324 protein-coding genes and 49 pseudogenes (1 of these 373 cut by a window edge) are annotated in these 461,373 nt (G+C 69.0%); 160 read left to right on the forward strand and 213 right to left on the reverse strand.

Going from position 1 to position 461,373, the window contains the following annotated elements; all coding sequences use genetic code 11:
• Window positions 1-900 precede the first annotated feature (900 nt).
• Window positions 901-1,506: a DUF4352 domain-containing protein gene (locus AS97_RS09145; RefSeq protein WP_210564675.1), complete on the reverse strand. Its 606-nt coding sequence runs from the start codon at window positions 1,504-1,506 to the stop codon at window positions 901-903.
• A gap of 404 nt (window positions 1,507-1,910) precedes the next feature.
• Between AS97_RS09145 and AS97_RS48495 the strand changes: the two genes are divergently transcribed.
• Window positions 1,911-2,033, forward strand: a complete 123-nt coding sequence (locus AS97_RS48495) for a hypothetical protein (protein ID WP_260613043.1) — start codon at window positions 1,911-1,913, stop codon at window positions 2,031-2,033.
• Window positions 2,034-2,127: 94 nt separating this feature from the next.
• On the opposite strand, the gene AS97_RS09150 is transcribed toward AS97_RS48495, so the two are convergent.
• On the reverse strand, window positions 2,128-2,751 hold the full coding sequence (locus AS97_RS09150) for an NAD(P)-binding domain-containing protein (RefSeq protein WP_125756498.1): 624 nt from the start codon (window positions 2,749-2,751) through the stop codon (window positions 2,128-2,130).
• A 32-nt stretch (window positions 2,752-2,783) separates the two neighbouring features.
• Complete coding sequence (locus tag AS97_RS09155; RefSeq protein ID WP_059145397.1) at window positions 2,784-3,518, reverse strand: SDR family oxidoreductase; 735 nt, start codon at window positions 3,516-3,518, stop codon at window positions 2,784-2,786.
• A gap of 144 nt (window positions 3,519-3,662) precedes the next feature.
• Between AS97_RS09155 and AS97_RS09160 the strand changes: the two genes are divergently transcribed.
• Window positions 3,663-4,274, forward strand: coding sequence for a TetR/AcrR family transcriptional regulator (locus AS97_RS09160; protein WP_125756496.1), 612 nt, complete (start codon window positions 3,663-3,665; stop codon window positions 4,272-4,274).
• Window positions 4,275-4,822: 548 nt separating this feature from the next.
• Here AS97_RS09160 and AS97_RS09165 read toward each other — a convergent pair.
• Window positions 4,823-5,734, reverse strand: a complete 912-nt coding sequence (locus tag AS97_RS09165; RefSeq protein WP_210564676.1) for a LysR family transcriptional regulator — start codon at window positions 5,732-5,734, stop codon at window positions 4,823-4,825.
• Between the two features lie 180 nt (window positions 5,735-5,914).
• On the opposite strand from AS97_RS09165, the gene AS97_RS09170 reads away from it, so the two are divergent.
• The 5 genes and pseudogenes from AS97_RS09170 to AS97_RS48500 all read left to right on the forward strand — a co-directional run bounded on the left by AS97_RS09170 (window position 5,915) and on the right by AS97_RS48500 (window position 9,676).
• A complete protein-coding gene (locus AS97_RS09170; RefSeq protein WP_059145400.1) occupies window positions 5,915-6,547 on the forward strand; it encodes an NAD(P)-binding domain-containing protein in 633 nt (210 codons plus the stop codon).
• Window positions 6,548-6,638: 91 nt separating this feature from the next.
• Entirely contained in the window at window positions 6,639-7,574 is a 936-nt protein-coding gene (locus AS97_RS09175; protein ID WP_059145401.1) for an SDR family oxidoreductase, read from the forward strand.
• A gap of 78 nt (window positions 7,575-7,652) precedes the next feature.
• Window positions 7,653-8,312: an NAD(P)-binding domain-containing protein gene (locus AS97_RS09180; protein ID WP_086708810.1), complete on the forward strand. Its 660-nt coding sequence runs from the start codon at window positions 7,653-7,655 to the stop codon at window positions 8,310-8,312.
• A gap of 300 nt (window positions 8,313-8,612) precedes the next feature.
• Window positions 8,613-9,062: pseudogene (locus AS97_RS09185) on the forward strand (integrase); the annotation flags it as partial.
• 50 nt (window positions 9,063-9,112) lie between these two features.
• Window positions 9,113-9,676: an FAD-binding oxidoreductase gene (locus AS97_RS48500; protein ID WP_125756492.1), complete on the forward strand. Its 564-nt coding sequence runs from the start codon at window positions 9,113-9,115 to the stop codon at window positions 9,674-9,676.
• Here the strand turns inward: AS97_RS48500 and AS97_RS09195 are convergent.
• The 6 genes from AS97_RS09195 to AS97_RS09220 all read right to left on the reverse strand — a co-directional run bounded on the left by AS97_RS09195 (window position 9,653) and on the right by AS97_RS09220 (window position 16,294).
• Entirely contained in the window at window positions 9,653-10,426 is a 774-nt protein-coding gene (locus AS97_RS09195; protein WP_059145403.1) for a GntR family transcriptional regulator, read from the reverse strand. The genes AS97_RS48500 and AS97_RS09195 overlap by 24 nt on opposite strands.
• A gap of 119 nt (window positions 10,427-10,545) precedes the next feature.
• On the reverse strand, window positions 10,546-11,736 hold the full coding sequence (locus AS97_RS09200; RefSeq protein ID WP_059145404.1) for an ABC transporter substrate-binding protein: 1,191 nt from the start codon (window positions 11,734-11,736) through the stop codon (window positions 10,546-10,548).
• Window positions 11,737-11,773: 37 nt separating this feature from the next.
• Window positions 11,774-12,598, reverse strand: coding sequence for an inositol monophosphatase family protein (locus AS97_RS09205; RefSeq protein ID WP_210564677.1), 825 nt, complete (start codon window positions 12,596-12,598; stop codon window positions 11,774-11,776).
• An 11-nt stretch (window positions 12,599-12,609) separates the two neighbouring features.
• Window positions 12,610-13,443, reverse strand: a complete 834-nt coding sequence (locus AS97_RS09210; RefSeq protein WP_125756490.1) for an HAD family hydrolase — start codon at window positions 13,441-13,443, stop codon at window positions 12,610-12,612.
• On the reverse strand, window positions 13,427-14,533 hold the full coding sequence (locus AS97_RS09215; RefSeq protein ID WP_210564678.1) for an ABC transporter ATP-binding protein: 1,107 nt from the start codon (window positions 14,531-14,533) through the stop codon (window positions 13,427-13,429). The genes AS97_RS09210 and AS97_RS09215 overlap by 17 nt, the downstream gene beginning before the upstream one ends.
• A gap of 3 nt (window positions 14,534-14,536) precedes the next feature.
• Entirely contained in the window at window positions 14,537-16,294 is a 1,758-nt protein-coding gene (locus AS97_RS09220; protein WP_197049141.1) for an iron ABC transporter permease, read from the reverse strand.
• 65 nt (window positions 16,295-16,359) lie between these two features.
• On the opposite strand from AS97_RS09220, the gene AS97_RS48505 reads away from it, so the two are divergent.
• The gene (locus AS97_RS48505) at window positions 16,360-17,082 is read left to right on the forward strand and encodes a phytase (protein ID WP_079059491.1); all 723 of its coding nucleotides are present in this window, start codon (window positions 16,360-16,362) and stop codon (window positions 17,080-17,082) included.
• 7 nt (window positions 17,083-17,089) lie between these two features.
• Window positions 17,090-17,397: pseudogene (locus AS97_RS47080) on the forward strand (integrase); the annotation flags it as partial.
• 288 nt (window positions 17,398-17,685) lie between these two features.
• Here AS97_RS47080 and AS97_RS09230 read toward each other — a convergent pair.
• From AS97_RS09230 to AS97_RS09240, 3 genes are all read right to left on the reverse strand, one after another.
• Window positions 17,686-18,291: a TetR/AcrR family transcriptional regulator gene (locus AS97_RS09230; protein ID WP_063804907.1), complete on the reverse strand. Its 606-nt coding sequence runs from the start codon at window positions 18,289-18,291 to the stop codon at window positions 17,686-17,688.
• Window positions 18,288-19,232: an SDR family NAD(P)-dependent oxidoreductase gene (locus tag AS97_RS09235; protein ID WP_210564679.1), complete on the reverse strand. Its 945-nt coding sequence runs from the start codon at window positions 19,230-19,232 to the stop codon at window positions 18,288-18,290. Before AS97_RS09235 ends, AS97_RS09230 begins: the two co-directional genes overlap by 4 nt.
• Before the next feature lie 518 nt (window positions 19,233-19,750).
• Window positions 19,751-21,016: an MFS transporter gene (locus AS97_RS09240; RefSeq protein ID WP_185929982.1), complete on the reverse strand. Its 1,266-nt coding sequence runs from the start codon at window positions 21,014-21,016 to the stop codon at window positions 19,751-19,753.
• A 157-nt stretch (window positions 21,017-21,173) separates the two neighbouring features.
• On the opposite strand from AS97_RS09240, the gene AS97_RS09245 reads away from it, so the two are divergent.
• Window positions 21,174-22,133: a helix-turn-helix domain-containing protein gene (locus AS97_RS09245; protein ID WP_059145413.1), complete on the forward strand. Its 960-nt coding sequence runs from the start codon at window positions 21,174-21,176 to the stop codon at window positions 22,131-22,133.
• 438 nt (window positions 22,134-22,571) lie between these two features.
• On the opposite strand, the gene AS97_RS09250 is transcribed toward AS97_RS09245, so the two are convergent.
• Window positions 22,572-22,940 (reverse strand): MauE/DoxX family redox-associated membrane protein, encoded by a 369-nt coding sequence (locus AS97_RS09250; protein WP_125759338.1) that lies wholly within the window; start codon window positions 22,938-22,940, stop codon window positions 22,572-22,574.
• Window positions 22,941-22,943: 3 nt separating this feature from the next.
• Between AS97_RS09250 and AS97_RS09255 the strand changes: the two genes are divergently transcribed.
• Entirely contained in the window at window positions 22,944-23,696 is a 753-nt protein-coding gene (locus AS97_RS09255) for a helix-turn-helix domain-containing protein (RefSeq protein WP_247204291.1), read from the forward strand.
• A gap of 621 nt (window positions 23,697-24,317) precedes the next feature.
• A complete protein-coding gene (locus tag AS97_RS09260) occupies window positions 24,318-24,779 on the forward strand; it encodes a MarR family transcriptional regulator (RefSeq protein WP_185929981.1) in 462 nt (153 codons plus the stop codon).
• Between the two features lie 1,355 nt (window positions 24,780-26,134).
• Here AS97_RS09260 and AS97_RS09270 read toward each other — a convergent pair.
• Entirely contained in the window at window positions 26,135-27,136 is a 1,002-nt protein-coding gene (locus AS97_RS09270; protein WP_349017585.1) for a heme o synthase, read from the reverse strand.
• Between the two features lie 312 nt (window positions 27,137-27,448).
• Window positions 27,449-28,711 carry an MFS transporter gene (locus AS97_RS09275; protein WP_210564682.1) on the reverse strand — a complete coding sequence of 421 codons (1,263 nt, stop codon included), beginning with the start codon at window positions 28,709-28,711 and terminating at the stop codon, window positions 27,449-27,451.
• A gap of 211 nt (window positions 28,712-28,922) precedes the next feature.
• Here AS97_RS09275 and AS97_RS09280 point away from each other — a divergent pair.
• Window positions 28,923-29,294: pseudogene (locus AS97_RS09280) on the forward strand (IS110 family transposase); the annotation flags it as partial.
• A 44-nt stretch (window positions 29,295-29,338) separates the two neighbouring features.
• Entirely contained in the window at window positions 29,339-29,596 is a 258-nt protein-coding gene (locus AS97_RS09285) for a hypothetical protein (RefSeq protein ID WP_086710136.1), read from the forward strand.
• A 26-nt stretch (window positions 29,597-29,622) separates the two neighbouring features.
• On the opposite strand, the gene AS97_RS09290 is transcribed toward AS97_RS09285, so the two are convergent.
• The gene (locus AS97_RS09290; protein ID WP_079059918.1) at window positions 29,623-30,417 is read right to left on the reverse strand and encodes a DJ-1/PfpI family protein; all 795 of its coding nucleotides are present in this window, start codon (window positions 30,415-30,417) and stop codon (window positions 29,623-29,625) included.
• Window positions 30,418-30,798: 381 nt separating this feature from the next.
• Between AS97_RS09290 and AS97_RS09295 the strand changes: the two genes are divergently transcribed.
• Window positions 30,799-31,590, forward strand: a complete 792-nt coding sequence (locus AS97_RS09295; RefSeq protein WP_282615676.1) for a transposase — start codon at window positions 30,799-30,801, stop codon at window positions 31,588-31,590.
• A 513-nt stretch (window positions 31,591-32,103) separates the two neighbouring features.
• On the opposite strand, the gene AS97_RS09300 is transcribed toward AS97_RS09295, so the two are convergent.
• Window positions 32,104-32,583, reverse strand: coding sequence for a diadenosine tetraphosphate hydrolase (locus AS97_RS09300; protein WP_125759328.1), 480 nt, complete (start codon window positions 32,581-32,583; stop codon window positions 32,104-32,106).
• Between the two features lie 463 nt (window positions 32,584-33,046).
• Between AS97_RS09300 and AS97_RS09305 the strand changes: the two genes are divergently transcribed.
• A complete protein-coding gene (locus AS97_RS09305; RefSeq protein WP_086710133.1) occupies window positions 33,047-33,628 on the forward strand; it encodes a GNAT family N-acetyltransferase in 582 nt (193 codons plus the stop codon).
• Window positions 33,629-33,700: 72 nt separating this feature from the next.
• On the opposite strand, the gene istB is transcribed toward AS97_RS09305, so the two are convergent.
• The 4 genes from istB to AS97_RS09325 form a co-directional block, all read right to left on the reverse strand.
• The gene (gene istB / locus AS97_RS09310; RefSeq protein ID WP_210564684.1) at window positions 33,701-34,522 is read right to left on the reverse strand and encodes an IS21-like element helper ATPase IstB; all 822 of its coding nucleotides are present in this window, start codon (window positions 34,520-34,522) and stop codon (window positions 33,701-33,703) included.
• A 33-nt stretch (window positions 34,523-34,555) separates the two neighbouring features.
• Entirely contained in the window at window positions 34,556-35,656 is a 1,101-nt protein-coding gene (gene istA / locus AS97_RS09315) for an IS21 family transposase (protein ID WP_210564685.1), read from the reverse strand.
• 6 nt (window positions 35,657-35,662) lie between these two features.
• Window positions 35,663-35,875, reverse strand: coding sequence for a hypothetical protein (locus AS97_RS09320; protein WP_210564686.1), 213 nt, complete (start codon window positions 35,873-35,875; stop codon window positions 35,663-35,665).
• A 129-nt stretch (window positions 35,876-36,004) separates the two neighbouring features.
• On the reverse strand, window positions 36,005-36,733 hold the full coding sequence (locus AS97_RS09325) for a TetR/AcrR family transcriptional regulator C-terminal domain-containing protein (protein ID WP_210564687.1): 729 nt from the start codon (window positions 36,731-36,733) through the stop codon (window positions 36,005-36,007).
• Window positions 36,734-36,829: 96 nt separating this feature from the next.
• Here AS97_RS09325 and AS97_RS09330 point away from each other — a divergent pair, with 96 nt between their 5' ends.
• The gene (locus AS97_RS09330; protein ID WP_210564688.1) at window positions 36,830-38,344 is read left to right on the forward strand and encodes an MFS transporter; all 1,515 of its coding nucleotides are present in this window, start codon (window positions 36,830-36,832) and stop codon (window positions 38,342-38,344) included.
• On the opposite strand, the gene AS97_RS09335 is transcribed toward AS97_RS09330, so the two are convergent.
• Window positions 38,226-38,807, reverse strand: a complete 582-nt coding sequence (locus AS97_RS09335; protein ID WP_349017638.1) for a DUF4135 domain-containing protein — start codon at window positions 38,805-38,807, stop codon at window positions 38,226-38,228. The two genes, AS97_RS09330 and AS97_RS09335, sit on opposite strands and share 119 nt — an antisense overlap.
• A 16-nt stretch (window positions 38,808-38,823) precedes the next feature.
• Window positions 38,824-39,261, reverse strand: coding sequence for a DUF4135 domain-containing protein (locus AS97_RS09340; protein ID WP_210567169.1), 438 nt, complete (start codon window positions 39,259-39,261; stop codon window positions 38,824-38,826).
• Window positions 39,262-39,629: 368 nt separating this feature from the next.
• Between AS97_RS09340 and AS97_RS09345 the strand changes: the two genes are divergently transcribed.
• The 5 genes and pseudogenes from AS97_RS09345 to AS97_RS47085 all read left to right on the forward strand — a co-directional run.
• Window positions 39,630-39,803 (forward strand): hypothetical protein, encoded by a 174-nt coding sequence (locus tag AS97_RS09345; protein WP_161500351.1) that lies wholly within the window; start codon window positions 39,630-39,632, stop codon window positions 39,801-39,803.
• Between the two features lie 108 nt (window positions 39,804-39,911).
• Window positions 39,912-40,040 (forward strand): hypothetical protein, encoded by a 129-nt coding sequence (locus AS97_RS48510; RefSeq protein ID WP_282615677.1) that lies wholly within the window; start codon window positions 39,912-39,914, stop codon window positions 40,038-40,040.
• 85 nt (window positions 40,041-40,125) lie between these two features.
• On the forward strand, window positions 40,126-41,172 hold the full coding sequence (locus AS97_RS09355) for a helix-turn-helix domain-containing protein (protein ID WP_247204293.1): 1,047 nt from the start codon (window positions 40,126-40,128) through the stop codon (window positions 41,170-41,172).
• A 212-nt stretch (window positions 41,173-41,384) separates the two neighbouring features.
• Window positions 41,385-41,732, forward strand: coding sequence for a hypothetical protein (locus AS97_RS09360; RefSeq protein ID WP_125759838.1), 348 nt, complete (start codon window positions 41,385-41,387; stop codon window positions 41,730-41,732).
• Between the two features lie 94 nt (window positions 41,733-41,826).
• A pseudogene (locus AS97_RS47085) lies at window positions 41,827-41,946 on the forward strand (IS5/IS1182 family transposase); the annotation flags it as partial.
• 19 nt (window positions 41,947-41,965) lie between these two features.
• Here the strand turns inward: AS97_RS47085 and AS97_RS09365 are convergent.
• The 3 genes and pseudogenes from AS97_RS09365 to AS97_RS09370 all read right to left on the reverse strand — a co-directional run bounded on the left by AS97_RS09365 (window position 41,966) and on the right by AS97_RS09370 (window position 43,996).
• On the reverse strand, window positions 41,966-42,490 hold the full coding sequence (locus AS97_RS09365; protein ID WP_210567458.1) for a helix-turn-helix domain-containing protein: 525 nt from the start codon (window positions 42,488-42,490) through the stop codon (window positions 41,966-41,968).
• Window positions 42,464-42,616 (reverse strand): annotated as a pseudogene (locus tag AS97_RS47090) (ISL3 family transposase); the annotation flags it as partial. The gene AS97_RS09365 and the pseudogene AS97_RS47090, both read right to left, overlap by 27 nt.
• A gap of 159 nt (window positions 42,617-42,775) precedes the next feature.
• Complete coding sequence (locus tag AS97_RS09370) at window positions 42,776-43,996, reverse strand: amidohydrolase family protein (RefSeq protein ID WP_236669630.1); 1,221 nt, start codon at window positions 43,994-43,996, stop codon at window positions 42,776-42,778.
• Between the two features lie 249 nt (window positions 43,997-44,245).
• On the opposite strand from AS97_RS09370, the gene AS97_RS09375 reads away from it, so the two are divergent.
• Window positions 44,246-44,899, forward strand: a complete 654-nt coding sequence (locus tag AS97_RS09375) for a TRIC cation channel family protein (protein ID WP_236669629.1) — start codon at window positions 44,246-44,248, stop codon at window positions 44,897-44,899.
• A 622-nt stretch (window positions 44,900-45,521) separates the two neighbouring features.
• Here AS97_RS09375 and AS97_RS09380 read toward each other — a convergent pair.
• The 11 genes from AS97_RS09380 to AS97_RS09460 all read right to left on the reverse strand — a co-directional run bounded on the left by AS97_RS09380 (window position 45,522) and on the right by AS97_RS09460 (window position 93,719).
• Window positions 45,522-45,821, reverse strand: coding sequence for a hypothetical protein (locus AS97_RS09380; protein ID WP_210564689.1), 300 nt, complete (start codon window positions 45,819-45,821; stop codon window positions 45,522-45,524).
• Between the two features lie 130 nt (window positions 45,822-45,951).
• Window positions 45,952-47,997, reverse strand: coding sequence for an amino acid adenylation domain-containing protein (locus tag AS97_RS09385; RefSeq protein WP_210564690.1), 2,046 nt, complete (start codon window positions 47,995-47,997; stop codon window positions 45,952-45,954).
• Window positions 47,994-49,139, reverse strand: a complete 1,146-nt coding sequence (locus AS97_RS09390; protein WP_086706696.1) for an acyl-CoA dehydrogenase family protein — start codon at window positions 49,137-49,139, stop codon at window positions 47,994-47,996. Before AS97_RS09390 ends, AS97_RS09385 begins: the two co-directional genes overlap by 4 nt.
• A 21-nt stretch (window positions 49,140-49,160) precedes the next feature.
• Window positions 49,161-49,427, reverse strand: coding sequence for a phosphopantetheine-binding protein (locus tag AS97_RS09395; protein ID WP_059149107.1), 267 nt, complete (start codon window positions 49,425-49,427; stop codon window positions 49,161-49,163).
• On the reverse strand, window positions 49,424-50,320 hold the full coding sequence (locus AS97_RS09400) for a 3-hydroxyacyl-CoA dehydrogenase family protein (protein ID WP_059149108.1): 897 nt from the start codon (window positions 50,318-50,320) through the stop codon (window positions 49,424-49,426). Before AS97_RS09400 ends, AS97_RS09395 begins: the two co-directional genes overlap by 4 nt.
• Before the next feature lie 34 nt (window positions 50,321-50,354).
• Complete coding sequence (locus AS97_RS09405) at window positions 50,355-55,766, reverse strand: type I polyketide synthase (RefSeq protein WP_247204294.1); 5,412 nt, start codon at window positions 55,764-55,766, stop codon at window positions 50,355-50,357.
• Window positions 55,767-55,795: 29 nt separating this feature from the next.
• The gene (locus tag AS97_RS09410) at window positions 55,796-60,646 is read right to left on the reverse strand and encodes a type I polyketide synthase (RefSeq protein WP_210564691.1); all 4,851 of its coding nucleotides are present in this window, start codon (window positions 60,644-60,646) and stop codon (window positions 55,796-55,798) included.
• A 49-nt stretch (window positions 60,647-60,695) separates the two neighbouring features.
• On the reverse strand, window positions 60,696-65,696 hold the full coding sequence (locus AS97_RS48515) for an SDR family NAD(P)-dependent oxidoreductase (RefSeq protein ID WP_059149071.1): 5,001 nt from the start codon (window positions 65,694-65,696) through the stop codon (window positions 60,696-60,698).
• Between the two features lie 2 nt (window positions 65,697-65,698).
• Complete coding sequence (locus AS97_RS09420; RefSeq protein WP_247204295.1) at window positions 65,699-70,504, reverse strand: type I polyketide synthase; 4,806 nt, start codon at window positions 70,502-70,504, stop codon at window positions 65,699-65,701.
• Between the two features lie 25 nt (window positions 70,505-70,529).
• Entirely contained in the window at window positions 70,530-80,489 is a 9,960-nt protein-coding gene (locus AS97_RS47110; protein WP_247204296.1) for a type I polyketide synthase, read from the reverse strand.
• A 63-nt stretch (window positions 80,490-80,552) separates the two neighbouring features.
• A complete protein-coding gene (locus tag AS97_RS09460) occupies window positions 80,553-93,719 on the reverse strand; it encodes a type I polyketide synthase (protein WP_210564692.1) in 13,167 nt (4,388 codons plus the stop codon).
• Window positions 93,720-93,966: 247 nt separating this feature from the next.
• Between AS97_RS09460 and AS97_RS47120 the strand changes: the two are divergent.
• From AS97_RS47120 to AS97_RS09470, 3 genes and pseudogenes are all read left to right on the forward strand, one after another.
• Window positions 93,967-94,136, forward strand: a pseudogene (locus AS97_RS47120) (IS1380 family transposase); the annotation flags it as partial.
• Between the two features lie 11 nt (window positions 94,137-94,147).
• Window positions 94,148-94,342 (forward strand): annotated as a pseudogene (locus tag AS97_RS09465) (IS1380 family transposase); the annotation flags it as partial.
• A 330-nt stretch (window positions 94,343-94,672) separates the two neighbouring features.
• Window positions 94,673-95,611, forward strand: a complete 939-nt coding sequence (locus AS97_RS09470; RefSeq protein ID WP_059147545.1) for a phosphotransferase — start codon at window positions 94,673-94,675, stop codon at window positions 95,609-95,611.
• An 82-nt stretch (window positions 95,612-95,693) separates the two neighbouring features.
• On the opposite strand, the gene AS97_RS09475 is transcribed toward AS97_RS09470, so the two are convergent.
• The 5 genes and pseudogenes from AS97_RS09475 to AS97_RS47125 form a co-directional block, all read right to left on the reverse strand.
• A complete protein-coding gene (locus AS97_RS09475) occupies window positions 95,694-96,380 on the reverse strand; it encodes an NAD(P)H-binding protein (protein ID WP_059147544.1) in 687 nt (228 codons plus the stop codon).
• 2 nt (window positions 96,381-96,382) lie between these two features.
• Window positions 96,383-97,609: an MFS transporter gene (locus AS97_RS09480; protein WP_059147543.1), complete on the reverse strand. Its 1,227-nt coding sequence runs from the start codon at window positions 97,607-97,609 to the stop codon at window positions 96,383-96,385.
• A gap of 48 nt (window positions 97,610-97,657) precedes the next feature.
• Window positions 97,658-98,467 carry an alpha/beta fold hydrolase gene (locus AS97_RS09485; RefSeq protein WP_210564693.1) on the reverse strand — a complete coding sequence of 270 codons (810 nt, stop codon included), beginning with the start codon at window positions 98,465-98,467 and terminating at the stop codon, window positions 97,658-97,660.
• 29 nt (window positions 98,468-98,496) lie between these two features.
• Window positions 98,497-101,331, reverse strand: a complete 2,835-nt coding sequence (locus AS97_RS09490) for a LuxR family transcriptional regulator (RefSeq protein ID WP_247204297.1) — start codon at window positions 101,329-101,331, stop codon at window positions 98,497-98,499.
• 787 nt (window positions 101,332-102,118) lie between these two features.
• Window positions 102,119-102,220, reverse strand: a pseudogene (locus AS97_RS47125) (long-chain fatty acid--CoA ligase); the annotation flags it as partial.
• Window positions 102,221-102,524: 304 nt separating this feature from the next.
• Here AS97_RS47125 and AS97_RS09495 point away from each other — a divergent pair.
• A complete protein-coding gene (locus AS97_RS09495; protein ID WP_125758248.1) occupies window positions 102,525-102,722 on the forward strand; it encodes a hypothetical protein in 198 nt (65 codons plus the stop codon).
• 327 nt (window positions 102,723-103,049) lie between these two features.
• Entirely contained in the window at window positions 103,050-103,922 is an 873-nt protein-coding gene (locus tag AS97_RS09500; protein ID WP_210564694.1) for a methyltransferase, read from the forward strand.
• Between the two features lie 503 nt (window positions 103,923-104,425).
• Here AS97_RS09500 and AS97_RS09505 read toward each other — a convergent pair.
• Window positions 104,426-105,736 (reverse strand): PLP-dependent aminotransferase family protein, encoded by a 1,311-nt coding sequence (locus tag AS97_RS09505; RefSeq protein WP_086710607.1) that lies wholly within the window; start codon window positions 105,734-105,736, stop codon window positions 104,426-104,428.
• 127 nt (window positions 105,737-105,863) lie between these two features.
• Here AS97_RS09505 and AS97_RS47130 point away from each other — a divergent pair, with 127 nt between their 5' ends.
• Window positions 105,864-106,601: a cytochrome P450 gene (locus AS97_RS47130; RefSeq protein WP_247204298.1), complete on the forward strand. Its 738-nt coding sequence runs from the start codon at window positions 105,864-105,866 to the stop codon at window positions 106,599-106,601.
• Between the two features lie 135 nt (window positions 106,602-106,736).
• Here the strand turns inward: AS97_RS47130 and dpgC are convergent, their stop codons facing one another.
• The 4 genes from dpgC to AS97_RS09535 form a co-directional block, all read right to left on the reverse strand.
• Entirely contained in the window at window positions 106,737-108,107 is a 1,371-nt protein-coding gene (dpgC, locus tag AS97_RS09520; RefSeq protein WP_210564695.1) for a (3,5-dihydroxyphenyl)acetyl-CoA 1,2-dioxygenase DpgC, read from the reverse strand.
• Entirely contained in the window at window positions 108,104-108,844 is a 741-nt protein-coding gene (gene dpgB, locus AS97_RS09525) for an enoyl-CoA-hydratase DpgB (protein WP_059147537.1), read from the reverse strand. Before dpgB ends, dpgC begins: the two co-directional genes overlap by 4 nt.
• Window positions 108,845-108,864: 20 nt before the next feature.
• The gene (gene dpgA / locus AS97_RS09530) at window positions 108,865-109,902 is read right to left on the reverse strand and encodes a 3,5-dihydroxyphenylacetyl-CoA synthase DpgA (RefSeq protein ID WP_247204785.1); all 1,038 of its coding nucleotides are present in this window, start codon (window positions 109,900-109,902) and stop codon (window positions 108,865-108,867) included.
• Window positions 109,903-110,051: 149 nt separating this feature from the next.
• Window positions 110,052-110,612 (reverse strand): hypothetical protein, encoded by a 561-nt coding sequence (locus AS97_RS09535; protein ID WP_185929867.1) that lies wholly within the window; start codon window positions 110,610-110,612, stop codon window positions 110,052-110,054.
• A 1,241-nt stretch (window positions 110,613-111,853) separates the two neighbouring features.
• On the opposite strand from AS97_RS09535, the gene AS97_RS09540 reads away from it, so the two are divergent.
• Complete coding sequence (locus AS97_RS09540; RefSeq protein ID WP_210564696.1) at window positions 111,854-114,478, forward strand: LuxR C-terminal-related transcriptional regulator; 2,625 nt, start codon at window positions 111,854-111,856, stop codon at window positions 114,476-114,478.
• 90 nt (window positions 114,479-114,568) lie between these two features.
• On the opposite strand, the gene AS97_RS09545 is transcribed toward AS97_RS09540, so the two are convergent.
• The 6 genes from AS97_RS09545 to AS97_RS09575 all read right to left on the reverse strand — a co-directional run bounded on the left by AS97_RS09545 (window position 114,569) and on the right by AS97_RS09575 (window position 143,269).
• Window positions 114,569-116,800: a pyridoxal-phosphate dependent enzyme gene (locus tag AS97_RS09545; protein ID WP_086710604.1), complete on the reverse strand. Its 2,232-nt coding sequence runs from the start codon at window positions 116,798-116,800 to the stop codon at window positions 114,569-114,571.
• Window positions 116,790-117,710: a kinase gene (locus AS97_RS09550; RefSeq protein ID WP_125758236.1), complete on the reverse strand. Its 921-nt coding sequence runs from the start codon at window positions 117,708-117,710 to the stop codon at window positions 116,790-116,792. The genes AS97_RS09545 and AS97_RS09550 overlap by 11 nt, the downstream gene beginning before the upstream one ends.
• Entirely contained in the window at window positions 117,707-119,197 is a 1,491-nt protein-coding gene (locus AS97_RS09555) for a lyase family protein (protein WP_059147531.1), read from the reverse strand. The genes AS97_RS09550 and AS97_RS09555 overlap by 4 nt, the downstream gene beginning before the upstream one ends.
• Window positions 119,188-120,891 carry a condensation domain-containing protein gene (locus tag AS97_RS09560; RefSeq protein ID WP_210564697.1) on the reverse strand — a complete coding sequence of 568 codons (1,704 nt, stop codon included), beginning with the start codon at window positions 120,889-120,891 and terminating at the stop codon, window positions 119,188-119,190. The genes AS97_RS09555 and AS97_RS09560 overlap by 10 nt, the downstream gene beginning before the upstream one ends.
• Window positions 120,878-124,066 carry an amino acid adenylation domain-containing protein gene (locus tag AS97_RS09570; protein WP_247204299.1) on the reverse strand — a complete coding sequence of 1,063 codons (3,189 nt, stop codon included), beginning with the start codon at window positions 124,064-124,066 and terminating at the stop codon, window positions 120,878-120,880. Before AS97_RS09570 ends, AS97_RS09560 begins: the two co-directional genes overlap by 14 nt.
• A 69-nt stretch (window positions 124,067-124,135) precedes the next feature.
• Window positions 124,136-143,269 carry a non-ribosomal peptide synthase/polyketide synthase gene (locus AS97_RS09575; RefSeq protein ID WP_210564698.1) on the reverse strand — a complete coding sequence of 6,378 codons (19,134 nt, stop codon included), beginning with the start codon at window positions 143,267-143,269 and terminating at the stop codon, window positions 124,136-124,138.
• 572 nt (window positions 143,270-143,841) lie between these two features.
• On the opposite strand from AS97_RS09575, the gene AS97_RS09580 reads away from it, so the two are divergent.
• The 7 genes from AS97_RS09580 (at window position 143,842) to AS97_RS09610 (ending at window position 150,148) form a co-directional block, all read left to right on the forward strand.
• Window positions 143,842-144,828 carry a class I SAM-dependent methyltransferase gene (locus AS97_RS09580; RefSeq protein ID WP_059147524.1) on the forward strand — a complete coding sequence of 329 codons (987 nt, stop codon included), beginning with the start codon at window positions 143,842-143,844 and terminating at the stop codon, window positions 144,826-144,828.
• 18 nt (window positions 144,829-144,846) lie between these two features.
• A complete protein-coding gene (locus AS97_RS09585) occupies window positions 144,847-145,635 on the forward strand; it encodes a fumarylacetoacetate hydrolase family protein (protein WP_210564699.1) in 789 nt (262 codons plus the stop codon).
• A 77-nt stretch (window positions 145,636-145,712) separates the two neighbouring features.
• Window positions 145,713-146,618 carry an acetaldehyde dehydrogenase (acetylating) gene (locus AS97_RS09590; protein ID WP_210564700.1) on the forward strand — a complete coding sequence of 302 codons (906 nt, stop codon included), beginning with the start codon at window positions 145,713-145,715 and terminating at the stop codon, window positions 146,616-146,618.
• Window positions 146,615-147,694, forward strand: a complete 1,080-nt coding sequence (dmpG, locus tag AS97_RS09595) for a 4-hydroxy-2-oxovalerate aldolase (RefSeq protein ID WP_059147521.1) — start codon at window positions 146,615-146,617, stop codon at window positions 147,692-147,694. Before AS97_RS09590 ends, dmpG begins: the two co-directional genes overlap by 4 nt.
• 20 nt (window positions 147,695-147,714) lie before the next feature.
• Window positions 147,715-147,972: an acyl carrier protein gene (locus AS97_RS09600; protein WP_210564701.1), complete on the forward strand. Its 258-nt coding sequence runs from the start codon at window positions 147,715-147,717 to the stop codon at window positions 147,970-147,972.
• Window positions 147,973-148,047: 75 nt separating this feature from the next.
• Window positions 148,048-149,124, forward strand: coding sequence for a histidinol-phosphate transaminase (locus AS97_RS09605; RefSeq protein WP_247204300.1), 1,077 nt, complete (start codon window positions 148,048-148,050; stop codon window positions 149,122-149,124).
• 67 nt (window positions 149,125-149,191) lie between these two features.
• Window positions 149,192-150,148: an LnmK family bifunctional acyltransferase/decarboxylase gene (locus AS97_RS09610; protein WP_210564703.1), complete on the forward strand. Its 957-nt coding sequence runs from the start codon at window positions 149,192-149,194 to the stop codon at window positions 150,146-150,148.
• Between the two features lie 43 nt (window positions 150,149-150,191).
• Here the strand turns inward: AS97_RS09610 and AS97_RS09615 are convergent, their stop codons facing one another.
• From AS97_RS09615 to AS97_RS09640, 4 genes are all read right to left on the reverse strand, one after another.
• Window positions 150,192-151,460, reverse strand: coding sequence for a cation:proton antiporter (locus tag AS97_RS09615; protein ID WP_247204301.1), 1,269 nt, complete (start codon window positions 151,458-151,460; stop codon window positions 150,192-150,194).
• 10 nt (window positions 151,461-151,470) lie between these two features.
• Window positions 151,471-152,904 (reverse strand): tryptophan 7-halogenase, encoded by a 1,434-nt coding sequence (locus AS97_RS09620; protein ID WP_210564704.1) that lies wholly within the window; start codon window positions 152,902-152,904, stop codon window positions 151,471-151,473.
• Between the two features lie 145 nt (window positions 152,905-153,049).
• Window positions 153,050-164,077 (reverse strand): type I polyketide synthase, encoded by an 11,028-nt coding sequence (locus tag AS97_RS47135; RefSeq protein ID WP_282615678.1) that lies wholly within the window; start codon window positions 164,075-164,077, stop codon window positions 153,050-153,052.
• Window positions 164,078-164,154: 77 nt separating this feature from the next.
• Window positions 164,155-176,718, reverse strand: coding sequence for a type I polyketide synthase (locus AS97_RS09640; RefSeq protein ID WP_210564706.1), 12,564 nt, complete (start codon window positions 176,716-176,718; stop codon window positions 164,155-164,157).
• Between the two features lie 510 nt (window positions 176,719-177,228).
• Here AS97_RS09640 and AS97_RS09645 point away from each other — a divergent pair.
• Window positions 177,229-178,134 carry a 2OG-Fe dioxygenase family protein gene (locus AS97_RS09645; RefSeq protein ID WP_059147513.1) on the forward strand — a complete coding sequence of 302 codons (906 nt, stop codon included), beginning with the start codon at window positions 177,229-177,231 and terminating at the stop codon, window positions 178,132-178,134.
• Between the two features lie 27 nt (window positions 178,135-178,161).
• Here the strand turns inward: AS97_RS09645 and AS97_RS09650 are convergent, their stop codons facing one another.
• From AS97_RS09650 to AS97_RS09680, 7 genes are all read right to left on the reverse strand, one after another.
• The gene (locus tag AS97_RS09650) at window positions 178,162-179,079 is read right to left on the reverse strand and encodes an NAD(P)-dependent oxidoreductase (protein ID WP_236670093.1); all 918 of its coding nucleotides are present in this window, start codon (window positions 179,077-179,079) and stop codon (window positions 178,162-178,164) included.
• Between the two features lie 5 nt (window positions 179,080-179,084).
• Complete coding sequence (rfbC, locus tag AS97_RS09655) at window positions 179,085-179,705, reverse strand: dTDP-4-dehydrorhamnose 3,5-epimerase (protein WP_210564707.1); 621 nt, start codon at window positions 179,703-179,705, stop codon at window positions 179,085-179,087.
• Window positions 179,702-180,955: an activator-dependent family glycosyltransferase gene (locus AS97_RS09660; RefSeq protein ID WP_210564708.1), complete on the reverse strand. Its 1,254-nt coding sequence runs from the start codon at window positions 180,953-180,955 to the stop codon at window positions 179,702-179,704. The genes rfbC and AS97_RS09660 overlap by 4 nt, the downstream gene beginning before the upstream one ends.
• A gap of 15 nt (window positions 180,956-180,970) precedes the next feature.
• Window positions 180,971-181,756: an alpha/beta fold hydrolase gene (locus AS97_RS09665; protein WP_059147509.1), complete on the reverse strand. Its 786-nt coding sequence runs from the start codon at window positions 181,754-181,756 to the stop codon at window positions 180,971-180,973.
• A 91-nt stretch (window positions 181,757-181,847) separates the two neighbouring features.
• Window positions 181,848-182,825, reverse strand: coding sequence for a dTDP-glucose 4,6-dehydratase (gene rfbB, locus AS97_RS09670; RefSeq protein ID WP_210564709.1), 978 nt, complete (start codon window positions 182,823-182,825; stop codon window positions 181,848-181,850).
• Window positions 182,826-182,837: 12 nt separating this feature from the next.
• Window positions 182,838-183,710, reverse strand: coding sequence for a glucose-1-phosphate thymidylyltransferase RfbA (gene rfbA / locus AS97_RS09675; protein WP_125757220.1), 873 nt, complete (start codon window positions 183,708-183,710; stop codon window positions 182,838-182,840).
• A gap of 24 nt (window positions 183,711-183,734) precedes the next feature.
• Complete coding sequence (locus tag AS97_RS09680; protein ID WP_059147506.1) at window positions 183,735-183,941, reverse strand: MbtH family protein; 207 nt, start codon at window positions 183,939-183,941, stop codon at window positions 183,735-183,737.
• A 300-nt stretch (window positions 183,942-184,241) separates the two neighbouring features.
• Here AS97_RS09680 and AS97_RS09685 point away from each other — a divergent pair, with 300 nt between their 5' ends.
• From AS97_RS09685 to AS97_RS09695, 3 genes are all read left to right on the forward strand, one after another.
• Window positions 184,242-185,615: an NDP-hexose 2,3-dehydratase family protein gene (locus AS97_RS09685; protein WP_210564710.1), complete on the forward strand. Its 1,374-nt coding sequence runs from the start codon at window positions 184,242-184,244 to the stop codon at window positions 185,613-185,615.
• Entirely contained in the window at window positions 185,612-186,631 is a 1,020-nt protein-coding gene (locus AS97_RS09690; RefSeq protein ID WP_236670094.1) for a Gfo/Idh/MocA family oxidoreductase, read from the forward strand. Before AS97_RS09685 ends, AS97_RS09690 begins: the two co-directional genes overlap by 4 nt.
• Window positions 186,632-187,407: 776 nt before the next feature.
• A complete protein-coding gene (locus tag AS97_RS09695) occupies window positions 187,408-188,367 on the forward strand; it encodes a sulfotransferase domain-containing protein (protein ID WP_210564711.1) in 960 nt (319 codons plus the stop codon).
• A gap of 262 nt (window positions 188,368-188,629) precedes the next feature.
• Here the strand turns inward: AS97_RS09695 and AS97_RS09700 are convergent, their stop codons facing one another.
• Together AS97_RS09700 and AS97_RS09705 are read right to left on the reverse strand one after the other, a co-directional pair.
• Window positions 188,630-188,959, reverse strand: a complete 330-nt coding sequence (locus tag AS97_RS09700; protein WP_161500492.1) for a hypothetical protein — start codon at window positions 188,957-188,959, stop codon at window positions 188,630-188,632.
• 294 nt (window positions 188,960-189,253) lie between these two features.
• Complete coding sequence (locus tag AS97_RS09705) at window positions 189,254-189,826, reverse strand: TetR/AcrR family transcriptional regulator (protein ID WP_059147503.1); 573 nt, start codon at window positions 189,824-189,826, stop codon at window positions 189,254-189,256.
• An 84-nt stretch (window positions 189,827-189,910) separates the two neighbouring features.
• Between AS97_RS09705 and AS97_RS09710 the strand changes: the two genes are divergently transcribed.
• Complete coding sequence (locus AS97_RS09710) at window positions 189,911-190,861, forward strand: NADP-dependent oxidoreductase (protein ID WP_210564712.1); 951 nt, start codon at window positions 189,911-189,913, stop codon at window positions 190,859-190,861.
• A 662-nt stretch (window positions 190,862-191,523) separates the two neighbouring features.
• On the opposite strand, the gene AS97_RS09715 is transcribed toward AS97_RS09710, so the two are convergent.
• Window positions 191,524-192,258, reverse strand: a complete 735-nt coding sequence (locus AS97_RS09715) for an SDR family NAD(P)-dependent oxidoreductase (RefSeq protein WP_086710036.1) — start codon at window positions 192,256-192,258, stop codon at window positions 191,524-191,526.
• 148 nt (window positions 192,259-192,406) lie between these two features.
• On the opposite strand from AS97_RS09715, the gene AS97_RS09720 reads away from it, so the two are divergent.
• Window positions 192,407-193,039, forward strand: coding sequence for a TetR/AcrR family transcriptional regulator (locus AS97_RS09720; protein WP_210564713.1), 633 nt, complete (start codon window positions 192,407-192,409; stop codon window positions 193,037-193,039).
• 14 nt (window positions 193,040-193,053) lie between these two features.
• Here AS97_RS09720 and AS97_RS48925 read toward each other — a convergent pair.
• A pseudogene (locus AS97_RS48925) lies at window positions 193,054-193,374 on the reverse strand (integrase); the annotation flags it as partial.
• A gap of 545 nt (window positions 193,375-193,919) precedes the next feature.
• On the opposite strand from AS97_RS48925, the gene AS97_RS09725 reads away from it, so the two are divergent.
• Both AS97_RS09725 and AS97_RS09730 read left to right on the forward strand, forming a co-directional pair.
• Window positions 193,920-194,759 carry a hypothetical protein gene (locus AS97_RS09725; protein WP_210564714.1) on the forward strand — a complete coding sequence of 280 codons (840 nt, stop codon included), beginning with the start codon at window positions 193,920-193,922 and terminating at the stop codon, window positions 194,757-194,759.
• Window positions 194,760-194,895: 136 nt separating this feature from the next.
• On the forward strand, window positions 194,896-195,792 hold the full coding sequence (locus AS97_RS09730; RefSeq protein WP_236670095.1) for a hypothetical protein: 897 nt from the start codon (window positions 194,896-194,898) through the stop codon (window positions 195,790-195,792).
• Here AS97_RS09730 and AS97_RS09735 read toward each other — a convergent pair.
• From AS97_RS09735 to AS97_RS09755, 5 genes are all read right to left on the reverse strand, one after another.
• Window positions 195,773-197,164 carry an ATP-binding protein gene (locus AS97_RS09735; protein ID WP_125757208.1) on the reverse strand — a complete coding sequence of 464 codons (1,392 nt, stop codon included), beginning with the start codon at window positions 197,162-197,164 and terminating at the stop codon, window positions 195,773-195,775. The two genes, AS97_RS09730 and AS97_RS09735, sit on opposite strands and share 20 nt — an antisense overlap.
• Window positions 197,161-197,823 (reverse strand): response regulator transcription factor, encoded by a 663-nt coding sequence (locus tag AS97_RS09740; RefSeq protein WP_086710041.1) that lies wholly within the window; start codon window positions 197,821-197,823, stop codon window positions 197,161-197,163. The genes AS97_RS09735 and AS97_RS09740 overlap by 4 nt, the downstream gene beginning before the upstream one ends.
• 46 nt (window positions 197,824-197,869) lie before the next feature.
• A complete protein-coding gene (locus tag AS97_RS09745; RefSeq protein WP_059147495.1) occupies window positions 197,870-198,706 on the reverse strand; it encodes an undecaprenyl-diphosphate phosphatase in 837 nt (278 codons plus the stop codon).
• Window positions 198,707-198,794: 88 nt separating this feature from the next.
• On the reverse strand, window positions 198,795-200,012 hold the full coding sequence (locus AS97_RS09750; protein WP_210564715.1) for a glycosyltransferase family 4 protein: 1,218 nt from the start codon (window positions 200,010-200,012) through the stop codon (window positions 198,795-198,797).
• Window positions 200,009-200,662, reverse strand: a complete 654-nt coding sequence (locus AS97_RS09755; RefSeq protein WP_247204302.1) for a DedA family protein — start codon at window positions 200,660-200,662, stop codon at window positions 200,009-200,011. The genes AS97_RS09750 and AS97_RS09755 overlap by 4 nt, the downstream gene beginning before the upstream one ends.
• Window positions 200,663-200,805: 143 nt before the next feature.
• On the opposite strand from AS97_RS09755, the gene AS97_RS09760 reads away from it, so the two are divergent.
• Window positions 200,806-201,183, forward strand: coding sequence for a BlaI/MecI/CopY family transcriptional regulator (locus AS97_RS09760; protein ID WP_059147492.1), 378 nt, complete (start codon window positions 200,806-200,808; stop codon window positions 201,181-201,183).
• A gap of 21 nt (window positions 201,184-201,204) precedes the next feature.
• Window positions 201,205-202,140 (forward strand): M56 family metallopeptidase, encoded by a 936-nt coding sequence (locus AS97_RS48520; RefSeq protein WP_210564716.1) that lies wholly within the window; start codon window positions 201,205-201,207, stop codon window positions 202,138-202,140.
• 500 nt (window positions 202,141-202,640) lie between these two features.
• Here AS97_RS48520 and nthA read toward each other — a convergent pair whose 3' ends face one another.
• The 4 genes from nthA to AS97_RS09785 all read right to left on the reverse strand — a co-directional run bounded on the left by nthA (window position 202,641) and on the right by AS97_RS09785 (window position 206,219).
• A complete protein-coding gene (nthA, locus tag AS97_RS09770) occupies window positions 202,641-203,270 on the reverse strand; it encodes a nitrile hydratase subunit alpha (RefSeq protein WP_247204303.1) in 630 nt (209 codons plus the stop codon).
• Between the two features lie 83 nt (window positions 203,271-203,353).
• Entirely contained in the window at window positions 203,354-204,826 is a 1,473-nt protein-coding gene (locus tag AS97_RS09775) for an ABC transporter substrate-binding protein (RefSeq protein ID WP_059147484.1), read from the reverse strand.
• 115 nt (window positions 204,827-204,941) lie between these two features.
• Complete coding sequence (locus AS97_RS09780) at window positions 204,942-205,508, reverse strand: PLP-dependent transferase (RefSeq protein ID WP_210564717.1); 567 nt, start codon at window positions 205,506-205,508, stop codon at window positions 204,942-204,944.
• A 60-nt stretch (window positions 205,509-205,568) separates the two neighbouring features.
• Window positions 205,569-206,219 (reverse strand): GntR family transcriptional regulator, encoded by a 651-nt coding sequence (locus tag AS97_RS09785; protein WP_059147482.1) that lies wholly within the window; start codon window positions 206,217-206,219, stop codon window positions 205,569-205,571.
• Window positions 206,220-206,335: 116 nt separating this feature from the next.
• Here AS97_RS09785 and AS97_RS09790 point away from each other — a divergent pair, with 116 nt between their 5' ends.
• Genes AS97_RS09790 through AS97_RS09800 form a run of 3 tightly spaced genes read left to right on the forward strand, consistent with a single transcriptional unit; the run spans window position 206,336 to window position 210,378 of the window.
• Complete coding sequence (locus AS97_RS09790) at window positions 206,336-207,505, forward strand: glycerate kinase (RefSeq protein WP_210564718.1); 1,170 nt, start codon at window positions 206,336-206,338, stop codon at window positions 207,503-207,505.
• Window positions 207,502-208,905: a C69 family dipeptidase gene (locus tag AS97_RS09795; RefSeq protein ID WP_210564719.1), complete on the forward strand. Its 1,404-nt coding sequence runs from the start codon at window positions 207,502-207,504 to the stop codon at window positions 208,903-208,905. The genes AS97_RS09790 and AS97_RS09795 overlap by 4 nt, the downstream gene beginning before the upstream one ends.
• Before the next feature lie 45 nt (window positions 208,906-208,950).
• Window positions 208,951-210,378, forward strand: coding sequence for a hypothetical protein (locus tag AS97_RS09800; protein ID WP_059147479.1), 1,428 nt, complete (start codon window positions 208,951-208,953; stop codon window positions 210,376-210,378).
• Between the two features lie 432 nt (window positions 210,379-210,810).
• Here AS97_RS09800 and AS97_RS09805 read toward each other — a convergent pair whose 3' ends face one another.
• The gene (locus tag AS97_RS09805) at window positions 210,811-211,266 is read right to left on the reverse strand and encodes a recombinase family protein (protein WP_247204304.1); all 456 of its coding nucleotides are present in this window, start codon (window positions 211,264-211,266) and stop codon (window positions 210,811-210,813) included.
• Window positions 211,267-211,389: 123 nt separating this feature from the next.
• Window positions 211,390-213,726 (reverse strand): tetratricopeptide repeat protein, encoded by a 2,337-nt coding sequence (locus AS97_RS09810; RefSeq protein ID WP_247204305.1) that lies wholly within the window; start codon window positions 213,724-213,726, stop codon window positions 211,390-211,392.
• A 37-nt stretch (window positions 213,727-213,763) separates the two neighbouring features.
• Between AS97_RS09810 and AS97_RS48525 the strand changes: the two genes are divergently transcribed.
• Complete coding sequence (locus tag AS97_RS48525) at window positions 213,764-213,892, forward strand: hypothetical protein (RefSeq protein ID WP_282615679.1); 129 nt, start codon at window positions 213,764-213,766, stop codon at window positions 213,890-213,892.
• Window positions 213,893-213,992: 100 nt separating this feature from the next.
• Here AS97_RS48525 and AS97_RS09815 read toward each other — a convergent pair whose 3' ends face one another.
• The 3 genes from AS97_RS09815 to AS97_RS09825 form a co-directional block, all read right to left on the reverse strand.
• The gene (locus tag AS97_RS09815; protein WP_059147478.1) at window positions 213,993-214,466 is read right to left on the reverse strand and encodes a hypothetical protein; all 474 of its coding nucleotides are present in this window, start codon (window positions 214,464-214,466) and stop codon (window positions 213,993-213,995) included.
• Window positions 214,467-214,541: 75 nt separating this feature from the next.
• A complete protein-coding gene (locus AS97_RS09820) occupies window positions 214,542-214,748 on the reverse strand; it encodes a helix-turn-helix domain-containing protein (RefSeq protein WP_338069226.1) in 207 nt (68 codons plus the stop codon).
• Between the two features lie 334 nt (window positions 214,749-215,082).
• Window positions 215,083-216,075, reverse strand: a complete 993-nt coding sequence (locus AS97_RS09825) for an aldo/keto reductase (RefSeq protein WP_125758148.1) — start codon at window positions 216,073-216,075, stop codon at window positions 215,083-215,085.
• Between the two features lie 122 nt (window positions 216,076-216,197).
• On the opposite strand from AS97_RS09825, the gene AS97_RS09830 reads away from it, so the two are divergent.
• Window positions 216,198-216,827: a TetR family transcriptional regulator gene (locus AS97_RS09830; protein WP_059147476.1), complete on the forward strand. Its 630-nt coding sequence runs from the start codon at window positions 216,198-216,200 to the stop codon at window positions 216,825-216,827.
• Window positions 216,828-217,435: 608 nt separating this feature from the next.
• Here AS97_RS09830 and AS97_RS09835 read toward each other — a convergent pair.
• The 7 genes from AS97_RS09835 to kdgD form a co-directional block, all read right to left on the reverse strand.
• Window positions 217,436-217,897: a RidA family protein gene (locus AS97_RS09835; protein WP_059147475.1), complete on the reverse strand. Its 462-nt coding sequence runs from the start codon at window positions 217,895-217,897 to the stop codon at window positions 217,436-217,438.
• Window positions 217,898-218,003: 106 nt separating this feature from the next.
• Window positions 218,004-219,653, reverse strand: coding sequence for a M24 family metallopeptidase (locus AS97_RS09840; protein ID WP_059147474.1), 1,650 nt, complete (start codon window positions 219,651-219,653; stop codon window positions 218,004-218,006).
• A 55-nt stretch (window positions 219,654-219,708) separates the two neighbouring features.
• A complete protein-coding gene (locus AS97_RS09845) occupies window positions 219,709-220,488 on the reverse strand; it encodes an ABC transporter ATP-binding protein (protein ID WP_059147473.1) in 780 nt (259 codons plus the stop codon).
• A 19-nt stretch (window positions 220,489-220,507) separates the two neighbouring features.
• Complete coding sequence (locus AS97_RS09850; RefSeq protein WP_059147472.1) at window positions 220,508-221,533, reverse strand: ABC transporter substrate-binding protein; 1,026 nt, start codon at window positions 221,531-221,533, stop codon at window positions 220,508-220,510.
• Between the two features lie 21 nt (window positions 221,534-221,554).
• On the reverse strand, window positions 221,555-222,415 hold the full coding sequence (locus AS97_RS09855; RefSeq protein WP_197049224.1) for an ABC transporter permease: 861 nt from the start codon (window positions 222,413-222,415) through the stop codon (window positions 221,555-221,557).
• A 256-nt stretch (window positions 222,416-222,671) separates the two neighbouring features.
• The gene (locus AS97_RS09860) at window positions 222,672-224,387 is read right to left on the reverse strand and encodes an aldehyde dehydrogenase (NADP(+)) (protein ID WP_247204306.1); all 1,716 of its coding nucleotides are present in this window, start codon (window positions 224,385-224,387) and stop codon (window positions 222,672-222,674) included.
• The gene (gene kdgD, locus AS97_RS09865; RefSeq protein WP_210567179.1) at window positions 224,329-225,255 is read right to left on the reverse strand and encodes a 5-dehydro-4-deoxyglucarate dehydratase; all 927 of its coding nucleotides are present in this window, start codon (window positions 225,253-225,255) and stop codon (window positions 224,329-224,331) included. Before kdgD ends, AS97_RS09860 begins: the two co-directional genes overlap by 59 nt.
• Window positions 225,256-225,362: 107 nt before the next feature.
• Here kdgD and AS97_RS09870 point away from each other — a divergent pair, with 107 nt between their 5' ends.
• From AS97_RS09870 to AS97_RS09880, 3 genes and pseudogenes are all read left to right on the forward strand, one after another.
• Entirely contained in the window at window positions 225,363-226,265 is a 903-nt protein-coding gene (locus tag AS97_RS09870) for a LysR substrate-binding domain-containing protein (protein WP_059147469.1), read from the forward strand.
• A gap of 99 nt (window positions 226,266-226,364) precedes the next feature.
• Window positions 226,365-226,759: pseudogene (locus AS97_RS09875) on the forward strand (ISAzo13 family transposase); the annotation flags it as partial.
• Window positions 226,752-226,952 (forward strand): annotated as a pseudogene (locus AS97_RS09880) (IS5/IS1182 family transposase); the annotation flags it as partial. The pseudogenes AS97_RS09875 and AS97_RS09880, both read left to right, overlap by 8 nt.
• A gap of 42 nt (window positions 226,953-226,994) precedes the next feature.
• Here AS97_RS09880 and AS97_RS09885 read toward each other — a convergent pair.
• Complete coding sequence (locus tag AS97_RS09885; protein ID WP_236670398.1) at window positions 226,995-227,828, reverse strand: hypothetical protein; 834 nt, start codon at window positions 227,826-227,828, stop codon at window positions 226,995-226,997.
• 456 nt (window positions 227,829-228,284) lie between these two features.
• Window positions 228,285-228,514 (reverse strand): annotated as a pseudogene (locus tag AS97_RS09890) (IS5/IS1182 family transposase); the annotation flags it as partial.
• A 404-nt stretch (window positions 228,515-228,918) separates the two neighbouring features.
• On the opposite strand from AS97_RS09890, the gene AS97_RS09895 reads away from it, so the two are divergent.
• Window positions 228,919-230,172, forward strand: a complete 1,254-nt coding sequence (locus AS97_RS09895; RefSeq protein ID WP_125761755.1) for a DUF1343 domain-containing protein — start codon at window positions 228,919-228,921, stop codon at window positions 230,170-230,172.
• 580 nt (window positions 230,173-230,752) lie between these two features.
• Here AS97_RS09895 and AS97_RS09900 read toward each other — a convergent pair.
• The 4 genes from AS97_RS09900 to AS97_RS09920 all read right to left on the reverse strand — a co-directional run bounded on the left by AS97_RS09900 (window position 230,753) and on the right by AS97_RS09920 (window position 235,849).
• Entirely contained in the window at window positions 230,753-231,334 is a 582-nt protein-coding gene (locus AS97_RS09900) for a (Fe-S)-binding protein (protein WP_247204307.1), read from the reverse strand.
• A 640-nt stretch (window positions 231,335-231,974) separates the two neighbouring features.
• Window positions 231,975-233,144, reverse strand: coding sequence for an anhydro-N-acetylmuramic acid kinase (locus AS97_RS09910; protein ID WP_210564721.1), 1,170 nt, complete (start codon window positions 233,142-233,144; stop codon window positions 231,975-231,977).
• Between the two features lie 132 nt (window positions 233,145-233,276).
• Window positions 233,277-234,842 carry a sodium:solute symporter gene (locus AS97_RS09915; protein WP_086709525.1) on the reverse strand — a complete coding sequence of 522 codons (1,566 nt, stop codon included), beginning with the start codon at window positions 234,840-234,842 and terminating at the stop codon, window positions 233,277-233,279.
• 2 nt (window positions 234,843-234,844) lie between these two features.
• A complete protein-coding gene (locus AS97_RS09920; protein ID WP_210564722.1) occupies window positions 234,845-235,849 on the reverse strand; it encodes a BadF/BadG/BcrA/BcrD ATPase family protein in 1,005 nt (334 codons plus the stop codon).
• Window positions 235,850-236,063: 214 nt separating this feature from the next.
• Between AS97_RS09920 and AS97_RS09925 the strand changes: the two genes are divergently transcribed.
• Entirely contained in the window at window positions 236,064-237,014 is a 951-nt protein-coding gene (locus AS97_RS09925; RefSeq protein WP_059147461.1) for a MurR/RpiR family transcriptional regulator, read from the forward strand.
• Between the two features lie 44 nt (window positions 237,015-237,058).
• A complete protein-coding gene (murQ, locus tag AS97_RS09930) occupies window positions 237,059-237,955 on the forward strand; it encodes an N-acetylmuramic acid 6-phosphate etherase (protein WP_059147460.1) in 897 nt (298 codons plus the stop codon).
• Between the two features lie 130 nt (window positions 237,956-238,085).
• On the opposite strand, the pseudogene AS97_RS09935 reads toward murQ, so the two are convergent.
• Both AS97_RS09935 and AS97_RS09940 read right to left on the reverse strand, forming a co-directional pair.
• Window positions 238,086-238,841: pseudogene (locus tag AS97_RS09935) on the reverse strand (LLM class flavin-dependent oxidoreductase); the annotation flags it as partial.
• A 264-nt stretch (window positions 238,842-239,105) separates the two neighbouring features.
• Entirely contained in the window at window positions 239,106-239,246 is a 141-nt protein-coding gene (locus AS97_RS09940; RefSeq protein ID WP_156107774.1) for a hypothetical protein, read from the reverse strand.
• 222 nt (window positions 239,247-239,468) lie between these two features.
• Here AS97_RS09940 and AS97_RS09945 point away from each other — a divergent pair, with 222 nt between their 5' ends.
• A complete protein-coding gene (locus AS97_RS09945; protein WP_063804984.1) occupies window positions 239,469-240,470 on the forward strand; it encodes a LacI family DNA-binding transcriptional regulator in 1,002 nt (333 codons plus the stop codon).
• An 11-nt stretch (window positions 240,471-240,481) separates the two neighbouring features.
• Here AS97_RS09945 and AS97_RS09950 read toward each other — a convergent pair whose 3' ends face one another.
• On the reverse strand, window positions 240,482-241,249 hold the full coding sequence (locus tag AS97_RS09950) for an SDR family NAD(P)-dependent oxidoreductase (RefSeq protein WP_059147457.1): 768 nt from the start codon (window positions 241,247-241,249) through the stop codon (window positions 240,482-240,484).
• Window positions 241,249-242,103, reverse strand: coding sequence for a sugar phosphate isomerase/epimerase (locus AS97_RS09955; RefSeq protein WP_185929989.1), 855 nt, complete (start codon window positions 242,101-242,103; stop codon window positions 241,249-241,251). Before AS97_RS09955 ends, AS97_RS09950 begins: the two co-directional genes overlap by 1 nt.
• Window positions 242,104-242,323: 220 nt before the next feature.
• Between AS97_RS09955 and AS97_RS09960 the strand changes: the two genes are divergently transcribed.
• Together AS97_RS09960 and AS97_RS09965 are read left to right on the forward strand one after the other, a co-directional pair.
• Window positions 242,324-243,649: an MFS transporter gene (locus AS97_RS09960; RefSeq protein WP_059147455.1), complete on the forward strand. Its 1,326-nt coding sequence runs from the start codon at window positions 242,324-242,326 to the stop codon at window positions 243,647-243,649.
• A 164-nt stretch (window positions 243,650-243,813) separates the two neighbouring features.
• The gene (locus AS97_RS09965) at window positions 243,814-245,562 is read left to right on the forward strand and encodes an FAD-dependent oxidoreductase (protein WP_210564723.1); all 1,749 of its coding nucleotides are present in this window, start codon (window positions 243,814-243,816) and stop codon (window positions 245,560-245,562) included.
• Between the two features lie 321 nt (window positions 245,563-245,883).
• Here AS97_RS09965 and AS97_RS09970 read toward each other — a convergent pair whose 3' ends face one another.
• Window positions 245,884-246,240, reverse strand: a complete 357-nt coding sequence (locus AS97_RS09970) for a hypothetical protein (RefSeq protein ID WP_197049223.1) — start codon at window positions 246,238-246,240, stop codon at window positions 245,884-245,886.
• A 26-nt stretch (window positions 246,241-246,266) separates the two neighbouring features.
• On the opposite strand from AS97_RS09970, the gene AS97_RS09975 reads away from it, so the two are divergent.
• Entirely contained in the window at window positions 246,267-248,270 is a 2,004-nt protein-coding gene (locus AS97_RS09975) for a beta-lactamase family protein (RefSeq protein ID WP_247204308.1), read from the forward strand.
• Window positions 248,271-248,439: 169 nt separating this feature from the next.
• Window positions 248,440-248,562 (forward strand): hypothetical protein, encoded by a 123-nt coding sequence (locus AS97_RS48530; protein ID WP_260613308.1) that lies wholly within the window; start codon window positions 248,440-248,442, stop codon window positions 248,560-248,562.
• Window positions 248,563-248,730: 168 nt separating this feature from the next.
• On the opposite strand, the gene AS97_RS09980 is transcribed toward AS97_RS48530, so the two are convergent.
• From AS97_RS09980 to AS97_RS09990, 4 genes and pseudogenes are all read right to left on the reverse strand, one after another.
• Window positions 248,731-248,883, reverse strand: a complete 153-nt coding sequence (locus AS97_RS09980) for a hypothetical protein (RefSeq protein ID WP_210564724.1) — start codon at window positions 248,881-248,883, stop codon at window positions 248,731-248,733.
• Between the two features lie 73 nt (window positions 248,884-248,956).
• Complete coding sequence (locus AS97_RS09985; protein WP_210564725.1) at window positions 248,957-249,214, reverse strand: hypothetical protein; 258 nt, start codon at window positions 249,212-249,214, stop codon at window positions 248,957-248,959.
• Window positions 249,202-249,401, reverse strand: a pseudogene (locus AS97_RS47155) (methyltransferase); the annotation flags it as partial. The pseudogene AS97_RS47155 and the gene AS97_RS09985, both read right to left, overlap by 13 nt.
• A gap of 529 nt (window positions 249,402-249,930) precedes the next feature.
• Window positions 249,931-250,827, reverse strand: coding sequence for a LysR family transcriptional regulator (locus tag AS97_RS09990; RefSeq protein WP_210564726.1), 897 nt, complete (start codon window positions 250,825-250,827; stop codon window positions 249,931-249,933).
• Between the two features lie 194 nt (window positions 250,828-251,021).
• Between AS97_RS09990 and AS97_RS09995 the strand changes: the two genes are divergently transcribed.
• From AS97_RS09995 to AS97_RS47160, 3 genes and pseudogenes are all read left to right on the forward strand, one after another.
• Entirely contained in the window at window positions 251,022-251,900 is an 879-nt protein-coding gene (locus tag AS97_RS09995; protein ID WP_210567181.1) for a carbon-nitrogen hydrolase family protein, read from the forward strand.
• Window positions 251,897-253,267, forward strand: coding sequence for an APC family permease (locus tag AS97_RS10000; RefSeq protein WP_210564727.1), 1,371 nt, complete (start codon window positions 251,897-251,899; stop codon window positions 253,265-253,267). Before AS97_RS09995 ends, AS97_RS10000 begins: the two co-directional genes overlap by 4 nt.
• 32 nt (window positions 253,268-253,299) lie before the next feature.
• Window positions 253,300-253,739, forward strand: a pseudogene (locus tag AS97_RS47160) (IS5/IS1182 family transposase); the annotation flags it as partial.
• On the opposite strand, the pseudogene AS97_RS10005 reads toward AS97_RS47160, so the two are convergent.
• Together AS97_RS10005 and AS97_RS10010 are read right to left on the reverse strand one after the other, a co-directional pair.
• Window positions 253,636-254,631 (reverse strand): annotated as a pseudogene (locus AS97_RS10005) (molybdopterin cofactor-binding domain-containing protein); the annotation flags it as partial. The pseudogenes AS97_RS47160 and AS97_RS10005 sit on opposite strands and share 104 nt — an antisense overlap.
• A complete protein-coding gene (locus AS97_RS10010) occupies window positions 254,628-255,017 on the reverse strand; it encodes a 2Fe-2S iron-sulfur cluster-binding protein (RefSeq protein ID WP_210564729.1) in 390 nt (129 codons plus the stop codon). The pseudogene AS97_RS10005 and the gene AS97_RS10010, both read right to left, overlap by 4 nt.
• On the opposite strand from AS97_RS10010, the gene AS97_RS10015 reads away from it, so the two are divergent.
• The 6 genes and pseudogenes from AS97_RS10015 (at window position 255,006) to AS97_RS10045 (ending at window position 262,644) form a co-directional block, all read left to right on the forward strand.
• Window positions 255,006-255,599 (forward strand): cytochrome P450, encoded by a 594-nt coding sequence (locus AS97_RS10015; protein ID WP_210564730.1) that lies wholly within the window; start codon window positions 255,006-255,008, stop codon window positions 255,597-255,599. The two genes, AS97_RS10010 and AS97_RS10015, sit on opposite strands and share 12 nt — an antisense overlap.
• A complete protein-coding gene (locus AS97_RS10020) occupies window positions 255,578-256,720 on the forward strand; it encodes an aldehyde dehydrogenase family protein (RefSeq protein WP_210564731.1) in 1,143 nt (380 codons plus the stop codon). The genes AS97_RS10015 and AS97_RS10020 overlap by 22 nt, the downstream gene beginning before the upstream one ends.
• 814 nt (window positions 256,721-257,534) lie before the next feature.
• A complete protein-coding gene (locus AS97_RS47165; protein ID WP_247204309.1) occupies window positions 257,535-258,116 on the forward strand; it encodes a hypothetical protein in 582 nt (193 codons plus the stop codon).
• Window positions 258,117-258,267: 151 nt separating this feature from the next.
• Window positions 258,268-259,869: an ABC-F family ATP-binding cassette domain-containing protein gene (locus tag AS97_RS10035; RefSeq protein ID WP_210564734.1), complete on the forward strand. Its 1,602-nt coding sequence runs from the start codon at window positions 258,268-258,270 to the stop codon at window positions 259,867-259,869.
• A gap of 121 nt (window positions 259,870-259,990) precedes the next feature.
• Window positions 259,991-260,774 (forward strand): annotated as a pseudogene (locus AS97_RS10040) (SDR family oxidoreductase).
• A gap of 289 nt (window positions 260,775-261,063) precedes the next feature.
• Window positions 261,064-262,644 (forward strand): IS1182 family transposase, encoded by a 1,581-nt coding sequence (locus AS97_RS10045; protein WP_210564187.1) that lies wholly within the window; start codon window positions 261,064-261,066, stop codon window positions 262,642-262,644.
• A 60-nt stretch (window positions 262,645-262,704) separates the two neighbouring features.
• Here the strand turns inward: AS97_RS10045 and AS97_RS10050 are convergent, their stop codons facing one another.
• Both AS97_RS10050 and AS97_RS10055 read right to left on the reverse strand, forming a co-directional pair.
• On the reverse strand, window positions 262,705-263,559 hold the full coding sequence (locus AS97_RS10050) for an FAD-dependent monooxygenase (protein WP_210564735.1): 855 nt from the start codon (window positions 263,557-263,559) through the stop codon (window positions 262,705-262,707).
• Window positions 263,559-263,851: pseudogene (locus AS97_RS10055) on the reverse strand (class I SAM-dependent methyltransferase); the annotation flags it as partial. The gene AS97_RS10050 and the pseudogene AS97_RS10055, both read right to left, overlap by 1 nt.
• A gap of 1,450 nt (window positions 263,852-265,301) precedes the next feature.
• On the opposite strand from AS97_RS10055, the gene AS97_RS10060 reads away from it, so the two are divergent.
• Entirely contained in the window at window positions 265,302-265,910 is a 609-nt protein-coding gene (locus tag AS97_RS10060; protein WP_086709509.1) for a hypothetical protein, read from the forward strand.
• A 360-nt stretch (window positions 265,911-266,270) separates the two neighbouring features.
• Here the strand turns inward: AS97_RS10060 and AS97_RS10065 are convergent, their stop codons facing one another.
• The 4 genes and pseudogenes from AS97_RS10065 to AS97_RS10080 all read right to left on the reverse strand — a co-directional run bounded on the left by AS97_RS10065 (window position 266,271) and on the right by AS97_RS10080 (window position 269,371).
• On the reverse strand, window positions 266,271-266,513 hold the full coding sequence (locus AS97_RS10065; RefSeq protein WP_210564736.1) for a carboxymuconolactone decarboxylase family protein: 243 nt from the start codon (window positions 266,511-266,513) through the stop codon (window positions 266,271-266,273).
• 65 nt (window positions 266,514-266,578) lie between these two features.
• A pseudogene (locus tag AS97_RS10070) lies at window positions 266,579-267,067 on the reverse strand (DinB family protein); the annotation flags it as partial.
• Window positions 267,068-267,151: 84 nt separating this feature from the next.
• Window positions 267,152-268,264 carry an NAD(P)/FAD-dependent oxidoreductase gene (locus AS97_RS10075; protein WP_210564737.1) on the reverse strand — a complete coding sequence of 371 codons (1,113 nt, stop codon included), beginning with the start codon at window positions 268,262-268,264 and terminating at the stop codon, window positions 267,152-267,154.
• Window positions 268,265-268,336: 72 nt separating this feature from the next.
• Window positions 268,337-269,371 carry an alcohol dehydrogenase catalytic domain-containing protein gene (locus AS97_RS10080; RefSeq protein ID WP_247204310.1) on the reverse strand — a complete coding sequence of 345 codons (1,035 nt, stop codon included), beginning with the start codon at window positions 269,369-269,371 and terminating at the stop codon, window positions 268,337-268,339.
• A 211-nt stretch (window positions 269,372-269,582) separates the two neighbouring features.
• Between AS97_RS10080 and AS97_RS10085 the strand changes: the two genes are divergently transcribed.
• The 4 genes from AS97_RS10085 to AS97_RS10100 all read left to right on the forward strand — a co-directional run bounded on the left by AS97_RS10085 (window position 269,583) and on the right by AS97_RS10100 (window position 273,393).
• Window positions 269,583-270,542, forward strand: a complete 960-nt coding sequence (locus tag AS97_RS10085) for a LysR family transcriptional regulator (protein WP_063804980.1) — start codon at window positions 269,583-269,585, stop codon at window positions 270,540-270,542.
• 123 nt (window positions 270,543-270,665) lie between these two features.
• On the forward strand, window positions 270,666-270,947 hold the full coding sequence (locus tag AS97_RS10090) for a hypothetical protein (protein WP_059147438.1): 282 nt from the start codon (window positions 270,666-270,668) through the stop codon (window positions 270,945-270,947).
• A 196-nt stretch (window positions 270,948-271,143) separates the two neighbouring features.
• Window positions 271,144-271,923 (forward strand): SDR family oxidoreductase, encoded by a 780-nt coding sequence (locus AS97_RS10095; protein ID WP_059147437.1) that lies wholly within the window; start codon window positions 271,144-271,146, stop codon window positions 271,921-271,923.
• 54 nt (window positions 271,924-271,977) lie between these two features.
• The gene (locus AS97_RS10100; protein ID WP_210564738.1) at window positions 271,978-273,393 is read left to right on the forward strand and encodes a mycothione reductase; all 1,416 of its coding nucleotides are present in this window, start codon (window positions 271,978-271,980) and stop codon (window positions 273,391-273,393) included.
• A gap of 502 nt (window positions 273,394-273,895) precedes the next feature.
• Here the strand turns inward: AS97_RS10100 and AS97_RS10105 are convergent.
• The 4 genes from AS97_RS10105 to AS97_RS10115 form a co-directional block, all read right to left on the reverse strand.
• Window positions 273,896-274,567 (reverse strand): DUF2267 domain-containing protein, encoded by a 672-nt coding sequence (locus tag AS97_RS10105; RefSeq protein WP_349017586.1) that lies wholly within the window; start codon window positions 274,565-274,567, stop codon window positions 273,896-273,898.
• Entirely contained in the window at window positions 274,564-275,997 is a 1,434-nt protein-coding gene (locus tag AS97_RS10110) for an amino acid permease (RefSeq protein WP_247204791.1), read from the reverse strand. The genes AS97_RS10105 and AS97_RS10110 overlap by 4 nt, the downstream gene beginning before the upstream one ends.
• The gene (locus AS97_RS47170) at window positions 275,898-276,377 is read right to left on the reverse strand and encodes a hypothetical protein (protein ID WP_247204312.1); all 480 of its coding nucleotides are present in this window, start codon (window positions 276,375-276,377) and stop codon (window positions 275,898-275,900) included. Before AS97_RS47170 ends, AS97_RS10110 begins: the two co-directional genes overlap by 100 nt.
• Before the next feature lie 204 nt (window positions 276,378-276,581).
• On the reverse strand, window positions 276,582-276,722 hold the full coding sequence (locus AS97_RS10115) for a hypothetical protein (RefSeq protein ID WP_161500466.1): 141 nt from the start codon (window positions 276,720-276,722) through the stop codon (window positions 276,582-276,584).
• Between AS97_RS10115 and AS97_RS10120 the strand changes: the two genes are divergently transcribed.
• Window positions 276,721-277,170, forward strand: coding sequence for a DUF1931 family protein (locus AS97_RS10120; protein ID WP_059147434.1), 450 nt, complete (start codon window positions 276,721-276,723; stop codon window positions 277,168-277,170). The two genes, AS97_RS10115 and AS97_RS10120, sit on opposite strands and share 2 nt — an antisense overlap.
• Before the next feature lie 47 nt (window positions 277,171-277,217).
• Here AS97_RS10120 and AS97_RS10125 read toward each other — a convergent pair whose 3' ends face one another.
• The 18 genes from AS97_RS10125 to AS97_RS10210 all read right to left on the reverse strand — a co-directional run bounded on the left by AS97_RS10125 (window position 277,218) and on the right by AS97_RS10210 (window position 296,503).
• Window positions 277,218-277,652, reverse strand: coding sequence for a DUF2267 domain-containing protein (locus AS97_RS10125; protein ID WP_236669985.1), 435 nt, complete (start codon window positions 277,650-277,652; stop codon window positions 277,218-277,220).
• A gap of 74 nt (window positions 277,653-277,726) precedes the next feature.
• The gene (locus AS97_RS10130) at window positions 277,727-278,224 is read right to left on the reverse strand and encodes an Hsp20/alpha crystallin family protein (protein WP_059147433.1); all 498 of its coding nucleotides are present in this window, start codon (window positions 278,222-278,224) and stop codon (window positions 277,727-277,729) included.
• 22 nt (window positions 278,225-278,246) lie between these two features.
• A complete protein-coding gene (locus AS97_RS10135) occupies window positions 278,247-280,046 on the reverse strand; it encodes an FAD-dependent oxidoreductase (RefSeq protein WP_210564739.1) in 1,800 nt (599 codons plus the stop codon).
• Entirely contained in the window at window positions 280,046-280,309 is a 264-nt protein-coding gene (locus AS97_RS10140) for a UBP-type zinc finger domain-containing protein (protein ID WP_059147431.1), read from the reverse strand. The genes AS97_RS10135 and AS97_RS10140 overlap by 1 nt, the downstream gene beginning before the upstream one ends.
• A gap of 5 nt (window positions 280,310-280,314) precedes the next feature.
• Window positions 280,315-280,779: a thioredoxin gene (gene trxA, locus AS97_RS10145; protein WP_059147430.1), complete on the reverse strand. Its 465-nt coding sequence runs from the start codon at window positions 280,777-280,779 to the stop codon at window positions 280,315-280,317.
• 6 nt (window positions 280,780-280,785) lie between these two features.
• Window positions 280,786-283,449, reverse strand: a complete 2,664-nt coding sequence (clpB, locus tag AS97_RS10150; protein ID WP_210564740.1) for an ATP-dependent chaperone ClpB — start codon at window positions 283,447-283,449, stop codon at window positions 280,786-280,788.
• The gene (locus tag AS97_RS10155; RefSeq protein ID WP_210564741.1) at window positions 283,440-283,589 is read right to left on the reverse strand and encodes a hypothetical protein; all 150 of its coding nucleotides are present in this window, start codon (window positions 283,587-283,589) and stop codon (window positions 283,440-283,442) included. The genes clpB and AS97_RS10155 overlap by 10 nt, the downstream gene beginning before the upstream one ends.
• The gene (locus AS97_RS10160) at window positions 283,580-283,948 is read right to left on the reverse strand and encodes a chaperone modulator CbpM (protein WP_210564742.1); all 369 of its coding nucleotides are present in this window, start codon (window positions 283,946-283,948) and stop codon (window positions 283,580-283,582) included. Before AS97_RS10160 ends, AS97_RS10155 begins: the two co-directional genes overlap by 10 nt.
• Window positions 283,945-284,943: a DnaJ C-terminal domain-containing protein gene (locus AS97_RS10165; protein ID WP_125761986.1), complete on the reverse strand. Its 999-nt coding sequence runs from the start codon at window positions 284,941-284,943 to the stop codon at window positions 283,945-283,947. The genes AS97_RS10160 and AS97_RS10165 overlap by 4 nt, the downstream gene beginning before the upstream one ends.
• Before the next feature lie 7 nt (window positions 284,944-284,950).
• Window positions 284,951-285,556 carry a nucleotide exchange factor GrpE gene (locus tag AS97_RS10170; RefSeq protein ID WP_125761988.1) on the reverse strand — a complete coding sequence of 202 codons (606 nt, stop codon included), beginning with the start codon at window positions 285,554-285,556 and terminating at the stop codon, window positions 284,951-284,953.
• Window positions 285,557-285,652: 96 nt separating this feature from the next.
• Entirely contained in the window at window positions 285,653-287,560 is a 1,908-nt protein-coding gene (gene dnaK / locus AS97_RS10175) for a molecular chaperone DnaK (RefSeq protein WP_210564743.1), read from the reverse strand.
• Between the two features lie 318 nt (window positions 287,561-287,878).
• A complete protein-coding gene (locus AS97_RS10180) occupies window positions 287,879-289,048 on the reverse strand; it encodes a glutathione-independent formaldehyde dehydrogenase (protein WP_125760016.1) in 1,170 nt (389 codons plus the stop codon).
• A 231-nt stretch (window positions 289,049-289,279) separates the two neighbouring features.
• Window positions 289,280-291,667 carry a SpoIIE family protein phosphatase gene (locus AS97_RS10185; protein WP_059148092.1) on the reverse strand — a complete coding sequence of 796 codons (2,388 nt, stop codon included), beginning with the start codon at window positions 291,665-291,667 and terminating at the stop codon, window positions 289,280-289,282.
• A 4-nt stretch (window positions 291,668-291,671) separates the two neighbouring features.
• Window positions 291,672-292,874 carry a PP2C family protein-serine/threonine phosphatase gene (locus AS97_RS10190; protein ID WP_125760015.1) on the reverse strand — a complete coding sequence of 401 codons (1,203 nt, stop codon included), beginning with the start codon at window positions 292,872-292,874 and terminating at the stop codon, window positions 291,672-291,674.
• 681 nt (window positions 292,875-293,555) lie between these two features.
• The gene (locus AS97_RS10195; RefSeq protein ID WP_210564744.1) at window positions 293,556-294,194 is read right to left on the reverse strand and encodes a hypothetical protein; all 639 of its coding nucleotides are present in this window, start codon (window positions 294,192-294,194) and stop codon (window positions 293,556-293,558) included.
• A 185-nt stretch (window positions 294,195-294,379) separates the two neighbouring features.
• Complete coding sequence (locus AS97_RS10200) at window positions 294,380-295,012, reverse strand: hypothetical protein (protein ID WP_210564745.1); 633 nt, start codon at window positions 295,010-295,012, stop codon at window positions 294,380-294,382.
• Window positions 295,009-295,554 (reverse strand): hypothetical protein, encoded by a 546-nt coding sequence (locus AS97_RS10205; protein ID WP_210564746.1) that lies wholly within the window; start codon window positions 295,552-295,554, stop codon window positions 295,009-295,011. The genes AS97_RS10200 and AS97_RS10205 overlap by 4 nt, the downstream gene beginning before the upstream one ends.
• A 451-nt stretch (window positions 295,555-296,005) precedes the next feature.
• Entirely contained in the window at window positions 296,006-296,503 is a 498-nt protein-coding gene (locus AS97_RS10210; protein WP_210564747.1) for an Lrp/AsnC family transcriptional regulator, read from the reverse strand.
• 919 nt (window positions 296,504-297,422) lie between these two features.
• On the opposite strand from AS97_RS10210, the gene AS97_RS10215 reads away from it, so the two are divergent.
• The 4 genes and pseudogenes from AS97_RS10215 to AS97_RS10230 all read left to right on the forward strand — a co-directional run bounded on the left by AS97_RS10215 (window position 297,423) and on the right by AS97_RS10230 (window position 303,407).
• Window positions 297,423-300,944 (forward strand): indolepyruvate ferredoxin oxidoreductase family protein, encoded by a 3,522-nt coding sequence (locus AS97_RS10215; RefSeq protein WP_210564748.1) that lies wholly within the window; start codon window positions 297,423-297,425, stop codon window positions 300,942-300,944.
• A gap of 360 nt (window positions 300,945-301,304) precedes the next feature.
• A pseudogene (locus tag AS97_RS10220) lies at window positions 301,305-301,511 on the forward strand (transposase); the annotation flags it as partial.
• A gap of 128 nt (window positions 301,512-301,639) precedes the next feature.
• A pseudogene (locus AS97_RS10225) lies at window positions 301,640-302,909 on the forward strand (IS256 family transposase).
• A gap of 48 nt (window positions 302,910-302,957) precedes the next feature.
• Window positions 302,958-303,407 (forward strand): GNAT family N-acetyltransferase, encoded by a 450-nt coding sequence (locus tag AS97_RS10230; RefSeq protein ID WP_210567183.1) that lies wholly within the window; start codon window positions 302,958-302,960, stop codon window positions 303,405-303,407.
• Here the strand turns inward: AS97_RS10230 and AS97_RS10235 are convergent.
• The 9 genes from AS97_RS10235 to AS97_RS10275 form a co-directional block, all read right to left on the reverse strand.
• Window positions 303,373-304,620 carry an ABC transporter substrate-binding protein gene (locus tag AS97_RS10235; RefSeq protein ID WP_312847035.1) on the reverse strand — a complete coding sequence of 416 codons (1,248 nt, stop codon included), beginning with the start codon at window positions 304,618-304,620 and terminating at the stop codon, window positions 303,373-303,375. The genes AS97_RS10230 and AS97_RS10235 overlap by 35 nt on opposite strands.
• A 111-nt stretch (window positions 304,621-304,731) precedes the next feature.
• The gene (locus AS97_RS10240) at window positions 304,732-306,009 is read right to left on the reverse strand and encodes an extracellular solute-binding protein (RefSeq protein WP_210564749.1); all 1,278 of its coding nucleotides are present in this window, start codon (window positions 306,007-306,009) and stop codon (window positions 304,732-304,734) included.
• A 169-nt stretch (window positions 306,010-306,178) separates the two neighbouring features.
• Complete coding sequence (locus tag AS97_RS10245) at window positions 306,179-306,748, reverse strand: cysteine hydrolase (protein ID WP_236669762.1); 570 nt, start codon at window positions 306,746-306,748, stop codon at window positions 306,179-306,181.
• Window positions 306,745-308,109 (reverse strand): MFS transporter, encoded by a 1,365-nt coding sequence (locus AS97_RS10250; protein ID WP_059148100.1) that lies wholly within the window; start codon window positions 308,107-308,109, stop codon window positions 306,745-306,747. Before AS97_RS10250 ends, AS97_RS10245 begins: the two co-directional genes overlap by 4 nt.
• Before the next feature lie 93 nt (window positions 308,110-308,202).
• Window positions 308,203-309,936 carry a hydantoinase B/oxoprolinase family protein gene (locus tag AS97_RS10255; RefSeq protein ID WP_125758480.1) on the reverse strand — a complete coding sequence of 578 codons (1,734 nt, stop codon included), beginning with the start codon at window positions 309,934-309,936 and terminating at the stop codon, window positions 308,203-308,205.
• Window positions 309,933-312,047 (reverse strand): hydantoinase/oxoprolinase family protein, encoded by a 2,115-nt coding sequence (locus AS97_RS10260; RefSeq protein ID WP_210564750.1) that lies wholly within the window; start codon window positions 312,045-312,047, stop codon window positions 309,933-309,935. Before AS97_RS10260 ends, AS97_RS10255 begins: the two co-directional genes overlap by 4 nt.
• A gap of 163 nt (window positions 312,048-312,210) precedes the next feature.
• Window positions 312,211-313,278: a pyridoxal phosphate-dependent aminotransferase gene (locus tag AS97_RS10265; protein ID WP_247204313.1), complete on the reverse strand. Its 1,068-nt coding sequence runs from the start codon at window positions 313,276-313,278 to the stop codon at window positions 312,211-312,213.
• Window positions 313,279-313,481: 203 nt separating this feature from the next.
• On the reverse strand, window positions 313,482-314,006 hold the full coding sequence (locus AS97_RS10270; protein WP_349017587.1) for an ATP-binding protein: 525 nt from the start codon (window positions 314,004-314,006) through the stop codon (window positions 313,482-313,484).
• A gap of 263 nt (window positions 314,007-314,269) precedes the next feature.
• Window positions 314,270-314,983: a GntR family transcriptional regulator gene (locus tag AS97_RS10275; protein ID WP_125758477.1), complete on the reverse strand. Its 714-nt coding sequence runs from the start codon at window positions 314,981-314,983 to the stop codon at window positions 314,270-314,272.
• A gap of 457 nt (window positions 314,984-315,440) precedes the next feature.
• Here AS97_RS10275 and AS97_RS10280 point away from each other — a divergent pair, with 457 nt between their 5' ends.
• Window positions 315,441-316,226, forward strand: a complete 786-nt coding sequence (locus tag AS97_RS10280; RefSeq protein WP_210564753.1) for a CoA transferase subunit A — start codon at window positions 315,441-315,443, stop codon at window positions 316,224-316,226.
• Entirely contained in the window at window positions 316,226-316,876 is a 651-nt protein-coding gene (locus AS97_RS10285; RefSeq protein WP_210564754.1) for a CoA transferase subunit B, read from the forward strand. The genes AS97_RS10280 and AS97_RS10285 overlap by 1 nt, the downstream gene beginning before the upstream one ends.
• 24 nt (window positions 316,877-316,900) lie before the next feature.
• Here the strand turns inward: AS97_RS10285 and AS97_RS10290 are convergent.
• Window positions 316,901-317,077: pseudogene (locus tag AS97_RS10290) on the reverse strand (RNA polymerase subunit sigma-24); the annotation flags it as partial.
• 189 nt (window positions 317,078-317,266) lie between these two features.
• Between AS97_RS10290 and AS97_RS10295 the strand changes: the two are divergent.
• A pseudogene (locus AS97_RS10295) lies at window positions 317,267-317,487 on the forward strand (transposase family protein); the annotation flags it as partial.
• A gap of 14 nt (window positions 317,488-317,501) precedes the next feature.
• Here the strand turns inward: AS97_RS10295 and AS97_RS10300 are convergent.
• The 5 genes from AS97_RS10300 to AS97_RS10325 all read right to left on the reverse strand — a co-directional run bounded on the left by AS97_RS10300 (window position 317,502) and on the right by AS97_RS10325 (window position 323,442).
• Window positions 317,502-317,744 (reverse strand): DUF5302 domain-containing protein, encoded by a 243-nt coding sequence (locus AS97_RS10300; protein ID WP_210564755.1) that lies wholly within the window; start codon window positions 317,742-317,744, stop codon window positions 317,502-317,504.
• A 159-nt stretch (window positions 317,745-317,903) separates the two neighbouring features.
• Window positions 317,904-319,319, reverse strand: coding sequence for a DEAD/DEAH box helicase (locus AS97_RS10305; RefSeq protein WP_086708715.1), 1,416 nt, complete (start codon window positions 319,317-319,319; stop codon window positions 317,904-317,906).
• An 816-nt stretch (window positions 319,320-320,135) separates the two neighbouring features.
• Window positions 320,136-320,588, reverse strand: a complete 453-nt coding sequence (locus AS97_RS10310) for a hypothetical protein (RefSeq protein WP_059148110.1) — start codon at window positions 320,586-320,588, stop codon at window positions 320,136-320,138.
• Window positions 320,589-321,313: 725 nt separating this feature from the next.
• Window positions 321,314-322,762: a HAMP domain-containing sensor histidine kinase gene (locus tag AS97_RS10320; protein WP_185929898.1), complete on the reverse strand. Its 1,449-nt coding sequence runs from the start codon at window positions 322,760-322,762 to the stop codon at window positions 321,314-321,316.
• A complete protein-coding gene (locus AS97_RS10325) occupies window positions 322,759-323,442 on the reverse strand; it encodes a response regulator transcription factor (RefSeq protein ID WP_210564756.1) in 684 nt (227 codons plus the stop codon). The genes AS97_RS10320 and AS97_RS10325 overlap by 4 nt, the downstream gene beginning before the upstream one ends.
• A gap of 207 nt (window positions 323,443-323,649) precedes the next feature.
• On the opposite strand from AS97_RS10325, the gene lanKC reads away from it, so the two are divergent.
• Together lanKC and AS97_RS48535 are read left to right on the forward strand one after the other, a co-directional pair.
• Complete coding sequence (lanKC, locus tag AS97_RS10330; RefSeq protein WP_210564757.1) at window positions 323,650-326,271, forward strand: class III lanthionine synthetase LanKC; 2,622 nt, start codon at window positions 323,650-323,652, stop codon at window positions 326,269-326,271.
• A 105-nt stretch (window positions 326,272-326,376) separates the two neighbouring features.
• Window positions 326,377-326,511, forward strand: coding sequence for a hypothetical protein (locus tag AS97_RS48535; RefSeq protein ID WP_260613214.1), 135 nt, complete (start codon window positions 326,377-326,379; stop codon window positions 326,509-326,511).
• An 82-nt stretch (window positions 326,512-326,593) separates the two neighbouring features.
• Here AS97_RS48535 and AS97_RS10335 read toward each other — a convergent pair whose 3' ends face one another.
• Both AS97_RS10335 and AS97_RS47175 read right to left on the reverse strand, forming a co-directional pair.
• Entirely contained in the window at window positions 326,594-326,851 is a 258-nt protein-coding gene (locus AS97_RS10335) for a hypothetical protein (RefSeq protein WP_059148113.1), read from the reverse strand.
• A gap of 522 nt (window positions 326,852-327,373) precedes the next feature.
• Window positions 327,374-327,640 (reverse strand): annotated as a pseudogene (locus AS97_RS47175) (hypothetical protein); the annotation flags it as partial.
• A 141-nt stretch (window positions 327,641-327,781) separates the two neighbouring features.
• Here AS97_RS47175 and AS97_RS10345 point away from each other — a divergent pair.
• Window positions 327,782-328,195 (forward strand): annotated as a pseudogene (locus AS97_RS10345) (transposase); the annotation flags it as partial.
• 49 nt (window positions 328,196-328,244) lie between these two features.
• Here AS97_RS10345 and AS97_RS10350 read toward each other — a convergent pair.
• From AS97_RS10350 to AS97_RS10365, 4 genes are all read right to left on the reverse strand, one after another.
• Entirely contained in the window at window positions 328,245-329,009 is a 765-nt protein-coding gene (locus tag AS97_RS10350) for a GNAT family N-acetyltransferase (protein ID WP_210567185.1), read from the reverse strand.
• 34 nt (window positions 329,010-329,043) lie between these two features.
• The gene (gene trxA, locus AS97_RS10355; RefSeq protein WP_210564758.1) at window positions 329,044-329,505 is read right to left on the reverse strand and encodes a thioredoxin; all 462 of its coding nucleotides are present in this window, start codon (window positions 329,503-329,505) and stop codon (window positions 329,044-329,046) included.
• 149 nt (window positions 329,506-329,654) lie between these two features.
• On the reverse strand, window positions 329,655-331,268 hold the full coding sequence (locus AS97_RS10360) for an MFS transporter (protein ID WP_059142525.1): 1,614 nt from the start codon (window positions 331,266-331,268) through the stop codon (window positions 329,655-329,657).
• A gap of 134 nt (window positions 331,269-331,402) precedes the next feature.
• On the reverse strand, window positions 331,403-332,407 hold the full coding sequence (locus tag AS97_RS10365) for an NAD(P)/FAD-dependent oxidoreductase (protein WP_059142526.1): 1,005 nt from the start codon (window positions 332,405-332,407) through the stop codon (window positions 331,403-331,405).
• 91 nt (window positions 332,408-332,498) lie between these two features.
• Here AS97_RS10365 and AS97_RS10370 point away from each other — a divergent pair, with 91 nt between their 5' ends.
• On the forward strand, window positions 332,499-333,113 hold the full coding sequence (locus AS97_RS10370) for an XRE family transcriptional regulator (RefSeq protein WP_210564759.1): 615 nt from the start codon (window positions 332,499-332,501) through the stop codon (window positions 333,111-333,113).
• Window positions 333,114-333,241: 128 nt separating this feature from the next.
• Complete coding sequence (locus tag AS97_RS10375; RefSeq protein ID WP_059142528.1) at window positions 333,242-334,135, forward strand: class I SAM-dependent methyltransferase; 894 nt, start codon at window positions 333,242-333,244, stop codon at window positions 334,133-334,135.
• Between the two features lie 679 nt (window positions 334,136-334,814).
• Here the strand turns inward: AS97_RS10375 and AS97_RS10380 are convergent.
• Complete coding sequence (locus tag AS97_RS10380) at window positions 334,815-335,372, reverse strand: TetR/AcrR family transcriptional regulator (RefSeq protein ID WP_210564760.1); 558 nt, start codon at window positions 335,370-335,372, stop codon at window positions 334,815-334,817.
• 88 nt (window positions 335,373-335,460) lie between these two features.
• On the opposite strand from AS97_RS10380, the gene AS97_RS10385 reads away from it, so the two are divergent.
• The gene (locus tag AS97_RS10385) at window positions 335,461-336,582 is read left to right on the forward strand and encodes an IS630 family transposase (RefSeq protein ID WP_059143373.1); all 1,122 of its coding nucleotides are present in this window, start codon (window positions 335,461-335,463) and stop codon (window positions 336,580-336,582) included.
• A gap of 8 nt (window positions 336,583-336,590) precedes the next feature.
• Here AS97_RS10385 and AS97_RS10390 read toward each other — a convergent pair whose 3' ends face one another.
• The gene (locus AS97_RS10390) at window positions 336,591-337,358 is read right to left on the reverse strand and encodes a creatininase family protein (protein WP_086710007.1); all 768 of its coding nucleotides are present in this window, start codon (window positions 337,356-337,358) and stop codon (window positions 336,591-336,593) included.
• 133 nt (window positions 337,359-337,491) lie between these two features.
• On the opposite strand from AS97_RS10390, the gene AS97_RS10395 reads away from it, so the two are divergent.
• From AS97_RS10395 to AS97_RS10415, 5 genes are read left to right on the forward strand one after another with little or no spacing between them, the layout of a single operon-like run.
• Window positions 337,492-338,670, forward strand: a complete 1,179-nt coding sequence (locus AS97_RS10395; RefSeq protein ID WP_059143249.1) for an LLM class flavin-dependent oxidoreductase — start codon at window positions 337,492-337,494, stop codon at window positions 338,668-338,670.
• Complete coding sequence (locus AS97_RS10400; RefSeq protein ID WP_210564761.1) at window positions 338,667-339,485, forward strand: enoyl-CoA hydratase/isomerase family protein; 819 nt, start codon at window positions 338,667-338,669, stop codon at window positions 339,483-339,485. The genes AS97_RS10395 and AS97_RS10400 overlap by 4 nt, the downstream gene beginning before the upstream one ends.
• Before the next feature lie 12 nt (window positions 339,486-339,497).
• A complete protein-coding gene (locus AS97_RS10405; protein ID WP_063805020.1) occupies window positions 339,498-340,277 on the forward strand; it encodes an enoyl-CoA hydratase/isomerase family protein in 780 nt (259 codons plus the stop codon).
• Window positions 340,270-340,770, forward strand: coding sequence for a flavin reductase family protein (locus AS97_RS10410; protein WP_063805019.1), 501 nt, complete (start codon window positions 340,270-340,272; stop codon window positions 340,768-340,770). Before AS97_RS10405 ends, AS97_RS10410 begins: the two co-directional genes overlap by 8 nt.
• 46 nt (window positions 340,771-340,816) lie before the next feature.
• On the forward strand, window positions 340,817-342,646 hold the full coding sequence (locus tag AS97_RS10415; protein ID WP_063805018.1) for an AMP-binding protein: 1,830 nt from the start codon (window positions 340,817-340,819) through the stop codon (window positions 342,644-342,646).
• A gap of 863 nt (window positions 342,647-343,509) precedes the next feature.
• On the opposite strand, the gene AS97_RS10420 is transcribed toward AS97_RS10415, so the two are convergent.
• From AS97_RS10420 to AS97_RS10430, 3 genes are all read right to left on the reverse strand, one after another.
• Window positions 343,510-343,899, reverse strand: coding sequence for a VOC family protein (locus AS97_RS10420; protein WP_210564762.1), 390 nt, complete (start codon window positions 343,897-343,899; stop codon window positions 343,510-343,512).
• Entirely contained in the window at window positions 343,896-344,396 is a 501-nt protein-coding gene (locus AS97_RS10425; protein ID WP_210564763.1) for a flavin reductase family protein, read from the reverse strand. Before AS97_RS10425 ends, AS97_RS10420 begins: the two co-directional genes overlap by 4 nt.
• Window positions 344,397-344,646: 250 nt before the next feature.
• Window positions 344,647-344,985 carry a tyrosine-type recombinase/integrase gene (locus tag AS97_RS10430; protein WP_210564764.1) on the reverse strand — a complete coding sequence of 113 codons (339 nt, stop codon included), beginning with the start codon at window positions 344,983-344,985 and terminating at the stop codon, window positions 344,647-344,649.
• A gap of 77 nt (window positions 344,986-345,062) precedes the next feature.
• Between AS97_RS10430 and AS97_RS10435 the strand changes: the two genes are divergently transcribed.
• Window positions 345,063-345,371 (forward strand): transposase, encoded by a 309-nt coding sequence (locus AS97_RS10435; RefSeq protein ID WP_161500395.1) that lies wholly within the window; start codon window positions 345,063-345,065, stop codon window positions 345,369-345,371.
• A 423-nt stretch (window positions 345,372-345,794) separates the two neighbouring features.
• A pseudogene (locus tag AS97_RS10445) lies at window positions 345,795-346,322 on the forward strand (IS3 family transposase); the annotation flags it as partial.
• A gap of 83 nt (window positions 346,323-346,405) precedes the next feature.
• Here the strand turns inward: AS97_RS10445 and AS97_RS10450 are convergent.
• Both AS97_RS10450 and AS97_RS10455 read right to left on the reverse strand, forming a co-directional pair.
• The gene (locus AS97_RS10450; RefSeq protein ID WP_210564765.1) at window positions 346,406-347,491 is read right to left on the reverse strand and encodes an NAD(P)/FAD-dependent oxidoreductase; all 1,086 of its coding nucleotides are present in this window, start codon (window positions 347,489-347,491) and stop codon (window positions 346,406-346,408) included.
• An 81-nt stretch (window positions 347,492-347,572) separates the two neighbouring features.
• A complete protein-coding gene (locus tag AS97_RS10455; RefSeq protein ID WP_059148676.1) occupies window positions 347,573-348,013 on the reverse strand; it encodes a MarR family transcriptional regulator in 441 nt (146 codons plus the stop codon).
• A gap of 198 nt (window positions 348,014-348,211) precedes the next feature.
• Between AS97_RS10455 and AS97_RS48540 the strand changes: the two genes are divergently transcribed.
• Both AS97_RS48540 and AS97_RS47180 read left to right on the forward strand, forming a co-directional pair.
• Entirely contained in the window at window positions 348,212-348,340 is a 129-nt protein-coding gene (locus AS97_RS48540) for a hypothetical protein (protein WP_269137982.1), read from the forward strand.
• A gap of 420 nt (window positions 348,341-348,760) precedes the next feature.
• The gene (locus AS97_RS47180) at window positions 348,761-349,120 is read left to right on the forward strand and encodes a transposase (protein ID WP_247204315.1); all 360 of its coding nucleotides are present in this window, start codon (window positions 348,761-348,763) and stop codon (window positions 349,118-349,120) included.
• Between the two features lie 123 nt (window positions 349,121-349,243).
• Here the strand turns inward: AS97_RS47180 and AS97_RS10465 are convergent, their stop codons facing one another.
• Window positions 349,244-350,140, reverse strand: coding sequence for a LysR family transcriptional regulator (locus AS97_RS10465; protein ID WP_247204793.1), 897 nt, complete (start codon window positions 350,138-350,140; stop codon window positions 349,244-349,246).
• 121 nt (window positions 350,141-350,261) lie between these two features.
• Between AS97_RS10465 and AS97_RS10470 the strand changes: the two genes are divergently transcribed.
• Both AS97_RS10470 and AS97_RS10475 read left to right on the forward strand, forming a co-directional pair.
• Window positions 350,262-351,584, forward strand: coding sequence for an aminotransferase class III-fold pyridoxal phosphate-dependent enzyme (locus AS97_RS10470; protein WP_197049279.1), 1,323 nt, complete (start codon window positions 350,262-350,264; stop codon window positions 351,582-351,584).
• A 21-nt stretch (window positions 351,585-351,605) separates the two neighbouring features.
• Complete coding sequence (locus AS97_RS10475; RefSeq protein WP_210564767.1) at window positions 351,606-353,150, forward strand: amino acid permease; 1,545 nt, start codon at window positions 351,606-351,608, stop codon at window positions 353,148-353,150.
• Between the two features lie 376 nt (window positions 353,151-353,526).
• Here AS97_RS10475 and AS97_RS10480 read toward each other — a convergent pair whose 3' ends face one another.
• Complete coding sequence (locus AS97_RS10480) at window positions 353,527-354,141, reverse strand: integrase core domain-containing protein (protein ID WP_210564768.1); 615 nt, start codon at window positions 354,139-354,141, stop codon at window positions 353,527-353,529.
• Between the two features lie 97 nt (window positions 354,142-354,238).
• Here AS97_RS10480 and AS97_RS10485 point away from each other — a divergent pair.
• Window positions 354,239-354,682 (forward strand): annotated as a pseudogene (locus tag AS97_RS10485) (integrase); the annotation flags it as partial.
• A gap of 59 nt (window positions 354,683-354,741) precedes the next feature.
• Here AS97_RS10485 and AS97_RS10490 read toward each other — a convergent pair.
• The 3 genes and pseudogenes from AS97_RS10490 to AS97_RS10500 all read right to left on the reverse strand — a co-directional run.
• A pseudogene (locus tag AS97_RS10490) lies at window positions 354,742-355,077 on the reverse strand (aldo/keto reductase); the annotation flags it as partial.
• A gap of 35 nt (window positions 355,078-355,112) precedes the next feature.
• A complete protein-coding gene (locus AS97_RS10495; protein WP_059148672.1) occupies window positions 355,113-356,084 on the reverse strand; it encodes a quinone oxidoreductase in 972 nt (323 codons plus the stop codon).
• 156 nt (window positions 356,085-356,240) lie between these two features.
• Entirely contained in the window at window positions 356,241-356,621 is a 381-nt protein-coding gene (locus tag AS97_RS10500; protein WP_197049278.1) for a nuclear transport factor 2 family protein, read from the reverse strand.
• 1,158 nt (window positions 356,622-357,779) lie between these two features.
• On the opposite strand from AS97_RS10500, the gene AS97_RS10505 reads away from it, so the two are divergent.
• The 5 genes and pseudogenes from AS97_RS10505 (at window position 357,780) to AS97_RS10525 (ending at window position 365,786) form a co-directional block, all read left to right on the forward strand.
• Window positions 357,780-358,118 carry an SseB family protein gene (locus AS97_RS10505; protein WP_210564769.1) on the forward strand — a complete coding sequence of 113 codons (339 nt, stop codon included), beginning with the start codon at window positions 357,780-357,782 and terminating at the stop codon, window positions 358,116-358,118.
• Complete coding sequence (locus AS97_RS10510; protein ID WP_210564770.1) at window positions 358,105-358,659, forward strand: hypothetical protein; 555 nt, start codon at window positions 358,105-358,107, stop codon at window positions 358,657-358,659. The genes AS97_RS10505 and AS97_RS10510 overlap by 14 nt, the downstream gene beginning before the upstream one ends.
• The gene (locus tag AS97_RS10515) at window positions 358,656-363,140 is read left to right on the forward strand and encodes a DUF6531 domain-containing protein (protein WP_210564771.1); all 4,485 of its coding nucleotides are present in this window, start codon (window positions 358,656-358,658) and stop codon (window positions 363,138-363,140) included. Before AS97_RS10510 ends, AS97_RS10515 begins: the two co-directional genes overlap by 4 nt.
• Window positions 363,141-364,002: 862 nt before the next feature.
• A pseudogene (locus AS97_RS47185) lies at window positions 364,003-364,212 on the forward strand (IS3 family transposase); the annotation flags it as partial.
• Between the two features lie 296 nt (window positions 364,213-364,508).
• Complete coding sequence (locus AS97_RS10525) at window positions 364,509-365,786, forward strand: IS110 family transposase (RefSeq protein WP_210564773.1); 1,278 nt, start codon at window positions 364,509-364,511, stop codon at window positions 365,784-365,786.
• Window positions 365,787-365,800: 14 nt separating this feature from the next.
• On the opposite strand, the pseudogene AS97_RS47190 reads toward AS97_RS10525, so the two are convergent.
• A pseudogene (locus AS97_RS47190) lies at window positions 365,801-365,899 on the reverse strand (IS5/IS1182 family transposase); the annotation flags it as partial.
• A gap of 120 nt (window positions 365,900-366,019) precedes the next feature.
• Here AS97_RS47190 and AS97_RS10530 point away from each other — a divergent pair.
• Window positions 366,020-367,119: pseudogene (locus AS97_RS10530) on the forward strand (integrase core domain-containing protein).
• A 110-nt stretch (window positions 367,120-367,229) separates the two neighbouring features.
• Here AS97_RS10530 and gshB read toward each other — a convergent pair.
• From gshB to AS97_RS10565, 7 genes are all read right to left on the reverse strand, one after another.
• Window positions 367,230-368,168: a glutathione synthase gene (gene gshB / locus AS97_RS10535; RefSeq protein WP_020867628.1), complete on the reverse strand. Its 939-nt coding sequence runs from the start codon at window positions 368,166-368,168 to the stop codon at window positions 367,230-367,232.
• Complete coding sequence (locus AS97_RS10540; protein ID WP_210564774.1) at window positions 368,165-369,058, reverse strand: amidohydrolase family protein; 894 nt, start codon at window positions 369,056-369,058, stop codon at window positions 368,165-368,167. The genes gshB and AS97_RS10540 overlap by 4 nt, the downstream gene beginning before the upstream one ends.
• Window positions 369,059-369,061: 3 nt before the next feature.
• On the reverse strand, window positions 369,062-369,691 hold the full coding sequence (locus tag AS97_RS10545) for a carboxymuconolactone decarboxylase family protein (RefSeq protein ID WP_086706573.1): 630 nt from the start codon (window positions 369,689-369,691) through the stop codon (window positions 369,062-369,064).
• A gap of 50 nt (window positions 369,692-369,741) precedes the next feature.
• A complete protein-coding gene (locus AS97_RS10550; RefSeq protein ID WP_086706574.1) occupies window positions 369,742-370,911 on the reverse strand; it encodes a CaiB/BaiF CoA-transferase family protein in 1,170 nt (389 codons plus the stop codon).
• Window positions 370,908-371,555: a glutathione S-transferase family protein gene (locus tag AS97_RS10555; protein WP_210564775.1), complete on the reverse strand. Its 648-nt coding sequence runs from the start codon at window positions 371,553-371,555 to the stop codon at window positions 370,908-370,910. The genes AS97_RS10550 and AS97_RS10555 overlap by 4 nt, the downstream gene beginning before the upstream one ends.
• A gap of 80 nt (window positions 371,556-371,635) precedes the next feature.
• Window positions 371,636-372,370 carry a GntR family transcriptional regulator gene (locus tag AS97_RS10560; protein ID WP_201724420.1) on the reverse strand — a complete coding sequence of 245 codons (735 nt, stop codon included), beginning with the start codon at window positions 372,368-372,370 and terminating at the stop codon, window positions 371,636-371,638.
• A 46-nt stretch (window positions 372,371-372,416) separates the two neighbouring features.
• A complete protein-coding gene (locus AS97_RS10565) occupies window positions 372,417-373,745 on the reverse strand; it encodes an MFS transporter (protein WP_210564776.1) in 1,329 nt (442 codons plus the stop codon).
• Between the two features lie 174 nt (window positions 373,746-373,919).
• Here AS97_RS10565 and AS97_RS10570 point away from each other — a divergent pair, with 174 nt between their 5' ends.
• A complete protein-coding gene (locus AS97_RS10570; RefSeq protein WP_210564777.1) occupies window positions 373,920-374,789 on the forward strand; it encodes a fumarate hydratase in 870 nt (289 codons plus the stop codon).
• A gap of 5 nt (window positions 374,790-374,794) precedes the next feature.
• On the forward strand, window positions 374,795-375,415 hold the full coding sequence (locus AS97_RS10575; protein WP_086706577.1) for a fumarate hydratase C-terminal domain-containing protein: 621 nt from the start codon (window positions 374,795-374,797) through the stop codon (window positions 375,413-375,415).
• A gap of 55 nt (window positions 375,416-375,470) precedes the next feature.
• On the opposite strand, the gene AS97_RS10580 is transcribed toward AS97_RS10575, so the two are convergent.
• A complete protein-coding gene (locus AS97_RS10580; RefSeq protein ID WP_210564778.1) occupies window positions 375,471-376,220 on the reverse strand; it encodes a GntR family transcriptional regulator in 750 nt (249 codons plus the stop codon).
• 172 nt (window positions 376,221-376,392) lie between these two features.
• On the opposite strand from AS97_RS10580, the gene AS97_RS10585 reads away from it, so the two are divergent.
• The 4 genes from AS97_RS10585 to AS97_RS10600 all read left to right on the forward strand — a co-directional run bounded on the left by AS97_RS10585 (window position 376,393) and on the right by AS97_RS10600 (window position 380,502).
• Window positions 376,393-377,145 carry an enoyl-CoA hydratase-related protein gene (locus AS97_RS10585; RefSeq protein ID WP_201724422.1) on the forward strand — a complete coding sequence of 251 codons (753 nt, stop codon included), beginning with the start codon at window positions 376,393-376,395 and terminating at the stop codon, window positions 377,143-377,145.
• Window positions 377,146-377,298: 153 nt separating this feature from the next.
• Window positions 377,299-378,030: an enoyl-CoA hydratase/isomerase family protein gene (locus AS97_RS10590; protein ID WP_247204316.1), complete on the forward strand. Its 732-nt coding sequence runs from the start codon at window positions 377,299-377,301 to the stop codon at window positions 378,028-378,030.
• Window positions 378,027-378,884: a 3-hydroxyacyl-CoA dehydrogenase family protein gene (locus AS97_RS10595; RefSeq protein ID WP_210564779.1), complete on the forward strand. Its 858-nt coding sequence runs from the start codon at window positions 378,027-378,029 to the stop codon at window positions 378,882-378,884. Before AS97_RS10590 ends, AS97_RS10595 begins: the two co-directional genes overlap by 4 nt.
• A 391-nt stretch (window positions 378,885-379,275) precedes the next feature.
• On the forward strand, window positions 379,276-380,502 hold the full coding sequence (locus AS97_RS10600; RefSeq protein ID WP_210564780.1) for a thiolase family protein: 1,227 nt from the start codon (window positions 379,276-379,278) through the stop codon (window positions 380,500-380,502).
• A gap of 90 nt (window positions 380,503-380,592) precedes the next feature.
• Here AS97_RS10600 and AS97_RS10605 read toward each other — a convergent pair.
• From AS97_RS10605 to AS97_RS10630, 7 genes and pseudogenes are all read right to left on the reverse strand, one after another.
• Window positions 380,593-380,803, reverse strand: a pseudogene (locus AS97_RS10605) (IS701 family transposase); the annotation flags it as partial.
• 31 nt (window positions 380,804-380,834) lie between these two features.
• Window positions 380,835-381,921, reverse strand: a pseudogene (locus AS97_RS10610) (integrase core domain-containing protein).
• A 95-nt stretch (window positions 381,922-382,016) separates the two neighbouring features.
• Complete coding sequence (locus AS97_RS10615) at window positions 382,017-382,880, reverse strand: DUF3592 domain-containing protein (RefSeq protein WP_210564781.1); 864 nt, start codon at window positions 382,878-382,880, stop codon at window positions 382,017-382,019.
• Between the two features lie 79 nt (window positions 382,881-382,959).
• Window positions 382,960-384,063 (reverse strand): hypothetical protein, encoded by a 1,104-nt coding sequence (locus AS97_RS10620; protein WP_086706582.1) that lies wholly within the window; start codon window positions 384,061-384,063, stop codon window positions 382,960-382,962.
• Window positions 384,064-384,384: 321 nt separating this feature from the next.
• Window positions 384,385-384,585: pseudogene (locus AS97_RS47195) on the reverse strand (DNA helicase); the annotation flags it as partial.
• A gap of 761 nt (window positions 384,586-385,346) precedes the next feature.
• On the reverse strand, window positions 385,347-385,952 hold the full coding sequence (locus tag AS97_RS10625; protein WP_037952771.1) for a lytic polysaccharide monooxygenase: 606 nt from the start codon (window positions 385,950-385,952) through the stop codon (window positions 385,347-385,349).
• A gap of 547 nt (window positions 385,953-386,499) precedes the next feature.
• Entirely contained in the window at window positions 386,500-387,153 is a 654-nt protein-coding gene (locus AS97_RS10630; protein WP_059148666.1) for a hypothetical protein, read from the reverse strand.
• A gap of 496 nt (window positions 387,154-387,649) precedes the next feature.
• On the opposite strand from AS97_RS10630, the gene AS97_RS10635 reads away from it, so the two are divergent.
• Window positions 387,650-391,243 carry a CHAT domain-containing tetratricopeptide repeat protein gene (locus tag AS97_RS10635; RefSeq protein WP_210564782.1) on the forward strand — a complete coding sequence of 1,198 codons (3,594 nt, stop codon included), beginning with the start codon at window positions 387,650-387,652 and terminating at the stop codon, window positions 391,241-391,243.
• A gap of 87 nt (window positions 391,244-391,330) precedes the next feature.
• Here AS97_RS10635 and AS97_RS10640 read toward each other — a convergent pair.
• The 3 genes and pseudogenes from AS97_RS10640 to AS97_RS10650 form a co-directional block, all read right to left on the reverse strand.
• A pseudogene (locus tag AS97_RS10640) lies at window positions 391,331-392,153 on the reverse strand (IS3 family transposase).
• A 9-nt stretch (window positions 392,154-392,162) separates the two neighbouring features.
• The gene (locus tag AS97_RS10645; protein WP_247204317.1) at window positions 392,163-392,435 is read right to left on the reverse strand and encodes a hypothetical protein; all 273 of its coding nucleotides are present in this window, start codon (window positions 392,433-392,435) and stop codon (window positions 392,163-392,165) included.
• A gap of 48 nt (window positions 392,436-392,483) precedes the next feature.
• Window positions 392,484-393,821, reverse strand: a complete 1,338-nt coding sequence (locus AS97_RS10650; protein WP_059148663.1) for an NADH-quinone oxidoreductase subunit D — start codon at window positions 393,819-393,821, stop codon at window positions 392,484-392,486.
• Between the two features lie 286 nt (window positions 393,822-394,107).
• Between AS97_RS10650 and AS97_RS10655 the strand changes: the two genes are divergently transcribed.
• Both AS97_RS10655 and AS97_RS47200 read left to right on the forward strand, forming a co-directional pair.
• The gene (locus AS97_RS10655; RefSeq protein WP_210564783.1) at window positions 394,108-394,431 is read left to right on the forward strand and encodes a hypothetical protein; all 324 of its coding nucleotides are present in this window, start codon (window positions 394,108-394,110) and stop codon (window positions 394,429-394,431) included.
• Between the two features lie 234 nt (window positions 394,432-394,665).
• Window positions 394,666-394,881, forward strand: a pseudogene (locus AS97_RS47200) (mobilization protein); the annotation flags it as partial.
• Here AS97_RS47200 and AS97_RS10660 read toward each other — a convergent pair.
• Both AS97_RS10660 and AS97_RS10665 read right to left on the reverse strand, forming a co-directional pair.
• The gene (locus AS97_RS10660; protein WP_210564784.1) at window positions 394,878-395,714 is read right to left on the reverse strand and encodes a serine hydrolase domain-containing protein; all 837 of its coding nucleotides are present in this window, start codon (window positions 395,712-395,714) and stop codon (window positions 394,878-394,880) included. The pseudogene AS97_RS47200 and the gene AS97_RS10660 overlap by 4 nt on opposite strands.
• Before the next feature lie 8 nt (window positions 395,715-395,722).
• Window positions 395,723-396,142: a DUF393 domain-containing protein gene (locus AS97_RS10665; RefSeq protein WP_086706588.1), complete on the reverse strand. Its 420-nt coding sequence runs from the start codon at window positions 396,140-396,142 to the stop codon at window positions 395,723-395,725.
• A 309-nt stretch (window positions 396,143-396,451) separates the two neighbouring features.
• Here AS97_RS10665 and AS97_RS10670 point away from each other — a divergent pair, with 309 nt between their 5' ends.
• Window positions 396,452-396,655, forward strand: coding sequence for a hypothetical protein (locus AS97_RS10670; protein ID WP_210564785.1), 204 nt, complete (start codon window positions 396,452-396,454; stop codon window positions 396,653-396,655).
• Here AS97_RS10670 and AS97_RS10675 read toward each other — a convergent pair.
• Both AS97_RS10675 and AS97_RS10680 read right to left on the reverse strand, forming a co-directional pair.
• A complete protein-coding gene (locus tag AS97_RS10675; protein ID WP_210564786.1) occupies window positions 396,598-397,473 on the reverse strand; it encodes an AraC family transcriptional regulator in 876 nt (291 codons plus the stop codon). The two genes, AS97_RS10670 and AS97_RS10675, sit on opposite strands and share 58 nt — an antisense overlap.
• A gap of 22 nt (window positions 397,474-397,495) precedes the next feature.
• A complete protein-coding gene (locus tag AS97_RS10680) occupies window positions 397,496-398,407 on the reverse strand; it encodes an MBL fold metallo-hydrolase (RefSeq protein ID WP_210564787.1) in 912 nt (303 codons plus the stop codon).
• A gap of 131 nt (window positions 398,408-398,538) precedes the next feature.
• Here AS97_RS10680 and AS97_RS10685 point away from each other — a divergent pair.
• Window positions 398,539-399,073: pseudogene (locus tag AS97_RS10685) on the forward strand (IS630 family transposase); the annotation flags it as partial.
• 132 nt (window positions 399,074-399,205) lie between these two features.
• Here AS97_RS10685 and AS97_RS10690 read toward each other — a convergent pair.
• The 4 genes from AS97_RS10690 to AS97_RS10705 form a co-directional block, all read right to left on the reverse strand.
• On the reverse strand, window positions 399,206-399,625 hold the full coding sequence (locus AS97_RS10690; protein ID WP_059148656.1) for a hypothetical protein: 420 nt from the start codon (window positions 399,623-399,625) through the stop codon (window positions 399,206-399,208).
• A 220-nt stretch (window positions 399,626-399,845) separates the two neighbouring features.
• A complete protein-coding gene (locus tag AS97_RS10695; protein ID WP_210564788.1) occupies window positions 399,846-400,694 on the reverse strand; it encodes a helix-turn-helix transcriptional regulator in 849 nt (282 codons plus the stop codon).
• Window positions 400,695-400,712: 18 nt separating this feature from the next.
• On the reverse strand, window positions 400,713-401,237 hold the full coding sequence (locus AS97_RS10700; RefSeq protein WP_210564789.1) for a DUF6879 family protein: 525 nt from the start codon (window positions 401,235-401,237) through the stop codon (window positions 400,713-400,715).
• The gene (locus AS97_RS10705) at window positions 401,209-401,472 is read right to left on the reverse strand and encodes a hypothetical protein (protein WP_210564790.1); all 264 of its coding nucleotides are present in this window, start codon (window positions 401,470-401,472) and stop codon (window positions 401,209-401,211) included. The genes AS97_RS10700 and AS97_RS10705 overlap by 29 nt, the downstream gene beginning before the upstream one ends.
• A 298-nt stretch (window positions 401,473-401,770) precedes the next feature.
• Between AS97_RS10705 and AS97_RS47205 the strand changes: the two genes are divergently transcribed.
• The 3 genes from AS97_RS47205 to AS97_RS10715 all read left to right on the forward strand — a co-directional run bounded on the left by AS97_RS47205 (window position 401,771) and on the right by AS97_RS10715 (window position 403,311).
• Window positions 401,771-401,908, forward strand: coding sequence for a hypothetical protein (locus AS97_RS47205; RefSeq protein ID WP_236670107.1), 138 nt, complete (start codon window positions 401,771-401,773; stop codon window positions 401,906-401,908).
• 23 nt (window positions 401,909-401,931) lie between these two features.
• Window positions 401,932-402,741, forward strand: coding sequence for a DNA/RNA non-specific endonuclease (locus AS97_RS10710; protein WP_247204318.1), 810 nt, complete (start codon window positions 401,932-401,934; stop codon window positions 402,739-402,741).
• Between the two features lie 87 nt (window positions 402,742-402,828).
• On the forward strand, window positions 402,829-403,311 hold the full coding sequence (locus AS97_RS10715; protein WP_210564791.1) for a hypothetical protein: 483 nt from the start codon (window positions 402,829-402,831) through the stop codon (window positions 403,309-403,311).
• Window positions 403,312-403,429: 118 nt separating this feature from the next.
• Here the strand turns inward: AS97_RS10715 and AS97_RS10720 are convergent, their stop codons facing one another.
• Entirely contained in the window at window positions 403,430-403,570 is a 141-nt protein-coding gene (locus AS97_RS10720) for a hypothetical protein (protein ID WP_185930454.1), read from the reverse strand.
• Window positions 403,571-403,720: 150 nt separating this feature from the next.
• Between AS97_RS10720 and AS97_RS10725 the strand changes: the two are divergent.
• A pseudogene (locus tag AS97_RS10725) lies at window positions 403,721-403,981 on the forward strand (IS5/IS1182 family transposase); the annotation flags it as partial.
• Between the two features lie 172 nt (window positions 403,982-404,153).
• Here the strand turns inward: AS97_RS10725 and AS97_RS10730 are convergent.
• Window positions 404,154-405,230, reverse strand: coding sequence for a serine/threonine-protein kinase (locus tag AS97_RS10730; protein WP_210564792.1), 1,077 nt, complete (start codon window positions 405,228-405,230; stop codon window positions 404,154-404,156).
• 663 nt (window positions 405,231-405,893) lie between these two features.
• On the opposite strand from AS97_RS10730, the gene AS97_RS10735 reads away from it, so the two are divergent.
• From AS97_RS10735 to AS97_RS10755, 6 genes are all read left to right on the forward strand, one after another.
• Window positions 405,894-406,472 (forward strand): sigma-70 family RNA polymerase sigma factor, encoded by a 579-nt coding sequence (locus AS97_RS10735; protein WP_063805000.1) that lies wholly within the window; start codon window positions 405,894-405,896, stop codon window positions 406,470-406,472.
• The gene (locus tag AS97_RS10740; RefSeq protein WP_059148158.1) at window positions 406,469-407,143 is read left to right on the forward strand and encodes a hypothetical protein; all 675 of its coding nucleotides are present in this window, start codon (window positions 406,469-406,471) and stop codon (window positions 407,141-407,143) included. Before AS97_RS10735 ends, AS97_RS10740 begins: the two co-directional genes overlap by 4 nt.
• A 234-nt stretch (window positions 407,144-407,377) precedes the next feature.
• Window positions 407,378-407,800 (forward strand): DUF6207 family protein, encoded by a 423-nt coding sequence (locus AS97_RS47210; RefSeq protein ID WP_247204794.1) that lies wholly within the window; start codon window positions 407,378-407,380, stop codon window positions 407,798-407,800.
• A 65-nt stretch (window positions 407,801-407,865) separates the two neighbouring features.
• On the forward strand, window positions 407,866-408,021 hold the full coding sequence (locus tag AS97_RS10745; RefSeq protein ID WP_210564793.1) for a hypothetical protein: 156 nt from the start codon (window positions 407,866-407,868) through the stop codon (window positions 408,019-408,021).
• A gap of 146 nt (window positions 408,022-408,167) precedes the next feature.
• On the forward strand, window positions 408,168-409,409 hold the full coding sequence (locus AS97_RS10750; RefSeq protein ID WP_210564794.1) for an alanine racemase: 1,242 nt from the start codon (window positions 408,168-408,170) through the stop codon (window positions 409,407-409,409).
• Window positions 409,410-409,455: 46 nt separating this feature from the next.
• On the forward strand, window positions 409,456-410,568 hold the full coding sequence (locus AS97_RS10755; protein WP_247204319.1) for a M20/M25/M40 family metallo-hydrolase: 1,113 nt from the start codon (window positions 409,456-409,458) through the stop codon (window positions 410,566-410,568).
• Here AS97_RS10755 and AS97_RS10760 read toward each other — a convergent pair.
• A complete protein-coding gene (locus AS97_RS10760; protein ID WP_059148161.1) occupies window positions 410,552-411,397 on the reverse strand; it encodes a M55 family metallopeptidase in 846 nt (281 codons plus the stop codon). The genes AS97_RS10755 and AS97_RS10760 overlap by 17 nt on opposite strands.
• A gap of 110 nt (window positions 411,398-411,507) precedes the next feature.
• On the opposite strand from AS97_RS10760, the gene AS97_RS10765 reads away from it, so the two are divergent.
• The 11 genes and pseudogenes from AS97_RS10765 (at window position 411,508) to AS97_RS47215 (ending at window position 426,807) form a co-directional block, all read left to right on the forward strand.
• Window positions 411,508-413,118 (forward strand): PucR family transcriptional regulator, encoded by a 1,611-nt coding sequence (locus AS97_RS10765; RefSeq protein ID WP_079059808.1) that lies wholly within the window; start codon window positions 411,508-411,510, stop codon window positions 413,116-413,118.
• Window positions 413,119-413,262: 144 nt separating this feature from the next.
• On the forward strand, window positions 413,263-414,813 hold the full coding sequence (locus AS97_RS10770; RefSeq protein WP_210564796.1) for an ABC transporter substrate-binding protein: 1,551 nt from the start codon (window positions 413,263-413,265) through the stop codon (window positions 414,811-414,813).
• 7 nt (window positions 414,814-414,820) lie between these two features.
• Window positions 414,821-415,849 carry an ABC transporter permease gene (locus tag AS97_RS10775; protein WP_247204320.1) on the forward strand — a complete coding sequence of 343 codons (1,029 nt, stop codon included), beginning with the start codon at window positions 414,821-414,823 and terminating at the stop codon, window positions 415,847-415,849.
• A gap of 2 nt (window positions 415,850-415,851) precedes the next feature.
• Entirely contained in the window at window positions 415,852-417,678 is a 1,827-nt protein-coding gene (locus AS97_RS10780) for a dipeptide/oligopeptide/nickel ABC transporter permease/ATP-binding protein (protein ID WP_210564797.1), read from the forward strand.
• Window positions 417,675-418,517: an ABC transporter ATP-binding protein gene (locus AS97_RS10785; RefSeq protein ID WP_210564798.1), complete on the forward strand. Its 843-nt coding sequence runs from the start codon at window positions 417,675-417,677 to the stop codon at window positions 418,515-418,517. The genes AS97_RS10780 and AS97_RS10785 overlap by 4 nt, the downstream gene beginning before the upstream one ends.
• Window positions 418,514-421,837: a serine hydrolase gene (locus tag AS97_RS10790; protein ID WP_210564799.1), complete on the forward strand. Its 3,324-nt coding sequence runs from the start codon at window positions 418,514-418,516 to the stop codon at window positions 421,835-421,837. Before AS97_RS10785 ends, AS97_RS10790 begins: the two co-directional genes overlap by 4 nt.
• Window positions 421,834-422,670 carry a hypothetical protein gene (locus tag AS97_RS10795; RefSeq protein WP_125758384.1) on the forward strand — a complete coding sequence of 279 codons (837 nt, stop codon included), beginning with the start codon at window positions 421,834-421,836 and terminating at the stop codon, window positions 422,668-422,670. The genes AS97_RS10790 and AS97_RS10795 overlap by 4 nt, the downstream gene beginning before the upstream one ends.
• Before the next feature lies 1 nt (window position 422,671).
• Window positions 422,672-423,808, forward strand: coding sequence for an o-succinylbenzoate synthase (menC, locus tag AS97_RS10800; RefSeq protein ID WP_059148167.1), 1,137 nt, complete (start codon window positions 422,672-422,674; stop codon window positions 423,806-423,808).
• 2 nt (window positions 423,809-423,810) lie between these two features.
• Window positions 423,811-425,370: a GMC family oxidoreductase gene (locus AS97_RS10805; protein ID WP_210564800.1), complete on the forward strand. Its 1,560-nt coding sequence runs from the start codon at window positions 423,811-423,813 to the stop codon at window positions 425,368-425,370.
• A 22-nt stretch (window positions 425,371-425,392) separates the two neighbouring features.
• A pseudogene (locus tag AS97_RS48545) lies at window positions 425,393-425,895 on the forward strand (aldehyde dehydrogenase family protein).
• Window positions 425,870-426,807 (forward strand): annotated as a pseudogene (locus tag AS97_RS47215) (aldehyde dehydrogenase family protein). The pseudogenes AS97_RS48545 and AS97_RS47215 overlap by 26 nt, the downstream one beginning before the upstream one ends.
• A gap of 9 nt (window positions 426,808-426,816) precedes the next feature.
• On the opposite strand, the gene AS97_RS10830 reads toward AS97_RS47215, so the two are convergent.
• A complete protein-coding gene (locus AS97_RS10830; RefSeq protein ID WP_059148169.1) occupies window positions 426,817-427,869 on the reverse strand; it encodes a serine hydrolase domain-containing protein in 1,053 nt (350 codons plus the stop codon).
• Window positions 427,870-428,108: 239 nt separating this feature from the next.
• On the opposite strand from AS97_RS10830, the gene AS97_RS10835 reads away from it, so the two are divergent.
• Both AS97_RS10835 and speB read left to right on the forward strand, forming a co-directional pair.
• Window positions 428,109-428,990: an IS110 family transposase gene (locus AS97_RS10835; protein WP_247204321.1), complete on the forward strand. Its 882-nt coding sequence runs from the start codon at window positions 428,109-428,111 to the stop codon at window positions 428,988-428,990.
• Window positions 428,991-429,149: 159 nt separating this feature from the next.
• The gene (speB, locus tag AS97_RS10840) at window positions 429,150-430,136 is read left to right on the forward strand and encodes an agmatinase (protein ID WP_210564803.1); all 987 of its coding nucleotides are present in this window, start codon (window positions 429,150-429,152) and stop codon (window positions 430,134-430,136) included.
• 145 nt (window positions 430,137-430,281) lie between these two features.
• On the opposite strand, the pseudogene AS97_RS10845 reads toward speB, so the two are convergent.
• A pseudogene (locus tag AS97_RS10845) lies at window positions 430,282-431,380 on the reverse strand (IS3 family transposase); the annotation flags it as partial.
• Between the two features lie 133 nt (window positions 431,381-431,513).
• On the opposite strand from AS97_RS10845, the pseudogene AS97_RS10855 reads away from it, so the two are divergent.
• A pseudogene (locus AS97_RS10855) lies at window positions 431,514-432,651 on the forward strand (IS256 family transposase).
• A gap of 42 nt (window positions 432,652-432,693) precedes the next feature.
• Here the strand turns inward: AS97_RS10855 and AS97_RS10860 are convergent.
• Window positions 432,694-433,293 carry a DUF6058 family natural product biosynthesis protein gene (locus tag AS97_RS10860; protein ID WP_059148173.1) on the reverse strand — a complete coding sequence of 200 codons (600 nt, stop codon included), beginning with the start codon at window positions 433,291-433,293 and terminating at the stop codon, window positions 432,694-432,696.
• Window positions 433,294-433,509: 216 nt separating this feature from the next.
• Between AS97_RS10860 and AS97_RS10865 the strand changes: the two genes are divergently transcribed.
• The 8 genes and pseudogenes from AS97_RS10865 (at window position 433,510) to AS97_RS48550 (ending at window position 443,231) form a co-directional block, all read left to right on the forward strand.
• Complete coding sequence (locus AS97_RS10865; protein ID WP_247204322.1) at window positions 433,510-433,914, forward strand: integrase core domain-containing protein; 405 nt, start codon at window positions 433,510-433,512, stop codon at window positions 433,912-433,914.
• Window positions 433,915-433,999: 85 nt separating this feature from the next.
• Window positions 434,000-434,294 (forward strand): annotated as a pseudogene (locus AS97_RS47220) (IS6 family transposase); the annotation flags it as partial.
• A gap of 1,931 nt (window positions 434,295-436,225) precedes the next feature.
• Window positions 436,226-436,694 (forward strand): annotated as a pseudogene (locus AS97_RS47225) (hypothetical protein); the annotation flags it as partial.
• Between the two features lie 459 nt (window positions 436,695-437,153).
• Window positions 437,154-437,504, forward strand: coding sequence for an SseB family protein (locus tag AS97_RS10870; protein ID WP_059148181.1), 351 nt, complete (start codon window positions 437,154-437,156; stop codon window positions 437,502-437,504).
• The gene (locus tag AS97_RS10875) at window positions 437,491-438,045 is read left to right on the forward strand and encodes a hypothetical protein (protein ID WP_210564805.1); all 555 of its coding nucleotides are present in this window, start codon (window positions 437,491-437,493) and stop codon (window positions 438,043-438,045) included. The genes AS97_RS10870 and AS97_RS10875 overlap by 14 nt, the downstream gene beginning before the upstream one ends.
• Complete coding sequence (locus AS97_RS10880) at window positions 438,042-442,403, forward strand: DUF6531 domain-containing protein (protein ID WP_210564806.1); 4,362 nt, start codon at window positions 438,042-438,044, stop codon at window positions 442,401-442,403. The genes AS97_RS10875 and AS97_RS10880 overlap by 4 nt, the downstream gene beginning before the upstream one ends.
• A gap of 4 nt (window positions 442,404-442,407) precedes the next feature.
• On the forward strand, window positions 442,408-442,962 hold the full coding sequence (locus AS97_RS10885; protein ID WP_210564807.1) for a hypothetical protein: 555 nt from the start codon (window positions 442,408-442,410) through the stop codon (window positions 442,960-442,962).
• A gap of 137 nt (window positions 442,963-443,099) precedes the next feature.
• Window positions 443,100-443,231, forward strand: coding sequence for a hypothetical protein (locus tag AS97_RS48550; protein ID WP_282615681.1), 132 nt, complete (start codon window positions 443,100-443,102; stop codon window positions 443,229-443,231).
• A gap of 18 nt (window positions 443,232-443,249) precedes the next feature.
• Here AS97_RS48550 and AS97_RS10890 read toward each other — a convergent pair.
• The 7 genes and pseudogenes from AS97_RS10890 to AS97_RS48940 all read right to left on the reverse strand — a co-directional run.
• Window positions 443,250-444,365 (reverse strand): annotated as a pseudogene (locus tag AS97_RS10890) (integrase core domain-containing protein).
• Window positions 444,366-444,386: 21 nt separating this feature from the next.
• Complete coding sequence (locus AS97_RS48930) at window positions 444,387-444,557, reverse strand: hypothetical protein (protein WP_349017588.1); 171 nt, start codon at window positions 444,555-444,557, stop codon at window positions 444,387-444,389.
• Window positions 444,558-444,597: 40 nt separating this feature from the next.
• Entirely contained in the window at window positions 444,598-444,753 is a 156-nt protein-coding gene (locus AS97_RS48935; protein WP_349017589.1) for a hypothetical protein, read from the reverse strand.
• 198 nt (window positions 444,754-444,951) lie between these two features.
• The gene (locus tag AS97_RS10900; RefSeq protein WP_210564808.1) at window positions 444,952-445,353 is read right to left on the reverse strand and encodes a hypothetical protein; all 402 of its coding nucleotides are present in this window, start codon (window positions 445,351-445,353) and stop codon (window positions 444,952-444,954) included.
• Complete coding sequence (locus AS97_RS10905; protein WP_210564809.1) at window positions 445,353-446,279, reverse strand: polymorphic toxin-type HINT domain-containing protein; 927 nt, start codon at window positions 446,277-446,279, stop codon at window positions 445,353-445,355. The genes AS97_RS10900 and AS97_RS10905 overlap by 1 nt, the downstream gene beginning before the upstream one ends.
• A gap of 339 nt (window positions 446,280-446,618) precedes the next feature.
• Window positions 446,619-447,707: an integrase core domain-containing protein gene (locus tag AS97_RS10910; protein WP_210564810.1), complete on the reverse strand. Its 1,089-nt coding sequence runs from the start codon at window positions 447,705-447,707 to the stop codon at window positions 446,619-446,621.
• A gap of 79 nt (window positions 447,708-447,786) precedes the next feature.
• Window positions 447,787-448,422: pseudogene (locus AS97_RS48940) on the reverse strand (helix-turn-helix domain-containing protein); the annotation flags it as partial.
• A 77-nt stretch (window positions 448,423-448,499) separates the two neighbouring features.
• On the opposite strand from AS97_RS48940, the pseudogene AS97_RS10920 reads away from it, so the two are divergent.
• Both AS97_RS10920 and AS97_RS10925 read left to right on the forward strand, forming a co-directional pair.
• Window positions 448,500-448,821, forward strand: a pseudogene (locus AS97_RS10920) (GNAT family N-acetyltransferase); the annotation flags it as partial.
• 17 nt (window positions 448,822-448,838) lie between these two features.
• A pseudogene (locus tag AS97_RS10925) lies at window positions 448,839-449,461 on the forward strand (alanine--tRNA ligase-related protein); the annotation flags it as partial.
• Window positions 449,462-449,619: 158 nt separating this feature from the next.
• On the opposite strand, the gene AS97_RS10930 reads toward AS97_RS10925, so the two are convergent.
• Window positions 449,620-450,537 carry a LysR substrate-binding domain-containing protein gene (locus AS97_RS10930; protein WP_059142687.1) on the reverse strand — a complete coding sequence of 306 codons (918 nt, stop codon included), beginning with the start codon at window positions 450,535-450,537 and terminating at the stop codon, window positions 449,620-449,622.
• A 182-nt stretch (window positions 450,538-450,719) separates the two neighbouring features.
• On the opposite strand from AS97_RS10930, the gene AS97_RS10935 reads away from it, so the two are divergent.
• The 3 genes from AS97_RS10935 (at window position 450,720) to AS97_RS10945 (ending at window position 454,574) form a co-directional block, all read left to right on the forward strand.
• Window positions 450,720-451,517, forward strand: a complete 798-nt coding sequence (locus tag AS97_RS10935; protein WP_210564811.1) for an enoyl-CoA hydratase/isomerase family protein — start codon at window positions 450,720-450,722, stop codon at window positions 451,515-451,517.
• A 70-nt stretch (window positions 451,518-451,587) separates the two neighbouring features.
• Window positions 451,588-453,231, forward strand: coding sequence for an AMP-binding protein (locus AS97_RS10940; protein ID WP_210564812.1), 1,644 nt, complete (start codon window positions 451,588-451,590; stop codon window positions 453,229-453,231).
• A complete protein-coding gene (locus AS97_RS10945; RefSeq protein WP_210564813.1) occupies window positions 453,228-454,574 on the forward strand; it encodes an MFS transporter in 1,347 nt (448 codons plus the stop codon). The genes AS97_RS10940 and AS97_RS10945 overlap by 4 nt, the downstream gene beginning before the upstream one ends.
• A 287-nt stretch (window positions 454,575-454,861) precedes the next feature.
• Here the strand turns inward: AS97_RS10945 and AS97_RS10950 are convergent, their stop codons facing one another.
• Window positions 454,862-455,059 carry a hypothetical protein gene (locus AS97_RS10950; RefSeq protein ID WP_086708476.1) on the reverse strand — a complete coding sequence of 66 codons (198 nt, stop codon included), beginning with the start codon at window positions 455,057-455,059 and terminating at the stop codon, window positions 454,862-454,864.
• A gap of 11 nt (window positions 455,060-455,070) precedes the next feature.
• Between AS97_RS10950 and AS97_RS47240 the strand changes: the two genes are divergently transcribed.
• The gene (locus AS97_RS47240) at window positions 455,071-455,400 is read left to right on the forward strand and encodes an integrase (RefSeq protein WP_247204325.1); all 330 of its coding nucleotides are present in this window, start codon (window positions 455,071-455,073) and stop codon (window positions 455,398-455,400) included.
• Window positions 455,401-455,444: 44 nt separating this feature from the next.
• Entirely contained in the window at window positions 455,445-456,137 is a 693-nt protein-coding gene (locus tag AS97_RS47245) for an integrase core domain-containing protein (protein WP_236669837.1), read from the forward strand.
• Between the two features lie 72 nt (window positions 456,138-456,209).
• On the opposite strand, the pseudogene AS97_RS10960 reads toward AS97_RS47245, so the two are convergent.
• A pseudogene (locus AS97_RS10960) lies at window positions 456,210-456,902 on the reverse strand (integrase core domain-containing protein); the annotation flags it as partial.
• Between AS97_RS10960 and AS97_RS10965 the strand changes: the two are divergent.
• Entirely contained in the window at window positions 456,850-457,164 is a 315-nt protein-coding gene (locus tag AS97_RS10965; protein ID WP_247204326.1) for a transposase, read from the forward strand. The pseudogene AS97_RS10960 and the gene AS97_RS10965 sit on opposite strands and share 53 nt — an antisense overlap.
• A gap of 33 nt (window positions 457,165-457,197) precedes the next feature.
• On the opposite strand, the gene AS97_RS10970 is transcribed toward AS97_RS10965, so the two are convergent.
• Window positions 457,198-457,941 (reverse strand): hypothetical protein, encoded by a 744-nt coding sequence (locus tag AS97_RS10970; RefSeq protein WP_210564814.1) that lies wholly within the window; start codon window positions 457,939-457,941, stop codon window positions 457,198-457,200.
• Window positions 457,938-461,373 carry the 3' portion of a CHAT domain-containing protein gene (locus tag AS97_RS10975; protein ID WP_210564815.1) on the reverse strand. 680 nt of this gene lie beyond the right edge of the window, so only the last 3,436 of its 4,116 coding nucleotides appear in the window; its start codon lies off the right edge, out of view — the gene reads right to left on this strand; the stop codon is at window positions 457,938-457,940. Before AS97_RS10975 ends, AS97_RS10970 begins: the two co-directional genes overlap by 4 nt.

Consider the following 461,373-nt stretch of genomic DNA (forward strand, 5'->3'; position numbering starts at 1 on the left):
GACGCGTCAACTAGCGCCGGTCCTGGGCGTTCAGGCGAGCTGGTCAGCCATGGCCATCGGCGTCCGTGAAGCCCAACTGGGCTGCGAGGTTGGGGCGCTGCGGACCATCCCGGGTGGCGGGGCGGGCGGTCCCGCTGATCCCGCACCGCAGCGAGAATCCCGACGAAGCCGCGCTGCCCGCTGACTGCCGCAAGATCCTGGCGATCGTGCGGGCCGCCAAGGGAGCCGTCAGGTACGACGGCCCCGTCCAGGTAAGGGCGGTGGGCGAGGAAGGCGCAGGCGAGCAGCGTGTGGGCCTGGGAACGGAGGAAGGAGCGCCAGGTCTGCTGGGAGGCGCGCCGCGGTGCGGGCGGTAGACCGGAGCGGCGTAGAACGCGCCGGATCGTGGCGGCGGCAACCCGATAGCCGAGCCGTCGAAGCTCACCTTGGATCCTCACGTATCCCCAGGTGGGGTTCTCTCGCCAAACGCTGGATGAACGCCGCAATCTCCTCCGCAAGCGGTAGCCGACCGGGCGCGGTGGGACTTGGGCGCCATTTCCAGCGCACCAGACGACGGTGCCACGTCAGCAATGTGCCCGGTGCGACCAGCCGATGGCAGCGGAAGACGGGTGGCAGGTGCCGGGCGAGAGCGGAGAGCACGGCACGATCAGCCCACGAGAACCGCGGCCGCGGGAGTTGCCTGCCGCGGTGCCTTCCGCTCGTTGGGGCGGTGTCGCCCGGGCCGCCACGGCCCCGGGTGGCCTTCTCCGTCTCACTCGCCCCGGAGTGGTCTGGAACGCACTGTGGCCCCGCCGGGTGGGTGGCGGGGCCGCAGAGTGCGTTTGTGTCCGGGCACACCGGACTTGGCCACTGTGCAGTACAGCGCGCCGCTTTGGCGGCTACGGGGTGTAGCGGGTGCGGCTAGCCGACCTTCCACTGGCCGGTCTCGTCGGCAAAGCCGCTGTTCATCGTGAACTGCAGCGTGGCGACCTTCGATGCTTTGGGTACCTCGATGACGACCCAGCCGAGTGCTTTATCGCCTGCGGGGAGTTTGAGGTCGGATGTCATCTGAGGGCCGGCGGTGATGTCGCCGAACGTGGAGTCGAACCGCTGGCCGTCAGTATCTGCGGCCTGGATGCAGTTGGATGGGCTGTCGCTGTACGTGGTGGTGCCGGTGTTGGTGAGCTGGATCTGGACGGCGACCCAGCGTTTGCCGGCCGCAGGTGCGGTGAATTCATCGGCGCTGTTGGCGGGGTCGAGCCACTTCTTCATGGTGACGTCGAGTTGTTGGCCGTCGTCTTGGCCGGAGAGGGTGATGGTGTCTCCGATGCGGGCGGCTTTGGGCGGTTGGGATGGGGGCGTGGTCTCTGCGGCGTCTGCGGGTTCCACGGCTTCGCTGGTGGGCGCGGCCTGTGACGATGAGTCGGCCTTGGGCTTGGTGCTGATGCTGTCGTCGTCGTTTCTGCCGCATGCGGTGAGTGGCAGGCAGAGGATGGCGGCGGTGAGCGCGGCGGCGCGGATGCGCATGGTTTCCCCCTGAGTGTGCGCTGATGTGATGTGTGTGGGGGGAAGAGCACTATATCGGTCATGTGGGGTGGCGCGTAGTGGGTGGCCTTGAAATGCCGTCGCCCCTCGGTAGTCGACGGGGTGGGCTGCCCGAGTAGCCGCTCACGCAGCGCAGTTCGGGTGGGGACGACGTCAGCGTACGGCGGGGCTCGGACAGCGGCTCGCCCGTAGGCTGCGCGCATGAGTGGGATCGATTAGGGCGAATGCCCCGACATGGGTTGCTGGCGCTTTCGCATCTGCTGCGGCGTACTACACGCGGGGGACGCTGCCGAGTCAGCAGAAGCAGATCCGCGAGCAGCGGGAGTTCATCGTCGAGCAGTCGGCGACAATGGCTCTGGAGCGAACTGAGTTGCAGGCTGCGGCGAGTGATCGGCGAAACGCACGTGACCAGGCTGCTCGCCGAGTTCACCGACGGCTGCCCGGCGGCCCAGGGGCTGGAGTCGGCCGACGCACGGCTGGACGGAGCGGTCATCGACCTGACGGTGTGATCTTCGCCTTCGAGAAGGACGTGCAGGACGGCTACCCCGCCGACTCGCCACGGCCTCACTTGGCGAGTCATTCGGTCGTCCGTCAACCGTTAACTCAGACGGGAAGTTCGGTGATGCTGAGGGCGAAGTCCACGTTACCCACCCCGTGGTTGGCGAGGCCCACCGTGACCACGCCCGCTCCTTCCAGCCAGTGCGCCATTTTCAGGCCGCCGACGTCCAGCGGGCGCAGCCCGAGGGTCTCGATGAACGCCTCCACACTCGCCTTGGCCTGCGCATTATCACCAGCGATGAAGACGTCGGGCCGACCCTTCTCCAGGACATGGCGGAAGATGGTGTTGAACGCCTTCACCACGCTGGCGCTTGCCGGGGCCACCTTGGCGACTTCATGCGCGATCGAGGTCTCCTCGCGGTGGGCTAGCCCGTCGAACGTGGAGTTGAAGGGATTGCTGATGTCGACGATGACCTTGCCCGCGAGAGCGTCTCCGTACTGGGCGACGACCGGCACGACGCCGTCGTACAACAGGGCCACGATGACGATGTCCCCGGCCGGGGCGGTGCCCCATTCTCCCGTCGTGGCGCCGCCGCCGAGAGCCTTGGCCAGGTCAGCGGCCTTGGACTGATCGCGGCCCATGACCTCGACGGTGTTGCCGCCCGCTATCGCCCGCGCTCCGATGGTGCGGGCCATGTTCCCGGTGCCGATGATGCTGATGTTGCTCATGAGATGTCCTGCCCTGGTTGTGGTTGTTCGGTTTAGATGGCGGTGGTGCCGCCGTCGGCGACGAGTTCCATGCCGTTGACGTAGCTGGAGTCGTCGGAAGCGAGGAAGAGGGCGGCGGTGGCGATTTCGTCGGGGCGGCCCATCTGGCCGCGGGGGATGAGGGACTCGAACTGGCGCTTGGTGGCCTCGTCGAAGAGTTCTTCCTGCTTGGCGGTGGCGACCTGGCCGGGGGTCAGGACGTTGACGCGGATACGGCGGTCCTTGAGCTCGTTGAGCCAGACGCGGGCCCATGCCTGCTGGACAGCCTTGCTGCCGGCGTAGACGCTCCAGCCGGGGAAGGCGCCGAGGGAGGCGTTGGAGCCGGTCATGAGGATGGAGCCGCCGTCGTTGAAGAGCGGAAGGGCCTTCTGGACGGTGAACAGGGTGCCGCGGGCGTTGAGGGAGAACGCGGCGTCGAAGTGGGCCTCGGTGATCTCGCCGAGCGGGGCGGGCTCGCCCCCGCCTGCGCTGGCCCACAGCACGTCGAGGCTTCCCTTCTCCCGCTTGACGGTGTCGTACAGGCGGTCCAGGTCATCCAGGTCGGCGGCGTCGCCCTGGACGCCGGTGACGTTGCGGCCGATCTGCTTCACGGCCTCGTCCAGGGCGTCCTGGCGGCGGCCGGTGATGAAGACGTGCGCCCCCTCGTCGACGAACCGCTTCGCGCCTGCCAGCGCCATGCCGGTGGTGCCGCCGGTGATGACCGCGACCTTGCCGTCAAGCTTTCCCATAGTCGTTCCCTTGGGTCGGTGGTGCCCTGCGTACCTGGGGTGACGGCGTTATGTACACCGCACTGTGTGCTTACGGTACGGGGTGGGCGGCTGGGACGCAAACTATGTACACCGATCGTTACCTAGCTGCGGTATGATGGAGCCATGACGGAGTTGGAGAAGGGCCCCACGGGCCGCCGCCGCGGCCGGGGCGCCCGCGAGCGCATCATCAGCGCGTCCCAGCAACTGTTCCGCGAGCAGGGCATCAACCGCACCGGCATGGACCAGCTTTGCGCGGCGGCCCAGGTGTCCAAGCGCACGGCCTACCAGCACTTCACCGGCAAGGACGAACTCGTCGCCGAGTACCTGCGCCGGTTCGACCCCTCCGTGCTGTCCGGCGTGTTCGACCGCACCGACCTCACGCCCCGCGAACGGCTCCTCGCCGCGTTCGACATCCCCCCTACCACCCCCCTGTGCCCCTACATCGCCGCCGCCGTCGAACTTCACGACCCCCAGCACCCCGCATCCCAGTACGCGCGCGACTACAAGGAAGCCGTCGCCGCGCGGCTCGCCGACACCGCCCGCGAAGCCGGCGCCACCGACCCTGAACAGCTCGGCGAGCAGCTCGCGCTGCTCATCGACGGCGCCGCGGCCCGCACCCGGGTCCTCAACGCCGACGCCTTCCCCACCGCCGCCGCCATCGCCGCCGTCCTCATCGACAACGCCATCCCCGCCACAGCCAGCGATGACCGACGACGGGAGGAAGTGTCGAGTTGACGTGGCACATCGCGGCCGGGCTGGACGCGCTACCGGTCACGCGGCAGCACCGGCTGGCTGCAGGCTTTTACGGAACTGGCCGCCCCGCCCGCCTGTTGAAGGCCGCAGCAGAAGCCGCCGGGAAGAATGGCGGCCCTCGAAGGTTGCAGGAGTTCGAGGCCGTCGTCTCGGCCCAGGGCGCTGACGCGCCGCCGGTTCGAACAGACAGCTGATCACATACGTCCGTACGCGGTGGCGCATGAAGAACTCGTACGCAGCTTGCCACCCCCTCATCCGGAACCCGCCATCGGGTTCTGGATAACAGGGACTGACTCCCGACGCTACGAACGGCAGACCGTCAGTGAACGGCTCCGCTCCGACGACAGGGCGATCAGCCGATTTGAGCCGCGTCCGCAGCACGTACTTCCAGTCGGTCTCAGGTGCCTCCGGGCCCCGCAGACAACTGCTGGCCGAAGAACGGAACCGTCTCAGACGGTCAGCCGCAACAGCACCACTCCGTCAAGCCATTTCACTCTTCAGCGCATGGTGAACGGGGTCAGTCGAACGGCTCAAGCGTGCCTTGTGACGGCATCGCCTCCAAGCCGCCACATCTCATAGTTCCCACATTCTGCCGTGATCTCGGCCGTCGACTGAGCCGCGGTGACGAAGTCATCCACTACCAGCGAGGTGTGCGATGCCGCCACCGCGAGGCACACCTGTTCGGGCGCCAGATCCGGGATGGGCACATAGACGACGTCTGGATGCGAGTAGAAGACAGACGCCGAACGGGCCAGGAAGGAGACGCCCCGTCCGGCCGCGACATGCTCGAGCGTCTCGTCCACCCCGCGCACCGGGTACCCGGCATTGCGGAGCGGGCGCTTGGTGGGCTGCGTGCTCGGGGCACCGTGCCAAACCAGCGGTTCACTGGTCAGGTCGGCCTCGGTGACCTCCTCCTTGCCGGCAAACCGGTGTCCGGCGGGCAGTACCGCTACCCGCGGCTCGGTGTACAGCGGGGTGACGCGCAGGCCGGCCTCATCGATGGGCAGCCGCACATAGCCGACGTCGATGCGGCCGTCGAGCAGCATCGCTGCCTGGTCGTCCCCTTCGATCCGCTGCACGTCCACGACCACGTCCGGGTGCCGGTCCTCGAACGCCCGGGCCGCCGGGGTGACGGCAATGCCGGCCCGGAAACCGACCATCAGCCGCCGCTTGCCGCTGGCGGCCGCGGACACCCGGCGGCGGACCGCGTGGGTTGAGGCGAGCAGCGGACCGGCGTCGGCCAGCAGTTGCCGGCCCGCGTCTGTCAGCTCTACTCCGTGGCGATCCCTCGTGAACAGCGAGGCGCCGAGATCCTGCTCGAGCGCGCGGATCTGCCGGCTGAGCACCGGCTGCGCGATATGGAGCTCATCGGCGGCGCGGCCGAAATGCAGCCGGTCGGCCACGGTGACGAAGTAACGCAGTTTGCGCAGATCCAGATCCATGGCACCTCCGGCCTGGTGATGCCTTCAGGGTATCACCACGGCTTCAAGAGGTCTTGGACACCCACTCGGACCCGATGGCAGCCTGAAAACAGGCGCTTAAGGGCACCGAAGCGAATTCGACCCAAGAATTCGACACTGGAAGTTGACAGCAGGGCCAAAGCCCGGAAAGCAGAAACACCGATGAGCAGCATCAGCATTATCGGACTGGGAAACATGGCCCGTGCTTTGGCCGGCCGGGCGCTCGCCGGCGGTAACGCCGTCGAGATCATCGGCCGCGACCTGGCCAAGGCCAAGGAATTGGCCGCCACGCTCGGCGGCGCCACGGTCGGGACGGCCGGGGCCGCCCCGGCCGGGGACATCGTCATCCTCGCCGCGCCGTACGCCGGCGCGGCGGCGGTGGTGAGGGAGTACGGGGACGCACTGCGCGGCAAGGTCATCGTCGACATCACCAACCCCGTAGCCCCCGACCTGCAGGGCTTCGTCGTCCCCGACGGCAGTACCGGCGCACAGGAGATCGCCAAGGCGGCTCCCGACGACGCGCATGTCGTCAAGGCGTTCAACACTGTGTTCTCCCACGTTCTGGCGGCCGGCCCGGCCGAGGGCCGCCCTCTGGACGTGTTCATCGCCGGCGACGACGCGCAGGCGAAGGCACGCGTGTCGGCGTTCGTCGAGAGCTTGGGGCTGCGCCCCTGGGACACCGGGGAACTCGCCATGGCGCGGGCACTGGAGAACGTCGGCCTGCTGGAGCTGGGCCTCATGAACCACTCCGTCAAGCACACCAATTTCTCCCTCGGCATCACCATTCTCGGCTGAGCGCACCCCTACCACTACCTCTCGTGCCGCATTACGCCAGTTCACTTACGGCACGAAGAGACCCTGCACCTACCCTCATAAGGAAAGTCAGATGCGCGTATTCGTCACTGGGGGGACCGGCCATTCCGGTTCGTACATCATCCCCGAGCTCATCGCCGCCGGGCACGAGGTCACCGGCCTGGCCCGGTCGGACGCTTCCGCGGCGGCCGTGTCCGCGCTCGGCGCGAAGGTGCGTCGCGGCGACCTCCAGGATCTCGACGGGCTCAAGGAGGCAGCCGCGGACTCCGACGGCGTCATCCACGTCGCGCACAGGCAGGATCTACTGCCCTCCGGCGGGCTCGACGCCGTGGCCGCCGCGGAGCTCCCGATCATGCTCGCGTACGGCGAGGCACTCGCGGGAACCGGAAAGCCGCTGGTCACGGCGGGAAGCATCGGCTCGCCCGGGAACCTGGGCCGGCCGGCCACCGAGGAGGACCCGGCCCTCCCCACCGGCGAAGAGCACAAGGGCACCCTGCGGGTCCGCAACATCGTGGAAAGGGCCGTTGTGGACCTCGCCGAGCAGGGGGTGCGGTCTTCGGTCGTGCGGATCGCCAACATCGCGCACAGCACGACCGATCGTGCCGGCTTCCTCCCCACGCTGATCGCGCTCGCGAAGGAAAAGGGGTTCGTCGGCTACCCCGGAGACGGCGCGAACCTGTGGAACGCCGTGCACATCCGCGATGCCGCCACCTTGTTCCGCCTGGCGCTGGAGAAGGGGCCGACCGGCAAATACTGGCACGCGGTCGAGGACGGGGGCATCCCGTTCCGCGACATCGCCGAGGCCATCGCCAGCCGCCTGGGCCTGCCCGCCGTGAGCGTTCCCAACGATGCCCTGATGACGCCGGGGTACTTCGGGTTCCTCACGAATATCGTCACGCAGAGCTACCCGGCGTCCAACCTCATCACCCGCCGGACTCTCGGCTGGGAACCCGCCCGGCCCGGCCTGCTCGCCGATCTGGACAACGGCCATTACTTCCCCGCCGGCTGACGGCGGGAACCCGGATCGTAACGAGCCCGGCAACCGGCAAGTTCGGCTCTTCTGAAGGACGTTGAGATTATGACGACTGTGGGATTCATCGGAAGCGGAAGCATCGGCAGGACCCTCGCGCGACTCGCAGTCGGGGCCGGGCACCAGGTGGTGCTCAGCAACTCGCGCGGTCCCGAAACGCTCGCGGACACGGCCGCGGAACTGGGGCCGCGGGCGTCCGCGGCGACGAGCGAAGAGGCCGCGGCGGCCGGTGACATCATCGTGGTCACGGTGCCTGTCAGCGCCTTCCCCCACGTGCCCGCCGCGCCGCTGGCCGGAAAGACGGTCATCGACACCTGCAACTACGGCCCCGAGCGCGACGGGCACATCCCCGAGCTCGACAGCAAGTCCCTCACCTCGAGCGAGCTGCTTCTGCGGTACGTCCCGGACGCCCTGCTCGTAAAGGCGTTCAACAACATCTTCTTCAAGCACCTGCTGTCACTCGCACGCCCGGCAGGGGCGGCCGACCGCTCCTACCTGCCGATCGCCGGGGACTCCGCACCGGCGAAGGCGGCGGTGACCGAATTCATCGACTCCATCGGCTACAGCGTGGTGGACGCGGGATCGCTGGCCGGCAGCTGGCGGCAGGCGACGGGCACGCCGGTGTGGGGAACACCGTACGGGCCGTACTCGAACGAGCAGGGCCAGCCGGTCGGCGAGGACGCCATCCGCGCGGCTCTGGCCACCGCAACGCGGTAACCGTCAATTACCGCGGACCGTGATGTGGTCCGGCCGTGCCATGCCCCCGCCCGGGGTACCGGACGCTGTTGGTAAATCCGGGGGCGTACGTGACGACGGCCTGTACCACCCCGTTGGGGGTACAGGCCGTCGTCGCGATTTCTGGGGTGGGTTCGTGTCGTTGCGTGGGGTGGAGTTGACGGAGATCCCGGAGGAGACCGCACGGGTGGCGTGTGCCGTGTTCCCGAAGGGCGATGCGGGTGCGGGACGTGCTGGACGCCACCCACGTACTGGCCTCGACGAGGGACCTGAACCGGCTGGATTTCGTGGAGGCGCCACTGGCTCAAGAACTTCCCTGCCACCCCCGGCACCTTGCTTGCCTGGCACCGCAGGTTCATCGCCGCGCAGTGGGACTGCACCGCGCGCCGGGGCACCGGCCGCCCACCCACCCCGGCCGCGATCAAGAAGCTCGTCGTGCGGCCGGCGAGGGAGAATCCGACGTGGGGGCACCGGCGGATCCAAGGAGAGCTGGCCCGACTCGGGTATCGGATCGCCGCCTCGGCGGTGTGGGGGATCCTCAACGCGGCCGGCATCGACCCCGCGCCACGTCGCTCAGGTCTCACCTGGCGCGAGTTCCTGACCACGCAAGCCGAGGGCATCATCGCGGCAGACTTCTTCCACATCGACACCGCCCTCGGCAGACGGCTGTATGCGCTCGTGTTCCTCGAGCACACCACCCGGCGACTGCACATCACCGGGGCCACAACCCACATCGGCAGCATCCGACGCGAAGCCCTCGACCACATCCTCATCATGAACGGATGCGCGGTCAGGTCGTGGGGGGCGAGGCGGTCCTCGCGGACGGCCGGGTACTGAATCGGCTCTCCGGGCTGCCCAAGGACAGCTCCGGCTACGACCTGACGCAGTTGCTGGTGGGCAGCGAGGGAACGCTCGCGGTGATCACCCGGGTGCTGCTACGGCTGATCCCGCTGTTCACCGACCGGGACACCGTCCTGCTCGCCCTTCAAGACACCGCCGCTGCCCTGCGGGTGCTGGCCCTGGTATGCGGCAGCGTGCCCTCACTGGATTCGGCCGAGATCACCTATGCGGACGGCCTGGAGCTGGTCCACAAGCACCTCCGGCTCCCCGCGCCGTTCCGAACCCGGGCTCCATACCCGATCCACCTGCTGCTGGCGTGCGCGGCCCAGCGGGACCCCGCCGACGACCCGATCGAGGGCCCTGGAGCGCAGCCCCGACCTGGACCCCGCCTGAGCCTTGTGTCCGGGTACCCGAGCCACGGTCGGCGGTCACGGCCGCGTGGCGGCGCTCTGCCGCCACGAAGTGCGGAGGGAGCCACTGCGCTACTTGGGTACCTCTGCGAGTAGCACGCCGCGCATGTGGAAGTGGATGGGGTGGTAGTAGTTCTCGGAGAAGTTGATGTAGTTGTCGTCGATGTCGTAGGCCCAGCGGTGTTCACGCAGCAGCGGTGTGCCTTCGGCGATGTCGAGGAGTTCGGCTTGGTGGGGTGTGGCGAGCCAGGCGCTGACTTCGTACTCGATGCGGCGGGTGTGGTGGCCGCGGCCTCGCATGACGGCGTCCAGGCTGGAGTCGCGCAGACGCTCGGCGCCGAAGTCGGCGTAGGCCCGGGGCAGGTGATTGCCGAGGAGCGCGATCGGCGTGTCGCCGGCCAGGCGGAGCCGGTCCAGTGCCACCAGCTCCGTACCGACGGGGAAGCCGGTGCGCTCGGAGAGGGCTCCGTCGGCCGTGGCCGTCTGCCAGGAGATGACGCGGGTGACGGGGTCCCGGTGCGCCGACTTCAGATCGGCGTACAGGCTGGGACTCGTCAGCGAGGAGTAGTCGAGCGTGGGGACCCTGCTGATTCGAGTGCCAACGCCGGGGGCGCGGCTGAGGATGCCCCTGTCGATGAGTTGCCCGGCGGCACGGCGGACGGTGGTGCGGCCGACGCCGAAGGCGCGGCAGAGTTCCGGTTCCGGTGGCAGGAACTGGCCGGGGTGAATGATGTTGCGCCGTAGCGCGTCTTCGATCTGGTGCACGACCTGGGTGTAGAGCGGTATTCCGCTGCTGTGGATGACAGGACGGAAGCACTGGGCGAATTCGATGCGTTCGTCGGCCACGCTGAGTCTCATCCTTCCCCGGGGCGTCACTGGGTGGTACCCGGCTGCCCGGTTGGGGGGTAGCAGGTTATGAGCACCGGGTCGGCGGTGCTCACAGCCTACGGGACGGGTGATGTGTGTCAGTGGTGGGAGGTGCGCCAGAAGTCCTCCCAGTCGGACTTGGTCCGGTAGTCACTGAGCAGGTCGGTGGCGCGCAACGGGGCCATCTGCTTCAGGTAGTTCTTGACGTGCGAGGGGTCGTTGGGCGGTGGGACCTTCGAGCTGGTGGAGGGCTTGCCGTCGGCGAGCTGCAGCGCGAAGCCCTCCTGGGTGAGCATGTAGTGGATGTAGAGCTTGGCGGTGTTGGGGCTCTTGGTCTTGGCTGCGTAGGCGATCGCCGACGGGAATGCCTGGAGGGCGTTGGGCTTCATACCGTCGCAGATGGCCAGGTGGTAGCCCTTCTGCGCGACATTGCGGAACTTCGCCATCGATATCGGGCCGAAGCTCGGGGTCTTCTGGCCCGGCGCGCCGACGGCCTCGGAGACCTCCTCGTCGGTCTGCGTGATCTTTGGTTGGTTCGCCGCGAATCGCTTGAGCCATTCGTGCGCCGCGTCCGGCTGGTCGGTGGACAGGTCTGTGCCGTACTGCTGCTTGTAGGCGGCACGCAGCGCGTCGTCGTCGTTGCGGGCGAGGGAGTTGAACCAGTACGGGTACTTGGGGTTGCTGAGCGGGTCCGCGATGGCGACGCGACCGGCGAAGTCGGGGTCGGTGAGCTGCCAGACGTTGGACACCGGGCAGTGGGAGTAGGTCTTGTTGTTGTAGACCCAGCCCATGGGTCCGTAGTGGACGGTCAGCGGGTACCGGTCCTCGGGTTTGATCGAGTTCTTGAGGTCGCCGGGCACCCAGTTGACGAGCGCGCCGCGCTGGAGCAGTTCCACGGCGTAGGTGGGCAGGTCTTCGTTGATGACGACGTCTCCGATGACGTTGCCGGACTGGTTCTCGCGCAGGACTTTGTCGATGGCCCCGAGTTCGACCTTCACGCCCGTGGCCTTGAGGCCGTACTTCTTGGAGAACGCCTTGGCGGTGTCGACGACCTTGCCCGTCTGGTCGTAGACGGTGATGCCGGGCTCGTTCTTCGCGGCCGCGATCAGCGCGTCGAGGTCGAAGCCCTTGGCGGTCTCGTCGGGCTGGGTGCTCTTCTGCGCCAGGGGTGTGGCGGAGGACTCGGTACCGGTGGCCGGGGGCGGGGCGCAGGCGGCGAGCGCGGTGAACAGCGCCGCGCCGGTCACGGCGGCGGCGAGGCGTCCAACTCTCGATCTGGGCGTGTGCATGGAATCTCCTTGTTCCGGAGTGACCCGGTGGCTGGGCTCAGGCGGAGCGGAGCCGGGACCCTTCGTGCATGGTGCGGGTGATCAGCGGGAAGTCGGCGTCGGCGACGTGACCGAAATAGTCGGGGGCGAGGAAGTCTCCGTGGGCGGGCTGCTCCACTCCGTCGATGTAGGCGTGGTAGCTGCCGCCGGCGAGTTTCAGCAGCAGGCTGCCCGCGGCGACGTCCCAGGCGTTGGTGCCGAAGTTGAAGGTGGCGTCGGCCCAGCCGGCGGCGACATGGGCCAGGCACAGGGCGCCGCTGCTGGTGTTGCGCACAGCGGAGAAACCGCGCACCAGCGCACCGTAGCGGCGCAGACTGAACTCCTCGTCGGCGGCGAGGTCGGCGGGCATCGGATAGTGGGCGAGGACGGTGGCCTGGTCACAGACGCCGAACCCGCGGGCGTGGATGGGTTTCCCACCGAGGCGGGCGCCGGTGTCGTCCGCGGTGAACAGATTATCCTGTACGGGGTCGTAGATCACTCCGGCGATCACCTCGCCGTCGACGGCAGCGGCGATGGACACACACCAGAACGCGATGCCCCGGGCGAAGTTGGAGGTGCCGTCGATCGGGTCGATGTACCAGGTGGGATCGGCGCCGGCCCGTGGCCCGTCTTCCTCGCCGACCACGGCAGAGCCAGGGAAGTCCTCTTCGATGATCTCGCGGATGCGGGCTTCGGCGGCCCGGTCGTACGTGGTCACGACGTCGTGGAAGTCGGCCTTGAGGTCGATGTTCATGTCATTCCGGAACCCGCTGAGCAGCATCGGCGCCACGTCCAGGGCGGCGCGCCGCGCGGTGGCGGAGCAGCGGGCGGACAGCGAAGGCATAAGGGCGATCCTCATCGGGTCGTATGGAGTCCCCCACCACGTGATGTGGTGGGGGTGCGAAGCGCGGCGCGCAACAGGGCGTGCAGACCGGCGGGGTCACCGACCGTGTGATCGGGTTCGGGCCCGCCGTCGGATGCCGACTCGGTGCGACGTGAGCGCATCAGGATGGTGGTCCCGGCACGGGCGCGGCGGCCGCAGACCACGTCGCGCCGGTAGGTGTCCCCGACGTACCAGGTGGTGCCCGGGGTGACGCCGGCGACTCCGATGGCGTCGAGGAGCAACCGTGGGTCGGGCTTGCGGATGCCGACTTCGTCGCTGAACGACAGTGCGCGGAAGTAGCCGGTCAGGCCGGCTTGGTCCAGGACGCTGCGGTAGGCCGGTCCGGAGATGGTGTTGCTGACGACGCCGACGGCGATCCCGGCGCGGGTGCACTCGACAAGCAGCTCGCGGATGCCGTCGCGTACTTCGCGCTCCTCCCATACCAGGCAGAGCTCGGCGGTGAGGTCAGCGCGGTTCCGGATGATGTGGTCGAGCAGTGGTCTTCCCCATGTGGGACGGGACAGCCCGGCCCACAGCTCGCTCCGGCTGAGTTCGGCGCCGCCGACGGTGCTGTCCTTCCAGGAGTCGTGGCGGGCACGGCCGTCGGCGAGGTCGGTGGCGACCTGCTCGATTGTGGGCAGGTCGGTGCCGGGGGGCAGGCAGTGGCGCGCATGGCCGAGCAGGCGGGTGGCGAAGCGCGCCGCCCACCCGGGAGCGGGAAGGGCCTCGACGATCACGCCCCCCATGTCGAGGGCAAGGAGTCGCGGTGGCAGCAGTCGCGGTTGCGGCTCAGGAGAGACCGACACGTTCGCCCTCCGTGTCGAAGACGTGGACCTCGTGCGCGGCCACGCGCAGCCGTACGTCGTCCCCGGGTCGGCAGGTCGGCGGGATGGACGTGGTGGCGAACAGATGCCGACCGTCCGCGACCGCTTCGATGGTCCAGCTACCTCCGGTCGGCAGGATGGCGAAGATGGAGGCGTCGATCGTCAGGGCGTCGGGGGTCGGGGCCTGGGAGGGCGACTCGATCCGGATGGATTCGGGGCGGATGCCGATCGAGCCGGGGACAGCCGTGGTGCCGTGCGGGCGGGATTCCGCGAAGCGGTGGGCCGCGGCGATGTGCGGGGTGGGCTCGTCGTCGGTGAACTCGATGATGTTGATCGGTGGGTTGCCGAGGAAGCCGGCGACGAAACGGTTGCGGGGTCGGTCGTAGATGTCCGTAGGGGTTCCGATCTGCTGGAGCCGACCGTCGGACAGCACCGCGATGCGGGTGGCCAGCGTCATCGCCTCCCACTGGTCGTGGGTGACGAACACGATGGTCGAGCGGAAGTCCTGGTGGATGCGCTTGAGTTCGGTGCGCATCTCCAGGCGCAGCCGCGAGTCGAGGTTCGACAGCGGTTCGTCGAGCAGCATCACACCGGGGTTGACGGCCAGCATGCGGGCCAACGCGACACGCTGCTGCTGGCCGCCGGAGAGTTGGGAGGGGTAGCGGCCGGCGAAACGGCCGATGCCCATCACGTTCATGACCTCATCGGCGCGGCGGCTGCGCTCGGCCCGGCCGATCTTGCGCAGCCGCAGGCCGTACTCGGTGTTCTGCCGGATGGTCATGTGCGGCCACAGCGCGTAGCTCTGGAAAACCAGGCCCATCTCGCGACGTTCGGGCGCGACGAACACACCCTGCTCGACCGAGTCGAGCACGCGGTCGCCGACCGAGATGGAGCCGCCGGTGGGCTGTTCCAGGCCGGCGATCATCCGCAGCGTGGTGGTCTTGCCGCAGCCGGACGGGCCGAGCATGCACATGAAGTCGCCGTCGTTCACGGTGAGATCAAGGCTGTCGACCGCGCTGGCGGTGCTGCCCGAGTAGCGCTTGCTGATGCCATGGAGCTGGATCGTCGGCATCTGTCACCCACCTAGTCCCCGACCGAGGTCGGTCTTCATCGTTTTCTGGATGGCATAGGTGCCGCCGAAGGCGACAGCGGAGACGACGAGGACCACGCCGTTGGCCGCCTGCGTGTAGCCGTACTCGACAAGCCTGATCGCGAAGGTGGTGAGCACGTCCATGCCGGGGACCGCGAGGATCACCACCAGGCTCAGGCTGCGGACACCGGCGATGAACGGCATCAGTACACCGGTCGCCAGAGCGCGTTTTTGGATCGGCAGCACGACATGGGCCATGCGTCGCCACCAGCCGGCGCCCGCGACCTGGGCGGCCTCCTCCGGCTCGGGGCCGAGCTGCATCATCGACGAGATGCCGGCCCGGGTGGCGAACGGCATCTGCTCGACCATGTAGATCAGCACCAGGAGGGTACTGGTGCCGTACAGGGCCGGGATCGGTCCGCGGTCCACTGCGAACAGCGACAGGTACGCCACCGCGAAGGCGATGCCGGGCACGAGGTAGGGCAGGAAGGTCAGTTGCCGCAGTGCGGTACTGAGCAGTCGGCTGGGGGAACGGACGACCACGTAGCCGACGAGCTGGCCGAGCACACCGGCGGCTACCGCGGCGAGCCCGACGATCCAGAAGGTGTTCCAGGCCGCCGACCACACGGCCCCACTGACCAGAACGCCGTCCGTGAAGGCCGGCGTGTCCAGCCCGTGGCCGAGCCAGTAGTCGAGGGTGAAGTTGTCCGCGGAGAAGTCCGCCGGCCGGCGCATGACCGTGGAGAGCGCCAGCACCCCTATGGGCACCACGACACTCAGCACGAACGCCAGGCCGCACAACGCGGTGGCGGGTACCCGCCACCGGCCCAGTGCGCGGGTGCGGTCCATCGCCCCCTTCCCCCCGATGGTGACGAAGCGCCGGGCCTCCTTCAGGAAGTGCACGTCAACCCAGAGCGAGAGCAGCCCGATCAGGATGATCGCACCGGCGATGACGGCGGCGGCGCCGTCCTCCCGGGTGGATATGCTCCGGTACAGCGAGGTCGCCAGAACGTTGAAGTCCGTGGGCAGGCCCAGGATGTAGGTCACGCCGAACTCACCGAGAACCTTGGCCAGGATCAGCGTCGCGGCCGACACGAGGGCTGGGCGCATCAGCGGCACCACCACGGTGCGCACCACCGTGCCGTAACCCGCGCCGAGCATCCGGGCGGAGTCCTCGAGCTGCGGGTCCAGGCGTTTGAGGGCATTGCCCAGCAGCAGGATGACGAACGGTGTGAAGTACAGCGTGAAGATGATCGTGATCGGCACGCCGCCGTATGCGAGCCAGTCCGGCGGGGTGACCCCGATGGACTCCAGCCATCCGGGCTGGCCGCCCGCGGTGCGGTTCTTGAAGATGGTCGTCCAGGCGAGCGCGAACGCCCACGTCGGCAGCATGTAGGGCACGATCAGCGCGGTGCTGAACCAGCGCCTGCCCCACAGGTCGGTGCGCGTGATCAGCCACGCCAACACCCCGCCCACGATCAGCGAGAACACCACCGAGCAGGTGCTCACCACGAGCGTGTGCACCAGCGGACGCCAGAACAGGTCGGCGGCCACCGGCGACAGGAACACCCGCCACAGGTAGTAGGAGGTCGGTGACCCCTCCTGCTGCTGCACGACGACCGTGTCCTTCGGGCTCACGGTGAAGCCCTGCATCAGCATGGTGACGATCGGCACCGCGATCAGATAGCCGAAGAGGATCAGGGCGAGCACCCCGATCGCCGTGGTGGGTCGGCGAAGCCCCACCCGCATTCCGTAGCGCAGAGTGCGTCCGCCACGCCCGGGCGGCGGAAGGGGAGAGACGGCCGGCGATGTCGTCTCTGCCGTGGCGGCGCACGGTGGCGCCTGAGCCTGTCTTTTCACAGCGACGTCCTCGTCTCACTGCACTTGTCAGGACATCTCTTTTTAGAGATGTCCCGTACCGTCGCAGAGGCCCTCGGGCGTGTCAATACCTGCTCGGGCAAAGAGAACGCGCACCCGCGACGGCCCGGCAGGGCGATGGAGATCCGGGTCCGCCCCGACCCGGCGCCCGCCCGGCACAACTGAGGGATCTTGTGGCATTCGTGATCCCTTCAATACGATTCCTGCGAAATCCCCATATCTGCTCGGCGTCCTCATTCCTACTAAGGAGTAATGTGGGCGCCTTGGCTCTCAGCGCCCTGACCGCACTCACCACCGCGTTCACCCTGGCAACCGGGCCCGTGGCACCGGTGACCGTCACGGCCGCCGTGGAGACTCCCGCGGTGTACGACGACGAGGCCGGTGGCAACGCCGACGCCGACGATCCGGCCGTGTGGGTCGACCCCGACACCCCGGGCCGCAGCATCGTCATCGGCACAGTGAAGGAGGCCGGTCTCGACGTCTGCGGACTCGACGGCCGGCGCCTGCAGCGCATAGCGGCGCCCCAGGCACCGGGCGAGAATGCCAAGCCCGGCCGTATCAACAACGTCGTCTGGACGCCTTCTCGCCGTCCCGACAGTGCTTCTGCGGCGGGACACCTCGAAGGAGGCCGAACTCCTCGTCCTGCGCCATGAAAACGCCGTGCTACGACGCCAACTACAAGGACGAGTACGGTACGAACCCGCAGACCGCCTGTGGTTCGCCTCCCTGTCCTCCCTGATCCCCCGCCGCCGCTGGGCCAAGGTCTTCCCCATCACCCCCAGCACGCTGCTGGCCTGGCATCGCAAGTTCGTCGCCCGCCGATGGGACTACTCCCCCGACGCCACGGTCCCCGACGGCCGCCCACGCAGGCTGCCGTCAAGAAGCTCGTGCTGCGCCTCGCCCACGAGAACAGCCGATGGGGCCATCGCCGGATCCAAGGTGAACTGGCCCGGCTCGGACACCCGATCGGTACCGATGAAGAGGATAATTTCGTGGCGGCCGATACCCTCGAGGATGGTGCCGCAGCAGCGGCCGAATCATTCCTCTCAGAACCGCAAGCAGTGGTGAGAACGCCCGCTGAAAACATCAGCACGGTGAGCGTGAGTGCCGAACCACGCGCTGTCGAGCGACGGTGCGTGAGGGCAAGAATTTGTGCTGAAGTATGCATGCTTCCGCTCCACGAGCCCGCTGCGAGGTTCCGTATGTCCCGGCCGAGCGAAGGCCAGTCCGCGTTTATGCGGCGGTGGTGCCCAGGTTTATGCGGCGGTGGTGCCCAGCAGGCGGTCGAAGGCGTCATTCGCCTCCCGGAGCACCGCCGTCGCGTCGTGGCCGCCGAGGCGCCACGCCGCCTGGTAGCAGGCGACGGTCAACTGGGCGGCGAGGACGGCGGTGGCCGGCGGGGTGCCGTGGTCGATCAGGTGTTTCTCGAGGAGGTCGGCGTAGTGCCGGGTCTTGCGGGTGTGGCGGTCTTCGAGCTCGGGGTGCTGCTTGACCAGACGGTGGTAAACCGCGTAGTGGCCGGGGTTGCGGGCGGCCTCGGTGCAGATCGCGAGCAGCAGCCGCCGAGATGTGGCCAGTGCCTGCGCGAGATCCTGGAGCGGCTCGGTGGGCGCATCGCGCATGGCCGCGGTGAGCGCGCGCAGGGAGTCGTCCTCGGTGGAGAAGACGACTTCCTGCTTGTCGCCGAAGTAGCGGAAGAAGGTGGTGCGGCCGATCTCGGCCCGCTGGGCGATCTCGTCCACGGTGACGACATCGAACCCCCGCTCCATGAAGAGCGCGAAGGCCGTCTCGATGATCCGTTCCCGGGTCTGGCGGCGTTTGCGGTCCCGCAATGGCTCCACCGGAAACTTGTTCGCGCTCATTCGGTCAGGATATCCGCCCGTCTCGCCCCGCGGTCAGTGTCGACGAGGCGGGCGGCCTCGCGCCACAGCTCCTCCTCGCGGTCCTCGTCGTGCGACTCCGGCGACGACGGCACGTTGCGGCCGCGATCGAGGTAGGACCCGGTCCGGGCGGTCAGCCCGGTCAGGATCGTCTCAGCGAGCCGCGCGCCCGCCTGCTGCGGCGTCATGCCTCGGCCGAGGAATCGCTGAAGCTGGAAGAATCCGTTGAGCACGCCCCGCACGGGTCCCGGGGCGTGGCGGAAGAAATCGGTGCCCGCGACGAGCGCCGGGTTGTAGGAGTAGACGCCGACGCTCTCGGGCAGGCGGCGGGCCAGCGCGTGGGTCAGGTAGATGACGCCGAGTTTGCTTGTCGCGTACGCCCGCCCGGCCTCCCGCGCGCCACCGGCACGAGGCGTGGCCAGTCGTTCCGGCGTCTCCCAGCGCGGCGGCGGCGTGGCGCCGAACGTATAGCGGAACTGCCCGAAGTGGCAGTCGCTCGAGGTAAGCAAGATCCAGCCCGGACCGGTAAACCGGGGCAGCAGCTCCCTGACGAGCAGATAGTGGGACAGGACATTGACCCCGAAGGTCATCTCGTACCCGTCCGTGGTGCGTTTCTCGGTCGTCGTGAGCGTCAGGCCGGCGTTGCCGAGATAGCCGCCGAGCGGCGGCAGGTACCCGGTATCGAGCCCACGCAGAATCTCCTCCACCGCCCGCCTGATCTCGGCGAGCGAAGCGAGGTCACAGTCCACGCCTGTGACCGCGGAAGCGCCGGTGGCCTGGGCGAGTTCCGCAGCGAGGCGTTCGCCGCCGCGGCGAGCCAGCACGACGTAGTGGTCCTGCGGCCGTTCCCGGATCAGCAACTCGACGGACTCGCGGCCGAAACCGCGGGTCACGCCGGTCAACACGATGGTCCGGCTATCCATGGCAGACTCCTTGGTATCGAGTTCCAAGTGGTACTCAGTACCATAACATGCCATGGCTGACTTCCACGGTGAGCGACGAAACCGCAGCTGCCACGCCGGCCCGCATTCCCAGGCTCGAACGGATCTGCATCCGCGGCGTGTACTTCCCGGCCGCCAGGCGTGTGCGGGACCCCGCGAGCTGGTACCCGAGCTTCAAGGCGGCGATCGACGGGCTGACCCACAAGAAGCGCTGGGCGCTTCCCGACGGACGACCTCGCTGTCGATACCCTCACCCTTTGTCAGGGGCTACTGGTGGAGATCGATTCCTTCGGTCTGTTCGAGTACAGGGCGGCTCGGCGCCCTCGGGAACGCCACTATCAAGAGCACGATCTGGCTGGTCACACGGGTGCCGGACGCACGCCTCGCGCCGATCGGGCCGCGATGCCTCCTCATGGACCACACGGCATCTCTCCGCCGCCGTCAGCCCGACCGAGACCGACGGCAGCCGCAGACCCTCGCAAGATCAATGCGGCGCCGCACTAGGCCGCGCTTGATGTGGACGCTCGCACGTCGTGTGCTCGTGCTTCTTGCGTGCCGCCGGGCAGAGCGTCACTCGGCATCGATCCCGTCCGGGAGAGTGAGACGATCAGTCCAGCGGCTGTTATGACGAGTGTTGCGGCGGCGTAGATGACTGCTGCGGGCACCAAACCGATGGCGTCGCTGAGGAAGCCGGCCACGATGGTAGGGACGCCATACGCGAGATAAGCGACGACGTAGACGGCGGAGAACAGCTTCGCCCGTTCCTGCGCTCGCGTCAGCGGAACAAGGAGCCCGAGCGTACTGGAGAAGACGGCGCCGAAGCCGAGACCGGTGATGATCGCGCCGCAGATGATGAGCGATGCGAGGCCCGCCGCGAACGAGCACGCCTCCAGCGACACACCGGCGAGGACCGCTACATATCCGGCGAGCATGAACCGCCGGGGCGGCATCAGCGGGCCGAGTACGAGCGCGGAGACGGCCGCAGCCAGGGGCTGGGCTGCGACCACCAGGCCGAGGGCGGCTCCATTGGTGATGTGCAGGGCTTGATGGACAATCGACGCCCCGAGGCCGAGGACAAGCCCGGCCGACATCCAGATCCCGATCATCCCTGGGGCAGTGCGAGCGAACGCGGTCCGGGCCGCGGATGGAACGCCGATGCGTAGCACGAGGGCATCGCCGATCCCTTGACGCTCGCCAACCGTCTCAGGCGAGGCCGCTGTGACGACGATGGCCATGACGATAATCGCGAGTGCGGCTCCGAACACGACCGCGGCGGGTGCTGCCGCGAACTGGATGGCGACGCCGGTCAGGACCACACCGATGCCGAGACCGGCGACGGATGCGATGCTCACGACCAATGCTGCGACCTTTTTCTGCGCCGCCGGTGCGACCTCGGCGATGTAGGCGCTGAACGCGCTCGTGGCCGCTCCCGTCGCGAAGCCCTGCAGCGCCCTCGCGGCGATGATGACGCCGATATTCGGCGCGAGCAGGAACACCGCCATCGCGACCGCCTGGAGTGCGAGGGCCGCGATGAGTACCGGACGGCGACCGATTCGATCCGACAGGGAACCGATGACGAGGAGCGCGAGGAGGAGCGCGAGGGCGTAGATCGCGAACGCGATCGTCAGCTCGCTGTCGGGAAAATGCCAGTGCTGCTGGTAGACGACCAGCAGGGCGCTCGGTGCTCCTGCGGCGGCCATCACTGCCATGAACGCGATAGCCGACGAGACGAAGGCAACGACCGGCGGAACCGTTGGACGCGGCATGGAACGAACTTCCCATCCACTCGACATAGTGCCGAACCCGACTGGACGGCCCACTCAGTGTCGAGCGTTCGGACGACACCCTCCAGTGGCATGAATGCCAACATGTGCGAGGATTCTGCCACAGGGGGTTGATCACCGCGAGCTGAGGAGATGGGCAATGATGGGTTCGCACCAGGTGATGGTGCTTGTGCTGGATGGAGCGCTCCCGCTCGACGTCGGCATCCCGACCCAGGTGTTCCATGCGCGTGACGGACTCCCATACGAGCTGACCGTGTGCGGCTTCGCTGCGGGAGCGGTGCCGTCCAGTGGGGGTTTCGGGTACACGGTGCCGCGGGGTCTCGACGCGCTGGCCGAGGCGGACACCATCATCGTCCCCGGTTATGCGCCGGTCGGCCGACCGATCCCGGCCGCAGTGCACGAAGCGCTCCGGAGGGCGCATTCAAGAGGAGCCCGCATCGCATCGATCTGCTACGGCGCGTTCGCCCTGGCCGACGCGGGTCTGCTGGAAGGGCGGCGCGCGACAACGCATTGGGACGCGGCGGAGATGCTGGCGCTGCGCCATCCGGCCATCGTGGTGGAGCCCAATGTTCTGTTCGTCGATGAGGGTTCGGTCCTCACATCAGCCGGGGTCGCGGCGGGCATCGACCTGTGCCTTCACATCGTCCGGCGCGACCTCGGCGTGAGCGTGGCGAACGACATCGCCCGCCGTCTGGTGACGGCGCCCTATCGGAGCGGCGGCCAGGCTCAGTACCTTCCTCGAAGCAGCCCGGCACCGCATGGCGAAACGCTCGCGGCGACCCGGGAATGGGCGCTGACGCGCCTCCACGAACCGCTCGCAGTCACCGATCTCGCGACGCACGCGCGGATGTCGCTGCGCACCTTCATGCGCCGCTTCGCCGAGGAGACCGGCGACACGCCGCTGCAGTGGGTCCTGCGCGCTCGGGTCGACGCTGCCCGAGCGCTCCTGGAAACCACGAAGCTCCCGGTCGACCAGATCGCCGAGCGCGTCGGACTGGGAACCGGATCCAACCTCCGCCTGCATTTCCGGAGGATCCTCGACGTGTCGCCCTCCGAGTATCGGGCCGCGTTCTCCGGCCGGACGATTCTGACCCCTTGAGCGGAAACTGCCGGCGCTCCGCGGCTCCCCAACCCGCCCCCACGGCGGGACCAGCTCACCCCGGAAGCCCACCCTCGGCGATGGGCACCCCGGCTGCCGGTGCTCTTCCCACGCAACGCCTGCCGCGAGTGCAGTGCAGCGGGAACGTCAATGGCAATGGACGCCATATCTTCCTGCTGTCGGCTCCAGCAGGCGATCCAGGCCCGGATCCGGCACGAGCAGAGGACCGACCAGTGGCGACGGCACTACGCGATCAGTGCCGGGCGGATCCGCCAGTGTGGCCAGTCGCTGTGGCAGTCCCGGCAGTGCGCGGTGCTGACGCAAGGGCGACTTGATCAGGCAGACACTGGCAGACTGACGGCACTTCGAAGCTCCGGTTCGGCAGGGCGATTTGAGTGGCTGTTCTGCGAAGGTTCGGCCACGCCTTGGTGGCCGGGCTCAAGCAGTCGTCGCCACAGCGATGGCCCAACCGATGTAGGCAAAGTTGAGAAGCACCTTGACGGTTGCGCTCGCCAATCCGCCAGCACGGCACGGTCGCTCAGCCACTACCCGGGCCAGCCCATCGAGATGCGCGACGACGAAGACCGAGATCATCGCCGCGGCGAGCCACCCGCCCGCCGCTCGGCTCCGCGGCGCGAGGAGGAGAACACTGTCGGTGATCAGCGCAACCCCGCCCGCAGCGACGAGCAGTCGTGCGCGACCCAGCCAGGAAGGGACCAACCGGCGGACGTGGTCCGGGCGCACGAAGTGCGCGACGCCGTTGACAATCAGGAAGGCCGCCAAAGCGACGGCCACAATAGAATTCATGCCATGACAGTGCCGCCGACCCGGGCGTGGACGCTTGAACGAAACGATCGCCGCCTCCACTTCGCCTCCGGCCGGGCGGCGACGATGTTCGCCGAGTCCGGCGCCTTCCGGGTACGCCCTCACCGGCACCCAGCGTGGAAGATCGTGCTCGCGCTCGGCGGCGGTGTCGAGGTCGGCTACGGCGGTAACCGCACCGTCGCTGCGGTCGGCGCGATCGTGCCGCCGCAGCTGGCACACACCTGCGCCGTCTCGTCGGCCTACGTCGCCCTCTTCCTGGACCCGTGGGAGCTGGCGCTCGGCACCGGCCCGGCCCACCTGAACGAGACCGCGACCCACCGCGTACTCGCGGCCCTCGACCATCCCGGCCCCGACGCCGACCTGGACGCGGCCCGTGCCGAGCTCGTGACCCTCGCCGGAGCGGGCGCCCCGCTCGATTCCAGGGTCGCCCACGCGGTGCGGGAGATCACCCGCCCCGGGGCCACCGCCACGATCGGCGCGGTCGCCGCTCAGGTCGGGCTCTCCCAGCCGCGGTTGCGCACCCTCGTCCGCGACTGGGTGGGTATCCCGCTCCCGCGGCTACGCCAGTGGGCCATGCTGCGCACCGCCATGACCGCACTACCGGCCGAGTCCGCGGCCGCCGCGGCTGCTTTCGCGGGCTTCGCCGACCAGGCACACCTCACCCGCACGGCGCGAACCCTCGCCGGCCGCACCCCGTCGGAGATCCTCCGCCCGGGAGCGTGCGGCGCCCCGGCGTAGACCCGTCAACCCTGGCATTCATGGCCCCGGCGGGCCCCTCTCGGAGCCGATCAGCTCCGCTTCCTTCTGCCCGGATCCCATACCTCATCCGGCAGATCGCTCGGGTACGACTCGCGCCCGCCCATGCTTTCCGGCAGACCGTCCCCCGGGCCAACCGTGAAGCCCCGGAACCGGACAACCCGCCCTCAAGCGCGACGACATCTGTCACGCACCCGCACGACGGGCCTGTTCCCGCGGCGCCCAGGTCCCGGCGAGCGGCGTAGTCATGCACACATCCACACATACTGCCCACTGCCCGAGCTCCGCCACGATGGGAACTGCCGGCTGTCGACTCTTCACCCTCCACAGGTAGCGGGATGGATGTGCCATGAGATGAGACCTGTACTCGTGATGGCAAAACCCTGAGCTCAGGTTTGATAGCGCTGCGTGGGCGTGCGCGGTGACCTGGAGAGGAGCCAGGTGGGCGGGACGTTGGTAAAGCGTCCTTCAGGAGACGAGGCCATACGGGTCGACCTGCTTATTCCGATACGGTGGGAGTGCTCCGACATGGCCGAGGGAAGGAAAACGTGGATGCCAGACGCAGGGGACGGCGGCTCGGCACGATACCCACTGGGTCCAACGATGATCATGATCCTCCAGGGGCGTTCTTTGGAACGACGGGTAGAGGACTCACTGAAGGGCATCGGCCTGTCCCTGCGACGCCTGGGCCTCTTGGGGCACCTGCGACGTGATCCAGGCATGTCGTTCAGCGCACTGGCGCGGCGAGCGGGGATCAAAGTGCAGAGCCTGCACCCGATCATCGACGCGCTAATCTCTGACGGATACGTCGCCACCGTCGGGAGTGGGGGGCAGGGCCGCGCAGCGGTGATAGAGCTGACGGACCGTGGCGTGAAGGTGCTCGAGCGGGCAAGCCAGTTGATCGCGGACTACGACCATGAGGTGTTCGCCGAGGACGAGTGGAAGGACCTAGGTACAGCGCTTACTCGTTTGGGGGAGGCGTTGTGGCGCGAGCACATGGCCTCATCCGATGGAGTGACCGCTCCGACGGCGGCCCCCGTGGCCGGGCGTCCTTCCCGAGGCTGACGTCTTCTCTGGGTCCGTGGACCCCTTCCCCTCATCGCTCAGCCGGCCCCGCAACCGCCGGGCCACAGCGGCCAACCGCGAGCACCACGCAATCATCCGCAAGACCGTCACCGGCCTCGCCTCGCCCACCGGCTCCCCGCATCCTCGCCCGAACTGTCCGAGCACCCGGACTACCCGCGCATCCTCGCCGTCTTCAACGAGTCGATCAGACCCCTGCGGGCCAAGGACGTCTGCCAGGCCCTGAGCCACGAACCGTTGCTTAGCGTTCAGGTCGACCGGTCGGATTCCTTGTGCGCCCGCAGTGGGGCTCCCAATGGGATATGTCGACCTACCGCGCTGTCCCGTGTGCTCGATCCCGCACTTTCCCATTTACTCAAGAACATGCGGAATCGCCGTACGACGACGTAGCTTCCACCTGTCATCCATGCGGGTGAAACTGCGTCACCCCATACCGGCCCACCGGTGGAGGCACGGCTAACGGCGATGTTATTGGTGCCGTCGATCTGGCCCATGAGATTGCGGCCATTGCTGCTAGCAGTCGAGGCGGCAGCTCCGCGGAAGCCATTCATCTGCCAGCGGGGCCGCAGAACACGCTTCGCAGCCGCGCGAACGGCACGTACGGCGCCCCCAAGGTATATGGCGTCGTCGGAGCAAAGTTGCACGAAGACAGCGCCATGTGAGGCTGCGACTTCGAGCTCGTCGCCGGGGAACAACGGCAGGTCGACGAGTGCAGGTGGGCGCTTTATGCCAAGTTGGTCGAGAGCAGCGCCTCCGAGCCCCACGGTCATGGTGAACTTTCCTGGCGTTGAGCCGGTAGACACCAGTGATGTATCGGCAGAGGTGTCTCCCCTCATCAGAGCCGCCGCAAGACCCGTCCACGCTCGCATGACGTCCACCAGGTCAGATTTTTACTGTCGAGGTTTTGAGATCGAAGGCGAGGAAAGCCGCGTTTGGTTGGGGTCGGATCGGCGACGCCCGGCTGGTGGGCGCCAAAGAACGGGATGATGGAGGGCGTATGGTGTGTCGGCGAGGGCGCCGCACTGGCCGTTCCTTTGTGTGGGAGCTGCATTCCGGCGGCAGTTCCCACTGCCGCAGCGCCCAGCGTGGCACCAGCACTGCCGGTCAGGAATCTCCGGCGGGTGTGTTTTTGCACGTCCATTAGTCAGCTATTCCAGCCAGAATCTGTGATCGTGGTGAGGGACCCCGCACTTGCGTTGAGGGCGTGTCCGGTTCAGGTGCTGCGTATCCGCTACAGGCCACGTCGCTGATCCTGTCGACTCCACCAAGATTTCTTGCTCGCTGAATGTTAGGAGCAGAAGCGCGGGAGCGCCGGTGCGACAGAGTTTTCGGCTGAGTCAGTATTTCACAAGTGTATCGATGGCCACTGCGGCGAACAACAATGCAAGATACGCATTCGATACCACAAACATCCGCATTGGTCGCGCGGCGGCTTCCGCTCGACGGGCAGCGGCCTGGAGTCGAAGAGCTTCCCATACGAACCATGCTCCACCGACTACAGCCACCATTGCATAGGTCCAACTCATTCCCGCAATAGGAATGAGGAGAATGGAGGTCATGACAGTCACGACGGCATATGCAATCACTCTCTTGGCCACGTGCTCGATTCCGTGGACTGCGCCGAGCATGGGGACGCCGACACGACGGTAGTCCTCGCCGTGCTTGACGGACAGAGGCCAATAATGAGCCGGGGTCCAAAAGAAAATCACTAGAAAGAGTATTACTGCCGGCCATGCTACGGTCCCTGTCCCTGATGCCCAGCCGATAACTGCTGGGAAGCAGCCCGCGATGCCGCCCCACACGATGTTTTGCTCAGTGCGACGCTTGAGGAGAATTGTGTACACGACGACGTACCATAGAATCGCGCTGACAGACAGTACAGCGGCCAGGTAATTCACAAGCCACCAGAACCAAACCGTCGAGGAGATGGCCAGGAGCCAGGCGAAGATCAATCCAGATCGCGGTGTCACCTCTCCGGTCACCAAAGGGCGACCAGATGTGCGTCTCATCCGGGCATCCATGTCCCGGTCCAGGTACATATTGAAAGCCGATGCGCTGCCTGAGCTTACCGCTCCCCCAATGAGCGTCACCACGATGAGCGACAAATTCGGCAAGCCGCCATGAGCCAAAACCATGGTCGGCACAGTCGTGACAAGTAGGAGTTCCATAACTCGCGGCTTTGTCATAACAACGTAGGCGCGGACGTGTAGGAATCTTCTATATGCAATTGAGTCTGACGGATCGCGCGTGAGATGGGATGCGATTTGTTCGCTCCGCTCTTCCGAGTTTCGGTCCTTAGTAGTGCGCACGCTGTTCTGTCGAGCGTCTCCGCTGCCCACAACGGCCTACCTTTCCGGCGCAGGGCGGCAAGCCTCACGGCAGCTCCCGCATCGGCTCTCGGCCTTCGCCACTTGCAGTTTAGCTGTAAGTTCGAGGCGTCTTGAACGGGGGTCGATGGTCCGTGCTGCCACGGCTAACAGGCAGAGACCGCTCGCACAGCGCGGCTACGCGGTCCCTGAGTAACCCGGGCTGCGCGTGAGGACGCTGCCAGACGTGTTCCCCTATCCCCAGGCCAAGGGTGTCAACGTCACACCGGGAGTGGGCGCGAGACGCGTCCGCTCCGAGGGCGTCCCCTGCGACGATCCGGGTCCTCAGGCATCGGCCGCTGGGCGCGCTGAGGCCACGGACAGGTCGAGCGCGTCCGCCACCGCGGCGTTCCGCCTTCCGTATCGCCGCTGCCACACCAGCAACGGCCCGGCGACGGCGAGCACCAGCACGCTCGACATCCGCCATCCCAGGGTGTCGAATACGGTGGCCGACAGCAGGGATGCGACGACGGACGCGGCGCCGGTGGCGCCCTCCACGACCGCCTGGAGGCGCGAGCCCCGGCCGGTTGCGTAACTGCGCACCAGGAACGCCGTGCCGGCCAGGTACGTGAAGTTCCAGCCCACGCCCGCACAGATCATCGCCGTCATCATGGCGGCCGCGCCGTCGCCGGAGGCCCCCGCGACCCCGCCGAGCAGCGTGATCCCAATGCCGATGAGCGCGGTGTGCCAGGGGCCGCTCCTGCGCATCAGCTCGCCACTGATCAGTGCCGGGGCGAACATCCCGACCAGGTGCCACTGGATCAGTGCGGCCCCCAGCCCCGCCGAGTGGTGGGCGTGGACGTTGGCCAGCGGCCCGATCGCCATGACCAGCGTCATCAGGGCGCCCGAAAGCGGCAGCAGGACGAGCGCAGCCACGAAGTTCGGGTTGCCCCGGCCTTCGCGGAAGGTCGTCGGCCCGGCTGCGTCGTCCTCTCCGCCGGCGTTCGCACCGGCCGGCGGGGCCGCGACACTGGGCTCGCGTGAGACGGTGAGCGCCAGCGGCACCGCCGCCAGTCCGAGGAGCGCGACCAGCGCGTACGACCCGATGAACTCGACCGCGAAGGCACGCGAGGCTGCCAGCGCGACGAACGGTCCGAGGAACGCCGCGATGAGGCCGCCGTACATGACGATCGACAGCGAGCGCTCCTTGCGGCCGTCGGGCGCGAGGTCGGCGGCCAGGTAGCGGATGTAGCCACCTGTGGAGCGGTACGCGCCGAGCAGCGAGGTGGCGAGGCACAGCAGCCAGAAGGCGTCCGCGTACACGGCGATCATCGACAGCAGACCGCCGACGACCGCACAGCCGCCACCCATCGCCATCACCGCGCGGTAGCCGTAGCGGGCCGTCAGCAGCCCTGCCGCGACCGAGGCGAGCAGGCCGAAGCCTGTGATCAGGGTGAGCGGCAGGGTCGCCAGGAGCGGGGTGGGCGCCAGGCGGAGTCCGGCGAGGGAGGTGAGGGTCAGGTCGACGCTCACCGCTCCGTAGTAAATCGTCTGCGACGCGACCAGCCGGGTCAGGTCGGCGGCCGAGCGCGGGGGGCGGGGGGACATGCGGATGCTCCCTAAGAACGTCGGCGGTCCGGGAGGACCGGGTGTGGCTGATGCGGAGTTGCCGTTGATACCTCAAGGAGAGTGGCCGCCCGGTCCTCCGGGACGCTCCGGCTGCTGATTGAGAGTTGCGGTCATCGCTGGTTGGGGACTTGTCGGCGGAGTGTTCCTCGGGCTGCGAAGCGCTCGTCACGAGGGAAACGGAGGGACGGGATTGAGCACGGCTCACGCGCGAATACGGGTCGGTGTCGATGCCGGCAAGGGAGATCACTGGACAGTTGCAGTCGAGGCCGACGGCAAGACGCTGTTCTCGATGAAGGTGATCAACGGCGAGGCGCAGATCGTGACGCTGATCGAGGCTGCTCGGGAACGTGCCGACGAGGTGCGGTGGGCGGTGGACATCTCCGGCCGTTCCTCGACCCCGCTGCTGACCCTGCTCGTCGCGCACGGCCAGAACGTGGTCTACGTGCCCGGTCGCACGGTCAACCGCATGTCCGGCGCCTACCGCGGTAAGGCCAGAACGGATGCCAAGGACGCCCTGGTCATCGCCGACACCGCCCGCGTGCGCCGGGACTTCACGCCTCTCACCGTGCCGGACGACACGCCGGCCGCCTCGCCTCGCACGCGGGCCTGGCCCCCGTACCCCGCGACTCCGGCCGCCGGACAGGCAACTACCACCGGCCCAAGCGCTACAGCCGGCGCCTGCGGCACGTCCTCCAGACTTCGATGGCCTGGACGGCCACCACGCCTACGGCCAGGCGCCTATCAGATGCCGCTACATCCGCCATGCAGCGGAGGAAAGCGGTGGCCTTGACGTCCGTGTTGTACTCGTGCGGCTACCCGCACGAGTACAACACGGACTCCGGCACGACCTCGCCCAGGTGGTAGATCTGGTCACCGGTTCAGCGTCATGCTCAGTCGTTGACGATGCCGGCGGCGGGATCGGCGTTCTCGTCTGATACAGGGTGCGAACTTGTTGCTGCACGCTGTTCCAACACGTGGGACACAGCGTTTCGGAGGGCGGTGTCGGGCTCGGCCATGAACCGCGTGCGCAGTGCCACGATTTCGGGACCTGCGCTCTCCGGCGACCCGGCGTTGAACGGCGGCTCCGGGTCGTACTCCATGACGAGCTGTGCAAACCTTGCGGCCTTCTCGCCCAGGGTGTGTGCGACGACGGTGAGCCCGAAATCGATTCCCGCGGTCACGCCGCCCCCGGAGAACCTGTTCCGGTCGATGCACACACGTTCCGTCGACACCTCGACGCCCAGCCGTGCCAGCTGGTCCCGGGACGCCCAATGCGTAGCTACGCGGTAACCGTCGAGCAGTCCGGCCGCCGCAAGAACGAGCGGACCGTTGCAGACCGCGGTGATGTAGGAAGCCGTCGCACCGCGGTCTGCCAGCCAGGCGATGGTGGCCGGGTCGAGCATCGGCTTGTACACCATCCCGCCACCAGGAACGAACAGGATGTCGAGCCGCTCAGGGCAGTCATCGAAGGTGGTGGTGGGAGCGATGGTCATGCCGCCGTCGTCCGAGACGACAGGGTCGAGGGTCTCGGCCACGAGGTGGACCTTCATGCCCGCCAGTGCAAACGTCGTGTATGGACCAACAAGGTCGAGTGCCGTATGCCCCTCGTAGAGAAGGATGCCCACTTCCAGTGGCTGGGCATCGCCTGTCAGGTGATCGGGCCAGTTCGTGGTTTGATCCGTCATTTCCGGAATCTCCCAAATTAAAACGCTTGCAGTGTTCCTGTCGTACTGAAACGCCGGGGGGCGGGTACTCCACCGCGCCGTTCACCGACAGGAGTGGAAGCTGCCTCATCCGCAGGTTACAGTCAAACTGAAACTTTCGACCGAGTGAGGTGCCGTGACCGTCCCGCCGCAGCCTGTGCGACTCTGTCGCTTGATTCTTGGGAGTCGGCTGACCTGTGGATTCTTGGGGTGGGATGGTGTTGGGGATCGGTCTGTTCGCGGGGAAGTGAGGAGGATCGGCGGTGTCGCTGCGTCCTGTCCCCGCTCCCGAGATCCCTGAGACGACCGCTCGGGTGGCCAGGGCGGCGTCTCCCAAAGGCTGTCTGGCGATGCGGGTCCGCGATGAGCTGGGTGTGCTGTTCCAGGACGCGGACTTCGTGGGGGCGTTTCCCGGCCCGTGGTGGGCCGGGTCTTGCTCCGGGGACGCTGGCCGTGGTGTCGGTCATGCAGTTCGCTGAACGGCTGACGGACCGGCAGCCAGCCGATGCCGTCCGCTCCAGGATCGACTGGAAGTATCTCCTCGGGCTGGAGCTGGAGGACGAGGGCTTCCCCTTCTCCGTCCTCTCCGGCTTCCGGACCCGCCTGGTTGAACACAGCCACGAGCAGGGGGTCCTGGACCGGCTGCTGTCCCGGCTGTCCGGGCTGGATTTCCCGCGCGCGGGCGGACGTGTCCGCACGGACGCCACCCACGTCCTGGCTCGGGTAAGGGACGTGAACCGGCTGGAGTTCCGCACAGAGACCCCGCGGTGCGCGCTCGAGGCCCTGGCGGTCGCCGCCGGTGACTGGCTGCACGCGGCCCAAATCGCGGATGCGTCCTGGCAGAAGCGTTACGGACAGCGCGCGGACTCCTACCGGCCGCCGAAAGGCGACGTGCAGCGCGGGGCTTTCGCGGTGCAGGACGGAGCCGACGGCTTCACCCTGCTGGACGCGGTCCATCGGCCCGATGCGCCGGCCTGGTTACGGCAGCTGCCTGCCGATGCACGTTCCGCGGCGGGCGTGGGTCCAGCAGTACCACCGGGGCGGCGAACACGGCCAGGGGATGCGCCAGCGGGAGGGCAGACCTCCCACCGGGCAGACTCCGGCCGGCCAGCCCGCACGATACGAACGCACGCTGCACGGTCAAACGCGGCATGACCTGGGACGGCTACAAGGTCCACTACAGCGAGACCTGCGATACCGGTCTTCCCCGCCTGATCGTGAACGTGGCCACCACGCACGCCGCGGCGGACGACTCCCACCTGGTCGCAACCGTCCACGAACACCTGGAACGACACGGGGGCGAAACCAGGAGAGCACCTGGTCGACGGCGGCTACACCTCCGCCACGATCATCCTGGCCGCACGCGCCCAGGGCATCGACCTCCTCGGGCCCCTACCACCCGCAAGTGACCGCCAGACCCAGGCCAACAAAGGCTTCGCGCTCACCGACTTCCAGATCCACTGGAACGAGAAGTACGCCGTCTGCCCCAAGGGGGACAAGAGCCGCTACTGGGGCAGCACCCACATGGACGGGCAACCGCGGACCGTGGTCATCCTCCCCGACTGGGACTGCCGCAACTGCAAGGTCCGCACCTCATGCACCAGCGGCTTCACCCGACGCCTGACCCCGCACCCCCGCGAGGAACCTGCGGTCGGCGGGCCCACACCGTCAGACCGTCGAACGCAACCGGTCCAATTCGCTGCTGATCTCCTCCCGCAGCACGTCATGCTGCGGACCGAGCCTGAATCGTTCATCACTCCACCGCTCATGCGGATACAGCCACACAGGCTTTCCCACCAGCTCGGCCGACTCCCACTCGAACCGCGGCCAGACATGGGCATGCAAGAACGGGTCCGTGTTACCGAGGATCTCCAGGTTGACCCGGCGAAAATCGGGATCCAGCCGCCGACAGGCCCGCTCAACCGCTTCCCCGAGCTGGTCCATATCGGAAAGAAACGCCAGACGCTTGGTCTTCGGCAGGTCAGACAGCCGTTGAACACCGGGTTCGTCTACGAGGAGGACCGAGTAACCCGGCAAGAACTGAACGTCGCCGATCACCGCGAATCCCGACTCAAGCCGCCGCAGCACGGTCGGGTTCTCCCCTCTCAGGGCAGCCCCGATCCGATCCATCCGCCAGTCACCAGTCATGGCCAGAACCTACCCTCAAGAGCGAGCCCCGCTCCTTGCTCCCCCCTTCCCCACACACATCAAGGACCAACCGCCGTCGATGACGACACCGAGCCTGATGTCAGCGCTGTTTGTGACAGTTGGCTCCACCCCGATCGGGTGGGTTGTCTGGCGGCGGTGGGGGGCCGGGGCGGTAGCGTGAAACGCATCGGATCCAGACCGGACGGAGGGCCCCCGACAGGCTCGACGGACCGCAGGATCTCGACCCGTGTTCGATCCGGGACCGTCGGATTCTCCGATCCGCGGTGGACGACGAGGACGGGCATCGGTTCGGCCGGCGGAGAACGGATGGGCCCGACGTGGCCGAGGCCGAGGCCCCTTTCGGGGTCCGGCCTCGGTCCTGTACTGATCTTGCGGCCGAGCGTGATCCGCTGTCATCGGTTAAATCGCTTGCGCTTGCGAGGTGCGTGAGCACAATCGGCGCGTGCAGATCTTGTCGTTCCCAGAAGCAGCCACTCCCACCGACTTGCGTGTCCAGGTGAGAGAGATCCAAGAGCAGGCATGGCCGTCCGAGCGTGTGTCAGACGTTCCTGTCGACGCCCCCAGCCATGATCCTGCACTGCGGCCGTTGTCGATGCTGCTCGTGGAAGAGGGAACCGTGCTGGCCACGCTGGACATCCTGTCCAAGGAGATCGTCCATGCCGACCGGCGCTTTTCGGCTGGTGGGCTGAGCACCGTGGTGACGAGCAAGGAAGCACGTGGCCGTGGGTATGGCCGGCAACTGGTGACAGCGGCGCGGGAGGAAATGATCACCCAAAGCCTGGACCTGGGCCTGTTCACGTGTGATCGCCCGCTTCAGGCGTTCTATGAGAGTGCGGGCTGGCGTGTGCTTCCGGGAGCCGTACTCATCGGCGGAACACCGCAGGGTCCGTTCCCCAGTGACCAGCCCGGTTTCGACAAGGTCACTATGGCGGACTTCTTCTCGTCTGCGGGCCGGCAGGCCCAGGCGTCGTTCCGTCATTCCCGGATCGAGCTGTTTCCGGGGGAGATCGACAAGCTCTGGTGATAGCCGTCAAGCGGTGGGTGGCCGGCGAGTCGGGGCACTTGTGAACGGCCCAGACCCGCCGGCAGACGCACGTCAGGCTCTGCGGCGGCGCTTCTCCTGGGTCTGGGCCAGGCGGAAGCTGTCGGTGCCGGTCTCGACGATGTGCGCGTTGAACGTGACCCGGTCCACGATCGCCGAGCAGAGCCGCGGGTCGGTGAACGTCTGCTTCCACTCCGAGAACGGAGCCTTCGACGCGATGGCGATCACCCGTCGTTCCTCACGCTCCGTAAACACCTGGAACAGCACCTTCGCGCCGGTCTTGTCCAGGTCGAGATAGCCGGACTCGTCCAGACAGAGCAGGTCAACGCGCCCGTAGCGGGCCAGAGTCCGGTTCAGCTTCTTCTCGTCCGCGACCTCGGCGAGCTCGTTCACGAGGTTGGCCGTGGTCGTGTAACGGACCCGCAGACCCGCCTCGGCGATCGCGGTGCCGATCCCGATCAGCAGGTGGGACTTGCCCGTGCCGGAGTCCCCGATCAGGCAGGGCGGCAGGCCGGTCTTCACCCAGGCCGGGTCGGCGAGGGTGTTGACCTGCTCTTGCACGATGTTCGGGTGCTTGTCGAACTCGAAGTCCTCCAGCCGCTTGGGGCGGGGGAAGTTCGCCTCCCTGACCGGCCGGACGTTCTTGCGTTCCTCGCGCTGGAGGCACTCGGCTTCCAGCAGGTCGGCGAGGAAGTCCTTGAAGGTGGCCCGCTCCTTCAGCCCGGTGGCGGCCAGCTCCTCCCAGCGGGAGCGGATCGTGGGCAGGTGCAGCGTCCGGCAGGCTTCGTCGATCACGGTCTCGACCGCGCCGGCCGCGGCTGCGTCCTTGCGGGGCTGCGGGACCCCGACGTCGAAGAGAGCGGTGCTGTCGGTCATGCGGAACCTCTCGGTTGGCGGGTCAGCATCTGGTCATAGCGGTCCACCGACGGCGGTGGGCGCCGGTCCTCGGGCAGAGCGGCCCGTCGTTGGGGCAGCGACAGCACCCGTGCGACGTTCTCCTCGGCCCAAGGCGGAGGATCGTCCTTGTCGTCCTCCGGCCCGGGGTCCCGGGCGGCGGCCTCGGCCTCGGGGGTTTCGATGGCCACCACGTCCAGGCTGGTGGAAGAGGACATCCCGGCAGCCGCCCCGCAGGGTCAGCCGCGGATGCCGGGCGACGAGCTCCCGCTTGTTGAAGACCAGCAGCTCGTCGCCCCGCAGCAGAACGCGTACCCGCTGGCCGATGAAGCGGGCCGGCACCGAGTAGTAGCACTGGCGGACGGTGATCCTGCTGGTCCGCTCGACCTTCGGCGTCAGCGTGATCCCGCACTCGAAGTCCTCGGCCGGCAGCGGGGCCAGTTCGTCCTGCTCGATGCGGAAGTTGAAGCCGACCGTGGTCAGCTTGCCCCGCAGCATCCGCTCGTCCTCGGCCTCGTCAATCGTCGTCAGGCGGGCGTTGAGTTCCTCCAGCGAGGCGACGTCGGGGACCGGGATCAGGTGGGCCCGGCGGAAGCGTCCGCCTTCCTGCTCGACCCCGCCCTTCTCGTGGGCGCCGTCCTCGCCGGGCATGCAGTAGAAGGCGTCGAAGCCGTAGTGCGAGCGGAACAGGGTCCATCGCTCGGACTCCACCCGGCTGCGGCCGGTGCAGACCCGCCGGACGGCGGACTTGAGGTTGTCGTAACGGATGTGCCTGGTCGGGACTCCGCCCAGGACCCGGAAAGCCTCCGCGTGGCCCTCCAGGAACGATTCCTGGGCCTGCGAGGCGAACATCCGGTGCACCGCCTTGCCGGAGCAGGACAGCCGCAGCGTGAACAGGTGGCACTTGACCGCTTCGCCGGCCACCCGCACCCACACGTCCACGAAATCGACCTCGGCTTCCCCGCCGGGCAGATGAGCCTGCGGCACCATTCCCTCCAGGTGGCGGCTGCCTTCCTTCGCCTCGGTCGCGATCTCCGGGCGGCGTTCGCGCACGTAGTTCCGCACCGACGAGTACGACGCCTGGTCGAAGTCGTGCTCTTCCGCGAGCCGCTTCACGATCCGCTAGACGGTGTGCTTCTGCTTGCGCGGGGCCTTCAGGTCCTTCCGCAGCATCGCGTCGATCCACCCCACCGCCGGATCCAGGATGCGGAACTGCCTGCGGGGCACCTTCCGAAGCGGCGGGACCGCGGATGCGATCGCCTGCTTAACCGTCCGCCGGTGGACCCCGTACTTCTTCGCCAGAGCCCGCTGCGACAGCGACGGATCAAGACGCACGTCCCGACGGATGTGTTCGAACAGCCCGACACGCGACAAGCCCACCCTGGCCTCCCGACACGGCCACGACCAACGGCACGGCCTCCGACATGACCGAATGTCGATCAAGGTGGAGCCCAAAGCCCGAGGCTAGCCTCGGGCCTCGGGTGAGGTGAGGCCGCTCAGCAGCAGCCGCATGCCGCGGTGGAAGTGGGCGTCCCAGTCGTCCTCCTCGATCAGCGGGAAGTGGCCCGCGAGGGTGGGGTATTCGTCGATGTGAGCGCGGAGGTGGGCGTCCACGGCCGAGCGGGTGGCCGCCTCGTCGGAGCGCTTGCGCCACACCGCTTCGGAGGAGGCAGAGCCGATCACATAGTGGGTGATGGTGGCCGCGGCGGACGACAGGTGCACCCCGTCGAAGCCGCCGGTGGTGAGCGCGGTGTAGGCGAACTCCGAGGACCGCAGGGCGTGCGGGCCCATGAGGGGGCGGGAGTTGGCCAGGGCCGCGGCCCAGGGGTGGCGCAGCAGGACGGACCGCAGCCCGGTCATGAACGCCTCGATGTCGTCCTGCCAGGAGGCGCTGTGCTCGTCGGGCAGGTCCAGTTCGGCGAACACCGCGTCGAGGGCCAGATCGAGGACGTCGTCCTTGGTGGCCACGTGCCAGTAGAGGCTGGTCGCATGGGCACCCAGCCGCTCCGCGAGGCGGCGCATGCTCAGTTTCTGCACGCCATCGCGGTCCAGCAGCTCAACAGCGGTGGCGATGATCCGTTCGTGTGACAGATGAGGCCGTGGGCGGGAGGTCTTCTCCGCGCGGAACCATACCGCTCCCGGTGCGTTCTCCAGCGTCTTCTTTCCCGTGTTCCCGTTCGGCTTCCCGCTCACGAGGCCGCAGCCTACCTCGTTGCCGTTTCCCGTCCGCGACTCCTACAGTGGTGGATGTACTCCTACACTGTTTGAGAACAGCAACGAGGGAGGACCATGAGGGAAGAAGAAGGTCATCCGCGACGGTGGGCGATCCTGGTGGCGCTGTGTGCCGCACTCCTCGTGATCGTCATCGACAACACGGTTCTGCATGTCGCGGTGCCCGCCATCGGCGACGCCTTCGAGGCGTCGACGGGCCAGCTCCAGGCGGTGATCGACGCCTATGTCGTGGTCTTCGCCGGACTCCTCATCACGGCGGGGGTGGTCTCCGACCGGTACGGCAGGCGGCGCACCGTGGTCGCGGGGCTGCTGGTGTTCGGCGTGGCGTCGGCGCTGGCCGCGGCGGCCCCCTCGGTGGAGTGGCTGATCGCGATGCGGGCCCTGATGGGCGTGGGCGCGGCGCTGGTGATGCCCGCGACGCTCGCGGTGCTCGTCGCGGTGTTCCCCGAGAAGGAGCGTCCGCGGGCCTTCGCGGTGTGGAGCGCGGTGGCGTCCGTGGGCATGGCCGCCGGGCCCCTGCTCGGGGGTGCGCTGGTCGACGTGTGGAGCTGGGCCGGGGTCTTCCTGATCAACGTCCCCGTGGTGACGGTGGCCCTGGTGGGCATCGTCCGGCTGGTGCCCGAGACGCGGGCCGGGGACGGCCGGGGGCTGGATCCGCTCGGCACCGTCCTGGTCACGGCGGGGATGACCGGCCTGGTGTGGGCGCTGATCGAGGCCCCGGCGTACGGATACGCCTCCCCCGCGGTGCTGGGCGGGGCGCTGGTGGCGGTGGTGGCGCTCGTCGCCTTCGGCGTACGGCAGACCCGCTCCTCGGTGCCGATGGTCGATCTGCGGCTGTACCGGGACCGGAGGTTCTCCGGGGCGAGTTTCGCGGTGGCGGTGATGACGGTCGCGACGGGCAGCACCCTCTTCATCCTGAGCCAGTATCTGCAACTGGTACTGGGCTACAGCGCGTTCGAGACCGGGCTCGCGGCCATACCGCTGGCGGCGGGGGTCGTCGCGGGCTCCACGGTGGGCGGCCGGGCACCGGCCAGGTTCGGGCCGCGGGCCTGCATCGTGGCGGGATTCGCCGTCACCGCGGCCGGTTTCGCGGTGCTGGCCTCGCTGTCCGAGGGCAGCGGCTACGTGGCGGTGTCCGCCGGGCTGGCGCTGGCCGGTGTGGGCTCCGGCGTCGCGGGGCCGTCGGCCACCAGCACCGTGCTGGGCGCGGTGCCGCCGGAGCGGGCCGGTATGGGCTCCGCGCTCAACGACACCCATCAGCAGCTCGGCATCGCGCTGGGGGTGGCCGGCCTGGGCAGTCTGCTCGCCACCGCCTACCGAGGCGACCTGCCGGACGGACTGCCCGATCACGCGGTGTCCTCGCTGGGGGCGACACTGTCGTACGCGAAGGACCACGCGGGCGGAAGTGCCCTGGCCGAGTCGGCCCGTTCGGCCTTCACCGACGCCCAGTCCCTCACCATGACCATCGGGGTGGCGGCGGCCCTGGCCGGTGCGGCCGTGGCGTTCTTCGCCCTGCCTGGCCGCGCCGCCCGGTCCCCGGCTCCCGACCGTCGGCGAACGACCCGGCGATGACGCGCTCCTGGAACGCCCCGTCCTCGGGGCTCATGGCCCCGATGCGCCGGCGTACCGCGTGCGGGGCCGGTTCCCCGAAGAACCCGGGCACCGACCGCCCGTCGTCGAGCAGCCGCTTCCGCGACCCGGGCAGGGCCTCGAACAGCGGGATGTCGCCGCGGAGCACCGCGTCCATCTCGGCGCGTACGACGGCTTCGCCAGCCGCTCCCGCGTGGCGTCCGGCGCACAGCCGGGCCGTGCTGCGCTCCCGTTCCAGCGCGTCCCGCAGGAAGTCCGGGTGCATGCTCTCGGTGAGCACCTTGGCGTAGACGAAGCTCGCCCTGGGCAGGAAGCGCACCGGGGCGCGGGCGAAGCCCGCCACCAGGCGCGCCGGGCGTGCGCACGTGTTCCCACACGATGTGCACCTCGCCGGTCCCGGTGTTCTTCTCGACGGGCACCAGGACGACAGAGGGCTGGTCCGCAGCTCCGTTCAGCCCGCCCTAGTCCGCGGCGCCCGCGGCCGCGTCGAGGACCACCTTGGCGGGCAGCAGGGCGGTGGCGCGCACCGACTCGCGCAGGGCGGCGCGGGCGGGCTCCTCGTCCCCGGCCCTGCCCGCACCGGGTTGGGCGCCGGGTTGGGCTTTTCCGGGGGCAGTGGGGTGCAGCAGCGCTTCGAGGTCGACGAGGACGGGGTGTTCACCGGCGGCGATGATGTTCTCGTGGTGGAAGTCGGTGCCGCGCAGCGCGTGGACCAGGGCCAACAGCGCGCCGGTGCGCCAGTAGAAGCCGGCCGCGTCGGGTGCCGCGGCGCAGGGCCGGGCCGTCACGCACTCCGCCCAGCCGTGGTCGCCGCGGGTGAGGGTGCGCGGAGTGCGCAGGGCGTACGGGCTGTCCTCGTTGAACCGGTGGACGAGCCGGGCGAACTGCGCCGATGGCAGCGGAAGACAGGTGGCAGGTGCCGGGCGAGAGCGGAGAGCACGGCACGATCAGCCCACGAGAACCCCGGCCGCTCGACCTGTCGGCGAAGCACGGCGACCTCATAGTTGATGTGACAACCGGATCGGGCGGGAGGTGCCCTCGGTGAGCGCTCCCTCTACTTCGGGTCGCCGGAGACGGTCGTCCGCAAGATGGCCCGCGCGATCAAGGCACTCGGCGTCGGCCGCTTCGACCTCATCTACGGCAACCAGCCGATCAGCACCCTGTGGGACCCTGTCGCTCGTTTCTTGGGAACCGGCTGACCTGTGGGTTCTTGGGGTGGGATGGTGTTGGGGATCGGTCTGTTCGCGGGGAAGTGGGCTGTCTGGCGATGCGGATCCGCGACGAGCTGGGTGTGCTGTTCCAGGACGCGGACTTCGCGGCAGCGTTCCCGGCCCGTGGTGGGCCGGGTCTTGCTCCGGGGATGCTGGCCGTGGTGTCGGTCATGCAGTTCGCTGAACGGCTGACGGACCGGCAGCCAGCCGATGCCGTTCCTGATCCGTGACCGGGACAGCAAGTTCACCGCCGCGTTCGACGCCGTCTTCGCCGGGAACGGCACACCCGTCATCCCGATGCCGCCGCGAAGCCCACGGCCCAACGCGTTCGCCGAACGATGGATACGCACAGCCGTACCGAGTGCACCGACCGGCTCCTCATCACCGGCGAGCGGCACCTGCGCACGGTCCTCGCCACCTACGCCGAGCCCTACGAGGTTGAGTCCGCTGGCGTGCGCGGGTGCTGAACCGCCTGCGCGCCCGACCCAAGGCGACCGCCCGGCCGAGGCGGTGGTCTTCTCGATCGATGTCCTGCCGGGCAGTATCGGTTGCATGCCCGATTTCACGGAGATGTCAGGACAGGGCGGTACGGGGCCGGTAGTGACGGTGGGCACCGATTCCGTCCCGGCGCCCGAGCGGCTTGGCTGGTGGTCCGAGATGGTCGACCACGAAGTCATGCCCGTGGCGGTACACAGCGCGCACACGGCAGTCTTCCGGGGCCGTGCGGAAGCCGTCGAGCTGCCGCACAGCCAGGTGACGGCCTTCGATTTCTCCCCGATAACAGCCCATCGCTCGCCGGCCCACATCCGCCGCCAGGACCCCGAGAACTACTACCTGCTCCTGGTCCGAGACAGCTCGGTCCGGCTGGAGCAGGCGCGTGGCGTCGCCTGCCTCCAAGCGGGCGACATGGCCCTGTTCTCCACTTCGCATCCGCTGGCCTGCGAGTTCCTTGACCACGGTCGCCAGACCCGCCTGACGCTGATGCGGCTGCCGCGCCCCGTCCCGCCGCTGGCCGGCGGCCAGGCTGACCGGCTGCTGGCCGAGCCGCTGCCGCCCCGGGCCGGGTCGGCGGCCCTGCTCGGCCTGTACCTGGCGCAGCTGCCGCAGACCGCCCGCACCTGCGGCCCGGCGGAGCTGGCCCGGCTTGGCGCTATCGGGGTGGACCTGGCCGTCACCTTGCTGGCGGCCCGGCTCGGAGTCCAGGACACCCTGCCCACCGAGACCCGCAATGCCGCACTGCTGGCCCGGATCAACGCCTTCATCGACCACCACCTGGGCGACCCCGAGTTATGCCCCGCGGCCATCGCTGCCCACCACCACGTCTCCGTACGCACTCTCCACCTGCTGTTCCACAGCGAACCGGAAACCGTCAGCGCCCGGATACGTCGGCGCCGCCTGGAACATTGCCATGCCGACCTCACCGACCCCCGGCTGCGGCGGCGGTCGATCAGCGCCATCGCCGCCCGGTGGGGGTTCCTGCGCCCGGCGGACTTCAGCCGGGCGTTCCGCGCCGCATACGGCGTGGCACCCAGAGAGCTCCGGCAGGCGGCGCTGCGCAGTCTGCCGGATGCCCGACGGGTTGCACGGAGTGACAAGTAAGGATGCACGCATCGCCAACTCGCGGTCGACGGTGCGCGTCACGATGTGAGGGCACAGAAAGGGGACACCGGCGCGCCAGCGCTATCCGAGGGCGAGCGGAGGTACCGAAAGATGAAACCGTATTCCGCTTAACGTTCACGCCGGATCTGCTGGCGGCGGCCCTCACTGAAGGAATCTTGGTAGCTCACGCTCAGGCTAGAAGGGGATTGATCATGAAACTTGTCAAGAAGCTCTTGATGGTTGGCGCAGCTGTCGCAACCACCGCAGGTCTGGGCATCATCCCGGCCGAAGCCAGCTCCAGCGCCGCAGCGGCCTGCTGGACCTTCGGAAACACGACCAGTTTCGGCACGTACGGCGGCCAGGTCTGCGACAGCAGTCATGTCATGGGCTGGGCCAAGGACACGAAGGCCGACGGCTACTGCGTCTTCTTACGAGTGCACTACCCGAACGGGTACGCCGACGGCCCGTGGGCCTGCCCGAAGAACGTGCAGAAGAACTGGGACTGGTGGGCCCCGCAGGGCATTACTCACGTGAGCATCGAGAAAGTCTACGCTCCGTAACAAGACATCACCTCTCGCAAAGCTGATCACGTGTCAGCGTGCGACAGTCAGATCCTCGGGTGAACAGGCTGCAGAGGACGAACAGGGAGCTACCGGACGGAGCCCGGTCGACCGCGGTTGGCCGGGCTTCAAGCGCCACCTGCTCTGCGATGCCGTCGGCACCCGGCTCACAGCCACGCTCGCTGGAGGCAACCGCAACGGCATCACATGCCTGAAGGGTGTCATGATTCCGATCAGGCTGCTGAGCTGGGCGTTCTCCGTCGGTGGTGAGGCAGTCGGAGCGGCGTGGTGTGGTACTCGTTGAGCAGGAGCTGGGTGACCCATGCGCCGGTGGGGCGGGCGGTGACGCCCAGGATGTTCACGCGCCGGGTGGCGATCTCCATGACGAAGAACGCGTAGAGGCGTCTGAGGGAGACGGTGTCCACGTGCATGAAATCGCAGGCGAGCAGCGTGTGGGCCTGAGTGCGGAGGAAGGTACGCGAGGTCTGCTGGCTTGCGCGCTGCGGTGCGGGCGGCAGACCGGAGCGGCGTAGAACGCGCCGGATCGTGGCGGCGGCAACCCGATGACCGAGCCGTCGGAGCTCCCCTTGGATTCTGACGTATCCCCAGGTCAGATTCTCTCGCGCGAGGCGCTGGATGAGCGCGACTGTTTCTTCTGGCAACGGCGGACGACCGGGTCCGACCGGTGCTTGACGCCATTTCCAGCGCACCAGACGGCGGTGCCAGTTCAGGCCATCGACCGGCACGTCCGTCACCATCCGCCCGTGGTACCCGTGCACCTTCGCCGTCGGCGTCCCGCACACCGGACACGGCACCGCGTCTTGCCGGGCGCGGGCCGTGACAGCGAAGCCTTTGTTGGCCTGGGTCTCCTGGTGTACCGCCAGGTCGGGTTCTCTCTCACCAGGCGGCGGAGAGCACGGCCACCGCACGGCGATAAAGACAACCTTCAGGGCACGCGCTCATCGAGCAACACGGCCAGGTGGTCTCGCGGATGTCCTCTCGACCATGGTGGAACGGGGCGGACAGCGTGGTCAGGTCTGCTGTCACTGGATGGGAGTCCGGTGCACGGCGCCGTCCTGCATGACGAAGTCGATGCCCGCAACGGCCGTGATGTCGTCGAAGGGGTCGGCGGGCAGCGCGACCAGGTCGGCGGTCGCGCCGGGCTGGAGGCGTCCGAGGTCGGGCCGGTCGAGCAGGTCGGCGGCGACGCTGGTGGCAGCGCGAAGGGCCCGCACGGTGGCGATACCGGTCGTGACCATCGCTGGAAACTCGCGCCAATTGTCGGCGTGCGGAAACATGCCGGCGTCGGTGCCGAACGCGATGCGCACGTTGCTCGCGGCGACGTTGTGCGCGGACTCCCGGAGCTGGTCGGCGTAACGGGTGAACTTCACCCGTTCCGCTGGATCCTTACCCTCCCAGTAGCTGTCGTCGTCGAGGTGGTCGAGCGCGTCGAGGACCATGAATTGGGTCGGCACGAGGAACACGCCCCGTTCTGTCATCTGGGTCAGTGTCGATGCCGATGCGAGGTTGCCGTGCTCGATCGAGCGAACACCGGCGGTGACGGCACGCGAGACGCCCGCGTCGCCGTAGGCATGCGGTGTGCAGGGGATGCCCAGGTCGCGGGCTGTGGCGACCAGCGCGTTCATCTCCTCCTGCGTGTAGGTGGTCTGTGTGGGATCGTCGGCGGGCGTAGCGAAGCCGCCGGTGGCTCCGAACTTGATCCAGTCGGCGCCGGCACGGATGTTCTCGCGCACCCTGCGCGTGATCTCATCCGCTCCGTCTGCCAGTGCGCCGATCTCACGGTTGAAGTGTGACGCGAGCAATGTCGAGGCGTCGCCATGCGCGCCTCGCGCGGAGATCAGGTACGGCGCGACGATCATTCGTGGTCCCACGATGTGACCACGGGCGATGGCGTTGCGCAGGTACAGCGTGACCGGCTCGGCGGCGAAGGTGGCCAGGTCGCGGATGGTGGTGAAGCCACGGTGGAGCAGGTTACGCAATACCGGCAAGGCGCGCAGCGCGATCGCCGCGGACCCGTCGGATACGAAGGCCCGCAGGAGCCGGCTGGGATCGACGGTGGTGTGGATGTGGCAGTCGATCAGTCCCGGCAGCAACATGCGATCGCCGAGTTCGACTACCTCGGTGCCGGCGCGGTCGACAGCCGGCCCGACCTCGGCGATCCGACCGTTGCGCACCACCACCTCGGTGTGTCCGGAGGGCCGGTCCGCCAGTCCGTCCCAGCTCCGTCCGGCGATCAGCACCACCGCGCCCTGTTCCGTGTCACCGTCACGTCTTGTCACAGCGTTACCCTCCGCTTGCGCCCCCACCAGATGTCGCTCGCCCGCCATTGGTCCCGCGGGGTCCAGGGTGTCAGCGGGGCGACAGGTCGCGCATCGCGTGTCGGCCGTTCGGGTCAAGGCGGTGCGCGCACTGTGACCTGGTGAGACAGTGCCGAGGGCTTCAAGAGGAGCGACGGCGGGACGTGTGAGGGGTCGACGATGCATGGCTATGGAGTGCTGCACCTCGTACTCGACCTGCTGGGCACCTTCGCGTTCGCGTTGAACGGCGCGCTCACGGCGACGCGGGTGGCACGTCTGGACATCGTCGGCGTGCTCGCGCTCGCCATGGTGACCGCCCTGGGCGGCGGCGTGCTCCGGGACGTGCTCGCCGGCGCACTGCCCCCGGCGACGTTCAGCGACTGGCGGTACCTGGCGGTCGCGGTAGCCGGTGGCATGGTCACGTTCCTGCTGTGGCGGCACCTGGAGCGCTACAGGACGCTGATCATGGTGTTCGACGCGGCCGGCCTCAGTCTGTTCGCGGTCACCGGCGCGACCACCGCGTTGGAGTATCACATCGGCGCGCCGCAGGCGGTGCTGCTCGGCGTGGTGACCGGGGTCGGCGGCGGCACGTTGCGCGACGTGCTGGTGTTGCGCTTGCCGACGGTGCTGTACGCAGACCTGTACGCGATCCCCGCGCTGCTGGGGGCCGGGATCACCGTCGCCTGCGAACGCACCGGCGTCTACGGCGTGCCCGCCGCGCTGGGGGCGGCTGTCGCCTGCTTCACGCTGCGGATGATCGGCGACCACTACGGGCTCAACGCCCCAGGGCCGCATCGCGCCGACGGCATCGCCCCGTCCGACGGCAGCTCGCGCGACGCTGCGTCATGACCCAATGCCATGGGTTTCTGTGGCCTCTGGTTCAGCTGGCCGGCGTCGACGTTCTCGAGTTTCATCGCATCCCTGCTCTTCCAGGAGTAAGTACCGTTCCCCGATCGTGTGGTTTCTCCTACCGGCGCCCGCCCGAGTGGAGCGGTGGTCTTTCAATGTGGGCGTGAACCATCTCTCCCGAGCTGGCGGCCGCCGCGCTGACCGTGCCCCTCCTGACCGCCGCGGCTCCCGCCGCCGTGCCAGCGGCCGCAAGGCGGGTAGGGATCGACTGCCCCGGCGTGTGGGTGCCGAAAACCTCATCCATAGCGTGTGACCTGCATGTTCTCCGATACGGCGGAGGAGCGCCGGATGGGTACGCCAGGATGATCAGTCGTGCTGCACCGCGATCTGCTCCGCCGTCGCCACACCAAGGTTTCCCGCCCGAAACGGCCGGGCCGACCGCCCACCATCCGCAGCGTCCAAGCCCTCGTCCTCCGCCTGGCCCGGGAGAACCCCAACTGGGGCTACCGGCGAATCCACGGCGAACTCGCCGCGCTGGAAATCAGGCTCGCCCCCTCCACTGTCCGGGAAATCCTCCAAGCCCACGGCATCGAACCCACACCCCAGCGCGATTCATCCTTTCTCAACATCGCGGTCGGCAGGGCGTCCCGGTGGCACGCTCCAGCAGGTCGGCGATCGATTCGGCGAACCACTGGTGGCCACGTGGGGTGGGGTGTAGACCGTCCTCGGACCACATGTCCGGCCGGGACCACTCCGCGGCGGCGGTGACGTCCAGGCACAGGGCCCCGGTGGACTCGGTGATCTTGCCGAGCACCCCGTGGGCCAGGACGAACCGCTCGCGCAGCAGCTCACGGAAGGGTCCGGGCACCGGCAGATGGGCGGGGATGTCCGCGTAGGTCGCGGTGAACACCACGGTGTCCATCCCCGTCAGAGCGCCGAAGACCGGCCGCGGGCGCTGCCGTTGTCCCGCACCGGGGCGGTTCCGGAGCCACCGTCCGTGAGGGCCGCCTCGGCTCCGGCACGGCCCCGCGCACGGTTCGCGCCGGGCCGGTTCACCACCGGGTGCCGTGCTGGTCGGCCCATTCCGGGTCGCGCAGGGTACGGCGGTCGAGCTTTCCGCTGCCGGTGCGCGGCAGCTGCTCGAAGCGGTGGTAGACCGCGGGCAGCATGTACTGCGGCAGCCGCGCGGCCATGTGTGCGCGCACCTCCTCCGGGACCGGTTCACCCGGCCCGGCGACCGCCGCGCGCAGCACCGCCAGCGTCGGGTCCGGCCGGTCGACCACGACGACGCACTCAGTGATTCCGGGGAACTCCAGTAGCGCGGCCTCTATCTCACCGGGGTCGATACGGATACCCCGGATCTTCATCTGGTCGTCAGCGCGGCCCAGGAACTGGAGCTCGCCGGAGGGCAGCCAGCGCCCGATGTCTCCGGTGTCGTACATGAGCCCCGGCCCGCCGCCGAACTCAGGCACGAACCGCTGGGCGGTCAGCTCCGGGTCACCGAGATATCCGCGCGCCACCTGCACACCGGCCAGGAACATCGTGCCCCACACGCCGACCGGCGCGGGGCTGCTGCCGCGCATGACGTACACCCGTGTGTTGTCCACCGGGCGGCCGATGGGCACACTGGCCGTGCCCTGGTCCGCAGGGCAGTCGTACGCGGTGACGTCGACCGTCGCCTCCGTGGGCCCGTAGAGGTTCACCAGCCGGGTCCCCCGGCCGCCGAAGACCTCGCCGAACGCGGTGACCGCGGCCGGTGACAGGCTCTCGCCGCTGGAGAAGACCCAGCGCAGCCGGTCACCCGAGGCCTCGGCGCCCTTGCCGCGCACGTACTCGACGTACATGTTCAGCATCGACGGGACGAAGTGCAGCACGCTGACGCCCTGGGCCCGCACGGTGGCGGCGATGGCGAGCGGGAAGCGCTCCATTCCGGGGGCGAGCAGATGCAGCCGGGCACCGGCGAAGAACCACCAGAACAGCTCCCACACCGAGACGTCGAAAACGAACGGCGTCTTCTGCAGCAGGGTGTCCTGCCCGGTCAGCGGGTACTGGCGCTGCATCCACGCCAGCCGGTTGACCACCGAGCGGTGCTCGACCATGACCCCCTTGGGGCGGCCCGTCGAGCCGGAGGTGTAGATGACGTACGCCAGGTCCTCCGGCCCCCCGCGGCCGGCCGGGACCTCGTGCCGCCCGTCGTACAGACCAGGCTCGTCCAGCGCCGTCACCGGTGCCGCCAGTCCTTCAGGGGCCATCACGCCCGGCTGGACCAGCACCCGGACCGTGCCCGCCCGCTCGACGAGATCGAGCAGACGGAGAGCGGGGGCGGACGGGTCCAGCGGGAGGTAGGCGGCACCGGCCTTGAGCACGCCGAGGACGGCGACCGGCAGTTCGGCGCAGCGGTCGCTGAGCACGCCCACCACGTCACCGGGGCCCACACCGTCCGCGGCGAGCCGGCCGGCCAGCCGGTCGGTGCGCTCATCGAGTTCACGGTAGGTCAGCGAGGTGGTGTCCGTACTGACAGCGACCGCGTCCGGGGTACGGGCGGCCTGTTCGCGGAAGACGCCGTGCAACGTCGCGTCCCAGGGGAAGTCCCGCGCGGTGGCGTTGAACTCCTCCAGTACCCGGGCCCGGTCCTCCTCGCGCAGCAGCGGGTGGCTGCCGACCGGGAGGCCAGGGTCGGCGAGTGCATGCTCCAGCACGGTCCGGTGGACCTGAACCAGCGCGTCAGCCTCCAGGGGGCCGTCGGGTGCCCCGTCATGCCCCGCGGACGGCTCCGCGCCGCTGAGGTCGAGCACCAGCCGGTAACCGTCGCGGGGGGTGTCCGGCGCGCGGGTCACCAGCAGCTCCGGCGTGTCCCCGGAGCCGCCGTCCGCGGCCCCGGTGCCGTCCGCGGCGGCCTGGACACGGTCGGCGAACTCCTTGAAGGACACCGCCGGGTCCACCGGCACCGCGACCGTACGGGGCGCGCCCACCGGCGGCACGACGCGCGCCCGGGGTACGGGGTCGTGGGTGACGTGGTGCAGCGCCAGGAGGGCCGCGGCGAGCAGTTCCCGCTCGCCGGGCCCGTCCGGCGCGGTGTCCGTCCGTGCCACGCTCACCGCGAGCCTCCCGCCCCGTTGACGAGCATCGGGGCGAGGGTGCGCTCCAGGATCTGCTCGGTGCCCTCGATGATGTTGAGGACCTTGCTGTCCCGGTAGGCGCGGGCCGTGACGGAGCGCTCCGAGACACCGGACGAGGCGAGCAGCTGCACCGCGGAGGCGGTGTGCTCCTCGGCGACACGGCACACGAAGTACTTGGCGAGCAGGACCGCCCGCATCGTCTCCGGTGCCTTGTCCTGCATCGCCCGCGAGGCGGCCACGCACAGGTGGCGCGCGGCCTCCAGGTCAGCGCCCATCCGAGTGACCAGGGTCTGGATCTGGCCGTGCTCGATCAGGGTGCTGCCGAACGTCTTGCGGGTGCGCACGAACCGGGCGCACTCCTCGAAGCACGCCTCCAGCATGCCCAGCGCCATCCAGGCGACGGCGTGCCGACCGTGTTCCAGGGCGGTGGGGACCAGCACCGGAACGGCGAAGCCGGGCTTGCCGACGACGGCCTCCGGGGCGATGACGCAGTCCTCGAAGACGATCCGGGCCAGGCCCGCCGCGCGCAGGCCGAGCATGTCGCCCATCGGCTCGATGGTGACCCCGGGGGCGTCACGGCGGACCAGGCATGCCTCGGACTTGCCGTCGCGCTGGACGAAGACCAGCAGGTCGTCCGCGCGCTGGCCGAAGGTGATGTACACCTTGGTGCCATTGAGCAGCAGCCGGCCGTCACGCTCGCTCAGTGTGGTGGTGATGCCGCTCAGGTCACTGCCCGCGTGCGGCTCGGTCATACAGATCGCGGCGATCCGCTCCCCCGAGCCGAGAGCGGGCATGATGTGCTCGTGCTGCCAGGCGGTGCCCCAGCGGGTGAGGGTCTGCGCCATCATCCCGTGCACGTTGACCAGCGAGGCCAGCGAGATGCTGACGCGGCCCAGGGCCTCGTACAGCAGTCCGGACTCCATGGCGCTCCAGCCGCCGCCTCCGACCGAGGCGGGCAGCGGGGCACCGGTCAGCTTCTGCTCGGCGCACCAGACGACCACTTCCTCGGGCAGCAGCTCCCCGCTCTCCCAGGTGTGGGCCTGATCCTCCCAGCGGTCCAGCACCAGTTTGAGCATCCGGCCGCGGTGTTCCCGCTCGTCCGGTGTCAGCAGCCTGTCCACAGTGTGTTCTTCTCCTTCGGGTCAGGCGGGATTCGCTTCGAGCTGCTTGCGCTGCACGAAGTCGGTGATCTTGGCGATGCTGGCGAAGTTGCGGAGGTCCAGGTCGTCGACGTCGACGTCGACCTCGAAGGTCTTCTCCAGGAAGCTCATCAGCTGGATGGCGAACAGCGAGTTGACGCGGCCGGTCTCGAACAGGTCCTCGTCACGGGTCGGCTCGGTGTCGGTGCTGTGGGACGCCAGGTACTGCAGGAGGGTCCGGTCGATGTCTTCGGTGGTGAGCTGGGTCATCGTGCGTTCCTTGTCGTGTTCGCCGCGGCGGTTCCGCGGTAGTGGTAGAAGCCCTGGCCGCTCTTGCGGCCCAGGCGGTTGGCGGCGACCATTTCGCGCAGCATGCCGCACGCCTCGTAGCGGTCGTCCTGGTAGCTCTCGTGGAGGTATTCGAGGGTGAGCAGCACCGTGTCCAGGCCGATCAGATCCGCGGTCTCCAGCGGGCCCATGGTGTGGCCGAAACACTTCTTGAAGATGTCGTCGACCACCTCGGGCAGCTCGCCCTGGTCCTGCACGGTGCGGATCGCCTCGTTGAAGAACAGGTGCGAGATGCGGTTGCTGACGAATCCGGGGAAGTCGCTCACCACCACGGACTGCTTGCCGAGGAGGCCCAGGATCTCCTTGGCGTGGTCGAGGCACTTGCCGGAGGTGTCGTCCCCGCACATCACCTCGACGGCGTCCTTGAGGTACGAGGGGTTCATGAAGTGGATGCCGACGATGTGCTCGGCCCGGGTGGTCTCGGCGGCCAGCCGGCCGATGGGGATGCTGGAGGTGTTGACGCCGATGCCGACCCCGGCGGGCAGCACCGTGTCCAGCTTGCGGTACAGGTCGCGCTTGGCCTCCCAGCGTTCGCTGATGTTCTCCACCACGAACTCGCACTCGGCCAGGGCGTCCAGCTCGTTGCTGGTGACCAGCCGCTCGTCGGCGGTGGCGGCGGGGAGCCGCTCCAGCCCCGGGCGGACCGCGGGCAGGAAGCGGTTGGTCTCGCGCAGCAGCCGGCGGGTTTCGTCCAGTGCCGTCTGGTCGGTGTCGACCGCGACGACACGGAAGCCGTGGATGACGAGGTCGACACAGACGCTCGCGCCGATACAGCCGGCTCCTACCACGCCGATGGTGCGCAGGGGGGGTGCCATGGTGCTCTCCAGAGGGGGTGTAGGGGGAAGGGGGTCACAGGGCGTCGAGCCAGTCGTGCACCACGGCGGCGGCCTCTCCGGCGTTCTCCGCGACGATGGTGCAGTGGTCGCCCGGGATGACGGCCTCGGTGTGCGGCAGCGGCCAGTGGGCGCGCCAGTCCTCGGTGATGGGCGGTGCCTCGGGGTCACCGGGGATGCAGTCCCCGGGGCGGAGGAACAGCGTCGGCGCCGTGATCGGCTCGGGGGTCCAGCCGCGGAACAGCTTGCGGTAGGTGCCGAGGGCCGTGAGCGAGGTGAAATTCATGGTGGTGAACCGTGCACGGCGCTCGTTGACCTCGTACGTCATAGCCTGCCGGACCGACAGGGGCATGCTGTCGGGCAGGTAGGTGTCCAGCAGGACGACGCCCTTCGCCGGGGTGCCGGTGGCCTCCAGACGGGTGGCGACGCTGTGGGCGAGCCAGCCGCTGGAGGAGTAGCCCAGCATCACGAAGGGCTTGCCGTCGGCGCAGCGCAGTGTGGCGTCGGCCAGGACCTCCACGAGGACGTCGATGCCGTCGGCGAGCGGTTCGTCGGGCAGGAAGCCGGGCACGGTCACCATCGACAGATCACGGCGGTCACGGAAGAAGGTCGACAGGCGGGCGAACTGGAGGGACTGCTCGACGGGCGCGAACGGCGGCAGGCAGACGACCACGGGGTCCCGGTCGCCCTTCGCGAGCCGTACGTAGCCGGTGCCGGTGCGGGCCTCCGAGGCGTCGGTGAAGCGCCTGCGGAGTCCGGAGGCGCCGCTGAGCAGGGCTTCGACCTCCGCCATCCGGCCGCGCAGGGCGACCTGGCGGTATACCGCCGCGAAGGATTCGGTGGCGTCGACGCTCTCCTCTCCGGCCTTTCCGGCGGCGGCCGGCGCGGAGGCGCCGTGGTCGAGCGCCTTCTGGAGGAAGGCGCAGACGTCGGTGACCGTGGGGTGGTCGAAGACCAGCATGGCGGGCAGGTCGAGGCCGGTGGCCAGGTTGAGCCTGCTGCGGACCTCGACGGCCGACAGGGAGTCGAAGCCCAGCTCCACGAAGGGCTGGTCGTCGCCGACCGAGGCCGGGTCGGTGTGCCCGAGTACCGCGGCCACCGTGCCGCGCACGAGCGCGGCCAGTTCCTCGTGCCGCTGTTCCGCGGGCAGGGCGGCCAGCCTGCGGCGTACATCTCCGTGATCGGCCGGGGAGGCCGTCTCGTCGCGTGCCGCCAACAGCTCGCGTACCCGGGGGAGTTCCCCGATCAGCGGGCGCGGCCGGGCAGCCGTATAGCCGGCGAGGAAGGGCTCCCAGTCGACGTCGGCGACGACGAGGGTGGTCTCGTTGCCGTCCAGGGCCCGTCCGAGTGCGGCGATGCCGTCGGCGGGGTCCATCGGCACCAGGCCGCGGCGACGCAACTGCCGGCCACCCTCCGGTCCGACCATGGCGGAGTCGCCCCAGACGCCCCAAGCGACGGCGGTCGCGGTGACGCCGCGGGCGCGGCGGCGTTCGGCGAGGGCGTCGAGGTAGGCGTTGCCGGCGGCGTAGGCGGCGTAGTGGCCGCTGCCCCAAACGCCCGAGACCGAGGAGAACAGCACGAAAGCGTCGAGGTCGTCGTCGTGGAAGAGTTCGTCGAGGACGTCGGCGCCCGCGGTCTTCGCGGCGGCCACGGTACGGAACTCCGCCAGGTCCATGTCGGCGAGCGGGGTGTTCTGTCCGACACCGGCGGCGTGGAAGACGGACCGGACCGGCTCGCCGTCCGCCGCGAGCCCGTGGACCAGTGCGGACATCTCCTCGCGGTCGGACACGTCGGCGGCCACGATCCGTACCCGGGTGCCCGCCTTCTCCAGTTCGGCGGCCAGGTCGGCGGCACCGGGGGCGCTGTCGCCGCTGCGTGAGAGCAGGACGAGGGAGACCGCGCCGCGGGCAGCGAGCCAGCGGGCGACGTATCCGCCCAGCGATCCCGTGCCGCCTGTGATGAGAACCGTTCCGGTGGGCTTCCAGGTGCGGCCGGTGGCGGGCGCCGGTGCGGGGACGACCCGGCGCCGCAGCACGCCGCCCGCGCGCAGCGCCACTTGGTCCTCGGCGCCGTCTCCGGTGAGCAGTCCGGCCAGCAGTCCGGTGGTGCGGTCGTCGAGGGTGCGGGGCAGGTCGATGAGGCCACCCCAGCGGTCGGGGTGCTCCAGGGAGGCGACGCGGCCCAGGCCCCAGGCGGCTGCGGGCCATGCGCGGGGCTCCTCTCCGGCAGTGGCGGCGACCGCGCCGCGGGTGAGGCACCACAGGCGGGCGCCGATCGCGGCGTCGCCGAGTGCCTGGAGGAGGACGAGCAGCGGTTCGGGCTCCTCGACCAGGGCGATCACCCCGGACAGCGGAGGTGCTCCGGCGGCGGCCTCGGCGAGCGCGGTGCCTGCCTGCGCGCGGTCGGCGCCGGTCTCGACCGTCACCACGTCGGCGAGCACGCGGGTGAGTACGCGCAGCGTGGCGGCCTGGTCCGGCACGCCGCCCGCAGGCAGGACGACGAGCCAGGTGCCGGGGGCCCGGGCGGCGGTGACGGGCTCGGCGGCCGGATGCCAGGCGACGCGGTAGCGCCAGGAGTCCTGGGCCTCGCGGCGGCGGCTGTCACGGTGCCAGCCGGCCAGCTCGGGCAGGACGGGCAGCAGGGCGGCGGGGGCGCCGAGCGTCTCGGTGAGCACATCGTGGTCCTGCTGTTCGACGGCGTCCCAGAAGCGTCCGTCGCGGTCGGTCGCGGCGTGCGCCGCGGTGTGCGGGGCGGAGCCGGTGAGCCAGTAGGTCTGGCGCTGGAAGGGGTAGGTGGGCAGGGGTACGTACGGGCGGGGTGTGAGGAGCGAGGACCAGTCCACGGGGGCGCCGTGGGCGTGGGCCTGTCCCACCGCGTGCAGCAGGGCGGACACCTCGTCCTGGGCGCGCCGTGCGCTGGGCAGGACCGTACGGTCCGCCAGCATCGGTGCCAGTACGGCGTCGGGACCGATCTCGACCAGCACATCCGCCGTACCCAGCCCGGCGACCGCATCGGCGAACCGCACCGCATGCCGCGCATGATCGACCCAGTACTCCACCGACGCGAAGGCGTGCCCGCTCTCCGCCGCCGCACTCACCGCCACCCGCGGCGCCGCGAACGACAACTCCCCGACCACCGTACGGAATTCGGCCAGCATCGGTTCCATCAACGGGGAGTGGAAGGCGTGACTGACCCGCAACCGGGTCGTACGCCGTCCCTGGTCACGCCAGTGACCGGCGACACGTTCGACTGCCTCCTCCTCGCCGGAGACGACCACGGCCCGCGGACCGTTGACGGCGGCGACGGCCACCATCGGCTCGACATCGGTCAGCATCCGGACCTCGTCCTCCGCCGCCTGTACCGCCGCCATGGCGCCGCCCTTGGGCAACTCCTGCATCAACCGCCCACGCGCCACCACCAGACGAGCCGCATCCTCCAAACTCAGCACACCCGCCACCACAGCAGCAGCGACCTCCCCCACCGAATGCCCGGCAACCGAACCGAACACCACCCCAAAGGACTCCCACAACCGCGACAACGCCACCTGATACGCGAACAACGCAGGCTGCGCGTACTCAGTACGCTCCAACACCTCCGCCGACTCCTCCCACATCACCTCACGCAGCGACCGGCCCAGCAACGGGTCCACCACCGCACACACCTCATCCAGCACCCGCGCGAACACCGCGAAACGCCCCGCCAACTCCCGCCCCATCCCCGGACACTGGGAACCCTGGCCCGAGAAGACCGCAGCCACACGCCCCTCCCCCGCCACCACCGGCACCACACCCGACAACGCCTCCACCGCACCCGCACGATCCGACACCGGCACCACGGCCCGCACCTCGAACAACGACCGCGCCGACACCAACGACCACGCCACATCCGCCAACGGCACCCCAGGACACTCACGCAAGAACCCGGCCAACGCCGCAGCCTGATCCCGCACCGCCTCCCCGGACCGCCCCGACAACACCAACGGCACCGGCCCCTCCACCACCACAGCCTCAGCAGCCGGCTCCACCACAGGAGCCTCCTCCAAGATCACATGCGCATTCGTCCCACTGATACCGAACGAAGACACACCCGCACGCCGCGGACGCCCCTCCGCCACCCACGAACGAGCAGAAGACAACAGACGCACCTCACCACCACCCCAGTCCACGGCGTCCGTCGGGGTATCGGCATGCAAGGTGGGCGGGAGGGTGCCGTGCCGCATGGCCTGCACCATCTTGATGATGCCGACGACTCCGGCGGCCGACTGGGTGTGACCGATGTTGGACTTCAGCGAGCCCAGCCACAGCGGACGCTCCGCCTCACGGTCCCGGCCGTAGGTCGCCAGCAGCGCCTGCGCCTCGATCGGGTCGCCCAGCTGGGTGCCCGTGCCGTGCGCCTCCACCGCGTCCACGTCCGACGGACCGAGACCGGCACTGGTCAGTGCGTCGAGGATGACCCGCTGCTGCGACGGGCCGTTGGGCGCGGTGAGCCCGTTGGACGCGCCGTCCTGGTTGACCGCGGAACCCCGTACCACCGCCAGCACCCGGTGCCCCTTACGGCGGGCCTCCGAAAGCCGCTCCACCACGAGCATGCCGACGCCCTCGGACCAGCCGGTGCCGTCGGCTTCGGCGGAGAAGGACTTGCAGCGCCCGTCGCGTGCGAGGCCGCCCTGGCGGCTGAACTCCACGAAGACGCTGGGGGCGGCCATGACGGTCACCCCTCCGGCGAGCGCCAGGTCGCACTCGCCGCGACGCAGCGCCTGGCAGGCCAGGTGCAGGGAGACCAGCGACGAGGAACAGGCCGTGTCGATCGTCAGGGAGGCGCCCTCCAGGCCGAGGGTGTAGGAGAGACGGCCGGACAGCAGCGACGTGGAGACGCCGGTGATGCCGTAGCCCTCGACGCCGACACCGCCGCTCTGGACGTCGAAGCCGTAGCCCTGGGTGGCGGCTCCCACCCAGACCGAGGTCCGGCTGCCCCGGAGCGTGCCGGGAACGATCCCGGCATCCTCCAGGGCCTCCCAGGTGGTCTCCAGGAGCAGCCGCTGCTGCGGGTCCATGCCCAGCGCCTCGCGCGGAGAGATACCGAAGAACGCGGCGTCGAAGCGGCCCGCGCCGTAGAGGAAGCCGCCCTCACGGGTGTACGTGGTGCCGGGCCGCTCGCCGCTGGGGTCGTAGATGCCCTCGGTGTCCCAGCCCCGGTCGGTGGGGAACCCGGAGATGGCGTCGGTACCCGACTCGACCAGCTCCCACAGCTGGTCCGAGGTACTGACGCCGCCGGGCGCCCGCACACCGGCGCCGACGATGGCGATCGGTTCGTTCTGCCGGGCCTCGTGGTCGCCGAGGCGCTTGTTGGCCTGCCGCAGTTCGTTGGTGAGCTGCTTGATGAAGTGGCGCATCCGGCTCTCTGCGGACGCGCTGGTCTCTGGGGGCATGGCGAGAAGCCTTTCGGGAGCGGGCCGGGTCAGGAGATGCCGAACTCGCGGCCGAGGGCATCGAACAGTTCGTCGTCGGAGGCGGTGTCGGTGCCGGTGCCATCGGGGTCCGCCGGCTCCGTACCGGCGTCCGGCGCCGTGAGCTGTCCGGTCTCCTTCCAGCGGGTCAGGAGGCTGGTGAGCCGCATGGTGATGCGGGACCGGGCGACGGAGTCGGTCTCCAGTCCGGCCAGAGCGGTCTCCAGCCGGTCGAGGGCGGTCTCGGCACCGTCCTCGGCGAGACCTTCGGCGGCACGCAGCTCGCCGAGCAGGAAGGCGGCGGTGGCGGCCGGTGACGGGTGGTCGAACGCCAGGGTCACCGGTGTGGTCAGACCGGTCCTGGCGTCCAGTCGCTTGCGCAGGCCGACCGAGGCCAGGGAGTCGAAGCCCAGGTCGCGGAAGGAGCGGTTGGTCTCCACCTGCTGGGGGTCGGACAGACCGAGTTCGGCGGCGGCCTCGGTGCACACCAGGTCCAGCAGGGCGCCCTTCCACTCGTCGGGACCGAGGGACCCGAGCCGGGCGCGGAAGTCCTCCGCGGCGGCCGTGTCGGCTGTCCGCGCGCCCTCGCGCAGCGCCCGTACCTGCTCCAGGTCCTCGATCAGCGGCCGGCGGCGGGCGGCGGTGTAGCCGGCGGCGAAGGGCTCCCAGTCGACGTCGGCGACGGTCACCGTGTCCTGTCCGGCGTCCAGGGTGCGCTGGAGGGAGGCGATGGCGCGCTCCGGGGGGATGGCGCCCAGGCCGATACGGCGCAGGACGTCGGCCGTCCCCGCGTCGACCATGCCCGCGTCGGCCCAGATGCCCCAGGCGACCGAGGTGCCGGCGGCTCCACGGGCGCGGCGCCGCTCGACCAGGGCATCGAGGTAGGCGTTCCCCGCGGCGTAGGCGCCGCTCTGTGCGCTGCCCCAGATGGCGGAGATGGAGGAGAAGACGACGAAGGCGTCGAGTTCGCTGTCGCGCAGCAGGTCGTCCAGGACCTCGGCGCCCGCGACCTTGGCGGAGGTGACGGCCTGGAACTCCTGCGCGGTCATGTCCTCCAACGCGGTGTTCTGAGCGATCCCGGCGGCGTGGAAGACCGAGCGGACCGGCTCGCCCTCGGCGGCGAGCGTGTCCAGCACCCGGGACATCTCGTCCCGGTCGGCGACATCGGCGGCCAGCACCCGCACCGGGGTGCCCCCGTCGCGCAGTTCGGCGGCCAGTTCCGCGGCGCCCGGCGCTTCGGGGCCGCGCCGCGACAGCAGCACCAGCGAGCAGTTGCCGTGCCGGGCCAGCCAACGGGCCAGATGGCCGCCGATCGCTCCCGTGCCGCCGGTGACCAGCACGGTGCCGGAGGGCTTCCAGCCGCCACCGGCGGGCCGTGCGGCGGCGGTGGTGAGACGGCGGACGTACAGGCCGTCGGGCCGCAGGGCCAGCTGGTCCTCGGGGCCGGCCTCGGCCAGGACGGCGGCCAGCATGGCGTCCGCGTCCTCGCCGGTACTCCCGGCGGGCAGGTCCACGAGTCCGCCCCACGCCCCGGGGCGCTCCAGGCTGATCACCCGGCCCAGTCCCCACAGGGCGGCACCGGCCGGGTCGGGGGCCGGGTCGGAGGCGGACGCGGCCACCGCGCCGCGGGTGAGGCACCACAGCGGGGCCTCAGTCCGGGTGTCGCCGAGCGCCTGGACCAGGGTAAGCACCTCTCCGGCGCCGTGCCCGGCGTACAGCACCCCGTCGAAGGGGCCCTCCAGAGCCGCCAGCCGTCCGGTGAGCGCCGCGCGGTCGCCGAGGGCCGCGGGCAGTACGGCGGTGTCCTCGAAGATCTCCGCGGCGGGCAGCTCGGCCAGGTCACCGGCCAGCAGCCAGCGGCCGGGCACCCGCGCGGCCGCCGGAGGGATCTCGGTGGTGCGCCAGATGACCCGGTAGCGCAGCGCGTCCAGGTCGGAGTGCAGCCGCCGCTCGCGCCGCCAGCGGGCGAGCGCGGGCACGACCTGCGGCAGGCCCTCCCCGGTGCCGAGGTCGGCGGCGAGCCGGTCGAGGTCCTGACGCTCCACGGCCTCCCAGAAGCGGGCGTCGGCGTCGGAGAGCCGGGCCGCGGACGGCATGAGCCAGTAGTGCTCGTGCTGGAAGGCGTGGGTGGGCAGAATGACCTGCTCGCCGCGGGCAAGGACGCGGGTGAGGTCCGCGGGCAAGCCCTGCACGTATCCCTCCAGGAGGGACAGCAGCATACGGTCGGCGCCGCCGGAGTCGCGGCGCAGCGAACCGGTCACGACGCCCTCATGGTCGGCGGCCTCCAGGGTCTGCTGGACGCCGACGGCCAGCAGCGGGTGTGTGCTGGCCTCGACGAAGAAGGTGAACCCGTCAGCGGCCATGGCCTCGACAGCTTCCTGGAAGCGCACGGTCTCGCGCAGGTTGCGGTACCAGTACTCGGCGCCAAGTTCCCGGCCCTCGGTCCGGGCGCCGGTGACGGTGGAGTACAGCGGTATGTCGGTGTCGCGGGGCTCGACGTCCTTCAGGGCGGCGAGGAGATCCCCGCGGACCGACTCGACCTCGGGCGAGTGCGAGGCGTAGTCGACGTCGATCCACCAGGCCCACACGCCGTCGGCCATGCACTGCTTGGCGAAGGCCCGCAGTGCGTCCTTCTCCCCGGAGACGACGGCCGAGTCGGGGCCGTTGACGGCGGCGATGGACAGCGCGTCGGCCCAGGGGGCGACGGCCTCGGCGACACGCGGCGCCGACAAGCCGACGGACAGGGCCCGGCCGCGCCCGGACAGCCCGGCCAGCAGCCGGGAGCGGGCCACCACGACCCGGGCGGCGTCCTCCAGGGACAGCGCGCCGGTGACGCAGGCGGCGGCGACCTCGCCCTGCGAGTGCCCGACGACGCCGTGCACCGGCACGCCCCAGGACTGCCAGACCCGGGCCAGGGAGACCATCACCGCGAAGAGGGCGGGCTGGACAACGTCCACCCGTTCCAGAAGCTCCTCGTCCTTGCCGGTGACGGCCTCGACGAGGGACCAGTCCACCAGCGGGTCCAAAGCCGCCGCGCACTCGCGCAGCGCGTCGGCGAACACCGGTACGGAGGCGTACATGTCGCGGGCCATACCGGTCCACTGCGCGCCCTGGCCGGGGAACATCAGCGCCACCCTGCCGTCGGCGGCGGTGCCGCGGACCACGCCGAGCGGCAGGCTCTCGTCGCCGGTCAGCGACTCCAGCCCGGCCAGCAGGGTCTCGCGGTCGGCGGCCAGCACCGCCGAGCGGTGGTGGAACGGCGAGCGGGTGGTGACCAGCGACCAGGCGACGTCGCCGACAGGGACGCCGGGGTGCGCCAGCAGGTGGTCACGGAGGCGGGCGGCCTGGCCCCGCAGGGCGGCGGGGGACTTGGCCGACAGCACGACGGGCGACGGCCCGGCCACGGCGGCCGGATCGTCCGTTCCCTCCGCTCCGCCGACTCCGTCCTCGCAGACGCGGGCGTCGTGCTCCAGCACCACATGGGCGTTGGTACCGCTCATGCCGAACGCGGAGACCGCTGCCCGGCGCGCGCGGTCCACCTCCGGCCAGGGCAGCGCCTCGGTGAGCAGCTCGACATGCCCGGCCGACCAGTCCACCTCCGGTGTCGGGGCGCTGACGTGCAGGGTCTTGGGCATGACACCGTGCTGGAGGGCCATGACGGTCTTGATGATCCCCGCGGCGCCCGCGGCGGCCTGGGTGTGGCCGATGTTGGACTTCAGCGAGCCGAGCCGCAGCGGACGTGCGGCGTCGCGGTCCTGGCCGTACACCTCCAGCACGGTCTGGGCCTCGATCGGATCGCCGAGCGGCGTCGCGGTGCCGTGCGCCTCGACCAGGTCCACCTGGTCGGGGGTGACGCGGGCGGCGGCCAGCGCGGCTTCGATCACCCGGCGCTGCGAGGGGCCGTTGGGAGCGGTCAGGCCGTTGGAGGCGCCGTCCTGGTTGAGGGCCGTGCCGCGGATCACCGCCAGCACCTGGCGGCCGTTGCGCCGTGCGTCCGACAGCCGCTCCAGGACCAGCATGCCGCAGCCCTCGGACCAACTGGTGCCGTCCGCGTCGGCGGAGAAGGACTTGCAGCGGCCGTCGGGGGCCAGGGCGCGCTGCCTGCTGTACTCGCTGAACACCGTCGGGGTGGCGATCACGGCGACGCCGCCGGTCAGCGCGAGCCCGCACTCGCCGCGGCGCAGCGCCTCGCAGGCCAGGTGGAGGGCGACCAGCGCCGAGGAGCAGGCGGTGTCCACCGTCATCGCCGGGCCTTCCAGCCCGAGGGTGTACGAGACACGGCCCGAGGCGATGCTGGGCGCGGTGCCGGTGACCAGGTGGCCCTCGACCTCGGTCGGTACGGACCCGCCCGCGCCGTAGTTGTGCGCCGACAGGCCGACGAACACGCCGGTGTCGGTACCGCGCAGCGAGGCGGGGGCGATACGGGTCCGCTCCAGCGCCTCCCAGCTGATCTCCAGCAGCAGCCGTTGCTGCGGGTCCATCGCGAGGGCCTCGCGCGGGGAGATCCCGAAGAACCCGGCGTCGAACGCGGCGGCGTCCTTGAGGAAGCCGCTCTCGGTGACGTAGCTCTTGCCGGGCCGGTCGGGGTCCGGGTCGTAGAGGTCCTCCAGCGGCCAGCCGCGGTCGCCGGGCAGCGGGCCGATCGCGTCACCGCCGGTGGCGACCAGCTCCCACAGATCCTCGGGCGAGCGGACGTCCCCCGGGAACCGGCAGCCCATGCCGACGATGGCGACGGGCTCGGCGGCGCGGTCGCGTTCCTCCTGCAGCCGCTGCCGGGTGCGGCGCAGGTCGTTGGTGACGCGCTTGAGGTACTCGCGGTACTTCTGCTCGTCGAAGCGGGCGTCGGGGGCGGGTTCGGGCACGGCGGGGTCTCCTCGGGCGGTACGGGCGGGGCGGGGGCGGGGGCGGGGCTCAGTCCATGCCCAGCTCCCGGTCCACCAGGGCGAAGATGTCCTCGTCGTCCACGTCGTCCTCGGGCTCGCCGGTGTCACCGGCCGCTCCCGGTACGTCCTCCAGTCCGTCGGTCCACCGCCACAGCAGGGCGCGCATCCGGTCCGTGACGCGCCGCCGCTCCTCGCCCTGCGGGTCCTGTTCCGCCAGCAGCCGGGCGAGCTGGTCGATACCGGTGTCGACCGGGGAGACGGCCCGCTCGGGCGCCAGGCGTCCGGCGAGGTGCTGGGCGAGCCCGGTCGGAGAGGGGAAGTCGAACACCACGCCCGCGGGCAGGGTGAGGCCGGTGGCGGCGGTGAGCCGGCTGCGCAGTTCGACCGCGGTGAGCGAGTCGAAGCCCAGGTCGGTGAAGGCCTGGTCGGCTTGGACCGCGGAGGCCGAGGAGTGGCCGAGGACTTCGGCCGCCTTCTGCCGTACGAGGGCCAGCAGCCTGGTCTCGCGGTCGGCCGGGGACAGGGCGGCCAACTCGTCGCGCAGTGCGGTGTCCTGCTGGGCCCGCGCGGAGGCGGTTCGGCCCGCCAGCCGGTGCAGCAGGGCCGGCAGGTCGGGCGCGTCGGCGCGTGACCGCAGCACCCGTACGTCGAGGCGGGCCGGGAGGAGGACGGCGTCACCGTCACCGCCGGTGGCGGCGTCGAACAGGTCCAGGCCGAGCCGGGTGGGGAGCTGGCCGAGCCCGATCCGGCCCATCCGGCGCACGTCGGTGCCGGTAACCGAGGCGGTCAGGCCGCTGCTCTGCTGCCACAGGCCCCAGGCCAGGGAGACGGCGGGCAGCCCCGCAGCCCTGCGGTGCTGGGCGAGGCCGTCGAGGAAGGCGTTGGCGGCGGCGTAGTTGCCCTGGCCGGGTGCGCCCAGGACGCCCGCGGCGGAGGAGAACATCACGAAGGCGGCCAGGTCCAGGTCCGCGGTGGCCCGGTGCAGTGCCCAGGCGGCGTCGGCCTTGGGGCGCAGCACGTCGGACAGGGTGTTCGGCCTGAGCGCTTGGATCACGGCGTCGTCGAGCACACCGGCGGCGTGCACGACGGCGGTGAGCGGGTGCTCGGGGGCCACGGTGGCCAGCAGCTCGTCCACGGCGCCGGGGAGGGTCAGGTCGCATGCCTCCACCGTCACGCCCGCGCCGAGTTCGGCGCACAGTTCCTCCGCGCCTTCGGCGGCCATACCCTTGCGGCTGACCAGCAGCAGGTGCCGGATGCCGCAGGCGGTGACGAGGTGGCGGGCGATCAGCTTGCCCAGACCGCCGGTGCCGCCGGTGATCAGGACGGTGCCCTCGGGGTTCCAGCCCGCGGCGGCCGGGCCGCGGGCGGGGAGCGTGTCGTCCTGCGCGGCGGCCTCCCGGGGGGCGGGCGGCTCGGCGCGCACCAGCCGCGCGATGTGTGGGCGACCCTCACGGATGGCGTACTGGGTCTCGCCGTCCGCCAGCGCGGCCGGGACGGCCATGGCGGACACCGGCCGGTCGTCCAGGTCGACCAGGACGAAGCGGTCCGGGTGTTCGGACTGCGCGGAGCGCACCAGGCCCCACACCGCGGCCTGCACCGGGTCGGCCGGGGCGCCGTCACCGATGCTCACCGCTCCCCGGGTCAGGAGGACCAATCGGCTGCCGGACATGTGGTCGGCGGCCAGCCAGTGCTGGAGCGTCTCCAGGGCCCGGCCGAGTGCCTCGTGGGCCTCCTGTGCCGAGTCGCCGCTGCCGTCGACGGGCCACCACAGGGCCACGGTGTCCGGGGGCGTGTCCTGGTCCGCGGTGACCTCCGGCAGGGTGGCGCCGGTGGCGGTGACGGTGACGCCGCTCCACAGGTCGGCCGAGTGGCCGGGGTCGCCGACGACGGCCCAGCGCTGCCCGGCAGGCTCGGCCTGCTCATCGCAGGGGGCCCAGTCCAGCCGGAACAGGCTGTCGCGCATCTCGCGGTCGGCGGCGGATCCGGCTTCGCCCAGCGGGCGTACGGTCAGGGCGCCGACGGTGGCCACCGGCAGGCCCTCGCCGTCCGCCAGGTCGAGCGCGGCGGGTTCCCCCTCGCCGCCACGGACCCGGACCCGCAGCCGGGTGGCGCCGCTCGCGTGCAGGCCGACGCCCTCCCACAGGAACGGCAGTACGGGGGTGGTGTCCGCGCCGCCCCGCAGCGCCAGGGTGTGCAGGGCGCTGTCGAACAGGGCCGGGTGCAGGCCGAACCGGCGGGCCGCGCCGTGGGCCCGCTCGTCCAGCTCCACCTCGGCGTACAGCTCGCCGTCCGCGGCCCAGGCCCGGGTCAGGCCGCGGAACAGCGGCCCGTAGTCCAGTCCGGCAGCGGACAGCCGTGCATAGAGCCCGGTGGTCTCCAGGGGTTCGGCGGCGGGCGGCGGCCAGGGCGCCGCGTCGGCCGGTGCCGGCAGGCCGGGCGCCAGGGTGCCCGACGCGTGGCGGGTCCACTCGGTGTCCGCCGTGGCGCGGGAGTGCACGGTTACGGCGCGGGCGCCGCGGGCGTCCGGGGCTGCCGCCGCCACCCGCAACAGCCGCGCCTCGCCGGTCTCCAGGACCAGCGGCGTCTCCAGGACGAGCTGTTCCACCTGGTCACAGCCGGTGGCGCGGGCCAGGTGCAGGGCCAGCTCGACGAGGCCGGTGCCGGGTACGAAGACGCGGCCGTCGACGACGTGTTCGGCCAGCCACGGCTGCGCGGACAGCGACAGCCGCCCGGAGGCGGACACCGAGTCGTCGTCCACTCCGCCGATCAGTGCGCCGAGCAGCGGGTGTCCGGCGTCCTCCAGACCGGCCGCCGCCAGGTCGGCCGCGGCCCGGCCGTCCGGCCAGAAGCGGGTGTGCCGGAACGGGTAGCCGGGCAACGGCACGGGGGCGGCCGGCACGCCGTCGTAGGTGCGCGTCCAGTCCACCGGTACGCCGCGCAGCCACAGGTCCGCGAGGGCCGACAGCAGTGCGCCGCGGTCGGCCGGGGCGGCCGGCCCGGGGCCTGCCTGCACCGTGATCCGGAGTGCCGCGGCGGCGGGCGGTTCGGCGGACGGCAGCGGTTCCCGGCCCGTGGCCTGCTCCAGCGTCAGGCCGCCGTTGAGGTAGGCGGCGACGCGCGCGCCGTCGCCGTCCCCGGTGCACCACACCGGTGCCACGCCGTGTGCCTGCCACATGCGGGCGGCTGCGAGCAGCCCGGTGAACGACGTCAGCTGCCCGCCGTCGCCCTCCTGCGCGGTGTCCAGCGGGTCCTGGCCGGAGCTCTCCGTCACCTCGGTGCGCGCCCGTTCCAGCGCGGCGGCGTAGGCCGGTAGAGCGGCGGCCCAGGCCCGGACCTGTCCGGGCGTGCCGGGGCCGGGCTCGGGCAGGTGCAGGACGACCTCGGGGGTCTCGTCGGCCTCCGCGTACGGCGGGGTGTCCAGCAGCGCGGCGGCCATCCGGCCGGTCTCCTCACCGATCACGACGGCGCGGTGCGCGAGGCGCCCGGCGCGTCCGGCGAGGGCGGTGCCGATGCCCGCCGCCGGTCCGCCGATACGCGCGACCGCGGCGCAGCGGGCCTCCAGCGCCTCGCGGGTACGGGCCGACAGCACCCAGGCGACCGGGGTGGCCGGGGCAGGGGCCGCCGTCTCCTGCGGCGTCTCCTCCCTCGGTGCCTCCTCCAGGATGATGTGGGCGTTGGTGCCGCTGATGCCGAACGAGGAGACACCGGCCCGGCGGACGCGCTCCCCGGCGGGCCACTCGCGTTCCTCGGTCAGCAGCTGTACACCGCCGCTGCTCCAGTCGACGTGCGGGCTCGGCCGGTCCACGTGCAGGGTGCGCGGCAGTACACCGTTGCGCATCGCCAGCACCATCTTGATGATCCCGGCGGCACCGGCCGCGGCCTGGGTGTGGCCGAGGTTGGACTTCAGCGAGCCGAGCCACAGCGGGTCGCTCCCTGCCCGCTCCCGGCCGTAGGTGGCCAGCAGTGCCTGGGCCTCCACGGGGTCGCCGAGCCGGGTGCCGGTGCCGTGCGCCTCGACCGCGTCGACCTGGGCCGGGGAGAGCCCGGCGGCGGCGAGCGCCTGCCGGATCACCCGCTGCTGCGAGGGACCGTTGGGTGCGGTCAGGCCGTTGGACGCGCCGTCGGAGTTGACCGCGGAGCCGCGTACCACGGCGAGTACCTGGCGGCCGGCCCGGCGGGCGTCCGACAGCCGCTCCAGGGCAAGCAGTCCGGCGCCCTCGGCCCAGCCGGTGCCGTCCGCGGCCTCCGCGAAGGGCTTGCAGCGCCCGTCCGGGGCGAGTCCGCGCTGGCGGGAGAACTCGATGAACATCAGCGGGCTGGCGATCACCGTGGCGCCGCCGGCCAAGGCCAGGTCGCACTCGCCGGCCCGCAGCGCGCGGCAGGCGAGGTGCAGGGCGACCAGCGACGAGGAGCATGCGGTGTCGACGGTGAGGGAAGGCCCCTCCAGGCCGAAGGTGTAGGCGACCCGGCCGGAGGCCACCGACATCGCGTTGCCGGTGGCCAGATGGCCGCGGGTCTCCCCCGCGGACTGTGCCGCCGTGGTCAGGTAGTCCTGTGCTCCAGCGCCGACGAAGACACCGGTGCGGGAGCCGCGCAGAGCCGCCGGGTCGGTGCCCAGCGCCTCGAAAAGGTCCCAGGAGGTCTCCAGCAGCAGCCGCTGCTGCGGGTCCATGGCCAGGGCCTCGCGCGGGGACAGTCCGAAGAACTCCGCGTCGAACCCGGGGGCGTCCTCCAGAAAGCCGCCGTTGTTCACGTAGCAGGTGTCAGGCCGCTCCGGGTCCGGGTCGTAGACGGCCTCCAGGTCCCAGCCGCGGTCCGTGGGAAAGTCGCCGATCACGTCACGGCCTTGGCTCAGGACATCCCACAACTGCTCGGGCGTGTCCACCTGTCCGGGGAACCGGCAGCTCATGGCGGTGATGGCGATCGGTTCCGCGGCGGCCTCCTCGACCACACGCAGGCGTTCACGCGTCTCGTGCAGTTCGGTGCTGACCTTGCGCAGGTAGCCGAGCAGTTCGCGTTCACTGGTCATAGTCAGTTCACCTCGTCGGGCGCGGTGATGCCCAGTTGGTCGGTGATGAAGTCGATGACGTCACCGGCGGTGGAGTCGCCGTCCAGGACGGCCGGGGCGCTGCTGTCGGAGCGTCCGCCGCCTTCCAGCCTCCGTTCCAGCTCGCGTAGTCGGGCGGTGACGATGCCGCGCCCGTCGCGGTCGAGGTCGGCGGCGCTGAGCAGCGCGTCGAGCCGGTCGATCTCGCCGAGCAGGGTCTCGGGCCCGGCGGAGATCTCGCGCAGCGTCTCGGTGTGCAGGAAGGCGGCCAGGGCCTCGGGCGTCGGATGGTCGAAGACGAGCGTGGCGGGCAGCTCGACGCCCGTGACGCGGTCGAGCCGGTTGCGCAGCTCGACGGCGGTGAGGGAATCGAAGCCCAGGGCCTGGAAGGTGCGGTCGGGCGGAAGCTGCCGCCCGTCGGTGTGCCCCAGGGTGGCGGCGATCTCGGTGCGCAGGGTCTCCAGGAGTACGGTCCGCTGTTCGCCCTCGGTCCGGCCAACCAGGCGCTGGACGAGGGTGCCCTCGGCGGTGGCGGTGCCCGGCCCGGCGGTGAGTTCCGCGAGCTGCGGGCTGGGGCGCGCGGCGCAGACCTTGGCCGCGTAGGCGTCCCAGTCCACGTCGGCGACGAGCAGCGAAGGGGTGGACTCGCCGATGGCCTGCCACAGGGCCTCCAGGGCGTGCGGCGCGGGCATGGGCCGCAGGCCCGCGCGGCGCAGCTGCCCGGTGTCCACCCGTCCGGCCATGCCCTCTTCGGCCCAGGGGCCCCAGGCGACGGAGGTGGCGGGCAGGCCGAGCGCGCGCCGGTGCTCGGCGAGCGCGTCCAGATGGGCGTTGGCCGCGGCGTAGTTGCCCTGTCCGGCGTTGCCCAGCACTCCGGACAGCGAGGAGAACAGCACGAATGCGTCGAGCGGGAGGTGCTTCGTCAGCTCGTGCAGATGGTCGGCGGCGGTAGCCTTGGGCGCCGCGACACGAGCGAACCGTCCGGCGTCCTGACCGTCCAGCACGCCGTCGTCGAGGACTCCGGCGGTGTGGAAGACGGCACTCAGGGGCTGCCCGGCCGGTACGGACTCCAGCAGCGAGGCGAGCGCGTCACGGTCGGAGACGTCGCAGGCGGCGAGGGTCACGGTGGCACCGAGGGCTTCCAGTTCGGCGCGCAGCGGTTCCGCGCCGGGGGCCTGCGGTCCGCGGCGCCCGGCGAGGAGCAGATGGACGTCTCCGCGGGCGGCCAGCGCTCGGGCCACGTGGGCGCCGATGCCGCCGGTGCCGCCGGTGACCAGGACGGTCCCGTGCGGGTTCAGCGGCTCCGCCGGGGCCATGGGCAGCCGGGCGATGCGGCGGGCCAGCAGCCCGCCGGAGCGCACCGCGAGCTGGTCCTCGGCGCCGGTGAGCGCTGCGGCCAGCAGTCCGCCGGTGCTCTCGTCACCGGCCGCGGGCAGGTCCACCAGGCCGCCCCAGCGGTCCGGGTGCTCCAGGGCCACGACCCGGCCGAGTCCCCACACCTGTGCGGCGTCCGGGTCGGGCGCGCCGTCCCCGGCGTCGACGGCTCCGCGGGTGAGGCACCACAGCGGTGCGGTGATCCGGGCGTCGCCGAGGGCCTGTACGAGGGTGAGGGTGGCGGCGGCCGCACCGGACGGGCGGTCCAGGGCCAGGGTGCTGAGCACGCCCTCGGCCGGTCCGGCGGCGGCGAGCGCCGCGGCGAGGCCGTCCCGGCCGGAGTGCGTCCCGACCGGTACCACGCGGGCGCCCTGGGAGGTGAGCCACTCGGCGGCCTGCTCGTGCCCGCCGTTCCCGACGAGGAGCCAGGTGCCGGACACAGTGCGGCCGGTGGCGGGTACGGGCCGCCACGCGGCCGTGTAGCGCCAGCCTCCGGCGGGTGTGGCGGCGGCGGACAGCCGCTCCTGGAGCGCGGGCAGGACGGTGGCCAGGCCGGCGTCCTCGGGCAGGCCGAGTTCGCCGGTCAGCGCGGCCGGTCCGGCGGCCAGCAGCTCCCGCAGACGGGTGTCCTGGGCCCTGGCGCCCCCGGCGGGGACGTCCAGCCAGTGCCGTTCGCGCTGGAAGGGGTACGTCGGCAGGTCGAGGTGACCCGCGCCGTCCCCGGGCAGCAGCGCGGCCCAGTCGGGCTCCGTGCCCTGGCAGTACAGCCGGGCCAGGGCGGTGAGCGCGGCCTGCGGCTCGGGCAGGTCCCGGCGCAGCAGCGGCACGGACAGCGTGTCCCGGTCGGTCAGGCAGTCCGTGAGCATGCCCGTCAGGACCCCGTCGGGCCCGAGTTCGAGGAAGGCGGTGACACCGTCGGCCTCGAGGATCTGCGCGCCTTGGTGGAACCGAACGGCCTCCCGTACGTGCCGCACCCAGTAGGCGGGGTCGGCGAGGTCCTCAGCGGTGGCGAAGGCGCCGGTGACGTTCGAGACGAGCGGGACGGACGGTGCGGAGCGGCGGACCGAGGAGGTGACGGCGAGGAAATCGTCGAGCATGGGGTCCATGCGCGGGGAGTGGAAGGCGTGGCTGACGTTGAGCAGCTTGACGGGGCGGCCCCGGCCCCGCCAGGCGTCGGCGACCTCGCCGACGGCGTCCTCGTCGCCGGAGATCACGACCGCACGGGGGCCGTTGACGGCGGCCAGGCCCAGCCGGTCCTCCCTGCCGTCGAGCAGGGCGCGCACCTCGGCCTCCGAGCCCTTGAGGGCGGCCATCGCGCCGCCGCCGGGCAGGGCCTGCATCAGCCGGCCGCGGGCGGCGACCACCGCGCAGGCGTCGGGCAGGGACCAGACCCCGGCGATCCGGGCCGCGGCGAGTTCGCCGATGGAGTGGCCCAGCAACCGGTCGGGACGGATCCCCCAGCTGTCCAGCAGGGCGGCCTGGGCTACCTGGAGGGCGAACAGCGCGGGCTGGGCGTACTCGGTACGGTCAAGCAGGGGGGAGCCTTCCAGGACCACTTCGCGCAGAGGTTCCGCCAGATGCGGTGCGAACGCCTCGCACACCTCGTCGTAGCCGGCGGCGAACGCGGGGAAGGTCTCGTACAGCTCCTTGCCCATACCGGGGCGTTGGCTGCCCTGGCCAGTCAGGACGTAGGCGAGGCGCCCGGCGGGCCGGGCGGTACCGGTCATCGCCCGGCGTGTCTCCATGCCCCCGGCCAGGGCTGCCAGCCCCTCCTCCAGGGCCGGCAGGTCGTCGCCCAGGACGACGGCCCGGTGCTCGAAGCGGCTGCGGGTGGTGGCCAGGGCGCGGGCGGTCCGGTAGGGGTCGGTGCCGGGCCGGGCGGCGGACCACTTCAGCAGTGCGGCGGCCTGCTCGCGCAGCGCCTCTCCGGTGCGGGCGGACAGCAGCCACGGGGCGGGGCCGCCTACGGCGGCCGGGGCGGCGCCGGACGGCTCCTGCGTGTCCGGGGCGGCGGGGGCGGGAGCCTCCTCGATGAGGACGTGGGCGTTGGTGCCGCTGATGCCGAAGGAGGAGACCCCGGCACGCCGGGGGCGGTCGGCGCTGCGTGTCCAGGAGCGGACCTCGGTCAGCGGCAGGACGGTGCCCGGCGACCAGTCGACCTGGTCGCTGGGCGGGTCGGCGTGCAGGGTCGGCGGGAGCGTCCCGTGCCGCAGCGCCATGGCGACCTTGATCACCCCGGCGACGCCGGAGGCGGCCTGGGTGTGGCCGATGTTGGACTTCACCGAGCCGATGAGGAGGGGGCTCGCGGGGTCTCGGACCGGGCCGTGCACGGCGAGCAGCGCGCGGGCCTCGATGGGGTCTCCGAGTGCGGTGCCGGTGCCGTGCGCCTCGATCAGGTCCACGTCTCCGGCGGACCACCCGGCGGCGTCCAGCGCGGCGCGCAGGACCCGCTCCTGCGAGGGGCCGTTGGGCGCGGTGATGCCGTTGGAGGCGCCGTCCTGGTTGACGGCCGAGCCGGTGATGACGGCGAGCACGGGGCGGCCGAGCCGGTGGGCGTCGGAGAGCCGTTGCAGCAGTAGCATGCCCGCACCCTCGGCGAGGCCGAAGCCGTCGGCACCGGCCCCGAACGCCTTGCAGCGGCCGTCGGGGGCGAGCGCGCGCTGCCGGCTGAACTCGGAGAAGGCCGTCGGTGTGGTCAGCACCGTCACCCCGCCCGCCAGGGCGGCGGTGCACTCGCCGTTGCGCAGGGCCTGCGCGGCCTGGTGCAGGGCGACGAGCGAGGAGGAGCAGGCGGTGTCCACGGTCACCGACGGCCCCTGGAGGCCCAGGGCGTAGGAGATCCGGCCGGACACCACGGCACCGGTGGAGCCGGTGACGACGTAGCCCTCGGCTGCTTCACCCGCGTCCGCGAGCACCTGGCCGTAGTCCTGGATGTTGGATCCGGCGAACACGCCGGTGGTGCTGCCGCGGAGCGTGCGCGGGTCGATCCCGGCCCGCTCCACCGCCTCCCAGCAGACCTCCAGCAGCAGCCGCTGCTGCGGGTCCATGGCGGCGGCCTCGCGGGGCGAGATGTCGAAGAACTCGGCGTCGAACTGGTCGGCGTCGTGCACGAAGCCGCCGGCCCGGCTGTAGCTGCGCCCGGAAGCGTCCGGGTCCGGGTCGTACATCCCGGCGACGTCCCAGCCGCGGTTGACGGGCAGCCCGGTGATGGCGTCACCGCCCCGCGCGACCAGATCCCACAGGTCCTCGGGCGTGCGGACCCCGCCGGGGTAGCGGCAGGCCGCCGCCACGACGGCGATCGGTTCGCGGGCGCGGTCCTCCAGTTCGCGGACCCTGGTCTGTGCGTCGCGCAGGTCCGCGCTCATCCTGCGCAGATGCCGTCCGAGGCGTTCCTCGGTGCTGTGGTCGTTGCTCACTTCTTCTCTCCCACCCTGATCGGGCTCAGGCCTCGCCGAACTGCCGGTCGAGCAGGTCGAGCAGTTTCTCGGTGCTGTCGGCGGACTCCAGCCCGCTGTCCTCCCCCGGGGCCCGCGGCGGGCGGACGACGGTCATCAGCGCGCCGATCCGCGAGGCCAGACGTCCGCGGACGGTCTCGTCGTCGAGCGAGCGGCGGATGTCCGCCTCCAACTGGTCGATGCGGGTCAGCAGGGACTCCGCGGAGTCCCCGTCGACGTCCGTCAGCAGTTCCCCCAGATGTCCGGCCAGTTCGGCCGGGGTGGGGTAGTCGAACACCAGGGTCGGCGGCAGGGTCAGACCGGTCGCGGCGGCCAGGCGGTTGCGCAGCTCGACGGAGAGCAGCGAGTCGAACCCGGCCTGCCGGAAGGCGGCGTCGGCCTCGACCATGCCGTCCCCGCCGTGCCCGAGCACGCTCGCGGCGTGCGCCTGGACGAGTTCGGCCAGGGTCCGTGCGCGGTCCGCCGGGGTCAGCGCGGCCAGCCTTTCGCGCAGCGCGCCGCCCTCCCCGCTCTGCCCGTCCTGCCCGGCGGCGGGTTCGCCCGCCGCCTCCGGGATCTCGGCCAGCAGCCGGGTGTCACGTCCGGAGGTGAACACCGGTACGAAGGTGGGCCAGTCCACGGCGGCGATGGCCACGAACGCCTCTTCGTCGGCGAGTGTCTGGTACAGGCCCTCGAAGGCGGTGTCGCGGTCGATGAACGGCAGGCCGCGGCGGACCACCGCGTCGGCGTCGGTGCGTTCCTTGGTGATCTGCTCGTCCCAGATGCCCCAGGCGACGGAGGTGACCGGCAGCCCGGCAGCGCGCTGCTGCTCGGCGAAGGAGTCGAGGAAGGCGTTGGCCGCGGCATAGGCGCCGTGGTCACCGCTCCCCCACACTCCGGCGATGGAGGAGAACAGGACAAGTTCTCGCAGGTCCGCCGGGTCGAGCAGCCGTGCGAGGTGGATCGCTCCGTTCACCTTGGCGTGCACCACCTCGGCGAACTCCTCCAGCGTGGTGGTCGCCAGGGGGGCGATGTCCAGATGGGCGGCCGCATGCAGGACAGTGGTCACCCGGTGCCCGTCGGCGGCCAGGGATCCCAGTGCGGCCTCCAGCGCCTGCGCGTCGCGTACGTCGCAGGCGAGCACGGTGACCGCGGTGCCGGCCTCCGCGAGTTCGGCGGACAGCTCGGCCATGCCGGGCGCCTGGTCGCCGCGCCTGCTGAGCAGGGCGATGTGGCGGGCGCCGCGGGCGGCCACCGAGCGGGCCAGGTGCGGGCCGAGCGAGCCGTTGGCACCGGTGATCAGCACGGTGCCCGCCGGCTGCCAGGCGGGGTTGGTCCCCCCGGCCGGGCGCTGGTGGCGCACCAGACGGCGTACCCGGGCCTCGCCGTCGCGCACCGCCCACTGGTCCTCCGCACCGGCTCCGGCCAGGATGCCGAGCAGCAGCGCGGTGTCCTGTTCCGAGGGCTCGGCGGGCAGGTCCACGAGTCCGCTCCAGCGGCGCGGGAACTCCAGCGCGGCGACCCGGCCCAGACCCCAGACCTGGTGCTGGCCGGGGTGCTCGGGCGCCTGATCCCCGGTGCCCACGGCTCCGGTGGTGACCGCCCACAGGGGCACTGCGGTGTCCTTCAGTGCCTTGACGGCGGTGACCGTCAGCGCCAGGCCGCAGGTCATGCCCGGCAGCTCCGGGTGCGGGCGCTCGTCCAGCGCGAGCAGGGAGAGGAGACCGCTGAGGACGGTTCCGTGCTCAGCGATCCGCTCGGCCAGCGCGGCGGGGTCGGTCTCGCCGGGCTCCAGCGTCAGCCGGCGCACGTCGAGCTTCGCGGCGGTCAGCAGCGCGCAGACGGCCTCGGCCGCGTCCGTACCGGTGTCCAGGACGAGCCAGGGGCCGGTCGGCCCGGCGCCGGTGTCCACCGGCCGCGGGCGCCAGGCGGTGGCGTAGCGCCAGTTGTCCAGCACCGACTGCCGGCGGCTCTCGCGGCGCCAACGGGCCAGCGCGGGCAGCACGCTGGTCAGCCCGTCCGCTGGGCCGATCTGGGCGGCGAGCTCCTTCATGTCCTCGCGGTCCACGGCGTCCCAGAACCGCGCGTCCGTCTCGGACAGTACGGCCGGGGTGTCCTGCGAGTCGAGCCAGAACCGCTCGCGCTGGAAGGCGTACGTGGGCAGGTCGGCACGGCCGCCGGGCCGTACGGTGTCGTTCCACCGCACGGGCAGTCCCTGCACCCAGCCCTCGGCCAGGGACAGCAGTATCCGGTCGCGGCCGCCAAAGCGCCGGCGCAGTGTGCCGAGGACGGCGCCCCGCTCGCCCAGCGTCCGGCCGAGGCCGACGGCGAGCACCGGGTGAGGGCTGCACTCGACGAAAAACCGGTAGCCGTCGGCGGCCAGCGCCTCGACCGCCGTCTGCAACCGCACGGTCTCGCGCAGGTTGCGGTACCAGTAGGCGGCGTCGAGTTCGCCGCCGGAGAGCCGGGTGCCCGTCACCGTGGAGTACAGCGGCACGGTGCCGTCTCGCGGCTCGATGCCGTCGAGCTCGGCGACGAGCCGCTCGCGGAGCACCTCCATCCCGGTGGAGTGCGAGGCGTAGTCCACGTCGATACGGCGGGCTCGTACGCCTTCCCGCTCGGCCCTGGCCATCAGGGCGTCCAGTGCCTCGTTGCCTCCGGAGACCACCGTGGAGTCCGGGCCGTTGACCGCGGCGACCGATAGGCCGTCCCCCAGCCAGGACTCCAGGTCGGCAGCGGGCAGCTCCACCGACACCATCCCGCCGGTGCCGGACAGCTCGCGCAGCAGCCGGGAGCGGGTGACGACCACCCGTGCTCCGTCGGCGAGCGAGAGCGCTCCGGCCACGCAGGCGGCGGCGATCTCGCCCTGGGAGTGGCCGGCCACGGCGTCGACGGTGACACCGCAGGACTGCCAGACCCGGGCCAGGGACACCATCACGGCGAACAGGACGGGCTGGACGACGTCCACGTCCGCCAGCGCGTCCTTGTCGGTGCTGCGCAGCATGTCCAGCAGCGACCAGTCCACCAGCGGGTCCAGGGCGTCCGCACAGGCACGGATCGACTCGGCGAACACCGCGTCGGTGTCGAGCAGTTCCCGGGCCATGCCGGGCCACTGGGAGCCCTGGCCGGGAAAGAGCATGGCGACGCGGCCGTCCGCCGCCCTGCCGGTGACCGTGCCGGCGGGGGCGACGGCCTGCGGATCGCCGAGGGCGGCCAGGCTGTCGAGCAGCGCCTGCCGGTCGGCGGTGACGACCGCGGCCCGGTGCTCGAAGGCGGACCGTACGGTGGTCAGCGGCCCGGCGATGTCGGCGGGGCCGAGGTCCGGTGCGTCCAGCAGGTGGGAGTGCAGGGCCCGGGCCTGGGCGGGCAGTGCCTCGGGGGTGCGGGCGGAGAGGACCACCGGCACCGTGCCGGGCTCGGCGGGCTCCGGGACGGTGAGCGGGTCGCCCTCTTCCAGCAGCACGTGGGCGTTGGTGCCGCTGATGCCGAACGAGGAGACGCCGGCCCGGCGCGGCGGGCCGCCGGTGGGCCACGGCCGGGCCTCGTCGAGCAGGGCGACGGTGCCGGAGGACCAGTCCACCTCGGGGGACGGGGTCCCGGCGTGCAGGGTGCGCGGCAGGCTCTGGTGGCGCAGGGCCATCACCATCTTGATGACGCCGCCGACACCGGCGGCGGCCTGGGTGTGGCCGATGTTGGACTTGAGCGAGCCGAGGTACAGGGGCCGCTCCGGGTCGCGTTCGCGCCCGTAGACGCTCAGCAATGCCTGGGCCTCGATGGGGTCGCCGAGCCGGGTGCCCGTGCCGTGCGCCTCGACGGCGTCGATCTCGGCGGGCTCCAGTCCGGAGCGCTCCAGTGCCTCCCGCACGACACGCTCCTGCGAGGGGCCGTGGGGGGCGGTCATCCCGTTGGAGGCGCCGTCCTGGTTGACCGCGGAGCCGCGGATGACGGCCAGCACCTCGTGCCCGAGCCGCCGGGCGTCGCTGAGCCGCTCGACGACCAATACGCCGGTGCCCTCGGACCAGCCGGTACCGTCCGCGTCGGCGGAGAAGGATTTGCAGCGGCCGTCCCGGGCGAGCCCGCCTTGGCGGCTGAACTCCACGAAGATGTTGGGCGAGGCCAGCACCGTCGAGCCGCCCGCGAAGGCCAGGTCGCACTCGCCCTGCCGCAGCGACTGGCAGGCCAGGTGGAGTGTCACCAGCGAGGTGGAGCAGGCGGTGTCCACAGTGACCGCAGGGCCCTCCAGACCGAGCAGGTAGGACAGCCGTCCGGACATCACGCTGTTGCTGTTGGCGATGCCGATGATGCCTTCGAGGCCATCGGGGATGCCGTTGAGCCGGTTGAGGTAGTCGTTGTACATCACGCCGGCGAAGACCCCGGTGCGGCTGCCGCGCAGCCGTTGCGGGTCGATTCCGGCGCGCTCCGCCGCCTCCCAGGCGGTCTCCAGGAGCAGCCGCTGCTGCGGGTCCATCGCCAGGGCCTCGCGCGGCGAGATGCCGAAGAACGCCGCGTCGAAGGCCGCGGGGTCGGTGACGAAGCCGCCCTCGCGCGTGTAGGTGCGGCCGGTCCGCTGCGGGTCCGGGTCGTAGAGGTTGGCCAGGTCCCAGCCGCGGTCGGAGGGGAAGGGGGTGATCGCGTCCCGGCCCTCGTCGACCAGCTGCCACAGCTGCTCGGGTGAGGAGACGTCACCGGGGAAGCGGCAGCCCATGCCGACGATGGCGATCGGCTCGTCGAAGAACGCCGCGGCGGCTCGGACCGGGGTGGTGACGGGCTCGACGGGGGCCGTGAACTCGCGCTCCAGACGGGTGACGAGGGAGGTGGCCGTGGGGTGGTCGAAGACCAGGGTCGCCGGCAGCCGTGTGCCGGCGGCGGTGGAGAGCCGGTTGCGCAGTTCCACGGACATCAGCGAGTCGAAGCCGAGTTCCTGGAGCGGGCGCTCCGGGTCGATCCCGGCGGGGTCGACGTGACCGGCCACCGCCGCGATGTGCTCGCGCACCGTGCGCAGCAGTTCCGTGTGGCGGGCGGCGCCGTCCAGTCCGGCGAGCCGCTGCGCGAGGGTGCCCTCCGGGGCGACGGGGCCGGCGGCGCGGGGTGCCGCGGGGGCGAGGGCGGTGAAGAACGGCGCGGGGCGGGAGGCGGTGAAGACGGGCAGGAACCGCTGCCAGCTGACGTCGGCCAGGACGGCGTCGCCCGCGGTGTGCAGCGCGTGCGTGAGCGCTTCGACGGCGTCGGCCGCGGGCATCGGCGTCAGCCCGACGCGGCGCAGCCTGCCGTCCAGGTCCGCGTCGACCATGCCGTCACCGGCCCACGGCCCCCAGGCCAGCCCGGTGCCCGCCAGGCCGCGGGCCCGACGGCGGGCGGCGAGGGCGTCCAGGGCTGCGTTGCCCGCGGCGTACCCGGCCTGGTGGGCGGCGCCCCAGATGCCGGAGATGGAGGAGAACAGCACGAAGGCGTCCAGCTCGGTGTCACCGAGTGCCCGGTCGAGGGCGAGGGCACCGGCGGCCTTGCCGGACATGGCCTCGCGCAGTCGCGCGGGGGTGGTCTCCAGCAGCGGTGCCTCGTCGGCGATCCCGGCGGCGTGGAAGACCGCGCGCACCGGGGCGCCACGCTCGGCCGCGTCCCGCAGCAGGGCGGCTGCCACCTCGGGGTCGGCCACGTCACCGGCGGTGATGCGGACGTCGGCGCCCAGGGCGGTCAGTTCGGCAACCAGGTCGTCCGCTCCGGGCGCGTCGGGGCCGCGGCGGGAGACCAGCAGCAGCGAGCAGTCGCCGCCGGCGGCGGCGAGCCGGCGGGCGACGTGGCCGCCCAGCGCCCCGGTGCCACCGGTGATCAGGACGGTGCCGGAGGGCGTCCAGCCGTCGCCGGACGGCACGGCCTGCGGGGCGGGTACCAGCCTGCGGGCCAGCGTTTCGCCGGGGCCGACGAGGACCTGGTCCTCGGCGACCGGTCCGGCCGCCCCCGCGGCGAGCAGGCCGGCGAGACGGCGGCCTGCCTCCTCCTGCACGGGCCCCCGCGGAAGGCCGATCAGACCGCCCCAGCGGTCGGGGAGTTCCAGTGCGGCGACCCGGCCCAGGCCCCAGGCGGCAGCCACGTCGGGGTCCTGCCGGGGGTCCCCGGTCAGGCACCAGGTGCGTGCGTCGATCCCGGCGTCGTCCAGCGCCTGGAGCGCGACCAGCAGGGTCTCCGGCCGGGACACCAGGACGAGTACCCCGGTGTACGGGCCGGCGGGGAGCGCGGCAGCCAGTGCGGCACGGTCGGGCTCGGGGTCCGTGACGACGGTGGTGGCCCGTTCCAGCAGCCCGCTGACCCCGGTGGAGTCCGCGGAGTCGTCCAGCACCAGCCAGGAGCCGGGGACGATGGCGGCGGTGGGCATGTCGGCGAGCGGCTGCCAGACCACCTCGTACCGCCAGGAGCCGAGGCGGGTACCGGCGGCGTCCCGGATCCGGGTGCGCTCCACCTCGCGCAGCACCACTCCGGCCGACAGTGCGGGGGTCCCGGTGGTGGTGGCGGCCCGGAAGTCGACGACGGCGTCGGTGATGCGCAGCCGCACGCGCAGCGCGCCGGCGCCGGTGGCGTGCACGGCGGCCCGGCTGAAGGTGAACGGCAGCCGCACCTGGTCCCGGTAGGAGCCGTCGATGAGCGGCAGCACGTGCAGGGCGCTGTCGAGTAGCGCGGGGTGCAGGGCGAACCGGGCGTCCTGCCGTCCTTCGTCCAGGGCGACCTCGGCGTACACGTCCTCGCCGAGCCGCCACACCGCGCGCAGTCCGCGGAAGACTGGGCCGTAGCGGTAGCCCTGGGTGTCGAGCCGCTCGTAGAGCCCTTCCAGCGGCACGGGTTCGGCACCGGCGGGCGGCCAGGGGCCGGCGGCCCAGTCGGCGGCGGCGGGCGGCGCGGCGGCGCCGATGGCACCGGTGGCGTGGCTGGTCCAGACGCCGTTCTCGTCACGGGAGCGGATGACGAAGTCGCGGGACGCCGCGCCCTCGTCGGGCGCCACCCATACCTGTACGTCCACGCCGCTGTCGGGCAGGACCAGGGGCGCTTCGAGGACGAGGTCGGTGACCTCTCCGGCGCCCACCTGGGCCGCGGCGCTCGCGGATAGCTCCAGGAAGCCGGTACCCGGGAACAGCACGGTGTCGTACACGGCGTGGTCGGCCAGCCACGGGTCGGCGGAGGGCGAGAGCCGTCCGGTGAGCAGGACGCCGCCGGAGCCGGGCAGTTCGACGGCGCCGGACAGGACGGGGTGCTCCAGGCCGTCCATCCCGGCGCCGGAGGGCGGTGGCGCGGCGAGCCAGTAGGTGCGGCGCTGGAAGGCGTACGTGGGCAGGTCCACCTGGGTGCGGCCGGGGAGCACGGCGGCCCAGTCCACGGTGGTGCCGTGGGCGTGCGCGGAGCCGAGCGCGGCCAGCGCGGTGGCAACCTCGGAGCGGTCGCGGCGGCACGAGGCCAGGGCGGTCCGCTCCCCCGTCATCGGGACCAGTACGGCATCGGGGCCGATCTCGATGAGCACACCGGTGGCGGGGAGCTTGTGCAGGGCGTCGGCGAAGCGGACGGCGGCCCGCACGTGGTCGATCCAGTACCCGGGGCTGCTGACCGGCTCGTCGGTGGCAGCGGAGGTGGCGAACGTGACGGCGGGCTCGTGGAAGTCGAGTTCTCGTACAACGACGGCGAACTCGTCGAGCATCGGCTCCATCAGCGGGGAGTGGAAGGCGTGGCTGACCCGCAGCCGCGTGGTGCGCCGCCCCTGGCCGCGCCAGTGCGCGGTGACCGCCTCGACGGCGTCCTGGGCACCGGAGACGACCACGGCGCCGGGCCCGTTGACCGCTGCGAGCGCCACCTCGCCGTCCAGAGTGGGGAGGATCTCCTCCTCGTCGGCGGCGATGGCCACCATGGCGCCGCCCTCGGGCAGCGCCTGCATGAGCCGCCCGCGGGCCACGGCCATCCGGGTGCCGTCCTCGGTGCTGAGGACGCCCGCGACGACGGCGGCGGCGATCTCGCCGACCGAGTGTCCCGCGACGGCGGTGATGCCGATGCCCCAGGACTGCCACAGCCTGGCCAGCGCCAACTCGAACGCGAACAGGGCGGGCTGCGCGTACTCGGTGCGCTCCAGCACCTCCGCGGGCTCGTCCCACATCACCTCGCGCAGCGACCGGCCCAGCAGCGGGTCCGCCACCGCGCACACCTCGTCCAGCGCCTGCGCGAACACCGGGAAACGCCCGGCCAGCTCCCGGCCCATCCCCGGCCGCTGGGAGCCCTGGCCGGAGAAGAGCAGGGCGGCGCCGCCGGGTCCGGCAGTGACCGGCTCAACGTCGGACAGCGCGGACAGGACCTGCTCGCGGTCACCGGTGACCGCGGCGCGGTGGTCGAAGCGGGTGCGGGTGCCCGCCAGGGTCCAGGCGACGTCGTCCAGCCGCAGACCGGGGTGGTCCAGCAGGTGGCCGCGGAGTGCGGCGGCCTGGTCGAGGACCGCCTGCGGGGTCCTGCCCGACAGCACCAGGGGCACCGGTCCGGCGGCCGGGCGCTCCGCGGCCTGTTCCGGCTGCCCGTCGCCGCCCTGCGGCTGCTCACCGTCCGCGGCCTGCCGCGGGCCGGTGAACTCCTCCAGGATGACGTGCGCGTTGGTGCCGCTCATGCCGAAGGAGGAGACCGCGGCCCGGCGCGGGTGGGCGCCGCGCTCCCAGGGGCGGGCCTCGTCCAGGAGCCGGACGGTGCCCGCCGACCAGTCGACCTCTTCGGTCGGGTTGTCCGCGTACAGGCTCTTCGGCATGGTGCCGTGCCGCATCGCGAGGATCGCCTTGATGATTCCGGCGACACCGGCGGCGGCCTGGGTGTGGCCGATGTTGGACTTCAGCGAGCCGAGGTGGACCGGGTCCTCCGGAGTGCGGCTGGTGCCGTAGGTCGCGAACAGCGCCTGTGCCTCGATGGGGTCGCCGAGCCGGGTGCCGGTGCCGTGCGCCTCGATCAGGTCGACCTCGGCCGCCGCTATTCGGGCGCTGGTCAGCGCGGCCTCGATGAGGCGCTGCTGAGAGGGGCCGTTGGGGGCGGTCATGCCGTTGGAGGCGCCGTCCTGGTTGACCGCGGAGCCGCGGACGACCGCGAGCACCGGGTGGCCCTGCCGCAGCGCGTCGGACAGCCGCTCGACGACGAGCACGCCGACGCCCTCGGACCAGCCGGTGCCTTCGCCGTCGGCGGCGAAGGAGCGGCAGCGGCCGTCCCGGGACAGCACCCGCTGCCGGCTGTACTCCTGGAAGTAGAGGGGGGTGGACATCACGGCGACACCGCCGGCAAGCGCCATGTCGCACTCGTCGCCGCGCAGTGCCTGGCAGGCCAGGTGCAGGGAGACCAGCGAGGAGGAACAGGCGGTGTCGACGGTGACGGCCGGGCCTTCGAAGCCGAACAGGTAGGACACGCGTCCGGCGGCGATGCTCGGGGCGCTGCCCGCCGCCAGGTAGCCCTCGAAGCCGTCGGGGGCCTGCTGGAAGCGGGTGCCGTAGTCGTGGTGCATCACGCCGGTGAAGACACCGGTGCGCGAACCGCGCCGGCCGGCCGGGTCGATACCGGCCCGCTCCAGCGCCTCCCAGCTGGTCTCCAGCAGCAGTCGCTGCTGGGGGTCCATCGACATCGCCTCGCGGGGGCTGAGCCCGAAGAAGTCGGCGTCGAAGCGGTCCACACCGGTCAGGAAGCCGCCTTCGCGGGTGTACGACTTGCCCACGGCGTCCGGGTCGGGGTCGTAGAGGTTGGCGACGTCCCAGCCGCGGTCCTCGGGGAACGTGGTGATCTCGTCGCGTCCCTCGATCACCAGCCGCCACAGGTCCTCGGGGGAGGTCACCCCGCCCGGGTAACGGCAGCCGATGCCGACCACGGCAATGGGCTCGGCCTGCTTCTCCTCCACCTCGCGCAGCCGGATACGGGCCTTCTGGAGGTCGGTCGTGACCTTGCGCAGGTATCCGACAAGCTGTTCTTCATCGGCCATGAGGGGCACCTATCGAGTGGAGACGGGGAAGGAAGTCGGGGGCGGCGGCGCGGCGGGCGGGGATCACAGGTCGCCGAGCTCGTCGATGAAGCGCATCAGCTCGTCGGCATCCGCGGTCTCCAGGTTGGACGCCTCGGACACGGGGCGGGCGTCCATCTCGGACAGCCGGTCGAGCAGCGTGCCGAGCCGGGAGGCCAGGGCCGTGCGGACGGCCGGGCTGGTGAACACGGACAGCGCCGTCTTCTCCATCCGGTCGAAGTCGTCCAGCGCGGAGCCGGTGCCGGGCCGTGCGTCGTCCACGGTGACCTCGCCACGCAGGTGCTCGGCGAGCGCCGACGGGGTCGGGTGGTCGAACACGAGCGTGGCCGACAGCCGGACGCCGGTGGCCTCGGAGAGCCGGTTGCGCAGTTCGACGGACATCAGCGAGTCGAAGCCCAGATCCTTCAGCGCCCGATCGGGGGCGATACCGTCGGCCTCGCCGTGGCCCAGGACCCCGGCGACGGTGGCCCGTACCAGGTCGAGGAGGAATGTGCCGCGGTCGGCCTCGGACAGTGCGGCCAGCCGCCGCGCCAGGGGTTCGCCGCCGGAGGGGGCCGCGGACTGCTGCGGGACCCTGGGGGCGAACCGGGACAGCAGCGGGCTGGGCCGGGAGGCGGTGAACGCGGGCAGGAACCGTGACCAGACGACGTCGGCGACCACCAGGTCGGTGCCCGAGGTGACGGCCTCGTCGAGGGCGTCGAGCGCGGCGTCCACGGCCAGCGGTACCAGCCCGCGGCGGCGCAGGTCGCGCTCCACGCCGGGCTGTTCGACCATGCCGCCGCCCGACCACGGGCCCCAGGCGACGGCGACCGCGGCCCGGCCGGTTGCCCGGCGGCGGCGGGCCAGGGCGTCGAGAGCGGCGTTGCCCGCCGCGTAACCGGCCTGGCCCGCGGCACCCCAGACACCGGAAATGGAGGAGAACAGTACGAACGCGTTCAGATCCGGCAGGAGTTCGTCGAGGACGAGGGCTCCGGTGACCTTGCCGGTCATCTCCTCGGCGAGCTGCCGCGGGTCGCTCTTCTCGATCGGTATGTCGCGCACCACTCCGGCGGTGTGCACCACCGCGTCGACCACGGTGCCCCCCGCGCGCAGGTCCTCCAGGAGCGTGGCCATGGCCTCGCGGTCGGCGACGTCGGCGGCCAGCACGCGGACCTCGGTCCCGGTGGCGGCGAGTTCGGCGATGAGTCCGGCCGCGCCGGGCGCCTCGGGGCCGCTCCGGGAGAGCAGGAGCAGCGAGCAGTCGCCGCGGGCGGCGAGCCGACGGGCGACGTGGCCGCCCAGCGCCCCGGTACCGCCGGTGATCAGCACGGTGCCGGTCAGCGGTGCGGCGGCGTCGGGCGCGGAGGCGTCCGGTACGGGTGCCGGGAGGGCCTGTGCCGGCACGACCCTGCGGGCCCACACCCCGGCGTCGCGGATGGCGAGCTGGTCCTCGGCGCCGTCCCCGGCGAGCAGCGCGGCCAGCAGGTTCCGGGCGGGGTCGTCGAGCCGGGCGGGCAGGTCCACCAGACCGCCCCAGGTGACGGGCGTCTCCAGTGCGGCGACGCGGCCCAGGCCCCAGGCCGCGGCGGCTCCGGTGTCCGCTTCCGGATCGTCGGTGCCGACGGCGGCCGCGCCGCTGGTGACGCACCACACCGGTGCCTGGATGCTCTGCTTCCGCAGCAGGGTCAGGGTCTCCAGGAGTTCCCCGGCGCCGGCGGCCGTGCACAGCACGCCGTCCAGCGCTCCGGCCGACTGCGGTGCGGTGGTGCTCTGTTCGAAGAGCCCGGACAGGTGCCCGGTGCCGAGCAGCAGCCAGCGGCCCGGTACCGCGGCCACCTCGGCCGGGTCGGGGAGCCGCTCCCAGGTGACGGTGTAGCGGCCGCTCCGGTCGGCGCCCACCGCGTCGAGCTGTGCCCGGTCCACAGGGCGCAGCACGAGTGCGTCCACCGCGATGGCGGGGGTGCCGGAGGCGTCGGTGGCGTGCACGGCGACGGACTCCTCGCCGGCCCGCAGCCGTACCCGCAGCCCGCGGGCGTCGGGGGACAGCGGCAGGACGCCGGAGAAGGAGAACGGCAGCCGTACCTCGTCGGCCTCGTAGCCGCGGCCAGTCAGCGGCAGGGCGTGCAGTGCGGCGTCCAGCAGGGCGGGGTGCAGGCCGAAGCCGGTGGGCTGCCCGTCGGGCAAGGCGATCTCGGCGAACACCTCATCGCCGCGCTCCCAGACCCCGCGTACGCCCTGGAACACCGGGCCGTACTCGTAGCCGCGTTCGGCCAGGTCGGGGTAGAGCGTGTCCACCGGTACGGGCACCGCGCCGGCCGGGGGCCACTGTGCGCCGGTCCAGTCGGAGGTGAAGGCGTCATCGTCGGTGGTGCGGGGGCCGACGCTGCCGGAGCCGTGCAGGACCCACTCGCCGTCGGCGCCGCGGGAGCGGATGTGCAGTTCCCGCTCGCCGCCGCCGTCCGCGGCCACCCACACCTGGACGTCCCTCGGACGGCCGCCGGGAAAGACCAGGGGGGCCTGGAGCACGAGTTCGGTGACGCCTCCGGCACCCGCCGCGCGGGCGGCCTCGGTGGCCAGTTCGACGAATCCGGTGCCGGGCAGCAGCACGGTGCCCATGACGGCGTGGTCGCGCAGCCAGGGGTCGCTGCCCGGGGCCAGCCGTCCGGTGAGCAGCAGCCCGCCGTCCCCGGGCAGTTCGCTGCGGGAGGACAGCATCGGGTGCGGCCAGCGGTCGGAGCCGGGGGCGTCACCGGAGACGGCGGGAGTGGCGAGCCAGTAGGACTCGCGCTGGAAGGGGTAGGTGGGCAGGTCGGCGGTGGGCCTGGTGGGCAGGAGCGCGGTCCAGTCCACCGGGGCGCCGTGGGCGTGTGCCCGTGCGACGGCGGTGAGCCAGGTGGTGGTCTCCGCCCGGTCGCGGCGGGCGCTGGGCAGCGCGGTACGGCCGTCCAGGTGCGGCAGCAAAGCGGCGTCCGGGCCGATCTCCACGGTGAGGTCCGCTTCGGGCAGCCGCTCGACGGCGTCGGCGAACCGGACGGTGGCGCAGACGTGCCGGGCCCAGTAGGCGGTGGTGTCCACGGCGTGCGGAGTACCGGCGGAGGTGAACATCGGCAGGGTGGGCGGCCGGAGGTCGAGCGTCTCCAGCAGGGCGGTGAAGTCGTCGAGCACCGGTTCCATCAGCGGGGAGTGGAAGGCGTGACTGACCCGCAGCGGTGTGGTGCGCCGCCCCTGGCCGCGCCAGTGGTCCGCGACGGCGGCGACGTCGGCTTCGGGGCCGGAGACCACCAGTGCGCGGGGGCCGTTGACGGCGGCGACGGCCGTGCCCTCCGGCAGGGTCGGGGCGACCTCGTCCTCGGTGGCGGCGATGGCCGCCATCGCGCCGCCCTCCGGCAGCGCCTGCATCAGGCGGCCTCGGGTCACCACCAGGCGGGCGGCGTCCTCCAGGCCGAGCACACCGGCCGCCACGGCGGCGGCGATCTCGCCGACCGAGTGTCCCGCGACAGCGTCGAAGGTGATCCCCGCGGCCTGCCAGAGCCGGGACAGTGCGACCTGGTGGGCGAAGAGCGCGGGCTGGGCGTACTCGGTGCGCTCCAGCACCTGCGCGGGCTCGTCCCACATCACCTCGCGCAGCGACCGGCCCAGCAGCGGGTCGACCACCGCGCACACCTCGTCCAGCGCCTGCGCGAACACCGGGAAACGTCCGGCCAACTCCCGGCCCATGCCGGGGCGCTGGGAGCCCTGGCCCGAGAAGACTGCGGTGACGCGGCCGGTGCCGTCCGCGGTCACCACCGGCTCGCGCAGGGCGTCCGTCAGTTCCCCGCGGTCTCCGGCGACGCCGGTGCGGTGGGAGAAGTGCGAGCGCCCGCGGGCGAGCGTCGAGGCCACGTCGGCGAGGGGCACCTCGGGGTGCTGCGCCAGGAAGACGCGCAGGGCCGCCGCCTGGTCCCGCACGGCCTGTCCGGTGCGTCCCGAGAGGACCAGCGGCACCGGCCCCTCTTCGGCGGCGCTGTCGGCGGCGGGTTCGGGGGCCGGGGCCTCTTCCACGATGACGTGCGCGTTGGTGCCGCTGATACCGAAGGAGGACACGGCTGCACGGCGCGGACGGCCTTCGCTGTCCCAGGCGCGCTCCTGGTCCAGCAGCGCCACCGTGCCGGAGCTCCAGTCGACCTCGCCCGTGGGCTGGTCGGCGTACAGGCTGCGCGGCAGTACTCCGTTGCGCAGCGCCATCACCATCTTGATCACACCGGCGACACCTGCGGCGGCCTGCGTGTGGCCGATGTTGGACTTCAGCGAGCCCAGCCACAGCGGGCGCTCGGGGTCGTGCTCCCGGCCGTAGGTCGCGAGCAGCGCCTGCGCCTCGATCGGGTCACCGAGCCGGGTCCCGGTGCCATGCGCCTCCACCGCGTCGACCTCGCCCGCCGACAGACCGGCCGCGGCGAGCGCCTGACGGATGACCCGCTGCTGCGACGGACCGTTGGGCGCGGTGAGCCCGTTGGACGCGCCGTCCTGGTTGACCGCGGAACCCCGTACCACCGCCAGCACCCGGTGCCCCTTACGGCGCGCGTCCGAGAGCCGCTCGACGACCAGGACGCCCACGCCCTCGGACCATCCGGTGCCGTCGGCCTCGGAGGAGAAGGACCGGCAGCGGCCGTCCGTGGCGAGTCCGCCCTGGCGGCTGAACTCCACGAACATGCCCGGTGAGGCCATCACGGTGGCTCCGCTGACCAGGGCCAGGTCGGTCTCGCCCTGCCTCAGGGACTGGCCGGCGAGGTGCAGTGCGACCAGCGACGAGGAGCAGGCCGTGTCAACGGTGACGGCCGGGCCCTCCAGGCCGAGGACGTAGGCGGTACGGCCGGAGGTGACGCTGGATGTCGTGCCGGTGAGGGCGTGGCCGTCGGCGGCGGAGCTGGACTCGTAGAGCCGCGGGCCGTACTCCTGCGCGACCGCGCCGGTGAACACGCCGGTGCGGGTGGAGCGCAGCGTCTCCGGGTCGATTCCGGCCCGCTCCAGCGCCTCCCAGCTGCTCTCCAGCAGCAGCCGCTGCTGCGGGTCCATCGCCAGCGCCTCACGCGGCGAGATCCCGAAGAACCCGGCGTCGAAGGCTCCGGCCCCGGTGAGGAAGCCGCCCTGGTGGCTGTCGGAGGCGGTGCTGCCCTCGCGCAGCGCGCCGAGGTCCCAGCCGCGGTCGTCGGGGAAGCCGCTGATGGCGTCCCGGCCGTCGGCGACCAGCTGCCACAGCTCCTCGGGCGAGGAGACCCCGCCGGGGAAGCGGCAGCCCATGCCGACGATCGCCAGCGGCTCGCCCGCGCCGGCGGCCGCTGCCGCGGGGGCGGCGGGGGCGGCGGGCTCCCGCCGCGTGTTCTCGCCGAGGAGCAGCCCGGCCAGATGGTCGGCGACGGCCGCGGGCGTGGGGTGGTCGAAGAGCAGGGTGCTGGGCAGCGGGCGCTCCACGGCGGCACTGAGGCGCTGCCGCAGCTCGAGCACGGTCATGGAGTCGAACCCGGCGTCGGAGAACGCGCGGCGCGGGTCGACGGCGGTGGCGTCGGCGTAGCCCTGGACAGCCGCGGCGTGCGTCAGGACCAGGTCGAGCAGCGCCTCGGGGGTGACCGCGACGGGGGCCGCGGCCACGGTGGCGGTACGCCGCGCAGCGGGTGCCGTACGAACCAGGGAGCGCAGCACGGCGGGTACGGCCGGCTGGCGGCGCAGGGAGGCCGCGTCGAAGGCCAGCGGCGCGGTCACGGGCTGCCCGAGGCCGAGGGCCCGTTCGAACAGTTCCAGGCCGGTTTCGGCGGACAGCGGGGCGATGCCTCGCCGGGCCCAGCGCTGCCGGGCGGCGTCGTCGAGTCCGGCGGTCATGCCGGTGCTCTGGTCCCACAGGCCCCAGGCCAGGGAGGTGGCGGGGAATCCGGCGCGGTGACGGCGTACGGCCAGTGCGTCGAGGTAGGCGTTGGCCGCGCCGTAGGCCGCCTGGCCGGGGACGCCGAGCTGCGCGGAGACGGAGGAGAACAGCACGAACGCGGCCAGGTCCGAGCCGCGTGTCAGCTCGTCCAGATGAACGGCGGCTGCCACTTTGGGCGCGAGGACCGCGTCGGCGCGCTGAGGGGTGAGCGAGTCCAGCAGGGCGTCGTCGACGACTCCGGCCGCGTGCACGACTGCGGTGAGCGGGTGGTCGGCCCCGATGCCCGCGAGGACTTCGCTCAGCTGGTCGCGGTCGGCGGCGTCACAGGCCGCGACGGTGACGTGGGCGCCGAGCCCGGTGAGGCCGGCGCAGACCGCCTCGGCCTCCGGGTGCTCCGAGCCGCGGCGGCTGAGCAGCACCAGATGCCGTATGCCGTGCTCCGTGACCAGGTGCCGGGCGAGCAGCGCGCCCAGGCCTCCGGTGCCGCCGGTGATCAGTACGGTGCCCTCGGGGTCGAGGGGTGCGGGCAGGGTGAGCACGACCTTGCCGGTGTGCCGTGCCTGCTCCATGTGCCGGAATGCCTCGGAGGCGCGGCGCAGGTCCCAGGCGGTGACGGGCGGCAGTTTCAGCTCGCCGGAGCCGAACAGGGCGGTCAGCCGCTGGTTCATGGCGGCGATCAGGTCCGCGTCGACCTCGTAGAGGTCGAACGGCAGGTAGCGGGTGCCCGGGTGGTCGGCGGCGACCTGCCCGGGGTCGCGCAGGTCGGCCTTGCCCATCTCGACGAAGCGTCCGCCGTCGGCCAGCAGGCCGAGGGAGGCATCGGTGAACTCCCGGGCCAGCGCGTTGAGCACTACGTCCACGGGCCCGAAGGTGTCGGCGAAGGCGAGGTCGCGGGAGGAGGCGATGTGGGCGTCGTCCAGGCCGAGGGCGCGCAGCGCGTCCCACTTGCCCGGGGACGCGGTGGCGAACACCTCGGCGCCCAGGTGCCGGGCGATCTGTACGGCGGCCATGCCGACGCCGCCCGCGCCCGAGTGCACGAGGATCTTCTCGCCGGGTCGCAGGGCGGCGACTTCGGCCAGCCCGTACCAGGCAGTGAGAAAGGCGATCGGTACGGCCGCGGCCTCGGCGAAGGTCCAGTGGTCGGGGACGGGGGCGAGCAGGCGCCGGTCGACGACGGCGACGGGGGTGAACCCGCCGGAGCACATGCCGGTGACCCGGTCGCCGGGGCGCAGGTCGGTGATGTCCGGGGCGGCCTCGGTGACCACTCCGGCCACCTCGCTGCCCAGCACGGCCTCGCCGGGGTAGGCACCGAGCCTGATCAGCACGTCGCGGAAGTTGACGCCCGCGGCGCGTACCGCGATACGGACCTCTCCGGGGCGCAGGGGCCGGTCCGCAGCAGGGTCGGGGAGCAGGGCCATTTCACGGGTGCGGGCGTCGTCGACGTCCAGGCGCCACGGGCCGTCGGGGGCCGTGAGCGGTGCCCCGGCGCGCTCCATGCGGGGCAGCAGGACCTCGCCGTCGCGGAGCACGAGGTGCGGCTCGTCGGACAGCAGGGGCAGGGCGCGCTCCAGGACGGCCTCGGACGCCTGGCTGCCGTCGCTCTCCACCAGCCCGAAGCGGTCCGGGTGCTCGGCCCGTGCGGCCCGCAGGAGCCCGCCGAGTGCGGCTCCGGCCGGATCCCCCGTAGCGGTCACCAGTGCCAGGCGGTCGATTCCGGTGTCGATCCACTCCCGCAGCCGGGTGAGGACCTGTGCGACGGCGGTGCGTGTGTCGGCCGCCGCGTCGCCGGTGGCCGGCATCTCGGGACGCAGGAGGACCGTCCCGGTGCCGGCGGCCTGCCCGCCCCCGGGCAGTTCGGCCGGAACCAGAGCGGGGACGAGCAGGGTTCCGGCGGACGCCGCTCCGGCGGCTTCCCGCAGGGTCAGTGACGCGACGGTGAGCACCGGCTCTCCGGCCGGAGTGGCGGCGTCCAGCCGTACGGTGCCGTGGCCGCCGGTCAGCCGTACCCGGAGGGTGTCGGTGTGCCGCGGTGACGCGGCGGTGCCGGTGAAGGAGAAGGGCAGCAGGACTCGGTCGCCGCTGGTCAGCAGCAATGCGTGGAGCGCGCTGTCCAGCAGGGCGGGGTGCAGGTCGAAGGAGGTGCCGTGCACGGCAGGGTCCAGCCGCACCTCGGCGTAGGTCTCCTCACCGCGACGCCAGACGGCGCGCAGACCGCGGAAGGCGGGCCCGTAGCGGTAGCCGCGGTCGGCGAGGCCCTCGTACAGCCCGTCGAGCGGGACCGGTTCGGCGTCGGCGGGCGGCCACTGGCCGGGGCTCCAGCCGTGCGGCGCGGGCTCCCCGGAGAGGGTACCGGTCGCGTGGGTGACCCAGTCACCGCCACCGCTGCGGGCGCGGATCTCCAGTTCGCCGCTGTCCGGGGCGGTCCACACCTGGATCTCGGCCCCGGCCGGGGACAACGCCAGCGTGGTGTGCAGCACCAGGTCGGCGACGCCGGTGGCACCGGTGTGCCGGGCGGCGCGCAGGGCCAGTTCCAGGAAGCCGGTGCCGGGGAACAGCACGGTGCTGTCGACGGCGTGGTCGGCGAGCCACTGGTCGGAGCTGGGCGAGAGCCACCCCGAGAGCAGGACACCGGCGGTACCGGGGAGGTCCAACGCCTCTGTCAGCAGCGGGTGTTCGAGCGCGTCCGTGCCGGTGCGGGCGGCGGGCCGCGACCTGAGCCAGAACGACTCGCGCTGGAAGGGGTAGGTGGGCAGGGGTACGTACGGGCGGGGTGCGAGGAGCGAGGACCAGTCCACGGGGGCGCCGTGGGCGTGGGCCTGTCCCACCGCGTGCAGCAGGGCGGGCACCTCGTCCTGGGCGCGCCGTGCGCTGGGCAGGACCGTACGGTCCGCCAGCATCGGGGCCAGTACGGCGTCGGGACCGATCTCGACCAGCACATCCGCCGTACCCAGCCCGGCGACCGCATCGGCGAACCGCACCGCATGCCGCGCATGATCGACCCAGTACTCCACCGACGCGAAGGCGTGACCGCTCTCCGCCGCCGCACTCACCGCCACCCGCGGCGCCGCGAACGACAACTCCCCGAGCACCGTACGGAACTCCGCCAGCATCGGTTCCATCAACGGGGAATGGAAGGCGTGACTGACCCGCAACCGGGTCGTGCGCCGCCCCCGGTCCTTCAGCTTTTTGACGACCCGCCGCACGGCCCTGTCCTCGCCGGAGAGGACCACGGCGTCCGCGGCGTTGACCGCGGCGACCACGACCGTGCCCGTCCTGGGCAGCAGCGGCAGGACCTCGTCCTCGGACGCCTCCACCGCCACCATCGAGCCACCCTCCGGCAACTCCTGCATCAACCGGCCACGCGCCACCACCAGACGAGCCGCATCCTCCAAACTCAGCACACCCGCCACCACAGCAGCAGCGACCTCCCCCACCGAATGCCCGGCAACCGAACCGAACACCACCCCAAAGGACTCCCACAACCGCGACAACGCCACCTGATACGCGAACAACGCAGGCTGCGCGTACTCAGTACGCTCCAACACCTCCGCCGACTCCTCCCACATCACCTCACGCAGCGACCGGCCCAGCAACGGGTCCACCACCGCACACACCTCGTCCAGCACCCGCGCGAACACCGCGAAACGCCCGGCCAACTCCCGCCCCATCCCCGGACACTGGGAACCCTGGCCCGAGAAGACCGCAGCCACACGCCCCTCCCCCGCCACCACCGGCACCACACCCGACAACGCCTCCACCGCACCCGCACGATCCGACACCGGCACCACGGCCCGCACCTCGAACAACGACCGCGCCGACACCAACGACCACGCCACATCCGCCAACGGCACCCCAGGACACTCACGCAAGAACCCGGCCAACGCCGCAGCCTGATCCCGCACCGCCTCCCCGGACCGCCCCGACAACACCAACGGCACCGGCCCCTCCACCACCACAGCCTCAGCAGCCGGCTCCACCACAGGAGCCTCCTCCAAGATCACATGCGCATTCGTCCCACTGATACCGAACGAAGACACACCCGCACGCCGCGGACGCCCCTCCGCCACCCACGAACGAGCAGAAGACAACAGACGCACCTCACCACCACCCCAGTCGATGTCCTCGCTGGGCCGGTCGGCATACAGGCTCCGCGGCAGACTTCCGTTCCGGAGCGCCATCACCATCTTGATCACACCGGCGACACCGGCGGCGGCCTGCGCGTGGCCGATGTTGGACTTCAGCGAGCCCAGCCACAGCGGACGCTCCGCCTCACGGTCACGGCCGTAGGTCGCCAGCAGCGCCTGCGCCTCGATCGGATCGCCGAGCCGGGTCCCGGTGCCATGCGCCTCGACCGCGTCGACATCGCCCGCCGACAGACCGGCCGCGGCGAGCGCCTGACGGATGACCCGCTGCTGCGACGGGCCGTTGGGCGCGGTGAGCCCGTTGGACGCGCCGTCCTGGTTGACCGCCGAGCCCCGTACCACCGCCAGCACCCGGTGCCCCTTACGGCGGGCCTCCGAAAGCCGCTCCACCAGCAGCACGCCCACGCCCTCGGACATGCCGAAGCCGTCGGCATCGGCCGAGAACGCCTTGGAGCGTCCGTCCGGGGCCAGTGCGCGCTGCCTGCTGAACTCGATGAACATGCCCGGCTCGGCCATGACGGTGGCGCCGGAGGCGAACGCCAGGTCGCACTCGCCCTGACGCAGCGCCTGGCAGGCCAGGTGCAGTGCGACCAGCGACGAGGAGCAGGCCGTGTCGACGCTGACGGCGGGGCCCTCCAGGCCGAGCAGGTAGGAGAGTCTGCCGGAGACCACGCTGGAGGTGGTGCCGGTCAGCACATAACCCTCCAGGTCGGGGCGGGCCTGGTGCAAGGGCTGGCCGTAGGGCAGGTTCATCACGCCGGTGAACACACCGGTACGGGAGCCGCGCAGCGTGTCCGGGTCGATCCCGGCCCGCTCCAGCGCCTCCCAGCTGCTCTCCAGCAGCAGCCGCTGCTGCGGGTCCATCGCCAGCGCCTCGCGCGGCGAGATACCGAAGAACTTGGCGTCGAACCGGTCGATGCCGTCGAGAAGCCCCGCCTCGCGCTGGTAGAAGGTGCCAGGCCGGCCGGCGTCGGTGTCGTAGAGGGCTTCCAGGTCCCAGCCCCGGTCGGAGGGGAACCCGGCGATGGCGTCGCGGCCCTCCTCCAGGAGTTCCCAGAGGCGTTCGGGCGAGTCCGCGCCGCCGGGCAGGCGGCAGGCCATGCCGATGATCGCGATCGGGTCGTCCGGGTCGGCGGGCACGACGCGGGGGGTGTCGGGGAGTGCTTCGCCTTCGCCGAAGAGGCGGTGGCAGATCTCCTCCGCCAGGGCCTCCGGGGTGGGGTGGTCGAACACGGTGCTCGTGGGCAGCCGCAGCCCGGTCGCCTCGTTGACGCGGTTGCGCAGCGCGAGGGCGCCGAGCGAGTCCACACCGAGCGAGCGGAAGTCCTGCCCGGCGCGGACGGAGCCGGCCGCGCCGATGCCCGGCAGCTCGGTGAGCTGCCGGGTCACCAGTTCCCATAGTTCGGCGAGCCGCGCGGAGGGCTGCAGCGGCAGCAGCCGCTCGTACAGTCCGCCGTCACCCGTCCCGGTGCCGTCGGCGTCGCTCTCCAGCCGGTAGCCGGGCAGCGCGGTGCGGCCCGCACCGGCGAGGACGGTGGCCCAGTCGGGAGCCGCCCCGTGCACGTGCGCTTCGGCGAGCGCCTGGAGGTGGCGATCGATCCCGGCCTCGTCGCGCCGCATGGTGTCCAGGACCACGGCGTCGGGAGCGGCGTGTGCGACGGTGTCCTCGGCGCCCGGGGTGAGCACCGGGTGCGGGCCCATCTCGGCGAAGAGGCGGTGGCCGTGGCGCAGTGCCTCCTCCATCGCCGTGTCGAACCGGGCTGTGCCGCGCAGACTGCGGTACCAGTAGGCGGCGTCCAGGGTGGCGGTGTCGACCAGGCCACCGACGGCGGAGGCGTACATCGGCACCTGGCTGGTACGCGGGCGGATCGGGGCGAGTTCCCGCAGCATGTAGTCGCGGATGTCCTCGATCTGCCGTGAGTGTGCGGCGATGCCGATGGGGAGGAGCCGGCTGCGGACGCCGCGTTCCGCGAGCTTTCCGGTGAGGGCGGTGGCGGCCTGCGGGGCGCCCGCGACGACCGTTGTGCGGGGGCCGTTGACGACCGCGATCTCCAGGTCGAGCGCCCACTCGGCGAGCAGTGCCTCGGTCTCGTCGGCGGAGAGGGCCACCGCGACCATCTCGCCCCGGCCCTGAATCAGCGCCTGGGCCTTGCTGAAGGCGGTGACGAGCAGAGCGCCGTCGTCCAGTGACAGCCCTCCCGCGGCGGTGGTCGCGGCGATCTCGCCGAGGCTCTGTCCGATGACAGCCGCGGGGTGCACGCCGTGTGCGCGCCACAGGCCCGCCAGGGAGACCATGACGGCGAACATCGCGGGCTGGATCACGTCGATGCGGTCCATCGGTATCTCGCCGGACAGCACGCTGTGCAGCGGCACGTCGGTGTACTGCCGCAGCGCACGGTCGCAGGCGTCCAGCTCGCTGCGGAAGTGCGCGTTCTCCTCGGCCAGTTGGCGGCCCATGCCGATCCACTGGCCGCCCTGGCCGGGGAAGAGGAAGACCGCGGGCTGCTGTCGCGGCACCGTGCCGCGCACGGCGTTGGCGGGCTGTTCACCGGCGGCCATGGCGCGCAGGGCGGCCAGCTGCTCCTCGTGCGTTGCGCCGGGCAGCGCGACGCGCCGGGGCCAGACGGTGCGGGAGGTCAGCTGGGTGAAGGCCACGTCGGCCGGGGCCGTCGCGGGGTGCGCGGCGAGGTGGGCGGCCAGCCGGGCCGCGTGGTCGCGCAGGCCCGCCTCGGTGCGGCCGGAGAGCAGGAGCGGCGGACTCAGCCGGGGCGATTCGGCGACGGGGGGCACCGGCAACGGCCGCAGTGCGGACAGCCGGGCCACCGGGTCGTCGCCCAGCACGCCGTAGCGCTCAGGGTCCCCGGTGTGCGTCAGGACCACGGCCACGTCCGCGCCGGGCTCGTGCACGGCGACCACGGCCTCCTCCGACCCGGCGAGCGCCTTGCGAACGGCCGTCCAGAGCTCTTCGCCCTGAAGGGGCTCGACCCGGACGCCGGGGACGCCGGCCAGTTCGGAGAGCCGCTCCGGGGTCGGCACAGTGACCGGCCGGTCGGGTGAGGGAACGATCCCGGCATCCTCGATGGCGGCCCACAGCGCCGCGGCGGCCGGGTTGCGCGCCGGCTCCTCCGGGCACGCGACACCGGCGATCACGACAGCAGCGGCTTTCTCAGCCATGTTGGGTAGCTCCTACCAGGTTGCGGCGAGCGGCGTCGCAGGCCCCCCGACAAGCGCGCTTTCTCTACGTAAGCCCCATTGAAAGTTCGGCCGTAATTAACCGACCACCCCTAGGCGACCCCAAAAAGCCCCCTAGCCTCGCGCATTCACGTGGCAGGGTGTCCGATGGGTGACCAGAAACACGAAGAGCGCCCCTGACCTGCAACGATGAGACTTGTTCAGAGTCCAATTCGTCGCATAAAAGAAGATCGGGTCCGCTCCGCGTGTCCGTACTGAGGGCGGCGGTCGGGGGGTGGTGTCGCAGGCCGGTGGTGTGCTGCTGGTCGGGACGTCCGTAAAGCCGGTTTGGGCGGGGCGATACCGGCGGCGCTCGCGCCGTGGCGGCGTTCCCGGGCGGTGCATGATCCGGGGAAGATCCTTCCGGCCGGATGCCGATGCCCGCCCTGACCGGCCGACCCCGGCTCTGGGAACCCCGCCGCCTGCGGCTCCGTCTCTTCTCCGCCGCCGCCCAGCCGATCACCACCGCCCGCCGCCGGCACCTGCGATTCACCCACCACCGGCCCTGGACCGATGTCGCCACAGGCGCGATCGAGCGACTCGACACCCTCCCGAACCCCGGTTGACCGGCAGATCCACCTGCCCCGACGAGCCTGAAGCCGGCCGCATTACCGACGGACACTTGCCGATGCCGGGAAATGGCCTCGCCGGGCGGTGAGAGAGCTGCGGGCCGTTGCCTGTCCCGCCAGACCACCACAGGCCACGAATCACTTATCGGAACGACCCCTAAAGCACCCCAGAAAATGTTTCCGGACCCCTTTTCCTGAAGTCGCCCAGGCGTCCGCGCGGAACGCCGTGAAATGGGTTACCCCACGCCGGGCGAGTTGGGCACGCCGGTGTACGATTCCCGAAAGTAACGAGCGCCCAAGCAGCCGATCGACAACGAATGGATTCGCATGCCCGTTTTCGACCCCCTGCCCCCAGCTCCTGCTGCCGACGATCTGCCACTACGTTTCTGGGGCACCGAAGATTTCGAAGTGGTTCCCTGGCCGGAAGGGACTTGGGAGATCGGCTACAACTCCCACACCTGGCTTCTGGAACGGCCCGGTGATCGCGCGGTACTGAAGGCCGTGCCCAAGGCGTACGGCGTCAAGTTCGCCTCGGGTCTCCGGGCGGCCGAAATGGCTGAGCAGCACGGAGTTCCCTCCGGGGCGCCCCGCCGTACGGTCGGCGGCGAAGTGGTCGCCGAGGACGGGGAGTGGTGCTGGGGGCTGCTGGAGCACCTCGAAGGACGGCCCACCGACACCGGAAATCCGGATGAGCTCGCGCAAGCGGGCCGTACGCTCGGGCGGATTCACGCATCGCTGAGCAATGTGCCGCCGCTGCCGGAGACCATGGTGTGGGCGCATATGGAGTGGCTACTCGAACCGCAACCGTTCCTGGAGGGTCTCGAATGGATCCAGCAGGCCACACGCGAGGGCTTCGCAGCCCTGCCGAAGGGCATGTCCGACGGCATCATCCACTGCGATCCCCGGCTCACCGAATTCCGTTTCCACGGTACCGCGGTCGGCCTTCTCGACTGGGGCGAGGTGATGCACGGCCCGCATCTCCTGGATGTCGCGACCACGCTCAGCTTCATGGACGAGGAAACTGATCACGTACCTTTTTTGACCGGTTATCTGGAGACCGCGCCGACTTCGGAAGGAGAGTACGCGCACCTGCCCACCATGCTGAAGCTGCGGGCTGCCATCGAGGGCTGGATCTATGCCCGGCGCCGGCATTTCGACGTCGATCTCGGGCAGGTGGGCGAGCACACCAATGACACCCTGATCCAGCGTTCGCGGGACAACATCAGTGCGGCCGAAGCGCTGCCGAAGGACTTCTACCTGCTCTGAGAGACGTACACGTTCCCGGACGCGTACCCATCCTGATGCCGTCGGGCCGGACAGCGATGTGCGGCCCGACGGCTCAGTGCTGTCACCGGCCGGTGACGGCTGAGCCGCGCAGGGCGGCCACGGCATGGCGTACCGGTACGGTCCCCGCGGAGACGGCGAGCAGACCGCGCGCCGGTTCCGGTGCGATCAGCAGTTCACAGATCGTCGCCGCGACATCGGCCCTGGCGACCGAGGACTCCGGGCGGGGATCCCCGCCCGTGCGGAGGAGAACCCGGCCGGACCCGGCGGAGTCGTCCAGCGGTCCCGGGCGCAGCACGCACCAGTCCAGTGCGCTCCCGCCGAGGGACCGCTCGGCGTTCTCCTTCTCGGCGAGGTAGGCCGGGAGGTCGGCGCCGAGTTCCCTCCTGGTGGACTCGCCCGGTTGCAGCGCGCTGACCATCACGTAGCGGGGCACCCCGGCCTTCTCCGCCGCCGCGGACAGCAGCCCGGCCGGTGACTGGGCGGCGGTGGCGGCGCCGAGCGAGCCGGGTCCGGTCCCGGTGCCTGCCGCCAGGACCACACCGCCCGCTCCGCTCATCGCCTGGAGCAGCTGGTCCCGGACCTGTTCGCTGCCGGTGTCGAGCAGCACGGCCTTGACGCCCTCGGCCCGCAGCCGCTCCTGCTGCTCGGGCTTGCGGACCAGCCCGACCGGCGTCAGGCCGCGGTCGAGCAGCGCCTCGGACAGCCGGGCGCCGAGGCCGGTGGCGATGCCCAGTACGACGACGCGCATCGTCAGCTCGCCTCCGCGGCCGGTGCCGCCGCTTCCGCCTCGGGCTCGTCCCCGGGCTCGACCACGCGCTTCGGCAGGCTGAAGGCCAGTCCCGCCGCGAGCAGGGCGGCGACCGCGCCCGAGCCGATCGAGGCCGAGGGCCCGACGACGTCGAGCAGTGTGCCGCTGAGCGACAGCATGATCGCGGCACCGCCGGTCATCGCCGTGGCCAGCCAGCCGAATGCCTCCGCTCGCCGTGCCTCGGGCGCCAGCTCACCGATCTGGGCGTTGTTCGCCGCCATGCTCGGCGCGACGACGCTTCCGGCGACGACCATCATCACCGCCAGGAGCCACACCGGCGTCGCGTCGCTGACCGGGGGCAGCAGGAGCGCGAGCACACCGATGCCCGCCGCCAGTCCGAGGGCCCCCAGGCCGGTGCTGCGCTTGCCGCCGCGCCCGATGGAGAGCAGACCCCCGAGCGCGGATCCCAGCCCGAACACGGCGATCAGGGCACCGGCGACCCCCGGTGTGCCGCGGTCCCGTCCCCAGGCGACGATCGAGAGGTCCACCGAGAACAGCGCGGCGATCAGGGAGAGGGAGACGAGGACGGCGCGCAGGAAGACCATGTCACGCAGCAGGGACCGCTGCTTGACCTGTTCACCCCCGTCGGCCTCGGGCTCCGGGCGGCGCTCTCCCCGGTCCAGTCCGTTCGACCGCAGCACCAGTCCGAAGATCAGCGCCCCACCGGCCGCGATCAGGCCGCACGCCACGACCGCCGCCGTACCGCCGGAGAGCACGACGATCCCCGATGCCAGCAGCGGACCGCCCATCGCGACCAGTTCGTAGCCGGTGGCCTCCAGCGTGTACAGCGACTCCCGTGCCTCCCCCTTGGCCAGCCGCGGCCAGAGCGCCCGCGAGATCTGGGAGATGGGGGGCAGCGTGAGCCCGGTGAGGAAGGCGATCAGGACGGCGACCGGCCAGAGTTTCCCGGGAAGGACCATGGTCGAAAGGATCAGTACGGCGAGTCCTACGAGGTAGGTGCCGCCGGTGACGAACAGGACACCGCTCGCGGACTTGCGGTCGGCGACCCGGCCGCGTATTGGCCCCGCCACCGCCTGCCCGATCGCCATCGCGCCGCTCACCAGGCCGACGGTGGTATACGCCCCGGTCCACCCGGCGATGAGGAAGGACAGGGCGACCGGCAGACCGCTGACGTGGATGCGGCCGAGTAGCGACAGGGGTAACAGCACGCGCAGAAGTGGGACCTCGAATAGCGCGCGTAGTGAACGACGCATGCGTTACTGCTCCTCGTGTAGTGAACGCTGCGGTACGGCGCGCATGCCCGTGAGTCGCAAGCTGTCCAGGCTGTCTCTGATCAGGCCGAGGACGGCGGGGCGGTCGCTCTCGAAGAAGAAGTGGCCGCCCTCGGCCTCGTAGACGGCGCAGGGGCCGCTGGTGTGTCCCGACCACGCCTGCGCGTCGGCCCAGGAGACGCGCGGGTCACTGTTCCCGGTGAGCACCGTCAGCGGGCAGGAGACCGCCGCTCCGGGCTCGGGAACGTAGGACTCGGCCAGCCGGTGGTCCGCCCGCAGGACGGGCAGGATCAGCTCCAGGACGTCCGGATCGTTCAGCAGAGCGGGGTCGACCCCGCCCAGGACACGCATCTCGGCGATGATCTCCTCGGTGCTGAGGTCGGCCCCGCCCTGCGGAGGCCGCACCGAGGGCGCGCGGCGTCCGGACGCGATCAGCCCGGCGACCGGCCTGCCCCCGGCCTCCAGGGCACGGGCTGTCTCGAAGGCGAGCAGGGCTCCCAGGCTGTGCCCGAAGAGCACCAGCGGCGTACGGGGGCCGCCGGCCAGCACCTCGGCGACCGTGGCGGCCATGGTCGGGACCTGCTCGATCGACGGCTCGCGGCGGCGCTCCTGCCGTCCGGGGTACTGCACGCACAGCAGCTCGCCCTGCGGCGGCACCGCCGCCCGCAGCCACGCGAAGTACGAGGCCGAGCCACCGGCGTGCGGGAAGCACACCACGCGGAACCCGGGTTCGACGGTCGTGCCGTACGGCACGAGCCAGCTCCGGACGTCCGGAGCGGCGGAGGACGGTGCCACCGCCCTCCGCACCTGTTCGAAGTGGCCGATCACAGACTGCTCACCAGACTTCCCAGCTCAGAACGGCCACGGATTTTCATTTTTCGGTAGATGTGCGTCAGGTGCTGCTCTACCGTGCTCACCGTTACATACAGGGCATCGGCGATCTCCCTGTTGGTGTAACCCTGCGCCGCCAGTTCGGCGACCCGCCCCTCGGCCACGGAAAGGTCGGGGTACTCGGTCGGCAGTGCGATGAGCTCCGGCGGGGTCCTGCTCGACACGGTTGCCGCGGAGATCTCCCGCAGCGCCCAGACACCGTCGCTGCGCTCGGCGAGCCTCTTCGCCCGGCGCAGCGTTCTCCGACCGTAGGCCAGCTTGCCGGTCTGCTGGTAGGCACGTGCCAGGGCCCCGAGGGCGCGCGGCAGTTCGAGTGCGTCACCGCAGCGTTCGAGCACCGTGACCGCTTCCCGTAGACCGGCCGCCCGGTGGGACAACGGCGAGGCCATCGCCCGCAGTCGCAGCGCCGTACCGCGCGCACGCAGGGGTACCTCCGGAAGGAGGGAGAGGTGCTCCTCCGCGAGGAGCCGTGCCTCGTCTTGCTGGCCGAGCAGCAGCAAGGTTTCGGAGAGGTCGAGGCGCCACGGCACCAGACCGGGCAGTTCCATGCCCCAGGAAGCGAGGATGTCGCGGCAGCTGCGGAAGTCGGCGAGCGCGGCCTGGAGACCGCCGGTCGCCAGATGGTGACGGCCGCGCGCCCGGAGGTAGACGAGTCCGTACGGGCTCCGGGCGAAGGACGGCGGGATCGGCCGCAGCAGTTCGTCGGCCACCTCTTGGTGCCTGCCCTGCTCGGTCATCGCCATGAGCATGATGCCGCGGGGCAGCCCCGCCAGGGCTCCCCACTGCTGTGTGTCGAGCAGCCGCAGCGCCCGCTCCACGGATTCCACCGCGCCCGGCAGGTCGCCCTGCCACAGGCGGCCGACTCCCTCCGCGACGTACAGCATCGAGCGCCACTGTGGCAAGACGGTGTCGTCGCCGTGCTCCGGGGTGAGATCGGCGAGCCAGGGCCGGACGGCGTCCGGGAGTCCGGCCGCCAGCAGGGAGAACAGCGCCACCTGCGCCGCTTCCAGATTCGTGTGGTTCGGCCGGCACTGCTGGAGAATCTCTTCCGCCCTCAGCTGCACGCCGTCCTGCTTGCCCGCGACGAGAAGGGCGGGCAGTTCCCGGGCACTGCTCAGCCAGGGGAAATCGCCCACGAACATCTCGGGGGCCAGCTCATCACTCCCGCGGTGGGGGGCGTGGCGCGCCGCCCCAGGGAAAAGGTGAGCGATCCAGAAGTCGCTGATGGCGAGTTCGATCCGGGTGGCGAGATCCTCGTGGGGGGAGTCGAGGGCCAGGCCGAACACCTCCTCGACCTCGTCGACGCTGCCCAGCCAGGCGAGCCGGCGGGCCAGCCGCGCCAACCACTTGCTGGACAGGCAGCCCTTGCGCGCGCTGTCCAGCAGGGACCTCAGCTGGCGCGAGACCATCGTCGGGTCGAGCCACCAGCTGATGTCGACCAGATTGGCGCGGATCTCCACTCGCGTGGCGTGGTCGGAGCACCAGCGCGAGGCGAATTGGAGCAGTGAGACCGCTTCCTGGTACCGGTAGGAGCGTGTCGCCTGGTCGGCGGCCTCACACAGGATGGCCACGGCCCAGGGCTGCGGGGCCGATCCGTTCATGAGCAGCTGGCGGGCGACTTCCGGTGCGGGCGCGCCGTCGTCGTAGAGCACCTCGGCCGCACGTGACTGGAGCAGCGGCAGCCGGGTGCCGTCCGCGGACTTGAGCAGGACGTCACGGATACGCGGATGCAGCGTCAGTTCGTCCGACAGCACACCGCTCGCGATGAGACCGTCGACCATCCGGTGCAGCCCACGTGGCTCCTCGACCGTACGGCTGAGCCGTTCCATGTCGCACGAGGCGCCGAGCACGGAGATGGCCTGCGCGACCTCGACCAGTTGGGGACAGGCCGGAGCGTGCAGTCCGAACAACACGGCCTGGGTGAACACCGGTCCGAACACCAGGGAGTCCGTGACCCCCGCGGCGACGGTATCGTCGAGTACGGCCTGAATGAGGAACACGTTGCCGCCGGTCACCGCGGCGAGTTCCTCGACCAGGACGGCCGAGGGCTCCACGGAGAGCCGCATACGGACGAGTTCGGCCATCCCCACCGTGGTCAGCGGCGTGGTGACGATTGGCCGGCTGCGTCTCCGGCGGAAGAAGGGAAAGAGCTCCTTCAAGAGCTGACAGGCCGCCGCGTGCCGGGTGCCGGAGACCAGCACAGCGATCGGGGCGGTCTCGGCCCCGTAGGCCGACACCAGCGCTCGGAGCAGCGTGTACGAGTCGGGGTCGATCAGATGCACGTCGTCGACCACCACCAGCAGCGGCGCCGAACGTGTGAGGGCCAGCAACTGCTTGGCCAGTGCACCGAGATCCTCCGCGGGCACGTCCCCGGTGATGGACCTCACCAGTTCACCAGCCGCTCCCACCACGTCGACCCGCGGGGTTCCCCCATATCCGTCGCGACCAACGGGCAGAACCCGCATTCCCCGCTTTCTGGCAGATTCCGACGAGGCCGCCAACAGTGCGGACCTACCGGAACCGGCCGGGCCGCTGACGACGACGAACTCGCAACGGCCTATCGCGCCGGGATCCAATCGGTCGGCGAGTTCGGCCAGTTGCACGCCTCGTTCGACTAAGTACACAGGGCCTCCTGCACCCTTTTCGGCATATCCCGCACGGCGACACCGGCACACAGGACAGCACACCACCCCCGACCACTCACAGAGCAGCAACGATTCTTCGTCAACTGCAATTCCCCTGGCCTCTCCTTCCGACTCCAACCCCATCGACACCAAACATGCGGAATACGACTACCGGATCACGGAAATCGCTTACCACCGTCGACCTGACACATACGGACCGACGAATGGAACCTGTCGCTTCACATGAAGCCGCCGACAGGCCCGACTTCACCCCAACCCGTCGACTTGATTGCATAGTACACACCTCAACAACCGGAAGTGTTCACCTCCCGTTCATTATTGCCATGATTTTACCTCTATGGGATTAGCCACAGAGTCATTTTTCGTACATGGGAGAGACGCGCTCTCCGTCGGACTTCGTCGCATATCGCCGACATCCGGGACCTACCGCAACGGCGCAGTACCTCGTACCGGCTAAAAGAATTTCTAGACTTTTTCTATCGATCAAAACCAGCCACCTCCTATGTACCGTAATGACGGAATCGGGTATTGGAACTGACTGAATGCTCAATCCCAAGAGCGTCTGGCGGCCGGCCTGAGCCGTAGGCCGACCGCGTCGCGGCGGTTGTGGCTGGTCTGCCCGCGCCAGGTCGATCGGCAGCCGCTTCGCCCGGCCCGTGCGCAGGGCCGCAAGTCGACGATGCCTCGCGCGACGGGCGCTGATGTGTGCCTCGATTGGCGCGGCACTTGCGTAGGACTGGACACGCCGGGCGGCAATCACCATGACGAAGAAAATATGGCCTGTCCGAGACCTCGCCGGCCGCAGCCTTCTCCATCCCCGGCCAGGAACCACGTGTCGGGTCCATCGGCGTGCCCATCCCTGGTGCCGAGAGGCCCGGGCCACGAGTTCGGCCTCGGTCGTGGGACTCGTGGGGACGCCGATGACCGCGACGAGGGAGACGGTCAGGTGCTCCATCAGGAGTTCCTCGATCTCGCGCGGATGGACATCGAAGCCGCCACGGATGATCACATTGCCACCGCTTTGGCCAACTCGATCAAGCTGGCGTGCACGGTCTGTACACAACCGGACCGAGGTCGGGCACGGTGGCAGCGACCGCCCTGCGCCCTCGCCGACCAGCACGTACGCAGTGGCCGCGAAACACCGCCTTCGACTCGCGCAGTGCATGCTCCTCGCCCGCGGGCTCAGAGGTTTCCGAAAGCACTCCGCAGGGGTGATTTAGGGGGTGTCCTGGGGTGCGCAGCAGGCAGGCGCGCGCCTAGTGTCTCGTGAATCCGCTCGTCGAACCTGAGGGACGTCTGTGATCGTGGAGTCCGGTATGGATAGCTCCTCTGAACAGATGGCCGAGCTGCGGGAGTTGGCAGGTTCGCGGGATGTGCTGGCTGTCGTGGCGGTTCGCATGCGGATCGTGTTGTGGTCAGCCGAGGGGCCGCGGCGCAAGGACAGCGCCGAGCTGGCCGGTGCGGCACCGCTGACGAGATCCTCACCGAGGTCCGACTCGCCCAGACCAGCGTGAAGAAACTCGTCAATAACAACTCGAAGTGGCCCAACCGGGATCACGAAGCACTGGATTAAAAATTCCAGACTCTCTCGAATTGTAAGTCGGAAGGGATTGTTTATGCGCTCCGGTGGCGATGCCTCACCTTTATCGGCTCTCGATGTGACAGCAACGGAATTCCTACGCAACCTCACTCGGCTTGGCCTGGTGAATCTGCTACGCGCATACGGCACCAGTGGCCTGCGAAAAGACGCAATTGCACGAGACCGTGCCACGTTGTGTCCGGACCTCAGTGAAGCAGTCGACCTGCTCTGCCTGTCCCAACCTGTCCCTGAGGCGGCAGCCGTGGCCGTACTGACCGAGCCGATGCTGGAGCATATGGTCGACATCGGTGTCGCCGCTACCGGGGACGAGACCGTTCAACTACCTGGCATCCGGTTGGTAGACCACCTGGGGAGCATTTTATTCGTCGCCGCATCGCAGAACAATGGTTACGGTTACTATGGTCGCGACTCAATCGGATTGGGGCGGCAATTGCTGGGGGCTGGAGGCAGATGCCTCGACCTTTGCTGCTCCACCGGCTGTCAGACCGCCGTCCTTGCCGCTACCGCGGAATCTGTTGTCAGTGTGGAGATCGACGCCTCCCTCGCCCCGTTGTTCGAACTCAACATGTGCCTCAACGGTGTGCGTTCCAGAGTCGAGCCGCGGTGGTCGGACGTGCGGGAGGCCGAGTTCGATGAGCCCTTCGACGTAGTAGCGGTCAACGCCCCGATGATGCCCACCTTCGGCGTGTTCGACCTACCGTGGTTGGTTGACGGTGGAGTGGATGGCGCAGGGCTGCTGAAGGGCATCCTGGGACGGGTTCCGCTTGCAGCCAACGGCCGGCTCATGGCCACCTCGATGATCCCTGGCAATGCCGCCGAACTTCAGATCGACTGGCTGCGAGAACTCGCCGCGGATCGGGGCTGGTCGGTGACCGTGATGCCAACCGATCACGAGCCGCTGAACGCCGACTCGGCCTTCGTAAAGGCATCCATGGTACGGCTCCTGGGGGCACCTACCGATACGGCGGAAGTGCCCGATGAACTACTCGACGCCTGGGCGAAGGCTGCCATCGATCGGCTGTATTTCTCGCTCATCCACATCACAGCCGACTGCGATGATTCGACCTTCCGCATTGTGTCCACCGAACTGCAGGGCGAACGCTACAGCCTTTGAAGGACAGGGAGCAATACAGCCATGGCTCCGCTCGAGCATGGCTCCGCTCGAGGTCGTTGTGCTTCGTCGGCAGGTCCAGCGGCCGCGGCCCTCATGGGCTGATCGTGCTGTGCTCTCTGCTCTCACGCGGCACCTGCCGTCCTGCGCTTGCCGAATACCTCATCCGTGCAGGTCACGCGGCATGTCTGTATGCGTGGGGGATGCCTGTGGGGCTCGGCTATTCATCGCTGCTGGTCAAATGCCCCGCCCAGCGCGCAGAGAGTCACGGAAACGCCGTGCTACGACGCCACATACCAGGTCGAGTACGGTACGAGCCCGCGGACCGCCTGTGGTTCGCCTCCCTGTCCTCGCTCATCCCCCGCCGCCGTTGGGCCAAGGTCGCAGATACGCCCGAAGCCGCAGCCAACACACAGGCCCGACTCTCACCGCTCGCGCCGCAGCTCACCAGACAGATGGACGCTTCTCACCAAGCTGGACGTAATATTCAGCGTCCGACCCCGACGTCAGCCACTGCTGCCACTGTCCGACCGGCATTCGATTTCCTCCGACAGGAAGGCGGCCAGGCGCCGCACACCCTCCTCGATCCGTTCGGGATCGAGGTAGCTACAGGAGAGTCGAAGTTGGTGATCACCTGCTTGATCCAGGTAGAACTGCCGCATCGGAGTCCACAGCACTCCGTATTGGGCGGCAGACACCTCTAGCAGAGCGGCATCCACAGGGACGGGCAGATGCACGCGGACGAAGAACCCTCCGCTAGGGCGGTTCCAGCGGATTTCGGGATGCGATCCGTCTCCCAGATGCCGGTCCAATGCGTCGACCAGGCAGGTCAGGTTCCGTTGGTAGATTTCGGACTTGCGACGGCTCAACTCGATCACGGAGCCTCCGTGCTCCAGCAACATCCCGCCGATCACTGCCTGGCACAGCGGGGATGTGTTCACGGTGACCATGCTTTTCACGGCGGCCAACTCGTCCGCCAGCAGTGTGCCGCCACAAGACGAGCCGATCGGCTGATCAGCGATCACATAGCCGACTCTGGCTCCCGGGAAGGCAACCTTGGCGAAGGTGCCGATGTGAACCACACTGCGAGCGGTGTCAAGCGCTTTGAGGGGAGGCAGTTCGGCTCCGGCTGCCGCCGTGAACCCGTAAGCGTTGTCCTCTAAGACGAGGAAGTCTTCGCGCTCCGCAAGGTCGAGAAGTCTCCGACGGCAGTCAAGCGACATACGTGCCGCACCAGGATTGGAGAAGTCTGGTGCGACGTACAGCGCACGAACCGGCCGGCCGCCTTCCCGAGAGGAGCGGCACGTCTGCTCCAAACCGTCGAGATCAATCCCGATGTCCGTCTCTTCCACCGGAATCACATCGATGTCCAGGAGCCGGGCCGCTCCGACGATGCCCACGAAGCACGGATTGGCCACCGCGAGCACGCCCTCGGCCGAGCGGAACAGCGCACGCAGCACGAGCAGCATCGCTTCCTGGGCACCGACGGTCATGACGAGTGTGTTCGCGGGGGCGTCGATCCCATGGTCCCGGCGCAAGGCATCAGCGACGATGTCGTTTATCACGCCCCGGCTCGGCCCGTACTCGAGAAGAAGTCGTCGTGCCTGCTCCGGACTCCGTCCCGTTTGGACAAGATAATCGATGAAAATACCAACGTAACGGTCGGTGTCGATATTTTCGAGCGTGTCCGGGTGCGGCGCGCCGGGTGCGAAGGATATCGCTTCCGGATAGCGGCTCATCACCTCATTCAGAAACCCGATCGAACCGAGAACCGGATCCCGCAACGAGCTGTGCAACGAGGAGGAATGCAGTCTCATCCGCCTGACCTCCTCCTACACGCGAGATTGTGAACGCCGTCTGCGCGTTCCACCCGGTCCAAAGGATCATCACTCTACGCTCCCGCCGTCCTGTCGTGAAGATCCACCACCTGAACCGTGAGGCACCATGCACCTGCCCGGTCCCCGCCTGGTCTGCCACGTCCTCGGCGGCGAGGACACGGAAGGCACCAGCCCGGCGGAGCCGGATCCGCTCACCCCGCTTCTGCACAGCGTGGATGACGACGGTCACGAAATGGACCTCGGACACCTGCACCACGAGGTTCTCAACATCTGCGTCGGCGTGTTCGAGACGACCACCAACGCGCTCTCCTGGGCGTTCTGCCTGCTCGCACGCCACCCCGAGGCCGAGGCGCGCGTCCACGAGGAGGTGGACCGGGTCCTCGGCGGTCGCGTGCCGACTTTCGACGACTTGCCTCGCACCTCACACCCGAACGCGTCGCGGGGCGGCCCAAGCACGCCTACGTCCCCTTCGGCAGCGGCCGACGCGTCTGCGTCGGCAAGCACTTCGCCCCCGCCGAACTCGTCCGCGCCCGGCAAGCCTGTCGGATCCGACCTACGACGGGGCAAGAAGTCTCTGCCCGTCGTAGCGGCGCTCACTTCGAACCGCCCAGAGGCACGGAGGCTGGACGAGCCCTACCGACCGGACGCCGGTCCGTTGACCGAGGACGGGATCCGCGAGGTGGCTCACCTGATCGAACGAGCGGGCGGACGGCTCCGGGTGGAGCGCGAGGCGGAAGGTCAACGGACCATGGCCCTGGCTGCGCTTGAGGCCGCCGCACCGGCGGAGGAGGGCGCCCGGGCACTCAGCTCGCTCGCCCGGGTCATCACGCATCGCGACCGCTGAGCGGTGTGCAACTCGGTCACGGGTACGCGGCTTCCTGTCCGCTGTACCCGCGACATGCGGTACCCGCCACGCCGATCGTTCGATCTGCCTGGACCAGCGGGCAGTACGTCGGTTGGAAAGCGGGCAACACGGTGCTCACCGCGCGCTCCCCCGTGCCGCGCGCCGCCGTTCGCGTTCCTGCCAACGCCGTTCGACCTTGGCCAGAACGTCCGGGGCGTAGGTGCGTTCGGCCTGTACGACGGCGAACTCGGCGAGGTAGGCGCGGTACAGATCGAGAGGTTCCTCAGCGACGGTGAGCATGTGGCGGTTGGCTGGGACGGCGGGCGCGCGGAGGGCTTCGACAGCCCTGTCGACGGCGCCGTCCATATCCTCGGCGGGCACCACGGCGTCGCACACATAGCGGGCCTCCGGTTCGCTCGCGGCGATCCGGCGTCCGCCGAGCACCACCTGACGGGCCAGCCGGGCTCCGGTGAGCCGGGTGAGCCGGAGGTTGCCCAGGCCGGGCACGATGCCCTCCTCGGCGGCGGGCAGGCTGATGTAGGCGTTCTCCTCGGCGATCACGTGGTCGAGGACCAACAGGAGCTGCATACCGCCACCGATGGCGAAGGTGTCGACGGCGCCGATCCACGGCTTGCCGACGCTCCGTTCGCACCAGTCACCGGGCGGCGGGGCGGTGAACAGACCGCGAAGCATCTTGTTGACATAGCCGAGCTCGCGGCCGAGGAGGAACTCGACGAAGGAGATCCGCCCGTCGCGCAGGTCGGTCAGGTTGACTCCGGCACTGAAAACACGGCGTCCCCGGTACTTGGGATGGTCGACAGTGCCGCCGCGCAGCACACCGACCTTGATCGCGTCATCGAGCAGGACGAGATCGACGGCGGTTTCGAAGTCGGCGATCAGCCGGTCGTCCTCCGCGTTCAGCCGGTCGGCGTTGCGGAACTCGATGTGACCGGCGACACCCCGACGTTCGAGGTGCACGGTGTCCAGCTCGATCCGGCCCTCGGTGCGGAAGCCGTCGAGGAGGGTGAGGGCGCGTGGGGTGGGCCGGAGCATCGTCTCGACGAGGTGCCGGCCGGCGGTGGGCGAGCGCAGCACCGCGCCGCAGAAAATGCCCTGGTCGATCTCCCGGCCCTCCTTCTCCGCCTGGACGAAGCGGCGCTCGGCCGCCATCTGGGCACGGGTCGGCACCAGGCCCGGGAACCGGTCGGCGGCCTCGTACACGAGGTCCGCCAGGCGTACGGGACGGGTCAGCCCGTCGGTGAGCACCCGGTAGGCGGTCTCGGCGTGCCGGTCGAGGAAGGCCCGGCGGGCCCGGCGGGCGCGCGCGTGGACCGCGACGGCGCGGCCGCGGTCGTGGGGGGTGCGGTCAGGAACGGGCGGCAGCGCCGCGAGCCGCCGCTCCGTGCCGGCGATGTACTCGGCCAGACGGCGGGCGTCTGTCTCGATGCCGCCGGTCGGCTCGGGTACGGGATCGAGGGAGGCGCCGCTGGGTTCGTCGGCGCTCATCCGGCCGCCTCGACGTGGCCCGCCGAAGTCCCGGCCGGGGTGCCGGGTCCACTGTTCCGCAGGCGGCGCAGCTCGCGGTCGCAGGCGGCGAGATGCGCGCCGAGGGCGTCCTGGTACTCGGCGGAGGCGGCCTCCGCCAGCAATCGGCGGCGGATTCCGGTCTCACGGTCGAAGAGCCGTCCGCGCGGCACGGCGGCGTTACGGAGGGCTTCGGTCACATCGTTGCTGACCTCGTCGACGATGCCGAGTTCGATGGCGTCGGGGAGGGGGATGTCGGAGTCCCACAGCACAATGCGACGGGCCCGGGCCGGACCGATGTGCTGGACGAGCCGGTAGAGGGCCATACCGGGCCAGAAGTGCCCATCGTTGACCGGAAGTACCAGATTCAGGTCGGGGGTGCCGATCCGGAAGGCGGCGGCCAGCAGCAAGTCGAGGACGGGACCGCCACACGTGCCCTGGGCCACGGCGATGGTGACGTTGTCGAGGCGCTCCAGGCGACGGACGGCGCGTTCCCAGCGGTTGACCTCATGGATGGAGACATCGCCGGGCCATTCGCGGGCCCCGGACGGCGACGGCGCGATCCGGAGGACGACGGCCGTCCGTTCGCTCTGTTCCTCGGCCTGCTCACACACGGTGTTCACCGCCGCGGTCAACTCGGGCAGCGGGCTGCCGCCGTCCAGCCGGGCCAGGATGGCCACGCCGTCGGGCAGCAGGGTCCGGTCGGGCTCGGTCTTCATGTCAGCAAACCTTCCTTCCGTCACCAGCTCACCAGGGCCGTCTCGATGGTCGACCCGGGCCCCATCGTCATCAGCACCCCGAGGTCACCTGGCACCGCGACCCTCTCGTCACGCAGCCGCTTGTAGGAGAACAGGAACGAGCCGCTGGAGAGGTTGCCGTGGTCGCGCAGGACCCCGGTGGTGTGCCGCACGTCGTACCGGGAGAGTCCGAGGTTCACACGAACCGAGTCGATGACCTTCTTGCCGCCGGAGTGCACCACCCAGTGGGCGATGTCGCCGATGCGCGCTCCGGTGCCCTCCAGGAGCCGTGCCACGGCGGTCTCCGCGTTGGCCCCGACGACGTAGGGGACCTCGGGGTCGAGGTAGAAGCTGAACTTGCCGTGCCCGTCGTCCCAGTCGTAGCGCATCGCGTCGACCGCCTCGGGGATGATGTGGCTGGTGAACCTCAGCAAAGCCGAGTCCGGCGAGGGCCCCTGTGGAGCGGCGCGGACCGCGACAGCTGCCGCGCCGTCGCCGAACAGGCTGTTGACCACGGAGGAGCGCATGGTGCCGTCGAAGACGTAGGCGGCGGAGCAGACCTCGATGCATACCATCAGGGCGAGCTCGCCGGGGTGGCCGGCGGCCCAGCCGACGACGGCGTTGAGGGCGTTCAGCCCGGCGTTACAGCCCATGCCGACGACATCCAGACGCTGGCAGGACTGTTCGATACCCAGGTCCTTGATGAGGAGCGCGGAGAATCCGGGGGTGAGCAGTCCGGTGGAGGTGACGCAGCACAAGTACCGGACGTCGCCGAGCGCGGCGCCTGCGTCCTTCAGGCAGTGTTCGACGGCGTCCCGGCCTATCCGCAGCCCGCTCGCGGTGTGTTTGCTCAGCAGCTCGCCCTGGGACTCGACGGGGGGCAGTCCGTCGGGGCCGGCCGGGGGCAGGGTGAGGTTGCGGCGTTCGATGGCACCGCCGAGGAAGACGGCGCGGATCCGCCGATCGGTGATGCCAAAGGTGTCGAGGATTTCCTCTTGCGTGTAGGAAGTCGGCGGCACGGCGGTTCCGACGCCGACGATACCCGGGGCACCGGAGCTCGTCCGCTCCGGCGGGTTTTCTGGAGCTGAGGCCGCCGGTTGCTGCGTTGCGCGCACGTTTCTCCTCCGTATGACACGTGACCGGTCCGGCTGGACGGTCGCGGATGTCGGCCGCGTGGGCCGCCAGACCGTCAGACGAGGTGGCCCCGGGGGCCGCCGTCACGGACGGTGTCGAGGGTGAACCTGTGGAATGCGCCGCCGGACAGCCACCGGTGCCGGACCGGCACCACGGTGAGCTCGACCTCCTCCAGGGCACGGAGGGATTCCGGGCATGCCTCGTTGACCGGGAGACGGTGTCCAGGTCGGCCGACGGCGCGTCGAGGTCGGTTGAGCGACGGGACATCCGACGCCGGCCAGGCGGGAGTGGTGCCCTTGGTGGTGTCCGGGTGCGGCGGCAGCGGCCGGTGCACGGTGGCCCCGAGGGGGCGCGAGGTGGCGCCGAGACCCTCCAGGTCCTCGGTCATCTCGTCGACACAGCGCCGGGCGACGGGCCGCCGCTCCAGGTCCGCGCCCTCGCCGCGTGCGGTCAGCCAGGGGTGGTATCGCTCGGAGCGTCCCGGCGGGGCGCCGGACTCCGTGCGCCCCGTGGTCTCGTGGACGAGAGCGTTGCGGAAGAAGACGAGGGGCAGTTCCGGTTCGGGCGAGGCACAGGTCGTCGCCGATCCGGCGACTACGTCACACACGGTGACCACGCGTCTACATCGCTCAGAAGCACGCGACAGACCACCTGCTCTTCACTCGCCTCGACATGGACGCGATACTCCGGGAAATTTCCGTGATCGGCACCAGTGCTAGCCGCAGTTACGGGACGCCGAACGTCCGTAACGGCTACGGTCGTCCTGGGAGACTCATGACGAACACCGTGAGTGCCCATAGGCCATCCACGCACGTCGCAACGGCGCCTTCAGCTGCACAGGGCACCCGGGCATCACCATCCGTCGTGCTGCTGCGTCTGGTCCATCTTGCCGCGTACTGGTTCCGCAACGCCTGTCGGCAAGCCCAGGTTCGAGGACACCGACGGCGCTGTCCTCGTCGCCTGCTCAGTTGACGAGGTCATCGGGTAGGTACTGTGCCCCTATCCGAACGGGTCGACGGGTCGCACGCGCCTCGGCACACCCACGGCACAGTCGCACGGGACGAGGCGCGTCATATGTGTGCGGCGAGCCGCCCCGGAGGCGGCACACTTACGGCGCCCTGGAACAAAAAGGAGTATTTCACGGCAGCACTCGGGCATGATTCGGGCAGCAATTAATGCGAAACGGGCTTGGATCATGTGATCAGCCATGCCTAGAATGCGGTTACGGCGTGATCAGCACGGGACGCCGAACTGACGGGGGCACAACTGCCACGCGGTCACGATACGTGACATCGAGGTTCGGAACGCCGAAAGGAAAGCCCCGGTTTGCGCCTTACCCACGTGAATGAGCCAATCAGCGGCTTCTCGTCTCCCGGCAAAGAGAAGGCGTACGCGCCGTGGGGATCCAGCAGCCAAAAGCCCTGGCGTCCTGTTGCCCGGGGCACGAGAAAACGTCAATCGGCCCCCTTTCACCTGCTATCCCCCTGAGTCGATAACCGCCCCATGCGGCGGCGCGCCATCGGCACAGGGAAGCCGCACCGCCATCCAAAAGATCCGCCCGGCAGAACGTCATACGTCGGCATTTTCACCCATTACCACCTCTTCCATGGTTCTGGATTTTCCCAGATCGTGATGGACGACCAGGTGCCCCCGGCGCACCCTCTTCGACTCTGCGCCCGCGGTCGGAACCCATAAGACACCCGGTCACACCAGCCGCGGCCAACGGCGTTGGGCCGCACTCCGGCAATCACTCCCGACGATAACCACCATTACCTTCGCGGATTACCTATTCTGGTTCGCGAACCGCAGCCGTGTGTCATCGCCGCGAAATCCCTTAGCCCCCGAAGACGCACCCCCATGGCGCGGGGTGGCGCCGCCGGGCAAGGCAGCACTTACGGAAAGGTGCCAGGATTGATTTCCAAATCCTCTAACACCGCTATTTCCTGCGATATGTGCGGCAAGCGCATCGACAAGAGAAACCCTGATAGCGCGACGCCGCTTCGCTCTCGGTACTGCTCGAACGCCTGCCGTCAGCGTTCCTATCGGCAACGGCAGAAAGCCGGCGGAATGGGCACAGAGGCTGTCGGCGGGCCGCTGACCCAGTTGAGCAGCTTCGTCGGCCGAACCGATGAGATGGTGGAGTTGGGCCGGCTGCTCCACGGTGTACGGATGCTGACGCTGACGGGGCCCGCCGGTGTGGGCAAGACGCGCCTGGCCCTGGAATTGGCCCGGCAAGAGCAACGCAGCAGGCATTGCGAAGTCATCGTCGTGAAGTTGGCGAGGCTGACCCACATCGACCAGATACGGCGGCAGATCCTGATCGCCATCGGCGAGCTGGCCGAAGACGGTGCTCCGCGCGCACCGCAGGCAGCACCGTACGCGAACGAGCGGGAACGCCTTCTGGTGCTGGACGACTGCGAGCACGTTTTGGACGAGTGCGGGCTGATGCTGAGCGAACTGCTGCCAAGAGACCCGTATCTGCGGGTCGTCGCCACCAGCCGCGAACCATTGGGGCTCCCAGGGGAGGCGATGTTCTCACTGTCCGGTCTGGCGTTGCCCGATGTGGACGGCGGTTCGTTCCTCTCGGAGTGTCTGCGGTCGGACGCCGTGCTTCTGTTCCTGGACCGGGCGCGAACGGTGGTGCCCGATTTCCAGCTCACCCAGGAGAACGCCAGGCACGTAGCCGAGATCTGTACCCGGCTCGACGGCCTGCCGCTCCCCATCGAGATGGCTGCCCGGCTGATAAGAGCGTTTCCGCTGGCCGAGATCAGCGCTCGCCTGGACGACCGCCTGTCCCTGCTGACAAACGGATGGCGCCTGGCGGACCAACGGCATCAGAGCCTGCGGGCCTCCCTCCAATGGGGCTACGATCTGCTGAGTCCGGCCGAAGGGTCGCTGCTGCGGAGGCTGTCCGTACTACCGGGCGGCTTCGGGCTTGACACGGCCGCCGCGGTAGCCGCCGACGGCGACGCCGCGAAACCGGGAACGTCCGAACTGCTGATCGCCCTTTCGGTCAAGTCCGTCATCACTCCGCACACCGATCAGGACGGCCCGGCCCGGTTCCGGCTGCTGGAATCGATGCGAAGTTTCGGTCACGAACGGCTGGTTGCTGAAAGCGAGGACACCGAGGCGTACGGACGGCTGGTGACATGGCTGACACAATTATCAGAACCGCTCCATAGGGAAACGTTCCCTCAACCCGCGACGTTCCGACGTTTGAGGGAGGAACACGGAAATCTCACTCATGCCCTCCACTGGCTGATCCCGGGCGCTGACGAGCGGCAGCTGCTCCTGGCCGGCGCACTGGCCACGGTGGAGTTGTCCCAGAGACCCGCGGACGACACGCTGACGCTGCTCACGCACGTCCTGGACCACAGCGTCGAGTGCTCGCCCTACCGGAGCGTCGCTCTGGAGGGTGCGGCCGCGCTGGCGGGACGACAGGCGGACTACGACACGGCCATGCGCCATGCCGAGCAAGCCGTGGAGCTGGAACGCGGCTATGACCGCGATCCGCTCCTCAGCCGTCTCCTGCTGCTGCGCAGCGCGCTCCACGAGATACACGACGACCAGGGCAGTGCTGTGGCGGACCTGCGGGAGTGCCTGAAGATCGGCCACCGTCTGCGTGACGAGACCCTGACGGCCCTCTGCCTGGTCGGTCTCGCCCGGTACCACTTGCTGAGCGGTGAACTGAGCCGGGCCGAGCAGGTGATCGAGAAGGCCCTGCCCCTCCTGCGATCGAGGCTGTCGCCACGGTGGCTGCACACGGTTCTCGTCACGGCGGGCGCGCTCGCTCTCGAGAAGGACGACCTGCCGTCAGCGGAGGCGTACTTCATCGAGTCGTTGCGCAGTCCCGCGGAGCACACGGCCGGGCCGACCGACGCGCTTCAAGGACTGGCCATCGTCGCCGCCCACGCCCACCGGTTCGAGAGAGTGCTTCAGCTCATCGGGGCAGCCGAGCGGATCGGCCCGCGTGCTTCGTGGGGTGAGGCGTGGTGGCGGAAGCGGGTGAACGCGGCACGGTCCGCGGCGCTGAAAGCCCTGCCGGCCAACCGGGCCAGCGCCTCGCTCGAAGCCGGACGCGCGATGCGGCACCGTCATGTCCTTGCCTTCGCCCTCGGCTCCCAGGCGACCAGCGCGACCGCGGAAGACGCCGACAGCCTGCTGAGCAAGCGGGAGCGGGACGTGACCGCTCTGGTGGTCGAAGGGCTGACCAACCGGCAGATCGCCGCCCGGATGCATGTGTCGGTGCGCACCGTCGAGACGCATATCCGCCACATCAGGACCACTCTGGGCCTGCGCTCGCGTGCGCATATCGCGGCATGGGCCGCGGCGCGGCGAACAGCGACCGTGCGCCCCGCCGTGCTGTCTCCCCCGGACCGAGGACCGCTGGCCGAGGGCGGTCCCCTCGTGTGGGTGTCCACAACGGGTGCGGACCGGTCTTCTCGATCGCGTGAGCTGCGAGGTGTACGAGGAAGCGGATGACCACACCATCGGTCTTCGTTCGCACGGTGGGGGCTGCGCACGTGTCACGCCCAGCCCCCGCCGCAGCCGCGAAGGTGTACGCCGCGGCGGTCAGTCCTGGACGGTCACCACCTCCACCAGCCGCACGGCGGCGTCCAGGGCCTCCTCGACCTCCCGGGCCGAGCCGCCGCCCGCGATCACGTAGCCGAGCCGGTCATAGGCGTCCCGCGGCGGCCGTACCGAGCGGCCCGGCAACCCGGTGGTCACCACCCGTTCGACGCCGGGCACACGCTCCGCCGCCGCGGTTCCCGTGATGGCCACAAGGCGTCCTGCCTGACGTGCGGTCAGGAATCTGATGCCCGCGTGCCGGGCCCGGTCCGCGAGCAGCCGCACGGGGTACCCGGCCGCGGCCCGCACCTGCTGCTCCAGAAGGTCGGTCCCCGTCGCCATACGGACGAGTTCGGGGATCATGCCACCGGCGAGCCTGGCGTTGATCTCGATGACCGCGGGACCCATGTCCGTCATCCTGATCTCGACATGTGCGGGACCTCGGTCGAAGCCCACCGCCTTGAGCGCCTGGCGGGCCGACTCCGCGAGTTCGCCGGAGGTGGCCTCCGGCAGCTCGGCGGGGAAGACATGGCCGGTCTCGACGAAGTAGGGCAGCGCGCCGGTGGTGCGCTGGGTCACCCCTATGCAGGTGGCCTCCCCGTTGTCGCAGAACATCTCCACGCTGTATTCCGGGCCGCGCGCGTACTCCTCCACCAGGACCTTGCGGGCGGTGGCCTGGCCGCGAACGTTCTCGGTCACGGCCAGGACGCGGGCGGCGTGCTCCGTGGCCGTGGCGGCGTCCTCGCACCACAGCACGTCCTGCGACCCCGATCCGCCCACGGGCTTGACCACGCACGGCACGCCCACGGACGCGATGGCACCGGTGATGCCGGCGGGGTCGTCGATCACGGCGAACGCCGGCTGCGGCACACCGGCGTCCCTCAGCGCCGTACGGGTCAGTGACTTGTCACGGCAGGCCGCCACCGTCTCCGGAGGGTGGCCCGGCAGGCCGAGCGCGGCGGCCAGCCGTGCGGTGTGTTCCAGATAGAAGTCACTGGTCGTCGTGAGCCCCGCGATGGTCCGCTTCCCGGCCGCCTCCCGAACCGCCCGCAGGACGTCCGCGTCGCTCTCGGTGTCGCAGGCGACCGTCAGGCAGCCGGTGCCGTCGAGGCCGGCGTAGCGAGCGGGGTCCTTGGCCAGCAGGACCGGCTCGAAGCCGAGCCGCACCGCGGTACGCAACGCGAGCATGCCCGTCCCTGTCGTGTTCGACTCCACAAAGACCAGGACGGGACGGTTCCTGCGCGGGATCGAGGCGAACGACCAACCGGTGACCGTCGTGCCGTAGGGGACCTCGGCGGGCCGGGCGGCGATCGGGCCGACGGGCCGGTGGCGGTACACGCTGTCCGCGTAACGGTCGCCGCGATCCGGCAGGATTCCCACCAGACGGGTGCCGGGCACCGCCTCGGCGGCGAGGTGGGTCAGGATCCGGTACACCGACCCGGAGGTGTTCCCGGCGAAGATCTTCTGTTCCCGGGCGAGCCGCTGCGTGGCGTCGAACGCCTCGTCGTCCGAGAGCCAATGCACCTCGTCGAGGAGGCGGTAGTCGATGTTGTCCGGGTACAGGCTGTTGCCCAGTCCACTCTGTTGACGGGCCGGTACGTCAGGCTGGCCGAAGAGCACGCTGCCGACGCAGTCGACGCCGACCACCTTCAGGTCGGGCAGCCGCTCCAGCAGCGCCGCGGACGTGCCGCACAGGGAGCCGCCGCTGCCGACGGAGCCGACCACGACGTCCACCGTTCCCAGGTCGCCGATCAGTTCGTCAGCCAGCGTGCGGTACGCGGCCGGGTTCTGCGGGTTGCTGTACTGCTGGGGCCAGTAGGCACCGGGCATGCCGCTCATCAGCTCCGCGAGCCGCTCCAGCCGAGCGCTCTGCCACCCTTGCCCGGTCATCGTCTCCACCACGTGGACCACGCACCCGAGGGCCTCCAGTTTGGTGAGGGTGATCGGGTCGATGCGGGGGTCCGTGACGATGTGCACCGCGTGCCCCAGGTAGGTGCCTACGAGAGCGATTCCCAGCGCCATCGTGCCGGACGAGCTCTCCACGATGGGCGCGCCTTCTTTGAGCGCACCGGACCGGCGGGCCTCGATGATCATCTGCCGGGCGACGCGGTCCTTCATCGCGTAGGGGTTCAGCAGCTCCAACTTGGCGTAAACCTCGACCCCCTCGGCGGCGTCCACCCGCAGCCGTACGGCCGGGGTGTTGCCTATCGCGTCGACGATGGTGTCATGACGCATGCGCGCTCCCTGGTGACGTGAACGAACGAAAGACGGTGGTGGCGCCGGGCAGGCGCGAGCATGCCGCGGCGGCGGCCGACAGCTTGTGCTGGTGGTCGGGGTCGCCGGCGTCGAGCAGGAGGCCGAGCATGGTGCCGCTGTGGGCGCAGACCACGCCCAGAGCGCCGATCTCGTCGCTGACCCGGATCATGGCGTCGAGGTTCCGCTTGGGAACGAGCCGCTGGTTGAGGACCGCGCTGCGGGTGGCGATCGTGCCCACCCGGGCGAGGTCACCGTGATCGACGGCCGTGGTGAGGTCCCGCACCAGGCGCTCGTACTCACGCCTCTGGGCAGGCGTGCGGTGCAGGGGCCGCTGGTTGAAGGCCACCGTGTCGAGGTGACCGCCCTCGTCGACGGCCACCACCGTGGCCGGGGGCAGTGTGCCGAGCGACGCGCGCAACCGGACCGTCCGGTGTTCGAACACCACGATGCCCGGGTGCATCACCCCGTCAGTGGGCTCGATCGGGCGCAGCCAGCCTTCGACGGCCTCGGGCGAGGTGTCCAAGCCGAGCACCGCCCCCACGGCCCTGGCCGTGGCGACCAGGTCGGCGGAGGAGCTGGCGAGCCCCTTCCCCACGGCCAAGCCACTGTCGAGGACCAGGGTGCCGCCGCCGAGAATGCCTTGGGCGTCGAACATGGCCCGCGCCAGGCGCAGCGACTTGGTCTTGTGGGAGGGGAACACGTTCAGCGGGCCGTCGCGGTCGTACCGGAACCATGCCCTGGTGCCGCGTGTGATCGGGAACGTGACGAGGAATTCGACTCCGTCGGGCAGCGCCCCTTGAAGCAGTTCGCCGAAGGTCCCGCAGGCGGTGCCCGCGCCTTCGCGCAGGTCGACGCCCGGCCTGCGGGCGACCAGCGCCGGCTCCCTCATGACCGCCGCTCGGCCGCGGCGAGCAGGTCGTCCCGTCGGTGGGCGGCATCGGCGGATCTGCGTGCGCGCAGTGACCACTCGTCGGTGAGCTTCGCGAATGCGCCGTCCTGGTCCGCGAGCATCGCCCGCACCTCGTCGGGGTGCGCGGAGCCGGCCGATCGCTTGGCCCGCAGTCCTTCGTCCACGTCGAAGGCGGCGACGAGGAGGGCGTCGGTCCGTGCGACCTCGTATCCCGCGTCGGCGCAGAGCGCGGCCAGCAGCGAGCCGTCTGGTTCGGCCGGCCGCAGCCCCTTCTCCAGGGCGCGCTTGATGTACCGCCCGGAGATCACCTGAGCCGTTCGCCAGGGGATGCCGCACTCCAGCGTCAGCTGGTTCGCGAGGGTGAATCCTCCCAGGTACTCCCCCGCGCACGCCTCGCGCATCCGGTCTGCCGAGAAGGCCGCTCCGGCGATGACCGCCCGCGTCAGCCGCAGCACCGAACGCATGGCGTCGAATTGGGTGCGCAGGTGCCCGCCCGCTTCCTTCGACACCTCCACGGTGTTGGTGTACGCGGTGTTGCGCTGCCCGGCGGCGATGTCGGTCGCGCACCCGGCGACGTGGGCACACCGGCCGCGGATGCGCTCCAGCACGGGAAAGTTGCGCTTTTGCGGCATGGCCGCGGAGATGCCCGACAGCTCGTCAGGAAGCTCCAGGAAGCCGAAACCACTGCCGCCCCAGGCCATGAGGTCGGTGGCGAAACGGCTGAGCGTCACCGCGTAGCGGGCCAGGTCGCCGGAGATCGCCATGGCCCAGCCGCGGGAGGCGACGGCCACCAGCGCATGCGGCTGGACGCCGGCGAAGCCGAGCAGTTCGGCCATGCGAACGCGGTCCCAGGCGAGCTCCTGGCCGGCCATCGTTCCCGAGCCGAGTGGGCAGGCGTCGACCTCGTCGTAGGTGTGCAGCATCCCGCGCAAGGTGGCCGTGGTCTCGGCTGCGAGGGCCGTGAGGTGGAAGCCCGGACTGATGATCTGCGCGGCCTGCGCATGGGTGTATCCCGGCATGGGCACGTCCGCGTACCGGGCGGCGAGCGAGGTGGCCGCCCGGCCCAGCGACAGCAGGTCGGCGGCCACAGCGGTCAGGTTCTCGCGAGCGGACATCAACTGGGCGCAGACTTGGAGGTCGTTGCGGCTGCGGTCCACGTGCCACGCGTGGAACGGCGGGACCGGGCCGGACAGGACGTGCCGCTCGACAGCGAAGGAGATGTCCGACATGTTCTCCTTCGGATCGGCGCGAACGACGTCCGGGGTCAGCGAGTCGAGCCGCGCCCCGATTCCGGCCGCCCCGGCGGCGTCCACCAGTCCCATCCGCACGTACTCCAGCAGCAGGACCTTCTCGATGGCGAGGTAGTGCCGAAGGAGGTGCTCCACTTCGTAGGCGAACTGCGGGGCGAGCACCTCCTCGTGCCAGATGTCGCTCGGTACGCCGTCGATTCGGCCCGTCACCGCCATGCCGTCCTCCTCGGGCGCTTGCGTGCGAGTTCGGTGGCGAGACCGGCCACCGTCGGGTCGGCGAAGAACGCCTGGATGCTCAACTCGACGTCATGGTCCGCCGCGAGGCGCGCCAGCATGCGCAGGGCCTGCACCGAGTGACCGCCCAGGTGGAAGAAGTCGTCGTGGACGTCGGTCACCGCGGTGCCGAGGACGACGCTCCACACCTCGGCGACCAGCTTCGCCGTCGCGGTGCGTGGCGTGCCGCCCGCGGCTGTCCGGGCGGGGGGCGTCGCCGGGGTGCCGCCCGGCCGGGGGGCGGCCGGGAGACGCGGCAGGGGCATATCCACTTCGGAGACTCCCGCGACGAGCAGCGCGAGGTAGTCGGCGAGCAGCGCGTCGGCGGTGCTCTTCTCGACGAGTGCCACGTTGTACTCGATGCGGACCGTGTCAGCCGTGATGTCCAGCAACAGGTCGTCCTCACAACCAGCGGAACTGGAGGAGGCAGCTCCCAGGCCGCCGCCCGAGGGCACATGGTTGAAGGCCAGTTGGTACAGGGGCGGCACCCCGGGCAGCCGTGGCACGGGCAGCAGTTCGACGAGGGTCTGGAAGGGGATGTCGTACCGATCCTCGACATGGGCCGCCGACCGTACCCGGCCGACCAGTTCGGCGAAGGTCGGGGCGCCGCCGGCATCGACCCGAACCACCAGCATGTTGACGAACGTGCCGATCATCGGCAGCACATCGGCCTGGCGACGGCCTGTCACCGGCAGACCGACGACGATGTCCTCCTGTCCCGAGTGGCGGTGCAGCAGGGCCACGTAGGCGGCGAGGCAGAGCATGACGGGCTCGGTGCCGAGCCGCCGTGCCGAACCCGGCAGCGACGCGGTGACCTCCGGGGGGAGGCCGGCCCGCACCTCGGCCCCCACGAACGTCCGGGCCGCGGGCCTCGGGTGATCGAGCGGCAGCCGGTGGACGGGCGGGAGCCGGGCCAGCCGCGCACGCCAGTACGCGGCCAACTCGGTTCGCCGGCGGGGCGACAGCCGGTCGCGCTCTCGCCGTGCGTAACCGGTGTAGCTCAGCGGAAGCTCCGGCAGCTTCGGCTCCCTCCCCTGTTCGGCAGCCGCGCAGATCTCGGTGAGCTCGGCATGGAGGTTGAACCGTGAGGCGGCGTCGTAGACGACGTGGTGGGCGGCGAACACCACCGCCCATTCCCTCTCTCCGAGGGCGAGCAGCTCCGCGCGCCAAAGGGGGGCTCGCTCCAGGTCGAAGGGCCGGCTCACCAGCTCTGTCGCGCGAAAGCGCCGGGTGTCCGCCTGCTGGGCGTCGTCCACACCGGTCAGGTCGACGTGGCGGAGCACCAGGTCGATGCGCGGGAGTACGTACTGCGTGAGCCGGCCGTCGACGATCCGCAGGGCGGTGCGCAGGGCCTCGTGGCGCCGCACCAGCAGGGCGAAGGCACGCCGCAGGTCGGTCTCGGTCACCTCGGCGTGCACGACCAACTCATCCACGATGCGGTACGCCGACGCGTCGGGCGCCATCCGGCTGGCGAACCACACGCGCTCCTGTGCGGGGGACGCGGGGACGGTGCGCGGCGCGGCACCGTGATGCGACCGCGGCTCGACGCCCACCGCGTGCCCTGGCCCTGCCGTCATGGCGTGGGGCGGGGTGAACCCGGCCGGTGGAGGGGGCGGGCGCCGGTCACGCCTGCTCACCGCTGATCCCCGCGTCGGTGGCCGGCTGGAAGCGGCCGGGCATCCGCACCGCGTCGCCCATGACCACCACGATCTCGCGCTGTCCCTCGAACGGTTCCCGGCTGTGGGCCATCCTGAGGTTGTCGACGACGAGGACGTCCCCGCGCCGCCAGGGCTCGCCGACCGTGAACCGGTCGTACACGGCGTTGACGGTCTCCACGGTGTCGCCGTCGATGGCCGTGCCGTCGCCCACCATCGTGTGGAACGGCAGGCCGTGCGGCCCGTAGACGTCGGTGAGGTACTCGCGGACGGCCGGATCCATCGTCAGCCCGTTGAGGAAGGCGATCTGGTTGAACCATCCGGGAACACCTGTCGTGGGATGGCGTACGACAGCGGCACGCCGCTGGCGGGTGCGCAGCTGGTCCCCGGGCAGCCACTCGTGGTCGATGCCGGCGGCGGCGCAGTACGCGTCCACTTCGGCGCGGTCGTCGGTCCCGAACGCTTCCGGCCACGCCATGCCCACCTCGTGGTACATGCGGGTCAGCAGCCAGCCGTGGCGCTCGAAGGGGGCGACGAGATCGGGCGGCAGCGCCTTGAGGACCTGCTGGGAGTCCGCGACGTTGGTCCTGCCGCCCCGGTCGGGGGCCGTGAGGCAGCCGAAGACCAGGATGCCGGGGACTGTGGCGGCGTAGCTCAGTTCGTGGTGCATGCACATCGGCTCGTCCGACGGCCAATGGCTCGAGGAGTAAAGCCCCGGGACGTGGGCGGTCCTCGGGGCGAAGCCTTCGCGTTCGGTCATCGCGGTGATCCCGAGTCCCTCCGCGACCGCGGCGACATCGGCGGCGGTGCGCACTCCGATGCCGCGCAGCAGCACGGCGCCGGACTCGGCGACGGCCGTGCGGACGGCGGTGCGGTGCTCGGCCGCCCAGGCGGCGGGGCCCTTGTCGGGCTGTGCGGCGAGCACGCGTGGTACGGGCCGCGACTCGGTGTCCGGCGCCGCTGCGGCCTTGCGGTCGACCAGGGCGGCGATGTCCGCGACGGTGGGGGTGCCCCACAGCTCGCCGACGGTCAGCCGACGGTCCAGGGCGATCGACAGCCGGATCACGGACAGTGAGGTGCCGCCGAGTTCGGTGAAGCGGGAATCGCGTCCGATCCGCTCCAGCGGGATCTTCAGCACCTGTGCCCACAGGTCCGCGATCTTCCGCTCGGTCTCCGTGGCGAACTCCGTGGCCCGCACATGCCCGGTACCGTGGCGATCCCGCTGGGCGATATCGGTCAGAGAGATTTTGTCGATCTTCCCATTGCCGGACAGGGGCAGCTCAGCGGTGTGGTAGAGGCGCGGCGGGACCATGTACTCGGGCAGGGCCTGGGCGAGCGTCCTGGCGACCTGCCCCGCGTCCGGCGCGTCCGCGCCGGTGTAGTAGCCGACGAGCTGTGGCTCGGTGGCGGATCCGGCGACGACCACGGCGCCGTCCCGGACGCCGGGAACCTGCAGGAGCCGGTCCTCGATCTCGCCGATCTCGATCCTGAACCCGCTGATCTTGACCTGCGAGTCGCGGCGGCCGAGGTATTCGAGCTCGCCGGAGGGCAGCCAGCGGCCGAAGTCGCCCGAGCGGTAGAGGCGCTCGGGCGGCCGGAGGGGATCGCGGCTGAAGACGGCCGCCGTGCGCTCCGGGTCGTTCACGTATCCGCGGCCCACGCAGACACCGGCGATCACGATTTCACCCGGGAAACCCACCGGGAGAAGCTGGAGCCTCTCGTCCATGACGTAGACGCGTGAGTTGCGCACGGGGTCGCCGAGCGGCACCGAGCGGTGTGCGGGCAGGGCGTGCATGACACCGTGGTTGGAGTCGTCGCTGACCTCGGTGAGGCCATAGCAGTTGACCAGCGGCACGGTGGGGAAGGCGTCGAACCAGCGGCGCACCAGCTCCTTCTTCAGCGCCTCGCCGGTGACCGCCATGACACGCAGACCGGGCAGCTCCCGGTGCTCCTCGGCCAGCGTGGAGAGGACGAGTTCGAGATAGGTGGGCACCAACTGCGCCACCTGGACCCCGTTTTCGGCCAGAGCGTCGATGAACGTGTGAACGTCCATGATCACGTCCTGCTCGACGATGAGCGTCCGGCCGCCCATGAGGAGCCCGGAGACGAGCTGCCACAGCGAGATGTCGAAGCACTGCGGCGCTGTCTGCGCAACGACGTCTCCCTCCTGGACGCCGAGGTCTTCGATCTTGGCGTAGAGGTGGTTGAGGAAGCCGTCGTGCTCGCACATGGCGCCCTTGGGTTCGCCGGTGGAGCCCGAGGTGAAGTAGATGTACGCGAGCTGGTCCCCCGCGATGGCGAGGTCCAGGTTGTGACACGGGCCGCCTTCTTCGAGAAGGTCCCGTACGTACAGGCGCCGCCTGTCCTGGCCGGCCAGCGCCTCCTCCAGCGGCGCGACGCCGTGGTCGGCGAGCACCCACCGGCACTCTCCCCGGTCAAGCGTGTTCGCCATCCGCTCGGCGGGGAAGTGCGGTTCGAGCGGCAGATAGCAACCACCCGCCTTGAAGACGGCGATGACGGCCGCGAGCCATTCCAGGGTGCGTTCCGTCACCACCGCCACGACGTCCTCTGCGCGCATCCCTTCCCGGTGCAGGGTCCAGGCGATGACGTTGGCGTTCTCGTTCACCTCGCGGTAGGTCCAGCTCCGGCCGCCCTGGACGGCGGCCACCGCGTCGGGGTGGCGGCGCGCCCGCTCCTCGAACAGCTCGTGGAATCGACGCCCCGGCAAGGGCTTCACCGGACCGGAACAGAAGGCGATCGTCGCCTCGGTCTCCGCCTCGGACAGCAGGCCGTGGCTGGTGTGCGGTTCGTCGGGGAACTCGGTGAGCAGGCGCAGGGCGAACCGCATGTAGCCGTCCAGCCGCTCGGCGGAGACGTGGGGCTGTTCGGTCGTACTGTCCCAGGCGTCGTCGGCTTCCTTCCGCCCTGCCTGTGTGGCCACGCGCCGGATCAGGTCGCGCCATGTGGCGTCGGGGGGAAGGACGGGTGCCCCGGTGGCGGCAGCCGCGACCTTCAGCCGGGCGGCGGCCTCGACCGTCTCGGCATCGACGCCGCAGGCGCGGGCGAGCACGGTGACGGCGCCGGCCGGCTCGGCGGACGGTTCGGGGGCAGGTGTGGCCCGCGCGTCGCCCGCCTCGCGATGGGCTGTGTCCTGCATGGAGTTCCTCCTGTCGATGACCCTGCGGCAGATCGGCACCCGTGAAAGGGAATCCACCCTGAAAAGTGGCTAATCAGTCTCAGCCAGGCCCAGCTCGTTCGCCACGATGTCCCAGATCCGCCGCACGGCTTCAGGGTTCAGCAGCAACTCGCGGTGCGGGCAGTCGAGCGTGTGCTCCAGCACCTCTCCGGAGACCAGGGGGCGCCACAGGTCCGCCTTCGCGTCCGAGTCACCGGAGATCAACAGCAGGTCGCCGGCTGTCTTCCGCGTCTGGTGTGCCAGCAGGATCTTCGTGTTGTTGCGCACGATCCGGACGTACGCCTCGTGCTCCTCACCGGTGAGCGCCTCGGCCACCGTGTCCTCCTGTTCGGCGAAGTCCGCCCGCACCTCGGCGGTAGGGCGGCCGTCCACCGGGCTCGAATCCAGCACGACCAAGGCCGCCACCTCTTCACCGGCCTCCTCCAGCTGAGCGGCCATCTCCTGGACCACATGACCGCCGAAAGACCAGCCGAGCAGGTGGTACGGGCCGCTGGCCTGCACGGTACGGATCTGCGCGACGTAGTCGGCGGCCATGTGTGACAGGGAATCAGGCAGTTCGGCCGAGTCCGTGTCCAGTCCCCGCGGCCGCAGGGCATAGAACGGATAGCGCTCCGGCGCACAGTCGGCCAGCCAGCCGTATTCCCAGCCGAGCCCCATGATGGCGTGGGCGCAGAAGAACGGCGCGTGGTCGCCGGTTGACCGCATGGGCACCAGCACATCCGTGGTCTTCTGCTCGCCACTCTCGGCGATCCGGGCAAGGAGGCCGGCCACGGTCGGCGCCTCGAACACCGCCCGCATCGGCACCTCCATGCCAAGGACGGCCCGGATCCGGTTGACCAGCCGCACCGCCATCAGCGAGTGCCCGCCCAGCTCGAAGAAGCTCTCCTCGGCCCCGACGGACGACACCCCGAGCACCTGCTCGAAGATCGAGCAGAGCAGTTGCTCCCGCAGCGTGACCGGGCCCCGCCCGCCCCGTCCGGTGCCGGCCGAGTAGTCCGGTGCGGGTAGCGCGGCCCGGTCCAGCTTGCCGTTCGCCGTCAACGGCAACCGCTCCAGCGCCACCACCGCCGACGGCACCATGGACTCCGGCAACTGGCTCGCCGCGAACTGCCGTACCACGGGCACCAGTTGCCCTCCGGCGTCATCGACTCCGGCATCACCACCTCCCCCGTCGCCAGCTCCGGGGTCCGGAACGACATACGCCACCAAGCGCGGGTCACCGGGGGTGTCCTCACGAGCGACGACCGCCGCCTGCGCCACCTGCTCGTGTCCGGCCAGCACAGCCTCGATCTCACCCGGCTCGATCCGGACACCCCGAATCTTCACCTGGTCATCCACGCGGCCGACGAACTCCAAGCGGCCCGCGGCGTCCCACCGCACCATGTCTCCGGTCCGGTACATCAGCTCACCCGTCGGCCCGAACGGACAGGCCACGAACCGCTCAGCCGTCAGTGCCGGACGCCCCAGATACCCCCGGGCCAACCCGGCGCCGGCCACGTACAACTCACCCGCCACGCCCGGCGGCACAGGCCGGAGCCCTCCATCGAGCACATACGCCCGGATGTTCCAGATGGGCCGCCCGATCGGCACCGTCCCGCCGTCCCGCTCCGGATCGCACCGCCATGAGGTGACGGCGACCGAGGCTTCGGTGGGGCCGTAGAGGTTGTGCAACGGCACCGCCAGCATCTCCTGGAAGCGGTCGCGCACCGGTGCCGGGAGCGCCTCCCCGATGCATATGACCGTCCGCAGACTGGTGCACTTCTCCACGGCGGCGTCTTCCAGGAACGCCCGCAGCACGGAGGGGACGAACTGAATGACCGTCACCCGCTCCCGGTTGATCAGCTCGATGAGGTACGCGGGATCCCGGTGCCCACCCGGTCGGGCCATCACCATCCCGGCACCGTTCAGCAGCGGCCAGAACAGTTCCCATACCGAGGCGTCGAACCCGAACGACGCCTTCTGTACGATCCGGTCCTCCGCGCGCAGCTGGAACTCTGCCTGCATCCAGGCCAGTTGGTTGACCACCCCGTGGTGCGGAACGGTCACACCCTTCGGGGTGCCGGTGGACCCGGAGGTGTACATCACATAGGCCGGATGACCGGGCAGCAGCGGCCGTCCCCGGTCGGTGTCGGTGACCGCCCGGGCGTCCGCCGCGGCCACGGCCGCCCGCACCGCCGGATCGTCCAGCCTGATCCACTCCGCCGCGGACCGCGCCAACCGGGGCTGACCGGAGTGGCGTTCGAGCAGGTGGGCGGTGACCTCGCCGGTGCTCACCACGACCTCGGGGGAGGCGTCGGCGAGCACCTGGTCGATGCGCTGGAGCGGCTGGCCGGGGTCGATGGACAGATAGGCGCCGCCGGTCTTGATGACGGCCAGGAGTGCGACGACCTGTTCCACCGAGCGGTCGAGGACCACGCCGACCACGGTTTCCGGCCCCGCCCCATGGGCGATCAGGTACCGGGCGAGCCTATTGGTCCGTGCTTCCAGCTCGGCGTAGGAGACCCGCTCGTCCTCGGAGACCAGCGCGAGGACGTCGGGGGCGCGATCGGCCTGCCGGCGGAACAGTTCGGCGAGGGTCGCATCCGGCACCGGGCGGGCGGTGTCGTTCCACTCCACGAGCATCCGCCGCCGCTCCGCGCCATCGAGCAGGTCGATGCGGTGGACCGGCAGGGTGGGGTCCGCGGTGACCGCCTCCAGGACCCGCACCAGCCGGGCCGCCAGCGTCTCCACGGTGGACTGGTCGAACAGCTCGGCCGCGAACACGATCCCGCCGTCCAGGCCGACCGGCGCCCCCGCTTCGTCACACCGCTCGTGGACCTCGATGTCCAGGTCGAACCTGGCCGACAGCAGCCCGGCGGGTTTCTCGGCCACCCGCACACCGGACAGCCGCGGCACCGCCGGACGGTTGTTCTGCACGGCGAGCAGGACCTGGAACAGCGGGGGCCTGGCCATCGAACGCGCGGGGGCGAGTTCCTCCACCAGCCGCTCAAAGGGAACGTCCTGGTGCTCGAACGCCTCCAGACTGGCCGCACGCACCCTGTCGAGCAACTCCACGAAGTCCGGGTCACCTGACAGATCGGTGCGCAGCACGAGGGTGTTCGCGAAGAACCCGACCAGGTTGTCCAGGGCCTGATCCAGCCGCCCGGCCACCGGGCTGCCGATCACGATGTCCCGCCCGGCGCCGCTCTTCGACAACAGCACCGCGACCGCCGCATGGAGCAGCATGAACATCGTCACCCCCTGACCGCGCGCCAGCTCGGTCAGCCGTGCGTACACCTCCGCCGGTATCCGCAGCGGCACCCATCCGGCGCGGCGGCCGGCCACCGCCGGCCGCGGCCGGTCCACCGGGAGGGCGAGTTCCTGGGGCGCTCCCCTGAGCCGGGCCTTCCAGTAGGCCACCTGCCGGGCAAGCACGCTCTCCGGGTCGTCCATATCGCCCAGCAACGCCCGCTGCCACAGCGTGTAGTCGACGTACTGCACCGGCAGCGGCTCCCAATCCGGCGTACGCCCCGCACACCGTGCCGCGTACGCCTCCGACAGATCCCGCCACAGCGGACCCATCGACCACCCGTCACCCACGATGTGGTGGAGGACCACCGAAAGCACCCATTCTTCGTCGTCGGGCGACTCACCCTGGGTCAGACGGAACAGGTCCGCCCTGAGCGGCAGTTCGGCGGCGAGGTCGAAGGCATGGGCGGCGAGCCGGCCGAGGCGCTCCTCCAGCTCCGCGGCCTCGACGGCAGTGACCGGCATCTCGATGGCCACCTCTTCGACGGGCTGGACGCGCTGGGTCGGCCGATCGCCCACCAGGGGAAAGGTGGTCCGCAGGCTCTCGTGCCGGGCCACGACATCGTCGAGGGCCGCCCGCAGGGCCGTGGTGTCCAGATGCCCGGACAGCCGCAGCCGCAGGCAGATGTTGTACATGTGGTTGGGCCCCTCGAGCCGGTCCAGGAACCACAGCCGGCTCTGCGCGTAGGACACCGGCAGCTCGCGCGGACGCGGCATGGCCACCACCGTCGGCCGCGCCGGGCCACCGGGTTGCGCCAGCCTCCGAGCGAGACCGGCCGGAGTCGGCGCCTCGAACACGGTTCGCACGGAGATCTCCGCCCCGAAGACCGCCCGGATGCGGCTGACCAGTCGCACCGCCAGCAGGGAATGCCCACCCAGGACGAAGAAGTCGTCCTCGACCCCCATCCGCGACAGCCCCAGTACCTGCGCGAACACCGAGCACATAAGCTCCTCGCGGGCGGTGGCCGGCGTCCGTCCCGCACCGGCGCCGGAGGCGTGGTCCGGCTCCGGGAGCGCGGCACGGTCGACCTTGCCGTTCACCGTCAGCGGCAGGCGCTCCAGCACCACCAGCGCCGACGGCACCATGTGCGACGGCAGCCGGGCCGCCAGGGACTCCCGTATCGCGTCTGCCACCGCGGGCCCGCCCGGCTTCCCGGCGGATGGGGCGTCGGTCCGGGGCACCACATAGCCGTTCAGGCGCTTGCCACCCGGGGTGGCCTCGCGGACGACGACCACCGCCTGGGCGACCAGCTCGTGCGCGGCCAGCACCGCCTCCACCTCGGCCGGTTCGACGCGGAAGCCGCTGATCTTCACCTGGTCGTCCGTACGGCCCACGAACTCCAACCGCCCGGCACGGGCCCAGCGCACCAGGTCACCCGTCCGGTACATCCGCGCACCAGCTCCCTCGAAGGGGCAGGCAACGAACCGCTCACCGGTCTGCCCCGGACGGTTCAGATACCCCCGGGCCAGCCCCGCGCCGGCCAGATACAGTTCTCCCGCCACTCCCACTGGCACCGGAGCCAGCCGCTCGTCCAGCACATACGCCCGGGTGTCGGCCAGCGGGCGTCCGATGGGGATGTCGCCCCCGTCGCCGGTGTCGGCCTCGGTGACCGGGTGGGTGTGGGTGTAGGTGGTGCTCTCCGTGGGGCCGTACCCGTTGATGAGCCGGGTGTCCGGCAGAGCCTCGAGGAGGGTCCGGCACTGTGGTACCGAGAGCACGTCCCCGCCCGTGAGGAGGGTGCGGACGCCTCGCAGCGCCTCGACGTCGATGTCCACCACCTGGTGCAACAGGCCCGTGGGCAGCACGGCGACGGTGACCTGATGGTCGGTCAAGAAGTGCCGGAGGCCGGCCACGGACAGCGTCCCGGCGGGGCCGACAGCGAGTGTCGCCCCGTTGAGCAGGGCGATCCACATCTCGAAGGTGGTGCAGTCGAACGACACCGAGGCGAGGTGCGCCACGACAGCGCCGGGACGTACATCGGCGTACTCGGCCGGACGCACGAGGCGGTCGATTCCCCGGTGGGTGACCGTGACTCCCTTGGGGGTGCCGGTGGAGCCCGAGGTGTAGATGACATAGGCGGCCTGGTCAGGACGCGGCGGTGCGGGACGGTCCAGCCGGGTGAGCGGGCCGTCGTCCTGGCCGGCCACCGCCGCCCGCACGGCCGGATCGTCCAGCGTGATCCGGTCCGGGCCCGCCTCCGGGTCGAGGGGGCCCGAGCCGGGCTGGTCGAGTCGGCCGGCGAAGGACGCGGTGGTGACCAGGGCGACCGGCGCCGCGTCGGCCACCATGAGACCGATGCGACCGGCGGGGTACGACGGGTCGATCGGCAGATAGGCGCCGCCGGCCTTCAGCACCGCCAGCAGCACGGCGATCCTCTGGGGCGAACGGTCCATCACCACCGCGACCACGGACTCGGGACGTACCCCGTGGTCGATCAGATACCGGGCGAGGCGGTTGGATTCCGCGTCGAGCTGCGCGTACGTCATCCGCTCGTCGCCGCGGACCAGCGCGACGGCCTCGGGGGTACGCGCGGCCCACGTGCCGAACAGCTCGGGCACGGTGGCGGCGGGCTCCGGGCGTGCTGTGTCGTTCCACTCGGTCAGGATTCGCCGCCGCTCGTCGTCGTCGAGCAGATCGATTCCGTGCAGGGACCGGTGGGGGTCGGCCGCGGCCGTGCGCAGGATGTGGACCAGCCGGGTGGCGAGCGTCTCGGCCGTGGCCCGGTCGAAGAGATCGCAGGCGTAGGTGATCCCGCCGTCCACACCGGCCGGCCGGCCCTGGTCGTCGAAGCGCTCTTCGACCTGGAAGTCGAGGTCGAACTTGGCCATGGAGACTTCGGAGGGCCGGGCCTCGATGTCCAGGTCCGGCAGGTCGATCATCGCCTGGGGAACGTTCTGCACCGCCAGCATGACCTGGAACAGCGGGTGCCTGGCCAGCGAGCGGACCGGGGCCAGCTCCTCCACCAGCCGCTCGAACGGCACCTCCTGGTGCTCCAGCGCACCCAGCGCCCTCTGCCGCACCCGTCCCAACAGTTCGGCGAAGCTCGGGTCACCGGACAGGTCGGTGCGCACCACCAGCGTGTTCACGAAGAACCCGATCAGGTCCTCCACGGCCTGGTCGTTCCGCCCTGCGACCGGGCTGCCGATCGGGATGTCCTCCCCCGCGCCCAGCTTCGACAGCAGCACCGCCAGGGCGGCCTGCCACACCATGAACATCGTCACACCCTGCCGGGCCGCCAGCTCCGCCAACTCGGCGTGCAGGTCGGCCCGCAGGGTCAGGGGCACCCAGCCACCGCGGCGACTGGCCACCGCGGGCCGCCGCCGGTCCACCGGAAGCTCCAACTCCGTCGGCGCACCCCGCAGCTCGGCCTTCCAATAAGCCACCTGGCCGGCCAGCACACTGTCCGGATCCTCCGGATCGCCCAGCATCCCCCGCTGCCACAGCGCGTAGTCCGCGTAACTCACCGGCAGCGGCTCCCAGCCCGGCGCACGCCCCGCGCACCGCGCCGCGTAGGCGGCCGACAGGTCCCGTAGCAGCGACCCCATGGACCAGCCGTCGGCCGCTATGTGGTGCACAACCAGCACCAGCACAAAGTCGCCCGTGACCACCGACCCGGCATCGGGTGTCGGCCGACTGGTGCCCGAGGTGAACAGCGTGGCGCGCAGGGGCGGCTCGCTCGCGAGGTCGAAGGCGTGCGAGCACGCCCGGTCGATCCGCGCTTCCAGCTCGTCGGTGGCGACCGGGACCACCGGCAGGTCGACGCCCGCCTCGGCGACGGACAAGATCTCCTGGTACGGCTCCCCCTCCGCCTCCGGAAAGCGGGTCCGCAGACTCTCGTGCCGCGCCACCACATCGCCCAGCGCCGCCCGCAACGCCGAGCTGTCCAACCGTCCCGACAACCGCAGCACCAGCGGAATGTTGTACAAGGCGCTCGCGCCCTCGAGCCGCTCCACGAACCACAACCGCCGCTGGGCATAGGAGAGCGGCAGCACCCGCGGACGCGGCCCGGCCACCACCGCCGACCGCGCGGGCACACCACCGCCCTGCTCCAGCCGCGCCGCCAGACCGGCCACAGTCGGCGCCTCGAACACCGCCGGGACCGGGACCTCCAGACCCATGACCGCCCGGATCCGGCTGACCAACCGCACGGCCAGCAGCGAATGCCCGCCCAACGCGAAGAAGTCGTCCTCCACGGTGACCCGCGGCAGGCCGAGCACCTGGGCGAACACCGAGCACAAAAGCTCCTCGTACACGGTGGCCGGTCGCCTGGCCGGTCCCGTGCCAGTGCCGGACGCGTGGTGCGGCGCGGGCAGCGCGGCCCGGTCGACCTTGCCGTTCACCGTCAGCGGCAGCCGGTCCAGCACCACCACCGCCGACGGCACCATGTACTCCGGCAGCCGACTCGCCATGAAGTCCCCCGCCACCGTGACGAGCCCGGTGTCCGCCGCGTCGTGGGTGGGCACGACGTAGGCGGCGAGGTACTTGTCACCGGGGGTGTCCTCGCGGGCGATGACGACCGCTTGGGCCACCCGCTCGTGGTGGGCCAGCACCGCCTCGACCTCACCCGGTTCGACGCGGAAGCCACGGATCTTCACCTGGTCGTCCGCCCGGCTCACGAACTCCAGCTGACCGGCGCGGTTCCAGCGCACCACGTCACCGGTCCGGTACATGCGCGCGCCGCCGCCTTCGAACAGGCAGGCCACGAACCGCTCACCGGTCAGCCCCGGACGGTTCAGATACCCCCGGGCCAGCCCCGCGCCGGCGATGTACAGCTCACCGGCCACCCCCGCCGGCACGGGGTTGAGGAATTCGTCGAGCACGTACATCCGCGTGTCGTCCAGCGGATACCCGACCGGCACGACATCCCCGATCGCCTTGGGATCCTGGATCGGGATCTGGGTACCGATGACGGTCACCTCGGTCGGACCGTAGGTGTTGCGGACCGTGATCGAGGGCACGGCCTCCAGCACCTGCCGTACCGCCGCGGCTGGGACCACGTCCGCGCCGGTGAACACCTCGCGCAGCCCGGCGAACGCGGTGGGGTCCTCCTCGGCGATCACCCGGAACAGGCCCGCGGTCAGCTGGACGTGGGTCAGCTCGTGGTCGCTGACCAGCGACCTGAGCAGCGCCGCGTCGATCCGGCCCCGGGGGGCGACGACCACCTGTCCGCCGGTCAACAGCGGTACCCACAGCTCAAGGGTGGAGCCGTCGAAGGTGTGCGGCGCGGCGAACAGGCCCCGGGCCTGTCCAGGGAAGTGCCAGCAGCGGTCACCGGCCAGTTCCACCACGTCCCGGTGGGTGGTCGCGATGCCCTTGGGCTCACCCGTCGATCCGGAGGTGAACATCACGTAGGCCAACTGGTCGGGCAGGACCCGCACCGGTACGGCCGAGTCCGGCGCGTCGGCCCACGCGGCCGCCGCCTCGGCCGCGCCGGCCACGACCACCGTGCCGACGTGCTCCCGCACGGCCGGCGCGTACACCTGGTCGACCAGGCACACATCCACGTCGGCCTGGAGCAGCACCTGCCCGATGCGCTGGGGCGGCTGGCCGGGATCGACGGGCACATACGCGCCACCGGCCTTCATCACCGCCAGCAAAGCGGTCACGAGGTCGATCGACCGGTCCATGACCACGCCGACGAGGGACTCAGGGGCCACTCCACGGTCCATCAGATGCCGGGCGAGACGATTGGACCGGGCCTCCAGTTCACCGTACGAGACCCGCTCCTCGCCAGACGCCAAGGCAATGGCCTCAGGGGCGCGGCTGGCGTGCGCGGTGAACAACGCCGGCACCGTGACGTCGGCCGGGCGGCGGTCGCCGTTCCATTCCGTCAGCAGTTGCCGTCGCTCGGCGGAATCCAGCAGGTCCAGGCGGCTGACGGGACGGGCAGGGTCGGCGGTGACGGTCTTCAGGAGGCGGATCAGCCGGGTGACCAGCGTCTCAGCCGTGACCTGGTCGAACAGGTCGGTGGCGTACGTGAGTCCGCCGAGCAGGCCGTCGGGCCGCCCTTGTTCGTCAAACCGCTCGACGACTTGGAAGTCGAGGTCGAGCTTGGCCATGGTGGCTCCGCCCGGGCGGGCCTCGACGTCCAGACCCGGCAGGTCGATCGTCGCCTCGGGAACGTTCTGCACCGTCATGGTGACCTGGAACAGCGGGTGCCTGGCCATCGAACGGGCCGGGGCCAGCTCCTCCACCAGCCGCTCGAACGGCACCTCCTGGTGCTCCAGCGCACCCAGCGCCCTCTGCCGCACCCGTCCCAACAGCTCGGCGAAGCTCGGGTCACCGGACAGGTCGGTGCGCACCACCAGCATGTTCATGAACAGTCCGACCAGCTCCTCCACCGCCTGGTCGGTCCGTCCGGCGACCGCGCTGCCGATCGGGATGTCCTTCCCCGCACCCAGCTTGGACAGCAGCACCGCCAGGGCGGCCTGCCACACCATGAACATCGTCACGCCCTCGGCACGGGCCAGCTCCGCCAGATCGGCGTGGAGTTCCGGCGGAGCGTCGATCACCGCCCAGCCGCCCCGGTGACTGGCCACCGCGGGGCGCCGCCGGTCCACCGGAAGCTCCAACTCCGTCGGCGCGCCCCGCAGCTCGGCCCTCCAATAAGCCACCTGGCCGGCCAGCACACTGTCCGGATCCTCCGGATCGCCCAGCATCCCCCGCTGCCACAGCGCGTAGTCCGCGTAACTCACCGGCAGCGGCTCCCAGCCCGGCGCACGCCCCGCGCACCGCGCCGCGTACGCCACCGACAGATCCCGCCACAGCAGCCCCATCGACCACCCGTCGCCCGCGATGTGGTGCACAACCAGCACCAGCACCGACTCACCCGTCACCACCGTCCCGGCATCAGCCGGCGACGGGCCGACGGCAGAGGTGAACAGCGTGGCGCGCAGGGGGAGCTCGCTCACGAGGTCGAAGACGTGGCAAGCCGATTGCTCGATCTCCGCTTCCAGCTCGTCGGCGGCGACCGGGACCACCGGCAGGTCCACACCGGCCTCGGCGACGGACAAGATCTCCTGGTACGGCTCCCCCTCCACCTCCGGAAAGCGGGTCCGCAGACTCTCGTGCCGCGCCACCACATCGCCCAGCGCCGCCCGCAACGCCGCCACATCCAGCCGCCCGGACAATCGCAGCACCAGCGGAACGTTGTACAGCGCGCTCGCGCCCTCGAGCCGGTCCACGAACCACAACCGCCGCTGGGCATAGGAGAGCGGCAGCACCCGCGGACGCGGCCCGGCCACCACCGCCGACCGCGCGGGCACACCACCGGCCTGCTCCAGCCGCGCCGCCAGACCGGCCACAGTCGGCGCCTCGAAAAGGGCGCGGACGGGCAGTTCGACTCCCAGCACGGTGCGGATCCGGCTGGCCAGCCGCACCGCCTGCAGCGAATGTCCGCCCAGTTCGAAGAAACTGTCGTCGACCCCGACCTGCGGCACGCCCAGCACCTGGGCGAAGACCGCGCACAGAAGCTCCTCGCGCACCGTGGCCGGTCGCCTTCCCGGTCCCGTGCCGGATCGGGATTCAGGGGCGGGCAGGGCGGTGGGGGCGGATTCCGCCTGCTCTTCCGCCGACGCCACGAGCTCCAACTGACCGGCGCGGTCCCACCGCACCACGTCACCGGTGCGGTACATCCGTGCACCGGGTTCCTCAAACGGGCAGGCCACGATCTGCTCGGCGACCGGACCCGGACGGTGCCGCTCCCCGCGGGCCGGCCCGGCACCCGCTACATACAGCTCACCGGCCACCCCCGGCGGCACCGGTTCGAGAAAGGCGTCCAGGACGTAGACACGCGTGTGGGCCGACGGATACGCGATCGATACGCGCCCCCCATCGGGTACCGACGTCGCGGCGTCGTTCCACTCTGTATTCCACTCTGTCAGGATCCGCCGCCGCTCCGCGGCATCCAGCAGGTCGATCCCGCGGATGGGCCGACGGGGATCACCGACGACCGCCCGCAGGACCCGGATCAGCCGGGTGCCGAGCATGTCCACCGTGGCCTGGTCGAACAGATCGGTGGCATAGGTGATGCCGCCGCCCAGACCGGCCGGCAGACCCCGTGCGTCGAAACGCTCGATGACCTCCAGGTCCAGGTCGAACTTGGCACCCTGTGCCCCGGACGGCATGACGCCGACCTCAACCCCGGGCAGGTCCAGCGCCACGTCCGGGACGTTGTGCAGCGTCAGGGCGACCTGGAACAACGGGTGCCTGGCCATCGAACGGGCCGGGGCCAGCTCCTCCACCAGCCGCTCGAACGGCACCTCCTGGTGCTCCAGCGCACCCAGCGCCCTCTGCCGCACCCGCCCCAGCACCTCGGCGAAAGTCGGGTCACCGGACAGGTCGGTGCGTACCACCAGCGTGTTCACGAAGAACCCGGCCAGCTCTTCCAGGGCCTGATCGTTGCGCCCGGCTACCGGACTGCCGATGAGGATGTCCTCCCCCGCGCCCAGCCTGGACAGCAGCACCGCCACCGCGGCCTGCCACACCATGAACATCGTCACACCCTCGGCACGGACCAGCTCCGCCAGCTCCGTATGCAGTTCCGCGGGCACCTGGAAGGTGGCCAGCCCACCCCGGTGGCCGGCCTCCGCGGGCCGCGGTCGGTCCACCGGCAAGGCCAGTTCCTCCGGCGCCCCGGCCAGCGCCTCCCGCCAGTACGCCAGCTGGCCGACCAGCACGCTGTCCGGATCGTCCGCCTCACCCAGCAACTTCCGCTGCCACAGCGTGTAGTCCGCGTAACTCACCGGCAGCGGCTCCCAGCCCGGCCCGCGCCCCGCGCACCGCGCCGCGTACGCCACCGACAGATCCCGCCACAGCAGCCCCATCGACCACCCGTCGGCCGCGATGTGGTGCACGACCAGCACCAGCACCGACTCACCCGTCACCACCAGGTCATCCTCTGGCGGCGACTGGTCCGAGTCGAGCGCGAACAGGGTGGCGCGCACGGGCAGTTCGGCCGTCAGGTCGAAGGCATGGGAGGACGCCCGGTCGATCCGCGCCCGCAGTTCGTCAGCGGCAGCGACCGGGATCAGGGGCAGGTCGACACTCGCCTCGGCGGCAGGCACGATCTCCTGATACGGCTCCCCCTCGACCTCCGGAAAGCGCGTCCGCAGACTCTCGTGCCGCGCCACCACATCGCCCAGCGCCGCCCGCAACGCCGCCACATCCAGCCGCCCGGACAGCCGCAGCACCAGCGGAACGTTGTACAGCGCGCTCGCGCCTTCGAGACGCTCCAGGAACCACAACCGGCGCTGTGCGTACGACAGCGGCAACACCGACGGACGTGGTCCGGCCACCACCGCGGGCCGCGCCGCATCGCCACCGGCCTGCTCCAGCCGCGCCGCCAGACCGGCCACGGTCGGCGTCTCGAACAGCGCCCGCACCGGCACCTCCGCACCGAAGACCGCGCGGATCCTGCTGACCAGCCGCACCGCGAGCAGGGAATGCCCGCCGAGGGAGAAGAAGTCGTCCTCGGCCCCGACCCGGGACAGGCCCAGCACCTGCGCGAAGAGCGAGCACAGGAGTTCCTCACGCATGGTGGCGGGCCGCCGTCCCGCGTCGGAGGCGTAGTCCGGCACCGGGAGGGCGGCCCGGTCGAGCTTGCCGTTCACCATCAGTGGCAGCCGCTCCAGCACCACGATCGCGGACGGCACCATGTACTCCGGCAGCCTGCCTGCCAGGTGCCCGCGTACCTCCGACTCCAGCCCTTCGCCGGCGGCCGTGCCAGGGGCACCAGTGGGGACGAGGTAGGCCGTCAGACGCTTGTCACCGGGGGTGTCCTCACGGACGATGACCACAGCCTGCGCCACCCGCTCGTGCCCGGCCAGCACGGCCTCGATCTCACCCGGCTCGATCCGGAAGCCGCGGATCTTCACCTGGTCGTCGGCGCGGCCGACGTAAAGGAGCTGACCGTCAGCGGTCCAGCGCACCTTGTCGCCGGTGCGGTACATCCGCCCTCCTTGCCCGCCATCGGGCTCGGGACGCCCCCCGGCCGCCGGGCCGGGCGATGGGGCCGCCCCGCGGAACGGATCGGCCACGAACCGCTCGGCGGTGAGCCCTGGGCGGTTCAGGTAACCCCGGGCGACACCGGCGCCGGAGACGTAGAGGTCGCCCACCACCCCCACCGGCACGGGCGCGAGGTGTTCATCGAGGACATAGACGCTGGTATTGGGGAGCGGCCGGCCGATGCACGGCGGGTCACCGGGGCGCAGCGGGCCCGCGGAGGCCGCGATCACGGTGATCTCGGTCGGTCCGTACGCGTTGCCGAACCAGCGGCCGGCGCCCCACCGGTCGACGAGTTCGGAGCCCAGTGCCTCACCCGCGACCAGCAACGTCCGTACGGACGCGAGTTCGGCCTCGGTCTCGACCATGCCGAGGACCGTGGGCGGGATTTGCATGTGCGTGACGGCGTGCCGGGCCACCACACCGGCCAGTCCGGCTCCGGGCAGCAGTTGCTCGGCCGGCGCCACCACCAGGCATGCCCCCGCGGCGAACGCCATCATGATCTCCCAGGTCGCGACGTCGAAGCCGATCGACGCGAACTGCAGCAATCGGCTGTCGGAGTCCAGGTCCGGCCAGCGGTCGGCCATGAGGTTCACGGCGTTCGCGTGCTCCACCACGACACCCTTGGGCGTCCCGGTGGAACCGGAGGTGTAGATCACATAGGCGGCGTGGTCCGGACGCAGGGGGGCGATCCGGTCGGCCTGGGTGAGTGCGCGCGGGTCCTGGTCGGCCGCCGTCGCCCGGACCACCGGGTCGTCCAGCGTGATCCACTGCGGGCCGGTCTCCGGTCCGCGCCCGTCCGGGTGGGGCTCACGCAGTCGGCCGCCGATCGCCGTGGTGGTGAGCACGGCGACCGGGGTGGCGTCGGCACATATGAAGGCGACGCGCTCGGCGGGCTGGCCAGGGTCGATGGGAAGGTAGGCGCCACCGGCCTTCACCACCGCCAGCAGCGCCGTGATCAGGTCGGGCGAGCGGTCCATCACCACCGCGACCAGGGACTCCGGCCCCACTCCGCGCGTGATCAGATACCGGGCGAGGCGGTTGGCACGTGCCTCCAGCTCGGCGTAGGACAGCCGCACGTCTTCGTAGGCCAGCGCATCGGCGTCGGGGGTGCGGGTGGCCTGGGCGGTGAACATGTCCGCCAGGGTGGTGACGGGCACCGGGCGGGCGGTGTCGTTCCACTCCGTCAGAATCCGCCGCCGCTCGGCCGCGGAGAGGACATCGATGTGCTCGAGTGGGGTGTCCGGACGCTGTTCCAGAGCGCTGACCAGGTTTTCGGTGGTGGTGTGCAGCAGGCGGTTGATCAGGTCCGGGTCGATCGCCGAGGCCGCCTGTACCACGAAGGCGAACTCGTAGCCGCTGTCGTCCACGGACACGACCAGGGGATAGTTGGTCCGGTCCCAGGAGCCGAGAATCTCCGTCCCGTGTGGCTTGGGCGCCACCCAGTCGCCGCTGAAGAAGTGGCGGTAGTTCAGCAGAGCGGTGAACAGCGGTGCCGGGGCGCGGACGCCACTGGCACGCTGGGCGACAGCCAGTGAGGCGTGTTCGTGCACGATCAGGTCGGCCAGCTGAGTCTGCATCGAGCGCATGGCGTCACGCACACTGATGCCATTGCCGGTGTGCGCGCGCACCGGCAGCGTATTGATGAACAGCCCCGGGACACGGTCGGCCCCCGCTCCGGCGTTCATCCGTCCGAACAGCACGGTGCCGAACACCACGTCATCGCGGGCGGACACCGATGCCAGGACGCGGGCCCACACGGTATGGAACACCGTCGCGGGGCTCACCCCCAGCAGGCTGGCCTGCTGCCGCAACCGCACCGCCAGCCGCCCGTCCACCGGCAGCCGGGCCTCCCTGACAGCCGTACCGTCCCCATGCACGTCCACCAGCCCGAACGGAGCCGTCGGCTCGGCCACGTCTCCCAGCAGCTCCGCGAAGTACCGCTCGTGCTCAGCCGGAGGTACTCCCATCCGTGCCTGCGCCACGAACGTGCGGAACGGCAAGGGCACCGGCAGTTGATCCCCCCGCCCGTCCAGGACCGCCTGCACCTCGTCCAGCACCACGTCCAGGGCGGTGTGATCCTGCACGAGATGATGGAACTGCAACACCCCACGCCAGCGTTGACCGTCCGGTTGGGCCGCGACACACACCCGCAGCAAAGGGCGCCGGTCGATATCCATCGCCGAACCGCTCGCGTCCAGCAGCTCCTGGACCGTGTCGAAGGCCGCGCCGTCCAGGGTGATTTCCCGAACGGGGAGCCGGGCCTCGCGAAGCACCACCTGGACCGGCTCCCGCAAGCCTTCCCACAGGAACACCGTCCGGAAGGTGTCATGCCGATCCACGACCGTCTGGAAAGCGTCCAAGTACCGGTCCAGACGGGCCCGGGAGTCGAACTCCAACACGATGGACACGACGTATGCGTCGTTGCCGCTGTCCCGCATGAGGTGATGGAAGAAGATGCCTTCCTGCAAGGGCGCCAGCGGATACACGTCCGCCACGTTCGCCGCCCCGCCTGGGACCTGCTCGACGAGCCGTTCCATCTCCTCGCCGGTCAGATCGACGAGCGGCAGCATGTCCGGCGTGATCGCCTCCGCCCCCACCGGAATCATGTTCGGCGGGACCACGACCTCGGACTGACCGGCCACCACGGCCAGACTGGCCACCGTCGGTGCGGTGAACAACGCCTGCACGTCAACGGTCAGATCTCGCTGCCGCAGCCGCTCGACCAACGACACCGCGAGCAGCGAGTGCCCACCCAACTCGAAGAAGTTGTCATCGATGCCCACCTGCGGCAGCCCGAGGACCTCGGCGAACTCCTCGCACAGGATCTCCTCCCGCGGTGTCCGCGGCCCGTGCGCCGACACGGACACCTCAGGCGCCGGCAGCGCCTTCCGGTCCAGCTTCCCGTTCACCGTCAACGGCAAGCCGTCCAGCACCACCACCGCGGACGGCACCATGTACTCGGGCAGGCATCCGCTCGCGTACGTACGCAACGCACCGGCGAGTGCGTTCGTGTCGTCCGAGCCCCTCGCCGGAACCACGTACGCCACCAGACGCCTGTCATCAGGCTGATCCTCGCGGACCACCACCGCGGCCTGCCCCACCCGCTCGTGCCCGGCAAGCACCGCCTCGACCTCACCCGGTTCGATCCGGAACCCCCGGACCTTGACCTGGTCATCCGCCCGTCCCAGGAACTCCAGCCGCCCGCCGCTGGTCCAGCGCGCCACGTCCCCGGTCCGGTACATTCGCCCCCCGGCGCCCTCGAACGGGCAGGCCGCGAACCGCTCGGCGGTCAGGCCCGGACGGTGCAGGTAACCCCGTGCCAGCCCGGCGCCGGCCACGTACAGCTCGCCCGCCACGCCGACCGGCACCGGATTGAGGAAGTCGTCGAGGACGTAGACCCGAGTGTTGTCCAGCGGGTAGCCGATGAGACTGCCCATGTGTTCGTCGTCCACCATGGCCGCGTCGAGTCGGAGGTGGCTGACATGCACGGTGGTCTCGGTGATGCCGTACATGTTCACCAGCATCGGCGTCTCACCCCGGTGCCGGGCGTACCACTCCCGCAGCCGACGGAGATCAAGCGCCTCACCGCCGAACACCACCAGCCGCAGCGCCAGTTCGGCGCCCACCTCGGCCTGCTGCCCGTCGGCCTGCACGAGCTGGTAGAACGCCGAGGGAGTCTGGCTGAGCACCGTCACCCGCTCCCGTGCCAGCAGGCGCAGGAACTCCCCGGGAGAGCGCGAGGTCTCAAACGGAACCACCACCAGGCGCCCGCCGTGCAGCAACGCACCCCACAGCTCCCACACCGAGAAATCAAACGCGAAGGAATGGAACCAGGTCCACACGTCCCCGCTGACGAAGCCGAACCGCTCCCCCGCCCCCTGCAAAAGGGCTGCCACATTCGCATGCGCGACAGAAACACCTTTGGGAGCACCGGTCGATCCAGAGGTATAGATCACATAGGCCGGGTGTTCGGGCCGGAGTGGGGCGCTTCGGTCGGCCTGGACCAGGGTGTATGTGTCCTGCCCGGCCACCGCGGCCCGCACCACCGGATCGTCCAGCACGACCCACTGCGCCACGGACAGTCCGGCAGGTGGCCCTGACCAGCCCAGGCGGCCGGAAACCGCGGCAGTCGTCAGCAAAGCGACCGGGGCCGCGTCCGCCACCATCGAGGTGATGCGCTCGGACGGATATTCCGGGTCGACCGGCAGATACGCGCCACCCGCCTTCATCACCGCCAGTAGCGCCGTGACCAGCTCGGGCGAGCGATCCATGACCACCGCCACCAGCGACTCCGGGCCCACACCCCTGGCGATCAGGTACCGGGCCAACCGGTTCGACTCCGCCTCCAGTTCCGCGTACGAGACCCGTTCCTTGCCCGATACCACCGCCACGGCCTCAGGCGTGCGCGCAGCCTGCGCGCTGAACAGCTCCGGCACCGTCGCGGGCGTCACCGGGCGCGCGGTGTCATTCCACTCGACCAGCGTCCGCCGGCGTTCGTCGGCGTCCACCACCTCGACACGGTCCAGCCCGATTCCGGGGTCGGCGACCACCGTGCGAAGGACCCGGACGAGGCGGGTGACAATGCCTTCGGCGGTGGCCCGGTCGAACAGAGCGGCGGCATAGATGAGCACGGCGTCCATACCGGCCGGCCGGCCCTGGCTGTCGAATCGTTCCACCACCTGGAAGTCCAGGTCGAACTTGGCCAGGGGCATCTCGCTCGGCCGGGTCTGGACCACCAGGCCCGGCAGGTCCACCGTCCCCTCGGGGGTGTTGTGGAGTGTGACGTTGACCTGGAACAGCGGATGGCGGCCCACCGAGCGGACCGGGGCCAGCTCCTCCACCAGCCGCTCGAACGGCACCTCCTGGTGCTCCAGTGCGCCCAGAGCAGACCGCCGCACCCGCCCCAGCACCTCGGCGAAGGTCGGGGCACCGGACAGGTCGGTGCGCACCACCAGCGTATTCACGAAGAACCCGACCAGATCCTCCAGGGCCTGATCGGTCCGCCCGGCGACCGGGCTGCCGATCGGGACGTCCTCCCCCGCGCCCAGCTTGGACAGCAGCACCGCCACCGCGGCCTGCCACACCATGAACATCGTCACATCCTGCCGAGCCGCCAGCTCCGCCAACTCGGCGTGCAGTTCGGCAGGCAGGTCGAGCCGCACCAGTCCGCCGTCGTGATCGGCTGTCGCGGGACGCGACCGGTCCAGCGGCAGGGCCAGCTCCTCCGGTGCCCCGGCCAGGGCCCGCTGCCAGTACGTGAGCTGCCTGGCCAGCGCACTGTCCGGGTCGTGTGCTTCACCCAGCAACTCCCGCTGCCACAGGCTGTAGTCGGCGTACTGCACCGGCAACGGCTCCCAGCCCGGCGCACGCCCGGCGCACCGCGCCGCGTACGCCTCTGAAAGGTCCCGCCACAGCGGGGCCACCGACCACCCGTCGGCGGCGATGTGGTGCACCACGAGCACCAGCACACACTCACCGGTCACCACCGAGTCGCGGTCCACCGGCGGCTGCCCGGACACCGGCGTGAGCAGTGTGGCCCGCAGCGGGATGTCGGCCGCCAGGTCGAAAACGTCCATGGACGCGCGGACGACAGCGGATTCCAGCTCGTCGGCAGGGGTGGGAACCACGGCCAGGTCGACGCCCGCCTCGTCCGGGGGAAGGATCTCCTGATACGGCTCCCCGTCCAGCTGCGGGAACCGCGTGCGCAGACTCTCGTGCCGGACCAGGACATCGTCCAGCGCGGCCCGGAGCGCCACGACGTCCAGCCGTCCGGACATCCGCAGCACCAGCGGGATGTTGTAGACCGCGGTCGGGCCTTCCAGCTGGTCCAGGAACCACATCTGACGCTGCGCATACGACGCAGGGATCACAAGAACTCCTTACGGGCGGGCGCATCCGACGAAGGAAGGAGAACGACCGTGACGGGCCTTCAGGCAGTCGTGATCCCGACGGCAGCCAGGGATCCGGGCGCCGACCAAACCGTGCGTCCACTCCAACGGGTGCGATGTTCCAAGGACGCGCCTGTTCACGCCATCGGTAGGAGCCACAGTTACGGCTCGCCCCCGCGGTTCCCCTGTCGTTCCGTCAGCCGAGTCCGTCACGGGCGGCGCTCGTGCCCACTCTCGCGGAGGGCACGCGGAAGAGTTCTCAGCAGGAAGCCCGGGGCCCGCTGCGGAATGCCTCGACGATGCCCCGCCGGTGTCCGGCCGGGGGGTGGCGCAACCGTAACGGCGGTCGTCACCGATGTCTTTGGCCGCGGGTCACCGAATGATGACCCATGGAAGATCGGATATGGAGCGCCAGATCGGTTATCCCATCATTCCCAGCTGTCCAGCAAGGTCGACGGGCCCGGACGCCTGCTCGACATCAGCCGGCTCGCATGTGCGGAGCGCCTTATGACGCCTTACTTCGAGAAGTACCCTCCTCAATACGGGAGCGACGCATGAACAGGACCGACTCCAGGGAGACCGCCGCCGATCTGGCCGCTGACGCCGCTCTCCTTGAGATCGCCGATGGCCTCGGCCTCTCCGCCCTCCTGGACCGGGCCGCACCCTTCACTCTCCACGAGGTGATGGCCTCTGCCGACGTGCCTGAGTCCGGTGCCGCCGCGTTTCTCGACGCACTGCTCTGCGCGGGACTGGTGGAGCGGGACGAGGACCGGCACTGTCTCCGACCCTGCTCCGACATGGCCGACCGCCGGTACGCGGCCGGATACCTCTCCTGGGCGCTCAATGCGAACCGCCCGTACATCGACAACGCGACGTTGTTCCTCCGCGATCCGGCGGCGGCAGGCGCGCGGTACCAGCGTGACGGGCGCCGGGTGGCGGTCTCGTCCCGCTGGATCGGGTCGTACGGCTTCTACCCCGGCGTCATCTCGGAGATCACCAGCCGCAAACCTCGGCGGATCGTGGATCTCGGCGCGGGAGCCGGCGGTCTGCTGATCCACCTGCTGACCGCGCTACCGGACAGCACCGGACTGGCACTGGACCTGAGCGCGGCGGCCTGCGAGGAGGCCGAACAGGCCGCCCGGCGGGCAGAGGTGGGCGATCGTCTTCAGGTGGTCAACCGGTCGATCGAATCGCTCGTCGAGGATTGCTCGCCGGTCCAGGACGCGGACGTCGTGCACGCGGGATTCGTGATGCACGACGTGGTGAGCGAACCCGACGTGCTCGATGGCGTTCTGCGCACCTGCCGCGCGTCGGTCGCGGACGGGGGGTGTCTCGTCGTCACCGACGCGGTGCCCTACGTCGCCGATCCGAGGGAGCGGAGCTTCAGCGCGCTCTTCACGTACCTGCACTCCAGCTCGATGGAGGTAACGCTGCCACCCGAGGAGGAATGGCGCGCCGCGTTCCGTCGGGCCGGGTTCTCCGACGTGACCAGCACACCGCTGCGGATGCCCGGCAGCCGGATGTTCGTCGCCGCCGGATAGGACGGGAGCGCTGTGAGGATGTCGGGTGAAGACACCGTGGCCAGGGCGAGAGCCCTCTACGAGGCGCGGGCCGAACGAGTACCCATCGCGCCGTTCACCGACGCGGCCCCCGCTTTGGGCATGGATGACGGGTATGCCGTCCAGCGTGAACTCGTGCGCATGCTCGTCGCGGACGGCGACCACGTCGTCGGGTACAAGGCGGGCCTCACGTCCGCTCCGATGCAGGACATGTTCGGCGTCGACACACCGGACTACGGCCCCGTGCTGGCCTCCACCGTGTACGCCGACGGGGCGACCGTGTCGTGCGACTCATTCATCGCGCCCAAGGTGGAGGCCGAAATCGTCTTCCGCCTCGGCGCGCCCCTCACCGGTCCGGGCATCACGCTGGAGCAGGCGCGCGGAGCCGTCGCGGAGGTCATGGCGGGGCTGGAGATAGTCGACTCCCGGATCGAGAACTGGCGCATCAAGCTCGCCGACACCATCGCTGATCTCGCGTCGAACGGTGCCGTTGCCCTGGCCCGGCCCGTCGTCCCCACCGTGGACTGCGACCCCCGTCTGATCGGCATGGTGTTCTCGCGCAACGGCGAGATCGTGGCGACCGGCGCCGGCGCCACGGCCCTGGGAGATCCGGTCGCCGTCGTGGCATGGCTGGCGAACGTGCTCGGCGAGCGCGGGGTGTCCCTGGACGCGGGGCAGTTGATCATGACGGGGGCGCTCCACGCCGCGGTCCCCATCAGCCCCGGGGACACGTTCATCGCCGAGTTCGACCGCTTGGGCTCCATCACTCTGCACGTGGACGGCTCCTAGGCAACCGTCCTTCCGACCGGAACGCCGTACTCGGGCTCGTCAAGGCGGGTCTGCGCACAAGGAAGGGCGATACAGCCATGAGTACAGCCAGGAAAAGAAGCGGGCGACTATCCGCGGCGGTGCTCGGCGCCGGCCTCATCGGAGTCGACCTGGCGGCCAAGATCATGCGTTCGCGTTCTCTCGACTGCCGGCTGGTCGTTGCACGCGACGACGACACGCCAGGTCTGCGGCACGCGACCAGGCTCGGGCTGCCGACCGCGACGGGCGGCCTCCAGTCCCTGGTCGACGCCACAGACCCGTTCGACGTGGTCTTCGACGCCACCAGCGCCGTGTCGCACGCCGAGCACGCGGAGCGGTTGAAGCCCTTCGGGACGATGCTCGTCGATCTCACACCGAGCAAGGTAGGGCGGATGGTGGTCCCGACTGTGAACGGGGCGGATGTCCTGGAGCACGGCGACATCAACATGATCAGTTGTGGCGGTCAAGCGTCGATACCGATCCTGCACGCGATCGCGCGGCGGCACCGGATCGACTACGTCGAGGTGGTGGCCACTGCGGCCAGTCTGAGCGTGGGCCGGTCCACCCGGCTGAATCTCGACGAGTACATCGAGACCACCCAGGACGCGGTCCGTGAGTTCACCGGGGTCAAGGACGTCAAGGCGATCCTCAACGTGAGCCCCGCCAAGCCGCCGGCGACCTTCCGAGTCGCCATGTCCGTGCTGGGGCAAGAGCTCACCGCGGAATCGGTGCGCGCGGCCGTGACGACCGCGACGGAGTCGGTCCGGGCATTCGCCGGTGGTTTCCAGGTCACAGCGTGCGTCGTGGAGGACGGGAAGGCCCTCATCGCCATCGAGGTCACCTCATCCGGCGACCGCATCCCGCGGTACGCGGGCAACCTCGACATCATCAACTCCGCCGCGCTTCACGTCGCCGAACTGTACGCGGCGGCCCATCTCCCGACTGCCGGCGCGGTGATGTCGTGATCCGGACGGCAGACAGGGAGAGCGGCGCGCGGAAGCCGGTTCTCGTCCATGATCCGACCCTGCGCGATGGACATCACGCGGTCCGCCACAACCTCGGCCCCGACCAACTGCGCGGGTACGCGGCCGCCGCGGACGCCGCGGGTATTCCGGTGGTCGAAGTGGGACACGGCAACGGCCTGGGCGCGTCCTCCCTCCAGGCCGGTCAGGCTCGGCTCGGCGACGACGAGATGCTGTCCGTCGTACGCGAGGCTCTGCCGAACAGCAGGATGGGCGTTTTCATGATCCCCGGATGGGGCACCGTCCAGGACCTGAAGAAGGCCATCGCCCACGACGTCGACGTGGTGCGGATCGGCACGCACTGCACCGAGGGGGACCTCGCCGAGCGGCATCTGGGGTTTCTCCGCGACGCCGGTGTCGAAGCGCACGGCGTCCTCCTGATGAGCCACATGGCCAGTCCCCGGCAACTGGCGGAGGAGTGCGCCCGGCTCGTGGAGTACGGGGCGAGCGGGGTGGGGATTCTCGACTCCTCCGGTCATTTCCTCCCGGCAGACGTGGCCGAGCGCATCGGCGCCATCCGCCACGCCGTCGACGTACCGGTGATGTTCCACGGTCACAACAACCTCGGCATGGCCGTCGCCAACTCGGTCGCCGCGGTCGAGGCGGGGGCGAGCATCGTGGACGCCTGCGCCCGGGGTTTCGGAGCGGGGGCCGGCAACACCCAGCTCGAGGTCCTGGTGCCCGTGCTGGAGCGGATGGGATTCGCCACGGGCATCGATCTGTACGGTCTCCTGGACGCGGCGGACATCGCCGGACGCGAGCTGATGCCCGCCCCGCCGGCCATCGACTCCGTCGGTGTCGTCAGTGGCCTGTCCGGAGTGTTCTCCGGCTTCAAGAACCGGGTCCTCGACATCTCCCGGCGCGAGGGGGTCGACCCGCGCGACGTCTTCTTCGAGCTGGGCGAGCGCCAAGCGGTGGCCGGCCAGGAAGACCTCATCGTGGACGTCGCGCTCGCCTTGCGGGAGGAGACCCACAGTGGCCGGCCCGCCGGGGGATCGCGGGCTTCCGGTCAGGAGTGACAGCGAAAGAGGAACACGCCATGTACGAGGTACTCAAAGGCATCCTGGTGGACGACCTCCAGATGAGGGAGGAAGAGGTCGTGCCGACGGCCGGCCGCGAGGAGGTGGGGCTCGACTCCCTCACGGCGGTGGAACTGGCGGAGCTGCTGCGGAGCCGGCTCGGCATCGAGGTCCACGACTACGAGCTGATGGACACCGCCACGGTCGCGGACATCGCGCGTCTGCTGACGGAGCGACTGCCGCACGCCGGAGCCGAGTCCGCCGAGGGGCGCCCCTGAGTCCGTCTCGCGAATGCCGGATCACCTGCCAGATCACGACGTACTGGCCTTGCGTGCTTGGGAGCCCCTTTGTCCTTGCCTCGACTCCGCGCGGTCCTCGGCCGTCTCGCCGCGTACCAGCCGACCGAAGGCGTGCACGCGGCAGCGACGCGCACGCGCCCGCTGTCGGCGAACGAATCTCCCCACGGCCCGCTGCCAGGCATCGTAGAAGCGATCACGGCGGCGGCTTCGACGGTGAACCGCTACCCCGACCCGGGGTGCGGCCAGCTGACGCGTGCGATCGCGGAGACGCACGGGATCACGGAGGACAGGGTCGTGGTGGGCGCGGGGTCCGTCGCTCTCCTCCAGACGCTGCTGCAATCCGTCGGTGACCCCGGCACCGAGGTCGTCTACGCCTGGCGGTCGTTCGAGCTCTACCCCATTCTCGCCGACCTCGCCGGTCTGCGCTCCGTGCGGGTGCCCCTGGTCCGGGACGCGCACGACCTCCCGGCCATGGCCGACCGGATCACCGACGCCACGCGACTGGTGCTCATCTGCAATCCCAACAATCCGACGGGCACGATGGTCGCCAGGGAGGAACTGCTGAAGTTCCTGGCACGCACCCCGCCGACCTGTCTGGTCGCCCTCGACGAGGCGTACTACGAGTACGCGCGCGAGCCGACCGCCTCAAGTGGCATGGAACTCGTCGAGGCGCACCCGAATCTCGTGGTGCTGCGCACGTTCTCGAAGGCGTATGGACTCGCCGGCCTCCGGGCCGGCTACCTGGTGGGTGATCCCCGCGTGGTCGAGCAGCTGCGCAAAGCCTGCCTCGTCTACGCGGTGAACGGGGTCGCGCAGCAAGCGGCCGTGGCGGCCCTCGGGCTCGAGGATCAGTTGCTGCGCCGCGTCGACGCGACGGTCAGGGAACGCGGCCGGGTCCGGGACACCTTGGTGGCCCGTGGCTGGGACGTTCCGGCCGGCCACGCCAACTTCCTCTGGCTCCGGCTGGGCGATGCCTCGGCCGAGTTCGGCAGGTGGTGCACGGGCAAGGACATCGCCGTGCGGACGTTTCCGGGCGAGGGCGTGCGCGTGTCGATCGGTTGCGCCGAGGACAACGACGCCTTCCTCGCCGCATCGGCCGAATGGCGCCGCCGCGAGCAACAAGGGCCTTGAGCAACCCCACCAAGACGGTAGGGCCCTACGAATGGCTCGCTCAGCCCGATCAGACAGGCAGGGAACAATGAATCAGAGCACTACGACGCAGCCCGTCCGGGTGGGTGACGACAGTTCGCCGTCCCGCCACGTGGTCGTCGCCCCGGGCATGTGCAGTGGCGGATCACTCATCTTCGGTCAGATCGGGGACTGGACCTGGGAGGCAGTGGCGGCCGCCTGCCACACCAATGTGCACGCGGCCCGCACCTCCGAGGGGCAGCCTGCCTACCTGTCCTTCTACTACTTCCACGTACGCGGCGGCGACGTCGTCCATCCCCACGGCCTCACCTTCGGCGACGAGCTCCAGGTGACCTCCCGGGTGTTCCAGTTCGGCAGCCAGTCGGTGATCACGCTCCACCGGCTCGCGCCGGCAGGGCTGGGCCTGGCCGACGCGCCGTTGGATCCCGCGGAGCTGTACGAGCACCCCCACCCGGACTGTCTCTACGCCGAGAACTTCAACCGCTGGATCGCTCGTAGCCGCCCGAGCAGCAACCGGCAGTTGTCCCAGGTCGCGCCTCCGGACTTCGCTTACAGCGGCCTCCCCCGGCTGCCCAACGCCTACTCGCCGCGCACCCTGGTCGGACGCGCCCGAGAGACGGGCAGCTTCTACTCGGCGGGGCCGCCCGGCCTCCTCGCGGCCGGGCCGCCCCACACGTCCGAGTACGCGCTGGACGTCGCACGCGACCTCAACGGTGCCGGGCTCGTGTACTTCGCCTCGTACTTCTCCATCTTCGACACGGCGCTGCTGCGCGTATGGCGGTCGCTCGGCCGCGGCGACGAGCGGTTCTTGCGGCGCAAGGTGGTCGACCAGAAGGTCGGGTACTTCGGCAACGCCGACCCGGGCGCGGTGTTCACCATCACGGTGCGCAGGTGGCTCAGCACGGCGCAGCCGCGGATCGAGATCGCCGACATGGCCATGCGTGACTCCGGCACGGGTCGTCTGCTCGCCGTCGCCGGCATCGAGATCGACGTCGAAGCGTCCTGACCGCCATGCTCTGCGGCCACCACGTCTCCCACCCGGCACCCGACTATTTCCTCCGGGAGAAGCCGAAGCCTTGCCGCTCGTACTCGAATTCTCCGAGCTGTCGCCCGTTCCCACCGGCGCGCCGCTCCAGGAAGCGAAGCATCGGCCCGGTCATGGCGGTGGTCACCAGAGCCATGAGGATCATCAGGGAGTAGAAGGAGGCGTCGATCACCGCCAGTTCGAGGCCCGCGGTCAACATCACGATCTCGGTGAGACCGCGGGTGTTCATCAACGCTGCCAGGGCCGTCGACTGCAGCCTGGGAATCCCGCTCAGCCGCGCACCCACGAAGGCACCGAGGAGCTTTCCGACGAGGGCCACGAGCAGGATGAGGGCCAGTTCCCCGAGTCCGGCGAAACCGATCCCGGAGAGGTCCACCCGCACTCCCGACAGGACGAAGTACACGGGCAGTAGAAGAACACTGCCGATCGACTCGATGTACCCGGTGAGCTCGGACCTGACATCGGTCCGCTGAGTGCGGGGTACCACCGTACCGAAAAGGAAGGCCCCGAAGATGAAGTGGATCCCCACCCACTCGGCGGCCCAGCAGGAGAGCATGAGCCCGGTCAATACGGCTACCAGTGGGCCGGTCGTGCCCCCACTCTCCTCCGCTGCGGTGAACACCCGGCGCAGCAGGGGGCGTACCAACGTCAGCATCGCGATCAGGCCAAGGGGCACCAGCAGCAACCGCGCCTGACCGGTACCCCCGTTGACGGTCACGACGAGGCCGAGAAGCAGCCAGGCCAGAACATCGCCGATGCCCGCGCCGGCCAGGGCGATGCCACCGAGACGGGTCCGGTCCAGTCCGCGGTCGGTCAAGATCCTCGCCAGCACCGGGAACGCCGTCACCGACATCGCCGCGCCCAGGAAGAGCACGAAACCGGACTGGCTGTGCACGTGGTGATCGCGGACCAGGTACAGCGCGAGCAGCGCACCGAGGACGAAGGGCACCGCCACGGACCAGAGTGAGATCCGAACGGCGACCCGCGCCTTGCCGCGCAGCTCGTCGAATGGCAGCTCATAGCCGATGACGAACATGAACAGGGCCAGGCCGACGTTGGCAAACGCCGCCAACAGCGGGCGAGTGTCCGGGGGGAACAGGAAATCCGCGAGGGCGCCGCCGAACAGCGATGGCCCGATGAGGATTCCGGCCAGGATCTCCCCAACCACGGCAGGCTGTCGCAGGAGACGGGCCCCGGCGCCGAAAAGCCTGCTGAGAACCAGGACCGCGACGAGGCCAAGGAACAACCACTGCACCTGGTGAGTAGTCAGCACATGGGGTCCCTCAGGAAGGCCGTTCGGGGCGAGCCCAGTGCATGCCGTCGGGTGACTCGACCAGACCGCCCTCGTACAGGGGAGCATCCCCCACGCTCTCGCCGAAGAGCGCCTGGACCTGAACCCGGGATCCCTGCCAGTGGATCTTCCGCGACTGCTCCAGCAGATCCGCCCTGCGTTCCTGGCTGAGGGAGGGCGCGGTACCGATCAGTGCCTCCTCATTGGACGCGCCGCCGCCTACCAGTTCCGCGAATGACTCCGCCGCCGAGGCGGAACTCCCGATGACGTCCTTCGCCTCACGGAAGTAGGCGTGTTCATCCTTCTGCAGGTCGTAGAAAGCGACCAGGAAGTCGTGGAATACGTCATACTCCCTGCGGTAACGGGCTTCGTACTCGCGGAAGCAGTGGGCCTCGTCGATGACACCGCCCAGTGTGGTGTTGATCGATCGGGCCGCCAACAGGGCACTGTACGTGGACAGATGAACGCCGGAGGAGAAGAGCGGGTCGATGAAGCAGGCGGCGTCGCCGACCAGCACCATACCGGGCCGCCAGAATTTCTCTTGAATGTAGGAGTAATCCTTGCGGACGCGGACCTCCCCGTACGGCCCCTCGGTGACTCGCTCTGCCTCCGACAGGTAGTCGGCGATGAGGGGGCACTCCTCGATCAGGCCCTCCAACACCTTGTCCCGGGGCCCGTCCTGGAGGCGTGCCAGCGCCTCACGCCTCAGCACCGCACCGACACTGGTGAGCTCATCGGAGAGCGGAATGTACCAGAACCAGCCGAGATCGAATGACGCGCAGGTGATGTTGCCCGTCCAGGGGGCAGGCGTTCGCTTTCCGCCTGTGAAGTAACCGAATACGGCGATGTTCTGGAATACGTCCGAGTATTTACGCGCACCGCCGATCCGATTGTGTATGCGGCTCTTGTTTCCCGAGGCATCCGCTACGAATCTGGCACGGACCTCCCGCCGGACGCCTTCGGCGTCGTCGTACCGCACACCGCGGATCCGCCCCTCCTCCTCGAGAACGCCCACGACCTCGCTGCGTTCACGGACGTCCACACCCTTACTGCGGGCATTGTCCAGGAGGATCTTGTCAAACTTCATGCGCTCGACCTGGTAGGCGTAAGAGGTCGGGCCGGAGAACTTTTCGGAAACGGAGAAATCGAAGGTCCAGGGCTCAGCGTTGAGCCCCCACCGGAAGGTGCCTCCGTGCTTCTTCATGAAGCCGGAATTCGCCAGCTCATCCGTGACTCCGAGGAGGCGGCAGATCCCGTGCACCGTGGACGGGAGCAGCGACTCGCCGATCTGGTGCCGCGGGAACTCCTCCTTTTCCAGGAGCAACACCCGATGGCCCTGGAGTGCCACGAGCGTCGAAAGCGTGGATCCACCAGGACCGCCCCCGACGACCACTACGTCATAATCTGATTCAACAGCAGAATTCACGTCTTTCGCTGCCTCTCATATCGTTCGCCGGTGGGCAACGGTTCTCCAAATCTCTGCCATCATCACGCGCGGCAGTAAGCCCGGCATCGGCAAGAGCCACCGTTACACAACGTGTCTCGGCCCGCGTCGGTCGCGAGCGACGCCGTCATGCTCGGGGTCGTGGCCTCAGCAGGGGCCTCGGTCGCTTGGGGGGAGCCGCGTACGCGGCGAGCAGGTAGTCGGCCAGAGCGGTCGGCGTGGCGTGGGCGAACACCGTCGCGGCGGTGAGATGGATGCCCGTGGCCGCGCTGAGCCGGTTGCGCAGGCGCATGGCGGTCAGGGAGTCGAATCCCACCTCCGTGAAGCGACGACCAGGGGCAATCGCGTCCACACCGGTGTGCCCCAGCACGACGGCGGCATGGGCTCGCACGAGTTCCAGCAGCTCCCGCCCCCGTTCGACCTCGGGCAAGGCTCGGAGGCGGCCGGCGAGGGCGGCCGGATCCTCGGCCCGCGTCGCAGCGGTGTCGTCGGCCGCGTCAGTCATGAGCTTCCGCACGTCCGGGATACCGCTGAGCAGCCGTTCCAACGAGCGGGCTCCGAACGCGACGCCGAAGCGATGCCAGTCGGCGTCGACCACGACGGAGGTCCCGCCCTCCACCAGTGACCGCTCCATCGCCATGAGTGCCGATCGCGGATCCATCGGGGCCAGACCGCTGCGCCGGACGTTGCGGCTGACCTCGCTGCTGCTGACGGCCATACCTTCGTCGGCCCATGGCCCCCACGCCACCGAGGTAGCCGTCAGCCCCTCAGCCCGCCGCTGCTCAGCCAGCGCGTCCACAAGCGCGTTCGCCACCGCATAGTTCGCCTGTCCGGCAGAACCCACGACGCCCGCGAACGAGGAGAACAGCACGAACGCCGAGAGTCCCAAGTCCTTTGTGACCTCGTGCAGATGCCATGCCGCCTCGCTCTTCGACCGCAAGACCTCCTCGAACCGCTCCACGGTCAGCCCTTCCAGCACCCCGTCGTCCAGGACCCCGGCCGTGTGAACGACTCCTGTCAACGGCGCCCGCGCTGTCACGCCCGCCACCACGTCGGCGACGGCCCTCCGGTCACCCACGTCGCAGGCCACCAGCTCGACCTTCGTACCCAGGCCCTCCAGCTCCTTGCGCACGTCATCCGCCCCGTCGGCCCCGGGGCCGCGGCGGGACACGAGAACCAAGCGATCAGCGCCGGCGCGTGCCAGCCACCGCGCCACGTGCCGGCCCAACGCTCCCGTACCGCCGGTGACCAACACGGTCCCCGAGGGCTGCCACCCGGCACCACGGCGTCCGCCGGCGGCGGCCCGCACCACACGGCGGCAGAACACCCCCGCGCCTCGGACCGCCGTCTCGCTCTCCCCCGAGCCGCCGGCGAGTACCCATGTCAGACGATCCGTGATCCATCCGTCCAGCACGTCCGGCAGGTCCACCACCCCGCCCCAACGCTCCGGAGCCTCGAGACCGATCACACGTCCCAGGCTCCACACCCCCGCCTGCTCTGTGCTCCGCACCCGTTCCGTTCCGTTCACGGACATGGCTCCGCGGGTGACGCACCACACCGGGGCGCGCACTCCCACCTCGCCCGCCGCCTGCACCATGGCCAGCGTCAACGCCACCCCCAGCGGCACCGACCCATACACCGCGTGCCGTCCTTCCGCGAGCGCCAGCAACGACAGCACGCCGACGATCCTCGCGTCACCGGCCCGTGCCAGCGCCGCGCGCAACGGTCCGGCCGCCGCGTCGCCGTCCGTGGCGCTCGACGCCAGCTCCACGACCACGGGGGACGCCCCGGCCCTCTCCACCGACTTCACGACGTGCGACACCCACGCATCCCCGGTGTGCCCCTCGGGGACGATCACCAGCCACACCCCCGTCAGCGTGCCTGTCCCACCGGCCACCGGCCACCACGCCACCCGGTAGCGCCAGGCGTCCACCGATCCCAGCTCCCGTCGACGCCGCCGCCATGCCGACAGCACCGGGAGCACCGCCGTCAGCGACTCACCGGTGCCGTCTCCGTCCTCGACCGACAGCTCGCTCGCGAGCGCGCTCGCGTCACCACGCTCCACCGCCTCCCAGAAACCGGCGTCCGCCAGGCCCCCGGGCACCGCGTCACCGGCGGTCGTCGCGGCGGTCTCAGCGGTCGAGCGCAGCCAGAAGCGCTCCCGTTGGAAGGCGTACGTGGGCAGGTCCACGCGTCGCGGCGACGAACCGCCGGCGGCGATGACGGCTGCCCAGTCCACCGCCACGCCCCGCACGTACGCCTGGGCGAGCCCGTCGACGACGGAGCTGGTCTCGTCCGCGTCCCTCCGCAGGACCGGCGCGAACACCGCGTCGGGCAGGCACTCGTGTCCCATTCCGGAAAGCACACCGTCAGGACCGAGTTCGACGAACGTCGTTACTCCCTGCCCGGCCAGGGCCCCCACCCCATCGGCGAAGCGCACCGTCTCCCGCACATGCCGCACCCAGTAATCAGGCGCGCACAGCTCGTCGGCCGAGGCCATCGCGCCCGTCACATTCGACACCACCGGAAGGTGCGGCGCGCGGAAGGAGAGCCCGTCCACCACCTCGCGGAACGGGGCGAGCATCGGCTCGGTCAACGGCGAGTGGAAGGCGTGCGACACCCTCAGCCGCTTCGCCTCCACGCCCCGTTCCGCCAACACCCCCACCACCTCGGCTACGGCTGCTTCCCTTCCCGAGAGCACGACGGACCCGGGGCTGTTGACCGCCGCGACGCTCACCTCGTCCGCATACCCCGCCAGCAACGGCAACACCTCCGCCTCCGCCTCCCGCACCGACACCATCACCCCGCCCCCGGGCAACTCCCCCATCAACCGACTCCGAGCCGCCACCAACGCACAGGCGTCCTCCAACGACAACACTCCCGCCACATGTGCGGCCACCACCTCCCCCAACGAATGGCCACCCACGAAATCCGGCCGCACACCCCACGACTCCACCAGCCGGAACAGCGCCACCTCGACCGCGAACAGTCCGCACTGCGTGAACTCCGTTAGGGCCAACGCGTCCACGTCCCCGAACACCACCTCCCGCAACGACCGGTCCAGCAGGGCGTCGAAGCGCGTGCACGCCGCGTCGAAAGCCTCCGCGAACACCGGGAAGCTCTCGTACAGCTCCCGCCCCATGCCGATGCGCTGGCTGCCCTGCCCCGAGAACAACACCGCCGACTTCCCGGGCAGAACGGCGCCGCGCACCACACCAGCCGCCGGCTGCCCCGACGACAAGGCCGCCAAGCCCGCCAACAGCCCATCACGCCCCGCGGCCAACACCACACCACGGTGCTCGAACACCGACCGGGACGTCACCAGTGACGACGCCACCTCCACAGGCGACAGGCCGTCATCGGCCCGCACGAACTGCGCCAAACGCTCCGCCTGCGCACGCAACGCCACCTCCGACCTTCCGGAAACCACACACGCCACCACGCCTGCCTCATCCGCTGACGCCTCCACGCGCTCCTCCGGCGGAGCCTGCTCCACGATCACGTGCGCATTCGTCCCGCTGATGCCGAACGACGAGACGCCCGCACGCCTCGGCCCTCCCTCCTCAGGCCACTCCACCGCGTCCCGCAACAGCTCCACCCCACCGGCCGACCAATCCACGTGCGGCGTCGGCTCATCGATGTGCAGCGAGGGCGGCAGCACACCGTGCCGCAGCGCAAGCACCACCTTCATCACGCCTGCCACACCGGCGGCCGCCTGGGTATGCCCGATGTTCGACTTCAGTGACCCCAGCCACAACGGCCGACCCCCGCGCGCCCGCTCGCGCCCATACGTCGCCAGCAACGCCTGCGCCTCGATCGGATCCCCCAGCCTCGTCCCCGTACCATGCGCCTCCACCGCGTCAACGTCCGCCGCCGACACCCCCGCGTCCGCCAACGCTCCCCGAATCACCCGCTGCTGCGACGGACCATTCGGAGCCGTCAACCCATTCGACGCACCATCCTGATTCACCGCGGAGCCGCGCACCACCGCCAACACCCGATGCCCCCGCCGCCGAGCATCGGACAACCGCTCCACCACCAATACCCCCACACCCTCGGCGAGCGACGTCCCGTCCGCGGCCGACGCGAACGCCCTGCACCGCCCGTCGAGTGCCAGACCGCGCTGCCTGCTGAAACCCATGAATGGGCCGGGATTCGGCATCACGGCGACACCGCCGGCCAGCGCCAGGTCGCACTCGCCCTGGCGCAGCGACCGCACCGCCAGATGCAGGGCCACCAGCGACGACGAACACGCCGTGTCCACCGTCACCGCGGGCCCCTCGAAACCGAAGGTGTAGGCCACGCGCCCGGACAGGACGCTGGCCGCGGTCCCCGTCATCAGGTGGCCTTCGGAACCCTCCACCGCCTCGTGCAGCCGCGGGCCGTACTCCTGGTAGTGGGATCCGACGAAGACACCTGTCCTGCTGCCGCGCAGCGACGATGGAACCAGCCCGGCGCGTTCGAGCGCCTCCCACGAGGTCTCCAGCACCAGACGCTGCTGCGGGTCCATCGCCACCGCCTCATGCGGTGAGATCCCGAAGAACCCCGCGTCGAACGCGGCTGCGTCGTAGAGGAACCCGCCCTGACGCGCATACGTCTTGCCGGGCGCGTCAGGGTCCGGGTCGTAGATGCCGTCGAGATCCCAGCCGCGGTCGGTGGGCAGTCCGCCGATAGCGTCCCCGCCGGAGACGACGAGCTGCCACAACTCCTCCGGGGACGTCACGCCGCCCGGATAGCGGCAGCTCATCCCGACGATCGCGATGAGGTCATCGTGGGACATGCCATCGCTTCCGCCGGCCGGGGACGTCGCCGCCGCGCCGTCGGCCTGCCCCACCAGTTCGGCCAGGATGTATTCGCTCAGTGCCTTGCTGTTCGGGTAGTCGAAGGCCAGCGTGGCGGGCAGACGCAACCCGGTCGTCGCACTCAGCAGATTACGCAGCTCGACCGCCGTCAGCGAGTCGAGACCGAGATCCTTGAACGCCCGGTCGGACTCGACCGCGTCAGGCGTGGCGTGCCCCAACACGGCCACCACCTGCGCGTGGATGAGCTCCAGCACGGTGTGGCCGCGGTCGGCGAGGCTCATGCCGAGCAGCCGCTGCCGCAATTCGGTGGCCTGGTCGACCGTGCGGAGCGCGTCGGCGTGGACGGCAGCGCGTCGTGCGGGGATCGGCCGTCGCAGGAGTCCCTTGAGCATGGCGGGTACCGCGGTGCCGGAGACGGCCGGGGCACCGGTGTCCAGCCGGGCGGGTACCACCAGGCTCTCCGCCAGGGCATGCGCCGAGTCGAAAAGCCGCAATCCCTCGTCTGACGAGAACGGCACCACACCGACCCGCGCCATCCGCGACAAATCCGCCTCGCCCAGGTGCTCCGTCATACCGGAACGCTCGGCCCACATGCCCCACGCCAACGACACGCCGGTCAGACCCAGAGCACGACGATGCGCGGCGAGCCCATCCAGGAAGGTGTTCGCCGCCGCGTAATTCGCCTGCCCCGCCGAGCCCAATACACCAGCGGCCGACGAGAACAGCGCGAACAGCGCCACATCATGACGCCGCGTCAACTCATGCAGATTCCACGCCCCCGCCACCTTCGCCCGCAACACCGCGTCAACCCGCTCCGGCGTCAGCGACGCCACGGTCCCGTCGTCCAACACCCCCGCGGCATGAACCACGCCCGTCACACCACGCCCGGCGGGCAATCGCTCGACCGTCTCCGCCAGGGCGTCGCGATCAGCCACATCGCATGCGGCGACGGTCACGGACGCACCCATGCCGGTCAGCTCCGCCTCAAGCTCCGGCATGCCCTCGGCCGCCGAGCCACGACGAGTGACCAGCAGCAGGTGACGCACCCCATGCTCGGCCACCAGATGCCGAGCCACCACACCGCCCAGCACGCCCCCCGCGCCCGTCACCAGCACCACCCCCTCCGGGTCCAGGGTGGCCGGAACGCTCAACACCAGCTTCCCCACGTGCCGCGCCTCACGCATGAACCGAAACGCCTCGCTCGCCCGGCGCACATCCCACACCCGCGTCGGCAACCGCTTGAGCGCACCCTGCTCGAAAAGGCCGACGATCTCCGTGAGCATCTCCCCGATGCGCTCCGGCCCTGCCTCCACCAGGTCGAACGCCCGGTATGCCACTCCGGGGTGCGCCGCCGCGACCTCGTCAGCGGACCGCACGTCCGCCTTCCCCATCTCGATGAAACGCCCGCTCTCGCCGAGCAGCCGCAGCGAGGCGTCGACGTACTCACCCGCCAGGGAGTCCAGCACGACATCAACACCACGCTCACCCGATACCGAGCGGATCCGCTGCTCGAACTCCAGCGACCGCGACGACGCCAGATGCGCGTCGTCAACTCCCAGGCCGCGCAACACGTCCCACTTGCCAGGGCTGGCGGTGGCGAAGACTCGGAGGCCGAACACCCGCGCCAGCTGCACCGCCGCCATCCCCACCCCACCGGCCGCGGAGTGCACCAGCAGCGACTCACCGGGCCGCACGCCCGCCAGCTCGCGCAACGCGTACAACGCCGTCACGAACACGACCGGAACAGACGCGGCTTCGGTGAACGACCAGCCGTCCGGGATCCGGGTCAGGGTGCGGTGGTCCGCCACCGCCAGCGGCCCGAAACCGCCGGTCCACAGACCCATCACGCGATCACCGACGGCGCAGGACTCGACCCCCGGGCCGGTGGCCACCACCACGCCGGCTCCTTCACTTCCCATCAGCGCCTGATGGTCCGGATACATGCCCAGCGAGATGAGCACATCACGGAAGTTCAGTCCTGCCGCGCGTACGGCGACGCGCACCTCGAACTCACCCAGTTCACCAGCCGCGTCTTGAGCCGTCGCCAGGGTCAGCCCCTCCAGCGTGCGCTCCCTCGAAGGCTCCAGCCGCCATGGCCGCCCCTCGTCCACGGGCACCAATACTCCACTCGCTGGGCCTTGAGTCAGGCGCGGCACCAGTACCTCACCCCTGCGCACGGCTACCTGCGGTTCACCGGTCAACACCGCCTCGCGCAGGGCGTCCAGCGAAGCGCCGGCGTCGTCCACGTCCACAAGGACCAACCGCTCCGGGTGTTCGGACTGGGCCGAGCGCACCAGTCCCCACACCGGGGCCGCGGCCAGATCACGCACATCCTCACCGGCCTCGACCGCCACCGCACCCCGCGTGACCACAACCAGCCGCGATCCAGCGAACCGCTCCTCCGCCAACCACCCCTGTACCCAGCACAGAACCCGGTCGACCGCCGCACTCACCTCCGAGACGACACCCCGATCACCAACACAGCCAACACACACCACTACAATCTCGGGCGCACACTCGCCCATCTCGTCGAAAGCCGCGAACCCCTCCGCCCCCAACACCTCGATCACCCCGAAATGGTCCCCCCCGACCACCGCGCACCCCCGTACCCCAACCTCCGGCCCCGCGGCCGGCGACGCGGGCACCCACTCCACGCGATACAGCGACTCCCCCACCGCAGCAGCGGCCGCGAACTCCCCCTCTCCCACCGGACGCGTCACCAAGGCGTCCGCCGACGCCACCGGCACCCCTGCCCCGTCGGCCACCGCTACCGACACCCCACCGTCGCCGGCCGGCACCACCCGCACTCGCACCACCGAAGCCCCGACCGCGTACAACGAGACGCCATTCCACGCAAACGGCAACCGGATTCCCGCGGCCTTCATATCGGTGGCCGTATCATGGTGGGCCGACCAGACGTGGAGTGCCGCATCCAGCAACGCGGGATGTACCCCGAACCGGCTCGCCTCGGTTCGCATGTCCTCCGGCAGCGCCACTTCGGCGAAGAGCTCATCACCTCGGCGCCAGGCAGCCCGCAGTCCACGGAACGCCGGGCCGTACGCGAGCCCGGTGGCCGCCAGCCGTTCGTAGAGCCCCGCGGTCTCGACCGCCTGGGCGCCGGTCGGCGGCCAGACGCTCAGATCCGCGGAGGCCGCTGTCGGGCCGGCGGCGGTCAGCGTGCCTCTCGCGTAACGCGTCCATGACTCACTCGGCGCGTCGTCGCGGCGCGCGTATACGCTGAATGTGCGGTGTCCCGTTTCCCGCGGCCCGCTCACGGCCAGTTGCACCTGGACCGCGGCGTCCTCGGGCAGCACCAACGGCGTCTCGAGCGTGAGCTCTTCCAGCCGATCACATCCGGCGGCGTCGCCCGCTCGCAACGCCAATTCGACAAACGCCGTACCGGGCAGCACGACACGGCCCAGCACCGCATGGTCAGCGAGCCAGGCATGGGTACGAAGCGACAGACGGCCCGTCAACAGGAGACCCTCGGAGTCGGGCAACGGAACGACGGCTCCCAGCAAGGGGTGCTCGGCCGAGGCCAGTCCTGCCGATGACACGTCACCGGCCTCAGCCGCCTCGGACTCCAGCCAGTATCGGCGGCGTTGGAAGGCATACGTCGGCAGGTCCACGCGGCGCGCACCGGTACCGGCGAACACCTCCCGCCAATCGACGTCGGCGCCACCCACGAACGCCTCGGCCGCAGACTTCAAGAACCGCGCCGGCCCACCCTCGTCACGACGCAGTGACCCGACCACCGTCGCCTGCGTTCCGTGGTCATCGGCTGTCTGCTCGATCCCCATGGTCAGTACCGGATGGGCACTGGCCTCCACGAACACCTGGATACCCTCGCCCAGCACAACCCGTACCGTCTCATCGAAGCGGACCGTCTGCCGCAGGTTCCGATACCAGTAGGCGGCATCCAACTCCGCCGTATCCAGCACCCCGCCGGTCACGGTCGAATAGAACGGCACCGCCGACGACCGCGGAGCGATCCCCGCGAGGTCGCCGAGCAACTCGTCCTCGATCGCCTCCACATGTGCGCAGTGCGAGGCGTAATCCACCGGAACCCGGCGCGCCCGTACTCCGTCACGTTCGCACCGCACCAGCAGTTCCTCGAGCGCGTCGGTGTCACCCGACACCACCACGGCCGAGGGCCCGTTCACCGCCGCCACCGACAGCCGTTCGCACCACGCGGACAGCCGCTCCCGCACCTCGGCGACAGGAAGACCGACGGACACCATGCCGCCTCGGCCCGACAGCGCCCGCAACGCCCGGCTGCGCAGCGCAACCACTCGCGCCGCGTCCGGCAACGACAACCCGCCCGCGACACACGCGGCCGCGATCTCTCCCTGGGAGTGACCGATCACCGCCGCCGGCACCACACCGTACGAACGCCACAGCTCGGCCAATGACACCATCACCGCCCACAACACCGGCTGCACCACGTCCACCCGGCCCAGCCAGCCGTCCCCGTCGGTGCACCGCAAGACGTCGAGCAGCGACCATTCCACATACGGCGCCAACGCGACGGCGCACTCGCCCATCCGCTCCGCGAACACCGGCGAGGAATCCAGCAGCTCCGCCGCCATCCCGGCCCACTGCGATCCCTGCCCCGGAAAAACGAGCGCCACTTCGGTGCCGTGTCGTGCGACGCCCGCGACGAGCCCCGGAGTGTCGTGGTCCGCGACGTACGTCTCCAGCTCGCGTACGGCGCCCGCGTGGTCCGGCGCGAGGACCACCGCGCGGTGGTCGAAGACGGTCCGGGTGGTTGCGAGGGCCAGGCCGGTGTGCACCGCGGCAACCCCCGGATGCCTTCGCGCGTGGTCCAGCAGCCGGGCGGCCTGGCCGCGCAAACCCGCCGCGGACCTGGCCGAGAACACCCACGGGACGAGCGGGAGCGATGCCGAAGCCACCCCGGACGGTACGGCGCCGTCATCCGATGCGCCGTCCGCTTCGCCCTCCGGCGGGTTGGGCGCCTGCTCGATGATGGCGTGCGCGTTGGTGCCACTGATGCCGAACGAGGAGACACCTGCCCGGCGCGGTTGCTCACCCTGCTGCCAGGGGGTGGCCTCGGTGAGGAGTCGGACGGTGCCGGCCGACCAGTCGACGTGCGGCGACGCCTCGTTGACGTGCAGAGTGGGCGGCAGCACGCCGTGCCGCATGGCCAGCACCATCTTGATCACACCGGCCACGCCCGCGGCGGCTTGGGTGTGCCCGATGTTGGACTTCACCGAGCCCAGCCACAACGGCCGGTCCTCGTCCCGGTCGCGACCGTACGTGGCCAGCAGCGCCTGCGCCTCGATCGGGTCGCCCAGCGTCGTGCCCGTACCGTGCGCCTCCACGACGTCGATCTCACCCGCGGTCAGCCCCGCGTTCGCCAACGCCGCCCGGATCATCCGCTGCTGCGAGGGACCGTTCGGCGCGGACAACGCGCTGCTGGCCCCATCCTGGTTGATCGCGGTACCGCGTACGACGGCCAGCACCGGATGGCCGTCGCGGTGCGCATCGGACAGCCGCTCCAGGAACAGCATGCCGACGCCTTCGGCAAGCCCGAAGCCATCCGCGGCGGCTGAGAAGGGTTTGCACCGTCCGTCCGGGGCGAGCCCGCGCTGCCGGCTGAAGCTGATGAAGGTACCGGGCGTGGCCATGACCGTGACACCGCCGACCAGCGCGCTGGAGCACTCGCCTTGGCGCAGGGACTGTACGGCCAGGTGCAGGGCCACCAGCGAGGAGGAGCACGCCGTGTCCACCGTCATCGCGGGACCCTCCAGGCCGAGGGTGAAGGCGACCCGTCCGGACACGACGCTGAGACCAGTGCCGGTCATCAGGTGGCCCTCGACACCTCCGGTCGCCCTGTGCAGGCGCGGGCCATAGGCCGGGGCGACGGTTCCGATGAAGACACCGGCCTGACTTCCCTTGAGCGACACGGGATCGATGCCCGACCGTTCGATGGCTTCCCACGACGCTTCCAGCAGCAGCCGCTGCTGCGGGTCCATCGCCAGCGCCTCACGCGGCGAGATCCCGAAGAAGTCGGCATCGAAGTCCCCCGCGTCGGTGAGGAAGCCGCCTTCACGGGTGTAAGAGGTGCCCGGCCGGTCGGGATCCGGGTCGTACACGGCGTCGACGTCCCAGCCACGGTCCGTGGGAAAGGGCGCGATCACGTCCTGTGCGCCGTCCAGCAGCTCCCAGAACTCCTCGGGAGTCCGCACACCACCGGGGTAGCGGCAGCTCATCCCGACGATCGCGATCGGCTCGCGCGCCGCCGCCTCCACGTCCTGAAGGCGCTGTCGGGTCTCATGGAGATCGGCGGTCACCCGTCGGAGGTAGCCGAGGAGCTTTTCGTGGTCCGACATCAATACCTCACGGGATTGAGCTTCGGGAGCGTGGGTGTACGGCGTGCGGTTGGTGTACGGCGTGCGAGAGCGTGCGCTCAGGACGGTCCGAATTCCTGGTCGATGAAGCTGAAGAGGTCGTCGGCCTCCGCGGACTCCAAACGATCAGCGATGGTGACCGTGGCCTTCTGCGCCGAGCCGGCCTGTGTCGGGCCGGCCTGTGTCGGGCCGTCGGGAACGGGACCGTCCGTCACCGCGCGGTCCCGGTTGCCGCTCCACTGGGACAGGAGACTCTCCAGGCGGCTCGCGACCATGCTGCGCGTCGCGTCGTCCGGCTCCGCGCGCGTGGCCAGGAGCGTGGACTCCAGCCGGTCGAGCTCGGCGGTCAGGAGAGTGTCCACGCCCCCCGTCGTCCCAGCAGGTGCCAGTTCCTTTCCGAGGTGTTCGGCAAGCACGGCCGGACTCGGGTAGTCGAAGATCAGGGTCGTGGGCAGCCGCAACCCGGTCGCCGCGTTCAGCCGGTTACGCAGTTCCACCGCGGTGTGCGAGACGAAGCCGAGGTCGAGGAAGCCTCGATCAGGCGCCACGGATGCCACTTCCCCGAGGCCGAGGATGGCCGCGGCGTGTTCCCGGACCGACCGAAGCAGTACCCGCTGTCGCTCCCCGTGGCTGAGGCTCGACAAACGCTGTACCAGCGGCGCCCCTTCCGAACGGGAAGCTTCGGCGTGGGTGGGGGCGGGGGTGCGTCGTGCGGGGACCGGCCGACGGACGTGTCCCTTCGGCTGGGCCGAGCGCGGCGTGAACACCTCGCCGCCACGTACAGCGACCTGGTCCTCTCCTGCCAGGACGGCCTGACGCAGGACATCGAGCGACGCCGCCGAACCGTCCACGTCCAGCAACACGAACCGCCCCGGATTCTCAGCCTGCGCGGATCGCACCGACCCCCACACCGGCTCCGCTGCCAGATCGCGGACGTCCGCACCGGCCTCGACGGCCACCACGCCCCGCGTCACCACCGCCAACCGCGAATGAGCGAACCTCTCCTCCGCCAACCACTCCCGCACCACACCCGAAATCCCGTCCACGGCACCACTCACGGCCGACACCACCGCCACATCCGGCGCCGCGTGCTCGCTCAGCGCGGCGAGATCCTCAAAGAGCTCCGCCCCCAACGCCTCGGCCAGTCCGAAGACGTCCTCCCCCACCACGGCGCACCTCGGCGATCCGCCCCCCAACGCCACCCGCAGCTCAGCCGGCACCCACTCCCTTCGGTACAAGCTCTCCCCCGCCCCCGCCGGGACCGGGAACTCCGCCTCCCGCACCGGTCGCATGACCAGAGCATCCACCGACACCACCGGCATCCCCGCCGCATCGGCCACCGCCACCGACAGCCCGCCATCACCATCCGGCGCCAGCCGCACCCGCGCCACCGAAGCCGCGGCCGCAGCCGCATGCAGGGACACACCACTCCACACGAACGGCAACCGCACCCCGTCCCCAGCGCCGTCCGCGCATGCCAGCCACGCATACAGCGCCACATCCAGCAACGCCGGACGCATCCTCAAGCGACCCGTGCTCGCCCCCTCCGGCAACTCCGCCTCGGCGAAGACCTCCTCCCCCCGGCGCCACACCGACCGCAGCCCGCGAAACGCCGACCCGTACGCGAGCCCGATGCCCGCCAACCGCTCATACGTCCCGGCGAAATCCACCGTTTCCGCTCCCACCGGCGGCCATGCGCTCAGATCCCCCGAGCCACTCGCCTCATCACCAACGCTCAACACTCCGCGCGCATGACACGTCCACGAACCGCTGCCGCCACCACGGGCGTACACGCTCAGCTCACGCCGGCCTTCCTCCCGCGGCCCGCACACGACGAGCTGCACCTGGACCGTGCCCTCGTCAGGCAGCACCAGCGGCGCCTCGAGCGTCAGCTCCTCCAGCCGGCGACACCCCACCTCCTCCCCCGCCCGCAAAGCCATCTCCACCAATGCCGACCCCGGCACGACCACCCGGCCCAGCATCACGTGATCGGCAAGCCATGGCTGGGCACGCGGCGACAAACGCCCCGTCAGCAAGAACCCGTCCGACTCGGGCAGCGGCACCGCCGCCCCCAGCAACGGATGCTCCGTCGGCTCCAACCCCACCGACGCCGCATCACCGGATACCGCGGCGATGCGCGAGTCGAGCCAGTACCGCCGACGCTGGAACGCGTACGTCGGCAAGTCCACGCGCCGTGCCCCCGATCCCGCGAACAGCGCCGACCAGTCCACCCCAGCGCCACCCACAAACGCCTCGGCCACGGACGTCAACAACCGATCCGGACCCCCCTCGCCACGGCGCAACGACCCCACCGCCGCGACCCCGACTCCACAGGCGTCGGCGGTCTCCTCCACTCCCATCACCAACACCGGATGCCCACTGGCTTCCACGAACACCCGGAAGCCCTCGCCCAGCAACACCCGCACCGTGTCGTCGAACCGCACCCTTTCGCGTACGTTCCGATACCAATACCGCGCGTCCAATTCCACCGTGTCCAACACCCCGCCCGTCACCGTCGAATAGAACGGGACCGACGACGACCGCGGAGCGATCCCGGCAAGACCGCGCGCGAGCTCGGCCTCGATCGCCTCCACATGCGCACAATGCGAGGCGTAATCCACCGACACCCGACGCGCTCGGATTCCCTCCGCCTCACACACCGCCAGCAACTCATCGACCGCTTCCACATCGCCCGACACCACCACCGACGTCGGCGCGTTCACCGCCGCCACCGACAACCGCCCACCCCACGCCGCCGCCAACCGCTCCTCCGCCGCTGCCACGGGCAGACTCACCGACGCCATCGCCCCACGGCCTGACAGCGCCCGCAACGCGCGACTGCGTACCGCCACCACCCGCGCGCCGTCCTCCAAGGACAAGCCACCCGCCACCACCGCGGCCGCGATCTCCCCCTGCGAATGCCCCACCACCGCCGATGGCACCGCCCCCAACGAACGCCACGTCTCCGCCAGCGACACCATCACCGCCCACATCACCGGCTGCACCATGTCAACCCGGTCAATCCACTCCGGCCCCTCGACACCTCGCACCACATCCACCAACGACCACTCAACCGACGGGGCCAGCGCCGCCGCACATGTCCTCATCCACTCCGCGAACACCGGCGACGAATCCAGCAACTCGACCGCCATCCCCACCCACTGCCACCCCTGACCGGGGAAGACGAAGACCGTCCTGTCGTCGGAGCCGGAAACGGCACCGTGCGCCACGCCCAGGGCTTCCCGTCCCTCCGCCAAGGCGGCCAGGCCGCGCGCCATGTCGGCGCGATCCGCGCCCAGGACCACCGCGCGGTGGGCGAACACCGCGCGGGTGGTCGCCAGGGAGAATCCGACATCACCCGTTGCCGGCATGTCCGGGCCGGCGCACTCGCCGGCAAGCGACAGCAACCGCGCCGCCTGGTCCCGGACCGCCGCCTCGGACTTCGCCGACAGCACCCAGGGGGTGATCCCGCCGTCCGAGATCGCCAGGGGGTCCGGCACGGGCTCGTCGTCCGCCTCGGCCTCCGCAGCCGGCTGTTCCCGTGCTGGTACCGGTGGCTGTTCCAGGATGACGTGGGCGTTCGTTCCGCTCACGCCGAAGGAGGACACACCCGCCCGACGCGGTCGGCCCGTCTCAGGCCACGCGATGGGGTCGGTCAGCAACCTCACCGTGCCCGCGGACCAGTCCACATGCGGCGACGGCTCATCGACGTGCAAGGTCCGGGGCAACAGGCCGTGCCGCATGGCCAGCACCGTCTTGATGACACCGGCTATCCCAGCCGCCGCCTGGGTGTGGCCGATGTTCGACTTGACCGAGCCGAACCACAACGGCCGGTCCTCGTCCCGGTCGCGACCGTACGTGGCCAGCAGCGCCTGCGCCTCGATCGGGTCGCCCAGCGTCGTGCCCGTACCGTGCGCCTCCACGACGTCGACCTCACCCGCGGTCAGCCCCGCGTTCGCCAACGCCGCCCGGATCACCCGCTGCTGCGACGGGCCGCTCGGCGCCGTCAGGCCGTTGGAGGCACCGTCCTGGTTCACAGCCGAGCCCCGTACCACCGCCAGCACCTGGTGCCCCTGGCGTCGGGCCTCCGACAGCCGCTCCACCACCAGTACGCCCACGCCCTCGGAGAAGCCGGCACCGTTGGCCGTCGCCGCGAACGCCTTGCAGCGCCCGTCAGGAGCGAGCCCGCCCTGGTGGGTGAACTCGGTGAACAGGCCGGGCGTGGCCATGACGGTCGCCCCGCTGACGAGGGCGAGCGCGCACTCGCCGGTGCGCAGCGACTGTACGGCCAGGTGCAGGGCCACCAGCGAGGACGAACATGCCGTGTCCACCGTCACCGCGGGGCCCTCGAAGCCCAGCGCGTAGGCCACCCGTCCGGAGAGCACACTGGCCGTGTTGCCGGTGATGGCGTATCCCGTCACCTCCTCGGGCAGGTCGGAACTCATGGCGAGGTAGTCCTGGCCGTTCGTCCCGGCGAAGACGGCGGTGCCGCTGCCCCTGAGCGCCAAGGGGTCGATGCCCGCCCGCTCCAGCGCCTCCCAGGACGTCTCCAGCAGCAGTCGCTGCTGCGGGTCCGTCGCCAGCGCCTCACGCGGTGAGATCCCGAAGAAGTCGGCATCGAAGTCGCCCGCGTCGTGGAGGAATCCGCCCTCGTCGGTACAGGACGTCCCGGCGCGTTCGGAGCCCGAGTCCGGGTCGTACAGGGCCTCCAAGTCCCATCCACGGTCGTCGGGGAACCGGGTGATTCCCTCCCCACCCGTATCGAGCATCTGCCACAGGTCCTCGGGTGACCGGACGTCACCGGGGAATCGGCAGCTCATCCCGACGATGACCACGGGGTCCTGGTCCGTCGCCGGCTCGGCGGTCACGGGCGGGGCGGATGCCGTCTCCGGGTCGGTGAGCAGTTCCGCGCGCAGGTGGGCCGCGAGCGCGCGGGCGTTCGGGAAGTCGAAAGCCGAGGTGGGCGACAGGCGCAGGCCGGTCGCCGTGTTCAGGTGGTTGCACAGCTCGATGGCAGTCACCGAGTCGAGGCCGAGGTCTTTGAACGCGCGCGACGGATCAACCGCGTCGGCTCCCACGTATCCCAGCACCGACGCCACGTGTCCGCGTACCACGGCGAGCATCGCCGTCTCCTGTTCGGCCCGGGTCGCCAGGCCGGCCAGTCTGGCGGCCAGGCCGTCGGGCGCGGCCGCCGCGTGTGTGCCGGGACCCGCCGCGTGTGCGAGCCTGCGTACGTCGGGCAGGTCGGCCAGGAAGGGGCTGGGGCGCGTGGCGGTGTAGGCCACGTGGAACCGGTCCCATTCGATGTCCGCGATCACGACGTTGGGCTCGCCTCCGGCCACCGCGCCCGCCAGTGCCGACACCGCCAGTTCGGGGGCCATCTCCGGCAGGCCGTGCCGGCGCGCCACCGCGCCGATCCCGCCCTCGGCCATGCCTTCTTCGGCCCAGGCGCTCCAGGCCACCGAGGTGGCGGGAAGGCCGAGGCCGTGCCGGTGCTCGGCGAGGGCGTCGAGGTAGGCGTTGCCGGGCGCGTAGTTGCCCTGTCCAAAGGCGCCCAGGGTGCCCGCCACGGAGGAGAACAGCACGAACGCGTCCAGGGCCATGCCCTGGGTCAGTTCGTGGAGGTACCAGGCACCGTCGGCCTTCACCCGCAGCACGCGGTCGATCTGCTCGGGGGTCAGCCGCTCCACGACCGCGTCGTCCAGGACCGCCGCGGTGTGGACCACCGCTGACAGCGGGCAGCCGTCGGACACGTCATCGAGGAGCCTGGCCAGTGCCGTGCGGTCGCTCACATCGCAGGCGGCGATGGTCACCCGCGCGCCGGTGGCCTCCAGTTCCTCGCGCAGCACGGAAGCGCCGGGCGCGTCCGATCCACGGCGGCCGGCCAGCACCACGTGCTCGGCGCCCGACCGGGCCAGCCAGCGGGCCACCTGCGCGCCCAGACCACCGGTACCCCCGGTCACCAGCACGGTGCCGCGCGGGCGCCACTCCAGTCGCGGGTCGAGACGCGTGGCGCGGGCGAGGCGGCGGGTGAACATTCCGGAGGGACGGATCGCGACCTGGTCCTCGCCCTCGGCACCGGCCAGTACCGCCGCCAGCAGGCGGCCCGTGCGTATGTCCCACCGCTCCGGCAGGTCCACCAAGCCGCCGAACCGCTCCGGGTGCTCCAGGGCCACGATCCGGCCCAGGCCCCACACCATCCGCTGGGCGGGGACGCCGGCCTGTTCCCGGTCCGCCACGGCCACCGCACCGCGGGTCAGACACCACAGGGGTGCGTTCACGCCCGCGTCGCCCAGCGCCTGGAACAGGGCGAGCGTCCCGGTCAGGCCCGCCCGGGGGATCCCGGCCTCGGTGGGCGACCCGTCAGCCAGGGACAGCAGCGACAACACACCCCCGAACTCGCCGCCCTCCCCCTGGGCACCTCGCAGCAGGTCGGCGATCTGCTCGCGGACGGCCCCGGCGGGCAGCTCGACCGTGACCGCGTCGCCACCGTGGTCCCGCACCGCGGCCGCGGTCGACTCCACGGCCTCCCCGGCGCGGCCCTCCGGGGCGACCAGCAGCCAGGTGCCGGACAGCGCCGGCTGACGCGCCGTGCTCATGGGGACCCACCTGGTGCGGTAACGCCAGCCGTCCACCGTCGAGGTCATGAGCTGCCGCTGCCGCCAGGACTTCAACGCGGGCAGCACGTGCGCCAGCGACTCGTCGTCGACCTCCAGCGCGCCGGCCAGCGCCTCCGCGTCGCCGCCCTCCACGGCCTGCCAGAACGCCGCGTCGGCCGGGCCGGCCTCCGGCGCCGGCGCGGCCTCCGGCTCCCACCAGAACCTCTCGTGCTGGAACGCGTACGTGGGCAGATCGACGCGCCGTGCCCCCACCCCGGTGTACGCCCGCGTCCAGTCCACCGGCACGCCATGGACGAACGCCTCGCCCAGCGACGTGAGCATACGGCGCGTACCGCCGTCGTCGCGGCGCAGCGATCCGACCACCACGGCGTCGCTTCCCGCGGTCTCCAGCGTCTCCCGCACGCTCGCGGTCAGCACCGGGTGCGCGCTGCACTCCACGAACGCCCCGAAGCCCTCACCGGCAAGCGCCCGGATCGCCTCTTCGAAACGGACCGTCTGCCGCAGGTTGCGCACCCAGTACTCGGCATCCGGGCCGCGCTCGCCGTCCAGCCACTCCCCGGTGACCGTGGAGAAGAAGGGCACCGCGAACGCCTGGGGTTCCATCGGCGCCAGATCGGCGAGGATCCGTTCGCGAACCTCATCGACCTGCGAGGAGTGCGAGGCGTAGTTCACCGCGACACGACTCGCCCTGATTCCGTCGCGCTCGCACCGCGCCAGCAGCACGTCCAGCCCCTCCGGTGTACCCGACACCACCGTGGACGACGGCCCGTTGACCGCCGCCACCGCCACCGCCCCGCTCAACGCCTCGATACGCCGGCGCACTTCGTCGACCGGTGACGCCACCGACACCATCCCGCCGCGCCCGGCCAGCACGGTGCCGATCGCACGGCTGCGCAGCGCCGCCACCCGGGCACCGTCCCGCAGCGACAGGCCACCGGCCACCACCGCGGCCGCGATCTCCCCCTGCGAATGGCCCACCACGGCCGCCGGTTCGACACCGTACGAGCGCCACACCTCGGCCAGCGACACCATGACCGCCCACAGTGCCGGCTGGACCACGTCCACGCGCTCCAACGCACCGGCGTCGTCGAGCACATCCAGCAGCGACCACTCCACGAACGGGGACAGCGCCTCCGCGCACTCGCTCATCCGTGAGGCGAACGCCGCCGAGGACGACAGCAGGTCCCGAGCCATTCCCACCCACTGCGACCCCTGTCCCGGGAACACGAACACGGGGCGAGGCGTGACTCCGCCGTCTCGCGCCGCACCGCTCGTATCGGTGGTCTCGGCCACAGCCCGTACCCCTGCGAGGAGTTCCTCCCGCGAGCCGCCCGTCACGACCACGCGCCGCTCGTGGAGCGACCGTGAGGTGACCAGTGACACTCCGACGTCAACGGGCGACACCTCGGGGCGCGCCTCCAGGAAGGACGCGAGCCGTCGCGCCTGCCCGCGCAGCGCCGCCTGGCTCTTCCCCGACAGGACCCAGGGCATGACAGCGGGAGCGTCACCTGGTTCCTCCGCCGGTGTTTCCGGCTCGTCCGGGGCCTCTTCGGCCTCTTCGGCCTCTTCCAAGATGACGTGTGCGTTGGTGCCGCTGATCCCGAACGAGGACACGCCCGCCCGCCGCGGACGACCGCCCCCGGCCCACGCACGCGCCTCGGTCAGCAGTTCCACCCCACCCGCCGACCACTCCACCTGCGGCGTCGGCTCCTCCACGTGCAACGTCCTCGGCAGCACGCCGTGCCGCATCGCCAACACCATCTTGATCACACCGGCCACACCGGCGGCCGCCTGCGTATGACCGATGTTCGACTTCAACGACCCCAGCCACAATGGCCGATCCCCGCACCGGTCCCGCCCATACGTGGCCAGCAACGCCTGTGCCTCGATCGGGTCCCCCAGCCTCGTCCCCGTACCATGTGCCTCGACAGCGTCGACCTCATCCGCGCCAAGTCCCGCGCTCGCCAACGCCGCCCGTATCACCCGCTGCTGCGACGGACCATTCGGGGCCGTCAACCCGTTCGACGCGCCGTCCTGGTTCACCGCGGAACCACGCACCACGGCAAGGACCCGGTGCCCGTTACGCCTGGCGTCCGACAACCGCTCCACCACCAGCACACCCACGCCCTCACCCCACCCCGTACCATCCGCACCCGCCGAAAACGCCTTGCACCGGCCATCCGCCGACAGCCCGCGCTGCCGGCTGAATTCGATGAACATGTCCGGGGAGGCCATGACCGTGACGCCGCCGGCGAGGGCCAGGTCGCACTCGCCGGAACGCAGCGCCTGACCAGCCAGATGCAGCGCCACCAGCGACGACGAACACGCCGTGTCCACCGTCACCGCCGGACCTTCCAGTCCCAGCGCGTAGGCGATGCGCCCGGACATCACGCTCGGCGTGTTACCGGTCAGCAGGTAACCGGCGAAGCCGTCAGCGGCCTGGTGAGCACGTGGACCGTAGTAGTGGGTGGTGGCCCCTATGTAGGTGCCGGTCGCCGACTCGCGGCGCGATCGCGGATCGATTCCGGCTCGCTCCAGTGCCTCCCATGAGGTTTCCAAGAGCAGCCGCTGCTGGGGGTCCATGGCCAGCGCCTCACGCGGCGAGATCCCGAAGAACTCCGCGTCGAAATCACCGGCCCCGGTGAGAAAGCCGCCGTCTCGTGTGTAACTGGTGCCCCAGTGTTCGGGGTCCGGGTCGTAGAGCCCGTCCAGGTCCCAACCCCGGTCGGTGGGGAACCCGGAGATGACGTCCTCGCCGGTGACGACCAGCTGCCACAGCTGTTCGGGCGTGCTCACTCCACCGGGGTAGCGGCACGCCATGCCCACGATGGCCAACGGCTCCGCCGTCGTCCTCGCGACGCGCGTGACGGCCGCCTGTCGCTTTCCGGTGATCTCTTCGTAGAGGTGGTGGGCGAGACCGCGCGGGGTCGGATAGTCGAAGACCAGGCGGCCGGCGAGGGGCAGGCCGGTGCGTGAGGCGAGCCCGTCGGCCAGCTCCTGCGCCATCAGCGAGTCGAAACCGAGGTCTTTGAACGTCAGCGTGGCATCGACCCGGCCGGCGTACTCCATGACCGACGCCGCCTGGTCGCACACCGTGTCCAGGATGGCATCACGCTGTTCGGGCTCGGACAGCCCGGCCAGAACTGCGGTGAGGCGTCCGTCGGCGCGCTCCGAGTCCAACGCCGTCGCCTCCCCGCTCCCGTCGGTCTCGCGGACCTTCCGCGGAGGTTCGGCGACGGTCCGTTCCGGTGACGGCTGACTCTCGATCCAGTACCGCTCGCGCTGGAACGCGTAGGTGGGCAGATCGACTTGTCGCGCACCCACGAAGAAGGGTTCCCAGTCGACCTCCTCACCGCGCACCCACAGGTGAGCCACCGCGGTGGTCGCGGTATGCCTCTCGTCCCGATCCCTGCGGCAGAACGGGACAGCGGCGACGTCGGGACGCGTCCGCTCGTCCTCAGTCCAGGCCCGGACCGACTCCTTGACCATGGGGGTGAGGACGGCGTCAGGGCCGATCTCCAGAAAGGTCGCCACCCCATGCTCACGCATCGCGGTCACCGCGTCGGCGAACAACACCGTCCTCCGCACCTGGCGCACCCAGTACTCCGGGTCCTGCAACACCCCCGGAGCGGCCATGCGTCCCGTGACACTCGACACCACCGGCACAGACTGATCCCGGGGCTCCACCGACCGCACAACCCGCCCGTACGCCTCGAACATCGGTTCCATCAAAACCGAATGAGACGCGATCGACACCGCCAGACGCCGTGTCCTGACCCCCGACCCCGCCAAGCGCCCCGCCTCGGCCAACACTGGTTCCACCGCCCCCGAAAGCACCACCGACTCGGGACCGTTCACCGCCGCGAGCTCCACGCCGTCCCCCAGACGCACCGCATCCACCCCAGCTCCCACCGCCACCATCACGCCCTCGCCGGCCGGCAACCCATGCATCAACCACCCACGCGCCAACACCACCCGAGCCGCGTCCCGCAACGACCACACACCCGCCACATGCGCCGCCACCAACTCACCCAGCGAATGCCCCGCCACCACCGAGGGACGCACATCCCACGAACCCAGCAAACGCCACAAAGCCACCTCGAACGCGAACAACGCCGGCTGCGCCCACCCCGTCCCGTCCAACCCGTCAATGCCTCCGGACATCACCTCCCGGAGGCGAGCCGAATAATCACCTCCAACCCCGAAAAACTCGCGCGAATCACCCGAGAGTTCAATGTCAGCGGCCACACCGCTGGCGACCTCGTCATAGACGCCCAACACCTCATCCAGCGCCTCAGCAAACGCGCTGAAACCTGACAACCCCTCGCCCATACCCACTCGCTGCGCACCCTGCCCCGAGAACACCACCCCCACGGCACCGTCCACCGCCGAACCCGACACCACGCCTGGTCCGCCGTCCCGTCCGACCAGCCCGGACAACCCCTCGGTCAACTCACCCCGCCCCGTACCCACCACCGCCGCACGATGCCCGAAACACGACCGCGACGACGCCAGCGACCAACCGACATCCACCACGTCCACGTCACCAGCGCCCTCGGCGAAGCGGGTCAGGCGGTGCGCCTGTCCGCGCAGCGCTTCCCCGGTGCGGGCGGAGACGATCCACGGCACGACCGGCAGATCCGGTCGGTCACTCCCGCCGGTGCGCTCGTCCGCCGGTTCCGGCCGCCAGTCCGAGAGCACGACATGGCAGTTGCTTCCGCCCATCCCGAAGGAGCTGACCCCCGCGACGAGTAGCTCGTCCGGCGCCGGGTCCCCGGGCCACGGAGTGAGTTTCCGCTGCACCTGGAGGTTGAGTTCGTCCAGAGGAATCCGGGGGTTCGGTGTCTCGAAGTTCAAGCTGGCGGGCAGCAGCCGGTGCTTGAGGGCCAAGACGGTCTTGATGAACCCGGCGATACCACCCGCGCCGCTCAGGTGGCCGATGTTGGTTTTGATCGACCCGACCGCGAGAGGCCGCCCGGCCGGACACCGACGGCCGATGGCCTCTCCCAGTGCGGCAGCCTCGACCGGGTCGCCTACCGGGGTTCCGGTTCCGTGCAGCTCGACGTAGCGGACGGCGGCCGGGGACAGGCCGGCATGGTCGTAGGCCCGGGTGAGGACGTCGACCTGGGCGCCCACCGTCGGAGAGGTGAGCGTCTCACTCCTGCCGTCGTTGTTGATCGCGCTGCCACGGACCAGGCACAGGACGCGGTCTCCGTCCTCGAGCGCGGCGCTCAGACGCTTGAGCACGACGGCGCCTCCGCCCTCGCCCGGTACGTATCCGTTGGCCTTGGCGTCGAACGTGTAGCAGCGACCGTCCGGCGAGAGACCGCCCAAGCTCGCGGCGAGCAGCACACCTTCCGGCATCAGGTGCAGGTTGACGCCGCACGCGATGGCCAGTTCCGACTCCCCGGACCGCAGGCTCTCGCAGGCCAGGTGCACGGCCACCAAGGAGGAGGACTGTGCGGAGTCGACCGTGAGACTCGGGCCGCCGGCGCCGAGGAAAGCGGAGAGCCGGTTGGCGATGACGCCGCGCTGAATGCCCGGCATGGTGTGGTGGGAACCGAGTGCCTGGGCATGACGAGTCAGCAGCTTCGCGTAGTCGTCCGCGTTCACGCCGACGAATGTGCCCAGTCGGCTGCCGCTGACCTCGCCGGGGACCACGCGGGCGTCCTCGAGGGCTTCCCAGCCCAATTCCAATACAAGTCGTTGCTGCGGGTCGACGAAAGGCGCCTCGCGGGGGGAGAGGCCGAAGAAGCCCGCGTCGAAGTCCGCCGGCCGGTCGAGAAAGGCACCCCACCGAGGTGCCTCGATGGAGGCCGGACCTGTCCAGCGGTCCGGCGGGACCTCCGTGACAGCGCTCTCGCCCGACGCCAACAACTCCCACAGCCGCTGCGGGCTTTCCGCCCGCGGGAACCGGCAGGAGACGCCGATCACGGCTATCGCCGTGTCCGGGTCGACAGCGCCTCCGGCGAGAACCTCTCCAGACAGGCCGACAGTGGTCATCGAGAGAAACCTCCAGCGCCGGACGTACGGCCGAACGGAAACGAATTCAGAAGAAGCCCGGCGTGGAGTTCGCGCCCTCGATATACCTGGCATCAACTGCCCTTAACTGTCCGACGCCACACCCACCAGTGACATCGGCGATCACCGCCGTTACGGCCCCGCCCCAACGGTGTCCCACAGCGGGCGAGAGCACGTTCCGGACCTTCTCGAAACGCCGGTGACGTGTACATCCGGGCCGGTCGAACGCGCGGTTCACCGAGTGCCGTCGCGGATCGTCCGCGGCGGCGTCAGCTTTCGCAGCCCATTGCCCAACGGGCCGTCGGATGATAAACGTGACATCAGCGCATGCCGAGTGTGTTTTGGCACCGGCCGGCCGATCCCGTCATCCGGTGAACCGCACTCCGCTGAGCGGCTTCCCAGATACATCACACCGACTTTGCGCATCACAGCCGGGCGGCCATCGGCCTCGGCCAATGAATCCGCTGTATCATCATGGAGGGCACAAAGGGTATGCCGAACTACGACACCGTGGCTTCCGAGATCACCGAGATACGCTCGGCCTATATCCGCGACCGTTTCGCTTTCGTCCCCGGCGCTCAGCTCACCAGGATCGTCAAGGGATTGGGCGCCACAGACGACGACCTCAAGAAACTCACCACCGTCAGCGACGGCCTGAAGAGCGACCCGACCCTCCCGTTCCGAAAGACCAGGACCGGTCGCTTCGGATTCGACCCAGGGTCCATGCGGGTGCGCCGGCTCGAATTCCAGCCGTTCATGCTGTCCATGGACGACGACTTCGTACGGCACGACTCCGGCCAGGTGCGCATCTTCGACGAGATTCAGAACGACCTGCAGCTCAACACCGCCCTGCAGGCGCTTTTCGTCTTCAAGTTCATGGTCCTCGACGGCGTGACGGTCGCCCACCGGCCGAAATTGGACTACGACAGCGACCAGTGGATCTGCACACTGCTCAACGTGAGGACCCTCACCGACGGTGACCTGATCGGCGAACCGGCGCTCGAAGGGGTGCACAGCGACGGCGTCGACCACACCATGACGACCTATCTGGGCAGCGAGAACATGACGGACGACAGCGCCGTCACGTTCCTGCACGACATGCGCGAGGTGAACGGCACCCGATGGCACGACGCGAACGCCGAGCTGGTTCGCGCCAAGGCGCAGCACCGTGACTTCCTCGACACGTGCCTGATCGTCGACCACGAGAGCAAGCACAGCGTCTCGACCTTGTACGCCGCCGACACGTCGAAGCGCGCCACGCGAGACCTGCTGGCCTTCCTGACCCGCAAGCCGGTGGCCGAAGGGCACCACTCGCATTCCTTCGATTCGCTCAAGCCGCACCGGGAGCTTCCCATGACGGTCGGCCTGCGCCTCCTCGACAGCACACCGTCCACGTAGCGGCCGCGCCCCGTCAGGCCGATAAACTCACGAAGCGGCCCACAAGTCATGGAGGGATCGCTTCAGTGGCACCTGTGGGGACCAGCCCAGCAGCCTGCGCGCGAGCCGGATGTCGGCCTGGGTCCACGCGCCACCCTTGCTGTGTACCGGGGCCTGCCCCTTCCGCACCAGACGCGGGGGCACGCCCGACACGGAGACGAGAATCCCGGCGAGTTCCCGCATGCTGGTGGCGACCCCTGAACCGATGTTGATCAGGCGTCCGGCCGTTCGTGCGCCCGCCGCCAGCACCACTGCCTCGGCGATGTCACGTACATCGACGAAGTCGCGCTGGTCGTCGACGACGGTCAGGTCGAGCGGCGTGTCCTCGCTGGTGGCGCGCAACTGGGCGGCGAGTCGGCCGAGGAAGCCGTGCAGCGGGGCACCAGGTCCGCAGCCATTGGTGAGACGGAGCACGCAGCCGTCCAGCCGCCCCGCCTCGGTGGCATCCAGGACGATTCGGCTGCCGGCCAGCTTGGTGCGCGCGTACAGGCCGCCAGGGGCGGTCGGGTGGTCCTCCGCGATGGCCGTGCCCTCCGGGACGGGGCCGTACTCGTGCACGGTGCCGAGCTGCAGCAGCCTCGGCCGTCGGCGCAGCGTCGAGACGGCGCGCACCAGCCGGTCGACGAGCAGGACATGCCCGGCCGTCATCCGTTCCTCGTCGTCCGCTCCGACATCGCCCGCCGCGTTGACGACGAGATCGGCGGAGCCCACGGCCTCGGCGATGTCCCCGACCGTCGCGGATGCCACGTCGAGCGGAAGGAAGGAGGCCCCGGGAAGTGACTCAACGGGTTTTCTCGCCACGGCCAGGACGTCATATCCGCGGGCGGCCAGCGCTGCGCAGATGTGCCGTCCCAGGAATCCGGTACCGCCGATGACGACGGCGGCGCTCCGGCGCGCATCGCTCACGTCGTTCATCGTGGCCCGTCACCCCCGGCCACGCGGGTGTCCTCGTGCAGCGCCCGGCACACCTCGTACGACGGCAGCACACCGGCGCGGCGGGCCTCGGCCAGCGTCGGCGCGTCCCGGTCACGTTGGGAGACCAGGTACTCCATGCCGTCGGGCCAGGGCAGCCCGAGCGCCGGGTCGAACGCGTCGATCTCGTGTTCGGCGGCAGGATCGTACTCCACCGACGTCACATAGGCGGCCACCGTGTTGTCCCGCAGGGCGATGAACGCGTGCCCGAGTCCCTCCTCCAGGTACACCGCATGGCAGGAGTCGGGGTTCAGCCGGGTGCTGTCCCAGCGGCCGAACGTGGGGGAACCGACCCGCAGATCGACCACCACGTCGAGCAGCTCCCCGGCGGGGCAGGTCACCACTTTGGCCTGGCCGGGCGGTACGTCCTCATAGTGCACGCCACGGACGACTCCGCGCCGGGAGAAGCTGTGGTGGACCTGGCCCAGGCGCAGCGGATACCCCACGGCCTTCGAGAAGGCGGTTTCGACGTAGTGGGCGACGAACGCGCCGCGCTGGTCGCGGTGGACGTCGGGTACGAACTCGTAGGCGCCGGACACTGCCAGCTCTCGGACCTTCATCGGCGACGCTCCGCGGTGAGGTTTTCCAATACGGGCACCAGATCGTGTGGGGTGGGCGCGTTCAGGTTCTCCTGGCGCAGGCGCTCGGCTCCGTTCTGGAAGGCGGGGTCCTTGATCAGCCGTTGCACGCTGTCGTGCAGGACATCGGCCGTCAGCTCGGAGGCGTGAACGGCGAGTCCCGCACCGGCCTTGGCCAGGCTTGTCGCTCTGTTCCACCAGTCGGCGTAGCGGATGGTGGGGATGAACTGGGGTACGGCGTTGGCGAGGGCCGTGCCCCAGGAGCCGAAACCGCCGTAGTGGATGACGGCCGAGGCAGTGGGAAGCAGGGCGTGCAGGGGGACGAAGTCGACGATACGGGTGTTGCTGGGGACCTTGACGAGCTTCTCGGCTTCATCGGGCGGCAGCGTGGCCACCACATCCACGTCCATCTCGCCCAGCGTGTCGATCATGTCGGGGATCGGGAGGAGGGTGCCGCCGATCACGGCACGCGTGGAGATGCCGGGAGTCAGGACGACGCGCGGGCGTTCGGGTGGCTCGTGCAGCCAGTCGGGGATCTCGGAGGGGCCGTTATAGGGGAGGTAGCGGACCGGTATCCGTTCCACCGTCAAGGGAAATTGGAGGCTGGTGGGTACCTGGTCGATGGTCCACTGGCCGACCACGACCTCTTCGTCGAACGAGCTGCCGTAGCGGTTGAGGTGTTTGCCGAGCCAGTCGGCCATCGGGTCTTCACGGCGCTCCCGCGGGCGCTCCGCCCGGCGTTGGAGGAAGACGTCGCGCATCGCGGAGTGGTTGTCGAAGCACCACAGCAACCGGGCGTGGGCGGCGCCGACGACGCGCGCCGCCACCGGTCCCGCGTAGGTGAGGGGTTCCCAGACGACCAGGTCGGGTCGCCAGCGGCGGGCATGGGCGACCAGGTCGGGGATCATGGGGTCGTTGTAGACCTGGTGCGAGAACATGACGCTGACTCTGAGCTTCGCCAGCGCCTGCTCCCACGAGTGCGCCTCCAGGGTCGGGTCGGACCAGTCGGAGAGCGGGTTCTCCAGCGAGCCGCTGTTCCGCGCCAGCATCTCGTGGAAGTTGTGGTCCTCCCCGACGGAGACCGCGGTCAGGCCCATGCTCTTGATGGCGTCCACCAGAGCGGGGCTACTGGCGACCTGGACGTCGTGGCCCGCGACAGCCAGGGACCACGCGAGCGGCACCATCGACAGCAGATGTGACCTGTCGGAGAGTGTCACGAAAAGTACACGCATCGTTCGGGCCCTCCCTCAGCCGATGGTTTGTCGGCCGCGGGCCCGCGGCGCGCACAGGGTGTCCGTGATCGCCGCTGCCACCGCTGTCCCGTGGTCGGCGAGATAGAAGTGGCCACCGGGGAAGACCCGCAGGTCGAAACCGCCCGTGGTGTGCTCCCGCCAGCTCGCCGCCTCCTCGACCGAGACGTGGTCGTCGGCTTCGCCGGTGAGCGCGACGATGTCGCACCGCAGTGCCGTGCCGGGCTCCGTCTGGTAGGTCTCGGACGCCTTGTAGTCGCTGCGGATCGACGGCAGGGCCAGTTGCAGCAGTTCAGGTTCATCGAGGATCTGCGTGTCGGTGCCACTGAGCCGCCGCAGCTCGGCGACGAGCCCGGCGTCGTCGAGACGGTGGATGGTCCGGCCGCGCTGGAGCGAAGGCGCGGACCTGGCGGAGGCGAAGAGCGCCAGGGGTGTGGTTCCCAGCTCTCGTTCGAGCAGCATGGCCAGTTCGAATCCGACGCCGGCGCCCATGCTGTGACCGAACAGCGCGACGGGACGCTTCACGGCGAGCGGCTTCAGCACGTCGAAGACGGCTCGTGCCATCTCGGGGACGCTCTCGACGCACGGCTCACGCAGCCGGTCCTGTCGCCCCGGGTACTGGACGACCAGGGCCTCCACCGTCGAAGGCAGCAGCTCGGAGAGCGGGAGGTAGAAACTCGCGGTTCCTCCGGCGTGCGGCAGACACACCAGGCTGATGTCGGCCTCCGGGCTCGGATGGAACCTGCGGAACCACCGGCTCTCACCGGTAGCGGGCAACGCCATGGCTCTCGTTGTTCCTTTCTCTGGTGTTCCTGTCCTCTCGTGGACGAGAGGTTCCCTCAGCTCCGAGAGTTCCCTTCCGCGCGCCCACCCACTATCTGCTCACCTTCAGTGACTCCCACCAATCGCGCCGCCCCGCATACCATTTCACGGTATCCGCCAGGCCCTCCTCGAAGGACACGACAGGCTGAAAGCCGAGTTCGCCGGAAATCTTGGCGGTGTCCAGCGAATAGCGACGGTCATGTCCCTTTCTGTCCGGCACCTTCCGCACCATTGACCAGTCGGCACCGAGCAATTCGAGGAGTCTTTCCGTGAGCTCCCGATTGGCCAGTTCCGTACCGCCGCCGATGTTGTACACCTCCCCCGCCAGACCCCTTTCCGCGACCAGGGCGACGCCCCGGCAGTGGTCTTCGACATGCAACCAGTCCCGCACGTTCGCACCGTCGCCGTACAGTGGCACCGGCTCACCGTCCATGAGGTTGGTGATGAACCGCGGGATGGCCTTCTCCGGGTGCTGGTAGGGACCGTAATTGTTGGCGCATCTGGTCACGCACACGGGAAGGCCGTGGGTGCGGTGAAAGGCCAGTGCCAGTAGATCGGACGATGCCTTGGACGCGGAATAGGGGGAGTTGGGGTCGAGTGGTTCGTTCTCCGTCCAGGAACCCAGGTCGATTGAGCCGTACACCTCGTCCGTGGAGATGTGGATGAATTTCGCCACCTCGGCTTCGGCCGCCGCCTCGAGGAGAGTGTGTGTACCCAGCACATTGGTCCGGACGAACTCCTCTGCGCCGGCTATGGAACGGTCGACGTGCGATTCGGCGGCGAAGTGGATCACCTGGTCGGTCCCCCGCAACAGGTCGTTGACCAGCCCCGCGTCGCAGATGTCACCCCGCACGAAGCGCAGCCGGGGACTGGCCGCGGCCTCGGCCAAGTTGGCCTCGTTGCCGGCGTAGGTGAGTTTGTCGACCACCACCACCTCCGCATCCACCAGGGCCTCGTACGCCCCTGTCAGCGCCTGGCGGACGAAGTGCGAGCCGATGAAGCCAGCGCCGCCGGTCACGACTATGCGCATGAGTTCGTCCCCTCAGCGGTTTTCGGCCGTGATGTCCATGAGATATTTTCCGTAGTCCGTGTGCCGCAGTTGCTCGCCGAGCTCGTAACAGGCCGCGGCGTCGATGAACCCCACGCGGAAGGCGATCTCTTCGAGACAGGCGATCCGCACTCCTTGGCGCTGTTCGAGGAGCTGGACGTACTGTCCGGCCTGGAGCAGCGAATCGTGCGTTCCGGTGTCGAGCCAGGCGAAGCCGCGGCCCAGGCTGATCAGCCTGGCTTTCCCGCGTTCCAGATAGACCCGGTTGACGTCGGTGATCTCCAGTTCGCCGCGCTCGGAGGGCCGGATATTCTTGGCGATGTCCACGACGTCGTTGTCATAGAGATAGAGTCCGGTGATCGCCAGATTTGACGTGGGCTCCGTCGGCTTCTCCTCCAAGTGGATCAGCCGGCCCCGCTCGTCCATGGTTCCAACGCCATAGCGCTCCGGGTCCTTGACCGGGTAGCCGAAGAGCACGCAGCCGTCGATGCTGCCTGCCTCCCGGTGCAGAATCCTCGAAAAACCCGGACCATGGAAGATGTTGTCCCCGAGCACGAGGGCCACGGGCTCGCCCCCGATGAATTCCGCACCGATGACGAAGGCTTCGGCGATGCCGTTCGCCGCAGGCTGCTCGGCGTACTCGATCGACATCCCCAACCGACTGCCGTCGCCCAGGAGCGCACGGAACAAGTCCAGATGGCGCGGCGTCGATATGACGAGGACTTCCCTGATACCACCGAGCATGAGCACCGACAGCGGATAGTAGACCATCGGCTTGTTGTAGACGGGCAGGATCTGCTTCGACACCGCATGCGTCAAAGGATGCAGCCGGGTACCGCTCCCGCCCGCGAGGACTATCCCCTTCATGCCGTAACGCGTGCCGAGGGCGGCTCAGCCGCCCATCTTCTCGATCAGGCTCTTGGGGCGCATGTCCGTCCAGTTCTCCTCGATGTAGGCCAGGCACGCTTGGCGGGTGTCCTTGCTGTGGGCGACACGCCAGCCGCCGGGCACGTCCGCGAAGGCGGGCCACAGCGAATGCTGCCCCTCGTCGTTGACCAGCACCAAGAACTCGGCGTCGGGATCGTCGAAAGGATTCACGCCAGTCTCCGCCTCTCATGCCGTCCTGCGGTGGAAGGACCACCTGAACGCCGCCATCCTCACGTGTTCCCGACAGCTGCGGCGTCCGCGAGAGCCACAGTTACAGCTCCGGTCACACCCTGGATCAGTGCCAAGTAACCCTCCCTGTGGCACTCTTGCTGCGCAGCCACCGCCGCAGACCCACCCTTCGTACTCACACGCTGGGTAGCGGCCCGGTGCCGACCTCGTACACCACGCAGCCCGCGGATCGCCACGCGCGCTTGGCGGCCGTGTTTCCCGGAACGAGCAAAGGCGGAGTCGATGACCGCGACAGGTCTGATGTTGCCGTCCCGCGCCGCGCGGCCCCGTAGCGTGTCGAGGCTCGCCGCTTCCGCCGCCGCGGTCGACGGCGGGGTGATGAGCAACCCGGAGGTACTGGCTTGGCTCGACAGGCGTCGTCACGAACACGCGCAGCGAGTGGAACAGGTGCCGTTCGCCGCGTTGCGCGGGTGGGGCTTCGACGAACAGACGGGCGATCTGCGGCACGCGAGCGGACGGTTCTTCTCGGTGCACGGGCTGCAGGTGCGGTCGGACTTCGGTCCGGTGTCCGCATGGTCACAGCCGATCATCCGGCAGCCGGAGATCGGCCTTCTCGGCATCGCGCTGCGGGACTTCGACGGTGTGCCACATCTGCTGATGCAGGCGAAGTCCGAGCCAGGAAACGTCAACGGCCTGCAACTGTCACCGACGGTGCAGGCGACCAAGAGTAACTACCGCCGGGTGCACGGTGGTTCCGCCGTCCCCTATGTAAAGCTCTTCCGCCACTCGGCACCCGATTCCGTCGTAGCGGACGTTCTGCAGTCAGAACAGGGCTCGTGGTTCCTGCACAAGCGCAACCGCAACATGATCGTGGAGGTCGGCCCCGAGGCCAAGGCGGGTGAAGACTTCGCCTGGCTGACGCTGGGACAAGTCCACGCGCTACTGCGGCAGGACAATCTGATCAACATGGACGCGCGCACTGTCCTGTCCTGCCTTCCGGACTGGCGGCAGGAGGACACGCAGCGGGCGCTCCACGCGGATCGGGAGATCCGTAGCTGGATCACGCGGCGGCGGGCCGAGCAGGAGATCGAGGTGGTACCGATCGGCCTCGCGGAGACCGTGGGTTGGCACCGTACGGCGGACGAAGTGGCCCACGAGCAGACGCTGTACTTCAAGGTGGTGGCGGTCGACGTCTCCTCCCGCCGGCGTGAGGTGCCCTCCTGGTCCCAGCCGCTGCTTGAACCGCACGGCATGGGCATCGTGGCCCTGTTCATCCGCCGTGTCGACGGCGTACCGCACGCGCTGCTGCGGGCGAGGGCGGAGCCGGGCTTCCTCGACGTGGTCGAGCTCGGTCCCACGGTGCAGTGCGTGCCTGAGAACTACGCGCATCTGCCCACGGCCGACCAGCCGCCCTATCTCGCCGAGGCACTGGCCCGTGCCGGTGGCGCCGGCTACGACGTGGTCCTGTCGGAGGAAGGCGGCCGGTTCCGGAACGCCCAGAGCCGTTACCTGATCATCGAGGTGGAGAGCGACTTCCCCGCCGTATCGGACGATTTCCGTTGGGTGACACCATGTCAGTTGGACGAACTGCTGCGCTACGATCATCACGTGAACGTGCAGGCCAGGACCCTGGTGGCGGCGCTGCGGGCGTTGTGAGCCGGGCCGGAGTCCGGCCGTTGCGGCTGGGGGCGCTCGCCACGTCGTCGATCGCCCGCAGGCGCGTGCTGCCCACCGCGGTGAGCACGCCGGAGGTCGATCTCGTCGCGGTCGCCGGCAGGTCTGCGGACAAGGCGGGCCGTTTCGCCGAGCAGTTCGGCTGTGCGGCGGAGCTGGACTACGCGGCGCTACTGAAACGTCCGGACGTGGAGGCGGTGTACATCTCGACACCGACGGCGCTGCACCGAGAATGGGCGGACCGCGCGCTACGCGCCGGCAAGCACGTCCTGGTCGAAAAACCGATCGGGGTGAACGCCGACGAGGCACGCCAGTTGTACTCCCTCGCGCGGGAGCGGGGTCTGGTGCTGCGGGAGAACTACATGTTCCCGCACCATCCGCAGCACGCGTTCGCCGCGGACCTGGTGCGGCGCGGACGGATCGGCACTCCGAGCACGTTCCAGGCGTCCTTCTGCATTCCGCCGCTGTCCGCTGACGACATCCGGTACTCACCCGGCCTCGGGGGCGGAGCACTGCTCGACGTGGGCGTCTATCCGTTGCGTGCCGCGGCGCTGCTACTGGGGCCTGAGCTGCAGGTGGCGGGGGCAACGCTGCGCACCCGTGCTTCGGACGGGCTCGACCTGTCCGGGCAGGCGTTGCTGATCTCGCTTTCCGGAGTACTGGCCCAGGTGACGTTCGGCTTCGAGCACGTGTACGCGTCGTCGTACACCCTGTGGGGAGACCGGGGTCGACTGTCGCTGACGCGCGCGTTCACTCCGCCCGCGGCTCACCGGCCGGTGCTGGTACTGGAGGAACAGGACCACGAGGAACGGTTCACGCTGCCGGCATCGGACCAACTGCGTTCCTGCCTACAGGACTTCGTGGCCGCGGTACGCGGCCACGAAGTGGGCGACGGGAGCGCGGAGGCGGACAGGCGGCGAGACGCGATCGCCCTGATGGAATGCGTGGATGAGGTGCGCGGACATGCCGTGCGCGTCACGACCGACGACTGCCCATAAGGGGGCCCTGTCGGCTAAGGGAGCCCTGACGACGGGTTCCCCCTCCTGACCGTCGGGGGAGAGCCACCATGAACCCCTCGACGCCCACCGCTGATGACGCCAGGACTACGTTGACCCGGCTTGGCGAACCGCTGGCCGGACCGCCCGTCAGGCCGCTGAGATTCATGAGAGGCAGCAGCAGCGGGGTGGGACGTCGGCGGGCAGGCTGGGCACGGCCAGGGCCGAGAGCCAGGACCGGCTGTGCCGGCCTGCCGCGCGCGCAGCGCGAGACCGACCCTGACTACATCCTGGTGGATGGCACCCTTGCCCGCGTGCGTCAGGGTTGGCGACAGCAGGGCCTACTGCTTCCTCTCTGCGGCGCGCACCGGTCGAACGCGGGTGTGGCGGGTCTGAAGTCCTGGCACACCTCCCGCGGAGCCCGGTGCAGCCCGAATCGAATGTCGTCAATCACTGCGGCCGTCCCCACTCTGGTGGGGGCAATGCTGAAATAATTCTCAACCCGGCTCACCGTAACTGTGGTGATCACGGATGTTTTTCCACCACGACAACGAAAGGCTGGGACCGTATCCGTTACTTCTGAATACATCTACCAGGAGTGCTGCCATGCATGTCCGGGACGCTGTTCCGATGGAACATGATCCCGAACCGCTCCCGCAACCCGTAATTCGCACCATACTCCGGCCGATCACTGACCGTTTCATAAAACGGAATGCCGCTCACGTTTCGACCCATCGCAACGAATCAGCGCTGAGTGACGTCCTCAGCGCGACCAGGGGATGATGATGACAGAAACACCGCGCCGATACCTATCCCCAGAGCACAACAGCGTCCGCTGGGACGACTTTCCGCTGCGTGACGGCGATATCGTCATCAGCACCCCACCGAAGTCGGGTACGACGTGGGTACAGATGATGTGTGCGTTGCTCATCTTTCAAACGCCCGACCTCCCGCAGCCGCTGGAAGTCCTGTCACCGTGGTTGGACCAACCACCATGGTTGGACCAAATGCGCTCACAGGAGGAGGTCTACGCGCGTCTCTCCGAGCAGAAGCATCGCCGTGTCATCAAGACGCACACCCCGCTCGACGGCCTGCCGCTCGACCCGCGCGTCAGCTATATCGTGGTCGCCAGGCATCCTCTCGACCGGGCGTTGTCTGTCTACCATCAAACCGCCAACATCGACCTCGAGCGAGTCTACGCCGCCCAAGACGGCTCTGACCCGCAGTCTCGGCAGTCTCCCCCACCGCTCCCGTCGATGCGCGAGTGGCTGCAGTATTGGTGTCTGCCCCAGCCGACCGACGACCAGGGAATAGCGGTTCCCGAGAGCCTGCACCAGACGGTCCATCATCTCTATGACGCGTGGAACCGGCAGGCGCAGCCGAATGTGAGGCTCCTGCACTACAACGACTTGTGCGCCGACCTCGCCGGCCAGATGGCGGCGCTGGCCGAGTGGCTGGGCATTACGGTGAACAAGTCGGTCTGGCCCGATCTGGTGAAGGCCGCGACATTCGACGAGATGAAGAGTCGCGCGGAGCGACTGGCACCTGACACCGAAATACTCAAGGATCCGGCGAAATTTTTCCGCAGCGGGCGGTCGGGCGGCAGTCAGGATTTCCTGACCGAGGACGATCTCGACGCATACCGGAAGCGGGTTGGCGACCTCGCTCCGAAGCCGTTCTTGGATTGGCTGCATCGCGACCCACCCGTCATCAGTGATGGAGCCGACGCCGACGTGTGAAGGGCTTCTCTCGGACGCGGACATCAGCCGTCCAGGCCAGCCAGGGCAGCGGTGGTGCGATGGCCTCCCACTCGGCGTCCCTCCGATCCAAGGCGCACAGACACGGACGCGCGGGATGGTCGGCACCGTAGCCGAATCCGCAGGCCACCCCGTAACGCTTCAGAATGGCGTCACTGGGCCTGACCTCGGGGGGATGGCCTGCGCGCGGCAGAATCGATCCTCGTGCGGCCCCAGGTGAGCGGCGTCGTGCTCGCGCCCTCCGTCATACCGGCGAGCAGCAGGAGCATGCCCGCCGCCACCAGCAGCAGACCCAGCCCGATGGGCAGGCGCGGGGAGAGGCATCGTCGCCCTGGCCGCCATCCACGCGGCACGGCCGAAGATGATCCGGACGATGCAGCTGGACGACGTCGACCTGGGCAACCGGCGCATCACCGTCGGCGGCCACGTCCACCCGCTCGACGACCTCACCCACCGAGCAGTCCTGGACTTGCTCGACCACCGCCGCAGCCGCTGGCCGAACACGGCCAACCCCCACCTGCTGATCGCCCAGAAGACCGCCGTCGAACTCGGCCCGCGGCAAGCTCTGGACCACCCGAGCCACCCGCAACCTCACCGCCACCCTCGAACGGCTCCGCGTCGACCGACAGCTCGAAGAGGCCCTGACCCACGGCGCCGACCCACTCCACCTCGCGCTCGTCTTCGGCATCGACGAGAAGACCGCCATCCGCTACGCGGACTCCGCTCGGCAGCTTCTCCGGCCGAGATCGAAGCCGGGGTATCGCCGAGGTGAGCCCCAAAGGGGCCATTTCGGTCAGCCCCTGTCGGTCGACCAGGGACGGGACACCTTCGTGTCCGTTGTGGACAGCTTCCGGAGTCGTGGGGCGCCTCAGCGGGCCGTCGGAGCCGGCAGCGTGACCGCCTCGCGCAACTCGTCGGAGGCCTGGGCGATGAGCTGGGAGAGGGAGGCGTCCGGGGAGGTCAGCCAGCGGGACGTGGCGCGCCGGTGGATCGCCAGCACCACGTCGACGATGAAGCGTGCCTTGCCGGGCTCGACGCCGCGGCGCTCGAGCGCCAGCGCCAGCGCGTCGGCGATGTCGGCGAGTTTGATCAGATCGCGCTCAGCCAGTGCCGGATTGGCGGCGATCACTCTGACGCGGCGCAGCAGGAACTCGCGCGGGCGAAAGATCTCCTCGGCGGTTCTCAGCGCGGTCAGCAGCGCCTCGATCGGCGTGAGGCCCGGGTCGGTCGCCTCAACCTGGGCGACGAGGTGGGCCTCGAGTTCGTTACCGGCGAAGAGGACTTCCCGCTTGTCGGGGAAGTAACGGTAGAAGGAGCGCTCCTTCAGGCCGGCGGCGCCCGCGATCTGCGCGACCGAGGTGCGCTCGAACCCCTGTGCCTCGAACAGCTCGAGCGCCGCGCGCTCGAGCCGGCCTTGTGCGTCAGATTCCCATCTCGGCATACCCACCAGGGTACGACAACAGCATCTGTTGTCACGATGTTAACGTTGATGACAACAGATGCTGTCATAACTTGGGAGATCGTCATGAAGGCTCTTCAGTTCGACCGGTTCGGATCCCCGGACGTGATCGTGCTCCGCGACGTCCCGCAGCCGGAGCCGGGACCCGGTCAGATCCGGATCGCCGTGCGGGCGTGCGGCCTGACACCGGCCGACTGGCACGTCGTCGACGGTCTCCTCGCCGACCATCTGCCGCCGCTGCCGCGCGGGCTCGGCTTGGAGGTCGCGGGTACGGTCGACGCGCTCGGTGAGGGCGTCACCGGCGTCCGGATCGGCGACCTCGTGTTCGGCCCGGCCACCTTCGACGGTCCGACGGCCGGTGCTGCCGAGTACGCACTGATGCCGGCCTGGGCACGTATCCCCGAAGGCGTCACCGTCGAGCAGGCCGCCGCGTTGCCGATGGCGGCCGAGACGGCGTGGCGCGCGCTCGACGACCTCGGCGTCCAGCCCGGTGAGCTGCTGCTCGTCCACGGCGCGGGTACCACCGTGGGTGAGGCGGCGGTGCGCTTCGCGCTGCACCGGGGTATTCGGGTGATCGCCACCGCCGGGCAGACCCGGGCAGCAGCTCTGGATGAGATCGGCGCCCAGGTGGCCGCCTACGGCGAGGGCATGGCCGAACGTGTCAGGGCACTGTCCGGAGGCCACATCGATCGTGCCCTCGACGCGGCGCCGACCGGGGGCCGGATCGACCACGCCGACCAGCCAAGCCCGGCCGGCGGCTCGCTACCGACCCTGATCGAGCTGACCGGGGATCCCGACCGTGTCCTCACCGTCTCGGACTTCGCCGCCGCGGCCGAGCTGGGCGTCCGGACCACCACCGAGATCCGCTATGAGCAGATGGACGAGTTCGCCCGGCTCGCCGGCGAAGGCATCTTGGTCGTACCGGTCGCCCGCACCTACACGCTCGACCAGATCCAGGAAGCGGCCGAACTCAGCCAGTCCCGCCGACCCGGCGGCAAGCTCATGCTCGTCCTGTGATCGCCCTGCCGGCCTGACAAAGCGAGACCACCTCGACGAGGAGCGGGGTCAGGCCTCTTTTCCAGGCCGGCCTCGAAGCCGCTCCCGCGTGTTCGCCGCGAACCCACGGGTCAATCCCCGAGAATGGCGTCCCTGGACCCTCGGGTTCCCGCTGAAGAAGCTTCAGTTTCCGCGAACTCGCGGGGATCTCGGCCCAGTTCTCGTATTGCTACGGCGAACGGACATGTAGCGCCCCGTAGCCATCTGGCAACGGTCCCGATCTTCTGATGTTCTGGCTGGTGCCAGGTCGCCACGCTGTGGTGATCCAACTGGTTGGCGAGGGAGTACGGGTGCGGCAGGACTGGGAGCCGGAGGACCTGACCCGGAGCCCGGGTGAAGACGATGTTGTCCGAGGCGCTGAAGCGTCCCGGGCAACGTGTGTGAGCGGCAGCGGCGGGCTGACTGGCCCGGTCTCCTATCCGACCCACGGCGCAAAGTAGCTGCGGCGCCCCCGGATGGCCCCTCGCCGGACCGCTACGGCCGCTCGCTCCGGGGACCTCGTTGACGTCAGTGCCGAACTACGCGCCGCGACCGAGGCATCGGCTCCCAGACCCCGCACGAGGCATTCGCCACCACCCCGGGCGGGCACCTGACCCTGGGCGTCCTGCTCAGCGTCGCAGGCGCTACGCCGTGGCCTGCGGAGTCAGCGACTCGGGGTGGAACTGCTCGACGCGGTCGCGCTTGGTGTACATGTTCCAGTAGTGCTCTGCGAGGTCGTCAGGGTCGACGACCGGGAACTGCGGACCGTCGGCCGACTCGAAGGCGGCCTGGGCCGCGGCGGACACCTCGCTGCGGGCGATCAGGGACGCGATGGTCAGGGCGCCGACGTAGATACCCGTGTCAGCCAGCTCGGCGTTGAGGGAGTACAGGTAGTTACGGGTGGCGGACATGACCGGGCCCAGGCCGCTGAGGTGGGGCATCGGCTGCGCCGCTGAGTAGCCCTGAGCCAGCAGGAAGGCACCCTCGCCGCGCTCGCTCCACTCCGGCAGCACAGCTTGGACCACCTCGACCGGGGTGAACAGCAGCAGCGGGGTCAGGCCCTCCAGAGTGGCCGCGTCCAGCTTGGCGGCCGGGGTGAAGCCCTGGTCGCCGCTGATCGGCCCGTACGCGACCACGTCGATCCGGCCGAAACGGCCACGGATCGTCTCGATGAGAGCGGGCACCTCAGCGGGCCTGGAAAGATCGGCGGAGAAGGCGACCGCCTCGATGCCTTCGCCAACGAGCACCTCGACGAGGGCGTCCAGCCGGTCCTTGCGGCGGGCAACCAGGGCGACCCGGAAACCTTCGCGCCCGAAGCGGCGGGCCACGGACACACCCAGACCAGTACCGGCACCGAAAACGGCGATCACTTTGGGCATGGGACTACTCCTTGCCATAGCAGCGTTCTTGACCCACGGGTCAACTTTCCTGTCGAAGGTAGCATTCAACGTGACCCAGGGGTCAAGTTGATGTGCCAGGGAATGCGACCATGGAGGCCGCAATGCCAAAACCAGGAGGAACGACCCGATGCGGGCCGACGCGCAACGGAACGCGGAGAAACTGCGGGCAGCCGCCGCCGAGCTCTTCCAGGAGCGCGGCCTCAAGGTGCCCCTGAAAGAAATCGCCCGCCGGGCCGGTGTCAGTCACGGCACCCTCTACAACCTCTTCGGCACCCGCGAGGCGCTCATCGACGAAGTGGTGACCGGCCTGGCCGCGGACCGTCTCGCCGAAACCGCCGAGCGCGCCCTGTCCTTCGAGGAGGCCCGGGAGGGGTTCGCGTATTACGTCGAGAAGGTCTGTGAACTGCAGGCCACCGATCCCGCGGTCGCCGACGTCGTCAGCGGACGCTATCCGGCTGCCGAGTGCCTGATGGCCATCTGCGCCCAAGCGCAGGACGCCGCCACACGGATCATCGAGCGAGCCCAGGCGGCCGACGCCATCCGCCCGGACTTCACCAGCGAGGACCTCCTGCTCTTCTTCTGCACCAACGCCCTGCTCGCTCGCGCAGTCGCGGACACCGCGCCCGACGCCTGGCGCCGCCAAGTCGCCTTCCTGCTTGACGGACTGAGCACAGAAACCGCGCAAGGGCCGCTTGCTGTCGCCCCGCTGACCGCGCAGCAGATGTACGTCGTGATGGGCAGGCTCGCCGGCACGCCGTAACAGGTGCGGACGCCTCAGGGTGCGGAAGGAGTGAAATGTCGTTCGCCGGTGATGAGGAGGCGATCGGTGCATTCTGTGCGGGCTGTGCGTATCCATGGTTCGGCGAACGCGTTGGACCGCGGGCTCTGCGGCGGAGTCGGGATGACGGCTGTGCCGTTGCCCGCGAAGACGGCGTCGGACGCGGCGGTGAACTTGCCGTCCGGTCCCGGACGAGGAACCGGAAGCACCCAGCCCTCTCCTCGAGATCCATGAGCAGGTTGCGGGCGAGTTGGGCGACCCAAGCACCGGTCGGGTGGAATCAGCGCCATCTCATCAACGCGCTGAGCGAGTTCGAGACTCATGACAACAACCATCGCCCGCACCGCGCCCTCGGCCAGGGCCCACCTCTGGGATCACGGCCCACGCCGACCAACGATCCGGACCGGATCGTCCCACTGGACGTACGCCGACGCGACCGACTCCGCGGAACCATCCACGAGTACCGACATGCCACCTGACCAGCGTGGACATACTTTCCGGCACCCACAGTCTTCACATCTGGGCGCATCGCCGTCTGCAAGGGCCGCACGATTGGCACCAGCGCCTTCGTGCACTACGGCGTCGTCATCGACGGCCACGCCCGTATAGGCGCTGACTCGTTCCTCGTGAAGGGCGAACACGTACCAGCCCACGCCCAGTGGCGCGGCAATCCGGCAGTGAAAGTGACCGCCGATGCTGCCTGCCGGGGAAAAGCCGTAGCCGAGTGTGACCGGGGCGCTCAGGCAAGCCACCCGGCCGGATGACCGCATCGGACGGAGGGCGTGGCTGTCGGCAACGTTCCCGAGGCCGGCGTCGCGGTAATCAGGATGCGTTCAGGTATCCGGTGGCAGGTTCAGGTTTCATGACCTCCGAGACATCTGAAACCTCCGTGACCCCGGCGGCCGACGGACCTGCCTCTCGATCGCGCCACCGACTGCGCCGGAACAAGGTGCCCGAAGTCACCGTGTACTTCTGGGTCATCAAGGTGCTGTGCACGACGGTCGGTGAGACCGCGGCCGACCTGCTGAACGAGAAGGCCGGACTTGGCCTGACCGGGGTGTCGGCACTGATGAGCGCGCTGCTGGCCGTAGTGCTGGTGGTGCAGTTCCGGACCCACTCCTATCGCGCGGGCGTGTACTGGCCGGTCGTCGCTCTGATCAGCGTCGTCGGCACTCTGATCAGCGACAATCTCACCGACAACCTGGGCGTGCCGCTGGAGACGAGCACGACGGTGTTCGCGATCGTCCTGGCGGTCGTGTTCGTCCTCTGGTACCGGCGGGAGCGGACACTGTCCATCCACAGCGTCGACTCCACCAGCCGTGAATCCTTCTACTGGCTTGCGGTGCTGTTCACCTTCGCGCTGGGAACCGCGGCCGGCGACCTGGTCTCCGAGCGGATGAACCTCGGGTACTGGCTGTCCGCCGTGCTGTTCGCCCTGGCCATCGCCGCGGTCGCCGTCGCACACTTCAGCCTCGGCCTCGACGCGGTGTGGAGCTTTTGGATCGCCTACATCCTCACCCGCCCGCTCGGCGCCTCCGTCGGCGATTACCTTTCCCAGCCGACCGGTGACGGCGGGCTCGGCCTGGGCACGGTCGTGACCAGTGTTCTGTTCTTGGCGGTCATTCTCGGCCTGGTCGTGTACCTGTCGGTGACGCGCAAGGACGTCACCGAACCGGAACGAGCCGCCCGGCGGAGTGTCTGAGCCCCAGCGTGCGTTCAGGACGCGTTCAGGCTGCGGGACGCACAGTCATCACACCGCCGCCGTCCGCGGTCGGTCCATCTCGCAGGGCGCTCGGCCCCGTCGGTGCGGGCGCCGTACTCCGAACAGACTGGAGCAAGTGACATTGGGGAAGCCAAAAGTCCTCACCGACCTCGACGTCGCGAGCACGAGCACGTCGGTGATGAAGAAACTGCCCGAGGTCACCCTGGCCTTCTGGATCATGAAGATCGCCGCGACGACGCTGGGTGAGACGGCCGGAGACCTCTTCGCCCAGACTCTGAAGCTCGGCTACTTCCTCACCACGATCGCGCTGTTCCTGATCTTCGTGGTGACCCTCGTCGTCCAGCTCAGGTCCAGCCGCTACAACCCGTTCTTCTACTGGACCGTGATCCTTTCGACCAGCATGGCCGGCACCACCATGTCCGACTTCATGAACCGGGACGCCAGCGCCGAGTACCTCTCCGGCGGCGCCACGTCACTCGGCTGGGGCCCGCAGGGCCTCGGCCTGGGATACCCGGCCGGCGCAGCGATCCTGATCTCGATCCTGCTGGTGATCTTCCTGTCGTGGAAGGTGAGCGGGATGACGTTCCAGATCCGCGACATCGTCACCTTCCGGGGTGAGGCCCTGTTCTGGTCGGCCATCCTCGTCTCCAACACGCTCGGCACATCGATGGGAGACTTCCTGTCCGACAGCTCCGGCCTGGGCTACGCGGGTGGCGCGCTCCTGGTCATCGGGTTGCTGGCCGTCCTCGTCGCGCTGATGAAGGTCCCCGCGGTGCCGAACGTGCTGCTGTTCTGGATCGCCTTCGTCCTCACCCGGCCGCTCGGCGCCACCGCGGGCGACTTCCTCACCAAGCCGGTCGCCAAGGGTGGCCTCGACCTGGGCACGGCGGGCTCGTCGGCTGTCCTGCTGGCCGTCCTGATCGGGCTGATGGCCCACGCCCACGTGCGGGAGCACCGGGTCCCGGACCCGCGGAACGCGGAGCGGGAGCCGGTCACCCAGCGGGCAGAGTGACGGTGAACCGCGCCCCGGGCGCGTGCCCGGCGTCGTGGAACACCTCGCCGCCCGCGGAGCGGGCCAGACGGCGCGCAAGCGGCAGTCCGAGGCCCGCTCCGCGGTGACCGTCGTCGGGGTCGGCGCGCCGCCCAGGCTGGAAGAGCTCGCCGACGAACGCCTCCGGTACGCCCGGTCCGTCGTCGGTGATGTCGATGACCACGGCGCCGGGGATGCGTCGCACGGACACGGTGACGGTGGAGCGGGCGTAGCGGACGGCGTTGGCGAGCAGCGGGCTGACGATGCGTTCGAGAAAGGCGGGTGCCACTCCCGCCTCGAGTCGCCCGTCCTCGGCCCCCACCACGGTTTTCACCTGCGCCGGTGTGTCCAGGCACTGGGCCAAGCGGCCCAGAACAGGTACGACATCGGCCGTGCCGGGGGCCGTTGAGGTGTCGGCCGCGTTGTCGCGAGCGTCGCGCAGGAGTGTGTCGCAGATGGTTCGCATGGACTGGGCGGCCTCGTCGATCACCTCGTGAGTGGCTCGGGTCTCGGCGGCCGAGCGGGGCCGGGATCCCCACCAGTCGAGTTCGGCGATGATCCGGGTGAGCGGCGTGCGCAGCTCGTGGGACAGCTCCCCCGTCAGTTGCTGCTCATGACGGAGTACGGCACGTATGCGGTCCAGCAGCGCGTCCAGCGAGGTGCCCAGACGGGCCAGTTCGGCCGGGCCTCCCCCGGTGCTGAAGCGTTGGTCGGAGGCCACGGCACTCCGCTGGGTGGCCTGGTCGGTCATCGTCCGCACCGGGCGCAGGGCCCGGCCGACCGCGAGGCGTGTGAGCACGTAGGCGCAGGCCAGCATCACCGCGTCCAGGGTCAGCGATCCCCTGAGCAGGGTGTCGGCCGAACTCTGGTACGGGGCGAGGTCGAGGGCCGTGACGACGGTGGCTGTGGCATTGCCACCGGACACGGGCCGGGCGCACAGGCGGACGGACCGCTGGCCCCCGGCGTGGACGGTCGCGCAGTCGGGCGCACCCCGCGCGGCGAGCCGGCCAGCGGTCCGGGTGAGAGGGCTGCTCTCTGCGGTGGCGGGCGGCTTCTCCCGCAGGCGCTTCCCCGCGTAGATCCACACGTTCGTGTCCAGCAGCTGATCGTTGGCGGTCTCCAGAACGCGCACCCGTGGGCCGCTGGTGTCGACGGTCGCGGCGACGGCGGTCGCCCGGGCTCGCAGCTCGTCGTCCGCCTGGTGCCGCAGGTGCCGTTCCACCACGGTGTTGAACACGACGGTCAACGCCGTGATCAGCAGCGCGGCGGTGGTCAGCGCGACGAGCGAGAGCCGTCCGCGCAGGGTACGGGGAGCCAGAGCGCGAAGCACCGGTCGGTGCCGGACCGATCTCATGACAGGCGGTGCCCGATCCCCCGCGCGGTGGCGATGGTCAGGCCGCTGCTGGTCTCGCGCAGTTTGCGGCGCAGCCTGGTCAGATACTGGTCCAGGGTGTTGTCACTGACCTGTCCGCCTTCGGGCCAGCCCGCCCTGACCAGATCACGGCGGCGCACCAGGTCCCCGTCCGCGGCGACGAGCGTGGCCAGCAGCCGGAACTCCGTCGGGGACAGCACGACCCGGGTACCGTGCACCGTCGCACTGTGCCGGACCGCGTCCAGGACCAGAGCACCGGCCGAGGCGGTCGGCGGGGGCGCGGCCCGCTTGAGCACCGCCCGCAGCCGGGCGGCGAGCTCGGCGAGGTGGAACGGCTTCGGCAGGTAGTCGTCACCCCCGGCCGAGAAGCCGGACAGCCGGTCGGTGAGGTGGCGCCGTGCGGTCAGGAAGACGACCGGGGCGTGGAACCCGCCCGCGCGCATCGCCTGGCATACGTCCCGTCCGTCCGCGTCGGGCAGGCCAATGTCCAGGACGACCGCGGCGATGTCGGCGCTGACCAGGCGCAGGGCGGTGGCGCCATCGGTGGCCGGGACGGGATCGAAGTCCTCGTCGTACAGACCGCGACGGAGCACATCACGCAGGGCGTGATCATCCTCGACGATCAAAATCTTGCGGCGCATGCTCCTCCATCGGTCTTTCGGCCATGGGAGTCCGTACTCGTCGCGGTCATGCGGTGAGCGCTCCGGTACCCAGCAGGCCGAGGAGCAGCAGGCCGATGGCGATGCGGTAGACGACGAAGGCGTTGAAGGAGTGCTTGGCGACGAACTTCAGCAGCCAGGCGATCGAGGCGTAGGCAACCACGAACGAGACGGCGGTGCCCACCACGAGGGAGGCGGTGCCGACCCCGGCGCCGACCGCGTCCTTCAGCTCGTACAGGCCCGCGCCGGTCAGCGCCGGGATGCCGAGGAAGAAGGACAGTCGGGTGGCGGCCACCCGGTCCAGGTCGAGGATGAGCGCGGTGGACATGGTGGCGCCGGAGCGGGAGAAGCCGGGGAAGAGCAACGCGAGGATCTGCGAACAGCCCACCAGCATGGCGTCCTTGAAGCCCGTGTCGTCCTCGCCGCGCTTGTGGCGGCCCATCTGGTCGGCCACCCACATCGCACCGGACCCGAGGACGAGGGAGCCGGCGACCACCCACAGGGATGCGAGCGGGCCCTCGATGAGCGGTTTCGCGGCCAGGCCCACGATCACGATGGGGATGGTGGCGCAGATGACCCACCAGGCGAACTTGTAGTCGTGGTGGTACCGCTGTTCGCGGTGGGCGAGTCCGCGGCCCCAGGCGGAGACGATCCGCACGATGTCGTTGAAGAAGTACACCAGCACCGCGGCGATCGCGCCGACCTGGATGACGGCGGTGAAACCGACCACGGAGGTGTCGTCGACCGGGATGCCCATCAGCCCTTCGGTGATCTTCAGATGGCCGGTGGAGGAGACGGGGAGGAACTCCGTGATGCCTTCGACGATGCCGAGGATGGCCGCCTGGCCGATGCTGATGGCACTCATCTGGATCCGTTTCTGTGGTGGATGGAGCGGGCCGTGTTCCCGGGGGAAGGGCGCGGCGCGGTACGGCCGTGGGGAGTGGGGGGAGGGGTCAGCGGCGCAGGCGGCGCAGGGCCCGGCCCGCACGGTTGCGCCAGCGGGCCCCTCGGCGCTGCCAGGCGCGGGCGGAACGCGTGGCGGCGAGGTCGCCGAACAGTTCCTCGTAGGCGTGCGCGACATGGGCCGGGTCGAAGCGGCGGGCCGCGGCACGGGCGGCCTCGCCCATGCGGCGGCGGCCGGACTCGTCGGCGACCAGGTCGCCCAGCGCGGCGGCCAGTGCCTGTCGGTCGCCCATGGGGACCAGGCGGCCGTCGACGCCGTCGTTGATGATCTCGGCGGGGCCGAGCGGGCAGTCGGTCGCGACCACCGGTATGCCACAGCGCATCGCCTCGACCAGCGTCATGCCGAAGGACTCCGCGTCGGAGGCGGAGGCGACGATCGACGCCTTGGCGAACTCGGCCTCGATCGGGGACACCGCGCCCATCAGTGCCGCCCGGCCTCCAAGACCCTGCTCCTCGATCAGTCGCTGGAGCCGGTCCTTGTCGGCACCCGCGCCATAGACGCGCAGCGACCAGTCGGGGTGCTTGGCGGCGACGTCGGTGAATGCCTCGATGAGCAGGTCGAAGCGCTTGGCGCGCACCAGGCGCCCGGCCGCGGCGATGACGGGGGCGCTGCCGTCGGCGGGCGGCAGGCCCGGGTCGGGCACACCGTTGGGGACGGCCAGGATCCGCACGCCCGGCAGCCGCATCCTCGCCCGGTAGACGGCCGCGTCGGCGTCGGTCGTGGTGACCACGGCATCCAGGTCGCGGTAGTTTCGGGTGAGCTGGGCGCGCAACTTCTTGGTGTGCATGTCGTGGGTGAGGTGTTCCTGGGCGATGCGCAGCGCCCGGGGCGGGGCGAAGCGGGCCAGGTACACGTTGATGCCCGGCCGGGTGCCGATGATCACGTTTGCGTCGCAGCTGAGCAGGTACTCCCGCGCCCGCTGGTCGGTGAGGCGGCTGTACTGCCGGTACCGCTTCTCGGCGGTGGGGAAGACCTCGGCCGGCTGGTGCAGCAGCGGGTCGGCCGCGTCGGCGGCGTCCGCGCGTATGTCGACCAGGGGCACCACCGTCACCCGTGGATCGATGACGAACCGAGGGCGGGTGCGGTGGCGGAGCATCGACACGATCGTCACCTCGTGCCGGTCGGCGAGCGCGGCGGCGAGATTGAGCGTGGTGCGGATCGTGCCGCCGATCGCGTACACGTTGTGGATCAGCAAGGTGATCTTCACTTGGCGCTCCCCGCGGTGGGCTCTGCGGTGATGCGGCTCCGGCGGGACCTGAGGGCTCCCAGGGCCGGCGGGAGCAGGGAGCCGGCGACGATCACCGCGACCACGGGGAGCAGGTAGCGGTCGACGTTCGGGACGCTCGTGCCCAGGGCGTAACCGCCGAGCACCAGGCCCACCGTCCATACCGCGCCTCCGGCCACCTGCCACAGCGCGAAGGTGCGGGCGGGCACGCCGGCCATCCCGGCGAGCGGGTTGAGCACGGTCCGCAGGACCGGGATGAACCGGGCGAGCACGATCGCCCTGCCATGGCCATAGCGGGCGAACAGCACCTCCGCACGCCTCACACCGTCGATCAGGTGTCGGCTGCGGGTACGGGCCAGCAAGGCCCGCCCGGCGCGGCGGCCGATCAGGTAGCCGGTCTGGGCGCCGAGCAGCGCCCCGGCCGCGGCAGCGAGCAGCACACCGGGCAGCCACAGGTGGACGCCACCGCCCGAGGCCGTACACAGCAGGCCGGCGGTGAACAACAGGGAGTCACCGGGCAGGAAGAAACCGATCAGCAGCCCGGTCTCGGCGAACAGCACCAGGAAGAGGCCCGCCGTGCCAAACGCGGTCAGCAGCGGGGCGGCATCCAGCGGATTGAGGGCCAAAGGCACCGCAGGGTCCTTTCCGGCCGTGCGCGCCCAGGGCAAAGTTCTGACCGGGTATGAGCGCATGGCACACTTGGGAGACAGCAGCTTTTACACTGGTGTAGGAGTCCTACACGAGTGTAGGTGATGAGGGAAGGGAGGCCAACCGCATGGGCATCCGCACGCCAGGACACGGACCCAAGCGGCCCAACGGTGCACGCGAGGCCGAGATCCTCGAACTGCTGCAGCGGGCCGACGGCGCGCTGACCCCCCGCGAGGTCACCGAACGCCTCGGCGGCGAACTGGCCTACAACAGCGTGGTGACGATCCTCACCCGCATGCACACCAAGCAGCTGCTCACCCGCACCCCGCGCGGCCGGGCCTACGCCTACGCCCCCGTCACCGACGATCCCGGCTTCGCCGCCCGCCGCATGCGCTCGGTCCTGGAAGAGCGGTCCGACCGCCAGGACGTCCTCGCCCGCTTCGCCGACGAACTGTCCACCACCGACGCGGACCTGCTGCGCCAACTGCTCGACCCCGACCAGTAGGAAGAGGAAGAGGCCGCCCAGATGCGCATCGCCGTCTACATCCCGCTGCTGCTCTCCCTGCTCGCTCCCCACGGAGCACGACCCCTGGCGGAGCGATGCGAACCCCGCCTGGCGACCTGGCTGCTCACCGCCTCGGCCCTCGTACTGGGCACGGCAACCACCATCTCACTGGGGCTGCTGACCATCACCGGGCTGATCCGCTTCCCCCAGCTGGCCGACCTCGGCCACTGGTCGGCCCACACCGCGCAGCGCAGCGACCCCGCCGAACTGTCCGTCGCCCTGATCGCCGGACTGCTGCTCGGCGCCGCCGTCCTCATGGCCGCCCGCATGCTCTGGCGGCGCGCCCGCACCCTGGCCACCGCCGCCCTGGAAGCGGCCTGCATGCCCGCCGAAGACGGCCTGGTCGTGATCGAGGACGAAGCCCCCAACGCCTTCGCGATCCCCGGCCTGCCCGGCCGCGTCGTCGTCTCCACCGGCATGCTCCACACCCTGGACGAGACCGAGCGCCACATCCTGCTCGCGCACGAACGCGCCCACCTGGCGGCTCACCATTACGCCTTCGTCGCCCTGGCCCAGCTCGGCGCCGCCGCCAACCCCCTGCTACGCCCCCTCGCCACGGCCGTGACGTACACCATCGAACGGTGGGCCGACGAGATGGCGGCCACCGCCACCGGCGACCGCGAGCGGGTCGCCCGCACCGTCGGCAAGGCCGCCCTCGCCGCCCACCGCACCCCCGCCCGCACCCCGGGCGCCGCGCTGGCCATCCTCGGCCGCCGCACCCCACTCACCGCCGCCGGACCCGTGCCCCGCCGCGTCGCGGCCCTCCTCGCTCCCCCCTTCGGCCGCCACCCCCTCCTCGCCGCCACGACAGCCACGCTCCTCGCCGCCGCGGTCCTGTCCACCGCCGAAGCCGCCCACGACCTCCACCTCCTGCTGGAAACCGTTGGTGCCCGGTAGAGCAAGATGGGGGTCTCCCAGTCCGCGGAGCGTTCCGGCGTCCCGGCTAACTCTCCTATGCCGTGCTGCACGGCATCGGCGATGCCACCCATGAGGAGTAGGACATGGTCGGATGTGGCGTCGGTCCGCAACCTGCCGTCCCCGGCACCGGCCTCGATGCGGGAGGCGAGGCCGTCGGCGCATGGGTCGACTCCGGAGGCGATGACCGCGTTGAGCGCTGCGCACACACCGCTCTTGGCCGTGGCGTAGGCTCCCCATCCGGGTGGCCGGCACACCCGGCTTCCGCAGTACGTCAAAGGCCGTAGCGGGATCGTTCAGAGGCGTCATGGCTTTTCGCCTTCCCTGACGCCATGGCGCACGGCAAAGGGCCCCTCTACGCGAAGTGGCCGCTGGCGAAGTAAAGGCCGATTACGCTGAATACGTCGCGCCCCCACTGACCGCGAAACACCGGCTTGTCAGGCTCGGTCGAGACAGCTTGCCTCCGACGTCATGAATTCCATTCAGGCCGCAGCCCCCTCACTGGACGTAGCGAGACGCGTGCCGATCATGGAGTCGCGATTGACCAACTCCGTGAGCTGCTGGACCGAAAGAGTGTCGGTTCCAGCAGGGCGTTGCGGGATGACAACGTAACGAATCTCGGACGTGCTATCCCACACGCGAATCTCTTTCTCGGGCGGGACCTCGGTGCCGAACTCCTCGAGCACCTTGCGCGGTTCGAAAACCACACGGGATCGGTATTGGAGCGCCTTGAACCAGGCCGGCGGCAGGCCGAGAGCTGCCCAGGGGTAGCACGAGCACAAGGTGCATACCACGACGTTGTGCACCTGATCAGTGTTTTCGACGAACATTACATGGGCGCCCTCGAATCCCGTCATGCCGAGGTCAGCGAGCGTCCCGGTGCCGTCTTCGAGAAGCCGTGCCTTGAACTCCGGATCATCCCAGGCCCGGGCGATGACGGCGGCCCCATTCTTTGGGCCGATACGGTTTTCGTAGATGTCCACGATCTCGTCGAGAGCCTGCTGCACGATCAGACCCTTCTCCACGAGAAGAGACTGGATGGCTTTGATACGCAGTGCCGCGTACGGCGGCGGTTCCGTGCAGCCGTCGCTACGGGCCATTTCTTCCATCATCGTTCACTTCCCTGGATATCGACTGCCACGACGATTCCCACACTGAGCCTTCTGTCGTGGAGATGGGATCCGGCGATGCCGGACTACGGAAGGTGTGACGCGCCAACAGCCGTGACCCGCGTGATCGAACGCGGTTCGCGCCACACCATCTGGAGGTTGCCGAGAAGCCGGTAGGCTCGCAGCGCAGCTTCGTTGTCGACCAGTTCGGTCATGGCCCGGTACTCTCCGATGGTGCCCACGAACTTGTTGAGCACACCGTTTTCCTGCCATGCCTCCCCGTCCACGGCGGTGTGGCGGGGCAGGAAGTTGCGCTGGAGGCAGCGCCGGGTTGCCCGGTCTATCACCTCGGCGTCGAGGTCGGGAAACTCCCGCTGTGCCACATGCACTGCCTCATCCGGAAACGCGTGGGCGTATTGGCATGCCTTTTCCAGTGCGGTGACCACGGCTCCGTGCCGTTCGGGATCGGCCTGGATGACTGCACGGCGAGTGGCGAGCGCGGAAAGCAGGTAGGGCCCGAAGAACCGGGAGAAGTCGAATATCTCATGCAGTCCGGCGGAGACCGCGATGTCCGCCTGCGGAGGAAACGCGAGGCACAGGTCGGCTTTCCCGGCGAGTACCGGTTCCGGCTCGGTCCCGATCGGAACCTGCAACACTCGAGGTGCCTGTGCCGGATCGGCTTCGTAGAGGAACTTCAGGAATCGCAACAGGGACCATTGTGAATCCGGCTGTGGTTGCGTGCAGACGGTCCGTCCGTTGATCGTTTCGGTGATGAAGGTCCGGGGGTCCTCGGTCGCCTGGATGGACTCGTCGCGTGCCAGTGCCAGAATGGCCTGCCCGTTGCAGAGCGTTCCCACGACGACCGCGTCCCCGACGCCCTGCTCGTGTGCTCGCATCGTGAACACCGGGTCGTGCACGGAATAGTCCGCGAGGCCGCTCTCCACTGCCGACCATGCCTCGGTACCGCCGCCCGCCTTGGTGATCTCGACGGTCAGTCCCTCATCCTCGAAGAAGCCGACATCGTGAGCGATGTAGAGCGGCAGGTACAGCAGGGAGTGGAATGCCTCGGCGATGCGCACGACGCCGTCCCGCGCACCGTCCACGGCCGGTTCCGTGTACTGCGCCCGAGGCGCGCTGGGCTCGGCATCCGCCTGGTCTGTGCCCGCGAACAGGGACGCGATAGACACAGCCGGCAGGCCGAGCATGATCGCCTCGGCGATGAACGCCTTGCGGGTCAGATCGCCACGCTGATAGCGCTCGACCAGCCCGTCAAGCTTGCGCCCGGTGGTGACCGGGAGCTGGCGGCGGCGGAGCAGGCCACGGACCCGGTCACGCATATCGTCCTCGGCCGGCTCCGCCGCGGGCCCGTGTCCGCGCCGGAACATCTGGTCCGCCTGCTGCCGGTCCAGGACGGCGATGGGCCGCAGCAGGATCGTCCCGTCGCTCTGCGGTACGACTTCGACGACGTCGCCTTCCTGGAGCTCGGACGCGCGCCGGACCTGGATCGGCAAGGTCAGCTGGCCGTTGCTGCGGATATGGGCGGTCTCCGGGCGATCCACGGTGCCTCGCTCTCCTGAGATCTCAAGTCGCCTGAGATTTCAGATAGCATGCGGGCGGCCGGGTGCCCTGTCAAGACTTCAGACCGCCCCCTCCGTCAGCCGCCGGACTCAGCGATCAGGCTGGTGGCGGCCTGCGCTGCCTGGCGGGCACAGGCGTCGGTAAAGGCGGCCATGGTTTCCGCCATCGCGGCGTCCCCATGGTCACGACGCCGGCGCAGCGCCTCCTCCGTATCTGCGGAAGCTCTGCCGCCCATCGCCGCTCGAGCTCGTCGAACGCGGCCCGGACGACGGGCTGCCGTTCGGTGAAGTTCGCACCCCGCTCGTCGCCCCTCACTCGGCGCGTCGGCCGCGGCCACCAGACGTCCCGTACGGGCGACCACGAGGCCCGCAGCAGGTCCTGCCACAGATCCTCGATGTGTTCGCAGCCCACGCTGAGCCGCGGGAGCCCCGGCGCTACGTGTTCCTGACCGGGATGCTCCGTCCCGCGCTCGATCGTGGACTCCACACCGCCGAGACCGGTGTCCAACGCGATGACCCGCACCGCGTCGCAGGCGGCGTCGGCAACGGCCGCGTCCGCGTCCGCGAATTCGAAGCTCAGAACCGCGCCGAACCCGTTCATCTGACGGGCCGCCATCATGTGGCCCGGATCGCCGGGCAGCCCCGGGTGGTGAACCTGGGCCACTGCGGTATGCGAGCCTGCGGCCGCCTCGTGGCCGGGCCAGGAGGCCCCTCCAGGGGGAGGTCATTTGCGCAGGTGTTCCAGCAAGTTCCTCTCAGCGTGCTTGAGGTGCTCCAGGCCCACTTCGCCAGCTTTGGGGACGTCGCCGTCGCGAATGGCTGTGATGATCGTCTGGTGTTCTTCGGCGATCTCTGCTGGGGCGAGGAGGTGCGCGTTCTGCACTTGGGCGAGACAGAGCCGGATTTCATTCATGATCACGCTGTGCCCGCGGGAGATGCGGTCGCTCTCCAGGCCGTCGATCAGCGCCCGGTGGAAGGCGACATCCGCTTGTACGAGGGCCGCCACGTTCGAACCTTTCGCACACTCGCCGAACGCCTCATGAGCCGTCAAGGCTTCCGGGGGCAGCAGCCGCTCGTCGGCCAGCAGTTCGTAGGCCCGCACTTCTATCACCCCGCGGGCGAAGTACAGGTCCCGTACGCGCGCCTCATCGAGCATCGGAACGCGGGCGCTCTTGTGCGCGGTGCGTTCCAGCAAGCCTTCGCCGACCAGCCGCTCGATCGCGCCCTTCGCGGTCTGCCTTGCGACCTTGTACTCCGCGGCGACCGATGCCTCCGTCACCGCCATGCCGACGCTGATCTCGTCCGCGAGTATCCGCTCACGCAGTGACGTCACGAGGGCGTCGCCGACGGACTGGGTTACGAGCTCGATCGGCATGCGCGTCCTTCGCGTCGTGGGTGAGAGCCGGGGTTCACAGAGTATCCGCTGAGCGCTAGACAAGCCGACAAATGGGTGAGATAACTTGACGAACAATTTTCGGGAGGAGCGTCTCTATGCAGGTAGACGCCGTCCGGCGCGTCGTCCTCGCCCCGGATAAGTTCAAAGGAACCGTGTCGGCCCAGCGTCTCGTCGAGGTCATGGCGGCAGTGATCGCGGAGCAGGCCCCCGCTGCGGCCGTGTCGCGGCTGCCCGTCGCCGACGGCGGCGACGGCAGCGTGGCGGCCGCGCTGTCCGCAGGCTGGAGAGCCGTCTCGGTGCCGGCGTCCGACTCCTGGGGCGCACATGTGCAGGCGCCTGTCGCCAGGCTCGGCGGCCGGGCGATCGTCGAGGTGGCGTCCGTCTGCGGCCTCGGTGCGCGGCGCCCCGACCCGTCCGAGGCGGCCACGGCCACGACGTACGGCGTCGGCCAGGTCGTAGCCGCCCTCCTGGACGACGGGGTCGAGGAGATCACCCTCGCGCTCGGTGGCACTGCCGCCACCGACGGTGGTACCGGCCTGCTGTGCGCGCTCGGCGCCGAACTGCATGACGCACAGGCGAACCGGCTGGTGCCGGGCGGTGCCGCACTGCTCGAGCTCGCGACCGTCCGTACCACGGGTCTCCATCCCGGCCTGCGGAACGCCCGGCTGGTTCTGGCGTGTGACGTCGACACGCCCATGGTGGGATCCGACGGCTCGGCCGAGATGTTCGCCCGGCAGAAGGGCGCGGACGACGACATGATCCGCCGGCTCTCCGCCGGGCTGGCACATGCGGCGGACATTCTGGAGAGCGCCTTCGGCAACCGGGGGGCGGCCCGGCGGCCGGGCTCCGGGGCCGCGGGCGGCCTCGCATGGGCCGGGCTCCTGCTCGGCGGACACCTGCGTTCCGGCTCGGAGGTGTTCCTCGATCTACTGGGAGCGGGGAACGAGATCCGGGGGGCGGACCTCGTCATCACCGGCGAGGGCTGCCTCGATCCGCAGAGCCTGCGGGGCAAGGCCCCCGTGAGCATCGCCCGGCTCGCCCGGACATTCGGGGTGAAGACCGTCGCGATCGTAGGAAGCGACCGCCTGCCTGCCACGGCGGACAAGGGGACGCTCTTCGCGGACACCATCGCGCTCGACCGCATCGATCCCGCCTGCGCCAACGACCCCGAGCTGACCTGCCGCCTGGTGGGGCAGGCCACTCGCGCCCTCATCCAAACCCACCTGGGACTCAGGACCGCCCACAGCAATGGAGCCCGCACGTGACGACTCGCCCCTGGAGCTGCGACACCATCGTCGCGCTCCCCGACTCCACCCGCCGCCGAGCGGTCCTCTTCGGCAAGAACAGCGACCGCCCCGCCGGGGAGGCCCAGCCGCTGCGCCGGTACCCGGCCCGGCCCGCGGGCGGTCCCCTGCGCCTCGCCTATCTCACCATCGAGGACGCACCCGCCTACGCACATATCGGCTCGAGCCCCTTCTGGTGCTGGGGATACGAAATGGGCGTGAACGAGCACCGCGTGGCCATCGGCAACGAGGCCGTCTTCAGCCGCGTCTGGGCGGACGCCGTCGCGAGGGAGAAGGCAGGCGACCCGCAGGAGCCGGGCATCCTCGGCATGGAACTCGTCCGCCTCGGGCTGGAACGCGGCAGCACCGCACGAGAAGCGCTGGACATCATCACGGACCTGCTGGAGCGCTACGGTCAGTGGGGCTCGGCCATGGTCGGCACACCCCACGCCGAAGGCTCCTACGACAACGCCTTCGTCATCGCCGATCCGCGGGAAGCCTGGGTACTGGAGACGATCGGACGCGACTGGGCGGCCCGCCGCATCACCAGCGGTGTCGCGTCGTTCAGCAACGAGCTGTCCATCCGCACGGACGCGGACCTCACCAGTTCCGGTCTGCGCACAGCGGCGACACGGGTGGGCTGGCCGTCCACCCAGCCGCTGGACGTGGCGGACGCCTTCACCGACCCGGGCACGCCGCTACAGGTGTCGCGCATTCGTCGCCGCCGCTCCCACCAGCTCCTCACCGACGAGGCGGTCACAGGAGTCGGCCTGCACGCCATGAAGGGCGTCCTGCGCGATCATCTGGAGGACACCTTCCTCGGCGGTCCCTCCTTCGACGCCGCGCGCCCGGACTTCCACACACTCTGCATGCACGAGCACCCGTCCGGTTTCACCTGGGGCAACACCGCGGCCTCACTGATCGTCGAACTGCACGACGAACCCGGCCCCCTCACCCTCTGGTGGTGCCCCGTCACCCCCTGTACGGGTGTCTACCTTCCTATCCCGCTGGACATCGAGAACCTGCCCGAGGGGCTGACCCAGCCCGTCCCCGGGCTCTCATCGGACCCCCGTGATCATCGTCAGCCCTCGCACGACCCGCTCGCGGTCTGGTGGCAGTGGCACCACCTGCTCGACGCCGCGAAAGATCCCCAGGCACGGAGCTTCGCCGCCCGTGCCGAGCGTCTGCGCGTCTCCTTCGACGACCTCGAAGCACGGTGGGAAAAGACACTCCCCTCCCCCGCCGACGGCCCGGAAGCCCAGGCTGCGTTCGCCCGCACCTGTCTGGACGAAGCCCGCGCCACGGCCACCGCGCTCGCCCATGAGTTCGGCACCGATCCCACCATCGCCCTCGACAGCCGTTGGGCCGCACCGACCGCCTGACTGCGCTCCGCCGAAACACCGCCCGCACCACTGGGAGAACCACCCATGTCCATCAGAGAGTCCTTCCGCGGCCCCGAAGCCTCCATCGACGACCAGATCGAGAGCTTCGCCGTCGATCGCGTTCCCGACAACAAGCGCTGGCCGATCCCCGCCATCAGCCTCGTGCTGCTGGGCAACGCCACCGCCATGTTCTTCTTCTCCTTCGGCGCCCAGCAGACCTTCCTCGTGGGCTGGCCGGCGATGCTGCTGCCGATCAGCTACTTCTTCATCGGCGCCATCCTCATCGGCTCCCTGACCATGCGGATGGCCAGCCGCGAAGGTCTCTCCCAGAGCCTGATATCCCGCGGTCTCGGCTTCGGAAGCCGAGGAGCCGCACTGACCTCGTTCATCTACGCGGTCAACTTCGTCTACTACTTCCTCTTCGAGGGGACGATCGTCTCCCACGCGATCGCCTACTACTTCCACATCCCCATCGACTCCCTCGCCGGCATCGGGATCTTCGCCCTCATCGGTCTCCTCACGATCGGCTTCGTCTGGCGCGGCATGTACGCCATGTCGACGCTTCAGAAATGGGGCTTCCCGATCTTCGTCGGGCTGCTTGCCTGGGCACTGATCTCCCTTGGCTCCCACCACGAGGTCGCCGGCCTCAGTCAGTGGAACTCCACCGCGACCGGCGGTGGAGCCGCGCTGTGGACCGCGATGAGCTTCGCCAACGGGCAGATGATCTTCCAGGGGCTGATGGCCACCGACTACGGACGCTTCGCCAGCACCAAGATCCGCTACCGCGGCACAGCGACCATCATGCTGCTCGAACTCATCCCCATGTTCGTCATCATCTTCCTCGGCGCCATGCTCGGTGCGTCTCTCGTCGGCTCCTTCGGCGAGGCGAAGGCACAGGACCCCGGATTCGTCTTCGTCCACCTGATGGGGCTGCTCGGCGTCGTCTTCGTCGTCATCACCCAGATCCGCATCAACGTCATGAACCTGTACGGCGGTTCCATCACCTTGTCCAGCGGCTTCGACGTCGTCGCGGGGTTCCGTCCCGGACGCCCCTGGTGGATGTTCGGAGTGTGGCTGTTCGGCGTCATCTTCTACGCCACGAACGTCATCAACCACCTCGGCACGTTCCTGGCCGTCACCGGTGTCCTCACCAACACCTGGGTGCTCATCATCCTCGCCGACTACTTCATCTGCCGACGCTGGCTCAAGCTCGGCCGAGCCGAGGGCATCGAATTCCGCGAGGACGACGTGCGGGAGTGGAACCCCTGCGGCCTGCTCTCCCTCGGCCTCGCCGTGTTCGTCGGCGCCCTCGGCATCCTCGGCCTCTACCCGGTGGCGTACGCGTCGTTCATCTCGATGTTCCTCGGACCCATCGTCCACGTCATCCTCACCAAGACGACGAAGGGACGCTTCTACACACCCGCCCACGCCGCCGCCGACCGAATCCCGTCCACAGCGGCCTCAGGGAACTGACACCGGGTGCAGGACCATCCATGCTCACTGAAATGCGAGCGCAACGGCGGCCGGCCGGGCCTGGCCTGGCCGGTGCCTGTCGCCATTTCCAGCGCATCAGACGGCGGTGCCAGGTCAGCAGGGTGCCCGGGGTAACCAGCCGATGGCGGCGTAAGGCAGGTGGCGGGTACTGGGCGAGAGCGGAGAGCACGGCACGGTCAGCCCATGAAAGCCATGGCCGCTCGACCTGCCGACGCAGTACAGCGGCCTCATGCCGAAGGGCAAGGATCTCGGCGTTCTTCGCGGCGGCCGACCGGCCCAACAAGAGGAGGCAGCCCAGCAGTCGGCAGAAGATCAGGCAGAGCAGTCGCAGACCCACGATCACTGATCACGCCCATACTCGGGCGATCACAAAGCCCCAGGTCAACCACCGTACGGCAATAAAGATACCCTTCAGGCGTCCAGGCCCCCGTTGGTGCCCTGCACGATGAGTTCGCGGATGAACTCCGCCGGCGCGGCGAAAACGTGGAACACCAGGCGCCCGCCCGGCGTGGTGGTGTCGAGCGCCTCGTGTAGCGAGGTGAAGCCGACGCCGCGCTTGCGCAGGCCGGAGACGATCGCGATGAGGTCCTGGATCGAGCGACCGAGCCGGTCCAGGGACGGGACAACGAGGGTGTCTACTCCTTCGCGGAGATAGTCGAGCGCCTTCCACAGATCCTCGTCGGCGTTCTTGCCGGACTTCTTGTCGGCGAAGATCCGGATGCAGCCCGCTTCGGTGAGTGCGTGGATCTGCCGGTCGAGCAACTGTCCCTTCGTCGATAAGCGGGCGTACCCCACGAGGGCGCCGGTCCGTATGGCGGGGACAGGGGTGAGGAGATCGGCGGTGTCGTCATCGGAAGGTGTCTGCACCCGCGAGATCGTTCAGACGAGGGTACTGCTCAAGTTCTCGTGCATGCAGACTTTCTGACACCGTCTTACGAGCATGATCCGGCGCCGGTCCGGCCGCGAACCCCCGTTAACCGATCTTGCTCATCAATCGGTCGGTTGATGAACGCTGGCGCCCTCCGCCCGCCCCCTCCAGTGGGAGAGGCTGCGCTGGGCGGTGAGTGTGTGGGGATGGTCCGGGCCCAGCACGCGCCGCGTGTGCTCCAGCAAGTCGGCGAATGCCGCCGCGGCTCCGACCGCATCGCCCGCCCGTCCGCGCCACTGGGCGAGATTGCCGCGTGTGGCGAGGGTGTGGGGGTGGTCCGGGCCCAGCACGCGCAGCAGATGCTTCAGCAGCTCGGCGAGTGCCGCCACGGCTCCGTCCACGTCGCCCGCCTGGCCCCGCCACCGGGCGAGATTGCTGTGTGCGGCGAGGGTGTGAGGGTGGTCCGGGCCCAGTACGCGCCGCGTGTGCTCCAGCTGCGCGGTGAATGCCGCTGCGGCTGTGGCCTCGTGCCCCGTCTCCCCAAGCCACGAGGCGAGAGTGCCGTGCAGGGCGAGGTCTGCGGGGTCTGGGCCCAGGATCCGCAGCCGCTCCATGAGCAGTTCGGCGAATACCTTTACGGATCCCGTCGCGTCCCCCGCCGCCGCCAGCCAGGAGAAGAGGTCCTGTCGGGTGTCCAGGACGTCCGGATGATCCGGGCCCAGGATCCGCAGCCGGTCGCCGAGCAGTTCGGCGAGTGCGGTCGCGGCTCCGGCCGCGTCCCCCGCCTTTCCCCGCCAGACCGCGAGATTGTTCCGGACAGTCAAGGTCTCCGGATGGTCCGGGCCCAGGATCCGCCGGATGTCCACCTCCAGTTCGGCCAAGGCGGCGGCGGCTTTGGCCGCGTTCCCCGCCTCTCCCCAGGAACGGGCGAGGAGGCCCCGGGTGGTCAGGGTGTGAGGGTTGTCCGGACCCACGACCCTTTCGAAGTCGTCGAGCAGCGTGGCCAGGGCGGTGGCGGCTTCGGCGGGATCACCCACCTTGCCCCGCAGCGTGGCGAGGCTGCCGCGGATGGTCAGGGTGTAAAGGTGGTCCGGACCGAGAACCTGTTCGACTTCGCCGAGCAACTCGGCGAAGTCGGCGACGGCTCCGGCCGGATCCCCTGCCTCTGCCCGCCAGTGAGCAAGGTGGTCCCGTGCGTTCAGAGTGGCGAGGTGCTGGGGGCCGAGGCGGTTTCTTGTCTCGGTGGCCAGGTGCTGGAAGTGGTCGCGGGCCGCCGCGGCCTGGCCGGAATGACCGAGGCTCCGGCCGCTCCGGAAGAGCGCGAGGTGCACGCCGCCGTCCTGGTACACGGCGTCTTCGGCGTGGCGGGTGAGGGCGTCGGTGTTGGCGCGCAGGGCCTGGGCGAGGGCGGTGTCGCGTTCGATGTCGGGCCAGGCGTCGATGAGGGCGTTCGCGGCGGCGCGCGCGGCTCGGCCGCGCTGGTCGGAAGGGAGGTTGTCGCGGGTGGCGCGTTGGATGAGCTGATGGATGCGGACGGTCTGGTGGGGAGTGCCGGGGGTGTGGTCGATCAGGTTGAGATGGTGCAGGGCCCGCAGGGCTTTGATGGCGTCCTCGGCGGTGACCGGGTCGGGTTCCCGCTCGCCGGGGGTGCGGTGGGTGGTGAGGTGGGCCAGGGCGGCATCGCTGGTCAGAACGGTTTCCGGGATGCCGTTGGGGTCGAGCATCGCGGCGAGCTGGAGCATGGGCTGAGCGAGGCCGGCGGTGCGCAGCCGGTCGGCGCGTTCGATGGACAGTGACCAGGTGGCCGCGACGGTGGTGGCCTGGTCGGGAGGCAGCGCACTGGGCTCGGGCAGCAGGTCGGCGAGCTTCCTGCGCTGATCCGCCAGCAGCCGGCGGTAATCGGCGCAGGAGATGTCGGCGTCGATGATGTAGGCGGCGGCTTGGGCCAGAGCGAGGGGCAGGTGTCCCAGGTCCGCGGCGAGGCCGTTGATCTGGTCGGTTGGCCCGTGGCGATGGCGCTCGGCGAGTACGGCGGTGAGGTACCCGGCGGCTTTCTTCGGGGTGAACAAGCCCACCGGGATCAGGCATCGGCCTGCTCCGGTCAGGGCGGTCTCGCGGCGGCGCGTGGTGACCAGGACACGGCCGTGCGGGCTGGCGGGAGGCCACCAGCCGGGCTTATCAGGACGATCGCCGCGCAGATCGGCAGGATCTGCGACGTCGTCCAGTACGACCAGCCACCGGCACGGCTGCTGTCCGGCCTTGGGCTCCAGCCAGGACAGGAACGCCCGCGCGGTCTGCTCGGGGGCGCTGGGGTCCTCCGCGAGCACCTCGATGCCGGCCTGCGCGTATCCGGCGATGATGGCCTGGCGGCTGCTCGCGCTGATCCACACCAGCACGTCGACCTCGCCGCTGTCCAGGGCGGTGCGGGCGTATTCGGCGGCCAGCTGGGTCTTGCCCACTCCGCCGGTCCCCACCAGTACCTGGCCGAGCGCTGCCGTGCCCCCGCTGCCGGACGCCGCCCGCAACTGGTCGACCTCGTCCCGGCGCTGGAAGGACGAGGCACGAGACGGGATCCCGCCGACCAGGTGCGGCCAGGCGGCCGGGGTGCGGGACGAGGAGGCGTGATGATGGACTTGCCCGGCGTAGCCGACGGCGACGCTGCCGTGGTCGGCGAAGACGCGGCTGATGTCGTAAGTCGGCGCGGCCGAGGCGGTACCGGGTGCGCTCAGTCCTGGTGCGCGCCCGGCTGGGAAGGGTCTCCCAGGGTCACATTCCCCATGGTCACAGCGGCGGCGGACCTGCGGTCGGCCCGGATGTCCACGTTTCCGCCCACGGCAAGTCCACTCTGGCCCGCCGACACGCTGCGGTGGGAGGTCTGTTGGGCCTGCAGGGTGCGCAGCTCATCCACGACCCGGGCTCGCTCGACGTCCTCCAGACTTTCCAGCAGGGCCTCGATCCGCCCCTGCCACGCCGCCTCATGACGAATACGCACCCGCTCCACCTCGGTCGGCCGAACCGCCTCCAACTCGCCCGCGGTCTGATCGAGGCGCTCCAGCTCGGCGTGCTCGCGCTGCGGATTGCCCCGGCCGAACCAACGGGCCACCTGCTGGCGCATCTCTGTCCATGCGTCGGTACCTGCGGCCTGCACCACCGCGGTGCCTCCCGCCGCAGCCAGCGCGGTCATTGCCTCCGACAGCATCCTCGCCCTTCCCCCTGAGAGATCAGTCCGGAACTGGGGCACGCACCACACCAGTGCCGTCAGTACATCACTCCATCAGACACGCACTGCCATTGTCCCTGGTTCCGTCAAGAGAGCGGCCGTGAGTCCCAGCGCGGCGAATCGGTTCCGCCAGGTCCGCACGGTGTCCAGGTGTAATCCGGTCTCACGGGCGATGCGCGCGTTGGAGCGCCCACGCGCCGCGTGCAGGACCACCTGAGCCCGCATACGCAGCCGGTGCTCGGTCTTTGGACCGTAGGCCATCCTCTTCAGCCGCTCGCGCTCGGCGGGGGTCGGGGCTATCGCACGGGCCGGGGCAACAGACAAGACAGGCAGGCCAATCCGCAGAAGTGGTTTTTTGCCGCCCGCATTCTGGGAAGCCCTGCCTGTCGCACCCCTGCACCCCTGCACCCCTGCACCCCTGCACCCCGCCGGATCGTCCGTCAGCGGTTGACCTCGAGGTTGATCAGGAGGAGCAGGGCGCGCCGTGGCCGGTGCGCACGTGGGCACAGACCCCGGTCACAGCCCCGCCCGGGAGGACATGCCGCCGCTGCTCGCCGCCGCATGCCCGGGACCGCCGAACTTGGTGTACGGGCTGTCAGTCGGTGCGGTAGCCAGCCATGATCGAGGCCGGGTAGCGGCTGCCTGCGGAGCCCTGGGGGAGGACCTCCCGGATACGGGCCAGGTCGGCCTCGGTGAGTTCTACGTCGGTGGCGCCGACGTTCTCCTCCAGACGTGTGGCGCTGCGGGTGCCCGGGATCGGGATGACGTCCTCGCCCTGGGCGAGCAGCCAGGCCAGGGCAAGCTGGGCGGGGGTGCTGCCCTTGGTGGCGGCAAGCTTTCGGAGCCGCTCGGCGGCGTTCAGGTTGTAGGCGTAGTTCTCGCCCTGCCAGCGCTCGTCCCAGCGGCGCATGTCGCCCTCGGGGTACTCGTCAGCGGGCTTGACCACGCCGGAGAGGAAGCCGCGGCCGAGCGGCGAGTACGGTACCAGGCCGATCCCCAACTCTCGCAGGACCGGCAGGATCTCGTCCTCTACTTCGCGTTCGAAGACCGAGTACTCGTACTGAAGGGCTGTGACCGGGGTGACGGCGTGGGCGCGGCGGATGTACTGCGGGCCGACGTTACTCAGGCCGAAGTACTGCACCTTGCCCTCGGCGATCAGGTCACCGACAGTGCCGGCGACCTCCTCGGCCGGTACGTCGGGGTCGGAGATGTGCTGGTAGAAGAGGTCGATGCGGTCGGTCTGGAGGTAGCGCAGGCTGTTCTCGGCGACCTTGCGGATGTTCTCCGGGCGGCTGTTGACGCCGCTCCCCGGCGTCTTGCTGGTCATGTCGAAGCCGAACTTGGTGGCCAGGATGACCTCGTCGCGGAAGTCCTTGACTGCGCTGCCGAGCAGCGTCTCGTTGCTGCCGGTGCCCTGGCCGTACACCTCGGCGGTGTCGAAGAAGTCGACTCCGAGTTCGTGGGCGCGGCGGATGGTGGAGATGCCGTCCTCGTCGTTCGAGGGGCCGTAGGCCAGGGACATCCCCATCATGCCCAGTCCGAGCGCGGAGACGCGCAGTCCCTGCTGTCCCAGGGTGCGGTACTGCATGAGATCGCTCCTCGTGTCATGTCGGCAGCCCGTAGCTGACCAAACCAAACTGTTCGGTGTGAACCTACGCCCGTCTGGAGTGCAACGCAAAACCGAACGGTTCGGTCGCCTATCCTGGACTCATGCCTCGCTCCACCAACCCTGGCCAGACCCCGGACGCCGCCATCGCGGGCGAGTCCGCCGACTCCACGCGTCAGCGGATCGTCGCCGCAGCCAAGGAGGAGTTCGCCCGGCACGGGATCGCCGGCGCCCGCGTGGACCGCATCGCCAAACAGGCCAGGACGAGCAAGGAACGTGTCTACGCCTACTTCCGCAGCAAGGAAGCCCTTTACGCGCACGTCGCCGAACGCGAGACGACCGCACTCATCGAGGCCACTCAGCTGGACCCGGCCGACCTGCCCGGTTATGCCGGCATCCTCTTCGACCACTTCACGGCACGTCCGGACCACTACCGCCTGATCATGTGGGGCCGCCTGGAGCTGGCCGAGCCCGCAGACAACACCACCAGCGCCCTCCAGGCCACGATCGCCGGCAAGCTCGACCAACTCCGCGACGCACAGCGCATCGGGCTGCTCGACCCGGCCTGGGACCCGGTCGACGTCCTCGCCCTGATCAACCAGATCGCCATGACCTGGGCAGGTCAGCCCGAAATCGCCGCCGCTGCCGCAGACCAGGCCGTGGACCCCACCATCGCCGCCCGCCGCGCCGCACTGGTGGCCGCCGTCGAGCGCATGTTCCCTCGCTCGGACTGAGAACAACGCCCAAACCGTTTGGTTTGACGCACACCTCCGGGTGTGTCCGTTGAAGGTGACCTGGTGGACGAACGCGCGGTCCGCTGGCGCGGGAGTGATGACGTCGAGCCCGCGGCCGGCCAGGCGGTCGGTGATGGCCGTGGCCATCCGGATTGGCGGTAGCAGCCCTCGTCAACGGCCGCCGACCTCGCCGAGATCGTGCGGATCTACGGCATCCGCAACTGGATCGAGCAGAGCTACAAGCAGGTCAAGGACGAACTGGGCTGGGCCGACTTCCAGGTCCGCACCGACCGTGCCATCCGCCGCCACCGGACCCTGGTCAACTGCGCGTTCTCCTTCTGCTGGGAAGCCGGACCGCCGTCGACGCCCGCCAACCGGTCGACCCGGCCAGAGAGGGGCCACCCGAACGCACCACCCGGCACGCCGGCCCCAGGCCCCACGTACCGTCCGCAGTTGGCTGACCCCCACCATCATGCTGCAACGCTGGTGGAAAGCCTGGTCCAAGCACGCCCCACCAGCAGAGTTACAGAACCTGATCAACGCAGTCAGTACCGGCCGACCACTCAGCCGTTACCTCCACCTCCCACTCCCGCCTTAACAAACCACCGCTAGCTGCAGATGGCGATCACGGCGTCAAGTTCCACCAGTGCGCCTTGAGGCAGCACGTGGGCCGACAAGGCGGTTCGAGCGTGACGGCCCGCGTCGCCCAGGACGTCGAGCAACAGCCGCGAAGCCCCATCAATCACCGACGGCTGGTCCACGAAGGTGGCTGAACTCGTGGCCCAAGCATTGAGCTTCAGTATCTGCTGCACATTGTCGAGGCCGACCGCGTCGTCTATGCGCGCCAGGAGATTGAGCGCAGCGGTTCTCGCAGCGGTCACTCCGTCGGCCAAAGTGGCATTGTCTCCCAAGCAGCCCTGCAGGGTCTCGCCTGAGGCGGTCCGTGAGATTTGGCCGGACACGTAAAGCAGATCGCCCCATCGGACGGTCGCCTCGTACGCGTAGCGGGGCGCACCGAGCACCGGAAGTTCGATGGATAGCGCCTTGAGGCGCTCCTGCACGTCAGTCATGTTGCATCCCAGTTCAACAAGTCGGACAAGCGACACGATCCCGCGTTCCGTGCAGCCCGCTGAATCGGCTCTCTGCGAACGAAGTGGCTGTTGGGCAGTTCAGCCGTCATCGCTTGCTCAGGATGTAGGTGCGGTCGCGTCCGATGTACCAGAGATCCTCGGTGCCGATCGCCGCGTTCTCGTAGCGCCAGGGGATCTCGGCGGCGCCGTACGAACCGACCCCGAGGACGTGCTTGTAGCCGGGCCGGAGCTCGTTGGCGAATGACTCCTGCTTGCCCATGAGGTGGCCGACGTTGCGCTTGCGGTACTCGGTGTTGAAGTCGACGTCCGTCCCGAGCATGCCGATCTGGACCATCCGGTCCAGGTGCGGCGCCAGGTAGCGCAAGGTCCCCTCATGCACGTCCTCGCACACCACACCGGGCTTGAGCTGCCCGATGATGCCCTCGCGCACCACGTCGAAGAAGAAGGTGTACGCCTCCTTCGCGGCCGCGGTGCGGGGCAGCGAGCGAGCCATGTCGGAGGTGGCTACGTTGACCCCGTCGAACACGATGCGCACTCCGGCGTCGAGCTGGATGCACGTCGTCTCGTCGTTGATCGGGTAGTCGACCGGCGGGCCAGGGAAGAGCATTCGGTTCGACGAGTGGAGGTTGGTGAAGTACGGCTCGATGCCGAAGGGGATCTCGTTCACCGTGCGGAACTCGGCGATCTTCTTGAGGTACACCGCGTTGATGTCGAGTTCGGTGAACGAGCGGCCGGCGTCGAGGCCCTCCTCCGCCCAGGCCAGCGCCTCCTCGATGGCGAACACGCTCGCCCGCGCGGCGACGACCTGGAAGGCGAGGTCCTCGTGATCACGGATGTCCCGCCAGTGGCCGAGGTCCGCCGAGACCGGAACCAGTTCCGCTCCCTCGCTCTCGAGTTCACGGGCCAGGCCGACGCTGATCCACTCGTCCTCGACCCCGGTCCGTACGCCGCCGGCCAGAGCCCGGACGGCGGCGCCGATGGACGGGAACTGGCCGATGGCCGCCCCGGAGACCCCGGAGGTTCCCCCGGGCGCCAGCACGATCAGCTTGTCCGAACCGGCCAGCCACAGGCCGACCGCGCCATCCGGCTGTGCGAACCCGGTCGCTTCGGTGAAGTTGGGGGGCGCGGCGAGGAGCAGCGCGTCGAGGGAGCGGTCCCCGACGAGCGTTTTCAGCGACGAGAACCGGCTGTCCTGGTCGGCGGTGAACTCGTCCGCCAGTCCGGAGAGGTGTTCGACGTTCTCGATGAGCCGCCGTGCAGTGCGGACGCCCGTCTCGCGCCACGCCGCGAACCTCGTCAGGACCTCCTCGAGGTCGAGTTCGTAGGCGGTGACGGGGGTGGGGTCCTGGTCGGCGACGACGAGTTCGACGGAGCCGGACAGGGCGCGGTAGTGGCTGTAGACGACATCGGCGGCCAGCCTCACCGCGGCGCCGCCGGCGAGTTCCTGCACCAGGCTCGTCAGGGACATCGAGGCGGGAGTGTCGGCGACGACCCGGGGGTCGATCGTGACCCAGGGAGCGTAGAACCTGATCTGGTCCTTCGGGACTCCGGCGGAGAGGGCGTTGCCCTGCTCCTGCTGGCGCACGAGCAGGTACTGGCCCTTGTCGGTCTGTGCGATCAACGGTGCGACGAGCGGGTAGGAGTCGAGGCGGATCGCGGAGAACAGGAGGCTCTTGCGTGCGTTGAGTCCGTAGGTTGCTTCGACTTGCGAGGCGTCTGCGGTGAGGCTCAGCATGGGTGCGGTGCTCCTATGATGTCGATTTCGGTGTCGGCGTCCGGGCCGGCTGCGGTCAGCTGATTCCGGTCACGACTCCGATGTGGGATTCGATTTCGGTTGTGTAGTCGGAGAAGGCAGCGGAGAACCGGTGCTCCTTGCCTCGGGGCCGCGGGAAGTCGATCGCGATGTCGGCGACGATCCGGCCGGGGCGGTCGCCGACGACGACCACCCGGTCGCCGAGCCAGACCGCCTCGGAGATGCTGTGGGTCACGAACAGGACGCTGCACCCCGTGGTCTGCCAGATGCGCTGGATCTCGAAGTTCATCGAATCGCGGGTCATGGCGTCGAGCGCGCCGAACGGCTCGTCCATGAGCAGCAGTTCGGGGCGGGAGACCAGCGCGCGGCAGATGGCCACCCGTTGCTGCATCCCGCCGCTGAGCTCGTAGGAGTAGTGCTTGGCCTTGCTGCCCAGCCCCACCATCTCGAGCAGTTCCTGGGCGTAGTGGCGTGACTCGTCGGTGCGCGTGCCGCGGAACTCCAGGGGCAGGAGCACGTTGTCGATGTTGTTGCGCCACGGCAGGAGCACGGGGCTCTGGAACACCATCGCGATGTCCTCGATCCCGTCGCGGATCGGCCGCCCCTTGACCAGGATTTCGCCCTCGGTGGGCTCCTGGAGGCCGGAGATCGTCTTGAGTAGTGTGGTCTTCCCGCTGCCGGACTGTCCGACGATCGAGACGAACTGGCCCGGCTTCACATGGAAATCCAGCCCCTTGAGCACCGTGTTGCCTTGGCCGTCCCGGGATCGGTAGGTCTTTCCCACGTTGTTGACCGAGATGGCGTACTCGTTGTTCATGTGACTCTCCGTCCGGCCGTCACGGCGCCTGGATGGTCTCGTTGGAGTGCAGGGGCTCGAGGTAGGAGTTGCTGTACACGTCCTTGGGCGTGAGGTTGCTCCCCGGGTTCAGGCCGAGGAACTGGCGGGCGACGTCGATCGTCTTCTGGACGCCGGCGTCGTCCATGACACCGAACCGGTTCGCCGACTTACCGGTGCCCCAGTTGAGTCCGCACTGTGCGCGGATCGCGAGGGTGATGGTCTTGGCCTCGTAGCCCGAGACCTCTTTCTGGAAATCCTTCGCGGCGTCGGCCGGGTGCCGGCACGCCCACAGATAGCCCTTCTGCATCGCCCGGTTGAACCGCCGCACCTGCTCGGGATCGTTTTTGAGCTTCTCGTCGGAGACGACGATCCCGTTGCCGTAGAGGTTGATGCCCAAGTCGGACCACTTCAGTACGAATGCCTTCCGGCCGAGTGCGTCAATGGCCGGCTGGTCGGAGACGTACAGGGCGAGGTTGGCGTCCCACTGACCGGCCAGCAGGCCGGGGATCTTCGATGCGCTCGCGGCGGAGACGACGTTGACATCGCCCTCCTTGAGCCCCAGCTTGTGCATCGCGAACGGCCACATCGCGGCCATCGCACCACCGCCCTCGGTGGCGACCGTCTTGCCCCGGAGGTCGGACCACCCCTTGATTCCGGTGCCCGCGAGCCCGACGACCGCGTAGGCGGACCTGGCCTGAAGAAGGTTGACCTGCTTGACCTTGGCGCCCCTGCCCTGGGCGGTGACCGTGGCGCCGAAGTCCGCCCAGCCGGCGTCGACCTTGCCGGTGACGACGGAGGTGACCGTGTTGGTCGAACCAGACCCCGGCATGACCGTGAGGTCGAGACCTTCCGCCTTGAAGAAGCCCCGCTCGACGGCCGAGATGAACAGAGCGTGCTTCGGCAGGTATCCCACGTCGAGCATGAGGGTCATCGAATTCTTGCCGCCGTTGCTCACGCAGCCCGACACGGACATGAGGAGCACCGCCCCGGCGATCGCGGCGATCCTGCGGATCGAGTTACGCATTCGAGTCTCCGATCCCCGCGGTCACTTTGCGTGGTTCTTCCACGGGACCAGCTTTCGTCCCGCGAAGTCGACGATGAAGAACAACGCCAGGGCGATGGCGGCGAGCACGATGAAGGCCGCGAACATCGACGGGAGGTCGACCTGGCTGTTGGCGAGGAGGATGACATATCCCAACCCCTTTGAGCCGGCGATGAACTCACCGACGACCGCCCCACCCACAGCGAGTGAAATGGAGATCTTCGCTCCGGAGAAGATCGACGGGATCGCGTAGATGAAATCGATCTTCGTCATCTTCTTCCACGGCGATGCCTTGTTGATCCGTGCGAGTTCTTGCAGTTCGTGGGGTACCGAACTCAGACCGTCATAGGTGTTGATCACCAGGGGGAAGAATGCGATGGCCATCGCGACGAACGCCTTCGACTCGAAGCCGAACCCGAACCACACGATGAACAGCGGCGCGAGCGCCACCTTGGGGATGGTGTCGATCGCGATGAGTGCGGGGTAGAGGAAACTGCGCACGGTCGGCGAGTAATGCAGCACCGCGCCGCACAGAACCCCGAGCGCGGTGCCGAGCGCGAACCCGGCAAGCGCCTCCTGCAACGTGACCCAGGTGTTGATCGCGAAGTAGTCGGGCCGCTTGATCAGCTCGTCGAAGGCCGAGATCGGCCCGACGGCCAGGTATTCCGGCGGGCTGAAGATGATCACCACCAGTTGCCACACGACGAAGAGGCCGATGATTCCCGCGACCGCCTTCGCACCAACCGCGATCGAGTCACGGCTGAACATTCTCGGCTTGGATCTCACCGGTCCACCGAGCGCCGCCTCGGGCGGGGGCTGACGCAGGCTGTCCGAGCCGACTTCACTGACTTCAGGAGAGGCCATGGCGGAACCCCCCGTCGAAGGGCACGCCGTGCGCGGACAGGGCCACAGCTACCGGGTGGGGGTACGGGCGCCAACAGGAGCCTGCGGCGGGGAGCGGCGACGCGGCCGGTATCCGGCGCGGCGAGGGGGGCGGCGAGAGCCATCGCGGTGTCATTACGTCCTCACAACATTGGAAGGGTTGCCACTGGGCAGTCGCGGGCATGGCCGGCGGGGCCGGACCTCGGCCAGGTGGATATCGCCTCACCCGGCCGACCGGTCAGTCGGCGCTGTCGACGGCGAGCGCGTCTCGACTGGGTTCACCGTCGAGTCGGCGCCACACACCAAGCGGATTTTCGTCACGAACCTCAGCAGGCAACAGCGCGGTCGGCACGTCCTGATAGGCTACGGGCCGCAGGAAACGCTCGATCGCGAGCGTTCCGACGGAAGTACTTCGAGGGTCTGTCGTGGCCGGGAACGGTCCACCATGCACCATCGCATGTCCGACCTCCACCCCGGTGGGCCAGCCGTCGAACAGGATCCGGCCCGCTCGCTCCTCCAGGAGCGGCAGCAGCCTCGCGGCGAGTAGGTGATCGGCCTCATCGGCGTGCACGGTCGCGGTGAGCTGACCTTCCAACGTCTCCACAGCCGCGGTCAGCTCTGCGGTGTCCGCGCAGCGGACGAGCAGCGATGTCGCGCCGAAGACCTCGGCCTGTAGCGCCGGATCGGCGGCGAACCGAGCACCGTCGACGGTCAGCAGCCGGGCACGGCCACACGCCGCACTGTCGGGTCGGCTGCCACGTGCGAACTCATCGACGCCGTCCCGGGCCGCGAGGGCGTCACCGGCGGCGGCGTAGTGATCGGCGATGCCCGTGGTGAGCATGGTGGCTCCGGCGTCGGCGGCGACGGCGTCGGCCGCGGCCTTCGTGAACGCCTCGAGGCCCGGTCCTTCGATGGCAAGCACCAGACCGGGGTTGGTGCAGAACTGCCCGGCGCCGAGCGACAGCGATCCGGCGAACGCGGCGCCCAGCTCGGCGCCGCGGGATTCGAGCGCCGCGGGTAGCAGCAGCACGGGATTGATGCTGCTCATCTCCGCGTACACCGGGATCGGCACCGGCCGATCCGCCGCCATGGCCGCGATCGCCAGCCCGCCTTCGCGGGACCCGGTGAAACCCACGGCACGGATCCTCGGATCTCTGACGAGTCGGGCACCTACATCGGCCCCACCGCCGACGAGCTGGGAAAACACTCCCTCGGGCATGCCCGTGTCAGCCGCTGCCTCGGCGATCGTCCGCGCCACCAGCTCCGCGGTACCCAGATGCGCCTGATGCGCCTTGACGACCACCGGGCACCCGGCGGCCAGCGCCGATGCCGTGTCGCCCCCGGCGGTGGAGAAGGCCAGGGGGAAGTTGCTCGCGCCGAACACCGCGACCGGACCGAGCGCGATCCGGCGCTGCCGGATATCGGCGCGCGGGAGCGGTTCGCGGTTGAGCCGTGCCGGATCAATGCGGGCACCCTGCCAGGTCCCCGCCCGCAGCTCCGCGGCGAACAGGCGCAGCTGACCGCTGGTACGGCCGACTTCGCCGGTGAGTCTCGGACGAGGCAGCGCGGTCTCGATGTGGGCCCGCTCAACCAGTGAATCCCGCCGCTCGTCGAGCAGATCGGCGATGCGCTCGAGGAATTCGGCACGCCGCTCGGCAGCGGTCGCCCGAAAAGACGGAAAAGCCTGCTTTGCCAGAGCACAAGCCCGCTCAACGTGGTCGACGGACGCCGCGTGGTAGTCAGGATCGAGAGCCGCGCCGGTACGGGGATCGACGGACCGGATCTCCTCACCCGTGCCGATGACGGGTTCGGCTCCGATGACCATGACGCCGGTAGGGCTGGTCTGAGGGTGAGCGGACACGAGTGGCTCCTTGCGCTTCATCGGGCTGGTGGCGTCAGGCGATGGCAGTACGTGACGCCTCGATGACATCGGCCAACAGTTCACGTTCGGCATCGTCCAGATCGGTCAGCGGCGGCCGCACCGGACCGGCCGGATGTCCAGCCAGATCCATACCGGCCTTGACGATGCTCACCGCGTAGCCCGCCTTGCGGTCACGAATCGTGGTGTAGGGCAGCACGACATCACCGAGCAGTCGGCGCACCTTCGTCCGGTCCCCCGCTCGCACCGCGCTGTAGAAAGTCAGGGCGAACTCGGGCAGGAAGTTGAAGATCGCCGAACTGTAGGTCGTGACACCCAACTCCATGTACGGCAGCGCCAACGTCTCCGCCGTCGGCAGCCCGCCGATGTAGACCAAGCGGTCGCCGAGATGCGAGTGGATCCGCGTGATCTCCTCCAGATCACCGACACCGTCCTTGAATCCGATCAGATTCGGGCAGGTGTCAGCTAGCGTGGCCACCGTGTCGGCTGTATACACGGCATTCGCACGGCTGTAAAGCACCACGCCCAGAGAAGTGGAATCGCAGACCGCGCGCACATGAGCGGTGAGGCCGTCCGCGGATGCCTCGGTGAGGTAGGGCGGGAACAGCAGCAGGCCGTCGGCGCCCGCTGCCTCGGCTTCGCAGGCCAGCTCGACCGCTTGCGCGGTGCCGTGTCCGGCCGGAGCGAGGATCGGGGTGCCCTTGGGTGCACTGCCGACAGCGGCTCGGACCACGGTGCCGACTTCCTGCGGGGTCAGGGAGAAGAACTCCCCCGTCCCGCCGGCGGCGAACAGACCGGCGATCTCGTACTGGCCCAGGCGGACGATGTTCTCCCGGTAGGCGGGCTCGTCGAACGCCAGGTCACGGGAGAAGTGGGTGACGGGAAACGACAGCAGCCCGGAGCCGAGGCGCTCGGCAAGCTCGGTCGGGGTAAAGGCGGGCATTAACGTTTCCTCTCGGAGGTGCGGGACAGTGACTGCGAGAACCATAAGAATCAAAACGATGCACGTCCAACACTCTTTCAGGATCAATCGATACCTATAATGGATCGATGTTTACACTGAGCCAGCTTGAAAGCTTCGTCGCGGTCGCCGAGACACTGCACTACGGCCGCGCGGCGGAACGGCTGTCGATGACCCAGCCCCCTCTGTCCCGGCGGATCCAGCTACTGGAGCGCGAGCTGGACGTCGAGCTGTTCGACCGGATCGGTCGCTCCGTCCGGCTCACCGCGGCCGGACAAGCGTTCCTGAGCGACGCCCGGCGCATTCTCGGGCTGTCCGAGCAGGCGGCGCTGTCGGTGCGCCGGGTACCCGCAGGCGAGATAGGGACAGTGGCACTGGGTTTCACAGCATCGTCAGCGCACTCGGTGCTCGACGCCATCGTCGGCCGCATCCACACCCAACTGCCGGGCGTCGATCTGGTGCTGCGCGAACGGGTGTCGGCAACACAGATGGAGGAGCTGCGCTCCGGGGAGCTGGACCTGGGTCTCGTCCGTCCCCCGGTCCCCGGCACCGGGCTCGAGCACTGCCCGCTGCACCGGGAGGCCTTGCTGGCCGCCATCCCGGCCGGGCACCCGCTGGCCGCGCCGGACCGGGTGCCACACGTGCGCGACCTCGATGGCGAGCCGTTCGTGATGTACTCACCGGCCGAGGCCCGCTACTTCTACGAGGTGCTGGTCGGCGTCTTCCGCGGTGCCGGGATCATGCCCCGGTACGTACACCACCTCAGCCAGGTGCACACGATCCTGGCGCTGGTGCGAGCCGGGTTGGGGCTCGCGCTGGTGCCCCGGGCGGCCGAGACACTCGGGCTGGACGGCGTCGTGCTGCGCCCGGTAACCGGGGTCGAGGGCGAGCCAGTCGAACTCGTCGCCGCCTGGCGGGCGAACGACGATAGCCCAGCCCTGCACGCCATCCGGGATCTGGTGATCGACATGGCAGGCCGAGGCTTCTCCTGACATCTGCGTTCGCTGGGCGGCTATCGACGCCGCTCGGCCCACTTAGGGCGTGCAGATCATTAACTCGCAGCTTCCTGCTCTGTGCCTCGTTGGTCTGCTATGAGCATTGGAACGGAGCAACCGGCCGTGCTGGCGGGGAAGTTCGAGACGATCTTGCCGCATCTCGATGAACGTCAGCGTCGTCTGCTGCTGGGAGCGGAGGCGCGATCGATCGGTCACGGCGGGATCCGGCTGGTCGCGCAGGCCGCCGGTATGCGGCAGGCGACCGTCTCGTCTCGCTGGGGGTGCGCGAGCTGGAGTCCGGTGAACCGCCGCTGGGACGCACCAGGCGGCCGGGCGGCGGCCGCAAACGGGTCGTGGATCTGGATCCCGGTCCGCGTGATGCGTTGCTGGCGCTGGTGGAGCCGGACGTGCGTGGGGACCCGATGTCGCCGCTGCCCTGGACGACGAAGTCGACGCGGCACCTGGCAGCCGAGCTGACTCGGCAGGGCCACCCAACGCTGGCACGTAGAGCGCGCCCACGCCTGGCAGAACGCCTTCTACCGGCTCGCACGCTGCTACGAACGCCGCACCAGCGTCATCAACGGCTACTTCGACCTCACGGACGCCGTCATCACCGTGCGTAGCACCATCCGCCGCGCCTGGACCACCCGCCGCTGGGACGACCGCCCCACCCGACGACCATGAGCCCACACCTATCTGCGCGAGCTTTAGCGACGCAGAGATGACCTAGCGGCCGAGGGCCTGTCGCACGGTCAGGTTGTGGTACTTCCGCAGCCGGTACAGTTCCCAGCACGACAACACCGTCACCGACACCGGAGCGCCGAGCAGGAACACGATCCGGGCAAGGACGGGAACCTCGGTGTTCTCGTTGTTGATCACGTCGAGGGCGGCCATCACCCACACCAGCAAGGTGGCGAGGATCGGCGGCAGCACCGGGTGGATGTCGGCGGTGCGGAACACGTGCATGAGGCAGAGCGCGATCCCGTACAGGGCGAAGCCCAGCGACCACGCGCAGAGGGTGATGAGGACGACCATGCCGGGGGTCCCGATGGCGTCACGGAAGCCGGCGGTCTCCGGGTCGGGCGCGACGGCGAGGGGGAACGTGGACATGGCCCCCATCAGAGCCGCCACCGCCCCGAAGGACTTCAGGGACCGACGCAGGTAGAGCCCGCGCAGCGCATCCTGCGCGGCGAACGCGAACAGGGCGATCACGAGCGGGAAGGCGCACACGAGGACGAGTGTGCTGATCCAGCTCTGGTTGAACTTGTCGCCCGCGACGGTCTCGACGCCCTTGGCGGTGTCGACCGGCTTGTACGACATGACCAGCACGAGCCAGGCGGCGATGCCGAGCCCAGTCCGCCACATCTGGATCTTGCGTATCATCAGGTCCTCGACGGCGTCCGGGCGCGAGGGGCGGAAGGCCCGCTGGGCGGCGTAGAACGGGTTGTAGACGCACTTGAGGATCCGCTGCCTGCGCGTCAGCGGCGGCCGGGGCGGGCGCGGGAACGGCGGCTGCGGGCCACCGCCGTGCGGATGCCCCGGGTACCCCTGCGGCGGCACGGGCGCGGGCTGCGGCGGGTAGGGACCCACGCCGGGACCGCCGGGGTACGGGGGGTGTCCGGCCCCGGGGTAGGGCTGATGGCCGGGACCTGGGCCCGGCTGTCCACCGGGACCGGGTCCGGGTCCGGGTCCGGGTCCGGGTCCGCCCGTCGGACCCCAGTAACCATTGCCGTTCGTACTCATGCCGTGCTCCCCCGATGTTTCGATCTGTGCCGTGCGCGGCGCGGCTCGAACCGCCCGCTCAGCGTGCGGCGTGACCCTACCCATCGCGGAGGCCGAGAAGTGCACGTTCCGGGACCGGGCCGGGCACCGGAGGGTAACGACCTGGGGTGCGATAGAGAGCGGCAGCGTTCTTCTGGCAGACCTGATCGCCCTACCCTGTTCGCCATGAATCGGGTAACGCTCTTTGTGCTCCTCGCGGTCGCGGCGTTCTTCAGTTCGGGAGCCCTCATCCAGGTCCAGGGTCGGGGCGAGTAGTGGCGAGTCATGGCAGTTCGCTCCGGCCAGGACCCGGCCCAGCGGGGTTCCGTAACCGTCCGTCATTCCAGAGCGTTTGAGATCCGGTCGCTGATCCGCGGTCGGTGGCAGCCCAGTGGGTGGGCCGGATCGTAGACCGGCCGCTGGGGCAGCAGCGCCGCGAATTGGTCCCAGAGGAGTTCGGTCGACCATGATGGCAGTGCAGGCACAGGTCTCCCGGTGATCACAGAGCGCCGCAACTCCATGATCACTAAGCCCTGTGCCTCCTCCACTCCCGAGTGCCCACCGCGCCTATCTGCGCAAGCTCCAACCCTCAGGATTTCTGGCGCAGCACACTAGCACGGTCATCGCAGGAACGGCCTGGACGGCTTCCTCCCAGACCGTGCATCCGGCACGGCACGTCAATAATTAACTTCACCAATCCATCTGACGTTACTTATTGACGTGCGGTGTCTACCTTCCGATACTCGACACCGCACACACCAAGTTCACCGGCGTCCCCAGTGGCCTCTCAGCTGCCCATGCCCCGAAGCTTCCTCCCACCAAGAGTCTGACGTCGGCCACCTGCATGGGCATGCCACCACCCAGTCCCGGAAAGAGCGGAGTTCACACCATGAACCTATCCCGACGTCATCTGCTCGCCGCCGGATCGGCCGTGGGTGCGCTGGCGGCCGCAGGCGCCTCCGCCGCTGCACCGGCAGCAGCGGCGAAGGGCGGCCGGCAGTTGCGCACCGGCTTCCAGCGCCTCTCCGAGGACGGCTACGCGCTGCTTAGCGGCCAGAAGGTGGGGGTGGTGACCAACCCAACGGGCGTCACCGAGGACGTCCGCCACATCGTTGACGTGATGAAAGCGGACGAACGCGTCGACCTGGTGGCTGTCTTCGGGCCCGAACACGGCTTCCGTGGGACCGCTCAGGCGGGCGGCTCCGAGGGCCGATACGACGATCCGGCGACGGGTCTACCGGTGTACGACATCTACCTCATGAGCGGCCAACCGCTGGCGGACGTCTTCATTGCTTCCGGCGTGGACACGATAGTTTTCGATATCCAGGACGTCGGTGCGCGCTTCTACACGTACATCTGGACGCTCTACGACTGCATGGAGGCAGCACAACGCGCGGGCAAGAAGGTCGTGGTCCTGGACCGGCCCAACCCTGTGTCGGGCCGTAGGGCGCTGGGGCCGGTGCTACATAGCGAATTCGCGTCGTTCGTCGGTCGGAAGCCCATCGCCCAGGCGCACGGCATGACAGTCGCGGAACTGGCGCAGCTGTTCAACGCCGAGTTCCTGAAGGCGCCCGTACCCCTGGAGACGGTCCGGATGACGGGGTGGCGTCGCTCCGATTTCTACGATGCCTCCGCTCTTCAGTGGGTTCCGCCGAGCCCCAACATGCCCACGCTCGACACTGCCCTCGTCTACCCCGGGACATGTCTGTTCGAGGGCACCAACCTTTCCGAGGGGCGCGGCACGACTCGCCCCTTCGAACTGCTGGGTGCCAAGGGCATCGACGCACGATGGGCCGAGGCCGCTAACGCCCTCGGCCTGCCGGGAGTCATGTTCCGCGAAACCTACTTCACTCCCACCTTCTCCAAGTTCCAGGGTCAAACCATCGGTGGCTTGCAGATCCACGTCCGTGATCGCACCCTGTACGACCCCGTGTACACCGGTGTGGCGCTGCTGGTGACCGTGAAGCGCCTGTGGAGCGACTTCGCCTGGCGTGCCGACAACGCCATCGACAGGTTGACGGGCAGCACACGGGTTCGGACGATGGTCGATGCGGGAGCCGGAGCGGACGAGGTCGCAGCAGCCTGGCAGGACGAACTCGCAGCGTTCCGCGAGGTGCGCGCCCACTACCTCCTTTACCGCTGACACGATCCGCATGCTTCTGGCCGCACACTCCAGCTGTCACGTGGTAGCACGACCACAGGGGCGGCCTGCGGAACGAAAACCGTCAGTCCGATGCCCCAGCTCCGACCGGCCAGTTGTTGTCAGGCGTATTTCCCCCGGCGGCAACTCATCCGACATACCGCCGACTCGATCGGCGTGTGTCTGTGATCCAGCGCCATGCCGACGCGAGTCTTTGAAACAGGTCGGGCTGAGCCGTGGTCTCGGGATCGCCCCGGTGGCCTGACGTCGGACCCCCGGTCTCGATTCGCGCGATCGGGGGCCCGACGGGAGGAGTCAGCGGGACGCGTAAGCTCGCGGGCTGGTGATCGTGAATGGCGTGGGACGGGTCAAGGGAACCGCGATACAGCCGGCCAGCTCATGCTCGGGCAGTGAGGCAGGTCCCTGTGGACGGGACTTGCGGGGCGCGCGGCATGCGCACAGGGGACGGCGCGAGAACTACTCCCGGGCACCCACGTCCGGACAGCGAGGGGCAATGCCGCCAGGCTACCCGAGCTCAGGCTGCCCACCCCGCTTCGTCCCTGCGTTCCAGAGCGGGGTGGGATCAGGCAGTGGCCTCGTCGAGGAGTTCGAGTACGTGCCGGTAAGGGCGGCCCGTGGCACGGGTCATGCCCATTTCGCAGGTTCGGTTGCAGGAGGCGTAGGCGTCGTAGGTCCGGCCGGTGATCTCCTTGGCTTGCACGGCTGTGGCACTCGCGGTGATTTCCGGGTGCAGTAGGCCGCGGTCGCCGGCGAAGGCGCGGCAGCCCCAGTTGTCGGGGACGGTGACCTCGTCGCTCACGGCCGCGGCCACGGTGTGCAGGGCATTGTCGATGCCCAGGTGCACCGTGGAGCAGGTGGGGTGAAGGGCCAGGCGGGCGAGGCGGCGCGGCTGTGGCAGCGCAGGCAGCAAGTGCTCGGCGGTGAAGGCGACGCTGTCGACGAAATCGAGCGATGTGAAGCGGGCGTGGTCGGGCTCCGGGAGAGCGTCGGCCAGTTGCTGCAGGCCGTGGGTGCAGGAGGAGGCGTCGCAGACCACGGGCAGTCGGCCGTGGTCGCTGGCCTCCCACAGCGCCTGCAGGGTGCGAGCGGCCATGGTGCGGTGGCCGGTGGTGTAGCCCTTGGAGTGCCAGGAGTGCCGCAGCACAGGCTGGCAATTCGCCGGGTACGGCGACGGGAACGCCCGCCCGTTGGCACAACCGCAGGAAGGCGGCCGCTGAACCTGTCGCACCTTCGGGGTTCTCCTCGGGGGCGAAGATGCTGCCGATGCAAGCGGCGAAGAACACCGCACGCGGCTCGGCCGTGCGTCGGGCAGCGGGACGGGTGGGGCCGCCGCGGGGGATGTCGTCAGCCCAGAGCGGGACCAGCTCCCCCGCTCCCAGCTGGCGGACCGCCCCCGTGGCGGCGCGCAGGACTGGCAGTGGCTGCGGACGTCGACGAGGACGCCCTCGCCCTCGCCTGTCCCGCCAGGCTGGTGCCACCCGAGCGCAGGGTGAGGGGCAGCCCAGCGGCTTGGGCTCCGGCCATCAGGGCGCCGACCTCGGCCGCGGACGCCGCGCGCACGACGGCGCGCGGCGTGAACAGGTACGGCGAGGCGTCGTGTGCCGCCGCGAGTCTGCGGGGCACGTCGGTCGTCACTCTGGCCGGGTCGCTGACGCACGCCGCCAGGAGCCTGGTCAGGCGGGTGTCCTCTTCGGCTGTGGGTGACTCGGCGGAACGTGCGGTGGACGGGCTCATGGGTCCTCGGTGCCGGGGCGGGAGGTCAGGGCATGAGGCGGGGCGGGAGGTCAGGGCGTGATGCGCAGAAGGCGGGGCGACTGTGCGGCGGGGGCGGGCAGGCGCAGCGGCGACAGGCCGGGGGTGATGCTGCCGAGCAGCGTGGCCCGGCGGGCGCCGGTGCCGGACGGGAGGGCCCCGGGCAGCCCGTGGAAGGTGAGAAAGCCGAGAACGGCGAAGGCGAGCGCCTCCTTGGCCATCGACGGCAGGCCCAGGTCGTCGCTGGGACGCAAGGGCACGCCGGGCAGTTCTTCGGCGATCATGTCCATCAGCACCGGGTTGCGTGTACCGCCACCGGAGACCACGAGCTGCGTGACGTCATGGGCACGGCAGGCGTCCGCCACGGTGATGGCGGTCAGCCGGGTCAGGGTCGCCAGGACGTCCTCGACGCACGGCACGGGTACGGCGTCGAGGGCACGCTGGAGGTAGGGCAGATGGAAGTGCTCCTTGCCGGTGCTCTTCGGGGCGGGTCTGCGGTAGTAGGCGTCGTCAAGGAGGACCTTGAGCAGTTCGGGGCTCGTCCGGCCCGCGGCGGCCCTGTGTCCGTCCGCGTCGTAGGTCTCGGTGCCGTTGGTGAAGTGGTACACGGCCGCGTCCAGCAGTGCGTTGGCGGGGCCGGTGTCGAAGGCCAGCGGCTCGGCGCCGGGGGCGAGGACGGTGACGTTGGCGATGCCGCCGAGGTTGAGTGCGGCCGGGGTGCCTGGCAGGGCGGACAGCAGCAGGGCGTCGGTCATGGCGACCAGCGGTGCGCCCTGGCCACCGGCGGCGACGTCCCGGCTGCGCAGATCGGAGACGACCGGCAAGCCGGTCGCCTCGGCGATCCAGGCGGGCTGACCGAGCTGCAGCGTGCCGCGGACCGTGCCGTCCTCGACCCAGTGGTGCAGGGTCTGGCCGTGGCAGGCCACGAGGTCGGCTTCTGAGTCGCACAGTCCGTGCAGGGCGAGGACGGCGGCGTCGGCGAAGGCCTGGCCGATCTCGGTGTCCAGGGCGCAGACGGCCTGGATGGTCGTGGCGGCCGGTGGCAGTGCGGCGGCGATCAGCTCACGCAGGTCGGGCGTGTAGGGGACGGAGAGGTGCCCGAGGGGGTGCAGGAGGAGGTTGTCTCCGTCCAGGGTGAGGTCCGCGGCGGCGGCCTCGATAGCGTCGAACGAGGTGCCCGACATCAGGCCGATCACACGCACGACGCCTCCTGCCAGGTGGTGGGCCGCGGGGACGCGGTCGGCTGGGACTGGTGCATGGTGTCTCCGAAGGTGTCGCTGAAACAGAGGGGTGCGGGGCTGTGAGAGCCCCGCACCGGATGGCTGCGCGCCTCGTCACTCCTGACCGACGGTCGCCGCCGCGTGATGGGCTTGGCTGCCGTCGTCTTCCGCCGGGATGTCGGCATTCTCGGGCGCCCGGTGGAACAGACTGGTCACACCGCCCACGATCAGGGTGATGGCCACGCCGATGGGGACGAGCCATTGCGCGGCGATCGCGGTGGGCACGGTGGTGCCGGCCACGCTGACGTCGATCTTGACGCCGCGCACGATGTACGTCATGACACCGACCGTCACCAGGAACGCGATGACGGCGTCGACCTCGTTGGCGCGCCGGACGATCCGCCCGAGGAGGAACGCCCCCAGAAGCGCGCCGTAGGTGTAACCCGCGATCGTGAGGCCGGTGAGGTAGACGTTGCCGGTGCTGGTGCTGAAGGCGCAGGCGAAGAGCGCCATCAGCACCGCCCACACCAGGGTCATCAGCCGGGCGAGCTTGAGCAGGAATTCCTCGGAGGGCGGGGTGCGGAAGAAGCTGTGGACGATGTCGGCGACCGTTGAGTTCGACATGGAGTTCAGCGCCGAGGACAGAGAGCCCATGGCCGCACCGAGGATGCCGGCCACGAGCAGACCGGAGATCACCACGGGCAGCCCGTGCAGGATGAAGTCCGGGTACAGGTTGTCGGAGCTGGCCAGGCCCAGCTCCTTGAAGCTCTTGCCCTGGTTGTAGGACCACAGCAGCGCGCCGACGAGGGAGAACGCGGCGAACTGCAGGGTGACGAAGACACCGGAGGCGATCATGGCCTTCTGACCGTCGCGCAGCGAGTGGGTGGCCAGGACGCGCTGGACGATCAGCTGGTCGGAGCCGTGGCTGGCCATCGCGAAGATGGCTCCGCCGATGATCGCGGTGGGGAGAGCGAACGGGCTGGTGAGGATGTGCGCCAGGCCGAAGTCGGTGTCGAAGAGCCTGAAGTGGCCCGCGTCGAGCGCCTGCTGAACGCCCTCGCCGCCGACGTGACCGAGGAGCACGGCGATGGCAAGGAGGGCTCCGCCGAGGTACAGACCCATCTGGATGGCATCGGTCCAGATGACCGCCTTGATGCCGCCGAGGTAGGTGTAGACGACGGTGATCACCGTGAGCACGACGATGATGACGCGGTACCCCGCGTGCACGCCGAACTCGTCGAGCAACAGCTTGATCGGGATGGCGGAGGCGAACAGCCGGACGCCTTCGGCGAGGAGCCGGGTGAGGACGAAGGTCACCGATGCAAGCCCCTGCAGTTTCAGCCCGAACCTGCTCCCCAGGTACTGGTAGGCGCTCACGAACCCGCCACGCTTGTACAGCGGGATCAGCACGGTGGCCACGACGACCCGGCCGATGACGTAGCCCAGAGCCAGTTCGACGTTTCCGAAGCCCTGACCGCTGTAGGCGCCGCCGGGCACGCTGATGACGGTCAGCACGCTGGTCTCGGTGGCGACCACGGAGAACGAGACGGTCCACCAGGGCATGCGCCCTTCGCCGACGAAGTAGTCCTTCGCCGTCTTCTGCCGTCCGGCCAGTCGCAGTCCGATGACGGCGATCGCCACCAGGTAGACGACGATGACGACGAGGTCGAGTTGGCGCATGCTCACTCCTGAACAGCGGCCGCCGGTGCCGGCGGCTGGGTGGGGACGGTGGGTGTCGCCCGCTGTACTCGGACGACATGAGGTTCGTGTGACGCGGGCGGCTTCACCGCGAGCATGCGGGCGCCCTCCAGCGGCCGGCCCAGGGGGGGCCGCAGGTGAAGGGGACGCGGTGAGTCGGCGAGCGCCGAGCGCAGTGGCTCGAGAAGGGGTTCGCCGAGGCCGGTGAGCCCGCCGGTGACGGTGACATCCAGGTGCTGCCGGCCGCCGACGCGGTGGGCTGCGGCGCGCACGGTCGTGGCGAGGTGGCCGGCGGCCTGCCGAAGGATGTCGGCTGCCGCCGCGTCGCCGGCGTCGGCCGCGCGGGCCACGTCCGGGGCGAACGAGGCGGTGGTGCGGGCCGGGCTGCCGTCCCGGCCGATGGCCGAGGGCAGTCGGTCGGGGTCGCCGAATCGCTCGACGGCGGCGCGCAGCAGGACCGTGTCCGGTCCGCGCCCGTCGTGGGCACGCAGTGCGGCCCGCAGTCCGGCGGTTCCGATCCAGGCGCCGCTTCCCTCGTCGCCGAGCCAGGGGCCCCAGCCGTCGACGCGGGCGAAGGAGCCGTCGGCCCCGATGCCGACGGCGACACAACCAGTGCCGATGGCGAGCACCACACCGGGACGGCCGCCCAGGGCGCCCGCATGGGCGGTGACCGCGTCGCTGGTGACAGCCACCTCGTGGATGGGCAGGTCGTCCAGGAGATGAACGGCGAGGGCCCGTGCGGCCTGCGGATCGGTGGCGGCGCCCGCGGCGCCCACGCAGACCGTCGTCGGCTTCAGGGAGCGCTGCCGTTCGAGGAGCGGGAGGACAGCGGCGCATACGGCAGCACGTGCCGTCGCCACTCCGCCGCCGTCGGCGAGACCAGGAGCCCCGGCTACTTCGTGGACGTGTTGGGCGGGGTCGGTACCGGCGGTCCACAGCACGGCACGGCAGCCGGTCTTGCCCAGGTCCACCGCTACTGCTGCTGTCATGCGGAAAGCCTTCGCGTCGGTGGGATCCGTCGCATCCGGCGGTCACCGGGCGAGAGGGGAGAGGGTGACCGAGGCGGATCGCGGTGCAGCGAGTATCAGAAGGTTCACCTACGCATGTCAATAACTAACTCCAAAGAGAATTTCCTCGTAACTTTTTGACCTATCAGTCGCGGCGTGGTTACCGTGTGGACCACCCAGCAAGGAGGGAACGACCATGGCCCGCCAGGAACCGCCGCCCCGCACCTCCGGCCGACTTGCGGAGGACGCCTCCCCCGCCGGGATTCTGGCGCGCATCCGCGCGGCGCTTCCGTCCCTGGCACCGTCGGAACGGCGTGTGGCCGAAGCCGTCCTCGGCGACCCCGGGCAGGCGTCGGAGCTGTCCATCAGCGCGCTCGGCGAGCGGGCCGCCACTTCGGTGGCCACGGTCATGCGCTTCTGCCGTGCTGTCGGGGTGAGCAACTACCCGCAGTTGCGCCTCGCGCTGGCCGCCGCAGCGGCCCATGAGCGTGCTCGGGGTAACGAGCGGCCGGTGCCGGGCACCGACATCGGCGCCGCGGACACCCTCGCGGACATCATCGACAAGATCGTGTACACCGAGGTGCGAGCGCTGGAGGACACCGGGTCCGGGCTCGATGTCGACGTACTGAGCCGCGCCGTGGACGCCGTGGCGAAGGGCCGGCGCATCGACATCTTCGGCGTCGGCGCGAGCGCCTTCGTCGGCCAGGACCTGCATCAAAAGCTGCACCGCATCGGCCACATGGCGTTCGTGTGGACCGACCAGCACGCCGCGCTCACCGCCACCGCCCTCCTCGGTCCCGGTGACGTCGCGGTGGCCATCTCCCACTCCGGGGAGACGGAGGACACCATCGACCCCCTCCGGGCCGCCGGCGAGCGCGGCGCCACCACCATCGCCCTCACCAACGCCCCGCGCTCCACCCTCGCACGGAGCGCGGACCTCGTGCTGACGACCTGCGCTCGGGAAACCCCCTTCCGCTCCGGCGCGACCGTCAGCCGCATCGCCCAACTCGCCGTCATCGACTGCCTGTTCGTCGGTGTCGCCCAGCGTTCCTCCGACGAGGCGACCGAGGCCCTGGAGAAGACCCACCGGGCCGTACAAGGTCACCGACGCCCGCACACGCAGCGCCGCACCAAGGGTGACGACTGAGCTCCGTCCGCCTCATCAGCACGCCCTGAAAGGAAGCCCGCCCTGTGGACCTCAGCACACTCGGCACCGAAACCCGCAACGAGCGGACCGCCCAGCTGGACCGCATGCCGGTCCTGGAACTCCTGTCGGTCATGAACGCCGAGGATCAGAGCGTCGCCCTCACCGTCCGAGACGCTCTGCCGGACATCGCGGCCGCCGTCGACGCCATCACCGCTTCGCTGCGCCGAGCCGGACGGCTGATCTACCTCGGAGCGGGCACCAGCGGCCGCATCGGTCTGCTCGACGCCGTCGAGTGCCCCCCCACCTTCGGCACCGCGCCCGACAGGGTCATCGGCCTGCTCTCCGGCGGCCCGGGAGCCTTCGCCCTGGCGGTGGAAGGAGCCGAGGACGACCCCGCCCGGGCGGTCGCCGACCTCGAGGCGATCGGCGTGAACAACCGGGACACAGTCGTCGGCCTCTCCGCCAGCGGCCGTACCCCCTACGTCGTGGGCGGCCTGAAGCACGCCGCCGCCAACGGCGCCGTCACCGTGTCCGTCGCCTGCAACCGCAACGCGCTGGTCAGCCGCTACGCCGACTTCCCCATCGAGGTTCCCACCGGCCCGGAGGTCCTCACCGGATCCACCCGGCTCAAGGCAGGCACCGCCGAGAAGATGGTCTGCAACATGCTCTCTACCGCGTCGATGGTGCAGATCGGCAAGATCTACGGAAACCTCATGGTCGACGTGCGGGCCAGCAACGACAAGCTGGTCGACCGGACCCGTCGCATGGTCGCCGAAGCCACCGGTGCCGACGCCGATGCCGTAGCTGAAGCCCTGCGAGCGGCCGACGGCCACGCCAAGACGGCTATCGTCATTCTTCTAGCGCACTGCACCGCCGAGGAGGCGGCTCGGCGCCTGGACGAGGCGCACGGTGACGCACGCACTGCCGTCGGCCTGGTTTGACGACACGTGCGAACATTACGCTGACGGTCGGCACAGGAATGCCTGACAGCCGCACAGGTACCGACCCGGACGGGCCTCGCTTCGCCGCTCGTCGAGCTCCTGCGCCGCCACCAGAAGGCTCCCGAGCCGATTACCTGTGCAACGTAGCTGGCCGCGGCCGCCTCACGCCTCGGCCATCCTCCGCACGCCCATTTCGCCCACGCGCAGGTACCGCCAGGCCGCCCCCGTGGACCGCTTCCACAGGATCCCGTTGACCACCTGCCGGCGACCCCGCACCGGTATGGCGGGGCGGTGTCGGAGAGTGGTCTGCACGCATCCGGGGGACGAGGGCTCCGCGCAGTTCCCGGTCCTGGTCGGTCTCCAGCGGCATGTCGAGCTGGATGATGCTCACCCCGGCCGCCCGTAGCCAGCCGATGCGGGCGGCCACTGTTTCGGGGAAGCCGACGTACGCGCCGGCCAGGGAGCGGGCGATGTAGGCGGAGAGCTGGTGGTGGTGGCATGGCGCCAGATGCGCAGGCTCCGGCCGTGTTCCGCAAGCGGCTCGGCGTTGCACCAGGCCAGGCGGTAGTCGGACCGCTTCCCCGGCCCGGCGGTAGCGGTCCGCTTCGCCGAGGGTGTCGCCGTCGCGTGCCACGTCGGCGTCGCTGGAGCCGACGATGACGTGGGCGGCGGCCCGCCCGCCGGAGAGCCGGTCCAGGGTGGCCAGAGAGCAAGCGGCCGCGGTGGGCGTAGGGGTGCCCACCCGGTGGGCCACCACCATGCGGAGCCTGCTGGTGGCCGCCAGTGCCCAGGAGGCCACCAGCCAGGGGTCCGGCCAGGAGCTCGACTGCACGACGAGGGCGCTGTCCAGCCCGTCCTCCTCGTTCTCCCGGGCACTGCGGGCTACGAATTCCGGGTCGGCGTCGCGGTCGCGCGGGGCAGGGGGTCAGCGGGCGGCGGCCGGGCTGAGCCGGGCCAGGGTGTCCAGGATCCGGGCCCGGCTGGCCAAGACCTCGGGAGGCAGGGACACGGACAGCCTCCGGGAGTCGAGCAGCCGGGCGAGCGGGGCAGGGGTGGTGCGGGCCCGCGGTACGGCGCGAGCGGACTCATGCTCCAGACGTCAGGGCGCGAAAGAGCCCGAAACCAGGTTGCCCCGTTGCTGGAGCCTCCCTCAGACGACACACCTGCCGAGGGGAGCCTGTCCCGGTGCCAGGAGATTGAGCCCACCGGGGTGCTGCGCGGCTACCACGCCCTCGTCGAACCCGCGGCGATCGGCCTGGCTGTCGAAGTCCTGGGTCTCCATCAATCTCATCAGGGGCGACGGTGCGTCCTTCGCCGCCTTCGACAAGGCGGTCGCGGCAATGCTGAGGTGGTCCAGCGGAGCGGCCGTATGGGATCCCGGCTACCTGCTGCGCATGCTCACCACCGTTATGAAGCCGGTCACCGCCGGCGTTCCCTGCCCACCTGGTCCGAGCCGGTCCGCAGCTATGCTCCGTGGCGGGGCCCTGCAGGGCAGTTCACGTATTCTCTGGGCATGGTGACGAGTGTCGATCTGGCGCGACATCTGGGGCTCTCGCAAGCCACGGTGTCGCGGGCGTTGCGCGGCCATCCCTCGGTGACCGAGAAGACTCGTCAGCGGGTTGTGGAGGCGGCGCAGGCGTTGGGGTATCGCCCGGATCTCGCCGCCCGGATGCTGGTCACCCGTCGGGCGAAGGCGCTCGGCATCGTCGTGGCCGACTTCAGGAGTCCCCTGTACCCGCCCGCGATCGCGGCGATGCAGGAGCGGTCAGCGGCCCGCGGCTACCGCATGGCTCTGATCCGTGATCCCGAAGAAGCCCAGGACGTGGACGCTGTAGATGTCCTGAACGAGACGATCGTCGACGGACTGATCTTCATGTCGGCCACGGACGACTCGCCGACGGTGGCCCGAGTCGCGGCCCGTGAGACGCCGATGGTGCTGCTGAGCCGCGGTGTCTCCGGACTCCGGGCGGACATGGTCATGAGCGACGACCGTGCGGGCGGCGAACTGGTCGCGGATCACCTGGTCGGACTCGGACACCGCAGGATCGCGCTGGTGTCGGTCCGGCGCACCGTGAGCAATGGCCGTGACCGTGAGGACGGCATGCGGGACGCGCTCCGGGCGCGAGGCCTGGACCTGCCTGAAGAGTGTGTGCGACGGGGATCGATCAGTCACGCGAGCGGTATGGAGATGGCCCGCTCGTTGTTGGCGATGGAGCCGCGGCCGACTGCGGTCTTCTGCTCGACGGACTCTTTCGCGTTCGCGGTGCTGGACGCGGCATCCCAACTCGGCATCCGCGTTCCCGAGGAGCTGTCCGTGGTCGGATTCGACGACTCGGAGCCGGCTCGTTGGTCGATGATCAACCTCACCACGGTGCATCAGCCGTTCACGGAGATGGCGGCGAAGGCGGTGGACGTGCTGATCGACCGGCTCGATGATCGGGCGGACAGCAAGGTTTCCCAGACGGTCTTCCCGGTGCGGCTGGTCGAGCGCGGCACGACCGCCGCACCGGCGTGAGCGAGCAGGAATCATGCAGTGTTGCGGCCGCCGCTGAGGTCGAGGGTCTGCCCTGTGGTGTAGCTGGCCTCGGATGAGAGCAGCCAGGTCGCGAGCGCGGCGAATTCCTCGGGTGTGCCGACCCGCCCCATCGGCACCCGGGCGAGCAGTGCAGCGTTGCGTTCGGCGCTGAGGTCGTCCAGCATCCGGGTCCGCATCATCGAGGGTGCGACGGCGTTGACGGTGACACCGTCGCGGGCGTACTCCTTGGCCGCGGTCTTGACCAGGGAGATGACCGCCGCCTTCGACGCGGAGTAGGCCGCTTGGTGCGGGTTGCCTTCCCGCCCGGCGATCGAGGACAGGATGGTCACGCGTCCGTAGCCGCGTTCGCGCATGGGTGGCAGAGCCGCAGCGAAGCCGTGCAGGCATCCGTCGAGGTTAATGGCGAGGGTACGCTGCCAGCCATCCCGCGGTGTCTGGTCGATGGGTGTTTCGGGCCCTTGCACCCCGTGGGCGAACAGCGCGCCGTCGAGCCGACCGTGTGCGTTCAAGATGTCGGTGACAACGCGGGACCATGCCTCCGGGTCGGTGACGTCCAGGCTCAGGCATGCCTCGGGAGATGAGCCGTCGCCGCCGGCTGTCACATCGGTACAGATCACCGTGGCGCCCTCCCGCGCAAGGCGCCGGCAGGTGGGTGCGGCGAGTCCTCCTGCGGCTCCGGTGACCAGGATGACCTGGTCGCGGTATCGGCCCGGCCAGTGGCCGGTGGTGGTCGGGGTGGTGTCGACGAGGTCGGTCATCAGCGGACTCCTGCGGTGTCGATGGAGGTCAGCAGTGTGGTGGTGGCCAGGTGCAGTGCCGCGAGATGGGCGCTCGTCCCCTCGCGAGCGGCCTTGGCGACGTCGGGAACCTCGACGCTGATCGGCACACCCGGCAGGGCGCAAAGGATCTCGGCCAAGGGGAACGCGCCGGCTCCCGGCGCCAGGCGGTGTGAGCGGGATTCGATCTGGCGCGGTGAGCCGTCAAGGCTCTGCCCCAGCGGTAGTTCCGTCGGTGTGGGCAGATCCGGGACCGCGGACGGGCCGTCGCAGAGCTGGATGACCTCGACGATGCCGGCGGGCAGCGCTTCGAGGTCGGCGACAGAGCCGCCCGCCCGCACGAAGTGCAGGACATCGAGCATGATTCCCGCCGCGGTCTCCTCAGCCAGCCCCGCGGCGTCGGCGAGCGTGTCGACGTACTGGTAGGAGATCGGTTCGAGGCAGGGACGTATGCCGAAGGGAGACGCGTCTGCCACCAACGCAGCCAGCGACTCCCGCAGCCGAGATCGATCAGGATCTCCGCCGATGACGTTCAGGATGCGCGCGCCGAGCTCCGCCCCCGTCTCCAGTGCGGGCATCCAGTCGGCGGGTCCGCGGGCCCCGTCGAGCGTGAAGACCTCGACGTCCAGGACAGAGACTCCGGTGGCGCGGCACCGCCTGACTGTCTCGGCCGTCATCGGCGTGCCTGGCGAGAGCGGGTAGCGGGTCTCCCCTGCGGTGGCGGGGAAGACCCGCACCCCGACCGAGGCGAACCCTGCCTCAGCTGCCGCCGTGACCAGTGCGGGCGGTGCCAGATGCAGGGCCGACAGGTGAGCGAGTCCGAACGTGACGTTCACGTGGTTGAACCACCAATCGCGTGTGGGTATTGACGCGGCGCAGAAGACGTTCCTACGCTGACCCGACCAGAATGAATACGTAGTCATTCTGTGTCAATGACTTCCTGCCGCAGCAGGACCTCGACTCCCCCACGGCCCGCGCAGTGATCGATGGCCGCCCAGGTTTGGAGCAACGATGCGCCACAGCAGCGACTCTCACGCATGGCCCGTGGAGACGGCAGTGACCGCCTCCATACCCAGGCCGCACGCCCCCTCCCCCGGCGCCTCGTCCCGGCGCCGGGCGGCCGCCAGCATGGCCGGTGCCGTGATCGACTGGTACGACTTCTTCCTCTACGGCATCGCCGCCGCGACGGTCTTCGGCCCGCAGTACTTCCCGTCGCACGACCAGTTCGTCGGCCTTCTCGCCTCGATGGGCTCCTTCGCCGTCGGCTTCGTCTTCCGACCCCTGGGCGGCGCCATCTTCGGTCACTTCGGTGACCGCGTCGGACGTCGACAGATGCTATTCCTGACCGTGCTGATCATGGGGCTGGCCAGTGCCGCGATCGGCGCACTGCCCACATACTCGGTGATCGGCGCAGCAGCCCCCGTCTGTCTGGTGCTACTACGAGCCGTGCAGGGCATCGCGGTCGGCGGCGAGTGGGGTGGCGCCGCGCTGATGGCCGTGGAGAGCGCACCGCAGGGGAAGAAGAACTTCCTGGCCAGCGGCGTCCAGGTCGGTTCATTCATCGGTCTGCTGCTCGGCACGGCCATTTTCTCACTGATGCAGGCCCTGACCACGCAGACCCAGTTCGAGGCCTGGGGATGGCGGATCCCCTTCCTGATCAGCCTCGCCTTCGCCGCCATCGGCCTGCTCATCCGCACGGGCGTGGCGGAGTCCACCGAATTCACCGAACTCAAAGAGCAGCGACAGCGGACCAAGGCACCGCTGTGGGTCGCGCTGAAGACCTCTCCGCTGCAGATCCTCGCGGTGATCGGCATGCGCCTCGTCGACCAGGGCTGCTTCTACATCGCCTTCACCTTCTCCCTCGTCTACGTCGAGAACTACACCGAACACCCGACGAGCACCGTGCTGACCGCGTCGATGATCGCGCTGGTTCTCGCCTCGCTCCTCACCCCGGCCTACGGCAAGCTTGCCGACCGGGTGGGCGTCCGCTGGTTCTACATCGCCGGCCCGCTCTGCGCCACCGCGGCTGCGATCCCCTTCTTCCTGGCCCTGCGCTCGGGTTCGCTGGCGCTGATGACGCTGGCCTTCTTCGCCTTGATCAACCTGGGCCACAACATCTCGACCGCGGTGCAACAGACCTGGTTCACCGGCATGTTCGACATCTCCGTACGCTACAGCGGCGCCGGATTCGGCTACGCCCTGGCCGGGGCGGTCGGCGGTTTCATCCCCCTGGTCGCCACCGCTCTCGCCGGGCACGACGGTGACTGGCTCGGTGTAGCGCTGCTCCTCAGTGGCCTCGCCCTCAGTGCCTTGGTCACCGGCCTGTTCGCCTACCGATGGACCTCGGCAGGTTCGAAAAACCGAGGACAGACACCGGCATGACCCCACCGGCACGGTGACGTCCGCGTGACCGGCGGCAACTGGGACACGCCGGCCGCTGTCGGCGTGGCCGCCCGCTTCGGGCCGACGTCGTAGGCAAGACGAGCAAGCAATACGCCGAAGAAACACCCCGGCGGGTAGGAGAGTACGCAATGAGCGCGAATGCCATGACCCACGCACGTCACCAGGAAGGAGCAGCAAGGCAACTGGACTGCGATCTGCTGGTGATCGGGTCGGGCGCCGGCGGCCTTTCGGCCGCGGTGACCGCTGCCTGGCACGGTCTGAACGTGGTCGTGGTTGAGAAGGACCCGGTCTGTGGCGGCGCCACCGCCTGGTCCGGCGGCTGGATGTGGACCCCGCGCCACCCCCTCGCCCAGGCCGATGGCTTGACCGAGGACATCGACCAGCCACGTACCTATCTGAAGAACGTGCTGGGCGAGGACTTCGACGAGGCGAGGGTGAACGCCTTCCTCGAGGCCGCCCCCCACATGGTCGGTTTCTTCCACAATCGCACCAGCCTGCGGTTCGTCAACGGAGCCAAGATCGCCGATATCCAGGCAGGGCAGCCCGGTGCGAGCACCGGCGGCCGCCAGGTGGGTCCCAAGCCGATCAACGCCCGCCGCCTGAGCAGGTCCCTGCGCCGCAAACTACGGCCGCAGATGTACGAGACTTCCTTCCTTGGCATGGGCATCATGGCCGGGTCCGATCTGCAGCACTTCCTGCACGCCACCACTTCACTCAAGGGCTTCCTCCACGCCGCCTGGCGCGTCGCCTTCCACGTCCTGGACCTGGTCACACACCGACGCGGAACACAATTGGTCAACGGGCCCGCTCTCATCGCCCGGCTGGCGAAGTCCGCAGACGACCTGGGCGTGAAGCTCTACGTGAACGCCCCTGCCACACGCCTGCTCACCGAGGGAACCGAGGTACACGGCGCCGTGGTCTCCACCCCCCAGGGCGAGGTCGCCATCCGCGCCCGCCGCGGAACCGTCCTGGCGACCGGCGGCTTCCCCCACGACGGGGAGCGACGCCGCGACCTCTTCCCCAAAGGCACCGGCGTGAACCATCAGACGCTCGCCCCTGCAGCGACCACCGGTGACGGCATCCGCCTTGCCGAGGAGGCGGGCGGCGTCCTCGACGCTTCTGGCGCCTCCCCCGCCGCTTGGTGCCCGGTCTCCCTGATCCGGCTGCCGAACGGCCGCACCGGCACGTTCCCCCACATCGTCGATCGCGGAAAGCCCGGCCTGATCGCAGTGATGCGCGACGGCCGGCGCTTCGTCAACGAGGCCAACGGCTACTACGACTACGTAACCGCCATGATCGACGCGACCCCGCCCGGAGAGGAAACCGTCTCCTGGCTCATCTGTGACCACCGATTCCAACGCCGATACCCCTTCGGCATGGCCAAGCCATTCCCGGTCCCATCCTGGCCCTACCTGCGCAACGGCTACATGAAGCGGGGGCGCACTTTGGAAGAACTCGCGCACGCCTGCGGCATCGACCCGGTCCAACTGCGTCGCACCGTCGAGGAGTTCAACCGGCACGCCCGCGCTGGAGAGGACCCCGTCTTCCACCGCGGCACCACCCCGTTCAACCGCAGTTCGGGGGACTACGCCCACGGCCCAAATCCCTCACTGGCTCCCCTGGACCAGGGCCCCTTTTACGCGATCAAGGTGCTCCCCGGGAGCTTCGGCACCTTCGCGGGCCTGAAGACCGATGCCCACGCGCGCGTGCTCAACGCGAACGGCGAGGCCATCCCCAACCTCTACGCCGTCGGCTGCGACCAGGCCAACGTGATGGGCGGCCACTACCCCTCCGGCGGCATCAACATCGGACCCGCCATGACCTTCGGCTACATCGCCGCCCGGCATGCCGCGGACACCTCCGTCTATGAGACCCGCACCCAGGCCAGCTGACGTGTCACGACTGCCATCCTCGACGTTCAGTGAGCTCCGGCGGCGCACGTGTAGCTGGACAAGATAGGGATGTGAGTTCGTAGAGACCAGGTGCTGCCGGAGGAGAGGTCATACGCTCTCGGCTACGGGGGCCGCCGTCACAAGGAGCCTTTGCTCTGTCTTCGGACACCGCGCCAAACGGGGCACTCACCCTCCCGGTAACAGCCCGAGTGGGCTGCTCGGCTTCGTGATGCGCTCCACCAACGCGGACGGCGGCCGCGGCCGCTGGTACCGATGGTGACCTGACACCGAACACACCCCCGGATAGGGCCCGGCCGAGACCTATCGGCTTAGCGCGGCGCCCGGGGCACCACTGTCCTGCAGGACGACGATCTGACGCCCGCCGTCCTGCAGGATGGCGACGGTGTCTCCATCACGACGCTGCTGCGTGTTCTGCGTTTCTCCGCGGAGTGCTGGTGTGTCACGGCCGATGACGCCTGATGGGCGTACGGCACCGGTGTTGCCACGCTCGACGTCCCGCGCCACACCGCCGAGTTCCTCGCCCGGCTGCTGGCTGTCCACCAGCGGCGGTTGCGCACCCCATGGCCTCTGACCCCTGCTGATGCCTTCGAGGCATGCCGTCGAACCCCAATTGGTCTTCGACGGCAGCACCGCGCGTCCCCAGAATGCGGGCATCATCCCTGCGCGTTTCCGAGGAGTTCACCGTGCCCCTCTTGTACGCCCGGCCCGGCTGGGCCGTGTTGACCGTCCTCGTGCTGGCCCTGGCCCTCGTGCCGTTGTCACCGCTGGCGGCGAGACCCGCGTCCGCCGTACCCGGTGATCCGCTCACCGGCAGCGGTGCCGTGACCAGGTCGGTGCTGACCGCTGCCGACCTGACCCGTGGCACGGCCACCGGCACCGTCACCAACGACGCCTTCGCGCTGCCCGCGGCGGCCGCCGCCCCGACGCACACCTTCGAGGGCACCCTGACGCTCAACGGCGTGGCCACCGCACGCGGCTTCAGCACCGTCAAGGACACCTACGACTACGCGGACACCGCCGCGCTCAAACACCTGCCGCCGGTGAGCATCGACCTCGTGCAGAACGGCAGCCACGTCATCCCTGCCGTCCGCGGCCTGCAGATCACCGGGAGCGCGTACTGGAACCTGATCGTCGAGGGCGGCCGCGCCTGGAACGAGAACGGCGACGGCGGCCGCACCCGCGCCTCGCTGCCCTTCGCGCTGGTCGAGCGCAACGCCAACTGCGTGCACAACGGCCTGCTGACCTTCCTCTTCGACGACAGCAAGATCTCCCAGGTCCGCTACCAGATCACGCACGAGACGTGCGCATACTTCCAGTTCGACATGTGGGGCCAGGTCGACGCGACCTACTCCCGGCACACCGTGACCGGTGACACCGACCTGAAGAACGCGTACGCCGCCGAGGTCGCCGACCGCATCCCGGCCAAGCCGATCAGCGCGCTGAGCACCGACTACCCGAACGCCGGGATCGACACCAGCGCGTTCGGCAGCGGCACCACCGCCTCGGCGCTGAGTACGTACGGCGTGTCCTACGGCGGAGTGAACTACGTCGGCGCGTGTAAGACCCGGCAGGGCGCGTACCCGTACTGCAACCAGATGGTGCTGCCGTCGTTCTCGCTGGCCAAGACGATGTTCGCCGGCATCGTGCTGATGCGGCTGACTCAGGTCTACGGTTCGTCCGTGCCGTCGCAGCTGATCCGCGACTGGGTCAGCGAGGCGGACACCTCCGCCTGGACCGGCGTCACGTTCCAGGACACCGCGAACATGGCCACCGGCAACTACTCCTCCAGCGGCTTCGAGTCCGACGAGTCCGGCAGCGGCATGACGGCGTTCTTCGACGCCGAGGCGTACGGGCCGAAGATGACCGCCGCGCTGGCCTTCCCGCACTCCGCCGCGCCCGGCACGAAGTGGGTCTACCACTCCTCCGACACCTTCGTGCTGGCCCGGGCGATGCAGAACTACCTGGTGTCCAAGGCCGGCGCCGGCAGCGACATCTACCGCTGGATCCGCGACCAGGTGCTGGTCCCGCTGCACCTGAGCCCGAACGTGCTCACCACCGAGCGCACCGGCAACAGCGCCACCGGGCAGCCGTTCGGCGGGTACGGCCTGTTCTACACGCAGGACGACATCGCCAAGGTCAGCCGGTTCCTGAACGCCGACGGCGGGAAGATCGGCGGCGTGCAGATGCTCGACCCGACGATGCTCGCCGACGCGATGCAGCAAAACCCGGCGAACCGCGGCATCACCACGCCCGCCGACACGACCGGCAAGACCTACCACTACCAGTACGGCCTGTGGGCCCGGCAGTTCACCTCGGCGGACAACCCGGTGTTCACCAGCCCGGTGTACGTGCCGTTCATGTCCGGCTTCGGCGGCATCACCGCGGCGATGCTGCCCAACGGCGCCACCTACTACTACTTCAGCGACAACAACGAGTTCGGCTGGTCGGCGGCGGCCGCGCAGGCGTACAAGCTGCCCGCCACCGGCGGAGGCGACAGGGGCGGCGGGACGTGCACGGCCGGCCAGCTGCTCGGCAACGGAGGCTTCGAGACCGGGACAGCGTCGCCGTGGACGGCGGACGACAAGGTCGTGTCCAACAAGCGGGGGAAGTGCCGCACAGCGGCGAATGGTTGGCCTGGATCGACGGCTTCGGCACCACGCACACCGACAGGCTCGCACGGAAGGTGACGATCCCGGCCGACTGCACCCACGCCCACCTGGCCTTCTACCTGCACATCGACACCGCGGAGACGCAAGCCGGCGCCCACGACACGATGACCACCGCCGTGCTGGACTCCTCCGGCACGCGCATCCGCTGGCCACCTGGGCCAACACCGACGCCGCGCCCGGCTTCACCTTGCGCACCTTCGACCTGTCGGCGTACGCCGGGCAGACCGTCACGCTGCGCTTCTCCGGGACGGAGGACTCCTCGCCCCAGACGTCGTTCGTCATCGACGACGCGTCGCTGAGCACCAGCTGAGCACCCGCTCGCGTACCTGCTGGGCCGCCGGCACGGCCCCCGCCGCCACAGGCGCTCCCGCTTCCGGGCGTCCGGGGCGGGGGCCGCGCTGGCCCCGTAGCGCTGCACGAAGTACGCCCGCAGCTCGTGCATCAGTCCCCTCGACATCGATCGCGTGCGTCAGCAGCGTCATGTTGCTGAAGATCTCATCGGGATCGGAGCCAGCTTCTCGAAGAGCTGGAGTGTCTTGGTTCGGCGGGCGTCGAGACGCTGGTACACGGGCTCGGGGATGCGGATGCCCTCGTCGTAGTTGCCGACCTTGGTCGGGTCGTGCCACAGCATGGCAACACCGCAGTAACGGCCGATGCGGGGAAAACAGCGCCGGGTGTCTCCCAGCAACGGAAGATCCCGCTGCTCAACTCCTGCCGGCACCCCCCAGCGAGATGGAAGGACGCAGGAGGGTCAGCGGCACCGGGACGTCGCGTTCGACGTCACCCATGGTCAGAAGGACCCCCAAGGCCGGGTGTGCCGCACGGTCGAGGGCCTGGGCGGCCGATGCGTGGGACCAGTGGTTTCGTGCCATCAGCGCCTCGGCTCCGCCCAGGGCGAGGACGGAGTGGTACTGCAGAACCTGGGCGGTGAGCTCGGTGGCCGCGCAGCCTACGCATTCCACGCGACGTGCAGCGGGTCGGCGGGGTCGTGAGCGCGAGGGTGATCCGGCCGTACGTCATGGCGGCCGGTGACTCTCAGTCCGGCCTCGTCGAACACTCGAGCACCCCGGTCCGAGAGCGGAGACCGAGGTGCTCGACGAGGCCGGACAGGATCAACCATCCCTCACCGCCGGGCCCGAGATGCGCGGCGACGTCGATCGCAGCAGCTTGGCCGTGTGGGGGGCGGCGGCCTGATGGTGCGGTCCTGATCGCCACCTCGGCCGTCGCCGCCGTCCTGTGGAACGGGGCCGGATTGCGCCCGCCCGCAGCACAGACCGGACGGCGCGCTCGTCGGCACCGGCCGCGGATCCAGCGCCCGCCTCAGCACCGCTCCCGACCCTGAAGGCCGGGTCGACGCCACCTCTGCCCGCGTGGGTGACGTGGCCCAGGCGCCGCCCGTCAGCCGTGTCGTGAGCGCTCACGCCGCGGTCGCCGTCGCCACGTCATGACAGGCACATGCTGCGGCCCGCGAGCTGCTGCGCCAGTCGTCTCGGGCTGGCAGCTGATGCGGGATATCGCCGCATGGTGGGACGCACCGGGCCACCGGCCCATGCCTGCCCGGTCGGGTCAGGCCTGCCAGGCATACCTCCAGCTCTCCTTGGCCTGTCGGCCGTCGGGTCGGCGTGCGGTCATGCCTCGCGTCGTGGTGAGGGCCGTGGTCTGTAGTCGTCGCTGCAGTTCATAGGCGGGCGGCGACCTGTGGCCCGTACCGCTCGACACAAAAGCGTGACAACCCGGCCGCGAATGCCTCGATGCTGCGCAGCGCATAGTGGCCGGCGTCCCACGCCGCGTGCAGGTGGATCTGCAGCGGTTCGCCCGTGCCGTCGAGGATCAGCAGCGGGTGCAGGTCGAAGCGGGGATCGTCGGAGACCACCGCGACACCATGGCCCGAAGCCGCCATGGCCTGTGCGACGTGCGGGGTGTCGCATTCGAGTACGATATCGTACAAGACGTCCGCATTCTGCACGGCATGGTCCAGGATGCGGCGGGTGCTGTGCGCCGAGGTGAGGACGATGAGGGGCTCCGCGGCAAGTTCCCTGATGGTGACGCAGTCCCGGTACGCCCAGGCATGGTCGGCACGGACGTAGGCCCACAGCGGCAGTCGGGCCACCGGGAGCCCGGCGAAACGGCGCCTCGAAGGTGCCGAGGAGATGGCCACATCGGCGCCCCCCGCAAGGGCCTGGTACGCATGTGCCGGACTCTCCGCCTGCACGGTGACGAGCGGATCCTCCGGCCCCCAGGTGGCCAGGAACGGCGCGATCACGTCGGTGATGGTGGTGGGCGGCGCCGCCACGGTGATCCGCATGGCACAACCGGCAGCCAGCGCACCGACTGCGGCCTCGGCGGTGTCCGCGCGGGCGACCAGGTCGCGGGCCAGGGGAAGGAAGCGCCGACCGGCCGCCGTCAGGACCATCTGCTTGCCGCCGCGGTCGAAGAGCGTCAGCCCCAAGGTCCCTTCCAGGCCGCGCAGTTGGCGCGACAGCGAGGGCTGAGCGACGCGGACCACCTCGGCAGCCTTGGTGACGGAACCGGTCTCCACGATGGTCAGGAAGTAGCGCAGCACTCGGAGTTCCATAGCGGTGATCCTTCGGGAGACGGAGGGGACATGACACCATCATGCCTCAAAGGCATGGCAATCAGCCCTGCCAAGTATTTGAGGCTATGGCTGACTGGCTGCATTCTTGTCCCACCGGAATTTGCGGTTATCGACACCCGAATCTCCGTCGACTTCTCCTGGTACAACCATTCTTTCGATTGGCTGGTTCCCGCATGGCCCGCCCCCTGCCCCTGATCCTCGCCCAGGCACCCGGCCGCCCGGCCGACGACCTCGCTGGCTTTGCCGCCGACGTGGAGCGGCGCGTGAAACCGCACGCACCCGGCGCCCTCGTCGTCTACCCCGAACTGCACCTCGGCGAGAGCGCCCCCGGCGTCCCGGCCGCCCCGGAGGAGGAGGGCGAGCCGCTCGACGGCAAACGCGATGCGGCCTTCGCCGAGCTCGCGGGTGATCTGGGCATCTGGCTTGTACCCGGCAGCGTCTACGAACGAGGCACCGGCGACCGCGTCCACAACACGGCACCGGTCTATTCACCACAGGGTGAGCGCCTCGCCGCGTACCGCAAGATCTGCCCGTGGCGCCCGTACGAGACGACCACCCCCGGCGACCGGTTCGAGGTCGTCGACCTCGCCGGGGTCGGCCGCATCGGACTGTCCATCTGCTACGACACCTGGTTCCCGGAGATCTCCCGCCATCTGGCCTGGATGGGCGCAGAGCTGATCGTCAACGTGGTCCGCACGTCGACGAGCGACCGCGCGCAGGAAGTCGTCCTCAACCGCGCCAACGCCATCACCAATCAGGTCTTCGTCGCCAGCGTCAATTCCGCTGCCCCATCCGGGACCGGCCGCAGCCTCGTCATCGATCCACAGGGCACAGTGCGCGCCGAAACCGTCGATGCCGGCAACTCCACCCTCACCGACGTGATCGACCTCGACGAGGTCAGCAACATCCGCCACTACGGCACCGCCGGCCTCAACCGGATCTGGGACCAATTCCGCCCCGGCGACCCAGCCATCGAGCTCCCGCTCTACGGGGGCCGCATCGACCCCGCCACCTGGAACCCCGCCCACACCACCGAGGAGCCACCACGATGAACAGCGAGACCACAGGGAACACCATGAGGCTGAAGGGCGACCTGAGCCTCCTCTCCGTCGTCCTGTTCGGCCTGGCCTACATCTCCCCCGGCATCGTCGTCACGATCTTCGGCGTGGTCGCCGCCACCAGCGGCGGCGCGGCCCCGACCGCGTTCGCCATCGCCACCCTCGCGATGCTGCTCACCGGGCTGAGCTACGCGAAGATGGCACGCGCCGTGCCCGGCGCGGGGTCGGTCTACACCTACGCCCGCAAGATGCTCGACAGCCGCATCGGTTTCCTGTCCGGCTGGGCGATGCTGCTCGACTACTTCTTCATCCCGATGGTCGGCTGGCTGATTACGGCGATCTACTTCAACGCCCAGTTCCCTGACATACCCAAGTGGGTCTGGCTGATCGTCTCGGTGGGCGTCACCACCGCCATCAACGTCTTCGGCATGAAGCTCGCGGACCGCGTCAACAAGGTCCTGATGTTCATCGCTCTGGGGTCGCTGGTCCTCTTCGCCACCCTGTGTGTCGTCTTCCTCGGCAAGCACGGCTCATCCGCTCCCGCCACGGACGCCCTGTGGAACTCCGGGACTTCGATCAGCGCGGTCACTGCGGCCGCTGCCATCGCCGCGTACTCCTTCCTCGGCTTCGACGCCGTCTCCACGCTGGGCGAGGAGGTCAGGGGCGGGGCGAGGACGATCGGCCGCGGCATCATCGGCTGCGTCATTGCCGCCGGAGCGATCTTCATCGTGCTGTCCTTCGTGATGCAACTGGTCCACCCCGGCGCGACGTTCGCCGACGTCGACGCGGCCGCCTACCACCTGAAGGTCCAGGTCGGCGGCGAGACGTACGCCGAGATCATCAACTTCGTCACCATCGCCGGATCCATCGCCTCCTGCATCGCCCTGCAAGCCTCCGCCGCCCGCCTCATGTACGTCATGGGACGCGACGGCGCACTGCCCAAGGCCGTCTTCGGCAACCTGTCGAGGAAGACCGGCACGCCCGTCTTGAACCTGCTGCTGACCGCGGCCGCAGGTGTCATCGCCATGAAACTCGACCTGACCACAGCCACCTCATTCATCAACTTCGGCGCCTTCCTCGGCTTCACCCTGGTGAACGTCTGCGTGATCGCCCACCTGGTCCAAGAGCGCAGTCACGGCCGCACCCCCAACCTCTTCTCGTACCTGGTGATGCCGGCCATCGGCGCCGGCGTTTCCCTCTACCTGCTCACAAAGCTCGGTCACGTCGCACTCCAGATCGGCGGCGTCTGGCTGGCGATCGGCGGCGTCTACCTGGCCGTCCTGACCAAGGGCTTCCGCCGGCCCGCACCGGAGATGACCTTCGACGACGACACCGCGGCCACGGACGCAGTCACCGCGTAGCTCCCCCGCCTCGACGTCCACATCGACAGGAGGTGTGGGCCAAGCTGCACCGGCTGGTCCTGGACGAACTCGGCGCTCGCGGTCAGCTGGACTGGTCCCGGTGCGCGATCGACTCAGTGAACATGCGGGCGTTGAAAGGAGGGAGCTGACGGGTCCGAATCCTGTGGATCGCGGCAAGAACGGGGCGAAGGTCCACCTGATCACCGAGCGCACCGGTCTGCCCCTGTCGCTGGGCATCTCCAGCGCGAACCTGCACGGCAGCCTGGCGCTCAAGCCCCTGGTGCGGGGCATTCCGCCGATCCGCTCGCGCCGCGGCCCGCGGCGGCGTCCACGTGGTACGGGCCCTGGAGGGTCAGGGCGGTCACCTGGTGCGGTCCGCTGCCCGCCTGGGTCGCGTACGCACCCAGGTCCGCGAGGATGTGCGCGTCGAACGCGAGGAACCGGCCCTCGGAGTCGATGGCGAGGCGAGCGGTGGTCCGCTGACCCCGCCCCTGGTAGGCGCCGGTGAGGTTTTCCGTGCGCGACTCCACCCAGCGCACCGCGGCGCCCAGGGCGACCGCGGCCGCGCACACCATCGCCTCGTCCGGGTAGAGCAGGACCTTGCTGCCGAACGACCCGCCCACGTCGGGCGCGATGACGCGCACCCGGTCCGCACGCATCCCCAGCACGGTGCAGAGGTCCTGGCGCATGGAGTGCGGGGACTGGCTGCTGGCGTGCACGGTGAGCAGTCCGGTGCCCGGGTCGTACTCGGCCAGCACACCGCGCGGCTCCAGAGGGGAGTGGTTCACCCTCGGCAGGGTGAACTCGCGTTCCACGACCAGTTCCGCTCGTGAGAGAGCCGCGGCGATGTCCTCCTCGGGAGAGCCGAAGCGAATGCTCCCGGCCTCGTTGCCGACGGCGCCCGGCACGATGAGCGGCGCTTGCCCGGCCAGCGCGTCGGCGATGGTGGCTGCCGGAGGCAGGGGATCGAGGTCGAGGCGTACGGCTTCGGCCAGGTCCTCGGCCGCGGTCGGCGTGTCCGCGACGACAATGCCCAGCGGCTGCCCGGCGTAACGAGCGGTGTGCGTGGCGACGGGGATGTGGTCCTCCGGCTGGCCGGGCAACCGCCAGACGGTGGGGATCGGTGCCGTGCGCTCGGCGAGGTCGTCGGGGCCCAGCACGAGTGCGCAGCGCGGGTCGTTCCTGGCGGCGGTGGCGTCGAAGCCGACAACCCGCGCGTGCGCGAGCGGGCTTCGCACAAGCGTCGCGTACAGCAATCCCGCCGCGCGCAGGTCGGCGAGGAACCGGCCGTGCCCGCGCACCAACCGGTCGTGGTGGTGGGGCGGAACGGGCCTTCCGATGTGGTGGTGCCGCGTCCCGCTCATCGGTCGGTCCCCGAGTCACCGGAGATCCCGCGAAGCGCGGCGCGGATGCCGCCGTAGCCGGTGCACCGGCACAAGTGCCCGGCCAGCACGTCCTCTTCGCTACCGCCGCGGTCGGCGGCGTGGGCCATCCGCACCACCAGGCCGGGGGTGCAGAATCCGCACTGGAGGCCGTGCTCCTCGATGAGGGCCCGTTGCGCCCTCGTCAGGTCACCGCTGGCGGCGACGCCCTCCACCGTGCTGACCTCCCGGCCGTCGGCCTGCACCGCGAGGACGAGGCAGGAGCAGACCGGGTCCCCGTCGAGCAGCACGACGCAGGCGCCGCAGTCCCCGGTACCGCAGCCGACAACGCGCGCCGCTCGCGCGCCGCGGGCGGGTTGCTGCACCACTTACGGGAGATCGAGGTACACGGGCACCGCTTCTCCGAGCGCGACGTGATCGCGCAGGCGGCACTGCTGCTGTTCGCGGGCGTGGCGTCCATCCGGTATCTCATCGGCAACAGTGTGCACGCCCTCGCCGCCGTCCCCACCGCCGAGCGGGACCTGCTGCTGCATCCCGGCTCCGTGGGCCCCGCCGTCGAAGAACTGCTGCGCGTGTGCACACCGGTCTCGTTCGTCGGACGAGTCGCGGGTGAGGACTTCGAGTACACCGCTTCCGACGGGACCGTCGTCCCCCTGCGCAAGGGGCGGCCCCTGCTGCTGTACGTGGCCTCGGCCAACCGCGACCCCGACGTCTTCGACCGCCCGGACGAGCTGGTCCTCGACCGTCCGCTGCCCAACCGGCACCTCACCTTCGGCATCGGCCGGCACCTCTGCTTCGGCGACCCGCTCGTGCGTCAGACGACCCGGACCGCGCTGAGTGCCCTGTACCGCAGGTGGCCGGGCCTGCACGTGCCGCCCCAGGAGACCAACTGGAACAACAACCTCGGCTTCCACGGCTTCACGTCGCTGTGGGTCACCGACGGCCACTGAACACCGGACTGGGCCGGTCGCCGCTCGTCCGCCACCAGCGGCAGATCCACCTCACCACCCACAAGGGACTCCTCGGAGAGTACACACCGAAGCACACCTCCTATACCCGGCGCGAGCCGGTGGGAGTGTGCGCGCAACTCGCCCCGTGGAACTTTCCGCTGCTGATGGCGGTGTTGAAGGCGGCTCCGGCGATAGCCGCCGGGAACACCGTCGTGCTCAAGCCCGCGCACACCACCCCTTCGTCGGCGCTCATGCTGGCCGACCTCGCCACCCGAATCCTGCCGCCCGGCGTGCTCAACGTGGTCTGCGGCGGCCCGGCGACGGGGCGCCTCATGGTCGAGCACCCCGTTCCCGCCGCGGTCTCGCTGACCGGATCGGTGGCGGCCGGTGTAGACGTGGCCACCCGCGCCGCCGCCACGCTCAAACGCACCCACCTCGAACTGGGCGGCAAGACCCCGGTCCTCGTGTGCGCCGACGCCGACATCTCCGACGCCGCGCGGACCATCGTCACCGGGGCCGTCACCAACGCGGGGCAGGACTGCACAGCCGCCAGCCGGGTCCTGGTGGTCGACGCGGCGCACGGGCCGCTGCTCGAGGCGCTCGTGGCGGAGGCCTCGACACGGCGCCCCGGTCCGCCCTCGGAACCCGGCAGCGCGTACGGGCCGCTGAACAACCCCGAGCAACTGGCGCGTGTGCGGGGGTGCATCGACGCGCTACCGCCGCACGCACGGGTGGTCACGGGCGGCCACGAGGTGGGCGACCGAGGCTTCTTCTACGCTCCCACCGTCATCGACGGAGTGCGCGGGGACGACGACATCACACGTACGGAGATCTTCGGCCCCGTGATCACCGTCGAGCGCTGCACTGACGAAGCGGACGCCCTGCGACGGGCCAACTCCTCGCCGTACGGCCTCGCTTCCGCCGTCTGGACAACCGATCGCCAAAGGGCGATGCGGCTTTCGGCGGATCTAGCCTACGGCACCGTGTGGGTCAACACCCATCTACAGTTTCCCTCGGAACTGCCGCACGACGGCTTTCGCCAGTCGGGGCACGGCAAGGATCTGTCACGATACGGTTTCGAAGCGTACACACGGATCAAGCAAGTGACGCATCGCCTGTAGCAGTTGGTTGAGGAAATCGTGGAACGTTCCCCTGGTGTTTTCGCACCGCAGTGGCGGCTCACCAGCATCGGTATCGCCGTGGCCATCAGCTTGTTCGCGTTCGAGGGTCTGGCGGTCGCGACCGCAATGCCCTCGGCGGTGCGCGAGCTGCGCGGGCTCGCCTTCTTCGGCTGGGCCTACAGCGCCTTCTTGGTCATGAACCTGGTGGGCCTCGGCGCGGCGGGCCAGTGGTGCGACCGCGTCGGTCCGCGCAAACCGCTGCTCACCGGCATCGCCGTGTTCACCGTCGGGCTGCTGGTGGCGGGAACCGCTGTGAACATGGCGTTGTTCGTCCTGGGCAGGGGCGCGCAGGGGATCGGCGTCGGGCTGGCCTCGACAGCGGTGTTCAAGATCGTGGCCACCGCCTACCCGTCGGAACTGCGCCCCCGGGCACTGGCCATCATCTCCGCGGCCTACGTCGTGCCGGCACTGGTCGGGCCGATCCTCTCGGGCACGATCACCGCGCACGCCGGCTGGCGCTGGGTGTTCCTCGGCCTGGTACCGCTGGCGCTGGCCTGTGCGGGGGCGCTGCTCCCCGCCCTGCGCACGTCGGACGCGCCCGGTAGCGCCCCGGCGGGCGGGTTCCGCAAGCCCCTGTTCGCGCTGCTCGCCGGGGGTGGAGTCGTCGCGCTGCAGTCGGGGGGCAACGCCGTCGTCGCCGGGCGGACGCCGCTGGCCGTGCTCCTGCTGGGAGTGGGTCTGCTGGCGCTGGTGGCGGGGCTGCGGGAGCTACTGCCCCGGGGGGCGACACGACTGCGCAGGGGGGGTACCCGCCGTGATCGCGGTGCGCGGCCTGCTGGCGGGGGCGTTCTACGCCGTGGAGTCCGTCGTGCCGTTGACCCTCGCCACGCTCCACGGCTTCGGGACTGCGGCTGCGGGCCTGCCCCTGCTCGCGGGATCCATCGGCTGGTGGGTCGGGGCCCAGGCGCAGGGCCGGATCACCAGGATGACGAGGTCGTCGCTGCTTCGCTGGGGTCTCATCGCCCTGGCGTGCTGCTTCGTGGGCATGGCGGCCCTGTGCCTCGAGGGGGCTCCGGGGTGGCCGGTGTACCTGCTGTGGATCGTGGGCGGACTGGGCATGGGGGTGTGCGTTCCCACCACCGGTGTACTCGTCCTCGAACAGTCCGCCGAGGGCGAGACGGGAGCGAACTCGTCGGCGCTACAGATCAGTGACGTGACCGCGGCCGGACTGGGCACGAGTGGGGCCGGACTACTCGTCGGCGCCACCGAGACCGGGCACCTGGGGTTCGGCGTCGGGATGGGGGTCCTCGGCCTGGTGGCCACGGCCGTCTGCGCCGCCGCGGCGATGGGTGCCTCGCGCACCGCCCCCGCAAGGGAGAGTGCCGCTGCGGGCTGATCCGTGCGGGACCCGGGCACACCAAGAACCGGCTGGCGTGTCTCGGCAGCAGGTTGCTAACATGACGCGCATGTCTACTCCGCGTGTTTCCTAGCGACCTATCCCGCCTCGGGGGACAGGTCTGCCTTCAGGAAGCCACGGAGAGTATTCATTGATTACAGTTTCTCGTGTGGATGTGTGTGTCGGTGCACGTCTACTGCTGTCGGACGTCGACTTCCACATCTCCCCCGGCGACCGGGTCGCCCTCGTCGGGCGCAACGGAGCGGGCAAGACGACGCTCATGCGCACGATGGCGGGTGAGCTGCGGCCCGCCGCCGGGACCATCAAGGCGACCGGACCGGTCGGGTACCTCGCACAGGACCCCCGCGGAGCCGACCAGAACCAGACGGTCATGGACCGGGTCCTGGCCGCCCGTGGCCTGGACCGGGTCACGGCCGCGATGCGCGCCGCGGAGACCGCCATGGCCGAAGCCCGGTCCGACGCCGAGCGGGACCGGGCCATGCGCGCCTACACCAGGGCGCAGGACGAGTTCGACGTCCTTGGGGGATACGCGGCCGAGGCCGGCGCCGCACAGGTGGCCGCGGGCGTCGGGCTGCCCGACCGGGTACTGACTCAGCGGCTCGGCGAACTGTCCGGCGGGCAGCGCCGACGGGTGGAGTTGGCGAGAATCCTCTTCGCCGAGCAGGACACGCTGCTGCTCGACGAACCGACCAACCACCTCGACGCGGACTCCATCGCCTGGCTGCGCACCTTCCTGTCGGGGTTCCCCGGCGGTCTCCTGATGATCAGTCACGACGTTGATCTGATCGCGGCCGTGGCGAACCGGGTCGTCCACGTCGACGCCGAACGGCTCGCGATCGAGGTGTACAACACCGGTTGGCGGCGCTACCAGGCCGACCGTGAGGCCGCCGAGCGCAGGAGAGCCAGGGAGCGTACCAACGCCGAACGCAAGGCGGCGGCGCTGCGCGCGCAGGCTGAGAAGATGCGCTCACACGTGGCGACAGCGGTGGCCGCGCGGAACATGGTCCGGCGTGCGGACACCATGCTGAGGGAACTGGAGCCGGCACGCAGGGCCGAACGCGTGGCCCGGGTGCGGCTGCCCACCCCGGAACCCTGCGGGCGCATCCCGCTGGCGGCGGTCGGCTTGACCAAGTCGTACGGCGAGCACACGGTCTTCAACGGGATCGACCTGGCCGTCGACCGGGGCAGCCGCCTGGTCGTGCTGGGGCTCAACGGTGCGGGCAAGACCACGCTGTTACGCGTCCTGGCAGGTGAGGAGCAGCCCGACCGGGGACGGGTGGTACCGGGATACAACCTGCGTCTGGGGTACTTCGCCCAGGAGCACGACACGCTCGATCCCTCCGCGACGGTGTTCCAGACGCTGTCGTCCGCGGCCCCGGGACTGGCCGACGGCGAGGTGCGACAGGTGCTGGGCGCGTTCCTGTTCCGAGGCGACGACGCCGACAAGCCCACCGGTGTGCTCTCCGGCGGCGAGAAGACCCGGCTGGCGCTGGCGTGTCTCATCCACTCCGGCGCGAACGTGCTGCTGCTCGACGAACCCACGAACAATCTGGACCCGGTCTCCCGCGACGAGGTCCTGGCCGCCGTGGGCGACTATCCGGGCGCGGTCGTCATGGTCACCCACGACCGCGGCGCGGTGGAGGCCCTGCGCCCCGACCGGGTCCTCTTCCTCCCCGACGGGGAGGAAGACCTGTGGAGCGAGGAATACGCCGACCTGATCTCCCTGGCCTGACCCCGGACACCGGCGCGCCGCCCGGTCCGTAAGGACCGGGCCCCTTCCGGGCCCATACCGGCAGAACACCATACGGCCATACCCGGTCCTTGCGGACCGGTCGATTCGCTGAGGGAGCACCATGCTCGACCTGAAAGGCCGCACAGCACTGGTCACCGGTTCCTCGCGCGGGATCGGCCGCGGCAATCGCCGAGCGGCTGGCTGCGGACGGCGCCCGTGTGGCCGTCCACTACGCACACGACGAACGGGCTGCCCAGGAGACCGTGGCGCACATCCGTGAACGCGGCGGAGAAGCGTTCGCCGTCGGTGCCGACCTGTCGACGGTCGCCGGGGTGGACGGCCTGCTGGCCGAGACGGGCTCCCGGTTCGCCGACGGCGGCCGGGATAGCCTCGATGTGCTGGTCAACAACGCGGGCTTCAGCACGACGTTCTTCGAGGCCACCACCCCCGAGATCTTCGACAGGCTGTTCGCGGTGCATGCCCGGGCGCCGTTCTTCCTGGTACAGCGCGCGCTGCCGCTGCTCGCCGACGGCGGCAGGGTGGTGTCGGTGTCCTCCGCGGCGGTCCGGGTGGCGGTGGCGGACGTGGCGTACACGATGGCCAAGGCTGCGGTGGTGGCCATGAACCGGACCCTGGCGCACCTGCTGGGCGAGCGTGGCATCACGGTGAACACCGTGGCCCCCGGTGCCGTGGACACCGACCTGACCGCGGCCGAGCGACGGGAGCAGCCGGAAACCAGGCCGGTCATCATCGACATGACCGCGCTCGGCCGGATCGGCACCCCCGCCGATGTCGCCGATGTCGTGGCGTTCCTCGCCTCGGATGACGCGAGGTGGGTCACCGGGCAGCTCATCGAGGTCAGCGGTGGCCTGTTCCTGGGGCTTCCCCCGGGTCTCTCACACTGACCGCGTTTCCGCCAATGACGGAGGGGAGGAGTCCGTGTCTTCAGGGCGTGTTCCGAAACTGCCGCCTGCCCGTCGATGCCTGGCGCGCACGCTCGCTGCGTTGTCGGGATCGTCCGAGTACGCCCGGTACGAGGGCGAACTTCCGCCGTGCGATCGCACGCACCAGGCGCCGCCGGGCCCGCCCTGCGGGCGGACGGCGCTCATTTCGAGGCACGCCCTAGAAGGCTCGTGAAGATCTTGGGTTCTGGCCCTGCCGTGTCAGCGGCAGGGCCAGACTTGTCTTGTGGCGATGGGTGAGTGGGTCGGCGAGATGGTCGGGCCGGATGTGTGGGAGACCTGCCGGGACCTGATTCCGGCCGGGAGTGTGTTCGCGTTCCTGGCCGAGCATCGTGGCGAGCTGTTCCCGGCTGAGATGTTCGTGGACATGTATCCGTCGGCGAATGGACGGCCGAGCATGCCGCCGCAGATCCTGGCCGCCGCGATCGCGCTACAGGCCCTGCACGGGCTGTCGGACTTCGAGACAGTCCAGGAATTGCGGTGCGACCTGCGGTGGAAGGCCGCATGCGGCCTGGGCCTCAACGACATGGCGTTCGATCCATCGCTGCTGGCCTACTTCCGCCGCCGGCTGGCCCGTTCCGCCCGCCCGAACCGCATCTTCGAGACCGTACGCGAGGTCGTGAAGGCCACCGGTGTCCTCAAGGGCAAGCACCGCCGGGCTCTGGACTCCACTGTGCTGGACGACGCGGTCGCCACCCAGGACACCGTCACCCAGATCATCGCCGCCGTCCGCGCGGTGATCCGCGAAGTCCCCGGCGCCGACACGGCCGCCGCTGCCCAGTGCACCGCCCACGACTACACCGACCCAGGCAAACCGAAGATCGCCTGGAACGACGAGCAGGCCCGCGCCGAGCTGGTCGACGCACTCGTCACGGACGCGCTGCGGCTGCTGGGCCACCTGCCCGAACAGCAACTCGGCGAGAAGGCCGCGAACGCGGTGGGCATCCTGGCCCTGGTCGCCGGTCAGGACGTCGAGCCCGCCGAGGACTCCGACGGCCGCGACGGACGCTGGCGCATCACCCGGGGCACCGTCCCTGGCCGGATGGTCTCCACCATCGATCCGGAAGCCCGGCACATCCACAAGACCCGCAGCCACCAGCAGGACGGTTTCAAGGCCCACCTGGCCATCGAGCCCGAGACCGGCTTATACACCGCCGTCGCCCTGCGGCCCGGCTCCGGGCCCGAGCACCATGAGGCTGCCGTGGGTCTTGAGCTGCTCGCCGACGAGGACACCCCGGTGGACGCCTTCGGTGACACCGCCTACTCCACCGGCGACGCCCGCCAGGCCCTGGACCGGGCCGGGCACCGGCTGTTCCTCAAACCCGCCCCGCTGCGGCCCGCCGTCCCCGGCGGCTTCACCCTCGACGACTTCGCCATCGACACCACCACCGCCATCGTGACCTGCCCGGCCGGACACGCCGTGGGCCTGTCCGACCCCGGCGGGCAGCACCACCAGCGCAAAGCCTCTTTCGGGAACTTATGCACCGGATGCCCCCTGCGCGAGCAGTGCACCAAGGCCAAGGCCGGACGCATCCTGACCATCCGCCCGCACCACGACCTCCAAGCGGCCGCCCGCCACCAGGCCGCCACCGATCCTGACTGGCAGGCCGACTACCGCCGCTGGAGACCACCGGTCGAACGCGCCGTCGCATGGCTCGTCCACCACGGCAACCGCCGACTCCGCTACCGCGGCACCCTCAAGAACGACACCTGGCTCCACACCCGAGCCGCCGCCCTCAACCTCCGCCGACTGATCAACCTCGGACTCACCCGCATCGACGGCGCCTGGCACCTCGCCCCAGCCACCACATAACGAAGAGGGGCCATCCGGCCTCCGGCCGGACAGCCCCTCACCAAGATCTTCATCGGCCTTCTAGTGGGACTCGCCGAGCCAGCCCGCGTCCGACGGGGCATCACAGCCGACGAAAGTGTTCACGAATGCCTCGACGGCCCGCTCGTCGGCAGCGGTCCGCGTCAGGTCGTCGAGGAACTCGGCGGTGAAGGGACGCAATTCGGCCTGCTGGCAGGTGTAGGCAAAGGCCGCGAGCCGCTGCGCATCGCGGGTCGCGGAATAGCCCGCCAGTGCCTCGTCGAGCCCGAGGGAACCCGAGAGCCCGGCGTCGAGTGCGTCGGCGAGCACGGCGGCGTCGGCGAAGGCGTCGGAGATGCCCTGGGCCGAGACAGGATCCTTGTGGTGGCCGGCGTCGCCGGCCAGGACCCATCCTGGGCCGTGGACGTGTCTGCGGGCATTGCGGACAGCCGCGGATCGAGGCTGCGATACCAGGTCCGCGCTGGCCAGGGCCTGCCCGACCTCGGGTACCTCTCTCAGCGACGACATGTAGAACGCATCCCGCGCCGTACGTCCCGGGGCGGGGGCCTCCTCCGGAGGGAAGACCAGCGAAACCACGGTGAGATCGCCGTTCGTCGGCCACAGGAAGATGCCGCGCCGGCCGCGGAACACCACCCGCACCCCCCGTTCCGCGGTACCCCTCCAGTAGCCGTAGAGGCTGCGTGCGAGGATCCCCCTGTCCTCCAGGACCGGGGCCTTCACCAGGCTGGCGACCGTCGAGTTGCGGCCGTCGGCCCCGACGACCACGCGGGCGTGCAGGTCGACGGGCCCGTACGGGCCGGCCCCCCGCACCCCCGCCACCCTGCCGTCGACGACGATGAGACCGGTGACCGCGAAGCGTTCCCGCAGCCGCGCCCCCTTGGCGCGGGCCTCGGCCACACCACAACGTCGAACGACTGCCCGAGGTCGAGGTCCACCAGGTCGCGCTGGTACCAGCTGATCCCCGGCGCCCGGCGCCGGGCGGTGGCGAGCATCGACTCGTCGACGTCCACGCCCGTCACGGCGATCCCGTGGCGGGCCAGCTCGATGGCCACCCGCCCGGTGCCACAGCCCGCGTCGACGACCGTGGACGGCGCGAAAGAACGGACCAGCGCGGCTTCACCATGGGCATCCCCTCCCTCGGCGGCGATGCGGTCGAACGGGCCTGGTACTCCTCACCGTTCCACGTCATGCGAGCACCATGGCACACCCGCCACCCCGCCCCAAGACCGATCTCCGCCGAAGGCCGGAACGCTCTTCCCAAGCCGCCGGCCACATCACCCTCGACCGCTTCCTGAACAAAGTGCGTTTCAGACGCGGTGACGCCCGCATCCCCATCACGACCATCCGTTCCCTGGAGACACGCAAGCTGGTCCACCGCGAGCCCGGCGCGCTTGTCCTGCATGACTAGGATGCCGAGCGCGTTACATGATCAGGGACCGGGACGGGAAGCAGTTCTACAACGCACACCGACCACACCAGGGCATCGCCAACGCCCGCCCACTGCACCCATTACCTGCGCCGATCGACGACCCGGACACATTAACCCGCCTCGACATACGACGACGTGATCGCCTCGGCGGCCTCCTCCACGAATACCAGCATGCCGCATGACCTGCACGGATGAAGTTATCGGCAAGGTGGGTGTGCATCGCGTCGCTGGTGGCGACTGTGCCGGCCAGATCCTCGAGGGTGTCGAGCAGAGGCCGGAAGCGGGTGATCTCGTTGGTCTTCTCACCGACGTCCATCTGGGCCAGGACCAGTGCGTTCCCGTGGTCGCAGGCGACCCGGAGGTGGATCTTCCGTCCCTTCGCGCGGGCCGCACCCCGCAGCGACTTCCCGTCGACCACGAGCCCTCGCAGCCCTTGTCCCCTGGTCTGCCGGTCCGCGAGCCCGGCTCCGACCGCCCGGTCCAGGGCGTCCGCGTCGATTCTGGCGAGCAGTCGCCGGATCGTGGATTCCGCGGGTCCGGGACCTGTGCGAGGCGTTCCAGCAGATCCGGAAGATCGCTCCCGGACACTTCCGGATGCGGTCTGAGCTGTTCAAAGGCGGGGGAGGTCTCAGATGATGCGTCGGCAGGCACGGGCAGTCCAAGGTCACAGAGCGTAGAGAACTCCATGATCGCGGACGTCCATGCCTGCTGTGTACCGAACCTCGCCCAATATGACGAGACGTCAGCAACCGGGCGTCAGCCGACTACGCCGAAGTCCTGACCGAAGAGGGCGCGGTAGTACGCGACTTCCGGTTCGCGCTCCATCCAGATGTTGCCGGTGGGGTCTCCGTTGTTGCACTGTCGGACCATCCGGTTGGTTTCCGCTGCGCTCTTCGAGATGCACGACGAATGGTTCGCCTTACCTCGCCGCCACCTCCCCGAAGGCGATATGGGTGATATCTGTCATACACTCTCTTTTTGTTCCCCCGCGCTACCCAACGCACCGAAATGCAACCGCCAGTTGATCTTCAACAGCATGACGGGGGACACTACCTGGCGGATGCGTGTTCCCGACCGAGTGACACTCGCTTCGGCATCCTCCCACGCAGGTCATCGGAGGCCATTTACCCTAAGATTACTGGGCAGTTGACCTCAGGGTTTCGTGGTAGCGTATTTGTTCGGAGGGACAGTGCGACCTGAAAGGGAAATCGTGAACACGGAGAAGATCACCGCTCGCCGCCTCTCGCTGGAAGAGGTGACGAAGCTCGGCGTGAAGGACAGGCTCTTCATTTCCGCCGACACGGCAGAACTCAAGCTTCCCGACTGCTATGTCCCTGCTTTTCTGACCAAGTCCGGTGAGGATTTCGAGGGCGGCTCGATCACGGCGAGAACCGTATTCCAGGAAGTGGTCTCCTGCCTTCCCGACGACGAGAATGAAGCCGGGATCTACGTGGCTGACGAGAACGGCTCGGTGACCATCGAGGTCCTCCAGTCCGCCGGTGTCGTGCTGGACCTGGCACTTTTCGTCCCTGGTGGGGACAAGGGAGCCCTCACGGCCCTTTACGCTGCGGCCCGGCAGGCCTTCGGCGCCGACACCGTGCAGATCTGGCGCCAGGGCCTCAAGGAGGTTCCCGACGTGAAGGTCGACATCTTCGAGGAGCAGATTCCCCGGGGGCGCAAGGGGGCCGACAGCCCCAAGCGTGACCGTCGCGCGTTCGACACCTACCCCACCCGTGCAGACTTCATCGAGTTCTCCACGGGGTGGAAGCCGGTCATGGAGATTCACAGGCCGATTGTTGACGACACCCCGACCATCTGAGGCGGCGTTACCTCTCGTTCTCGGCATGAGAGAACGCCGAGAACGCATGCGCCGGACCCGGTCGACCCCTGAGCGGCCCAGGGAGCCGTCGGAAAATAACTCACGAACGACGAAGCGCCGTTCCACTCGATGACCTCGCGAGACAGACCGCCTGACCAAAATCAAAGCCTGAAGTTATTCTGCGACAGCCCTCAGGGCTTCGCCGTAGTCGAGTGACGTCCACTTCGTGCTCGGGCGAGGCCGAGGAGCATGAGGGGTCAGGGCTTCGGCGTAGTGCCGTGACGTCTGGTTCGTGATCATCCGAGGCCGAGTAGATCCGGGCACCGCCCAGCGGCAGCCCGAGCTTGCGCAGCCGCTGGGTCACGGCCTTCGCCCCGCCGCGAAGCTGGCGGGCTCGCCGGCCGCGAGCGTCTCGATGCAGTACGCGCACTGGGTGGTGAGCGCCACGGCCACGGCCATCAGCTCGGCGTACTTGGGCGGGATGGTGTTGTCGGGGTTGCGCAGAACCTGCTTGTCCAGCTCCATGAACGCCTTGACCGCCTCGGGGGCGCCGGCGCGGAGGTTGCGGGCGTACTTGTAGTCGGTGTGCTCGTGGTAGCTCATGCTCTGTTCCTGGATCTCTCAATATGCGGTGGGCCGTGCTCGCGGGCCTCGGGCGTGGTGTCGACTCAGGCGAGCGGGTTGAGGACGAGGTAGCCGTCCAGGCGGGAGACCTGGTCGGTGTCCGGGTCGGTGGGGAGGGCGTGGCCGAGGTCGTTCGCTCGGACTTCGCCGATCCACTGGTCGTGCTGGTACTCGTGGTTGATCAGCGCGACCAGGAGGTGGCGGGCGACGACGGTGAGCTGGTCCGGGGCGGCGACACGTCCGCCCGCGATGTCGTTCATGCGGGCGTGGGCGCGTTCGGCGACGGTGTCGCGGAACGCGCCCAGCCGCTCGACGGTGGGAAGCGCGCCGCGGAACTTCTCCGGGTTGGCCGAGTCCATGAGCCCGTCCAGTTCCGGGTCGGGGCTGGGCTCGGCGGCGGTGAGGTTGCGGACCATGAAGTGGGCGACGTGGGCCTGGTGGCCCAGGTGCCAGCCGATGGCGCTGGAGTCCTCGTGGGGCCGCCAGGTGATCTCGTCGGGGGTGAGGTCCTTCCACAGGGCGTCGGTGTAGGCGCGGGCGCGGTCTTACTCACGCAGCAGGGCATCTACCTCATACACGGGGGTTGCCTCCGAGGGCCGGGGTCTGCAGTGAGGTGTTCAGGCGGAGAGGGAGGGCTCCGCCGGCGTGGGCTCCTCATTCGGGTCGGGCAGGGCATGGAGGATGGCCTGGGCGGCGCGTTCGCCGCCCAGCAGTGCTCCGTCGATATGGCCGGCGTAGCTGCGGGCGGTCTCGGTGGAGGCCCAGTGGAGCCGCCCGTCCAGGGCGGGGCGCTGGTAGAGGCGGTGGCCGAAGAGGGAGTAGTCGCCCAGTTGTGCCACCTGCGCGGGGGACGTCCACTGCTCGGCGCTCCAGTCCTGGACGTGCAGGGCGAGGGGCTGAGCGGCCTGTGGGCCGAAGAGCTGCGTCAGATGCCCGGTGACGGCGGCGCGGAAGTCGGAACCGCCGTTGCGGGCCGTGCTCGGGTGGGCGAAACCGAACAGGGCGGCCGGCTGTCCGTCGGGGCCGGACATGTCGTGGATTTCCTGCAGCGGGCCGGTGCGGCTGAAGGCGGCACCGGCCAGGCCGTCCCGGCGCCAGAACGCCTCGGGATACTCGGCGACGACCTTCACCACGGCGCCCATCCAGACCGGGGTCTGCTCGGCTACGCGGACGAGGTCGGCGGCCAGTTGTCCGCCGAAGTCGATACGGTCCAGGGCGAGGGACGGCGGTACGGCGAGGACGACGTGCTCGGCCTCGATGACGGAGTCGGGGGTGCGCACGCTGATGCCGGACGGGGTGGTCCGGATCGCGGTGACCGGGGTGCCGAGGCGGAGGGTGCCGGAGGGCAGTGAGGCGGCCAGTACGTCGGTAAGGGACGCGGCGCTGGTGGTGAAGCGATTGGCGCGGGCATCGATCGGGTTGCCCGCGAGGCGCTGTACGCCGCTCGCGTCCTGGTAGACGGCGTCGCCGGTGGTGTGCTGCGGGAAGCTGCCGAGCGCGGAGTCCGCGAGCAGGGCGCGGACGTGCCGCTCGTCGTCCCAGAACCAGGTGGCCCCGAGATCGAGGGAGCCTTCCGGTGTGGCCGGGGCGCTCAGCAGGCGGCCCCCGATCCGCTCGCGCGCCTCCAGGACGACGACGTCGTGGCCGGCCTGTGTGAGAGTGCTCGCTGCGGCGAGGCCCGACGCACCTGCCCCGATCACGACGACGGACCGGCTTGTGCTGTGCGCCATGCGCGAATCCTTTCCTGATCAGGCCGGTGGCACCGGCCCGGTACTGCTCGGGGATGGTGAGGGGAGGGACTGTCAGCCGTCGGTAGTGAGGACCATGCGGAAGCGGGCCTGTCCGGCCTGCTGGGTCTTCAGCGCCTCGGCCGCCTGCTTCAGCGGCGCGGTCTGCACTTGCGGTCGTACGCCACTGGCCAGGGCGAAGCGCATGGCCTGCTCCGTGTCGACGGGGCTGCCGGTGACATGTCCGGTGACGTGCCGGGCGTGCATCACCAGCTTGTCCAGCGGGAGGTCGAGCGGGGTGCCGTCGAAGCCGACGACGGTGAGCCGTCCGTGCGGCGTGAGGCCGTCGATGAGTCCGGCCAGCGGCTTGCTGCTGGAGGCCGTGGACAGCACCAGCCGGGCGCCGCCCAGGGCGCGCAGCGCCTTGCCAGCGTCCTCGGCGGAGGCGTCGATGTAGTGGTGTGCGCCGAGGTCGAGCGCAGTGTGCCGCTTGTCCTCACCGCGGCCGATGGCGACCGTCTCGAAGCCCGCCGCAGCGGCGAACTGCAGCGCGAAGTGACCCAGGCCACCGATACCGAGGACGGCGACCAGTTCGCCGGGCTCGGCCCCGCTGTGCCGCAGCGCGTTGAAGGTCGTCACGCCCGCGCACCCGAACGGTGCGGCCTCCTCGAAGGAGAGCCCGTCGGGGATGCGGACGAGGGCAGCGGCGGGGACGGTGATGGTGGTGGCCCAGCCGCCCGGGTAGGTGAGGCCGGGGATCTGCCGCTCGGCGCAGTGGACCACGTCGCCCGACCGGCAGGCAGTGCAGCGTCCGCAGGAGCCGCCGAACCAGCCGACCCCGGCCCGCTCGCCGACCCTCCAGCCCGCCACTCCCTCGCCGACCTCGGCGACGACTCCGGCCACCTCGTGCCCAGGGGTGATCGGGAAGCCGTACGCGGGCGTGGGGTTCGCGGCCATACCGGCATCCGCCCCGCAGATACCAAACGCCCTGACGTCGAGGCGCACCTCGCCGGGGCCCGGCTCTCGGGGCTGGACCGGGGCGAGGTGCACCGGCCCTCCGGGCACGGTCACCTGAGCGGCACTGTGTACCTGGCGGTCGGTCTCGGACACGGCAATCACTCCTGACAGAAATGAGGGGGCATTCCCAAGCGGATTTTCCGGGTACTGTGAACTCACCGGGCGATAACAATGCGCGGAAATCACCTGCCCGGTCGCGTCGGCGGAGCGCGCTTCGCCAACCGTAGGACGGATGCCCGGCATCCGGTAGACGACGATCATGAATACGGCTATAACCTGAGGCTGTAGCCGAGAGGGATTCACGATGAACATCGAAGGGCTGAGGTACGCGCAAGCCGTGTCCCGGACCAAGTCGTTCAGCGCCGCGGCACGCGACTACGGCGTCACGCAGCCGGCGCTGTCGAACGGGGTGGCCCGCCTGGAGGAGGAACTCGGGATCAAGCTGTTCGACCGCTCGCCGCGCGGCGTCAAACCTACGGTGCACGGCGCGCGTGTGCTGCCGCTGATCGACCGGGCCCTGGAGACGCTGGACTCGGTCACGACCGAGGCGCGGCGGCTCACCAGCCCGGCCGCCGGGGCGATCCGCATGGGCGTCTCGCCGCTCATCGGCGCGGATCTGGTGGGCTGCGCCTTCAACGCCGCCCGCGGCCTGACCCACCCGCGTGACCTGGTGCTGCGCGAGGCCGACCTGGACCTGTTGCGCACCGCCCTCAAGGACGGCGAACTGGACGTGCTGCTGGTGCCCGAGGTGGAGGCCATGCCCGCCTACCGGCACCACACCATCTTCACCGAGCCCGTCGTCGTCATCGACCCGGCCGTCGCTCCCGGCACCGATGGCCCCGTGGAGCTGACCGATGCCGCCGGAGCCGACTTCATCCTCGTGCCCAACAGCTGCGGCCTGACCACCTTCACCACGCAGCTGTTCCGGGACAACGACCTGCCGCTTCGGACCTATCCGGGCGAGGCCTCCAACTATCGGGTGCTGGACGAGTGGGCGCGCCTCGGCGTGGGCGCGGCCCTGCTCCCTCAATCCAAAGTGATGCAAGAACACGCGAACTGCCGTCCCCTGGTGCGGGGCGGGGTTCCCGTGGAGATGTCCTACGAGTCCGTCTGGGGGCGCGACAACCCGCTCGGCGCCGATCTGGAGGAATTCGTCGGCTGCCTCGCCGACTCCGCCGGTTGCCTGGGGCCCTACCCCGAGCCCGGCGGCGATGCCCCTTCGGGGCAGGCGGCAGACGTCTCGCCGGGCGCGCCTTCCGAGTAATGCAAGCTCGTTATAGCGGCATCACTGAAGATCCTCTACCGGACGCCGTCGCGGCGACCTACTTTTGACTCATCCGAATCGCCCGCGGAAATTCCTGCGGCAATGCCGACGAAAGGATGGGTCATGGCTTACCTGGAAATCACGCTGAAGGTGGCAGCGGAAAACCGCGTCGCGGCGGCCGGCGTGTACCAGAAGTACAAGCAGCCGTTCCTCGATACCGTTTCGGGCGCCGAGTCCAAGGAACTGCTCGTGCGCGACGTGGACGTCCAGGTGCTGCACGGCTTCACCACCGTCGCCGAAGCCCGCGCCTATCTCGACAGCACCCTGTTCAAGCAGGACGTCGTCGGCGGCCTGGCACCGCTGCTGGCCGCCGACCCCGAGGTCCGGATCTACGACACCGTCTGACGGTCCCGGACGGGCCGCCGCACCTCACGCGGCGGCTCGCCGCCCATCCCACCGCCTCCCTCTCCCTCAGCCCCACGGCCACTCGCCTCATGAGGCATTCCCGGCACCCAAGCGGCAATTTGCCCCGGTACAGGTATGTTCTGGGGTCGTCCAGGGCGTAACACCCTCACACCCGCCTCGCACCAGGAGCACCAGCATGTCCCGCACCACCATCGACCTCACCGGCAAGAAGGCCGTCATCATCGGCGGCACCAGCGGCATGGGCCTGTCCATCGCCCGGCACATCCTGGACGCCGGCGGCAGCGTCGTCGTCACCGGCCGCTCCGAGGCCAGCGCGGTAAAGGCTGTAGCCGAACTGTCCAGCCCGAACGCAAGCGGCCTCGCCGCCGACCTGAACGACCCCGAGGCCGTCGAGCGCCTGCGCGCCGAGCTGTCCCGGGACTACGCCGACGCGAGCCTCCTGGTCAACGCGGCCGGCGTGTTCGCCCCCAAGCCGTTCCTGGAGCACACGCCCGAGGACTACGACCGCTACCAGGCCATCAACCGCGCCTTCTTCCTCATCACCCAGACCGTCGCCGCGAACATGGTCGAGCGCGGCACCAAGGGCTCCATCGTCAACGTCGGCTCCATGTGGGCCCACCAGGCCGTCGCCGCGACGCCGTCCTCCGCCTACTCCATGGCCAAGGCCGGTCTGCACTCCCTCACCCAGCACCTGGGCATGGAGCTGGCGCCGTACGGCATCCGCGCCAACGCCGTCGCCCCGGCGGTCGTCCGCACCCCCATCTACGAGGAGTTCATCCCCAAGGCCGAGATGGACAGCGCCCTGGACGGCTTCAACTCCTTCCACCCGCTGGGCCGCACCGGCACTCCCGACGACATCGCCGCCACCGTGGTGTTCCTGCTCTCTGCCCAGACCGACTGGGTCACCGGCGCGGTCTGGGACGTCGACGGCGGCGTCATGGCCGGCCGCAACTGACAACCCGTCCCCGGGACGGAAACGCCCCCAGCACACGCAGAGAACGGAGCAGACATGAACACCCCCACGGGAGGCGGCCACTTCGACCTGGTCGTCATCGGCGCCGGATCGGGCGTCGGCGTACTCGACGAGCGGTTCGACGGGCTGAAGGTGGCCATCGTCGACAAGGGCGTCGGGCCGCTGCGGAAGTACGTGGGCACCTGCCTCAACGTCGGCTGCGTTCCCACGAAGATGCTGGTCCACACCGCCGACACGGCGCGTGCCGCCCGGCACGGCGCCCATCTGGGTGTGGACCTGGAGCTGCGCGGTGTCGACTGGACGGCCGCCATGGACCGCCTTAACAGGCATATCGACCCGGTGTCCGCCTGGTGGCTGGACGGCCACGAGAAGCGTGCCAACGTCACCGTCCACTACGAGGGCACCGCCCGCTTCACTGGTGAGCGCCGCCTTGAGGTGGAGACCGCGGAAGGAACGGTCGAACTCACCGCCGACCAGGTCGTGGTGGCGGCGGGCAGCCGTCCGGTGGTGCCGCCGATTCCGGGGCTGGCCGAGGTCGGCTTCCGTACCAGTGACGATGTCCGCATCATGGAGCGGCTGCCGCGCCGGATGGCCGTGGTGGGCGGTGGCTTCGTGGCCACCGAGCTCGCGCACGTGTTCTCGTCGCTCGGTGTCGAGGTCACCGTGGTGGAGATGCTCGACCAGCTCCTGGCCCGTGAGGATGCGGAGATCGCGCAGCGCTTCACCGAACTGGCGAAGCAGCAGTGGGACGTCCGCCTGGGCCGAAAGATGGTGAGCGCCCGGCGCAGCGACGACGGGATCGTGCTGAACCTCGAAGGCCCGCAGGGTGCGGAAGAGGCCGAGGTCGACGAGGTGCTGATGGCGATCGGTCGGCGCCCCAACTCCGATCTGGTGGACGCGGCGGCCGGCGGCCTGGCCACGCATCCCGACGGCCGGATCGCGGTCGACGAGCAGCAGGCCACCTCGGTGCCCGGCGTATGGGCGCTGGGCGATGTCTCCTCGAAGTGGATGCTCAAGCATGTGGCGAACGCCGAGGCGCAGACGGTGATGCACAACGTCCTCCACCCGGACAACCTGATCGCCACCGACCATCGCTACGTTCCGCACGCGGTGTTCTCCTCCCCGCAGATCGCCACCGTGGGGCTGACCGAGCAGGAGGCGAAGGAGACCGGTACGCCCTACGTGGTGGGCCGGACCGACTACTTCGACACCGCGTACGGCTGGGCGATGGAGGACACCACGGGCTTCGCCAAGGTGCTGGCCGACCCTGCCACCGGGAAGCTGCTGGGAGCGCACATCATGGGCCCGCAGGCGCCTACCCTGATCCAGCCGCTGATCCAGGCGATGTCGCTCGGCCAGGACGCCCGCTCCGTGGCGCGCGGCCAGTACTGGATCCACCCGGGCATGCCCGAGGTCGTCCAGGGAGCACTCAACAACCTCCCGCTCGACTGACGTGCGACGCTGGTCTTGCGCACCTGCCCCGCGCAAGACCAGCGTCACCGGTGCAGCCGGTGCAGTCCCGAGCCGATCATGTCGCCCATGTGTCCTCGATCAGCTGCTGATCTTGAATGAAGGACGGCAACGCTCGGGGCGGAGCCGACGCCGACCCGGGTCGAAGGTGGTCGTACTGAGGTGTACGCCGTGGTCCCGAGACCGGCTGGCGCCGCGCCCGCTCCTGGACTCCCTCGAAGGACCCGGACTTCGCGGGAAAAGGACGCGGATCATCGGCCTCTACACCCAGCCACCCGAGGGCTCGACGGTCATCTGCGCCGACGAGCTGGGGCCGGTGATCCCCCGGGCCTTCCCGCCCGCACCGGGCTGGTCACCGGACGGCACTGCATCAAAGCAGAGCTCGATTACAGCCGTGGGCCTGAGAAAACCTGGGGTCTACGGCCTTGCGCGTCCGGGACGGCCAGCAGATCACCATGACCGCTTCCTCCCGCAACAGCGTCTTCTACCAGCAGTTCCTGCAACAGGTCGAGGACGCCAACCCGACCGGCGAGATCTGGGTCGTCACCGACGACCTGTCCTCCCACAACAGCCTGTCCACCCGGATCCGGCTGGAGGACCACGCCCGGATCCGCCACGCGTTCATCCTGGTCGGCACGTGCCGGCTGAACCTGGAGGAACGGCCCGCGCCCCGCCGTCGGCTCGTGGTCTCCGCCGTCCTCGCGTACTCGTTGCCGAGCTGGGACGTGGCGTGCCAATGCTCCTCCTGGGACACGGCCTCCCGCAGCGTGGCGAGGACGGTCCGGACCTCTCGGTCGGCTTCCGCCATGGACGGTCCGGTGCGCTCGTGCACCCTGGGGATCGACTCCTCGGGGTCGGGGAGCTCCATCTCCCGCCGCCCCCGGTAAGGATATTCCCGAAGGGGTTCCGGAAGCTCCAGGGCGAGATCGCGGGCCTCGCCGTCGCTCAGCCGAAGCGCCAGCACCTCGAGAGTGGCGCGGGGTGAGGTCGGCCGCTTCCTGCCCCGAGAGCTGGGTATGGTCCGCCACCGTCTGGAAGAACTCCCTTTCGTCCATGCGGGCCTCCTTGCCGGAGTCGAGGACGTCACCCTCCGCCTTGCCCCGCGGCCACCCGCCACGCGCGGTACCACTAGCCCCGCCGAGCGGGCCCCGCTCACACGCTCAGGCCGTACGGCATCATGCAGACGACGACATCGGTGCGCGCCCTGAGGACCGTGGCCAGCAGCAGTCCGCGCTGGTTCTGGAGGATCTTGTAGCGCCGGTGCCGGGGCTCGACCTCGGGGATGAGAACGGCGATCTCCCGGCCGCCCCCGGCCTCGCGCCGCACATACGCGACCATCGGCTGCACCAGGGAGCGGTGCGGGCTGTCGATGATCTCCAGGCGCACCCCGGGATTCCAGCGCTCCCAGGTGTCCCGCAGCGCCCGCGCCTTCTCGGGCTCGGCCTGGACGCTGACCGCCACGACCTCGTCGCCCAGGGCGAGCGCCGCCGTCAGCGCGCGCTGCGCGAGCCTGCTGACCTCGCCGAGCGGAACGATGACCAGGCTCATGGTGCGCACCGGTGGCGGCGGGATCCGTCCGAGCCCGAGTTCCTCACCGGCCGTCGCGTAATAGCGCTGGACGCGGGTGAACAGCAGCATCAGCAGCGGCACCGTGACGAGGACCACCCAGGCCCCTTCGAGGAACTTGGTGGTCAGCAGGACCAGACCGGCCCCAGTGGTCAGTACGGCCCCCAGGCCGTTGATCATCGCCCGGCGCAGCCACCCTTCCGGCTGCTCGGTCGCCCAGTGCCGTACCAGCCCGACCTGGCTGATGGTGAAGCCGGTGAACACCCCGATGGCGAACAGCGGGATCAACCGATGGGTCTCGCCCCCCACCGCGATGAGCAGCAGGGCCGACAGCAGCGCCACCGCCACCACTCCGTACCGGTACACCGGCCGCTCCGCGCGCAGCCCGAACAGGTGGGGCAGCCGGTCATCCCGCGCCAGCAGGCTCATCAGGACCGGGAGGCCGCCGAAGCTGGTGTTGGCGGCGAGCGCGAGAACAAGGGTGACGATGAGGTTGGTCGCGTAGTACTCCCATCCGGTTCCGTACGACCCGGCGGCGAGCTGGGCGAGGACCGTCACACCGCCGCGCGGCGCCACACGGTCGCGGCGGATCAGATACGCCATCCCGAGCAGCATCATTCCGAGGAGCATGCCGAGCATCAGCTCGGTGTGCTGGGCCCGCTTGATGCGCGGCTCGCGGAACATCGGCACGCCGTTGGCGATGGCCTCCACCCCGGTCAGGGCGGAACAGCCCGAGGAGAACGCTTTGAGGATCAGCAGGACGCCCAGCGCCTCGGTGGTCCTAACGGGATGGGCGGCGCCGACGACGGCGGCGGGGTGCGAGCGCAGGATCCCCATGACGACGATGCCGAGCATGCTGACGATGAACAGCACCGTCGGCAACATCAGCACCCGGGCACTCTCGGCCACTCCCCAGAGGTTCACGGCCGTGAGCAGGGCGAGCAGCACCAGGCAGACGGCGAGCAGATGCGAGGAGAGGATCGGGAAGGCGGAGGCGAGGCTGGCGGCGCCGGCGGCCAGGCTGACGGCGACGGTGAGGACGTAGCGATGGTCAGGCTCGCCGCGGCGAGCAGGCTCACCCGTTGCCCGAGGCTCTTCTTCGCCACCGCGTAGGCGCCGCCGCCGTCCGGATGGACGGCGATCACCTGGCGGTAGGAGATCACCAGCACGGTGAGCAGGATGGTGATGACGACAGTGATGGGCAGCGTGGCGGTTAGGGCCCCGGTGCCGGCGGCGACCAGGACGACCACGATGGCCTCGGGGCCGTACGCGACCGAGCTCAGCGCGTCCAGGGAGAGCGCGGCCAGTCCCTCAAGGCTGGTGAGATGGTGCTTGTCGCCCTCCCCGTGGCGCAAAGGTACCCGCGGCCGCAACGCGCGGTGTGCCAGTCCGAACGCCATGGGGAACCTCGGGGCGGGGTTGTCGGGGGGCCGTTCCGCGACAGTGTGCCCTGCCGTGGCGCCCGGCTGCCTGAGGCATGCCCGAGCAGCCGCCACTTGTCCGCCGCCTCCGTGGCTCCGCTGACCTGACCGAGTACTCCTCACGGCGCTCCCCGAGTGTCGCCGCGGCGGCGGGAGCCGCGCCCATAGCATGACCTGGCGCGGTCACCGACCTGTCGGCAGCAGGCCGGGCCGTTCGATTGGTTCCTGGGGGCCCATGCGGTCGCGCATCCGGCGAGCGAGGGTGGCGCTGACGAGGCGCACCGGGTTGGGCCCGGCGCCGGACGACTGGAGGTTGGTGACCATGACGGTGATGTCCGTGCCCAGGTTCGAGCGGTTCTTCCGGGTGGCGGCGGGACTTGATGTCGACAAGAACGACCTCAAGCGCTACAGCGACTTCGTGGACGCCAAAGTCTACGATCTGCTGCTCATCGCCGAGGCGGTCGCGAAGGCCAATGCCCGGGACGTGATCGTGCCGTGGGATCTGCCGATCACCAAGGGGCTACAGGAGAACATCCACCGCTTCCGGGACCTCGACCACGAGATCGAGTTGAAGCCCATCCTCGATCAGCTCGTCAGGCACCCGCCGCTGGACCGCGCGCCCGACGACGCGACGGAGGCGAGGTTGCCGGAAATCGTCGGCGGGCTCAGTCTGGCGCTCGCCAAAGCATTCAAGATCATCTACCCGGACCTGAAGAACCCGCAGACCAAGCACTGGGAGACGGTCTGGCCGCTCTTCAATCTCCTGCTGTGACACCGGGGTTGTGAATGCCGAGAGCGATGCGGTGGCCGCCGGACCGGCTAGGAGGGCATGACCGCGGACATCGAGGCGGGCATACGCGCCTTGAGGTCCTTCCACTCGCCCTCGCTGATGTGGTGTTCGAGGACATGCAGGACCGTGCGCACCAGTTGCTCGGTATCGCCCTCGATCGCGTACGGAAAGTCGTGCCGGACCCGCCGGAAGAATTCCTCGCTGTTCAATTTCACGGGCGTCTCCGCGGGCTTCCACCCGTCGTAGTAGACGCCGCGCAGCAAGGTCGGAAGCTGTGCTCCGAAGTGCACGGCCTCATCGACCGACAGCCGGTCCCGCAGGTGGTGCAGGACCGCGCGCAGAGCGGCGTACGACTGCTTCCGGCGCTCCTTGGGCCACCCATAGGCGTGCTCGATCTCCTTCAGGACGTGGTTGGCCTTGTCGACCATGGTGTCGAACGAGGAAAAGCCTGCCGCAACCATCATGTAGCCCTTCCGATGCCCGCGGCGGCACCCGGCGGAGCGGGGCCGCCGCGGGAGAAAGCCGGATCCCGGCGGTCTCAGCCGCCCTGGCGTTCGCTGCTCTCGGTTATCTCGATGTGACGGGGCTTGGCGGTCGCCGCCTTGGGGACGGTGATCGTGAGCACGCCGCTGGACATGCTCGCCGCGACGTCTTCGGTGTTCACTTCGCTCGGAAGCAGCAACCGGTACTCGAAGCGACCGGTACGGCGACTGCTGTGCCGCATGATGCCTTTGCGCTCCCGTTCCTTGATCTCCCCCGTGACGGCCAGCTCCTGACCATTGACCTCGATGTCGACGTCCTTGCGGTCCACGCCGGGGAGCTCGAGCTCTATGTGATAGGCGTCGTCGGCTTCGGTCACATCGGCGGACGGCGTCCACGCCGTTATGGCGGGAGCCGTGCTTCCGAACGTGGATTCGAGCAGACCGCCCATCTGGTTGATGAGGTCGTCGAATTCCAGAAGCGGATTGCGCGCCCAGGCCCTGGGACGCTCCACCGTTCCCTGGCCTCGCTGCTGTCGGCGAACCGGCATGTTCATCGTCCGTCACCTCCGGTGTCGGTTAGTTGGCAGGGGATGTGTTGCGACCACCGCCCGGCTCGGCGAACCGACCGGACGGAGCTTCTGGGTCATCGGGGTGGCGCGCGACGTCGACGGTGGTGTGGCCGAGGTGCTCATGGACCTGGTGGACGGCCATCGCCCCTTCGCCGGCGGCGGAGGCCACCCGCTTGACGGAGCCACTGCGCACATCGCCCGCGGCGAAGACCCCGGGCAGGCTGGTCTCCAGCCCCAGACAGGTACGGCCCTGGCCCTCCCAGACCGTGCCACTCGCGCGGGCCTGCGCCGAGGCGCCGGTGAGCACGAAGCCCCGGTCGTCCAGGGCGACCACGTCGCCGAGCCACGCCGTACGGGGCCGGGTCCCGATGAAGACGAACATCGCGCGCACGACCAGATTGCGGCGCTCCCCCGTACGGTTGTTCTCCACCACGATGGCCCGCAGGACATCGTCGCCCTCCACCACCCCGCGCACCTCGCTGTTCAGCAGCACATTCACTCGTGGATGACGTTCGATCTGGTCGACGAGGTAACGGGACATCTTGGCGCCGAGGTCCGGGCCCCGGATCAGCAGATGCACGCGCGGGACGCGCTGTGCGAGGAAGAGGACGGCCTGGCCCGCGGAGTTACCGCCGCCGACCACCGCGACCGGATCCGCGCTGCACTGCTGCGCCTCGTACACGGTCGCCGCATAGTAGACGCTCGTCCGCTCCACCCGTTCGATGCCGGGCACTTCGAGCCTGCGGTACCAGGCGCCCGTTGCCAGCACGACGGTGTGGGCCACCACATCGCCGCGCTCGGCGAAGGTGATGCGGTAGGCACCCTCCTCGGGCTTGAGCGAGGTGGCCTCCGCGGGAACCCAGACCCGGGCCTCGAACTTGCGCGCCTGGAGCTCGCCTCGTGCGGCGAGGTCGGAACCGGAGATCCCGGTCGGAAAGCCGAAGTAGTTCTCGATGAGAGACGAGGTGCTGGCCTGGCCGCCCGTGGCGATCGCGTCCATGAGGTCGGTGGTCAGTCCTTCAGAGGCGCTGTAGACGGCGGCCGCGAGCCCGGCGGGTCCGGAGCCGACGATGAGCAGATCGCTGCGCCTCTCCTCGGTGAACGGAGGGGAGAGACCGATGAGCCGCGCCAGTTCTGCGTTGCTGGGGTTGCGCAGCACCCGCTGATCGCGCCAGATGACGATCGGTGTCTCCTCCGGGGGGATGGAGAAGCGGCGCAGCAGTGCCTCGGCCTCCTGGTCGGCCTCCAGGTCGATCCAGCGGTGCGGCAGCCGGTTGCGGGCCGCGAACTCGCGCAGCCGCCGGGTGTCGGGTGAGTAGCGCGAGCCGAGGATCCGGAAGCCAGCGCCGGCGCCGACGAGCAGCGCGCGGCGGCCCAGATAAGCGCGGAGGATGAGGTCGCCGAGGATCGGATCGCGGCCGACCAGCACCCGCAGCCGGTCGATCGGAAGGGACAGCACCTCCCCGGGCTCACGGACCCGGGCGGTGTAGAAGGCCACCTGTCCCTGGAGCAGCCCCAGCTCGCCGAGGAAGCGCCCCGGCCCGTGCACCCTCAAGACCCGCTCGTCGGGGGTGCCGTGGGCCTCTACGACCTCGATGGAGCCGCTGAGGATGACCAGGAACTCCGCACACCCCTCCCCCTCCCGGACCAGCACCTGGCCCGGCTCGACCCGGAAGCGCTCCGCGTGTTCGGCGAGGAACGCGATCTGGGCTTGCGACAGCCGGGGGTAGGCGCCGTACAGATCCGGGGTCTCGAACGACACCGCCTCGTCGGGAGCGGCCTCGGGGGGCCGGTCGTCGCCTGCCATCAGGCCGGCGCCTCGTGGGCGTAGCACCAGCGCCAGTTCTCGCCCGGCTCCATGGGTTCCACGATGGGGTGCTGCTCGGCGTAGGCGTGGGCGCGCGCGTGCTTGAGCGGCGAGGAGTCGCAGCATCCCACGTGCCCGCAGGTCAGGCAGAGCCGCAGATGGACCCAGGGGGACCCCAGGCGCAGGCACTCCTCACACCCCTCGGGGCTGCGCGGGGAGACCGGGCGCACCATCGACAGGTGCGGATCGGGTTCGATGGCCATGGACGTCACCCTCTCTTGCTGTCCCGCCGGCCCGCCGTCACCTGCTCGACCCACGAGCGCAGGGTGCCCGCCGGGGCGGCACCCGCGCGGCGGGCGACCGGCTCCCCCTTGTCCAGGATGAGCAGGGTCGGCACGGCCTGCACCTCGAACCGCTGGGCGAGGTGCGGATTACGGTCGATGTCGACCTTGACGAGCTTGACCTTGCCCGCCAGCTCCGTGGCGACCTGCTCAAGTGCGGGGCTGACCATCCGGCAGGGCCCACACCAAGTCGCCCACAGATCCACGACGACGAGGGGCGTCGCCTTCTCCGCGACCTCGGCGAAGTCGTGCTCGTCCGCGTCCACGATCCACGGCAGCGGCGACTTGCAGTTGCCGCACCGAGGGGCGCCCTCGGCCGCCGCGGGGATCTTGTTCGCGCGTCCGCAGGTGGGGCACTTGATGGTCCGGGCTTTGATCGTTGGGCTTGGCATGGCCGGTCACGCCGCCTCTCCGACTTCCTGCCGGGCCCGCTCCTCGAGGTGCTCGCCCGATGGCTGTTCGTAGGTGATCAGCAGTTCGCCGTGCTGGGCGTCGACTTTGACGGTGGCGCCTTCCTCGACATCGCCGCGCAGCAGGGCGCGTCCGATGAGGGTCTCCACCTCATGGGAGATGAAGCGGCGCAGTGGACGGGCCCCGTACACCGGGTCGTAGCCTTCGTGGGCGATCACCTTGCGGCCGGCGGGGGTCAGTTCGACGGCGATCAGGCGCTCGGCCAGCCGCTTGCGCAGTTCGTTGAACTGGAGTTCCACGATCTTCTCGATCTGGGGCTCGCCGAGGGGCTTGAACAGCACGATGTCATCGACGCGGTTGAGGAATTCGGGGCGGAAGTGGCCGCGCAGCTCGGTCATCACCAGGCTCCGGGCGTCCGGTTTGAGTTCGCCGTCGTAGGTGACGCCGTCGAGCAGGTGCATGGAGCCGATGTTGGAAGTCATGATGATCACGGTGTTGCGGAAGTCCACCAGCCGTCCCTGGGCGTCGGTGATCCGGCCGTCGTCCAGAACCTGCAGCAGGGTGTTGAAGACATCGGTGTGCGCCTTCTCGATCTCGTCGAAGAGCACCACCGAGTACGGCTTGCGCCGCACCGCCTCGGTGAGCTGACCGCCCTCCTCGTAGCCGATGTATCCGGGAGGGGCGCCGACCAGCCGGCTGACGGTGTGCCGCTCCTGGTACTCGCTCATGTCCAGGCGGATCATGTTCTCCTGGGTGTCGAAGAGCGCGGCGGCCAGTGCCTTGGCCAGCTCGGTCTTTCCGACGCCGGTGGGGCCGAGGAAGATGAACGAGCCGATCGGGCGGCGCGGGTCCCGGATGCCCGAGCGGGCCCGGATGATGGCGTCGGTGACCAGCTTGACGGCCTCGTCCTGGCCGATGACCCGCTCCTGGAGGATCTGGTCCAGGCGCAGCAGTTTCTCCCGTTCGCCCTCCTGCAGGCGGGAGACCGGGATGCCGGTCCAGGCGGAGACGATGTCGGCGATCTCCTCCTCGGTGACCACCTCGCGCAGCAGCCGGTGCGTCCCCTGTTTGGCGGCCAGCTGCTCCTCCTCGGCGGCCAGCTTGCGTTCCAGTTCCTGGAGCCTGCCGTAGCGCAGTTCGGCGGCGCGGTTGAGGTCGTAGGCGCGCTCGGCCTCCTCGGCCTCGCGGCGTACCTCCTCCAGTTCCCGGCGCAGCTCCTGCACCCGGCGGATGGACTGCCGCTCGGCCTCCCACTGGGCGTGCTTGGCGTCGGCCTCGGCGCGCAGATCGGCCAGTTCGCGGCGGAGTTCCTCCAGCCGTTGCCGGCTGGCCGGGTCGGTCTCTTTGGAGAGCGCGGCCTCCTCGATCTCCAGCCGGGTGACCCGGCGGGTGGTCTCGTCCAGTTCGGCGGGCATGGAGTCGATCTCGGTACGCAGCCGGGCGCATGCCTCGTCCACCAGGTCGATGGCCTTGTCCGGCAGGAACCGGTCGCTGATGTAGCGGTGGCTGAGGGTGGCGGCGGAGACCAGGGCGGTGTCCTGGATCTTGACGCCGTGGAAGACCTCAAGGCGCTCGCGCAGGCCCCGCAGGATGGAGATGGTGTCCTCCACGCTCGGCTCGTCCACGAGCACCATCTGGAAGCGGCGCTCCAGCGCGGCGTCCTTCTCGATGTGCTTGCGGTATTCGTCGAGGGTGGTCGCGCCGATCATGTGCAGTTCACCGCGGGCCAGCATCGGCTTGAGCATGTTCCCGGCGTCCATGGCGCCCTCGGCGGCCCCGGCGCCGACCACGGTGTGCAGCTCGTCGATGAACAGCAGGATCCGCCCCTGGGCGGAGGTGACCTCGGTGAGCACGGCCTTGAGCCGCTCCTCGAACTCCCCGCGGTACTTCGCGCCGGCCACCAGGGAGCCCATGTCCAGGGCGAAGACGGTCTTGTCGCGCAATCCCTCGGGCACGTCGCCGCGGACGATGCGCTGGGCCAGGCCCTCGACGATGGCGGTCTTGCCGACGCCGGGGTCGCCGATGAGCACCGGGTTGTTCTTCGTCTTGCGGCTGAGGATCTGGGTCACCCGGCGGATCTCGGCGTCCCGGCCGATCACCGGGTCCAGCTTGCCCGCACGGGCCTCCAGCACCAGGTCCCGGCCGTACTTCTCCAGCGCCTCGTACGCCACCTCGGGGTTGGCGGAGGTGACCCGTTGGCTGCCGCGCACCTGGGTGAGCGCGTGCAGGAACGCCTCCTTGGTGACGCCGTGCTCCCCCAGCACCCGCCCCGCCGCGGTGGCGGACCCCTCCTCGGCGAGCGCCAGCACCAGGTGCTCCACCGAGACGTACTCATCCTTCAGGCGCCCCGCCTCCCGCTCTGCGGCATCCAGCAGGTGGGCCAGCCGCTGGGTGATGAAGACCTGCCCCGGTGCGGCCCCCGGGCCGGTGACCCTGGGTTTGCGCGCCAGCTCGGCCTCCAGCAGGGTGCGCACCGCCTCCGGGTCGGCGCCCACCTGGCCGATCAGCCGCGGGATCAGACCCTCCGGCTGGTCCAGGAGCGCGAACAGCAGATGCTCGCCGTCGACTTCGGTGTGCCCGAACCGCATCGCAGTGGTCTGGGCGTTCTGGAGGGCTTCCTGGGACTTCTGGGTGAGGCGGTTCATGTCCATGGCGGTTGTTCACTCCTCACGCCACTGCGGCGCAATGCGGCCTCGAGCCGGTCGACTTCGGTGTGCCCGAACCGCATCGCAGTGGTCTGGGCGTTCTGGAGGGCTTCCTGGGACTTCTGGGTGAGGCGGTTCATGTCCATGGCAGTTGTTCACTCCTCACGCCACTGCGGCGCAATGCGGCCTCGAGCCGGTCGATGCGGTCGAGCAGATCGAGCACCAGGCCGATGGAGGCGTAGTTGAGGCAGAGTCCGGTGTGCAGCCGCTCGACGCGGCCCAGCACCGCCGGGGCGCCCGGGGCGAACACCAGCCGCCCCGCGGCGTCGCGCTCGGCGTCGACCAGACCGAGGGCGACGAAGCGCCGGATCAGTTCGGGGTGCAGCCCGGTGCGGCTGGCCACGGTCTCCAGGGTCAGCCTGCGGGCGGGCACTAGCTCGTAGTGGACGGACGTCACGGGCGCGTACCGGGTGGCCGTGACGGTCCCTCGTGCGTGGGTGCTCATCGCTCCCTCCTGGGGTCGAAGGAGGAGGTGCGGCCCAGCTCCTCGAACAGCTCCCGTTCGCGGTCGGTGGGTTCGGGCGGCACCATGACGCGGATCTCGGCGTAGAAGTCGCCGTTCGGACCGCGGGGGTTGGGCATGCCCTCGCCGCGCAGCCGCAGCCGGCGGCCGCTGGAGGACCCGGGCGGAACCGTCACCTTGGCGGTGCCGCCGGGCGTGGGCACAGGGACGGTCGCGCCGAGCGCGGCCTCCCACGGTGCCACCGGAAGGTGGACGTGAACGTTCCGGCCGTCCAGCCGGAACCGCGGATGGGGCTGGATCCGCACCCGTAGATACAGATCCCCGGCCGGTGCGTCACCGGTGCCCCGGCCGCCCTGCCCGGCCAGCCGGATGCGCTGCCCATCGACGACCCCTGCCGGGACGTTCACCTCGAAGGTGCGCTGCTGCCCCGAGGCCCCGGCCAGAGTGACGCCGCGCCGCCCGCCGCGGTACGCGTCCTCGACGGTGAGCGGCAGCTCCGCCTCCTGATCGGCCCCGGGGATGGTGACGCCGCCCGCGCCGCCCGGCCCCGCCCCGCCGCCGCCGAAGAACGCGCCGAACAGGTCCTCGAAGTCCACTCCGCCGCCCCCGGCGTCCTCGCCGAAGCCACGGACGAACCGGACCCGGTCCCCGTCCCCGGAGGTCGTCCAGCCGCGGAAGCCACCGCCTCCGCCAACACCGCCGCCGACACCACCGGCGCCGGCGCCGGCGCCGACGCGCTCCTCCCAGTCCTCGGGGATCTTGCGGAAGTCCTCGCCGAACCGGTCGTAACGGGCACGGGTCTTCGGGTCGGAGAGCACGCTGTAGGCGTCGTTGAGCTCCTTGAACCGCTCCTCCGCGTTCGGGTCCTTGTTCACATCCGGGTGATGGCGGCGGGCCCGGGTGCGGAACGCCTGCTGGATCTCGTCCTGGCTCGCCCCCCGGGAGACCCCGAGCACCTCGTAGTAGTCCCGTGCCATGGCCGGCTCACTCCCGCTTCGCCACGGCCACGGCCACCGGCCTCAGCTGGTTGCCGGGGTCCCCGTAGCCAGGGCGCAGGACCTGGACCACGGTGCCCGGTTCCGCCTCGGGGTCCTCGACCACACCCACCACTTCGTGCCGGGCCGGGTCGAACGGCACCCCCGTCTCGCCCCGCCGCTCGTAGCCCAGCCGGGCCAGGGTGTTCACGGCCTGGTCACGGATGGCCTTGACGCCCTCCACGATCGAACCGGGGTCGGCCTCGGCATGGGAGAGGGCGAGTTCGAGATTGTCGATGACGGGCAGCAGGACCGCCGCCGTACTGGCCCGCTCGGCAGCCCGCTCCCGCTCCAGCTCCCTGGTGTGGCGCTTGCGCAGGTTCTCCAGATCAGCCAGGGCCCGGCGCCAGCGGTCGTCCAGCTCCGCCAGCGCGGCAGCCTGCCCGCCGGACGCCTCGCCGGACGCGGTGTCGGCGGGGCCGCCGGCCGCGTCCGGACCGGGGCCCTCCCCGCCCGCGCCGCGCACCTCCGCGGTACCCGGGGCAGGCAGATCCGGCTCCGGCTCCGTCACGGCGCCCTCCGGCACCGGCTCGGGCTGCTGCGGTTGAGTGGACATGGCGGCCTCTCCGTCAGCCTTCCTCTACTTTCGCCGTATCGGCCGTATCGGCCGTATCGGCCGTATCGGCCGGGTCGGTCGTACGGGCCCGGCTGGTCAGTCCTTGTCGAACTCGGCGTCGATGACGTCCTCATGACCTCCGCCGCCCCCGGCCCCGCCCCCGGCCCCGGCGTCCTGGGCGCCGCCCGCCGCGCCCGGACCGGCACCGGCCGTCTCATGCGCGGCCAGGCCCGCGTAGACCTGCTGAAGCTCGGAGACCAGCGGCCTGGTCCGGTCGACACCCGCCTCGTTCCTGACCGCCTCACGGGCATCATTCACCAGCATCTCGGCACGCGACCGCTCATGGGAGGGCACCGCATCACCCAGGTCGGATAGCCGCTTCTCGACCTGGTAAGCGGTGGCGTCCAGCTCATTGCGCGCATCCACAGCCTCACGCAGCGCCTGGTCCTCACCGCGGTTGCGCTCAGCCTCCTGCACCATCCGCTCAACCTCACCACGGTCCAGATTGCCGGTCTCGCTGATCTGAACGGACTGCTCCTTGCCGGTGTCCTGATCCCGCGCCGTGACATTCAAAATGCCATTCGCATCGATATCGAAGGTCACCTCCACCTGCGGCTCACCCCGCGGCGCCGGACGGATACCCGTCAGCTGGAAACGCCCCAGCACCCGATTGTCAGCAGCCCGCTCACGCTCACCCTGCAGGATCACGATGTCCACCGCCTGCTGATTGTCCTCGGCCGTGGAGAACGTCTCAGTACGCCGCACCGGAATAGTCGTGTTCCGGTCGATGATCTTCGTCATCACACCACCACGCGTCTCCACACCCAGCGACAGCGGAGTGACATCCAGCAACAGGACATCCTTGACCTCACCCTTGAGCACCCCGGCCTGGATCGCGGCCCCCAGGGCCACGACCTCGTCGGGGTTGACGCTCATATTGGGCTCCTTGCCACCAGTCAGCCGGCGGACCAGAGCCTGTACGGCCGGGATCCGGGTCGAGCCGCCGACCAGGATCACCTCGTCGATATCGCTCTCCCCGGCCTTGGCATCAGCCATGGCCTGCTGCACCGGCCCCAGACAGCGCTCCACCAGATCAGCGGTGAGGTGCTCGAACGTAGACCGCATCACAGTTTCGGCCAGATGCTTGGGACCAGCGGCGTCCGCCGTGATGAACGGCAGACTGACCTGAGTCTGCGTCACCGAACTCAGCTCGGTCTTGGCCTTCTCCGCGGCCTCGAAGAGCCGCTGCAGCGCCTGCGGATCCCCGCGCAGATCGATGCCGTTCTCCTGCTGGAACGTGTCGGCGAAGTGGTCCACCAGCCGGCGGTCGAAATCGTCGCCGCCCAGGTGACTGTCGCCCGCGGTGGAACGCACCTCCACCACCCCGTCCCCGACATCCAGAATCGACACGTCGAAAGTGCCGCCGCCGAGGTCGAAGACCAGGACCGTCTCATGGCCCTTCCTGTCCAGGCCGTACGCGAGAGCAGCGGCAGTCGGCTCGTTGATGATCCGCAGCACCTTCAGACCGGCGATCTCACCGGCATCCTTGGTGGCGCTGCGCTGCGCGTCGTTGAAATACGCGGGCACCGTGACGACCGCCTCGGTGACCCGTTCGCCGAGCTGCTTCCCGGCGTCATCAGCCAGCTTGCGCAACACCCGGGCGCTGATCTCCTCCGGCGAGTACAGCTTCCCACGCACCTTGAACCGGGCCAGGCCCTGGTCATCCGGAACCACGTCGTAGGCCACCGCCCCGGCCTCGCCGGACACCTCCTCATAGTGCCGGCCGATGAACCGCTTGGCCGAGTAGACCGTGCCCTTGGGATTGAGAATCGCCTGGCGCCGGGCCAACTGCCCCACCAGCCGTTCACCGGAGTCGGTGAAGGCCACCACCGACGGTGTGGTGCGGCTTCCCTCGGAGTTCGGAACCACCGAGGACTCACCCCCCTCCCACACCGCGATCACCGAGTTGGTGGTACCCAGATCGATACCGACTGCCTTGGCCATGGCAACTCCTTCCGGAACGGCCGCGGGCCACACACAACCCGATCAGCCGCGGGAACAGGATCGGTGAGCAAGCCTTCTTCCAAGGGTGACAAATCGGACGCATGAACGCCCAGGCCTGTGGGGTCTAATGTCGGCGCCCCAGACCGCCACCGAGGACAGGTACGAGCGGGCGCGATCCGGGCGACCCGCACCCGGGCACACCGGCTCGCCGCTTCCCAGGCCGACCCGGGCAAGGATGGCCGCCCCGCGCGGCCAGGATGCGCCCCGGCCTCGTGGGCCTCGGGGCAGGCACCAGGACAGCGGCGCCCGGCCGCCGGGTCAGCCGGAACCGTCCGGGTGCAGGATGACCTTGGTCCAGCCCTCGTCCCGGCGGTCGAAGTGGTCATAGCCGTCGGGGGCCTGGTCCAGCGGAAGCTCATGGGAGACCACCCAGCCGGGCTTGGCCTTGCCCCCGGCGATCAGGTCGCGCAGTCGGCGGTTGTACCTCTTCACCGGTGCCTGGCCGGTGCCGATCTTCTGGCCCTTGAACCACAGCTTGCCCCAGTCGATGGGCACCTTGCCCTTGGCCTCGAAGTCGCCGATCTGGGGCTGGGCTTCCCTGCCGCCCGGATCCTCGGGGACGAACACGCCCACCACGCCGATGCAGCCGGTGAAGCGGACGTTCTCGATCAGGCCGTTCAACGTGCGGGAGGCGTCTTCGTGGCCCGATGGGTCATGGGCCTGGTAGCCGACGCACTCGCAGCCGTTGTCGGCGCCGAGCCCCATGGTGGCTTCCCTGATGACCTCGCCCGGGTCCTGCTCGCGCATGTCGATCGGTATGGCGCCGATCTCCTCGGCCTTGCGCAGCCGATCGGTGTGGAAGTCGCACACCCACACCCGTCCAGCACCCTTGATCACCGCCGAGTAGGCCGCCATCAGCCCCACGGGACCCGCACCGTAGATGACGGTCTGGTCCCCGGGCTTGACGCCCGCCATCTCGGTGGCGTGGTAGCCGGTGGGGAAGATGTCGGCCAGCATCACGTAGTCCCTCTGGCGCTCTTCGGCGTCCTCGCCCAGCCGCAGCGCGTTGAAGTCCGCGTACGGCACGCGCAGGAACTCGGCCTGGCCGCCCTGGTACGGCCCCATGTCCGCGAAGCCGTAAGCGGCTCCGGCGGCCGAGGGCTCGGGCTGCATGGTCAGGCAGTAGTTGGTCAAGCCGCGCTCGCACTGTTTGCAGAAACCGCAGGCGATGTTGAACGGCGGCACCACATACATGCCGACCTTGAGCTTTCTGACCGCCGAGCCGACCTCGACGACCTGCCCCAGGTTCTCGTGCCCGAAGATGCGGCCCCTCTCGAACGAGGTACGCCCTTCGTACATGTGCAGATCGGAGCCGCAGATATTGGTGGTGGTGATTTTGACGATCGCGTCGCAGGGGTGCTCGACCCTCGGATCGGGCTTCTCCTCGACCGTGACGTTCCGCGGTCCTTCGTATACAGCTGCTTTCATGATCACTCCTCGCCTCACCACCACACGCATGCGCCCACTGTCGTCACCCGGCCCAGGCCGCGAGTGATGGTGGATGGATGGTGGCGCGGCCGTCATGTCCTGCGGCCCCGCTGCGAGGGCGGCACATGCCGCCTGCTGTGGGAGACGAGTCGCCCTGTCCTCCACGGTCTCATCCGGGCACCTCGAACGCGACCGCGGTCGGCGGGGGTGGGGCGGCGCCCACGGCCCCGGTCATTCGTCGGAGAGATCCTGCTCGGCCCAGATGGTCTTGCCATGGACCTCCAGGCGAGTGCCCCAGCGCTGGGCGAGTTGGGCCACCAGGAAGAGGCCGCGGCCGCCCTCGTCGAAGGTGCGGGCCCGGCGCAGATGCGGTGCCGTGCTGCTGAAGTCGGAGACCTCGCAGAGGAGCGTGCGGTCGCGGATCAGGCGCAGCCGGATGGGCGGGCGGCCGTAGCGGATCGCGTTGGTGACCAGTTCGCTGACGACCAGCTCGGTGGTGAAGACCAGCTTCTCCAGTCCCCAGTCCATCAGCCGGGCGGTGACCTCCCGCCGGATCCGGGGGACGACGGCGGGTTCCGGGGGGATCTCCCAGGTGGCGACCCGGTCGGGGCCGAGGGCCCGGGCGCGCGCGAGGAGCAGGGCGACATCGTCGTCGGGGCGGGCGGGGAGCAGAGTCCGCAGGACAGTGTCACCGAGGGCGTCCAGGGACGGGCCCGGCTGGGCCAGGGCCTCGCACAGCGCCTCCAGTCCCTGGTCGATCGCTCGGTCGCTGCCCTCGACCAGACCGTCGGTGTAGAGGGCGAGGACACTGCCCTCGGACAGTTCGGTCTCGACCGCCTCGAAGGGCAGGGTGCCGAGGCCGAGGGGCGGGCCGTTGGGGACGTCGAGGATGTCGGCGCTGCCGTCCGGGGTGACCACGACGGGCGGGAGGTGGCCGGCGCTGGCGAGCGTGCAATGGCGGGAGACCGGATCGTAGACCGCGTACAGGCAGGTGGCACCGGTGGCCCCGGGGGGTTCGGGATCGTCCTCGGCCGCCAGCCGGGTCACGAGACCGGCGAGGTGGGTGAGCAGCTCGCCGGGCGGCAGATCGATATCGGCCAGGGTGCGTATGGCGCTGCGCAGCCGCCCCATGGTGGCGGATGCCTCGACGCCACGGCCCACGGTATCGCCGACCACCAGGGCGGCGCGAGCGCCGGAGAGCGGGATCACGTCGAACCAGTCGCCGCCGACGCCGGCCCAGGTTTCCGAGGGCAGATAGCGCGAGGTGACCTCCATCGCGGCCAGGTCGGGCAGGCGCCGCGGCAGCAGATTGCGCTGCAGAGCCCTGGCCGTCATGCGCTCGCGCTTGTAGCGGCGTGCGTTGTCCACGCATACGGCCGCTCGGGCCGTGATCTCCTCGGCCAGCAGCAGGTCGTCCTCGTCGAAGGGTACCGGCGTCCGATGGCGCGCGAAGAACACCACGCCAAGGGTGACACCGCGGGTGCGCATCGGCACCACCAGCTCCGAGTGGATTCCGTACTCCCGGATCCGGGCGGCCCGTACCGGGTCGAGGGCGTCCCACCGGACCATGAGCTCGTCGCTCACCTGGTAGAGGATGGCCCGGCCCTCGGCCAGGCATTCGCCCGACGGTGAGGACTCCGGGTGGGTGTCCAGTTCGCCCACGCCGACCACGGCCTCCGGGGTTCCGGGGAGGACGGAGCGATGGGCTGCGCGGCGCATGGTGATGGGGCCGGACAGCCGGCCCGAGGGGGGTTCCTCACCCTGGTCGAGAAAGGTGAGCAGGTCGACGCCGACGAAATCGGCGACCCGGGGGACAGCCACGTCGGCCAGTTCATGGGTGACATGCGCGAGGTCCAGGGTGGAGCCGATGCGCTTCCCCGCCTCGTTCAGCAGCAGCAACCGTTCCTGGGCCTGGTGCCGGCGGGCCGTGTCGTAGGCGGCGAAGCACACGCCGTACACGCGGCCCCTCCGGTCCTTGAGCGGCGCGAGCGAGATCGTCCAGGCATGCTCACGGCTCTCCCCGGGCACCCGCACATAAACCTCCAGGACCTGCCGTTCGCCGCTTTCCAGCGCGCGGCGCATGCCCTCCTCCGTCTTCTCGCTCTCCGGGTGCGGCAGGAGTTCGACCAGACGCATACCGCGCATCCGATCCTCGGTGACGGCCGCCGCCGCCTCCATTTCGGCGTTCGCCCGCACCAGCCGCAGGTCCGTGTCGAAGACCGCGAGCACGCACGGGGCCTGGGTGAACGCCCCCACAGCCGCGTCGGCCTCGGGCGAACGCGGTTCCCGCGCGACGGCGGACACCAGGAGCCACCCGGTGGCACCGCCGTCCGCCACCACGCGGTGCGCCAGTGCCTCCGCCTCCACCCGATGGCCGTCACGGTGGCACAGCCCCGCCCGTCCGCTCCACTTCGACCGGCCGGCCAGGCAGCGCCCGACCGCCTCGGCGGCGGTCTCCCCGGCCCACAGCTCGGTCACCGCTCGCCCCACGATCTCCTCGGGCCGGTAGCCGAGCAGCCGCTGGGCGCCATCGCTCCACCCGGTCACGACGCAGTGCGAATCCATCGTGGCCGTGGCCAGGTACACCATGTCGAGAGGCTCGTTCACCACGGAGGACATCGTCTTACGGTCCCGGCGGCCACCATTCGATCATCAGAATCGTGGCGTCGTCGCTGAGTTCGTTGCACCGACGGTCGACGATGGCATGAACAAGCAGGCGGAGCACCTCCGTGGCGTTCTGCCCGGCGGCCGTCGACCGGATGATGGGGTCGGTGAAGCGGTCCAGGCCGAATTGTTCGCCTCCCTCATCGCGCGATTCCACGACACCGTCGGTGTACAGCGGAATCCGGTCACCGCGTTCCAGGGATGCCGCGTGCATCTGCCGGGGACCAGCGGCCAGGCTGGCGGGCAGCCCCAGCGGAAGCTCGGAAGGCCGCTCCAGTTCCTCCTCCAGCAGCCGGTGGCGGCGGATGAGCGAGGGGGACGGATGGCCGCAGTTTGACCAGCGCAGCACCCCCGTGGGCATGTGCAACTGGGTGAAGATGCCAGTGCAGACCTGATCCGGGAGCCAGGTCGACAGCGCCGAGTCCACGGCGCCGACGAGCGAGGCCAGGTCGGCGCCCGTACGCCGGGCGTTGCGTGACCCCGCCATGGCCACGGAGGTGGCGAGGCCGGGCGCCAGATCGTGGCCCATGACGTCGAGGATCGTGGCGTGCAGCACGTCCTCGGTGAACGAATGGTCGAAGGCATCGCCTCCCAGCTCGTACGCGGGCTCCAGGACCGCGGTGGAGACCACCCGGCCGGTACCGATCGAACGTGGTGGCAGAAAGGCCCGCACCATCTCCGTGGACAGCTGCATGGGCCGGGTCCGGGTGCGCTGCGCGAACGTGTCGATGTCGGTGCGCTTGGAGGTGATCACCAAGCCGAGGATCGAGGCCAGCGCCCGCGAGCGCCACAGCCGCAGCCCGTCCAGGGACTCCATCCGCAGGCGCAGGGCTCCCAGCCGCTCGGCCCCGTTGGCCAGCGGCAGCCATACGACCAGCCCGCCCGAGCCGTCCTCCTCCACCCGCAGGGCGTCCGTGCGGTACGCCCATCCGGCGAGGGAGGCGTCCACCGGGAGTTCCGTCTCATCCTCGGCCAGCGGCAGCAGCAGCCTCTGCTGGAGATCGATCAGATGGACGACGGCACGGCCCAAGCCCATGGCCCCGGCATAGCGGTTCAGGACCTCCGGGAACTCAGCAGGGGAGGCTTGCTGGGTGGCGCTGACCAGCTCCTCGAGCAGCTGTTCGGCGGCCCCGGCCGAGGTCGGCACATCCGTGTCCACCATACGAGCAACTGTACGGCGGGCTCTCTTCCGGCGTCGTCCGCGGCCACCGTCCCGGCCTCCCCGCGGGGCCGACTCAGCCCTCCTCCGTCGGTCGGCGGCCGAGGCACGCCCTCGCGCTCCGCACGGGCCACCTGTTTCTCCGCCTCGTCCAGCTGAACGCGCCGCTCTTGCCGGGCCGGCTCGACGCCCCGTTCGTCCACCACGACCTGATCCCGGCCCTCGGCCCGATCCGCCTGGACGAACTCGCCTACGAACACACCCACCACTTCGTACAAGCCCAGCTCACCGCAGGCCGCGGACGCCCCACCATCTGGCACATCCTCGCCACCCTCTCCAGCGCGATCGGCGACGCCGTCCGCCAACACCGACTCCCCGTGAACGTCGTCCGGCCCACCGTGCTGCCACGCCCGGCCTCCGCCGAACGCACCATCTGGACCCCGACCCAGGCAATCCGCTTCCTCCGCCACTGCCACACAGCCGATCCGGACTTCGCCGACCTGACCGAGTTCCTCATCGGCACCGGCCTCCGCAAAGGCGAAGCCCTCAGCCTGCACTGGGACGACGTCCACCTCTGCTCACGCACCGGCTACATTCGCTGGACCCTCTCGGCGATCGACAACAACAAGCTCGCCCTGACCGTCCCGAAAACCCGCAAGAGCAGCGACTCGTATCGCGCTGCCCTCAGGCTGTGGAGCCGTCCTTCGAATGCACCGACGTCCATGGAGCGCCCTCGCCCGGCAACGGCCCCCATACGAGTGCGCCCCGGTGAAATCCGGGTGTGGCCTCGGCCATCAATGGGCCGGTGCCTTGAGTGAGGGCTTCAGCAACAATGTCCAGGAACTCGCTGAGGGATCCGTACCCAGGAGAGGTGAGCGGTGCCGACGGCGGCTCACCGCCCTCCTGGTTGAAGGTGGCGAGGCGGCCTTCGACGTCGATTGCCAGGCCGCCCCACGGGGGGAGGGAGTAGTCGGTGACGGCGAACGGAACCCACGACCCCCAGAACGGGTCGATGTTCCCTCCGCGGCCCCGGACTTGCGTGATTTCCTCAAGCGGCAGCAGATGATGCTGGGCGAGGAACAGGCCCGGGTCGTACTCGTCGGGGTCTCGGTCAAGGGCTGAAGCATCGACCGTTCCGTCGCACATCGTCAGCAGCGTCACCAGGTCGACGGGCAGGCCCATTCCCAATGCCTCCTCGGTGGAACGAACATCGGCCACGGCAGCGCCCGGCCGTAAGGTGGCGTGCGAGGCGGGCGCGTGCACCGCCAGCCAGTTGGTGATGGCGGCCCAGGCGGGCAGAACGTCGCTCATCATGTCCTCCATTGACGTAGGCGAGGGGAAAGAGGGGCACGCCTACCCGAAGTCCACCAGGTGGGCGTGCCCCTGCGTAGCCGGACCGCACAGGTCAGTCCATCCGAACCTGCGCGGCGCAGCGACCGGTCACTTCACACACCCCGGGGCCTTGCCGGATATCACCTTGGCGCAGCGGGCCGTCGTTGGCGGCGACACTATCTCGTCCTCGCCGGTCGGATCAGGGACACCCGGAATAGTCGTACCCCAGTCCATCCACCACCGCAGCGGGAGTCCCTGGAGAGGTCCTTGTCCTTGCTCCCAGAGGGGTTGTTGACGCCGCCGTTCCACTCGAAGTCGGCGGCTCCGGTGATGATGTGCTGGTCCTGGTTGCCGCTCCACCTGGACCGACCTCCGTAGAAGTCCCAGTCCTGGGCCTGCTTGTCGCAGCCGTCGGACTGGCACCACGACTGGACGTCAAGCAGAATCATTCCGTTCGCTCCGCCGGGGAACGGCAGCTTGGGTGCGGGGATCGACCAATCCCTCGGGTCGATCTGCATCCACGTCTTGATCTTGTTGCTCTCCGGATCGGTCTTCAGCATGTACAGCACGTCGAACATCTGCTGGTACACCTTCGGCGGCTGGGACGCCAGATCCGTAACCTCAAAGGTCACCTGTGTCGGCAGACACTCCTCGGTCCGCGTCATCTGCGCCTTGATGTTCACCAGCGTCTGGTCACACCACGCCCCCTTGATGATCGGGTCCGGGTATTCGGGCAGTCGCAACTGCCGTCGCGCACTCGCCGCTTCCTCCGGGCTGCGCTTCAACTCCGCCAGCGGCGTCAATGTCACCGTTGAACGGCTCTTCGGACCGGTGCTGCGATACATCTGCGGCCTGCCGTCCCTGACCATGTCGTTTTGCTGCACGGTGGCCCAATCCCACGCGGGCTGCGGCTCATCATGAGATCCGGGAGCGGTCGCGCCGATGTTCGGCTTGGGAAGGTCGATGTCGATCTTCTTGGCACGCCCGTGTCGGTACGCCTCGGCGACGCGAAGCCGTAGACGCGAGTCGCGCCCGTGTTGTCGGCCCGGTCCACTGACCGCACCTCCGCCTGATGGTTGCCGTCCTCGGCAGGGGCGGCGTAGAACGAGGTTTTGGCGGCGAAGCCGTTGTTGGTCGTCGGAGTGCGTTGCCACCCCTCAGTGCTGGTGTTACCGCTGTTACCGTCGTCGTCGGTGTCGGCCGGCCCGATCCGGTACTCCACGTCGCGGGCGTCATCGACGCCGGTATCGACATCGAACCGACCCCGCTCCCCCACGGCACCGCCCGGCAGGTTCTCCGGGTACGTTTCCGACACGACGCTCTTCGGCACACCGGGGGCGGTGGTGTCCACGACGAACTCCCGCCATGGCGAGAAGTTCAGGTTGCAGTGGGTGCCGTCGTAGGCGTTCGTGTGGCAACACGACCACCTCCACCAACAGCAACGCATCGCGCAGGAAACCGACACCTGGAAACGGCGCTTCACCAAGCACTCCGACCTCGATGGCACGATCTCCCAGGCCGTCCACACCACCGGCATCCGCCGCAGCCGATACCGAGACCAGGCCACAACAGCCCTGACCCACCACACGCCGCACCCACTTCGCCGACCCCGACCTCAAACCCCCACCCCGCAGGAAAACACGCACACGACGTCCGTGAATCGGGCGCCAGAGTCCGACAGGGTGCCGCCTGTGCTGTCCACCCCGGTATGTCGGCGCCCATGGCGACGGCGTAGGGCGACGGCGTAGGGCGACCGATCCACACGTAACGGGGGCCTGTCGGTACTGCTGGCGGGCGGCGCTTCACCGGGGGTCAGAGGCCGGATTCCGGGTGAGGGGCCGAGGGGTGCCGTTCTGTGTGACGAGGGGCAGCAGGCGATGGCTGACGCGCTCGCTGAGGGCGACTTCCGTCTTGGTGCGAACGACGCCCGGCGTCTTGATCAACTGCTGGATCACGTCTTCCAGATGGTGGTTCTCACGCGCCACGACCCTGCATACAAGATCTCCCTCGCCCGCTATGGTGTGCGCCTCGATCACCTCGGGTATCAGGACCAGCCGTCCTGTGACCTTGTCCAGCTGGCCCTGTGCCAGGTGGAGGTGGACGAAGGCGAGCACGGGATAGCCCATCCGCGCGGGGCTCAGATGCGGAGCGAGATCAGCGATCACGCCCTCGCGCTGCAGGCGTGTGAGGCGGGCCTGCACGGTGCCCCGTGCCACCCCGAGGATCCGCGCGTACTCGCGCATGCCGGCGCGCGGCTCTTCCAGCAGAAGGCGGAGGAGTGCGGTATCGAGGTCGTCCATGGCTGTACCGATGGCCTTTCCGCTGTCGGCTCGATGAGCCTCCGATGAGCTATTGGCTCAACATACTCTCGGATCTCTTGACATTTCTAGATATCGCATGCCTACTCTTTGGTCCACTTGCACAGTCATTCAGGGCTGGGGGGGAGAGTGTCGGCCGTCCATACTGAGGGCGTGGCGCAGTGGTACTCATCGGCCGACTTGAGGGCCGCAATGGGGGCGGAAGGCCAGATCCAGTGGATTCGAGGCGTCCGCGTCCAGCCGTACCCGCATTCCCCGGTGCACGGCTGAGGGGGTTATGTCGATGACGCGAGCACGCAGCGAAAAGCCCTCCTGTATATGGATCACTGAGTAGTTCCGTCGAGTATTGTCGCGGAAGATCGATGTGGCGTGCAGGACATCGCCGATGCCCTCGCTCAACACCCACCCCAGGCGGGACGATCTGCATATCGGGCACAATACGCGGCGGAACGCGGGTGTCTGGCACCAGAGGCAGCGTTGGAAGTAGAGATTCCCCTCGCTGAACCCGTTGAAGGACGCGCCCTCCGCTGGCCGGGGAAGCTCTGAACACCAACTCGTCGCTGTGGTCCTTGTGTCGAACATGATGATATCTCCCGGCCGTGAATGGAAATCAACGAGAGCCCCTTGTTTCACTGACTACCACCTTGGCCTTTCTCCGGGCAACCCCCGGCAGCAACCACTGCTCGGCCACACACTTCACACAACAGCGAGCCGAACTCGGTCGAGGTCGACCCGGATGTGCCAATGGCCTCTTGAGGTCAAGAGACGCTCATCGCTCACTGGGCCGGTGGCCCAGTGACGAGAGTTTCTCGTTGACGCACATCCATAGGCGGCCCATAGCATCAGTTGAATTGACCCCAGCTTTAATGTCCGAGGCCCTTGAGAGTCAGGTGATGTTTGGATGTCCGCAGCGGTTGTCCACGCGGCGACGGATGATGATTTCACGCTCGACGACCGTTATCTGAGGGAGCGGGGGACGGTCTACCTCACCGGCGTCCAGGCTCTGGTGCGTGTCCTCTTCGACCGGGTCAGGCATGACCGGCGGCTGGGACGGGACACCGCGGCCTTCGTCTCGGGGTACGAGGGCTCACCGTTGGCCGGCTTCGACCTGGAGCTCGCGCGACGCTCCGCGTTGCTGGCCGAGCACGCCATCTCCCATCAGCCGGGGCTGAACGAGGAACTGGCGGCCACCTCGGTGATGGGCAGCCAACTGGCGGGCGAGGCGACCCGTATGGGGCCGGACGGTGTGATCGGGCTCTGGTACGGCAAGTCCCCGGGGCTGGACCGCGCGGCCGATGCCTTCCGGCACGCCAACCTCGTGGGCGTCCCGGCCGCGAGCGGTGCGCTCGCGCTCGTCGGCGACGATCCGGTGGCCAAGTCCTCGACGGTGCCCTGCGCTTCCGAACGCGCCCTGGCGGACCTGGCGTTGCCGGTCCTCTACCCGGCGGATACGCAGGACATCCTGGACTACGGACTGCATGCCGTGGAACTGTCCCGGGCCAGTGGCGTCTGGGCCGCGATGAAGGTGGTCACCAACGTGGCGGACGCGGCCGGCACCGCGACAGTCGACCCCGGCTGGCGCCCTCCGGTCCTGACCCCGCGCGGCGGCACCACACCGTACAGCCACCGTCCGAGCGCCCATCTGCTGGGCACCAGCCTCGCCGCGCTGGAACGCAGCCTGCACACCGTACGGCTGCCGCTCGCCACCGAATACATCCGCGCCAGCGGCATCAACCGCTTGATCAGCGGCACCTCCGCCGACCGGATCGGCATCGTGGCCGCGGGGAAGCCGTACCTCGATCTCCGCCAGGCGCTGCGCGACCTGGGACTCGACGAGAAGGACCTCGCGCGCCACGGGATCCGGGTACTGAAGCTCGGTGCGATCCACCCCGTGGAGCCCACCATCATCAAGGAGTTCGCCGGCGGACTCACCGAGATCATCGTGGTGGAGGAGAAACGGTCCTTCATCGAGGCGGCCATCAAGGACATCCTCTACGCGGTGCCCGGCGCGCCCGCCGTGTACGGCAAGGTCGGCCCGGACGGTACGACGCTCTTCAGCGAGATCGGGGAACTGGGTCCCGAGACGATCGCGGCCGGGCTCGCCCGCCGCCTGACCGCACACAGGGACATCGGCTCCGTCACCGCCTGGCGGACGAGGCGCCGCAGGGAACGGATCTCCCTGCCCCTGCTGACCCGGACGCCGTATTTCTGCTCCGGTTGTCCACACAACTCATCGACGAAGGTTCCCGAAGGCTCGCTGGTGGGAGCCGGTATCGGCTGCCACACCATGGCCGTGTTCATGGAGCCCGAGCAGGTGGGGAACGTGGTCGGGCTGACCCAGATGGGCGGTGAGGGGGCCCAGTGGATCGGGATGGCCCCGTTCGTCGCCGACAAGCACTTCGTACAGAACATTGGCGACGGCACGTTCACCCACTCCGGCAGCCTCGCGGTACGGGCGGCCGTCGCCGCGGGGGTCAACATCACCTTCAAGCTCTTGTACAACTCGGCCGTCGCGATGACCGGCGGCCAGGATGCGGTCGGCGGCCTCCCCGTCGACCGGCTTGCCGCACTGCTGCTCCTGGAGGGGGTGGCGAAGGTGGTCATCACCAGCGACGCCCCGGAGCGGCTGCGCAAGACCAGGCTGCCCAAGGGCGTCGAGGTCCGCCATCGCGACCGGCTCCTCGGCACTCAGGAGGAACTGGCCGCCATACCTGGAGTCACCGTGCTCATCCACGATCAGGAGTGCGCGGCCGAGAAGCGGCGGAAGCGGCGCCGCGGCAAGGCGGCCACGCCCGATACCAAGGTGGTGATCAATGAGCGGGTCTGCGAGGGGTGCGGGGACTGCGGTACGAAGTCCAACTGCCTGTCCGTCCATCCGGTGGCCACGGAGTTCGGCCGTAAGACGGAGATCAACCAGTCCTCGTGCAACCTGGACTACTCCTGCCTCGACGGTGACTGCCCGTCCTTCCTGACCGTCGTCCCCGGGCGCTCCGAGCGCCGCCAGGACGTGCCCGACCTGGCTGCCGAAGCGTTGCCGACGCCTGAGCGGCGGACCATTTCCGATGACTTCACGGTGCGCATCACGGGAGTGGGCGGCACCGGTGTGGTCACGGTCGCCCAGGTCCTCGCCACTGCCGCGGTGATCGATGGCAGGCAGGTGCGCACCCTCGACCAGACGGGGCTGGCGCAGAAGGGCGGCGCCGTGGTGTCGGACATCAAGATCACGTCAGAGGTGGTGGAGCAGGCTGCAAAACTCGCCACCGCCGAATGCGATCTCTACCTGGCCTGCGACGCCCTGGTGGGCGCTGAAGCGCAGTATCTGGCGGCGGCGGACCCCGGCCGGACGACCGCCGTGGTCTGCACAACCGAGATCCCCACCGGCCGGATGATCATCGATCCCACGGTTACCTTCCCCGCGGAGGGCCGTATCCGCTCGGCCATCGATGCGGTCAGCGCGTACGCCGTGTATCTGGACGCCCGCGCGCTGGCGGAGGCGCTGTTCGACGACGACCAGTACGCCAACGTCCTGCAACTCGGCGCGGCGTTCCAGACCGGAGCGCTCCCACTGACCGCGGAAGCCATCGAGCGCGCGATCACGCTGAACGGCACGGCAGTGCGACGCAATCTTCAGGCATTCCGACGGGGCCGTCAGCTCGTCGACGACCCCGAGGCGTTCACAGCCGCCGCCACGCCCGGCCCGTCCGCCTCGGCCATGGCCACAGCCAGGCGTGTCCACCCGGCCGCTGGGCGGGTGCGGGCCATGGTCGGCGCGGACCCCGGCTCCGAACTGGCACGTCTGCTGGACATCCGGGTGCCGGACCTCATCGCGTACCAGGACGAGCGATACGCGCGGGAGTACGCGGAGTTCGTCGAGCGGGTCCGCCGCCACGAGCCGACCTCCACCGCGGTCACCGAGGCGGTCGCCCGCAACCTCTACAAGCTCATGGCCTACAAGGACGAGTACGAGGTCGCCCGACTCTCCCTCGAGCAGACGCTGACCCAGGACATCGAGGCCCGGTTCGGTGAAGGGGCGCGGTACTCCTACCGACTGCATCCTCCGGTGCTCAGAGCACTCGGCATGGATCGGAAGATCAGCCTGGGCCCCTGGTTCCGCCTGGTGTTCCGGACCCTCCGGGCCATGCGCAAGGTCCGCGGAACCCGCCTGGACCTCTTCGGCTACGTGGAGGTCCGCCGCGTCGAGCGCGAGCTGATCCTGGAGTACCGCGAAACCATCCTGGGAGCCCTGTCCACCGCGCGGCCCAATGATCTCGATGCCGTGATGGAGCTGGCAGAACTTCCCGACATGGTCCGCGGCTACGAGCAGATCAAGCTGGACAACGTCGATGCCTACCACCGACGGCGGACCGAGCTCCTGGAGAAGCTGCGGCCGACCCCCGTACACGAGGCGCCGACGCGTCGTTGAGACCAGGGTTCCGCGATTGCCTCACCATCGACAGAGAACGCCCAGCTCAGCAGCCTGATCGGAATAATGACACCCTTCACGCGACCCTACTGCCGGACGTGGAGCTGGCGGAGACGGAGACGCCCCCCATGCTGGGCCTGCTGTCGTTTCGGGCACCGGAGCGCGTGACGGTATGGCGCACTGCGCGCCCTCCGCGTCCCCGTGCGCTACCTGCATAACGGAGCGAAAGGCTCGCATACGCCGAGGCGGACGCGTCCCCCGAGGACCGTGGTCTCGGCGACGCGTCCGCCCGGTGTACTGGGGCCGGTCGGGTGGGCGGTGACGCCCAGGACGTGAACGCGTCGGGTGGCGCTACTCTTCGCGAAACTCAAGGTCAAGCACGGAACCGTGCTGGTCGTGGTCGACCAGACGGCCTCGATCAGGGCCTTGCCGCTGGCGGTCGAGCGGGCCATGGGCTGCCCGGTCGCCTACCCGCCCGGACTAACGATGCAGCGGATCGCCGACCTCTATCCCGGCGAGGCCAAGACCGACGCGAAGGACCTGTTCATCATCGCCACCGCGGCCCAACGCGAGAGCAATGCTCATTACCCGTGGATCAGCTCGGGAGGGCACACGTGGAGGGCGTATTCCCGAGTGATCGATTGACTGGCATCGAGTAGGCCCGCGTTCGCAGCGCGGGTCGGGAAGGCACGCCCGTGCTCAGCGTAGTGAACGACGATGGCACCGCCGCCAACGGCTCCTCTCCGATCGACGAGATCGTCCGGGACGGCGCCCGGCGCATGCTCGCGGCGGCCCTGGAGGCCGAAATCGACTCTTATATAGCCGAGTTGGCCGCTCAGAGGGACGACGTCGGCCGACGGCTCGTGGTTCGCAACGGCTACCACCAGCCTCGCAAGGTCACCACCGCGGCCGGGGTGGTCGAGGTGAAGGCACCGCGGGTGAACGACAAGCGCCTCGACGAGGCCATGGGCGAGCGCAAGCGGTTCTCCTCGGCGATCCTTCCGCCGTGGTGCCGAAAGTCGCCGAAGATCAGCGAGGTGCTGCCGCTGCTCTACCTGCACGGCCTGTACTCGGGCGATTTCGTCCCCGCGCTGGAGCAGTTCCTCGGCAGCCCGGCCCGGGCTTTCCCCGGCCACGGTCACCCGCCTCACCCAGCAGTGGCAGACCGACCACGCCACGTTCATGGACCGCGACCTGGCGGACGTCGACTACGTGTACGTGTGGGCCGACGGCATCCACCTTAAGGTCCGCCTGGAAGAAGCCAGGGCCTGTGTCCTGGTGCTCATCGGGGGCCGCACCGACGGTTCCAAGGAACTGGTCGCGCTCAAGGACGGCTACCGCGAGTCCACCGAGTCGTGGGCCGACCTGATGCGCGACTGCGCACGCCGGGGCATGCGCGCCCCCGTGCTCGCGGTCGGCGACGGCGCCCTGGGCTTCTGGAATGCCCTGGCCGAGGTGCTCCCCGAAACCCGTGAACAAAGGTGCTGGGTTCACAAAACCGCCAACGTCCTCGGCTCCATGCCGAAGACCGCGCAGCCCGGCGCGAAAAAGGCCATCCAGGACATCTACAACGCCGAGGACCGTGACCACGCCGAGGCGGCGGTCAAGACGTTCGCCAAGCTCTACGGCGCGAAGTTCCCCAAGGCCGTCAAAAAGATCACCGAGGACGAGCCCGAGCTGCTGGCGTTCTACGACTTCCCGGCCGAGCACTGGATCCACCTGCGCACCACGAACCCCATCGAGTCCACCTTCTCCACCGTCCGGCTGCGGACCAAGGTCACCCGCGGCGCCGACTCCCGCACTGCCGCCCTGTCGATGGTCTTCAAACTCGTCGAAGCCGCCCGGCAGCGGTGGCGGGCCGTGAACGCACCGCACCTCGTCGCCCTCGTCCGCGCCGGAGCCCGCTTCGAAGGCGGCCAGCTCGTCGAACGGCCCGACGATCGGCTCCAAGCCGAGGCTGCTTAAGGTGGCGTGATGCCTGCAGCGGCAAGTCTCGATGAGAAAGCGAGCGGCATGGACATCGTCGTCGACGACCTCTCCGGTCGGCAGATCGCCGAGTTCCTCGAAGAGCACGTACAGGAGATGCGCTCCATCACACCGCTGGAGAGCAAGCATGCCCTCGACCTCGACGAACTTCGCGTCCCCGAGGTCGCCTTCTGGTCGGTCCTGGACGGTGACGCGCTGGTGGGTTGCCGTGCGATCAAGAAGCTGGACGCGGGTCACGCAGAGCTGAAGTCGATGCGCACCTCGTCGGCGCGCAAGCGAAGCGGGATCGCATCCCAGCTGCTGGAGCACGTCCTAACCGAGGCCAAGCGTATCCGGCCACGCCGCACAGCACCCCGCTGGTCGCGAAGGCGATTCCTTGCACAGTGGGGCGGGGTGGGCATGGTGCCGACGCGTTCGAGTGCGCCGGCACCGATGACCCGATTCAGCAGACCCTCTGGGGGAGCTTGGACGGGGTGACGGTTGCGGCATGTCGCTCCGTGCCCTTGACGAAGCGTGCGATGACCATTTGGCCACCGGCCCTGGCGTGGCATTCACCCGTCCACGTCGTCCGTCCGATGGCCAGCTTGTGGTTCTTGTACGCCTCCAGGTAGGGGCGGATCTTCTCCGCACTTGTGCTGTTGGTGGCCTCCACCGCGTCCACGATGGTCTGAACGGCGCTGTAGCCGGTGAGGAAGGCGAGCGACTGGGTAACGGGCTTGTCGGCCTTCTCCGCAGCCTTGAATGCCTTGGCCGCCTCGGGGTCCTTGGCCTGGCCGGGGGTGACCGCGGCGAAGCTGATGGAGTAGGTCTTCCGCAGGTCCGGAACGGCCGGCGTCCAGAAGTTGCCGTCGAATCCGGTGCTCAGCAACAGCGGAGCGGTGACACCCGCCGCGCGCAACTTCCGTATAGCGGTGGCGCCCTGTGGCGGGTATCCGCAGAGCATGACGCCATCGACCTTTGCGGCGGCCGCCTTCACGCGGCTCACCGCCGAGACGACCGCGGACTCGCTCGCCTGCTGGAAGGAATCCTTGGTGACCCGGCCGCCATGTGCCCTGAATGCCCCGGAGAAGCCAACCTCGCAGGTCGCCTTCTGAGCCGCCAGCCCGGTGTCCTGGAGTACATAAGCCTTGCGCCACTTGAGGGTGGTGTACGCGTACTCGGCCAGCGCCGCCCCTTGCGTGGGACCCCCCGTGCCGAGGTTGAACACGTTGTCGCCGAGGCTCTTGCCGAATCGGGTGTCGTCGGCGGCGCCGAGAACGATCAGGCCGCGCTTGGCACCGATGCGGGCAGCAGCGCGACCGTAGTTGTAGTCGATGGTCGGCACGAGGAACTGCGCTCCCTCGTTGACGACGTCCTGGGCGGCGGCCGTTCCCTGGGCGATGTTCGAAGCGGTATCCGCCGTTATCACCTTGATCTTGTGTCCCTTGATGCCGCCCTTCGTGTTGATCTCATCCGCGGCCAGCCGGACACCGGTCAGGGTGTTGCCGTCGTAGGCGTTGATCGGCCCCGTCAACGCAATGGGCATTCCGATCACGATCGGACCGGACGGAATCCCGTGCCCGGAGTCTGCGGACTCGTTCTTCCCTCCCCCACATGCGGCGAGCGTCGAGATTGCGATCAGCCCTGCACAAACGCGTATTGCCTTGGATCTCATGTGACCTGACTTCCGGAGCGGAGAGGAACCACCCATAGATGGGGAGCAAGTGCCGAGAGATCCATCGAGTCGCCTCGCCACTCGGCCGCCATGGGTCTGAATGTACGACTCAGAGATGCCACTATTAATTGAGACCTCAGAGAGATCTCAATTCTGCGTGTCTTGCAACGAAGCCTGCACAGCCTCGTACTGAAGTCTCCGGAGCACACTGCTGGGTGAGGTGTCCGCCATCATGCTTCCTCCGACGGACCGGCGGATGTCCCGGCTGACCAGCCCCCAGGAGGGCTTTCCGACGGGGAACAGCTCGGCTGTCTCCAATTCCCCGAGCAAAGGCCGAATACGCTTGTCCTTGCCGTGGGCGAGTATCCGCTGGGTCGCTGATGTGGTGACCGGCAGCAGACCGTAGCGGTCGACGAACCGGTCATGGTTCTCGGCCTGGTAGACATACCCGAGGAAGGCTCGGATCTCCTCTCGGTTCCCGTTCGCCTTGAAGGCCATGATCCATTGGGCGTCGCTCATGCTGCGATGCACGCGTCGGCCATTGCTGGGTGTCGGCGCCACACCGTAGTCGAATTTCCTGCGGTCTGCCTGGCCCATGAGAGTTGAACTGCCGTTGACCATACCGACTTCGCCGCGAGTGAAGAGGTCGAACAGTTGCTGCCGATCCGCGATGGCGGGATTGGCCGTGGTGAGACCGGCCCCGACCAGGTTCACCCGCAGCCAGTTGAGGGCCTGGACATTCGCAGGCGCGTCGATGGCGTAGTCGTCGTACTCGGCGATGCCGCCCCCGTTGTTCAGCATCCAGGTCATGGCTTCCACATGTGCGTCCTCCTCACCCAGCGGCAGCCCGAACGGGATGGTGATCCCGGCCGCCGCGAGTGCGTCAGCCGCCTGTCTCAATTCACGCCAGGTACTCGGCGGGGAATCGGGGTCGAGACCCGCCTTGGCAAACAGCCTCTTGTTGTAGAAGAGCATCTGGATACCGGCCACGAAGGGCATCCCGTACTGCACATGGCGCACCGTGCCGGCCTTGGCGAGAGGGGAAATGAAGTCGGCCTCCGTTGGGACTGAGAGCACCCGGTCGGCGGTGTAGAGCTGTCCGGCCGCGGCGTACTGGGCGAACGAGCCGATCTGCGCGATGTCCGGGGTCTCGCCTTGTCTGATGAGTTCTGCCACAGCCTCCTCGGCGCTCCCCCGGCTGTGCACCTCGACATCGACCGTGATTCCGGGGTGCTCTCTCTCGAACTTTTGGATCAATGCGTCCCAGTAGACCTGGGTGGGATTGTTGCCCTCCAGATCGCTGAAGTCAGTGGCGATCATTTTGAGAACCGTCGGATGGTCACCGGGCGCACTGCATCGCGCACTTCCCCACAGCGCAGGGCCGGCCAATCCCGCCGCGATGCCCATGAATCCGCGTCGGTTCATGCTTCTTCTCATTCTGCAACCTTCTCGATTCCGAAGCCGGTTGGCAGGAAGCTGCGACGCCCCGGTTCGGCATCCGACGATGAACATGGGATATGTGTCGTCGTGCTGGACCGGGGCGTCTGGCAGGATCCTCAGAGCGGAAGGGGTATCGCTCTTGCAGAGGAGCGGTCTACCGCTCTCCGAGCCAGGACCCCACTGTCATGACCTGTGCGCCTCGCCCGGGAAAGACCCGCTCCATGAAGAAGTCGTGGACGTCCGCCTCGGCATCCGCGCAGGCATCGCTCATGACGGTGAGCCGGTAGTCGCGATCCAGGGCGTCGTAGAGCGTTGCCGCGACCATGGCGCTGGTCGCCACGCCTGTGAGCAAGATCGATTCGACATGCCGCGCGCGCAGCACCAGGTCGAGTTCCGTTCCGACGAATGCGCTGGTGCGGCGCTTGGTGATGACGACATCCTCTGCTTGCGGCGCCAGTTGCGGAACGACGTCCGTCTCCCCGGATCCCTCATGAAACAGCGTGCCGGCTTGGTGGAGCGCTGTGAACGAGGTGTTGTTCTCGGAGACATCGACTCCCGAGGCACGCAGTTCTGTGCGTACGAAGACAACGAGGATGCCGTGCTCGCGAGCCACGGATACAAACGACTGCATGGGGTGCAGGGGCGCCCGGGAGAACGGGTAGTTCGCCAGTATGCCGGTCTGCATGTCACCGACGATCAGTGCGGTGTTGGTGCGCCGGGTCACCCGATCTCCTCCGTGTCGTGAATCTGAGGCAGTGAATCCTGAGCGGTGGACTGTTCCGCCTTTCGCCCTGCCGTCAGCAGGATCGTCATTCCGATGATCATGATGAGGGCGATGGCCAGGAGGGCGTAGGTGAAGTCGCCGGTCGCGTCCGCGATGGCGCCGGTCATATAGGGGCCGATGAAGCCGCTGACGTTGCTCACCGAGTTGATCAGCGCGATGCCCGAGGCTGCGGCGGCACCGGTCAGACACAGTGGCGGCAGTCGCCAGAAGTGCGGCATAGCGGTGAAGATGCCGGAGACGCTGACGCAGAACGCCGCGATGAACAGGACGTCGTTGTGGGTGAAGGTGGCCAGCAGCAGACCTACGACACCGAAGGCCATGGGTACCGCGGTGGAGAACACCACGGACCGGCGTGCCGCCACCTTGGCCCAGGCGAGCATGGCGACGATGGCGATGGCCGAGGGGATGCCGGCGAGCAGCACACTGCTGACATCCGAGATCGTGGAGGCGTTCCCGGTGAGCGTGGAGATCATCGTCGGCAGAAAGAAGGCGATGGGGTACAGCCCGAAGACGATGGCGAAGAAGGCGAAGGACAGCATCCACACGTGTCCGCTGGAGAGCGCCTGGCGCATCCCGGTGAGTGCGCCGTGTGCGTTCTGCTGGGCGGTTTCCAGGGTGAGCCGATGCTGGATGGCGTCCTTCTCCTGGGGTGTCAGCCACTTCGCGTCGGCGGGCCGGTCCGGCAGCAGGCAGTAGATCAGGGTGCCGGACAGGATGGTGAAGAGGCCCTCGGTGAAGAACAACGACCGCCACCCGGCGTACCCGGTGAGCTGTTCGCCCCAGGACAGCATGGCCGCGGCGAGTGGCGATCCTATGATGCCGGACAGCGGAATCATGATGAAGAAGATCGACATGGCCCATGCGCGCTGTCTCCTGGGAAACCAGAAGGTCATGTACAGCAGGATTCCGGCGGCCAGCCCGGCCTCCGCGAAACCGAGCAGGATTCGCATGACGTAGAGCTGGCCAACGCTCTGCACGGCCGCGGTTCCCATGGTGACGAGGCCCCAGGAGACCAGGATGCGGGTGATCCAATTCCGCGCTCCGAACCGGCGCAGCATCATGTTGCTGGGGATTTCCACGAGAATGTAGCCGATGAAGAACAGGCCGGAGGCCAGGCCCATCTGTCCGGCGGTGATGCCGAGGCTCTTGTTGAGCGACTGTGCCACGTAGCCGAGATTGGCACGGTCGATGTAGCTCATCACGTAGGCGAGGCCGATGAGCGGGATGATGCGGATACCTACCTTGCGCCATACACGGCGCATGTCATCGTCGGTCTCTGTCAGGGCGGTGACCTCGGCCATGGCGGGGTCCTCTCGGTGAGCGGTTTCCGAGGGTGGTGAGGTGGGGGGCGGGGTTGGTGCGGCGGGGCCGGTGCTACGGGCGCCGGGGCGGTGCTACGGGCGCCGAGCGGCGCGCCGGCGCTGCGTTGCCGCCGTGTCGATCGCGCCGTCGGGGGTGATGACGACTCCGTAGTCGCGGGTCGCCGCGGAGGCGGTGACTTTCCCGTCGAGTACGTCCTGGAGGACACGGTCGGGATCCCGGGTGAAGGGGTCCCCGTGACCGCCTCCGCCGGCGGTGACGTGCCGGTGGCGTTCGCCGGCGGCGAGGAGCTGGACGACCTTGGCGGGGAGTGTCTGCTCCTGTGGGGTGCCGGGGTTGAGGATGTTGGACGACGGTGTGCCCTGGGCTCCGCCATCGAGGCCGTAGGGCAGGTGGGTGCGCCGGTCGGAGCGGATCTGCACCGAGACCGTGGGGGCGAGGACCGTCATGTCGCGGAAGGTCGACAGGCCGCCGCGCCACCGGCCGGCGCCGCCGGTGTCGGGCAGGTAGCCGTAGCCGTCGATGCGCACATGGCCGGACTGCTCGAGTTCCTCCACCGGTACGTTGGCCAGGTTGGCGCCGAGCGGGCTGACACCGTCCACACCGTCGCGGTCCGGGCGGGCTCCCCAGGCCCCGCACAGGATGTCCCACAGGACGTTGGTGGTTCCGTTCTCCCCGGTGATGCCGATGGCCACGGAGTCCGGCCCGCCGTCGCCCGCGGCCGGGACCCGGTCGGGGAAGACGGGAGCCAGCGCTCCGAGGACGGTGTCGATGACGCGGTAGGCGACCAGGCCCCGGGCGCCGCGGGCCGAGGGCCTTCGGCCGTTGAGGATGGATGCCTCGGGGATCGTGAAGGTGAGGGGCCGGTAGAAGCCGCTGTTGGCCGGGATGTCGGATCCCAGAGCGCCCTGGATGGCCGCGTAGGAGGCGGACCGGGTGAAGGACTCGGTGGCGTTGAGGGCCGAGGCGACCTGGGGGGAGGACCCGGTGAAGTCCATGTGCAGGGTGTCCCCGGTGATGGTGACGGTGACGCGGAAGGGGATGGGCGGCGAGCCCATGCCGTCGTCGTCGATGAAGTCCTCGAACGCGTAGGCACCGTCGGGGGCCTTGGCGAGCGCCGCGCGCAGCAGGGTCTCGGAGTGGGCGAGGAGTTCCTCGTTGAGTGCGGCCAGCCCGTCGGTGCCGTGGCGTCCGGCCAGCTCCTTGAGTCCTTCCCCGCCCGCGTGACACGCGGCGAGCTGTGCCTCCAGGTCGCCACGGAGAAGGTCCGGCTCGCGTACGTTGCGGAGGATGAGCGCGAGGAAGGTCTCGTTGAGCGTGCCCGCGTCGTACAGCCGGGACGGCGGTATCTGCACGCCTTCGGCGAAGATGCTGGTGGACTGTACCGCCATGGATCCCGCGGCCCAGCCTCCCACGTCCACGTGGTTGACGACGGTGACCGAGTAGCCGAGCAGCTCCTGCCCCGAGGTGAACACCGGGGCGATCGCGAAGATGTCGGGCAGGTGCATGCCGCCCAGGTCGGGATCGTTGAGAAGGTAGACGTCGCCCGGACGGACGGAGTCGCCGAAGGCCGTCAGCACGGCGCCCATGGCCTCGGGGATGGAGCCGAGGTGCACCGGACAGGTGTTGGCCTGTGCGATCACCCGTCCCGAGGCGTCACACAGCGCGGCCGAGAAGTCCATGCTGGAGGCGACGATCTGGGAGTGCGCGGTGCGCAGAATGGTGATCGCCATCTCGTCCGCGAGTCCGGTCACCGCGTTCCGGTAGACCTCGAACGTGGCGGCGTCGCTGATCGGGCGCGGGCTCATGAGGCTGCCTCCGGGGCGGTGGTCGTCCAGCTGATGACGATGTTGTTGAAGCGGTCGCGGTGGGCGGTGGCCTCCGGTGGTACGAGGGTGGTGGAATCCATGTCCTCGATGACGAGGGGGCCTTGCCGGGGCTCCGGTGACAGTGCGGCGCGGGGGATGACCGGGGTCGGCTCGGTCCGGTCGAATCGGCACTCCCGAGTCGTTGCGGCACGGGGCACCGACGGCGGCAGGCCCAGGAGCCGCTCGACACCGATGGGATTGCGCACCCGCCCGCGGACACGGAGGTTGACGATCTCCACGAGCTCGTCGGTACCGGCGCGGCCGTAGGTGCGGTGGTGCTCGGCGTGGAACCGCTGCCGCACGGAGGCCATCAGGCCGGAGTCCAGCTTCCCGTCGGGCACGGTGACGGACAGCTCGAACCGCTGACCGCGGTAGCGCATGTCGAGGACCCGCTGTACCTCGGTGTGCGCCGAGGGGGCGGCCTCCGCCAGGGCCTCGGTGACTTCCTTGGCCATCCGGTCGAACTCCGCGCCGAGCAGGTCCAGTGCGTCGAGGTCCGCCCGGTGGGGCACCACCGCCTGCCGTTCGGTGTCGGCGACGAGGAGTCCCAGACTGCTGAACAGCCCGGTGTGCACGGGGACGATGACGGTGTCGATACCGAGTTCCCGGGCGATGGCCGCGCCGTAGAGGGGCCCGGCGCCGCCGAATGCCACCATGACCGCCTCCCGCGGATCGCGGCCGCGTTCGCTGGTGACGGCCTTGACGGCCTTGGTCATGCTGGACACGGCGACCTCGTAGGCTCCGCGCGCGGCCGCCGGGATGTCCACGCCGAGGTCGTGGGCCACCGGGGCGATGGCCCGCCGGGCGAGGTCCGGCTCGATGGCCACCCGTCCCCCGGCCAGGGCCTGCGGGCTGAGGTAGCCCAGGACCACGTTGGCATCGGTCAGCGTGGGGCTGGTCCCTCCGTTGCCGTAACAGGCGGGACCGGGCCGGGACCCGGCGCTCTCCGGTCCGACCCGCAGGGATCCGGCGACGTCGGTGGAGATGACGCTGCCCCCGCCCGCACCCACTTCGGCGATGTCGATGGAGGGCACGCGCACCGCGTATCCCGCCCCCTTGCCCATGCCGCGGGTGATGTTCATGCCCCCGCCGACCTCGTAGTCGCCGGCGACGAACGGTTCCCCGTTCTCGATGAGGGATGCCTTGGCCGTGGTGCCGCCCATGTCGAAGGCGACCACCGAGTCGAGGGCCATGAGCTGGGAGAGTTTCCGTACGGCGATGACGCCGGCGGCGGGCCCCGACTCGATGATCTGTACCGGGCGCCCCACCACCGAGGGGGCGTCGAGGAGACCACCGCTGGACTGCATGATCATCAAGGGCGCGGAGACGCCCGCTTCCCGCAGATCCTCGCCGAGCGCCGTGACATAGTCATGGACCTGGGGGCCCACATAGCTGTTGACGACCGCGGTACTGGTGCGCTCGTACTCCTGCATCTGAGGCGTGATGTCGACGGAGGCGGTCACATAGGTGCCGGGCAGGAGGGCCCGCAGTTCGGCGGCGGCCCGGCGCTCCTCCTCGGGACGGACATAGGAGTTGATCAGGCACACCGCCACCGCCTCGATGCCCTCGGCCCGGATCTCGCCTGCCACCCGCGCCAGTTCAGCGAAGTCCACCGGGGGCTCGAGGTGGCCGTCGGCGATGATGCGCTGGTCGATCTCGTAGCGGTGGCGCCGGGGAACCAGCGGGGTCGGCCGCTGCCAGGAGAGGTCGTACAGCAGGGGGCGGCGCAGGCGCCCGAGTTCCAGAACGTCCCGGAATCCCCGCGTGGTCACCAGGGCGGTACGGGCTCCCCGCATCTCCAGAATGGCGTTGGTGGCCACCGTGGTGGCGTGCAGCATCGCCGTGACCTGGTGCGGGAGCGCGTCCGCCGCGGAGAGCGCGGTCCTGGTTCCGCCGAGGACGCCGCTGCCGAAGTCCGGCGGTGTGGAGAGGACCTTCACGGGGACGACCCGGCCGCCCGGGCCCAGGGCGATGACATCGGTGAAGGTCCCGCCGATGTCGGCGGCGACTCGCCAGCTTCCGTCGAGATCGGTCTTGGCAGGTCCTGGCACGTTCGACTCCTTGAAAAGCGGCCCCGGAGGGCTCCCTCACGCCGCCCCTCCGGCAGCTGCGAAGACCATAAGGCAGATCTGAGATCTCAACAATGACTTCTGAGATCTTTGTTGTGCGCGACACCACGCCTCCGTGCACGTGACGTCTTCTGTCCCGCGGCTTCTATCCCGCGGCAGGCGCAGGCGGCCGGGCCTCCCCCGCGCTGCCCGCACTCCTCCGAGTCAGCGCCCTGAGCCGCCGCCCCACTTCCTCGAGACTGGCCGCGGATCCGCCGTACAGCATGCGAACGTGCGTGCCCGGCCCGGCGAAGGCGTCTCCGGCGAGGGCGGTCAGACCGTGATCCATCAGCAGCCGTTCCAACCGGCGTCCCTGGAAGCCGAGGGGCGTGCAGTCGACGAAGGCGAAAATCCCGGCGTCGGGCCGCACCGATACGAGGCCGGCGCTTTCCAGCCCGTCGCGAAGAATGTCGCGCCGGGCCCGCATGGTTGCGAACTCTCGCTCGATCCACTGCTGTGGGCCGGTCACGACGGCATGCGCCGCGGCCTGGGCCACGTCCCCGACGTTGATGGCGTCCCATTCGAAGGCACGGTGTACCGGCTCCAGCAGGTGGGCGGGCGCGTGCACATATCCGACCCGCCAGCTGGTGAAGGCGTAGTTCTTACTGAGGCTGGTGACGGTGACCAGGTCCGGATGATGATCGCGCAGCAGCATCTGCGGCACATAACCGGGCCCGTCCCATACATACCGCTCGTAGGACTCGTCGGAGAAGACGATCAGACCGTGGCGCGCGGCGACAGCCAGAAGCTGACACAGCCGCTCCCGGCTGGGCACATAACCGGTCGGATTGTTGGGGTTGCAGATCAGCAGCGCCCGGGCGGCCGGAGTGACCGCGGCCTCTACAGCTGCCGGAACATGGTCCCAGCCGCGGCTCTCGTCGGACGGTACGTACACCGGCCGGGCTCCCGCCAGGCGGATCATGCCGTCGAAGAAATAGCTCGGAGCGGGGACCACGACCTCGTCGCCCGGCGACAGCAGGGCCCTCAGCGCCACGCTCATCCCGTGCTGGGCGCCATGGGTGATCAGCAATTCGCTCTCCGGATCCACGGCGAGCCCGTGCACGGCCTCCAGGCGCGAGGCGATTGCCCGACGGAGTTCCGCGGAACCTCGACTGCGCCGAGGGAACACCTCACTTGCGGCCGTCCGCGCCGCCTCCACGACGTGCTCCGGCATGGGAATCATGGGCACACCGCGGAAGGGGACCATGGCCGCACGGTCCGATGGTGCCGCCTGGGCGCGGTCGGCTAGTTCGAGAGCTGGCAGACGTTCCCACTTCATCAGGTTCCCTTTCGCAGATCTTGGTTACGACAACAATCCGGCGCTCCCGTGCGACGACACCGCGCCCAGCACCCCGCGGCATGGACGGGCGGTCAGGCTCACGAGAGCGCGCCGGGCAGCTGAGCCCACAGGGTCTTGCCGTGGGGGTGCCTTTCGGAGGTGAGACTCCCGCCGAATTCGGCGAGCAGTGCATCGACGATCGCCGTCCCACGACCATGGGTGGCCTCCGGGGACGTGGCCAGCTGCCTCGGGAAGACGCGACAGTTGTCGCTGACACCGAGTTCAAGCGTCCCTTCCTCACCGATCGCGAGCGTGACGACGATGCTCGGAGTGTGTGCACCGGCGTGGGTGACGGCATTGGTCACCAGCTCCGAAGCGATGAGACCGAGGGCGTAGAGCAGCTCACCATCCTCGGGCAGACCCCATTCGACGAGGGTGTCCACCAAGGCGCGCCGGACTCCGGGCACATCAGCGGTGGAAGGCGGCAGAGAGAATGTCCTGTGAGTCCGGCAGAGCGTAGTGGCATTCATGATCATCATCTCGATGTTGACGGAGGGCGGAAGTCGAGAATCCAGGCCCCCCGGCTTGAGATCTCCATATAGCACATGTGAGATCTCAATCATTCTCACAAAAACGCCTGTCACCCTTCGGCGCGGACCATGGGCCGGGCCATGCGGTGTTCAGGAGGGGCGGCACCCACCCCCGGAAGGGTGTGCGCGACACCGAGTCGGTCTATGAATCGCTCCGTTGTGCGGACCGGACCCAAGGACCTTGAGGTGACGAGATCCCTATACGTCCATCTGAGATCTCACCACTTCCAGTGCACCACTCGCGGGAACGCCCGTCAACCCCTCGGGGAATGCGGGATGAACCCGGCCCCCGAGCATCAGGTAATGCTGATACTGACCTCGGCGAGGGACGCGTGCGACACAAGCTGGTTGATGATCTGCTCCTGCGAGGACTGCGTTCTGGCGCTCATGGCCGCACGGGCCGCAGCCGGGTCACGGTCCCGGATGGCCTCGAGGATCTCCCGCCGCTGGTGCGCGGCGGACTCCGAGAAGGACAGTGACTTCAACGTGATCCGCAGGACTCGCTCCAACTCGTCGAAAGCCCGGACGATCGTCTGGGCCAGCATGTCATTGCCGCATCGGTTGGCGATGATCGCGTCGAACTCGATGTTGGCCCGAAGGAACGCGTCGACACTCGCCTGGTCGCCGATCTCATACGTGGCAGACAGGAGCTCTTCCATCCGGGCAAGATCGCGCTCCGGAAGGCCGAGTTCTGCTGCGAGGCCCACAGCCTCGACTTCCAGTAGCCGACGGAAAGCGCACAGGTCACGGGTCCCTTTGAGGGTGACCGGAAGGATGCGGTAGCCCGAGCGTGGAAGCACCCGCACCAGACCGTCCCGCTGCAACCGGGTCAGGGCCTCCCGGACGGGCATCGTGCTGGCACCGGCCCGGCGTTCAAGGGTCGATTTGGTGACATGAGTGCCAGGCTCCAGCTCGAGTTCGATGATCTGGCGCTTGATGGTGGCGTATGCGCGCTCGGTCGCGCTGAGACTCGGATGGTCTTCACCGAGGATGGCCGGCAGATACTTCACGCTCCCACCTTAACGCAATTGTGATCTCACATCCCTGTCATGCGGATCTCAAATCCGCACACCTCGTCCACTCACCCGGAATCGGGACACTGACCTGCTGCGATGCGTCGCCCACTGCTGGCGCCGGGCACGGCCGCCTAGCGTTGCCGGTCGAGCTCGCGCCTCGCCATCGGCGTGGGGCGCGGGTAGACAGCTCCGGCCGCACCCACTAACGTCCGCGCCGTGAGTTAACGTTCACTAATGCCGGGCCGTCGGGCGCCTGGTCTCGCCTGGCCGCCCGTATCGGACCCGGTCGGCAGCGAGCCCCTCCTCGACACTCGGCAGATCCCGGGGGCACGGCGGAAGCTGCCTGCCTCGCGGACTCCGGCGCCGACCACTCTCACAGCTCGCACAAGCGGCTGTGGCCTGTCGACGACTGGCCATCCTCGGCGCACCTGACCTCAGACGGAGGGCACACATGGACAAAGTCGTTACTTCCGCCGCCCAAGCCGTGGCGGAGATCCACAACGGGGCTTCGCTGGCAGTGGGCGGTTTCGGCCTCTGCGGCATCCCTGCCGTGCTCATCCAGGCGCTCCTGGAGCAGGGAGCGGCAGAACTCAGTGTCGTGTCCAACAACTGCGGCGTGGACGGCTGGGGGCTGGGCGTGCTCCTCGAAGCACGGCGCATCTCGCGCGCGACGTGCTCGTATGTGGGCGAGAACAAGGAGTTCGCTCGCCAGTATCTCTCCGGCGACCTCGAGTTGGAGTTGGTGCCGCAGGGCACGTTGGCTGAGCGGTTGCGCGCGGGCGGTTGTGGCATACCCGCCTTCTTCACGCCCGCGGGCGTGGGAACCCAGGTTGCCGACGGCGGACTGCCCTGGCGCTACGACGCCGAGGGCAGTGTCGCCGTCGCCTCGCCGCGCAAAGAGGTCCGTGAGTACGACGGCGCGGAATACGTACTGGAGGAGTCCATCACCACCGACTTCGCTCTGGTACGGGCAGCCAGGGGTGACAGCCACGGCAACCTCGTCTTCGACAAGTCCGCACGGAACTTCAACCCGCTCGCGGCCATGGCCGGGCAAGTGACCATCGCCGAGGTCGAAGAACTCCTCGAACCCGGAGAGCTCGCCCCGGACACGATCCATCTTCCCGGTGTGTTCGTGCAGTGGGTGCTCCCACTCACCACAGCGGAAGCCACAGACAAGCGCATCGAGAAGACGACCGTGCGGGCAGCGCACACCGGCATGACGGGAGGGGACAACTGATGGCTTGGTCCAGAGACGAGATGGCAGCCAGAGCAGCACGCGAACTGGCCGACGGCGCCTATGTGAACCTCGGCATCGGACTGCCCACCCTGGTGCCCAATCATCTGCCACCCGGCGTCCATGTGGTGCTTCAGTCCGAGAACGGCATTCTGGGCCTGGGCCCCTACCCGACCGTTGATCAGGTGGACCCGGACCTGATCAATGCCAGCAAGGAGACCGTCAGTGTGCTGCCGGGAGCCTCGTTCTTCGACTCCTCCCTGTCCTTCGGCATGATCCGGGGCGGGCACATCGACGTGGCGATCCTCGGCGCCATGCAGGTGTCCGCAACCGGCGACCTCGCGAACTGGACCATCCCGGGAAAAATGATCAAGGGGATGGGCGGCGCCATGGACCTCGTCCACGGAGCCCAGCGCGTCATCGTCCTGATGGACCACACTGCCAAGGACGGCAGCCCGAAGATCGTGGAGCAGTGCGTGCTCCCCCTCACGGGCAAACGGTGTGTACAACGCGTCATCACCGACTTGGGCGTGATCGACATAACGGAACGCGGCCTGGTCCTCGCCGAGACAGCCCCGGATGTCTCCCTCGACGAGATCCGGGACAGAACCGGAGCGAATCTCGAAGTCCGGGCGGCGCCCAGGCCGGCGTGACCGCGCCGCCCTGCCGCGGACGACTCAGCGACGCAGGGCGGTCTCCCGCTCCATGCGCGACAGCTTCTCGGGATTGCGCACCACGTAGAGCCCGGTGATGAGGCCGTCATCGACACGCACCGCGATGACGGTGTCGATCACGTCGTCGAAGCGGACGACCAGCGCCGGACAGCCGTTGACCGGTGCCGGTTGCAGTGCGGCGGCGGCGCCGGTTGTAGTAGGCCAGCCAGCAGAACAGCTCCAGGCTTGCCGCCGGACGCGCGGTACAGCGCGACGGCGCCCCTCCGGAACTCCTCCGGGTACGGAGACTTACGTCCCACCTGGACATCCCTCCCTGGACCACCAAGATCCATTGTCAGGGTGTCCACTCCAAAGGATCAGCCTCACATGGGAGCTGGCCCGTGGGTGACGACACCCCTCAGACGCCCCCCGGGCCGTGGCCTCGCCCCGACCCAGCAAACCGTCAACCGAGCGCTGTCCGCAGCACGGGCACCGGTCGAGCGCGGCGTCGCGCGGCTGAAGTCGTGGCGGATCTTCCGCAGGCCCGGTGCAGTCCGAATCGAATGTCGTCCATCTCCGCGGCCGTGCTCACTCTGGAGCGGCAATGCTGAAAGAGCTCATTGACTCAGCCGCCGCTCTTGCGCCGGAACGACCGCTGGCTCGCAGCCGGGCCGTTCGCCCTACGGACCTTCGACGCCTCGACGTTCGCAGCGAGGTCAGCGGCGTCCGCCTGCACACTGCGCTTGCGCGCCAGGGCCTCCCGGAACTTGCGTTTCAGGTCGTAGTGGCCGTCGCTGTCGGGCACCAGGGCGGACGTCTCGGGGTCGGTCGACTCCGAACCTTCTTTGGATACAGACTCTGCGGTCATGGCGACCTCCTGGGTTCGGGCAGTGGGAAGCACAGTTTGTCATGCCGAGCACACCACGAGGGCGTTCATCTCGTAGGTGTATGCACCGGAGGGTTTCGGGCCGGGCTGGAGGTTTTCCGTTCCGGGGTCGGAAGTTTTCGACTATCAGGGCGACGGCTCTCAGCCGCCGCGACGCACCAGGGCCGCCTTGCGGGCTTCGGCGAGCTTGCGGGCCTCGCGGGCCTTTCGGGACTTGCCGCCGGCGCCGCGGGAGGTGTCCTTGCTGGTGCCCAGGCCGCGGAAGGGAGCGTTGGTGTTCTTGGGCCGGGGCGCGGCCGGCCCGCCGTCGAGCGGGGTGCCGGAGGGGGCCTTGGCCCCGGTGATCCGGCTCAGCTCCGCCTCGCCCGAGCGTACCTTGGTGATGGTCGACTCGATGCCGGCCTCTGCCATCAGTCGGCTCATCTCGCGGCGCTGGCCCGCCAGCACCAACGTGACGACGCTGCCGGACTCACCGGCCCGGGCGGTCCGGCCCGCGCGGTGCACATAGTCCTTGGGGTCGGTGGGCGGGTCGACGTTGACCACGAGATCGAGGTCGTCGACGTGCAGGCCACGGGCCGCGACATTGGTCGCCACCAGGACGGTGATCTGGCCGTTCTTGAACTGCGCCAGGGCCCGTGTGCGCTGCGGCTGGGACTTGCCGCTGTGCAGGGCCGCGGCGTGCACTCCGCTGGCTCGCAGATGCCGGGTGAGCTGGTCAACCGCGTGCTTGGTGTCCAGGAACAGCAATACGCGGCCGTCGCGGGCGGCGATCTCCGTGGTGACGGCGTACCGGTCGGGGCCGTGGACGACCAGAACATGGTGGTTCATCGTCGTGACTGCGGCCGCGGACGTGTCGACCGAGTGGACGACGGGATCGTGGAGGTAGCGGCGGACCAGGTGGTCGACGTCGCGGTCCAGAGTGGCCGAGAACAGCAACCGCTGACCGTCAGGGTGTACCTGGTCGAGTACCTCGGTCACGTGCGGCAGGAAGCCCATGTCGCACATCTGGTCGGCCTCGTCGAGGACAGTGATCCCTACCCGCCCCAGGCGGCATGCCCTGCGCTCGATGAGGTCGTGCAGACGGCCGGGGGTGGCGACGACCACCTCGGCTCCATCGCGCAGCGCAGCGGCCTGCCGACCGATCGACATGCCGCCGACGACCGTGGCCATCCGCAGCCGCAGTGCCTTTGCGTACGGCGCAAGCGCCTCGGTGACCTGTTGGGCCAGCTCTCGGGTAGGCACCAGGATCAGAGCCAGGGGCTGCTTCGGTTCCGCGCGCCGCCCAGCCATCCGTGCGAGCAGCGGTAGGCCGAAAGCGAGCGTCTTGCCCGATCCGGTGCGCCCGCGCCCCAGGACATCGCGTCCCGCAAGGGCGTTGGGCAGCGTGGCTGCTTGGATCGGGAAGGGCTCGCGCACACCGAGTTCGCTGAGCGTTCGCAGCACCTCGGCTGGTAGTTCCAGGCTGGCGAAGGAAGCGACCGGGGGCACCGTGGGCGCAGTGGCCATGAGCGGGGCGGGATCGCTGTGCGAGGTGCCGGGGAGGTCAGGGTGATTCATGAGGAGCCTTCCGCATGCGAACGTACCGAGGAAGGCCCGGTAGGAATGAGCAGTCGACGAACAAGAGGAACCGGACAGGCAGGATCAACCGTCACGAGTACGCAAAAGCATGAGGCTAACACGAAGTGACAGCCCCGCGCCCCGAGATCGCATCCCGGCAGTCCCGGCCTCAGTCGGCCGTCAGCCCGCTACTTCCCCCGCTTCGCCCACGCCGAAGCCTCTGGACGCACGGCTGCAGCGTGACGTGCACGAACGAGGCATTCAGCAAGGGCGCCACAGCCCTTAGCCGTGCCGGTGGCGAAGGACGGCCACCTCCCACCCAGGAGTTGTGCAGTGGAGCGGGCGCGCCCGCTCCACCGATGACGCACCCGTGACGCCGCGAAGGCACGGCTGCGACGGCACAGGTGCGACCCTGCGGCCACCATGCCTGTGCATATAAAGGTCCGCACGCCGTGCCCGACGACACCGGCGGTGCCCCCGGTGCGCGATCCACGTATGCGGAGCGGGGCGGAGGTATCGGACCCTGCGTGGGCCGACCGCGCGTACGTCGAACTCGGCCATGGAACCCGGCCCGTCGCGCGGGCGCGGGCCGTGGCCGGAAACGCGGCGCAGGAAGCGGCGGGCCCGCGGTCACCGGGTACGGACCCGAAGTTCCAGGCGTTGAAGAAGGACGTCGCGGTCAAGAAGCAGCGGGGTGGCGTCGAGCCACCCACCGCCGACCGCGGAGGCCGGTGCCGCGCAGGGAGCCGCGGTGCCGCCGGCCGACGACCAGGAGGCCCGTGGCAAGGCGGCGCACGCGGAGGGCATGGACGCCGCTCAGCCGAAGGAGTTCGACAAGCAGTCGTTCATCACCGCGGTGGAGAAGGCCATCAAGGACCGGGCCCCGAAGAACCTGGACGAGGCGGACAAGTTCGGGGAGTCAGGCAAGGCAGAGGAAGTCAAGACCGCGGTCCAGGGCAAGGTCGGTGAAGGCAAGGAGGCCGCGGGCCAGGAGATCGCCGACACCACCGCCGCCACACCGGAACCGGCCCCCAATGCCAAGGAGGTCGTGCCGCTGGCGGCGGACTCGGTGCCGGGCAAACCGGGGGCCCCGAACCCGAACCAGGCCGCCCCGGACGCGTTGCCGAAGTCGGCCACGGACATGTCGGCCGGTCCGGACCAGGGCAACCAGCAGATGGCGTCGGCGCAGGTCACCGAGCAGCAGCTGTCGATGAAGAACTCGCGGGAGCCTGTGTTCGACAAGGCAGTGCGGAACAAGCCGACGTCCACCTTCCGGAGCAGGTGCTCTACGTCCGCTACGCCCTCTCCGCCGTCAACAACACCCGCCTGGTCATCACCACGCTCAAAACCCGCGCCAGCAAGAACTGGGTCGCCCTCTCACCCCGCGTCATCGAAGCCCTCGAACACCATGCGGCAACTACTCGCATCCATACCGGCGACCCGTCAGATCTGTTCACCGGTTTGGTCTTCTGCCGACCCGACGGACAACCGCTCCGGCCCCAGACTGTCCTGGACCGATTCCGCAAACGCGCCAAAGAAGCTGGATCCCCCGCATCACCCTGCACGACCTGCGTCACCTCGCCGCCACCCTCACCCTCACCGCAGGCATCCCCCTCACCATCGTCTCCAAGACCCTGCGCCACTCCACCCTCTCCACCACCGCCAATATCTACAGCCACCCACCCACCGCGTCCCAGCCCCAGGGAACGCATGCGACCACCACGCGACCACCACACCGAAACACACGGAAAAGGCCGTCTCCGCTACTCGCGGAAACGGCCTCCGAACTGGGAAAACGCTGGTCGGGACGACAGGATTTGAACCTGCGACCCCTTGACCCCCAGCGCGCAGCAATTCTCCTTGTCTACTCCGTTTTGAGATTTCCGTGGACTTGGCGCCCTGTCAGGCTCCCCAAAGCGCCGTACACCGCAGCCGACAAGTGCCACGAGATAGCTGTGACATAGACACAATGCGGCCAAACCACAGCACAAGCATCATCCAGAGATGGCTTGGGAATCCGCAGCGGTGGGGAGGCAGGCAGTCAGGTGTGCTCCATGGGGGCTGTCGGTTATGCGGAGGGTGCCGTGGTGAAGGGTGGTGATGTGGTGGGCGAGGGCCAGGCCGAGGCCGGCGCCGCCGCCGCTGTCCTTGGTGCGGGCGTCGTCGAGGCGCGTGAAGCGTTCGAAGACGCGGGTACGGTGCTGAGGCGGGATGCCGGGGCCGTCGTCGAAGACTTCGAGTACGGCTTGGTGCTGGTCGAGGCGGTGGGTGAGGCGGACGGTGACGGTGCTGGTGGCGTGCCGCTCAGCGTTGTCGAGGAGGTTGCCCAGCACCCTGGCGAGCAGTGATCGGTGGCCGTGCACGAGGACGGGTTCGTGTGCGGGTGCGTTGCCGAGGTGCAGTGTCAGGGCGACATGGGGTGGCGGGTGACGGCGGGCAACCTCGTCGCGGACGAGGTCATTGAGGTCGACGTGCTCGCGTGTGGCGAAATGGGGATCGTGGTTGCGGGCCTCCGCATCCAGGCGAGCCAGGAGCAGCAGGTCGGCGGCGAGGCGTTGCAGGCGGAGGGTGTCGCCGAGTGCGTCGCGTACGGTGCGGGGCCAGTCGGTGGTGGCCGGCCGGGTGAGGGCGAGTTCGAGTTCGATGCGAAGGGCTGCGAGGGGGGTGCGCAGTTCGTGGGAGGCGTCGGCGACGAACCGTTGCTGCTGTTCGAGCGCGGCGTGCAGGCGGTCCAAAGTGGTGTTCAGCGTCCGGCCCAGTCGGCTGATCTCGTTGTCCGTACGGGGCAGAGGGACGCGCCGGTCGAGATGGTGCGTGCTGAGTTGGGCGAATTCGTCGCGGATGGCTTCCATCGGCCGCAACACCCGCCCGGCCGCGTACCAAGCGCTCGCGCTCGCCAGGGCGGTGACGAACGCGACCGCTCCCACGAGCGACCACACCACGGTCCGCAACTGGGTCTGCTCTCGCAGCAGCGGATTTTCCGCCAACAGTACCCAGTCGGGCGCCCGGCCCAGGATCTCGGATGTGTCCGGCACCACGAACCGGTAGGCGCTAGCGCTGCTGAACGGCCACAACGACAGCGCGCCTCCTTTCGGCCCGGTCAGAAGCTCCTTCCATGCGGACGGCATCGAGTCCCAGCGGCAGAAGCGATACACGCTGCCAGGCGCACCCGCTTCATTCCATACGTCCAACGGTTTCTCGCACGGACTCCGCATGATGTCGAGGTCGTAACCCTGGTATCCGAGGGCCACGTTTTCTGCTGCGGCCCTGGTGTCGGGGGCAGCCTGATGCAGGAGACTGGCCCGTACGGCCAGAGCGGCCACAGCGGCGACTCCTGACAGAGGCACGGCCACCAGCAGGGCCACGAGCGCAGCGGCACGGACCCGGATGGTGGTGGGCCGCAGCCTCCCCAGAAAGGTGCGGATTCTTCCCCAGATGGTCATGTGGAAGCGGTGTCGAGCTCGAGGCGGTAGCCGCAGCCGCGCACGGTGTGAATCGTGTGCAGGCCGAACGGGGCATCAATCTTGCGGCGCAGGGCACTGATGTAGACCTCGACGATATTGGTGTCCCCGTCGAAGTCGTTGTCCCAGACGTGTGCCAGGACCTCGGTCTTCGAGACGACCTCGCCGCGGCGGCGGGCGAGATACTCGAGCACCGAGAATTCCCTGGCCGTCAGTGTCAACACCGCCTCGCCGCGGCGGCAGCGTCGCGCAGCCGGATCGACATGCAGGTCTCCGACCGCGAAGGCAGCCGGGCGTTCGCGCTGGCCACGACGGATCAGGGCCCTCAAGCGGGCAGTCAGCGCCACGAAGGAGAACGGCTTGGTGACGTAGTCGTCCGCGCCAGTGTCCAGTCCCTCCGCCTCGTCGTACTCGCCATCTTTGGCGGTGAGCATCAGCACGGGCGTCCACACCCCCGCCGCCCGCAGCCGGGCACACAGCCGAAAGCCATTCAGTCCCGGCAGCATCACATCTACAACAGCGGCGTCATAGGCGTTCTCCATCGCCAAGTCCAGGCCCCGAGGGCCCTCGTACGCCAAGTCCACGGCGAAGCCCTCACCGATCAACCCCCGTCTGAGTAACTCCGACAGCCGACGATCATCCTCCACCACGAGAATCCGCATGTCCCACAGCATCCCGCAACCCCGGCTGAAACGACCCTGAAGGGCCCTCAGTCTTCTTCAGCATCCCCTCAGCACTCGTATGGAAGCATCGATCAGAGGGAGAGCCCATCCCAGCGGAACCTGTACCGTTCGAAAAGTTATCGCTGCACGTCATTCTGCATGTCTACACTCGTTGGCAGTGCGCACACGACGAAGGAGCGGGCAAAGGTGCCTCTCGATCTGCGATACGTAGAGTTCTGTGTGCCGGGAACAGATTTCTATGACAAACAGAGCACCACGGAGCAGGCCGAATTCTCCTTCACTCACGCCGCGCCGCCCCATGGGTGGGAACGCAGGACGACCATGCCATGGGTCTACCTCCGACCCAGGCATGCGACCCTCCCTCCCCAGGGCTGGAAGATTCACGTGTCTGCCCACCCGGAAAATGCCGAGAAGGTTCTTGAGCGCGCCTGGGAATACTGCTGCCGGCATCATCTGCCCTTCAAGTTCCTCTACGGACCGGAACAACTGAAGAAAGTGAACGCGAAGTACGCCGACCGTGGTTCGAGCGGAAAGTTCATCACCGTCTACACGAGTGACACGGAGCAACTGCACCACGTTCTGCTCGGTCTTGACGAATTGTTATCCGGAGAGGAGGGCCCCTACATACTCAGCGACATACGCTGGCGTTTGGGCCCGCTGTACGTGCGATACGGGGCGTACACTCCGCGCTTCTGTTCAAATGACGACGGAGATATGGTCCCCGCACTACAAAACCGGCAGGGAAAACTGGTTCCTGACGTTCGCCGACCGGTTTTCCATGTTCCCGACTGGGTTGAGATTCCGTCATTTCTGCGTGAACAACTGGAGAGTCACTCCACTAGCGCAGTCGAATTCCCATACCGTCCTTCGTATGCGCTGCACTACTCCAACGGGGGCGGTGTCTACGTAGCGCGAACCGTGGGCACCGGGGTCGAGGTGGTACTCAAGGAGGCGCGACCATACGCCGGCCTCGACAGTGCCGGCCAGGACGCCGTCACACGCCTCAGGCACGAGGCTCGTGTGCTGTCCCAGCTGGCCGGCTTGCCAGGCATACCGAAGCTCTACGGCTACTTTCCTGCCTGGGATCACCACTTCCTGGCAATGGAACGCATCAACGGCCTGGACCTGAAAAGGGCATCCATGCGCCGTACGCCTCTGTTACGTCCCGGCGGTGTCAGTCTGGAGGACACCAAGGACTACGTCTCCTGGGCGCTGGCGGTGGCGGAACGCCTGGAAGAGACTTTGGAACGGATCCACGGGCGCAATGTCGTGGTCGGCGACCTCCATCCCAAGAACATCGTGCTCCGCGACAGCGAGCCGGTCTTCCTGGATTTCGAGTTCAGCGGCCTCGACGATCCCTCACACGTGGCCCTGCACGGGGCACCGGGCTTCCGGGCCCCCACCGGCGTCACGGGGCGTGAGGCAGACCTCTGGGCCCTGGCCACAGTAAAGCTGGACCTCTTCCTGCCGCACACCATGCTCATTGAGTACGACCAAGGCAAGGCCGTCCAACTCGCCGAGTACGTGTCACGTCGTTTCAGACTCGGGGATGGCTTCGTCTTGTCCATTCTGGAGGGCATGGGGCTGGCGTCCGGTGCAAACTCCGGGTCTCCCCCCGCCCCGGCACCCGGGCCTGAACGCATCCATGACCGTTGGGGTGTGTCGCTGGGACGTCCAGCGACCGAGATCACCCGCCGGTTCCTCCGCGCCGAGGACCCGACTCCATGGGATGAAGCCATGCGTTCCATGGGGCACGCAGTGATCGCAAGTGCCACTCCGGAACGAAGCGACCGGCTCTTCCCGGGAGACATCGAACAATTCCTTGGTGGCAACGGCGTCTGCATAGCCTATGGCGCTTCCGGTGTCCTGCTTGCCCTGGCCGGGGTCGGCCTGGGCCACTGGCCCGCTTACGAACGGTGGTTACTCGACCAGTTGGTCGACACGGACATTCCGCAGGGCTTTTTCACCGGCTTGCACGGCATCGCCTACGCCCTGGACGCGCTGGAATTGCGACAAGAAGCCACGGACGTGCTGCTGCGAGCGCGCCAGGGCAACATCGAAAGCCAGGGGTTCGATCTGTTCCGAGGTATGGCCGGGGCAGGTCTGACCCTGTTGCACTTCACGCGGTCACGGCAGGACGGCACCCTCTGGGACGAGATCTTCCAGATCGAGGAGACACTCCGTCAGCGGCTGACCGCGGCGACCGCGCCGGACACCGGACGCGGTCATCCGGGGCTCATGCGGGGCTGGTCCGGGCCGGCCTTGTTCTGGCTCCGCCTGTACGAGACCACTGGCCGTGCACTGTTTCTAGAACGGGCCGCCACGGCCCTCAGGCGCGACTTACGGGACTGCACACTCACACGGGACGGCGCGCTGGAAGCCGACGAGGGGTGGCGCACCCTGCCTTACCTGCACACCGGCGGCGTGGGGGTGGGCATCGTGCTGACCGAATACCTTCGCCACGCCTCGGATGAAGAATTCCTAAAAGCCGACCGCGCAATCGAGCAAGCCGCCGGTTACGAGTACTACGGCATGCCGACGATTTCGTTCGGCAGTACGGGAATACTCCTGTACCTGGCCAACAAGCAGGCCGTTGCACCCAGTGCGCGAACGCGGGAACAAATTCAGCACATCCTATCCACTCTCCGGCTGCACGCCCTGCCCTACGAAGGGCACATCGCATTTCGCGGAAATCAGTCCCTCAGGCTGTCAATGGACTTGGCCACGGGGACGTCGGGAATCATGCTCGCTGTGCACACCGCCCTCTACGGAAACCCCGGACTCCCTTTCCTGCCGCCTGGTCGGTGAACAGCGCAACACATCAGAGCTTGGCCGTCGCCGGTGGTACGGCGCACATGGCTGAGGACTGGGCAATCCAGCCCGGCTCAACAACTATCAAGAGGGGCAGACGAAATGAATCAGATCCTCGAGATGCAGGACCTTCCGTCGGTGCAGGATGGCGAAGCGGCTGAGGCGTTCGTCAGCACGCTCAGCATCGAGGCGCCGTGCCCGGGGTGGCCCAGCACCTTCACCTGGGGCAACTGCTGAGCCAGTTCGTCAGAGCGAAAAGTGCCGGGGCAGATGGATATCACTGCCCCGGCACGTACCGCCCGCACGCGCCATCCCGGTCTCAAGCTTCCCGGTGGATGTGTTCCAGCACCGTGACCGCGTTCTCCGCTCCGTTCCCTTGAGTTTCTCCGCCAGGCGACGGGGTGTTGTCGACGATCTCCGGGTTCGTGTTCGTGTGCCGCACCGCCCCGACGAGTCCGTCCACGGTGAGGTCGTTGTACGGGATGGGCACCGGTGCAACACCGAGGTAGGGCAGGTGGTTTCCCCACATCAGCTGTTCCTTGTAGAAGGGGCAGGCCATCTGGAGGATGCCTGCCATGAGGGCCGCGTTGAGGGTGCCCGGGCCCCCTGCGTGCACGGCCGCGCGGACCAGGGGGAACAGCCAGTCGTACGAAACGTCGCTCCCACCAGGACGGTCGCGGGTGGATCGGTGATGCTGATGCCACCCCAGCCGGCGACGACGACGGCACGCACACCCGTCCGGCGCACAGCTCCTCCGCCAAGGGCCGCTGCTCGGCGGGCAGCGACCAGAAGCCGGTGGTGCGGGCCCAGTCGGGCCGCTCCGGGGCCGGTTCGAGGACGTGCGGGCTGAAGCCGTGCAGGACCGGGGTGGGTGAGGGGTGTCAATAGTCCCATCAGGCTGCTGAGCTGGGCTTTTCCTGTGGATGGTGAGGCAGTCGGAGTGGCGTGGTGTGGTGTGGTACTCATTGAGCAGTCCACCAAGTACCTGTCGGCGCCTGACCGCAGCAGCGGGCAGGGGAATGACGTTCAGGTCGTCGTCAGGTGCTCGTAGGCCGAGGCTGCGGTGGGCTCGTCCGGCGTTGTAGTGCTCGGCGTTTGCAGTAAGGACCGTCCGCAGGTGTCGTTCACCGGTGATGAGGAGCCGGTCGGTGCACTCGGCGCGGGCCGTGCGTATCCATCGTTCGGCGAACGCGTTGGCAACCGGGGACTTTGCGGCGGAGTCGTGATGACGGCTGTGCCGTTGCCGGCGAAGACGCCGTCGAACCCGCCGGTGAACTTGCTGTCCCGGTCCCGGATGAGGAACCGGAAGCACCCAGCCCTCTCCTCGAGGTCCATGAGCAGATTGCGGGCGAGTTGGGCGACCCATGCACCGGTCGGGTGGGCGGTGACACCCAGGACATGAACGCGCCGGGTGGCAATCTCCATGACGAAGAACACGTAGAGACGCTTGATCAAGACAGTCTCCACGTGCATGAAGTCGCACGCGAGCAGCGTGTGGCAGGGCCAAAAGCGCATGTCGATCGTGGTGACGGCAGGGCAGCGTGGCGACTCGCCGCAGTTCGAAACGGTGCTGAAGAAGGTCCGCGTGCCCCGCCTCGGGCCAGGCCGGCCGCGCGTCCGCCCCGGTCGCGTGCGCGCTGACAAGGTGTACGCCTCCCGCAAGAACCGCACCTACCTGCGCCGCTGCGGCATCCGCTGCACCATCCCGGACAAGGCCGACCAGGCGCGCAATCGCCAGAAGCGAAGCTCCCGCGGTGGCCGGCCACCCAAGTTCGACGCCGAGGACTACAAAGCTCGGCATGCCGTCGAGTGCGGCATTAACCGCCTCAAAAGGAACCGAGCTGTGGCCACGAGATACGACAAGCTCGCGGGCCGCTACGAGGCCACTGTCCTCGTAGCGGCCATCAATGAGTGGCTGTGACGAGCACAGTCAGGGATGGCGGACGGGCAGCCCGTGGAGTCCTGGTGGTTCAGGGGGTGATGGCGTGTTCGGCGAACTGGCCGCAGGAGCGGAACCCCAGGCGGCGGTAGACAGGCTCGCCGTCAGCTGATGCCTGCAAGACTGCGATGTGGTGGTCTCGGTCGCGGGCTGTGCGGAGGGCCGCGAGCGTGATGGCACCGCCGTAGCCGCGTCGGCGGTGGGCGGTCAGTGTGGAGATGTTGTAGATGCCGGCGACTCCCGAGTGGTGAAACACTTCAGCGGAGCAGACCGGACGGTTCTCCACGTAGCCCACCAGGTACCGGGCCGGGCAGTGCGCGGCCAGTGCCTGCGGGGTGGCCTGAGCGAAGAAGCGTCGGACGGTGTCTGCGGGCGGGTCCCAGTTAGCGGCAAGAACCAAGGCGTAGTCGGCAAGTTGTTCGGGCGTGGTCACCGTCTGGATGTCTAGTCCTTGGACGGTGGGTGGTGGCAGGGTGTCGTCCAGCTCGGCCCACATCGCCGTCTCGCGTTCGGACGCCGGCAGACCTGCCGCCGTCAGGAGGGTGGTGAGGTCCAGCGGTGTCGAGGCGGGTCCCACCCACCAGGAGAAACGCCGGCCGGTGCGGGCCAGCGACTCAGCGGTCTCGGTAATACGTGCTGTAGCGTCGGCGGCGGTGAAGCGGGCCGCGGCAACGATGTTGAATGTGTCGTCGTCCAGGCCACTGTCCGCGACAAGCAGGTCACCAGCCTCCGTAACGGCCGCACCAGCCATACTACGGTGCAGGTGACAGGCATGTTCCGCCAGGTTCTGTTCCATCCTGTCGGTCAAGTCGGCGTCATCAAGAAAATGATCATTCATAGCGATTGATCCCAGCATGACCGGGCGAAGATCGCATGCGATTTTCGGCCGTGCCGCGCTGACGACCAGCACATTCGAGACGCGCCCTGTAGTTCTTGTCTGCTGCGGCGCTGGAAGCGCGCACTACGTCCATGTCGAGGCTGCGTGCCTGGTTGATGAGGTCATCGAGTCCAGCCTCCGGCAGGGCGCCGACCTGATGGAAGATGGCGATCTGCTCGCGCACGATCATGAGGGTGGGGATCGACGTGATCTCGAATTCCTGCGCCAATTCTCGCTGTCCCTCAGTGTCGACCTTGGCGAATACGACGCCCTCGCGCTTGTTCGAAACCTGTTCGAAGACGGGCCCGAACTTGCGGCACGGGCCGCACCATTCGGCCCAGAAATCGGTGATCACAAAGTCGTTTCCGGAGACGACATCGTTGAAGTCGTCTGCGGTCGGGTCGATGGTGCTCATGAGCGCTACTCCTGCATGTGATCGGGGGTATCGGGTTGTGCTCAGGGCGCTGTGCGGCCGTCGGGCGCACCGTGATGTCGCGGTGAGTCCCGACAGCCGCCTGCCGTGCGGGCGGCGTCGTGCTCCACCCGCACGGAGTTTCTGCGGGATCAGCGGGCGGCGGCGTTCTCCACGACCTCGGTCTCCGGGGCTGCCTCGGCGTCGGATTGGAGGGGCGCGGTGTTCTTCGGGCCGCGCAGGGCAACGTAGACAAGCAGTGCGGCCATGACGGCGGCGCCGATCCACATGGCCTGCTGCCAGCCGTCGACGAAGGACTGCTGTGCTGCGTGGATCAGGTCCTGTGCGTGGCTGCCGGTCTTGGGCGCGACCTCAATGGCGTTGGCGATGCCTTCGCGGGCGGTGCCCGCGGCGCCCGTGGGCACGCCGTCGAGCTTGTCGTCGATGGCGCTGCGGTAGCCGTTGGCCAGGAGCGCCCCGAGCATCGCGACACCCAGGGCGGTGCCAAACTCGCGGGTGACGTCGTTGAGAGCGGAGGCGACGCCCTGCTTGGCGCGGGGCAGGGAGCTGGTGATGGCCTCGGTGGAGGGCGTCATCGACAGACCCATACCGATACCCATGGCGAGCATGCCGGCCAGGATGGACAGGTAGCCGCCGTCGACGGACACGAACAGCGCCATCAGGGCCAGACCGAGGGTGGCCAGGGCGATGCCCACAGCCATGGTGGAGCGGGCGCCGATCTTGGCGGCCATCTTGGGGGCCAGGCCCGAGGTCATCATCATCATGACGGCCATCGGCATCATCGCCACGGTCGACAGCAGCCCGGACCAGCCCAGCACGGCCTGGAAAAACGGGAAGAGCACGACGGCGATACCCGCCTGGACGCCGAAGACGACCAGCAGTGTGATCGAGCCGCTGGCCAGACCGCGCTCACGGAACAGGCGCACATCCAGCAGCGAGGCATCGCGACGGTGCAACTCCCAGGCCACGAAGGCGATGGCGGCGACTAGGCCGACGCCGAGACTGATCAGGGTGATGGGGGCGGTCCAGCCTCGTTCGGGGCCTTCTTGTAGGACAAAGATGAGACCGATGACGGCGATGGTGGAGACCAGCGCACCGATGGTGTCGAACGAATGGGTGGAGCGTTCGCGGGAGTTGGGCACTGATTTCAGCGTCATCGCCAGCGCGACGACGACCAGAACCACGGGGAGCACGAACAGCCAGCGCCAGTCGGCGACATCGACCAACAGGGCGGAGAGGAACATGCCCAGGATGCCGCCGCCTCCGGCGACACCGGTCCATACGCCGATCGCCTTGCCCCGGTCCTCCTCAGGGAAGGTGGAGGTGATGACGGCCAGCGTGATCGGCATGATCATCGCGGCGCTGATACCGGCCGCCACACGGGCGCCGATCATCACCGCGGCCGACGGGGCCAGGCCAGCGACAACGCTGGCGGCACCGAAGATGCTCAGCCCGGTGATCAGCATGGGCTTGCGGCCCAGCCGGTCACCGATCGCCCCGAGCGGCAACAGCAGGGCAGCCAGAGCGAGCGTGTAGATGTTGATGATCCACAGGATGGTGGTCTGCGAGACGCCCCATTCGACCGCCATGTGGGTCTGGGCGACGTTCAGCCCGGACACGGATGCGATGACGGCCATCAGCGCGATCGAGACGGTGATCAGGATCGCGCGCAGCTGACGCGCATCCGGCGCGCCTCCGCCGGTGACCGGCGCGGCCGCCGTCTGGGGAGGCTGGTTCGTACTCATGTTTTCCCTCCAAAAAGGGCATGCGGAATCAGCGCCGGGACAGGACCGGTCGCCAAGACAGTGAGGTGGTGACCTGCTCACGCGCGGACCGCTGGATCGCGGTCGCGCGGTTCTTCAGCAACGGGGGCTTATCGTCAGCCGATGGTTTTTTGCGCGGCGGCGAGCGCGGCGTCGGTGTCCGCGGTGGCCAGCAGGGCGTTGATGTGGGAGCCGGCCAGGGCTCCGGCCGCGGCGGAGGCGCCGACCTGGGCCGTGAGGTCGGTGGCGTTGCCGGCCACCCACACGCCGGCGATCTCGGTGGTACCGGCCATGGAGGAGGCGAAGCGGCGGCCCATGTTGTCGGGCAGGTCTTCCATCGGCAGCTTCAGGCCCTCCAAGCCCTCGGTACGAGCCTGCATCTGCGTGGCCACAGCCAGAACCCGCCGTCCCACAAAGGTGCCGTCCGTCAAGCGGACGCCTGCGAGGGCGTCCGCTTCGCTGACGACTTCCTTCACGTCGGTCTCGATGATGCGGATGTTCCGAGCGGCAAAGCGGGCGCGGGTCTCCGCGTCCAACTCGGTGCCGCGGGTGAAGTAGATGAGGTCATCCGTCAGTTGGCGGAACAGCCAGGCGTGGTGGACGGAGGCGGGGCCGGTGGCGAGGATGCCGATGGACTTGTCGCGGACCTCCCAGCCGTGGCAGTAGGGGCAGTGCACCACGCTGTGGCCCCAGTGGTCGGCCAGGCCGGGTACCTCGGGCAGCACGTCGCGCAGGCCGGTGGCCACTAGTACCCGGCGCGCTGTAAGCGTGCGGCCGTCGGCCAGGTTGACGGTGAACCGCAGGTCGCCGTCCGCTGAGGGGGCGGCGGGTTCGGCCGTGGCCACTTCCCCGAAGACGATCTGGCCGCCGTATTCGCGTACCTGCTGGCGTCCGCGCTTGAGGATCTCGGGGGGCGGGGTACCGTCCAGGGCGATGAAGCCGTGCATGGCGGCGGCGGGGGCGTTGCGCGGGGTGCCGCTGTCGATCACGACGACCGAGCGGCGGGAGCGGGCCAGCATCAACGCGCCGTTCAGCCCCGCGGCGCCGCCGCCGATCACCACTGCATCCACGGTTTCGGCGGGTAGTGCGTCGCTCTCGTAGCGGGAAGTCTGCGCAGACATGTCGCGCCCTTTCGTCGTACGTGGCCCCCGTGCTGGGCCATCTGTATTCGACGCTAAACCCGCGTTGCATCAAGGGCATACTATGTTGCTTATGACGCAAGAAGATGGGCGGCTGGACAGCCTCGTACGCAAACGGATCCGCGCGCTGCGCGTCGCGCAGGGCTGGTCACTGGAGGAGCTGGCCACCCGCGCCAACCTCAGCCAGTCCTCACTGAGCCGCATCGAGAACGGTCAGCGCCGCCTCGCCCTGGATCAGCTGGTCACCCTTGCCCGCGCCCTGGACACCACCTTGGACCAGCTCGTGGAGAACGCCACCGACGACGTCGTCATCAGCCCGATGATCGACGGCGCCCACGGCCTGATGCGCTGGCCCATAAAGGGCGACCCTGGAATGAGCGTGATGCGTCAGCGGATGACCGACCCTCCGCCCGACAACCCGGCCCGGATGCGCGCCCACCCCGGCCGTGAATGGCTGGTGGTGCTGTCCGGCACCGCCATCCTCATGCTCGGCCACCGGCGCATTCGCATCGAGACCAACCAGGCCGCAGAGTTCCCCACCATGATGCCGCACGCCATCGGCGCCGATGGCGGACCGTGCGAGATCATAGGCATCTTCGACCGCGATGCCCGCCGCGGCCACCAGAAGGACGCCGTCGCTGACGGCTCCGAAGCCGACTGCGGAGGCGTCCAGGGCCCTTGCGAATAGCGAGCTACGGTCGACCGGACCCCCGGCGCGGTGGGCGATCTTGCGCGCCAGGCAGCACACCAAGCCACCTTCTTGCCTATTTCGCAAGCAGTCGTGCGGCAGGCGCATGACCCGCTTACGGTGTTGCCATGACCCAAACGCACCAGCACACCCCCCACCATGGCGAAGGCGATCACCACCCCGACCACAGCCATAGCGGCCACCAAGAGCACAGCGATGCCGGGCAGGCGGAGATCCTCGATCTGGATGCCGAGGTGCTCGCCGAGCACATAGCGTCCATCACCGCCTGGCTGCCGCTGAAGAGTGAGCCGCGCCAGATCGTGGACCTGGGCTGCGGCACCGGCGCGGGCACCTTCGCGCTCCTCGAACGCTTCCCCGACGCGCACGTCACCGCCGTCGACACCTCGGCCGGGCACCTCCAGTTCGTGCGCGAGAAGGCATGCGCCCGCGGTGTCGAGGGGTGCGTACGGACCGTGCAGGCCGACCTCGACAGCAACCACTGGCCCGATTTCGGCAGGCCGGATCTGGTGTGGGCCTCGGCCTCGATGCACCACATGGCCGACCCCGACCGAGCCCTCCGGAGCGTCCGCGAACTGCTTGCCCCCGGGGGCCTGTTCGCCGTCGTCGAACTCGCGGGCTTCCCCCGCTTCCTGCCTGCCGGCGCCCCGGAGAACCGGCCGGGCCTCGAAGAGCGCGTCCATGCCGCGACCGACAGCTTCCACGCCGAGCACGTTCCGCACCGCGGCGCGGACTGGGGCCCGATGCTGACAGCCGCCGGCTTCACCGTCGAGGACGAGCGCACCATCACCGTCAACATCGAAGGTGAGCGCAGCGAGGCGATCGGCCGCTACGCCTACGCCAGCCTGCAGCGCATCCGCGGCGTCGCCGCCCCCGCTCTCAGTCCCGAGGACCTCACCGCTCTCGACGACCTCCTGGGTACCGACAGCCCGAACAGCCTCCTGCGCCGCGAGGATCTCGCCGTACGCACCGAGCGCACCGTCTGGGCCGCCCGCCGCCCCTGACACCAGGCGCAACACAGAGTTGCCTGCCGGGCCGCCTCAACACCGAATTGCTTGCCTCATACGCAACCACCGCCTGCGCAGCGCCAAGCGCTTCGTTGGGCTGAGCAACCACGCCCGCGCAGCGCTGTCGCCGCGACCCCACAGCGCGGGCGGGTCGGCGCCTCCGGAACCACCCGCTGGAACAACTCCCACAACCCCGTCCGGCACCAGACGTTCGACCATCAACACACAACCAGGCTACCGGTGAGGCCAAATGAGACGTGCTCTCATGCGCGGCAGTCGTTGCTGAAGGCCAGTTGTTTGGGAGTGACGAGAGCGACAAGGCGCGGGGTGTGCCGCAGTGCCATGTCTGATGAGGCGGCCTTGTGTCATCTGCACTGTCAGCAGACCATCGACGGCAGGCCGCGAGTTCGGGCCGCCGGGAGATCATCGATGTCTGCTGTCGATGCCCGCGGCGCGAAGAGTACGGTCTGCTCCCCCCATAGCGCGCTCAGCGGCTATACCGGCTTCGCCTCAACGCCCGCGGTCGTTGTCATGTCGACCGCGGGCACGCGTCATCCGGCTCAGGCTCACCGCGGTGCGTGAGAAGGGCATGGCACGATCGGCGAACTCAATTGATACCACGCGTTGTTCGGGCTCCGCTCTGGGCGTTGACCCGCGCGGGCCGCCGGTGGTGATGTCAGATCGTGTCTGCTGGGATGAGGAGCCCGTTGATGGCGGCTGTGCGGATGGTGCGGGCGACGATGTCGGGGTCCAGGCCGCTGTTGAACTGCGCAACCGCGTTGATCATTGAGAAGACGGCGTATGTCAGGACGCAGGTCTGGGCGTCTGAGAGGTCGGGCCGCAATCGGGTCACCAGCCCAGTCCATTCTTCGGTGTACAGGCGCATCATGCGTCTCATGCGGTGGCGTTCGTCTTCGGGAACGTTGTGCTCGTTCTTGAGGAAGACCAGGGTGGACGGAACGTTCTCGAGAGTGCGCGCGACGTGGTAGTCGATCATCGCCTCGAGCGCCTCGAGCGCCTCGCGCGGATCTGTCACCTCGGCCGCCGTCTTGCGCGCGTTCGTCAGCAGTTCGTCCAGCGGATCCTCGAGCACCGCGATGAGCAGTGCCTGCTTGCTGGGAAAGTGCCGGTAGAGAGCTGGACCGGTCACGCCAGCGCGGGCACCAATCATCTCAGTGGTGACCGCGTCGAAGGCGCGCTCGTTGAACAGTTCTCCGACGACCTTGATCAGCACCTGCCGACGGGTAGCGCGCGAAGATGCGGTATGGGCAGGAGAGCTCGGCACTAGTGTCCTGCGCCGGAGATCCGTCGTTAGTTTGTGTATGACTGCTTCTGCGGATGTGCCGGTGCCTCGTCGTGGTCCGAAGTTGGAACCGTTGTTGCTGTCGCCTGATGAGCGTGTGGTGTTGGAGCGCTGGGCCCGCAGGCCGTCATCTGCGCAGGCAGTGGCCTTGCGTGCCCGCATCGTGTTGGCATGCGCCGGTGCTGATGTGCCGCCGATTGTTGTGGTGGCACGGGAGTTACGGATCGCGGCGGACACGGTCCGCAAGTGGCGTCGCCGCTTTCTGGCGGCCCGTCTGGACGGGCTGGTGGACGAGCCCCGGCCGGGCCGGCCGCCCACCATCAGCGTGGACCAGGTGGAGGCGGTCGTGGTCAGCACGCTGGAAGAGATCCCGAAGAACGCCACGCACTGGTCTCGTGCGTCCATGGCCGACCGCAGTGGCCTGTCGAAGTCGACCGTGGGCCGGATCTGGCGACGATTCCAGCTCAAGCCGCACCTGGGCGACACGTTCAAACTGTCGACGGACCCACTGTTCGTGGAGAAGGTCTACGACGTGGTGGGGCTGTATTTCAACCCGCCCGAAGGTGCAGTGGTCCTGTCGGTGGACGAGAAGTCCCAGATCCAGGCTCTGGACCGTTCCCAGCCGGTGCTGCCGATAATGCCCGGCATGCCTGAGCGTCGCACGCACGACTATGTCCGCAACGGCCTGACCACTTTGTTCGCGGCCTTCGACGTCGCGACCGGCGAAGTCATCACCTCGCTGCACCGCCGGCACCGGGCCGCGGAGTTCAAGAAGTTCCTCATCAAGATCGACAACGAGGTCCCCGCGCACCTGCAGGTCCACTTGATCTGCGACAACTACGGCACCCACAAGACCCCGGCCATCAAGACATGGCTCGCCAAACACCCGCGGTTCCACCTGCACTTCACACCCACCGGCTCCTCCTGGATCAACCAGGTCGAGCGATGGTTCGGCTTCCTCGCGGACCAAAAGATCCGCCGCGGCGCCCACAAGAGTGTGCGCTCCCTCGAAGCTGACATCCGTGCCTGGGTCAAGCAATGGAACGAGAACCCGACCCCGTTTACCTGGACCAAAACAGCCGAAGAGATCCTCGACTCACTCGCCCGCTTCTGCCAACGGATCTCCGGCGCAGGACACTAGTGCCTACCTTAAGTGAGCGGCTGATAACGTGCCGTTGCATGGGCAGCGATCAGGTCGGCTACGGCGTTTAGACATGAAAACCCCAGTTCAGACGACATGCCCTTCGGGTCGCCAAGCACTCCGTTGGGAGCGACTGCTCTCACGCCGTCCGTGAATACGCGAGCCAGCAGCTCATCGTTCATCGACCCGGTGAAGCCCGCAGCAGCTCGATCGTTTCGCACCACCTCGGGCCGCACAGCCAGCATGATCGAAGTTTCCGCGACGTCGGCATGGCCTCCGACGTGGTCGGCGAGGCCGGCGACCTGCTGGGCTGCGGAGCGCCACGCTTGGAGGACTGCCGTCGAGTCTGAGTAGGCGATGACATCCAGGTCGCAGGAAAGCCGCTCGTCAAGCCTTGATTCAATGTCTTTGAGCAGCGGGTAGTTGCCGATGTGCGCCGAGAAGATCACAACGCGACGGAACCCGTGCACAGCAAGACTCTCGCAGCAGTCTGCGCAGATCGCCTCGAGCGTACCGGCCTGCAGGGACAGTGTCCCGGCGAACCCCAGGTGGTGCGCAGAACAACCGATCCGCACCGTCGGAAGCACAAGCGCGTCACCAAGCCGCTCGGCGACAAGGACACCCAGCCGGTCAGCATGATCGCTGTCGACGGACAGCGGTAGATGCGCGCCATGCTGCTCCGTCGCACCCAGCGGCAAGATCGCCGTACGCATACCCCTCGCCATGGCTTCCGCGATATCAGGCGAGGTCAAATGCTCAATCCGCAACTCACTCATGGTGGGGTCTCCTCTTCCTGTGCGCACCTGCCCAACCCCACGAAGTTACCAATACCTAACAGATTTGGGGCCTTGACCTGGGGTTAGCCGCGACCTACGTTATCGGCGAATAACATTCGACGGAAGGGTCGGTATGGACTTCATCCTCATGACCGAGGGGGACACCCCGGTCGGGCTCACGCATGAGCACCGCTACCGGGAGCTGGTGGAGGAGGTTCTGCTTGCGGAGCGGGTTGGCTTCGATGCCTTCGGTAGTTCCGAGCAGCATGTTGCTCTGGGTACGGCTTCGGTCTCCGCTCCGGAGGTGCTTTACCCGTACCTGATGGCTCTGACGAGCCGGATGCGGTTCATCCACCTGGTGACGCTGCTGCCGACGCGGATGAACCATGCGCTGCGCGTCGCGGAGCGTGTGGCGACCGAGGACATCCTGTCCAACGGCCGTGTCGAGCTTGGTACCGGGCGCGGCAACACGACGCTCGCCCTGCGCGCGTTTGAGGTGGACCCCTCCGAGAACAAGGCTCAGTGGCGTGAGGGCATCGAGCTGATCCGGAGCGCGTTCCTCAACGACGTGTTCTCGTACGTGGGCGAGCACTACAAGGTTCCGCCGCGCAGCCTGGTCCCCAAGCCCCTGCAGGGTCCCTACCCGCCCATTTCGGCTGCCGCCGGCAGCCCGAGCTCGGTCGAGACGGCCGCCTCGATGGGTATCGGCGCCATCATGGGCGGCCTCTACCTCGGGTTCGACCTCGTCGAGAACATGGTCAAGCTCTACGACGACACGCTCGCCGCCACCAACCACCCCTACCCGATCACGCCGCGCAAGATGGTCGCGGTCGCCGGTGGTATGCACTGCGCCGAGACCACTGCCCAGGCCCGCCTCGAGGCGAAGCCCCTGTTCGAGATGGCCAAGCTGTCCACCGACGCATATGAGCGCCTGTCGAAGCTGTCGAAGGACTACGCCTACATGGGCGCTGTCAAGGACATCGACTTCAACGACGAAGAGTACATGTTCGAACGCTCCCAGGGCTTCATGGTCGGCGACCCCGAGCACTGCATCGAACACGTACAGCGATACGCGGACATGGGCGTCGAAGCACTCGTCCTGCGTGTCGACAGCCTGCCCCACGACCAGCTGATGCGCTCGATCGAACTCTTCGGCAAGTACGTCATCCCCCGCTTCAAGCACCCCCGCAACGTCGTGCGCTCGGCCGACGACGTCCTCGCCGAGATCCGAGCCGCCCGCCCCGCCCACGAAGAAGCACTCCGCCAGTTCAACGACACGCACAACCTCGCGCAGAAGGAGACGGTTCGATGAGCGACCTCTACCAGCACGGCACCGGCGACGTCCTCACCGAACGCCACGACAACGGCGTCCTCCTCATCACGATCAACCGACCCGACCGGTACAACTCGCTCACCCTGCCGATGTTCGAGGAGATGAACCAGATCTGGGCCGACGTCGAGCGCGACGACCAGACCCGGGTCGTCGTCATCACCGGGGCCGGCAAAGCCTTCTGTACCGGGATGGACGTCGCTCAGCCCGATCCCACGCCCCAGGATGCGCTCGCGATGCTGGAGACCGAACGCAAGCGGGTCGCGACGATGTTGCGCATCGAGAAGCCGATCATCTCCGCGATCAACGGCCCCGCGGTCGGCTACGGGCTGTCGACCGCGCTTCTCGCCGACATCAGCATCGCCGCGGATGACGCGGTGCTGATCGAAGGCCACACCAAGGTCGGCGTGACCGCCGGCGACCACGCCGCCCTCATCTGGCCATTGCTTGTCGGCATGGCCAAGACCAAGTACTACGTGCTCACCTCCGAGAAGCTGACGGGCGCCGAGGCCGAGCGGATCGGGCTCGTGAGCCTGTCCGTTCCCCGCGAGCAGGTGTTGCCCCGCGCCCTCGAGGTCGCGTCCCAGCTGGACCGCGGTTCCCAGCAGGCGCTCCGATTCACCAAGCGTGCGCTCAACGCCTGGCTCACCAACGCGGTGCCCCAGCACGAGCTGTCCTCGGCGCTCGAGATCCTCGACTTCGCCGGTGCCGACTACGCCGAAGCGCGCCAGGCTTTCCGGGAGAAGCGCCCCGTGGACTTCCCCTCCGCTCGCACCGCCGGCGCACCCGCGAAGTAACCGGAGACGAGCATGACCGCAGGTTCGCACAACACAGCACTAAGCCTCGTCCACGCATCAGACGAAGTGGACGGGGTGGTTGTACTCACCCTTAGCCATCCGCCTGCCAACGCGCTCAGTAACGCTCTCGTCAGCGAGCTGACAGCGAAGCTGGTCACGCTCGCCACCGGCCCTAACGCTCCCGCAGTGGTCCTGACGGGAGCTGGCGAGCGCTTCTTCTGCGCAGGTGGTGATATGAAGGAAGCCGTCGACTTCGACGCCAATGTCATGGTCGAGCGGATGGCAGGCTTTCACGCGCTGCTTTGCGCACTGGAGAACTATCCCCGGCCGCTGGTGTGTGCGGTCAACGGGTGGTGCGTCGGCGGCGGGATCGAGATGGCCCTGTTCACCGACGTGGTTTACGCGGCGGTGGGAGCGCGTTTCGTCTTCCCTGAGATCAAGCATGGGATGCTGCCAGCTGTGAAGGGCATCTCGCGAGTTCGTTCGGTCGCGGGTGACCGTGCAGCTCGGCGTCTCTTGCTGGGCGGAGAGCCCGTCGACGCGGCGACTGCGGAGGCAATCGGGATTGTCGACCAGGTCGTCGAGCAGAACGAACTACTTGCGACCGCGGTGGCGGATGCGCGCTCAGCAGCGGCGAAGCCGCCTGCCGTATTCGCAGCACTGAAGCGGGCCCTGCACTCGGATACGACCGGCTGGCCGGACGAAGAGCAGCTTCGCGTCACACTGGCTGATGCGCGCACGGTCTTCAACGACCCTGCCGCCCGAGCTGCCCGCGAGGGGTACAATGGTTGATCAATTTCAGGAACTGGACCCTGCCGCTTTCCGCTCGGCATTGGCTCAGTTCCCTTCAGGTGTGACGATCATGACGACGCGAAGCGAGGCAGGCACACTGCACGGATTCACCGCGAGTTCCTTCGCCGCGTTGTCTCTCGATCCCCCGCTCATCTTGGCATGTCTGGACCGAGGAGCTGACTGCTTTCCCGTCTTCATGGCGGCTAAGCATTTCGTCGTGAACATTGTGACGGACGCCCATGCCGACTTGGCGCTGAAGTTCGCCACCAAGGGTGAGAACAAGTTCGCGGACGGCAATTTCGAACTCGATGAGGCAGGCAATCCGCTGTTGCCGGATGCGGCAGCAGTCATCAGCTGCGAGCTGGAGCAGGCCGTGCCCGGCGGAGATCACGTAATCCTCATCGGTCGCGTACGCGATGCACGGACAGGTGCCGGCAAGCCGGTGACGTGGTACCGGGGTGGCTTCCTTCCCCTTGGGGAGCGAGCCGCATGAGTCTCATTGAGCACGGGCTTGCCTGCTCTGGAAGAGAGGCCGTCTCATGGATCTGATCAATTTCCAGCCGACCCGGACGCTACCGGGACTGCTCCTCGATCGCGCGCGCAAGGAACCCGATGCCGTTGCGCTGCGCTACTGGCGTGATGGATCTGTACAGGCGATCACGTGGCGCGCGTACGCCAATCGTGTGCGCGAGGTTGCACTCGGTCTCGTGGCTCAGGGTGTCAAGCACGGCGATCGCGTAGCAGTGATGAGCAGCGCGCGCCCAGAGTGGGCTTGCGCAGCGCTTGCCGTTCAGAGTGTCGGCGGTGTCGTAATCGGCGTGTATCCCACCAACTCGCCTGCCGAGATAGAGCAGACCCTTGTACATAGCGAAGCGGTGGTCTTCGTCGGTGAGACGGCCACGGAGCTCAACAAGGTAGCTGAGGTCGCCGCTCGCACCCCGGATCTGCGGCTTGTGGTCGGAATCGATGCCGATCCGCCGACACTGCCCAAGGGTGTCAAAGGAACACGGTGGCAGACCCTGTCCGATGAAGGCGCCCGACACCATGAGGGCGACTCAGGTCTCCTCGCTCAGTTGGTCGCCGCGGGATCCCTCGACGATGCCGCCGTGCTCTTTTACACGTCCGGGTCCACGGGAGTACCAAAGGGCGTCACGCATTCGCATCGAACACTCCAGCACGCGGTCCAGACCTTTGTCGGTCTCTATCCGCAGAGCCGCCGCCAGGAGCACGATGTTGTGGGCTTCCTGCCGTTGGCCCATGTAGCGCCAGCCCTTGTGTCGATCTTCGCGCCTCTGCTCTCACGTCTGGTGGTCACATACTGCAGCATCGGTGACTACGAGAGAGTGCTGCGCTCAGTCCGGCCAACGGCAGTGCTATGGCCTCCGCGGTTCTACGAGAAAATCGCCGGCGGGCTGATCGCACAGACGGAGACTTGGCCACGACTTCGCCGCGCTGTCTATGACGCTGCCATGTGGGTTGGCCGCAGGGTGGCTGAGGACCGCTGGTCTCGTCGCACGCCCTCAGTGCTGCTGCGGATCGCATACGCTGCGGCACTTCGTGGAGTGTTTCTGCCACTGCGGGCAAAGGTCGGGATGGATCGCATCCGCGTGGCCTACACGGCATCTGCGGCAATGCCTGAGAGCGTCATCGCGATTTGGCAGATCTGGGGGCTCGATCTGCGTGAGTGTTATGGCCTCACCGAGACCACCGGAGCCCCCATCGCGCATTTCAACCAGCCGTTCCCCCGGCCAGGCTTCATCGGCAGGATTTTCCCGGATCCGCGCTTCCAGGTGAAGATCGCGGAAGACGGAGAAATGCTGCTCCGAGCGCCGCTGCTCTTCGACGGATACTGGCGCAACCCCACGGAGACCGAAGCGGTCTTCCAAGATGACTGGTTCTGCACCGGTGACCTGGTAGAGCGTGCACCGAATGGCGACCTCCGGCTTATTGGCCGGAAGAAGGACGTAATCATCACTCGGGGCGGCAAAACGATCAATCCTCAGCCCATCGAAACCCGGTTGAGGGAAAGTTCGCTCATCAACGAAGCCATCGTCGTCGGAGACGCCCGTAAGTACCTCACCGTCCTAATTGAGCCGAACACGCCAGCAGACGGCCAGTCGGCAGAGGCGGTGGCTGAGCTTCTGCGAGCAGAGGTTGCTCGGGTCAACGCAGACCTTTCGCGTGTCCAGCAGTTGAAGGACTTTCGCGTTCTACCACGGTCCCTGCAAGTCGAGCATGGCGAGCGGACTGCGAACGGAAAGATTAAGCGTAATGCCGTCGTCCGCTCTTTCGCGGCACTGATCGACGAAATGTACGGCGCTAACGAAGATGCGGCGATCGCGAACCACGTGCGCTCAAAGTCGAATTAGCTGGCTCATTCATGACAGTCGCTTGATTGGAAGCGATCTTGAAGGCGTTGGAGGAGGGCGTTCCACTTCGATGTGCAAGCAAAGAACCGAACACCTTTCCAGCGGCCTGCCTATGGCCATTCTATGGCCCGACGATCTGGTCGTCATACCCCGGCAAGCGGCGCTGAATCCGACCTTTCCTCATCGCCTACTGACGAATCTTCCCGCACCTGCCAATCCAAGCCGGCTAGCACAAGGGGCTCAGGAATGCGTATCCGTCGCTGTACTGCCCTCGAGCCGAGGAGGCCGCAGGGATCCGGTTTCGGGACGAGAGCACAGGTTCCATCGTGATTGCCATGTCCGTCCGTCTGTGCAGCACTAGGTGGTGCCATCTCGATACCTGGCCTGACGCTGCGGCAACTGCGCGCAGTCCGGACCCTCGCCCAATCATGCTGCTTGGGTCAGCGCGTATCCGCGCAAGCCCGGAGTTGAATCAATAGTTCCTAGCCGTAGCCGCGGACCCGACCCCCCTTTCTGCCCTATACGCTTCACGCGCTTTTTCTCTTGTGCCTCGACGAGGTGAGAGTTCCGAGCCATCCGAGAAAAAGTGCCGCTGGCATGGAAAACAATCCTGCGTTGTAATAGGGGTTACCAGTTGAGGTCCAGTGTCGGCCATAGCGAACTCTCAGTCCCTGAGACGGCCGGTGAGCCAATCGTGAACAGGAGACACAGTGCCAGCCCTCCATAGACCGACCAGAGAAGCCCTCTGCGATTGAACCTCGGCCAGAAGAAGGTGTAGATCAGCGCAGGGAAGATGCATGAGGACGAAATGCTGAGCGCGTTGGGCTTCGCACGTTCGGGCCCCCGGGACCGGAACTGACCGCCTACCGCGGCCCGTAGATCACCACGGTGTTGCCCCATGGGTCTCGAGCCACGGCCCGAACCTCGTGGGCGCCCTGCTCCGGTTCCCGAACAATGGCCCCGCCGCCCTGGACGAGGGCGCCGAGCGCGGAGTTCACATCGGGAACCTTGAATGATGCGGCGGGCATGCCGCCCGTAACGTCCTCGGTCGGGCCGGCCAGGGCCAAGGTTGTGCCGCCAGCGTCGAGTGCGGCGTAGCGGTCGCCATCAACGAACTTCATAGCGAGTCCGAACGTTTCGATGGAGAAGCGCATAGCGGCGTCGACGTCGACTACCGGGCGCAGCACGTTCCCGATCTTCACGGGATCATTCACCGGACCGAGCGGAGGGTCGCACTGCCCGGTGTACTTCATGCAGCACTCTCCCCAAGGCGGAGGAAGTCGCCCTTGTACCATGTCACCGGCTCGCCGCTGCCTATCTGTGCGTCGTGGACCCGGCCGATAAGAATTACGTGATCTCCGCCGGGCACAGCATGCTCCAGCTCGCAGCGGATGACCGCTGCTGCGTCGGGCAGGACCGGGTAGCCGCCCTCGTCAGACTCGAAGGTTCCGTGGGCGAACTTGTCCGCGTCCTTCGTGGCGAACTTCTTCGCCAACTTCGCATGTGCGGGCGTAACGATGTTCACGACGAACTGCTCAGCCGCTATGAAAGCAGCGAAGCAGTCCGCTCCCTGGTCCAGACACACGAGAACAAGCGGCGGATCCAGCGACAACGCTGCGAAGGAGCTCGCGGTGAATCCGTGCAACGTGCCCCCGGCACTGCGAGTCGTCACTATTGTCACGCCTGAGGGGAAGCGGGACAGCGCCGAGCGGAAGGCAGCTGCGTCCACCCCTTGCAGTTGCTCAGTCATTCCACACCTCGCGGGCAGCTTGGGAGGCAGGGGCGTTGCGGGTGTCCACGAGGATGAAGTCCATATCTACCTACCCTTCCGTCGAATGTTATTCAGCAATAACATATGGGGTGGCCCGAGCGAGGTCAAGGCCCGAGAGTGAGGCCAGATTCGTTAGCGGTCAGTAACCTACTGATGGGTCCGCTCCTCTCTGTGACGCGTGCAGGGCGCGAGGAGTGGCGGCCAATCTGCGTTAACACGTCGATATCGATCAAGGCAAGGGAGATATCGCTCCACGTGTCTGGGTGAGGTGGCTGTAGAGGTTGGCGGTGGTGGAGAGGGTGAAGTGCCGCAGGGTTTTGGAGACGACGGTGAGCGGGGTGCCCGCGGTGATGGACAGGGTGGCGGCGAGGTGTCGCAGGTCGTGCAGGGTGATGCGGGGGACGCCTGCTTCCTTGGCGCGTCGGCGGAAGCGGTCCAGGACGGTCTGAGGTCGTAGCGGGCGGCCGTCGGGTCGGCAGAAGACCAGTCCGGTGAAGGGATCCGAGGAGCGGTCAGACAGTGCTGAATCCTGGGCTTCGGCTGCGCGGCGTGTGAGCGCGGCTGCCACGCGCGGGGTGAGGTTCCCCCGCGATGCGGGGAGGGGTGACGGGCGGTCAGATGGGTCTCATGAGAGGAGCCCAGACGATGCCTGCCCCGAGGAAGTACCCGCTGGAGTTGCGTGACCGCGCGGTCCGCATGTATCGCGCCGTCGAGCCGAAGCCCGTCATCCGCCGTATGGCAGAGGAACTCGGGGTGCATCACGAGGCCCTGCGCAACTGGATCCGTCAGGCCGAGGCCGATGCCGGCGAGCGAGGCGACACCCTCACCACCGCCGAGCGTGAGGAGCTGGCCGCCCTGCGCAAGGAGAACGCCCAGCTCAAGCGGGCGAACGAGGTCCTGCGGACGGCCTCGGCTTTTTTCGCGGCCCAGCTCGACCCGACCCGGCCCAGGTGACCGCGCTCGTCGATGCGCACCCGCACCTGGGGGTCGAGCCCGCACTCCGGGAACTTTCTATCCCCTCCTCCACCTACTACCGCTGGCGCCAGGCCGGGAAGGAGCCATGCGAGCGACGCCGCCAGGACGCCGAGCTCACCGGGAAGATCCGGCAGGTCCACGCCGACTCCGGCGGGACCTACGGCTCACCCCGCGTGCACGCCGTCCTCCGGCGTGAAGGCATCCACGTCGGCCACAAAAGCGTCGAACGGCTCATGCGCCAGGCCGGCCTGGCCGGGATCAGTCCCCGGCGGGGCAAGGGCTTCACCCGACGTGACCCGGACGCGGACCCGGCCCCTGACCTGGTGCAACGCGACTTCACAGCGAACGTGCCGAACCGGCTGTGGGTCACGGACCTGACCATGATCTGCGACCGAGGAGGGCCCGCTGTGGCTGTCCGCGATCCGCGACGCCTTCTCCCGCCGGGTGGTGGCCTGGGAAACCTCCGCCCACGCAGACGCCGATCTGGTCCTGACCACGCTGGAGTATGCCCTGGCCAGCCGCGAAGTCGCCCCCGGCGAGCTCATTCACCACGCCGACCACGGCTGTCAATACACGTCCGTGAAGCTCACAACACGCCTGGTCAGGGCCGGTATCCAGGCGTCCATGGGCTCGGTCGGGGACTCGTTCGACAACGCCCTGGCAGAGAACCTGTGGATGACCATCAAGGCCGAGTGCATCCGCGGCCGTGTCTTTGCCACCAGAGCCGAAGCGAACCTCACGCTCTTCGAGTACATCGACGGCTTCTACAACCCCCGCCGCATCCAGAAACGGCTCGGCTACCTCAGCCCGATCGAGTACGAGGAGAAGCACTACGCCCGAGCGCCTGGGCTCCTGCACTCCATCGCCTTGCAGCAGTTCGACGCAGCCTGGGCGGATGGCTCACCCGCACTCCCGGTGCCACAGCCCTGACGCCCCTGAAAAGGGGTGGTTGCTGGCCAGCGTTCACGATGGGGCGCTGCGGTGAATGTTCAGGCTTGTCCAGTTGCTGTGGGTCAGTACAGTGCGAATTCGGGGTAGTAAGCTGCGGCGGCGGTCGCCGTGTCCATGTTCCGTGGGAAGAGCGCGGCTTCGTAGGCGCGGATGGCCGCGTCGACGTTCTTGGGCTGCTGGGCGATGGCGTTGCCGAGCTGGCCTGCGTCGAAGAGTGCCCAATTCGCTCCTTCGCCGTCCGGCGGTGCCAGGTGGGCGGCGTCTCCGATGAGCGTAGCCCCGGGTACGTGTTCCCAGCGGTGTCCGATCGGTAGCCCGTACAAGGGGCGGAAGACCGGCGGGATGTCGCTGTCCGCGACCAGGGCGACGAGCTCCGGCGCCCACCCCTCGAACATCGCCGCGACCGTACGGGCGGCCGCAGGGCCGTCATGGAAGTCGATGCCATCGAACCAGTCGAGCGGCTGGTCGAACATGGCGTACGAGTGCAAGGTGTCCGCGCGCTCGCGCTGCACGCCGAGACCGATGCGAGTGGTTTTGTCGTAGGCGGTCATCGACCCGCTGCCGACCAGCGCCAGGGTGGCAGGGTGCCGGGTGTCGCTCTCATACAGGTACGTCTCGATCATCGAGCGTCCGGCATAGACGGGCGTGGCATCGGAGAGCAGCGGCCGGACCTTCGACCAGGCGCCGTCGGCGCCGACGAGGATGTCGGTGCCGATCGTCGAGCCGTTGACGAAGGTCACTTCGTGACGACCGTCGGCGAGGGTCCGGACACTCCGAGTCCTGTGGCCCCAGACGACCGTGCCGGGGGGCAGGGATTCGAGCAGCAACTGCCGAAGCTCGCCACGCTGCACCTCGGGGCGGCCTCCGGCGGGGTCATCGGGCCGGTCCGCCAGGATGGTGCCGTCAGGTGCCACGTCGCGGGACGCCTGGCGGCCTTCGAGGACGAGGGACCGGAAGCCGTTCATCAGACCGGCGGCTCGGATGCCGTGCTGTCCGTTGTAGTCGTGGATGTCGAGCATGCCGCCTTGGCCCCGGGCCTGAGCAGACGCCTCCGCTTCGTACACCGTGGACGGGATTCCATTAACCGCCAGGGTTCGTGCCAGTGTCAGTCCCGCAAGACCGGCACCGATGATCGTGATCTGGGTCATACCTGTTTCCTTACTGCTGCTGGAAGAACCGGCGGTCCTGCCCGGGGGCTCCCGGCCGCCATGCGGAGCAGTAGGGCCGGGTCAGGGAGAGCTGGGTGGCTCGATCCGGGACGCGAGCTGTTCCAGCAATGCATGGAGCCGCGCCTGCCCTGCGGCGCCCAGCGGCGCGAGAATCGACTCCTCGACGCGATCCATGGCCTCTTCGAACCCCTGGATCAGCTCGGAGCCCGCTGCGGTGACATGCACCCGGCGGCTGCGCGTGTCGCTCTCCTGCGTCTGGCGTTCCACGAGTCCGCGCCGCTCGAGTCCGGCCAGGAGCCGCGAGACGCTCGGCGCGCTGGTGCGCATGGCCCGCGCGACGTCACGCTGAATGGCGTCCGGGTTCTTCGACAGGTACGCCAACACGGCACTCTGCTCGTGGGTGAGGCCGCGTTCCCGTATCCAGTCTTCAGCGAGGCGTCGCTGCCCCCACACGACCCACCGCATCAGCTCCAACGTGCTCTCTCGGTTCGATCCACCCATAATTAGCACACTAACTGTTGCCACGTTAACTATCAAGCCTTTGGGCTGTGCCTCACTGCACGGGTGCACACGCTGCCGCGTTGGACCTCCGCACGCAGAACCTGTCCGCGGTCGCTCCGGCGATCAAACGGAAGCACGGGTTCGTCATCCCGGTACGACGCCACGATCGCCTTGGTGGCATCCTCCACGCATCCAGACATGCCCGTCGACCGAACCTGGCTCGCCGTCCTTTCCCGGCTGGTCCCGCGGGAACGCTGGCGCCGCGTATTCGCAGTCACCCCCACCACGCTGCTGGCCTGGCACCGGCAACTCACGGCGCGGAAGTAGACGTTCCCCCAGCACCGCCGCCCAGCCAGGCCGTCCACCGCTCCCACCATCAAACAGCTCATCCTGCGGCTGGCCAAGGAAAACAGCACATGGGGCCACCGCCGCATACAGGGCGAACTCGCACGCCTCGGCCACCCGATCGCCCCGTCCACGGTCTGGGAGATCCCGCACGCGGCCGGCATCGACCCCGCTCCGCAGCGCTCCGGCCCGACCTGGCATGAATTCCTCACCACCCAGGCCCACGGCATCCTCGCCGCCGACTTCCTCCACATCGACACCATCGCGCTCAAGCGCCTGTACACCCTGATCTTCATCGAACACAACACCCGGCGTGTTCACCGCGCCGGCGTCACCGAACGCCCCACCGCCCAGTGGACCATCCAACAGGCCCGAAACCTCACCATGACGCTGGGGTGCCGGATGGACTCCCTGCGCTTCCTCCTCCGCGACCGGGACAGCAAGTACACCAACGCCTTCGACGCCGTCTTCCAGGCCGACGACGTGGGAATCCTGCTCAGCCCGCCCCGGGCACCCAAAGCGAACGCAATCTGCGAGCGAGCCGTAGGCACCCTACGCCGCGAAGTCCTCGACCGAATCCTGATCTACAACGAAGCCCACGCCCGAGCAGTCCTGACCGAGTACATACGGCACTACAACCGACACCGCCCCCACCAATCCCGGCAGCAACTACCCCCGGACAGTGCCGACCGCCCGCCCCGGCCAACCTCACCGACATCCGAGCCCACCGAATCCAACGACGGCCCGTACCCGGCGGATTGATCAACGAGTATCGCCAGGCTGCCTGAGCGAGCGGCATCGCGGCAGCTCACAGTACCGAATCGTATTCTCGAGCGGCACAGGCAGACCCACGCCGTCTGAGCAGCCAGAAGCACAGATCAGGTGTCAGACCGCCGGAATCACGCTGGTTATCTGCACGGCCAGGTGGGCGAAGTGGCGTGCGGCAGGTAGTGGTCTTGGGGGCAGCGCCACGGCGACGTCACACCAAGATGCGTCGGTGATGGTGGGGTAAGCCAGACCGGGGCGTGCATAGAAGCGAGCGGCTGTGGCAGGTGCGATGGAAATGCCGCGGTCGGAGGCCACAGCCTGCAGCTCTGCCTCGAAGGTGGCCGCCTCGTACACCACCAGTGGAGCGTTTTCGCCCCGGTGATCGAGGAGGAGCCAGTAGTCGCGCCACGTTCCGCTGCCGGGCGCGGCGACGATCGGCTGGTCGAGGAGGTCCGCGACGCTCACCTCGGTGCGCGCGGCGAGCGGGTGAAGGTCGGAGACGCACGCCACCCGGGGTTCGCTGCGCAGTACGTGCACTTCGGATCCAGAGGGGAGGTCGACCGGCGGTCGCAAGATCGCCACGTCGGTCGCGCCGGTGTCCAGGCCCGCTTCGGGCGAGCGGAAGTCGAACTCCTCCACCTCCAAGGAGACCTCCGGGTAGGTCTCGTGGAAGGCACGCAGGATCGCGGGGATGTAATCGATCGCGGAGCCGATGAGGTGGCCCAGTCTCAGCTGTCCCACCAAGCCGGATGCGACCCGGTCCGCCTGGCGCATGGCGCTGTCGAAACGCTCCAGTACAGCGCGGGCCTCGGCGAGGAACATCTGCCCGTCCGGCGTCAGCGCCACCGACCGGGTCGTGCGCCCGAGCAAGGTGAAGCCGAGGGTGTCCTCCAGCTGGCGGATGGTCTGGCTCAACGTGGGCTGAGACATGTGCAGTTGAGCGGCGGCGCGGTTGAAGTGCAGCTCCGTGGCCACCGTCACGAAGGCCCGAAGATGTCGCAACTCAACATTCATCGACCGCACCAATGAATTGTATGGGAATTCCTATTTCACTTCCAGCCCTCATCGGTCTTAGCTTCTTCTCACAGGCGGCCGCCTTTGCCCTGGTCAACGCACACAGAGAGGGGCACCCATCATGGATGTCCGTGCCGCATCGTCCCCGGACGAGACCCTCGCTCGCGGCCGCCGCGCGCTGCTGCACCAGTCTCCGCAAGTCAGCGACGAGATGCTGACTCTGGTACAGGCCCGCGGTTCGCTGGTGTGGGACGTCAACGGCCGGGAGTACCTTGACTGCACCGCCCAGGCGTGGTCGAACAACCTCGGCGCGAACGACCCGCGGGTCGTGGAGGCCGCGGTGGAACAGCTGCGCCGCATCACCCATGCCAGGCCCACCTTCCACACGCCGGCTCTGTTGGAGCTCGCCGACCTGCTCGTCGGCATCGCCCCCGACGGGCTCGAACAGGTCGGTTTCACCCTGCACGGATCGATGGCCGTGGAGATGGCACTCAAGCTCGCCCTGCGCAATCGACCCGGAGCCCAGCACGTCCTGACCCTGCAGGACGGCTACCACGGCCGCTCGCTGTCCACGATGGCCGCCAGCTGGCCCCACCCGGACAACGTCTTCGGCCCGCTCCAGCCCCGCTTCACCCGCGCCCCGCACCCCGACACCTACCGGCCCCGCCCCGGCCTGGACCCTGAGCAGGACGCCGAGCTGTGCCTGCGGCTGCTGCGGGACACCATTCGCAAGGGCGTGGACGGAAAGGTCGCCGCCCTGATCTACGAGCCCATCCAGGGCAACGGCGGCCACATCGAGTTCCCCGCCCTCTGGCACGCCGGGCTGCGCCGTATCTGCGATGAGGAGGGCATCCTCCTCATCCTCGACGAGGTCCAGACGGGCCTCGGCCGCACCGGCAGCATGTGGGCGGCCCAGCACTACGGCATCCAGCCCGACATACTGGTCTTCGGCAAGGGCGTCGGCGGCGGCTTCCCCCTCGCCGGCATCCTCGCCCACCATGACCTGCAGCGCTTCGAGCCCGGGGACGACCAGCTCACCTTCGGCCAGTTCCCCGTCGCCATCGCCGCCGGTCTTGCCACCGTACGCGCCATCATCGAGGACCGGCTCCCCGAGCGCGCCACCGAGCACGGCGCGTATGCCACCGAGCGTTTGCTGGAGATGCAGCAGCGTCACCCGCTGATCGGCGACGTACGCTGTCCCGGGCTGATGGTGTCCATCGAACTGGTCACCGACCGAGCCACCAAGGAACCCGCCACGAAGGAAGCGCACCAGGTCTATCTGCGCGGTCTCGACCACGGCGTCATCTTCGGCGAGAGCCGCTACGCCGGCCTCGGCAACCTCATCAAGATCAAGCCGCCGCTCGACGTCACTCACGAACAGCTCTCCCGGGCCCTCGACGTCCTGGACACCGTCCTGACCGAGATCGAGAACGGCCGAGACTAGCGGAAGGAAGGTGTCTCTGACATGGACAGAATCCCAGCGGCCCCCGAACCTCCGCACCTGGACGCCACCGCCCCGACGGGCCCGCTCGCAGATACCGACAGCGATGATCTGAGCACGCTGGGATATGAGCAGAAGCTTCGGCGCAGCATCGGCGGCTTCACCTCGTTCGCACTGGCCTTCTCGATGGTGTCGATCAACACTGGCATCGTCACCCTCTTCAACGATCCCTTCGACCGGGCCGGCGGCGTGGCCATCCTGCTCTGGCTCGTCGTCATCCCGATGGTCTTCACCGTCGTCCTGGTCTACGCCCACCTCGCCGGACGCATCCCGCTCACCGGCTACGCCTACCAGTGGTCCAGCCGTCTGGTGGGCCCGCACTTCGGCTGGTTCACCGGCTGGATCGCCCTCGTCTCCTTCATCGCCGGCACCGCCGCCACCGCGGCGGCTGTCGGCTCCGTCTTCGCCCCCGAGATCTGGGACGATCCCAGCCGCGGACAGGTTCAGGCGCTCAGCATCGGCGTCACTCTCGTGGTCTGCCTGCTCAACGTCTTCGGTGTGCGCATCGCCGGCATCGTCAACAACGTCGGCGCGTCCATCGAGCTCGTCGGAACGGTGCTACTGGCTCTCGTGCTGGCCGTCGGAGCCTTCTTCGCCTTCCGGCACACCCAGGGACCGGCCATCCTCACCGACACCACCCCCGTCGACGGCAGCCCCATCACGCTCACCAGCGTCGCCCTGGCCGCACTACTGCCGGTGTACGTCCTTCTCGGCTGGGAGGGCGCGGCGGACCTGGCAGAGGAGACCACCGATCCCCGCCGGACCACTCCCCCGGCGATGATCCGCGCGGTCGCCGTCTCCGGAGCCATGGGACTGATCGTCTTCGCGCTTCTGGCGATCGACCTGCCCGCCGTACCGGCCACCTTCCTCAGCGGGCCCGGCAATCCGGTCCTGCACCTCGTCGGTGCTCAGGTCGGCGAGGTGGCTCGCGCGGTCATGACGGTGGTTGCCTTCGCTTCGCTATTCGCCTGCCTCATCGCGAACATGGCCGTCGCCACCCGCATGGTCTTCGCCCTCGGCCGGGACAAGATGCTGCCCGGCTCCACCGCCCTGGCATCGGTTGGCCGACGCACCGGCGCCCCCGTAACAGCCATCCTGGTCATCACCGCTCTCGCCATCGCCCTCAACCTTCTCAACGCCGGCCTGGTCGAGAAGATCTTCGCGATGGTGGGGCTCACCTACTACCTCACCTACGCGCTCACCCTGACCGCCACCGCGGTCGCCCATCGCAAGGGCCGCATTCCCTCAGCTCCCGAAGGCGTGTTCAGCCTCGGACGCTGGCTGTGGCCCACCCTCGTCGTCGGCCTCGTCTGGTGCGCGACCGTCATCGTCGTTCTCACCGTCCCCGACGAGAACAACCAAACCGCTCTCACCGTCGTCGTGGGCGTCGGCCTCGGCTTTGTCTGGTGGCTGCTGGGCCTGCGACGGCGCATCAACACCGGCCAGGCCGGCCCGCCCGCGGCAGCGGTGTCCTCGACGAGTGACCGTCACGGCGCATCAGGGGTCTGATCGCAGATCCGTATGCGGTCCCTGCAGCGGCTCCCCTTCGTCCGGAGCCGCTGCATGCGCTGTTCCTGGTGCTGCGACGCGCACGAACAACCCGGCCGGGAATGAGGATGCGGCGCGTGCCGTGCTCAAGGAAGAGCAGGGCGCAGGCCCGGCGAAGATCCATAAGCTCGGTGTCCTGCGGCAGCCACAGCGCGGATTCTCCATGTCGGCCGGCGACGTCCCTGGCGTCACAGCGAAACCGGCTGGCGCAGACAGCGGCGCGATCACCCTCAGTCCGGCCGTCTGATCACACTGGCCTCAGCGCCCGCACAGGTCCGGGGCCGAGCGGTGGACTTGTCCACCCACCGTCCGGGCTTGAAGGGTGTCAATATCCCAATCAGGCCGCTGAGCTGGGTGTTTCCGGTGGATGGAGAAGTCGTTGGGGTGGCGTGGTGTGGTACTCGTTGAGCAGGCCGCCGAGTAGCTGCCGCCGTCGGAAAACGGCAGCGGGCAGGGGGAAGACACTCGGGTAGTCGTCTGGGGCTCGTAGGTCGAGGCTGCGGTGGGCCCGTCCGGTGTTGTAGTGCTCGGGGTACGTGGTGAGGACGGCACGGAGGTGTCGTTCGCCGGTGAGGAGAATTCGGCCGGTGCATTCGGTGCGGACTGTGCGTATCCATCGTTCCGCGAACGCGTTTGACCGGGGGCTTTGCGGCGGGGTCGGTATGACGGTTGTGCCGTTGCCCGCGAAGACGGCGTCGAACGCGGCGGTGAACTTGCTGTCCCGGTCCCGGGTGAGAAACCGGAAGCACCCAGCCCTGTCGCCGAGGTCCATGAGCAAGTTGCGGGCGAGTTGGGTGACCCATGCGCCGGTTGGGTGGGCGGTGACACCCAGGACATGGACGCGCCGGGTCTTGATCTCCATGACGAAGAAGACGTAGAGGCGTTTGAGGAAGACGGTCTCCACGTGCATGAAGTCGCAGGCGAGCAACGTTGTGCCTGCCGAAAAACTCATCCGTCCTGGTGGGGGCTGGTGTACGGGGGGTGTCGAGCGCGGGCGCTTGGGCGGGTGCCCGGGGCACCTGGTGAGTGCCCCGGCAGGATGATCTGTCGTGCTGCTTCGACTTGCCTATCTGGGTGTGGCGAACGTGTTCGCCCTGCTGCGGCTGCTGCCGGTGAGCAACGAGGACAAGGACGCGGAGATCCTCGCGCTGCGTCATCAGATCACGGTGCTGGAACGCCAACTCGGCCGGGATCGGGTGCGGTTCGCCCCGAGTGACCGGGTGTTCCTGGCCGCGCTGCTGCACCGGCTCCCGCGCGGTGTGCTGCGCCGGGCACGGCTGAGTGACTTCTTCGAGGCGGTCACCCTATCCGGGGCGCGGCTGTACGTGTTCGCGGTGATCGGGCACGCCGGCCGGCGCATCCGCGTCTTGGGCGCGACGGCGCACCCTACCGCCTCCTGGGTGGCGCAGGACGCCAGGAACCTCGTCATGGATCTCGAGGATGCCGGCTGCCGGGCCCGGTTCATGATCCGCGACCGCGACGGGAAGTACCCCGCCTCCCGCAGCTCGATCAGCGCCTGCCAGGTCGACACTTAGTCGCCGTTGTAGAGCGTCGGCAGCGGCCAGTGGATGAGGAACAGGTCCACGTGGTCGAGGCCGAGTCTGTCCAGGGACTCCGACAGCGAGGCCGTCGCCCGGGCCGGCTCGTGATAGCCGTTGTGCAGCTTGGTGGTCACGTACAGCTCTTCGCGAGGCAGGCCGGAGCGGGCCAGAGCCCGGCCCACTCCGGCCTCGTTGTGGTAAAGCTGCGCGGTGTCGATGTGCCGGTAGCCGACGTCGAGGGCCGTGCCGACGACGTCTTCCGTCTCGCCGTCGGGCACGAACAGGACTCCGAACCCGAGCTGCGGGATCGTCGTGCCGTCATTCAACGGCACCCGGTGTGTCTTCATCCGACTCTCCCTGGAGGTCACCGGCACCCCTCGGATCAGCGACTCGGGTCGAGCAGCAGCTTGCCGGAGGTACGTCGCGATTCGATGTCGGTGTGTGCCTGGCGGGCCGCTTCCAGCGGGTAGCGCTCGGTGATGTCGATCTTCAGCTTGCCCTCGCGGACCTTGTCGAACAGGTCCGTGGCGTGCCGGCACAGCTGCTCCTGGTCGGGGATGTGGTCCGCGAACACCGCGTAGGTGATCTTGATGCTCTTGGGCAGGTCGAGCATGCTCACCCTGGGGACCTCGCCGTTCAGCGGGCCGAAGAAGACCAGCGTACCGACCCGTCGCAGGACCTCGATCGAGGGCCGGAACGTGGTGGCGCCGCCGCCGTCGAAGACCGCGTGCACCCCCTCGCCGCCGGTCAGGTCCTTGACCCTGTCCACGAAGTCACCGCCGGAGGAGACGAGGACCTCGTCCGCGCCGGCCTCCTTGGCGGCCGCGACCTTCTCCTCCCGGGAGACCAGACCGATCACCCGCACGCCGCGCAGTTTGAGCAGCTGGGTGACGATGCGCCCGACACCGCCTGCGGCCGCGTGCACGAGCGCGGTCTCACCCTCGGCCAGGGGGGCGGACTCGTTGACGAAGTGGTGCGCGGTGATGCCCTGCATCATCATCGCGGCGGCGACATCGCTCGGGATGTCGTCCGGAACATGGACGACCTTCTCGGCGGGGACCGCGACCTTCTCGGCGTAGCTGCCGTAGACCAGGACCCAGGCCACCCGGTCGCCGATCTCGAAGCCGCTGACGCCTTCGCCGATGGCGCTCACCCGGCCGGCACCCTCGACGCCGGGGACGAGGGGCAGGTCACCCGGCACGAAGAAACCGGCACGTGTGCCGGTGTCCATGAAGTTGACACCGCAGAAGTCGAGATCCACCACCAGTTCACCCGGCTTGGGCTCGGGGTCGGGCCACTCCCTCAGCTTGAGGACCTCCGGACCGCCCAGCTCTTCCAGGACCACAGCACGCATGGTAAACACCGCTCTCTTTTGGTATGACGCCGAACGACCGGCGAATACACAGGAGGGACCCCTGGATCGGAAGAGCCCCTGGTTGTCCCGGAGTTGTCCCCGGGAAGGATCACGGGAACCCGGCCGTCCGGCCACGTGCGCGGCCCGGCGGACCGCTCAGGCCTGCAGCAGGGTGGAAGCGTAGGCGGGGTTGGTGTAGTCGCGCCAGGCCGCGATCTTGCCGTCGCGGAGCTCGTAGACCGCCATGTTCATCACCGGGGCGAGCTTGCCGCCGGGCAGGGCAAGCCCGTGGATCTGCTCGGCGATGACGACGTCACCGTTCACCGCCTGGTGCACGGTCTCGAACTTGACCTGCCCGAAGTTCGCAAACACGCCCTTCCACAGGGCGATCACCGCGTCACGGCCCTCGACCGGCGAGTCGCCGTAGGCGGTGAAGACGACGTCGTCGGCCAGGAACGGGACGAGGGCGTCGGGGTCCTTTGCTGCGAAGGTGTCCACGAAGTCGCGGACCAGTGTGTCGTTATCGGTGGCAGCCATGATGAAGATCTCCGTGATCGTTACATACGTGTGTTCGGTTGCCATCGGTGCCGACCCCTGCCCATCAGGGCGACCGCGTGACGAGCCCGAGCGTAGATCGCAATTTTTGGACCAGCAAGTCCACAAATTGCATAGCCCAGAGGTGAGAAAACAGGCACGAAACGGGAGGCGAGCGACCAAAGACTGGACCGCCTGTTCCATAACAACCTGATGCCATGGCACTGACTGCGAAGGGCCGTGCTCCCAGCAGCGCATCATCGAAGGGGCGTCGGCACACATGCTCAGCGACGTGCCGGGGACGGTAACGCTGACGCGACCGACTCCGCGGAACCATCCACGAGTACCGACATGCCACCTGACCAGCGTGGACATACTTTCCGGCACCCACAACCTGCCGACTGTCTCGCTACGGCGCTACAGAGCCCGCTAGGGCGCTCACGCCCTGGGAGTGCCCCGTCCGCCGGCAGACGCCAAGGGGCATTACCTCGTCTTGACGCTGCAGGTTCCTTGCAGCCGGGACACCCGAGCACCGACTGCCTGCGGAAACACGCCTACCGAGGCCCTCAGCCCACAGCTTCCCCCTGTCGCACGGGGAGCACGAGATCGTGCTCCCACCCCGAAAGGTGCTCGAGAACCGACAAGGGGCCTTATGCCTCTCGATGCACAGAGCATCCGAATCGATGGGGTGACGTCCGGGGGCCTGTGGTTGACGACGGCGCGTGGGAGCGCGGTACGGCGCTGTAGGCGTACCGGATCGGGTGACGGACGAATCGGGCACCGTTGACACGTCTGCGAGTTGGGAGCACGAGGGCACCCAGAGGGCTCCCATTTGCTCCCAGCCGGGAAAGGGTTAAGGCCGCTTCCACTACCCGCGGAAACGGCCTTCGACCTGCGAAAACACTGGTCGGGACGACAGGATTCGAACCTGCGACCCCTTGCCCCCAGGCGCGGGGCAATTCTCCTCTTATGCTCCACTTTAAGACTCTCTCAGATCTATTGCGCTGTGAAGCTCCGTACGACGCTGTACGCGACAGCCCTCAAGTGGCAACCCCGTACGTCCCCGCAGGCGTGGAGTCACAGGGAATGTGGGACGTGTGTGCGAGGATTCGCGGCGGGTGTTCATTCAGTGACGACCCGAGTGGGCCGGGGAGGGAAGAGTTGTCGTTGCGTGACCTGATCCGTGACGAAATGGCCGCACCCAGGCCTCGTTCGGAGCGGTTGGCGGCGATGCGGTCGGCGCGGCTGTATTTTCGGCGGCCGGATGAGCCGGGCTTCCTGGTCTCGGATACGGAACGCGGGCCGGTGCTACGGGATTTCACCTTCCTGGCCACGCCCGCGCTGTTCGCCGGGCCGTGCAGATGGGCGTCGACGACCATGACGGATGTGGCAGAACTGCTACCCGAGAACGTGCGCGTGTTGGTGGACCCCTGGGCCCACCCAGATACCGGAGCACTTCAGCCCACGTACGGGCAGGGAGGGCACGATGGCGGAGCATGACGGGGGAGCGTCGAGCTCCGGTGGTCCGAAGCCGGGTGATGGCTACAGGATCGAGATCGCGTCGGTGCGTAAGGTGCTGACGCCGCTGGAGGAGTCCGTCGTCGCCGCCCGCAAGATCAAGGGCGACTGGAAGTCGCTGGCCGAGACCATCCAGAACTCGGCCGACTTCGACATCTACGACTCGGCCGAGAAGATGCTCTCGTCCTGGGGTTTTGGCATGGGGCGGGTGGCCGAGCACACGGGCACCGTGGTCGAGACGCTCCGGCAGGTCATCGCCGCCTACATCCTGGCCGATCTGCTGCGCATCAAGGACTTCACCCCGACCGCGGACAACATGGCCAAGCTGCCCTTCGGCGAAGCGGGTCTGAAGGCGTGGCAGGCGGGGTCCCGGCCGAAGTTCGATCCGCCGCCGGAGATCTATCAGGAGCCGTGGCTCGACGACAGCGGGACCGGCGGTACGCAGGACGTGCCCACCAACCCCCGCAAGCGCTACGACGGCGGCTGGGAAGTCGACGGCGGGTCGAAGGAAACCATCGCATGACCCAGCGCGATGCGACAGAAGGTGGCGCGACCGAGCGGATACCGCCGAACGCGAAGCCGTCCGAGGTGATTTACGGCAGCCCGTCGGATATCGAGGACCTGGCTGTCAAACTCCGCGCGTACGCCGGTGCGTTCAAGGACGGGCAGGACAAGCTGGATGTCTTGTCCCTGATGGACTGGACCGGCGCCGGTGCGGAGGGTTTCCAGGACGCGACCCGGAAGCTCCCCAGGGAACTGGAATCCGCTCAGACCTACTTCAAAGCGGCCGCGAACGCCCTGGACGACTACGCCGAAAAGCTGCGCTCGGTCCACAACCGCGTCAAGCCGATCATCGAGGACGCTGACGACGCCCGGGCCGCCTCCAAGCGCTACTGGAACAAGGTCACGGACTACAACGCCGCCGTCGACCGGAAGGACGATCCGCCGCCGGAACGTCCACCGGAGGACGACCCGGGCCTGGCGGCACTGGAAGGCTGCTACGGCCGGCTGGACAAGCTGGAAAGCGAGCTCCAACTCGTCATCGACGCGGCCAAACGCAAACTCGACAAAGCCGCCAAGGAGGCCCCGGACAAACCCCCGGCCCCCAAAGGCTGGGACAAATTCAAACAAACCCTCGGGGACTACGCCGGCGGCACCGCCGACACCCTGGGCAGCTGGTACGACGATTTCGACGACCTCGTCCACGACGGGCCCGATGGACTCGGCCTGCGGCTGGCAAGCACCGCAGACGGCGTCGCCTACGCCGCCCAACATCCCAAGGAGTTCGCCAAGGCAGTCACCAACTGGGACGAATGGCAGCGCAACCCCGCCCGCGCCGCCGGCCAGCTCACCCCCGACCTCCTCCTCGCCCTTGCCACCGGCGGCACCGGCGCCGCACGCCGCGGCACCAACGCGGCCAAAAATGCGGCACAACGCCTACTCAACCGCGAACGTGCACTGCGCCGCGACGGCAGCGCCCGCAAGCACACCGACGACGATCCGAACAAGAGCTGCACCCCCGGCAAGGACAAGTGCACCACCGGTGAGCCGATCGACGTGGCCACCGGCGAGATGGTCATGTCCGACACCGACGTCACCCTGCCCGGCGCCCTGCCGCTGGTCCTGGAACGGCACTACGTCTCCGGGCACCCGTGCGGAGGCTGGTTCGGCCGCACCTGGGCCGGCACACTCGACCAACGCCTGGAGATCGACGACGCAGGCGTCGTCTACATCACGGACGACGGCATGCTCCTGACCTACCCAGTGCCGGAACCGGACGTACCGACTCTGCCAAGCTCTGGGCCTCGCTGGCCACTGTGCTGGGACGGCAAACCCGACGGCACCTTCACCATCACCATCCCCGAACACAACCGCACCCTCCACTTCGCCCCGCTGCCGACAGGCGGCCGAGAGCTCGCTCTGACAGCGATCACCGACCGCACCGGCGAAGGCGACCGCACCGACGTCACCTATGACCCACAGGGCGTGCCGACAGGGATCGTCCACTCCGGTGGCTATCACATCGCGGTCGACACCGATCCGAAGCTGCTGCGGATCACGGCCCTGCGTCTACTGCACGGCGAAGACCATGAGCACAGCACCACCCTGATCTCCTTCGGCTACAACACAGCCGGTGACCTGACGGAGGTCATCAACTCCACTGGTAAGGCGCTGCGGTACCAGTACGACGACGAACACCGCGTCACATCATGGACGGACCGCAACGGCACTGCCTATGCCTATGTCTACGACCACCGAGGCCGTGTGCTGCGCGGTATCGGACCGGACGGCATCCTCTCCGGCCGCCTGCACTACGACGCGCAGGCCCGGACCACGCGCTACACCGACTCGCAGGGCAACACCACCACCTACGTCTGCAACGAGGCCTACAAGGTCATCGCCGAGACCGACCCGCTGGGCAACACCACCCGCACCGAATGGGACGAATCCAACGGCCACCCCATCGCCGTGACGGACCCCCTTGGCCACACCACCCGCTACCGCTACGACGACCAGGACCGGCTGATCGCCGTCGAGCGCCCCGATGGCACCGTCACCGAAGCCGTCTACGGCGACCACCACCTGCCTCTGGAGACCCGGGAGTCGGGTGGAGCAATCTGGCGCTACACCTACAACGACAGGGGCGCACGCACCTCCACCACCGACCCCACTGGCGCCACCACCTACTACGCCCACAATGCCTCCGGCCACCTCACCTCCATCACAGATGCCCTGGGTCACACCACCGAGGTCACCCCGAACGCAGCGGGCCTTCCGGTCGCAGTCACCGATCCCCTCGGCCACACCACTCACGTCCGTCGGGGACCACACGGCCGGATCACCGCCGTCACCGATCCTCTCGGCCACACCACCCGTCATGGCTGGACCATCGAGGGCAAACCTGCCTGGCGCGAAGGCCCGGACGGCTCCCGCGAAGTGTGGCAATGGGACACCGAAGGCAACCTCGCCCGCCACACCGACCAGGCCGGTCACACCACCAGCTACACCCACACCCACTTCGACCTGCCAGCCACCCGCACCGACCCCGACAATGCCACCTACACCTTCACCTACGACACTGAATTGCGCCTCACCGCCGTCACCAACTCCCAAGGCCGACAGTGGCAGTACGAGTACGACGCAGCAGGTCGCCTCGTCGCCGAAACCGACTTCAACGGCGCCCAACGCACCTACGAACGTGACGCGGCAGGCCGCCTGATTGCCCATACAAACCCGCTCGGCGAAACACAGCGCTACACGCTCGACACCGCCGGGCGCATCCTCTCCCAGCTCGACGAGACCACCGGCGAGCAGGCGACCTACAGCTACGACACGAACGGCGCCCTGCTCCACGCGGCCAACACCAATACTGAACTGACCCGTGAATACGACCGGGCAGGCCGCGTCGTCTCCGAGACCATCGACGGTCGGACCACCACCTACACGTACGACGCCCTCGGCCGCCGCACCCAGCGCACAACCCCAACGGGCCTGACCTCAACCTGGACGTACGACGCCAACGGCCGCCCTACCGGTCTGAACAGCAACACCGGCACGTTGGGCTTCACCTATGACGCGGCCGGACGCGAACTGGAACGCCGCCTGGGCAATCACACGAGTCTCACGCAAACCTGGGACCAAGCCAATCGCCTCACCACCCAGAACGTTACGACCCGCCACCAAGCCGAAGCGGACCATATCCTTCAGCACCGCTCCTACACCCACGGCACGGACGGCTACCTCGCCGAAATCCGCGAGCTCACCTCGGGCACCCGCCGCTTCGAGCATGACCCGGTCGGGCGCGTCACCAGAGTCCATGGCCACGGCTGGAGCGAAAGTTACACCTACGACACGGCAGGCAATCTCAGCCACGCCACCGCACCCACCCACAACGCCCCGGGCGACCGCTCCTTCACCGGCACGATCATCCATCGCGCCGGCCGCACCACCTACGAACACGACGCGGCCGGCCGTCTGACGCGCCGAACCCGCAGGCTCCTCAACGGGCAGACCCGAACCTGGACCTACACCTGGGACACCCAGGACCGCCTCGACCTTGCCACAACCCCCGACGGCAAGAGATGGCGCTATCTCTATGACCCGCTCGGTCGCCGCACCACCAAACAACGTCTCCAAGGCGACGGCACGGTCGCCGATCTGATCCACTTCACCTGGGACGGCGCCCGCCTCGCCGAGCAGACCATCTCAGGTGGCACGGCGACAACGTGGGACTACGCCCCGGGCACCCACCGCCCCGTATCCCAATCCACACACCGAACGCTCAACCCCTGTCCCGGGCCCCTCGGCCTCTCCCCCGCCGACACCCCCCAGTCCGCGAACGACGCTCAATTCCACGCGATTGTCACGGATCTGGTCGGCACGCCAACCGAACTCGTCACCCCTGACGGCGCCCTCGCATGGCAAGCCCGCACCACCATCTGGGGCATTCCCCTCACCGCCCCACCAGGCGAGGTGGACTGCCCCCTCCGGTTCCCCGGCCAATACGCCGACCCGGAAACCGGTCTGCATTACAACCTCTTCCGGTACTACGACCCGGAGACGGCCCGCTATCTCACCCCCGACCCGCTTGGCCTCGCACCGGCCGACAATCCCCACACCTACGTTGTCAACCCCCTGACCTGGGCCGACCCACTTGGTCTGGAAGGCTGCGGGCCGGGCATCGACGACGACACATATGATGAGATAGAGGCACAATACGGAGCGCGCGTCGCGGAAGGCGTGGACCACGATTTTCAGCGCATGAACGATGGCTCCGACAACGCAGCAGATCACTCCATATCAGGCATCGGTTCGAACCCGAAGGAGTTGGCTCGATATCTGGCGTCCTTCGAGGGTAAGACCACCCACGTCGACACCAAAACCGGGTCGAGCGTTGCCTATGACAGAGGGCGCGGCGTCCTGATTGTCGAGACAGCGTACCGAATTCACGCATACCACTATTCAGCAGATTCTTTCGACTCGGAGAGATACAGGCCAAAATGAGAGCAAGGATTCGAATCCAGTCATGTGCCCCAGGAAGCGTTTCGTTGAAGCTTACGCCTGCACAGGCAGCCCTGTTTCGAGAGTGTATTGCGCTCACCGTGGAGGCCCATGGCGGAGACACCATGACAGAACTCTGCACGGGCAGCCCGAGGAGGGAGCTGGAAAATATCACGAAAGAGGTAGGGCATGTGCCAGAAAATGCATCTGGCACATGCACTTTCACACTCAGGCAGCTCCACTCGATTTATGCCAGCATTACACATGCGGTCGTCGCACTGCCGTCAGAAGAGGCCTTCCACATTCGAATTGGATTTTACCGCGAAAATGCCATCGCATTGGCGAATTCCATGAAATCGGCTGTTCACGATTGCATGCGCTCAGATCCATAAAGGCACGGCAGCCTGCACTGCTTGGAAACTTATTACCGCTGGCCAGGCGGCGTATTCGTATTCGCCGATCGGTCCTGAGGGTGCCAAAATTCCGATCAGGCTACTGAGCTGGGCGTTTCGTGTGGACGGTGAGGCAGTCGGAGTGGCGTGGTGTGGTATTCGTTGAGCAGTCCGCCAAATACCTGGCGGCGCCTGACTGTGCCAGCAGGTAGGGGGCCCGGAGCAAGGCGCCGGCCTTGCCGTCAACAAGGAGTTCCTCGGACACGCCAACATCAGCGTCCCGGCCAGCCTCTATGCCCACATTCGACTCGAAGATGCGAACGCGCATTTCCCGCGTCAGCCTTTCCCAGCAGGATCGGAAGAAATTCTGAATCCGGATAGCCATCCCCTTCAGTATCCTTCAGGGCCCAGACTTGCAACCAAATAGCGATCATAATCTCATTGCAAGCTCGAGCTTGTTCCAGTGCATCCGAGTCCTCGGCATTGCCCGCTCCAGCTTCTACTACTGGCGCGCGACGGCTGCAGAGCGGGCTGCCCGGCAGGCGGCCGACGCCCGCCTCGCCGCCCGGATACGGGCCGTGCACCGCGAGTCGGACGGCACCTACGGTGTCCCCAGGATCACCACCGAGCTCCGCGAGACTGGCGAGCGGGTCAACCACAAGCGGATTGCGCGCGTGATGCGGAGTCGGGCTGCGGTGTCCGAGGCGGGAACGGTCGTAATAGTGCAGGTCGGAGCGCCTTTCGTCATCCGGCCGCTGTTGGGTTCTGACGCGATTCGCTGTTCGTAGTCCGAGCCGGTTGTGCGGACCACCTCTTTTCACTGCCCGGGTATCAGCTCTGAAGCAGACCGAGGACCGCACCTCTCGCTGGGGTTGCGGACGGCTGGTGGGATGACGTGCCTGGAGCACTTCCATTAGGGAGCACGCGCCCCCTGGACAGGCTCTGGCCTGCAGCAAGAACCACGACACAGGAGGGTGGAATGGAGATCACAGGGTTACCGACGCCCGTGTTCTGCGGGGTGGACTGGGCGGAGGACCATCACGACGTCGCGCTCGTCGACGCCGGCGGGAAGCAGCTCGCCAAGCTGCGGATCAGCGACGATGCCGCTGGCTTCGCCCAGCTCACCGCCTTGCTGGTCGAGCATGGTGACTGTGCGGACGAGCCGGTTCCCGTCGCGATCGAAACCTCTCGCGGGCTTCTCGTCGCCTGTCTCCGGGCCACTGGCAGGCCGGTCTTCGCGATCAACCCGCTGGCGGTCGCACGCTATCGCGACCGTCACTCTGTCGCTCGGAAGAAGTCCGACGCCGTCGATGCCGCGGTACTGGCGAACATTCTGCGAACCGACATGGCTGCTCACCGACCCCTGCCAGCGGACTCCGAGTTCGTACAGGCCATCGCCGTGCTCGCCCGGGCCCAGCAGAACGCCGTCTGGGACCGAGGCCAGGCCCACAACAGGCTCCGCTCGCAGCTGCGGGAGTTCTACCCGGCGATCCTTGAGGCCTTCGCCCAGCACAAGCACGGCTTGTGCTCACGGGAGGCCCGCACCATCCTGGCCGCCGCCCCGACGCCGGCCAAAGCCGCCAGACTGACAGTCCGACGCCTTCAGGCCCTGCTCAAACAGGCCGGCCGGGTCCGCGGCATCCAGGCGGAAGCGGACAGGATCCATGAGGTCTTCCAGCGCGACTACCTTCACCAGCCGCCCCAGGTCGAGGCGGCACTGGGCCGGCAGACAACGGCCCTGCTCAGACAGCTGAACACCGCCTGCCAGAACGCGGACGAGCTGGAAGAGGCGACCGCGCAGACCTTCGAGGAACATCCGGATGCACAGGTCATCCGCAGCTTTTCCGGTCTTGGATCCTTAACCGGCGCCCGCGTCCTGGCCGAGATCGGCGCCGACCGGACTCGTTTCGCGTACGCCGGCGCGCTGAAGGCCTACGCCGGAAGCGCCCCGGTCACCCAGGCCAGCGGCAAAAGCTGCGTCGTCATGAGCCGCAAGATCAAGAACCAACGGCTCGCAGCTGTCGGTTACGTGTGGGCATTCGTCTCCCTCACCAAGTCACCGGGCGCCAGGACCCACTACGACCGCCGCAGAGAAGTCGGCGACCGCCACGTTGCAGCACAACGCAATCTATTCAACCGGTTCATGGGCATGCTCTTCGACTGCCTCCAACACGGCCAGCTCTACGACGAGACGAAAGCCTTACCAATCCAGCCGCTGGAAGATCTGCTGGAAGATCCGTCCAGCATCGCCGCTTGACGCTTATCCGCGTGGAATGTCTTGTCTCCGGCAACCGCGTCCGGCCGGGTACGGGGGCGGCCGACGGGGCCGCGGACTCGCAACTTCTTGAGCACCGGCATGAACTGCGGACTGTGCGCTTGCCGGAAATGTCATCCACCCTGGTGAGGCCCGCTTCTTCAGGTTACCGAGAGCTTGGCCGCGGTAGCTCGAGTCGGCGCTCTCGCGCAGTCGGTGGTCCGCGCGCCATGACCGTGCTGCTGCGACTGGCTTACCTGAGTGTGACGAACGCGCTCGCGATGCTTCGCCTGCTGCCGATGACCGACCGGGACAAGGACGCGGAGATCCTCGCCCTGCACCACCAGATAACCGTACTGGAACGCCAACTCAGCAAGGAAAAGCTCCGGTTCACGCCCAGCCGATCGGGCGTACCTAGCGGCGCTGCTGCACCGGCTGCCGATGCACGTCCTGCGACAGTTACGGCTGCTCGTACGCCCCGACACGATGCTGCGTTGGCACCGCACCCTCGTCAAACGCCCCCATGCCGCCTCCTGCCGGCCCAAACGCCCGGGAAGACCACGCACCGTGCGCTCCATCCGCGCATCCTGGTGCTGCGCCTGGCGAAGGAGAACCCGAGTTGGGGGTACCGACGCCTGCACGGCGAGCTACTCGTGCTGGGGGTGAAGGTGGGCGCGTCCACCGTCTGGGAAATCCTGAAGGAGGCAGGCATCGACCCGGCGCCCGAGCGGAACTCCAGTACCTGGGCCGCCTTCCTTCGCAGCCAGGCTGATGCCCTGCTGGCGTGCGACTTCATGGAAACAGTCACCCTGTCGGGGGCACGGATGTACGTGCTCGCGGTGATCGAACACGGCAGTCGCCGGATCCGCGTCCTGGGCGCCACCGCACATCCGAGCGCATCCTGGGTAGCGCAAGCGGCGAAGAACCTCGTCATGGACCTCGAAGACCTCGGCTGCCGGGCACGGTTCATGATCCGGGACAGGGACGGGAAGTTCCCCGACCTATTCGATACCGTCCTCAAGGACGCAGGGATCGAAGTCGTCCTCAGCGGCATCCAGACGCCCAGAATGAACTCGATCACGGAAAGGTGGATACAGACCTGCCGCACCGAACTCCTGGACCGGACGTTGATCTTCAACCAGCGACATCTCCTCCACGCCCTGCGCGAGTTCGAGTCCTTGTACAACGGACACCGACCACACCCGGGCATCGCGAACGCCAGACCGCTGCACCCCTTGCCCCGCCGATCGACGACCCGGACACGTTGGCCCGCCTCGGCATACGCCGGCACGATCGCCTCGGCGGCATCCTCCACGAATATCAACATGCGGCGTGAGCTGCACGGATGACATTTCCGGCAAGGGCACTGCTCCGCCTATGAACCTCGTCCGCAAACGGGTAGTAAGCGGCTGCCTGCCCGGGTGTTACGCGAGTCTGGCAGTCGGCTCACCGGGCGTGGGCCAGCAGACGTCGCAGGACGGCGTCGGCCACCCGCCCCGCCGTTTCCATGGGGCCACCGTCGATTTCCCTCAGTCCCGTCGGACTGGTGATGTTCACTTCGATGAGCCGGTCCCCGATGAGGTCGATTCCAGCGAAGCCGATACCGCGCCCGATCAGCTCGGGGCGGAGCGTCGCGCAGATCGCGCGGTCGGTCTTCGAGAGGGGTACCGGGGCTGCTGAGGCCCCGACGGCCATGTTGCAGCGGAAGTCGGGCGCCTTGGCTGTTCGGCGGAGCGCGGCGACCGGTTCACCGTCGACGACAAGGACTCTTCGGTCACTGTGGGTGCCGTCGTCGACGAAACGCTGCAGCACCACTTGTCGCCGTCCCCGCGCGGTGCCGACCTCGATCAGGCCGGCGAGGTTCGGGTGTCCGTGTTCCAGCAGTAGTACGCCACGTCCGCCCATGGCATCGGTGGGCTTGAGGACCGCGCGCCCCCATCGCGCCACCGCGTCGGCCAGCTCCGCCGCGGAGGCGCTCACCACGGTCTCGGGGATGAGGTCGGGAAAGTGCAGCGCGAAGAGCTTCTCGTTCGTGTTCCGCAGTGCGTCGGGACTGTTGCACACGGGGGTGCCACGGCGTTGCGCGAAGTCGAGGAGGTAGGTGGCCCGCAGGTAGTCGTCGTTCACCGGGGGATCGGTGCGTACGAGCACGAGGCCGACGTCGTCCAGGTCCAGGACCTCGGCCCGGCCGCGGCCCAGGGAGCCGGAACGGAGGTCGGCCGCGTGGGCGCGGGCGAGTACGTGGCCGTCGCGTAGGGACAGTTCGCGCATTTCGGCTATGAGTGCCTGATGGCCGCGCGCGGTGGCTGCTCTCATCAGCGCGATGGAGGAGTCGTGAGCGGGGTCGAGCCGGTCCGGCGGGCTGACGAGGAACAGCAGTCTCATGCGGCGGGCCCGGTGTCCGTCAGCCGCTGCGGGTTGTGCACCAGGATCCTCTGGCGCAGCGCGACGTCGTCCACCCAGTCGCAGAAGATGTCGGCGAGGTCGGCGACGTCGGGGGCGGATTCTCCCATCCGGACGAAGGGCCAGTCCGAGCCCCACAGCAGCCGGGTCGGCGCGGCCTCGACGAGAGCGTCGTGGAACGGGCGGGCATCCGCGTAGCCGCGCGCGGGGTCTCCCACGCGGCACAGGGTCAGCTTCACCCAGCCAGCGCCGCCCCGCACTCGGTCGAGCAGGGCGCGGAAGGCTGCCGAGTGGGGGCCGGCGGCCACGTCGGGCTGGGCCATATGGTCCAGGACGATCGGTACACCGGTGTCGGCGAACTCGTCCACCAGCCGGACGCAGTCGTCCAGCCCCGCCCAGATCTGCGCGTGGATACCCAGCTCGCGCATGGCCGGTGCCAGGGCGCGGAAGGCCTCGGTTCCGATGGCGCCGGGGAAACGCGCGCCGGTGGAGGGGGCGATCCGGTCGTTGAACCGCAGGGCCCGGACACCGGCGGCGTGCAGGCGGGCCAGCTCATCGGCGGGGCAGTCGGCGGTGGCCGTGGCCACGCCCACGGCCCGGCCGTGCGACTGTGCCAGGGCGTGTTCCAGCGCGCTGGTGTCGTTTCCGTAGGGTGCCGGCTGAACGAGCATGCCGCGTGTGGTGCCCGTGCGGTCGAGCATGTCGAGGTACGTCGCGGGAGGCGCGTCCGGAATGGGATAGGTGGACGGCCCGGGCGGGAACCGGTCGAAGGGGCCGAAGACATGGGAGTGGCAGTCCCAGGCGCCTGCCGGGAAGTCGCGGGCGGCACGCCTGGGCAGGCGCGCCGGGACGGCGTTTGCGGTGGTGGACATGGTTCAGCCCGCCGTCGGTGTCATCGTGGCAGGCGCGCCGAGAACGGCTTCGGGCAGTTCCACGAGCCGGCGCACCGGCCCGCCGGAGGACGCCAGCGGGCGCTCGCCGCCGGGTGCCGGGATCCGGTGGACGTTCAAGGTCATGGCGACGAGCGTGTAGTAGCCGACGACAGAGGAGAGTTCGACGGCGCCCACCTCCCCCCAGCGCCGCCAGACCCGCTGGTACACCTCTTCGTCGACATCCCCGGTCTGCTGGAGCCGGCGGGCGAACTCATGGACGTCGTAGGCGTCCTGGTCGTGGAAGACCGGGGGCTCGCCGGTGCGCAGGGCGTCGACGATCTCGGGTTCCAGACCCGCGCGCAGCGCGGCGTCCGCGTGGATCGACCATTCGAGCTGGGCGGTCCAGTGCCGGGCCACGACCAGGATGGCCAGTTCGTTGAGGCGGTCGGGCAGGCTGGTGCCGTAGCGCAGTATCTCGCCGAAGCGCTGCCAGCGGTCGGCGAGTTCGGGCCGGTGCAACGCCGCTCGCAGCGGTCCGACCAGCCGGGCACGAGGGCCGTTCACGATGTCGCGGTAGACCCTCTCCTGCTCCGGAGTCATCGTGTCGGGGTCGAACAGGGGGATGCGGGGCACGAAGGGCTCTCCTGCTTCTCGATGGTTCACAGAGGTGGGGGGTCGGTTCGTCAGGTGCGGTTGCGAGCTGTCAGACCGTCGGTGACCTCTGCGCTGTGCTGTCCCAGCAGCGGCGGGGCCATGACGAAGTCGAGTGCGGCGTTGCGGAAGCGCAGAGGGCTGACCACCTGGGGAACGGAACCCAGGGTCGGGTGCGGCAGTTTTCGGACCATGCCGCGATGGCGCACCTGCTCGTCGGCGAAGGCCATCGGCACGGTGTTGATGGGACCGCACGGCACCGAACGGCTGCCGAGTTCGTGCAGCCAGTGCTCCAGATCGCCGCCGGCCAGCGTCTCCCGGATGAGGGCGGTGAGCGCTTCGACGTTGCGCACGCGGGCCTTGTTGGTGGCGTAGTCGGGGTCGGTAGCGAGTTCGGGCTTGCCGAGTGCCTCGCAGAACTGGACGAACTGGCCGTCATTGCCGACCGCGACGACGAGGTGGCCGTCCCGGCAGGGGTACACGTCCTGGGGCTGGATGTTCGGGTGGCGGTTGCCGCGGCGGACCGGCACGTCCCCGGAGATCAGGTGGTTCATCGCCTGGTTGGCGAGGATGCCGACCTGGACATCGAGCATGGCGAGGTCGATGTGGTCACCCTCCCCGGTGCGGTCCCGGTGGGCGAGGGCCGCCAGGACCCCGGTGGCCGCGTACATGCCGGTGAAGAGGTCCACCACCGGGATGCCGACCTTCTGCGGGCCTCCTCCGGGGCGGTCGTCGGGTTCGCCGGTGACGCTCATCAGCCCGCCCATGGCCTGGATCATGAAGTCGTAGGCGGCCTGGTCGCGGCGCGGGCCGGTCTGGCCGAAGCCGGTGATCGAGCAGTAGATGAGGTCGGGCTTGACGGCCCGCAGGTCCTCGTAGCCCAGTCCGTACCGGTCGAGCGTGCCGGCTTTGAAGTTCTCCAGCACGATGTCGCTGGTGGCGGCGAGCCTGCGGACGAGTTCCTGTCCCTCGTCGGTGGCGAGGTCCGCGGTGACCGAGCGCTTGCCTCGGTTGACGGAGAGGAAGTAGCCGGATTCCGTGTCGAGGAACGGCGGTCCCCAGGAGCGGGTGTCGTCGCCGGTGCCGGGCCGTTCGACCTTGATGACGTCGGCGCCGAGGTCGGCGAGCACCTGTCCGGCCCATGGCCCTGCCATGATGCGGCTCAGGTCGAGGACGCGCACGTGCGTCAGCGGGCCCGTCATGACGCGCTCCCGTCGGCGAGAGTGGCGGAGTCGTCGAGGATCCGCGTAGCGCGCATCGACGGGCGGTCGGACACCTCGGCGTGCCATGCGGCGAGGTTCGGCCGCCCAGCGCGCCAGTCCAGGACACCCCAGCGGAAGTCCAGGTGCGCCAGGGCGATCGCGATCGAGACCCGGCCGATGTCGAAGCGCTCGCCGAGTTCGTCGGCGCGGGACTCCAGGTGGTCGAGCGTCGTGGTGACCTTCAGGCCGAAGGCGTCGAGGTAGGGGTCGGCGGCGTCGTGGGCGATGCCGCGGTCGCGATGCCAGTTGCGCCACACGAGGAGCAGGTCGAGCAGGCCGTCGCCGAGGGCCTGGAGCGAGGTCGCCTCGAAGTAGCCCGCGTCGTCGTTCGGGTACAGCGCCGTGTCATTCGCCCTTCGGGCGAAGAACTCGCAGATCACCCGCGAATCCAGCAGGACCCGCCCGTCGTCGAGCAGCAGTGTGGGGATCTTGTTGAGCGGATTGGCCTCCAGCACCTGGGGATTGGGCTCGGCCATCTGCACCGGAGTGCGCACGGTGTCGACGTCGCCCGCTTGGTCCGTCTCGTGCAGTACGACCATGACCTTGCGGACGAACGGTGACTTCGGGGACCAGAACAGTCGCACCAACACTCCTAAGTCATTGATACAGCTTTATAGCTTTTTACGGTAAAGGTTGTCCCCGCCGGCGGCAAGTCGCCCCGGCGTCAGGAGTGGACGGAGATGTCCAGTCGGACCACGTCACCTCGGTACATGCCGTCCCCGACGAAGACCACGACCCCCTCCGCGTCGACCGCCGTGCGCTGGAGCCGCGCGATCGGCGAGTTCAGCGGGACATCGAGGTCGCTGCTGAGTTCGACGTCGGCCATCACGATCGTGAGGGTCTGATGCACTGTGGCCAGGTGCAGGCCCGGCATCTCCTTGAGCATCCGCAGCGTCGTGTTCTCGGCGAGCTGTTCGTCCGTGATCCGCGCGGCCCACCGCTCCGCGATGTAGGCGTCGCCCAGGTAGTAGGGACGCCCGTCGCGGGAGTGGCGCCGCCGCCAGTGCCGGTACGACGGCGCCGGCGTACCGTCGGCGTGCTCGACATACGGCGGCTGGGCAGCGACGTCACTCGACAGCAGTTCGACCTCGATACCGGGAGGGGAGAGCAACAGGCCGTTCCAGTCGGTGGGGACCTCGCACCACAGATCCTGCTGCGGCCGCCGCCTGACGAACGTTCCCTTGGCCCGGTACCGCTCGATCAGCCCGGCCTCTTCGAGCAGTCCGAGCGCCTGCCGGACCGTGGCGGGCGCGACACTCCACTCCTCCGCCAACTCCACAACGGTGGGAATGCGCTCCCCCACGACCCAGTGACCCGACTCGATACGCCGCCGGAAGATCGTGGCCAACTGACTGTATCGGGCGACGCCGGCGCTGTTGCCGTGAGGGGTGATAGCCATATCGGCCATTGTTGCAAACCGGTCGTACGGCGGGGACACGTGCGGGTCAGGCCCTGGCCCCGGTGCGCTCCGGACGGATGAGGAGGAACATCAGCAACGTACCGACTCCCAGAACCACCCCGTAGAGCAGCTGGTTGTACGCCTGGGTGCCGGTCGCGCTGCTCAGCCATCCGGTGACGGCGGGCGTGATCAGGTTGCCGATGCCCGCGAAGGCGGTGATGGTGGCGATACCACCCGCGGCCGCGGTACCCGTGAGCAGCGCGGCCGGCATGCTCCAGAAGGGTCCCATCGCTCCCATCGTTCCCACGGCGATCAGCGTGAGGACCACGAGCGCGAGCCCGGTCTGCCGCGCTACCAGCGGCAGCAGAAGCCAGCCGACGGTTCCCACCAGGGCGAGGAGTCCGGCGTGCACGCGGCGCTCCTGGGTCCGGTCCGAATGGCGGGCGTTGAGGTACTGGACGACGACCGCCGCGGCGAACGGCACCGCGCTCAGCAGCCCGATCTGCACCACGCTGAGCGAGCCGGCGTCCTTCAGGATCGTGGGAAGCCACAGGAACAGGCCACTCGTACTGGTCATGATGCCGAAACCGAGCGCGGCCAGACCCCAGAACCGCCCATTGCGCAGGGCGGCGCCGTAGGAGTCCGGGACCTTGTCCCCGGTGGGCCGGTCGCGCTCGACCTCGCCGGCCACGAGGCGGCGTTCGTCCGCGCTGAGCCAGCGCGCCGACTCAGGGCCGTCACTGAGCACGAAGTACACCACGACGCCGAGCAGACAGGCAGGCAACCCCTCCACCACGAAGACCCACTGCCAGCCGTCCATGCCCCCGAAGCCGTCCATGGCGTCCATGATCCCGCCGGATATGGGGCCGCCGACGATACCCGAGATCGCCATCGCGGACAGGAACGTCGCGTTGGTGCTCGCCCGCCGCTTCGAGGGGATCCAGTACGACAGGTAGAGCAGGACCCCGGGGAAGAAGCCCGCTTCGAAGACGCCGAGGAGGAACCGCACCGCGTAGAAGTGGCCCGGGGACGCCATGAAGGCGGTGACCGCGGACACAAGGCCCCACGGCACCATGATCCGCAGGAACGTCTTGCGGGCCCCGATCTTGTGCAGCATCAGATTGCTCGGCACCTCGAACAGCACGTATCCCAGGTAGAACAGGGACGCTCCGAGACCGAACACCGCGTCGGAGAATCCGAGGTCCGCGGAGAACTCGAGCTTCGCGAACCCGATATTGGAACGGTCGATGAACGCGACCACGTAGCACACCACGAGCAGCGGCAGGATGCGCCACTTGATTTTCCGGTAGACCGCGTCGGACTGCGGGCGCCCAGTGCTCTCCGGCCGGGTATCCGGCGTGGCTTCCGTCGCCATCGGCTGGCTCCTCATCGTTGAGAGTTCGCGACGGAGAGAGGCACCGTCGCGGCGGTGGCGAGGACGCTAGGCACCGACCAGGCAAAAGTCAATGACCTAACTTTTTGATTGTTGCGATTTTCCGCGCTAGGTTCGTTGAGTCGGCGTTGTCAGAGCCACGGGAGGAACGAAACCTTGGCGATCACCTATGACGTGCTGAAAAGCGTCACGTCCCAGATGTACGCGCGGTCGCTGCGGGCGGTGCCCGCCGACGCGAAGAAGGCCCTGGCGGGCGCCCGGACCCGGGAGACGAACCCCGTCGCGCGCAACACCCTGGACCTGATGGTGGCCAACGCTACCGCGGCCGAGGAACGCGGGCACTTCCTCTGCAGTGACTCCGGAGTGCCGACGTACCAGATCCGGGTCGGGACCCAGGCGAGGTTCGACGGCGACGTCAAGCGGGCGATCCGCGACGGGTTCGCCGAGCTCGTGGCCGCCTCCGACCCGCCGCTCCTCAAACACGTCACCAACCCGCTGACCAACGAGCGCGGTCACGCCGGCAAGGACATGCCCATCGTGACCTTCGACCTGGTCGACGGCGCCGACGACGTAGAGATCATCTGCTCGCCCAAGGCGCTCGGCTCCGGACGGTGGGCCGCACGGGAGATCTTCACGTTCCCCTCGATCGCCGAGATCGAGGAGTACATCATGAAGGTCGTCCTCACGGCCGGCTCCCAGGCATGTCCGCCCGTGGTCGTGGGCGTCGGCATCGGCGGCACCTTCGACTACGCCACCAAGCTGGCCAAGGAGTCAGTGGTGCGGCCGATAGGCCAGAGCCATCCCGAACCGCTCATCGCCGACATGGAAGAACGCCTGCTCGAAGCGGTGAACAAGACCGGCTTCGGCCCGATGGGCACTGGAGGCGCCACCACCGCCATGGCCGTGCACGTCGACTACGCCTCCGGGCACGGGTTCACACCTGTCGCCGTGTGCTTCAACTGCTGGATCGATCGCCGCACGCGGGTACGGATCAGCAACGACGGCACCGTCACCGAGACGGAGTGAGGACCATGGCCGAGATACGGGACATCGAGCTGCCCGCCGACGAGCACTTGGTCCGGGAGCTGCGCGCCGGCGACCTGGTCCGGTTGACCGGGGAGATCGTCATCTCCGCGGGACTGCCGGCCTACCGGCGCCTGCTGAGCGAGCTGCACCAGGGTATCGCGCCGCCCCTCGGCCTGCGGGGCCGCGCGCTGTTCCACGTGGGCAGCCTGGGCGAAGAGGCCGGCGGCGAGTACAGGCTCCGCTACCTCAACCCCACCACGAGCACGCGGTTCAACGCCGAGATGCCGGAACTCATCCGCGGACTCGGCATCCGCTTCGCCGGCGGCAAGGGCGGTCTCGGCGACGAGTCGGTGGCGGCCATGCGCGACACCGGTTGCGTCTACCTCTCCTTCCTCGGCGGCGGCTGCACGCTGCTCTCGGACGCCATCAGACGCGTCACAGCGGTGCACTGGACCGAGATGGTGGAGCACTACCGCCTCGTGCGGGTCGAGGTCGAACGGCTGGGGCCGCTAACGGTCGGGATCGACACGCACGGCGCGAGCATCTACCGGGACCTCAGAGACGACGCCCAGGCCAGGCTTCCGGACATTCTCAGCGGGCTCGCCGAGGCGCGGGAGATCCGATGAACTGTATCCAGAAGCTGACGCAGTCTGCACGGCGCCTGTCTTTTCCGGGACGTCGTCAGCCGGCAGAGTCGAGGACGAAGCGCAGGGCCTCACGGATCGTCTTCGGGTCGTGGGCTCCCGCCACGGACGCGAGGACGGTCAGCGCCGTGCGTGCAAGATGCTCGGCGACCAGCCGGGAGGCCTGCCGGCCGTCCCGCGCCTGCGCCGCCCCCAGGATCTCCTGGTGGCCGGTCCGTCCCATCGAGATGAGGGCCAGCCGGTAGCCGGGCTCGTGGTGGTAGATGCGCAGATAGCGCACCGAGTGGTCCCACATCGACTCCGCGTGTGTCCGCAGCCGGTCCTCCGTGCGGGACAGGAGCAGGAAGTGGAACCGGCAGTGATGGTCCGTGGCCCTTTCCTCATCGCCGTCCGACGCCGCCGTCTCCATGGCCGTCAGCGCCACTTCCAACTCGCTGACGTCCTCCGCGGTGAGCTGCGGCACCGACAGCAGTACCGCCAGCGGTTCGACGGCCAGCCGCATCGCGTACAAGGCCTCCAGGTCCGGGATGGACAGCGGAGCGACCCGGATCCTGCGGTTGAAGTCCAGTTGCACCAGCCCTTCGGTCTGCAGCCGCCGCAGCGCCTCGCGCAGCGGCGTCCGGCTGACGCGCAGGTCCGCCGCCAGCCGCACCTGGGAGATCCATGTTCCGGGCCTCAGCTCGCCCCGGAGGATCGCGTCGCGCACGTGCTCGTACGCGAGGGTCATGGTGTCGCCGGCCAGGTCATGCGGGCGTTCACCGGAAGAAGGAGCGGGAGTCGTGGACACAGAACCCACATTAGCGGACCCGATCTTCCCTCCAGACGGTGAGAAGACTTCCAAAAACTGTATCCAGTTTACTTGGATCGTAAGTTCCTTCTGTGTAGAGTCCAGTCACATGACAGCATCTGCAGACAATCCAACGACCGTGCACGGCGTCCGCCTGGAGATTCACGGTCAGGTGGCTGAAGTAGTACTCGACCGTGCTCCGGTCAATGCGGTGACCGTCGGGATGTACGAGACGCTCATCACCGTCTTCCGCGAGCTGTCGACCCGGACCGACGTACACGCGGTCATCCTCCGGTCCGCTGTGCGGATCTTCAGCGCCGGGGCCGACATCAAGCAACCGGTGGAGGCGGTCTCTCCCTCCGAGAGCGCGGCCGAGTTCCGGCAGCGGATGGCGCGGACCGCCTACGAGGCCATCCTCGACTGCACACTCCCCACCATCGCCGTGATCAACGGAGCCGCGGTCGGTGCCGGGGCGGTCCTCGGCGCCTGCTGCGACATCCGCTACGCCGCCGACGACGCGCGGATCGGACTGCCCGAGATCAACGCCGGCCGCTGTGGCGGCGGCGCCCACCTGATGCGGCTGCTGCCCCAGGGGCAGGTCCGGCTCATGTACCTCACCGGCGACCCCGTGGACGCGGCCGAGGCATACCGCACCGGACTGGTCCAGCACGTCGCCGCGCCCGACGCGATCCTTACTGAGGCCCGGGAGCTGGCCGCCCGGATCGCCGCGAAGAGCCCGCTCGGCCTCCGGCTGGCCAAGCAGGCCCTCAACGAGGCCGAGAACCTGCCTGTCCGGCCGGGGTACGCCGCCGAGCAGGTCTACACGCTGCGGCTCGGTGCTCACCCGGATGCCGCAGAGGCGGCGAAGGCCGTCCTGGACAAGCGCGAGGCGGTCTGGTCCTGGCCCGGCGTCGCGGAGGGCTGAGCAGAGCCAGTCGAGCCGAGCACATGCCACCCCTCAGGAAGAGTTCCCCGTGAGTGAGTACCTCCGCACGACCGGCACCCCGCGAGCCGCGGCAGGCGTCTGCCAAGTACCCCGGGCCGCCACCGTCCCCTGCCCGGAGACGGTGCGAGTCCCGTGAACACCGTGACCATCGACGAACGTGACGACCGGACCGTCGTCACGCTGAACCGGCCAGATGCCCGCAACGCCATCAACGCGGCGATGATCGCTGAACTCCACGAAGTGTGCACGCAACTGGAGGCACGCCCGAAGCCCCTGCTGCTGACCGGTTCCGGCGGGGTCTTCGCTGCCGGTGCCGACATCGCCGAACTGGCCGGGCGAGGCCGGGAGGATGCCCTGCAGGGCATCAACAGCCGCCTCTTCGACCGCCTGGCCCGGCTTCAGCAGCCCACCGTCGCCGCTGTCGACGGCTACGCGCTGGGCGGTGGCGCGGAGCTCGCCTTCGCCTGCGACATACGCATCGCTTCACACACGGCCCTCTTCGGCAACCCCGAGCCGGGCCTTGGCATCATCGCCGCCGCCGGGGCCTGCTGGCGACTGGCCGATCTCGTCGGTACCTCCGTCGCCAAACAAGTCCTGCTCGGCGGGATACGCCTGGACGCGGAGCGCGCCCACCGCCTGGGCCTGGTCGCCGACGTGGTGCCGGCCGCTGACCTGCACACGCGGGCCCACGGGCTGCTGGACCGCATGACGCGCTCGTCCGCTGCCGCCCTGCGACTCACGAAGCTCGTCGTGGACTCCCCGGGCGGACACCCCTACATGGACGACCTCGCGCAGGCGGTGTTGTTCGAGACGGACGACAAGCGTGACCGGATGGCCCGGTTCCTGACCAAGGAGACCCGATGACAGCGGTACCCCACCGGATCGGAGTGATCGGCGGCGGCCGGATGGGGGGAGGAATCGCCCAGGTCTTCGCCGCCGCAGGCGCGCACGTGACCGTGGTCGAGAGCTCGCCACAGGCCGCCGACACCGCCCGCGCACGCATCGCGGACAGCCTCGAACGGGCCGTCCAGCGGGGCAAGTCGAATGCCGATCCCGCCGACGTGCTCAGCAGGCTCGACCTGGTGCCCGACGTGTCCGAGCTGCCCGAGGAAGCCGATCTCGTGGTGGAAGCGGTACCGGAGATCACGGCCCTGAAGGCCGACGTGCTCACCGCCGTCGAGCAGGTGGTCTCCGCACGGACCGTCCTCGCCACCAACACCAGTTCGCTGTCGGTGAGCGAACTGTCGGCCGCCCTTCAACACCCCGAACGCTTCCTGGGCATGCACTTCTTCAATCCCGTTCCCGCCTCCAAGATGGTCGAGGTGGTCACCTCACCGGCCACCTCGGACACCGTCCGCGACCAGGTGCTCGGGTATGTGGGAGCGCTCGGGAAGAAGGACGTGCTCGTACGCGACTCGCCCGGGTTCGCCACCAGCCGCCTCGGTGTCCTGCTCGGTCTGGAAGCGATCCGCATGCTGGAAGAGGGCGTCGCCGACGCCGACGCCATCGACACCGCCATGGAACTGGGCTACGGCCATCCCATGGGACCGCTGCGCTCCACCGATCTCGTCGGCCTCGATGTGCGTCTGGCCATCGCCGACCACCTGCATCGCACCCTCGGAGACCGGTTCGCCCCACCGCAACTGCTACGTGACAAGGTCACCGCGGGACAACTGGGCCGCAAGACCGGACAGGGCTTCCACGCCTGGCCTCGGTGACCAGCTACGTACTCGGAGTACGGATCGGCATCGGCCGCGACGCGCGCCACCGCTACCGCTACCGCTACCGCTACCGCTACCCGCGGCGATCACCCACGTGGTTGTCCATCTCCGCCGACCCGAAAGACCCGCCCCGACGAACTACAGCGAAGGCCGGAGCCGGGCTCACCGGCCCGGCGCAGGCCACGGCCGACGAAGCGGCACGGCACGGGGCCCGGTCAACGCCGACCGGCGGCCCAAGGATGTACCGCTCGGCCGGACAGGCACGGTCAAAGACGCCGCCGACGCCGTGCTCTTCCTTCGCCAGTGACCCCTCGCACATCACGGGCACGGCAACTGAGGTCACCGGCGGAGGACCTCGCAGACCCGCCCGCGAACGAAAGAACGATCGATGACATATCTCTACGCTGCGGCTCGCACACCGTTCGGACGGTTCAACGGGGCGCTGGCCGGCGTACGCCCCGACGACCTCGCCGCACACGCGATCGCCGCGGTACTCGACAAGGCGCCGGAACTCGACAGGGCCCGAATCGACGAGGTCGTATGGGGCAACGCCAACGGCGCGGGCGAGGAAAACCGCAATGTGGGCCGGATGGCCGGGCTGCTGGCCGGACTCCCCGTAAGCGTGCCCGGCACGACGGTCAATCGACTGTGCGGATCCGGCCTCGACGCGGCGATGGTCGCCAGCCGGCAAATCGAGACCGGCGACGCCGAAATCGTACTGGCCGGCGGAGTCGAATCGATGACGCGCGCACCGTGGGTGCTGCCCAAGTCCGACCGGCCGTACCCGGCGGGCGATGTCACCGCGGTCTCGACGACCCTGGGCTGGCGGCTCGTCAACGACCGGATGCCCGCCGAGTGGACCGTCAGCCTGGGTGAGGCGAACGAGCAACTGGGAGAGAAGCTCGGCATCTCCCGCGCACGGCAGGACGAGTTCGCCTCACGCTCCCACGAACTGGCGCACCAGGCGTGGGAATCCGGCTTCTACGACGACCTGGTCAGTCCCGTGCCCGGCACCGGCCTCACCCGGGATGAGAACATCCGCTCAACCACCACCGCCGAGGTGCTGGGAGGCCTGCGACCCGTGTTCCGTACGGACGGCACCATCACCGCGGGCAACGCCAGCCCACTCAACGACGGCGCCTCCGCGCTGCTCCTCGGCTCAGACCGGGCCGCTCTCGCCATAGGGCTGGACCCGGTCGCACGGATCGCCGGCCGCGGCACGTCGGCCCTGGAGCCGCAGATGTTCGGCTACGCCCCCGTAGAGGCCGCCAACCGAGCCCTCGCACGCGCAGGTATCAGCTGGAAGCAGGTCGGCGCCATCGAGCTCAACGAAGCCTTCGCCGTCCAGTCGCTCGCCTGCATCGACGCGTGGCGGGTCGACCCCTCGATCGTCAACGTCCACGGCGGCGCGATCGCCATCGGCCACCCCCTCGGCGCGTCCGGGGGTCGCATCCTCGGCACCCTGGCCAAGGCCCTGCGGGAACGAGGCGAACGCTACGGTGTCGCCGCACTCTGCATCGGCGTGGGCCAGGGCCTCGCAGTTGTCCTGGAGAACACCGAGACCGTCGCTACGCCCGCCCCACACGCCGACTCATACTGCAACGGTGCTCGCTGACGCGGGCTTGGTACTGGCGTCGTCGTCGCCAGCGGGACCAGTGCAGGATGTGGCTGACCGGGGCGGGGCGGCGGTCGGCGAGGCGGGTGATCAGGCGTCGTATCTCGGCGAGGCTGAGGTGGATGAGCTGGGAGGATCCGTTTTCTGCTTTCTCCGCATCCAGCTCTCGGGCCCTCACGACGGTCAGGCAGACGTGGGCGGCCATGGCCAAGGTCATGTGGCGGTGCCAGCCGGGATAGCGGCGGACCTGGTAGTCGTCCAGGCCGCACTCCTGCTTCGCGGTCTGGAAGCATTCCTCGACGGTGTGAGGCTCGAATCATCACCGCTCCTGGTCAAGCGGCATATCGGTACTCGTTAATCACGCTGCCGAGGATGCGAGTGCGCAGGATTCTGCGGCTGGCCGGCTCCAGGACCGGAGGTGGTTGTCCGTGAGCTTGGGGAGCTGGTTGGCGTCGGGCCCGGTGGGGGCGGTGCGCGTTGTAGTGCCTCTGATACGTGGCCAAGGACCTGACGCGCGTGGGCTTCGCCGAGGATGAGCATGTGGTCCAGGACTTCTCGGCGGAGGGTGCCGATCATTCGTTCGCAGTGGGCGTTGGCCTTTGGTGCCCGGATCGGCGTCTTGCTGATCTCGATGTTCTCGGCCTGGAACACGGCGTCAAAGGCGTCGGTGTACTTGCTGTCGCGGTCCCGGATGAGGAAGCGCAGCGAGTCCATGCGTATGCCCAGGTCGGTGGCGAGGTTGCGGGCCTGCTGGGTGGCCCGGGCCGCGGTCGGGTGTGCGGTGACGCCGGCGATGTGCAGGCGCCGGGTGCGGTGCTCGAGGAAGATCAGAGCGTAGAGACGTTGCAGGCTGATGGTGTCGATGTGGAGGAAGTCGCAGGCGATCAAGCTGGTGGCCTGCGCGGAGAGAAACTCGCGCCAGGTTGGGCCGGTGCGGCGTGGTGCGGGGTCGATTCCTGCGGTGTGGAGGATCTGCCAGACAGTGGAGGCGGCGATCGGGTGTCCGAGCCGGGCCAGTTCGCCCTGAATCCGGCGATGGCCCCATCGGCTGTTCTCACGGGCAAGGCGCAGCACGAGGTTCTTGATGGCGGCCTGCGTACGCGGCCGTCCGGGACCGCGGCGGCGTCGGGAGTAGTCCCATCGGCGGGCGACGAGTCTGCGGTGCCAGGCCAGCAGCGTGCTCGGTGTGACCGGGAAGACGTTGGCCCAGCGGCGGCGGGGGATCAGCGAGGACAGGGCTGCGAACCAGAGACGGTCCGCCGGCTCGTACCGTACCCGCCCCTGCATCTGGCGTCGTAGTACAGCGTTTTCGTGCCGGAGGACGAGAAGCTCAGCTTCCTTCGAGGTGTCCCGCTGTAGGAGCACTGCTGGGACGGAGAGAAAACGTCGAGTCATCCGGTAGAGAAGCGACACGACCATCCAACCAGGATCGCAGTGCTACGCGGAGGCCGTGGCGTTTTGACCAGCAGCGATGAATATCCGAGCCCCACAGGGAAGATAGCCCGGCTCCCGTGTCACAGCGCGACCACCCCCGCCACGGCCGCCGCCGCCACGACCAGCACACCCACGACGTTGACGGTCATGTCCCGCTTCCAGGACCGGCGTTCGGCCTCGACGTCCAGGACGAAGACTGCGGGGTCGTCGGGGGCGTAGTGGATCGTGACGTTCAGGCCCCGCGATCCGGCGGGGTCCGTCAGTCCGGACTCGCAGTAGGCCGTGACGGCCCTGCCGTCGAGGGTGGTGAAGGTGACGACCGGTACCAGGTGGGTGGAGGTGCTCCCGTCGTTGGAGTCGACGGTGACGCTCTTGAGCACGGCGACGACACGGCCGGGTACGGCGGCCATGGCGGCCAGCGCGTCGATACGGCGGTTCCTGTCGCGGACGTTCCCGGGCAGGTGGTACGCGCCGGACACGGCCCATGGTCCGCAGAAGCCGAGCAGAGCCCACGGCCAGCCCCAGTCGATCGCGGCGGCGACGACCAGACCGGCGTAGACGAGGAAGAGCGCGAAGGTCGGCCAGCCGAGTCCGCGCCCGCCTTCGGAAAGGTGGTTGGCGAACCGGAAGGCGTGGGGCCTGCCGCGCGGGTAGTGGACCCCGATCTCCCGGCCCATCCATGCCACGCTGATCCTCTCACCCCGCTCATCGTCGTTGGTGACGGTGAACTCCTGCCCGGTGGCCGGGTCCTGGAAGGAGACGACCACGGCTATCCCGTCCTTCGGGGAGCTTCCGTGCCGGGGCTCCCCCACCCGCTCGATCCGCCCCTTCGCCCAGACCGTCCGCTGCGCCCGGGTCATCCCGGCCAGCGACCTCCCGTACCCGACCAGCGCCACCGCGCCGAACACGCCACACCACAGCACCAGATATCCGTGCCAGCCCATCCGTCTCTCCTCCTGCCACTTCGGGGACGGCCACCGAGCACACCCCTTGCCGTCCGGAACAGTGCGATCCCAGGGCACCTCACCGTGCGGGCGCGCGCCGCACCACCTTGCCCTGTCCATCCGCCTCCAGTGACGCCGTGCTCTCGGCCCCGGTCACAACGACCCTGATGACGAGAGAGCCGGTGAGACGGTCAGCGGTGATCTGCCAGGTCTGCGGGGAGCGAACGCCGAGGGTGGTCGTGGCCTCCTCGACCAGGGCGGGGAAACCGCCGTAGGGCAGCGCACGGGGGTCGAATCCCGGAGTCTGCGTGCCGGCGGGCGAGAACACGACCGACAGCAGGCGCTCCTGCACGACGACAGTGAGCGCCTGGCGTGTGTCCCGTGTGTCCCCACCCTTGGTGAGCGAGCCGAGGGCCCGGTCCAACTCGCCCTTGTCGAGAAACGACTGGCCCGGGCCCAGGGCGACTGTTCCGGACGCCGACGACACAATCGTGGTCGACGACGTGGAGGAAACGGACGGCCGTGCGGCCGAAGGCGACTTCGCGGTGTCGTCCCGGTCAAAGAGGTCCGCGCGGAAAGCCAGGAGCACGGCGGCCACGCCGAGCAACAGGCCCAGGAGCACGACGAAGCCGAAGGCACAGCCTTGCGGGGGCGCGGCCACTGTGGCCGCCCCCGGCACCGAATCGAGTTGGGCCGAGGCCGCCCGGTCCTCCCACTCCGGCGTCGGCCGCTTGACGATGCGCACCCGCCATGGCCGGTCCGGCGGGTACTGGACCACCACGACACCGCGCGGCCGGTAGTCGGCCAGGTCCACGAGGTTGATGTCCTGCGTGATTTCCACCCGGTACGCCGGCCCGTCGTCCGGTACGACGGTGAGCTCGAACCGCACCGGTACCTCGCTGGTCTCGCCCTCGACGGCTTCCCGGCTCTCGATCATCGCGAGCGCCGTACGGGGCACGACCGCCGCCTCCCGGGCACGCCTCGGCATACCGGCGAGGGACCACAGCAGTCCGTAGACCACGGGCAACACCAACCCCGTTACGAACAGCGGTGCGTTCTCGACAATCCCGCCCACGACGAGCGCGGCAAGCGACGTCCCGACCACGCCACCGGTCAGGAAACCCCGGGCGAGCGCGACGGGCAGGTTGTGCGTGGGCGGAGGCGCACCCGTGGTGATCGTCATACGAGCGATTGTGCTGGGCTCAGCTGACGGCCGGTAGACCTCAGTATGATCCGCCGGCAGGTCACGGTGGGATCGCCTCGATCGCTTCGTTGAGGTGGTGCAGCACGGCGCCGAGTTCGCCCGGTTCCGGAGTGGCCAGTGTGCCTGCCGAAGCGCTCGCGGACGATACGGGCTGGTGGCGAAGCGCGGATGTTTTATCGGCACCCGCAGGTCAGGAGGAGACAAGAGCTGTGGCCGCTGCCGTTGCGCTGGCGCCGGTGGCTGCGCTATGTGGCGGCCTGTTCCGCCGCCTGCGGAGCAGCAGAAGCGGGGCACCGTTCATGCGACGGCGCGGGACAGCGTCCGCCGCGTGAGGTCGCGCTTCTCGATTCGGACCGGGCGGGTGATGCCGAGGGCCGCGCCGATTTTCCACGCCGGCTGGCGTGGGCTGCTGAGGCGGCGGGCGTAGCGGTGGCCCAGAGCGGCGTAAGCCTTGGCGTAGGCCGTATCGCACCGCACCGTGCTCGGGAAGCCGCCCGCGGCCAGAGCCTTGCCCCCTTTCTGGAGACCCTCTGCGGCCAGCCCAGCAGTCGCTTGGCACACTTTTTCCGATGGCGAGGGCACCTGCCGACTGTCTCGCTACGGCGCTACAGAGCCTGCTAGGGCGCTCACGCTCTGGGAGTGCCCCGTCTGCCGGCGGACGCCAAGGGGCTTTGCCTCGCCTTGACCCGGCAGACACCTTGCGGCCACAACGCCCGAGCGTCGGCCGCCTGCGGAAACACGTCGGCCAAGGTCATCAGCCGACAGCTCCCCTCCTGTCGCATGGGGGGCACGGCACCGTGCTCCCACCCCGAAAGGGGGTCGAGGGCCGACAAGGGGTCCTTATGCTTCTCGATGCCGAGAGCATCCATAACGGCGGGGTGACCTTGGTGGCCTGTGGTTGACAACGGCACACAGGGGCGCGGTACTGCGCTGTAGGTCTACCGGATCGGGTGACGGACGAATCGGGCACCGTTGACACGTCTGCGAGTTGGGAGCACGAGGGCTCCCAGAGGGCTCCCCATTGCTCCCAGCCGGGAAACGGTCAAGGCCGCTTCCGCTACCCGCGGAAACGGCCTTCGACCTGCGAAAACGCTGGTCTGGAGACAGGATTTGAACCTGCGACCCCTTGACCCCCAGAGCGAAGGGAGCCCCGTCGGGGCAGGGTGACCAAATGGGTCCCCTGCCCCGACGGAGCTCGGCTGGCCGGGCGGCGGGTTACCGGCGCCCGGCAGAGACCGGTGCCGTGTGCGACGCTCCCCTGCTCAGCCGAAGTTCACGTCGCTGCACCACATGTAGGCCTGGTCGAGGTGCGAGGCCTGCCAGATCACGAACAGGATGTGGTGTCCGGTGTAGCCGGAGGTGCTGACGTTGAACGTGTAGTCCGTCGCCGGGCCGAAGCGGCCGGTCTGCGTGATGAAGTCGAGGTTGCCCCAGCCCAGGGTCTGGGTCTTGGGGTCGAAGCCCTGCTTGCTCACGTAGGCCGTGAAGTAGTCGGCACCGTGGGACGCCTGGTCGTGCACGTGGACCGAGAAGTTGTTGCCGACGGTGGTCGTCTTCCACTGCCCGGGCTTGTTCAGACTGGCGTTCCTCGAGAGGTTGTTGCTGCAGAGCGTCCCGTTGGGGGTCTGCGACTGGAACTGGCCACCGAGGCCGTCGCGGAGCGCGCTCATCCAGTTCCACATGGTGTCGGGGTTGGCCTGGAAGGCCTGCCAACACATGGGGTCTTCGGTCTGCATGGCCGGGTTCATGTGGTCGTTACCCCACCTTTCCCAGCAGTGGTACGCGCGGGAGGCGGGGCCGACGACGGAGCCGTGAGCCTGGGCGGGGGCCGACCAGGTCAGTGCGCCGACAACCACGGCGAACAGCATGGCGAGCGCCTGGAGAGGCCGGCGGAGGGCCGACCGGGAACGCCCGGTTAATGGGCTCTGTTTGCGCATGTGGGGGGGAACTCCTTCCAGTTGAAAGGCACCATGGGAGCGCTCCCAACGTACGACTTCCGAGTGAAATGTCAAGGAAACAAACGGAGTTGATTACAGAGGTGGGCGGCGATCAGGGAATCTGCCGTGAGCCGGGAGTCACGGGAGGCTTCGGCGACTTCGGTGGCACGACAGTCAGAACCCTTCCCGAAACCGGAAAGCGAGGGTGCGGCCTGCCTGCGTTCCGCGTAATTCGGAGCTCAGAGAGCCACGACACTGCGGGTGCCGATGAATCATCCACGCAGGTTGGGAGCCTGATCACGGATCTTCGATTCTCCTCGACGTTCACCCCCGGGGTCTTCACCTGCGCAGGGCCCCGGCGGCATCATGGTCTGTCGTGCTGCTGCGTCTGGCCTACCTCGCCGCGACTGGCGTTCATCGGCCTCGCCCCGTATCGAGGAGCTCAGGCTCCTCGATACGGGGCAAACCGCTGTGTTGTTCAGCGGCAGGACGTCACGATCTTGAAGTTGGTGACGGTGCCGAAGGGGACGGTCAGGAGCTCGTGCCGGCCAGGCATCCGGAGGCGGATGCGGCCGCCATCGGCCGAGCGTAGCGTCCCGCAGCTGGACTTTCCCTGATGGTTGACTCTTACATAGGCGGTCTTGCCGCCTGAGGGAGGCGGCGCCCACCAGGTCGTCACAACGCCGCCGATCAGCAGAGCGAGCGCGGCGGCGACGACGCCCTGTGCGATGCGTAGGCGCCGCGCGGCTTGGTTGGCCACGGCCACCTGGTAGGCGGCCACGGAGTTATAGCGGCGGTGAATGTCGTGCAGAGTGACGGCGCCAGGACGCGTGCCCGCTTGGGCTGCGAGCGTCAGCCACAGCCCGATCACCGCGGTCAACAGCCCCCCGCCGATGAGCACGGTGACCGCGACAAGCCAGGGAGCAGGAAGGCCGGCCGCCGTATCGCGTCCTTTGATGATGACCCCGGTGGTTACCAGCGTGAGGAACGCCGTGAGCCCGTTCCGCCATGCCTCGGCGCTGGCGCGGACCGACGTGGTCGACGCTGCCGTCAGCGCGGCAAAAGCGTCCCGCTCGGCGATGTCCGAAGCGGAGGGGGCACGCGCGGGCCTCCGGGGACGGTAGGCGCTCATTACGAGTCCCCATCGCCAGTGTTTGCTTCCAGCTCCACACGGAAGCTGACACCGCAGCCGGTCCTGCCCTCGGGGGCCGCACCGTGTGCCATACCGCAGCCACAGGTTACATCTATGGTCACCACGGCCGGGCCAGATATCCCCGGAACCGCCGTGCTGCGGTGTACGCCAACCATCAGGTCGGTCACCGCGGTGTGTACCTGCCGGTCGTCCAGCACTCCGTTACAACGCGGACATATACCTTGGACCCGCGTGCTGAGCACGCCGTCGACCACTTGGACATCAGCGTTCAGCAGACCCTGTTCCAGCAGGGAGTAGGCACGGTCGGTCCAGTGGAATGCGGAACGTTCTTCCCAGGGCTCGTCTTGGTGTACCGGATGCTGTATCGACACGATCTTGCTCTCCAGCCTCCGTCCGCCATAGAGGGCGCAGCCGCCACGCCGATAGAATAGAGAAATCTCGTAACCATAGGAACCATAGGAAGTCCATGGAGCCCATGCGTGCGCAAGACGGACTGGTCACGGCACTCCGCGCACGGATGGCCCGGTTCAAGGAAACTGGCGACGCGTCGGTGCTGTTTGAGGATACGGCCCATGCCGAGGCGGACACTCTCCACGCCTGCCTGACCCGAGCGGATGCGTCCAGCGGTGGCGTGCCCCACCTGCCTGCTCTGGACACATTGGTGGAGTTTCTCCTCGTCCGATACACCGCCACACCCGGCAGTTACGGATTTGCCTATCTCGGCAACGCGCTACACCTCATGCGATGGAGGGCACAGGTGCGGCCAGAGGGCGTGCCACCTCAGTTCTATGCGGAGCTGGAGAGTACGGCCGAGAAGGCGGAACGAGCGGCCGCCGAGGGCAAACGGCTGCTGGAGGAGTACACCCGCTCCGGAGACAGTGCCCCCTTGGACGAGGCGATCGACCACTGCCGTTGCGCAGCTGGGCTATCGATCGCCACCGCCGCTGAAGACGGCCTGACACAGCGGCTCAGCGACCTGTCCGTTGCCCTGGGTTTACGGTTTCGGCGCACCGGGAGCATGCCGGATCTGGAAGAGGCCATCGCAGCGCGACGCCAGTCCGTCGAGCTGTGCGGTCCGGACCATCCCGCGCGGATCCGGCGTCTGTCGATACTGGTCGAGCTCCTTCTGCTGTGGTGCAGGTCCGGCGCGCGGCCCTGGGATGTCGATGAGACCGTGCGGTTGGCACGGGAGGTCGTCGCAGCCACCGACTGTGGCGACTCCTATCGAGCCCTCCGGCTCAGTCGGCTGGCGCAGGCGCTGTACTACCGCTTCCAAGACACCGAGCAACTCGGGGATCTGGACGAAGCCATTGAGGTCGGAAGGCGTGCCGCTGAGGCTCTCGCCCCTGACGACCGGGGAGCATACCTCCTATCGCTCGGGATGTGGTTGCAGGTCCGCCATGACCGGACGGGCATCGCCGACCTCAAGGGCCATTTACAGCTGATGCGCCGTAGGCTGGCCGATGCTTCGCGCGAGCAGCGTCCCCAACGCCTGTCGCAACTCGGCACCGCGCTCTACCACCTGTACGAGTACAACGGTGAGGTCGCCCATCTGCAGGAGGCCATTGAAGCCGAGGAGCAGGCCTTGGCCCTGACTGCCGAAGGCGACGACCAGCGCGGTGACCGCTTGACCAACCTGTCTGTCTCCTACCGGCTCCGCTACGAGCGTCTGAGGTCCGTCGCCGACTTGGACGCTGCTATCCAGCTGGGCACGGAGGCACTCTCCGCTCCGTTGAACGACAGCGCCTTGGCGGCGGCCAGTCTCTCAACCGCGTTTCAACTCCGCTATCGGCACACGCTCAACCAAGCCGACCTCGATCGCGGAGTGCACTTGGGCAGGAAGGCGGTCGACAAGTCAGAGGACGGCTCGCCTCATCGATCCGCCGCTTTGACAACCTATGCCAATGCCTTGAGCTGGCGTCTGGCGGAGTCGGTCGGCCAGAGGCAAGAAGTGGATGTCGACGAGGCGGTCCGACTGACCCGTGAGGCCGTCGCGACGCTCCCTGTGCACGATCCCGACCGCGGCCTGCATCTGATGCAGTACAGCAGCTGGCTGCGCTACCGGTATACGCGCTGGGGCGATCCCCGCGACCTGTCGGAAGCCGTGGAAGTCGCCGAAGAGGCCGTCGCCGTCACCCCCAACGGGCACCGCTACCGGCAGACACTGATGCATACCCTGGCCATCGTTCTCAGCACGGAGGTCGAGCGTCCTGACGGGGCAGAAAGGGCCGTCGACCTGGATCGGGCCGTGATGGTGGCCCGGGAGGCGGTGGCAGTCAACGGACTGGAAGACACATCGATCGTCACGGCCCGCATCACGCTGGGCACCGTACTGAAGCAGCGGTATCGGGCCCGGGATGATGCGACCGACCTGCGGGAGGCGGTTCACTGGTGGCGGCAAGCGGCGGAATCGACCGTCGGCACGTTGCCGGACCGCATGTCCGCGTGCACCGCGTGGGGGGAGGCAGCGGTCGAACTCGGCGACCTCAAGCTCGCGGTGGGAGCATACACCCTGGCGATGGAGCTCCTTCCCCAGCTGACCTGGCACGGGCTAAGCAGACCAGCGCGGGAAAGGCAGATGGCCGATTGGTCAGGTCTGGCGTCGGACGCAGCAGCGTGCCTGGTCATGGTGGGGCAGCCGGAGCGCGCCATCGAAATCCTAGAGCAGGGAAGGTCGGTCGTCTGGAATCAGATTCTGCACACACGCACCGACCTGTCGCTGCTTGCTGAGCGGGCCCCGGCGCAGGCCCAACGCCTGTCCCGTATCCGCGACACCCTGGACGCCCGCCCATTCGACACGATGCTTCCGATAACCGTCCTGTCACAAGATGCCTTGCTCGCACCCTCCATGTGGGAACGGCTCGTGGAGGAGCGGGCTGCGCTGCTCCACGAGTGGGACGAAGCGGTTGCCGAGGTGCGTCGGCTGGAGGGCTTCGCACACTTCCTGCGGCCAGTGCCTTTCGCCGAGCTGGCCAGAGCGGCGGCGGAGGGACCGGTGGTCCTGATCAACGTCAGCCGGTTCGGGTCACATGCCCTTGTAGTCGGTCGCAATGGCCCGGCCGTCGAGGCCATCGAGCTACCGGAAGCAGCATGGAAGGCAGTCTCACAGCGAGCGGAGACGTTCTCCAACATAGTGGCCGCAGGTGGGCAGCCACACCGCTCGTTCCTCGAACGGGAACGCCACCGGCATGCTGTCCACGACATACTCGACTGGCTATGGAATCACGTGGCCGAGCCGGTGCTGGACTTCCTCGGCATCTGGCCGGGTGAGGATCCGATGCCCCGGGTCTGGTGGTGTCCCACAGGTCCGCTGGCGTTGCTGCCGCTACACGCCGCAGGGCACCATCCACGCCACCAAGGAGCGCAGTCGCCCGCAGACCGTTCTATGCCCGACCGGGTCGTTTCCTCGTATACTCCGACGCTCGCGGCACTGTGCCGGGCCCGGGGCCGGAAAGGCCCCGCCGGTCCCGCCGGGCGCCTGACCGTGGGTATGCCGGAGACCCCAGGTCACTCTCCGTTGCCCGGTGTCGAGCGAGAGATCACCGCTCTCGACGCGTGCTTTTCGAACTCTCAGGCGCCACACAGGTCGCTCATCGGCCCACAGGCAACCAGAGAAGCCGTGAAGCAGGCACTCACGGACAGCCCGTGGGTGCACCTCGCGTGTCATGCCGTTCAGGAGCCCATGAATCCGGCTAGCAGCGGATTTGCTCTGTACGATGGATTGCTGACGGTCGCAGAGCTGAGTGGGATGCACCTGCCGCAGGGAGAACTGGCCTACTTGTCAGCTTGCCGCACCGCCACGCCGGGTGTGCGGGCCCTGGACGAGGCCGTACACCCTGCAGCAGCCGTCCAGGTAATCGGGTATCGGCACGTCGTCGCCACGATGTGGAACATCGGCGACAGCTCCGCGCCGGACGTCGCCGCTGCCACCTATGCCGCGCTCCTTGTGGACGGCCGGACTGACGCCGCCCATACGGCCCGCGCCCTTCATGACGCGGTGGCCGCTCAGCGCCGTGGGGACCCTACGGACCCTCTGCGCTGGGCGGCCTATGCGCATTACGGGCCGTGACTCTTCCCTTGCCGGAAGTCTCATCCTGTGGGGCTCGGTTATTCATCGTTGCTGGTCAAACACCCCTGAAGGGTGTCAATATTCCGATCAGGCTGCTGAGCTGGGCTTTCCCTGCGGGTGATGAGGCAACCGGGGTGACGTGGTGCGGTACTCGTTGAGCAGACCGCCGAGTACCTGGCGGCGCCTGACCATGGCAGCCGGAAGAGGAATGACGTTCGGGTCGTCGTCAGGGGCACGCAGACCGAGGCTGCGGTGAGCCCGCCCCGAGTTGTCATGCTCGGCGTACTGGTTGAGGACAGTACGCAGGTGCCGTTCACCGGTGATCAGGAGTCGATAGAGACACTTGAGGAAGACGGTCTCCACGTGCATGAAATCGCAGGCGAGCAGCGTGTGGGCCTGGGAGCACAGGAAGGAGCGCCAGGTCTGCTGGGAGGCTCGCTGCGGTGCGGGCGGTAGGCCAGAACGGCGCAGGACGCGCCGGACCGTAGCGCCGGCAACCCGATGACCGAGCCGGCGCAGCTCGCCTTGGATCCTGACGTACCCCCAAGGTCGGGTTCTCTCTTGCCAGGCGCTGGATGAGCGCAACTGTCTCTTCGGGCAATGGTGGCCGACCGGGTCCGACCGCCGTCTGGCGCCACTTCCAACGCACCAGACGACGGTGCCAGGTCAGCAGCGTGCCTGGAGTGACCAGCCGATGGCGGCGTAATGCGGGTGGCAGGTGCCGTGCGAGGGCGGAGAGCACGGCACGATCAGCCCACGAGAGCCGCGGGCGCTCGATCTGCCGGCGCAGCACAGCGACCTCATGGCGGAGCACGAGGATCTCAGCGTTGTTCGCGGCGGTCGACCGACCCAGCAAGAGCAAGCAGCCCAGGAGCCGGCAGAAGATCAGGTAGAGCAGTCGCAGACCCACTATCACTGCTCATGCCCACACGCAGACGACCGCAAAACCCCAGGTCAACCACCGTATGGCAATAAAGACACCCTTCAGGCCTGCCAGCTCGCACAAGCCCATCAGACGCTCGGTGCGAGCGCCCGCGGGCACCTGGTCGACCAGGCCAGCGCCGAACCAGTAGTCGGCGGAGCAGGGGAAGGCGTAGCCGAATCCCGCGGGTGTCCCGCCCGCGTACGCGACGACCAGGGTGAAGCCGGCGTATTTGAGATGGCCGGTGAGCTGGCGGTGGAGGGCTGCCACGGACAGGCCGGTGGTGCGGACGAGTCAACCACGGGCACGCGATGGCTCTCACCGGTCCACGCCTCCCATCACCGGGTCGATGCCGGCCACGGCGACGATGACGTCCGCGACCTGCCCGCCCTCGCACATCGCGGCCATCGTCTGCAGGTTGGTGAAGCTCGGGTCGCGGAAGTGCACCCGGTAGGGGCGCGTGCCGCCGTCGGAGACTACGTGCACGCCCAGCTCGCCCCTGGGGGACTCGACCGCCGTGTAGGTCTGCCCCGGCGGGACGCGGAAGCCCTCCGTCACCAGCTTGAAGTGGTAGATCAGCGCCTCCATGGACTCGCCCATGATCTTGCGAATGTGGTCCAGCGAGTTGCCGAGCCCGTCCGCGCCGAGCGCCAGCTGGGCCGGCCACGCGATCTTCTTGTCCGCGACCATGACCTCGCCGCCGCCGCCCGTGAGCTGTTCCAGGCACTGCTCGACGATCCGCAGCGACTGCTCCATCTCGTGCAGCCGGATCAGGAACCGCCCGTAGGAGTCGCAGGTGTCGGCGGTCTCGACCTCGAAGTCGTAGCCCTCGTAGCCACAGTACGGCTGCGACTTGCGCAGGTCGTGCGGCAGGCCGGTGGCCCGCAGGATCGGGCCGGTCGCGCCCAGCGCCATGCAGCCCGCCAGGTTCAGATAGCCGACGTCCATCAGCCGGGCCTTGAAGACCGGGTTGTTGGTGGCGAGCTTGTCGTACTCGGGCAGCCGCGAGCGCAGCAGCCTCACGCCCTCACGGATATCGTCCAGCGCGCGGGGCGGCAGGTCCTGCGCCAGCCCGCCGGGCCGCACGTAGCCGTGGTTCATGCGCAGGCCGGTGACCAGCTCGAAGATGTCGAGGATGACCTCTCGGTCACGGAAGCCGTAGACCATCAGCGTGGTGGAGCCGATCTCCATCCCGCCTGCGGCCACGGCGACCAGATGGGAGGAGATCCGGTTGAGCTCCATCATCATCACGCGGATGACGCTCGCCCGCTCCGGGATGTGGTCGGTGATGCCCAGCAGCTTCTCCACCGCCAGGCAGTAGGCCGTCTCGTTGAACAGCGGCATCAGGTAGTCCATGCGGGTCACGAACGTCGTGCCCTGGACCCAGTTGCGGAACTCCATGTTCTTCTCGATGCCGGTGTGCAGGTAGCCGATGCCGCAGCGGGCCTCCTTCACCGTCTCGCCGTCGATCTCCAGGATCAGCCGCAGCACACCGTGCGTGGACGGGTGCTGCGGACCCATGTTGACGATGATCCGCTCGTCGTCCGCCTTCTCCGCCGCGGAGAAGATCTCGTCCCAGTCGCCGCCGGTGATCGTGTAGGTGTGACCCTCGGTGGTGTCGCGGGCGCCTGCCGGTTCATGCTCGGGGCTGCTCATCGGCTGTAGAACCTCCGGTGTGGTCGCCGATCGCGTCCGCGTGTGCGGGCTGCGCGCGACCAGACACATCATCCAGAATTGCGCATCTTCGGCAGGAATGCCCACCCGTCCTGGACCTGGCCCACAACGCCGCCCCCGGCACCCTGTACGCGATCTTCCAGCTCCTCACCGCGCTGCTGCTGCTCTCGGCCGCGTCCTCCTCCTTCCAGGTCGGGCCCGGCCTGCTGAAAGCACTGGCCCGCCACCACGGCCATGGCGGCACCGATGCCGGAATCCTGCCCGCCGTGTGGGGACGTACCAACTGCACCACGCCCCGTACTGGGGCGTGCTGCTCTTCCTGGCCGTCTCCGCGGTCGTGATCATCACGGCCGGCGGTGACGACCAGCGGCTGGTCCTGTTGCGCGAACGCCGCTTCGGACACGCGGCGGTCAACCTCGTGGGCGCGGTCGCCGTCGCCTTCGTGCGGGTGGTCAACCTCTCCCGGGGCGAGCCGATCGCCTCCCTGGTCGCCGCGGTCGCGATCGCCGCGGTCCTGCACCGGATGTGGGTCAAGGCCGGACGCCCGCGCGGCATCCGCGACGTCACGGCCGAGGCCGAAGCCGGCCACTGAGCCCGAGACGGGGGCGATCAGCGGGCAGCAGGCGGCGCCGAAGAAGAAGGCCGCGAAGAAGACGAGTGCGGGCCGGAAGAAGGCGGCCTCGAAGAAGAGGCCAGCGTCGTAACCGACCGCGGGCAGGGGGCGCAGCCGGGGCCGCGTCGCCTTCGCGCGGCGGGCTTTCGAGCGATACGGCGCTTACCGCTCTGCGGCCCGACGGGGGCGGCCTGCTACTGGTCGGGGTGGACCGCCGCTGATCAGCGCGAGCTGACGACGGCCCGCCAACCCGCCCGCGTCCTGATCACCCGCATCCAGCACACCGGTCGAAATCCGGCGCCCAACCGCCGTGCCGAAGCTGCTCGCCAACGCTCGACCATCACGGCCTCGGTCCCGCCCAACAGGCCACAGAACTCGAACTGGGCGGCCTGGCCGACCTCTTCACCATCGACGAGTGGGGTGGGCTAGGGAGCGGTTCGGCTTGCCTTGAGGGTCTCGATGCCCGCCCGGTCCGTGTCCTCCGGCGCCGCGTTGAGGCGGTGGATCAGCACCCAGCGGCCGTCGTCCATCGCTCCGGCGAAGAGTGATGCGTGGCGTGTCGCTCCGTTGTGCCAGCGCAAGGGGCCAGACGTCTGCCAGCTCGGAGCGGGATCCCCCAGTCGGCGCTCCACCAGGATCCGTACCACCAGGTCGGCTGCCGCACGGGGAGTGGCCCACAGGCCGCCCGCCGGCAGGATCGCGCCGTCCATCGTCCAGGGCTTGCGGGGCCGGCCGAGGAGCCCGGGGATCGGCAGACTTCGGCCGGGTTCGGGGTTCGCGGTTACTTCCGTGAGGTCGAGCGGCCGCAGGACATACTCGGTTACCAGTTCCTCGTACGTCGTCCCGGAGGCTGCGGTCAGGGCCGCGCCGAGCACGGCGTAGCCAAGGTTGGAGTACTCCTCTTGCTGGCCGGGGGGTCGCGTGGCAAGGGTGTCGAGCCGGGGCAGCAGGCAGTCCAGCGCGGGGCGGTCGAACGCAGCGTACGGGTCCCGGCGGGAGAGGCGACCTGGTGGCAGGCGGGGGAGGCCGGAGGTGTGCCGGGCCAGGTGCAGGAGTGTGATCCCGGTCGTGGGGGCGGCGGGAAGCCATCGTTCGACGGGGTCGTCGAGCGCCAGCACCTCGGACGCGGCCATGCTGGTCAGCGCTGTGCCGGTGACGACCTTGGTGAGCGAGGCGATCTGGACGAAGCGGTCGACGGCGTGACCGTCGCTGAGGGCCGGCGGAGCGGTGTCGCTGAACACGCAGGTCGGTATCAGGCGCACGCCGGTCCTCACCTGCCGCGCGGCGGCACCGCGCATGCGGGCGTGCCGCCGGGTAGACGATGGCGGTTGCGGGACACCCAGCGGTAGACCACGCGGGCGCAGGCGCGGATGCCGGGGAGACGGATCACGGCCGCGAGCGTGCGGTAGGTACGCGACGGCGAGGAGCCCACGTAGCGGGCCAGCGCGTCCGACCCGCCCGCGAGGACCGTACCGCCGCGCAGTAGCAGGACCTCACGGTCCAGGCGCTCGAGGTGCAGCGCCGTCGCCTCGGCGGGCAGGAACTGCCACGGCACCGCTTCCATTGTCGGTGCGGTGAGGGCCCGGATACGGTCGACGGACGTCTGACAGAAGCCGCAGTCCCCGTCGTAGGCGAGGACGGCTGGTGACTGTGGTGTCGAGGGCGGTGGCTTGACGCCGTGGCGGGTCACGGGTTCTCCGTCCAGTGCTGCAACAAGGACTCTCGTTCGACCGGGCGCGGGGCATGCGGTCTGGGGGAATTCATCAGCCAGTCCGTGAGCATAGCCGGGGACGCCTTTCCCTGCGGCGGCCTGACCAAACCGGCGATGAGCAGTGGGCACTGATCGAGCCGGTGATTACGGCGTGGAAGGCGGCGCGTCCCTCGGCGACCGGGAACGTGACCCGGTATTCGATGGTGCGGTCGTGAACGCGATCACTATCAGAACCGCGTCGGCTGCTCGTGGAGTCTGCTGCCCGATGATCTGCTGCCGGACTGGACCGTGACGTACTCCTTCCACCGCTGGCGCGATGACGGGCTGGATGCGGAGATCTGCGAGTTGCTGCGCACCCGGGTGCGGGAGCGCGCGGGGCGCACCGAGGATCCGAGTCTGGTCGTGCTCGACGCGCAGTCGGTGCACGCGGCCAGTCAGGAGTTGGTAGTCGATCTCTCATGGTGGTGGTCGGTGCGGTGCTGCTGCCGGTAACGGCCAGCTGAGATCCCGTACTCGCGTTTGAAAGCGTTGGCGAAGGCATAGGCGGAGCCGTAGCCGCTGCGCTGCGCCACGGTGGACAGCGGGACGTCGGTCGTCTGGAGCAGGCGTGCCGCCATGGTGAGCCGCCACCACGTCAGATAGGTGAGCGGTGGCTGCCCCACCATGGCGGTGAACCTGCGGGCGAAGGCGGCACGGGACAGGCCCGCGTGCGCGCCTAGCGACTCCACGGTCCAGGGATCGGCGGGGCGTTCGTGCACGGCACGGAGTGATCGCGCAATCACCTCGTCGTCGAGGGCGACGCACCAGCCGGTGGCCTGCGGTCCCGCACGTTCGATCAGGCAGGCCCGGATCAGGTGCACGAGGAGCACTTCGAGCAGCGCCGGCAGCACCAAGTCCCTGCCGTGCATCTGTTCGCCAAGTTCGCTGAGCAACAGGTCGATCGACGCCTGGAGACCCGGGTAGCGATCTGGCCGCGCCGGAAGACTCACCAGATCGGCGAGGTCCTGGAACAGCGGGTGCGGGCGGGCCCGCTCAAGCCGGTAGGCGCCGGACAAGAACTGGGCAGTGCTGTCGGTGGCGTTCACGAGCGTGTGCGCAATTCCGTGCGGGAGCAGAACGGCGTCGCCCGGTTGCAAGGTGATGACCGCTTCGTCCGGTGCCGTTACCCGGATGCGTCCCGTGGTGCCCACGTAGAACCGGGCACCCGCGAAGGTCTGGACCTCCTTCTCCCACGACGGGTCCGCCGCCTCCAGCGACAGGGAGGGGTGCCCCGCTCGCATGGTGCCGATCGCGTCGCTGAGCACGTCCATGGCCGAATCTTCCCTTACTGAGTCAGGCGTCCGAGAACGGCGCCCATCGCTTGATCGAGACGGCCCCGTTCGACCGCACGACTTCGGCGGCACCCGCTCCGCCCAGGTGCGCCGGCACGACCAGGCTGTTCGTCGCGGCTGCCCGCTCCAGGACGCGACGCCGGGACTGGGTGGCCTCGGTTTGGTCCTCGCTCAGGCAGGTGTCGTGATCGGGTTCGACCATCTGCAGTGGGGTGTGGACGAGGTCGCCGACGAATACTGCTCGGTCGATGCCGGACTCCAGCCACAGCACCGTCGAACCGGGCGTGTGACCGGGGGCCAGTTCCAGGACCAGGTCCTCGTCGATGCGGTGACTGTCGCCCTCCCACAGCACCGCCTGACCGGCCTGATGGACGGGCAGAACGCTGTCGTTGAACGTGACCCCGGTGTCCGAGGCGGACTGGAACGGAGACTTCGGGACGTGGCCGTTGGCGGGGTTCCAGAAGTCGAAGTCGGCCCGGCTGATCAGATATCGCGCGTTGGGGAACGTCGGCACCCACTCGCCGTCAACCAGCCGGGTGTTCCACCCCACGTGGTCGTTGTGTAGGTGGGTGTTGACGACGAGATCCACGTCCTCCGGCCGCACCCCGGCCGTCGCCAGTCGGTCGAGGAAATCGCCGTCGCGCTTGTTGAACACCCCGACTTCGCGTTGCTTGTCATTGCCGAGGCCGGTATCGACCAGAATGGTACGGCCCGCGCTTCGCAGCACCCAGGTCTGCACGTTTGCCTGCCACGCACCCGTCTTGGAGTTCAGGAAGTCGGGCGCCAGCCAGGATTCGTGCTGGCGCCACAGTTCGCCGGGCACGGACGGGAACAGGACATCGGTGGTGGCGAAAGCACCCTGCCACTCGACCACCCGCGAGACCTCGACATCACCGAGAATGATTTTCTTCACCACGTCACCGTAGGAAGGGATGGTGAGACGCGAAATGCTCCGACGTCTCTCTTTGTTAAGGTAGCGTCTCGCGGGAGTCCCCGTACGTCCCCGGCCGCCGCGTGTGACCAGCCTGCTGGTGCGTTGGTTGCGGCCGCGTCATCCGGATCGGCCGCGAGGCGTTACGGTGCCTGCTCGCTCGCCGCGGCATCACCTTCCAGCGCACCGAGACCTGGCAGGAGTCCCCGGACCCCGAGCGCGACGCCAAGCTCGACCGCGTCGAGCACGTCCTGGACCGCTTCCCGGACCGCCTCTTCGCGTTCGACGAGTTCGGCCCGCTCGGCATCCGCCCCACCGCCGGCTCGTCCTGGGCCCGTGCCGGTCACTCCGAACGGCACCCTGCCACCTACCACCGCCCCCTTGGTGTGCGGCCGCTGGGCGAAGAACAACCGCGTCGAGCTGTGCTTCACCCCGACCTATGCGTCCTGGGCCAACCCGGTCGAGGCCCACTTCGGGCCGCTGCGGCAGTTCACGATCCTCAACTCCCACCACCGCAACCACACTGCCCAGACCCGGGCCCTGCACGCCTACCTCCGCTGGCGCAACCAGAACGCCCGCCACCCCGACATCCTCGCCGCCCAACGAAGGGAACGCGCCCGCATCCGAGGGTTGCTGCACTTGGGATAGCGTCTCCGGCTATCGCGAGCCCAACTACCGACAAGGACAGCCTCCTGGTGCACAACCCGTCGACGGCGAGTGCGGCCTGGATCTCGCCTCGCGCGGTTGTGCACCGCGCTTGTGCCTGTGGGCGAGGCGCGATCACACACGGCGGCGTCGGGTTTCCGGGATTGTGCCCGGGCTGTCAATCACCTCGGTGAGGCGGTCCAGGCGCCCGTACAGAGCGCGGACCAGCCGGGCGCGGTCCTGAACACAGCGCCCGGTGCCCTGCAGCGCTCGGGACAGGCGGCGGCGGGAGTCCTCGAGGACGTCCTCAGCGAGCACCCGGGCCGGATGGTCTGCGGGCAGCTGGTCGGCGGTGCGGCAGACGTCGCCGGCCACCGCGCGGGCGGCGACGGTCAGCTGCAGCGCGATCTGCTGGTACTCACCCTCGTGCAGCCCCGGGTCACCATCCCACCCGAGGACGGCGTCGACCAGGCGCTGATAGGTCTCCCGATCGAGGGGAAGTTCTGCCTCGAAATGGCCCTGGGGGTCGTGCAGGACCCTGTGGGTGCTGGTCATCGGGCCTCGCTGCTGGTGCTCCGGGGGGCGCCGCGGCCGCCCGGGGAGGCGGGGGTGTCCCTGGCGGGCGCGGGCGAGCGGGCCGGGAAGGGTGGCTGTGGCCCGTGGCGGCGTTCGTGTGTGCGCGTCAGGTCCCGCTTGTCCCGGGCTGTGGCGTCGGCTTCCACGCTACGGAGCCGGTGGATCGGGTCTCAATGAAGTTGCGGATTGTTGCGCGGGTTTACTCCAGGGCGTCGATCGCGGCCCGGATGAGCGTGCGGGCGGCGTCGCCGTGGACGGCCATGCGGGACAGGCCGGTGAAGGCGCCGGCGTAGTCGGCGAGCTCGCGGGGCTGGCGGATGCTGATGCCCGCGGTGAGGGTCTCGACGACGGCATGGTGGTCGTCGTAGAGGTAGAACGCCTCCAGCGGCCATACGTTGCGCTGGGCGCCGAGCGGGATGATCCCCAGGGAGACCGAGGGCAGCGGCATCACGGTGAGCAGGTGTGCGAGCTGGCCGGCCATGGTCTCGGCGGGCCCGATCCGGGTGCGCAGGACCCACTCCTCGATCAGGACGACGAACCGGTGGTCGCCTTCGTACAGGAAGCGGCTGCGGGCCAGGCGGGCGGCCACGGCCTCGGGGATGTCGTCGGGGGTGCCCTGGAAGTCGGTGATGGAGCGCATCAGGGCCTCGGCGTAGTCGGCGGTCTGGAAGAAGCCGGGGATGACGTTGGAGGTGTAGGCGCGGCAGAGGCGGGCGGCGGCATTGCGGGCGAGGACGTCCTGCTGGGCGCGGCGCATCCCGTCGCGGTGCTGGCGGCGCCATTCCAGGTACATCGAGTCGACCGCGCGGGCGGTGGCGATGAGGTCCGCGGTCTGGTCCTGGGCGGAGCAGGCGGTGCACCAGGCGCGGATGTCGGCTTCGGACGGTGCGGCCTTGGCACGCAGGATGCGGGAGGTCTTGGCCGGGTGCCAGCCGCACCGGGCGGACAGCTCACGCCCGGTGATCCCGGCGTCCCGCACCAGATGGGCCAGGCGAACGGCGAGAGCTTCGCGGGCGGCCTGGGCGCTGGACGAGGGGGATGCGGGCATGGGCTGTCCGTTTGCTTTTCAGACGGTGTACTTCTCGTGCGGGACGGCCCGCTGCCACACCGCCTCGAACGCGGCGGCACACAGGGCGACGACGTCCGCGTCCTCGGTGTGTTCCTTGCCGGCCCAGTCCCCTTTCCCGGTGAAGTGGTGGAACTGCACGAGCCGTCCGTCCAGGAGCCAGAAGTCGTTGCCGGGCAGAGCGAGGTCGCTCGCGCGCCGCCGGGGCAGCCAGCGTACGTCCTCCCCGGCCTGCAGGTTCAGCACGGTGATGGCGTGCTCGTAGCGGATGTAGTCGGTGACCGGCTCGGAGACGATCCGCGCCCGTCGCATCACCACGCCGCGGGCGACGGCGTCGGTCACCAGCGGGAGCCACTGGGGCCAGAACGACGTGGCCGGGTCGGTGTTGGCCACTCCGGTGTCCAGGAAGGCGGCGTAGTCCTCGGCCTCGTCACCGACCGCGTACTGGTCACGCATCTCCAGGTGGACGGCACTGTGCCGGGTAGCGGCGAGTAAGTCAGCGAACGTCGTTGCCTTCAGCGACATCACACGCCTCCCTCAAGATCGGCACCATCCGGGCCGGGATCCGGATCACCCGCTCGTGAGCGGGGATCCCCGTCGCGTGCCCGGGCACCCACTGAGTGCTGCCGATCAGCTCCTTCAAGAGCGCCTCGGCCTCCTCGCCCTGCAGGATCAGGTCGGCGCTCCCCTCCTCCACCCACACCGTCGGCGAACCCTCGCCTCCGGTATTCGGGTCCATCCCGACAAACCGTAACGTCATAACTGCTCCTCTTGTCGAGCCCGTTGCGCTCAGTTGCGCCACGACCGTCCCGCGCCCACCAGGAGCGGTCAATGCCGCCTCGAGCCGGGGTCCGGCACCCACGGCCCGGGCGTGAAGAACACCGGTATCGGATGACACGGGGGCTCGCCGATGCCCGCCCCGACCTGCTGCGCGGTGAACCCGCCGTCCGCGTCACCTGACGCGGCTGCCTCGAGGTCGAAGCTGCTCCTCAGCCATTCAGGTGAGGTGACAGGCCGCGTCCGCGTGCGAGCCCGGGCGGTGCGGTACGTAGAGCGGCATGGCCACTCACCCCGATCCCCCGCCGAACGCGGAGACCGTGAGCCGCGAATCCCTGGCGAACCGCAAGGGCTACAACGACCGCTTCCTGGGCCCGACGGTGCCGCTGCCTCTGCCTGCCGATTCGGGCGTCCTCTGACTGCCGATTCGGGCGTCGAAACGGTGATCCTCCCGTACACCAACTTCAGCGTCGTCTTCCGCCCGGACCGGCGGCTGGCCGCGGCAACAGCCGTCACGATCGACGGCGCGAACCTCATCGATGTGCCACGCAACGACGACTGGCGTTTCGACCCCCGCCTTCCCGAAGCCCAGCAGGCCGGCCACCCCGTCTGCGAAGACAACCCCCTGGACAAAGGCCACCTGGTCCGCAGACTCGACCCGGTATGGGGCGCGGAAGCGTCCACGGCGAACAGCGACACGTTCCACTACACGAACGCCGCTCCGCAGATGGACATCTTCAACCAGGGCAAGAAGCTCTGGCAGGGGCTGGAGAACTTCCTGCTCGACCATGCGGAAGACTTCGACCGCAAGCTGACGGCCTTCACCGGGCCGGTGCTCGAGGATTCCGATCCGCCCTACCGGGGCGTCCAGGTACCGCTCCGGTTCTGGAAAGTCGCCGCGTTCATGCACGACGGGGACCTGGCGGCCACCGCCTACGTGCTGGACCAGAGCCCCGACCTGACCAAGGACGCCGCCGCCCAAGCCATGGCCGAAGCCGCGCGAGCAGGCGACCCTCCCCCGCTCGGCGCCTTCCGCACCTTCCAGGTACCTGTGGCCGACATCGCCAACCTCACCGGTCTGGACCTGGGGCCCCCTGCCAGCCGCCGACCGGCTCCCCGCCGGAGTGCGGGCAGCACGGCGCTGGACCCTCCTGGAGTCCTACGACGACATCACCATGCCCACCTCGCAGAAGGGCACATGAGGCCGCGGCCGAGCTATGGACGCCGCCGTTGGCGGACGCGCAGGTCTTGACGAGGACCCGGGAGCGGTCCCGGCGTTGCCCCGACAGGCGTAACACAACGTGATCGTATTCATACATTGCGTTCGTGCAGTGGCCCCATGTGGCGTCTTCCGCAAGACGGTACCCTCGCCGTCCTCAAGCTCCCAGCCACCCTGCTGCTGATCACCCTCGCACTGATGGGCATCGGCACGCTCCTGTCGGCGGGCGGCCTGACCGTGCTGACCGTGCACCCCACGCGGACGGTCACCCCGAACCCCACCGACACGGACACCACGTCCAGCCCGCCGACTTCACCGCCCACCACACCGCCGACCTCACCCGCCACATCCCCACCCACCTCCCCGCCGTCCGCGCCCGCCACACCCGGCCCCGCGTCGGGCCCACTGGCCCAGGACACACAGCAGGTGATGGTCAACTCGGCAGCACTGCTCACCACCTGGATCGGGCTGATCAGCCAGGTACTCGCGCTGCTGACAGCGATGATCGGCCTGGCCACCGCAGGCCGCCGCCCGGCCACCGCCGAGCCCACCGACAGCGATGGACCCGAGTCGCCAAGGGACAGACGACCCCGCCACCGGTGACCGCCGTGATGTCACGCCACTCGCAGGGTTGCTAGGCAGCGAATAGCCGCTCTTCAGGATCAGGCAGCGGGTCCGACCACGGCACGGGCGCGGCCGTGGCCTGCTCGGTCCGCGCCGCCTACTGCTCGCGCAGCTGCTCCAACGACGTCGCCAGGAGGTACTGGGCGATGCGGTGTCGGCGGCCTTCGCCGCAGTCCGCCCCGGCTCGGACCGAGCTGAGGGCGTGGGGCGGCTGGGGAAGAATGTTGGCAGCGATCACGAGGGGGTGTTGTGCGGTTGACGATCGACACTGAGATGGACACCTACGAGCAGGCGATTGCCACTGTGCAGGCTGCCTACGGGCTGCGTCCCGTCGCCCCTGCCGACTGGCCGGAAGCACCAGCCGTCGACCCGCGTCCCGACCCGCACCCGCCGCTACCTGCGCAGACGAGAAATCCGGCACGTCATCCCGGAGAAAGCCGACCAGGCCGCCAACCGGGCCCGGCGCGGCAGCGCCGGCGGTCGGCCGCCTGGTTTCGACAAGGACCGCTACAAGAAGCGCAACACCGTCGAACGGGCGATCAACAAGCTGAAGGCTTTCCGCGCGGTTGCGACCAGGTTCGACAAGCGCGGCTATGTCTACCTCGGCACCGTCACCGCAGCCGCACTCGTCATCTGGCTCCGCTCATGATCGCCAGGACACTCCCTAGGAGGCCCTAGATGAGTAGCTCCGTTGTCCGAGCTGTTGCGCCGGTTTGATGTCGAATGCGCGCGTGGTCCGGATCAGCGTCGTGCCCTGGGGTGCTGCTGGAGGCCGACGTAGGGTCACTGATCCATGTCGAGTGCTGGCGTCCAGGCGTCCGTCAGCAGATGGAGGAGCTGTACATCCCGCCAAGCTGGCGGATCTCCTCCAGCGGGTATGGGGTCTGCCTGCTCTGGCGCTGGAACTTGCGGTTGAAGTCGGACATCACTGCGGCGATCGGCGCGTGTCGGGCGAGGATCGCCGCGGCCACCTCTGGGACTCCTGCGGGGCGCTTGCCCTCTGCGTAGGCGCGCACCAGCGCGTAGCGGCCCTCCCGGTCCTCCCTCTGGTATCCGTACAGAGCGGTGACCAGCCAGTTCACCAGATACGTGGCGGTGTAACAGCGGTCGTAGGCCTGATGCCGGTCGAAGAAATCGGCCTCGTCCTGCGACATCTCGAACACGGAGGAAATGGCGAGGCCGTAGTCCGCGAAGTAGAGGCGCTGGCCGTCGGTCAGGATGTTCTCGAAGTGCGCGTCGAAGTGCAGGAGCCCGCGGCTGTTCATGAACGAGGTGCCGGCTGCCAGGTCCCTCTCCACCATGGCGCAGGCCCGGTTGGAGGTCTCGTCTCCTGCTTCGACCTGGGTGCCCAGCCACTGATGCAAGTTCTCCGGGATGTACTCCAGGAACAGCGCGACGCTCGCCGAGGACTGCTGGAGAGCCTCGATCCGGCGGCGCACCTGCGATCCGCCGCCCCAGTAGGCGACGGCCCGTTCGATGTCGGCCAGTTCTTCGGGCAGGGGCGTCGAGTCCGGCAGCACCCGCCAGTGGTACATCAGGGGGAAGCCCTCGTATTCCGCCGCGAGAACCCAGTTCGTTGTCATGGTGTGCACGGCGAGCTCTCGCCAAGCCCCGAAGCCCGGCCCGCCGATGGTGCCGATGCCGTACTGGCAGAAGACGAGCAGCTCGAACAGATTCGCCGTGGACCGGACGTGCTCAGGTTGCCTCTCCGGATCGGTTAGGGGCACCCGCTTCACGAAGACCGGGGTTCCAGCGACCTCCAGCAGGGCCGATTTCCCGCCGATGCCGGATCCGATCGGCACGGCCGTGTCCACGAGCTCGCGCAGGGCGCGATCACTGCACATGGCCAGGGACGTGGAGACGGCGCTATGGGCGGTCAGACGCGCACCGCGCGACATGTCAGGGCACTTCGCTGCGGCCTCCACCTTGGTACGACCTCGATTCTGCAATGGCTCTTCATGAGTCGCCTCCACCGCCGACCACCGATGGCCCGATGGGGACCGTACCCAACCCGCCCGCTATGGACGCCTGTTCACACCCTGGGGCCACTACGGCGCATAGCCATGAAGCGTTCGTGACGCAACACGCCCAGGACGCATAGCCAGCTTCGAGCCGGTGGGCGCCAGCTCCTGGGATACGGGGAGATGGCCCACGGCAAGGAGAAGTTCTCGTGCTGGGCCAACGATGCCCGAACCCACTCTCACGTGACCCGTCTCACACACTTCGCCCCCACATGGATGTCACATTTCGCTGACCCGATCGCACTACCGAGTATCAGGCTGATCGCAGCAGCGCTCGACAACGAGCGCGTGGAGAAGGGTCGTTGTGGATGGACACGGCGATGGCAGCCACTCTGATAGCAGGACTCGCCACCGGCACGGGGCGTCTGCTGATCGTGTGGCTGCGCGAGCGTGCGGCAGTGCAGCGGATGCGGGTGAGCGAGCAAGGGCTGTGCAACCGCGTCCTAGGGCTGCCGGCAGGCAGCCGGTTCCGCGAGCGTCGTGCGGACCGGAGGGAAATCGTGATCGAGGTCGGTCCCCGACCGGAGGGAGGGGGCACTCATGAGTGAGACCCACGCCCCCAGCGCGGCCCTGGCGCCGACGGCCCTCCCCTTCCCCCGGCAGCGGCCGTTCCCGCAGGACAGCACCGCACGGGCGGCCTTCGCGGACTACTACCGGCAGGACTTCCTCAGCCTGACACGGTTTGTCATGCGGCTGGGAGCGACAGCGTACGAGGCTGCGGACGCTGCCCAGTCCGCTTTCGTCCTCGCCTACGAGCAATGGGAATCGCTGAGAAATCCACGGGCGTGGGTGCGCACGGTGGCCAAACGGCGGTTACACGTGCTCCGGTCCGGGACCGCGCGGGAACAGCCGGCCGATCAGCTGCCGGATCTGCCCGGAGGTCGGTGTCCGGTGGCGGCTGTGGAACTGGGTGAGGAAGAGGCTCGCGTGTATGAGGCGCTGAGCTGGCTGCCGCCGCGGCAGCGGGAGGTGATGGCGTGGACGCTGGACGGGTACCGGCCGCAGGAGATCGCCCAGATCATGGGCATCGCACCGGAGGCGGCCCGGAAGAATCTGGAGCGTGGCAGGACATTGCTGAAGCAGGCGCTGCTGAAGCCTGCGGGCAGGAGCGGACAGTGAGCGACCTCGACCAGGCCCTGCCCGGTCAGCAGACCGACGACGAGGATGCCCAGCTCGATGCCCTGCTGGCGGCGGCCGACGCCGCTGTTCTGGGCAGACTGGCCGAGGCGGTCGACATCGACGCCGGCCGGGCCGCGGTCTTCGCGCCATCGGTCACCGCCGAGGAGGTTCCTTCCAGCGGTGAGGGAGACGCGTCCGGGCTGGAGTGGATGCTGCCGTTCGGTAAGGACTCCCTCCTGCAGTGGCTGGCGATCTCCGGGCCCGGCTACCTGCCCCGGCAACTCGACAAATCCACCTCCACCATCCGCACCATGACCGTCGTGGGCAGGGCCCTTCTCCCTCATTCCATGCGCGCCTACTGGGGGCTGGCCAGCGACTTCCTCACCGCCAGCAACGACCACCTGATGCGGCTGAAGGCCGGACTCGCCCACCGCGAACTCACCCGGGAAGCGGCCCTCGCCGCCCACCACGCCGCCCACACAGGCCTCGGTCAGTTCCTCGGCACGCTGCGCCAAGCCGCACAGGCACCGAACGATCCGCAGACCGGCCGTGTCATCGAACGGCTGATCAGCACGGGAGAAATGGTGCTCACCCTGCTGGAGTGGGCACGTCAGAGCATCGAACAACTCTTCTCCGACACCGACCGCAGCCTCCGCTGCCCCACCGGATAAACCACATCCCATCTGGTACGGCTGGCGCCCCGAGGGGGACGCCAGCCGTACAGCCCGCATGGGTACAGCAGTGCACACGGAGTGCCGCGGACAGCACCGGACGGCTTCGGCCGCGAGGGACCTCGCGGCCGAAGCCGTCCGACTCATAGGCCCTCGCCCCCGCACAGGTCGCTCATACGAGTGGCGTGCATGCCGCTGGCGAACCGGACTGGCGCCAGCGGTGTCGCGTCAGGCATGGACAGTATCGACGAGGTGCACGTGTCCGAGCCCGGCTTGGTGGTCCTGGACATCACGGCCCGGGATGAGGAAACCGCGGCGGCGGTGATGTCCAGGCTGGATGAGCTGTGGGCGACATCCGGCGTCCAGCCGGTGCGGCGGGTCGCGGGTGAGCCGGGAGTACGGGCCCTGCGCTTGCCGAGAATGTCATCCGCCCTGGTCGGACGCCTGCACCCGGGCTGGGGGTGGTCGGCCTCGTCGCTCTGGTCGGCGCTCCCAGCTCATCCACCTCAGCCTCGCCGAGATCCGGCGCCTGATCGCCCGACTCACAAACCGCCACCCCACCCCGGTCGGCCACATCCTGCACTGGTCGACATGGCGCCGCCGACGCCAGCACCAGGCCCCTGTCAGTCACTACAACGACGCGGACGCAGCCCCTGAGCTGGTCAGCAGTCACGGCAAACACCGTTGCAGTACTAAGGCCCCGTGCGGCACGGCCCGCACTCGTGACGCGCATGGACCTCCTGCGGCGGGAAGGCGGAGAGGTCGGCTCGACCAACGACGTGATGGGTCCGCCGGCCATCGCTATCCGTCGCCGGCCGCTCGACGTGCAGTACGGCCGCGCCGTGGTCATCCACTGCTGGATGACCACGGTCCACTGATCCGATGCCTGCCGGACTCGGACGGATGACCGAATCAGGCCCGATGGGTTCGGTCGCCCGCACGGACCAGCCGACAACGATTCACGCGAGACTGAACCCGTGTGGCTCAGGGCCGCGACGACGCGGCGACGATGAGGAGACGGGCATTGACCGACGAACGGGTGACATGGCGCGACCGGGCGTTCCCTGACCGCGATGTGCCGCTCACAGAGGTCGGCGCGCAGGGCTGGCACCTTCTCGACGGCGACTTCCACCTACCGGTCGTGGCCCTGCGGGAAACAGCCATCGAGCGCAACCTCGCGCTGATGCGGGACTACTGCACACGCCACGACGTACTGATTGCGCCACACGCGAAGACCACGATGAGTCCGGCGCTCGTCCAGCGCCAGCTCGCCACTGGCGCCTGGGGCATCACGGTCGCCAACGTCCAGCAGGCGAAGGTGTTCATCACCGCAGGGGTGCGACGGGTCCTGGTAGCCAATCCCGTCGTCGGTCCGGCCGACCTCGCTTACCTCGCCGCCCTGAGGCGGGCCGACCCGGACCTCGAGGTACTGCTGCTGGTCGACTCCGTCGAGGCGGTCGCCCTCCTGGTCGACCGCGTGAGCCCCGACGCGGCCGACCTCCGGCCCCAGCCCGTGCTGGTCGAGCTCGGCTACGCCGGCGGCCGCGGCGGCGTGCGGTCAACAGACGACGCCCTGCGAATCGCGCAGGCGGTTCGCGACGCCGACGGGGTGGAACTCGTCGGGATCGAGGGCTTCGAGGGCCTGGTACCTGGCGCCGACCTCGTCGAGCGCCGCGATCGCGCTGCCGACTTCCTCGACTGGTCCGCGACAGTCGTCCGCGAGTTGATCGACCGCCGGCTGCTGCCTGGGAGCGGTGCCGTCGTGTCGTTCGGCGGCAGCTCGTACTTCGACCTAGTCGTCGCACGGTTCCGGGAGCTCTGGAGCGGCGATCGGGTCGAGGTGATGCTGCGCAGCGGCTGCTATCTGACGCACGACCACGGTCTTTATGCGCGCACGTCGCCGTTTGTTGAGCACGACCCGGCGCCGCTGCCGGCGCTTGAGGTGTGGGCCGAGGTGCTGTCACGCCCAGAGCCGGCACTCGCGATCCTGGGCGCCGGTCGCCGCGACGTCTCCACCGACGCCGACCTCCCGCTGCCCGTCGCGGTCCGGCGCGACGGGCACACCCGGCCTGTCGACGACCTGCGGGTCACTGCCGTCAACGACCAGCACGCGATGGTGGCCGTCTCGGAGGACGCCTCGCTCGAGGTCGGCGATCTCGTGTGCCTCGGCGTCTCCCACCCCTGCACGACGTTCGACAAGTGGCGGCTGGTCCCGGTCGTCACCGACACGTACGAGGTGATCGATGCCGTCCGCACCTACTTCTGATTCGGTCCCGTCCGCTGCACTGGGCCAGCCTTCCGGGGTCCCGGCCGTGGACCTCCATGAGTTCCTCGCCGACCTGGAGCGGCTCGTCCAGGTCGAGTCACCCTCGACGGACCGCGGCGCGGTGGCCCGTTCGGCCCGGGTCGTGGCCGACGTCGTGGAGCGGCGGCTGGGTCGGCGCCCCGAGATCGTGCGGGTCGACGGGGTCGACCACGTTGTACTGCGAGGCTGCGACAGCCAGGTCCTGCTGCTCGGCCACCACGACACTGTCTGGCCGATCGGCACCCTGGCGGATCTGCCGTTCTCCGTCGAGGACGGGGTCGTCCGCGGGCCGGGGTGCTTCGACATGCTCGTCGGTGTCGTACAGGTCGTCCACGCGCTGGCGCTGCTCCGTGCCAGACACGGTGACACGGTGCTCGACCGGGTCACCGTGCTCGTGACGGGCGACGAGGAGATCGGATCGACCACGTCACGCGGCCTGATCGAGACCGAGGCTTCCGGCTGTAGAGCCGCCTTGGTACTCGAGGCCGCCGGTCCGGGCGGTGCGCTGAAGACCCAGCGCAAAGGCGTGTCGCTCTACGAGCTCGAGGTGCTCGGCCGGGCGGCGCACAGCGGCCTGGAACCCGAGCGCGGCGTCAACGCGACACTCGGTGTGGCGGAGCTCGTCCTTGCGCTGGCCGACCTGGCTGATCCCGCTGTCGGCACCACCGTTACGCCCACGCTCATGGCGTCCGGTACGGCGGCCAACACCGTGCCCGCCCGGGCGACGGTCGCGGTCGACGTCAGAGCCCGCACGGTCGCCGAGCAGGAGCGAGTCGATACTGCGGTCCGAGCACTGAGCGTCGGTGTCGCCGAGGCGATCGTCGTGGTGCACGGCGGCATCAACCGCCCGCCTCTCGAAGCGGCGGCGTCGGGCGACCTGTTCGCGCGGGCGGCCCGGCTGGCCGCAGACCTCGGCCAGCCGCCGCTCACGAGCATGGCGGTTGGCGGGGCCTCCGACGGTAACTTTACGGCTGGTGCTGGCGTCCCGACGCTCGACGGACTCGGGGCGGTGGGAGGTGGCGCACACGCCCGCGACGAGCATGCCGAGGTCGCGTGGATCACGCCGCGCGCCGAGCTGTTGGCTGCGCTGGTTCTCGACCTGGTCAGCGACGGTTCGTGATCGCTTGTCGTGCGCGTTCGCTGCTCAGCGCGAGCTCGTAGAGCACCGTGATGAGCCCCAACACGTCCTCCGCGCTCTCGAGGACCGCCGCGACCGTGCGGTCGGCCGTACGGGTGCAGCCAGGGATACAGGCGCTGAGCTCTGCGGCCACGGGCGAAGGCATGTCGACCTCGAGCCTCAAGGGAGTGCCCGCGGCAGGGCGCGGCAACGAGGCGGCGCCCGCGACGGCATGGGCGGCACCCTCGCGCACGAGGCCGAGCGCGACGCTCGGCGCGACCGTGTCGGTCGCCGAGAAGCCGTGAGCCTCCTTGACCGTCACGACCGTCGCTCCTGCGAACACGTCGGACGCGATCGCGCCGATAACGTCGTCGCCTGTCACGAGACCGACGGGCACGCCGAGCGAGGCCGCGTAGAGCCCGTTGACCTCGGCCTCGGAGACCCGGGCGCCGTCGATCCGCACCTCGCCGAAGTAGGCCGAGAACGTGTGGGCCAGGACCCCCGGAGCGCCGGCCGGCGCGTGATACCCCACGAACAGGGCGACGGCGCAGTCGTCGGTCAGGCCCTCCGCCATGCACTGCGCCTTTGGGGCGCCGAACACGAGCCGGGCACGTGGGTCGAGCCGGTTGTGCAGCAGGTTGTCCATCGTGCCGTGCGAGTCGTTGACCACCACGCTGGTCGCGCCGCCCTCGAAGGCGCCCGCTATCGCTGCATTGGCCTCCTGAGTCATGAGCTCCTGGGCGCGGGGATACCCGGAGCCGCCGCGGACGATCTGGTCGAGGGTCGCGATGCCCGCGACGCCCTCCATGTCGACCGAGATGTACACCTTCACCGCTGGCTCCTGTGCTCGTCGTGCTGGGCCCCGCCATTCTGCTCTCGTGAGAGGGTTGTCTGATAGTGCGATCGACCGAAATCGACTCCTCCCGGCTGTACTGTCGACCCGTGCCCATCCCTGTCTTCACGACGCCTCTGGGACGACTGACCGAGCGCCTGGGGTCGACCCTGCTGACGCTCGAGGCCGGCAAGCACCAAGCCACGCGCACCGTGTCAACAGTCGTGCTGTACGACCCGCTGGACCCCCCGGATATCACGCGGGACGCGATCGTGCTCGCCGTGGCGGTCGCCACAGACCGCGACCTTGCCGACCTCGTGCAGGCGGCGGGTGACGCCGGCGCCGCGGCGCTCATCGTCCGCGAGCCGCTGACCGTGGGGCGCGAGGTGGCCGAGGTCGCCGAAGAGGGGAACGTCTCGGTCTTCAGCCTCGTCCGGGGGGCGTCGTGGGTGCAGGTCGCGACGCTGCTGAGCGGCGCGCTCAACCTGGGTCCGGAGGGTCCAGAGTACGGCGGCGACTCCGCCAGGGACCTGTTCACGTTGGCCGACTCCCTGTCGACGCTGCTCGGGGCTCCCGTGACGATCGAGGACCGGTCGTCGCGCGTCGTCGCGTTCTCGGCCGACCAGGTCGGTACCGATGAACCGCGCCGCCTCACGATCCTGGGTCTGCAGGTTCCCGAGATGTACAGCGCTTACCAGCGCACGCAGGGCGTCTTCCCGGTCATCTACGGGTCCGAGCGGCCGATCTTCCTGGCTGAGCCTGCGCCCGGCACGATGCCGCGGGTCGCGATGCGGATCCAGGCCGGCGACGAGGTGCTCGGCTCGATCTGGGCCGTGACGCCCGAGCCGTTCGACGCCGAGCGCGAGCAGGTCATGGTCGAGGCCGCCCAGCTCGTGGCCCTCGCGATACTGCGGGCGCGGGTCAGCGCCGACGCCGCCCAGCGAGTGGCCGAGTCGCTTGGGTCGCAGCTCCTTGATGGAGGCTCGGAGGCATTTGAGGCCGCCCAACGACTCGGGTTCGAGACCTCGCCCGCATGCGTCCTCGTGTTGGGTCCCCTGGTGGACGACGACGAGATCCGCACGGTTTCGGACACCCAGCGCGCCGCCGCGGCCCTGCGGATGCACCTGCGGTCGGTGTATCCGCGGGCGGTTGCGGTGCCGATCGGCGGACTCGTGCACGCGGTCGTCCCGCTCCGAGCCGCCGACGAGCGCACGCTCACGGCAGTGCAGCAGCATGCGACCGAGTTCGTCGGGCGGCTCGACACCTGGACCGAATTCTGCGCCGGGATCGGCGGGGTCGTCGCCGACGTGCGTGACCTGTCGGCCTCGCGCCGCGACGCCGAGGCCACATTGCGGGTCCTGCGCGCCCGGCCGCACGAGGAGCGACGGGTCGCCCGCTCCGCCGAGGTGCAGGTCGAGGCCCTGATGCTGAGGATCGGCGACTCCCTCGCCGCCGACGGCATCGAGCTCGGCGGACCGCTCGTGGCGCTGCGCGCGTACGACGCGGTCCACGAGACCGAGCTCGTCGCGACCCTGCGCGCCTGGCTTGAGCACTTCGGCAACGTGACCGCTGCGGCGCGCGAGGTCCACGTTCACAAGAACACGTTCCGGTATCGCCTGGAGCGGGTCGAGGCGATCGCCGACGTCGACCTCGGTGACCCCGACACGCGCTTCGGTCTGCTGCTGCAGTTGCGTCTGGACGCGTGTTCGCGACCGGCCTGAGCCTGTCGCGCCACACTCGCCACCGGTGGTTCGTGCGCTCGTCCAGGAGTCCAGGTCAGGGATTGGACGAACGTCCGATGAGTGGCGCGGATCGACGATCGAGGATGTGACCCGATCCACATCACGTCAAAAGGGGCGGCCTCCGTGAACAAGCGCATTCTTGCTCTCCCCATTCTTCTCGCGGCCACGTCGGGCCTTGCGGCCTGCAGCGGCTCGGACGCGTCGTCTGGGGGCGGGTTCGCGACTGACGCCACCTTCACCGTCGCGGTCGACTCGGATCCTGGTGACCTGAACCCGCTGGTCACCAACCTCGTCAATGCACAGATCGTTGGTGCGTACTCCTACGACAGCCTCCTCTCGGTCGATCCCAAGACGGGCAAGCTATCGCCTTTCCTTGCACAGAGCTGGACCGAGAGTCCGACCAAGGTCACCTACACGCTTCGCAACAACATCACGTGCGCTGACGGCACTCCTTTCACCGCGCAAACGGCGGCGGACAACCTCAATTGGATCGTGGACCCAGCACACAAGTCGCCGCGTCTCGAATCGGTCGTGCCATCCGACGCCAAGGCAAGCGCCAAGGGGAATGTCCTCACCGTCACCACCTCAAAGCCGCGGCCGTTCATGCTGAACAACCTTGGGGCTCAGCAGATGGTGTGCGAACACGGCCTGAAGGACCCGAAGATCCTGAGGTCCGGCAGTGATGGAACGGGACCGTTCGCCATTGACCACGTGGTGGCCGGCGATTCGATCACCTTGATCAGGAGGGCCGGATACACGTGGGGGCCGGAGCGCAGCACCTCCGAGACGCCCGGGATGCCCAAGACCGTCAAGATCAAGATCGCGCCAAGTCCGTCGACCCGAGCGAACCTCCTGCTCTCCGGCGGACTCAACGCGGCCATGGTGAGCGGAAAGGATGAGGCGCGCCTGACTGCTCTCAAGTCACTCCCATCACCGGCCATGTCCGGGATGATCATCTACAACCACTACCAGGGGCTCTCGACAGCTGACGTCGACGTACGACGAGCGCTGACCCAGGCGATCGACCTCGGTACCCTCACAAAGATCGTCACTGGCGGCGCGGGTGAACGCGCGACCTCGCTCCTCTCCGAGCACCCAAGCTTGTGCACCTACGACTCTGTTTCCGGGAATCTGCCTGCCTATGACCCGGACGCAGCCAATCGCGCTCTGCACGCGGCGGGTGCGTCCCCGACGATCACACTGGTATACGACAACAGCACGGACACGGGGACCGCTGGGGCCGAATACGTCGCGAAGCAATGGGAGGCCGCTGGGGCCACGGTGAAGCTCGATGGTGGCGACGAGAACTACGTCATCAGCAAGACATTTGCAGCCAAAGACCCGTCGGGCTGGTCGGCAACGCTCGGACTCAACCTGCAAACCGGAACGCCGGCGATCTACCCGCAATACCTGTCGGGCCCGGCGGCACCCGCGGGGACCAACTTCGCGTCGATCGACAACAAGGATTACAACAGTCGTGTATCTGCAGCGGCTCGTCTGACTGGTGACGACGCGTGCAAGGGTTGGAAAAACGCGGAGAAGGCGCTGATGGCGAGTGCTGACCTTGTTCCCGTATCCGTTACGCCATACCCCATGTACTTCAATGGGGCCACCGCGCTCTATCCGCCGGTAGGCGGCGTTCTTCCTGGCTCTGCCATCCGTGTGCTGAAGTGAGCCTGTCGTGACTACTGATCCGATTCGCGCCCTGCCGACGGACGACTTCGCGTCTCAGGCAACACCATCGAGAGTCGGCCGAGCTGGGGGAAGGCAACTGGGCGCCTTCATCCTGCGACGGCTCGCACGGCTCGCCTATTCGGTGGTTGCCCTGGCGACGGTTGCCTTCTTGATGATCCGGTTGATCCCTGGAGATCCAGTCCGAAATGCGCTTGGAATCAATGCGACTGCGGCGGTCGTCGAGAGGCAACGTGAGAGCTTGGGCCTGAACGATCCCCTGTGGATGCAGTACTTGGACTTCTGGAAGGGTCTACTTACCTGGGACCTCGGAGATTCGTTCTCGCTGCACTTGCCAGTCACGACGGTTATCGAACAACGCTTGCCAGCAACTCTAGAACTCACGTTCTTGTCCTTGGCGGTCGTGCTGCTGGTTTCTGTGCCGCTCGGGATCCTGGCTGCCGCGTTCACCAGGGGTGGCCGACGGCAATTCATCGACGTGGCGTACACCACGATGAGCGGACTGCTCGCCGTCATCCCCGAATTTCTCATAGGCGTCGCACTCGTGTATCTCTTCGCGGTTCAGAGCCACGTATTTCCCGTTGCGGGACGCGCGGGACCGAGCTCGTACGTACTACCGGTATTGGCGTTGTCGATCGGGACCGCGGCTGCGGTCTCCAGAATCGTCCGAGTCGAGGCATTGACGGTATTCCAACAGGATTACATGCGTACCGCTCGTTCGAAGCGGATGCCACGGCGTCGCCTCTACTTTCGTCACGCGCTGCCGAACCTCATGACCTCCTCGCTGACGATCGCAGGCATCGTTCTCGCCTCCTTGGTGGCGGGCACGGTGCTGACCGAGACCATCTTTTCGTGGCCGGGTCTCGGGCTGACGATCGTGGACGCCGTGAGAAGCAAGGACTTCCCGCTCGCACAGGGAATCGTCATCGTGTACGGCCTGATCGTGCTCGTTGCCAACCTCATCATCGACATCGCCCTGGTCTGCCTAGACCCTCGCTCAGCACTCAAGGACACCTGAGAATGGCGACAACCTCTATGCCCCCCTCCACCAGTGACGTTGCCGGCTCGCCGGCCTCGCGGCACACCGTGTTCGTGGCTCTCCGATCGCCCCTCGGGATCGTTACGTCGCTGGCCCTCGTAGCGCTCGCGTTCTTCGCGATCTTCGGCCCTATGATCTGGGGCGGCACAGCCGCGGTTGCCGACCTGACCCAGCTCTCGGCCAAGCCCAGTGCGGAGCATCTGCTCGGAACCGACGCCGGCGGTCACGACGTTCTCGCACAGCTCCTGAGTGCGACCCAACTTTCGGTTGTGACAGCGATCCTCGCAACACTCATCGGAGTATCGGTCGGCGTCGCCCTGGGCCTCCTGCCGACCGTCGCCCCGCGTTGGATGGCCCGGACGGTTAACGGCGTCCTCGGGGTGACGCTGGCCTTCCCGGCACTGCTCCTCGCGATCGTGGTGTCGATCGTCCTGGGGGTCGGCGCGGTCAGCGTGACCGTGGCGATCGGCCTGGCGATGGCGCCGGCCTTTGCGCGCCTGACGCAGACACTGGGCTCTTCGGTCGCGGGACGTGACTTCGTCGCCGCGGCCCGGATTCTCGGGGTCGGACGATTCCGGATCCTGACGCGCCACGTGCTGCCGAACGTGCGTGACCCGCTCATCGTCAATGCGAGCATCAGTGCGGGCACGGCGCTGGTCGCCGCGACGGGTCTGTCGTTCCTCGGCCTCGGAGTGCAGGCGCCGCGTTACGACTGGGGGCGGATGCTCAACGAGAGCCTTGACGGCATCTATGTCAACGCAGCCCCCTCGCTCGGGCTGGCCGCCGCGATCGTCTTCGCGGGCGTCACGTTCGCCCTCCTGGGCGAAAACCTTTCACGGGCGTTCGGCCTGCACCCGCCCGCACGCCGGCTGCGGCGCCATCCTGCTTCATCGACCGACGCCGTCGTGCCGCTGCACGTCACCGATGACCCCGTCCTGCGGGTGCGAGACCTGCGGGTCAGCACGCCTCGTGGCACCACCTGGGCCACGCCAGTCCGCGGCGTGAGCTTCGACGTGGGTCGAGGAGAGATCGTCGGTGTCGTCGGAGAGTCGGGCTCCGGCAAGTCGCTGACGTGTATGGCCGTCGCGGCGCTGCTCGAGGCGCCCCTGAAGGTCGCGGCGTCGTCGGTGCATTTCGACGGAACCGAGCTCGCAGTCGACGGCCGGGTCTCGGACCGGACGTCCACCAGCCTGGCGCAGCACCTGGGCACGCGCATGGCGTTCGTGTTCCAGGACCCGTCGACGTCGCTCAACCCGGCCGTGCACGTCGGCACGCAGGTTGCTGAGGTCGGTCTGCTGCACGGGGGGCTCCGCCGCAAGGACGCGCACGACCGGGCGATCGACCGTCTCAACGCCGTGCGGATCCCCGACGCGGCGCGGCGCGCGCGCCGCTACCCGCATGAGTTCTCCGGCGGCATGCGGCAGCGCACGATGATGGCGATGGGCCTGATGAGCAAGCCCGCGCTGCTGATCGCCGACGAGCCCACGACCGCGCTGGACGTCACGGTGCAGCGCGAGGTCATGAGCCTGCTCTCCGAGATCAACGAGGTCAACGGCACGGCGTTGCTGTTGGTGTCGCACGACATCGCACTGGTCTCGTCGTTCTGCACGCGCGTCCTCGTGATGTACCGGGGCGCGATAGTCGAGGACCTCAGTGCCGAGGAACTCGCCGCAGGTTGCGCCCAGCACCCCTACACCCGCGCCCTCGTGGAGGCCGTCCCGCACCTCGAGGCCGAGCCCGGCACGGAGTTCGCGACGATCGCCGAGGACGTGGAGTTCCCGACCGAGCCCGTGAGGAGCCGATCGTGACCGACCTGGTCCTTGAGAACGTCCATGTCCGCTACGGCAGCGGGTCGTCTGCCCACGACGCCGTGCGCGACGTCAGCCTGACCGTCACAAGCGGCCGGACCGTCGGCCTGGTCGGCGAGTCCGGGTCCGGCAAGTCGACTCTGGCGCGGGCCGTCGTGGGTCTCCATGAGCCGTACGCGGGTCGCATCCTGGTCGGCGGCACCGACGTCGTGCGCGCCCGGGGCCGTGTCGCCGCCGCGCGGCGCGACGTGCAGATGATCTTCCAGGACGCGAGCTCCTCGCTCGACCCGCGCATGACGGTGGGTGCGTCCGTCGAGGAGGCTCTCGAGGTGCGCGGGTTCGCACAGCGAGATCAGCAAGGACGTGAGCGCACCGTACGAGGTCGCGCTAGGCGTCGCGCGGAGGTCGTCAGGTTGCTGGAAACCGTCGAGCTCGACCCGGCCCGCGCCAACGACCTGCCCTCGCAGCTCTCGGGCGGGCAGCGGCAACGCGTCGCGATCGCGCGGGCGCTCGCCGCGTCGCCCCGGGTCCTGCTGGCCGACGAGATCACCTCCGCCCTCGACGTCTCGGTGCAAGGCACCGTGCTCAACCTGCTCCGCAAGGTGCAACAGGAGCTCGACCTCACCGTGCTCTTCATCAGCCACAACCTCGCGGTCGTGCGCCAGCTCTGCGACGAGGTGGCCGTCATGAAGGACGGTCGGGTCGTCGAGACCGGCCCGACGACGCGAGTCATCGACGCCCCCGAGCACTCGTACACCCGTGAACTGATCCGCGCCGTGCCCCGGTTCGCTGGCTCGCTCGTCGACACCCCGTCCCTGTACCGAGGAGCCGCCTCATGACGCCGCGCGCCGCCCGCCTCGACGACCTCCACCGGGTCGTCACCGTGACCGAGACGGCGATCCGCCCCGACGGCTCAGCCGTCGTGCTGACCCGTCGCCAGGTCGTCGACGGCCGCACCGTGACCTCGCTGTGGGAGGTCGACGAGCACGGTGGCGAACGTCGCCTGACCAGTGGTCCCGACGACAGCGGCGCTGAGTTCGGCCCGGCCGGGCTGCTGTTCCTGCGGCGTGTCGACGGCGTGCCGCAGCTGCACCTGCTGCCGACAACCGGCGAGCCCGTGCAGCTCACGACGCTGCCGCTCGGTGCGGGGCGGCCGGTCGTCGACGCCTCCAGCCGTCGCGTCGCCTTCCTCGCCCCGGTGGAGCGCGGCGCGGGCGACCCGCAGGCGCCGATCGTGGTCGACACGCTTGACCAGAAGACCGACGGCGTGGGGTGGCTCGGCAGTGTGCGATACCAGGTCGTCGTGCTGGACCTCGCCGACGGCAGCACGCGTCAGGTCACCGACGGCGACGCCGACGCGGGGGAACCCGCCTGGTCCCCGGATGGCACCCTGCTCGCCTTCGCCGCGGGCACCTCGCCGCGCGCCGACGTCGAGCGGGAGCGTGCCGTGCACGTCATCGACGTCGACGACCTATTGGCGCCAGCCCGGCGCGTCGGTTCGGCGACGGGCGTCACTGGGCCACTCCTGTGGACGCCCGACGGCGGATCGGTCGTCGCGGTCGGCCATCGCACCATGGCGATCGGCCACACCCGTCTGCTGCGCCTGTACCTGGACGGCAGGCCGGACGAGGACCTGACCGCGGAGCTCGACCTCAACGTCATGCCAGGCGCCGTCGGCTACCCCGGGGGGCGTCCCACGCTGACGCACGATGGCGCGCAGATCCTGTTCTGCGCGCGCAACCGAGGGTGGACGCACCTCTACGGGGTCGACCTGGCCGGAGGCGCGCCTCGGCCGATCGTCGCCGAGGACCACCGAGTCGTCTCGGCGCTGTCCGTCGCAGCCGCGAGCGCGCGCGCCGCCGTCGTCGTCACGACCCAGGACTCATTCGCGGAGGTCGCCCTCGTGGACCTGGGGACGGGCGGGCATCGCGAGCTCACGATGCTGATGCGTGACGCCCTCCCGGACGTCGAACTGCTGCGCCCCGAGCCGCGATCCTTCACGATCAGCGACGGCACCGTCGTGCACGGCTGGCTCCTGTCGTCGCCCGGCACGTCGGGCGCGGCGCCCCTGCTGCTCGACGTCCACGGCGGTCCGCACAATGCGTGGAGCGGGGTCGCCGACGAAGTGCACCTCTACCACCAGGTCCTGGCGCACCGAGGCTGGCGCGTCCTGACGCTCAACCCCCGCGGCTCGGACGGCTATGGCGAGGACTTCCTGACGGCAGTCCACGGCGGATGGGCGCGGGTCGACCTGCCAGACTTCCTCGAGCCCGTCGACACGCTCGTCGCTGAAGGCCTCGCGGACCCGGACCGGCTGGCGGTCACGGGCTACAGCTACGGCGGGCTCTCCACGTGCGCGCTCACGGCGCACACCGACCGCTTCGCCGCGGCCGTCGCCGGGGGCCTCTTGTGCGACTTCGCAGCTCTCGCCGGTCAGCGGCTCGAGCCCGAGGGGTTCTTCTCGGCGGCCACCGCGGGTCTTGAGCCGACCGATGTCGGGCGCCTTGCCGAGCGCTCGCCGATCGCTCGCGTTGACCAGGTCACGACCCCGACCCTCGTGCTGCACGGCGAGCACGACGAGACGTGCCCGAGCACGCAGGCCCAGGAGTGGTTCTCGGCCCTACGGATCCAGGCCGTCCCGAGCCGGCTCGTCGTATACCCGGGCGGCGGGCACCTGTTTGTCGTCGCGGGATCGGTCGAGCACCGGCTCGACTACCAGCGGCGGCTGATCGAATGGGTTGAGCGGTACACGCGCCCAGCGGTGGACACGGTGCCGCGACCCGCGGCAACATCACCGGCTGCCCGCGACGCCGCCGCGTGGCAGCGTCGGCTCGACCTCCTGCGGGAGCGGTACGGCGTCGTGGGCGCCCAGCTCGGCATCGTACAGCTGACCGAGGACGGGAGCGTGCTTAACCGACTCGCCCTGTCGTCCGGCGTGCTCGACGTCTCGACAGGTGTCCCCGTGACGGACGAAAGCGTGTTCCAGATCGGGTCGATCAGCAAGGTCTGGACGACGATGCTCGTGCTCCAGCTCGTCGAAGAGGGTCTGCTCGACCTCGACGCCACGGTGCGCAGCGTCCTCCCTGACTTCCGGCTCGGCGACGACGCTCCCGACGTCACGATCCGCGAACTCCTGCACCACACCAGCGGCTTCGAGGGCGACCTGTTCACCGACACCGGTCGCGGCGACGATTGCGTCGAGGCGTACGTCGACCTGTTGGCCCGCACCGACCGGCTGCACCCACGCGGGGAGCGGTTCTCCTACTGCAACTCAGCCTTCGTCGTCGCGGGGCGCATCATTGAAGTACTGCGCAGCACGACGTGGGACGAGGTCGTGAGGACCCACCTGGTCGAACCGCTCGGACTGCGCCACACATTCACATTGACCGAAGACGCTCCGCGGTTCGCGACGGCGACCGGACACTCGGGGCTCGGCGCCGCCGCCGTGCCGGCGAGCACGTGGGTACTGCCGCGCTCGATGGGGCCGGCGGGACTGATCGCGGCAAGTATCGGGGACCTGCTGACCTTCGCCGAGACCGCGCTTCGCGAGGGTCTCGCCCCCAACGGCACCCGCGTCCTGTCGGCTGAGAGCGCCCGCCTCATGATCACCGAGCACGTCGACCTACGCACCAGCGTGGTGTCGACGTCCGGTTGGGGCCTCGGGTGGTTCCTGCAGGACTGGCAGGGCAGCCGTGTCTACGGGCACGACGGCGGCACGATCGGCCAGCGCTCGTATCTGCGAATCTTCCCGGGGACAAGCCTGGCTGTGGCGCTGCTGACGACCGGTGGCCACCCCGATGGCCTCTATCGCGAGCTCTTCGAGGACGCCGCCCGCACGCTCGACGGGGGCGCACTGCACGCGGTGCTGTCCGCGGACCGCTCGCGGTCGCCTGAGCCACTGAGCGGATCGTGGGAGTCGGCCGGGTTCGTGGCCGACATCGCCCCGCACGAGGACGGGCTGCGCCTCACCCTACGCGAACGCAAGGGCTACGCCGGCGGTACCTCGCCCGACGACGTCCAGGAGATCGAGCTGTACCCGTCGACCGTCCCAGGGGTCTACGCGTTCACGAACGACGAGATCGCCGGGTGGGAGCAGGTGCGGCCGGTTCCCGGCGGCCTCTACCTCGGCTACCGATTCTTGCGAGAGGTGCGGTCGTGACGAGCGAGACCCAAGGAGTGCCGATTGAGACGGGACTGATCGAGGTAGAGCGGGCAGGGGCGGAGCTGCGGATGCTGCACCTGCCCTCCGACATGGTCGCCGCGACCGAGCTCGTGGCTAGCGTCTGGCAGGTCGACGTCACGCAGTCGCACGTCAACCCCGAGCTGCTGACCGCGCTCGCGCACGCCGGCAACTACGTCGCGGGCGGGTTCCGTGGCGACGAGCTCATGGCCGTCTGCGTCGGATTCTTCCACCCACCACTCGAGCGGGCCCTCCACTCCCATCTCGCGGGGGTCCGTCCCGACGCGGTCGGCACCGGGTGGGGACATGCGCTCAAGAGCCACCAACGTGCTTGGTGCCTTGAGCGCGGCGTCACCCGCATTACGTGGACCTACGACCCGCTCGTCGCCCGCAACGCGTACTTCAACCTGCACAAGCTCGGCTGCACGGTCGACACCTACCTGCCCGACTTCTATGGCGTCATGGGCGACGGACTGAACAGTGGCCAGCGCAGCGATCGAGTGCTCGTGGTGCGGGACCTCGAGCGTCCGGCCGGGCCGCGCCGACCCATCGGCAACGACATCGAGCCGCCTGCCGCCGTCCTGTGGTCCGAGCACGGACGACCCGTCCTCGACCTCGACCGCGCCCGCACCCTGCGCACCTGTCGCGTCGACATCCCGAGCGATATCGAGCAGGTCCGGCGCACCGATCCCGACCTGGCGGTCGGCTGGCGACTCAGCCTGGGGCAGGCCCTCGGCGGGCTGCTCGCCGACGGCTGGGTCGTCACCGACTTCGACCGCCGTGGTCACTACACCCTGACGAGGAGCCTCTGAAATGCACATCGATCGCGTCGAGCTGATCACGGTCCGGATGCCGCTGGTCCATCCGTTCACGACGTCGTTCTCGACACAGACCGAGCGACGTCCGCTCCTCGTCCGGGTCACGGCGACGCGGGACGGCCGCACCGTGACGGGCTGGGGCGAGTGCGTCGCCCTGGCCGATCCGTCGTACTCGCCGGAGTATCTCGACGGCGCCCGCGAGATGCTGCGACGATTCCTGGTCCCGTCGCTGCTGGGCTGGCAAGCCGCGGGTCACACCGTCACACCGGAGGTCGTGGCGACCACGACGGCGCACGTGGTGGGTCACCGCATGGCCAAAGGGGCGCTCGAGATGGCGGTCCTCGACGCCGGCCTGCGCCTGGACGACCGGGCCTTCGCCGACCACCTCGGGGTCACGCGCGACGTCGTGCCGTCCGGCGTGAGCGTCGGGATCGAGTCGTCGATCCCCGATCTGCTCGCCCAGGTCGGCGGCTTCCTCGACGAGGGATACGCCCGCATCAAGCTCAAAATCCAGCCCGGGTGGGACATCGAGCCGGTCCGTGCCGTGCGCGAGAGGTTCGGGGACGTGCCGCTGCAGGTCGACGCGAACACGGCCTACCAGCTCTCGGACGCACCGCTCCTGCGCCGGCTGGACCCGTTCGACCTGCTCCTGATCGAGCAGCCCCTGGCCGAGGACGACCTACGTCAGCACGCCGTGCTGGCGCAGCAGATCGCGACCCCGATCTGCCTCGACGAGTCGATCGTTTCGGTCCAGGCCGCCGCCGACGCGATCACGTGGGGCGCCGCGAGCATCATCAACATCAAGCCCGGCCGGGTCGGAGGCTACCTCGCGGCACGCCGCATCCACGACCTCGCCCAGGCGCACGGGATCGCCGTCTGGTGCGGCGGCATGCTGGAGACCGGCATCGGGCGCGCCGCCAACATCGCCCTAGCCGGACTGCCCGGGTTCACGCTGCCCGGTGACATCTCGGGCTCGGGCCGGTTCTACGCCCAGGACGTGACCGAACCGATCGTCATGAAGGACGGCGTCGTCGCAGTGCCGGACGGGCCGGGCTTCGGCGTCGAGCCCCTCGCCGACGCGCTCGCAGAGCTGACGGTCGACGCAGTCGACGTCACGGCAAGGCGGGGCTGAGCATGCGTCCAGAGCCCCCCGTTCCCGAGGTCATAGTTGTCGGTGCCGGATCGGCCGGGTCGGCGCTCGCGGCGGGGCTCGTCCGGTCAGGTCGCCGCGTCCTGCTGCTGGAGGCCGGACGTGACTACCCGGCCTCCGAGCTGCCTGAGTCGTGGCGCTCGCCCAACCCCCTGGCCGCGATCCTGGATCCCGGGAGTGAGCCGCTGCTGTGGGAGGACCATCTCGCCTCGCGGACAGCGACACAGGAACCCTCGCTCTACTGGCGTGGCAAGGGACTGGGCGGCAGCTCGGTCATCAACGGGCAGATCGCGATCCGCCCGCCTCTGGAGGACTTCGACGACTGGGCGGCCGACGGCTGCACCGGCTGGTCGGCCGACGACGTGCTCCCGTTCCTCGCCGACCTCGAGTCAGACCAGGAGCACGGCGACGACCCGTTCCACGGCGCCGACGGCCCGATCCCGGTGCACCGGTACCCCGAGGAGGCATGGGGCTCGGTCGACCTCGCGCTGCGCGACGCGGCGCTCGCCGCGGGCCAGCCGTGGACGCCCGATGTCAACGCGCCGGGCGCGACCGGCGTCTCGCCGTATCCCGCCAACTCCGTCGAGGGCCGGCGGGTCTCCTGCCACGATGCCTACCTCGAGCCGCTCCGCGGCAATCCGCTGCTCACGATCCGGGGCGGGGCGCTCGTCGACCGCGTCGAGTTGGAGGCGGGACGCGCCGTCGGGGTCCGTCTCGCGGACGGCGAGGTGCTGCGCGCGGACCTCGTCGTCCTCAGCGCGGGCGCCACCGCGACGCCCTCGATCCTGATGCGCTCCGGCATCGGCCCTGCCCGGCATTTGGCTGAACAGCGCATCGCGGTGCACGCGGACCTGCCCGTCGGCGAGGGTATGCAGGACCATCCCATGGCGCTGATCGGCATCCCGCTCACGGTGGCGGCGACGGCGAAACCCTGGGACCGCCACACGAACTGCTGCGTCAGGTACTCCAGCCGGATGACTCCGGACACGAACGACATGATGTTGGTCGCCCTCAACCAGAACGCCCTCGCGATGGCCTCGGCCGAGCCGCGGGCGGGTGCCGGCGCGGTCGGGGTTTTCGTCAACCGCACGTACTCACGCGGCACTCTGCGCCTGCGGGGCGTGGACCCCCGCACTCAACCCCAGCTGTCGTTCAACATGCTCGACGTCGAGCTCGACGTCGACCGGCTGGCAGCGGGGATCCGGCAGCTCGCCGAGCTCGTCGAGCACCCAGCTTTCGGCGCTATCGCCGCGTCGGACGTATGGGCGGCGAACGCCCAGTTGTGGGCTGTGCTCGACGGCCCTGAGGAGAGACTGCGGGACTACCTGCGTGCGACCGCGGTCGACACCCAGCACGCGACCAGCACCTGTCGCATGGGCGATCCCACCGCTGCGACGACCGTCGTCGATCCTGAGGGGCGGGTGCTTGGCGTCGAAGGTCTGCGGGTCGCCGACGCGTCGGTCTTCCCATTCGTCCCCCGCGCCAACACTCATCTGGCGAGCGTCCTGGTCGGCGAGCTGCTGGCCGCGCGCCTGACGACCTGAACCTGCGAGACGAGGAGCTGACGTGAGGCGTCTACACCACCTGATCGACGGAGTCGCCGTCGCATCGACCGATTCCGAGACCCGCCTGATCGTCGACCCGTCGACCGAGGAGGTCGTCGCCCGCATCCCGGTCGGCTCCGCCGAGGACGTCGACGCCGCAGTGCGCTCCTCGGTGACGGCCCAGCACGGTTGGCCGCTCTCGACCTGACCGAGCGCCTTGCGCTCCTCGCGCGGGTCGCCGACACCGTGGAGGAACACGTCACGGAGCTCGCCCGCCTCGAGAACCTCGAGATGGGTAAGCCGGTCCCGCTCGCGGAGCAGTTCATCGCCGGCGGCGTCGCAGGCTGGCGCCAGGGACTCGAGCGCGCCGGGACCTACCCCTTCGCCGCCGACGTCACGGTGCCAGGCGAATCGGGGCGAACCGTCGTCGAGCGGCGCCCCCTGGGGGTGGTGGGGCATCATCCCATGGAACTTCACGATCACCTCGATCCTCGGGAGCCTGCTCCCTCTTCTGGCGGCCGGTAACACTGTCGTACTCAAGCCATCGGAGAAGTCGCCACTGTCGGCGGCCCGGTTCGTCGAGCTGCTCGACCTGCCGCCCGGCGTCGTCAACCTCGTGCACGGCGATGCCCGAGCTGGCCGGCCGCTCGCGGCCCACGAGAACGTCGCGCTGCCGCATTTCACAGGCTCGGTCGAGGCGGGCCGCTCCGTGGGGGTCGCGGCCGCGCAACGTCTGCAGCGATCGGTGCTTGAGCTCGGTGGCAACGACCCCGTGATCGTCGACGCAGACGTCGACGTCGCGGCAACCGCCCAGGCGGTGGCGTTCTCCTCGTTCGTCAACAGCGGGCAGATATGCACGTCGTCAGAGCGCATCTACGTGCACCGGGCTGTCGCTCAGGAGTTCATCGCCGCGCTGGTCGATGCGGCAGGGGCGTACGCCCTCAACGCCGACCGTGACGGGACGGGCCTCGGCCCGCTCGTCGACGAGACGCAGCGCTCCCTCGTGCACGCGCACGTCGCCGAGGCCGTGAGCTCGGCGCGACGGTGCTGTGCGGCGGCGTGGTCCCGGACGGTCCCGGGTTCGGCTACCCCGCCACAGTCCTGACCGGCGTGACGGCCGACATGCGCCTGATGCGTGAGGAGACGTTCGGGCCCGTCGCACCCGTCGTCGTGGTCGACTCCTTCGACGAGGCCATCGAGCTCGCGAACGGCACGGGCTTCGGGCTTGCCGCGACGGTCTACACCCACGACCCCGTGCACCAGCAGCGCGCTGGGGACATTCGGGCGGCGCTCGTGTGGATCAATGCGTGGCAGCAGGGCGGCGTCAACGCAACCTACGAACCGTGGGGGCTCAGCGGCGTCGGGGCCGCCGGCGCGGACGCCTCGTTCGACGCCGCGCCCCGGCCCGTCTCGGTGCTGCTGGCCGCGACCGACTGACCTACGTTCTCAGGCAGTGCCGGGCGCGAGGTGCCGACGCACGAGCGCCGCGAGCGTGTCGGCCGGATTCACCTCATCGGTCGACTTGTCCACGTTGGCGAGGACGACGATGGTCCTTCCCGTGCCCGGCTCGTGTCCCGCGAAGGCCTGGAAGCCCGGTAGCTCACCGTTGTGGCCCCAGATGCCGCCGAAGTTGGCAATGCCCAGGCCGTAGGACCAGTCCGTACCAGGCACGGGGACGCCGGCCAGGCGTGCCCGCTGGGTCTCCTCCGCGAGAAGGTCCCCTCGCACGAGCGCCTCGACCAGCACCACAAGGTCGTCGGCTGTAGAGATGGCGTTGCCGGCCGTCCACGCCCACGACGGGTTGACGTCGGTCGTGTCGACGAGCTCGGCACCGACACGGTGGTAGCCGCGCACCGTGGCGTCGGGAAGCGAGGTCCCGGCGGCGGAGCGCGGGGGCAGTGAGGTGTCGTGCAGACCCAGCGGGTCGAGCACGAGTTTCCGCGCGAGGTCCTCGACGAGATCGCCGGTCACGTGCTCGGCCAGCATCCCGAGCAGGATGTAGCCGGCATTGCAGTAGTCCCAGGAGCTGCCCGGCGCGAAGCGGTGTGGTTCGCGGAACGCGAGGTCCAGCAGCTCCTGAGGGCCCCACACCCGGTCCGGCGTCGTGTGCGAGATCTCCATGAACTCCTCGGTCGTGTACTCCGGCAGCCCAGCGGTCATGTCGAGCAGGCGACGTACCGTGACCCCACTCGGCACGCGCACGTGCGGCAGGTGGGCCAGGATGTCGTCGTCGAGGCCGAGCTCGCCCCTCTCGGTCAGGCGCAGGACCACGGTGGCAACGATCGTCTTGGTCACACTGCCCACGCGCAGTACGGCGTCGACTGCAAGCGGCTCGTCGGTCGCGATGTCACGGACCCCGAGGGCGACCGACCACGGCTCGGCGTCCGGCGACCGGACCGCAACGACAGCGCCGGGAACGCCGAGACGCTGCCGCTCGGCGTCAACTGCGGCGAACACCGCTGCGACGGTGGGGGACAGCTCCCGGGGCAGAGTCGTCATGCGGACCTTCCTTGTTCGTGGGTTGGACGGGCCGTCGTAAGGTCCAGAGGCCCAGAGACGCCGGGTATGGCTTTCATGCGGTTGCCCTCGATGGTTCCGGTCACCTGGCCGCCCGGTGTCTCACGACGACTCGGCCGCTGATGAGGAGTTGCGAACGCCTTCGGGTGGATCGCTGAGTAGGACCACGCCGGCGAGGTCGTCCGGGGAGACGGAGCGTCATCGAACGGCCGGAGGAACTGGTGGCCCAGATCTGGGCGGGTACGGGCATAGGCAAGACCCATCACCACTGCGTGGTGCTGACCGCGCAGGGTGAACGGCTGCTGTCGCGGCGTGTGCTGAACGACGAGCCGGAGCTGCTGGCCCTGCTCGCCGATGTGCTGGCCCTCGGCCAGGACGTGGCCTGGGCGGTCGACGTCGCTGACGGCATGGCCGCGCTGTGGATCAACGTGCTGCTCAATCATGGCCAGCACCTCGTCTACATACCCGGCCTGGCCGTCAACCGGGCCTCGGCCGGCTACCGGGGCATGGGCAGGACCGACGCCAAAGACGCCACCGTCATCGCCGACCAGGCCCGAATGCGCCGGGACCTGACGGTCCTGCTGCCGGACGACGAGCACGCCATCGAGCTGCGGGTCCTCACCAGCCGCCGGACCGGCCTGAACGCCGACCGCACCCGCCGGGTCAACCGCCTGCGCGGCCAACTCTTTCGCGACCACGGGCTCGCCGACGTGATCGCCAGCATGCCCGGCATCGGCCCGCTCCTGGGCGCCGAATTCCTCGCGGCCACCGCTGGCGACATGAGCCGCTACGGCACCGCCGACCGCCTCGCCAGCCTCGCTGGAGTCTCTCCGCTCCCGCGGGACTCGGGCAACGTCAGCGGCAACCTGCACCGACCTCGGCGCTATCACCGCGGCCTGCAACGCGTCTTCTACACCTCCGCACCCATCAGCATCCGCGGCTGCGACGATTCGCGCCGCTTCTACGAACGCAAACGCTCCGAAGGCAAACGGCACACCCAGGCTGTGCTTGCTCTGGCCCGTCGACGCGTGAACGTCCTGTGGGCTCTCATCCGTGACGGACAGTGTTACCAAAGCAACCTCCGCGTCACTTCCGCAGCTTGACAACATCATTAGGAGGTGATTGTCCAGCAGTGGGTTGCGCGCCGCATGGTGCGAACGACCGACAGGAGATGGGGGTTCTCGGTCGGTAGCCCGATCTCCCAGGGCCGTCCTCCTCCCTACCCTCGGTCGTGCCCCGCTCACTCACCAGGAGGAATCACGATGGCCGAGGACCAGTCCGCGACTGAGACCCGCACGATCGTCGGGCCACCCGACGCGCTCCTGGCGATGCCGCGATACGCGGGCGTCTCGACCTTCGCGAGGCTGCCCCGGCTCGACGAGGTCGGCCGGGCCGACGTCGCGGTATTCGGCGTGCCATTCGACTCCGGCACGACGTACCGCCCCGGTGCGCGGTTCGGCCCTGAGGCCGTGCGGGCCGGCTCGAAGCTGCTGCGCCCCTTCCACATCGGGCTTGAGGTCGAGCCGTGGGAGACGCTGCAAGTGGCGGACGCGGGCGACGTCGGAGTGACGCCGTTCGACATCGGCGAGGCGATCGGCCAGATAGAGCAGGCGGCCCGAGGGCTCTACGCGAGCGCCGATCGCATCGTCACACTCGGCGGCGACCACACGATCGCGCTCCCGATGCTGCGGGCGGCCCACGCCCAGCACGGCCCGGTCGCGCTCGTGCACTTCGATGCCCACCTCGACACGTGGGACAACATCTTCGGTGCTCGCGTGGTGCACGGCACGCCCTTCCGTCGCGCGGTCGAGGAGGGACTGCTCGACGTCCACCACTCGGCCCATATCGGTATCCGCAGCACCATGCCGTCAGCGCAGGACTTCATCGACGACAAGGAGCTCGGCTTCGCGACGATCACGACGCTCGAGATCGCACGCCGCGGGATCGACGATGTCGTCGACCGCGTCCGGTCGCGCGTCGGCGACCGTCCGGTGTACGTCAGCATCGACATCGACGTGCTCGACCCGGCCAACGCCCCAGGCACGGGAACACCTGAGCCTGGCGGTCTCACGACCCGTGAGCTGCAGATGATCCTCTTCGGCCTGGCCGACCTCGACGTGATCGGCGCCGATGTCGTCGAGATCGCTCCGGCATACGACCACGCGCAGATCACCGCGCTCGCCGCGGCCGGGCTCACGTTCGACCTGCTCGCCATGATGGCGCGGCCGGCAACCCCCTGGGCCGGCTGACGCCGCGTGGCTCCCTCGCCTGCGGGTAGTGACGCTCGGAGGGGGGCTTGTTGGTGTATGAGGCGGTGGCTGGCCTGGTGTGTTGCTGGTTCGTTGAGAGGCGGGGTGGGCGGGGGACTGCTGCATGATCGGGTGACAGCGGGGCTTATGCAGCCAGGGCTGCGGGTGGGGTCATGATGGTCTCGTACTCGATGGGGGTCAATCGTGCCAGGCGTCTCTGACGTCGGCGTCGGTGGTAGGTGCGCTCGATCCAGGTCACGATCGCGATCCGCAATTCCTGGCGGGTGGCCCAGGTACGGCGGTCGAGGACGTTCTTCTGCAGCAGCGCGAAGAAGCTCTCCATGGCCGCGTTGTCTCCGGCCGCGCCGACTCGGCCCATGGAGCCGGCCAGGTCGTGACGTGCGAGAACGGACACGAACTTCCGTGAGCGGAACTGCGATCCGCGATCGGAATGAACGATGCATCCGGCGACCTGACCGCGACGGGCCACCGCGGATTCAAGGGCTCTCACCGCGAGGCCGGACTTCATCCGGGCATCGATGGAGTAGCCCACGATGCGGCCCGAGAAGGCGTCCTTGACGGCGCACAGATACAGCTTGCCCTCGCCGGTGGGGTGCTCGGTGATGTCTGTGAGCCACAGCCGGTTCGGCCCGTCGGCGGTGACATCGTGCTGGACCCGGTCATCGTGGACCGGCGGCCCGGCCTTGGCGTTCTTGCCGCGGCCCCTTCGCCTGCCGAACGCACTCCACCAGCCGTTGTCCCGGCAGATCCGCCAGGCGGTCCGCTCGGCCATCGCCTCACCAGCGGCACGGGCCTCGTCGAGGAGGAACCGGTGGCCGAACGAGGGATCGTCGCGGTGCGCGTCGAACAGCGCGTCGGCCCGGTATGCCTCGGCCATCGCGGCATCGGTGACCGGGCAGGCCAGCCACCGGTAGTAGGGCTGGCGGGCCAGCCGAGCACCCGGCACGTCACCGCCACCGGCACCCGGTAAGGGGCAGCGGCGGCGGCCGGCTCGCGGACGAGCGGGTACATCATTTTGCCGGAAGGTTCGCCTGCGACAGATACGCCGCGGCCCTCCGCAGCACCTCGTTCTCCTGTTCCAGCAACCGGATCCGCTTGCGGGCCTCGCGCAGCTCGGCCGACTCACCCGACGCCGCTGCGGGCCCGGCGTCCTCGTCGGTGTCGGCGCGGCGCAGCCACTTCGACAGCGTGATCGGGTGGACCCCGAAGTCGGCGGCGATCTGTCCAGCGGAGCAATGCTCATTACCGGTGGATCGGCTGGGGAGGGCACACGCGGAGGGCGTACCTTCCCGAGTGATCGATTGACTGGTATCGAGTAGGCCCCGCGTTGCCGCGCGGGTCGGGAAGGCACGCCCCGTGCTCAGCGTAGTGAATGCCGACGGCACCACCGCCAACGGTTCCTCTCTGATCGACGAGATCGTCCGCGAGGGTGCACGGCGGATGGTGGCCGCCGCGCTGGAGGCCGAAGTCAACGCCTACATAGCCGAGTTGGTAGATCAGCGGGACGACAAGGGCCACCGCCTGGTCGTGCGCAATGACTACCACCCAGCCGCGGAAGGTGACCACGGCGGCCGGGGTAGTCGAGGTGAAGGCGCCGCGGGTGAATGACAAGCGTGTCGACGCCGAGACGGGCGAGCGCAAGCGGTTCTCCTCGGCGATCCTGCCGCCGTGGTGCCGCAAGTCCCCGAAGATCAGCGAGGTGCTGCCACTGCTCTACCTGCACGGACTGTCGTCCGGCGACTTCGTGCCCGCGCTGGAGCAGTTCCTCGGCAGCCCGGCCGGGCTCTCCCCGGCCACGGTCACCCGCCTCACCCAGCAGTGGCAGGCCGACCACGCCGCGTTCATGGACCGCGACCTCACGGAGGTCGACTACGTGTACGTGTGGGCCGACGGCATCCACCTCAACGTCCGCCTGGAAGAGGCCAGAGCCTGCGTGCTCGTCCTGATCGGCGTGCGTGCCGACAACGCCCTGGGCTTCTGGAAGGCCCTGGCCGAGGTGTTCCCCGACACCCGCGAGCAAAGGTGCTGGGTTCACAAAACCGCAAATGTGCTCGACGCCATGCCGAAGTCCGCGCAGCCGGGAGCGAAGAAGGCCATCCAGGACATCTACAACGCCGAGGACAGGCGGCACGCGCAGGCAGCGATCAAGACGTTTGCCCAGCTCTACAGCGCGAAGTTCCCCAAGGCCGTCAAGAAGATCACCGACGACGAAGCCGAGCTGCTGGCGTTCTTCGACTTCCCGGCCGAGCACTGGATCCACTTGCGCACCACGAATCCGATTGAGTCCACGTTCGCCACCGTCCGGCTGCGGACCAAGGTCACCCGCGGGGCCGGCTCCCGCAGCGCCGCCCTGGCCATGGTCTTCAAGCTCGTCGAGTCCGCCCAGCAGCGGTGGCGGGCCGTGAACGCGCCCCACCTCGTCGCCCTCGTCCGCGCCGGAGCCCGCTTCGAACGCGGCCACCTCGTCGAACGTCCCGAAGCCCGCGCGGCATGAGCGATCGCAACCGATCCGCAGAACGCCACCCATGGCTCCGGGTCACGGGCGCGGGAAGCGGGCGCGCATGGCGTCGATGCAGGTGTCCCGGGACGTGGGCCCGCCGAACCGAAGACGGTCGTAGGCCGTGAACGCCGGTTCCAGCGTGTCGAGTTCGTCGACGAGGGTGTGCAGCCGCTCAGACCACTGTGCTGAACCGACATCCGGCTCGTCCGCTGCGGCGCTGATCGCGGTCGTCAGGTAATCCTTGCGCTGAATGGCGGCCGGGGTCACCGAGTGCAGACACACGTACTGTCCGCTGAGATACGCATTCCACTCCGCCTTCCCGGTGACCGGGTCGACCCAGTGAGCGGTGAACCACGCTTCGAGTGGCTCTACGCCGCCCGCCTCGTCGGCGAGAGCGAACAGGTCGGCCGGCACCATCTCAGCACCGTCGGAGCGCAGATATCCCGGAAGCGGCAGACGGTGCCCCAGCATCAGCTGGCGGACCGCATCGGCATCGCCGCCATGGACTGCGCACAGTTCTTCCAGGGCAACGAACTGCGCGCTGACGTATGCGTCATCGGCATCGGTCATCGGATGATCGCCGTTGACTTCGCGGAATCGCTCGGCGAGCTGCTGCTTCAGGTCTGTCTCCGACATCGGGTCGCCTCCGGCGTTACCAGCGCGGGCATCTCCCGCACAGGACTCGGCACGCTACCGGCCGGACGGTTCGGCACTCACCGAACCATCGATGGAATCACGACAGCACGAGGGCACCTCGCCCTCACTCCACCCACCGATCCACAGCTCTTGACAATTACTCGTTCCAGCGTGACGCCGGGCTCACGGTTGGCGCAGACGGCGAAGGACCTGGCCATGGACCTCGAGGACGTAGGCTGCCGGGCACGGTTCATGATCAGGGACAGGGATGGAAAGTTCTCCGGACTGTTCGATGACGTCCTCAAAGACTCGGGGATCGAGGTCGTCCTCAGCGGCATCCAGATGCCACGAATGAACTCGATCATGGAACGGTGGGTGCAGACCTGCAGACACGAGCTCCTGGACCGGACCTTGATCTGGAACCAGTACCACCTCCTCCACGCACTCCGGGAGTTCGAGCAGTTCTACAACCCTCATCGGCCCCACCAGGGCATCGCGAACGCCCGGCCACTGCACCCGCTGCCCGCACCGATCACCGATCCGGACAAGTTAACCCACCTCGACATACGACGATGCGACCGCCTCGGCAGCCTCCTCCATGAATACCGGCATGCCGCATGACCTGCATGGATGTGTTTTCGGCAAGGACAGGGTCGGGGTGGCCCAACTCAATGAGCAGGTCCCGCGTCTCGCGCACCCCTGGAAGAAGGCCGCGGCCAGGCGTTTCTTCCGCAGGCTCCTCAAGAGGACCGGTGCGGTGTCGCAAGTGGTCGTCACGGACAAGTTCCTACGGCGCCGCTCACCGCGAGGGCATACCCTCCGTGGAGCACCGACGGTCGAAGCACCTGAACCAGCGGTTCCTGTCCGCCTTCAGCGGCATCTCACCCCACTTCCGGCCCCGCCACCGTCTCATGACCGCCCCCGACCACCGGGCCGAGATGGGCATTCACCTCGCCATCGGAGAGCAGGTCACTGGCGTCGCCGGTCGGCCCACGGCGGCCTCAGCACAGGCCGGCATCCAGGCCCACCAAGGGCCCCGACACGCCGTCAGACACCCAGGCCCCAATAACGCGACAGTGCCGGTATGCGGTCTCTTCTGCCCGCTGCCCCAGCGTTTGCACTCGTCGGCGCCATCCTTTTCACTCGCTTGGCACAGTATTTACCCCGACAAGGCCCCGCACGGCCGTTTCATTACGGCGCTCCAGAGCCGGATACGGCGCTCACGCCCTGGGAGTGCCCCATCTGCCGGCAAACGCCAAGGGGCTTTACCGCTCCTTGATGAAGGCCGCCTACGGCGACCAGGATGCCCGCGTGCCCACCGCCTGCGGAAACCGACCCGGAGAGATCACCGGCGGCCGCCCGTTCCCCGGTCGCATGGGGAGCGCGGCTCCGTGCTCCCACCCCGAAAGGGGGTCGGGAGCCGACAAGGGGCCTTATGCCTCTCGATGCACAGAGCATCCGAAATCAATGGGGTGAAGCCAGGAGCCTACGGTTGACGACGGCGCGCAGAGGCGCGGTACGGCGCCGTAGGTCTACCGGATCGTGTGACGGACGAATCGGGCACCGTTGACACGTCTGCGAGTTGGGAGCACGAGGGCTCCCAGAGGGCTCCCCATTGCTCCCAGCCGGAAAACGGTTAAGGCCGCCTCCGCTACCCACGGAAACGGCCTCCGACCTGCAAAAACGCTGGTCGGGACGACAGGATTTGAACCTGCGACCCCTTGACCCCCAGCAGTGTGACAATTCTCCTCTTATGTTCCACTTTAAGACTCTCGCAGACCTACCGCACCGTCAAGCTCCATACAGCTCCGTAGGCCGCAGCCGTCAAGTGCCAACCCGGTGCGCCTCACCGCTCGGATTCCGCCTGCCACTCGACCGTCCCGGCCCTGGATCCACATCCGAATCACGCAGCTGCCGGCCCTTGAAGGTGAGCACTCCAGCTCCGCACCGGCCCTCCGCTCCCCATCAAGCCCTTCCGCCAGCGCTACGCTCGGACCGCCGCCCCAACAGCATCGCCACCAAGCGATCACAATGCCCGGGGGCGACCTCATCGAGCTTCGCACTCACAGCCCTGCCTAGCCGATTCGCCGTGAGATCGTCGTCTGAACGCAGAGAGCCCCGGCCGTCGTCAGCAACCGCAGCATCCGACGCGGTCGGCGGCGGTGTGCCAGCCAGGTACGACGCCAGAACCTCGGGAATGGCATCCTGGTGCTCCTCGACCAGCACATTCAACTTCCCCGGCGAGCAGTTCTACATCGCCCACGGGCCGCACCGCGGCCTCGCCAACGCCCGACCGCTGCGCCCATTGCCCACGCCGATCGACGATCGCGCCGTGTTCACCCGCCGCGACCACCTCGGCAGCATCCTTCGCAAACACCAACGTGCGGCACAACCTGCACGGATGAGGTATTCGGCAGCGACAGAGCCATCGATTGCCAGCATGGGAGCGACCTGCTCACCCCGCTGCTCCGGCCTCCCGGCGCAATACACTTCGCGCTAGACCTCACCTCTGAGAACATCTCCAACATGACCGTGAGACCTCGTTCTCATGACCGCGCTAGATGGCCCGCTGGGGCTGCTCATGCCAACGTCCAACTGAATGAAAACGGCATTGATCGGGAGTAGAGTCCCAGGTCAGCAAGTATCGGCGCCGCGCCAGCGGGGGGCGAGGACTGGGACCTCAAGTTCGACGCGTTCGAGGTCGGCCTCGCGCCAGACGGGGTGGTTCGACGCGTGCCAGAACTGTGAGGCGCTCCCAGAAGTCGGCCCCTCGCCAGCGGGGTAGTTCAGCAAAGACCGAACCGGTCCGGCCGGCCCAAGGCGACCGGATACAGTGCGCGAGACGGCAGCCTGGTCAGGGAGAGGAAGCGTGACCGACACCAGCAACACCCGGCCCGCCGAGAGTGAAGCGCGAGCATCGCGCTAGAGCCGACTGCACCGCCTGATGCGCTACATCCCCCTGATCGCCCCCGTCCTGCTGTGGGCCGTGCCCTGCTGGATGCTCCTGCACACCGGACAGCACTGGCAGCTGACCGCCACGCTGGTCGGCGCCAGCAGGATCGGGCGGCGATCACCGGCGACACCCTGCTGGGCACCATCTGGACTCTGTTCACCTGGTCCGTTCTACTCAGCGTCCCCACCGCGCCCACCTCGCCGGAGCCCTGAACGGCGCCGACCCCGACCTCCCCGTCGTGCTCCTGGCACACCAGCCCAAGTTCATCGACCGGGCAGCAGTCGCCGGCGCTGACCTCCAACTCTCCGGCCACACCCACGGCGGCCAGATCTGGCCCATCCACCACCTCGTCCGCATCGACCAGCCCGCCCTCGCCGGCCTCAGCCACCACGGCACCCGCACCCTCCTCTACACCAGCCGCGGCACCGGCTTCTGGGGCTCGCCATTCACGCGTCTTCGCCCCCAGCGAGATCACCCGCTCGCGCTCCGCTCCCCGCACCCGCCCATCTCACCGTCAGGGCGGGCCGACGCATCCACTCGAAGCAGTCCACGAGCCGAGGGATGCGGCATCGACAGACGACCAGGCCCATCTCGCAGCGGACAAGATCCGGACCATTCCCGGGCCGACGGCTCCAACGAGCGATACGTGGCCACGTTTTACGCAGGTCAGCGACGCGCAACGCCTGTACCACCAGCAGACGAAGAACCTGCCGGTACCCAATGGTGGGCAGCTCCCGGCGGTGGGGAACTCCACTGTTCCCGAGCCGCCGCCCTTGACCCCCAGCGTCAAGTGCCAACCCCGTACGTCCCCGCAGGCGTGGACTCACAGGGAATGTGGGACGTGTGTGCGAGGATTCGCGGCGGGTGTTCATTCAGTGACGACCCGAGTGGGCCGGGGAGGGAAGAGTTGTCGTTACGTGACCTGATCCGTGACGAAATGGCCGCGTCGAGGCCTCGTTCGGAGCGGTTGGCGGCGCTGCGGTCGGCGCGGCTGTATTTTCAGCGGCCGGATGAGCCGGGCTTCCTGGTCTCGGATACGGAACAGGGGCCGGTGGTGCCGGTTTTCACCTCCTTGGAACGGCTCGCGTTGTTCGCCGGGCCGTGCGGGTGGGCGTCGACAACCGTGGCGGATCTCACGGAACTGCTGCCCGAGGACGTGCGCGCGCTGGTGGACCCGCTGGGCCCACAGGCGTTCGTGCTGAATACCGAAGCGCTCCAGTCCACCAACGGGCAGGGAGAGCACGATGACGGAGCATGACGGGGGAGCATCGAGCTCCGGTGGTCCGAAGCCGGGTGATGGCTACAGGATCGAGATCGCGTCGGTGCGTAAGGTACTGCAGCCGCTGGAGGAGTCCGTCGTCGCCGCCCGCAAGATCAAGGGCGACTGGAAGTCGCTGGCCGAGACCATCCAGAACTCGGCCGACTTCGACATCTACGACTCGGCCGAGAAGATGCTCTCGTCCTGGGGCTTCGGCATGGGGCGCGTGGCCGAGCACACGGGCACCGTGGTCGAGACACTCCGACAGGTCATCGCCGCCTACATCCTGGCCGACCTGCTGCGCATCAAGGACTTCACCCCGACCGCGGACAACATGGCCAAGCTGCCCTTCGGCGAAGCGGGTCTGAAGGCGTGGCAGGCGGGGTCCCGGCCGAAGTTCGATCCGCCGCCGGAGATCTATCAGGAGCCGTGGCTCGACGACAGCGGGACCGGCGGTACGCAGGACGTGCCCACCAACCCCCGCAAGCGCTACGACGGCGGCTGGGAAGTCGACGGCGGGTCGAAGGAAACCATCGCATGACCCAGCGCGATGCGACAGAAGGTGGCGCGACCGAGCGGATACCGCCGAACGCGAAGCCGTCCGAGGTGATTTACGGCAGCCCGTCGGATATCGAGGACCTGGCTGTCAAACTCCGCGCGTACGCCGGTGCGTTCAAGGACGGGCAGGACAAGCTGGATGTCTTGTCCCTGATGGACTGGACCGGCGCCGGTGCGGAGGGTTTCCAGGACGCGACCCGGAAGCTCCCCAGGGAACTGGAATCCGCTCAGACCTACTTCAAAGCGGCCGCGAACGCCCTGGACGACTACGCCGAAAAGCTGCGCTCGGTCCACAACCGCGTCAAGCCGATCATCGAGGACGCTGACGACGCCCGGGCCGCCTCCAAGCGCTACTGGAACAAGGTCACGGACTACAACGCCGCCGTCGACCGGAAGGACGATCCGCCGCCGGAACGTCCACCGGAGGACGACCCGGGCCTGGCGGCACTGGAAGGCTGCTACGGCCGGCTGGACAAGCTGGAAAGCGAGCTCCAACTCGTCATCGACGCGGCCAAACGCAAACTCGACAAAGCCGCCAAGGAGGCCCCGGACAAACCCCCGGCCCCCAAAGGCTGGGACAAATTCAAACAAACCCTCGGGGACTACGCCGGCGGCACCGCCGACACCCTGGGCAGCTGGTACGACGATTTCGACGACCTCGTCCACGACGGGCCCGATGGACTCGGCCTGCGGCTGGCAAGCACCGCAGACGGCGTCGCCTACGCCGCCCAACATCCCAAGGAGTTCGCCAAGGCCGTCACCAACTGGGACGAATGGCAGCGCAACCCCGCCCGCGCCGCCGGCCAGCTCACCCCCGACCTCCTCCTCGCCCTTGCCACCGGCGGCACCGGCGCCGCACGCCGCGGCACCAGCGTGGCCAAAAATGCGGCACAACGCCTACTCAACCGCGAACGTGCACTGCGCCGCGACGGCAGCGCCCGCAAGCACACCGACGACCATCCGAACAAGAACTGCACCCCCGGCAAGGACAAGTGCACCACCGGTGAGCCGATCGACGTGGCCACCGGCGAGATGGTCATGTCCGCCACCGACATCACCCTGCCCGGAGTGCTGCCACTGATCCTGGAACGGCACTACGTCTCCGGGCACCCGTGCGGAGGCTGGTTCGGCCGCACCTGGGCCGGCACACTCGACCAACGCCTGGAGATCGACGACGCAGGAGTCGTCTACATCACCGACGACGGCATGCTCCTTGCCTACCCGATCCCGGAACCCGACGTCCCCACACTTCCCACCTCTGGCCCTCGCTGGCCACTGCGCTGGGACGGCAAACCGGACGGCACCTTCACCATCACCATCCCCGAACACAACCGCACCCTCCACTTCGCCCCCCTCCCGGCATGCGGCCGAGAGCTGGCCCTGACCGCGATCACCGACCGCACCGGCGAAGGCGACCGCATCACCATTGCCTACGACGAGCAGGGCACACCGACGGAGATCACCCACTCCGGCGGCTACCGCATCGCCATCGACACCGATTTGCAGCTGCTGCGCATCACCACCCTCCGTCTGCTCCACGGCGCAGAGCATCAGCACAGCACCCCCCTGATCTCATACGGCTACAACGAAGCCGGAGACCTGAGCGAGATCGTCAACTCCACCGGACTTCCGCTGCGTTTCCAGTACGACGACGAACACCGCATCACGTCCTGGACCGACCGCAACGGCACGACCTACGCGTATGTCTACGACCATCGCGGCCGCGTCCTGCGGGGCATCGGCCCGGACGGCATCCTCTCCGGCCGCATGCACTACGACGCCCAGACACGCACCAACCGCTACACCGACTCCCTCGGCAATACCACCACCTACGTCTGCAACGAGGCATACCGGGTGATCGCGGAGACCGACCCGCTGGGCAACACCACCCACACCGAATGGGACGACAACAACCGTCATCCCCTCGCAATCACTGACCCGCTGGGTCACACCACCCGCTACCACTACGACGATCTGGACCGCCTGATGGCCATCGCACGCCCTGACGGAAGCGTGACGAAGGCGGCTTACAACGCCCAGGACCTCCCACTTGAGGTCCACGAGCCCGGTGGTGCGATGTGGCGCTATACCTACAACGACCGTGGGGACCGCACTTCCGTTACCGATCCCACCGGCGCCACCACCCACTACATGTACGACGCATCTGGACACCTGTCGACGATCACCGATGCTCTCGGCCACACCACGCAGGTCACCACCAGCGCGGTCGGCCTCCCCATGGCCATCACCGACCCCCTGGGCAACACCACCCGCGTCCGCCGAGGCCCACACGGACTGGTCACCGCCGTCACCGATCCCCTGGGCAACACCACTCGGCAGGGCTGGACCATCGAGGGTGAGCCCGCCTGGCGCGAGGGACCAGACGGAGCCCGTGAGGTGTGGCAGTGGGACACCGAAGGCAACCTCGCCCGCCACACCGACCAAGCCGGACACACCACCGCCCACACCCACACCCACTTCGACCGGCCCGCCACCCGTACCGATCCTGACGGCGCGCAATACGCCTTTGGCTACGACACCGAACTGCGGCTGACCACCGTCACCAACCCTCAGGGCCTGACCTGGACCTACACCTACGACGGGGCCGGACGGCTCACCTCCGAAACCGACTTCAACGGTTGCACCCGCACCTACGAACACGACGCCGCCGGCCGCCTCACCGCCCAAACCAATCCACTCGGTCAAACTCTCCGCTATACCCTCGACCCAGCGGGACAGCCCATCACCCAGCGGGACGAGACCACCGGTGAAGAGACGACCTACGCCTACGACGCCCACGGCGCCCTCATCCACGCCAGAAACGGGGATGCCGAACTGGTACTGGAACGCGACCGGTTGGGCCGCTTGGTCGCGGAGACTGTGAACGGCCGCACCACGACCTACGGCTACGATGCGGCGGGCCACCAGACCCATCGTTCTATGCCCTCGGGCCTGATCTCCACTTGGACCTACGACCCCACAGGCCGCCCCGCAACGCTCACCACCGCCGACAACACCCTCACCTTCACCTACGACGCGGCGGGCCGCGAAACTCAGCGGGCCATGGGAGCTGCCACCCTCACCCAGACGTGGGATTCAACGGAACGCCTGGCGGCCCAGTCGATCTCCTCCTCCCCGGATTACCTTCTCCAACACCGCACCTACACCTACCGTCCCGACGGCTACGTCACCGAGATTCGCGAACTGACCACCGGCACGAGGCACTTCACCATGGGATCGACAGGTCGCGTCACCGGCGTACAAGCTCATGGATGGTCCGAGACCTACGCCTACGACACAGCCGGCAACCAAACCCACGCCACAGCCCCAGCACATGGCTCAGGGGGCGACCGGGCATACAGCGGCACCCTCATCCGCCGTGCGGGCCGGACCACCTACGAACATGACGCCGCCGGCCGCCTCATCCGCAAAGCCCGCAAACTCCCGAGCGGTCAAACTCGCTCCTGGACCTACACCTGGAACGCCCAAGACCAGCTCACCAAAACCACCACTCCGCTCGGCGAGGAGTGGACCTACGCCTACGACCCCCTGGGGCGCCGCCTCACGAAGACAAGCCCGGATGGAACACCGCTGACCTTCACCTGGGACGGCACCCGCCTCGCCGAGCAAGCCACCCGCGACGGCGCTACCACCACCTGGAACTACAGTCCCGGCAATCACTGCCCTCTGACCCAAACTCACCGCGAACTGGACGCCACCCGCCACTACGCCATCATCACCGACACTGTCGGCACCCCCACTGAACTCCTCACCCCCGATGGTCGTTTGGCATGGCAACACCGCACCACCCTCTGGGGCACCTCCCTCCCCACCCCGCCCGTCGGCGATGGGAGCGTCGACTGCCCCCTACGCTTCCCCGGCCAATACGCCGACTCCGAAACCGGCCTGAACTACAACCACTTCCGCTACTACGATCCCGAAACCGCCCGCTACCTCACCTCAGATCCGATCGGTCTCGCCGGTGGCTATGCGCCGCACAGTTACGTTCCCAACCCGTTCATGTGGCTTGACCCTCTCGGACTGTCCCTCCTCGACGTCAGCAAGAACGGCGTGCGCATCGTCGTGCACGAGTACGACGTCGACAAGCCAGCGCACGCTCATGTCACCGGTGGCGGTGGCCGCGAGGTGCGGATCGGGCCGAACGGCCACCCCATTGACGGCCAACCAGAGCTCACGCGCACGCAGCGACAAGCGGTGGAACAATACAAGACGGAGATCAGGAAAGCTGTCAGGAAGCTCGGCAGGCGAAATCAGGCGGAGGAGCAGGCTGAACGGGAGCAACGCGAGGCCGCCAAGAGTCAAACTTGCGGCAAGGGATGAAGCGATGACATTGCATTCCAATGTGGCTGAGTTGCTAGCGGGGGCCGGCATCGTCGACGTGGACGTCGACGATGCCGTCGCGGACGAGCACGTGCGATCGTCCGCGTACCAACGCGTCGTCTCGGTGACCGCCTCCTCGCGGAGCCGCGACCGAGACCGCGCGATTGTGGCCACGATCTTGCGCGACCCCATCGAGATGGTGTCCAAGGGGGCGGTGGTCGCCCTCGTGGACAGGATCGCGCGGAAGGTGACCGGTCCTGCCGAGTTCCGGCAGTGGTCGGCCGAACTACTGCCAGAGATCGACCAGCTCAAGACGGAAGGGAACCGCGAGTTCATCCGCCGCCGCATCCACGACTGGCTGTTCTACCTGTCCATCGAGGACGGTCATACGCCGACACCGGCCGAGTTGGCGGAGGTCACGGACTGGATGCAGCGCTTCCTCGCCGAGCATTCGACATCGCCGGCGGTACTCGCCCTGGTCGCCGAGTCAGGCAGCACAAAGAAGATCCGAAACATCGCGAAGAACCGAGCCGGAAGCCGCAAACAGAGAACGCAATGAGTCGGTACCGGCAATTGGCAGGCGCGCCGACTGCCTCACCCTGTGGGTGCCGGGAAGTATGTCACCCGGACTGACCTGCTGGTTCGGATCTGCCAGGCCTCAGGAGCCGCCAGTCGTTCTGAGGCACTATGCCGGTCGTGGTGATACGGCTGATCTACCTGCTCGCCTGCCAGACCTTCCCATGGCTTGCCCTGCCCGCCCGCTCGGACGCCGCGAAGGACACAGAGATTTTGATGCTCCGGCATAAAATCGCCATCGCGCAACGCTGAAGGATGGCAATATCCCGCTCAGGCTGCTGGGCTGGGCTTTTCCTGTGGATGGTGAGGCAGTCGGAGTGGTGTGGTGTGGTACTCGTTGAGCAGTCCACCAAGTACCTGTCGGCGCCTGACCGCAGCAGCGGGCAGGGGAATGACGTTCAGGTCGTCGTCAGGTGCTCGTAGGCCGAGGCTGCGGTGGGCTCGTCCGGCGTTGTAGTGCTCGGCGTTTGCAGTAAGGACCGTCCGCAGGTGTCGTTCACCGGTGATGAGGAGCCGGTCGGTGCACTCGGCGCGGGCCGTGCGTATCCATCGTTCGGCGAACGCGTTGGAAACCGGGGACTTTGCGGCGGAGTCGTGATGATGGCTGTGCCGTTGCCGGCGAAGACGCCGTCGAACCCGCCGGTGAACTTGCTGTCCCGGTCCCGGATGAGGAACCGGAAGCACCCCAGCCCTCTCCTCGAGGTCCATGAGCAGATTGCGAGCGAGTTGGGCGGCCCATGCACCGGTCGGGTGGGCGGTGACACCCAGGACATGAACGCGCCGGGTGGCAATCTTTATGACGAAGAACACGTAGAGAGGCCTGAGGAAGACAGTCTCCACGTGCATGAAGTCGCACGCGAGCAGCGTGTGGGCCTGGGAGCGACGGAAGGAGCGCCAGGTCTGCTGGGATGCGCGCTGCGGTGCGGGCGGCAGGCCGGAGCGGCGCAGGACGCGCCGGACCGTGGCAGCGGCAACCCGATGACCGAGCCGTCGGAGCTCGCCTTGGATTCTGACGTATCCCCAGGTGGGGTTCTCTCTCGCCAGACGCTGGATGAGCGCGACCGTCTCTTCCGGCAACGGTGGCCAACCGGATCCAACCGCCGTCTGGCGCCACTTCCAGCGCACCAGACGGCGGTGCCAGACCAGCGGGGTGCCCGGAGTGACCAGCCGATGGCGACGTAAGACGGAGGGCAGGTGCCGGGCGAGAGCGGAGAACACGGCACGGTCAGCCCACGAGAGCCGCGGCCGCTCCACCTGCCGGCGCAGCACAGCGACCTCATGACGAAGCACGAGGATCTCGGCGTTGTTCGCGGCGGTCGAGCGGCCCAGCAAGAGGAAGCAGCCCAGCAGGCGGCAGAAGATCAGATAGAGCAGTCGCAGACCCACGATCACCGATCACGCCCACATTCAGACGATCGCAAAGCCCCAGGTCAACCACCATACGGCAATAAAGACACCCTTCAGGCCGGTGCCCCGGCGCGCGGTGTAGTCCCACTTCGCGGCGATGAACCTGCGGTGCCAGGCAAGCAAGGTGCCGGGGGTGACAGGGAAGATCTCGCGCCAGTGGCGCCGGGGCATCAGCCCGGACAGCGCTGCGAACCAGAACCGGTCGGCGGGCTCATAGCCGGACCGATCCGGCCAACTGGCGGCGCAGGACCGCGTTCTCGTGCCGCAGCACCAGCAGTTCCGCCTCCTTCGCCGTCCCGCGACGCAGGAGCACCGATGGAACAGTCAGCAGCTTCCGGATCACCTTGTACAGCAAGGACACGATCACGGAGGACATGATCCCAGCGGACTGATCGCATCCAACCCACCTGCGGCGATGACTTTTCGAGCGGCACAGATGACGAACCACCCCTCGTCGGATCCTCCGTCCGCTGATGTGGCCGTCAGCTACTGCTGTCAGACGCCCTAGAGGCCCCACCAGAAAAATCTGGTGGGGCCTCGACTGGATTATCGCCGAGAATTCCCGTCAGAGACGATCAGGTATTTCCTCGGCTGCCGTCTTGATAGCTTCCAGCCCTTCATCGTCCACCACAAGTGGCGCTGCGAGCGTCTCGACCCACTGACGCAGTTCGACCGCGGATAGCTCTCGCCAACGCGGATGCAAGACAGCCCTTCGCGCAATGACCCCCCAGCGCTGCTGGTGCTGCGAGAGTCGATACCAGCCGGCCTGTTTCTGCGCTCGCCCTGGCGTTGAACTCGAACGCAATCCCGAGATCAAACCTTCGCGAAGGCGATTCAACGCGGATGCGTAGACCGGACTCCCATTGAGCACGTCCGTGTCATCTGAGAGCTCGAACTTGAGCTCCATGCCAGCACGGAGCAACGCTTCCACTTCGGCGAAGTTGTCGAACTCGACTAGTTCCGACATCAGAAGGGGTTCCTTCGATGGAAGAGAACGTTCACCGCAGGAATCTTCAACGAGCCTCTCGTGATCAGCTCATTGGGCTGAGACCCTGGGCCAAGCTCGACACCTCCAGGCATCCGGAAGGCGAACATATAGTCAGCCTTTCCAGCATACATTGGGCTACCAATGAAGATATTCTGCTCAATCTCTGACGGGCTTCCAATTTCCTGGGTCACGTGGACCTTTCCGGCAGAGTTGGCACCAATTCTGAGACTACCGTCATCGGCCAAGATCCCACTGTGCCCTCCCTCGCTCGTGTAATGGAAGTAGACATTGTCATCGACAACGTTCCCGGCATCATGAGTCGCCGCATTACCGCAGTTGTGCACCAGGACCGGCGTGGTCCCCGCCAGCACATAGTACGTGTGGATGCCGCTTACGGTCAGGTCGTGGGTGCGCAGGCGCTGCGTGAAGTGACGGGCGTGCTTGACGGTGACGGTGCGGCCATCCGGGGTACGCAGAGTCATCCCCGGCCTGAGGTCATCGGCTTTGACCCATGCGTGCTGGGACTGGACCCAGAAGGGGTGCGTTGTGGTTGCTATGAGGCCCGCTGAAGGTTCACCAGCGCTGTTGGCGACGGTGAGGTCGACGAAGTTCTTGTCGTCTTCGGTGACGATGGTGCCGGCGACTTTGCGTGTCGTGGTCTTACCGGTGTCGGGGTCGGTGACTTTTACCTTGTCCCCGGTCTTGATGTCCTCGATGGGTTTGGTGGATCCGTCGGCGAGGAGGACTCCAGTGCCTGGAACGAAGCTGTGGCATCGAGTCTCTGATGTCCGCCCTGCCGGTTCCTCGGCCGGTTCCTTATTGCGGCCCCTCCAAGTCTCGACTCCTTCTTCCACCGCCTTTTTGGCGCCACGAGCGATGAGTTTGGCCTTGTTGTAGCCAGTCATGTCGATGGCAGCCTGAGTGCAGGGTCCCAGGTCCCACGTGGCGTAGCACGTTCCTATGGCGGCAAGCGGGTTGAGTTCCTTGAAGCTGGTTTTTGCTACCTTGAGCCACCAGGAGTCGGGCAGGTTCTGCCGCTTCGTTATGTGGTCCTGAACCAGATAATCGACGCGTGAGCCGTATCCAGTGGTGAGCTTGCCGTACTGGCAGTTGTAGCCGCAGCGGTACTGGGCCCTCGCGGCCGCACCTGCGCTACTGCTTCCGCTGCTTCCGCCGCTGGGGTAGTGGTTTTCGGGTGGGGCGCCGTGGCCTGCGTGTGCCGTTCAGAAATCCGTCGCGGCTTGTCAGGCCGCGTATCTGTACTCGTTGCTCAGGCCGCCAAGGACACGCGTACGGAGTAGCCATCGCTTGCTGTCCAGGTCAGTCAACGGCGCGGTCTGGTCGCCGGCGAGGGGAGGCAGTTGCCCTCGGGCCTGGTGTGGGCGATGCCCGTTGTAGTGCTGGGCATAGGTTTCGACAACGTGTCGAGCATGGGCCTCGTTCCAGAGCAGCACGTGATCGAGGAGTTCACGCCGTAGCGTCCCGATGACTCTCTCGCAGTGCGCGTTCATCCGCGGGGACTGCGGGGCGGTCTTCACGGTTTCGATGTCCTCGGCCGCGAAGACCGCGTCGAAGGGCTCGGCGTATTTGCCGTCCCGGTCGCGGATCACAAAGCGCAGCGACTCGAAACGCTCGCCCATTTCGAGGGCGAGGTTGCGGGCCTGCTGGGCCGTCCACTGCACGGTCGGATGCGCGGTCACTCCAGCGATGTGGAGGCGGCGCGTGCCGTGCTCAAGGAAGATCAGCGCGTAGACGCGGCGAAGATCCACCAGGTCGACGTGCAGGAAGTCGCAAGCGATGATGGTCTCCGCCTGGGATGTGAGGAACTCGCGCCATGTCGGCCCGGCGCGACGGGGAGCCGGGTCGACACCGGCTGCCGTCAAGATCTTCCATACCGTGGACGCGCCGATCCTGTGGCCCAGCCGGTCGAGCTCTCCCTGGATCCTGCGGCAGCCCCAGCGCGGATTCTCCCGTGCCAGCCGCAGCACCAACTCCTTCACGGCTTTCGCTGTCGCCGGCCGGCCCGGCTTGATCCGACACTCGCTGTAGTCCCACCTGCGTGCAACGAGACGCCGATGCCAGCCGAGCAACGTCCCTGGTGCCACAGGGAACACCTGCGCCCAGCGGCGCCGCGGTATCAGCGAGGACAATGCCGCGAACCACAACCGGTCCGCCCACTGATAGCGCACCGGACTCGCAAGTTGCCTGCGAAGCACCGCGTTCTCGTGCCGGAGCACGAGCAACTCAGCACCTCTGGCCATCCGCCGACGCAGCAGCACCGCTGGGACCGACAGAAGCTTCCGCGTGACCCGATAAACCAGTGAAACGATCACCTGGACAGGATCCCAACACGCCCGCTGATTCCGTCATACCGCCTACGACCTGCAGCGACGCATTTCTGAACGGCACAAGGTGGGCGGTGACACCCAGGACGTGAACGCGCCGGGTGGCGATCTCCATGACGAAGAAGACATAGAGACGTCTGAGGAAGACGGTCTCTACGTGCATGAAATCGCAAGCGAGCAACGTGTGAGCCTGTGAACGGAGGAAGGAACGCCAGGTCTGCTGGCTTGCTCGCTGCGGTGCGGGCGGTAGACCGAAGCGGCGCAGAACGCGTCGGATAGTCGCAGCGGCGACCCGATGACCAAGCCGACGCAACTCCCCTTGGATTCTGACATACCCCCAGGTCGGGTTCTCTCTCGCCAGGCGCTGGATGAGCGCAACTGTCTCTTCCGGCAATGGTGGACGACCGGACCTGACCGCCGTCTGGCGCCACTTCCAGCGCACCAGACGGCGGTGTCAGGCCAGCAGGGTGCCCGGAGTGACCAGCCGATGGCGACGTAAGACGGGTGGCAGATGCCGTGAGAGGGCGGAGAGCACGGCACGATCGGCCCATGACAGCCGCGGCCGCTGGACCTGCCGGCGAAGCACGGCGACCTCATGACGAAGCGCGAGGATCTCGGCGTTGTTCGCGGCGGTCGAGCGGCCCACCAGGAGGAGGCAGCCCAGCAGTCGGCAGAAGATCAGGTACAGCAGTCGCAGACCCACGATCACTGATCACGCCCATACTTGGACGACCGTAAAGCCCCAGGTCAAGTACCGTACGGCAATGAAGACACCCTTCACGCTGCCATCCGCAGGCCGCCGTCAGCCTCGGCCCCGTCCGCACGGTGGAGTGGCTGTGCGGGGCCCGCGAGATAGACGAGCTGGCCGTGCGTCCCGACGCCCGGGGCACCGGCCTCGCCGCCGGGCTGCTGGAGGCGGTCACCGCGGACGCGCCCGACGGCCGCTCCTGGCTGCTCACCTCCGTCCAATCAGGACGGGCCATGTCCTTCTACCGCCGCCAGGGCTGGACCCAGGCCACCCATCCCGCTCCCGGCGGCAAGGGCATCGGTCTTCCTCGGCCCCGGCCACCCCGCCCGGCACCTGGCCGTCCCACCCCTGTAAGCATCCGGAGCCCCACCTTGCGCACCGCCGAGATCCGCCGCCGCTTCCTCGACTTCTTCGCCGGGCGCGGCCACACCATCGTGCCCAGCGCCCCGTTGCCGACGCCCGACCCGACGCTGCTGTTCGTCAACGCGGGCATGGTCCCCTTCAAGCCGTATCTGACCGGCGACGCACAGGCCCCCTGGCCACGCGCGACGAGCGTGCAGAAATGATGCGCACCCTGGACGTCGAGGAGGTCAGCCGTACCACCCGGCACGGCTCCTTCTTCCAGATGAACGGCAACTTCTCCTTCGGCGACTACTTCAAGGAAGAGGCGATCGCCTTCGCCTGGGAGCGGTCCACCGCCCCGGTCACCGACGGCGGCTACGGCCTGGACCCGGCCCGGATCTGGGTCACCGTCCACCACAGTGACGACGAGGCCCGCGCCCTGTGGCGGCGCGTCGCCGGTCTGCCGGACGAGCGGATCGTGGCGCGCGGCGGCGAGGACAAGTTCTGGTCGATGGGCGTGCCCGGCCCGCGCGGCCCCTGCTCCGAGCTGTACTACGACCGCGGCCCCGCGCTCGGACGCGCGGGCGGCCCGGCCGTCGACGAGGACCGCTACATGGAGTTCTGGAACCTCGTCTTCATGAGTCACGAACGCCTTCCGCTCCACCCTCCGCCAGGGCCGTCCTGGACACGGCGGTCGCCCAGGTGAAGGCGGACAGCGGGCATCAACTGCCCGGCGCCCAGGCGTTCCAGGTGGGGCAGCGAAGAAGTCGGGGCAGCCTTGTGTGGTCCAGTGGTATCGGACCTGACCGGCTAGTCCCTGCCCGCCTGCTCGAAGCGGTGTCCCGCCTCCGCGAGACCCTTTGACACGGCCTCGGCGAACGCGGCGATCGACTCATTGTGGCGGCTCGGCACCCACACCACGGACGTCTGCCACGCCAGCGCTGTCCCGTTCAGCGGTCGCCACACCAATCCCTCGGCGAGCGGGGAGGACGGGGCCTCGTTGAGGTGGATGCCGCGGCCGGCGAGTACCAGGCCGTGGACGAAGTTCGGGTTGCGTGCGTGGCGGATGGAGCCCGGGAGGTACCCCTCGTCGCGGCAGATGGTCAGCATGTGGTCGTACAGGCGCGGGGCCATCACCCGGGGAAAGATCACCAGCGGCGCCCCGTTCAGGTCGCGCAGCCGCACGGGACCGTCGTCCGCCGCGGCGGCGTGGTCGGCGTGCAGCACCACGCCCAGCTCCCGTCGGGCGACAGGGCCGGATTCGAGGCCCACGGTGTCGGAGGGGTGGCGCACGACACCGGCGTCGAGTTCGCCCTCCCGCAGCCGCGCCAACTGCTCGTCGGTCGTGAACTCGTGGATGTCGATCAATACGTCCGGCGCCCGTAGGGCGAACTCGGCGATCAGGGTGCGCAGCACCCGCGGGTCGGTGTCCGGCGGCACGCCGGCCCGGAGCACGCCCGCCTCGCCGGGTCTGATCCTGCGCATCGCGTCCCGGGCATTCTCGACCCCGGCGAGCACTGGCCGTACGTGCTCCAGGAGCAGGGCGCCAGCTTCAGTGAGCTGGACGCGGTGCCGGGTGCGGTCGAAGAGCCGGACGTTCAACTCCCGCTCCAGGTCCTGGATGCGCTGCGAGAGCGGTGGCTGGGCCATGTGCAGCCGCTCCGCGGCCCGGCCGAAGTGCAGTTCGTCGGCTAGTACGGCGAAGTACCGCAGGTGACGGAACTCCATGGGCGAACCATATCACTGCGATATCACAGTCAGTCCCCATTGGTGTTGGCTGGATCACATCAACGCCTGTTTGCATGGCTGCTCACGGGACGTCTACCACCGGACGCCAACCCGTCACTCTCCCGCTCCGGCCCCGAATGTGCACCGGTGGCCTCCGTATGCCCCCCGAAAGGCCTGTCCCCATGGCTGAGATCAGCACCGTCGTCGTCACCCGTCACTCGGTGACCTCCCTGCCCGGCGACGTCCACGTCGCCCAGGTCACCCTCAACCGTCCCGACAAGCTCAACGCGTGGACCGGCGAGATGCGCGCCCGGCTCGTCGCGGCGCTGCAGGAAATCGGCCGCGACGAAACGTGTCGCGCGGTCGTGCTCACCGGCGCCGGACGCGCCTTCTGCGCCGGACAGGACCTCGCAGAGACCGCGGCCATCGACCCCGACGACCACGCGGCCGCCGAGGCGTGGATCGACGACTTCGGCCTGCTGTTCCGCACCGTGCGCGCCCTGGACAAGCCGGTCATCGCCGCCGTCAACGGGGTTGCCGCCGGTTCCGGTTTCCAGTTCGCTCTCCTCGCCGACCTGCGCATCGGCCACGCCGACGTCCGGATGGGGCAGCCGGAGGTGCTCTCAGGCATCCCGAGCATCACCGGCATCTGGGCCATGAGCGGCATCCTCGGTCGGGCCAAGACCGCCGAGTTCGCCCTCACCGGCCGACTCGTCGACGGGGCGGAGGCGCAGCGGCTCGGTCTGCTCTCCCTCCTCGTCGACGAGGACCAGGTCAAGGCCGAGGCGCTGGCCGAGGCCGCCCGCCTTGCAGAGTTGCCGACGGGTGCCCTCGCGCTGACCAAGGGCCGGCTCCGCGAACTGGACGACGCCGCTCTCGACGACGCGATCGACGCCGCCAAGAAGGTGCACATCGCCGCTTACGCCACCGGGGAGCCCCAGCGCGAGATGGCCCGATTCCTCGCGGGACGCCGCCGCTGACTCCACCGCATCGGCTATAGCCCCAGGGTTCCGCCGCGCCCGTCCCGCTCCTGCGTACAAGAGGACTTTCATGACGACCACCGCATCGCCGCACCCCGGCGCAGCCCTCTCCGGCGAAGGCGAACAGGCTTACCGCCGCCTCGTCGAAGACCACCAGTGGCATGTTCCAGACCGGTACAATATGGCGGCGGATGTCGCCGACCGTCATCCCGGCAACCGGCTCGCGCTCATCTTCGAGGACCACACCGGCCACCGCGAAGAGGTCCGCTGGCAGCAGATCCAGGACCGTTCGCGGCAGATCGCCGCCCATCTCCATGCGCTCGGCGTGCGCAAGGGCGACCGGGTCTCGGTTCTGCTGCCGCAGCGACCCGACACTCCGGCCACCTACCTGGGCGTCCTGCGCACCGGCGCTGTCCTGGTGACGATGTCCCTGCTGTGGGCCGACGAGCCCATCCGCTTCCGGCTCGCCGACTCCGGCGCCACGGTGCTGATCACCGAGACGGCCGCCCTGGACCGGACGGGGGGATTCGACGGCACCGTCGTGAACGTCGACGATCCGACGATCGCCGCGAACCTGCCGGAGTACGAGACGGTCGACACCGCCGCCGACGACCCGGCCCTGATCTTCTACACCTCCGGCACGACCGGCGAGGCCAAGGGCATCGTGCACGCCCACCGCACACTGCTCGGGCACAACGAGTTCCACTACTGCCACGATCTGCGGCTCGGCGATGTCTTCTACGGCGCCGGTGAGTGGGCCTGGTCCATGGCCAAGCTCATGGGCCCGCTACGGGCGGGCGCCGTGCACCTGGTGTACCGGCCCGCCGGCGGCTTCGACCCGGAAGGGCTGCTGGCGAGCATGGCCCGCAACAAGGTCACCACGGCCCTGGTCAACCCGACGTTCCTGCGTAAGATGAAGCAGGATATCCCGGACGCGGGCAGCCGTTACCCCCAGTCGCTACGGGTGGTGTGCTGCTCGAACGAACCGCTCACCACCGATCTGATCGACTGGTTCCGGGCCGAGTTCGGCGTCACGCCGCTGGACTACTACGGCTCCACCGAGTCCTACCCTCTGCTCGGCAACTTCCCCGGGGTACCGGTCAAGCCCGGCTCCATGGGCCGGCCGCTGCCCGGATGGGACGTCGCGCTGCTGGACGCCGACGGCCAGGAGGTCTCCGTCGGGGAGCCCGGCGAGATCTGTCTGCGGGCCGGATCTAACCCCCAGTTCCCGCTGGGTTACTGGAAGCGGCCCGAGGCCTCCACCGAGTCGTTCGGCGGGACCTGGTACCGGACCAAGGACCGGGCCGTGAGGGACGAGGACGGATACTTCTGGTTCCTCGGCCGCACCGACGACGTCATCAAGACGTCCGGATACCGTGTCGGCCCGTACGAAGTGGAGGCAATCCTGCGACGTCACCCCGCCGTCGCCGACGCCGGAGTCGTGGGCGTTCCCGACCCCGTCCGTGGCCAGGCGGTCAAGGCGTGGATCGAGCTGAACCCCGGCCATGAGCCGGACGAGAGCCTGGCCCAGGACATCACCCGCTTCGCCCGTGCCGCGTACTCCAAGTTCGCCTACCCCCGGCTGATCGAGTTCATCGACGAACTACCCCGCTCGGCCACCGGCAAGATCCAGCGGGCCGCCCTGCGCGCCCGCGACCTCGACTCCGCCGCCCCCGCGGCCGTGACGCCACCCCGGAAGGACGGCCGGACATGACGACCGACAGCCACTCGCCCTCAGTGCCCCCCGTCACCGCCGAGGAGGCCCCCGGCACACCCTCCGTACGCCGAAAGGTCGCCACGGCGACGGCCATCGGCAACTTCGTGGAGTGGTTCGACTCAGGAGCCTACGCCATCATGTCCGCCACGATCGCCGGGCTCTTCTTCCCGCAGTACGACAAGACCGCGGCGCTGCTCGCGACCTGGGCCGTCTTTGCGGGCGGCTTCATCGCCCGACCGATCGGCGCGGCGTTCTTCGGCCGTTACGGCGACCGGATCGGCCGCAATCGCATGTTGGCGCTGAGCGTCCTGTGCATGAGCGGCTCGACGCTCCTCATCGGCCTGTTGCCCAGCTACGCCACACTCGGTGTCGCCGCCCCGATTCTGCTGTTCCTGCTGCGGGCCATGCAGGGCTTTTCCACCGGCGGCGAGTACACCGGCGCCTCGGCGTTCATCATGGAGTACGCGCCGGAAGGCCGCCGTGCCCGGTATGCGAGCGTGGTGCCGCTCACCGTCGGCCTGGCGTCCGTGGCGGGAGCGCTCACCGGGCTCCTGATCACGTCGGCGCTCGACGACGGGGCGCTGCAGAGCTGGGGCTGGCGCATCCCGTTCATCCTGGCCGGTCCGCTCGGAGCCATCGGCCTGTTCCTGCGCAGCCGGATCGACGACACCCCTGTCTTCCGGGCGCTGGAAGGACGCAACAGCGTCCAGGAAGCCCCACTGCGCGAGGCCTGGCGGGTCTGCCGCAGGCAGGTACTGACGCTGTTCGGCTACAGCATCACGAACGCCGTCGGGTACTACCTCATGAGCAGCTACATGATCGCCTACATGTCGGAGGAGGTCGGCTACACCAAATCGGAGGCCATGCTGACGAGCGTGCTGGCCATGCTCGCCTACAGCGCGGCGTGTCCGGTGGCAGCCGCCGCCAGCGACCGGTTCGGCCGCAAGCCAATGCTGCTCGTGGCGTGCGGCGGCTTCGCGGTGACGACATTGCCCGCGTTCTGGCTGATCGGCACCGGGCTGCCGGGAGCCATCACCGGCACGATCGTCCTGGCGGTGCTGGTGTCGATCATCGGTACGTCCAACGTGCCAGCGATGGTCGAGATGTTCCCTGGCCAACTCCGCGCCAGCGGTTCCGCCATCGGCTACACGGCCGCGTACGTGCTCTTCGGCGGCACCGCGCCGTTCGTGGCAACCGGCCTCGTCTCCCTGGCGGGCACCCCACTCGCACCCGGCTTCTACCTGATGGCCCTGGCGGCTGTGTCGGCCCTGGTGGTGCTGTTCTCCTTCCGGGAGACACTGCGGCTGCCGCTGACGCGGACGACTGTGCTGGACAAATAGCGGCGGGTCCGGAACCCCGTGCTCGAAGACCGAATGGTCTCGGGGCACGGGGTTGCCGGGAGACATCAAACGCCCCCGCAGCCGTCGGCCCCGAAGCCCGAAGTCTTGGCGCAAGGCAGTGTCGCGCGTCGACCAGGTACAAGACCGTGCTCCCGCTCACAGACATCCTGCGGACGGCAGTCGGCCGAGCGCCGGCCCCCGCGAGCCAGAGCGCCTTCGCCGTCCGCTGCGTCAAAGCCCGCAGCTCATCCCCATGGTCAGCGGGCCCGCAGGAGGCCGACACTGGCCTACCAGGCCATCAAGCGAATCGACGTCGGCGAGGGCGACACCGCCCTGGTCCACGGGGCCGCCGGGAAGCTGGCCGTCACCGTGAGCCGCTCCTTCCCGCTGGAGTAGGCGGCCGACACCTGGCGGGCGTAGCGTTCCAGAATGGCTTCACCGGACCTGACCTGGGGCAACGTACGTGGCCACCTGGTGTCCAGCATGATCAGTCCTCATGCTGGTACGGCTTACCTACCTGATCGCCACGCGAATCTTCGCGTGGCTGTTCTTGATGTCTCGATCTTCTGCGGCCAAGAATGTAGAGATATTGATCCTGCGGCACGAGCTCGCGGTTCTGCGTCGACAGGTCACCGCGCCCAAGCCCGGCTGGCCGGACCGCGCGCTGCTCGCCGTTCTGACCCGGCTGATCCCCCAAGCCCTGCGCGAACGCCGGATCGTCTCCCCACGCACCCTGCTGGCGTGGCACCGGCGTCTGGTGAAGCAGAAGTGGACGCAGCCGCCGTCTACCGGGCGACCGCCCCTGCCGGAGGAATCCGCAACCTGATCATCCGGCTCGGCACCGAGAATCCTCGATGGGGATTCCGACGCGTGCACGGCGAACCGCGCCGCCTCGGGCACAAGGTCAGCCCCGCCGCCGTCCGTCGGGTGCTGCGTGCCGCCGGTCTCGGTCCCGCGCCGCGTCGCCAGCCGGCGCGCGGTGAGTGGGCGGCGTTCCTTAAAGCCCAGGCCAGCGGCCTGCTCGCCACCGATCTCTTCCATGTCGACACCATCGGCCTGCAGCGGCTCTACGTGCTATTCATCATGGAGGTGCGCACCCGCACCGTTCATATCCTCGGCGTCACCGCCCACCCCAGCGCCGTATGGGCCACTCAGCGGGCCCGGCAGTTTCTGTGGCAACTCGGCGATCGGGCCGCCGAATTCACTCACATCATCCGCGACCGGGATGCGAAGTTCACCGCCACCTTTGACGCCGTGTTCGCCAGTGAGGACATCACCGTGGCCAAGGTCCCTCCACGCAGCCCCAACTGCAACCCACACGCAGAACGCTTCATCCGCTCAGCACGGGAAGAGTGCACCGACCGTGTCCTGCTCTTCGACCGTGGCCACGCCGAGAAGATCCTCCACGACTACGCACACCACTTCAACAGCCACCGACCACACCAAGGCCGAGACCAACTCGCGCCCAGCGACAATCCGAACGTCATCCCCCTGCCTACAGCCCGGATCAAACGCCGACAAGCCGTCGCCAGCCTCATCAACGAGTACCACCGAGCCAGCTGACCATAGGAAAAATCCCAGCTCACAACAGTGAAGCCATTCTGAGGCGCTACGAGGTGGTTCGGTGCTGCCTGAGGGTAGTTGCTGTCGGGACTGGTGGGGGCGGTGCTGGTTGTAGTGCCTGATGTAGGCGGTGAGCACTGCTTGGGCGTGGGCCTCGTCGTAGATGAGGATTCGGTCGAGGATCTCCCGGCGGAGGGTGCCCACGACTCTTTCGCAGATTGCGTTCGCTCTCGGTGCCCGGGGTGGGCTGAGCAGGACCTCCACGTCGTCTGCCTCGAAGACGGCGTCGAAGGACCGGGTGTACTTCGAGGCCCGGTCCCGGAGGAGGAAGCGCAGTGAGTCCATCCGGCAGCCCACTGTCATGGCGAGATTCCTCGCCTGCTGCGTGGTCCACTCGGCGGTGGGGTGGGCGGTAACGCCGGCGAGGTGAACGCGTCGGGTGCCGTGCTCTATAAAGATCAGGGCGTACAGGCGCTTGAGTGACACGGCGTCGAGGTGCAGGAAGTCGGTGGCGATGATGCCGTGGGCCTGGGCGGAGAGGAACTGGCGCCAAGTGGGGCCGGAGCGTTGAGAGGCAGGGTCGATGCCGGCAGCGCGCAGGATCTCCCAGACGGTGGATGGGGCGATCGAGTAGCCGAGGCGGGCGAGCTCGCCCTGTATTCAGCGGTGACCCCAGTTGCTGTTCTCGCGGGCCAAGCGCAGGATGAGCTGCTTGACGGTCGGCGCGGTGGATGATCGGCCAGGGCGGCGGCGGTGCTGGGTGAACGGCACGGAACGGTGGGTGCAGACCTGCAGACACGAGCTCCTGGACCGGACCTTGATCTGGAACCAGCACCACCTCCTCCACGCACTCCGGGAGTTCGAGCAGTTCTACAACACTCATCGGCCCCACCAGGGCATCGCGAACGCCCGGCCCCTGCACCCACTGCTCGCATCGATCACCGATCCGGACCAAATCGCTGGCCTCGACATACGAAGACGCGATCGCCTCGGCGGCATCCTCCATGAATACCGACATGCCGCATGACCTGCATGGAGGAAGTTCTCGGCGAGGACAACGTTAAGCGCCGCTCCCAGGCAAGGTAGTCGTTGTGTTTCGGTCTCGCTGATTGGTCTGATGACGCAGGTCGATGGTCCGCAATGTGGCGGGGAGATCTGCCCGGTAGGGGATCAGGCCGAATCGCCGATGCTTGATGGTGGCCGCCACCGTCACCCGGGCCTGAACGGGAGCACCGGCGGTGGCCTTGACGATCAGCATGAAGGTCTCGTCGCCGATCAGGGGGTGACGGCTGGTCGCCTGGATGCGCCATTCCGGGTCGCTGTCCCTTTCACCCATTCCGATGACGAAAAGATCCTCCCTGCCTTGGCCGGGGGTGAGTTCGAGGGTGGATTCGACGATCGCGAGCTTGGCGCTGAGTCCGATGGTGGTTGCCCTCTCCACCGGGTGGGAGCGCTTCTTGGGAGAGATCGACCAAGCGATCGGCTGTCGGTCCGCAGGCTCATCAGGGGACTCCAGGAGAACGCCGACGGCTGCGTCGGCGAAAGGGTCACCGTTCGCCGGTGGGCGGAAGGCGCACGTGAGGCTGAGAAGGAGATAGTCGCTGTGCGACGCCTCCGCGGTCAGGAAGCCGAGCCATTCCGCCTCGCCCGCGGCTGCTTCCTCCGCCGTCAGTGGGTGGACGACGGCGGTGCTGAGCGATACCCGCCCTTCGATGCGGTGCTGTGGGGCAGGCGACTGCAGCCGGGGCACCTCCACCAGGTCGATCTCCTGGAGCGGGGTCAGGGGTAGTTCCAGATGGGTCACGAGACAGCTCCGTGGTTCGAATCCGAATGACGCCAGTCGCCGATGAAGCAGAACGAGCCCCAGTCCCGGAATGCCGGATGGCGGCCGCGGACTGCCGACTGCGCGGCGCGGAAAGCGGCCCGCCGGTCCGGTGTCTGCGCAAGGCACTCGTAGAGCGTCCCGAAGAACTCGGTCGCTACCTGTGGGTGGACCGGCCATAGGCATCCGATGACGGCCGAGGCGCCGGCGGAGAGGAACGCGGCGGGCAGGCCGCGCAGATTGTCATTGACGTCGAACCGGCCTAGGGCAGATTCGCAGGAACTCATCGTCACGAGTTCGACACCCCGCAGGTCGGCCTGGAGAACGTCGTGGGCCAAGACACGACCGTCGTTGTCCGCATCCGGCGACAGGAACAGGCACTGGTACCACGACGCCCACTCGTTGTGCGCCCCGTGCGCGGCCACGTGGACGTAACGCGCGCCGGCGAGTTCTGTGAGCAGTCGCCGCGGTGTCGCCGCAGTCCCCAGCACCGCGTTTCCGCCCATCGCCACAGCGACCTGGTTGGCGTGTGTTTCCAGGGCGTCCTGAGCAAGGAGACCGTGCCGGGCGGCCCCGGCCGCGGACGCGAAAGCGACGAGCCCACGCCCAGGCGGACGGTGAAGACCGGGCGCCTGCGTGCGGAGGAACCCCAGGCTCGGCACCTGAGTGACGGCCCAGTCCTCGGCGAGGGGACGGCCGTCGACCTCCAGCAGGTGGTAAGGAAGGTAATGCAACGGGCCGTTGGGCCAAATGCACAAATGCCGCTTCCCCTGGGCCCGCCAGCCGTCCAGCGAAGCGGTGAAGCCCGCCAAATGGGGGACGCTGTCCTCCCTGAGCTGCCTTTGTGCCTCACGGCTGACAGGCCGGTACAGCGGGTCCGCGACGATGGCCTGCCGTAGGGCGGCGACGTGAAATGCCACCGGGTGGGCGGAGAGAGAGTGCTCTGCGCGCGTGAAGCGAATGAGCCCGGCTTCGAAGTTCGACAGGAGCACGGTGTGGTGCTCCATATCGTCGCGGGTCACTGCCAGGCCAGACAAAGAGGTCACCGGCGCCTCGGCTCGGTCCCGGCGTGCGTGGCCGAGATACAGCGAGAGCAGCACTGTGTCCTCGGTCAGGAGTGCCTGCAACTCGTCAGGGAACATTATCGGTATGCGGTCCATGCGGCCGGCGGCGAGGAGTTCCTGACTGATCCACCGGTCCGCGGCACGCTGCGTGTTGCGGTGCTCCGTTTCGGCGTCGCTTCCGAGTTCGGACTCGCCGGTGCCCACGTAGAAGAGCATGGACTCTTCGGAGCCCGGCAGTTCGGGCTCGCTCAGCGGTCCGGGCAGCTGTGACTCGTCCGCTCTGATGCGGGCCAGTAGTTGCGAGAGTTGCGCGGAGGGTGCGAACGGGCCGGGCCGTCCGGCGATGACCGTGAAGTCGATTCCCTTGGCAGCTTGGTGAATTGCCATCATCAGGCCGTAGGAGATGGTGGGTCCGCTCAGTTTGAGGATCAGCTGTTGGTACAGATCCCGGAGCTTCCATCCGATGGCTTCGTCGACGCCGCCCCGCAGCCATACAGCGGCGGGGATCAGAGCCGCCACGGCCGCGCCAGCGCTGCTCTCGTCGGCTGCCAGCACACTGCGCAATGCGGCATCGAGGCTGTTCAGCGCCATATCGGTCTGGCCGCACAAGGCATAGGCGGCGAGTGCGTCGGCGAAGTGACGCGTGGCGAGGGCCTCCTGGACCGTCTCCGACATGCGCAGCCCCATGTCGTACGAGAGTGTGCCGTCGAGGTAGTCCAGTGCGGGACCACACCGGCGGCACAGCTCCGGAGCCAGCTCCCGCGCCTCCGCTGTCAGAGCGCGGCCGAGGTGTTCCTCCTCGTTTCCCCGGGCGTGGGCGGCGAGGTGGATGAGGGTCGCCGCGCGTTCCTCGGGGGGCCAGCCCTCTTCGTCCGCGCGGTTGCGGAGCTGACCTGCGGCTTCCTCCACTCGGATCAGCCCTGCGAAGCAGCCCAGGCGATTGTCCGCCAGACAGTGCACCTCGCTGGCCCAGCGGCGACGTCGGTAGGAATCCGTGGGCAGCTCCGGCAGTTCGCGGTCAGCGGCCTCGATCAGCTGCAACTCCAGGTCGGGCCGGCGGGCCTCCTCCGCAAGCGTGAGCGCCTCGGCGAGGACGCTCGCGGCCTCCCGCATCCCCTGTCGGTCCCGGACGGCTGCCAGCGGCAGGGGCAGCACGTCCTGAAGGTTGCCGGGCAGCGAGAGCTCGCCGGACAAGCACAGGATTCTCAGCAGGTATAGATGGGTGAGGGGATCCCGGACCGGGTCCAGCAAGTCGAACGCCTCACGGGCAGCCGCCCGGATCTCCTTGTCATGCGACTCCTGCTTGAGACCGGCGACCATGGACAGGGCTTCAGCCAACGCCTTGAGGACACGCCCTCGCTCGTGCTCGCGCGACAGGTCGGCGGCCTCACGCAGATACCGGACCGCCTCCTCGGCGGCGACCAGTGGAGGGGGCATCTCCGCAGTTTCCGGTGCGACGGAATCGTCGGGGTGGACCAAGCGGTGCCGAGCTTGGCGTTCGCGCCACAGATCATGAGCCGACTCGAAGGACAGTCCCGACATGTTCCCCAGATACGGGCTGACGCGCAGCAGCCCCGCGGCGAACAGCGTCTCCGCGAGTTCGGCGACGTCCTCGGCGCGGCCGCTGTCGCGCAGAACGGCGATCTGTTCGTCCGCCACGGCACAGGCGCGGCTGAAGAGCATCCCGTCGGCCACGTCGATCAGCGCATGTCGTCCTGCTTCGACGTAGGCATCGGCTGCCCACCACCAAGGCGTTCCCTGTCCGGCACCCCAACGAGAGCGCGCGGCCTCCAGAGCGAGGGTCAGTGTCGGCACCGCATCGCGCGGCGTGCCAGCCTGTACGAATCGTAAGGCTCCGAGCACTGCAGAACCCACGGCGGCATCCGAGAGCTCAAGGGACTGATCCTTCACTCGACGTATGGCCTCGCTCTCGGTCACCACCCGCGCCGAGAGCTGTCCAGCAAGGTCGGCCAAGGTTTCGGCCTGGCGCCGGACCGCAGGATCTTCCGGATGGGCTGCTCGCTCGTCCTCGGCCGCAACAGCGTCGTTGGACGACGGAAGCCGCCTGGCCGTCCTGGCACGGGACGTCCACTCAAGAAGAAGCCTCATGACTCTGCTCAGGTTGGCCAGGTACTCCTCGCGACCCGCGCCGTTCGTCAGATCGACCGCCCGGCGCAGCCACCTGGCCGCTTCCCGCAGCATCGGGACGACGCTGTCCTCGTCACCGACTGTCGCTTCCACTGCTTCCGCTCGACGGCCGAGAGCCGAACCGAGTCCAGCCGCCGCACGCGCATACGCAGAGGCGTCCCCGGCAGTGTCCGCGAGAGCGGCCCGACAGACCCTCTCGGCT

This window comes from Streptomyces sp. AgN23 (genome assembly GCF_001598115.1).
GTDB classification, from domain to species: domain Bacteria; phylum Actinomycetota; class Actinomycetes; order Streptomycetales; family Streptomycetaceae; genus Streptomyces; species Streptomyces antimycoticus.

What these genes read in the sequence shown, in the direction of transcription:
- AS97_RS10370 (WP_210564759.1), top strand. Translation starts at nt 332,499, where the DNA reads ATGACGCAAGAAGATGGGCGGCTGGACAGCCTCGTACGCAAACGGATC.
- AS97_RS09660 (WP_210564708.1), bottom strand. Translation starts at nt 180,955, where the DNA reads ATGCGTGTACTTTTCGTGACACTCTCCGACAGGTCACATCTGCTGTCG.
- AS97_RS10695 (WP_210564788.1), bottom strand. Translation starts at nt 400,694, where the DNA reads ATGCCCGCATCCCCCTCGTCCAGCGCCCAGGCCGCCCGCGAAGCTCTC.
- AS97_RS09735 (WP_125757208.1), bottom strand. Translation starts at nt 197,164, where the DNA reads ATGAGATCGGTCCGGCACCGACCGGTGCTTCGCGCTCTGGCTCCCCGT.
- AS97_RS09150 (WP_125756498.1), bottom strand. Translation starts at nt 2,751, where the DNA reads ATGAGCAACATCAGCATCATCGGCACCGGGAACATGGCCCGCACCATC.
- AS97_RS10425 (WP_210564763.1), bottom strand. Translation starts at nt 344,396, where the DNA reads ATGACTGAGCAACTGCAAGGGGTGGACGCAGCTGCCTTCCGCTCGGCG.
- AS97_RS10130 (WP_059147433.1), bottom strand. Translation starts at nt 278,224, where the DNA reads ATGAACATGCCGGTTCGCCGACAGCAGCGAGGCCAGGGAACGGTGGAG.
- AS97_RS10155 (WP_210564741.1), bottom strand. Translation starts at nt 283,589, where the DNA reads ATGGACATGAACCGCCTCACCCAGAAGTCCCAGGAAGCCCTCCAGAAC.
- AS97_RS09870 (WP_059147469.1), top strand. Translation starts at nt 225,363, where the DNA reads ATGTTTACACTGAGCCAGCTTGAAAGCTTCGTCGCGGTCGCCGAGACA.
- AS97_RS09290 (WP_079059918.1), bottom strand. Translation starts at nt 30,417, where the DNA reads ATGACGGATCAAACCACGAACTGGCCCGATCACCTGACAGGCGATGCC.
- AS97_RS10935 (WP_210564811.1), top strand. Translation starts at nt 450,720, where the DNA reads ATGGCTGAGATCAGCACCGTCGTCGTCACCCGTCACTCGGTGACCTCC.
- AS97_RS10635 (WP_210564782.1), top strand. Translation starts at nt 387,650, where the DNA reads ATGCGTGCGCAAGACGGACTGGTCACGGCACTCCGCGCACGGATGGCC.
- AS97_RS09245 (WP_059145413.1), top strand. Translation starts at nt 21,174, where the DNA reads ATGATGGGTTCGCACCAGGTGATGGTGCTTGTGCTGGATGGAGCGCTC.
- AS97_RS10705 (WP_210564790.1), bottom strand. Translation starts at nt 401,472, where the DNA reads ATGACGTTACGGTTTGTCGGGATGGACCCGAATACCGGAGGCGAGGGT.
- kdgD (WP_210567179.1), bottom strand. Translation starts at nt 225,255, where the DNA reads ATGCCCGCCTTTACCCCGACCGAGCTTGCCGAGCGCCTCGGCTCCGGG.
- AS97_RS10540 (WP_210564774.1), bottom strand. Translation starts at nt 369,058, where the DNA reads ATGTCCACCACCGCAAACGCCGTCCCGGCGCGCCTGCCCAGGCGTGCC.
- AS97_RS48520 (WP_210564716.1), top strand. Translation starts at nt 201,205, where the DNA reads ATGCGCATCGCCGTCTACATCCCGCTGCTGCTCTCCCTGCTCGCTCCC.
- AS97_RS09825 (WP_125758148.1), bottom strand. Translation starts at nt 216,075, where the DNA reads ATGCAGTACCGCACCCTGGGACAGCAGGGACTGCGCGTCTCCGCGCTC.
- AS97_RS10480 (WP_210564768.1), bottom strand. Translation starts at nt 354,141, where the DNA reads ATGAGTTTTTCGGCAGGCACAACGTTGCTCGCCTGCGACTTCATGCAC.
- AS97_RS09330 (WP_210564688.1), top strand. Translation starts at nt 36,830, where the DNA reads ATGAGGGAAGAAGAAGGTCATCCGCGACGGTGGGCGATCCTGGTGGCG.
- AS97_RS09995 (WP_210567181.1), top strand. Translation starts at nt 251,022, where the DNA reads ATGGCCCGCCCCCTGCCCCTGATCCTCGCCCAGGCACCCGGCCGCCCG.
- AS97_RS10435 (WP_161500395.1), top strand. Translation starts at nt 345,063, where the DNA reads ATGCCTGCCCCGAGGAAGTACCCGCTGGAGTTGCGTGACCGCGCGGTC.
- AS97_RS10905 (WP_210564809.1), bottom strand. Translation starts at nt 446,279, where the DNA reads ATGACTGGCTACAACAAGGCCAAACTCATCGCTCGTGGCGCCAAAAAG.
- AS97_RS09610 (WP_210564703.1), top strand. Translation starts at nt 149,192, where the DNA reads ATGAATCAGAGCACTACGACGCAGCCCGTCCGGGTGGGTGACGACAGT.
- AS97_RS10930 (WP_059142687.1), bottom strand. Translation starts at nt 450,537, where the DNA reads ATGGAGTTCCGTCACCTGCGGTACTTCGCCGTACTAGCCGACGAACTG.
- gshB (WP_020867628.1), bottom strand. Translation starts at nt 368,168, where the DNA reads ATGAGACTGCTGTTCCTCGTCAGCCCGCCGGACCGGCTCGACCCCGCT.
- AS97_RS10515 (WP_210564771.1), top strand. Translation starts at nt 358,656, where the DNA reads ATGACCCAGCGCGATGCGACAGAAGGTGGCGCGACCGAGCGGATACCG.
- AS97_RS10195 (WP_210564744.1), bottom strand. Translation starts at nt 294,194, where the DNA reads ATGGAGGACATGATGAGCGACGTTCTGCCCGCCTGGGCCGCCATCACC.
- AS97_RS10675 (WP_210564786.1), bottom strand. Translation starts at nt 397,473, where the DNA reads ATGGACGTGCTCAGCGACGCGATCGGCACCATGCGAGCGGGGCACCCC.
- speB (WP_210564803.1), top strand. Translation starts at nt 429,150, where the DNA reads ATGGCCGAGGACCAGTCCGCGACTGAGACCCGCACGATCGTCGGGCCA.
- AS97_RS10600 (WP_210564780.1), top strand. Translation starts at nt 379,276, where the DNA reads ATGACATATCTCTACGCTGCGGCTCGCACACCGTTCGGACGGTTCAAC.
- AS97_RS10115 (WP_161500466.1), bottom strand. Translation starts at nt 276,722, where the DNA reads ATGGTCACCAACCTCCAGTCGTCCGGCGCCGGGCCCAACCCGGTGCGC.
- AS97_RS09640 (WP_210564706.1), bottom strand. Translation starts at nt 176,718, where the DNA reads ATGACCACTGTCGGCCTGTCTGGAGAGGTTCTCGCCGGAGGCGCTGTC.
- AS97_RS10045 (WP_210564187.1), top strand. Translation starts at nt 261,064, where the DNA reads ATGGGTGAGTGGGTCGGCGAGATGGTCGGGCCGGATGTGTGGGAGACC.
- AS97_RS10405 (WP_063805020.1), top strand. Translation starts at nt 339,498, where the DNA reads ATGACCGCAGGTTCGCACAACACAGCACTAAGCCTCGTCCACGCATCA.
- AS97_RS10375 (WP_059142528.1), top strand. Translation starts at nt 333,242, where the DNA reads ATGACCCAAACGCACCAGCACACCCCCCACCATGGCGAAGGCGATCAC.
- rfbC (WP_210564707.1), bottom strand. Translation starts at nt 179,705, where the DNA reads ATGAAGGTCCGAGAGCTGGCAGTGTCCGGCGCCTACGAGTTCGTACCC.
- AS97_RS10805 (WP_210564800.1), top strand. Translation starts at nt 423,811, where the DNA reads ATGCGTCCAGAGCCCCCCGTTCCCGAGGTCATAGTTGTCGGTGCCGGA.
- AS97_RS47170 (WP_247204312.1), bottom strand. Translation starts at nt 276,377, where the DNA reads ATGGCGTTCGGACTGGCACACCGCGCGTTGCGGCCGCGGGTACCTTTG.
- AS97_RS10285 (WP_210564754.1), top strand. Translation starts at nt 316,226, where the DNA reads ATGGCTTGGTCCAGAGACGAGATGGCAGCCAGAGCAGCACGCGAACTG.
- AS97_RS48535 (WP_260613214.1), top strand. Translation starts at nt 326,377, where the DNA reads ATGAATCAGATCCTCGAGATGCAGGACCTTCCGTCGGTGCAGGATGGC.
- AS97_RS09570 (WP_247204299.1), bottom strand. Translation starts at nt 124,066, where the DNA reads ATGCAGGACACAGCCCATCGCGAGGCGGGCGACGCGCGGGCCACACCT.
- AS97_RS10400 (WP_210564761.1), top strand. Translation starts at nt 338,667, where the DNA reads ATGAGCGACCTCTACCAGCACGGCACCGGCGACGTCCTCACCGAACGC.
- AS97_RS09645 (WP_059147513.1), top strand. Translation starts at nt 177,229, where the DNA reads ATGCCGAACTACGACACCGTGGCTTCCGAGATCACCGAGATACGCTCG.
- AS97_RS09915 (WP_086709525.1), bottom strand. Translation starts at nt 234,842, where the DNA reads ATGCGCCAACTCGACCTCGTCGTCATCGTCGTCTACCTGGTGGCGATC.
- AS97_RS10420 (WP_210564762.1), bottom strand. Translation starts at nt 343,899, where the DNA reads ATGAAGTACACCGGGCAGTGCGACCCTCCGCTCGGTCCGGTGAATGAT.
- AS97_RS09505 (WP_086710607.1), bottom strand. Translation starts at nt 105,736, where the DNA reads ATGAGACTGCATTCCTCCTCGTTGCACAGCTCGTTGCGGGATCCGGTT.
- AS97_RS10780 (WP_210564797.1), top strand. Translation starts at nt 415,852, where the DNA reads ATGGCGACAACCTCTATGCCCCCCTCCACCAGTGACGTTGCCGGCTCG.
- AS97_RS10495 (WP_059148672.1), bottom strand. Translation starts at nt 356,084, where the DNA reads ATGCGTGCTGTGGTCCTGGAAGAGCTGGGCGGTCCGGAGGTCCTCAAG.
- AS97_RS10180 (WP_125760016.1), bottom strand. Translation starts at nt 289,048, where the DNA reads ATGAAAGCAGCTGTATACGAAGGACCGCGGAACGTCACGGTCGAGGAG.
- AS97_RS47135 (WP_282615678.1), bottom strand. Translation starts at nt 164,077, where the DNA reads ATGTCGGACCACGAAAAGCTCCTCGGCTACCTCCGACGGGTGACCGCC.
- AS97_RS48510 (WP_282615677.1), top strand. Translation starts at nt 39,912, where the DNA reads ATGGATACGCACAGCCGTACCGAGTGCACCGACCGGCTCCTCATCACC.
- AS97_RS10875 (WP_210564805.1), top strand. Translation starts at nt 437,491, where the DNA reads ATGACGGAGCATGACGGGGGAGCATCGAGCTCCGGTGGTCCGAAGCCG.
- AS97_RS09585 (WP_210564699.1), top strand. Translation starts at nt 144,847, where the DNA reads ATGTCGGGTGAAGACACCGTGGCCAGGGCGAGAGCCCTCTACGAGGCG.
- AS97_RS09380 (WP_210564689.1), bottom strand. Translation starts at nt 45,821, where the DNA reads ATGGACACCGTGGTGTTCACCGCGACCTACGCGGACATCCCCGCCCAT.
- AS97_RS09250 (WP_125759338.1), bottom strand. Translation starts at nt 22,940, where the DNA reads ATGAATTCTATTGTGGCCGTCGCTTTGGCGGCCTTCCTGATTGTCAAC.
- AS97_RS10940 (WP_210564812.1), top strand. Translation starts at nt 451,588, where the DNA reads ATGACGACCACCGCATCGCCGCACCCCGGCGCAGCCCTCTCCGGCGAA.
- rfbB (WP_210564709.1), bottom strand. Translation starts at nt 182,825, where the DNA reads ATGCGCATAGTCGTGACCGGCGGCGCTGGCTTCATCGGCTCGCACTTC.
- AS97_RS10235 (WP_312847035.1), bottom strand. Translation starts at nt 304,620, where the DNA reads ATGGGTGGTTCCTCTCCGCTCCGGAAGTCAGGTCACATGAGATCCAAG.
- AS97_RS09255 (WP_247204291.1), top strand. Translation starts at nt 22,944, where the DNA reads ATGACAGTGCCGCCGACCCGGGCGTGGACGCTTGAACGAAACGATCGC.
- AS97_RS10090 (WP_059147438.1), top strand. Translation starts at nt 270,666, where the DNA reads ATGGCTTACCTGGAAATCACGCTGAAGGTGGCAGCGGAAAACCGCGTC.
- trxA (WP_059147430.1), bottom strand. Translation starts at nt 280,779, where the DNA reads ATGCCAAGCCCAACGATCAAAGCCCGGACCATCAAGTGCCCCACCTGC.
- AS97_RS10190 (WP_125760015.1), bottom strand. Translation starts at nt 292,874, where the DNA reads ATGGTGGACACGGATGTGCCGACCTCGGCCGGGGCCGCCGAACAGCTG.
- AS97_RS09705 (WP_059147503.1), bottom strand. Translation starts at nt 189,826, where the DNA reads ATGCCGAGATGGGAATCTGACGCACAAGGCCGGCTCGAGCGCGCGGCG.
- AS97_RS09260 (WP_185929981.1), top strand. Translation starts at nt 24,318, where the DNA reads ATGATCATGATCCTCCAGGGGCGTTCTTTGGAACGACGGGTAGAGGAC.
- AS97_RS47180 (WP_247204315.1), top strand. Translation starts at nt 348,761, where the DNA reads ATGGACTCCCTGCGCTTCCTCCTCCGCGACCGGGACAGCAAGTACACC.
- AS97_RS09860 (WP_247204306.1), bottom strand. Translation starts at nt 224,387, where the DNA reads ATGCCGAACGTGAACTGTTGGCCGATGTCATCGAGGCGTCACGTACTG.
- AS97_RS09295 (WP_282615676.1), top strand. Translation starts at nt 30,799, where the DNA reads ATGAGCTGGGTGTGCTGTTCCAGGACGCGGACTTCGTGGGGGCGTTTC.
- AS97_RS10790 (WP_210564799.1), top strand. Translation starts at nt 418,514, where the DNA reads ATGACGCCGCGCGCCGCCCGCCTCGACGACCTCCACCGGGTCGTCACC.
- AS97_RS10455 (WP_059148676.1), bottom strand. Translation starts at nt 348,013, where the DNA reads ATGGGTGGATCGAACCGAGAGAGCACGTTGGAGCTGATGCGGTGGGTC.
- AS97_RS10280 (WP_210564753.1), top strand. Translation starts at nt 315,441, where the DNA reads ATGGACAAAGTCGTTACTTCCGCCGCCCAAGCCGTGGCGGAGATCCAC.
- AS97_RS09940 (WP_156107774.1), bottom strand. Translation starts at nt 239,246, where the DNA reads ATGAGATTGATGGAGACCCAGGACTTCGACAGCCAGGCCGATCGCCGC.
- AS97_RS10475 (WP_210564767.1), top strand. Translation starts at nt 351,606, where the DNA reads ATGGACAGAATCCCAGCGGCCCCCGAACCTCCGCACCTGGACGCCACC.
- AS97_RS09970 (WP_197049223.1), bottom strand. Translation starts at nt 246,240, where the DNA reads ATGATGCCCGCATTCTGGGGACGCGCGGTGCTGCCGTCGAAGACCAAT.
- AS97_RS10320 (WP_185929898.1), bottom strand. Translation starts at nt 322,762, where the DNA reads ATGACCATCTGGGGAAGAATCCGCACCTTTCTGGGGAGGCTGCGGCCC.
- AS97_RS10525 (WP_210564773.1), top strand. Translation starts at nt 364,509, where the DNA reads ATGGAGATCACAGGGTTACCGACGCCCGTGTTCTGCGGGGTGGACTGG.
- AS97_RS10450 (WP_210564765.1), bottom strand. Translation starts at nt 347,491, where the DNA reads ATGACCCAGATCACGATCATCGGTGCCGGTCTTGCGGGACTGACACTG.
- AS97_RS10120 (WP_059147434.1), top strand. Translation starts at nt 276,721, where the DNA reads ATGACGGTGATGTCCGTGCCCAGGTTCGAGCGGTTCTTCCGGGTGGCG.
- AS97_RS10690 (WP_059148656.1), bottom strand. Translation starts at nt 399,625, where the DNA reads ATGACCAGCACCCACAGGGTCCTGCACGACCCCCAGGGCCATTTCGAG.
- AS97_RS10125 (WP_236669985.1), bottom strand. Translation starts at nt 277,652, where the DNA reads ATGATGGTTGCGGCAGGCTTTTCCTCGTTCGACACCATGGTCGACAAG.
- dpgC (WP_210564695.1), bottom strand. Translation starts at nt 108,107, where the DNA reads ATGAGCGCCGACGAACCCAGCGGCGCCTCCCTCGATCCCGTACCCGAG.
- clpB (WP_210564740.1), bottom strand. Translation starts at nt 283,449, where the DNA reads ATGGACATGAACCGCCTCACCCAGAAGTCCCAGGAAGCCCTCCAGAAC.
- AS97_RS47110 (WP_247204296.1), bottom strand. Translation starts at nt 80,489, where the DNA reads ATGGCCGATGAAGAACAGCTTGTCGGATACCTGCGCAAGGTCACGACC.
- AS97_RS10335 (WP_059148113.1), bottom strand. Translation starts at nt 326,851, where the DNA reads ATGGCAGGCATCCTCCAGATGGCCTGCCCCTTCTACAAGGAACAGCTG.
- AS97_RS10360 (WP_059142525.1), bottom strand. Translation starts at nt 331,268, where the DNA reads ATGAGTACGAACCAGCCTCCCCAGACGGCGGCCGCGCCGGTCACCGGC.
- AS97_RS09300 (WP_125759328.1), bottom strand. Translation starts at nt 32,583, where the DNA reads ATGACTGGTGACTGGCGGATGGATCGGATCGGGGCTGCCCTGAGAGGG.
- AS97_RS09355 (WP_247204293.1), top strand. Translation starts at nt 40,126, where the DNA reads ATGCCCGATTTCACGGAGATGTCAGGACAGGGCGGTACGGGGCCGGTA.
- AS97_RS09965 (WP_210564723.1), top strand. Translation starts at nt 243,814, where the DNA reads ATGACCCACGCACGTCACCAGGAAGGAGCAGCAAGGCAACTGGACTGC.
- AS97_RS09475 (WP_059147544.1), bottom strand. Translation starts at nt 96,380, where the DNA reads ATGCGCGTCGTCGTACTGGGCATCGCCACCGGCCTCGGCGCCCGGCTG.
- AS97_RS09790 (WP_210564718.1), top strand. Translation starts at nt 206,336, where the DNA reads ATGCAGGTAGACGCCGTCCGGCGCGTCGTCCTCGCCCCGGATAAGTTC.
- AS97_RS09545 (WP_086710604.1), bottom strand. Translation starts at nt 116,800, where the DNA reads ATGCGTCATGACACCATCGTCGACGCGATAGGCAACACCCCGGCCGTA.
- rfbA (WP_125757220.1), bottom strand. Translation starts at nt 183,710, where the DNA reads ATGAAGGGGATAGTCCTCGCGGGCGGGAGCGGTACCCGGCTGCATCCT.
- trxA (WP_210564758.1), bottom strand. Translation starts at nt 329,505, where the DNA reads ATGAGCACCATCGACCCGACCGCAGACGACTTCAACGATGTCGTCTCC.
- AS97_RS09230 (WP_063804907.1), bottom strand. Translation starts at nt 18,291, where the DNA reads ATGAGCGCGAACAAGTTTCCGGTGGAGCCATTGCGGGACCGCAAACGC.
- AS97_RS09550 (WP_125758236.1), bottom strand. Translation starts at nt 117,710, where the DNA reads ATGAGGGAGCCGGCGCTGGTCGCCCGCAGGCCGGGCGTCGACCTGCGC.
- AS97_RS10390 (WP_086710007.1), bottom strand. Translation starts at nt 337,358, where the DNA reads ATGAGTGAGTTGCGGATTGAGCATTTGACCTCGCCTGATATCGCGGAA.
- AS97_RS10165 (WP_125761986.1), bottom strand. Translation starts at nt 284,943, where the DNA reads ATGGCACGGGACTACTACGAGGTGCTCGGGGTCTCCCGGGGGGCGAGC.
- AS97_RS10865 (WP_247204322.1), top strand. Translation starts at nt 433,510, where the DNA reads ATGGACCTCGAGGACGTAGGCTGCCGGGCACGGTTCATGATCAGGGAC.
- AS97_RS10170 (WP_125761988.1), bottom strand. Translation starts at nt 285,556, where the DNA reads ATGTCCACTCAACCGCAGCAGCCCGAGCCGGTGCCGGAGGGCGCCGTG.
- AS97_RS09925 (WP_059147461.1), top strand. Translation starts at nt 236,064, where the DNA reads ATGGCCCGCCAGGAACCGCCGCCCCGCACCTCCGGCCGACTTGCGGAG.
- AS97_RS10885 (WP_210564807.1), top strand. Translation starts at nt 442,408, where the DNA reads ATGACATTGCATTCCAATGTGGCTGAGTTGCTAGCGGGGGCCGGCATC.
- AS97_RS09745 (WP_059147495.1), bottom strand. Translation starts at nt 198,706, where the DNA reads ATGAGTGCCATCAGCATCGGCCAGGCGGCCATCCTCGGCATCGTCGAA.
- AS97_RS10575 (WP_086706577.1), top strand. Translation starts at nt 374,795, where the DNA reads ATGGCCGAGATACGGGACATCGAGCTGCCCGCCGACGAGCACTTGGTC.
- AS97_RS10230 (WP_210567183.1), top strand. Translation starts at nt 302,958, where the DNA reads ATGGACATCGTCGTCGACGACCTCTCCGGTCGGCAGATCGCCGAGTTC.
- AS97_RS10325 (WP_210564756.1), bottom strand. Translation starts at nt 323,442, where the DNA reads ATGCGGATTCTCGTGGTGGAGGATGATCGTCGGCTGTCGGAGTTACTC.
- AS97_RS48540 (WP_269137982.1), top strand. Translation starts at nt 348,212, where the DNA reads ATGCCCGTCGACCGAACCTGGCTCGCCGTCCTTTCCCGGCTGGTCCCG.
- AS97_RS10265 (WP_247204313.1), bottom strand. Translation starts at nt 313,278, where the DNA reads ATGCCGGAGCACGTCGTGGAGGCGGCGCGGACGGCCGCAAGTGAGGTG.
- AS97_RS47210 (WP_247204794.1), top strand. Translation starts at nt 407,378, where the DNA reads ATGGACAGTATCGACGAGGTGCACGTGTCCGAGCCCGGCTTGGTGGTC.
- AS97_RS10735 (WP_063805000.1), top strand. Translation starts at nt 405,894, where the DNA reads ATGAGTGAGACCCACGCCCCCAGCGCGGCCCTGGCGCCGACGGCCCTC.
- AS97_RS09950 (WP_059147457.1), bottom strand. Translation starts at nt 241,249, where the DNA reads ATGACCGACCTCGTCGACACCACCCCGACCACCACCGGCCACTGGCCG.
- AS97_RS09235 (WP_210564679.1), bottom strand. Translation starts at nt 19,232, where the DNA reads ATGGATAGCCGGACCATCGTGTTGACCGGCGTGACCCGCGGTTTCGGC.
- istB (WP_210564684.1), bottom strand. Translation starts at nt 34,522, where the DNA reads ATGACCGACAGCACCGCTCTCTTCGACGTCGGGGTCCCGCAGCCCCGC.
- AS97_RS48515 (WP_059149071.1), bottom strand. Translation starts at nt 65,696, where the DNA reads ATGACCAGTGAACGCGAACTGCTCGGCTACCTGCGCAAGGTCAGCACC.
- AS97_RS10410 (WP_063805019.1), top strand. Translation starts at nt 340,270, where the DNA reads ATGGTTGATCAATTTCAGGAACTGGACCCTGCCGCTTTCCGCTCGGCA.
- AS97_RS10830 (WP_059148169.1), bottom strand. Translation starts at nt 427,869, where the DNA reads ATGACGACTCTGCCCCGGGAGCTGTCCCCCACCGTCGCAGCGGTGTTC.
- AS97_RS10465 (WP_247204793.1), bottom strand. Translation starts at nt 350,140, where the DNA reads ATGAATGTTGAGTTGCGACATCTTCGGGCCTTCGTGACGGTGGCCACG.
- AS97_RS09945 (WP_063804984.1), top strand. Translation starts at nt 239,469, where the DNA reads ATGGTGACGAGTGTCGATCTGGCGCGACATCTGGGGCTCTCGCAAGCC.
- AS97_RS09145 (WP_210564675.1), bottom strand. Translation starts at nt 1,506, where the DNA reads ATGCGCATCCGCGCCGCCGCGCTCACCGCCGCCATCCTCTGCCTGCCA.
- AS97_RS09580 (WP_059147524.1), top strand. Translation starts at nt 143,842, where the DNA reads ATGAACAGGACCGACTCCAGGGAGACCGCCGCCGATCTGGCCGCTGAC.
- AS97_RS10625 (WP_037952771.1), bottom strand. Translation starts at nt 385,952, where the DNA reads ATGCTGTTCGCCGTGGTTGTCGGCGCACTGACCTGGTCGGCCCCCGCC.
- AS97_RS09160 (WP_125756496.1), top strand. Translation starts at nt 3,663, where the DNA reads ATGACGGAGTTGGAGAAGGGCCCCACGGGCCGCCGCCGCGGCCGGGGC.
- AS97_RS10880 (WP_210564806.1), top strand. Translation starts at nt 438,042, where the DNA reads ATGACCCAGCGCGATGCGACAGAAGGTGGCGCGACCGAGCGGATACCG.
- AS97_RS10095 (WP_059147437.1), top strand. Translation starts at nt 271,144, where the DNA reads ATGTCCCGCACCACCATCGACCTCACCGGCAAGAAGGCCGTCATCATC.
- AS97_RS09275 (WP_210564682.1), bottom strand. Translation starts at nt 28,711, where the DNA reads ATGTCCCCCCGCCCCCCGCGCTCGGCCGCCGACCTGACCCGGCTGGTC.
- AS97_RS09365 (WP_210567458.1), bottom strand. Translation starts at nt 42,490, where the DNA reads ATGGTGACGGACGTGCCGGTCGATGGCCTGAACTGGCACCGCCGTCTG.
- AS97_RS09835 (WP_059147475.1), bottom strand. Translation starts at nt 217,897, where the DNA reads ATGACTGACGTGCAGGAGCGCCTCAAGGCGCTATCCATCGAACTTCCG.
- AS97_RS09470 (WP_059147545.1), top strand. Translation starts at nt 94,673, where the DNA reads ATGCCCGTTTTCGACCCCCTGCCCCCAGCTCCTGCTGCCGACGATCTG.
- AS97_RS10615 (WP_210564781.1), bottom strand. Translation starts at nt 382,880, where the DNA reads ATGGGCTGGCACGGATATCTGGTGCTGTGGTGTGGCGTGTTCGGCGCG.
- AS97_RS10950 (WP_086708476.1), bottom strand. Translation starts at nt 455,059, where the DNA reads ATGCTGGACACCAGGTGGCCACGTACGTTGCCCCAGGTCAGGTCCGGT.
- AS97_RS10415 (WP_063805018.1), top strand. Translation starts at nt 340,817, where the DNA reads ATGGATCTGATCAATTTCCAGCCGACCCGGACGCTACCGGGACTGCTC.
- AS97_RS09920 (WP_210564722.1), bottom strand. Translation starts at nt 235,849, where the DNA reads ATGACAGCAGCAGTAGCGGTGGACCTGGGCAAGACCGGCTGCCGTGCC.
- AS97_RS09495 (WP_125758248.1), top strand. Translation starts at nt 102,525, where the DNA reads ATGGATAGCTCCTCTGAACAGATGGCCGAGCTGCGGGAGTTGGCAGGT.
- AS97_RS09800 (WP_059147479.1), top strand. Translation starts at nt 208,951, where the DNA reads ATGTCCATCAGAGAGTCCTTCCGCGGCCCCGAAGCCTCCATCGACGAC.
- AS97_RS10100 (WP_210564738.1), top strand. Translation starts at nt 271,978, where the DNA reads ATGAACACCCCCACGGGAGGCGGCCACTTCGACCTGGTCGTCATCGGC.
- AS97_RS09715 (WP_086710036.1), bottom strand. Translation starts at nt 192,258, where the DNA reads ATGCCCAAAGTGATCGCCGTTTTCGGTGCCGGTACTGGTCTGGGTGTG.
- AS97_RS10565 (WP_210564776.1), bottom strand. Translation starts at nt 373,745, where the DNA reads ATGGCGACGGAAGCCACGCCGGATACCCGGCCGGAGAGCACTGGGCGC.
- AS97_RS09175 (WP_059145401.1), top strand. Translation starts at nt 6,639, where the DNA reads ATGCGCGTATTCGTCACTGGGGGGACCGGCCATTCCGGTTCGTACATC.
- AS97_RS09155 (WP_059145397.1), bottom strand. Translation starts at nt 3,518, where the DNA reads ATGGGAAAGCTTGACGGCAAGGTCGCGGTCATCACCGGCGGCACCACC.
- AS97_RS09590 (WP_210564700.1), top strand. Translation starts at nt 145,713, where the DNA reads ATGAGTACAGCCAGGAAAAGAAGCGGGCGACTATCCGCGGCGGTGCTC.
- AS97_RS10255 (WP_125758480.1), bottom strand. Translation starts at nt 309,936, where the DNA reads ATGAGCCCGCGCCCGATCAGCGACGCCGCCACGTTCGAGGTCTACCGG.
- AS97_RS10365 (WP_059142526.1), bottom strand. Translation starts at nt 332,407, where the DNA reads ATGTCTGCGCAGACTTCCCGCTACGAGAGCGACGCACTACCCGCCGAA.
- AS97_RS10630 (WP_059148666.1), bottom strand. Translation starts at nt 387,153, where the DNA reads ATGAGCGCCTACCGTCCCCGGAGGCCCGCGCGTGCCCCCTCCGCTTCG.
- AS97_RS09830 (WP_059147476.1), top strand. Translation starts at nt 216,198, where the DNA reads ATGCCTCGCTCCACCAACCCTGGCCAGACCCCGGACGCCGCCATCGCG.
- AS97_RS09710 (WP_210564712.1), top strand. Translation starts at nt 189,911, where the DNA reads ATGAAGGCTCTTCAGTTCGACCGGTTCGGATCCCCGGACGTGATCGTG.
- AS97_RS47240 (WP_247204325.1), top strand. Translation starts at nt 455,071, where the DNA reads ATGCTGGTACGGCTTACCTACCTGATCGCCACGCGAATCTTCGCGTGG.
- AS97_RS10185 (WP_059148092.1), bottom strand. Translation starts at nt 291,667, where the DNA reads ATGTCCTCCGTGGTGAACGAGCCTCTCGACATGGTGTACCTGGCCACG.
- AS97_RS09395 (WP_059149107.1), bottom strand. Translation starts at nt 49,427, where the DNA reads ATGACCCAGCTCACCACCGAAGACATCGACCGGACCCTCCTGCAGTAC.
- AS97_RS09895 (WP_125761755.1), top strand. Translation starts at nt 228,919, where the DNA reads ATGAACCTATCCCGACGTCATCTGCTCGCCGCCGGATCGGCCGTGGGT.
- AS97_RS09200 (WP_059145404.1), bottom strand. Translation starts at nt 11,736, where the DNA reads ATGCACACGCCCAGATCGAGAGTTGGACGCCTCGCCGCCGCCGTGACC.
- AS97_RS10135 (WP_210564739.1), bottom strand. Translation starts at nt 280,046, where the DNA reads ATGGCAGGCGACGACCGGCCCCCCGAGGCCGCTCCCGACGAGGCGGTG.
- AS97_RS09695 (WP_210564711.1), top strand. Translation starts at nt 187,408, where the DNA reads ATGATGATGACAGAAACACCGCGCCGATACCTATCCCCAGAGCACAAC.
- AS97_RS47130 (WP_247204298.1), top strand. Translation starts at nt 105,864, where the DNA reads ATGCACCTGCCCGGTCCCCGCCTGGTCTGCCACGTCCTCGGCGGCGAG.
- AS97_RS10730 (WP_210564792.1), bottom strand. Translation starts at nt 405,230, where the DNA reads ATGTCGCGCGGTGCGCGTCTGACCGCCCATAGCGCCGTCTCCACGTCC.
- AS97_RS09785 (WP_059147482.1), bottom strand. Translation starts at nt 206,219, where the DNA reads ATGCCGATCGAGCTCGTAACCCAGTCCGTCGGCGACGCCCTCGTGACG.
- AS97_RS10240 (WP_210564749.1), bottom strand. Translation starts at nt 306,009, where the DNA reads ATGAACCGACGCGGATTCATGGGCATCGCGGCGGGATTGGCCGGCCCT.
- AS97_RS09400 (WP_059149108.1), bottom strand. Translation starts at nt 50,320, where the DNA reads ATGGCACCCCCCCTGCGCACCATCGGCGTGGTAGGAGCCGGCTGTATC.
- AS97_RS48930 (WP_349017588.1), bottom strand. Translation starts at nt 444,557, where the DNA reads ATGCCCCGGCGCCACTGGCGCGAGATCTTCCCTGTCACCCCCGGCACC.
- AS97_RS09815 (WP_059147478.1), bottom strand. Translation starts at nt 214,466, where the DNA reads ATGCTGTCGGAGGCAATGACCGCGCTGGCTGCGGCGGGAGGCACCGCG.
- AS97_RS10715 (WP_210564791.1), top strand. Translation starts at nt 402,829, where the DNA reads ATGTGGCGTCTTCCGCAAGACGGTACCCTCGCCGTCCTCAAGCTCCCA.
- AS97_RS09165 (WP_210564676.1), bottom strand. Translation starts at nt 5,734, where the DNA reads ATGGATCTGGATCTGCGCAAACTGCGTTACTTCGTCACCGTGGCCGAC.
- AS97_RS09460 (WP_210564692.1), bottom strand. Translation starts at nt 93,719, where the DNA reads ATGGCTGAGAAAGCCGCTGCTGTCGTGATCGCCGGTGTCGCGTGCCCG.
- AS97_RS10385 (WP_059143373.1), top strand. Translation starts at nt 335,461, where the DNA reads ATGACTGCTTCTGCGGATGTGCCGGTGCCTCGTCGTGGTCCGAAGTTG.
- AS97_RS09600 (WP_210564701.1), top strand. Translation starts at nt 147,715, where the DNA reads ATGTACGAGGTACTCAAAGGCATCCTGGTGGACGACCTCCAGATGAGG.
- AS97_RS10560 (WP_201724420.1), bottom strand. Translation starts at nt 372,370, where the DNA reads ATGGCTATCACCCCTCACGGCAACAGCGCCGGCGTCGCCCGATACAGT.
- AS97_RS10700 (WP_210564789.1), bottom strand. Translation starts at nt 401,237, where the DNA reads ATGTCGCTGAAGGCAACGACGTTCGCTGACTTACTCGCCGCTACCCGG.
- AS97_RS10945 (WP_210564813.1), top strand. Translation starts at nt 453,228, where the DNA reads ATGACGACCGACAGCCACTCGCCCTCAGTGCCCCCCGTCACCGCCGAG.
- AS97_RS10620 (WP_086706582.1), bottom strand. Translation starts at nt 384,063, where the DNA reads ATGACGATCACCACGGGTGCGCCTCCGCCCACGCACAACCTGCCCGTC.
- AS97_RS10395 (WP_059143249.1), top strand. Translation starts at nt 337,492, where the DNA reads ATGGACTTCATCCTCATGACCGAGGGGGACACCCCGGTCGGGCTCACG.
- AS97_RS10270 (WP_349017587.1), bottom strand. Translation starts at nt 314,006, where the DNA reads ATGATTGAGATCTCACATGTGCTATATGGAGATCTCAAGCCGGGGGGC.
- AS97_RS09725 (WP_210564714.1), top strand. Translation starts at nt 193,920, where the DNA reads ATGACCTCCGAGACATCTGAAACCTCCGTGACCCCGGCGGCCGACGGA.
- AS97_RS10215 (WP_210564748.1), top strand. Translation starts at nt 297,423, where the DNA reads ATGTCCGCAGCGGTTGTCCACGCGGCGACGGATGATGATTTCACGCTC.
- AS97_RS48505 (WP_079059491.1), top strand. Translation starts at nt 16,360, where the DNA reads ATGTCGTCTCTGCCGTGGCGGCGCACGGTGGCGCCTGAGCCTGTCTTT.
- dnaK (WP_210564743.1), bottom strand. Translation starts at nt 287,560, where the DNA reads ATGGCCAAGGCAGTCGGTATCGATCTGGGTACCACCAACTCGGTGATC.
- AS97_RS10210 (WP_210564747.1), bottom strand. Translation starts at nt 296,503, where the DNA reads ATGGACGACCTCGATACCGCACTCCTCCGCCTTCTGCTGGAAGAGCCG.
- AS97_RS09850 (WP_059147472.1), bottom strand. Translation starts at nt 221,533, where the DNA reads ATGCGTAACTCGATCCGCAGGATCGCCGCGATCGCCGGGGCGGTGCTC.
- AS97_RS48500 (WP_125756492.1), top strand. Translation starts at nt 9,113, where the DNA reads ATGCGCGGTCAGGTCGTGGGGGGCGAGGCGGTCCTCGCGGACGGCCGG.
- AS97_RS10250 (WP_059148100.1), bottom strand. Translation starts at nt 308,109, where the DNA reads ATGGCCGAGGTCACCGCCCTGACAGAGACCGACGATGACATGCGCCGT.
- AS97_RS09555 (WP_059147531.1), bottom strand. Translation starts at nt 119,197, where the DNA reads ATGGCGGTGACGGGCCGAATCGACGGCGTACCGAGCGACATCTGGCAC.
- AS97_RS09980 (WP_210564724.1), bottom strand. Translation starts at nt 248,883, where the DNA reads ATGCTGTGGCACGACCCGACCAAGGTCGGCAACTACGACGAGGGCATC.
- AS97_RS47205 (WP_236670107.1), top strand. Translation starts at nt 401,771, where the DNA reads ATGGCCACTCACCCCGATCCCCCGCCGAACGCGGAGACCGTGAGCCGC.
- AS97_RS09840 (WP_059147474.1), bottom strand. Translation starts at nt 219,653, where the DNA reads ATGCTGAGCCTCACCGCAGACGCCTCGCAAGTCGAAGCAACCTACGGA.
- AS97_RS10595 (WP_210564779.1), top strand. Translation starts at nt 378,027, where the DNA reads ATGACAGCGGTACCCCACCGGATCGGAGTGATCGGCGGCGGCCGGATG.
- AS97_RS10140 (WP_059147431.1), bottom strand. Translation starts at nt 280,309, where the DNA reads ATGGCCATCGAACCCGATCCGCACCTGTCGATGGTGCGCCCGGTCTCC.
- AS97_RS10510 (WP_210564770.1), top strand. Translation starts at nt 358,105, where the DNA reads ATGGCGGAGCATGACGGGGGAGCGTCGAGCTCCGGTGGTCCGAAGCCG.
- AS97_RS10160 (WP_210564742.1), bottom strand. Translation starts at nt 283,948, where the DNA reads ATGAGCACCCACGCACGAGGGACCGTCACGGCCACCCGGTACGCGCCC.
- AS97_RS09720 (WP_210564713.1), top strand. Translation starts at nt 192,407, where the DNA reads ATGCGGGCCGACGCGCAACGGAACGCGGAGAAACTGCGGGCAGCCGCC.
- AS97_RS09170 (WP_059145400.1), top strand. Translation starts at nt 5,915, where the DNA reads ATGAGCAGCATCAGCATTATCGGACTGGGAAACATGGCCCGTGCTTTG.
- AS97_RS09990 (WP_210564726.1), bottom strand. Translation starts at nt 250,827, where the DNA reads ATGGAACTCCGAGTGCTGCGCTACTTCCTGACCATCGTGGAGACCGGT.
- AS97_RS09855 (WP_197049224.1), bottom strand. Translation starts at nt 222,415, where the DNA reads ATGGCCTCTCCTGAAGTCAGTGAAGTCGGCTCGGACAGCCTGCGTCAG.
- AS97_RS09845 (WP_059147473.1), bottom strand. Translation starts at nt 220,488, where the DNA reads ATGAACAACGAGTACGCCATCTCGGTCAACAACGTGGGAAAGACCTAC.
- AS97_RS10900 (WP_210564808.1), bottom strand. Translation starts at nt 445,353, where the DNA reads ATGTCGGAACTAGTCGAGTTCGACAACTTCGCCGAAGTGGAAGCGTTG.
- AS97_RS09685 (WP_210564710.1), top strand. Translation starts at nt 184,242, where the DNA reads ATGACCGCGACAGGTCTGATGTTGCCGTCCCGCGCCGCGCGGCCCCGT.
- AS97_RS10065 (WP_210564736.1), bottom strand. Translation starts at nt 266,513, where the DNA reads ATGAGCTACCACGAGCACACCGACTACAAGTACGCCCGCAACCTCCGC.
- AS97_RS09215 (WP_210564678.1), bottom strand. Translation starts at nt 14,533, where the DNA reads ATGCCGACGATCCAGCTCCATGGCATCAGCAAGCGCTACTCGGGCAGC.
- AS97_RS09490 (WP_247204297.1), bottom strand. Translation starts at nt 101,331, where the DNA reads ATGGGGTTGGAGTCGGAAGGAGAGGCCAGGGGAATTGCAGTTGACGAA.
- AS97_RS09740 (WP_086710041.1), bottom strand. Translation starts at nt 197,823, where the DNA reads ATGCGCCGCAAGATTTTGATCGTCGAGGATGATCACGCCCTGCGTGAT.
- AS97_RS10650 (WP_059148663.1), bottom strand. Translation starts at nt 393,821, where the DNA reads ATGAGCAGCCCCGAGCATGAACCGGCAGGCGCCCGCGACACCACCGAG.
- AS97_RS09205 (WP_210564677.1), bottom strand. Translation starts at nt 12,598, where the DNA reads ATGCCTTCGCTGTCCGCCCGCTGCTCCGCCACCGCGCGGCGCGCCGCC.
- AS97_RS09405 (WP_247204294.1), bottom strand. Translation starts at nt 55,766, where the DNA reads ATGCCCCCAGAGACCAGCGCGTCCGCAGAGAGCCGGATGCGCCACTTC.
- AS97_RS10550 (WP_086706574.1), bottom strand. Translation starts at nt 370,911, where the DNA reads ATGACGGGCCCGCTGACGCACGTGCGCGTCCTCGACCTGAGCCGCATC.
- AS97_RS10470 (WP_197049279.1), top strand. Translation starts at nt 350,262, where the DNA reads ATGGATGTCCGTGCCGCATCGTCCCCGGACGAGACCCTCGCTCGCGGC.
- AS97_RS09665 (WP_059147509.1), bottom strand. Translation starts at nt 181,756, where the DNA reads ATGGCGTTGCCCGCTACCGGTGAGAGCCGGTGGTTCCGCAGGTTCCAT.
- AS97_RS09345 (WP_161500351.1), top strand. Translation starts at nt 39,630, where the DNA reads ATGCGGATCCGCGACGAGCTGGGTGTGCTGTTCCAGGACGCGGACTTC.
- menC (WP_059148167.1), top strand. Translation starts at nt 422,672, where the DNA reads ATGCACATCGATCGCGTCGAGCTGATCACGGTCCGGATGCCGCTGGTC.
- AS97_RS10350 (WP_210567185.1), bottom strand. Translation starts at nt 329,009, where the DNA reads ATGGAACAGAACCTGGCGGAACATGCCTGTCACCTGCACCGTAGTATG.
- AS97_RS10860 (WP_059148173.1), bottom strand. Translation starts at nt 433,293, where the DNA reads ATGTCGGAGACAGACCTGAAGCAGCAGCTCGCCGAGCGATTCCGCGAA.
- AS97_RS10075 (WP_210564737.1), bottom strand. Translation starts at nt 268,264, where the DNA reads ATGGCGCACAGCACAAGCCGGTCCGTCGTCGTGATCGGGGCAGGTGCG.
- AS97_RS10300 (WP_210564755.1), bottom strand. Translation starts at nt 317,744, where the DNA reads ATGACCGCAGAGTCTGTATCCAAAGAAGGTTCGGAGTCGACCGACCCC.
- AS97_RS10500 (WP_197049278.1), bottom strand. Translation starts at nt 356,621, where the DNA reads ATGGCTGCCACCGATAACGACACACTGGTCCGCGACTTCGTGGACACC.
- AS97_RS09360 (WP_125759838.1), top strand. Translation starts at nt 41,385, where the DNA reads ATGAAACTTGTCAAGAAGCTCTTGATGGTTGGCGCAGCTGTCGCAACC.
- AS97_RS09820 (WP_338069226.1), bottom strand. Translation starts at nt 214,748, where the DNA reads ATGGCCTACGGTCCAAAGACCGAGCACCGGCTGCGTATGCGGGCTCAG.
- dpgB (WP_059147537.1), bottom strand. Translation starts at nt 108,844, where the DNA reads ATGAAGACCGAGCCCGACCGGACCCTGCTGCCCGACGGCGTGGCCATC.
- AS97_RS09760 (WP_059147492.1), top strand. Translation starts at nt 200,806, where the DNA reads ATGGGCATCCGCACGCCAGGACACGGACCCAAGCGGCCCAACGGTGCA.
- AS97_RS09240 (WP_185929982.1), bottom strand. Translation starts at nt 21,016, where the DNA reads ATGCCGCGTCCAACGGTTCCGCCGGTCGTTGCCTTCGTCTCGTCGGCT.
- AS97_RS10085 (WP_063804980.1), top strand. Translation starts at nt 269,583, where the DNA reads ATGAACATCGAAGGGCTGAGGTACGCGCAAGCCGTGTCCCGGACCAAG.
- AS97_RS10305 (WP_086708715.1), bottom strand. Translation starts at nt 319,319, where the DNA reads ATGAATCACCCTGACCTCCCCGGCACCTCGCACAGCGATCCCGCCCCG.
- nthA (WP_247204303.1), bottom strand. Translation starts at nt 203,270, where the DNA reads ATGATGGAAGAAATGGCCCGTAGCGACGGCTGCACGGAACCGCCGCCG.
- AS97_RS10000 (WP_210564727.1), top strand. Translation starts at nt 251,897, where the DNA reads ATGAACAGCGAGACCACAGGGAACACCATGAGGCTGAAGGGCGACCTG.
- AS97_RS09540 (WP_210564696.1), top strand. Translation starts at nt 111,854, where the DNA reads ATGGCGCGGGGTGGCGCCGCCGGGCAAGGCAGCACTTACGGAAAGGTG.